Origin of the sequence: Sphingomonas epibiotica, from assembly GCF_039615155.1 — a bacterium.
GTDB lineage: Bacteria > Pseudomonadota > Alphaproteobacteria > Sphingomonadales > Sphingomonadaceae > Sphingomonas.
The window spans coordinates 1-351,702 of sequence record NZ_JBDGHY010000005.1; the positions used below are offsets into that span (position 1 = coordinate 1).

The 351,702-nt window shown below is 65.8% G+C and carries 335 protein-coding genes, 3 tRNA genes, 1 other RNA gene and 3 pseudogenes; 170 read left to right on the forward strand and 172 right to left on the reverse strand.

Going from position 1 to position 351,702, the window contains the following annotated elements:
• Positions 1-538: 538 nt before the first annotated feature.
• The 10 genes from AAIO73_RS10985 to trmB all read right to left on the reverse strand — a co-directional run bounded on the left by AAIO73_RS10985 (position 539) and on the right by trmB (position 8,105).
• On the reverse strand, positions 539-1,006 hold the full coding sequence (locus AAIO73_RS10985; RefSeq protein WP_345878060.1) for a hypothetical protein: 468 nt from the start codon (positions 1,004-1,006) through the stop codon (positions 539-541).
• Positions 999-2,429, reverse strand: a complete 1,431-nt coding sequence (locus AAIO73_RS10990; protein ID WP_345878061.1) for a DUF3987 domain-containing protein — start codon at positions 2,427-2,429, stop codon at positions 999-1,001. Before AAIO73_RS10990 ends, AAIO73_RS10985 begins: the two co-directional genes overlap by 8 nt.
• Before the next feature lie 113 nt (positions 2,430-2,542).
• Positions 2,543-3,547, reverse strand: a complete 1,005-nt coding sequence (locus AAIO73_RS10995; protein ID WP_345878062.1) for a DUF7146 domain-containing protein — start codon at positions 3,545-3,547, stop codon at positions 2,543-2,545.
• A 105-nt stretch (positions 3,548-3,652) separates the two neighbouring features.
• Positions 3,653-3,931, reverse strand: coding sequence for a hypothetical protein (locus AAIO73_RS11000; protein ID WP_345878063.1), 279 nt, complete (start codon positions 3,929-3,931; stop codon positions 3,653-3,655).
• Positions 3,931-4,230, reverse strand: a complete 300-nt coding sequence (locus tag AAIO73_RS11005; protein WP_345878065.1) for a hypothetical protein — start codon at positions 4,228-4,230, stop codon at positions 3,931-3,933. Before AAIO73_RS11005 ends, AAIO73_RS11000 begins: the two co-directional genes overlap by 1 nt.
• Positions 4,227-4,427, reverse strand: coding sequence for a hypothetical protein (locus AAIO73_RS11010; RefSeq protein WP_345878066.1), 201 nt, complete (start codon positions 4,425-4,427; stop codon positions 4,227-4,229). The genes AAIO73_RS11005 and AAIO73_RS11010 overlap by 4 nt, the downstream gene beginning before the upstream one ends.
• A gap of 203 nt (positions 4,428-4,630) precedes the next feature.
• Positions 4,631-4,828 (reverse strand): helix-turn-helix transcriptional regulator, encoded by a 198-nt coding sequence (locus AAIO73_RS11015; protein WP_345878068.1) that lies wholly within the window; start codon positions 4,826-4,828, stop codon positions 4,631-4,633.
• A gap of 107 nt (positions 4,829-4,935) precedes the next feature.
• Positions 4,936-5,967, reverse strand: coding sequence for a hypothetical protein (locus AAIO73_RS11020; protein WP_345878070.1), 1,032 nt, complete (start codon positions 5,965-5,967; stop codon positions 4,936-4,938).
• Between the two features lie 88 nt (positions 5,968-6,055).
• Complete coding sequence (locus AAIO73_RS11025) at positions 6,056-7,300, reverse strand: tyrosine-type recombinase/integrase (protein WP_345878071.1); 1,245 nt, start codon at positions 7,298-7,300, stop codon at positions 6,056-6,058.
• A 124-nt stretch (positions 7,301-7,424) separates the two neighbouring features.
• Positions 7,425-8,105, reverse strand: a complete 681-nt coding sequence (trmB, locus tag AAIO73_RS11030; protein WP_345878073.1) for a tRNA (guanosine(46)-N7)-methyltransferase TrmB — start codon at positions 8,103-8,105, stop codon at positions 7,425-7,427.
• A gap of 72 nt (positions 8,106-8,177) precedes the next feature.
• Here trmB and AAIO73_RS11035 point away from each other — a divergent pair, with 72 nt between their 5' ends.
• Entirely contained in the window at positions 8,178-8,765 is a 588-nt protein-coding gene (locus AAIO73_RS11035) for a phosphatase PAP2 family protein (protein ID WP_345878074.1), read from the forward strand.
• A 294-nt stretch (positions 8,766-9,059) separates the two neighbouring features.
• On the opposite strand, the gene AAIO73_RS11040 is transcribed toward AAIO73_RS11035, so the two are convergent.
• From AAIO73_RS11040 to lnt, 3 genes are all read right to left on the reverse strand, one after another.
• Positions 9,060-10,166, reverse strand: a complete 1,107-nt coding sequence (locus AAIO73_RS11040; protein WP_345878076.1) for a hypothetical protein — start codon at positions 10,164-10,166, stop codon at positions 9,060-9,062.
• A gap of 99 nt (positions 10,167-10,265) precedes the next feature.
• Positions 10,266-11,477, reverse strand: a complete 1,212-nt coding sequence (gene metK / locus AAIO73_RS11045) for a methionine adenosyltransferase (protein WP_345878077.1) — start codon at positions 11,475-11,477, stop codon at positions 10,266-10,268.
• 74 nt (positions 11,478-11,551) lie between these two features.
• Complete coding sequence (lnt, locus tag AAIO73_RS11050; RefSeq protein WP_345878079.1) at positions 11,552-13,075, reverse strand: apolipoprotein N-acyltransferase; 1,524 nt, start codon at positions 13,073-13,075, stop codon at positions 11,552-11,554.
• A 272-nt stretch (positions 13,076-13,347) separates the two neighbouring features.
• Between lnt and AAIO73_RS11055 the strand changes: the two genes are divergently transcribed.
• Entirely contained in the window at positions 13,348-13,680 is a 333-nt protein-coding gene (locus tag AAIO73_RS11055) for an SMR family transporter (protein ID WP_345878081.1), read from the forward strand.
• Between the two features lie 23 nt (positions 13,681-13,703).
• Positions 13,704-14,006, forward strand: coding sequence for a polyhydroxyalkanoic acid system family protein (locus tag AAIO73_RS11060; protein ID WP_345878083.1), 303 nt, complete (start codon positions 13,704-13,706; stop codon positions 14,004-14,006).
• Positions 14,007-14,138: 132 nt separating this feature from the next.
• On the opposite strand, the gene AAIO73_RS11065 is transcribed toward AAIO73_RS11060, so the two are convergent.
• From AAIO73_RS11065 to AAIO73_RS11135, 15 genes are all read right to left on the reverse strand, one after another.
• A complete protein-coding gene (locus AAIO73_RS11065) occupies positions 14,139-15,479 on the reverse strand; it encodes a PQQ-dependent sugar dehydrogenase (RefSeq protein WP_345878084.1) in 1,341 nt (446 codons plus the stop codon).
• Positions 15,480-15,763: 284 nt separating this feature from the next.
• Complete coding sequence (locus tag AAIO73_RS11070; RefSeq protein ID WP_345878085.1) at positions 15,764-16,672, reverse strand: hemolysin family protein; 909 nt, start codon at positions 16,670-16,672, stop codon at positions 15,764-15,766.
• Between the two features lie 10 nt (positions 16,673-16,682).
• Positions 16,683-17,195 carry an rRNA maturation RNase YbeY gene (ybeY, locus tag AAIO73_RS11075; RefSeq protein ID WP_242116723.1) on the reverse strand — a complete coding sequence of 171 codons (513 nt, stop codon included), beginning with the start codon at positions 17,193-17,195 and terminating at the stop codon, positions 16,683-16,685.
• Complete coding sequence (locus tag AAIO73_RS11080; protein ID WP_345878088.1) at positions 17,192-17,587, reverse strand: type II toxin-antitoxin system VapC family toxin; 396 nt, start codon at positions 17,585-17,587, stop codon at positions 17,192-17,194. Before AAIO73_RS11080 ends, ybeY begins: the two co-directional genes overlap by 4 nt.
• The gene (locus AAIO73_RS11085; protein WP_345878090.1) at positions 17,584-17,826 is read right to left on the reverse strand and encodes a type II toxin-antitoxin system VapB family antitoxin; all 243 of its coding nucleotides are present in this window, start codon (positions 17,824-17,826) and stop codon (positions 17,584-17,586) included. Before AAIO73_RS11085 ends, AAIO73_RS11080 begins: the two co-directional genes overlap by 4 nt.
• 51 nt (positions 17,827-17,877) lie before the next feature.
• Complete coding sequence (locus AAIO73_RS11090) at positions 17,878-18,879, reverse strand: PhoH family protein (RefSeq protein ID WP_345878091.1); 1,002 nt, start codon at positions 18,877-18,879, stop codon at positions 17,878-17,880.
• A 350-nt stretch (positions 18,880-19,229) separates the two neighbouring features.
• Positions 19,230-20,288, reverse strand: a complete 1,059-nt coding sequence (locus AAIO73_RS11095; RefSeq protein ID WP_345878093.1) for an NAD(P)-dependent alcohol dehydrogenase — start codon at positions 20,286-20,288, stop codon at positions 19,230-19,232.
• Between the two features lie 88 nt (positions 20,289-20,376).
• Entirely contained in the window at positions 20,377-20,940 is a 564-nt protein-coding gene (locus AAIO73_RS11100; RefSeq protein WP_345878094.1) for a hemerythrin domain-containing protein, read from the reverse strand.
• Complete coding sequence (miaB, locus tag AAIO73_RS11105; protein ID WP_345878096.1) at positions 20,937-22,244, reverse strand: tRNA (N6-isopentenyl adenosine(37)-C2)-methylthiotransferase MiaB; 1,308 nt, start codon at positions 22,242-22,244, stop codon at positions 20,937-20,939. Before miaB ends, AAIO73_RS11100 begins: the two co-directional genes overlap by 4 nt.
• Before the next feature lie 249 nt (positions 22,245-22,493).
• On the reverse strand, positions 22,494-24,188 hold the full coding sequence (locus AAIO73_RS11110; RefSeq protein ID WP_345878098.1) for a long-chain-fatty-acid--CoA ligase: 1,695 nt from the start codon (positions 24,186-24,188) through the stop codon (positions 22,494-22,496).
• A 73-nt stretch (positions 24,189-24,261) separates the two neighbouring features.
• The gene (locus AAIO73_RS11115; protein WP_345878099.1) at positions 24,262-25,926 is read right to left on the reverse strand and encodes a sensor domain-containing diguanylate cyclase; all 1,665 of its coding nucleotides are present in this window, start codon (positions 25,924-25,926) and stop codon (positions 24,262-24,264) included.
• A gap of 89 nt (positions 25,927-26,015) precedes the next feature.
• Positions 26,016-26,312, reverse strand: coding sequence for a hypothetical protein (locus tag AAIO73_RS11120; RefSeq protein WP_345878101.1), 297 nt, complete (start codon positions 26,310-26,312; stop codon positions 26,016-26,018).
• Between the two features lie 92 nt (positions 26,313-26,404).
• Positions 26,405-27,253, reverse strand: a complete 849-nt coding sequence (locus AAIO73_RS11125) for a S1/P1 nuclease (RefSeq protein WP_345878102.1) — start codon at positions 27,251-27,253, stop codon at positions 26,405-26,407.
• Between the two features lie 37 nt (positions 27,254-27,290).
• Positions 27,291-28,229, reverse strand: coding sequence for an isoaspartyl peptidase/L-asparaginase family protein (locus AAIO73_RS11130; protein WP_345878104.1), 939 nt, complete (start codon positions 28,227-28,229; stop codon positions 27,291-27,293).
• Positions 28,230-28,263: 34 nt separating this feature from the next.
• Positions 28,264-29,430 carry an acyltransferase family protein gene (locus AAIO73_RS11135; protein WP_345878105.1) on the reverse strand — a complete coding sequence of 389 codons (1,167 nt, stop codon included), beginning with the start codon at positions 29,428-29,430 and terminating at the stop codon, positions 28,264-28,266.
• Between the two features lie 102 nt (positions 29,431-29,532).
• On the opposite strand from AAIO73_RS11135, the gene ispG reads away from it, so the two are divergent.
• Complete coding sequence (gene ispG / locus AAIO73_RS11140) at positions 29,533-30,657, forward strand: flavodoxin-dependent (E)-4-hydroxy-3-methylbut-2-enyl-diphosphate synthase (protein ID WP_242116710.1); 1,125 nt, start codon at positions 29,533-29,535, stop codon at positions 30,655-30,657.
• A gap of 169 nt (positions 30,658-30,826) precedes the next feature.
• Here ispG and AAIO73_RS11145 read toward each other — a convergent pair whose 3' ends face one another.
• The gene (locus AAIO73_RS11145; RefSeq protein WP_345878106.1) at positions 30,827-31,465 is read right to left on the reverse strand and encodes a DUF1345 domain-containing protein; all 639 of its coding nucleotides are present in this window, start codon (positions 31,463-31,465) and stop codon (positions 30,827-30,829) included.
• A gap of 119 nt (positions 31,466-31,584) precedes the next feature.
• On the opposite strand from AAIO73_RS11145, the gene AAIO73_RS11150 reads away from it, so the two are divergent.
• Positions 31,585-32,469: a DMT family transporter gene (locus tag AAIO73_RS11150; protein WP_345878108.1), complete on the forward strand. Its 885-nt coding sequence runs from the start codon at positions 31,585-31,587 to the stop codon at positions 32,467-32,469.
• Complete coding sequence (locus AAIO73_RS11155; RefSeq protein ID WP_345878110.1) at positions 32,466-32,822, forward strand: TfoX/Sxy family protein; 357 nt, start codon at positions 32,466-32,468, stop codon at positions 32,820-32,822. Before AAIO73_RS11150 ends, AAIO73_RS11155 begins: the two co-directional genes overlap by 4 nt.
• A 122-nt stretch (positions 32,823-32,944) precedes the next feature.
• Here AAIO73_RS11155 and ppa read toward each other — a convergent pair whose 3' ends face one another.
• Both ppa and AAIO73_RS11165 read right to left on the reverse strand, forming a co-directional pair.
• Positions 32,945-33,520 (reverse strand): inorganic diphosphatase, encoded by a 576-nt coding sequence (ppa, locus tag AAIO73_RS11160; protein WP_242116706.1) that lies wholly within the window; start codon positions 33,518-33,520, stop codon positions 32,945-32,947.
• Between the two features lie 140 nt (positions 33,521-33,660).
• The gene (locus AAIO73_RS11165) at positions 33,661-35,592 is read right to left on the reverse strand and encodes a M61 family metallopeptidase (RefSeq protein ID WP_345878113.1); all 1,932 of its coding nucleotides are present in this window, start codon (positions 35,590-35,592) and stop codon (positions 33,661-33,663) included.
• Between the two features lie 72 nt (positions 35,593-35,664).
• On the opposite strand from AAIO73_RS11165, the gene AAIO73_RS11170 reads away from it, so the two are divergent.
• Entirely contained in the window at positions 35,665-36,957 is a 1,293-nt protein-coding gene (locus AAIO73_RS11170; RefSeq protein WP_345878541.1) for a methyltransferase family protein, read from the forward strand.
• Positions 36,958-36,975: 18 nt separating this feature from the next.
• On the opposite strand, the gene AAIO73_RS11175 is transcribed toward AAIO73_RS11170, so the two are convergent.
• From AAIO73_RS11175 to AAIO73_RS11195, 5 genes are all read right to left on the reverse strand, one after another.
• Positions 36,976-39,378, reverse strand: coding sequence for a TonB-dependent receptor (locus tag AAIO73_RS11175; protein WP_345878115.1), 2,403 nt, complete (start codon positions 39,376-39,378; stop codon positions 36,976-36,978).
• A gap of 125 nt (positions 39,379-39,503) precedes the next feature.
• Positions 39,504-40,877, reverse strand: a complete 1,374-nt coding sequence (locus tag AAIO73_RS11180; RefSeq protein ID WP_345878117.1) for a glutamate--cysteine ligase — start codon at positions 40,875-40,877, stop codon at positions 39,504-39,506.
• Between the two features lie 67 nt (positions 40,878-40,944).
• Positions 40,945-41,688, reverse strand: a complete 744-nt coding sequence (locus AAIO73_RS11185; protein ID WP_345878118.1) for a 16S rRNA (uracil(1498)-N(3))-methyltransferase — start codon at positions 41,686-41,688, stop codon at positions 40,945-40,947.
• 10 nt (positions 41,689-41,698) lie between these two features.
• Positions 41,699-42,013 (reverse strand): DMT family transporter, encoded by a 315-nt coding sequence (locus tag AAIO73_RS11190; protein WP_345878120.1) that lies wholly within the window; start codon positions 42,011-42,013, stop codon positions 41,699-41,701.
• Entirely contained in the window at positions 42,013-42,288 is a 276-nt protein-coding gene (locus AAIO73_RS11195) for a hypothetical protein (RefSeq protein WP_345878121.1), read from the reverse strand. The genes AAIO73_RS11190 and AAIO73_RS11195 overlap by 1 nt, the downstream gene beginning before the upstream one ends.
• A gap of 134 nt (positions 42,289-42,422) precedes the next feature.
• Here AAIO73_RS11195 and AAIO73_RS11200 point away from each other — a divergent pair, with 134 nt between their 5' ends.
• Positions 42,423-42,620 carry a hypothetical protein gene (locus AAIO73_RS11200; protein WP_345878123.1) on the forward strand — a complete coding sequence of 66 codons (198 nt, stop codon included), beginning with the start codon at positions 42,423-42,425 and terminating at the stop codon, positions 42,618-42,620.
• A 48-nt stretch (positions 42,621-42,668) separates the two neighbouring features.
• Here the strand turns inward: AAIO73_RS11200 and AAIO73_RS11205 are convergent, their stop codons facing one another.
• Positions 42,669-43,523, reverse strand: coding sequence for a manganese catalase family protein (locus AAIO73_RS11205; protein WP_345878125.1), 855 nt, complete (start codon positions 43,521-43,523; stop codon positions 42,669-42,671).
• A gap of 180 nt (positions 43,524-43,703) precedes the next feature.
• Between AAIO73_RS11205 and ubiA the strand changes: the two genes are divergently transcribed.
• Genes ubiA through AAIO73_RS11225 form a run of 4 tightly spaced genes read left to right on the forward strand, consistent with a single transcriptional unit; the run spans position 43,704 to position 47,576 of the window.
• Positions 43,704-44,633, forward strand: coding sequence for a 4-hydroxybenzoate octaprenyltransferase (gene ubiA, locus AAIO73_RS11210; protein ID WP_345878127.1), 930 nt, complete (start codon positions 43,704-43,706; stop codon positions 44,631-44,633).
• A gap of 38 nt (positions 44,634-44,671) precedes the next feature.
• The gene (locus tag AAIO73_RS11215) at positions 44,672-46,018 is read left to right on the forward strand and encodes a TldD/PmbA family protein (RefSeq protein ID WP_345878543.1); all 1,347 of its coding nucleotides are present in this window, start codon (positions 44,672-44,674) and stop codon (positions 46,016-46,018) included.
• Positions 46,011-46,796: a 3'(2'),5'-bisphosphate nucleotidase CysQ gene (locus AAIO73_RS11220; protein ID WP_345878128.1), complete on the forward strand. Its 786-nt coding sequence runs from the start codon at positions 46,011-46,013 to the stop codon at positions 46,794-46,796. Before AAIO73_RS11215 ends, AAIO73_RS11220 begins: the two co-directional genes overlap by 8 nt.
• Before the next feature lie 39 nt (positions 46,797-46,835).
• Complete coding sequence (locus AAIO73_RS11225) at positions 46,836-47,576, forward strand: TonB family protein (protein WP_345878129.1); 741 nt, start codon at positions 46,836-46,838, stop codon at positions 47,574-47,576.
• Positions 47,577-47,975: 399 nt separating this feature from the next.
• Here the strand turns inward: AAIO73_RS11225 and AAIO73_RS11230 are convergent, their stop codons facing one another.
• The 3 genes from AAIO73_RS11230 to AAIO73_RS11240 are packed head-to-tail and all read right to left on the reverse strand — an operon-like array spanning position 47,976 to position 50,252.
• Positions 47,976-48,356, reverse strand: a complete 381-nt coding sequence (locus AAIO73_RS11230) for a VOC family protein (RefSeq protein WP_345878130.1) — start codon at positions 48,354-48,356, stop codon at positions 47,976-47,978.
• On the reverse strand, positions 48,353-49,054 hold the full coding sequence (locus AAIO73_RS11235) for a hypothetical protein (RefSeq protein ID WP_345878132.1): 702 nt from the start codon (positions 49,052-49,054) through the stop codon (positions 48,353-48,355). Before AAIO73_RS11235 ends, AAIO73_RS11230 begins: the two co-directional genes overlap by 4 nt.
• A 4-nt stretch (positions 49,055-49,058) precedes the next feature.
• Positions 49,059-50,252 carry a toxic anion resistance protein gene (locus tag AAIO73_RS11240; RefSeq protein ID WP_345878133.1) on the reverse strand — a complete coding sequence of 398 codons (1,194 nt, stop codon included), beginning with the start codon at positions 50,250-50,252 and terminating at the stop codon, positions 49,059-49,061.
• Between the two features lie 381 nt (positions 50,253-50,633).
• Between AAIO73_RS11240 and typA the strand changes: the two genes are divergently transcribed.
• Complete coding sequence (typA, locus tag AAIO73_RS11245) at positions 50,634-52,475, forward strand: translational GTPase TypA (protein WP_345878135.1); 1,842 nt, start codon at positions 50,634-50,636, stop codon at positions 52,473-52,475.
• 121 nt (positions 52,476-52,596) lie between these two features.
• On the opposite strand, the gene AAIO73_RS11250 is transcribed toward typA, so the two are convergent.
• The 3 genes from AAIO73_RS11250 to AAIO73_RS11260 all read right to left on the reverse strand — a co-directional run bounded on the left by AAIO73_RS11250 (position 52,597) and on the right by AAIO73_RS11260 (position 55,902).
• Positions 52,597-53,361, reverse strand: a complete 765-nt coding sequence (locus AAIO73_RS11250) for a hypothetical protein (protein ID WP_345878136.1) — start codon at positions 53,359-53,361, stop codon at positions 52,597-52,599.
• A 209-nt stretch (positions 53,362-53,570) separates the two neighbouring features.
• Complete coding sequence (chrA, locus tag AAIO73_RS11255) at positions 53,571-54,752, reverse strand: chromate efflux transporter (protein WP_345878137.1); 1,182 nt, start codon at positions 54,750-54,752, stop codon at positions 53,571-53,573.
• A 127-nt stretch (positions 54,753-54,879) separates the two neighbouring features.
• The gene (locus AAIO73_RS11260) at positions 54,880-55,902 is read right to left on the reverse strand and encodes an endo-1,4-beta-xylanase (RefSeq protein ID WP_345878139.1); all 1,023 of its coding nucleotides are present in this window, start codon (positions 55,900-55,902) and stop codon (positions 54,880-54,882) included.
• Here AAIO73_RS11260 and AAIO73_RS11265 point away from each other — a divergent pair.
• The 4 genes from AAIO73_RS11265 to AAIO73_RS11280 all read left to right on the forward strand — a co-directional run bounded on the left by AAIO73_RS11265 (position 55,901) and on the right by AAIO73_RS11280 (position 61,308).
• Positions 55,901-56,146 (forward strand): hypothetical protein, encoded by a 246-nt coding sequence (locus AAIO73_RS11265; RefSeq protein WP_345878140.1) that lies wholly within the window; start codon positions 55,901-55,903, stop codon positions 56,144-56,146. The genes AAIO73_RS11260 and AAIO73_RS11265 overlap by 2 nt on opposite strands.
• A gap of 102 nt (positions 56,147-56,248) precedes the next feature.
• Positions 56,249-59,008: a DNA polymerase I gene (gene polA / locus AAIO73_RS11270; protein ID WP_345878142.1), complete on the forward strand. Its 2,760-nt coding sequence runs from the start codon at positions 56,249-56,251 to the stop codon at positions 59,006-59,008.
• Positions 59,005-59,658 carry a hypothetical protein gene (locus AAIO73_RS11275; protein ID WP_345878145.1) on the forward strand — a complete coding sequence of 218 codons (654 nt, stop codon included), beginning with the start codon at positions 59,005-59,007 and terminating at the stop codon, positions 59,656-59,658. The genes polA and AAIO73_RS11275 overlap by 4 nt, the downstream gene beginning before the upstream one ends.
• 123 nt (positions 59,659-59,781) lie before the next feature.
• Entirely contained in the window at positions 59,782-61,308 is a 1,527-nt protein-coding gene (locus AAIO73_RS11280; protein WP_345878146.1) for a lipopolysaccharide biosynthesis protein, read from the forward strand.
• A 165-nt stretch (positions 61,309-61,473) separates the two neighbouring features.
• Here the strand turns inward: AAIO73_RS11280 and AAIO73_RS11285 are convergent, their stop codons facing one another.
• From AAIO73_RS11285 to AAIO73_RS11295, 3 genes are all read right to left on the reverse strand, one after another.
• Positions 61,474-62,925: an AMP nucleosidase gene (locus AAIO73_RS11285; protein WP_345878149.1), complete on the reverse strand. Its 1,452-nt coding sequence runs from the start codon at positions 62,923-62,925 to the stop codon at positions 61,474-61,476.
• 73 nt (positions 62,926-62,998) lie between these two features.
• On the reverse strand, positions 62,999-63,355 hold the full coding sequence (locus tag AAIO73_RS11290; RefSeq protein WP_242116683.1) for a hypothetical protein: 357 nt from the start codon (positions 63,353-63,355) through the stop codon (positions 62,999-63,001).
• A gap of 100 nt (positions 63,356-63,455) precedes the next feature.
• Positions 63,456-63,938: a peroxiredoxin gene (locus tag AAIO73_RS11295; RefSeq protein ID WP_345878544.1), complete on the reverse strand. Its 483-nt coding sequence runs from the start codon at positions 63,936-63,938 to the stop codon at positions 63,456-63,458.
• 116 nt (positions 63,939-64,054) lie between these two features.
• Between AAIO73_RS11295 and AAIO73_RS11300 the strand changes: the two genes are divergently transcribed.
• The 4 genes from AAIO73_RS11300 (at position 64,055) to AAIO73_RS11315 (ending at position 70,293) form a co-directional block, all read left to right on the forward strand.
• On the forward strand, positions 64,055-64,615 hold the full coding sequence (locus tag AAIO73_RS11300; RefSeq protein WP_345878152.1) for a YqgE/AlgH family protein: 561 nt from the start codon (positions 64,055-64,057) through the stop codon (positions 64,613-64,615).
• Positions 64,616-64,654: 39 nt separating this feature from the next.
• Entirely contained in the window at positions 64,655-65,482 is an 828-nt protein-coding gene (locus AAIO73_RS11305) for a sterol desaturase family protein (RefSeq protein ID WP_345878153.1), read from the forward strand.
• A gap of 99 nt (positions 65,483-65,581) precedes the next feature.
• Positions 65,582-66,991 carry an adenosylhomocysteinase gene (gene ahcY, locus AAIO73_RS11310; protein ID WP_345878155.1) on the forward strand — a complete coding sequence of 470 codons (1,410 nt, stop codon included), beginning with the start codon at positions 65,582-65,584 and terminating at the stop codon, positions 66,989-66,991.
• A gap of 176 nt (positions 66,992-67,167) precedes the next feature.
• Positions 67,168-70,293, forward strand: a complete 3,126-nt coding sequence (locus AAIO73_RS11315) for a TonB-dependent receptor domain-containing protein (protein WP_345878157.1) — start codon at positions 67,168-67,170, stop codon at positions 70,291-70,293.
• Between the two features lie 47 nt (positions 70,294-70,340).
• On the opposite strand, the gene AAIO73_RS11320 is transcribed toward AAIO73_RS11315, so the two are convergent.
• Entirely contained in the window at positions 70,341-71,444 is a 1,104-nt protein-coding gene (locus tag AAIO73_RS11320; RefSeq protein ID WP_345878159.1) for a TIGR03032 family protein, read from the reverse strand.
• A gap of 153 nt (positions 71,445-71,597) precedes the next feature.
• Here AAIO73_RS11320 and AAIO73_RS11325 point away from each other — a divergent pair, with 153 nt between their 5' ends.
• The 8 genes from AAIO73_RS11325 (at position 71,598) to AAIO73_RS11360 (ending at position 83,252) form a co-directional block, all read left to right on the forward strand.
• Positions 71,598-73,928: a sensor histidine kinase gene (locus AAIO73_RS11325; RefSeq protein ID WP_345878545.1), complete on the forward strand. Its 2,331-nt coding sequence runs from the start codon at positions 71,598-71,600 to the stop codon at positions 73,926-73,928.
• Positions 73,928-74,371: a tRNA (adenosine(37)-N6)-threonylcarbamoyltransferase complex ATPase subunit type 1 TsaE gene (gene tsaE / locus AAIO73_RS11330; RefSeq protein WP_345878161.1), complete on the forward strand. Its 444-nt coding sequence runs from the start codon at positions 73,928-73,930 to the stop codon at positions 74,369-74,371. The genes AAIO73_RS11325 and tsaE overlap by 1 nt, the downstream gene beginning before the upstream one ends.
• Complete coding sequence (locus AAIO73_RS11335) at positions 74,356-75,327, forward strand: aminoglycoside phosphotransferase family protein (protein ID WP_345878163.1); 972 nt, start codon at positions 74,356-74,358, stop codon at positions 75,325-75,327. Before tsaE ends, AAIO73_RS11335 begins: the two co-directional genes overlap by 16 nt.
• Positions 75,324-76,079, forward strand: a complete 756-nt coding sequence (locus tag AAIO73_RS11340; RefSeq protein ID WP_345878165.1) for a nucleotidyltransferase family protein — start codon at positions 75,324-75,326, stop codon at positions 76,077-76,079. The genes AAIO73_RS11335 and AAIO73_RS11340 overlap by 4 nt, the downstream gene beginning before the upstream one ends.
• A complete protein-coding gene (gene addB, locus AAIO73_RS11345; protein WP_345878166.1) occupies positions 76,072-79,041 on the forward strand; it encodes a double-strand break repair protein AddB in 2,970 nt (989 codons plus the stop codon). The genes AAIO73_RS11340 and addB overlap by 8 nt, the downstream gene beginning before the upstream one ends.
• The gene (gene addA / locus AAIO73_RS11350; RefSeq protein WP_345878167.1) at positions 79,028-82,453 is read left to right on the forward strand and encodes a double-strand break repair helicase AddA; all 3,426 of its coding nucleotides are present in this window, start codon (positions 79,028-79,030) and stop codon (positions 82,451-82,453) included. Before addB ends, addA begins: the two co-directional genes overlap by 14 nt.
• 46 nt (positions 82,454-82,499) lie before the next feature.
• Positions 82,500-82,823, forward strand: a complete 324-nt coding sequence (gene trxA, locus AAIO73_RS11355; protein WP_055760313.1) for a thioredoxin — start codon at positions 82,500-82,502, stop codon at positions 82,821-82,823.
• 117 nt (positions 82,824-82,940) lie between these two features.
• On the forward strand, positions 82,941-83,252 hold the full coding sequence (locus tag AAIO73_RS11360) for a hypothetical protein (protein ID WP_345878171.1): 312 nt from the start codon (positions 82,941-82,943) through the stop codon (positions 83,250-83,252).
• A 15-nt stretch (positions 83,253-83,267) separates the two neighbouring features.
• On the opposite strand, the gene argJ is transcribed toward AAIO73_RS11360, so the two are convergent.
• The gene (argJ, locus tag AAIO73_RS11365; protein ID WP_345878172.1) at positions 83,268-84,494 is read right to left on the reverse strand and encodes a bifunctional glutamate N-acetyltransferase/amino-acid acetyltransferase ArgJ; all 1,227 of its coding nucleotides are present in this window, start codon (positions 84,492-84,494) and stop codon (positions 83,268-83,270) included.
• A gap of 209 nt (positions 84,495-84,703) precedes the next feature.
• On the opposite strand from argJ, the gene AAIO73_RS11370 reads away from it, so the two are divergent.
• Both AAIO73_RS11370 and secA read left to right on the forward strand, forming a co-directional pair.
• A complete protein-coding gene (locus AAIO73_RS11370; protein WP_345878173.1) occupies positions 84,704-84,958 on the forward strand; it encodes a hypothetical protein in 255 nt (84 codons plus the stop codon).
• An 85-nt stretch (positions 84,959-85,043) separates the two neighbouring features.
• Complete coding sequence (gene secA / locus AAIO73_RS11375) at positions 85,044-87,791, forward strand: preprotein translocase subunit SecA (RefSeq protein ID WP_345878174.1); 2,748 nt, start codon at positions 85,044-85,046, stop codon at positions 87,789-87,791.
• Positions 87,792-87,937: 146 nt separating this feature from the next.
• Here secA and AAIO73_RS11380 read toward each other — a convergent pair whose 3' ends face one another.
• The 4 genes from AAIO73_RS11380 to moaA all read right to left on the reverse strand — a co-directional run bounded on the left by AAIO73_RS11380 (position 87,938) and on the right by moaA (position 91,003).
• A complete protein-coding gene (locus AAIO73_RS11380; protein ID WP_242116668.1) occupies positions 87,938-88,597 on the reverse strand; it encodes a CC0125/CC1285 family lipoprotein in 660 nt (219 codons plus the stop codon).
• A gap of 226 nt (positions 88,598-88,823) precedes the next feature.
• Positions 88,824-88,898, reverse strand: a tRNA-Asn gene (locus tag AAIO73_RS11385).
• A gap of 342 nt (positions 88,899-89,240) precedes the next feature.
• Positions 89,241-90,008 carry an NAD kinase gene (locus AAIO73_RS11390; RefSeq protein WP_345878175.1) on the reverse strand — a complete coding sequence of 256 codons (768 nt, stop codon included), beginning with the start codon at positions 90,006-90,008 and terminating at the stop codon, positions 89,241-89,243.
• On the reverse strand, positions 90,005-91,003 hold the full coding sequence (gene moaA / locus AAIO73_RS11395) for a GTP 3',8-cyclase MoaA (RefSeq protein WP_345878176.1): 999 nt from the start codon (positions 91,001-91,003) through the stop codon (positions 90,005-90,007). The genes AAIO73_RS11390 and moaA overlap by 4 nt, the downstream gene beginning before the upstream one ends.
• Before the next feature lie 234 nt (positions 91,004-91,237).
• Between moaA and AAIO73_RS11400 the strand changes: the two genes are divergently transcribed.
• The gene (locus AAIO73_RS11400) at positions 91,238-93,220 is read left to right on the forward strand and encodes a putative bifunctional diguanylate cyclase/phosphodiesterase (protein ID WP_345878177.1); all 1,983 of its coding nucleotides are present in this window, start codon (positions 91,238-91,240) and stop codon (positions 93,218-93,220) included.
• A 58-nt stretch (positions 93,221-93,278) separates the two neighbouring features.
• On the opposite strand, the gene AAIO73_RS11405 is transcribed toward AAIO73_RS11400, so the two are convergent.
• Together AAIO73_RS11405 and alr are read right to left on the reverse strand one after the other, a co-directional pair.
• Positions 93,279-94,529: a D-amino acid dehydrogenase gene (locus AAIO73_RS11405; protein ID WP_345878178.1), complete on the reverse strand. Its 1,251-nt coding sequence runs from the start codon at positions 94,527-94,529 to the stop codon at positions 93,279-93,281.
• Entirely contained in the window at positions 94,517-95,626 is a 1,110-nt protein-coding gene (gene alr / locus AAIO73_RS11410) for an alanine racemase (RefSeq protein ID WP_345878179.1), read from the reverse strand. Before alr ends, AAIO73_RS11405 begins: the two co-directional genes overlap by 13 nt.
• A gap of 122 nt (positions 95,627-95,748) precedes the next feature.
• Between alr and AAIO73_RS11415 the strand changes: the two genes are divergently transcribed.
• Positions 95,749-96,204, forward strand: coding sequence for an Lrp/AsnC family transcriptional regulator (locus AAIO73_RS11415; protein WP_345878180.1), 456 nt, complete (start codon positions 95,749-95,751; stop codon positions 96,202-96,204).
• A 405-nt stretch (positions 96,205-96,609) separates the two neighbouring features.
• Here AAIO73_RS11415 and AAIO73_RS11420 read toward each other — a convergent pair whose 3' ends face one another.
• Both AAIO73_RS11420 and AAIO73_RS11425 read right to left on the reverse strand, forming a co-directional pair.
• A complete protein-coding gene (locus tag AAIO73_RS11420) occupies positions 96,610-97,140 on the reverse strand; it encodes an alpha/beta hydrolase (RefSeq protein ID WP_345878182.1) in 531 nt (176 codons plus the stop codon).
• Positions 97,141-97,279: 139 nt separating this feature from the next.
• Entirely contained in the window at positions 97,280-97,732 is a 453-nt protein-coding gene (locus AAIO73_RS11425) for an Lrp/AsnC ligand binding domain-containing protein (protein WP_345878184.1), read from the reverse strand.
• Between the two features lie 257 nt (positions 97,733-97,989).
• Here AAIO73_RS11425 and putA point away from each other — a divergent pair, with 257 nt between their 5' ends.
• Positions 97,990-101,085: a bifunctional proline dehydrogenase/L-glutamate gamma-semialdehyde dehydrogenase PutA gene (gene putA, locus AAIO73_RS11430; protein WP_345878186.1), complete on the forward strand. Its 3,096-nt coding sequence runs from the start codon at positions 97,990-97,992 to the stop codon at positions 101,083-101,085.
• Here putA and AAIO73_RS11435 read toward each other — a convergent pair.
• A complete protein-coding gene (locus AAIO73_RS11435) occupies positions 101,071-102,873 on the reverse strand; it encodes a M24 family metallopeptidase (protein ID WP_345878188.1) in 1,803 nt (600 codons plus the stop codon). The genes putA and AAIO73_RS11435 overlap by 15 nt on opposite strands.
• An 85-nt stretch (positions 102,874-102,958) precedes the next feature.
• Here AAIO73_RS11435 and AAIO73_RS11440 point away from each other — a divergent pair, with 85 nt between their 5' ends.
• Positions 102,959-105,016 carry a S9 family peptidase gene (locus tag AAIO73_RS11440; protein ID WP_345878189.1) on the forward strand — a complete coding sequence of 686 codons (2,058 nt, stop codon included), beginning with the start codon at positions 102,959-102,961 and terminating at the stop codon, positions 105,014-105,016.
• A 105-nt stretch (positions 105,017-105,121) separates the two neighbouring features.
• Here AAIO73_RS11440 and AAIO73_RS11445 read toward each other — a convergent pair whose 3' ends face one another.
• The 6 genes from AAIO73_RS11445 to AAIO73_RS11470 all read right to left on the reverse strand — a co-directional run bounded on the left by AAIO73_RS11445 (position 105,122) and on the right by AAIO73_RS11470 (position 110,226).
• Positions 105,122-106,180, reverse strand: a complete 1,059-nt coding sequence (locus AAIO73_RS11445; RefSeq protein ID WP_345878191.1) for a 5-(carboxyamino)imidazole ribonucleotide synthase — start codon at positions 106,178-106,180, stop codon at positions 105,122-105,124.
• The gene (purE, locus tag AAIO73_RS11450) at positions 106,177-106,662 is read right to left on the reverse strand and encodes a 5-(carboxyamino)imidazole ribonucleotide mutase (RefSeq protein ID WP_345878193.1); all 486 of its coding nucleotides are present in this window, start codon (positions 106,660-106,662) and stop codon (positions 106,177-106,179) included. The genes AAIO73_RS11445 and purE overlap by 4 nt, the downstream gene beginning before the upstream one ends.
• Before the next feature lie 665 nt (positions 106,663-107,327).
• Entirely contained in the window at positions 107,328-108,014 is a 687-nt protein-coding gene (gpmA, locus tag AAIO73_RS11455; protein ID WP_242116654.1) for a 2,3-diphosphoglycerate-dependent phosphoglycerate mutase, read from the reverse strand.
• Between the two features lie 36 nt (positions 108,015-108,050).
• Positions 108,051-108,506, reverse strand: a complete 456-nt coding sequence (locus tag AAIO73_RS11460; RefSeq protein WP_345878195.1) for a GNAT family N-acetyltransferase — start codon at positions 108,504-108,506, stop codon at positions 108,051-108,053.
• Positions 108,503-109,615, reverse strand: a complete 1,113-nt coding sequence (locus AAIO73_RS11465) for a M14 family metallopeptidase (protein WP_345878197.1) — start codon at positions 109,613-109,615, stop codon at positions 108,503-108,505. The genes AAIO73_RS11460 and AAIO73_RS11465 overlap by 4 nt, the downstream gene beginning before the upstream one ends.
• Positions 109,612-110,226 carry a DUF4136 domain-containing protein gene (locus AAIO73_RS11470; protein ID WP_345878199.1) on the reverse strand — a complete coding sequence of 205 codons (615 nt, stop codon included), beginning with the start codon at positions 110,224-110,226 and terminating at the stop codon, positions 109,612-109,614. The genes AAIO73_RS11465 and AAIO73_RS11470 overlap by 4 nt, the downstream gene beginning before the upstream one ends.
• Positions 110,227-110,416: 190 nt before the next feature.
• Here AAIO73_RS11470 and ykgO point away from each other — a divergent pair, with 190 nt between their 5' ends.
• Entirely contained in the window at positions 110,417-110,542 is a 126-nt protein-coding gene (ykgO, locus tag AAIO73_RS11475) for a type B 50S ribosomal protein L36 (protein ID WP_055755695.1), read from the forward strand.
• Positions 110,543-110,757: 215 nt separating this feature from the next.
• Here the strand turns inward: ykgO and AAIO73_RS11480 are convergent, their stop codons facing one another.
• The 4 genes from AAIO73_RS11480 to AAIO73_RS11495 form a co-directional block, all read right to left on the reverse strand.
• Positions 110,758-111,171, reverse strand: a complete 414-nt coding sequence (locus tag AAIO73_RS11480; protein ID WP_345878210.1) for a hypothetical protein — start codon at positions 111,169-111,171, stop codon at positions 110,758-110,760.
• Positions 111,168-111,956, reverse strand: a complete 789-nt coding sequence (locus AAIO73_RS11485) for an arginyltransferase (RefSeq protein ID WP_345878211.1) — start codon at positions 111,954-111,956, stop codon at positions 111,168-111,170. Before AAIO73_RS11485 ends, AAIO73_RS11480 begins: the two co-directional genes overlap by 4 nt.
• A gap of 101 nt (positions 111,957-112,057) precedes the next feature.
• Entirely contained in the window at positions 112,058-112,459 is a 402-nt protein-coding gene (locus AAIO73_RS11490; protein ID WP_345878212.1) for a GFA family protein, read from the reverse strand.
• On the reverse strand, positions 112,456-113,697 hold the full coding sequence (locus AAIO73_RS11495; protein WP_345878213.1) for a threonine ammonia-lyase: 1,242 nt from the start codon (positions 113,695-113,697) through the stop codon (positions 112,456-112,458). Before AAIO73_RS11495 ends, AAIO73_RS11490 begins: the two co-directional genes overlap by 4 nt.
• Before the next feature lie 93 nt (positions 113,698-113,790).
• Here AAIO73_RS11495 and AAIO73_RS11500 point away from each other — a divergent pair, with 93 nt between their 5' ends.
• The 4 genes from AAIO73_RS11500 to AAIO73_RS11515 all read left to right on the forward strand — a co-directional run bounded on the left by AAIO73_RS11500 (position 113,791) and on the right by AAIO73_RS11515 (position 118,233).
• Positions 113,791-114,765 carry an SDR family oxidoreductase gene (locus AAIO73_RS11500; RefSeq protein WP_345878214.1) on the forward strand — a complete coding sequence of 325 codons (975 nt, stop codon included), beginning with the start codon at positions 113,791-113,793 and terminating at the stop codon, positions 114,763-114,765.
• 194 nt (positions 114,766-114,959) lie between these two features.
• The gene (locus AAIO73_RS11505) at positions 114,960-115,826 is read left to right on the forward strand and encodes an NAD(P)-dependent oxidoreductase (RefSeq protein ID WP_345878216.1); all 867 of its coding nucleotides are present in this window, start codon (positions 114,960-114,962) and stop codon (positions 115,824-115,826) included.
• Entirely contained in the window at positions 115,823-117,496 is a 1,674-nt protein-coding gene (locus AAIO73_RS11510; protein ID WP_345878217.1) for an amidohydrolase, read from the forward strand. The genes AAIO73_RS11505 and AAIO73_RS11510 overlap by 4 nt, the downstream gene beginning before the upstream one ends.
• A 68-nt stretch (positions 117,497-117,564) precedes the next feature.
• Positions 117,565-118,233 (forward strand): L,D-transpeptidase family protein, encoded by a 669-nt coding sequence (locus tag AAIO73_RS11515; protein WP_345878219.1) that lies wholly within the window; start codon positions 117,565-117,567, stop codon positions 118,231-118,233.
• An 86-nt stretch (positions 118,234-118,319) separates the two neighbouring features.
• Here the strand turns inward: AAIO73_RS11515 and ctrA are convergent, their stop codons facing one another.
• Complete coding sequence (gene ctrA, locus AAIO73_RS11520; protein WP_056450531.1) at positions 118,320-119,021, reverse strand: response regulator transcription factor CtrA; 702 nt, start codon at positions 119,019-119,021, stop codon at positions 118,320-118,322.
• A 150-nt stretch (positions 119,022-119,171) separates the two neighbouring features.
• Positions 119,172-120,074: a LysR family transcriptional regulator gene (locus tag AAIO73_RS11525; RefSeq protein WP_345878222.1), complete on the reverse strand. Its 903-nt coding sequence runs from the start codon at positions 120,072-120,074 to the stop codon at positions 119,172-119,174.
• Positions 120,075-120,166: 92 nt separating this feature from the next.
• Between AAIO73_RS11525 and AAIO73_RS11530 the strand changes: the two genes are divergently transcribed.
• Both AAIO73_RS11530 and wrbA read left to right on the forward strand, forming a co-directional pair.
• Positions 120,167-120,865: a pirin family protein gene (locus AAIO73_RS11530; RefSeq protein WP_345878223.1), complete on the forward strand. Its 699-nt coding sequence runs from the start codon at positions 120,167-120,169 to the stop codon at positions 120,863-120,865.
• Between the two features lie 19 nt (positions 120,866-120,884).
• On the forward strand, positions 120,885-121,487 hold the full coding sequence (wrbA, locus tag AAIO73_RS11535; protein WP_345878224.1) for an NAD(P)H:quinone oxidoreductase: 603 nt from the start codon (positions 120,885-120,887) through the stop codon (positions 121,485-121,487).
• Between the two features lie 30 nt (positions 121,488-121,517).
• Here the strand turns inward: wrbA and AAIO73_RS11540 are convergent, their stop codons facing one another.
• Positions 121,518-122,240, reverse strand: coding sequence for a Crp/Fnr family transcriptional regulator (locus tag AAIO73_RS11540; RefSeq protein WP_345878226.1), 723 nt, complete (start codon positions 122,238-122,240; stop codon positions 121,518-121,520).
• A gap of 217 nt (positions 122,241-122,457) precedes the next feature.
• Here AAIO73_RS11540 and AAIO73_RS11545 point away from each other — a divergent pair, with 217 nt between their 5' ends.
• The gene (locus AAIO73_RS11545) at positions 122,458-123,456 is read left to right on the forward strand and encodes a glycoside hydrolase family 43 protein (RefSeq protein WP_345878228.1); all 999 of its coding nucleotides are present in this window, start codon (positions 122,458-122,460) and stop codon (positions 123,454-123,456) included.
• Between the two features lie 138 nt (positions 123,457-123,594).
• Here AAIO73_RS11545 and AAIO73_RS11550 read toward each other — a convergent pair whose 3' ends face one another.
• Complete coding sequence (locus AAIO73_RS11550; protein WP_345878230.1) at positions 123,595-124,374, reverse strand: M15 family metallopeptidase; 780 nt, start codon at positions 124,372-124,374, stop codon at positions 123,595-123,597.
• 74 nt (positions 124,375-124,448) lie between these two features.
• On the opposite strand from AAIO73_RS11550, the gene AAIO73_RS11555 reads away from it, so the two are divergent.
• The 4 genes from AAIO73_RS11555 (at position 124,449) to AAIO73_RS11570 (ending at position 127,320) form a co-directional block, all read left to right on the forward strand.
• Complete coding sequence (locus AAIO73_RS11555; RefSeq protein WP_345878232.1) at positions 124,449-125,102, forward strand: RluA family pseudouridine synthase; 654 nt, start codon at positions 124,449-124,451, stop codon at positions 125,100-125,102.
• 1 nt (position 125,103) lies between these two features.
• A complete protein-coding gene (arfB, locus tag AAIO73_RS11560) occupies positions 125,104-125,529 on the forward strand; it encodes an alternative ribosome rescue aminoacyl-tRNA hydrolase ArfB (RefSeq protein WP_345878233.1) in 426 nt (141 codons plus the stop codon).
• Positions 125,530-125,668: 139 nt separating this feature from the next.
• Positions 125,669-126,151, forward strand: coding sequence for a free L-methionine (R)-S-oxide reductase MsrC (msrC, locus tag AAIO73_RS11565; protein ID WP_345878234.1), 483 nt, complete (start codon positions 125,669-125,671; stop codon positions 126,149-126,151).
• Between the two features lie 104 nt (positions 126,152-126,255).
• A complete protein-coding gene (locus tag AAIO73_RS11570) occupies positions 126,256-127,320 on the forward strand; it encodes an RcnB family protein (RefSeq protein WP_345878236.1) in 1,065 nt (354 codons plus the stop codon).
• Between the two features lie 56 nt (positions 127,321-127,376).
• Here AAIO73_RS11570 and AAIO73_RS11575 read toward each other — a convergent pair whose 3' ends face one another.
• Both AAIO73_RS11575 and AAIO73_RS11580 read right to left on the reverse strand, forming a co-directional pair.
• Positions 127,377-128,666: a M20/M25/M40 family metallo-hydrolase gene (locus AAIO73_RS11575; RefSeq protein ID WP_345878237.1), complete on the reverse strand. Its 1,290-nt coding sequence runs from the start codon at positions 128,664-128,666 to the stop codon at positions 127,377-127,379.
• A 410-nt stretch (positions 128,667-129,076) separates the two neighbouring features.
• Positions 129,077-129,532 carry a universal stress protein gene (locus AAIO73_RS11580; RefSeq protein WP_242116632.1) on the reverse strand — a complete coding sequence of 152 codons (456 nt, stop codon included), beginning with the start codon at positions 129,530-129,532 and terminating at the stop codon, positions 129,077-129,079.
• Between the two features lie 127 nt (positions 129,533-129,659).
• Here AAIO73_RS11580 and AAIO73_RS11585 point away from each other — a divergent pair, with 127 nt between their 5' ends.
• The 5 genes from AAIO73_RS11585 (at position 129,660) to AAIO73_RS11605 (ending at position 134,526) form a co-directional block, all read left to right on the forward strand.
• Positions 129,660-131,012, forward strand: a complete 1,353-nt coding sequence (locus AAIO73_RS11585) for a pyruvate dehydrogenase complex dihydrolipoamide acetyltransferase (RefSeq protein ID WP_345878238.1) — start codon at positions 129,660-129,662, stop codon at positions 131,010-131,012.
• Positions 131,013-131,231, forward strand: a complete 219-nt coding sequence (locus AAIO73_RS11590; RefSeq protein WP_345878239.1) for a hypothetical protein — start codon at positions 131,013-131,015, stop codon at positions 131,229-131,231.
• Positions 131,221-131,613, forward strand: coding sequence for an acyl-CoA thioesterase (locus AAIO73_RS11595; protein ID WP_345878240.1), 393 nt, complete (start codon positions 131,221-131,223; stop codon positions 131,611-131,613). Before AAIO73_RS11590 ends, AAIO73_RS11595 begins: the two co-directional genes overlap by 11 nt.
• A gap of 68 nt (positions 131,614-131,681) precedes the next feature.
• A complete protein-coding gene (gene lpdA, locus AAIO73_RS11600) occupies positions 131,682-133,094 on the forward strand; it encodes a dihydrolipoyl dehydrogenase (protein WP_345878242.1) in 1,413 nt (470 codons plus the stop codon).
• 61 nt (positions 133,095-133,155) lie between these two features.
• Positions 133,156-134,526, forward strand: a complete 1,371-nt coding sequence (locus AAIO73_RS11605; RefSeq protein ID WP_345878245.1) for a porin — start codon at positions 133,156-133,158, stop codon at positions 134,524-134,526.
• A 371-nt stretch (positions 134,527-134,897) separates the two neighbouring features.
• Here the strand turns inward: AAIO73_RS11605 and AAIO73_RS11610 are convergent, their stop codons facing one another.
• The 4 genes from AAIO73_RS11610 to AAIO73_RS11625 form a co-directional block, all read right to left on the reverse strand.
• The gene (locus tag AAIO73_RS11610; protein ID WP_345878246.1) at positions 134,898-136,160 is read right to left on the reverse strand and encodes a TadG family pilus assembly protein; all 1,263 of its coding nucleotides are present in this window, start codon (positions 136,158-136,160) and stop codon (positions 134,898-134,900) included.
• A gap of 43 nt (positions 136,161-136,203) precedes the next feature.
• A complete protein-coding gene (locus tag AAIO73_RS11615) occupies positions 136,204-136,587 on the reverse strand; it encodes a TadE/TadG family type IV pilus assembly protein (RefSeq protein ID WP_345878247.1) in 384 nt (127 codons plus the stop codon).
• A 255-nt stretch (positions 136,588-136,842) separates the two neighbouring features.
• Complete coding sequence (mfd, locus tag AAIO73_RS11620; protein ID WP_345878248.1) at positions 136,843-140,301, reverse strand: transcription-repair coupling factor; 3,459 nt, start codon at positions 140,299-140,301, stop codon at positions 136,843-136,845.
• A 114-nt stretch (positions 140,302-140,415) separates the two neighbouring features.
• A complete protein-coding gene (locus AAIO73_RS11625; protein WP_345878250.1) occupies positions 140,416-140,682 on the reverse strand; it encodes an FAD assembly factor SdhE in 267 nt (88 codons plus the stop codon).
• Positions 140,683-140,752: 70 nt separating this feature from the next.
• On the opposite strand from AAIO73_RS11625, the gene recG reads away from it, so the two are divergent.
• Together recG and AAIO73_RS11635 are read left to right on the forward strand one after the other, a co-directional pair.
• Entirely contained in the window at positions 140,753-142,813 is a 2,061-nt protein-coding gene (recG, locus tag AAIO73_RS11630) for an ATP-dependent DNA helicase RecG (RefSeq protein ID WP_345878252.1), read from the forward strand.
• A gap of 209 nt (positions 142,814-143,022) precedes the next feature.
• Positions 143,023-143,463, forward strand: a complete 441-nt coding sequence (locus AAIO73_RS11635) for a DMT family transporter (RefSeq protein ID WP_345878254.1) — start codon at positions 143,023-143,025, stop codon at positions 143,461-143,463.
• Positions 143,464-143,595: 132 nt separating this feature from the next.
• On the opposite strand, the gene tyrS is transcribed toward AAIO73_RS11635, so the two are convergent.
• Positions 143,596-144,822: a tyrosine--tRNA ligase gene (gene tyrS, locus AAIO73_RS11640; RefSeq protein WP_345878255.1), complete on the reverse strand. Its 1,227-nt coding sequence runs from the start codon at positions 144,820-144,822 to the stop codon at positions 143,596-143,598.
• Positions 144,823-144,935: 113 nt separating this feature from the next.
• Here tyrS and AAIO73_RS11645 point away from each other — a divergent pair, with 113 nt between their 5' ends.
• Genes AAIO73_RS11645 through AAIO73_RS11665 form a run of 5 tightly spaced genes read left to right on the forward strand, consistent with a single transcriptional unit; the run spans position 144,936 to position 150,417 of the window.
• Positions 144,936-146,057 carry an anhydro-N-acetylmuramic acid kinase gene (locus tag AAIO73_RS11645; protein ID WP_345878258.1) on the forward strand — a complete coding sequence of 374 codons (1,122 nt, stop codon included), beginning with the start codon at positions 144,936-144,938 and terminating at the stop codon, positions 146,055-146,057.
• 9 nt (positions 146,058-146,066) lie between these two features.
• Positions 146,067-147,239: a hypothetical protein gene (locus tag AAIO73_RS11650; RefSeq protein WP_345878259.1), complete on the forward strand. Its 1,173-nt coding sequence runs from the start codon at positions 146,067-146,069 to the stop codon at positions 147,237-147,239.
• A gap of 35 nt (positions 147,240-147,274) precedes the next feature.
• The gene (locus AAIO73_RS11655; protein ID WP_345878260.1) at positions 147,275-148,369 is read left to right on the forward strand and encodes a hypothetical protein; all 1,095 of its coding nucleotides are present in this window, start codon (positions 147,275-147,277) and stop codon (positions 148,367-148,369) included.
• A gap of 5 nt (positions 148,370-148,374) precedes the next feature.
• On the forward strand, positions 148,375-149,754 hold the full coding sequence (locus AAIO73_RS11660) for a PAS domain-containing sensor histidine kinase (RefSeq protein WP_345878546.1): 1,380 nt from the start codon (positions 148,375-148,377) through the stop codon (positions 149,752-149,754).
• Between the two features lie 54 nt (positions 149,755-149,808).
• A complete protein-coding gene (locus AAIO73_RS11665; RefSeq protein ID WP_345878261.1) occupies positions 149,809-150,417 on the forward strand; it encodes a TetR/AcrR family transcriptional regulator in 609 nt (202 codons plus the stop codon).
• Here AAIO73_RS11665 and AAIO73_RS11670 read toward each other — a convergent pair.
• The 15 genes and pseudogenes from AAIO73_RS11670 to gltX all read right to left on the reverse strand — a co-directional run bounded on the left by AAIO73_RS11670 (position 150,394) and on the right by gltX (position 165,451).
• Positions 150,394-150,975, reverse strand: coding sequence for a biliverdin-producing heme oxygenase (locus AAIO73_RS11670; RefSeq protein ID WP_345878263.1), 582 nt, complete (start codon positions 150,973-150,975; stop codon positions 150,394-150,396). The genes AAIO73_RS11665 and AAIO73_RS11670 overlap by 24 nt on opposite strands.
• Before the next feature lie 69 nt (positions 150,976-151,044).
• Positions 151,045-152,736, reverse strand: coding sequence for a hypothetical protein (locus AAIO73_RS11675; protein ID WP_345878264.1), 1,692 nt, complete (start codon positions 152,734-152,736; stop codon positions 151,045-151,047).
• Between the two features lie 42 nt (positions 152,737-152,778).
• Positions 152,779-153,855: a protein-glutamate methylesterase/protein-glutamine glutaminase gene (cheB, locus tag AAIO73_RS11680; RefSeq protein WP_345878265.1), complete on the reverse strand. Its 1,077-nt coding sequence runs from the start codon at positions 153,853-153,855 to the stop codon at positions 152,779-152,781.
• Positions 153,856-153,857: 2 nt separating this feature from the next.
• Positions 153,858-154,709: a CheR family methyltransferase gene (locus AAIO73_RS11685; protein ID WP_345878266.1), complete on the reverse strand. Its 852-nt coding sequence runs from the start codon at positions 154,707-154,709 to the stop codon at positions 153,858-153,860.
• A gap of 67 nt (positions 154,710-154,776) precedes the next feature.
• On the reverse strand, positions 154,777-156,702 hold the full coding sequence (locus AAIO73_RS11690; protein ID WP_345878268.1) for a methyl-accepting chemotaxis protein: 1,926 nt from the start codon (positions 156,700-156,702) through the stop codon (positions 154,777-154,779).
• A 93-nt stretch (positions 156,703-156,795) separates the two neighbouring features.
• On the reverse strand, positions 156,796-157,278 hold the full coding sequence (locus AAIO73_RS11695; protein ID WP_345878269.1) for a chemotaxis protein CheW: 483 nt from the start codon (positions 157,276-157,278) through the stop codon (positions 156,796-156,798).
• Positions 157,275-158,270, reverse strand: a pseudogene (locus AAIO73_RS20295) (methyl-accepting chemotaxis protein); the annotation flags it as partial. The gene AAIO73_RS11695 and the pseudogene AAIO73_RS20295, both read right to left, overlap by 4 nt.
• Before the next feature lie 84 nt (positions 158,271-158,354).
• Positions 158,355-159,200, reverse strand: a pseudogene (locus AAIO73_RS20300) (MCP four helix bundle domain-containing protein); the annotation flags it as partial.
• On the reverse strand, positions 159,091-159,612 hold the full coding sequence (locus AAIO73_RS11705) for a chemotaxis protein CheW (RefSeq protein WP_345878272.1): 522 nt from the start codon (positions 159,610-159,612) through the stop codon (positions 159,091-159,093). The gene AAIO73_RS11705 and the pseudogene AAIO73_RS20300, both read right to left, overlap by 110 nt.
• The gene (locus tag AAIO73_RS11710; protein WP_345878274.1) at positions 159,599-161,575 is read right to left on the reverse strand and encodes a chemotaxis protein CheA; all 1,977 of its coding nucleotides are present in this window, start codon (positions 161,573-161,575) and stop codon (positions 159,599-159,601) included. Before AAIO73_RS11710 ends, AAIO73_RS11705 begins: the two co-directional genes overlap by 14 nt.
• Positions 161,572-161,940, reverse strand: coding sequence for a response regulator (locus AAIO73_RS11715; protein WP_345878275.1), 369 nt, complete (start codon positions 161,938-161,940; stop codon positions 161,572-161,574). The genes AAIO73_RS11710 and AAIO73_RS11715 overlap by 4 nt, the downstream gene beginning before the upstream one ends.
• Positions 161,937-162,245, reverse strand: coding sequence for an STAS domain-containing protein (locus AAIO73_RS11720; protein ID WP_345878276.1), 309 nt, complete (start codon positions 162,243-162,245; stop codon positions 161,937-161,939). The genes AAIO73_RS11715 and AAIO73_RS11720 overlap by 4 nt, the downstream gene beginning before the upstream one ends.
• A 266-nt stretch (positions 162,246-162,511) precedes the next feature.
• Positions 162,512-162,718 (reverse strand): hypothetical protein, encoded by a 207-nt coding sequence (locus tag AAIO73_RS11725; RefSeq protein WP_110154250.1) that lies wholly within the window; start codon positions 162,716-162,718, stop codon positions 162,512-162,514.
• Between the two features lies 1 nt (position 162,719).
• Complete coding sequence (locus AAIO73_RS11730) at positions 162,720-164,003, reverse strand: citrate synthase (protein ID WP_345878280.1); 1,284 nt, start codon at positions 164,001-164,003, stop codon at positions 162,720-162,722.
• Positions 164,004-164,020: 17 nt separating this feature from the next.
• Positions 164,021-165,451, reverse strand: a complete 1,431-nt coding sequence (gene gltX, locus AAIO73_RS11735; RefSeq protein WP_345878283.1) for a glutamate--tRNA ligase — start codon at positions 165,449-165,451, stop codon at positions 164,021-164,023.
• A 34-nt stretch (positions 165,452-165,485) separates the two neighbouring features.
• On the opposite strand from gltX, the gene AAIO73_RS11740 reads away from it, so the two are divergent.
• A complete protein-coding gene (locus AAIO73_RS11740; protein WP_345878285.1) occupies positions 165,486-167,789 on the forward strand; it encodes a ComEC/Rec2 family competence protein in 2,304 nt (767 codons plus the stop codon).
• Here the strand turns inward: AAIO73_RS11740 and AAIO73_RS11745 are convergent.
• The 5 genes from AAIO73_RS11745 to AAIO73_RS11765 are packed head-to-tail and all read right to left on the reverse strand — an operon-like array spanning position 167,735 to position 170,100.
• Complete coding sequence (locus tag AAIO73_RS11745; protein ID WP_345878287.1) at positions 167,735-167,956, reverse strand: hypothetical protein; 222 nt, start codon at positions 167,954-167,956, stop codon at positions 167,735-167,737. The genes AAIO73_RS11740 and AAIO73_RS11745 overlap by 55 nt on opposite strands.
• A 2-nt stretch (positions 167,957-167,958) precedes the next feature.
• Positions 167,959-168,513, reverse strand: coding sequence for a dCTP deaminase (dcd, locus tag AAIO73_RS11750; protein ID WP_056450640.1), 555 nt, complete (start codon positions 168,511-168,513; stop codon positions 167,959-167,961).
• On the reverse strand, positions 168,510-168,953 hold the full coding sequence (locus tag AAIO73_RS11755) for a cytidine deaminase (protein ID WP_345878288.1): 444 nt from the start codon (positions 168,951-168,953) through the stop codon (positions 168,510-168,512). Before AAIO73_RS11755 ends, dcd begins: the two co-directional genes overlap by 4 nt.
• A complete protein-coding gene (locus AAIO73_RS11760; RefSeq protein ID WP_345878290.1) occupies positions 168,950-169,618 on the reverse strand; it encodes a GH25 family lysozyme in 669 nt (222 codons plus the stop codon). The genes AAIO73_RS11755 and AAIO73_RS11760 overlap by 4 nt, the downstream gene beginning before the upstream one ends.
• The gene (locus AAIO73_RS11765) at positions 169,618-170,100 is read right to left on the reverse strand and encodes a UPF0262 family protein (RefSeq protein ID WP_242116597.1); all 483 of its coding nucleotides are present in this window, start codon (positions 170,098-170,100) and stop codon (positions 169,618-169,620) included. Before AAIO73_RS11765 ends, AAIO73_RS11760 begins: the two co-directional genes overlap by 1 nt.
• A 91-nt stretch (positions 170,101-170,191) precedes the next feature.
• Here AAIO73_RS11765 and AAIO73_RS11770 point away from each other — a divergent pair, with 91 nt between their 5' ends.
• A complete protein-coding gene (locus AAIO73_RS11770; protein ID WP_345878292.1) occupies positions 170,192-171,703 on the forward strand; it encodes a replicative DNA helicase in 1,512 nt (503 codons plus the stop codon).
• Between the two features lie 77 nt (positions 171,704-171,780).
• Here the strand turns inward: AAIO73_RS11770 and AAIO73_RS11775 are convergent, their stop codons facing one another.
• Positions 171,781-175,185, reverse strand: coding sequence for a TonB-dependent receptor (locus AAIO73_RS11775; RefSeq protein WP_345878294.1), 3,405 nt, complete (start codon positions 175,183-175,185; stop codon positions 171,781-171,783).
• 360 nt (positions 175,186-175,545) lie between these two features.
• On the opposite strand from AAIO73_RS11775, the gene AAIO73_RS11780 reads away from it, so the two are divergent.
• From AAIO73_RS11780 to AAIO73_RS11795, 4 genes are read left to right on the forward strand one after another with little or no spacing between them, the layout of a single operon-like run.
• A complete protein-coding gene (locus tag AAIO73_RS11780) occupies positions 175,546-177,066 on the forward strand; it encodes a tryptophan halogenase family protein (RefSeq protein WP_345878296.1) in 1,521 nt (506 codons plus the stop codon).
• Positions 177,067-177,075: 9 nt separating this feature from the next.
• The gene (locus tag AAIO73_RS11785; protein ID WP_345878297.1) at positions 177,076-178,503 is read left to right on the forward strand and encodes a tryptophan 7-halogenase; all 1,428 of its coding nucleotides are present in this window, start codon (positions 177,076-177,078) and stop codon (positions 178,501-178,503) included.
• Positions 178,500-180,014 (forward strand): tryptophan halogenase family protein, encoded by a 1,515-nt coding sequence (locus tag AAIO73_RS11790; protein ID WP_345878300.1) that lies wholly within the window; start codon positions 178,500-178,502, stop codon positions 180,012-180,014. The genes AAIO73_RS11785 and AAIO73_RS11790 overlap by 4 nt, the downstream gene beginning before the upstream one ends.
• Complete coding sequence (locus AAIO73_RS11795) at positions 180,011-181,522, forward strand: tryptophan halogenase family protein (RefSeq protein WP_345878302.1); 1,512 nt, start codon at positions 180,011-180,013, stop codon at positions 181,520-181,522. Before AAIO73_RS11790 ends, AAIO73_RS11795 begins: the two co-directional genes overlap by 4 nt.
• A gap of 149 nt (positions 181,523-181,671) precedes the next feature.
• On the opposite strand, the gene AAIO73_RS11800 is transcribed toward AAIO73_RS11795, so the two are convergent.
• Positions 181,672-182,688: a cupin-like domain-containing protein gene (locus AAIO73_RS11800; RefSeq protein ID WP_345878304.1), complete on the reverse strand. Its 1,017-nt coding sequence runs from the start codon at positions 182,686-182,688 to the stop codon at positions 181,672-181,674.
• Between the two features lie 188 nt (positions 182,689-182,876).
• Between AAIO73_RS11800 and AAIO73_RS11805 the strand changes: the two genes are divergently transcribed.
• The 9 genes from AAIO73_RS11805 to AAIO73_RS11845 are packed head-to-tail and all read left to right on the forward strand — an operon-like array spanning position 182,877 to position 191,535.
• Positions 182,877-184,100 carry an MFS transporter gene (locus tag AAIO73_RS11805; RefSeq protein ID WP_345878306.1) on the forward strand — a complete coding sequence of 408 codons (1,224 nt, stop codon included), beginning with the start codon at positions 182,877-182,879 and terminating at the stop codon, positions 184,098-184,100.
• Positions 184,097-185,155, forward strand: coding sequence for a sugar phosphate isomerase/epimerase family protein (locus AAIO73_RS11810; RefSeq protein ID WP_345878307.1), 1,059 nt, complete (start codon positions 184,097-184,099; stop codon positions 185,153-185,155). The genes AAIO73_RS11805 and AAIO73_RS11810 overlap by 4 nt, the downstream gene beginning before the upstream one ends.
• The gene (locus tag AAIO73_RS11815; protein ID WP_345878308.1) at positions 185,152-186,294 is read left to right on the forward strand and encodes a Gfo/Idh/MocA family protein; all 1,143 of its coding nucleotides are present in this window, start codon (positions 185,152-185,154) and stop codon (positions 186,292-186,294) included. Before AAIO73_RS11810 ends, AAIO73_RS11815 begins: the two co-directional genes overlap by 4 nt.
• 2 nt (positions 186,295-186,296) lie before the next feature.
• Entirely contained in the window at positions 186,297-186,674 is a 378-nt protein-coding gene (locus AAIO73_RS11820; RefSeq protein ID WP_345878309.1) for a c-type cytochrome, read from the forward strand.
• Complete coding sequence (locus AAIO73_RS11825; protein WP_345878310.1) at positions 186,671-187,594, forward strand: hydroxypyruvate isomerase family protein; 924 nt, start codon at positions 186,671-186,673, stop codon at positions 187,592-187,594. The genes AAIO73_RS11820 and AAIO73_RS11825 overlap by 4 nt, the downstream gene beginning before the upstream one ends.
• Before the next feature lie 13 nt (positions 187,595-187,607).
• Positions 187,608-188,438 (forward strand): 3-keto-alpha-glucoside-1,2-lyase-like domain-containing protein, encoded by an 831-nt coding sequence (locus tag AAIO73_RS11830; protein WP_526023800.1) that lies wholly within the window; start codon positions 187,608-187,610, stop codon positions 188,436-188,438.
• Positions 188,435-189,004, forward strand: coding sequence for a gluconate 2-dehydrogenase subunit 3 family protein (locus AAIO73_RS11835; protein ID WP_345878312.1), 570 nt, complete (start codon positions 188,435-188,437; stop codon positions 189,002-189,004). Before AAIO73_RS11830 ends, AAIO73_RS11835 begins: the two co-directional genes overlap by 4 nt.
• Positions 189,001-189,834: a sugar phosphate isomerase/epimerase family protein gene (locus AAIO73_RS11840; RefSeq protein ID WP_345878313.1), complete on the forward strand. Its 834-nt coding sequence runs from the start codon at positions 189,001-189,003 to the stop codon at positions 189,832-189,834. The genes AAIO73_RS11835 and AAIO73_RS11840 overlap by 4 nt, the downstream gene beginning before the upstream one ends.
• A 24-nt stretch (positions 189,835-189,858) precedes the next feature.
• Positions 189,859-191,535, forward strand: a complete 1,677-nt coding sequence (locus AAIO73_RS11845; protein WP_345878315.1) for a GMC family oxidoreductase — start codon at positions 189,859-189,861, stop codon at positions 191,533-191,535.
• A gap of 53 nt (positions 191,536-191,588) precedes the next feature.
• Here the strand turns inward: AAIO73_RS11845 and AAIO73_RS11850 are convergent, their stop codons facing one another.
• The 8 genes from AAIO73_RS11850 to AAIO73_RS11885 all read right to left on the reverse strand — a co-directional run bounded on the left by AAIO73_RS11850 (position 191,589) and on the right by AAIO73_RS11885 (position 199,137).
• Positions 191,589-192,056 (reverse strand): hypothetical protein, encoded by a 468-nt coding sequence (locus AAIO73_RS11850; RefSeq protein WP_345878316.1) that lies wholly within the window; start codon positions 192,054-192,056, stop codon positions 191,589-191,591.
• Positions 192,057-192,098: 42 nt separating this feature from the next.
• Positions 192,099-192,884 (reverse strand): phosphoadenylyl-sulfate reductase, encoded by a 786-nt coding sequence (locus AAIO73_RS11855; protein WP_345878317.1) that lies wholly within the window; start codon positions 192,882-192,884, stop codon positions 192,099-192,101.
• Positions 192,877-193,302, reverse strand: a complete 426-nt coding sequence (locus tag AAIO73_RS11860; RefSeq protein WP_345878318.1) for a DUF934 domain-containing protein — start codon at positions 193,300-193,302, stop codon at positions 192,877-192,879. Before AAIO73_RS11860 ends, AAIO73_RS11855 begins: the two co-directional genes overlap by 8 nt.
• On the reverse strand, positions 193,295-194,929 hold the full coding sequence (locus AAIO73_RS11865; RefSeq protein ID WP_345878320.1) for a nitrite/sulfite reductase: 1,635 nt from the start codon (positions 194,927-194,929) through the stop codon (positions 193,295-193,297). Before AAIO73_RS11865 ends, AAIO73_RS11860 begins: the two co-directional genes overlap by 8 nt.
• 149 nt (positions 194,930-195,078) lie before the next feature.
• Complete coding sequence (locus tag AAIO73_RS11870; RefSeq protein WP_345878322.1) at positions 195,079-195,375, reverse strand: DUF2849 domain-containing protein; 297 nt, start codon at positions 195,373-195,375, stop codon at positions 195,079-195,081.
• On the reverse strand, positions 195,372-196,160 hold the full coding sequence (gene cobA / locus AAIO73_RS11875; protein ID WP_345878324.1) for a uroporphyrinogen-III C-methyltransferase: 789 nt from the start codon (positions 196,158-196,160) through the stop codon (positions 195,372-195,374). Before cobA ends, AAIO73_RS11870 begins: the two co-directional genes overlap by 4 nt.
• Positions 196,161-196,237: 77 nt before the next feature.
• Positions 196,238-197,647 (reverse strand): succinylglutamate-semialdehyde dehydrogenase, encoded by a 1,410-nt coding sequence (astD, locus tag AAIO73_RS11880; RefSeq protein WP_345878325.1) that lies wholly within the window; start codon positions 197,645-197,647, stop codon positions 196,238-196,240.
• An 86-nt stretch (positions 197,648-197,733) separates the two neighbouring features.
• Positions 197,734-199,137: a protein adenylyltransferase SelO family protein gene (locus AAIO73_RS11885; RefSeq protein WP_345878327.1), complete on the reverse strand. Its 1,404-nt coding sequence runs from the start codon at positions 199,135-199,137 to the stop codon at positions 197,734-197,736.
• An 18-nt stretch (positions 199,138-199,155) separates the two neighbouring features.
• Here AAIO73_RS11885 and AAIO73_RS11890 point away from each other — a divergent pair, with 18 nt between their 5' ends.
• The 4 genes from AAIO73_RS11890 to AAIO73_RS11905 all read left to right on the forward strand — a co-directional run bounded on the left by AAIO73_RS11890 (position 199,156) and on the right by AAIO73_RS11905 (position 203,179).
• Entirely contained in the window at positions 199,156-200,034 is an 879-nt protein-coding gene (locus AAIO73_RS11890; protein WP_345878328.1) for an alpha/beta fold hydrolase, read from the forward strand.
• A complete protein-coding gene (locus tag AAIO73_RS11895) occupies positions 200,031-201,167 on the forward strand; it encodes a glycosyltransferase (protein WP_345878330.1) in 1,137 nt (378 codons plus the stop codon). The genes AAIO73_RS11890 and AAIO73_RS11895 overlap by 4 nt, the downstream gene beginning before the upstream one ends.
• A gap of 153 nt (positions 201,168-201,320) precedes the next feature.
• Positions 201,321-202,724 (forward strand): NAD(P)H-dependent flavin oxidoreductase, encoded by a 1,404-nt coding sequence (locus tag AAIO73_RS11900; RefSeq protein ID WP_345878549.1) that lies wholly within the window; start codon positions 201,321-201,323, stop codon positions 202,722-202,724.
• Complete coding sequence (locus tag AAIO73_RS11905; RefSeq protein ID WP_345878331.1) at positions 202,724-203,179, forward strand: hypothetical protein; 456 nt, start codon at positions 202,724-202,726, stop codon at positions 203,177-203,179. Before AAIO73_RS11900 ends, AAIO73_RS11905 begins: the two co-directional genes overlap by 1 nt.
• A gap of 34 nt (positions 203,180-203,213) precedes the next feature.
• On the opposite strand, the gene AAIO73_RS11910 is transcribed toward AAIO73_RS11905, so the two are convergent.
• On the reverse strand, positions 203,214-203,408 hold the full coding sequence (locus AAIO73_RS11910; protein ID WP_345878333.1) for a YMGG-like glycine zipper-containing protein: 195 nt from the start codon (positions 203,406-203,408) through the stop codon (positions 203,214-203,216).
• 127 nt (positions 203,409-203,535) lie between these two features.
• Between AAIO73_RS11910 and AAIO73_RS11915 the strand changes: the two genes are divergently transcribed.
• Complete coding sequence (locus tag AAIO73_RS11915) at positions 203,536-204,216, forward strand: glutamine amidotransferase-related protein (RefSeq protein ID WP_345878334.1); 681 nt, start codon at positions 203,536-203,538, stop codon at positions 204,214-204,216.
• A gap of 315 nt (positions 204,217-204,531) precedes the next feature.
• Positions 204,532-204,954, forward strand: coding sequence for a hypothetical protein (locus AAIO73_RS11920; protein WP_345878335.1), 423 nt, complete (start codon positions 204,532-204,534; stop codon positions 204,952-204,954).
• 81 nt (positions 204,955-205,035) lie between these two features.
• On the opposite strand, the gene AAIO73_RS11925 is transcribed toward AAIO73_RS11920, so the two are convergent.
• On the reverse strand, positions 205,036-206,037 hold the full coding sequence (locus AAIO73_RS11925; protein WP_345878336.1) for a 2-hydroxyacid dehydrogenase: 1,002 nt from the start codon (positions 206,035-206,037) through the stop codon (positions 205,036-205,038).
• Between the two features lie 98 nt (positions 206,038-206,135).
• Between AAIO73_RS11925 and AAIO73_RS11930 the strand changes: the two genes are divergently transcribed.
• The 5 genes from AAIO73_RS11930 to AAIO73_RS11950 all read left to right on the forward strand — a co-directional run bounded on the left by AAIO73_RS11930 (position 206,136) and on the right by AAIO73_RS11950 (position 212,398).
• Entirely contained in the window at positions 206,136-206,618 is a 483-nt protein-coding gene (locus AAIO73_RS11930) for an SH3 domain-containing protein (protein WP_345878338.1), read from the forward strand.
• A gap of 285 nt (positions 206,619-206,903) precedes the next feature.
• Positions 206,904-209,099: a S9 family peptidase gene (locus tag AAIO73_RS11935; protein ID WP_345878551.1), complete on the forward strand. Its 2,196-nt coding sequence runs from the start codon at positions 206,904-206,906 to the stop codon at positions 209,097-209,099.
• Positions 209,100-209,173: 74 nt separating this feature from the next.
• The gene (locus tag AAIO73_RS11940) at positions 209,174-210,532 is read left to right on the forward strand and encodes a DUF418 domain-containing protein (protein ID WP_345878340.1); all 1,359 of its coding nucleotides are present in this window, start codon (positions 209,174-209,176) and stop codon (positions 210,530-210,532) included.
• A gap of 59 nt (positions 210,533-210,591) precedes the next feature.
• Positions 210,592-211,617, forward strand: coding sequence for an aspartate-semialdehyde dehydrogenase (locus AAIO73_RS11945; protein WP_345878341.1), 1,026 nt, complete (start codon positions 210,592-210,594; stop codon positions 211,615-211,617).
• A gap of 82 nt (positions 211,618-211,699) precedes the next feature.
• Entirely contained in the window at positions 211,700-212,398 is a 699-nt protein-coding gene (locus AAIO73_RS11950; protein ID WP_345878343.1) for a methyl-accepting chemotaxis protein, read from the forward strand.
• Between the two features lie 3 nt (positions 212,399-212,401).
• Here AAIO73_RS11950 and AAIO73_RS11955 read toward each other — a convergent pair whose 3' ends face one another.
• Entirely contained in the window at positions 212,402-212,941 is a 540-nt protein-coding gene (locus AAIO73_RS11955) for a YitT family protein (RefSeq protein ID WP_242116802.1), read from the reverse strand.
• A 256-nt stretch (positions 212,942-213,197) separates the two neighbouring features.
• On the opposite strand from AAIO73_RS11955, the gene AAIO73_RS11960 reads away from it, so the two are divergent.
• The gene (locus tag AAIO73_RS11960) at positions 213,198-213,635 is read left to right on the forward strand and encodes a GFA family protein (protein ID WP_345878345.1); all 438 of its coding nucleotides are present in this window, start codon (positions 213,198-213,200) and stop codon (positions 213,633-213,635) included.
• A complete protein-coding gene (locus AAIO73_RS11965; RefSeq protein WP_345878347.1) occupies positions 213,622-214,380 on the forward strand; it encodes an alpha/beta fold hydrolase in 759 nt (252 codons plus the stop codon). Before AAIO73_RS11960 ends, AAIO73_RS11965 begins: the two co-directional genes overlap by 14 nt.
• A 21-nt stretch (positions 214,381-214,401) precedes the next feature.
• Here AAIO73_RS11965 and AAIO73_RS11970 read toward each other — a convergent pair whose 3' ends face one another.
• On the reverse strand, positions 214,402-215,070 hold the full coding sequence (locus tag AAIO73_RS11970; protein WP_345878349.1) for a glutathione S-transferase family protein: 669 nt from the start codon (positions 215,068-215,070) through the stop codon (positions 214,402-214,404).
• 76 nt (positions 215,071-215,146) lie between these two features.
• Between AAIO73_RS11970 and AAIO73_RS11975 the strand changes: the two genes are divergently transcribed.
• Entirely contained in the window at positions 215,147-215,764 is a 618-nt protein-coding gene (locus tag AAIO73_RS11975) for an exopolysaccharide biosynthesis protein (protein ID WP_345878351.1), read from the forward strand.
• 102 nt (positions 215,765-215,866) lie between these two features.
• Here AAIO73_RS11975 and yihA read toward each other — a convergent pair whose 3' ends face one another.
• The 6 genes from yihA to AAIO73_RS12005 form a co-directional block, all read right to left on the reverse strand.
• Positions 215,867-216,535 carry a ribosome biogenesis GTP-binding protein YihA/YsxC gene (gene yihA / locus AAIO73_RS11980; RefSeq protein ID WP_345878352.1) on the reverse strand — a complete coding sequence of 223 codons (669 nt, stop codon included), beginning with the start codon at positions 216,533-216,535 and terminating at the stop codon, positions 215,867-215,869.
• Complete coding sequence (gene yidC / locus AAIO73_RS11985) at positions 216,532-218,229, reverse strand: membrane protein insertase YidC (RefSeq protein ID WP_345878353.1); 1,698 nt, start codon at positions 218,227-218,229, stop codon at positions 216,532-216,534. Before yidC ends, yihA begins: the two co-directional genes overlap by 4 nt.
• Positions 218,230-218,245: 16 nt before the next feature.
• Positions 218,246-218,458: a membrane protein insertion efficiency factor YidD gene (yidD, locus tag AAIO73_RS11990; RefSeq protein WP_056403487.1), complete on the reverse strand. Its 213-nt coding sequence runs from the start codon at positions 218,456-218,458 to the stop codon at positions 218,246-218,248.
• A gap of 29 nt (positions 218,459-218,487) precedes the next feature.
• Positions 218,488-218,820, reverse strand: coding sequence for a ribonuclease P protein component (gene rnpA, locus AAIO73_RS11995; protein ID WP_345878354.1), 333 nt, complete (start codon positions 218,818-218,820; stop codon positions 218,488-218,490).
• 5 nt (positions 218,821-218,825) lie between these two features.
• Positions 218,826-218,960 carry a 50S ribosomal protein L34 gene (gene rpmH / locus AAIO73_RS12000; RefSeq protein ID WP_055760664.1) on the reverse strand — a complete coding sequence of 45 codons (135 nt, stop codon included), beginning with the start codon at positions 218,958-218,960 and terminating at the stop codon, positions 218,826-218,828.
• A gap of 73 nt (positions 218,961-219,033) precedes the next feature.
• Entirely contained in the window at positions 219,034-219,315 is a 282-nt protein-coding gene (locus tag AAIO73_RS12005) for a hypothetical protein (RefSeq protein ID WP_345878355.1), read from the reverse strand.
• A 114-nt stretch (positions 219,316-219,429) separates the two neighbouring features.
• Between AAIO73_RS12005 and AAIO73_RS12010 the strand changes: the two genes are divergently transcribed.
• The 4 genes from AAIO73_RS12010 (at position 219,430) to AAIO73_RS12025 (ending at position 221,940) form a co-directional block, all read left to right on the forward strand.
• Positions 219,430-220,935: a YifB family Mg chelatase-like AAA ATPase gene (locus AAIO73_RS12010; RefSeq protein WP_345878356.1), complete on the forward strand. Its 1,506-nt coding sequence runs from the start codon at positions 219,430-219,432 to the stop codon at positions 220,933-220,935.
• 132 nt (positions 220,936-221,067) lie between these two features.
• Positions 221,068-221,388 carry a DUF805 domain-containing protein gene (locus AAIO73_RS12015; protein WP_526023798.1) on the forward strand — a complete coding sequence of 107 codons (321 nt, stop codon included), beginning with the start codon at positions 221,068-221,070 and terminating at the stop codon, positions 221,386-221,388.
• Between the two features lie 43 nt (positions 221,389-221,431).
• Positions 221,432-221,516, forward strand: a tRNA-Leu gene (locus AAIO73_RS12020).
• Between the two features lie 58 nt (positions 221,517-221,574).
• Positions 221,575-221,940, forward strand: a complete 366-nt coding sequence (locus tag AAIO73_RS12025; RefSeq protein WP_345878357.1) for a PilZ domain-containing protein — start codon at positions 221,575-221,577, stop codon at positions 221,938-221,940.
• Positions 221,941-221,956: 16 nt separating this feature from the next.
• Here the strand turns inward: AAIO73_RS12025 and AAIO73_RS12030 are convergent, their stop codons facing one another.
• From AAIO73_RS12030 to AAIO73_RS12045, 4 genes are all read right to left on the reverse strand, one after another.
• Positions 221,957-223,432 (reverse strand): tryptophan halogenase family protein, encoded by a 1,476-nt coding sequence (locus tag AAIO73_RS12030; protein ID WP_345878358.1) that lies wholly within the window; start codon positions 223,430-223,432, stop codon positions 221,957-221,959.
• The gene (locus AAIO73_RS12035) at positions 223,429-224,442 is read right to left on the reverse strand and encodes a cupin-like domain-containing protein (RefSeq protein ID WP_345878361.1); all 1,014 of its coding nucleotides are present in this window, start codon (positions 224,440-224,442) and stop codon (positions 223,429-223,431) included. Before AAIO73_RS12035 ends, AAIO73_RS12030 begins: the two co-directional genes overlap by 4 nt.
• A complete protein-coding gene (locus AAIO73_RS12040) occupies positions 224,439-225,140 on the reverse strand; it encodes a SapC family protein (RefSeq protein ID WP_345878362.1) in 702 nt (233 codons plus the stop codon). The genes AAIO73_RS12035 and AAIO73_RS12040 overlap by 4 nt, the downstream gene beginning before the upstream one ends.
• A gap of 102 nt (positions 225,141-225,242) precedes the next feature.
• The gene (locus AAIO73_RS12045) at positions 225,243-228,389 is read right to left on the reverse strand and encodes a TonB-dependent receptor (RefSeq protein WP_345878364.1); all 3,147 of its coding nucleotides are present in this window, start codon (positions 228,387-228,389) and stop codon (positions 225,243-225,245) included.
• Positions 228,390-228,677: 288 nt separating this feature from the next.
• Between AAIO73_RS12045 and AAIO73_RS12050 the strand changes: the two genes are divergently transcribed.
• From AAIO73_RS12050 to AAIO73_RS12095, 10 genes are read left to right on the forward strand one after another with little or no spacing between them, the layout of a single operon-like run.
• Positions 228,678-230,141 carry a methyl-accepting chemotaxis protein gene (locus AAIO73_RS12050; protein ID WP_345878366.1) on the forward strand — a complete coding sequence of 488 codons (1,464 nt, stop codon included), beginning with the start codon at positions 228,678-228,680 and terminating at the stop codon, positions 230,139-230,141.
• A 48-nt stretch (positions 230,142-230,189) separates the two neighbouring features.
• A complete protein-coding gene (locus tag AAIO73_RS12055) occupies positions 230,190-230,453 on the forward strand; it encodes an STAS domain-containing protein (protein ID WP_345878368.1) in 264 nt (87 codons plus the stop codon).
• Between the two features lie 16 nt (positions 230,454-230,469).
• Positions 230,470-232,659, forward strand: a complete 2,190-nt coding sequence (locus tag AAIO73_RS12060; protein WP_345878370.1) for a chemotaxis protein CheA — start codon at positions 230,470-230,472, stop codon at positions 232,657-232,659.
• Positions 232,656-233,519 (forward strand): CheR family methyltransferase, encoded by an 864-nt coding sequence (locus AAIO73_RS12065; RefSeq protein ID WP_345878372.1) that lies wholly within the window; start codon positions 232,656-232,658, stop codon positions 233,517-233,519. Before AAIO73_RS12060 ends, AAIO73_RS12065 begins: the two co-directional genes overlap by 4 nt.
• Complete coding sequence (gene cheB / locus AAIO73_RS12070; protein WP_345878374.1) at positions 233,516-234,544, forward strand: protein-glutamate methylesterase/protein-glutamine glutaminase; 1,029 nt, start codon at positions 233,516-233,518, stop codon at positions 234,542-234,544. The genes AAIO73_RS12065 and cheB (AAIO73_RS12070) overlap by 4 nt, the downstream gene beginning before the upstream one ends.
• Complete coding sequence (locus AAIO73_RS12075) at positions 234,532-235,089, forward strand: chemotaxis protein CheD (RefSeq protein WP_242116545.1); 558 nt, start codon at positions 234,532-234,534, stop codon at positions 235,087-235,089. The genes cheB (AAIO73_RS12070) and AAIO73_RS12075 overlap by 13 nt, the downstream gene beginning before the upstream one ends.
• Positions 235,090-235,118: 29 nt before the next feature.
• Positions 235,119-235,481 (forward strand): response regulator, encoded by a 363-nt coding sequence (locus tag AAIO73_RS12080; RefSeq protein WP_242116544.1) that lies wholly within the window; start codon positions 235,119-235,121, stop codon positions 235,479-235,481.
• A gap of 26 nt (positions 235,482-235,507) precedes the next feature.
• Positions 235,508-235,945, forward strand: a complete 438-nt coding sequence (locus AAIO73_RS12085; RefSeq protein WP_242116543.1) for a chemotaxis protein CheW — start codon at positions 235,508-235,510, stop codon at positions 235,943-235,945.
• Positions 235,946-235,978: 33 nt separating this feature from the next.
• Positions 235,979-236,980, forward strand: a complete 1,002-nt coding sequence (locus tag AAIO73_RS12090; RefSeq protein ID WP_345878376.1) for a chemotaxis protein CheB — start codon at positions 235,979-235,981, stop codon at positions 236,978-236,980.
• A gap of 5 nt (positions 236,981-236,985) precedes the next feature.
• Positions 236,986-237,255, forward strand: a complete 270-nt coding sequence (locus tag AAIO73_RS12095; protein ID WP_345878377.1) for a hypothetical protein — start codon at positions 236,986-236,988, stop codon at positions 237,253-237,255.
• A gap of 17 nt (positions 237,256-237,272) precedes the next feature.
• On the opposite strand, the gene AAIO73_RS12100 is transcribed toward AAIO73_RS12095, so the two are convergent.
• On the reverse strand, positions 237,273-237,476 hold the full coding sequence (locus AAIO73_RS12100; RefSeq protein WP_345878379.1) for a hypothetical protein: 204 nt from the start codon (positions 237,474-237,476) through the stop codon (positions 237,273-237,275).
• Between the two features lie 2 nt (positions 237,477-237,478).
• Positions 237,479-237,634, reverse strand: a complete 156-nt coding sequence (locus AAIO73_RS12105; RefSeq protein WP_345878380.1) for a hypothetical protein — start codon at positions 237,632-237,634, stop codon at positions 237,479-237,481.
• Between the two features lie 228 nt (positions 237,635-237,862).
• Here AAIO73_RS12105 and AAIO73_RS12110 point away from each other — a divergent pair, with 228 nt between their 5' ends.
• Together AAIO73_RS12110 and AAIO73_RS12115 are read left to right on the forward strand one after the other, a co-directional pair.
• Positions 237,863-239,374, forward strand: a complete 1,512-nt coding sequence (locus tag AAIO73_RS12110) for a sensor histidine kinase (RefSeq protein WP_345878383.1) — start codon at positions 237,863-237,865, stop codon at positions 239,372-239,374.
• Positions 239,371-240,051: a response regulator transcription factor gene (locus AAIO73_RS12115; RefSeq protein WP_345878384.1), complete on the forward strand. Its 681-nt coding sequence runs from the start codon at positions 239,371-239,373 to the stop codon at positions 240,049-240,051. The genes AAIO73_RS12110 and AAIO73_RS12115 overlap by 4 nt, the downstream gene beginning before the upstream one ends.
• Before the next feature lie 19 nt (positions 240,052-240,070).
• Here AAIO73_RS12115 and AAIO73_RS12120 read toward each other — a convergent pair.
• The 4 genes from AAIO73_RS12120 to AAIO73_RS12135 all read right to left on the reverse strand — a co-directional run bounded on the left by AAIO73_RS12120 (position 240,071) and on the right by AAIO73_RS12135 (position 242,716).
• Positions 240,071-240,144 (reverse strand) — tRNA-Thr (locus AAIO73_RS12120).
• Between the two features lie 63 nt (positions 240,145-240,207).
• Positions 240,208-241,089, reverse strand: a complete 882-nt coding sequence (locus AAIO73_RS12125) for a hypothetical protein (protein WP_345878386.1) — start codon at positions 241,087-241,089, stop codon at positions 240,208-240,210.
• A complete protein-coding gene (locus tag AAIO73_RS12130) occupies positions 241,071-241,415 on the reverse strand; it encodes an MmcQ/YjbR family DNA-binding protein (protein ID WP_345878387.1) in 345 nt (114 codons plus the stop codon). Before AAIO73_RS12130 ends, AAIO73_RS12125 begins: the two co-directional genes overlap by 19 nt.
• On the reverse strand, positions 241,412-242,716 hold the full coding sequence (locus AAIO73_RS12135; RefSeq protein WP_345878388.1) for a replication-associated recombination protein A: 1,305 nt from the start codon (positions 242,714-242,716) through the stop codon (positions 241,412-241,414). The genes AAIO73_RS12130 and AAIO73_RS12135 overlap by 4 nt, the downstream gene beginning before the upstream one ends.
• Before the next feature lie 97 nt (positions 242,717-242,813).
• Between AAIO73_RS12135 and AAIO73_RS12140 the strand changes: the two genes are divergently transcribed.
• The 9 genes from AAIO73_RS12140 (at position 242,814) to AAIO73_RS12180 (ending at position 248,499) form a co-directional block, all read left to right on the forward strand.
• Positions 242,814-243,359 carry a PadR family transcriptional regulator gene (locus AAIO73_RS12140; protein WP_345878389.1) on the forward strand — a complete coding sequence of 182 codons (546 nt, stop codon included), beginning with the start codon at positions 242,814-242,816 and terminating at the stop codon, positions 243,357-243,359.
• A complete protein-coding gene (locus AAIO73_RS12145; RefSeq protein WP_345878391.1) occupies positions 243,356-243,673 on the forward strand; it encodes a DUF2218 domain-containing protein in 318 nt (105 codons plus the stop codon). Before AAIO73_RS12140 ends, AAIO73_RS12145 begins: the two co-directional genes overlap by 4 nt.
• Before the next feature lie 31 nt (positions 243,674-243,704).
• Complete coding sequence (locus AAIO73_RS12150) at positions 243,705-243,971, forward strand: UvrB/UvrC motif-containing protein (RefSeq protein ID WP_345878393.1); 267 nt, start codon at positions 243,705-243,707, stop codon at positions 243,969-243,971.
• Positions 243,972-244,547: 576 nt separating this feature from the next.
• Entirely contained in the window at positions 244,548-244,928 is a 381-nt protein-coding gene (locus AAIO73_RS12155; RefSeq protein ID WP_345878395.1) for a MerC domain-containing protein, read from the forward strand.
• A gap of 40 nt (positions 244,929-244,968) precedes the next feature.
• Positions 244,969-245,439 carry a Fur family transcriptional regulator gene (locus AAIO73_RS12160; RefSeq protein WP_242116529.1) on the forward strand — a complete coding sequence of 157 codons (471 nt, stop codon included), beginning with the start codon at positions 244,969-244,971 and terminating at the stop codon, positions 245,437-245,439.
• 86 nt (positions 245,440-245,525) lie between these two features.
• Positions 245,526-247,448 (forward strand): 1-deoxy-D-xylulose-5-phosphate synthase, encoded by a 1,923-nt coding sequence (dxs, locus tag AAIO73_RS12165; RefSeq protein ID WP_345878398.1) that lies wholly within the window; start codon positions 245,526-245,528, stop codon positions 247,446-247,448.
• The gene (locus tag AAIO73_RS12170; RefSeq protein ID WP_345878400.1) at positions 247,445-247,855 is read left to right on the forward strand and encodes a hypothetical protein; all 411 of its coding nucleotides are present in this window, start codon (positions 247,445-247,447) and stop codon (positions 247,853-247,855) included. Before dxs ends, AAIO73_RS12170 begins: the two co-directional genes overlap by 4 nt.
• A gap of 24 nt (positions 247,856-247,879) precedes the next feature.
• The gene (locus AAIO73_RS12175; RefSeq protein WP_345878401.1) at positions 247,880-248,107 is read left to right on the forward strand and encodes an AbrB/MazE/SpoVT family DNA-binding domain-containing protein; all 228 of its coding nucleotides are present in this window, start codon (positions 247,880-247,882) and stop codon (positions 248,105-248,107) included.
• Entirely contained in the window at positions 248,104-248,499 is a 396-nt protein-coding gene (locus AAIO73_RS12180; RefSeq protein ID WP_345878403.1) for a PIN domain-containing protein, read from the forward strand. Before AAIO73_RS12175 ends, AAIO73_RS12180 begins: the two co-directional genes overlap by 4 nt.
• Here AAIO73_RS12180 and AAIO73_RS12185 read toward each other — a convergent pair.
• A complete protein-coding gene (locus AAIO73_RS12185) occupies positions 248,496-249,152 on the reverse strand; it encodes an RBBP9/YdeN family alpha/beta hydrolase (protein WP_242116524.1) in 657 nt (218 codons plus the stop codon). The genes AAIO73_RS12180 and AAIO73_RS12185 overlap by 4 nt on opposite strands.
• Positions 249,153-249,331: 179 nt before the next feature.
• Between AAIO73_RS12185 and AAIO73_RS12190 the strand changes: the two genes are divergently transcribed.
• From AAIO73_RS12190 to bla, 6 genes are all read left to right on the forward strand, one after another.
• The gene (locus tag AAIO73_RS12190) at positions 249,332-250,078 is read left to right on the forward strand and encodes a TlyA family RNA methyltransferase (RefSeq protein ID WP_345878406.1); all 747 of its coding nucleotides are present in this window, start codon (positions 249,332-249,334) and stop codon (positions 250,076-250,078) included.
• An 81-nt stretch (positions 250,079-250,159) separates the two neighbouring features.
• Entirely contained in the window at positions 250,160-250,714 is a 555-nt protein-coding gene (locus AAIO73_RS12195) for a TspO/MBR family protein (RefSeq protein WP_345878407.1), read from the forward strand.
• A 40-nt stretch (positions 250,715-250,754) separates the two neighbouring features.
• Positions 250,755-251,051 carry an accessory factor UbiK family protein gene (locus AAIO73_RS12200; protein ID WP_345878408.1) on the forward strand — a complete coding sequence of 99 codons (297 nt, stop codon included), beginning with the start codon at positions 250,755-250,757 and terminating at the stop codon, positions 251,049-251,051.
• 64 nt (positions 251,052-251,115) lie between these two features.
• Entirely contained in the window at positions 251,116-251,616 is a 501-nt protein-coding gene (locus AAIO73_RS12205; RefSeq protein ID WP_242116520.1) for a type III secretion system chaperone family protein, read from the forward strand.
• Positions 251,613-252,422 (forward strand): pyrroline-5-carboxylate reductase, encoded by an 810-nt coding sequence (gene proC, locus AAIO73_RS12210; protein ID WP_345878409.1) that lies wholly within the window; start codon positions 251,613-251,615, stop codon positions 252,420-252,422. The genes AAIO73_RS12205 and proC overlap by 4 nt, the downstream gene beginning before the upstream one ends.
• Positions 252,419-253,273 carry a subclass B3 metallo-beta-lactamase gene (gene bla, locus AAIO73_RS12215; protein ID WP_345878410.1) on the forward strand — a complete coding sequence of 285 codons (855 nt, stop codon included), beginning with the start codon at positions 252,419-252,421 and terminating at the stop codon, positions 253,271-253,273. Before proC ends, bla begins: the two co-directional genes overlap by 4 nt.
• A 1-nt stretch (position 253,274) precedes the next feature.
• Here the strand turns inward: bla and AAIO73_RS12220 are convergent, their stop codons facing one another.
• Positions 253,275-253,778: a MarR family winged helix-turn-helix transcriptional regulator gene (locus AAIO73_RS12220; RefSeq protein ID WP_345878412.1), complete on the reverse strand. Its 504-nt coding sequence runs from the start codon at positions 253,776-253,778 to the stop codon at positions 253,275-253,277.
• A 58-nt stretch (positions 253,779-253,836) separates the two neighbouring features.
• Between AAIO73_RS12220 and AAIO73_RS12225 the strand changes: the two genes are divergently transcribed.
• Complete coding sequence (locus AAIO73_RS12225; RefSeq protein ID WP_345878414.1) at positions 253,837-254,925, forward strand: branched-chain amino acid aminotransferase; 1,089 nt, start codon at positions 253,837-253,839, stop codon at positions 254,923-254,925.
• A 95-nt stretch (positions 254,926-255,020) separates the two neighbouring features.
• On the opposite strand, the gene AAIO73_RS12230 is transcribed toward AAIO73_RS12225, so the two are convergent.
• From AAIO73_RS12230 to AAIO73_RS12250, 5 genes are all read right to left on the reverse strand, one after another.
• Positions 255,021-255,566, reverse strand: a complete 546-nt coding sequence (locus AAIO73_RS12230; protein WP_345878415.1) for a hypothetical protein — start codon at positions 255,564-255,566, stop codon at positions 255,021-255,023.
• Between the two features lie 77 nt (positions 255,567-255,643).
• Positions 255,644-256,822, reverse strand: coding sequence for an acetyl-CoA C-acyltransferase (locus AAIO73_RS12235; RefSeq protein WP_345878416.1), 1,179 nt, complete (start codon positions 256,820-256,822; stop codon positions 255,644-255,646).
• Positions 256,823-256,836: 14 nt separating this feature from the next.
• Positions 256,837-257,292, reverse strand: coding sequence for a MaoC family dehydratase (locus AAIO73_RS12240; RefSeq protein WP_345878418.1), 456 nt, complete (start codon positions 257,290-257,292; stop codon positions 256,837-256,839).
• 125 nt (positions 257,293-257,417) lie between these two features.
• Positions 257,418-258,569, reverse strand: coding sequence for a mechanosensitive ion channel family protein (locus AAIO73_RS12245; protein ID WP_345878420.1), 1,152 nt, complete (start codon positions 258,567-258,569; stop codon positions 257,418-257,420).
• 9 nt (positions 258,570-258,578) lie between these two features.
• Positions 258,579-259,607, reverse strand: a complete 1,029-nt coding sequence (locus tag AAIO73_RS12250; protein WP_345878422.1) for a DNA topoisomerase IB — start codon at positions 259,605-259,607, stop codon at positions 258,579-258,581.
• Between the two features lie 105 nt (positions 259,608-259,712).
• On the opposite strand from AAIO73_RS12250, the gene AAIO73_RS12255 reads away from it, so the two are divergent.
• The 8 genes from AAIO73_RS12255 to AAIO73_RS12290 all read left to right on the forward strand — a co-directional run bounded on the left by AAIO73_RS12255 (position 259,713) and on the right by AAIO73_RS12290 (position 267,418).
• Positions 259,713-260,267 carry a type 1 glutamine amidotransferase domain-containing protein gene (locus AAIO73_RS12255; RefSeq protein WP_242116511.1) on the forward strand — a complete coding sequence of 185 codons (555 nt, stop codon included), beginning with the start codon at positions 259,713-259,715 and terminating at the stop codon, positions 260,265-260,267.
• Positions 260,268-260,449: 182 nt separating this feature from the next.
• Entirely contained in the window at positions 260,450-261,820 is a 1,371-nt protein-coding gene (gene radA / locus AAIO73_RS12260) for a DNA repair protein RadA (protein ID WP_345878424.1), read from the forward strand.
• Between the two features lie 182 nt (positions 261,821-262,002).
• Entirely contained in the window at positions 262,003-262,524 is a 522-nt protein-coding gene (locus AAIO73_RS12265; protein ID WP_345878426.1) for a CvpA family protein, read from the forward strand.
• A 49-nt stretch (positions 262,525-262,573) separates the two neighbouring features.
• Positions 262,574-263,008 (forward strand): iron-sulfur cluster assembly scaffold protein, encoded by a 435-nt coding sequence (locus AAIO73_RS12270; RefSeq protein ID WP_345878429.1) that lies wholly within the window; start codon positions 262,574-262,576, stop codon positions 263,006-263,008.
• Positions 263,008-264,792, forward strand: a complete 1,785-nt coding sequence (locus tag AAIO73_RS12275; protein ID WP_345878431.1) for a cation:proton antiporter domain-containing protein — start codon at positions 263,008-263,010, stop codon at positions 264,790-264,792. The genes AAIO73_RS12270 and AAIO73_RS12275 overlap by 1 nt, the downstream gene beginning before the upstream one ends.
• A gap of 85 nt (positions 264,793-264,877) precedes the next feature.
• Positions 264,878-265,018 (forward strand): hypothetical protein, encoded by a 141-nt coding sequence (locus tag AAIO73_RS12280; protein WP_345878433.1) that lies wholly within the window; start codon positions 264,878-264,880, stop codon positions 265,016-265,018.
• Positions 265,011-266,366 carry a putative O-glycosylation ligase, exosortase A system-associated gene (locus AAIO73_RS12285; RefSeq protein ID WP_345878434.1) on the forward strand — a complete coding sequence of 452 codons (1,356 nt, stop codon included), beginning with the start codon at positions 265,011-265,013 and terminating at the stop codon, positions 266,364-266,366. The genes AAIO73_RS12280 and AAIO73_RS12285 overlap by 8 nt, the downstream gene beginning before the upstream one ends.
• Complete coding sequence (locus tag AAIO73_RS12290) at positions 266,321-267,418, forward strand: acyltransferase family protein (RefSeq protein WP_345878436.1); 1,098 nt, start codon at positions 266,321-266,323, stop codon at positions 267,416-267,418. Before AAIO73_RS12285 ends, AAIO73_RS12290 begins: the two co-directional genes overlap by 46 nt.
• A 334-nt stretch (positions 267,419-267,752) precedes the next feature.
• Here AAIO73_RS12290 and AAIO73_RS12295 read toward each other — a convergent pair whose 3' ends face one another.
• The gene (locus AAIO73_RS12295; RefSeq protein WP_242116504.1) at positions 267,753-267,965 is read right to left on the reverse strand and encodes a hypervirulence associated TUDOR domain-containing protein; all 213 of its coding nucleotides are present in this window, start codon (positions 267,963-267,965) and stop codon (positions 267,753-267,755) included.
• 90 nt (positions 267,966-268,055) lie between these two features.
• On the opposite strand from AAIO73_RS12295, the gene AAIO73_RS12300 reads away from it, so the two are divergent.
• Both AAIO73_RS12300 and AAIO73_RS12305 read left to right on the forward strand, forming a co-directional pair.
• The gene (locus tag AAIO73_RS12300; protein WP_345878439.1) at positions 268,056-269,198 is read left to right on the forward strand and encodes a glycosyltransferase family 4 protein; all 1,143 of its coding nucleotides are present in this window, start codon (positions 268,056-268,058) and stop codon (positions 269,196-269,198) included.
• A 39-nt stretch (positions 269,199-269,237) separates the two neighbouring features.
• Positions 269,238-269,573: a DUF423 domain-containing protein gene (locus AAIO73_RS12305; RefSeq protein ID WP_242116502.1), complete on the forward strand. Its 336-nt coding sequence runs from the start codon at positions 269,238-269,240 to the stop codon at positions 269,571-269,573.
• Between the two features lie 63 nt (positions 269,574-269,636).
• Here AAIO73_RS12305 and AAIO73_RS12310 read toward each other — a convergent pair whose 3' ends face one another.
• From AAIO73_RS12310 to AAIO73_RS12320, 3 genes are all read right to left on the reverse strand, one after another.
• Complete coding sequence (locus tag AAIO73_RS12310; RefSeq protein WP_345878442.1) at positions 269,637-270,074, reverse strand: GNAT family N-acetyltransferase; 438 nt, start codon at positions 270,072-270,074, stop codon at positions 269,637-269,639.
• A 161-nt stretch (positions 270,075-270,235) separates the two neighbouring features.
• On the reverse strand, positions 270,236-271,732 hold the full coding sequence (gene trpE, locus AAIO73_RS12315; protein WP_345878444.1) for an anthranilate synthase component I: 1,497 nt from the start codon (positions 271,730-271,732) through the stop codon (positions 270,236-270,238).
• A complete protein-coding gene (locus tag AAIO73_RS12320; protein WP_345878446.1) occupies positions 271,729-273,678 on the reverse strand; it encodes a peptidylprolyl isomerase in 1,950 nt (649 codons plus the stop codon). Before AAIO73_RS12320 ends, trpE begins: the two co-directional genes overlap by 4 nt.
• A 129-nt stretch (positions 273,679-273,807) precedes the next feature.
• On the opposite strand from AAIO73_RS12320, the gene tpiA reads away from it, so the two are divergent.
• From tpiA to ffs, 3 genes are all read left to right on the forward strand, one after another.
• Positions 273,808-274,554 (forward strand): triose-phosphate isomerase, encoded by a 747-nt coding sequence (tpiA, locus tag AAIO73_RS12325; RefSeq protein ID WP_345878448.1) that lies wholly within the window; start codon positions 273,808-273,810, stop codon positions 274,552-274,554.
• 107 nt (positions 274,555-274,661) lie between these two features.
• Complete coding sequence (locus tag AAIO73_RS12330; protein ID WP_345878450.1) at positions 274,662-275,063, forward strand: hypothetical protein; 402 nt, start codon at positions 274,662-274,664, stop codon at positions 275,061-275,063.
• A 38-nt stretch (positions 275,064-275,101) separates the two neighbouring features.
• Positions 275,102-275,196: signal recognition particle sRNA small type (gene ffs / locus AAIO73_RS12335), an RNA gene on the forward strand.
• Here the strand turns inward: ffs and AAIO73_RS12340 are convergent.
• From AAIO73_RS12340 to AAIO73_RS12350, 3 genes are all read right to left on the reverse strand, one after another.
• On the reverse strand, positions 275,196-276,533 hold the full coding sequence (locus tag AAIO73_RS12340; RefSeq protein ID WP_345878452.1) for a serine hydrolase: 1,338 nt from the start codon (positions 276,531-276,533) through the stop codon (positions 275,196-275,198). The genes ffs and AAIO73_RS12340 overlap by 1 nt on opposite strands.
• A gap of 62 nt (positions 276,534-276,595) precedes the next feature.
• Positions 276,596-278,575, reverse strand: a complete 1,980-nt coding sequence (gene parE, locus AAIO73_RS12345) for a DNA topoisomerase IV subunit B (RefSeq protein ID WP_345878455.1) — start codon at positions 278,573-278,575, stop codon at positions 276,596-276,598.
• Between the two features lie 169 nt (positions 278,576-278,744).
• Complete coding sequence (locus tag AAIO73_RS12350) at positions 278,745-279,515, reverse strand: GcrA family cell cycle regulator (RefSeq protein WP_345878456.1); 771 nt, start codon at positions 279,513-279,515, stop codon at positions 278,745-278,747.
• 86 nt (positions 279,516-279,601) lie between these two features.
• Here AAIO73_RS12350 and AAIO73_RS12355 point away from each other — a divergent pair, with 86 nt between their 5' ends.
• The 7 genes from AAIO73_RS12355 (at position 279,602) to queE (ending at position 285,779) form a co-directional block, all read left to right on the forward strand.
• The gene (locus AAIO73_RS12355; protein WP_345878457.1) at positions 279,602-280,438 is read left to right on the forward strand and encodes an ABC transporter permease; all 837 of its coding nucleotides are present in this window, start codon (positions 279,602-279,604) and stop codon (positions 280,436-280,438) included.
• 97 nt (positions 280,439-280,535) lie between these two features.
• Entirely contained in the window at positions 280,536-281,726 is a 1,191-nt protein-coding gene (locus AAIO73_RS12360) for an aspartate aminotransferase family protein (protein ID WP_345878459.1), read from the forward strand.
• A gap of 144 nt (positions 281,727-281,870) precedes the next feature.
• A complete protein-coding gene (gene argF, locus AAIO73_RS12365) occupies positions 281,871-282,788 on the forward strand; it encodes an ornithine carbamoyltransferase (protein WP_345878460.1) in 918 nt (305 codons plus the stop codon).
• 150 nt (positions 282,789-282,938) lie between these two features.
• Positions 282,939-283,853 carry an Hsp33 family molecular chaperone HslO gene (hslO, locus tag AAIO73_RS12370; protein ID WP_345878462.1) on the forward strand — a complete coding sequence of 305 codons (915 nt, stop codon included), beginning with the start codon at positions 282,939-282,941 and terminating at the stop codon, positions 283,851-283,853.
• 22 nt (positions 283,854-283,875) lie between these two features.
• Positions 283,876-284,295: a hypothetical protein gene (locus tag AAIO73_RS12375; RefSeq protein WP_345878463.1), complete on the forward strand. Its 420-nt coding sequence runs from the start codon at positions 283,876-283,878 to the stop codon at positions 284,293-284,295.
• 69 nt (positions 284,296-284,364) lie between these two features.
• Positions 284,365-285,147, forward strand: a complete 783-nt coding sequence (queC, locus tag AAIO73_RS12380; protein ID WP_526023799.1) for a 7-cyano-7-deazaguanine synthase QueC — start codon at positions 284,365-284,367, stop codon at positions 285,145-285,147.
• Positions 285,144-285,779, forward strand: a complete 636-nt coding sequence (gene queE / locus AAIO73_RS12385) for a 7-carboxy-7-deazaguanine synthase (protein ID WP_345878465.1) — start codon at positions 285,144-285,146, stop codon at positions 285,777-285,779. Before queC ends, queE begins: the two co-directional genes overlap by 4 nt.
• Here the strand turns inward: queE and AAIO73_RS12390 are convergent.
• Together AAIO73_RS12390 and AAIO73_RS12395 are read right to left on the reverse strand one after the other, a co-directional pair.
• Positions 285,776-287,275: a sensor histidine kinase gene (locus AAIO73_RS12390; RefSeq protein WP_345878467.1), complete on the reverse strand. Its 1,500-nt coding sequence runs from the start codon at positions 287,273-287,275 to the stop codon at positions 285,776-285,778. The two genes, queE and AAIO73_RS12390, sit on opposite strands and share 4 nt — an antisense overlap.
• 91 nt (positions 287,276-287,366) lie before the next feature.
• Positions 287,367-287,627, reverse strand: coding sequence for a NepR family anti-sigma factor (locus AAIO73_RS12395; RefSeq protein WP_242116485.1), 261 nt, complete (start codon positions 287,625-287,627; stop codon positions 287,367-287,369).
• 152 nt (positions 287,628-287,779) lie between these two features.
• On the opposite strand from AAIO73_RS12395, the gene AAIO73_RS12400 reads away from it, so the two are divergent.
• The 11 genes from AAIO73_RS12400 to AAIO73_RS12450 all read left to right on the forward strand — a co-directional run bounded on the left by AAIO73_RS12400 (position 287,780) and on the right by AAIO73_RS12450 (position 297,098).
• Positions 287,780-288,586 (forward strand): response regulator, encoded by an 807-nt coding sequence (locus AAIO73_RS12400; protein WP_242116484.1) that lies wholly within the window; start codon positions 287,780-287,782, stop codon positions 288,584-288,586.
• 39 nt (positions 288,587-288,625) lie between these two features.
• Positions 288,626-288,763, forward strand: coding sequence for a hypothetical protein (locus AAIO73_RS12405; RefSeq protein WP_242116483.1), 138 nt, complete (start codon positions 288,626-288,628; stop codon positions 288,761-288,763).
• A gap of 115 nt (positions 288,764-288,878) precedes the next feature.
• Positions 288,879-289,514 carry a sigma-70 family RNA polymerase sigma factor gene (locus AAIO73_RS12410; protein ID WP_242116482.1) on the forward strand — a complete coding sequence of 212 codons (636 nt, stop codon included), beginning with the start codon at positions 288,879-288,881 and terminating at the stop codon, positions 289,512-289,514.
• A 352-nt stretch (positions 289,515-289,866) separates the two neighbouring features.
• Positions 289,867-292,539: a bifunctional [glutamine synthetase] adenylyltransferase/[glutamine synthetase]-adenylyl-L-tyrosine phosphorylase gene (locus AAIO73_RS12415; RefSeq protein ID WP_345878471.1), complete on the forward strand. Its 2,673-nt coding sequence runs from the start codon at positions 289,867-289,869 to the stop codon at positions 292,537-292,539.
• Complete coding sequence (locus AAIO73_RS12420; protein ID WP_345878472.1) at positions 292,520-292,981, forward strand: peroxiredoxin; 462 nt, start codon at positions 292,520-292,522, stop codon at positions 292,979-292,981. The genes AAIO73_RS12415 and AAIO73_RS12420 overlap by 20 nt, the downstream gene beginning before the upstream one ends.
• A 260-nt stretch (positions 292,982-293,241) precedes the next feature.
• On the forward strand, positions 293,242-294,411 hold the full coding sequence (locus AAIO73_RS12425; protein WP_345878474.1) for a M23 family metallopeptidase: 1,170 nt from the start codon (positions 293,242-293,244) through the stop codon (positions 294,409-294,411).
• A gap of 68 nt (positions 294,412-294,479) precedes the next feature.
• Entirely contained in the window at positions 294,480-294,818 is a 339-nt protein-coding gene (gene erpA / locus AAIO73_RS12430; RefSeq protein WP_242116478.1) for an iron-sulfur cluster insertion protein ErpA, read from the forward strand.
• 1 nt (position 294,819) lies between these two features.
• The gene (gene xth / locus AAIO73_RS12435) at positions 294,820-295,590 is read left to right on the forward strand and encodes an exodeoxyribonuclease III (RefSeq protein WP_345878476.1); all 771 of its coding nucleotides are present in this window, start codon (positions 294,820-294,822) and stop codon (positions 295,588-295,590) included.
• Positions 295,587-296,345: a transporter gene (locus AAIO73_RS12440; RefSeq protein ID WP_345878477.1), complete on the forward strand. Its 759-nt coding sequence runs from the start codon at positions 295,587-295,589 to the stop codon at positions 296,343-296,345. The genes xth and AAIO73_RS12440 overlap by 4 nt, the downstream gene beginning before the upstream one ends.
• Before the next feature lie 195 nt (positions 296,346-296,540).
• Positions 296,541-296,855 (forward strand): hypothetical protein, encoded by a 315-nt coding sequence (locus tag AAIO73_RS12445; RefSeq protein ID WP_345878479.1) that lies wholly within the window; start codon positions 296,541-296,543, stop codon positions 296,853-296,855.
• Between the two features lie 24 nt (positions 296,856-296,879).
• Positions 296,880-297,098 (forward strand): hypothetical protein, encoded by a 219-nt coding sequence (locus AAIO73_RS12450; protein WP_345878481.1) that lies wholly within the window; start codon positions 296,880-296,882, stop codon positions 297,096-297,098.
• 45 nt (positions 297,099-297,143) lie between these two features.
• Here the strand turns inward: AAIO73_RS12450 and AAIO73_RS12455 are convergent, their stop codons facing one another.
• The 11 genes from AAIO73_RS12455 to AAIO73_RS12505 form a co-directional block, all read right to left on the reverse strand.
• The gene (locus AAIO73_RS12455) at positions 297,144-298,301 is read right to left on the reverse strand and encodes an N-acetyltransferase (RefSeq protein WP_345878482.1); all 1,158 of its coding nucleotides are present in this window, start codon (positions 298,299-298,301) and stop codon (positions 297,144-297,146) included.
• Positions 298,302-298,368: 67 nt separating this feature from the next.
• Positions 298,369-299,127 (reverse strand): sterol desaturase family protein, encoded by a 759-nt coding sequence (locus AAIO73_RS12460; RefSeq protein ID WP_345878483.1) that lies wholly within the window; start codon positions 299,125-299,127, stop codon positions 298,369-298,371.
• 94 nt (positions 299,128-299,221) lie between these two features.
• Positions 299,222-300,313 (reverse strand): LPS export ABC transporter permease LptG, encoded by a 1,092-nt coding sequence (lptG, locus tag AAIO73_RS12465; RefSeq protein ID WP_345878484.1) that lies wholly within the window; start codon positions 300,311-300,313, stop codon positions 299,222-299,224.
• Positions 300,313-301,506: an LPS export ABC transporter permease LptF gene (gene lptF, locus AAIO73_RS12470; protein ID WP_345878485.1), complete on the reverse strand. Its 1,194-nt coding sequence runs from the start codon at positions 301,504-301,506 to the stop codon at positions 300,313-300,315. Before lptF ends, lptG begins: the two co-directional genes overlap by 1 nt.
• A 194-nt stretch (positions 301,507-301,700) precedes the next feature.
• Entirely contained in the window at positions 301,701-302,963 is a 1,263-nt protein-coding gene (gene spt / locus AAIO73_RS12475; protein WP_345878486.1) for a serine palmitoyltransferase, read from the reverse strand.
• 31 nt (positions 302,964-302,994) lie between these two features.
• On the reverse strand, positions 302,995-303,240 hold the full coding sequence (locus tag AAIO73_RS12480; RefSeq protein ID WP_242116468.1) for an acyl carrier protein: 246 nt from the start codon (positions 303,238-303,240) through the stop codon (positions 302,995-302,997).
• 33 nt (positions 303,241-303,273) lie between these two features.
• On the reverse strand, positions 303,274-304,164 hold the full coding sequence (locus tag AAIO73_RS12485; protein ID WP_345878558.1) for an SDR family oxidoreductase: 891 nt from the start codon (positions 304,162-304,164) through the stop codon (positions 303,274-303,276).
• A gap of 5 nt (positions 304,165-304,169) precedes the next feature.
• Positions 304,170-305,282 carry a glutamate 5-kinase gene (gene proB / locus AAIO73_RS12490; RefSeq protein WP_345878487.1) on the reverse strand — a complete coding sequence of 371 codons (1,113 nt, stop codon included), beginning with the start codon at positions 305,280-305,282 and terminating at the stop codon, positions 304,170-304,172.
• Positions 305,283-305,425: 143 nt separating this feature from the next.
• On the reverse strand, positions 305,426-306,472 hold the full coding sequence (gene obgE / locus AAIO73_RS12495) for a GTPase ObgE (protein WP_345878488.1): 1,047 nt from the start codon (positions 306,470-306,472) through the stop codon (positions 305,426-305,428).
• A gap of 45 nt (positions 306,473-306,517) precedes the next feature.
• Entirely contained in the window at positions 306,518-307,000 is a 483-nt protein-coding gene (locus AAIO73_RS12500) for a GNAT family N-acetyltransferase (protein WP_345878490.1), read from the reverse strand.
• Positions 307,001-307,002: 2 nt separating this feature from the next.
• Positions 307,003-307,581: a TetR/AcrR family transcriptional regulator gene (locus AAIO73_RS12505; RefSeq protein ID WP_345878492.1), complete on the reverse strand. Its 579-nt coding sequence runs from the start codon at positions 307,579-307,581 to the stop codon at positions 307,003-307,005.
• A gap of 47 nt (positions 307,582-307,628) precedes the next feature.
• Here AAIO73_RS12505 and AAIO73_RS12510 point away from each other — a divergent pair, with 47 nt between their 5' ends.
• Together AAIO73_RS12510 and AAIO73_RS12515 are read left to right on the forward strand one after the other, a co-directional pair.
• On the forward strand, positions 307,629-308,477 hold the full coding sequence (locus AAIO73_RS12510) for a metal-dependent hydrolase (protein ID WP_345878493.1): 849 nt from the start codon (positions 307,629-307,631) through the stop codon (positions 308,475-308,477).
• A gap of 40 nt (positions 308,478-308,517) precedes the next feature.
• Positions 308,518-308,715 carry a hypothetical protein gene (locus AAIO73_RS12515; protein ID WP_345878495.1) on the forward strand — a complete coding sequence of 66 codons (198 nt, stop codon included), beginning with the start codon at positions 308,518-308,520 and terminating at the stop codon, positions 308,713-308,715.
• Between the two features lie 202 nt (positions 308,716-308,917).
• Here AAIO73_RS12515 and AAIO73_RS12520 read toward each other — a convergent pair whose 3' ends face one another.
• From AAIO73_RS12520 to rplU, 3 genes are all read right to left on the reverse strand, one after another.
• Positions 308,918-309,460: a GNAT family N-acetyltransferase gene (locus AAIO73_RS12520; RefSeq protein ID WP_345878497.1), complete on the reverse strand. Its 543-nt coding sequence runs from the start codon at positions 309,458-309,460 to the stop codon at positions 308,918-308,920.
• Positions 309,461-309,619: 159 nt separating this feature from the next.
• Positions 309,620-309,889 (reverse strand): 50S ribosomal protein L27, encoded by a 270-nt coding sequence (rpmA, locus tag AAIO73_RS12525; protein ID WP_242116461.1) that lies wholly within the window; start codon positions 309,887-309,889, stop codon positions 309,620-309,622.
• A gap of 30 nt (positions 309,890-309,919) precedes the next feature.
• Positions 309,920-310,246 carry a 50S ribosomal protein L21 gene (rplU, locus tag AAIO73_RS12530; protein WP_345878499.1) on the reverse strand — a complete coding sequence of 109 codons (327 nt, stop codon included), beginning with the start codon at positions 310,244-310,246 and terminating at the stop codon, positions 309,920-309,922.
• A gap of 255 nt (positions 310,247-310,501) precedes the next feature.
• Between rplU and AAIO73_RS12535 the strand changes: the two genes are divergently transcribed.
• Positions 310,502-313,075 carry a TonB-dependent receptor plug domain-containing protein gene (locus AAIO73_RS12535; protein ID WP_345878500.1) on the forward strand — a complete coding sequence of 858 codons (2,574 nt, stop codon included), beginning with the start codon at positions 310,502-310,504 and terminating at the stop codon, positions 313,073-313,075.
• Between the two features lie 43 nt (positions 313,076-313,118).
• Here the strand turns inward: AAIO73_RS12535 and AAIO73_RS12540 are convergent, their stop codons facing one another.
• The 4 genes from AAIO73_RS12540 to AAIO73_RS12555 all read right to left on the reverse strand — a co-directional run bounded on the left by AAIO73_RS12540 (position 313,119) and on the right by AAIO73_RS12555 (position 319,246).
• Positions 313,119-314,222 (reverse strand): Gfo/Idh/MocA family protein, encoded by a 1,104-nt coding sequence (locus AAIO73_RS12540; protein ID WP_345878501.1) that lies wholly within the window; start codon positions 314,220-314,222, stop codon positions 313,119-313,121.
• A 57-nt stretch (positions 314,223-314,279) separates the two neighbouring features.
• Positions 314,280-315,368: an AI-2E family transporter gene (locus tag AAIO73_RS12545; RefSeq protein ID WP_345878502.1), complete on the reverse strand. Its 1,089-nt coding sequence runs from the start codon at positions 315,366-315,368 to the stop codon at positions 314,280-314,282.
• Positions 315,369-315,656: 288 nt separating this feature from the next.
• A complete protein-coding gene (locus AAIO73_RS12550) occupies positions 315,657-317,294 on the reverse strand; it encodes a M28 family metallopeptidase (protein WP_345878503.1) in 1,638 nt (545 codons plus the stop codon).
• 452 nt (positions 317,295-317,746) lie between these two features.
• Complete coding sequence (locus AAIO73_RS12555) at positions 317,747-319,246, reverse strand: tryptophan halogenase family protein (protein ID WP_345878504.1); 1,500 nt, start codon at positions 319,244-319,246, stop codon at positions 317,747-317,749.
• A gap of 214 nt (positions 319,247-319,460) precedes the next feature.
• Between AAIO73_RS12555 and AAIO73_RS12560 the strand changes: the two genes are divergently transcribed.
• Positions 319,461-320,852, forward strand: a complete 1,392-nt coding sequence (locus AAIO73_RS12560; protein ID WP_345878506.1) for a glycoside hydrolase family 5 protein — start codon at positions 319,461-319,463, stop codon at positions 320,850-320,852.
• On the opposite strand, the gene AAIO73_RS12565 is transcribed toward AAIO73_RS12560, so the two are convergent.
• The 3 genes from AAIO73_RS12565 to AAIO73_RS12575 all read right to left on the reverse strand — a co-directional run bounded on the left by AAIO73_RS12565 (position 320,806) and on the right by AAIO73_RS12575 (position 323,877).
• Positions 320,806-321,663, reverse strand: coding sequence for an SDR family oxidoreductase (locus AAIO73_RS12565; protein WP_345878507.1), 858 nt, complete (start codon positions 321,661-321,663; stop codon positions 320,806-320,808). The genes AAIO73_RS12560 and AAIO73_RS12565 overlap by 47 nt on opposite strands.
• Before the next feature lie 187 nt (positions 321,664-321,850).
• Positions 321,851-322,903: a zinc-dependent alcohol dehydrogenase gene (locus tag AAIO73_RS12570; RefSeq protein ID WP_345878509.1), complete on the reverse strand. Its 1,053-nt coding sequence runs from the start codon at positions 322,901-322,903 to the stop codon at positions 321,851-321,853.
• Complete coding sequence (locus tag AAIO73_RS12575) at positions 322,900-323,877, reverse strand: lactonase family protein (RefSeq protein WP_345878510.1); 978 nt, start codon at positions 323,875-323,877, stop codon at positions 322,900-322,902. The genes AAIO73_RS12570 and AAIO73_RS12575 overlap by 4 nt, the downstream gene beginning before the upstream one ends.
• 123 nt (positions 323,878-324,000) lie before the next feature.
• Here AAIO73_RS12575 and AAIO73_RS12580 point away from each other — a divergent pair, with 123 nt between their 5' ends.
• The 3 genes from AAIO73_RS12580 to AAIO73_RS12590 all read left to right on the forward strand — a co-directional run bounded on the left by AAIO73_RS12580 (position 324,001) and on the right by AAIO73_RS12590 (position 328,562).
• Positions 324,001-325,518 carry an MFS transporter gene (locus AAIO73_RS12580; protein ID WP_345878511.1) on the forward strand — a complete coding sequence of 506 codons (1,518 nt, stop codon included), beginning with the start codon at positions 324,001-324,003 and terminating at the stop codon, positions 325,516-325,518.
• 99 nt (positions 325,519-325,617) lie between these two features.
• Positions 325,618-327,837 (forward strand): hypothetical protein, encoded by a 2,220-nt coding sequence (locus AAIO73_RS12585; protein ID WP_345878512.1) that lies wholly within the window; start codon positions 325,618-325,620, stop codon positions 327,835-327,837.
• Positions 327,838-327,839: 2 nt separating this feature from the next.
• The gene (locus tag AAIO73_RS12590; protein WP_345878514.1) at positions 327,840-328,562 is read left to right on the forward strand and encodes an SDR family oxidoreductase; all 723 of its coding nucleotides are present in this window, start codon (positions 327,840-327,842) and stop codon (positions 328,560-328,562) included.
• A 200-nt stretch (positions 328,563-328,762) separates the two neighbouring features.
• Here the strand turns inward: AAIO73_RS12590 and AAIO73_RS12595 are convergent, their stop codons facing one another.
• Both AAIO73_RS12595 and AAIO73_RS12600 read right to left on the reverse strand, forming a co-directional pair.
• Positions 328,763-328,978, reverse strand: coding sequence for a hypothetical protein (locus tag AAIO73_RS12595; protein WP_345878515.1), 216 nt, complete (start codon positions 328,976-328,978; stop codon positions 328,763-328,765).
• A gap of 640 nt (positions 328,979-329,618) precedes the next feature.
• Positions 329,619-331,865, reverse strand: a complete 2,247-nt coding sequence (locus AAIO73_RS12600) for a glycoside hydrolase family 3 N-terminal domain-containing protein (protein ID WP_345878516.1) — start codon at positions 331,863-331,865, stop codon at positions 329,619-329,621.
• A 146-nt stretch (positions 331,866-332,011) separates the two neighbouring features.
• Here AAIO73_RS12600 and AAIO73_RS12605 point away from each other — a divergent pair, with 146 nt between their 5' ends.
• Both AAIO73_RS12605 and AAIO73_RS12610 read left to right on the forward strand, forming a co-directional pair.
• Complete coding sequence (locus AAIO73_RS12605; protein WP_345878517.1) at positions 332,012-334,558, forward strand: TonB-dependent receptor domain-containing protein; 2,547 nt, start codon at positions 332,012-332,014, stop codon at positions 334,556-334,558.
• A gap of 103 nt (positions 334,559-334,661) precedes the next feature.
• On the forward strand, positions 334,662-336,725 hold the full coding sequence (locus tag AAIO73_RS12610; protein ID WP_345878518.1) for a hypothetical protein: 2,064 nt from the start codon (positions 334,662-334,664) through the stop codon (positions 336,723-336,725).
• Here AAIO73_RS12610 and AAIO73_RS12615 read toward each other — a convergent pair.
• Both AAIO73_RS12615 and AAIO73_RS12620 read right to left on the reverse strand, forming a co-directional pair.
• Positions 336,700-337,374: a DUF6445 family protein gene (locus AAIO73_RS12615; protein WP_345878520.1), complete on the reverse strand. Its 675-nt coding sequence runs from the start codon at positions 337,372-337,374 to the stop codon at positions 336,700-336,702. The two genes, AAIO73_RS12610 and AAIO73_RS12615, sit on opposite strands and share 26 nt — an antisense overlap.
• Positions 337,371-338,876: a tryptophan halogenase family protein gene (locus tag AAIO73_RS12620; protein ID WP_345878522.1), complete on the reverse strand. Its 1,506-nt coding sequence runs from the start codon at positions 338,874-338,876 to the stop codon at positions 337,371-337,373. The genes AAIO73_RS12615 and AAIO73_RS12620 overlap by 4 nt, the downstream gene beginning before the upstream one ends.
• A 1,313-nt stretch (positions 338,877-340,189) precedes the next feature.
• Between AAIO73_RS12620 and tnpA the strand changes: the two genes are divergently transcribed.
• The 3 genes from tnpA to tnpC are packed head-to-tail and all read left to right on the forward strand — an operon-like array spanning position 340,190 to position 342,397.
• Positions 340,190-340,552 (forward strand): IS66-like element accessory protein TnpA, encoded by a 363-nt coding sequence (gene tnpA, locus AAIO73_RS12625; protein ID WP_345878524.1) that lies wholly within the window; start codon positions 340,190-340,192, stop codon positions 340,550-340,552.
• On the forward strand, positions 340,549-340,872 hold the full coding sequence (gene tnpB, locus AAIO73_RS12630) for an IS66 family insertion sequence element accessory protein TnpB (RefSeq protein WP_345878525.1): 324 nt from the start codon (positions 340,549-340,551) through the stop codon (positions 340,870-340,872). Before tnpA ends, tnpB begins: the two co-directional genes overlap by 4 nt.
• A 13-nt stretch (positions 340,873-340,885) precedes the next feature.
• Positions 340,886-342,397: an IS66 family transposase gene (gene tnpC, locus AAIO73_RS12635; RefSeq protein ID WP_526023801.1), complete on the forward strand. Its 1,512-nt coding sequence runs from the start codon at positions 340,886-340,888 to the stop codon at positions 342,395-342,397.
• Positions 342,398-343,396: 999 nt separating this feature from the next.
• Here tnpC and AAIO73_RS12640 read toward each other — a convergent pair.
• Both AAIO73_RS12640 and AAIO73_RS12645 read right to left on the reverse strand, forming a co-directional pair.
• Entirely contained in the window at positions 343,397-343,738 is a 342-nt protein-coding gene (locus AAIO73_RS12640; RefSeq protein WP_345878528.1) for a TVP38/TMEM64 family protein, read from the reverse strand.
• 266 nt (positions 343,739-344,004) lie between these two features.
• A complete protein-coding gene (locus AAIO73_RS12645; RefSeq protein ID WP_345878529.1) occupies positions 344,005-344,412 on the reverse strand; it encodes a hypothetical protein in 408 nt (135 codons plus the stop codon).
• 754 nt (positions 344,413-345,166) lie between these two features.
• On the opposite strand from AAIO73_RS12645, the gene mbhE reads away from it, so the two are divergent.
• The 7 genes and pseudogenes from mbhE to AAIO73_RS12680 form a co-directional block, all read left to right on the forward strand.
• Entirely contained in the window at positions 345,167-347,890 is a 2,724-nt protein-coding gene (gene mbhE / locus AAIO73_RS12650; protein ID WP_345878531.1) for a hydrogen gas-evolving membrane-bound hydrogenase subunit E, read from the forward strand.
• Positions 347,887-348,261 (forward strand): sodium:proton antiporter, encoded by a 375-nt coding sequence (locus AAIO73_RS12655; RefSeq protein WP_345878533.1) that lies wholly within the window; start codon positions 347,887-347,889, stop codon positions 348,259-348,261. The genes mbhE and AAIO73_RS12655 overlap by 4 nt, the downstream gene beginning before the upstream one ends.
• Entirely contained in the window at positions 348,261-349,724 is a 1,464-nt protein-coding gene (locus tag AAIO73_RS12660) for a proton-conducting transporter transmembrane domain-containing protein (RefSeq protein WP_345878535.1), read from the forward strand. The genes AAIO73_RS12655 and AAIO73_RS12660 overlap by 1 nt, the downstream gene beginning before the upstream one ends.
• Positions 349,721-350,056, forward strand: coding sequence for a Na+/H+ antiporter subunit E (locus AAIO73_RS12665; protein ID WP_345878537.1), 336 nt, complete (start codon positions 349,721-349,723; stop codon positions 350,054-350,056). The genes AAIO73_RS12660 and AAIO73_RS12665 overlap by 4 nt, the downstream gene beginning before the upstream one ends.
• Positions 350,053-350,331 carry a monovalent cation/H+ antiporter complex subunit F gene (locus AAIO73_RS12670; protein ID WP_345878539.1) on the forward strand — a complete coding sequence of 93 codons (279 nt, stop codon included), beginning with the start codon at positions 350,053-350,055 and terminating at the stop codon, positions 350,329-350,331. Before AAIO73_RS12665 ends, AAIO73_RS12670 begins: the two co-directional genes overlap by 4 nt.
• Positions 350,328-350,681, forward strand: a complete 354-nt coding sequence (mnhG, locus tag AAIO73_RS12675) for a monovalent cation/H(+) antiporter subunit G (protein ID WP_345878540.1) — start codon at positions 350,328-350,330, stop codon at positions 350,679-350,681. The genes AAIO73_RS12670 and mnhG overlap by 4 nt, the downstream gene beginning before the upstream one ends.
• 357 nt (positions 350,682-351,038) lie before the next feature.
• Positions 351,039-351,563 (forward strand): annotated as a pseudogene (locus AAIO73_RS12680) (transposase family protein); the annotation flags it as partial.
• Positions 351,564-351,599: 36 nt separating this feature from the next.
• Here the strand turns inward: AAIO73_RS12680 and AAIO73_RS12685 are convergent.
• Positions 351,600-351,702 (reverse strand): integrase catalytic subunit (locus tag AAIO73_RS12685; protein ID WP_345878560.1); only part of this gene is annotated, 103 nt, incomplete at its 5' end.

Genomic DNA, 351,702 nt, shown 5'->3' on the forward strand with positions numbered 1-351,702 from the left:
GTCCGCCGCTTGTAGATCGCCTGCACTTTGCAGGGGCTATCGTCCGCAAGCCGCCCGTATCTTACCGGCCGAGGGTCTGCGCCAGATCGGGCGGCAAACCCTATACCTATCGCGCGCGCATTAGCGTCCGGTTATTCGACGCCCTCAGATTTGAGGACGCCCCCGCGCTGTTACCGCGCTGTTCAAACAGCGGTCGGCGTCGGCGCCTCGCTCTGTTTCGACTCTGTTTCACCAGTGGTGACCCGCGCGTTTTATAGTGTGCGGAAATTCACCGGCGGGGGCAGGGAGGGGGCGACTGGACTGATCTCTATCGGAAACCCGCGCATTGATGGTTGAGGGTATTCGGGGGCGACGTGCGCAGACCTATTGGCGCTATCGTCGCTATTGTCAGAGAGGCCGGCTCTCCCTCTCTCGCCCTTCATGCAGGTTATATATAAAATAGATATAAGGTTCTATTTTTAGTACGACACGCGCGCGGAGGGTGAGTGACCGAGACGCCGCTGCCGTGACAATAGAGACAATAGTGACATTAGCCCCGTCATCGGCCGAACTCCCACAACAGGACAGGGGGTTCAGACGCGTCGCGGCCATGTCCCCAGCCGCCGCGCTCGAAACACGCCATTCCGTCCCGGTCCCGTACCATTGCCCTGTCCGCGTTCAGAACGACGATCGTCCGCCCCGCCAGCCACACGGCTAGCCCGGCAAAGTCGAGACTGTCACGCGGGCCGATCCCGAACACGTCATGGGCGGACCAACCCAGCGCCAGCGCCTTGCCGGCCCATCCGTCGACCGCCAGCGCGATTGCGTCGTCAATGACGTGCGCCCACGCCGCTGCATCGCCACAGAATCGCGGGCCTGGCGTGCGCTGCAGCCGCGCTACGGCGGCGGCAATCCCAGGCGGCAGATCGGTGAACCGCCGTGTCGGTTGGGGCGGTGAAGGGGCCGGCCTTGGGCCAGCCCCATGGGGGTCGAGCAGCGCCGCCGCCTTCTCACGCCAATTAGCCACGCCCGACGCCATGGACCGCTGGGTTGACCAGATAATCCCGACGCTGGCGCCCCGGTGCGCTACCGGAACGCGTAGGGGCTTCGCGCAGCCATCCTGCGTCGGTCAGCGCTTCCGTTGCCCCTTCAACGTCCTGAGCGGTCTTCAATGTTGGCAGCTTAGCGTTGCGCTGTATGTCGCGTGCGTTGATCCGCTCCAGCCGCCCGGCGACAATGAACCTTGCCAACGCCGCCGCGTGCTTCTCGACAGGGGCGAGGGCGGCATCACCAAATACCCGGCGGGCGTGCGGTTTCAGGAAGTCCTCAACGAAGCGCAACGCGTTGTTGATGGACTGGACGGACACCGAGGAAGGCTCCCGGCCATTGCCGTCCGCCCATGTCAAATATTCCAGAACCAGCCCCAGCCGCAGCACCAGCCCGCGCGCCTTCCCAGCCCATGACGCATATAGGCCGGCGCCCTCGCGTACATCCTTGTCATTATCGGGGATCCATTCGGCGAACAGGTCCGCGGCTTCCGGTGTAAGCGGTATGACGACCATTTCGCCTTCCGGCCGGTACACGTCGAGCAGCCGCCGATAGATCGCTTCTAGGCGGGCCATATCCGCAACCTGCGTCGGGCGGCGGAACGGGATCGCTTCGGGCCATACCCACATGAATCGAGCAACCAATCCGTCATCGGCCGAACCCAGCAAGGCGTCGCGCAGCTTCTCCGGCTGGATACCGCCAAGGATGCTGACCCCGTTGAACGGGATTTTGAGCGGCTTCCCCATGTTGCTCTTGCGGTCGACCACATACGGTTCGCCGCCGTGCGACTCCAACGCTTGCGAGCGCCCACCCGACGAGTAGCGATCGTGGCCATCGAGCCACCCAGCCAGCTCGTCGCGCATTTGCAGCGTACCGTTGACGTTCGCGGCGAGGATCGCGGCCAGTTCTTCAGGCGTCACGTCCTGCACGACCAGCCGCTTCCGCTCTGGGGCTTCCGGGGTTTCGGCAGCGGCGGGCATTTCGGGCGTTTCCTCACCGGCGCTCGTCGCCTTCTCGACTTGCTTTTCCCACGCCTTGCGCTCCTGCTTCGCGCGCTCGGCAAGAGCCGCGTGCCGCATCAACACGACCTTGTGCTGTTCGGCCAACTCGACTTCCATCGCGCGAAGCGGGCGCACCGCCACCGAGATAGCCGGCGACTTGTTCGAGGACGGATCGCCGACGACCGACGCCCACAGGATGCAGGGCTGATCGTACCCCTCCCATGCCCGCACCCAGCGCTTGCCACCGACGAGTGAGGCGGCAACCGCCAGGACGCTTGCGGCGACATATTCGACCGGCGCGCCCGCACCGTTCGCCATGTCCGAGATGAGCGGGAGCAGCGATCCGAACACGTCGCCGGGGATCGGCACGGCAGGCGCAAGGTTCGCGCGCTGCACGCTCATGTCAGGGGCAGGCCATTCGGCATCCGTTGCGCGGCCAGCGCGCCGACCGGCGAATGGATCGGCTTCGAATGGGGGCGTGGCCTCAATCCATGCCCGCATGTCATGCGCGGGGTTCATGCCGTCACCCCGCGCATTGCCATGACGAACGCGTTCCAGTCCTTGTACGGAGGGGGCGGGGGGCTGACACGAACTGACAGGCCGCGCGCAGTATAGGCTTCCGCCGCCGCGTTCGCCGCGACCCGGCCGGCGTCATCGTTGTCCGCGCCGATCACGACCGAGCGAACGTTGCTCGGGAAGGCCATGGCCGGCAGCATCGACGTGCCAGCACCGACCCACACCGGACGGCCGAGCCCCTCCGCCAGCGAAAGACCGTCCTCCAGCCCCTCGCAGACGGTAATGCTCGCCACCGCCGGCCCCAGCCGGATTGCGCCGCCACGGACGTTCCCCAAGCTGTATTTGACCTTGGGCTTGCGGTCCTGTTCGGTAGCGATCACCGCCGCCTTGCGCCCGTCCTCGGTGACATAGGTACGCTGGATCGCGACGAGCGCGCCGTCCGGTCCCGTTACCGCCGCGACCAGCGCCGGCAGGGGCTTGGGACCGTTCGCCGCCAACAGGCCATTGCCCGGCGTCTTGGGCGGCATCAGCCGCGCGAACCGCAAGCTGTCCGGCAGCTCCATGTCGATACCCCGATTACGCAGATAGAGCGCGGCGGCGGTGCCGGCGATCGGCTGGGCATCGTTCCAAATGCGGGCGACCAGCTTCGACAAGTCCTGCTTCGGCTGAGCGGGTTCAGGTGGCGCGATCGGTCCCAGCGCGCCACCGTCAAGCGCGCGAATGGCTTCCACTACCGAGCCACCATAGGCGCGGCGCATGAAGTCCAACACGTCGCCTTCTGCGCCGCATCCGTAGCAGATGAACCGGCGTTCGTTGGCATAGACATAGAAGCTGGGCGTTCCGTCGTCGTGGAACGGACAGCAGGCTTTCCACTCGTTGCCGGCGCGAACCAGCTTCACCCCGGCCTTCTTGGCGACGGATGAAACGGAGAAGTCCGTCCGGATGCGGTCGATCGCGGCGCGCAGTTCAGGCGGCAGCGACGTACCGCTGTTATAGCGGTTCATGGCTGTTCCCCTCGATATTTACGGTTGTCACGCTTGCGACCGCCTCCGCCGCCCGTTCGTGGACAGCTTCAGACTGGTGATAGCCGAGCGGGATGATGGCGCAGGTCAAAACGCCACCTCCTCGCCTTTCCAGTCCCGAGCGGGCCCGCGGTCGATGACCTGAGCACTGCGCGCGTCCGTCTCCCAGCCGGGAAGATGGGTCGAACGATCTTCAGTCGGATAACTGCTGCCGCGACTGAGGCCTTTGGCATAGGCGCGGGCACAGCGTCTGCACTCGAAATTCGCGTGGTGGGTCGCGCGATCCTCGTCGATGTCGAGATAGACGGCCCAGCCGACCGGCGCGTCTTCGACGACGACGCAGGGCCTTTGGAATACGATCGCCATTATGCCATGTACTCCTTGGCGACCCACACCACCGCGCGCCTGCCGCTGCTGCGGTTGATGCGGCGTCGGCCGCTATCGAAGATGAGGCCCTTGGCCTTCAGTTCGCTGGTTCGAGGCTGGGCGGAAACGCGGGGCAGACGCAGCGCAATGGCGCATTCCTCCGCAGTCCGGCCGGCTCGTTTCGCCCGGCGGATCGTCCGCAGCACCATGCGCTGCAACCGGCCGCAGTCGATCGACGCGGCGGCGTCCTCGCTGGTTTCCGCCGACCCTTTCCAGCCGGCATTTTCCGGGTACGTCATGCGTCGCTCCCGTCATCGAGAGGGGGAAGGCCGGCGCGTTCCAGCAGCTTGCCGAACCAGTCCGCTTGCTTTTCCGACATGGGGTTGCGGTTGACGACCATTTGCCCGAGGAACTGCGCGCTACGAGCGTTCAGCGTTTCGGCGTGGTGGGTAAGCAGGCGCAGGGCCGCCCGCTGTTCCGGTCGCATATCCGTCATGCTATCGCTCCCCATGCTAGGTCAGCGATGAGCAAAGCGCGCAGATCGGACATGCCGAGCGCGGCGAGGTGTTGCCGGCGGAGGACCGTGATGCTATCTGCGGTGGCGCTGATACGTTGAAAATTCTGGAGGGGCTGGACTGTGGCGGTCCGGCCCTTCCTCTTACTGGGCTGCGGCGCCCGTGCCGATGCGGCAGGCATCGTTCACGCGGCTACCGGCTGCGAGGTCGAGGCAACGCGACGCGACGCCTTCCACGTTTCGATGTCGACGGGATCGTAAACGATCCGGCGTCCGGCGCGAACGAACTTGGGGCCAAAGCCCAGTGACCGCCAGTTTTCAGCCGTTTTGGGCGCGACGCCAATCAACGGCGCGGCCTCGGCGGTGGTGAGCAGCTTCTGCATTTGCTCTTCTCCTGCCCGGCGGGATTGCCGGGGAACAGGAAAGAGCATCAAGGAAGTAGAATTCGCCGGCAATTTCGCCGGAATGCGCCGTAATTCGCTGCGGCGAATTAGCTCAGTGCATCACGCGAATTTGCTCCAACCGTCGGTCTGTCACCGTAAACTTCGGCCCAGATCTCGGCGTGAAGTGCTCTTACACGAGGTCTGCTGATATGGTTGCCAGGGAAAGCCGTATCTATGGCTTTTTTTGTTGGAACCGCGCCTTTGCGTTGTATCACACATTCTCGCACTATTGAACGAATGTCGTCCGTGAACGGGGTCTTGAGGTTAGCCTGTTGAGACGAGCTAGATCCGTCCGGGCCGTTAGTCGAACTCGTCGGTGTTGCCGGTGCTTGTTTGGATCTTCGTTCTGCGAGCGCAAGGATCTCATTTGCGCGGACCTCAGTTAGGTCAGCTTTTGCATCCGCGTCGGAAAAAGGCTGTTCGTAAATATTTGAAAGAACCTCGGCAAGAATCGATTCTCGAACGAACAAGTCAATTGTGAAGGAGTCCCAAAAATCTTCCGATGTTGAACCTTGGGGTGGAGCCGCCATCGCATACGCAATGTTCGAACTTAGAGCGGACCGTTCGAACCGCGGAAGCACGACGTCGAAGCGGCAGTTCCAAATATGCGATGCGACGGGACGCATGCTGCCGTCCTGGTCATTATGAACTTCAAAGCGAAGATGTCCACTACTAGCCAGCCGCTGAAGGATTTTGAAAGTCTCAATCCTGCGCACCTCGTCTTCACCAGCTTTGGACACTTCCGAAAGGGAGCGTTCGTACGCAAGAGCCCACTGAGCGTAAGTCAGGAAGCTGCAAGTTGCTGGGTCCAAGCCGACAAGGAGGGCTGCTCGCTTTTTAAACTTCGAATATAGTGCCCAGTTCGTTATTTCGTCCCCTTCTTGGTCGACCAAAACGTAAGTGGCGAAGTCGTAGATTACCCCAGGGTCCGGCAATGCTTCAACCTGCCTTGGGTTGCGTTCCTGCCCGGTCCATTCGTCGCCGAACACCTTGCGGCCAACCGCTTCGAATACCTCGGGCAAAAAGTAATAGCCGGGCGGCACGAATGGCCAAGTCGAACGATCATTCCAGTGAAGCACACCGCCCTCCGTAGGCGTCCGCAGAATGGAAGGGGCGGCAGGCTGGGCGGAAACCAGCCGTTCGGGAGCTAACCTAGCCGCCCCAGCATCACGCCCGCCGTGCGGCGAGCGGGACCACGTTTGTCTCCTCACCGACGCCCGACAGACAAGCGGCAACGTGCCGCCCCCATGCGTCGAGCGCGTCGCGCTTCTCCTGCTTCCAGTCGTGGCGCTGATAGACGCCAGCGACCCCGGCCCGCGATCCGCCGACGTGGTTCAGGACTGCTTCTGTCACTTCGAATCGTACCCCCAGCCGTTGCAGGCCAGTGGCGAGCGTGCGCCGCAGATCGTGCAGCCGCCAAGCGGGCAGGGGGTCGCTGCCGTCTGCCGCTACCGTAGCGTCTAGCTTATCCTTGCCCTTGGAATAGGCGGTGAATGCCTCCCCGGTCGACGTGGCGAACGTCCGGCCGCGCTTGGGCCATTTGTCGCCCTTTGCGACCGCGTCTAGTTCGGCAAGCGCCAGATCGTTGAGCGGGACCGTCGTCGGCTCCCCGTTCTTCGTGCGGGAGCCAGGAATGCGCCAAAGGCGGTCCGCCCGGTTCAGTTCGGACCAGTCCAGCCCGCCGACTTCCTCCCGCCGCTGACCGGTCGCGATTAACAGGCGGACGATTGGGCCGAAGCAGCGGTGGCAGGCCGGGGCGGCGTTCCACACGCGTGCCACCTCGTTGTCAGACAGCCACCGATCGCGCGCTCTAACGGCCGGAGGTGTTTCCATGCCTTCCATGGGCGATCGTTCCAGATCGCCGCGGCCGATCGCCCATCGGAACAAGCGGCGCAGAACAGCGAAGGTATTGCGCCGGTTCGCTTGCTGGTCGGCTGGCATGGCGTCGAACACCGCGACCACATCGGCCTTGGTGATTGCTGGCAGGGCCTTGCTGGCAAGCACCGGCTTGACGTGGATGCGCAGGCAGCGCGCGACCAGCGCTCGCCAGCCGTCGCCCTTGCACGCGGCGTGGAAGCGATCGGCATAGGCAGAGAAGGCCAGGGTGACCGCATCGTCGCGGCGCTTCCTGTCGGCTTCGCTGGGATCGATCCCTTGCGCCACCAGCACCAACAGGCGTTCGGCCTCTGTGCGCGCTGTGGCGGGCGTCCATGGCGAGCCGTGCGCGCCGATCGAATAGCGCTGCGTCTTCGCCTCGCGCCCGCCCATCCGATACTGCAGGACATAGGATAACGCGCCGGCTGGGGTCAGCTTCACGCCAAACCCCTTCAAGTCTTCGTCCCACAGGAACGTCCTAGCGGGACCGGGCTTGAGGGCGTCTACGCTCCGCTTGTTCACCTTGCCTGTCGCCACCTTCCTCGCCTCCGCTGGCAATCACGTGGCAATCACCGTAGCGGGAACTAGGAGGAACAGCAAGGGAACGCGGGGAAGTCAATCAAGGAGTGTCTACAGAGGGAAAGCGGCGCTCAGGAGGGCGTCAAACGCGAATATACCTGAAATACCAGACTTCATGGCCCTGCCGCCGCGCCTTGCGTTCGTAGCGGGTTTCGGGCCAGTCGGCGGGGCGGGTCAGGAAGTCGGCGGCAGTCCGTGCCTGCCATTCGAAATCGCGGCGCTGGTCCATGATCATCATCGCCCAGCGGCAATAGGTCGGATCGTCGGTGCCGAGCCGGAACTCGCCGCCGGGACGCAGCTTGGCCGCGATCAGGTCCATCGGGCCGTGGTTCATCATCCGCCGCTTGGCATGGCGCGCCTTGGGCCAGGGATCGGGGTGGAGCAGGTAGACGCGCTCGAGCGAAGCGTCTGGGAAACGTTCGATCACCTCCAGCGCGTCGCCCATATGCAGGCGGACATTGGACAAATCGTCGTCGCGGATATGGTTGAGCGCGCCGACGACGCCGTTGAGGAACGGTTCGCAGCCGATGAAGCCGTGATGCGGCCGAGCATTCGCCTGCCCCGCCAGATGCTCGCCCGCGCCGAAGCCGATCTCGACCTCTACCGGACGGTCATCGCCGAACAGGGTATGCGAATCGAGCGGGCCGGTTTCGGGAACCGAAACGCGCGGCAGTAGCTCCTCGACCAGCGCGGCCTGGCCCTGGCGCAGCTTGTGGCCCTGTCGACGGCCATAGAGGCGGCGGATGGTAGTGGGATCGTTCATTGCCGCGCTCCCTACCCGGCGGGGCGGTGATCCGACAAGGGAGCTTCCGTCTTCGCCGGTGGTTCGGATGCCATGGGCAAGAAGCGCAAGGCGAAGCAACAGGCCAAGCAACTGGTCGATGCCGATATCGATGCGGGGCAGGGCGTCGCTGCTGCGTTGCACGACCATCCGGTGGTGAAGGTCGCGGGGTGGCTGAGCGAGGTCGCAGATCAGCCGCCGACGGTTGCGATCAACCTGACGACGATCGCGGCCGGGCTGTGGCGAGGCGATGCGCGGCTGACGCGGACCGGCGTCAGGATGCTGGCGGCGCATGGTCTGGCGACGCTGGCCAAATCGGTCATCAAGGCCAATGTCGACCGGGCGCGACCGCATTTGTTCAGCGACCGCGAGGATCACCGGCCCAAGCCCGGCGATACCGATGAGGGGCCGCAGAACTCGTTCCCTTCCGGGCATACAGCAGGGGCGCTGGCGGTGGCGCGGGCGGTGGCGCGCGAATATCCCGACGCTGCGGGTCCGGCCTATGCCGGAGCGGCGGCGGTAGCGGTGATCCAGGTGCCGCGGGGGACCCATTTCCCGATCGACGTCGCGGTCGGGGCCGTCATCGGACTGGTTGCCGAGGCGGTGGTCGCACAGGTGCTGCCGGTGCCGGACGGAAATTGACGAAGGTTGCACGAATTGTCGTTTGGTCGAGGGTTTAGCGCAACTATCTCAGATGTTTGTCTGGGTGCGGGGTGCTGGAAGTTGACACTTGCGTGCCGAGAGGTTGTCCCGGAAAGGGCTGGCGGGGTTCGGATCGGTAGAAAGCCACCTGCCGCAGTAGGTTAGCAAGCCGCTCGGCAAGCCGGGCAGGTGTCACCTTCGGTCGGAACGCTGCAAGGGGACGCAGCGCGGCCGTCCAGCGACGACAGCGGATGCGCTAACACGTACCGCACCGTGTAGGAAAGCGACCGGCCCTCAGCGCTTCTCGCCGAGCGCGTTCGGATTGATCGTGATGCGGTTCGTGTCGTTCCCCCAGTTCGGGACATGCGCCATCGCGGGGCGTCGCAGCGCATCCATCACCTGCCGGGGGCGGGGCAGCGCCGTGAAGGGCGGATAGACCAGCACGTTACCGACATCGATCAGGTTCACCGACCAGCCGGGCAGGTTGGTCTTGGTAATGCGGCCGGTGGCCGGGTCGGGCTGGACGAGCGCGGCACGACCCGAATCGCTGAACGCCAGAAGATAGGAGTCGGCCGACGCATCCGCGCGATAGACGCCGCCGGCCGGCCCGGTCGCGGGATCGCGGCACCAGATGACCGGTTTTGCGGGGACGGCGGCAACACCCGGTTTCGGTTTGTCCTTGAGCGCGCGGCCCACCGCCAGCAATCCGCCGGTAAAGGCGGCGACCGACAGCATCTTCGGATCGCGCTGCACCTTCGCCGTGGTCGGGAACGCCAGCGGCGTGGGGCAATCGGCGACGGGTTTCGCCGGGACGGGTGAGGTGAAATCGGTCGGCCACGTAAGTGCCGCCAGTACCGCCGGCATCCGTGCCGCGATGCCGGCACCGTCGAGCGTCGTGCTACTATAGCGGACCTTCACCAGCCATTCGCCGAGCGGGACCATGGCGAGGACGGTGCCGCGATAGGGTGGACGCGAGACCGACCAGCCCGCCATCAAGCCGCTGGCAACGCCCTGTCCCGGCGGGGTGAACGCGGTCGGGGGAAGGATGGGGGTAATCGTGCCGTAGACGTCGCGACGGGATTCAAGAATGGCGCGCGCGCGATCGAACCAGACCGGCGCAGCACCGCTGGCCATCCGGAAGACATAGATGGTGACCGCTTCGGAACCGCGCTGGTAGTTGGCGAAGACGTCGAGTTCCGAACCGCCAATCTGTTCGATCGCCACGCGCCGCATGCCGTCGAGCGAGGCCGGGATGGTGAGGCCGCTATGCCGGAAGCGATAGGGCTGATCGGCGGGTGCGGCGATCACGCTCTTGGTGAACTGGGCGGCCGCGGGGAGCGCGGCGACCAGCGCCAGCGACGATAATCCCATCGCGAACAATCGTCCGACAAGGTCGTGCATATGTCCTCCCGATGAGCGGACATGAAAACGGGAGGTCCGCCCTTTCGGCGAACCTCCCGCAATTTCAATGACTTGTCTAGCCAATACACCCGTAATGGATCAGGCTGCCAGCGCGGCCTTCAGATCATCGACCAAGTCAGTCTTTTCCCACGGGAACAGATCGCCCTCGGGCTTGCGGCCGAAATGGCCGTAGGCGGCGGTCGGCTGGTAGATCGGCTTGTTGAGGCCGAGATGCGTGCGGATGCCGCGCGGGGTCAGGCCACCCAGCTTGGCAATGCCGGCGATCGCATTCTCGATCGCGTCGTCGCCGACGGTGCCGGTGCCGTGGGTGTCGACATAGAGCGACAGGGGCTTCGACACGCCGATCGCGTAGGCGAGCTGGATCGTGCAGCGCTTGGCGAGGCCGGCGGCGACGATGTTTTTCGCCAGATAGCGGGTGATGTACGCCGCCGAGCGGTCGACCTTGGTCGGATCCTTGCCGCTGAACGCGCCGCCGCCGTGCGGGGCCGCGCCGCCATAGGTGTCGACGATGATCTTGCGCCCGGTCAGGCCGGCGTCGCCGTCCGGGCCGCCGATTTCGAAGCTGCCGGTCGGGTTGATGTGGTACTCGGTCGCGTCCGACAGCAGGTCGGCCGGAAGGATTTCGGCGACGACCGACTTCACATAATTGTGCAGCTCGGCTTCCTTGTCGCCATTGTCATAGCCCGGCGCATGCTGGGTCGAGACGACGATCGCGGTCGCGGCGACCGGCTTGCCGTTTTCGAAGCGCAGCGTGACCTGGCTCTTGGCATCGGGTTCGAGGAACGGCGCGGCGCCCGAATGGCGGTCGGCGGCCATCTTCGCGAGGATCTTGTGGCTATAGTCGAGCGTGGCCGGCATCAGGTCCGGCGTTTCGTCGCAGGCGAAGCCGAACATGATGCCCTGATCGCCGGCGCCTTCGTCCTTGTTGCCCGACGCGTCGACGCCCTGCGCGATATGCGCCGACTGCGCATGCAGGTTGTTTTCGAAGCGGAAGCTTTCCCAGTGGAAGCCCGACTGTTCATAGCCGATCTTCTTCACGGTTTCGCGCACGGTGCGCTCGATCTCGGCCTGTGCGCCTTCTGCCCACTCGCCGTTTTCGAACACGCCCTTGCAGCGGATTTCACCGGCGAGGACGACCAGCTGGGTGGTGGTCAGCGTTTCGCAGGCGATGCGCGCTTCGGGGTCCTTCGACAGGAACAGGTCGACGATCGAATCGGAGATCTGGTCCGCGACCTTGTCGGGATGGCCTTCGGAAACCGATTCCGAGGTGAAGAGATAATTGGAACGCATGGACTTCCTCTGGTTAGAGGGAAAGCGCGCGGCCGTTGCCATGCCGCATATAAAGCTTTCCTTATATGACCGCCCTAGCGCGTGCGGCGGCGGATGGCAATCGCGAGGCCGAACAGCAAAACTATCGCCAGCAGCGCCATCCAGTTGCCGACGCGCGCGAACAGGGTGGGGGCGCGGGGGGCGGGGATCGGCACCTCGATCGCGCCGGCCTGATCCGGCGGGATCGATGCGACGAGGCCGCCGGTGGCGTCGATCACCGCCGAGATGCCGGTGGGGGTCGAACGCAGGATCGGCAGGCCCTCTTCGGCGGCGCGCAGCCGCGCCTGCGCGAGATGCTGCGGCGGGCCCCAGCGGCCGAACCATGCGTCGTTGGAGGGATTGAACAACAGCGCCGGACGGTGCGCGCGGTCGACGACCTGCCCCGAGAAGATGATCTCGTAACAAATTTGCATGCCGATCGGGCCGAAGCCGGGCAGCGCGAGCGTCGCCGGACCGGGGCCGGGGCGGAAATCGATATCACCCATGACTAGGCGCGACAGGCCGAGCGGCTGGAGGATCGAACGCATCGGCAGATATTCGCCGCCGGGGACCAGATGCGCCTTGTCATAGCGGCCGATAATGCGGGTGTCGGGGGTGATGGCGAAGACCGAATTGCCGGCGTCGCTGACCTGTCCGTTGGCGCCGAAGAACAGCGCGGTGCCGCCGACCAGTGCCGCATCGCCCGGCCCCAATGTGCTGGCGATGCGGGCGCGCAGCAGGGCGGGGGATTGCTGGTACCACTCGGCCGGATAGCCGTCCTCGAGGTAGAAATTGACGGTGCCTTCGGGCCAGACGATCAGGCGCGGGGCGCGGCCGGGGATGCCGGACAGCTCGATCTGCTTGTCGAGCAGGCGCTGGTCATAGCCTTCGCTGCGGACGACCTCTTGCGGGAAATTGGGCTGGATGACGCGGACGCGGGGGGTGGTGTTGGTCGCGGGCAACGTGGCCGCCGTCTGGCCGGGGACCAGCATCAGCAGGGCGAGGGCGACAATGACGCCGGCACGAATCTTCGGCCTGGGTAGGAGCAGCAGCGCGCTGGCGACGACGGCCAGGCCGGACAGCGCATAGGTGCCGGTATAGGCGGCAAGGGCGCGGAGCGGGGTCGGGACCCAGATGACGGCGATGGGGTTCCACGCATAGCCGGTGAAGACGATCGCGCGGAGATATTCGGTGCCGATCCATGCCGCACCGGCGATCAGGACGAAACTCAAATCGGGGCGGTCGCTGCGTCGGCCCAGCTTCCACGCGATTCCGCCCGCGAGCATCGGATAGATGGCGAGGTAAAGCGCCAAGCCGACGACCGCGACATAGCCGAGCGCGGGCGGCATCCGGTCCTGAAAGTCGAAGGCGTGCTGGATCCAGTTGTTGCCGATGGTGAAATGGGCGACGCCGAACAGCCACGACCGCCATAGCGCGGTCTTCAGCGTCGGGGCGCAGTGAACCAGCCACAGCCATAGCGCGAAGGCGGCCAGCGTGACCGGCCACCATTGTAGCGGCGCGAAGCCGAGGGCCGAGGTCAGGCCGGCGAGCAGGGCGAGAAGAGCGGGCACGCGGCGCATATCCGTCGTGCGCGGCGTGGGTGCAAGGGGGTGCGCGAACTGCGCTTGCTGGAACGAAAGGTTCGCGAAGGTCGCTGATCCGTACCCCGGCGAAGGCCGGGGCCCAGTTGGGCGACGCCAGCCAATCATGGAAAGGCCTGCCCAACTGGACCCCGGCCTCCGCCGGGGTACGGCTATCGTCTGTCGAGGTCCTGCGCCTTTGCAGACATTTCCCCGCCGGGAAGTGCTTCTGTCGCGCTTTCATCCGGTGCCCGCCACCCTATCTCCATCTCATGAACCCGTATCTCTGGCTCGCCACCGCGATCGTCGCCGAAGTGATCGCGACCTCGACGATGCGCGCTACGCAAGGGTTTACCCGGATCGCCCCGTCGCTGGTGACGGTCATGGGCTATGCGGTCGCCTTCTACTGTCTGTCGCGGACGCTGGAGCAGGTGCCGACGGGCATCGCCTATGCGATCTGGTCGGGGGTCGGGATCGTGCTGGTCGCAGGCATCGCCTGGGTCTGGCAGGGGCAGCGGCTCGATGTGCCGGCGATGGTCGGCATGGGGCTCATCATCGCGGGCGTGATCGTGATGAACCTGTTTTCGGACAGCGTCGCGCACTAAGTCGCGGGCGAAGGAGTTTCCCAATGAACCAACCGGTGACCGTCGATATTCCCCATCAACTCGGCCGCGCGGGCGTGCGGCAGCGGATCGACAGCGGGATCGACAAGCTGGCGGGCATGATCCCCGGCGGCACGCTCCACGACAAGCGCTGGGACGGCGACACGCTGCACTTCACGGTCAGCGGCATGGGGCAGACGGTGCACGCGCGCTGCGAAATGCACGACGCGCATGTCCATGCGGTGCTCGACCTGCCGCCGATGCTCGCGATGTTCGCGAACAAGATCAAGGAGAAGCTGGGCCGCGACGGGCCGGCACTGTTGAAGTAGCGCCTTGGTTGAAGGCGGCTCCGGCCCGCTCCCCCACCCCGCCACCCACATCGTACAATGCATGGGTGGCGGGGTGGGGGAGCGGGCCGGAGCCGCGAAACGTGCCGGCGGCACGTTTTCAAACGGTGCGGGTCAGCGCGCCGAGAGGGGCTGGCTGACCCGCCAGATGGTGTTGCCGACATCATCGGCGACCAGCATCGCGCCGGTGCGGTCGGCGATCACCGCGACCGGACGGCCATGCACGTCCTTGCCATCGGCGGTCAGGAAGCCGGTGAGCAGGTCGACTGGCTTGGCATTGGCGACCGGGAAGCCATTGGGGGCGAAGGGGACGTAGACGACCTTGTAGCCCGAGGGCGGCACTCGGTTCCACGACCCGTGCAGGCCGATCACCGCGCCATTTTCGAACCGCTGGCCCAGCCGCATGTCGGCGGTGAAGGCGAGGCCGAGCGGGGCGACGTGGGCGCCGAGCGCATAGTCGGGGCGAGCGACATACTGGCGGAGATCAGGTCGCTGCGGCTGGACGCGGTCGTCGATATAGCCGCCCCAATAATGCCATGGCCAGCCATAGTTGCCGCCGAATTCGACCTTGGTCAGATAGTCGGGCGGCATGTCCGACCCCAGCATGTCGCGTTCGTTGACGACGGTCCACAGATCCTTGCTACGCGGTTCGAACGCCATGCCGTTGGCGTTGCGCAGGCCAGTGGCGTAGATGCGGAAGCTCTTCTTCGCCGGATCGACCTGCCAGATCGCCGCGCGGTTCTTCTCGATGTCGAGGCCGTTCTCGGCGATGTTCGAGGCCGAGCCGACGCTGACATAGAGCGATTTGCCGTCGGGATCGGCGACGACGTTGCGCGCCCAGTGATTGCCGCCGCCGGGCAGGTCGACGATCTTTTCGGGCTGGGCAGTGATGCGGGTCTGGCCGAGGCGGAAGGGATAGCGGACCAGCGCGTCGGTATTGGCGACGTAGAGCGAGTCGCCGACCACCACCATACCCGATGGCGAGTTCAATCCGGTCAGGAACACCGACCGTGCCTCCGCCACGCCGTCGCCATTGGCGTCGCGCAGCAGCGTGATGCGGTTGGCGGAGGCGCCACCGGCACCGGCCTTGTCCATGAACAGCCGCATGAACCAGCCGGTGATGCCGCCACCCTCACGCGGGGGGCTGTTGCTTTCCGCGACCAGCACGTCGCCATTGGCGAGGCGGTAGAGCCAGCGCGGATGGTCGAGACCCTTGGCGAAGGGCTGTACCTGTAACCCGGCGGGGGCGGTCGGGGTCTGGCCGTCCTGCCATCCGATCGGGTCGGCAACGCGAACGGTCGGGAACCACTGGTCGCGGACCTGCGTCAATTGCGGGGTACGTCCCGTCACTGCATTCTCGCTCAACTGCGCCCGGTCGGGGCGGGTGAGGTAGAAGGCCAGACCGGCGATCAGGACCAGCAGGACAAGGCCGAAGCGAAGGACGTGTTTGCGCATGCGCCGTGAATAGGGCGCTGCGGGCGGCGGGGGAAGGGGGCGCGGGCCGAACGGCGAAATGGGCCGCCGGTCACAAGGGAGGAGAGCCGGCGGCCCGTCGGATCGGTTCGAAGGGGGACTTGCAAACCGGCCCGCTCCGACAGCACTAGCTGAGTAGGGTTGTTTTGTGAAACCGATTGAATCGCTATCCGTGATCGGTTTTGCCTGTCATTGCGGAGCGTCTGCGGCGATTCCCCCCGCCGCCATGCTACGCATGGTCGCCCTGCCCGCATTCAAGGAGGCGTTTATTCCTCGATCTGCGGGTGGGGGGGATGGAGCCGGAGGCGCAGGACCCGGCGCGTGTCGGCGGCGACGATCTCGATCCGCCAGCCCGAAGGATGGTCGAGGCACGCGCCCTGTTTCGGGACTTCGCCGGCAAGGACGAAGGCAAGGCCGCCCAGCGTTTCGACATCCTCCTCGACCTCGCCGAGGCGCGGATCGATCAGTTCGGCGGCATCCTCCAGCTCGGCGCGGGCATCGGCTTCCCACGCGCCGCCCTCCAGCGGCACGAACAGGTCGGTCGGTGCTTCGTCATGCTCGTCCTCGATCTCGCCGACGATCTCCTCGACCAGATCCTCGATGGTAATGAGACCGTCGGTGCCCGAATATTCGTCGAGCACGATGGCGAGATGGGTGCGGCTGGCCTGCATCTGTGCAAGCAGGTCGAGCGTGCCCATCGATTGCGGAACGTAGAGCGGCTGGCGCAACAGGCCGATCGCGGTCGGCGGATGCTCCTCACCCTTGGCAAGAATCGCGAACACGTCCTTCACATGGACCATGCCGACGATGGTATCGAGCTTCTCGCGATAGACTGGCAGGCGGCTGTGTCCGGCTTCGGCGAACAGCTTCACCACGTCGGCGAAGGGCGTATTCTCCTCCAGCGCGACGATGTCGGCGCGCGGCACGCCCATGTCGCCGGCATCGCGCTCGCCGAAATGCAGGATGTTGCGCAACATCTTGCGCTCGATCGGCGACAGGTCGCCCGCGACCGGTGCGTCGTTCTCGTCCTCATGCGCTGCGATCACTTCCTCGATCCGTTCGCGCAGCGTTTCGCTGGCGTCCTCCCCGAAGATCAGCGAGCGCAGCCCCCGCCATATGCCCCCTTCGGAGCTGCTACTGTCGCCGGGCGTGGTGCTGGTCGAAACGTCGGCCATGATGGTCGTGTCAGTCCTCTGTAACCGGATAGGGATCGTGCAGGCCGAGTTCGGCGAGCGTCGAACGCTCGATCGCCTCCATGGCTTCCGCCTCGGCATCATTTTGGTGGTCATGGCCTAGCAAATGGAGGCAGCCATGGACAATGAGGTGCGTGGCATGATCGGCGACCGAAATGCCGCGTTCCGCCGCCTCGGCGGTACAGACGCCGTGCGCGAGGACGATATCGCCGAGCAGGACTTCGCCATCGTCGCTGTTCTGGGTGACGGTGTCGAGCAGGTCGGGCTGGATCATGGGGAAGGACAGGACGTTGGTCGGCTTGTCCTTCTGCCGGTACTGCCGGTTGAGCGTCTGCACCTCGTCATCCGAGGTCAGGCGTATGGCGATCTCGATCAGCGCCGGGTCGGTCAGCCACGCGCCCTGTGGCGTACGGCCGATCGCGGCGGTGGCGGCGCGGGTGGCGAGCGCCTCCCAATCCTGGTCCTGCGGCCAGTCGGCCTCTGCCTGTACGGCGATATCGATCATCCGAGGTCGGTCCTTGCGAAGTCGTCGCCCTTGTAGAGCAAAGTGGCGTTGTTGGTACGGGCGCAGGCATAGGCGAAGCAATCGCCCATGTTGAGTTTCGCTTCGTGGCGACCCTTGCCATAGCGGCGATGCGCTTCGCCAGCGATATGCGCCTCGGCTTCGCCAATCGGCACCATGACGAAGCGATTCTCGCCGGCAAAGGCGTCGGCAATTTGAGCGGAGAAGGCGTCGCCATATTTCGTCGCGCGCGCGACCCCGCTGATCGTCTCCCATCGCGCGATCGGCGACCAAAGCGGCGTGTCGAACGACAGGAGGCGATCATTCTGTTCAAGATAGTCCGCTTCGCGGGCCAGTATCGCAACCAGCACCGATGCATCGACGAACGCGGTCACAGGTTACCCGACAGGTCGTCATAGAATGCTTTGTCTGCAGCAAGGCCGCTTGGTTCGGGAAGCGGGTAGCGCTTGTAGAAATTTTCCAAGCGTTCGCGAGGCGTCGCGACGCTACGGTTGCGTTCGAGTTCGGCTTCGACCGCGCAACGGACTGCCTCGGTCTTGCTGGTACCGCGAAGGCGCGCCAGCTCCTCGACCAATGCGTTGGTTCGCTCGTCCTTGATATACAGCGAGGCCATTACAGGTCTCCAAAGGGATATCCCGCAAGGTAATGCGGGATATCCCTCAACTCAAGCGTCCTTGCCCTCATAGGCTTCGACGATCCGTCCGACGATCGGGTGGCGGACGACGTCGCCGGCACCGAAGCGGGCGAAGGCGATGCCCTCGATCCCCTCCAGCCGGCGGGTGGCGTCGGCCAGGCCCGATGCCTGGACGCCGCCGGGAAGGTCGGTCTGGTTCGGATCGCCGCACACGACCATGCGGCTGTTCTGGCCGAAGCGGGTCAGGAACATCTTCATCTGCGCGGGGGTGGTGTTCTGCGCTTCATCGAGGATCACGAAGGCGTCGGCCAGCGTCCGCCCGCGCATGAAGGCGATCGGTGCGATCTCGATCTCACCCGACAGGATGCGGCGTTCGACCTGTTCGGCGGGCAGGCAGTCGTTGAGCGCATCGTAGAGCGGGCGGAGATAGGGATCGACCTTCTCCTTCATGTCGCCGGGCAGGAAGCCGAGCTTCTCACCCGCCTCGACCGCCGGGCGCGACAGGATCAAGCGCTGGACACTGCCGGTGATGAGCTGCGCCACCGCCTGCGCGACGGCGATATAGGTCTTGCCGGTACCTGCCGGTCCGAGGGCGAAGATGATGTCGTTGGACAGCAGCTGGTCCATGTAGCTGGCCTGGGCGACGGTGCGCGGGACGATCGTCTTCTTCCGCGTGCGGATCATGATCGACGGCGCGCCCTGACCGCTTTCGGCGCGGAAGATGCCGTCGAGCGCGGGTTGCGACGACATGGCGATCACCGCGTCGATCAGCCCCGGATCGACCTCCTCGCCGCGCAGGATGCGGCGGTGCAGTTCGGTCAGCACCTCGCGCGCATGGGCCACGGCCTCGGCCGATCCCTCGATCCCGACCCGGTCGCCGCGGGCGGTGATGTAGACGCCCAGCCGTTCCTCCAGCGCCAGCAGGTTGGCGTCGAATTCGCCGAACAGGCGGGAGAGGAGTTGCGGCTTGTCGAAGCTGAGTTCGGCGCGGGCGCGCTGGCCGGCTACGGCGGGGACGGGCTTGCGGCTCATGCGATCCTTTCGGTCGGAGGGTGATGGCGCGCAGGTCCGGGCATGGCCTTGAGTCGGACGGGGTGGCGCGGCAGCATCATAAACGAGACTGACAGATGGCTTTGCGGGGGGGAAGCGAAACTTGGTTCACGCAAAGGCGCGGAGCGAAAGGGGGTTTAGGGTTCGCGCAAAGGCGCAAAGGACGCAAAGCGCTCGTGTTTCCCGCGCCAGCGGCTTTCCGAACCCGGCGCGGCGCATGAAACGGCTTCGCCGGACAAGCTGTCGGCACCGCGTGGGCACCGCCTTCGCGTCCTTCGCGCCTTTGCGCGAAACAACCCTTCTTCCCCGCGCCTCTGCGCGAACCCGAACCCTTACTTGAGCGTCGCCATGTCGATGACGAAGCGGTACTTCACGTCGCTCTTCTGCATCCGGTCATAGCCCGTTTCGATTTCGTCCATCGCGATCGTCTCGATATCGGCGATGAGTCCGTGCTGGTGGCAGAAATCGAGCATTTCCTGCGTCTCGGCGATGCCGCCGATCAGGGAACCGGCGAGCGAGCGGCGGCCGAAGACCAGATTGCCGACCGACGGCGAGGGGTGCGGCGTTTCGGGTACGCCGACCAGTGTCATCGTGCCATCGCGCTTGAGCAGTGCGAGGAACTGATCGAGGTCATGCGACGCGGCGACGGTGTTCAGGATGAAGTCGAAGCTGCCGGTATGCGCGCCCATCGCATCGGCGTCCTTCGACACGATCAGGTCCTTGGCGCCCAGCCGGATGGCGTCGTCGCGCTTGTTGGGCGAGGTCGAGAAGACATAGACTTCCGCACCCATCGCCGCGGCGATCTTCACGCCCATATGGCCGAGACCGCCCAAGCCGACAATGCCGACCTTCTGCCCCGGTCCGACCTTCCAATGCTTCAGCGGCGAGTAAGTGGTGATGCCGGCGCACAGCAGCGGCGCGACGGCGGCGAGATCTGCATCGGCGTGCTTGATGGCGAGCACGAAATCCTGATCGACAACGATATGGTCGGAATAGCCGCCAAAGGTGTGGCCGCCGAGGACGGGGTCGGGACCGTTATAGGTGCCGACAAAGCCGGTGCCGGTGCAATATTGCTCCTCGCCCTCATGGCAAGACGGGCATTCGCCGCAGCTGTCGACCATGCAGCCGACGCCGACCGTGTCGCCGACCTTGAACTTCGTCACGTCGCTGCCGACCGCGGTGACGGTGCCGACGATCTCGTGGCCGGGAACGCAGGGGTAGAGGGTGCCCGGCCATTCGCCGCGCGCGGTGTGCAGGTCGCTGTGACAGACGCCGCAATAGCGGATGTCGATGGCGACGTCGTTCGCCTGCGGATCGCGGCGTTCGAACGAGAAGGGGGCGAGCTTGCTGTCGGCCGACTGCGCGGCATAGCCCTGAGCGGGGGTCGTCATGCTGGGGTTCCGTTGATGGAGGAAGTCGCCAGCATAATGCGACGCCACCGCATTCGTTGCTGATACAAAGTATCAACCGCGTGATTTTTCAGGTTACGCGGCGTTCGCCATGTTCGAGCATTGCCGGGATCACCAGATCCTCCTCATCGGCGAGATGGCGGTTCAGCATTGCGAGCAACGTCTGCGACCGCTGTGCATAGTCGGCGGCGGCGCGATCGACCGCGCCGGATCCGCCAAGTGCGGTGAGCAGGATCCGCGCGCCTGCGACATTCTGTTCCAGCGCATCGTGGATCGCGTGATGATCGGCGTCGAGCAGGTCGAAGCCGCGCGCCATGCGCGGGTCGAGCGCGCGGAATTTGGGGAAATAGGCGTGGTCCTCGATCTGATGATGACCGTTCAGATGCTGGAGGAAGCGGTTGAGATCGGGGACGAAGCGGCGCTGGAACGCCTGTGCGTCGAGACGCCCCGCCCGAAAGGCGGTCAGCGAGGTTTCGACCGCCGCCGCCTCGGCACGGAGCGTGGCGTGGATGTGCAGCCAGAAATCGGCGAGCTCGCCGAAATTGGCATGAGCGCGCCAGCCGGGCTGGGGATAGGCGGTGCGGAGATAGGCGAGGTCGTCGCCGATGGCGCCGCGCGTCGCGAGATCGCTCACGCCGCCGCCCGCACCCGCTCCACGCCCGACAGCGAGACCGCACCGGTCGCGACAATCTCGACTTCGACCATGTCGCCGATCCTGGCATCAGTCAGAAAATGGACCGATTGCAGCCAGGGCGACTTGCCGAGCATCTGCCCGGGGTGACGGCCCTGCCGTTCGACCAGTACCTGACAGGTCCGGCCGATCGTCGCGTCGTTGAACGCCTTCTGATCGCGCAGCAGCGCCGCCTGCAGCCGTTGCAGCCGTTCGTCCATGACGGCGAGGGGGACTTCGCCGGCCATGTCGGCGGCGGGGGTGCCGGGGCGGGGCGAGTATTTGAAGCTGAACGCCTGCGCATAGCCGACCGCGTCGACGAGGCGCAGCGTATCCTCGAACTCGGCATCGGTTTCACCGGGAAAGCCGACGATGAAGTCGCCGGACAGGGCGATATCGGGGCGGGCGGCGCGGACGCGGTCGAGCAGGCGTAGATAGCTGTCGGCGGTGTGGCTGCGGTTCATCGCCTTGAGCACCCGGTCGTTGCCGGCTTGTACCGGCAAATGCAGGAACGGCATCAGCTTTTCAACATCGCGGTGCGCGTCGATCAACCCCTGCGTCATGTCGTTGGGGTGGCTCGTGGTATAGCGGATGCGCTCCAGCGCCGGGATGCGATCGAGTTCGCGGATCAGCGCGTCGAGACCACGGCCATCGCCATCGACCCATGCGTTGACGTTCTGTCCGAGCAGCGTGATCTCTCGCGCGCTGCCATCGACCAGCGCCTTCGCCTCGTCAACGATGCGGGCGAAGGGCCGGCTGATCTCGGCACCGCGGGTATATGGCACGACGCAATAGGTACAGAATTTGTCGCACCCCTCCTGCACGGTAAGGAACGCGCTCGGGCCGCTGCGGCGGCGGGTGGGGAGGTGGCCGAATTTGGATTCGGGCGGCATGTCGGTGTCGAGCGCGGGCTTGCCCGCCGCCGCATCAGCAACCAGCTTCGGGAGGTTGTGATAGGCTTGCGGGCCGACCACGACGTCGACCTTCGCACGGCGGACGATCTCATCCCCCTCGGCCTGCGCGACGCAGCCAGCGATGGCGATCATAGGGTCGGCGCCGTGTTTGCGCAGGCGGCCAATGCCCGAATAGACCTTTTCAGTCGCCTTTTCGCGGATATGGCAGGTGTTGAGCACCACCAGATCGGCGGCATTGGCATCGTCGGTCGCGGTCATGCCCTGCGCCGCCATCAGTTCTGCCATGCGCTCGCCGTCATAGACGTTCATCTGGCAGCCGAACGATTTGACGTGGAAGGTTTTCGGGGTGGTCATCGGCGGGCCTTTACCGGATTTCGGCTAGGGTAGGAAGGATTCTGGTTACGCGAAGGTGCGGAGAGAAGAAGGGTTTTGTTTCGCGCGAAGGCGCAAAGGGCGCAAAGGGGTTGCGGGACGGGCGGGCGAAGCCCTTCTCTCAAAAAGCGCGTATATTTGAGAGCCGCCGTCGCGGCGGACGGTCGATCTTTGCGCCTTTGCGCCTTTGCGCGAACCAACTTCCTCTTCGTACCTTCGCGCGAACCCAGTCTATGGTTGCCGCTCCGCCATGACCTCGGCGATCAGGTCCTTGCGGCTCAGTTTGCCGATCATCGTTTTAGGCAGGGTCAAGCGGACGACGACCTCGTCGACGCGCTCGTGCTTGCCCAGTTGCGGGTTGAGCCACGCCTTCAGCGCATCACCGTCGATATCGGCATCCTCGGCGAGGGTCACATAGGCGTGCGGGCTTTCGCCGCGATAGTCGTTGGGCAGGCCGACGACCAACGCCTCGCGGACGGCGGGGTGGTGGTAGAGGACGCGCTCGATCTCGCTAGGGAACACCTTGAACCCGCCGACCGCGATCATGTCCTTCAGCCGATCGACGATGCGGATGAACCCGTCCTCGTCGATCGTGCCGACATCGCCGGTGCGCAGCCAATGGGTGCCGTCGGTATCGACGCAGAAGGTGGTATTGGCAGTGTCGGGACGTCGCCAATAGCCGCCCATGATCTGCGGGCCGGCAACGACGATCTCGCCCGGCTGGTCGAGCGGGACGGGCAGGTTCGAATTCTCCTTGTCGACCAGCCGGACGCGGGTGCCGGCGATGGGCTGGCCGATGCTGCCGGCCTGTTGCGGACCCGCATAGGGATTGCACGACACCACGCCCGAGCTTTCGGACAGGCCATATCCCTCGACCAGCGTCGCGCCGGTTGCGGCCTCGAACCGTTCCTTCAGTTCGGGCGGCATCGGCGCGCCGCCCGAGATGCAGTAGCGGAGCGACGAGAAGTCGGTCTGCTTCAGCCGCGGATGGTCGAGCAGCGCACGGTACATGGTCGGCACGCCGGGCAGCGCCGTCGCCTTGGTCCGGTCGAGTGCCGCCAGCACCTGCCCGGCATCGAACCGGGGCAGCAGCACGATCTCTCCACCGGTCACAACCGTGCGATTGAGGACACAGGTATTGGCGAAGACATGGAACATCGGCAGCACGCCGAGGATACGGTCGAGTTTGGTGTTGCCATCGGGGTCCAGCCACGCGACCTGTCGGGCATTGGCCGACAGATTGGCGTGGCTGAGCATCGCGCCTTTGGGACTGCCGGTCGTGCCGCCGGTATATTGGATGAGCGCGAGGTCGCGCGTCGGATCGATCTGCGGCGTCACGCAGCCGCCGTCATTGGCGATGAGGGCAGAGAAGGCGGAAACGCGCGGATCGTCCGGACGCGTCGTCACCTCCTGCGATCGGAACCACCGGTAGAAGAGCGACTTGGCGGCGGGCAGGGCACCCGCCACCGACCCGACGACGAGCCGTTCGAGCGAACTGCGCTCGAGCACGTCCAGCGCGGTCGGCAGCAGCGCCGAGGCGGACAGGGTGAAGAGCAGCTTCGTCCCCGAATCCTCGACCTGCGCCGCCAGTTCCTGCGCGGTGTAGAGTGGCGAGAAATTGACGACCGTCGCGCCGAGTTTGAGGATGCCGTAATAAGCAGCGATGTAATGCGGCACGTTCGGCAGGAATAGGCCGATGCGATCGCCCGGACCATAGCCGAGTTTCGCGAGGCCGCAGGCGACCCGGTCCGCGCCGTTCTTCGTTTCGGCATAGCTGTAGTGCCGGCCGAGGAAATCGATCAGCGGGGCGGTGCCGCGCCGAGCGGCCGATTCCTCGAACAACGTCACCATCGACATCGGCGGTATCGGTTCGTCCCAGCGAACCGGATGGGCGTAGCGGTCGAGGATCGGTGCGGCGCTGCTCATTTACAAAGGTGTAAGCAAGCGTTGCGCTTCATGCAAGCCGGGTTGCGCCACCCGTAATCGCAGACGGCAGGGTTCAGGCGGCGAGCGGGAGCGGCGGCGCCCGGCCGGCCCGGTCGCGGCCGGCGGCCTTCGCTTCGAACAGCGCCTTGTCAGCCAAGCGGTAGAGGCGTTTCCAGTCACTTTCGTCAGCAAGCGGTCCGTGGCAGATTCCGATGCTGCTGGTGACGCGCAGGTCGTAGGGCAGGCGTTGCGCGCGGACGTTGGCGAGCAGCACGTCGGGATCGGGCATCGCCGCTTCCGGTCCCAGCAGCGCGAATTCCTCGCCGCCCATGCGCGCGACCAGCACGCCGGGCGGGGCATGGAAGCGCAGCGTGCGCGCGAACTGGCGCAGCACCTCGTCGCCGCCGTCATGGCCGATCGTATCGTTGACCTGTTTAAAATGGTCGATGTCGAACAGCATGAGCGTGCGCGGCCCTTGCGCGGCGATCGCCCGCGACAGGAAGGCGCGGCGATTGAGCAGGCCGGTCAGCGGATCGGTATCGGCGAGTTCGCGTGAGATCGCCTCCTGCCGCACGGCTTCGTCGCGTTCGCGACTGAGCACGCGGATGCGATAGGCGATGGCGATGCTGGCCATCAGTGTCTCTACGCTCATCGCCAACAGCGTCGAATTGTCGATCCAGAAACTCCAATCGAGCAGATTGAGGTTGTAGAGCGAACGGACGACCAGCATCACCATCGGCGATGCCCAGCTGAGCGCGAACAGCCACAGGAAGTCGCTGCGCCGTCGCCATGCGTGCCACACGACCAGCGCGACCGACACCGGCGCGACGAACATCGTCAGCGAGAAGATGCGGTCGAGCAGGGCGATAGCGAACGGACCGACCGCGATCATCAGTACGCCAAGCGTGCCAAAGACAGCGATCACGCTGTAGATAAGCTTCAGCGGCCAGCCATCGAGGATGCGGCGTTCGAAAAAGGTGGCGCAAAAAGCGAGTGCCGACGCCATGCCCCACGATAGCACCACATAGCTGGTGAGGATGCGCCGGTTGTTGTCGAGGTCGGGAAGCAGCCATGCCACGAACCCGGACGAGGAGCCGGCGTAAATGATCAGGCAGGCGAGCACGCCGCAATAGGCAATCTGAAAATCATGGTTCAACACACGCCACAGCGCGAAATTATAGAACAGCAGCCCTGCGCACAGGCCGATGAACCCGGCATAGAGCGCGGCGAGCAACACGTTCGACCGCTGGCTCTGGGCGTCGCTGGCGACCCGAGCCCCGACTAGGATGCCACGAAGATTGCTGGCGCCGCCGACCCGCCACAAAATCCGTTCTATCGGCGCGCCATTCGGGGTGAAGCGATGTTCGATCATCGCTCCCAGTTGGATATGCCGGGAAATGCCGACGCTGTCGCTGAGTGAACCGGTGATACGGCCATTGGCGGCGACGGCATAGACGGCGAGCGTATCCTGCCAAAGGCTGACCTGCCGCACGCGAATCGGCGCGGCCGGATCGGCGGGGCGGGGCAGGCGACCCGACAGGACCCAGTAATCGCCCGGCCCGAAATCGGTCTGGCGGGCGGTGCAGTCGAACCGGCCGGGTCGGGCCAGCACCGCGCGGACCGTATCGCCGGGCTGGACGCGGCTGATACAGGCCGTGACCGGCGTGCCGACGATGCCGGCCTGCGCGCGTGCGGGCACGGCGCCGAGTGCGCCGAACGCCATGAACAGCGCGATCACCAAGGTTCGACAGGCCGATAGCATGCGGTCGGCATGCCACCCGACGCGCCAAGATTCGGTTAACGCGGCGTTTGGTTTTCGGACCGGGGTCAGTTGGCGGCGACGATCGCGGCGGTCAGGCCAGCCATCGTCGCCTGCTGCGCGAGTTGGCGCAGCGTGTCCGCACTGGTGCCGGCCGGGGTCATCACGCGCGCGCTGGAGCGGCCGGGGCCGACCGATTGCGGAAAGGTCGTGGCGCGGCTGGGCTTATGCGCGCCCTGTTGCCGGACGAAGGCGGCGACCGCCTCGCTCGGCCCGCTCACGACCAGTTCGGGACCGCCCTGTGCCGGGCTCAGGCCACATCCGGCCAGCAGCGTCGCCGCCGCGATCGTCACGAAAATCCGCATCCTCACCCCTATCGCTCGCCGCTTGGTCGCGGTCGTTGGCTGGGGCCAAGCTGACATGCGCGGGCGCGACGCGCAATGGGGTTGGATGGGGGTTAAGCCAACGCCTCGTCGAGCAGGCGCGCCAGGCGCAGGCCGCCTTTCTTCACCTGACCCTGCGCTACCGGCACCAGCCGGGCGATCGTCGCGTCGTCGAGCCTGATCCGGCCATCGGATTTGGGGCCGCAGCCGTCGCCGCCGAGCGCGGGAGCATAGGCATAGTCGCGGCTGATCTGCCAGCTGTCGCGGCTCCAGTCCTCGACACTGCCGGCCTGGATGGGGGCGCGTTCGGCGGAGGTGTAGGCGCGCAGGATCGAGGGCGGCGTCGTGATCGCCCGTTCGGCAAGCGGCCCGTCCCAGATCGAATGCAGGTTGAAGCGATCGGGATGATAAATGCCGTAATCGCCCTTCACCCGGTTGCCCCCCAGATCACCGCGATCGCCGGCATGGAGCGGCATGTGCAAGTCGCCGACGAAATGGACGAGAAAGGCAAGCGCCAGCACCTTTTCGCGCATCGGAACCTTCGGGTCTTTCAGCAGCTTCACATCGCGCTCGATCTGCGCGGAGACGCAGTTGCCGTCCTTGCATGCGGCCTTAAGGTCGAACGGCCGGCAGACGTCGACATTCTGGTAATGCCATGAATAGGCGTAGCTGAAGCGTTCGCCGAGCGGCTTGACGCAATCGGCCCACACGCTCGCTTCTTCGATGGTGCGCGCCGGGCAGGTCGGCGTTTCGAGCAGCGCCTGATGCCGCAGGATGCGGTCGATCGCGGCGCGGGTTTCGGAGCGGACGTTCAGCCGCGCGATGGTGGCGACGCTCTGATGCCCATATTCCCAATAGGCGTAAGCGGGGGAGGTCGCGAACAAACAGGCGACCGCAAGCAACAGGCGGCGAATCATGGCCATCGCCTTTAATGCCTGTCGTACGGCATGAAAACCGGTGCTAGCCCTCGTCACCATAGATGGCAGTGCGGCGGGTGCCGTCGCTGCCGACGCGACCGCGGTACATGCCCGGCGTGGTGAAGCTCCATGCGACGTCGCCATCGGGGCCGGCGACGATAACGCCGCCGGTGCCGCCGAGCGCCTGAGTCTCGGCAAGGACGGTGTCGGCGGCGGTCTGCAGATCCTCGCCGGCGAAGCGGATGCGCGCCGAAATCTCGTGCGCGACGCCGATGCGGATGAAGAATTCGCCCGCACCGGTCGCCGAGACGGCGCAGGCGCGGTCATCGGCATGGGTGCCGGCGCCGATCAGCGGCGAATCGCCGACCCGGCCCCAGCGCTTGCCGGTCACGCCGCCGGTCGAGGTGGCGGCGGCGACATGGCCGCCGGCATCGACCGCGACCGCGCCGACCGTGCCATATTTCATGTCGACATCGAACCAGCCGTCGGGATTGGCCTTCATCGCATCGAGCTGCGCGCGGCGTTCGGGGGTGACGAACCAGTCGGGATCGGCCTGTTCGACATTCTGTTCGGTGGCGAAGATATCGGCGCCCTTGCCCGCGAGCAGGACGTGCGGGCTGTGGTCCATGACGGCGCGGGCGAGGCTGACCGGATGACGGGTGCGGGTGACGCCGGCGACGGCACCGGCGGCACGGGTGGCGCCGTCCATGATCGCAGCGTCGAGTTCGATCGCGCCGTCGAAAGTGAAGACCGCGCCGCGACCGGAATTGAAGGTTGGATCGTCCTCCAGCACCTGTACCGCCGCCTCGACTGCGTCGAGCGCGCTGCCGCCCGATGCCAGCACCGCTTCGCCGGCGGCAAGTGCGGCGTCGAGGCCGGCGCGGGCGGCGGTGTCGGTCTGCGCGCTGACGGTGTCGCGGGTCAGGATGCCGGCGCCGCCATGCACCAACAGGGTCCAGCGGGGGGCGGGGGCACTCGACATGGTTTCATCCTGCTACGGTTACGTGCCGGGCCTGCTAGCAGATCGCGGGGGCAGTGCCACCCCGTCGCGCGGGGCGGGCCGCGACCCCGACCAGAATGCCGAATGCGGGCACCAGCCGGGCGAGCGCGACGGTCGCGCCGCAGGCGGCGATCGTCGCGGTCAGGATCACCGCCGCCTGTAATCCCGGCGCCATTGCGAGCGGAAGGGTACACCAGGTCGCCAGCACGATCGCGGGATGATGGACGATATAGGCGGGGAACACCGCCTGCCCGAGCGTCCGGCGCCAGCGATGGTCGTGATTGGCATGGGCATCGGCCAGGTGGAACAGGGTGACGACCATCCCCCATGCCATGACCGACCGTCCTGCGCGGCTGGCGACCATCAGCGCGTGCGGCGGCACGGCGCTTCCCGGATAAGCGACCTCTACCCCGATCGCCACACCGCCGCCTAGCAGCGCCAGCAGGGCGGCGGGGGGCCAGCAGCGATGCAGCGCTCGCCACAGCGGCGGATGGCGCGCGATCAGGAAACCGAGGAGGAACAGCGTCAGGAATTGTGAATGCCCGGCCCAGTCGCGAAACAACCCCTGCCGTTCGGGAACGACGAACAGCAGCGCCAGCCGCATCGCGACGATCGTCGCCATCGGCGCCCAGAGCAGCCGCCTGCCGATCGCCAGCCATGCCGCCGCCCGGTCAAGCACGGTCAGCGCGCGACGCGACGCGGTAACCCCTGCTACGACCATGGTGTAGGTCCAGAGATAGACGAGGAACCAGAGATGTTCCCAACTGGGAAATTCGACGCCCCAATGGGTGCCGCTGGTCCAGGCGTCGAACAGCCAGAAATGCAGATAGTCGCGGGCATAGCCGGTCTCGCGCACCCGCACCCACATTTCGAGCGGGACGATGGCGACCATGCCGAACAGCAGCGGGACCAGCAGTCGCCGCGACCGGTCGGCCGCAAATGCTGCAGCGCCATCGGCGCGGGTGAACAGCATCGCGCTGGCATAGCCCGATACCGCGAACAACAACCCCAGCCGCCACGGCGTCAGCGCCGCCATCGGCGCGACCAGCGCCGGATAGACATGGCCCGACGAGACGATCCAGTGCCACGGGCTGAACGCCAGCGCGACGTGATAAGGGATCAGCATGGCGAACGCGGCGATGCGCAGCCAGTCCAGCCCGTAATGGCGGCCCGCCGGTGTCATGCGCTCCCTGTCGTTCCCCGCTGCACGGCCATGCGACTTTCGCCTGACGCAATGCCGCCCTATACTGGGCAGAGATAACCGAAGCGTTAGCGAGAATTTACCATGTCGATCCGCCCTTGGCGCGATATCCACCGCCGGCAGAGCCGCCAGATCATGGTCGGCAACGTCCCCGTCGGCGGCGACGCGCCGGTCACGGTGCAGACGATGACCAATACCGAAACCTCCGACGCGGTGGCGACGATCGACCAGATCCGTCGCTGCGAAGAAGCGGGCGCCGACATCATCCGCGTATCGTGCCCCGATGTCGCGAGCACTGCTGCGCTCAGGCAGATCACGCGCGCCGCGCGGGTGCCGATCGTCGCCGACATCCATTTCCACTACAAGCGCGCGCTGGAAGCGGCCGATGCGGGCGCAGCGTGCCTGCGGATCAATCCGGGCAATATCGGATCGAACGAGCGCGTCGCCGAGGTCGTCCGCGCGGCCAAGGCCAATGGCTGTGCGATCCGGATCGGCGTGAATGGCGGCAGCCTCGAAAAGCACCTGCTCGAAAAATATGGCGAGCCATGCCCCGATGCGCTGGTCGAGTCGGCGATGGACCACATCAAGTTGTTGCAGGACCACGACTTCCACGAGTTCAAGGTCGCGGTGAAGGCGTCCGACCTGTTCCTCGCGGTCGCGGCCTATCAGCAACTGGCCGAGATGGTCGATTGCCCGCTGCATCTGGGCATCACCGAGGCGGGCGGCTTCGTCGGCGGGACGGTCAAGTCGTCGATCGGCATCGGATCGCTGCTATGGTTCGGGATCGGCGACACGATCCGCGTATCGCTGTCGGCCGAGCCCGAAGAGGAAGTGCGCGTCGGCTTCGAAATCCTGAAAGCGTTGGGCATTCGCAATCGCGGCGTGCGTGTCGTGTCGTGTCCGTCGTGCGCACGTCAGGGCTTCGACGTGATACGCACGGTGCAGGCGCTGGAGGAACGGTTGCAGCACATCCGCACGCCGATGTCGCTGTCGGTGCTGGGCTGCGTCGTCAACGGCCCTGGCGAGGCGCGCGAGACCGATATCGGCATTACCGGCGGCGGTAACGGCCGGCACATGGTGTATCTGTCGGGGGTCACCGACCATCATGTTCAGGACGCCGACATGATCGAGCATATCGTCAAGCTGGTCGAGGCAAAGGCAGCGGAGATCGAGGCGGCGAGTTCGGGGATGCCGCAGGCGGCGGAGTGACGTTCTCAGCATGTAATCGGTGAGCCCGTTCATGCTGAGTAGGGGCTGAGCGAAGTCGAAGACCCGTATCGAAGTACCCGCCACCTACGGTCCTTCGATACGCCATTTCGACTTCGCTCAATGGCTACTCAGGACGAACGGAGGGGCGTGTAGTAGATCGTGAGTCCCCTTACGACCCGCCCAGCACGTTCACGCTGAACGCCACGACGCCTAAATTGAACACGAACGCGATTAGGCAGTGGCCGGTCACGGTGCGGCGCATGGTGCGCGAGGTGATCGACACGTCCGACGTCTGGAACGTCATGCCCAGCGTGAAGGCGAAATAGACGAAGTCCCAGTAATCGGGCTCGTCGGTCCCCGGCATGTCGATGCCGCCGCTGTCGCCGCCGGAGCCATCAGCGGTGTAGAACAGATGCGCATAGTGCAGCGCGTAGATGGTGTTGGCGAACGCCCAGGCGAGCAGCAGCGTCGCGACGACCAGCACCACCACCTGCGGTTCGGGGGTGCCGCGCTGTGCCAGTTCGATCGCGATCGCGGTCAGTAGCACCAGCGCGATCGCTGCCGACAGGATCAGTAGCAGCGGACGATTGGCGTCGTTGCGCCGCGCCGCCTGCCGCATCCGGTCGGCCGAGGCGCCGAGCAGTGGCACGCAGGACAGCAGGAACACGACCGCGGCGATGTCGAAGGCGAGCGGTACGCCGATCCGCCAGCCAAAGGCAGGCAGCGCCCAGCAACCCGCGGCGATGGCGACCGCGGCGAAGGCGACGAAACGTGCGGGCGCGAGGCGCTGGCCGAGGTTCAGGGGCATGGGGCGGGTGTATCGTGGCAGTAACGGCGGGACAATTCCTCCCCGGCACGGGGATGAGCTTGCGTTGCGTTGCTTCACAGACGACAGCGGGCCACCGCTCTTCACCGAAAGGTTCGTCCATGTCCGTAGCCTTGCGCGCCTTCCTCGTCGCGGCGTCGGGGATCGCGGTCTATACGGTGATGGATGCGCTGATGAAGCAACTGTCCATCGACAGTGGCGCATATAACGCGGTGCTGTGGCGCTCGGTCGGCGGCGCGGCGTTGTGCGGTGTGCTGTTCGTCGCGCTCGGGCGGGGGTGGCCGGCATGGTCGACGCTTCGGTTGCATATTGGTCGCGGGTTGGCCGCTGGATCGTCGGTTGTCCTGTTTTTCTGGGGACTTGCGCGGGTGCCGATGGCGCAGGGGGTGGCGTTGACCTTTCTGGCGCCGTTGATCGCGCTGTATCTGGCAGCATTGTTCCTCGGCGAGACGATCCGCCGCGCGGCGATCATTGGGTCGGTGGTCGCATCGGCGGGCGTGCTGGTCATCGCGGCGGGGGAGGTACAGGCCGATGCCTCGACACAGGCGGTGCTCGGCAGCCTCGCCTGCGTCGCCGCGTCGGTGCTCTATGCCGGCAGCCTGATCCTGCTGCGACGGCAGGCGCAAGTCGCCGATCCTGTCGAGGTCGCGTTGTTCGCCAATCTGGTGATTGGGGGAATGCTGCTGCCGGCGGCGCCATGGTTGGGCACGGTGCCGGCGCCGGCGCAGCTGCTGCCGCTATCGGGGGCGATCCTGCTCAACATCGCGTCGGTCATGGCGCTCGCCTGGGCCTATGCGCGTGCCGAGGCGCAGGTGCTGGCCCCGGTCGAATATAGCGCGTTCGTCTGGGCGGCGCTGGCGGGATGGGTGGCGTTCGACGAGACGGTGTCGCCCTATACGGTAATCGGGGCGCTGCTGATCGTCGCGGGCTGCGTGGTCGCGGTCCGGCGGCGGGTGCCGGCGGTGCAGAGCGAGGCGGGGGCATGAGCGCGGACGACGGACTGCTGATCTGGATCGAGGAGGCGCTTGCCGCGGTCGGGCACGTGACGTGGCGGCGGATGATGGGCGGCGCGACGCTGTATCTCGACGGTACGGTCTTCGCGATCGTGCTCGACGATGTCTTGTGGTTCAAATCGGATGCGGTTGCCGATCCCGTCTGGGACGCGCAAGGGAGCGCGCGGTTCAGCTACGCGCGCAAGGACGGTCGCGTGGCGACGATAAACTATCGACGGGCACCTGACGACGTGCTGGACGATGTCGACGCGATGCGGGAATGGGCCGCGTTGGCGGTGGAGGCCGGACGGCGCGCGCCGGGGAATAAACGCAAGCAGGGCAGCTGAACGTCATCCCGGACTTGATCCGGGGTCCCGCTTCTTCTCGACAGAAGTAAAAGCGCGAACCCGGATCAAGCCCAGGGGCGACGAGGGATGGGGATCGTATGGCGTATCCCCCACCAATCAAATCAGCGACCCGGTACTTCGTAGTCGTGCGGCTCTTCGCCCTGGGCCTTGGCTTCGTTGTAGCGTTCGATCGCCTCGAGCGTAATGCGCTTGGCTTCCTCGGCACCGCCCCACGTGCCGATGCGGACCCACTTCTTCTTTTCGAGGTCCTTATAGTGGGTGAAGAAATGTTCGATCTGTTCGAACACGATCTCCGGCAGATCGGTCTTTTCGCCGACGTTGCTGTAGTACGGGAAGGTCGAGTCGACCGGCACGCACACCAGCTTTTCGTCGCCGCCGGCTTCGTCCTCGAGGTTCAGCACCGCGATCGGCCGGGCGCGGACGACGCAGCCGGGGATGAAGGGCGAGCGCGACACGACCAGCGCGTCGAGCGGATCGCCGTCGGGCGACAGGGTGTGCGGCACGAACCCGTAATTCGCCGGATAGCGCATCGGCGTGTGCAGGATGCGGTCGACGAACAGCGCGCCCGAAGCCTTGTCGAATTCATACTTCACCGGTTCGCCGCCGGTCGGAACTTCGATGATGACGTTCAGGCTGCTCGGCGGATTGTCGCCGACCGGCACCATGTCGATGCGCATTGATAGTCTCCCTTTTCTCGCACGGACGCGTGAGTATCGCGCCCTTTAGCCGGAATTATCGGTCGTTGAAGCACGTTTTGTTTGGAATCTTCGCATGAGGCGATCGGGTGGTCCCGCAACGGGACCACCCGGCCGACCCGTCACTTCGCGGTAAGCAACCGGTCGAGCCCGCCATCGCCCTGACCGACCTTTTCCAGACGGGGATAGCGATGCCCGTCATGATAGGGGATCGCGATCTCGCGCACCGCTTCGTTCATGTTGACGGTCAGCAGGATCGGCTCCTTCGTGCCCTTCGCCGCGCCCACCGCATCGCGCAGCCGGTCGGGAGTATAGGCGCTGCCGTTGACCGCGACGATGGTCGTGCCGATCTCGAACCCGGCCTTGAACGCCGGGCTGCCCCAGATCACGCTGGTCACCTTGCCATCCTTGTTCGCACCCATACCGAGCGAATAGGGTAGCGACACGCCGCCCGCGCTCTTCTCGCGCCCCTTCAGATAGGGGGTCGGGGTGTCGGTGTAGATCAGGCGGTAGCCATTGGCGGCGAAGCCGTCGATCGGCGCGCGATCGGTGCGGGCGTTCAGCCGCTTGTCGAGGAAGCCGGCCCAGTCATAGGGCTGGATGCCGTTCAGCGTCTTGACGACATCGCCCAGCGTATAGGGCAGCACGCCCCAGTCGCCGTCGCGCACCCCGAAAAAGGCGCGGGCGAAATCGTCCATCGACCGGGTGCCGCCCGACTGTTTGCGGAGCATCGAGTCGACCTCCATCCACACCAGCAGCCCTTCGTTGTAATAATCCTCCGACCGCTGCCAGCTGACCCAGCCCTTTGGACGGCGGGCGGTGATGACCGGATCGTTGGTGGTGTCAATTAGCGGGCGCCACTGCCGCCCCTCGCGCGCGTCCAATGCGGCGGCGATGTCGGCATAGGCGTCGAGCGTGTCCTGCTTCGATACCAGCCCCGAGCGCGCCTGCAGCACATAGCCCCAGAATTGCGTCTGCCCTTCATAGACCCAGAGCAACGAGTTGCGCATCGGGGTGCGGAAGTCGGGCGTGAACAGGTCGGCGCCGCGACGGTATTTACCGTCCCAGCTATGGGTGAATTCGTGCGGCAGGAGGTTGCGCTCGCCCGGCCCCGAGTTCCAGTCGGTGAAGTAGCCGGGATCGACGCCGTTCTCCGAACTACGATGATGTTCGAGGCCGATCGAGCCCATCTTGTCGGTGATCGACAGCAGGAATTCGTATTTGTCGTAATGCTGCGCGCCGAACAGCTTCACCGCCTGTTCGACCAGTCGGGTATGTGCCGCGATCTGATCGGGGGTGGCCGCCAGCTCGGACGGCTTGTCGGCGACGACGTTCAACCCGACGCGGTCGGTGAGCGGGAAGCGCTTGAAATATCTGCCCGCGAAGACCGGCGAGTCGATCAGCGTTTCGTAGCTGGTCCGGTCATATTTGTAGACGCCGCCCTGCAGTTTCGACGGCAGGCCCGACGCGGCGGTCCAGCCGGCCGGATAGCGCACCGTTGCCTCGATCGGGATACGACGGGTGTAATAGCCCGCCGGGTACAGGCTGACCGCTTCGAATTGTAGGTTCAGCATTTCGGGGGTGACGACGATGCGCCCCTGATCGCCCTGCTGCGCCGACAGGAACTGGAACTGCACGTCGAGATTCCTCGCACCGGCGGGCACGTCGATATGGAAGGAATACATGTCGAGCACGTCCCGGGTCCAGGGCAGCTCGCGGCCATTGGCGCGGACGACAAGGCCGGCCAGCTTCTCGATCTCGCCGCGGGGGCCATGCTTGCCGGGGAGCCATTTCGGCATCATCAGCACCATGTGACCGCTGCGGGCGACGGGGATCGTTTCCTTGACGCGGAAGATGCCCTGCACGGTGTCGGTCGCATCGACGTCGAGCTTGATCGTGCCGGGATAGTCGATGTCGCGCGCCACCGGCACGGTGTCGACGATCGGGGTCGGTTGCGGCAGCGTGTTGCCCGGCGGGTTGATCTGGGCCGTGGCGGGCAGGGCGGTGGTCAGCAGCAATGCGGTCAGCGGGATACGCAGCGAATGGGTACGCAAGGGCAGGGAATTCCTTCGGACGCGGATATGCTTCACCGGATGCTTACCATGTCGGTGATAGCGGATGGCACCATGTATCACGCCAAGTCGTTGGCTGCGCAAGCCGAACCCGAGTCACGACCCGCATCGGCGGTATCGACCGGCGTGGGGCTGGCCGGGCTGGCCGGGCTGTGCTGCTGGATCGCGGTCGCGTGGCATTACGGGATGGACGGACCCTATGCGGCGCTGGTCAACGTCGCCGCCTGTGCCGTGCCAATGGTGCTGTGGTCGCTGCTGGTCGACAAGGTGCATCGCAACCCGTCGACCGGCATCGACTGGAGCAAGGTGCGGCCGTGGCGCGAGACGGTAGAGATCAGCCTGACAAAGCTGGCCGGGCTATGGCTGACCTGGGGCACGATCGCCGGCATCTATGCGACCGGGCGTTTTTATTGGCAGGGCGGATTCACCTTTTCAATGTGGGCGTTCGAATGGGCGGCGGTGCCGCTGTTCCTGCTGTCGATCCCGTACATGCTGTGGATCGACCGGCGGCTGATCGATCCGAAGGACGGGTGCTGGGCGCTGGGCGCCTGGGCGATGCACCTGCCCGAGCCGATCGACCGGGAAGCAATCTACAATCATCTGCGCGGCTGGGCGGTGAAGGCGTTCTTCCTCGCCTTCATGATCGCCATCGTGCCGCCCGGGTTCGGCGAGTTCATCCGCACCCAGCGCGCCGACATCCTGACCGGGCCGGTGCCGCTGGCGAATTGGCTCATCACCTTCATGTTCGTGGTCGACGTGGCGTTCGCGACCGCCGGCTATATCCTCGCGATGCGACCGCTCGACAGCCATATCCGCACCGCCACACCCTATGCCGCCGGCTGGGCGGCGGCGCTGATCTGCTATCCGCCGTTCATCCTGATGGCCGATGGCGGGCCGCTCGATTACCATCCGGGGACGGCGGACTGGACGCACTGGTTCGCCGGTCAGCCGGTATTGCTGTGGATCGTTGGCGCGGTGCTGGTGGGGCTGACCGCCATCTATGCGTGGGCGACGATGGCGTTTGGCCTGCGCTTTTCGAACCTGACGCACCGCGGCATCCTCACCCATGGGCCGTACGCATTCAGTCGGCATCCGGCCTATCTGTCGAAGAACCTGTTCTGGTGGATTTCGACGATCCCCGTGCTGACGATGGCGGACAGCTGGACCGAGGCGGCGCGCAACACCGCGATCATGGCGGCGGTCAGCGGCGTCTATTACTGGCGGGCGAAGACCGAGGAACGGCATCTGGGCGCCGACCCGGTCTATCGCGCCTATAGCGGCTGGATGACGCGCCATGGCGCCATCCCGCGCGCCCTTGCCCGGCTTGGGGTCGGGCGGGGGGTGTGACGCCCCCGCCCGACCCGATCAGAACCCGCCCGACAGGGTGAAGAACGCCATGCGCGGCGGCTGCGCATAGGTGTTGAAGGTCCGCGCGGCGGCACCGACGATGATCTCGTAGATGCCCTTGCGATCGGTCAGGTTGGTGATGTTGACCGACAGGCGCGTGTTACGCAGCCCCAGTCCGAGGGCCTCGGGCAGCGCATAGCTCGCCTGCAGGCTGACGAGATAGCGGCCCGGTACCGACTGGTCGTTGGTATAGGTCGCGAAGCGGCGGCCGACGAAATCGCCGATCGCCTGCACCTCGAACGGACCCGAGGCGGCGGTGACGACGGTCTTGTTCAGCCAGCGCGCGACGTTCGGCACGTCCTTGCCCGCCGTCGCAATGGTGGTCGTTCCGCTGACATAGTCGTCGTCATACCGCGACCGATTGTACGACAGCGCATTGTAGATCGAGAAGCCGGGGCCGAAGCGCAACGTCGCCGCGGCATCGATGCCGTTGGTGGTCACGCCGCCGACATTCTGCAGGATCGACACGCCGCCGATGACCGAGGCGATGACCGGCGTCGCGCTGATCTGCAGCAGGCGGTTGCTGAAATCGACGTGATAGGCGCTCAACTGACCCTCGATCGCGGTGATCGGGCCGAGGTCGACATTGTGGCGCGAGCGGATGCCGGCTTCGTAGGTCCATGACGATTCGGGCTGTGTGTTCGCCTTGATCTGGTCGAACGCCTGCTGGCTGCCGACGGCGAAGGGCGACAGGCCGGCGGCGACCGACGCCTGGAACTGGCGCACATTCTTCTGGATATGGCCGAACACCTGGTCGCTGGGCGTCACGTCCCACACCGCACCGATCGCGGGCAGGAACCATTTGCGGGTGTTGAGCTGTCCCTCCGGGAAGCCGGTCGACGAGCCGGGCAAGGCGCCCGGCAGCGGCTGGACCGGAATGCGGCCTTCGGCGAATTGCAGGCTGGATTTGAAGCCGCCCTCGATCGCCAGGGCCGGGGTCACCTGCCACCGGTCCTGCACGTGCAGCTGGACCAGATCATATTCGGTGACGCTGGCATATTGGGTCAGCCGGCGCAGCGCCGGATCGGCATATTCATAGGGCGAGGGCGGGCTGCCGACCGGGACCGCATACCAGCGGCGGAAGATGGTGTTGCGATTATGTTCGTACCAGCCGCCGATGTCGAACACATGGTCGCCGCTGGTAACAGTAATCGCCGCCAGCGAACCGACGCGGCTGATGCCATATTCGGTGGTGCGCAGCGCATAGCCCGAATTGCCGAAGACCTGCTTCAGATTCTGACCCGGATAATAGATGCGGAACAGCCCCGGCAGGCCTGCGACCGAGATCGGGCCGACGATCTGCCCCTGACCATCGTCGTGATGGTAATAGGGTTGGAGCTTGAAGACGACGCCGTCGCCAAGCTTCTGTTCGAACTTCAGATAGGCGAGATAGTCGGTGCGCTGCGCGTCGCCATAATAGTTGGTGTAGTTTGCCGGGTTGTTCGACGGCGGGGCACCGTTCGCATCGAGATAGGCGAGCGCGCGCTGCCAGTCGGGATACAGGACGGTGCGGTAATAGGGTTCGAAGCTGCCGGTGTTGCGGGCGACCGAATCCTGGTTCGGTTCATCCTTCTGGCTGTACGCGAAATAGCCGGTCAGCGTGGTGGTCGGCGTCGTGTGGACGAACTTGGCGTTCGCCTGCCACCCCTTTTGCCGGGCGTCGAATTCCCAGGCGCGGGCATTCTGGCGGACGGCCGAAATGTAGAGCGCGTTGCTGCCCCCCAACGCATCGAAACGGCCGGTGTCGAGGCGCAGATAGCTGCGGCTGGCGTCGTAGCAGCCGAAGGTCTGGCCGAAACGGCCACCCATTTCCGCTGCAGGATCGCTGGTATAGGTTTCCAGACCGCCGCCGAGATTGCTCGCCGATGCGGTGGCGAGGTCGGCGGCACCGGCGGTCAGGCGGACGCGCGCGACATTTTCGCTGATGACCGCGCGCTGCGGCGACAGGCTGTTGAAATTGCCATAGGACTGGTCGCCGAGCGGCACGCCGTCGAGGGTGAAGCCCAGCTGGTTCTGGTTGAAGCCGTGGACGAACAGCGCGATATTTTGTTCGTTGTTACCCCATGGATCGGCGGTTTCGAACTGGACGCCGGGCAGCGTCTGAATAGCCTTCACCGGATTGACGCCGGGCAGGACCTTCTGGATTTCGGCGGCTTCGAGAACGACCGCCGAACGCGTCGTGCGCTTGCCGGTCACGACGACGGTGCCGTCGGCCTCATCGTTTGTCTCGGTCGAGGCGTCGGCGGCAGGCTGCGGCGCGATCTGCTGCGCCGCCGCAGGGGCGACGAGGATCAGCGACGCAAGCGATGCGGCAAGCAACAGGCGCGCACGGCGGCGCGCCTGCAAGGTAACGGACAACATCAAATTCCCTCCCGGAACCGCGGAAACGCGGACCGGGGTCGCCTATGCTCCGTCAATGACAGTCGTGCGTGGAAACGATTGCAGTTCGGTGAATACCGAAAGATGTTATTCGAATTTATCGAACGTCAGAAGCTGTATTCGTCGTAAACCTTCGTCAAATCGCCCGACCATTCACCGGCGAACTTGTCGAGTAGCACCTGTGCCGGGACCTTGCCCGAACGGACGACTTCGCGGAGCGGTTCGAGGAAGCCGCTTTCGTCCTCGCCCGAGGGGCCGAGGCGGCGGCGGGCGGAGAGGCCGCGTCCGGCAATGTCGAGCACCTCGCCCGCGACGTCGCGCAGGCGACCGCCGCCGGGCAGCGGCGCGTCGAGACCGAGCGCCGGGACCGCGTCACGCAGCGCTTGCCGGTCGTCGATCGACCAGCCCTTGACCAGATCCCACGCCGCGTCGAGCGCGCCCTGGTCGTAGAGCAGCCCCACCCAAAAGGCGGGCAGTGCGCAGATGCGTCCCCACGGCCCGCCATCGGCACCGCGCATTTCGAGGAAGGTCTTCAGGCGCACTTCGGGGAAGGCGGTGGAGAGATGGTCGGCCCAGTCGTCCATCGTCGGCTTCTCGCCCGGCAGGACCGACAGTTCGCCCTTCAGGAAGTCGCGGAACGATAGGCCGGCGGCGTCGATATAGCGGCCGTCGCGATAGACGAAGTACATCGGCACATCGAGCGCATAGTCGGCATAGCGTTCGTAACCGAAGCCGTCCTCAAACACGAAGGGCAGCATGCCAGTGCGTGCGGGATCGGTGTCGGACCAGATGTGCGAGCGATAGGAAAGCTGGCCGTTGGGCAGCCCTTCGATAAAGGGCGAATTGGCGAACAGCGCGGTCGCGAGCGGCTGCAGCGCGAGGCCGACGCGGAATTTCCGCACCATGTCCGCCTCGCTCGCATAGTCGAGATTCACCTGAATGGTGCAGGTGCGCAGCATCATGTCGAGACCCATCGTGCCGACGCGCGGCATATGGTTGAGCATGATGCCATAGCGGCCCTTGGGCATGATCGGCAGTTCGTCGCGGCGCTTGTCGGGCCACATGCCGAGGCCGAGGAAGCCGAGGCCGAGTTCGTCGCCGACCGCCTTCACCTGATCAAGATGGCGGCCGGTTTCGGCACAGGTCTGGTGAAGGTTTTCGAGCGGCGCGCCCGACAGTTCGAACTGCCCGGCGGGTTCGAGGCTGACCGATCCGTCTTTGCCGGTCAGCGCGATGACCTTGCCGCCCTCTTCGACCGGGCGCCAGCCGAAGCGTTCGAGACCGGCGAGCAGGTCGCGGATGCCGCCCGGTTCGTCATAGGACGGCGCCGCGTGATCGCGGATGCGGTAGACGAACTTTTCGTGTTCGGTGCCAATCCGCCAGCGCTCGGCCGGCTTCTCGCCCCCCGCGAAATAGGCGATCAGTTGCGAGCGGTCCTCGATGACCGCTGCCTTGTTGTCCGAAACGGTCTTCGTGCTCATCGTCGCGCCCATACGCGCGGGCGCGGGGCGGCGCTAGGGGGCTGTCGTTGATATCGGTATAGCCCGGCTACCAGTCGCCTGCCGCCGCCATCCACAAGGCGGTCGCCGCCGCCGCCGCCGTCTCCGCGCGCAGGATGCGGGGGCCGAGCGCAATGCCGACCGCCTGTGGCAGAGCGCGGACCGCATCGCGTTCCTCGGAGTCGAAGCCGCCTTCTGGACCGATCAGGATCGCGGCGGGACCGGGGTGGCCCCGCATCGCTTCGACCGCGGGCGCGCCGCCGGTTTCGTCGGCGAAGAACAGCGTGCGGGTCTCGGGCCAGTCGCGCAGCAGCACCGTCAGCTTGACCGGTTCGGCGAGTGCGGGAAGCGCGGTGCGGCCGCACTGCTCGGCCGCCTCGACCGCGTGTGCGCGCAAGCGGTCGAGGTTCAGGCGATCGACGACGGTGCGGCGGGTCAGCACCGGCAGAATGCGGTCGACACCCAGCTCGCACGCCTTTTCGATCACCCAGTCGATGCGGCCCTTCTTGGTCGGGGCGATGCACAGCCAAAGGTCGGGTACGATCTCGCGGTCGCGCAAATGGTCGGTCACGTCGAGGATCAGGTCGCGCTTGCGGACCTGCGTCGCGACACCGCGCCATTCGCCGGTCCGGTCGTCGAACAGGCGGACGGTGTCGCCGTCCTTCACGCGCATCACCGACAGCAGATAATGCGCCTGCGCGCCGTCGAGGCGGATCTGCGCGCCCTGGCCGAGCGGCTGATCAACGAAGAGGCGGGGCGACGAATCGGGCGGCCAGGCGGGGGTAGCGGGCATGGGCGCGGGGTTAGGACGCCAGCTTCATCAGCACCAGCCCGCCGAGCAGCATCGCCGCCGCAGTCAGACGCAGTGGCGTCATCGCTTCGCCGAGCAGGACGATGCCGACGACGAAGGCGCCAAGTGCGCCGATGCCGGTCCATACCATGTAGCTGGTGCCGAGCGGCAACTGCTTCATCGCGAGCGAGAGCAGCCCGAAGCTCATGAACATCGTGACGAAGGTGGCGATCGTCGGCAGCGGTTTCGAGAAGCCGTCGGACAGCTTCATGTAATAGGCCCAGACAACCTCCAGCAGTCCGGCGACCGTCAGCATCACCCATGGCATCACGGCGTCTCCGCGTCGCGTTCGATGCGGTAGGCGGCGTCGAGATAGCGATCGGCCGCCGCGCGCAGCGCCGGTTCCTTCTCGAACGCTTCGGCCGGGGGCGGGGCGAAGCCCAGCGCGTCCATCAGCGTCCACAGCGCGAAGCGGCGCGACGGATCGCGCTCGACACCGAAGTCGATGCCCATGCGTTCGCGGGCGGCGGCGATCGTCGCCAGATCGGCGGTGTCGGGGTCGGTCGATCCGAAATAATGGCTGAGCAACTGGTCGAGGTCCATGCGCCGTCTGTAGCCGTCATCGGCCACGCGCGCGACCGGTTCGTGACCGCGACATGACGAAGGTTTAACGCAACAATTCCGCCGTTTCGGGCACTGTATCCGGCATCGGACATGGTGTCCGAAGGAGGTTCGACATGCGTGGCTTTTCGCTGATCGTCCTGCTGCTGGCGATGCTGGCGGCGCAACCGGCATTCGCCAAGGGCTGCGTACGCGGTGCCGCCGCCGGCGCGGTCGCCGGCCATTTCGTCGGCAAGGGGCATGGGCTGCTGGGCGCGGCGGCGGGCTGCGTCGCCATGCACCATCACTATGCGAAGCAGGCCAAGGCGCGCTGACAGGCGCGACCCGCCGCCCCGCGGGACGGGACGGCGGGGATTGCCGGTTTAGCCGATCTGCTTGTCCTGCGCGCCGCTGTCGGGGCGGGCCGGACCGAGGACGGGTTCCTCGCCCAATGGCTTGTTCTGGAACACGGTGAACTCGCCGCGTCCGTCGACGCTGGGGCCATCGGTCCAGCGACCCTCGGGGAACGTACCGTCGACCGACGTCGCGTAGAAATTATAGTTGTTGGCCTGATCCTCCAGCTCCTGCGGGAAGCTGTTGGGGATCGGCAGGTTGGCGGCGGCACCGCCCAGTTCCTCGACCACCGCCAGCCACTGCTGTTGGTGCATCGTGTCGCGGGCGATCATGTAATGCAGCATCCGCTTCATGCCGTCGTCGCGGGCGGCGTTGAACAGACGAACCGCCAGCACGCGCCCGGTGCTCTCCGCCGCGACGTTGCAATACATGTCGGCCGCCACGTTGCCGCTGGCATAGATGTGGCTCATGTTGAACGGCACGCCGTCGGAATCGATCGGCATTGCCGCGAGCCCGCCCGACAGCAGGTTCTTGTGGATCAGCCCCTCGATCGACGCCTTTGCGCTATGGCCGCCCATCACCGCGCCGACGATGCCGTCGCTCGCACCTTCTTCCTGCAGCGAGGCGGGCGCGGTTTCGAGGTTGAGCGCAACGGCGGTCGCCAGCATCTCGATATGGCCGATCTCTTCGGTCGCGGTGTGCAGCAGCATGTCGCGATATTTGGTGGTCGGCGCGCGATTGCCCCAGGCTTGGAAGAAATACTGCATGCAGACGCGGATCTCGCCTTCGACACCGCCGATCGCCTGTTGCAGCATCCGTGCGAATGCCGGATCGGGCCGTTCGACGGTGACGGGGTACTGAAGCCGTTTGTCGTGATAATACATCGGGGACACTCCGCTGGAGACCAGTCCGGCTGCAACGGGTCGGCGATGCAGAAGGTCGCGTAAAAACAGGCTTTATTTCCGTAACTTGGGTCAGTTTCTGGCGGTCGTCGCTCCCGGCGAACGGTTCGTCGTGGCGCATTCCCCCTGTCGCTTCGCGCGCAGTCGTGGCAGCAGGGTGGCATGCCGTCCCCAAGCCCTGCCGCCGCGTCCGAACAGGTTGTTGATACCGAACATCGCGGGCTGATCGCCGTCCTGCCACGGGCGGCGCGGCCGTTCGCGCTGCTGGCACGGTTCGACCGGCCGATCGGGTGGTGGCTGCTCTATTGGCCGGGGGCCTGGGCGATGGCGCTGTCGGGACGCGCGATCGAGCGGTGGGACATGCTGCTGTGGTTCCTGATCGGCAGCATCGCGATGCGGGGCGCTGGCTGCGTCTATAACGACATCGTCGACCGCGATCTCGACCGACAGGTGGCCCGGACCGCCAATCGGCCGCTGGCGAGCGGCGCGGTGTCGGTCAAGGCGGCATGGGCGTGGCTGGTGTTCCTCAGCCTGATCGGGCTGGTCGTGCTGCTGCAACTGAACTTCACCGCCGCGATCGTGGCGCTGGCGAGCCTCGCGCTGGTCGCCGCCTATCCGTTCATGAAGCGCATCACCTGGTGGCCGCAGGCGTGGCTGGGCATGGTGTTTTCCTGGGCGGCACCGGTCGCTTGGGCGCAGATGGGGAGCGACGACTGGCTGCCCCTCGCGCTACTCTATGCCGGGTCGATCGCGTGGGTGATCGGCTACGACACCATCTATGCGTGTCAGGATATCGAGGATGACGCGATGGTCGGGGTGCGATCCTCGGCACGGGCGATGGGCAGCAAGGTGCGGCCGGGCGTGACGTTGCTATATGCCGTTGCCGTCGCCTGTTGGGCAGGGGCGGTGTGGCGGGTGTTTCCGACGCCGCTGGCGCTGGCCGCGCTGCTGCCCGGCGCGTTGCACCTGCTGTGGCAGGTCGCGACGCTGAAGCCCGCAGAGGGCGCGAACACGTTGCGGCGGTTCCGGTCGAACCGCGATGCCGGGTTGCTGATCTTCCTCGGCCTGCTGGTGGTCGGGCAGGCGGCATGAGCGTTGCCGTCGCCGCTTCGGCTTCCCATGTGCCGACCATGCTAAGCCCGTCCCAAGCCGTCGATCGTGCCCATGCTGCCATGGACCTTGCCAAGCGGAACGGCGCGGATGCCGCCGATGCGATCCTCGTCGCCAATACCGCACTGTCGGTGTCGGTGCGGCTGGGGCAGTTGGAGGATGTCGGCCGGTCGGAGGGCAGCGAGCTGGGCCTGCGGGTGTTCGTGGGTAAGCGATCGGCGAGCGTGTCGACGTCCGACCTGTCCGATGCCGGGTTGGATGCGCTGGCCGAGCGGGTGGTGGCGATGGCGCGCGCCGCGCCCGAGGATCGCTGGGCGGGTCTCGCCCCGGCCGAGCGGCTGCTGCACGGCGCGCCGCCATTGCTCGACCTCGACGATGGCGGCGACGTTCCGCCGCAAGTGTTGCGTGAGGCCGCGCTGGCGGTCGAGGATGCGGCGCGGGCGGTGTCGGGCGTGAGCAATTCGGAAGGCGGGTCGGCGGGGTACAACCGCGCCGTTGTCGCCTTCGCCACCAGCCATGGCTTTGCGCAGGGCTATGCGGTGACCAGCCACGGCATCTCCGCCAGTGTGCTGGCGGGTGAGGGCGCGGGAATGCAGCGCGATCATGCGCATCATTCGGCGCGGCACCGCGCGATGCTGGAGGACCCGGAGAGCGTCGGTCGCCGGGCGGGGGAGCGTGCGGTCGCACGGTTGAACCCGGTGCGGATCGACGGCGGGGCGATGCCGGTGGTGTTCGACCCGCGTGTCGGCGGCAGCCTGATCGGGCATATCCTCGGCGCGATCTCCGGCCCGTCGATCGCGAGGGGCACCAGCTTCCTGCGCGACTGTCTGGGCCATGCGATCCTGCCGACCAACCTGTCGATCATCGACGATCCGCACCGCCCGCATGGCCTGCGCGCGCGGCCGTTCGATGGCGAGGGGTTGCCGGTGTCGCCGATGGCGCTGGTCGATCACGGCGTGCTCGAGACGTGGCTGCTCGACAGCGCGTCGGCGCGGCAACTGGGGCTGGAGCCGACCGGCCATGCCTCGCGGGGGCTGAGCGGGCCGCCGGGGGTGACGACCGGCAATGTCCATCTGGCGGGCGGCAGCGGTACGCGCGAGGCGCTGATCGCCGATATCGAACGCGGCGTACTGATCACCGAACTGATCGGGCAGGGGGTGAACGGGGTGACTGGCGATTACAGCCGGGGCGCGTCGGGCTTCCTGATCGAACGCGGCGAGGTGACGCGTCCGGTGTCGGGCATTACCATCGCCGGCAATCTGCGCCCGATGCTGGCGTCGCTGAGCGCGGCGGGCGATCTGGAGCATCGGCAGGGCGTCAACGTGCCGACGCTCAGGGTCGATGGCATGACGGTGGCGGGTGGCTGACGCCGCGCTGCTCGAACAGGTAACAAGGATCACCGCCGAGGCTGCGGCGCTGGCGCATGCGCGCTGGCATGGCGATTTCGCGACATGGGAGAAGGCACCCGGCAATCCGGTGTGCGAGGTCGACCTGACCGTCGACCGGCTGCTGCGCGACCGATTGAGCGCGCTGTTGCCGGAAGCGGGGTGGCTGTCCGAGGAGACGGCGGACGACGCGGTGCGGCTGGCCAGGCGGCTGGTGTGGATCGTCGACCCGATCGACGGCACCCGCGACTATATCCGCCGGCGCGATGGCTGGGCGGTGTCGGTGGCGCTGATCGAGGATTGCCAGCCGGTGCTGGGGGTGCTCGACGCGCCGGTGCGGCAGCAGCGCTGGACGGCTTCGGCCGGTGGTGGCGCGTGGCTGAACGGGCAGCGGCTGGCGGTCAGCGAGCGGATCGATTTTGCCGGCAGCCGGACACCGGTCGACGCACTGCCCAAGGCGGACCGCGACCTGCTGATGGTCGCCAAGCCCAATTCGATCGCGCTGCGCATGGCGATGGTCGCGGAGGGCGAGGCCGATTTCCTCGCCACCATCCGCTGGGGCAATGAGTGGGATGTGGCGGCGAGCATCCTACTGGCACGCGAGGCGGGTGCGACGGTGACCGACGCGATCGGGCGCAAGCTGCGCTTCAACCAGCCGCGCCCGCAATTCTTCGGGGTGATGGCGGCGGCGCCGGGCATCCATGCGGCGGCGGTGGAGCGGCTGCGTGAGCGGGCGATCGTGGCGTTGGGAAAGCGGTAGGGCGGATCAGCCGCCATTCATCGGCGTTGTGGCAAAGCGATGGCGATGCAGGTGGCACTTCCCGAACGGACGCGGATTGGTGCGATGGGGGCGACCATCGCGCTGCATGTGCTGCTCGGCTGGGCGCTGATCGTCGGGCTGGGCGTCGATGTGCCGCGCGCGGCGCAGACCGCTCTGGCGACGTTCGATATCCTGCCGCCGCCGCCCGATCCACCACCCCCGCCGCCGGTTCCGCAGGTCGTGCGGCAGGGGCGGCCAGAGGGGCGGGCGGCTCCCCCGAATATCCGGTCGAAGGCGACCGAGATCTTCGCCAAGCCGCCGGTCGTGCCGCTGCCGGTCCCGCCGCCGGTGGTCACCGCGCCTGTCGCCGGACCGGGCAACGACGCCTCTTCGGGGGCGACCGATACGGTCGGGCCAGGGACAGGTGCGGGCGGGGTCGGCGACGGGCTGGGCAGCGGCGGTGCGGGGGATGGCGATGGCGGCGGCGGGGGCGATACGCCGCCGGTGCAGATCGGCGGGTCGTTGCAGGGCGCGCGGTTGCCGCCTGAGCTGGAGGAGAACGGTTTCGAAGGCTCGGTCGAGGTCGACTATGTCGTGGAGCCGAACGGTCGGGCGACCGATTGCCGCATCCGCCGGTCAAGCGGCAATCGCGCGATCGACATCGCCACCTGCGTCCAGGTCGAACGCGCGTTCCGATTCCGACCGTCGCGGGACGGGCGGGGGCGGGCGGTGCCGTCGGTGGTCGTGTCGCGGTACGACTGGGATGTTGAGCGCGACTGATAACAAAGGGATTTTCGGTTAAAGTTCACTAAGTTCACACTCGTCGCGTGTTTGCGCTGCGCGCGCTTTGCGTAGCAGTCGCAACTGAGGATGCGCGGCGGATCGACGGTGAGGAAGAGCCGCGCGGAGGGTAGGTGGTTCGGGCGATGTAGGAAAATGGTTTCCTTGTCTCGTGCGTCATCCCTGCGGAGCGGGATCGGTGAGCGCTGCGGTCGTGACCGTATCGCTGACGTCGGCCTGCCGGATTTCCGCCAGCGCCGACATGACGATGGGAGCGATGCTGCCGGTGTGGCATGGGGCAGCGCACGACGTAGCGGAATATCGGCCTTGCTTCGTCGACGGGGCTCTTGTCCCTTCATGCTAGTCACGATGTCGCAGGACAGCAAATCCTGTGCCGGATCAGACCGTCTGCAGCGCGATGCGGTTGCCTTCGCTATCGGCGATCTCGGCTACAAAGCCTTCCGGGTCGATCGCGGTTTTGGGGAACAGGATTTCGCTACCCAAGGCCGTGGCCCGCTGAAGGGTCACGTCGATGTCGGTCACGCGGAAATAGACGATCGCGCCGCTGTTTGAGGGAACATAGACGTCGCCTTGCGCCAGCGCGAGACTGGCACCTTCCGTTCCTTCGGCATGGGGCAGGTACGCCATGGGATGGCCATGCACGATCGTCGGCGGGTCGAACCGCCACCCGAACACCGCTTCGTAGAAACGCGTCGCCCGTTCGAGCCGGGCGACCGGAATCTCGACGTGGAGGATCGGATTGGTGCCGGTAACGGTCACTCCTCGCCCTGATACTTGATCTGCAAATACCGCTCCCTTGTCGCGAGGCTATCGAGGTCCCCTTGCGCCAGCTGCTGGGTCATCGCGGCGATCTCGCCGTCGATGATGCGCAGGCCGTCGATCAACTGCTGGTCGGGCGTACGACCGTTGCGTTCGACGCGGCGCAGCGGTTCGGGTACGCGTTGGTAGCCGCGGATGAGTTCGGGGAGTTGTTCGCCGACCAGCTTGCGAACTTCGGATGCCGCCATCGGTTCGTCGTCGCCCAGCGTGGCGAGTTGCGCGGACAGCGTGTCCAGCTTCACCCCGATCGCGTCCGCCAAGCTGATGGCAGGGGCGGGCAAAGCGGGGCGTTGGGTCGCCAGCCAGCGTTCGGTCTGCGACGGGAGTGACTTGATCGGGGCCTGTACCAGTTGTTCGACCGCAACCGGCCGCGTGACCGGGAGGACCGCGAACAGCAAGGTCGCGGCGATCAGCAGCGTCACCACCAGCAGGGCGCCAGCGACGCCCAGCGGTACGAACCAGCCCAGCACCAGCGCGGCAATGAGGATCGCACCATCGGCCAGCGCGATGCGCCCGAGGCGGCGAAGCACCTCCGCCTCACGCCGGCGCCGCGCGCGCGGCGCGACCTGTCCGTGGCGTTCGCGGGCGCGCTCCAGCGTCAGGCTGGCGCGTTCGAGAACCTCGTCGCTGCGCGACATGGGCCTACATCGCCTCCAGCTTGAACGTCTCGCCCTGACCCGACGCGTTTTGCGACGCACCCTCGGCGCGGGCGATGTAACCCTTCGACTTCTCGACCTCGTTGCCGAGCGTGTTGATCGTCGTCTTCATCGAATCGAGCGCCTTCAGCTTGAAGGTGTCGATCGCGTCCATCGTGTCATAGACGTTCTGGAACGCACGTTGCAGCACCTCGACCGGGATGGTCGAGGCGGCGGCCTGTTCGTGGATCGTCGCGGTTTGCGATCGGAGCAGCTTGCCGGTCGAATCGATGATGTTGGCGGTGGTCGTGTTGAGCGCGGTGATCTGTTCGAGGACCAGCTTTTGGTTGGTCAGCGCCTGCGCGACCGTCACCGCGGTGCGCAGCGCGCCGACGGTGGTGGTGCTCGCGCGGTCGACGCCCTTCACCAGCTCGACATTGTTCTTCTTGACCAGATCGAGCGCCAGATAGCCTTGCACCGTCACTGCCATTTGCGTCAGCAGGTCCTGGCTGCGCTGACGGACATAGAAGAGCGCGGTTTCGCGGATCGCCTTGGCCTTTGCCGGATCGGAGTGATCCAGCTCGTTGGCCTTGTCCTCCAGCTTCTGGTCCATCTCCCGCGAGAGATAGATCATCTGTTCGAGGCGACCCATCGCGGTCCACAGGTTCGCGCGTTCGGTGTCGATGGCGGCATTGTCCATCAACAGCTCGTCCTTGCCCGATTGCAGGCGCTTCAGGATCGAGGCGATATGGCTTTGCGCCGACTTGTACCCGTCGAAATAATCGCGGACCTTGCTTCCGAACGGGATCATGCCGAACAGCTTCTTCGGTTCGAGCAGATTGCCCTGCCGGCCGGGATCGAGATCCTCGATCGTGCGGCGCAGTTGCGCCAGGTCGGCGCCGACGCCCGATTCCTGATCCATCGCGCGGACCGGGCGGTCGAGGAAGCGATTGGATTGGCCGGCGGCCTCGCGGATCTCGCGCGCGCCGAGGTTGCTGATCGCATCGACGCGCTTGCCGAATTCGGGCGAGTTCACGTCCTGCGCGACCAGTTGGTCGATGAAGTCGTCGACGCGGGTCTGTAATTCAGTCTTCTTGACGTCGTCGACCGGGACCAGCCCGGCCGCCTTTGCCGCCGGCACGGTTGGCACCGGATCGGGCGGGGTCAGCACCAGCGCGGGTTCTTCAGTCTGCGTCGCCATAATTCCTCCACGTCGTCCGCCGGTTGATGCCATGCGAACGCGGTATCGTTCAACTGTGCTATTTATGTAATACACGTTGGGGGTGCAAGGTAGAGAAGGAAGAAGGTTGGTTCACTCGGAGGCGCGGAGACGCGGAGGGGGTTCGTAGCGGGAGAGCGTTTGCGATCGGCAGACGTTTGCTCCCGCTGAACCGGTTAAGATGAGGCCGCTGGCGCGGGTGGCGTTCGTCCTCGACGCAACCCCTCCGCGTCTCCGCGCCTTCGCGTGAACCAACCTTTTGCTTCCCTCATGCCGCGACGCAACAAAGGGGGGACTTCCGGTTTGGCGCGAAATACGCTAAGCGCGCGACCAATTGCACTCCCGCAGTATCCAGGAAATACCATGAGCCTTCGCAACGTGGCGATCATCGCCCACGTCGATCACGGCAAAACCACGCTCGTCGATCAGTTGTTCCGTCAGTCCGGCACGTTCCGCGACAATCAGCGCGTCGAGGAACGCGCGATGGACTCGAACGACCTCGAAAAGGAACGCGGGATCACGATTCTCGCCAAGCCGACCTCGGTCGAATGGGCGCCGCCGGCGGGTGGCGAACCGGTGCGGATCAACATCGTCGACACGCCCGGCCACGCCGATTTCGGCGGCGAGGTGGAACGCATCCTGTCGATGGTCGACGGCGTCGTGCTGCTGGTCGATTCGTCGGAAGGCGCGATGCCGCAGACGAAGTTCGTGACCGGCAAGGCGCTGGCGCTGGGCCTGAAGCCGATCGTGGTGGTCAACAAGGTCGACCGCAGCGACGCGCGTATCCAGGAAGTGCTGGACGAAGTGTTCGACCTGTTCGTGTCGCTCGACGCCAACGACGAACAGCTCGATTTCCCGGTGCTCTATGCGTCGGGTCGCAACGGCTATGCCTCGACCGACATGGATGCGCGCGAAGGCACGCTGCAGCCGATGTTCGAAACGATCGTTTCGCACGTGCCGCCGCCCGCGCTGGACGTCGACGCGCCGTTCACCTTCCTGGTGACGCTGCTCGACCGCGACAACTTCCTCGGCCGCATCCTGACCGGCCGCGTCAATTCGGGCACGGTGAAGCTGAACCAGCCGATCCACGCGCTCGACAATGACGGCAATGTCATCGAAACTGGCCGCGCGTCGAAGATTATGTCGTTCCGCGGTCTCGAGCGCGTGCCGGTCGAGGAAGCGAAGGCGGGCGACATCATCAGCCTTGCCGGCCTGACCGTCGCGACCGTCGCCAATACGATCTGCGATCCGCAGGTGACCGAGCCGCTGCACGCGCAGCCGATCGATCCGCCGACGCTGTCGATGCGTTTCGCCGTCAACGATTCGCCGATGGCGGGGCGTGAAGGCAGCAAGGTGACGTCGCGCATGATCCGCGACCGCCTGTTCCGCGAAGCCGAATCGAACGTCGCCGTGAAGGTGACCGAAGCGTCGGACCGCGACAGCTATGAAGTCGCCGGCCGCGGCGAATTGCAGCTGGGCGTGCTGATCGAGACCATGCGCCGCGAAGGGTTCGAACTGGGCATCTCGCGTCCGCGCGTGCTGTTCGGCGAGGACGAAAATGGCGGCAAGACCGAGCCGTATGAAACCGTCGTGATCGACGTGGACGAGGAATTCTCGGGCACGGTCGTCGACAAGATGAACCAGCGCAAGGCCGAAATGACCGACATGCGTCCGTCGGGCGGCGGCAAGACGCGCATCACCTTCTCGGCACCGTCGCGTGGGCTCATCGGTTATCACGGCGAATTCCTGTCGGACACGCGCGGCACCGGCATCATGAACCGGCTGTTCGAGAAGTACGGTCCGCACAAGGGCCAGATCGAAGGCCGCAAGAACGGCGTGCTGATCTCGAACGGTGCCGGCGAGGCGCAGGGCTATGCGCTGGGTCCGCTCGAAGAGCGCGGCATCCTGTTCGTCGGCCATGGCGAAGCGCTGTATGAAGGCATGATCATCGGCGAGAACGCCAAGACGGACGACCTCGAGGTCAATCCGATGAAGGCGAAGCAGCTGACCAACTTCCGCGCGTCGGGCGGCAAGGACGACGCGATCCGCCTGACCCCGCCGAAGAAGATGACGCTGGAACAGGCGATCGCCTATATCGACGATGACGAGATGGTCGAGGTGACGCCGAAGAACATCCGTCTGCGCAAGCGCCATCTGGACCCGCACGAGCGGAAGAAGGCGAGCCGGGCGAAGGCTGCGGCTTAAGCCGCGCCGGGCCGACCAAGGCTCGTCCGGCCGGCCTTGCCCGAGGCAAGGACCGACGACGTGGCTTCGCCACGTCGGGCAATTAAAAGAACGGCCCCGGAAGCGATTCCGGGGCCGTTTCCTATCGCGGAAAGAACGCCGCTATCGGCCGCGCTGCACCGGGCGTGCCGGCAATTACGGCATCGGTCAGCGCCAAACCCCAACTGCTATAGGCGAACAGTTCGGCCAGCAGGAACATGGCGGCGAAGAACCCCCATCCCCAGAACCACGCGGGATGGACGTGGCCGGTCCGCCGCCGGTCGGCGATCATGCCGATAAGTGGAAAGATCGACGGCGCGACCAGCGCGGCGATCCACCACGCCCAGGGAATCAGGAACGGCATCGGCAGCAATCGTCCGAAGCCCGGCCCGGTGATCGCCGCCATTGCGCAGAACATCAGCCGGCGGTGCCAGTCGGTGCGTCGGCGCAGCGTGATGCCCGTGCCGGCCAGCGCGGCGAAGGTCAGGACCCCGACGATATTGCCGATCAGGAACGCGTTCACGTCGAACACCGGCGGCCCGCCATGATCGCGCGCGGAAGTGACGGTGACGGTGATCGCCAGCGCGACCATGACCGGCAGCCAGACCAAAGCCAGCCAGCCGAGCCGGCGGTGCCAGCGTAGCGCCTGTCCGGCAACCAGTGCGTTCTGCGTGACGTACAGCGCGATCCAGCCCATGAATATGACCGCATGGACATGGTAGATGGCCGGCAGGCCGAACGAGGAACGTCCGGCGGCTAGGCTGGTTAAAAAGCCGGCAATCAGCACGAATGCCATTGCCAGCGCCGACAACAGAAAGAAACGGTGTTCGTCTGTTCTTGTCTGAGACGCGCGTGCTACAGTCGCCATGAGCCATCCCCCCGATGAACTAAGCGGAGCGATCTTAGCACGGACTTGGCCAGGGAGCGAGGCGACTTGAGGGATCGCCAACCTGCGGTCGATCGGCATCCGGGCGAGCGTGTCTGGCGCTGGTCGAAATTGTATTCGTCTTGTCATCCCGGAGCGAGCCCGGGGGGACGATAGACGTAACCAACCGCGGAAGGTCGATCGTCGCGCGATCAGAAGAACAGAGCGCCGACCATCGCACCGACGAGGACGATCGCAGGCGTGACCCAGCCGCCCTTGCGCCGCCACGCGATGAAGAGTGCAACGGCGAAGAGACCCGACCCGATCGCGACCGCGTCGACCCGCGCGCCGGTCGCCAGCGCCAGTTGCGCGAAGGTCGCCGCGATGATCCCCACCACGGCTGCGGCGACCCCGGTCAGTGCGTGGCGCAGCGACGGCGCGTCGACGATGCCCTCCAGCCGTTCGAAGAAGATCAACGAGAAGGCGAAGGCAGGCAGGAACATGCCGAGCGTGATCGCCAGCGCGCCGGCCATACCCCCGGCGACATAACCGACAAAGGTCGCGAAGATCACCAGCGGCGCGGGGATGACATTGGCGAAGGCGACCCCGTCTAGGAACGCGGCATCGCCGATCCAGCCGCGCCCGACGGTATCGGCGCGGACATAGGGGATGGCGGTATAGGCGCCGCCGAAGGTCAGCAGTCCGCCCTTCAACCCCGCCACGAATAGCGCGAAAATCGTCAGCGGCTGCGCGACCGATCCGGCCGGGGCGGGGGCGGCGATGTGCAGCGCGCTAATCGCGGCGACGACGCCCGCGACGCCGATCGCCGCTGCCAGTATCGGCCGGGTCATCGCCGCATAGACGCCACCGCCGACTAGCAACGGGATCCAGAACGGCACCCCGATCAGCGTCGCTACGGCGGCGGCGACCGCGATCACTCCCAGCAATCGGTCTTCGATCACATGCTGTCCGATCCGCACCACCGCGCGCAGGATCACGGCGAGGATTGCGACCTGAACGCCGAGCAGTACGCCACCCAGCGCGACGCTGCTCTGTACGACGCGCACGTACAGCCACCCGACCAGCAGCATCAGGCAGAAGCCCGGCAGCATGAAGCCGAGGCCGGCGAGCAGCCCGCCGAGCCGCCCGCGCGCCAGTACGCCGAAATGGACACAGAGTTCGTGCGCTTCGGGCCCGGGCAGGACCTGCAACACCGCGAGCAGCCGGTTGAACCGTCCCTTGTCGATCCAGCCTTCCTCCTCGACCAGCGCCTGCCGCAGCATCGCGATTTGCGCGACTGGTCCGCCAAAGGCGAGGCAGCCGAAACGCAGGAACTTAAGGAAAAGCGGAATCAACCCGATGGCGGGCGGACGCGACGATGCGGCAACTTCCATGAACGAACGCTCCCAAGACCGCGCGCACGCGGCCGGTGGAGCGGAACTTGGACGACCCCGTCTGAACGGGCGTCCGCGATTGCCCGTACCGCTATTCTTCACACCGCTGGCGGCCTGTCAATTGCCATCAGGTCCGCCGCGTCGTCGCAGAGAAGGCGTCAACGATCGCCTGCCGCATCGGCTTGGCGCGATAGTCGCTGGCATAGGGCAGCGGGCGCTTGGGCAGGCCATCGCGGCGGGTGCCGAATTCGCTCGACTGCAGCCAGCTATATTTGTCGACCAGTCCCCAGGTCAGTACCTCGTTCATCTGCGGATAGCTCATCAGCAGGTCGAGATAGGCGCGGACCAGCAGCGCGGAATCGGCGTCGCGCTGATCGATCGATTCTTCGCGCTGGGTGTCGTTGACGTCCAGTTCGGTGACTTTCAACTTATAGCCCATCGCCACGACCTGATCGAGGAAAGGCTTCATGTTGTTGACATTATAGTCGGCGATCGAACGCGCACTGTCGGGCGAATAGAAGCCGAGATGCGACTGTATGCCGAGCGTATCGACCGGCACGCCGCGATCCTTGAACCCTTTCAGCAGGTTCAGCACGCCTTGCCGGTGGTTGGGCATGCCGGCGTCCATATAGTCGTTATAGATCAGTTCGGCTGTCGGCAGTTCCTGCCGCGCGGTAACGAAGGCAAGGTCGAGCAACGTGGTGTCGTTGCCGACCGCAGTGGCGAGCGCGTTGGTGCGCAACGCACCGGTGCTGGGCACGATCGCTTCGTTGACGACGTCCCAGCTCTGGATACGGCCGGCGAAGCGGCGGGTAACGGTCTGGATATGCTCGCGGACCAGGCGGCTTGCCTCCGCCTTGGGATCGCTACCGAAGTCGTAGTTGCGCAGCCAGCCGGGGAAGCGCTCTTGCAGATACCAGAGCAGGGTGTGGCCACGGACCGGGATGCCCGCGCTTTGAGCGGAGGCGAGCATCGCGTCGATGCGGGTGAAGTCGTAGGTCGTCGAACTGGGGCGGATCGCCTCCCACTTCAACTCGTTTTCGGGGACGAGGATGTTGCAATCCTGTCGAAGCAGCGCGGCATAGTCGGGATTGGTGAAGGATGCCGCGTCGGTACCGGTGCTGAAGGCGAAGGCGGAGCCGAACCGCATGTTGCGGGACGCGGCGACGGTGGCGATGCCGGTGGTCGGGCTGGGACTGGGCGAAGGGGTCGGTGTCGGCGTGGGCGTCGGAGCGGGTGTCGGCGTAGGTGCGGGTGTGACGGAACCGCCGGAGCCACTCGATCCGCCACAGGCCGAAACCGCTGCGCCAAGGGCAAGCACCATCGCGCCACGCCGGGTGGTCGTCGCCATCATCATCCTCCCAAAACTGCCGGTTTTCTCCGGTCTATGGTGATGGTAGCGCAAACATACCGATTTGCAACCAGATGCTTTGACGGCCGAATTTCGGGCGGCGCACCCCCTCGCACCGGGGCACGGGCGCTGCTATCTCCGGCCCATGCCTCATCTCTATCTCGTCGACGGCTCCGGCTATATCTTTCGCGCCTATCACCGGCTGCCGCCGCTGACCAACCAGCATGGCGAGCCGGTGGGGGCGGTCTATGGCTATACGACGATGTTGTGGCGGTTGGCAGATGCGCTGCACAAGGCCGACGGGCCGACGCATATGGCGGTGATCCTCGACAAATCTTCGAAGACGTTCCGCAACGACCTGTACGACCAGTATAAGGCGCACCGGCCGCCGCCGCCCGAGGATCTGGTGCCGCAGTTCCCGATGATCCGCGACGCGACGCGCGCCTTCTCGATCCCGTGCATCGAGGAAGAGGGGCTGGAGGCCGACGACATCATCGCCTGTTATACGCAGGCGGCGCTGGCGCAGGGCTGGGCGGTGACGATCGTCAGTTCCGACAAGGACCTGATGCAGCTGATGACCGATCCGTCGGTCGACATGCTCGATACGATGAACAACCGCACGCTCGGCCCCGACCATGTGCGCGAGAAGTTCGGCGTGGGACCCGAGCAGCTGGGCGACGTGCTGGCGCTGATGGGCGACAGCGTCGACAATGTGCCGGGCGTACCGGGCGTGGGGCCGAAAACCGCCGCGAAGCTGATCGCCGAACATGGCGACCTCGAAGCGGTGCTCGCCGCCGCGCCCGAGATGAAAAAGGGCAAGCTGCGCGACAATCTGATCGAACATGCCGACAATGCGCGGCTGTCCAAGGTGCTGGTGACGCTGAAATGCGATGGCGGACTGCCCGAACCGCTCGACGCGCTGGCGATGCAGGGGATACCCGAGGCGCCGCTGCGCGCATTCCTCGAACATCATGGCTTCCGCACGCTGCTGACCAAGCTGGCGACGGTCGCCGACGAACCGGTCGCGCCGGCGGCGGCGCCGGTCGGCGAGGAGGATGAGCCGTCGTGCGACCATGATTCCTACGAAACGGTGGTGACGCAGGAGGCGCTCGACCGCTGGGTACAGGTGGCGCGGCATCAGGGCTGGGTCGCGATCGATACCGAGACGACCGGGCTGGACGCGACGCGCGCCGAACTGGTCGGGATCAGCATGGCGCTGCACCCGAACCTCGCCTGCTATGTGCCGATCGGCCATGGCGGCACCGACATGTTCGCCGAGCGCCCCGAGCAATTGTCGCGTGAGACGGTGCTGGCGACGCTGAAACCGCTGTTCGAGGACCCGAGCGTCCTGAAGATCGGGCATAATCTGAAATACGACATGATCGTCCTGTCGCGCGCGGGGGTCGATGTCGCGCCCTATGACGACACGATCGTGATGAGCTTCGACCTCGATGCGGGGCTGCACGGGCACGGCATGGATGAGCTGGCGGCGACGCACCTCCAGCATAGCTGCATCGCGTACAAGGACGTGGTGGGCACGGGGAAGAAGCAGGTCGGCTTCGGCGAGATCGATCTGAAGACCGCGACCCGCTATGCCGCCGAGGATGCCGATGTGACGCTCCGGCTGTGGCGGCGGTTCAAGCCGCGGCTGCCGTACGAACAGGCGACCAAAGTCTATGAAATGGTCGACCGGCCGCTGGTCCGCGTGATCGCCGATATGGAGACCGCGGGGATCAAGGTCGATGCGCAGGTGCTGGCGCGGCTGTCCGACGATTTCTCCACGCGGATTGCGGCGCTGGAAGGCGAGATCCATGAACTGGCGGGGGTGAAATTCACCATTGGGTCGCCGAAACAGCTGGGCGATGTCCTTTTCGTGACGCTGGGCATCAAGGGCGGGCGCAAGGGCAAGTCGGGCGTCTATTCGACCGACGTCAACGAACTGGAGCGGATCGCCGCCGACAAGGATTCGCCTGGCGCGGTGATTGCGGCGAAGGTGCTCGACTGGCGACAACTCACCAAGCTCAAGAACACCTATACCGATGCGTTGCAGGCGCAGATCAATCCGGCGACCGGGCGGGTGCATACGTCGTACAGCCTGACCGGTGCGCAGACCGGGCGGTTGTCGTCGACCGACCCCAATCTGCAGAACATTCCGATCCGGACCGAGGTCGGGCGGCAGATCCGCGATGCGTTCGTGGCCGAACCGGGCAATGTCATCCTCGCCGCCGACTATTCGCAGATCGAACTGCGGCTGGCGGCGCATATCGCCGACGTGCCGCAGTTGCGCGACGCGTTCGAGTGCGGCGACGACATTCACAGCATCACCGCGCAGGAGCTGTTCGGCGAGGTCAACCGCGACACGCGCGGGCGGGCCAAGACGATCAACTTCGCGATCCTCTACGGCATCAGCCGCTGGGGGCTGGCCGGGCGGCTCGACGTCAGCGCGGAAGAGGCACAGGCGATGATCGATCGCTATTTCGACCGCTTCCCCGGCATCAACCGCTACATCGCCGAGACGACGCAAAGCGTGCGGACGACCGGCTTCACCACGACGCTGTTCGGACGCAAGACGCATTTCCCGCGCATCAAGTCGAAGGTGCAGCACGAACGCCAGGGCGCCGAACGCGCCGCGATCAACGCGCCGATCCAGGGGACCAGCGCGGACATCATCAAGCGGGCGATGGCGCGGATGGGGCCGGCACTGGTCGAGGCGGGGCTGCACGAAGTGCGGATGCTGTTGCAGGTGCATGACGAACTGGTGTTCGAACTGCCCGAAGGGCTGGTCGAGGCGGCGACGCCGGTGATTCGGCGGGTGATGGAGAGCGCGGCCGAGCCGGTCGTGCAACTGTCGGTGCCGCTGGGGGTGGAGATCGGGACGGGGCCGAGCTGGGGCGCGGCGCATTGATTCTGGCGCTGGCATTGGTCCTGCAAACGGCGCCGACGGTAGCGGCGGTCGATCAAATGTTGCCAGCGGAAGCGGGGGCGGCGGTCTTGGGCGGCAAGACCCACGAACCGATCGCGGCCGTCGTCAAGGTTGAACCGGGGCATATAGCACCACCGGGATTCGTCGACCGCGACCTGATCGAACAACCGGTGCGGAACGGTAGCGGTTGCGCCCGGCATCGGTGGCGGGCCAGTTTTCGTTCGCCGACGCTCGAGCGGCGAGGGCCGTTCGTCCTCAATACCGTCTACGCCATGACGGAGGTCGCGCTGACCGCGACGTCGGCATGCCCGACGACGGACTATGTTCATCTGAACCCCGGCATCGATCAAATGACTGGGTTGGCGGCACTGGCTCAATTCGAACGGGTCCGAACCGGCCGCGTCCGGGTGGCGTTCGATTGCCGGGACGATACCGGCGATGCGGGGTTCTGTCGGTCGCGGGCGACCATCCTTCGGGAACTTGCCGGTCGCAGGGCATGGATCATGTCGCGGACGGGCGACGGGTTCGCCGTTTCGCTGCAAGGGCAGACGCCAGCGATCGTCAGATTACAGGTCCATCCGCGCACGCCGGGTCGCGCCAGCGTGTCGAAGGCATTTCCGCCGCCGTTCTGACACGAAGCAACCGCTCCAACCGTTGCCCGCAAGCCGCACCCCGCGCCCAAAGCGCAACAGGGGGCTATGGGGAGCCGCCGCCCTCGCGTATGACGCCGCGATGATCCAGTACCCGCGCGCCGCATGACCGACGCGCCGACCCAGCCCTCCGACGATATCGCCGCACTTGCCAAGGGCGGGCGGACGAACGTGTTCGGGTTCGTCCTGCGGCTGGTCGCTCGGTTGCCGTTCCTGTTCATCGCCGGGCGCATCTACGGCCCGGAAATCGTCGGGCGGTTCGCGCTGGCGGTGCTGGTGGTCGAACTGGCGGCGCTGGTTGCGACGTTGGGGTTGAAGCGGGGGCTGGCACAGGCGCTCTCGTCGACCGATCGGCCGCATGCCCATGTCGTGTGGGACGCGCTGGCTGTGGCGTTCATCCTGTCGGTCGCGGCGAGTGCGGTCTTGTTCGTGTTTCCGCAGATCATGTACCCGAACAGCCAGGTGATCGGGTTCGAACGGCTGTTGCCGCTGATCGTGTTCGCGATCGCGTGGTCCGACGTCAGCCTGGCGGCGCTCGCCTACCGCCTGAACGTCAAGGCGGCGGTGACGGCGCGGGCAGTGATCGAACCATGGACGATCTCGATCGCGGCGTGGGCGCTCAGCTATTATTCGACGCGCGACGGACTGATCATGAGCTATGTGCTGTCGATGGCGGCGGCGCTGGTCGCATCGATCGTGCCGTTCATCCGCAGCTATGGCCTGCCTTATGGCTGGTCGCCGCATCTGCGGCCGATGCTGGCGCTGGTGAAGCGCAACATGCCGCTGGCCGGCGCCGACGCGATCGAATGGGGCACGCGCAACGTCGATCGCTTTATCCTGGGGCTGTTGTTCGGGCCGGCGATCGTCGGCATCTATTACATGGCGCAACAGGTCGCATCGTTGCCGCAGAAGTTGAAGACCAGCTTCGATCCGGTGCTGGGGCCGGTCATCACCCAAAGCCTGGCCGCCGGGGACAAGCCGGCGGTCGCGCGGCAGGTGCGGCAGGTCGGCTTCTGGATCATCACCGCGCAGGCGGCGCTGGCATTGGCCGGCAGCATCCCGGCCTCGGGCGTGATGGGCGTGGTCGGGCGCGAGTTCGTCAGCGGGGCGGGGGCGCTGTCGTTTCTGCTGGTCGCCGAGGTGCTGGCGGCGAAGGGCGCGGTGTCGGAAGCGGCGCTGGTCTATATCGCGCGGCACCGCAATCTGATGATCTCGCTGGGGCTGCTGACGTTTCAGGTACTGCTCAGTTTCGCGCTGGTCGCGTTGATGCGCGCGCTGGGGCTGCCACAAAACTATGCCGCGGTCGGGCCGGCGATGGCACTGGCGACGACGGTCGGGCTGGGGTCGATCATCAAGTCGGGGCTGTTGTCGAAGCTGCTGGGCGTCAGCGTCCGCGATTTCCGGCCGGCGTTCATATGGGCGGTACTGGCGGCCGCGGTGGCCGGGTCACTGATCATGCGCCTGCCCAAGCGGTATGAATGGGCGGAATTGCTGTTCGGAATTCCGATCATGCTCGGCATCTATTTCGCGGTGCTGTGGCGCTGGGCGTTCCGGCCCGAGGACAAGGCGCTGTTCCACAAGAGCGCGGCGGCGAGCGAAGCGCAGATTCCGACGGATCGGTACAAGGTTTAGCGATTGTATCTTGGCCGAGAGCGGTTCGTGCTGAGTAGGGGCTGAGCGCAGTCGAAGACCCGTATCGAAGCACCTGTGGCGGTCCTTCGATACGCCCTTCCGACTTCGCTCAAAGGCTACTCAGGACGAACGGTTCGGGATGCTAGAGGGTGGTTCGCATCCCTCTTACCGGAACGGCGGTTCGTTGAACGCGCGCAGCTTGCGGCTGTGCAGGCCGGCGCCTTCGATCCGCAACTGCTCGCAGGCTTCGATGCCGATGCGCATATGTTCGTTGATCGCGCGTTCGTAGAAGCGGTTGGCCTGTCCGGGCAGCTTCAGTTCGCCATGCAGCGGCTTGTCCGAGACGCACAGCAACGTGCCATAGGGCACGCGGAACCGGTAGCCCTGCGCGGCGATCGTCGCCGATTCCATGTCGATGCCGACTGCTCGGCTGAGCGAGAAGCGCAGTGCCGAACGGCTGAAGCGCAATTCCCAGTTACGGTCGTCGGTGGTGACGATGGTGCCGGTGCGCAGGCGCTTCTTGAGTTCGTCGCCCGACTGGCCTGACACGATCTCTGCCGCGCGGGCCATCGCGACCTGGACTTCCGCGATCGCCGGGACCGGAATTTCGGGCGGCAGTACGTCGTCGAGGACATGGTCGTCGCGCAGATAGGCATGGGCGAGGACATAGTCGCCAATCCGCTGGCTGGGGCGCAGGCCGCCGCAGTGCCCGATCATCAGCCACGCCTCGGGCCGCATCACGGCGAGGTGGTCGCAGATCGTCTTGGCGTTGGACGGTCCGACGCCGATATTGACCAGGGTGATGCCGGTGCCGTCCGCCGCGACGAGGTGATAGGCCGGCATCTGGTGCCGCCGCCACGCGCTGTCGCTGACCATGCGTTCGGCATCGTCATCGGCGGTGGCCAGCACGCCGCCGGCGCCTGACAGCGCCGTGTAGCGGCTGGGCGTGCCGTCGGCGGCGGGCTTCAACTGTTCGCCGGCCCAGCGGACGAATTCGTCGACATAGCGGTGATAGTTGGTGAACAGCACATAGCGCTGGATATGTTCGGGCGGCGTACCGGTATAGTGGCGCAGCCGGGCGAGCGAGAAGTCGGTACGCAAGCCGTCGAACAGCGCCAGCGGTCGGCTGTCGTCCTGCGCGTTCCACAGGCCGTCGGCAATCTCGTCGCCGATATGCGCCAGTTCGGTCGCCGGGAAGAACCGCGCCAGTTCGGATGCCGACACCGCATCGAGGCTGAGCGCATGGCCAGCGTCGAGAACATAGGGGAAGGGAATTTCCTGCCGCCCGGCCACCGCCTCGACCGTGACGTCGTGATTGGCGATCAGCAGGTCGAGCTGTTCGGTCAGGTAGGCGGCGAACATTGCCGGCTTGGTGACGCTGATCCGGTATTCGCCCGGCGTGGTCAGCCGGCCATAGGCGCGCGAGGGCATCGGCCGGTCGCTACCGCCGCGATAGGTTAGGCGGATCTCGGGATAGGCGAAAGAGCCGTCGACCCGTGCCGACGACGACGGGCGGGTGCCGTCGGTCAAATAACGGTCGAGCGCCGCGCGCAGTCGTGCCACGGAAGCGGTATAAAGCCGATCGAGTTCGGCGACGATTTCGGAAGCCTGCGTCATCGATCGTGGCTAGGGCGATCCGACGCGGCAGGTCAAGACCCGGCGCACCGCAGGCGCACCGGGTCGGGGGCGATCAGGTCGCCGACGGCGTGACCTTCGGCACGTCGCCCTTGGCATCCGCCTCGCGCTTCTTTTCAATCAGCTTCGATGCACCGAAGGCGGCACCGGCGATGGCGGCGGCGGCGCCGGCAACGATCGCGGCCGTGGCGGCCGGATGGGCCTTCACCGTCTCGGCGGTCGACTTGGCGGTTTCGGCCACCGCTTCGCGCGTCTTGCCGGCGGCATCCACCACCGCGTCGCGCGATTTGGCGGCGGCGTCGCTCACGCTCTCCTTGGCCGACGCATAGGTCGCCGATGCCTTTTCGGCGAAGCTGCCCGATGCGTCGGCGACGTCGTTGGCGACATCCTTGGTGGTCGTCGGATTGGTCATGACGCTTCCCTTTCCCGTTCGATATGGTTGCGTAACCATTCCTCAACCCGGCAGGGCGCGGCCGGTTCCGACATGGACGTATCGAAACCGGCCAGTCGCGTCAGATCGAAGCGAGCAGGTTTTCGGCCGAGCTGACCTTGAATTCGCCCGGTGCTTCGACGTGCAGCGCCTCGACCACGCCGTCGTTGACCAGCATCGCATAGCGCTTCGACCGGATGCCCATGCCATAGGCGGAACTGTCCATGTCGAGTCCGGTCGCCTTGGCGAAGTCGGCATTGCCATCGGCCAGCATCGTCACCTTGCCGCCCGCATTGCCCGCCTTGGCCCAGGCGTCGAGGACGAAGGCGTCATTGACCGCGGTGCACGCGATTTCGTCGACGCCCTTGTCATGGAATGCCTGTGCCTGTTCGACGAAGCCCGGAAGATGCTTGGCCGAGCAGGTCGGGGTAAAGGCGCCGGGCACCGAGAACAGCGCGACGCGGCGGCCGGCGAAGAAGTCGCCGGTCGACACCTGATCGGGGCCGTCGGGCGTGACCTTGACCAGCTTGGCATCGGGCAGGCGGTCACCGATCTTGATCGTCATCATCTTCTCCGGGAAAAATTCGGCACGCAACGCTGCGTACCGACGGAGCGTGGGAGCGGTCTTGACCGTTTTCAAGCATGGCGTCCGGATCATCGGGCGATTAGCGTCGGATGACCATGGACCAGACCCGATTCCTGACCGGACAGATATTGCTGGCGATGCCCGGTATCGGCGACCGCCGATTCGACCATGCGGTCATCGCGATGTGCAGCCATGACGCCGGTGGCGCGATGGGCGTCGGCATCGGCGACACGATCGAGGGGCTGTCGCTGCACGCGCTGCTCGCACAGCTGGAAATAGAGCCGGGCGCTGCGCCCGACGTGCCGATCCATCAGGGCGGTCCGGTCGAGACGCGGCGCGGGTTCGTGCTGCACGATGCCGGGTGGGGCGGGCAGGACACGATCGACGTCGCGGGCAAATGGGCGCTGTCGGGATCGGTCGACGTGCTGCGCGCGATCGCGGGCGGGACCGGGCCCGAACGATTCCTGGTCGCGCTCGGCTATGCCGGCTGGGAGGGCGGGCAACTCGATGCCGAAATGTCGCGCCATGGCTGGATGAACGTCGACGGCGATGCCGGACTGTTGTTCGACGTGCCGACCGCGCAGCGCTGGCGCAGCGGGTACGACCGGGCGGGCATCGACACGCGGTTGTTGTCGCCGGGCGCCGGCACCGCATGACAAGGCTTTGTTAGGGGGCGGGCGGTTAGATTCCCGGTCATGTCGATATCGTCCGCACTGTGGGAAGCCGTGAAGCCGACACTGTGCGTGACCGGCTTTGGCTTTTCGATGATGACGGCGGTCGAATTGCTGACGCCGCGCGAACGCCAGTCGCTGCGCGGGCGGCTGCCGGGCCTGTTGTTCTGGGCGATCTGGCTGACGATCAGTGGCATTGCCTATGCCGGGTTCCGCGTCCTGTGGAGCGCGATCGGCATTCCGCCGCTGCTGACGCTGCCGACCGGGGCGGGGTGGGGCGGGCCGGTTTCGTGGGTGGTGGCGCCGGTCGTCGGGGCGGCAATCTACGACTTCTTCTTCTATTGGTGCCACCGGGCGCAGCATCGCTGGCTGTGGCGCTATCACGCGGTGCATCATTCGATCCGCGAATTGTCGGTGGTCAACGCGTATCACCATCCGATCGAACCCTTCGTCCAGATTCTGCTGATCGCGATCCCGACCAGTCTGATCGCGTCCGAAGCCGGGCCGGTGGTGCCGACGATGCTGGTGCTGCTGCATCTGCAGGGCGCGTTCCTGCATTCGCCGAGCCACTGGCATCTGGGGCCATTGTCGCGGGTCGTCGTCGACAATCGCTTCCACCGCATCCATCATTCGGTCGAACTCAAGCATTTCGACCGCAATTTTGGGGCGTTCACGACCATCTGGGACCGGATGTTCGGTACGGCATGGTGGCCCGAGCGCGACGAATGGCCGGCAACCGGCATCGCCGAGGTCGACCAGCCGCGCACGCTGCACCAGTGGATCACCCTGCCGGTGGCCTATGACCGTGCCGTCGCTGAGCCGTCACCTGCCACCGTCACAAAACAGATATAAAGAAATCTTTATATTCGCATTTGCGTTTCGCCCGACGGGTGGGTAGAGGCGCAGTCATCCGCCATGGGCGCGCCCATGGCCCAAGCTCCAGGAGTATCCATGGCCACCGCCATTGCCGACAAGCAGACCGATTACGTCATCGCCGACATCGGCCTCGCCGATTTCGGTCGCAAGGAAATCGAGATCGCCGAAACCGAAATGCCGGGCCTGATGGCGCTGCGTGAAGAGTTCGGTGCGTCGCAGCCGCTGAAGGGCGCGCGGATCACCGGGTCGCTGCACATGACGATCCAGACCGCGGTGCTGATCGAGACGCTGGTGGCACTCGGCGCCGACGTCCGCTGGGCGACGTGCAACATCTTCTCGACGCAGGATCATGCCGCCGCTGCGATCGCTGCGAAGGGCATTCCGGTGTTCGCGATCAAGGGCGAGAGCTTGGCCGACTATTGGGACTATGTCGGCGATATCTTCAACTGGGGCGACCAGACCGCCAACATCATCCTCGACGATGGCGGCGACGCCACCATGTTCGCGCTTTGGGGCGCCAAGCTCGAAGCCGGCGCGACGCTGGGCGAGCCGGAGAATGAAGAGGAAGTCGAGTTCCAGCGCGCGCTGAAGGCGTTCGTCGCCAAGCGTCCGGGCTATCTGACCGAGACGGTCAAGAACCTGAAGGGCGTGTCGGAAGAGACGACCACCGGCGTCCACCGCCTGTACGAGATCGCGAAGAAGGGCGAGCTGCCCTTCCCGGCGATCAACGTCAACGACTCGGTCACCAAGTCGAAGTTCGACAATCTCTACGGCTGCAAGGAATCGCTGGTCGACGCGATCCGCCGCGCGACCGACGTGATGCTGGCCGGCAAGGTCGCCTGCGTCGCCGGCTTTGGTGACGTCGGCAAGGGTTCGGCCCAGTCGCTCCGTAACGGCGGCGCGCGCGTCATGGTCACCGAAATCGATCCGATCTGCGCGCTGCAGGCGGCGATGGAAGGCTTCGAGGTCGTCACGATGGACGAAGCCGTCGAACGCGCCGACATCTTCTGCACCGCGACCGGCAATGCGGACGTCATCACCGCCGAGCATATGGCGAAGATGAAGCCGATGAGCATCGTCTGCAACATCGGTCACTTCGACAGCGAGATCCAGATTGCTGCCCTGTCCAACTATGAATGGGACGAAGTGAAGCCGGGCACCGACCTGGTGAAGTTCCCCGACGGCAAGCAGATCATTGTGCTCGCCAAGGGCCGCCTCGTGAACCTCGGCTGTGCCACCGGCCACCCGTCGTTCGTGATGTCGTCGTCCTTCACCAACCAGGTGCTGGCGCAGATCGAACTGTGGACCAAGGGCGAGAATTATAAGAACGAGGTCTATGTTCTCCCGAAGCACCTCGACGAGAAGGTGGCGGCGCTGCACCTCGAAAAGCTGGGCGTGAAGCTGTCGAAGCTGACGCCGAAGCAGGCGAGCTATATCGGCGTGCCGGTCGAAGGACCGTTCAAGCCGGATCACTATCGCTACTGATCCTTTTGGAATAATTCTGATTTCGATGGCCTCGCCGGCCTTTTTGCCGGCGGGGCTTTTCGTTGTTGCGCAGATGCAACATTTCGTTAGCAATGTTACTAACATACTTTTGGGTGATTGCGACTGCCGCCCGGTGCCGCCTGTATAACATGAACGTGTTCAACAGGGGGTGTTGCATGATCAAGAACTTATCGGGTCGATCGGTTTCGGCAATCGCGCTGGCGATTGCGTGCCTGCCTTCGACGGCATTGGCGCAGAGCGCCACGGCCGGAACGCAGGACGAGGCGCCGGCATCGCTGCCGGAACAGGCTCCGCAAGATGACGAGGCCGAAGGTGAAGCGATCGTCGTCACCGGATCACGTATCGCGCGTCCGAATTTCGATTCGATCGAACCGGCGGTTGTCGTCAGTTCCGAACAGATCGAACAGCGCGGTTTCGAGACGATCGGTCAGGCGCTGAACGAACTTCCCGCATTCGGCGTGCCTGGATCCAGCCCTGTCGGTGGCCAGTCGAGCTTCGGTCCCGGGCAGAGTTTCGTGAACTTCCTTGGCCTCGGCTCGGAACGTACGCTGACTCTGGTCAACGGACGCCGGTTCGTCGGGTCCAACACTGCCTCTATTTTCGGGCCCACCGGGCAGGGCGGTAACCAGGTCGATCTGAACGTCATCCCGACCAAGCTGGTCGACCGGGTCGAGACGATCGTTATCGGCGGTGCCCCGATCTATGGGTCGGACGCGATCGCGGGTACCGTGAACGTCATTCTGAAGCGCGATTTCGAAGGGTTCGAACTCGACGGACAATATGGCATTTCCGATCGCGGCGACGCGCCGAACTATCGTGTCCGTGCTTTGGCCGGAAAGAACTTCCTCGATGGTCGGCTGAACGTCGTGCTGTCGGGCGAGTATAACGAAGGCAAGGGGCTGTTGCAGACCGACCGTCCCGACATCGGTTTTACCCGGTCGTTTGGTCGTCCCAACGACCGTACTTCGCCGTTCAGTCAGGTCATCTTCGCCGATCGTCGGATCCCGACCATCTCCGAATTCGGCATCCCGCTGGTTTTCGATTTCCTGCCGGTCAGCAAGCAGCAGCAAGCATCGCTGCGCTTCCCGCAGGCTGGTTTCGTCGACGCCAACGGCAATGCGTTGAAGTTCGATGCATCGGGCAATCTGATCCCCATCGATTTCGGCCGGTCGTTCGGGCCGCTGAACGCGGCCGGAAACCCGACGACGTTCCAGATCAACGCTGATGGCGGCAACGGCTACAGCCTAGTCCCGCTCAACAACCTGTTGACCGATACGCAGCGCTACAACGCCAATATGCTGCTCAGCTTCCAACTGACCGATGAACTGCGTCTGTTCGGCGAAGGCTGGTACAGCCGCAGCCAGGGCGTCAACCTGCGCGATCAGCCGGAATATAACAGCTATCTGTTCGGCTATGCCGGAACGCCCGCCGGCGCGATCATCCTGTCGACCGACAACCCGTTCCTGACGCCGCAGGCGCGCAGCATCATCCAGGCGCAGACGGAGGACGACGTCTTCTACCTGAACCGCGCCAATACCGACGTCACGACCGGGCGTTCGACCGGCAACGTCGAAATCCAGCGCTATGTCGCTGGTATCGACGGCAAGTTCATGTCGCCGTTCGGTCGGGAATGGACGGTCGAGATCGTCGGCAACTATGGCCGTTCGGAAACCAACGCGCGCACGCCGATGATCGTGACCCAGAACTTCCTGAACGCGGTCAACGCCGTCCGCGACACGAGCGGCAACATCGTCTGCGCACCGGGCGCGGTCAATTCGCCGGCGCCGACGATCAGCACGACCTGCGCGCCGCTCAACCTGTTCGGGGCGCAGACGTCGCAGGCGGCCCGCGACTATGTCACTGCGATCGGCACGCCGAATTCGGTCAACAAGCAGCGTATCTTTACGGCATCGTTGACCGGCCCGCTGTTCAAGCTGCCGGGCGGCGATTTCTCCGTGGCGCTCGGCTATGAACATCGCGAGGAAAGCCAGGCGTTCGATCCCGGCACTGCCTATTCGGGTGGTCCCGATCCCGATCCGACGACCGATGCTGATGGTGACGGCAATCCGGCCAACGACCGCGTGCCATATGGCCAGTTGGTCATCATCCAGCCGTTGAGCGGCAGCTACAACACCGATGAGGTGTTCGGCGAAATGCGTGCGTCGCTCATCAGCCCCGACAACGACATCCCGTTCATCCATTCGCTGGAATTGCAGGGGGCGGCCCGGTACGTCGATCACTCGATCGCCCGTGGCGATACGACCTGGACGGCCGGCGGCAGTTGGCAGCCGATCGCGGACATCACCATTCGCGGCAACTATACCCGCGCGATCCGCGCGCCGTTCATCACCGAAGCGTTCAATCCCGCGTCGAGTTTCTACGGCTTTGCCACCGATCCGTGCGATCAGGCCCAGCAAAATCAGGGCGCGAACGCGGCCACGCGTGCCAGGAACTGCGCCGCTGCCGGCATCCCCGCGAATTTCGACGCACTATCGGACGATGCGAGCTTCCTGCAAGCGGTGGCCGGCAACCGTAACCTGCGCAACGAAAAGTCGAAGGCTTTCACGGTCGGAACGGTGCTTCGGCCAAGTTTCCTGAAAGGATTCACGACGTCGATCGACTATGTCGATATCGAGGTGAACGACGTCATCAGCCAGCTGAGCTCGGACCAGATCGTTGCGAACTGCTATGATTCACCCGACTTCCCGAACAGCCCGTTCTGCGGCCTCGTTCGTCGCGACCCGGACAATCAGTTGAGCTTCATTCAGACCGGTTACTTCAACGGCGCAGCGCTGAACTACAAGGGTATCCTAGCGGCGGTGGACTATCGTACGCCGGCCGGGCTGCTAGGCGGTGGCCGGACGCTGGGGCTGAACGTCAGCTACCAGTATCTCGACACGCTGACCTACACGGCGGAACGTGGCGCACGGCCATCGCAGACCGACAATGGCATCGGTTATCCGAAACATTCGGCAGTCGGCACGCTAACCTATAACGACGAATTCCTGACGACGTACGTCCAGGTCAATTATACGGGGCCCGCATCGCTGGATCCCAATGCCACGGCGTTCTTCCGCACGCCGAACAAGGTCAACGACGTTGCGTTCGCCAATCTTGGAGCGACCTTCCGCGTCAACGAGACGTTCAGCATGCGGCTGGTCGTCGACAACGTCTTGGATCAGAAGCCGCCTTACCCGGTGCCGACCGGTGGTGGCACGGTATCCTACTTCCCAGGGGTCTTGGGACGCTACTTCCGCGTCGGAGCCTCGGTCGCGTTCTAACTATCGGTTCGGCGGCGGAATTACCTCGTGCATTCCGCCGCCTGCCTTTATCCGTTCCATTTGGGGTCGAACGCGACGGTCCCGATCATGTCGACCGTCTGTGGACCCAACGAGATCGGGTTGCGGATACCGGGCAACGCCGTGACCGCGAACATCTCGGTAATCTTGCCGTCGAACAGGATCGACTGGACGATCCTGCCGCTGCGTAGCTCGATGACCAGCACGCCGCATTGCGACGGCGTCCCGGTCCGTTCGAAATCGGTCTGCTCCGCGAGTTCGCGTGCGTCGCTTTCGCGTGTCCGGGAGATGGTGACGATCGCGTGGCCGGCGTGGAAGGCCAGCCCACGCAGGAAGCCGGGGCAGTTCGCCACCGGATCGATATGGCCGGTGACGGGATCGATTCGTACTAGGCGTCCCCGTCCCGAATCAAGGAGCCACACCGCCCCATCATACCATCTCGGGGAGTGCGGCATCGACAGGCGATCGGTAACGATGCGATTGCCCGCGATGTCGATCAATATTCCGCCATCGGTCCTGCTGGCGCGCCAACCACCTTGCCGATCGGAAACGCCGGCAGCGGTTACAAAGGCCGGGCGGCCGTCAACCATTCCGAGCCCGTTCAAATGGCAGCGATCTTCGGGAACCAGCGCCGAAATGAAGGCGGGTTGCCAGACCGGCCGGAAACTCCATCGATCGTCGATGGTCGCGATGCAGGAATAGCGAGTATTGACGAACAGCACGCTCCCGTCCCGATCGACGTCGACCTCGTGCGTATCGACATAATTGACCGTGGCAGCCGCCCGCGGGACGAAGACCGCATCATGTGCGCCGTTCGCATATTGGCCGGGATGTAGCATGTTTTCCAGTCGCCACAGCTGGAACATCGAGGCGACCCGCAGCGAACCGCCGACAAAGCATAGTCCCGTCGCGCGCGCGTAACTCTGTTCGTTGAATGCGACGCGGCCCTGCGGATCGACGCCGGCGAGGATCAACTGTCCCGTCTGATAGGAAGTGAACGCCAGCGAAGTCCGATGTTCGAGCATCCAGTCGGCGAGTCCCGGCGAGATGTCGATGCGCGTGGCTGCCGGGTCATAGCTTGCTGCTTGATCGAGCATGCGCTGCAGATCGGGCACGCCAGCATTCGACCACATCACGACTCCTTTCGGCGGTGCTTTGCGATGACTGGACCATTTCCGAAGCCACTGGTCCTTCCCGCATGCCCCCGGTTCGTCCTATGGACCGACAATGGGCAGTGTAACAATGTCCGCGTGCGGAGCAGCTACTTGATCGTAATCGACCCGACCATGGCCATTTTGTGCGGCGCGGTGCTGGCGGTGTTGATCGTCGGCAGCGTCTGGGCGCTGTATGTCGGGGTGTCGGCGCGGCGGGGGGCGACGGCGGATCAAGCGCTGTTCGATTCGCTGCGCGCGACGCTGGCGGCGTCGCCAGCGCTGGCGATGGTGGTTCGCGCCGATGGGCGGCTGTCGATCGATCGCCCGCTCGCCGATCGACTGGGTCAGACCGAAATGCCGGCAAGCGCCGCCGACCTGGGCAATCCCGACAATGGCCTTGAACCCGGCAGCGCCGAACGGCTGCTCGACGCGATCAACGCTGCGCTGCGCGGGGGAAAGCCGTTCCGTACCGTCATCCGCGCGACCGGATCGGCGCGCTCCTTGTTCGCGATCGGCGATCGTGCGCCGCCCGCGCTGAACACGCCGGGCGGCGTGCTGGTCTGGTTCTTCGACGCGACCGAATTCCATGACGAGATCGCGACGCTGGGTGCCGAGGCGGAGGAATATCGCGCGGCGTTCGATGCGCTGTCGAGCCTGATCGAGGCCGCACCGATGCCGATGTGGTATCGCGACGATTCGCTGCGCCTGGCCATGGTCAACACCGCCTATGTCCGCGCGGTCGACGCGCTGGATGCGGGCGAGGTGATCGCGCGACAGGTCGAACTGGTCGAGGGCGTCGGCATGGGCGGGCCGCTGGCCAGCGCGTCGATCGCGCGCGATACCGGGCAGCCGCAGCAGGCGGCGATGCCCGCGACGATCAATGGCGAGCGGCGGATGCTGCGCGTCCACGACATGCCGCTGCGCGACGGCGGGACGGGCGGCTTCGCGATCGACGTGCACGAGATCGAGGAAGCGCGCGGCAAGCTGAAGCGCAGTCGCGACGCGCAGCGGGCGATGCTCGATCGGCTGTCGGCCGGGGTCGCGCAATTCGCGCCCGACCGGACGCTGGTATTCTACAACCAGCCCTTCATCCGCGCCTTTGCGATGAAGCCCGAATGGCTGGCCGATCGCCCCGAATTCGACCGGGTTCTCGACCGGATGCGCGAGGCGAAGCGCCTGCCCGAAGTCCGCGATTTTCCGGGATGGAAGGCGGAACGGCGCGACTGGTTCCGCGCGGCGGAGGGAGCGATCGAGGAGCAATGGCATGTGCCGGGCGGCACACATCTCCGCGTCGTCGCCCAGCCGCTGCCCGAAGGCGGACTGCTGCTGATCTTTGAGGATCGGACCGAGGAAGTGCAGCTGGCCAGCGCGCGCGACACGCTGCTGCGGGTGCGCACCGCGACGTTCGACAATCTGTTCGAGGCGCTGGGCGTGTTCGCGGCCGATGGCCGGTTGCAGATATGGAACGCGAAATTCCGGCAGGTCTGGGGACTGGACGATGCGTTCCTCGACGGGCATCCGCGCGTCGATGCGCTGGCCGAGCGGGTCGCCGACAGCCTCGCCAATCCCGGCCGCGCCGCGTTGATTCCGGAACTGGTCCGCTTTGCCACGCAACAGCGCATGCAGCGGTCTGGGCGGTTCGCCATGGCCGACGGGCGGCATTACGAGTTCGGCGCGGTGCCGTTGCCCGATGGCAATGCGTTGCTGACGATGCTCGACATCTCCGACAGTCGCCGCATGGAACAGGCATTGCGTGACCGCAACGAGGCGCTGGAAGCGGCGGATCGCGTGAAGAACGCGTTCGTCGCGTCGATGAGCTACGAATTGCGTACGCCGCTGACCTCGATCAAGGGCTTCGCGGAGATGTTGCAGGCGGGCTATGCCGGCAAGCTGACCGAGGATGGTGGGCGCTATACCGACGCGATCCTCGAATCGGTCGAGCGGTTGAGCGGGCTGATCGACGACACGCTCGACCTGACCGCCAACGAGACGCTGCCGGTCGCGCGGGCGACGGTCGCGCTTAAGATGATCGCCAGCGAAGCGGCGGAAGCGGCGCGCGCCACGGCGACCGCGCGCGGGGTCGAACTGGCGGTCGACATCGCGCCGACCGCCGGGGTGATGCTGGGCGATGCGCGGCGGTTGCGGCAGGCGATCGGCCATCTGCTCGACCATGCGATCGTGGGGCTTCGGCAGGGGGGGCGTGTGCTGTTGCACGTCGATGGCGACGCGCAACGCGCGCGGATCGTGGTCTCCGACGACGGTGCGGGCATGTCGAAGGAAGCGGTCGCCCGCGCCTTTGATCGCTTCGCGCAAGCCGGCGCGGCACGGGTGGGCGAACGCGCGCTCAGCCTAGACCTGCCGCTCGCGCGGCAGGCGGTCGAGGCGCATGGCGGCACCATCGAGCTGGTGTCCGAAAAGGGGCTGGGGACGCTGGTCACCATCGACCTGCCGCGCGAGCCGTGATGCATCTGCGCGATGCGGCCGCAGCCCATGCCCTTGGCGTAGCGTTGGCGAAGGTCTTGCAGCCGGGCGATGTGGTCGCGCTGTCTGGGCCGCTGGGAGCGGGGAAGACCAGCATCGCGCGGGGGCTGTTGGCGGCGCTCGGCCTGGAAGGGGAGGCGCCGTCGCCCAGCTTCGCGATCGTGCAGCCCTATGATCCGCCCGAAGTACGCATCAGCGTGCTGCACGTCGATCTGTACCGGATCGAGGACCCCGACGAGGCGCTCGAACTCGGACTGGACGAGGCGCTGGACGATGCCGCGTTGCTGGTCGAATGGCCTGAACGGCTGGGCGAAGATTTCTGGCCCGATGCGCTGTGGCTGACCCTCGCCTTCGACGACGCGGGCGGGCGGCGCTTGACAGCGCGCGTGCCGGGCGCTTGGGAAAGTCGATGGCCGCTGACCTGAACCCGCGCGATGCGGCACCTGCTTTCCTGACCCGGGCCGGATGGGGCGACGCGCAGATCTTGCCGCTGGCGGTCGATGCCTCGTTCCGCCGTTACTACCGGGTGATCGGCGCCGGGCGGACCGCCGTGCTGATGGATGCGCCCCCGCCCGAGGATACGCGCAAGTTCGCGCATATGGCGGCATGGCTCGGCGAACGGGGCTTTGCCGCGCCCGCGATCCTTGCCGACGATGCGGCGGGCGGCTTCATGCTGCTGGAGGATTTCGGCGACATGCGGATGCGCGAGACGGTCGACGCCGCGCCGGAAAGCGAGGCGCGGCTGTACGCGGCGGCGGTCGATCAGTTGCTGCGGCTGCAACGCCATGAAGCCGCGCCGGTCCCGCCCTATGACCGTGCCTTCATCCTGCGCGAAGCCGATCTGCTGATCGAATGGTATTGCGACGCACTGGACCTGACCGTCGATAGCGAAGGCTATCGCGCGGCATGGAATGCGGCGTTCGATGCGTTGCCCGAGATGCCGGTGGTGACGGTGCTGCGCGACTATCATGCCGAAAACCTGATGTTGCTCGACGATGCGCGGCTGGGGCTGCTCGATTTCCAGGATGCGCTGGCCGGCCACCCTGCCTATGATCTTGTGTCGCTGTTGCAGGATGCGCGGCGCGACGTGCCGGCAGTCGTAGAGGCGTCGATGCTCGCCCGCTACCGTGAATCGACCGGGGTGGGCGAGGGGTTCGACGCCGCCTATCACCTGTTCGGGGCGCAGCGGAACGCGAAGATCCTTGGCATCTTCACCCGGCTGTGGCGGCGCGACGGCAAGCCGCGCTATGGGGCGCTGTGCCCGCGAGTCTGGCGCTATCTGGAACGCGATCTCGCCCATCCGGCGCTGGCCGGGGTCGCGCGCTGGTTCGATCTCAACATCCCGCCGCACAAGCGCGGCGATCCGCAGGAACTCGCATGACCACGCTCCGTTCGATCCGCCCCCATCCGCAGGCGCAGGTGCCCGAAACCGCGATGGTGCTGGCGGCGGGGCTGGGCAAGCGGATGCGCCCGTTGACCGCGATGCGGCCCAAGCCGTTGGTGGAGGTCGCGGGCAAGCCATTGATCGACCACGTATTCGACCGGTTGCGCGGGGCGGGGGTCAAGCGCGCGGTGGTCAATGTCCACTATCTCGCCGATGCGATGGAAGCGCATCTGAAGCACCGGGTGAAGGGCATCGACGTCGCGGTGTCCGACGAACGCGCCAAGCTGCTGGAGACCGGCGGAGGGCTAGTGCAGGCGCGCGAACTGATCGGCGACCAGCCGTTCGTCTGCGTCAATTCGGACAATCTTTGGGTCGACGGTCCGGTCGATTCGATCAAGTTGCTCAGCGCGCTGTGGGACGATGCGAAGATGGATGCGCTGTTGCTGCTGGTGCCGCAAGCACTGGCGCACGGCCATCGCGGGCAAGGTGATTTTCATATCGACGCGCTGGGCCGCATCACCGGCCGTCGCAAGCCCGGTCGGCTGGCGCCGTTCGTGTTCACCGGTGTCCAGATATTGTCGCCGCGCGTCATCGCGGACTGGCCGGAGGGTGCCTTCTCCACCAACCTGTTCTGGAACCGCGCGATCGAGGCCGGGCGGGCGTACGGCGTCGTCCATCAGGGGCTTTGGTTCGACGTCGGTACGCCGAGCGCAATTCCGATGACCGAAGCGTTCCTCGCCGATGGCTGAGGCGAAGCGCCTCGGCCTCTACACCATCCCGATCCACCGCGCGTTTGCCGACGCGCTGGCGGTTGGCTTGATCCGCCGCTTCGGCAACGACCCGATCGCACTGGCACAGGGCATGGTGCTGGTTCCCACCAACCGCGCCAAGCGCACGGTGCAGGAGGCGTTCGTCCGCGCCAGCGGCGGCGGGTTGCTGCTGCCCCGGCTGGTCGCGATCGGCGATCCCGAACTCGATGAAGGCGCGGGCAGCTTTGCCGATCCCGCCGATGCCGCGCCGATCCCACCCGCGATCGATCCGCTCGCCCGGCGAATGATCCTCGCCCGGCTGGTCGCGGAAGAGCGCCAGCGCGCCGGTCGCCCGGTCGACGGTGCGGAAGCGGTGCGGCTGGCGGGAGACCTTGCCGCCACGCTCGACCAGTTGCTGGTCGAGGAAGTCGATCCGTTGGCGTTGCGCGAGCTGAACCTCGATGAGACGCTGTCGGCGCATTGGGAACGCTCGCTCGAACTGTTCCGCATCGTCCTCGATCGCTGGCCGGGTGAACTGGCGGCGCTGGGGCGGATCGACCTTGCCGACCGGCGCACGCGTCTGCTCAAGCGTCTGTGCGCGCGCTGGACCGCCCTGCCGCCCAAGGGGTTCGTTTGCGCGGCGGGTATCGCCACCAACGCACCGGCCATCGCCCGCATCCAGAAATGCGTGGCGGGACTGCCGAAGGGGATGGTGGTCCTGCCCGGCCTCGACCTCGCGATGAACGAGGAGGAATGGGCGTCGCTGGGACCGCATGATCCCGATCCGGTGACCGGGCGGCGCAAGCGGTCGATCGAGACCCATCCGCAATCTCATCTGAAGCTGCTGCTTGACCGGATGGGCGTCAACCGCCGCGAATTCGTCCGCTGGCAGGCGGCGAGCGAGCATGACGCGACCCCGACGCGCAGCCGTGCCATCGCCACGGCGCTCAGCCCCGCCGATCGCACGCATCACTGGATCGACGTCCCCGCCGCCGACCGCCGACTGTCAGGCGTGAAAATGGTCGAACTGGCGACCCCGGCCGAGGAAGCGCAGGCGATCGCCATCGCGCTGCGCGAGGCACTGGAGACACCCGGCCGCACTGCCGCGCTGGTCACGCCCGACCGTATGCTGGCGCGGCGGGTCGCGGCGCATATGGCGCGTTGGGGCGTGACGGTCGATGATTCCGCCGGTCAGCCGCTGTCGCTGCTCGCACCCGGCACGTTGCTGCTGGCGCTGGTCGAGGCGGCGGCACAGGGGTTCGCGCCGGTCGCCTTGCTGTCGCTGCTCAAACATCCGCTGGTCCGGAGCGGCGAGGCCGAACAGCGCGTCGTCTGGCTCGACGGTGTCCGGCGGCTCGACCGGGCGCTGCGTGGACCGCGCCCCGCGCCGGGGTTGGCGGGGATCGACCGCCATCTGCGCGAGGGTGAACCGCGCGACGCTGCGATCCGGTCGGCAGCACAGTCCTTCTGGGAGGTCGCTTGTCCGCTGCTGACCCCGCTGGCCAACGCCTTTGCCGCCGGGTCGCAGCCGATGGCCGACCTGCTGGCGCTGCTGCGCGAGACCGCGACCGAACTAGCGGGCGATGCCGCATGGAGCCGGCCCGAGGGCCGCGCCGCCGCCGAACTGATCGCCGCGCTTGAGGAACAGGCCCCGATCGGGCCGCAGACGCTCGATCCGCGCGCGCTGCCGGCGCTGTTGCGGACGTTGCTCGACGAGGTCGCTGTGCGTCCGCCGCAAGGGGCGCATCCCCGCCTCGCCATTCTCGGCCTGCTCGAAGCGCGGTTGCAGACCGCCGATCTGATGATCCTCGGCGGTTTGAACGAGGGCGTATGGCCGCAATTGCCATCGCCCGATCCGTGGCTCGCGCCGCGTATCCGGGCAGAACTCGGCCTGCCCGGTCTCGAACGCCGGATTGGTCTTGCCGCGCATGACTTTGCCGGAGCGCTGGGTGCGCGCGACGTCATTCTGACCCGTGCTGCCCGCGATGCGACCGCGCCGACCATCGCCTCGCGGCTGTGGCTGCGGTTGCAGGCGCTCGACGACGGGCTGGAGCGTGCCGGGCATTTGCGCGACTGGGCGCGGGCGATCGACACACCGGAGCGTTATGCCGCCGCGCCGCGTCCGGCACCGCGGCCGCCCATTGCCCTGCGTCCGCGTCGGATCTCAGTGACCGAGGTCGATCGGTTGAAGGCCGATCCTTATGCCTTCTACGCCCGGCGGATGTTGCGCCTGTCGCCGCTCGACGCGGTCGATGCCGATCCGACCGCCGCATGGCGGGGGACGGCGGTGCATGGCGTACTCGAACGCTGGGCACGCGAGGATGCCCTCGACCCCGCCAAGCTGCACCGTCGATTGCAGGCGCTGTCCGATGATCCGCGGACCCACCCGCTGTTGCGCGCGCTATGGGTGCCGCGCCTGCGCGAGGCGATCGACTGGGTCGCTGCCTTTACCCACGAGAAGCTGGCCGAAGGACGGATCGTCGCGGGCGTCGAATGCGACGGCTGTCTGGAGATCGCCGGCGTCGAACTGTCCGGCAAGGCCGACCGCATCGACCGCGCGAGCGACGGCAGCCTCGCCATCATCGACTACAAGACCGGCAAGGCGCCCAGTGCCAAGGCGGTCGCCGCCGGATACAGCCTGCAACTCGGGCTGCTGGGGCTGATGGCCGAACGGGGTTGTTTCGGCGGGGTACGCGGCACCGCCACCGCCTTCGAATATTGGTCGCTGACCAAGGACGGCGACCGCTTCGGCAAGATGACCTCGCCGGTCAACGCCGATGGATCGAAGGGGCGGGTGGTCGCCGACGACTTCGTTGCCATCGCGAAGGGGCATTTCGAGAACGCCGTCGCCCGTTTCCTGACCGGCGACGAGGCGTTCGTCGCCAAGCTCGTGCCCGAATATGCCCCCTATGCCGAATATGATCAATTGATGCGCCGCGACGAATGGTATGGCCGTGAGTGAAGTCCGCGCGCTCCAGCGACTGAAGAACGATCAGGCGGCGGCCAGCGACCCGCATCGCCATGTCTGGCTGTCGGCGTCGGCAGGCACCGGCAAGACCCACGTGCTGTCGGCGCGGGTGTTCCGGTTGTTGCTGCGCGGGGTCGATCCAGCGGCGATCCTGTGTCTGACCTTTACCAAGGCGGGCGCTGCGGAAATGGCCGAGCGCGTCGCCAGTCGCCTTGCGCGCTGGGTGCGGCTGCCGACCGCCGATCTGAAGGCCGATCTGTTCGCGCTGGGTGAGGATGTGAACGACGCGGCGTTGCTGGCGCGCGCGCGCACCCTGTTCGCGCGTGTCTTGGATGCGCCGGGCGGCGGGGTACGGATCCAGACGATCCACGGCTTCTGCCAGAGCCTGCTTTCCGGTTTTCCGGTCGAGGCAGGGCTGGTTCCCGGCTTCCGCCCCCTCGAAGCTCGCGAGGAAGCCGGCATGGCGCGCGAGGCACTGGCGGAGTTGCTGGTCGAGGAACAACGGTCCGGCTCGACCCGCATCGGCGACGCGATCGCTGCCATGTCGCTACGCATGGGCGAGGGCGCGGCGGAAAATTTCCTGCGCGAATGTGCCCGCAATCCGCAGGCGATGGCCGAATTGCCGAGCGGCATTCAGCCGTTCCTCCGCCGCGCCTTCCACCTCCCTTCGGGCGATGTGGACGAGGTGATCGCACAGGCGTGCGGCGACGACGAATTCGACTGCGACGCGCTCGAACGACTGGCCGACGCCAATCGGGCATGGGGCACGGCGACCGGGTTGAAGCTGCATGGCGCGATCATGGATTGGCTGGCGCAACCGCCGGCCGAACGTGCGCTGCGGCTGGGCGACGTGCGGAGCATGTTCGTCACGCAGAAGGATACGCTCAAGAAAGCATCGGCCAAGCTGATCGCCGCCGATCCGGATTATGACGAACTCGCCGATGCGATCGGCACTCGCGCCGCCGAATTGCTGTCGATCCGCGCGCAGGCCGGTTATGCCGACGCACTGGCCGGTGCGCTCGAGGCCGGGCGCGCCTATGCCGACGCCTATGTCCGCGCCAAGCGGCGGGCAGGCGCGGTCGATTTCGACGATCTGATCCGCGAGACGCTGAACCTGCTCGCCCAACCCGGCATCGGCGACTGGGTGCGCTTCAAGCTCGACCAGACCACCGAGCACGTCCTAATCGACGAGGCGCAGGACACCAATCCGCAGCAATGGGCGATCGTCCGCTCGCTGGTCGAGGAATATTTCAGCGGCGACGCGGTGCGCGCGGCGGGGATGCGGACGCTGTTCGTGGTCGGCGATTACAAACAGGCGATTTTCGGCTTTCAGGGCACCGACCCGATCTATTTCCGCGCGGCGCATCACGACTTCAGCCGCCGCGCCGCGCTGCCTGCCGACTATCGCGGCGATGCGCGCGAACTCGACACGCTGTCGCTGACCCACAGTTTTCGCACGACGCGCCCGGTTCTGGAGTTCGTCGACGCCGCGATCGCCGCCTTGCCCGACCCCGGCATGGGGATCGACACGCCTGAAACCCATGACAGCGAAGTTCCCGGACCCGGCACCGTGACCCTGTGGGCGCCGACCGTGGTCGAGGCGGCGGGCGACGACGAGGAAGGCTGGATCGACGACTCGACCCGCGTGATCGCTCGCGACATTGCCCGCGCGATCAAGGGCTGGATCGGCACCCTGCCGCTCGAATCCAAGGGCCGGACGCTGCAGGCCGGCGACATCATGGTGCTGGTCAAGCGGCGCGGCGACCTCGCCTCGCTGATCGTTGCGCGGCTCTATGCGGAGGGGGTGCCGGTCGCGGGCGTCGACCGGCTGCGCCTCGACGCGCCGCTGGCGGTACAGGATCTGGTCGCGGCGATCCGCTTCGCGCTCCAGCCCGAGGACGATCTAAGCCTCGCCAACCTGTTGGTCTCGCCGCTGATCGGCTGGACGCAGGATCAGTTGCTGGCCGGCGCGCTGCGCGAAGGCGGAAGCCTGTGGCGGCACCTGCGCCACACGAACAGCGACGTGGTCGAGCCGTTGTCGCGCATCCTGCGCCGTGCCGATTTTGCCACCCCCTATCGATTCCTGGAGGAACTGCTGTCGGGCGAACTCGACGGTCGCCGCAAGCTGATCGCGCGGTTGGGCGAGGAGGCGCGCGATCCGATCGACGAACTGCTCAACGCCGCGCTGTCGTTCGAAAGCGTCGCGACGTCCTCGCTGCAACGCTTCGTCGAATGGTTCGACCGGGGCGAGGTCGAGATCAAGCGCGACGCGGGGGCGTCGGGCGGCGCGGTGCGGGTGATGACCGTGCACGGGTCGAAGGGGTTGCAGGCGCCGCTGGTTCTGCTCGCCGACGCCGCGATCGATCCCGCCAACAGCCGCCGCGATATCGTGGCATGGTCGCCGGACGGCCATAACGGCGCGGCCTTCCCGGTCTTCCGCCCGCGCAGCGGCGAGCGTGGCACGCCGGTCGACGACGAGGTTGCGAAACGTGACCGAAGTGACCTCGAAGAACATTGGCGGCTATTCTACGTCGCCGCCACGCGCGCCGAGGAACGGCTAGTCATCGCCGGTGCGCCGTCGGCCCGCTGTCAGGGGGTGCCGCCCGCGCTTAGCTGGTACAGCGCCGCCGCCGCTGCGTTCGATGCGCTGGGTGTGGCCGAGGGGGAGGGTGAGCGTGTCTTCTGCGGCGTGAACCCGCAAAGCCCGGTCGCCGTTCGCGCCCGTCGCGGTATCTCCCCGTCGCCGCAGACCGCCGCCCCGGACTGGCTTCGCGCGCCAGCCCCCGCCGAAGCGCGCCCACCACGCCCGCTTGCCCCTTCCGCGCTCGGCGAGGACGAAGTGTCCGACCCGCCGCCGACGGCGACGATGCGCGCCGCTGCCGAGCGCGGCCGGCTGCTCCACCAGTTGTTCGAACGCCTCCCCGAGCTGCCACGCGACCAGCGCGCCGCTGCTGCCGAACGCTGGCTGGCAGGAGCTGCGGGGGTCGAGGACGCGAAGCTCCGCCATCGCGTCACGCGCGACGCGATGGCGATCCTCGACGATCCGGCCTTTACCGACCTGTTCGCTCCAGACGCACTGGCCGAAGCACCGATCGCTGCCGTCGTCGGCACGCAGGTCGTGGCGGGCACGGTCGATCGGCTGTGCATCGGCGACCGGGTGGTGCGCGTCGTCGACTTCAAGACCGGCCGCCGCGTGCCGTCCTCCACCGACGACATTCCGGTCTATCATTTGAAGCAAATGGCCGCCTATGCCGCGGCGCTCACAGTGGTCTTTCCCGGTCGCGCGATCGAGGCGGCATTGCTCTATACCGCAGGGCCCGTGATGTTCGTCCTGCCCGCCGACCTGCTTGACGCTCACAAGCCCGGCTATAGGGCCGGGGAACAAAGCTTGCCCCGCGAAGCTTGAGGTGCCGCGCCCGCGACCATAGATACCGGTCCAGAAGGAGATTCCCATGCCGACCAAGACCGTAACCGACGCCAGCTTTTCCGCCGATGTCCTGCAATCCGACAAGCCGGTGCTCGTCGATTTCTGGGCGGACTGGTGCGGGCCGTGCAAGATGATCGCCCCGGCGCTTGAGGAGATCGCTGACGAACTGGGCGACAAGGTCACGATCGCCAAGGTCGACATCATGGCCAACCCCGACACTGCGGGTTCGATGGGCGTCCAGTCGATCCCGCTGCTGAAGCTGTTCAAGAACGGCCAGCCGGTCGCCGACCTGTTGGGCGCACGTCCGAAGAGCCAGTTGAAGGCTTGGCTTGAAGGTGAACTGGGCTAAACTTCGGGCAACGCGGGCGCGCGTGCTGCGCGCCCGAATTTGGCCGATCAGACGGGTGCTTGCAACGCATCCCATATACGATACGTTCTGGACGGGGAGCAGCGTAGGGAGCGTTTGATGTACAAACAGATGATCTTCGCAGTTGCAAGCTTGGGGCTTGCAGGACCGGCGTTTGCGCAGTTTTCGAACTCGGTGAACGAGCGCTATGCCAGTCCGCTGCCAGCAGCCGCTACGGGTGAATTAAACCCGGCCGCGCATGTCCCTGGGTACAGTCATCTGACGCCGACGATGAAACGGCAACGCGTCGCCCAAGCCATGCAGCTTCGCGATTTCGTTGAGCAACGTAAGTTGGCTAATGGCGGCGGACTTACCGAAGCCGACCATCAGGAGATTGCCCGCCGATACAAGCGTATCGTCGCATCTTGGTAAGAGCTATTGTTTCGATCAACTCCGATAATCGGCGTTGATCGAAATATAGCCGTGCGTCAGGTCGCAGGTCCACACCGTCGCACGGCCTTCGCCAAGGTGCAGGTTCACGCCGATCTCGACCTCCTGCCCCTTCAGATGCGCCGCGACCGGCGCTTCATCATAGCCCGCCACCGCCAGACCGCCTTCGGCGACCTGCGTCGTGCCGAACCGGATCGACAGCTTGTCGCGCTCGGCCGGTTCGCCCGCCTTACCGACCGCCATCACCACCCGGCCCCAATTGGCGTCTTCCCCCGCGATCGCGGTCTTGACCAGCGGCGAGTTGGCGATGCTCATCGCGATCCGGTGCGCGCTGCCGTCGGACTCGGCCCCTTCGACGGTGACCGCGATGAATTTCGACGCGCCTTCGCCATCGCGGACCACCAGATGCGCCAACTGCCGGCACAGGTCATGCAGTGCCGCGACGAACGCATCGGCACCATCGTCATCGAAGGATGCGATCGGATCGCCCCCCGCCGTGCCGGTCGCGAAGGCCAGTACCGTGTCGCTGGTCGAGGTGTCGCCATCGACCGTGATGCACGAAAAGGTCTGGCGATTGGCTGCTTCCAGCGCGCCTTGCAGGAACCCCGGGTCGACCGCCGCATCGGTGAAGAGGAAGCCCAGCATCGTCGCCATGTCGGGGGCGATCATGCCCGACCCCTTGATGATCCCGGCCAGCTTGATCGTCCGATCGCCGACCCTTGCGGTCGTGAACGCGCCCTTGGTGAAGGTGTCGGTCGTGCCGATCGTCTCGGCCGCCGCTTCCCAGCCACAGGGTTCGGCGACGAACGCGGCGTCCAGCCCGGCCTCGGCCTTGTCGATCGGCAGCGGCACGCCGATCACGCCGGTCGATGCCACGAACACGTCGGACGGCTGGCACCCGGTCGCCTGCGCGGTCCGCGCCGCGATCGCTTCGACTGCCGCGCGGCCCCGATCGCCGGTAAAGGCGTTGCTGTTGCCCGCATTCACCACCAGTGCCCGTGCCCGACCGAGCACCAGCGCGCGGCGGCACCATTCGACCTCGGGCGAGGGGCATTTGCTGTTGGTCAGCACGCCGGCCACCGCCGTCCCTTCGGCCAGCGTCACGAAGGTCAGGTCGCAGCGGTCCCAATTCTTGTACCGCGCCCGCGCCACGCGCAACGTCACGCCCCCGATAGGCGGCAACGCAGGGAAGGGCGTGGCGAGCGGGGATACGGCAGTCGACATGGGCGCGGTGTCCGGTCTGGCCTGCGCCGATCACGGGGCAGGGGGTGATGATGCGACGGTTCCTACGCATGGGCGCGGGCGTTGCAACGCTTTGTTGCGTGTGGTCACAATGACGCACATCGGCTGGACGCCGGCCCAGCCATTCCCTATGTCTCGCCGACATGCGACCGGGCGACCCGTCGCAAAACCAAACCGTCTGGACGTATCGCTTGCGTTTGCTGCTGTTCCTTTCCGCGCTGCTGACGGGCCTGACCGGCCTGCTCCCCGGCGTGGGAGTCGCGAATGCGCGCCAAGTGGCGGAGGCACAGGCCGTTGCGGGGCAGATCGCGGTAGCGATCGTCGCAGCGCCGACGACCGCGATCGCTCGACCCGAACAGCCGCTTGCCGGTGAACCGCGCCCGCTGTTCCTGACGCCCGCGCCCTATGTCGCGGTTCGCGCGCGCACGCTGCGCACCCACGAATAGCGCGCACCCGCGCTTTTCCCGACCTTTCTGTAGCGCAGCCGCCGGACCGCATGCGGCGCGCGTCCCGTATCTTCAAGGAACTCCCATGTTCGGTGGCCTCGCCAAATCTTTGTTCGGGTCGTCCAACGACCGCTACGTCAAGTCGCTCGGTTCGATCGTCAGCAAGATCAACGGCTTCGAGCCGACCCTTACCGCCATGTCCGATGAGGAACTGGCCGCGCAAACCCCGAAATTCCGTGAGCAGTTGGCGAATGGCGCCAAGCTCGACTCACTGCTGCCCGAAGCCTTCGCCACCGTCCGCGAAGCCGCGCGCCGCGTGCTCGGCATGCGCCATTTCGACGTGCAGATGGTCGGCGGCATCGTGTTGCACCGGGGCGAAATTGCCGAAATGCGCACCGGCGAAGGCAAGACGCTGGTCGCGACGCTCGCCTGCTATCTGAACGCGCTGCCGGGTGAGGGCGTCCATGTCGTCACCGTCAACGATTATCTGGCACGGCGCGACGCGGCGCAGATGGGGCAGGTCTATGGTTTCCTTGGCCTGACCACCGGTGTGATCGTGCCGAACATCCCCGATCACCAGCGCCGCGAAGCCTATGCCGCCGACATCACCTACGGCACCAACAACGAATTTGGCTTCGATTACCTGCGCGACAATATGAAGTTCGACCGGGCGTCGATGACGCAGCGGCCGTTTAACTTCGCGATCGTCGACGAGGTCGATTCGATTCTGATCGACGAGGCCCGCACCCCGCTCATCATCTCGGGTCCGACCGACGACAAGTCCGACCTGTACCGCTCGGTCGACGAGATCGTGAAGCGTCTGTCGCCGGACGATTACGAGAAGGACGAGAAGCAGAAGTCGGTGGTCCTGACCGAGGACGGCACCGAAAAGGTCGAGCGGATGCTGGAAGAGGCCGGGTTGCTGTTCGGCGCGAACCTCTATGACTTCGAAAACACGCAGGTCGTGCACCATGTGAACCAGGCGCTGCGCGCGAACATGATGTTCAAGCGTGACACCGACTACATCGTGAAAGATGGCAAGGTCGTCATCATCGACGAATTTACCGGCCGCATGATGGACGGCCGCCGCTGGTCCGACGGTCTGCACCAGGCTGCCGAGGCCAAGGAAGGCGTGAATATCGAGCCGGAGAACCAGACGCTCGCCTCGATCACCTTCCAGAATTATTTCCGCATGTACCCGAAGCTGTCGGGCATGACGGGCACGGCCGCGACCGAAGCGCCCGAATTCTTCGACATCTACAAGATGAACGTCGTCTCGATCCCGACCAACGTGCTGGTACGCCGCGTCGACGAGGAAGACGAATTCTACAAGACGCTCGACGACAAGTTCCGCGCCATCGCAAGGAAGATCCGCGAGCATGCGTCGCTGGGCCAGCCGGTGCTGGTCGGCACCGTCTCGATCGAAAAGTCCGAACTACTCTCCGATTTCCTCACGCAGGAAGGCGTCGAGCATAAGGTGCTGAACGCGCGCTATCATGAATCCGAAGCGCATATCGTGGCGCAGGCGGGCCGGCTGGGCGCGGTGACGATTGCGACAAACATGGCCGGTCGCGGCACCGACATCCAGCTCGGCGGCAACCTCGAATTCCGGATGCTCGACGAACATCCCGATCTGGTCGAAGGTACGAGCGAATATGACGCTGCCGCCGCGCGCATCCGCGCCGAGATCATTGAGGAAAAGGCGAAGGTGCTGGAGGCCGGCGGCCTGTTCGTGCTCGGCACCGAACGCCATGAAAGCCGCCGCATCGACAACCAGCTGCGCGGCCGTTCGGGGCGTCAGGGCGACCCGGGCCTATCGCGCTTCTACCTGTGCCTCGACGATGATCTGTTGCGCATCTTCGGGCCGGACACGCTGTTTGCCAAGATGATGCGCAACAATATCGAGGATGGCGAGGCGATCGGCAGCAAGTGGCTGAGCCGCGCGATCGAAACCGCGCAGAAGAAGGTCGAGGCGCGCAACTACGACGTGCGCAAGCAGGTCGTCGAATATGATGACGTGATGAACGACCAGCGCAAGGTCATCTATGAACAGCGCGCCGACATCATGGATGCCGAGACGGTCGGCGACGTCGTGATCGACATGCGCCATGCGGTCGTCAACACCGTCGTCGGCGACGCCGTGCCCCCCGACAGTTATCCCGAACAATGGAATGTCGAGGGGCTGCGCGAGCGTGCGCAGGAATTGCTGGGCGTCGACGCGCCGGTCGCCGATTGGATCGCGAACGAGGACGGCCTCGACGCCGAAACGCTGGAAGAACGCATCCGCAAGGACGCCGATGCGCTGGTCGAGGCGAAATCGGCCGAGCTCGATGCCGATAGCTGGACGCAGATCGAAAAGTCGATCCTGCTCCAGACGCTCGACCATCATTGGAAGGAGCATCTGGCGATGCTCGACGCGCTCCGGGCGGTCATCCACCTGCGCGCCTATGCCCAGAAGACGCCGATCAACGAATATAAGCAGGAGGCGTTCGCGTTGTTCGAACGGATGCTCGCCAGCATCCGCGAAGACGTGACCCGGACGATGGCGCACGCCAATTTCAATTTCCAGGCGCCGCCCGAGCTTCCTGAACTGCCCGATTTCCTGACGATGCATATCGATCCGCTGACGGGCGAGGACGATAGCTGGGGCGGGGAGGGTGCGCAGGGCCTGATCACCACCCGCGTACCCATGCTGCAGATGGCGGCGCCGGTGCCCGACGAGGAACTCGGCGACGATCCGGCCAGCTGGGAAGGCCGCGTCAGCCGCAATGCACCATGCCCGTGCGGATCGGGCCGCAAGTACAAGCACTGCCACGGCGCGCTGGTGGCGTAAGGCGGCTAACGCTCTTGCCTGGCCGTATTCCTGCCTGCGCGGGGATAGGGTCCACGGGTTGCGGCTGCGCCTCCAAGTGGCGGGATAAGAAAAGGCCGCCGTCCCCATGGGAACGGCGGCCTTTTCGTGTCCATCCGATCGCAGTGTTACCGCCGCGGTTCGGGCTCCATCACGCTCGGTCCGAGGCTCTGCAACACCGCACGCGCGTCGAAGGCACGGACGTTGTTGGCGGGCTTGGGGCCCTTGCCCAGCACGATCTCCGCCATCGCCTCATATTTGTCGACGGTGCGGATATCCATGGTGTTGCCGAAGAACGGATCACCCCAGAACGGGTCCCATGCGCGCCAGCCGAATGCCGGGCTGCGATAGCGCCATGCCGGACCCCAGCCGCCCCAACCAAATCCGGCGCCCCAGCCGCCGAACCCGCCGACGCCCGGCGTCGAATAGGTGCGACTGCGCAAATTGGTGTCGCGATCGGCCATCAGAAAATAGTCGTAGCCGCGCTCCAGCGTCAGCTGCGCCGCGCGATACAGGAGATAGCGCTCCACCGTCTCGCGCGAGGTCAGGCTGTTGCCCGAGAACGCCACCTGATAGCGGTTCGGCTCAATCTGCTGGTCGCTATAGCCGTTGCGATAGAAGCCGGAGCCGGATGCCGGCTGATAGGGGGTCGGCGTCGCACAGGCGGCAAGGGCCAGCGCTCCGACAAGGGTCGTGCCGATCGCGCGAAGGCGGGCACGCGGGGTAGGGTGCAGCAACATCAGTTTCTCCAATGCCGCCATGGCTACCGACTCATGGCGATCGTCCATTGCCATAAAGAACGATCCGCCGCGGGTTCGGGTCCAAGGACGCAGCACGACGGAGCGTGGCGTACATCAGATTACCCGATGCTGAACGTCGGTTCAGCAATTGTGTGACGAAGCATTTCCGGCATCGTCCATGGGGTGGAGCCGGACGCGGAAAACAACTGACGTCTCGCCGCAACGATGCGGTGCCCCGATCGGGGAAAAGTCCAGATTTTCCGGGGGGTATCGCTGGCTCCCTGAGTAGGATTCGAACCTACGGCCGCTCGATTAACAGTCGAGAGCTCTACCGCTGAGCTATCAGGGAACAACTGCGAGGCCGCGTCTCTACCAGCGGAATCGGGCTTTGCAAGCGGTTATTTTCGGATTTTTGGAAGAAAGTCTGGCGAAGGCAGATTTCCGCGCTTTTCTGGGTGGAAAGGGGGGTGGTTCACGCAAAGGCGCGATGAGCGCGAAGCGACAGAAAGCGGATTTCGCGCAGAGGCGCGGAGGCGCAGAGAGATCGCCCGGCGCGAACGTCCCACGAACGGGAGACGCGGTTTTGCGCGGCCACGAAGAATGAAGCCGCTGGCGCGGACGACCTCGCGACAGGCGAAACCCCTCCGCGCCTCTGCGCGAAATCCACCTTCTTCGCTCGACTTACGCCGGCCTAGCCGGCGAACTGCTCCATCGTGATCCGGTCGTCCAACGCATGTTCTGGGTCGAACAGCAGCGTCAGGTCGCGTACCCGGTCGATCGCGACGTCGACCTGCGCCACGTCGCGCACCTCGCGCTGATCGGCGACCGCCGATACGGGGCGCTTTTCCGGCTCCAGCACCTTCAGCGTGATCCGCGCCTTGTCGGGCAGGATCGCGCCGCGCCAACGTCGCGGGCGGAACGGGCTGATCGGGGTCAGCGCCAGCATCGCCGACCCCATCGGCAGGATCGGGCCGTTCGCCGACAGGTTGTAGGCGGTCGATCCGGCGGGCGTCGCGGCGAGGATGCCGTCGCATACCAGTTCGGGCATCACCACCCGGTCGTTGACCGATACTTCGAGCTTCGCGGTCTGCCGCGTCTCACGCAGCAGCGAGACTTCGTTGATCGCCGGCAGGACCCGGACCTCGCCGTCCATCGTCGTCGCGGTCATGGTCAGCGGCGATACGCGGAACGGCTTGGCCCGCCCCAATCGCCGCTCCAGTTCGTCCATCCGCCATTCGTTCATCAGGAACCCGACCGTGCCGAGGTTCATGCCGAACACCGGCACCGTCCGCCGCCGCTCCAGCAGCATATGCAGCACCTGCAACAAGAAACCGTCCCCGCCCAGCGCGACGATCAGGTCGGCATCCTCGACGCCGCGAAAGTCGTAGCGGGCGCGCAGCGTCTCCTCGGCGGCACGCGCCTGCGCCGTCGGCGATGCGAGCAGGGCGAGACGCGTCATCCGCCGGTAACGCTCATGTGACGGGCAACCGCGGGCGCCGCTCCTGCCTCGATCCGGAAATCATGCGCCGCGGGCTTGCGCGGCAGGGCGGCGTCGAGCGCCGCATCGACCGCCGCCAAGCCGCCGGTGCGCAACGCATCCTTCAGATCGACATGGTCGTCATGGCCGAGGCACAGATAGAGCTTGCCCTCGGTCGTCAGCCGGATGCGATTGCACCCGGCACAGAAATTGGCGGTCAGCGGCGATATCAGCCCCAGCCGGTTGCCATGTTCGCCGACCCGCCAGTAGCGCGCCGGCCCGCCGGTGCGATGCGTATCACGCGTCAGAGTAAAACGCTGCGACAACGTGTCGAACACCCGCGTCAGCGGCACGAAGCGATCGGTGCGATCCTCGTCGATCGCGCCCAACGGCATCGTCTCGATCAGCGACAGGTCATGCCCCTCGCGCCCGCACCAGTCGAGCATTTCGCCGACCTGATCCTCGTTCAGCCCCTTCAGCACCACCATGTTGATCTTGACCGCGATGCCGGCCTCGCGCGCGGCGGCGATGCCGTCGATCACCTGTGCGACATCGCCGTGGCGGGTCACATAGCGGAAGGTGGCGGGATCGAGACTGTCGAGGCTGACATTGATCCGCCGGATACCTGCATCGGCCAGCGCCGGCGCATGGTCGCGCAACCGCGTGGCGTTGGTGGTCATGGTCAGTTCGTCGAGGCCGTTTCCGACCATCCGTCCCAGGCGCTGACACAACTCGGCAACGCCGCGCCGCACCAGCGGCTCGCCGCCCGACAGGCGGATTTTATCGATCCCGCGCGCCACGAAGCGTTCGGCGATCAGTGCGATTTCCTCGAGGCTCAGCACCTTGGCGCGGGGCAGGAAGGTCATCGCCTCCGCCATGCAATATCGACAGCGCAGGTCGCAGCGATCGGTGACGGAGATCCGCAGGTAGCGGATGGTGCGGCCATGCGCGTCGATCAGGTTGGGGGCGCAGGACATTGTCGCCCAAGTTAGGAGCGGATGCAGGGGAGGACAAGGCGCGGACGGTTGTTCGGTCGCGGATGGTCCCTTGGCCGTGCGAATGTCGCGGGGCCGGCGCTTTTGGTCACCCCGGACCCGATCGAAATCCTGCTATCACCAGCCGACAGTCCTCGTGTCCACTACCCAGCGTCCGCCACCGAACCATACAAGCTGTCCATTGCCGCCGTTCCCGCCCGGACCTACAATCGCGCCATGACGGGGGGCATGACCGGTTGGCACGGCGAGGATGCGGCACGACAGCACGCGCTGTTCCTGTTGTCGTTCCGGCAGCGCGACGAACTGGCGGCGATCCTGTCGCGCGGCGGCTGGCATGTCGTCGCAGCGCGTCGGGCGGAGGGACTGCGGCAGCGGGTCGTCGCTAGTGGCGCCGCGATCACCATCATCGACGCGCGCGGCGCGGTCGAGGAGGGGATCGCCGCCACCGCCGAACTGGCGCAGATCGTAGGACATGGCGATGCGCTGCTGGTGCTGTTGTCGCGCAACGACAGCGCCCGGCTGGGCGAATTGCACGATGCCGGCGCTACCCATTTCCTCGTCAGCCCTATCGCGGCGGACGTGTTGCTGCAGGCGGTGCGCTCGGCCGAACGCCATGTCGTGCGCATGGGCGGTGGCTGGCATGATCCGCATGTCGGGGGCGGGGCCGCGCTTGGCTGGCGACATGACGGCGAACGCGGCACCCTGCAACTGACCCCGGCATTGGCCGAGGCGACCGGCCTGCCCGAACTCGGCTCGTCACGCGCGGCGCTGCGGACGATCGGGCAGGCGGGGCGGCGCACGGCGCTGAGCGCGATCCGGCGGCTGCGCGATACGCTGCCCGCCACCGCCTTCGCCCACGACCTGCCGGGGGTCGGGCGGGTGGTGCAGCATGTCGCGCGCGATCCGCACACCCACCGGCTGCATGCGCTGGTCGAACCGTTGGCCCGGATCGGCGATATCGGTGCGGCGGTGCGCGAGGCGTTGGGGTCGGTGCGCGACCTGACCGGCGCGCGGGCGTGGCTCGACCGCCGCATCCTTGCCGGCGAACGGCCGGGCGTACGGATGCTAAGTGTTGCCGGGATCGATGCGGTCAACCGGCAACAGGGGCGCGGCGTTGGCGATACGCTGCTGCGCGCGGTCGAGCGGCGGATCGAACGTGCCGTGCGCGATGCCGGGGTGGCGCGGGCGGCGCTGGCGCGACTCGGCGGGGCCGACTTCGCGGTGCTGTTGCCGCACGGGGCCGATGCCGGGCTCGACACCGCACTCGCGCAGGCGCTGGCGCGTCCGTTCGTTGCCGGCAGCGTGATGGTGACGCTGACCCTGCAACAGGCATTCGGCGTCGCGCGGGTGGGGGAGGATGGCGGCGCGCTGCTGCACCGGGTCGGCAGCGGTTTGCCCGGCAATATGGCCGGCGCGGCGCAGGCCCGCCGCCCCCTCGACGACGCCGAAACGCTGGCAGTCGAAATCCACCGCGCGATCGACCGCGGCGAGATCGCGATCCGCTTCCAGCCGCAGGTCCATCTGCTGTCCGGCGCGATCGTCGGGGTCGAGGCGCTGGCCCGCTGGGACCATCCCGAACGCGGCGAACTCGGCGCCGAACTGCTCTTCGCCGCTGCCGCCCGCGCCGGGTTGGTGGAGGCGCTGTCGGGGCATGTCCAGCAGCACGCGCTGCGGATCGCCGCCGGCTGGTCTTCGCCGTTGTCCCATCTGCGGCTGTCGATCAATGTCACCGCAGAGGATATCGCCCATGGCGACTTCGCCGACACGCTACTGGCGCGGGCCGATGCCGGCGGCTTCCCGCGCGACCGGCTCACGGTCGAAATCACCGAAAGCGGGCTGATCGCCGATCTGGGCGAAGCGGCGGGGCTGCTGGCGACGCTGCGCGCGGCGGGATGTCGCGTCGCGATCGACGACTTCGGCACCGGCTATTCCAGCCTCGCCTATCTCAAAGCGCTGCCGCTCGATTATCTGAAGCTCGACCGGCGGATGACGCAGGATATCGTGGGCACGCACCGCGACCGGGTGGTAGTGCGCGGCGTCATCGACATGGCGCGCTCGCTCGATCTGACGATCATCGCCGAGGGGGTCGAGACGGTCGAACAGCGCGACGCGCTCGCGACCGAAGGCTGCCAGCTCTATCAGGGGTTCCTGTGCGCCGGGCCGCTGACCGTCCCGGCGCTGGAGAAACTGCTGGCTTAAGGTCTGATCCGGCGAAGCGGGAGCGGGCCGGCACCGCTTCCACGCAAGTGGTCAGGCTCTAGTAACGCGCGATCGATAGGTCCGCCGTCTCGATCGCGGCGCGCCTGCCCGACATCAGGTCGGCGATCACCGCCGCCGACCCGCACGCCATCGTCCACCCGAGCGTCCCGTGGCCGGTGTTGAGGAACAGATTGCCATATCTGGTCGGCCCGACCACCGGCGTGCTGTCGGGCGTCATTGGCCTGAGGCCGCTCCAGAAACTCGCCCGCGACGTATCGCCCGCGCCGGGGAACAGGCTGCCCAGCGAATATTCGAGCGTCGCGCGCCGCGCTTCGGGAAGGTCGTTGTTGAACCCCGAAATCTCCGCCATCCCGCCCACGCGAATGCGGTCGCCCAGCCGGGTGATCGCGACCTTGTAGCTTTCGTCGAGCAGTGTCGACACCGGTGCTCGGGCTTCGTCGACGATCGGCACGGTGATCGAATAGCCCTTTACCGGATAGACCGGCACGTGCAGCCCCAATGGCGCCACCAGTTGCGGCGAAAAGCTGCCCATCGCCACCAGATAGGCGTCACCCGTCACCGGCCCGGCATCGGTCTCCACCCCGGTGATCCGGTCGCCGTGGCGCACCAGCTTCTTGATCGTCGTCCCCAAGCGGAACTCGACCCCGGCATCCGCCGCCATCTGCGCCAGCGCATTGGTGAATTTGAAGCAGTCGCCCGTCTCGTCCCCCGGCAGCCGCAGCCCCCCGGCGAGCGGCTGGTTGCTCCCGGCCAGCCCCGGCTCGGCCGCGATACATCCGGCGCGGTCGAGCACTTCATAGGCGACACCGTCCGCCTTGAGCACCGCGATATCCTTGTCGATGCCGGCAAGCTGCTTTTCCTCGCGGAAAAGCTGCAGCGTCCCCCGCGACCGCTCGTCATAGGCGATGCCGGTGGCGCCACGCAGCTCGATCAGCTTGTCGCGGCTATACTCGGCCAACCGTACCATGCGCGCCTTGTTCACCGCATAGTCGCGCGCATTGCAGTTGCCGAGCATCGCCACCAGCCAGCGCAGCATCGCCATGTCGAACTGCGGGCGCAGGATCAGCGGCGCATGCTCCATGAACAGCCACTTCACCGCCTTTGCCGGAATGCCCGGCGCCGCCCAGGGCGAGGCATAGCCCGGCGAAATCTCCCCGGCATTGGCGAAGCTGGTTTCGAGCGCCGGTCCCGCCTGTCGATCGATCACGACGACTTCATGGCCCGCCTGCGCCAGATACCATGCCGAGGTGACCCCGATCACCCCCGCGCCGAGAATCACGACCCGCATGGCGACACTCCCTCTTGCCCTACCCCGATGATCCGGCGGGCATGGCGATGGCGCAGCCCGGTCAATAGTTCATAGGCGATCGTGCCAGCGTCCTCGGCGACTTGGTCGATCGTCTGGTGCGGTCCGATCAGCTCGGCATGGCCCGCCGCCGCCAGCACGTCGCCCGGTACGTCGGTGACGTCGATGCAGATGCTGTCCATCGACACCCGCCCGGCGATCGGCGCGCGGTGGCCGCCGACATAGGCCGCGCCCCGGTTGCTCAGCGATCGCGGCCAGCCATCGGCATAGCCATAGGACAGCGTCGCGATTCGCCGGTCATGCGCCGCGACCGAGGTCAACCCATAGCCGACGCCTGTCCCGGCCGGCACGTCGCGCCACTGGACGACGCGCGCGTCCAGCGACACCACCGGCCGCATCGGATTGTCGCGCCCCATCTGCGGCGCGGCGCCGTACAGCGCGATCCCCGGCCGCACCAGATCGTTGTGGAACGCACCCGAAAGGAATGCGCCGCCCGAATTGGCGAGCGACCGGGGGGCGGGTGGCAACATCGCCGCCAATTGCTCGAACCGTGCCCGCTGCGCCGCATTCGCCGCCGCATCGGGTTCGTCGCCGCACGCTAGATGGCTCATCACCAGCACGATATCGAGATCGGCCGGCGGCGCACCGTCCGCTGCCAGCGCCGCGACCTCGCCCGGCGAAAGCCCCAGCCGCGACATGCCGCTATCGACCTGCACCGCCGCCGGCAGTCGTCGCCCGACGATCCGCGCCGCCGCCGCCCAGCGCGCGATATCCGCCGGGCAGTTGAGCACCGGCACCGCCTCCGCCGCGATTAGCGCCGCTTCGTCGCCGGGGGCGATCCCGTTCAGCACGAACAGCCGCGTATCGACCGGCAGCGATGGGCGCAGCGCGCTCGCCTCGGCAGTCAGCGCGACGAAGAAATCGCGACAGCCCACGCCATAGAGCGCGCCTGCGACCAGCGCCGCGCCCAACCCATAACCATCGGCCTTCACCACCCCCGCGACGCGTGCCGGCGCGACGGTCCGCGCCACGATCCGGTAATTGGCGGCCAGCGCATTCAGGTCGATGGTCAGCGTCATGGGCGATGTCGTCTCCGGTCCTGATCCTAGCGTCGAATCGCGTGCAGTTTATGCGTTTGTGTTGCAGGATCGTTGATAATCGTCCGTTTGCGCAACATTGTGCGGCATGAAAGCAACATTGCATGAATCTGGATGCGATCGACCGCAAATTACTGAACCTCCTCCGGCTCGACGCGCGCCGCACCAATAATGCGCTGGCGGCGGAGGTCGGCCTGTCGCCCTCGGCCTGCCTGCGCCGCGTCCGCCTGCTCGAGGATGCCGGCGTCATTCGCGGCTACACCGTCGTCACCCGCGCCGACCCGCACGATCATGGTGCGACCGTCATCGTACAGGTGACGTTGGAGCGCCAGACCGAGGAGTATCTTTCCCGGTTCGAAGCGGCGGTGCGCCGCCACGCCGAAATTCAGGAATGCTGGCTGATGACCGGCCAGTCCGATTATTGGCTGCGCGTTGCGGTGGAGTCGGCGGCCGCGTACGAGGCGCTGCACACCGATATCCTGTCGCGCCTGCCGGGGGTGACGCGGATCAATTCGAGCTTCGCGATGCGCAATGCGCTGATGCCAAGGCGGCGGGGGTAGGGGGTAGGCTAACTCCGCCCGTGCGCGCGGACCGTTCGTGCACGCCCCGTTCGTACGCGCATCCCGTTCGTCCTGAGTAGCCATTGAGCCTGTCGGAATGGCGTATCGAAGGACCCTTGGTGGCGGGTGCTTCGATACGGGTCTTCGGCAGGCTCAGCCGCTACTCAGCACGAACGGAGGGCTTAGCAACCCTTCGACCCCAACCCGTTTGGTTCGAGCAGCTTCGAGCTTGTCGAGAAGAGGGACAGGTGAACCATGCCCCGCATGGTTCAGGGTTTTCCGGGGGACAATCCGACCTGCCCCTCGTCGAGAACGCCCGGTTTGGGGAACCCCTTCTCGACTACGGTTACCGACAGGCTCGAACCTGCGCGCGAATCGAACGGGAGGAGGAAAGGTAAGAGTTCCCTATCGCAACCGTGCCAGTTTCTCCGCCGTCCGCACGTCATGCGCAACCACAGCGCCGCTCAGCCGCTCGATCAGGCCAAGCAGGCCACCACCGCGCACCGCATTTTCGGGTGCCAGCAATTCACTGCCCCATTCGCGTGCCAGCGCCTCGATCTCGCCCGACCGGTCGACCGTCACCGACCGGAACGGCAGCAACGTCGCTGGCGACGCAAACCGATCCGTGCCGACGTCCTTCGTCGGGTCGACCAGGATCGCGCCCGCGACACGCTGCACATAATGGGATGGCGACAGCCGCGCCCACCACGCCGCCGCGCGACACCCGGCGCCATGCGCCAACAGGATCACCTGCCGATCCGCGTCGCCGACAAAACGGTCGATCCGCGCGCCGAGCAAATTGCGATCGGCATGGGTCTGCCGGCCGAGCGGCAGCAGCGTCGCGCGCAACCGCTCGATCGCCTCGCCCAGCGCAGGCGGCGGCGGTCCGTCGGACAGGGCAAGGACCGAACAGCGGACAGCGGCGGTGGCGACCATGGTTTCGACTCCCGTTCAGGATCTCGACAGGAAAGCTAACACAGCGCCGAACCGGCGCAACAGCGCAAAGCTTGCAGGGCGACGAAGCGACGCTTCGCGACCGTGAAACGCCTTGCCACCGTTCGCAACCAACGGTGGTTCACAATGGCAGTGCCGTCGTCGACTTCACTTCTTCCAGCACTGCATAGGTCCGCGTCTCGCGCACGCCCGGCACGGTCGTCAGCGTCCGACCCAGAAACGCACGATACGCGTCCATATCGGCCATGCGGACTTTCAACAGATAATCGAAACCGCCCGCAACCATATGACATTCCAAAACTTCCGGCAGATCGCGGACATGGTAGGCGAATGCGGTGAAGACGTCGTCGGTGGTGCGGTCGAGCAGTACTTCGATAAAGACCAGCAACGACCGGTCGAGCTTTGCCGGGTCGAGCAGCGCCGCATAGCCGCGAATGACCCCGCTCTCCCGCAACCGCCTTATCCGTTCGAAACAGGCGGCTGGCGAGATGCCGCACTGGCTGGCCAGCGCCTGGTTGGTGATGCGCCCGTCCGCCTGCAGCACGCGGAGCAACTTGCGATCAGTCTGGTCCATCGAACGTCCTTAGCTTGGGCGCAAACAGCCCCCAATCGTCATCCCCGCGAAGGCCGGAATCCACCGGGCCACAAACTCGACGGTCTCGGCATCTCACGAACCTGAACGCCCGGCCCCCGCCGGAATGAGGTTGTAAGGCGAATATTATGGCGATCAACGCCGCGAACGGCTGAGAATCATCGGTCAGCCTGGCAATGATACGAAACACCTTCGTCGCATCTGACGATATACCGAGGAACCGCCATACGGAGAGACGAATGCCCGCGATCGACTGGGATGCCCTGGACGCTGACAAGTTCACCGACGAAAGCGTCCTGCTGCCGCAATTGCTGGCACAGGTGCCGCTGACCCAGTCCGACCGCAGCGAGATCGTCGACAAGGCGGCGAAGCTGGTCGAACGCACCCGCGCCGCCGCTGCCAAGCCAGGCGTGGTCGAAGGTTTCCTCCAGCAATTCTCGCTCGGCACGCAGGAGGGGCTGGCGCTGATGTGCCTTGCCGAAGCATTGCTGCGCACTCCCGACGCCGCGACCCGTGACCGTCTGATCGCCGAGAAGGTCGGCACCGCCGATTGGGCGGCGCATCTCGGCCAGTCGTCCAGCCTGTTCGTCAACGCCTCGACCATCGGCCTGACCCTGACCGGCAAGCTGGTCGGCGACGAAGGGCCGGCCGGCATCGGCGAAACGATCCGGCGGCTGGCGGGGCGACTCGGCGAGCCGGTCATCCGCCGCGCCTTGGCGGCGGCTGTCGGCATCATGGGCGACCAGTTCGTGCTGGGTGCCACCATCGAAGCCGCGCTGAAGCGCGCTGCGAAGGAAGGCTATCTCTGTTCGTTCGACATGTTGGGGGAGGGGGCGCGGACCCTCGCCGATGCCGATCGCTACGAACGCATCTACGCCGCCGCGATCGACGCGGTCGGTCGCGCCCGCGCGCCGGGCAGCACACCCGAACAGGGGCATGGTGTTTCGGTCAAGCTGTCGGCGCTGTGCCCGCGCTACGAAGCGGTGCGTGAGAACGACGTGTTCGCCGATCTCTACCCGCGCATCAAGCGGCTCGCGCTGATCGGTGCCCGCCACAACCTCAACCTCGCGATCGACGCGGAGGAGGCGGATCGGCTCGCCTTGTCGCTGAAGCTGATCGACCGGTTGGCGCGCGAGGCGGAACTGGGGGACTGGACCGGGCTCGGCGTCGTCGTGCAGGCTTATGGCAAGCGCGCGCGCGGGGTCATCGACGGGCTGGAGCGGCTGGCGCGCGATACCGGGCGGCGGATCATGGTCCGATTGGTCAAGGGCGCCTATTGGGACAGTGAGGTCAAGCGCGCGCAGATCGCCGGGCATCCGGGCTATCCGGTGTTCACGTCGAAGGCCGCGACCGACCTTTCCTATCTGGTCTGCGGGCATAAGTTGATCGCCGCCGCCCCCGCCCTCTACCCGCAATTCGCGACGCATAACGCGCATAGCCTGATGGCGGTGCGGCACATGGCGGCGCGCGCGGGCGTCACGATCGAGCATCAGCGCCTGCACGGCATGGGCGAGGGGCTGTATCGCGCCGCGTCAGGAAGTGGTGATAACAAATTGATCCTGCGTGCCTATGCCCCAGTTGGCGGGCATGAGGAACTGCTCCCCTATCTGGTACGCCGCCTGCTCGAAAACGGCGCGAACAGCAGCTTCGTCAACGCGCTGCTCGACGAGGAAGTCCCGGCTGCGCAGTTGGTGGCGGACCCCGTCGCGGCGGTGGCGGCAACCCCGCGTCAACATCCGCGCCTCCCGTCCCCATCCGACATCTATCCCGGCCGCGCCAACCCCCTCGGCCGCGACTATTCCATCGCCACCGTCCGCGCCCGGGCGGCATCGGTACGTGACACCTTCGCCAACATCCACGCCACCCCCCTGATCGGCGGAAAATCGACCCCTGGCGCCGGTGCGGCACCGATGGTCAGCCCGGTCGATCACAGCCGCACCATCGGCTCGGTAAGTCCCGCCACCTCCAGCGAAATCGACCACGCCGCGACCATCGCCCGCACCGCCCAACCCCGGTGGAATGCCCTCGGCGGCATCGGTCGCGGCAAGGTGCTGCGCGCCATGGCCGACGCCCTCGACGCGCAGATGGATCGCCTGATCGCCATCCTGTCCGCCGAAGCCGGCAAGACCCTCAACGACGCCGTCGCCGAGGTCCGCGAAGCGATCGATTTCTGCCGCTATTACGCGCTCTTGGCCGAAACCCGCTTCGCCGGCCCGACCGTGCTGCCGGGTCCGGTGGGGGAGGTGAACCAGATCGAACTCCATGGTCGCGGCGTCTTCGTCTGCATCTCCCCGTGGAATTTCCCCCTCGCGATCTTCACCGGCCAGGTCGCCGCTGCGCTTGCCGCCGGCAACGCCGTCCTCGCCAAACCCGCCGAACAAACCCCTCTAATTGCGTACGAAGCCGTCCGCCTGTTCCACGCCGCGGGCCTCGATCCCGACCTGCTCGCACTGCTCCCCGGTGAGGGTAGCGAGGTCGGTGTGGCACTGGTCGCGCACCCGTCGATCGCCGGCGTCGCCTTCACCGGCGGCACCGACACCGCTTGGGCGATCAACCGCACCCTGGCCAACCGCAACGGCCCGATCCTCCCCTTTATCGCCGAAACTGGCGGCCTGAACGGCCTGTTCGTCGACACCAGCGCCCTGCGCGAACAGGTCGTCGACGACGTCCTCCTGTCGGCCTTCGGTTCGGCGGGACAGCGCTGCTCGGCGCTGCGTCTGCTTTATCTTCCCAAGGATACCGCCGATGCGGTGATCGAGACGCTGGTCGGTGCAGCCGGTTGTATGGTGATCGGTGACCCGTCCGATCCCGCGACCGATATTGGCCCGGTGATCGACGCCGATGCTCGCGATGCACTGAACGCCCATGTCGAACGGCTTGAGCGCGAGGCGAAAATCCTGTTCCGCGCCGACCCGCGCGGCTGGGACGCGCGCGGTACCTATTTCGCGCCGGTCATCGCCGAAGTGCCCAGTCCCGACTTCCTCGAACGCGAGGTGTTCGGCCCCGTCCTGCACATCTATCGCTACGACCCAGCCGACCTGCCGAACGTCGCGGGGAAGCTGGCGGCGCGCGGCTATGGCCTGACGCTCGGCATCCACAGCCGTATCGACCGGTTCGCCGAAGAGGTTGCGGCGCTGGTTCCGGCAGGCAATGTCTACGTCAACCGCTCGATCATCGGCGCGGTCGTCGGCGTTCAGCCGTTCGGCGGCGAAGGACTGTCGGGCACCGGCCCGAAGGCAGGCGGACCCGACGCGCTGCTCCGCTATGCCGCCGAACGATCGACGTCGATCAACATCATGGCGAAGGGCGGCGACCCCGCGCTACTCAACCTGTAACGGCGCGCACTTCGCCGCGACCCACGCCGCTGTCTCCATATCGAGCAGCGGCGTCAGCAGGTCGGCGACGCGGGCGTGATAGGCATCGACCCACGCCCGTTCGCTATCGGTCAGCAGTGCAGGCACGATCAGCGTCCGCTCGATCGGCACGAAGGTCAGCGTCTCGAATCCCAGCATCGGCAGGTCCCCATCGGGCATGTCGCGCTCGACCACCAGCAGCAGATTCTCGATGCGGATGCCATACTCGCCGGCCTTGTAATAGCCCGGCTCGTTCGACAGCATCATGCCCGCACGCAGCGGCTCCATCGGCCCGCCGCCCGGATAATTGGGTGCGCCGATCCGTTGCGGTCCTTCATGCACCGACAAAAAGCTGCCGATGCCGTGGCCGGTGCCATGAGCATAGTCGAGGCCGACTTCCCAGAGCGGACGCCGGGCGAAGCCGTCGATATGCCCGCCCAACGTGCCGTCGGGGAAGATGGCGGTATCGATCGCGATATGCCCCTTCAGAACGCGGGTGAAGCGGTCGCGCATCTCGTCCGACACCGCCCCCACCGGCATGACGCGGGTGATGTCGGTGGTGCCGTCGGCATATTGGCCGCCCGAATCGATCAGATAGAGCTGGCCCGGCAGGATCGCGGCGTCGCTCTCCACCGACGCCTTGTAATGCGGGCTGGCTGCATGGGCGCCGGTCGCGCTGATCGTATCGAACGACAGGTCGCGGAGCAGCCCGGTTTCGGCCCGGATCGCCGCCAGTCGGTCGGATGCCGACAATTCGGTGAGCGTGCCCGAGGGTGCGGTTTCCTCGAACCATTTCAGGAAGCGTACCATCGCCGCGCCGTCACGGGCCTGCGCGGCGGCATGGCCGGCAATCTCGACCGGGTTCTTGATCGCCTTGGCCAGTACTGTCGGGTCGCGTTCGGCGACGATCGCTGCGCCGCCCTGCCGCAGCGTTTCGTGGATCGCCGCCACGGCGCGGTCGGGATCGGCGGCGACGCGCTTGCCTGCGAACCGGCCGAGCGTGTCCTTGAATGCGTCCATCGGCCGCACGGTCACCGCATTGCCGAGATGACGGATTACATCGTCGCCGACCTTACCCGGTGCCGCGAACAACTCGGCGGTGCCATCGGCATGAACGATCGCATAGCTAAGCGCGACCGGGGTATGCGCGACGTCGGTGCCGCGCACGTTGAACGTCCACGCGATCGAATCGAGCGCCGACAGAATCACCGCATCCGCCCGCCGTTCGGCCAGCCATTCGCCGATCGCCGCACGCTTTTCGGCGGAGGGGCGGCCGGTCAGCGCGTCGTCCTGCACGCACATCGGCGCGGGCGAGGGGGCGGGGCGATCGAGCCACAGCGCATCGATCGGATTGCTATCGACCGCCACGAGTTCGGCACCCGCATCGGCCAGCGCCGCGCCGGCCGATGCGACCCAATCGACCGTCGCCAGCCACGGGTCATAACCGATCCGGTCGCCGGCCTGCACCGCGCCGCGCAGCCAGTCGGTCATAGACGTCGCCGGCACCTGTACGAACTGCCAGTCGGTGGCGTCGACCTGTTCGCGGACCTGCAGCGTGTAGCGCCCGTCGGTGAACATTGCCGCCGTATCGCGCAGCACCACCGCGCTGCCCGCCGACCCCTTGAACCCGGTCAGCCAGGCAAGCCGCTGTGCATAGTCGCCGACATATTCGCTCATATGTTCGTCGGTCAGCGGTACGACGAACCCGGTGAGGTCCAGCGTGGCGAGATGGGCGCGGAGCGCGGAGAGGCGTTCGTGGTAGTTGGTCATGGCGGCGTCGTTACCAGCCGCGACCGCGCGGCAAAAGCACAAGTGAACTCGACTTCCGCTTCGGCTCGCCCCACATGGGCGTCCTATGACCAAGCCCATTCCGCCGATCGCCGAACAACGTGCCCACACCTTCGAACACCATGGCATCGTCGTCGACGATCCATGGGCATGGTTGCGCGACCCGAACTATCCGACGGTCGAGGATGAAGAGGTGCTCGCCTATCTGAAGGCCGAGAACGACTATTTCGACGCGGTGATGCAGCCGCATCAGCCGCTGATCGACACGCTGTTCACCGAGATGCGGGCGCGGATCAAGGAAGACGATGCGACGGTGCCGCAGCGCGATGGCGACTGGTGGTACTGGTCCGATTTCGAGACCGGTGGCGAGTATCGTCGCTGGTGGCGCAAGCCCGTGGCGGGCGGTGCGGACGAACTGATCCTCGACGAGCCGGCGCTGGCGAAGGGCAAGGAATATTTCCGGCTGGGTGCGCTGTCGGTCAGCCCCGATGGTCGGCTGCTCGCCTATGCGATCGACGATGACGGTGGCGAGCGGTTCGAGGCGCGGGTCAAGGACCTGACGACCGGCGAGTTGCTCCCCGACGTGATCCCGGGGACGCTGTCCGAGCTGGTGTGGACGGCGGATTCGAGCGGGTTTCTCTACGGCCTTGCCAACGAGCAATGGCGGACCGACAATGCCCGACTGCACCGCATCGGGTCGGCGATCGAGCAGGATATCGAGCTGTATCACGAGGCCGATGAGGGCTGGCGGGTGTCGGTCGGCGAGACCCAGTCGCGGGGGTTCCTCGTCATTTCGGCGGGTGATCACGTCACCAGCGAGGTACGGCTGATCCCCGCCGACGATCCGACCGCCGAACCCATCCTCGTCCGGGCACGCGAGGAGCATGTCGAGTACGACGTGGAGGAGCATGACGGCACGCTGTTCATCCACACCAACGACACCCATCCGAACTTCCGGCTGGCGACCGCGCCGCTGGAGCGGCCCGACGACTGGCAGGAGCTGATCGCGGCCGACCCGCATTTTTACATGACCGGGGTCACGACCTTCGCGAAGCTGTTCGTGGTCGAGGGGCGGCTCGACGGCCTCGATCAAATCCGGCTGCACGACTACGCCGGCGGACCGGCGCGGCCGATCGCGTTTCCGGAGGCGAGCTATGTCGTCGGGCTGGGCGACAACCCCGAATATGACGTCGATACCTTGCGGCTCGGCTATGAATCGATGGTCACGCCGGGGACCGTCTATGACTATGACGTGGCGAGCGGCGAACTGACCGTCCGCAAGGTGCAGACGATCCCGTCAGGCTATGATCCGGACAAGTACGCGACCGAGCGGCTGCATATTACCGCGCGCGACGGGACGGCGATCCCGTGCTCCGTGGTGTATCCCAAGGATTACCCACGCGACGGGACGGGTAAGCTCTATCTCTACAGCTATGGTGCCTATGGCTATGCGATCCCGCCGGGCTTCTCGACCAGCCGCATGTCGTTCCTCGACCGGGGCATGGCGTTCGCCATCGCGCATATCCGGGGCGGCGACGATCTGGGCCAGCAATGGTATCTGGACGGGAAGCTGGAGAAGCGGACCAACACCTTCAACGACTTCGTCGATGTGGCGAAGGGGCTGATCGAGCTGGGCTTTACCGACGAGGGCAAGATCGCGATCGCCGGCGGATCGGCGGGCGGCGAGCTGATGGGGGCGGTGATGAACTCCGACCCCGAGCTATGGGGCGCGGTGGTGGCGAGCGTGCCGTTCGTCGACGTGCTGAATACCATGCTCGACGACAGCCTGCCGTTGACGCCAGGCGAATGGCCGGAATGGGGCAATCCGATCGAGGACAAGGCGGCGTTCGAGCTGATCCGGTCGTACAGCCCCTACGACAATGTAGCTGCGCAGGCCTATCCGCCGGTGTTCATTTCGGGCGGGCTGAACGATCCGCGGGTGACCTATTGGGAGCCGGCCAAGTGGGCGGCGCGGCTGCGCGCCAGCAAGACCGACGACAATGTGCTGCTGCTCAAGACGAATATGGGTGCTGGCCATGGTGGCAAGTCGGGGCGGTGGGAGAGTTTGCGAGAGGCGGCCGAGGAGATGGCGTTCGTGCTGTGGCAGTTGGGGGTCGAGGGGTAGTCCGCCTCGGTATGGGGGGGTATCCACCAGCGCTGCGCTGCGAGGCAATCCCCCTCCACCACCGCTTCGCGGCGGTCCCCCTCCCCGCGCAGCGGGGAGGAGCTGTTAGCGCGTCACCCGCGTCACATGGCCCATCTTGCGGCCGGGGCGGGCTTCGTTCTTGCCGTAGAGGTGGAGGTGCGCGCCTGGTTCGGTGAGCAGCGCCTGCCACGCATCGACATCGTCGCCGATCAGGTTGGTCATTTCGACGCGCGATGCCGTCAGGTCGGTGCCGCCGAGCGGGAGGCCGAGCACGGCGCGGACATGGTTTTCGAACTGCGAGGTCTCGGCACCCTCGATCGTCCAGTGACCCGAATTGTGAACGCGCGGGGCCATTTCGTTGAACACCGCGCCATCGGCGCCGCAGAAGAATTCGAGGGTCAGTACGCCGACATGGCCAAGCGCGTTGGCGACCTTGCACGCCAGCGCCTCAGCCTCGGCACGCCATGGTTCGATCGAGGGGGCGGGGACGGTCGAGGTATCGAGGATGCCGTCCTTGTGAACATTGGCGGGCGGCGGGTAAAGCGCGACCGCGCCGTCGATGGCGCGGGCGAGGACGACGGAGAATTCCTGATCGAAGTCGACGAACGCTTCGAGGATGGCCGGGCCACCGCCAATCGCCAGCCATGCCGCGCTGGCATCGTCGGCCGACATCAGCCGTGCCTGCCCCTTGCCGTCATAGCCGAAGCGGCTGGTCTTGAGCACCGCCGGGCAGCCGACGGTGCGGATCGCCTCGTCCAGCGACGTGCGGTCTGGCACTTCCGCCCAGCGTGCCGGGCGGCCGCCCAATGCCTCGACGAAGCTCTTCTCCCGGACGCGGTCCTGCGCGACGGCGAGTGAGCGGGCCGATGGACGGACCTTGTCGCCCAGCGCCTCGATCGGGGCGGCGGCGATGTTTTCGAACTCGTAGGTGACGACGTCGACATGGCGCGCAAAGGCGCGGAGAGCGTCGATATCGTCATAGTCGCCGCGGCTATGCGCGAAGGCGATGTCGTTGGCCGGCCCGCTGTCGGGGGCGTAGACATGAATGCGATAGCCGAGCTGCGCGGCGGCGACGCCGATCATCCGGCCAAGCTGGCCCGATCCGATGATGCCGATCGTCGATCCGGGGGGCAGCGGGGTCATTGCGGATCGATCGCCACGCTATCGGTCTGCGCGGTGCGCCATGCGTCGAGCCGGTCGGCCAGCGCATCGTCGGCGGTGGCGAGGATCGAGGCGGCGAGCAGGCCCGCATTGATCGCACCCGCCTTGCCGATCGCCAGCGTTCCGACCGGGACGCCGCCGGGCATCTGCACGATCGAGAGCAGGCTATCCATGCCCTTCAGTGCATGCGATTCGACCGGCACGCCCAGCACGGGAAGGCGGGTCATCGACGCGACCATGCCGGGCAGATGGGCGGCACCGCCGGCCCCGGCGATCACGACCTTCAGCCCGCGTGCGACCGCATTGGTGGCATAGTCGACTAGGCGGGCGGGGGTGCGGTGCGCCGAGACGACCTTCGTCTCATGCGGCACGCCGAGTTTGGTGAGGGTTTCGGCGGCGTGGCGCATCGTCTCCCAATCGGAAGTGCTGCCCATGATGATGCCGACCAATGGTGCGTCGTTCATTGTCTGCCCGTACCGCGTGGGGGAGGGCGCTGCTTAGGGAAGGGGCGGAAACAGGGCAAGCGCAAGGATGCCGTACGGGCATATTCAGTGGGCAAAGTTCACGAAGTTCACACTAGTGGCGAGTTTGTCGGGTCGGCGCGGGGAAGGCCAAAGTTCACGAAGTTCACACTCGTGCGCGGTTTGCGTGACGGGCGGGGCGGCGGTGTCAAGGAGCGCGGGCCGGGTGCGGGGCCGGTAGGGAGTTTGGCGGGGGTGGGGCGTGTAGGAAAGGCGTTTGTGTCCGCCTGCTACGCCACATTCCAAATAACGCCCTCCCATTTGCTTCGAGCCTGTCGAGAACCGTAGTCGAGAAGGGGGTGCCCAAACGGGGCGTTCTCGACGAGGGACAGGTCGGATTGTCCCCCGGACAGCCCTGAACCATGCGGGGCATGGTTCACCTGTCCCTCTTCTCGACTTCGCTCGAAGCTGCTCGAACCGAACGGGAGGAGGAATATGAAGAGCAATCTGGCGAAAAGATTGCCGCCTCAAATCCGTTCGTCCTGAGTAGCCGCTGAGCTTGTCGAAGCGGCGTATCGAAGGACCGCTACGGGGAGGTGCTTCGATACGGGTCTTCGACTAGCTCAGCCCCTACTCAGCACGAACGGAGGGCCTTGATTCACAGTAGCTTACCGCTCGCTGAGATAATAGCGGTCGGTCGGGGTCAGGTCGTCAGCCAGTTCGTAGACGATCGGCTGGCCGGTCGGGATTTCCAACCCGGTGATCTCGTCATCGGGAATGCCCGACAGATGCTTGACCAGCGCGCGCAGCGAGTTGCCGTGGGCCGAGATCAGGACGCGCTTGCCCGCTTTCAGTTCGGGGGCAATGCGGCTTTCCCAATAGGGAAGGACGCGGTCGATCGTGTCCTTCAGGCTTTCGGTCTGCGGGATAGCGATGCCGGCATAGCGGCGGTCGGCCGACAGATCCCACGGGCTGTCGGCTTCGGGCAGGGGTGGCGGGACGTCGAAACTGCGGCGCCAAATCTTGACCTGTTCGTCGCCATGCTTTGCCGCTGTCTCGGCCTTGTCCAGACCGGTCAGGCCGCCATAGTGACGCTCGTTCAGGCGCCAGTCCTTCTCGACCGGCAGCCAAAGACGGCCCATCGCCTCGAGCGCGAGGTTCAGCGTCTTGATCGCGCGCGTCTGATAGCTGGTGAAGCAGAGGTCGAAATCATGCCCCTTTTCAGCGAGCAGCTCACCCGCCGCCTTGGCTTCGCCCTCGCCCTTTTCGGTCAGGTTGACGTCCCACCAGCCGGTGAAGCGGTTTTCGAGGTTCCAGGCGGACTGGCCATGGCGGATCAGGACGAGCGTGGGCATGAAACCTCCGTTGCTGTGGTTGTGCGTGCGCCTAGCTCAAAGCGGGCGGGAGAGGAACCGGTTGAAGTCGGTCGCGACATAGTCGCCGAACGGCGGGCAGGGAACGAAGCCGTTGCGGGCATATAAGCGGTGCGCGGCGTCGAACATCGGGCCGGTTCCGGTTTCGAGCAGAAGCCGGGTGATGCCGGCGGCGCGAGCGGTCGCAATGATGTGGTCAAGGATCGCCTGTGCCACACCGCGCCCGCGTGCGGCCGGATCGGTCCGCATCGATTTGATTTCGCCATCACCGCCACTTAGCGTCCGCAGCGCGCCGCAGCCGAGCAGTGTGTCGCCATCCCATGCGGTGAAGAAGGCGATGTCGGGAGCCGCAAGACCGGACAGGTCGAGCGCATAGACGCTGTCCGGCGGCGACGATGCGTGCATGTCGGCGAGATGCGCCTTCAGCAGTGCCGCCGTCGCCGGTTGGTCGAGCCCACCGTCGCGAACGATCACCGGGTAAAATCCGCCAGCACCTCCAGCCAGCTATGCGCCAGCCGCTTCGATCGTTCGGGCGACCAGCCGAACTCGTGGTCAGGATTCGGGTCGTGATCCTTGAACGGCATTTCCAGCGTCATGCAGAGCGCGCCGAACCGGTTGGCAAGCTGGTTGGTCGACATTGAGAGGTTAGCCTGACCCGCCGCCGAAATGGGATAGCCTAGCTTCGTCTGGAATTCGGGCGTCGCCGCCGCCCATGCCGCACCGAAACTGGTGAAGCGGGCGCCGTGTTCGTCGGTCCAGTTGGGAATGCCTTCGTACCCGGCGATGAAGTTGGCGGGGATGGCTTCGTCGCCATGGACATCGATGGCGATGTCGACCCCGGTTTCGTCCATGCGGTCGCGCACGCAGAGCACTTCGGGGCTGCGTTCCAGCGACGGAGCATGCCATTCGCGGTTCAGGTTCACGCCCGCCGCATTGGTGCGCAGATGGCCGCGATAGGAGCCGTCGGGGTTCATGTTGGGTACGCAGTGAAAGGTCATGCGCTCCCGCAAATCGGCGGCGACCATATCGGACGGATCGGTCAGCCGTTCGAGCAATCCTTCCATGAACCATTCGCACATCGATTCGCCGGGATGTTGTCGGGCATAGGCCCAGACCTGCAACGGCCCGGTGCCAAGGGTCAGATAGTCGATGGCGCGCCCGTCCAGGCTCTGGCCGAGTTCGCGGTGCGTGACGCCGGGCTGCGCGGCGATGCGAGCGATCAGATCGTCATGCCGTTCAAGCGTGTAGGGCGCGAAATAGGCGAACCACGCCAACTCGCTGTCGATCGTCGCGGTGAAGGTCAGAACGCCGTCGGCATAGTCGGTACCGACCTGTCGCCATGCCATGCGGTCGGTGCTCATCCGGGTGCGATAGCCGGGCCAGCCGAAAGCATAGGCCGATCCGCCGGCGTTGAGGATCCGAAAGGTCAGCGTGCGGCCGTGCGCACCGCCGACGCGGAAGTGAAACCATTGGTAGAAGTCGGACAGGTGGTCGGCGACGATCTCGAGGTCGATCACGTCGCCCTGAATGGCGACCACACGGATATTGCCGCTGTCGAACGCGGCGTTGACGATGATGCTCATTTCACCGTCGTAGTGATTCCCGACTCACCTGGGAAGTTGCGGAACATGGCGTTGGCGAGACGATCCGCCTGAAATACCGGCTGCGCACCCGGCGTGTTTTCGAGCGAATCGGTGATCGCGCGTGCTTCCCAGATGGTCGTGCCGTCGCTGCGGCGGCGGATCTGGACCATCATCTCGGTCCCGATCACCTCGCGCTGACCGCCGCCGATGCCGAAGCCGACCCCGCCGCCAAGACCCACGCCGCCACCGCGCCAGCCACCGCCGCCGCCGCCCGCGCCGACTCCGATTGAGACCGGCGGGCGCTTCTCGACGAAACCACGAGTGGCGCGGGTGAAGCCGACCGCGACGATCAGGTCGGAAGGAGCGGTGCCGGCGCGGACGAAACCGAGCTTTTCCATCTCGCGCCCAACGGCATTGGCATAGTTCTGGAATTCCGGGCTGATCGATCCGTTGGTCGACAGCGGTTCGAGCGAGAAGCTGCCACGGGCGACCGGCTGGTTCAGGTGAAAGCGGGTGACGTCGACCGGGCGGACGCGCGATCCGGTGGTGGTACAGCCCGACGCCAATACCGCGGCCACGGCCATCAACCCGAATCCGAACGCCTTGTTCATGCGACTCACCTTGCTTACGACACGCCTGATTGCTGCATGCTTGAACGCGCATCGATGGCGTTCGGGTTCATTGCGCTGGTGTTTCGATTGCGAACGCCGTTCCGCTCTTGACGAAAGGCGCGGTCGGCGATAGCTGGACGCCTCTTTTCCGGCCGTGCGAGCGGCCCTTTTGCCGTTTGAGAGCCGTGACATGAAGATCGTCAATTCGCTGAAGTCGCTCAAGGATCGTCACCGGGACAACCGCGTGATCCGCCGTCGCGGCCGTATCTACGTCATCAACAAGACCAACCGCCGCTTCAAGGCCCGCCAGGGCTGATCCGCGGTCGGTGCGGCCCGATCGGGCCGTGCTGGTTTGTGATTTGGAAGGGCATCCGATCCGATAGTGGATCGGGTGCCTTTTCGCGTTGGGGGTTTGATTGTCGCGTCATTCCGCTCTGGCGGGAATCGATGGACGCTGACGATGGGGCAGGCGGCGCGACGTTCGTGTGTATTGGCCTAGCCTGAGCGGGGGCAATGATGCGCGAACCGACGTCAGATCGTCCCTTGCGACGCGGGGCGGCGCGGCAGTTTGAGCGCCGAACAGGCGATCAGCACGCGTAACTCCCTGGCCGACCCGAACGGACGGGTCGCGTGGCCGGTCGGCACCTTCGCCAACTCGGCGCGGAGCGGTGCGGGAAGGGCGGCATAAGGTGCGTTAGGGCGCGAGGTGAGGGTACCGGAGAAGATTCGGTCCTGCTTGTAGCGCGCGGCGATCCGTGCGGCGTCGGGGCAGGCGCGGATCGTGCGGGTGTCGGCGGTGAAGGTCGCGACGGCGCGGGTTCGCTCAGCCGGGGTCAGCGTTTCGGGGAGGCGGACTTCGAATTGCAGCAGGTCGACGCGGCGTTGGTCGAGCATTGGTCTCCCCGCCTGAGTAGCGAAGGCCAGCGCGACCAGCGTCGCGATCATGCGGGGACCGCCGTGCCGGCCGATCCGACCGCCGCCGCTGCCGCCGCCGTCGCGTCGTCGAGCAGCGTCCAGCCGGCCGGCCCGAGGATCTCCAGCGGGCGGAACTTGGTCTTGTAGGTCATGCGCGGCGATCCCTGTACCCAATAGCCGAGATAGACATAGGGCAGGCCGGTCGCGCGCGCACGCCGGATATGGTCGAGGATGATGAAGGTGCCTAAGCCCGCGCGCGCCTCCGGATCGGTTTCGAAAAAGCTGTAGACCATCGACAGTCCGTCGGCCTGTTCATCGGTGATGCACGCGCCGACCAGCCGGCCGGGGACGCCGTCGACCGCAGGCTCGCGATATTCGATGACCCATGACGTGACCGGCGAATGTTCGACCATGTCGGCAAAGTCGGTTTCGTCCATATTGGTCATGCCGCCGCCGGGATGGCGCGCGGTCAGATAGCGGCGGAGCAGGCGGAATTGTTCGTCGGTCGCCCATGGCTTGCACGCGCGGATGTCGAGATCGGCATGGCGGCGCATCAGCTTGCGCTGGGTCGCGTTCATCGTGAAGTCGCTGGCGACGACCCGGACCGAGACGCACGCGTTGCATCCGACGCAACTGGGGCGATACGCGACCGACTGGCTGCGACGAAACCCGATTCGGCCGAGCGCGTCGTTCAGTTCGTCGGCATGCGGGCCGTTGAGTTCGGTAAACACCTTTCGCTCCTGCCGCCCGGGCAGATAGGGGCAGGGGGCGGGCGAGGTGACGAAGAAGCGGGGGAAACGAAACGGCGCGGTCACCCAGGGTTCCTTCGATCAGTCATGCCGGAAGGGAATAGCGCCGAAGATATGGCGATTATCCTAACCGACGAAAAGTCGCTTCACGATGATTTCGTCGGCGCTCAGGGGGCGGGCGGCCCCTGTCGATACCGGGGCAGGTCGTCGCCGAGGACCAACCAGCGTTGCTGCGCCTCGGTCCAGATATGGTCGGTCGGCTGGAAGCGGTCGGGATCGTCGATACTGCCGAGGGTCAGCCCGATCGTCCCCGCCGAGTCGCGGCGCGAAAACAGCGTCGTGCCGCAATTCGGACAGAAGCCGCGCACCACGCCGGTGTCGCCGTCATACCAGCCGACCGGCCCCTCGATCGCGGTCGAGGCCAGCGGCACCATCACACGCGCATAAAAGGACGAGCCGGTCGCGCGCTGACACCGGCGGCAATGGCAGGTGCGGACGTTGATCACCGGCCCGTCGCTGGCGTAGCGGCAGGCACCGCACAGGCATTGGCCGGTGATCGCGTCCGTCATGCCAGTTCGACCGTGCTTACTTCATAGCCGCCCGCGCGCAGCCCTTCGATCAGACGGTCGAGATGGTCGCGGTCGCGCGTCTCGCATTCGATGTCGGTGATGAGGCCCTTGGCCGGGAGCGTCGTGAAGACGCGCTGGTGATAGACCTCGATGATGTTGACGGTGTGTTCGTGGAAGATCTTGGCGACGTGGAACAGCGCGCCGGGGCGATCCTGCAAGCGGATGCGCAACCGGGCGAGGCGGCCCGACCGCGCGAGGTCGCGCAGCAGGACGTTGGCGAGCAGGCGGGTGTCGATATTGCCGCCGCACAGCACGATGCCGACGGTCTTGCCCTTGAACCGCTGCCCATGGCCGAGCAGCGCGGCGAGGCCGGCGGCGCCGGCACCCTCGACCACGGTCTTCTCGATCTGCACCAGCAGGCTGACCGCCTCTTCGAGCTGGCGTTCGCTGACCAGCACGATGTCGTCGACCAGCGCCGCCACGACCTGCGCGGTCAGGCCACCGGGCTGCTTGACCGCGATCCCCTCCGCCAGCGTGTCGCCGGCGCAGTCCATCGCGGTGCCGTGCAGGCGATTGTACATCGACGGGAACAGCTCGGCCTGCACGCCGACGACCTCGATATCGCGCTCGGCGGCGCGGGCGACGGTCGCCATGCCGCTGATGAGGCCGCCGCCGCCGATCGGCACGACCAGCGTGTCGATGGCGGGCACATCCTCCAGCATTTCGAGCGCGACGGTGCCCTGACCCGCCATGATGCGGGCATCATCGAACGGGTGGACGAAGGTCAGGCCCTGTTCGGCCTCAAGCTTCAGGGCATGGGCATAGGCAGCGTCGAACGTCTCGCCCTCCAGCACCACGGTGGCGCCGTGGCTCTGCGTCTGCATCACCTTCACGGTCGGAGTCGGGCGCGGCATGACGATCGTCACCGGTACGCCGAGTCGGTTGCCATGATAGGCAAGGCCCTGCGCATGGTTGCCGGCCGAGGCGGCGATCACGCCCTTGGCACGGGTGGCTTCGTCGAGTTGCAGCAGCGTGTTGAGCGCGCCGCGTTCCTTGTAAGCGGCGGTGAATTGAAGGTTTTCGAATTTCAGATAGACGGTTGCGCCGGTCAGGTCGGACAGCGTCCGGCTGATGAGCGTCGGCGTGCGCACGATCGAGCCGCCAATACGCATCGCCGCCTGACGCACATCGTCGACGGTGAGGGGCAGGGCGGGCGAAGCGATCGGGTTGGTAGCCATCGCGGGCGCGTAGCCGATTTGGTACCAAAGGGGAACCCGTCGACCCGGCGCGCGTCTGCTTGAGCGACGTTGCTCCAGCCGGAAAGCCGAACCATGACCGAGACCGATCGCCGCACCTTCGTGGCGGGTGCCGCCCTTGCCGGGGTAGCCGCCGGCGCCGCGCCCGCCGCCGCGCAGGGGACGAAGCCGACAACCGCCGCTGCCGCCGCCTATCCCAAGCCGCCCTTTCCGGTGCAGCGTCAGCCCTGGCCGGGCCTAGCGTCGAAGATGAATCCGCGTCCCGACCATGGCGAGCAAAGCTACAAGGGGTCGGGGCGGCTGACCGGCAAGAAGGCGCTGATTACCGGCGGCGACAGCGGCATCGGTCGCGCCGCCGCGATCGCCTATGCCCGCGAAGGCGCCGATGTCGCGATCAATTACCTGCCGGCCGAGGAACCCGATGCGCGCGAGGTCGTCGAACTGATCCGCGCGGCCGGGCGCAAGGCGGTGGCGATCCCGGGCGATCTGCGTAACGAAGGCTTTTGCCGGCAACTGATCCAACAGGCGGCGTCGCAGCTGGGCGGGCTCGACATCCTCGTCAACAATGCGGCGCGGCAACAGACCCGGCCCGATATCGCGTCGATCTCCTCGCAGGATTTCGACGATACGATGAAGACCAATGTCTATGCGCCGTTCTGGCTGACCAAGGCGGCAGTCGAACGGATGGGGGCAGGCGGCGTCATTATCAACACCTCGTCCGAACAGGCAGGTGATCCTTCGCCGGATATCGTCGATTATGCGCTGACGCGGGCGGCGGTGCTGAACTTCACCAAGGCGATGGCCAAGCAACTGGCGGCCAAGGGTATCCGTGTGAACGCTGTCGCGCCGGGGCCGTTCTGGACGCCGTTGCAGGTCAGCGGCGGGGCGACGCCCGAGAAGCAGCAGAGCTTCGGCAAGAGCAGCCCGCTGGGCCGGCCGGGGCAGCCGGCGGAGATTGCCGGGCTGTATGTTTCGGCCGCCGATCCGTCGAACAGCTTTTCGACGGGGCAGATTTTCGGCGCGACCGGCGGCGGTGGGCAGCCCGCTTAGTCCTGCCTTGCCGTAACCTTCGTCACTCCCGCGCGGGCGGGAGTCCATTATGCGCTGGCGTTTGCGATTAAGCCGACACGGTAGCGTTTATGGATTCCCGCCTTCGCGGGAATGACGATGGGGGAAGGCGGACCCGTACCCATGGACACATCCCCCCTTTCCCGTGTGGCACTAAATCCATAGACCGCAGGCCCATGGCAAAACTCGCATTCATCGGCACCGGGGTCATGGGCGCGCCCATGGCCGGGCACCTCGTTTCCGCCGGCCATCAGGTCACCGTCTATAATCGCACCCGCGCCAAGGCGGCGGCATGGGCCACGCAGCATGGCGGCGCGGTGGCCGAAACGCCGGCGGCGGCGGCCGATGGGGCGGATGCGGTGTTCGCCTGTGTCGGCAATGACGACGATCTGCGGGAGGTGACGCTGGGCGACGATGGTGCGTTCGGCGCGATGCGGGCGGGGGCGCTGTTCGCCGATCATACCACCGTGTCGGCGGCGATCGCGCGCGAACTGGCGGAAGCTGGCGCGGCCAAGGGGTTGCTGGTGCTCGACGCGCCGGTGTCGGGCGGACAGGCCGGGGCGGAGAATGGCAAGCTGTCGATCATGTGCGGCGGCACGGCGCAAGCTTTTGCGGCGGCCGAACCGTTGATGCAGGCTTATGCCGCGCGGATCGTTCATGTCGGCGATGCGGGCGCGGGGCAGACGACCAAGATGGTCAACCAGATCTGTATCGCGGGCGTGCTGGGTGGGCTGTCGGAAGCGCTGCGGTTCGCGCAAGGCTCGGGCCTCGATCTCGACAAGGTACTGGAAGCGGTGTCGGGCGGCGCGGCGCAAAGCTGGCAGATGGTCAATCGCTGGCCGACCATGGCGCAGGACCAGTTCGACTTCGGCTTCGCGATCGATTGGATGCGCAAGGATCTGGGCCTCGCGCTTGACGAATCGCGGCGCAACGGCGCGACGCTGCCGGTGACGGCGCTGGTCGATCAATTCTATGCCGAGGTGCAGGCCATGGGCGGCGGGCGGCAGGATACCAGCGCATTGGTGCGGAGGATCAAGCAGTGATCCGTCATGCTCTGACCGTTGCGGCGCTGTTGCTCGCCGGGACCGCGCAGGCCGATGGGCTGGTCGACAATATCAACGGTGTCGCGCTCGATTCGCAGGGGAAGGTGGTGCGCTTCGGCGGCATCCTGATCGACCGCGAGGGCAAGGTCGTGCGGCTGGTGCCCAAGGGCGAGAAGGCGCCGAAGAAGCTCGACTGGCGCAGCGACATGGGCGGCAAAACGGTCATGCCGGGCATGATCGATGCACATGGTCATGTGATGTCGCTGGGTTATCGCGCGCTCGAACTCGATCTGTCGAATACGAAGTCGCTGGCCGAGGCACAGGCGGCGATCCAGTCCTATGCCCGGAGCAACGGCAATCGGCAGTGGATCGTCGGCGGCGGCTGGAATCAGGAGGCGTGGGGGCTGGGTCGTTTCCCGACCGCGGCCGAGTTGGATGCGGCGGCGGGCGACAAGCCGGTGCTGCTGGAACGTGCCGATGGCCATGCGGTGTGGGCAAACGGCGCGGCGATGAAGGCGGCGGGGATCACCGCCAAGACGGCTTCCCCGGCGGGCGGGCGCATCGAATTGCTACCGAACGGACAGCCATCGGGCGTGTTCGTCGACAACGCCGCCAGCCTGTTCGATGCCGCCAAGCCCAAGCCGTCGCCGCGCGAACGCAACGCGGCGTTCCTGAAGGCGCAGGAGATGCTGCTGTCGAACGGGATCACCGCGACGGCGGACATGGGCACGTCGGTCGACGACTGGCTGGTGTTTCGGCGGATGGGGGATATTGGGCAACTCCGCGTGCGGATCATGAGCTATGGGGCGGGCCTCGAAACGGCGCTGACCGTCGCCGGGGCGGGGCCGACGCCGTGGCTCTATGGCGACCGGCTGCGCATGGGCGGGATCAAGCTCTATGCCGACGGTGCGCTCGGGTCGCGCGGGGCGTGGCTGAAGGCGCCCTATGCCGACGCGCCCAAGCAGAGCGGGCTGTCGTTCATCAACGATACGACGCTGCTGAACCTGCTGAGCCGGGGCACGATGGACGGGTTCCAATTCGCGATCCATGCGATCGGCGACCGCGCCAATCGGCAGGTGCTCGACGCGATCGACGAACTGGCGTCGTCGTACAAGGACGACCGGCGCTGGCGGATCGAACATGCGCAGGTGCTGGATTCTGCCGATCTGCCGCGGCTGGGCAGGAACGGCATCATCGCGTCGATGCAACCGGTCCATGCCACCGGCGACCGGACGATGGCCGAGGCGCGGCTGGGTCCGGCACGGCTGACGGGGGCCTATGCCTGGGCGACGGTGCTGCGGGATGGCGGGCGGCTGGCGTTCGGATCGGACTATCCGGTCGAGCATCCGAACCCGTTCATCGGCTGGGCAGCGGCGTTCACGCGCGAGGATGCGAACGGCCAGCCGCCGGGCGGGTGGCGGCCCGAGGAGAAAGTGACGCGCGAAGCGGCGTGGAAGGCGTTCACGCAGGATGCGGCGTTCGCGGGGTTCGCCGAGCAGCGCTTCGGGGCGCTGCTGCCGGGGCAGAAGGCGGATTTCCTTGTAGTGGATCGCGATCCGGTCGCGGCGAGTGCGGTGGATCTGCGCGCGACGAAGGTGATCGAGACATGGGTCGGCGGGTATAAGGCGTGGCCGCTCGACGAGAAGGCGAAGTCGGCGGCGGGGCGGTAAATCCTCCCCGTGCCGGGGAGGATTTGGTAAGCGAAATGCTGTAGGTCGGTCGCCGGATGGGAGGATCGATGCAGGTTGGCTGGCGGACCGGTTTAGGGATTGCGTTGCTCGTCGGGGTCGCGGGGGCGACGGCCGGCGGGGCGGCGCTGTTGCTGCGCGCCGAGCGGGTAGTGCCGCCGGTGCCGCAGCGGCTCGATCCGGTGGCGATCGCGCCGATCGCGCAGGCGAAACCCATGCCGAAGCCCGCAGCTTCGCCTTCACCGATCGCCCGGCCCGAGGCAATGATTGTCCGCCGCGTCCTGCCGATCGACGGGCCGTTCACTCATGGCCGTTGGGTCTGGGATGAGGCGGGGGCGCCGGCGGTCGGGCGGTTGGTCGTCACCATCGACCTGGATGCGCAGGTGCTGTCGGTGTTTCGCGACGGCTATGAGATCGGCGCGGCGGTGGTGCTCTATGGTGCCGACTGGAAGCCGACGCCGCTGGGCGCGCTGAAGATCACCGAGAAGGACGCCGACCATGTCAGCAACCTCTACGGCGCGCCGATGCCGTACATGCTGCGGCTGACCAATGACGGCATCTCGATCCATGGCAGCGACGTGCAGGAAGGCGCGGCGACGCATGGCTGTATCGGGGTGCCGACCGCCTTTGCGAAGAAGCTGTTCGCGGTGGCGCGACTGGGCGACCGGGTCATCATCACCAACGGCAAGCGGTTGGCGATGGGCGGGGCGATCACGTAACGTCGGCGTGGTTTCGTCCGGCCCCCAAACGAACATGCCCCGGCGTTTGCCAGGGCATGTCGGAAATCGGGGTTGGTACGCGATCGTCAGGCGACGGCGGCTTCGCCCATTTCGTCGGGTTCGCGCAGCACATAGCCGCGGCCCCAGACGGTCTCGATATAATTTTCGCCTTCGCACGCCATGCTGAGCTTCTTGCGCAGCTTGCAGATGAAGACGTCGATGATCTTGAGTTCCGGTTCGTCCATCCCGCCATAGAGATGGTTGAGGAACATTTCCTTGGTCAGGGTCGTGCCCTTGCGCAGCGAGAGCAGCTCGAGCATCGCATATTCCTTGCCCGTCAGGTGGACGCGCGCGCCGTCGACGTCGACCGTCTTGGCATCGAGGTTCACCGACAGCTTGCCAGTGCGGATCACCGATTGCGAATGCCCCTTCGACCGGCGGACCACGGCGTGGATGCGGGCGATCAGTTCCTCGCGGTGGAACGGCTTGGTAACATAATCGTCCGCGCCGAAACCGAACGAGCGGACCTTCGAATCCATTTCGTCGATGCCCGAGAGGATCAGGACCGGCGTCTGTACCCGCGCCACCCGCAGCTTCTTCAGCACGTCATAGCCGTGCATGTCGGGCAGGTTCAGGTCGAGCAGAATGATGTCGTAATCATACAGCTTGCCCAGATCGAGGCCTTCTTCGCCAAGATCGGTCGTGTAGATATTGAAACCTTCGGTCGTCAGCATGAGCTCGATCGCCTTGGCGGTCGTCGGCTCGTCTTCGATCAACAGCACGCGCATCGGCAGTCCCCCGTTTCGCGGCGCACAACTCACCCAGCGCGCGACAAAAACATTAACGTAAACACCTCTGAACGCAAAAGGTTAATTTCTAACTAATGGAAAACATTTCGTGAAATCCGTTGGTTAAGCGAAACGTCCTGAGTTCCTTGGCTAATCACGCGGACAGGCGTTGCGGAAACGGGCGGAAAGAAACTCGATCAGCACCGCGACGCGCGCCGGCCGCAGCGTGCCGGGCGGGGTCAGCAGGTGGAGCGCGACCGCACCGCTCGACCAGTCGGGAAGGATCGCTTCGAGCCGGCCGACGGCGATATCGGCATCGACCAGGAAATCGGGCAAACGCGCGACACCGAGCCCGAGGCGCAGCGCGGGCAACATCGCCTCGCCATTATTCACCGCCAGCGGACCACCGGGGCGAACGGTGACTTCCTCTTCGCCCCGGCGGAAATGCCAGAGTGCATTGGGCAGGTTGGTATAGCGGAAACAGGCATGGCGCCCGAGATCGGCAGGGTGCGTCGGGCGGCCATGTTCCTGCCAATAGTCCGGTGCGGCGACGACGCGCACCGCGACCGGTCCCAGCCGCCGGGCACGCAGCGAACTGTCGGGCAGTTCGGCGATACGCAGCGCGATGTCGATGCCGTCGGCGACGATGTCGACCTTCGCATCGGACAGGGTCAGGTCGATCTCGACGCCGGGATGCGCCTTCAGGAACTCGGCGATGGCCGGGGCGACATGCGTCTGGCCGAACGACATCGGTGCGGCAACGCGGACCAGTCCGGTCGGCGCAGCGGCGGCATCGCGCGCTTGTTCCTCCGCCGCCTGCGCCTCGGCAAGAATGCGGCCGGCGCGCTCGGCCAGCGATTGTCCGGCGTCGCTGAGCGTCAGCCGGCGCGAGGTGCGGTGGAACAGGGTGGTGCCGAGCGATGCCTCCAGCCGGGCGACGGCCTTGGACACCGTCGCCTTCGATACGCCGATCGATTGCGCGGCGGCGCTGAACGAGCGGTGCTCGACGACGCAGGCGAACATCGCCCAGGCTTCGAAATCGGGGAGCCGCATATATCCTCCGCTGCGAAACGATAGGTTTCCGACGTTTCCATTTACGTCATGATTGCGGCGCTTATCTTTGGGGTCAAGCAAGGAGATCGACGATGATCGACAAACGTGACTTCAACAGCCTCGGCCATGCCGATCACGGATGGCTGAACGCGCGGCATCACTTCAGCTTCGCCAATTATTACGAACCCAAGCGGATGGGCTGGGGCGCGATCCGGGTGTGGAACGACGACGAGATCGCTGCGAACAGCGGTTTCCCGCCGCATCCGCACAAGGACATGGAGATCATCACCTATGTCCGTTCGGGCGCGATCACCCATCAGGACTCGATGGGCAACAAGGGCCGGACAGCAGCGGGCGACGTCCAGGTGATGAGCGCCGGCACCGGGGTACGCCACGCCGAATATAATCTGGAGGCGGAGACGACCCGCATCTTCCAGATCTGGATCGAACCGCGTCAGAAGGGCGGCGCGCCGGCATGGGGTGCCAAGCCGTTCCCAAAGGGGGAGCGGTCGGGCAAGTTCGTGACGCTGGCGAGCGGTTTCGACGAAGACGACGACGCGCTGCGCATCCGCGCCGATGCCCGCGTACTGGGCGCGACGCTGAAGGCCGGCGAAAGCGTGGAACATAGCGTGGGCGCAGGGCGTCACGCCTATCTGGTCGCGGCAACCGGCGCGATCACCATCGACGGGGTCGCCTTCGAGGCGCGCGACGGCGCCGCACTGTCCGGCGGGCAGACCGTCACCATCACCGCGACGCAGGACGCCGAAATCGTCCTGGTCGACAGCGAATAACCAACGGGAGTATCGCCGCATGGCCAAGGTATTGGTGCTTTATTATTCGTCCTACGGGCATATCGCGAAGATGGCCGACGCCGTTGCCGAAGGTGCCCGGTCGGGTGGCGCCGAGGTCGATGTCCGCCGGGTGCGCGAAACCGCCCCGGACGAGGTCGCCAAGTCGGCGGGCTTCGTCGTCGCCGATCATCATGCATTGCTGACCGACCCCAACGAACTGACCAACTATGACGCGATCATCGTCGGCACCGGCACCCGTTATGGCCGGATGTCGAGCCAGATGGCCGCGTTCTGGGACACGACCGGCGGCGTGTGGGCGAAGGGCGGACTGGTCGGCAAGATCGGTGGCGCCTTCACCTCGACCGCGACCCAGCATGGCGGGCAGGAAACCACGCTGTTCTCGATCATCACCAACCTGATGCATCATGGGCTGACCATCGTCGGGCTCGACTATGGCTATGAAGGCCATACCGGGCTGGACGAGGTGAATGGCAGCACGCCGTACGGCGCGTCGGCCATCGCCGGTGGTGACGGCAGCCGCCAGCCGACCGAGATCGAACTGGGCGGCGCCCGGCATCAGGGAAAGCGGATCGCCGAGCTGGCCGCGAAGGTCTTCGGATAAGTCGGATGGGGCGGCCTGCGGGTCGCCCCGTCACGCCTCCACCCGCGCGTCGAGGTGCAGGTAGCGCGGGTCGAATTCGGCCGCGTCCTGCAGCGCTTCGATATCGTGGATCGTCATCTTGCGGCGGCAGAGCGACAACAGCCCTTCCGCCCGCATCCGCTGCAACACGCGATTGACGTGGATCGGCGTAATGCCGAGCGTGTCGCCAAGCTGTTCCTGCGTCAGCGGCAGGTCGAAGGTGCCGTTTTTTGCCAGACCGACCTGGCACATGCGCAGCCACATCTCGCAGAACAGATGGGCCATGCGGGTGTAAGAGTCGCGCTGAGCGACGTTAACCAGCCATTCGCGCGAGATTGCTTCGTCGACCAGCGCCGACCACCAGAAGCCGCGCGCCAGTGCCGGATAGCGTTCGGTCAGGTCGAGAATTACCTGTTTCGGGATCGCGGCGACACGGGCATCGCCGAGCGCGCGGATCGAATGGTCCATTTCCTCGAAGATGAAGATGTGCGGATCGCACAAATCGCCGGGAATCAGATAGGCGAGGATCTGACGCCGCCCGTCGGGCAAATCCTTGTACCGGCAGGCCCAACCGTCGAGCAGCAAAAAGACTTGTTCGGGACGGTCGCCGATGCGGATCAGGTCTCTCCCGCCCCGAACGGTGAAGATGTTGCGACAGAGTCGATCGAGGGCTTCGGCATCCTCGGGCGTGAAGTTCGCGAAGCCGGCCAATTTTATCGTGAGCGGGTTGGACATGGCGTCCTCCTCGGTGCCGCAGAGGACCAGTTTGGTCCGTAGCGTACCAACTGATCCAAGGCAGGGGCGCGGGCTTCGTTCCGGCGGACGCTCGGAACGTGGCCTGCATGCGACGAACCGATTGAATGCGTAACAAAATTTCGCCGAACCGATGGAAGCTGTTGGAATGGTAGCGCTATCGGTTATCATCGCCGGCAAAGAACGATGGGAGAGGTATGTGCGCGCACTCGGATGGACGGCATTGGCACTGGCATTGGCGGCGATGGCGGGGGGCGCGCCGGGGCAGGAGCGGGCGGCACCGGTAGCGGGCAGCAACCCGATCATCCGCGACAAGTTCACGGCCGATCCGGCGCCGTTGGTCGTCGGCGATCGCCTGTATCTGTATGTCGGGCATGACCAAGCGCAGCGGGACGAGATGTTCAACATGCGCGAATGGCTGGTCTATTCGACCACCGACATGCGCCACTGGACCGACCATGGTCCGATCATGAAGGTCGCCGATTTCAAATGGGCGAAGGCCGATGCCTGGGCCAGCCAGACGATCTACAAGAACGGCAAATACTGGTTCTATGCCGCGGTCGAACACGACAATACCCATCCGGGCAAGGCGATCGCGGTCGCGGTGTCGGACAAGCCGACCGGGCCGTTCGTCGATGCCAAGGGATCGGCGCTCATCACCAACCAGATGACGCCGAAGGGCACGCATAGCTGGGAAGATATCGACCCGACCGTCTTTACCGACAAGGACGGGACGACATGGATCGCATGGGGCAATCGGCAATGCTATATCGCGAAGCTGAAGCCCAATATGATCGAGATCGACGGGCCGATCACCGAGATCACTCCCCCGCATTTCGAGGAGGGGCCGTGGCTGCACGAGCGCAACGGCACCTATTATTTGACCTATGCCTCGCTCGACCGGTCGAAGCATCGCGACGAGCGCGTGTCCTATTCGACCGCGCCGTCGATCAAGGGGCCGTGGACCCATCGCGGCGAGCTGACGGGATCGGGGAAGTACAGCTTCACCATCCATCCCGGCATCGCGCAGTTCAAAGGCGACTGGTATCTGTTTCTGCACAATGCGACGCTGGCGATCGGCGACATGAACGGCACGATCGGGCGGCGGGCGGTTACCGTCGAGCGGCTTCATTACAATGCGGATGGGACGATGAAGCCGGTGGTGCAGACCGATGCGGGGGTTACTGCGTCGAAGTAGCTGCGCTGTCCCAAGGTATCGTCATTCCCGCGCAGGCGGGAATCCATACACGCCGATGTCTGCGATCGATCCGGAACGTCAGCGGCTATGGGTTCCCGCCTGCGCGGGAACGACGAATTGTGGACTATGGGGTCGGTCTCACTCGACCTTCGGTTCGGCCGGAAAGCGTGTGCGGGCCGTCGCGAACATGGTCCTTGCCGGCGTCGCACCAGCTTCGCTGGCCGCCGTGCCGACCCAGCGCCAGTGCCACGGTTCCCATTTCACCTGCTGCTTGTTGCCCGCCGGGAACGACATTTCGAAGCCGAAGCGGGCGGCGTTGGCGCGCAGCCAGCGGCCGGCGGGGGTGGCGCCGAAACACCCTTCCGCATTGCAGGCGGGCGCGGTCGCGCTGCCGAAGTCGACGACATAGCCGGTCGAATGCTCGCTGAAGCCCGGCGGGGCGGAGGCCCAGGCGCGCTCGGCGAAGCTGCCCGATCCGTCGGGACCGATCCCGCCGCAGAAGGTAAGCTGCTGGAGCGCGACCGAGCGGTGGCACGATACCGCGCGGAGCGTGCCGGCGATCGCCGGATCGGCATCGGCGGCGGCGAGCAGGCGGGTAAGGTCCGGCAGCATCGCCGGATGAATCCTACACGATCCGCCGAGCGCGGGCGGGGCGTCGACCAGTGCGGTTGCCGGCATGTCGGGGTAGGGGAAGTGATTGAACAGGCGGCCGTCGGCGGTGCGCTGCACGGTGCCGCGACCGCAGAGCGCGACCGGGCCGGTGACCGGGGCCGGCCGCGGTGGTGCTACGATCGGCGGCGGCGTTACCGGCGTCGCGACCGGCACCGGCGTGGCAACCGGCGCAGGGCCTTGCTGAACCGCCGGTGCGCAGGCGGCGAGCGGGGGCAGGATACAGGCAAGGACGAAGGAGCGACGCACGATGGTCTCCGGCTGGGGCGGTTGACCGCGCGAGCGCACTGGCACGGCGTCGCCAACGATGGCAAGGGAAGCAAATGCTCGACGACCTAGTCCTGTTCATCGACGGCGAAGCGATCGTCCTCGACAAGCCCGCCGGCCTGCCGGTCGATCCGCCCCGCGATGGATCGCCCAGCATCGTCGCACGCGCCGACGAACTGCGCTTCACCTTTCAACGCGAACCGACGCCGGTCCACCGGCTCGACCGCGATACCAGCGGGTGCCTGTTGCTTGCCCGCAATCCCAAGGCGCATGCCCGGTTCCAGCAGGCGTTCGAACAGGGGCGGGTGACCAAGCGCTATCTGGCGATCCTCGACGGCATTCCGAAGGGCGAGTCGGGCGAGATCGACATGGCGCTGGCGAAGGTCAGCAGCATCGAGGATGGCTGGCGGATGGTCGGCGATGCGAAAGGCAAGCCGGCCCGGACCAACTGGCGGGTGGTGCGGACGGTCGGCGACCGCGCGCTGGTCGCATTGTTCCCCGAAACGGGGCGGACCCACCAGATCCGCGTGCATATGGCGGAGGGGCTGGGCTGTCCGGTGGCGGGCGATCCGGTCTATGGCCGGGGCGGGCGTAGCGGCATGTTGCTGCATGCGGCCGGGCTGATGGTGCCGCGCGACAACAAGCCCGCGATCGACGTCACCGCACCATGGCCGCGCAGCTTCGTCGCGGCGGGGTTCGACGAAGTCTAAGGTGCCGCGCATTCCGATCACCCGGTCGATTTCGATCGATAGCGGCGAACTGGTCGAAAGCTTCACCCGGGCGTCGGGGCCGGGCGGGCAGCATGTCAACACGACCGACAGCGCGGTGCTGTTGCGCTTCGACGTGGTGGCGTCGCCGGGATTGCCGGAGGCGGTCAAGCATCGGCTGGCGGTGCTGGCCGGATCGCGGTTGACCAAGGAGGGCGTGCTGACGCTGCGCGCCGATGCGTCGCGATCGCAGGAAATGAACCGCCGCGAGGTGCGCGAGCGGCTGTTCGAACTGATCCGCGAAGCGACCATCGTGCCCAAAAAACGCCGCGCGACCAAGCCGACCAAGGCGTCGCAGGTGCGGCGGGTCGATGCGAAGAAGGGGCGGTCGCAGGTCAAGGCGGGGCGGGGAAAAGTGCGGTACGACTGAGTCCGCCCCGGTTCGGTTAGAGGGACCGCCCCGAGGTGGTGGTGGAGGTCCGCATACCGAACGGTTGCGTTTCGTGGCTGTCCACCTCCCCGATCCGGGGAGGATTGGAACGTGGCTCCGTTCCGCCTACATCGCGCGCATGTACCAGTTCGATATTGCCACCGGCGCCAAGGGCGACCTGTATCGTGACCTGCTCGGCGCGCTCGATGCGCTGACGGGCGATGAGAGCGACGCGATCGCCAATATGGCGAATGCATCGGCGCTGCTGATGCAATATCTGCCCGATCTGAATTGGGCGGGCTTCTATCGGTTGGTCGGGGACGAACTGGTGCTCGGGCCGTTTCAGGGCAAGGCGGCGTGCATCCGCATCGCGATGGGGCGCGGCGTGTGCGGCACCGCCGCGGCGTCGTGCGAAAGCCAGTTGGTCGCCGACGTCCATGCGTTTCCCGGCCATATCGCGTGCGATGCCGACAGCCGCAGCGAACTGGTCGTGCCGATCGTCGTCGGGGATCGGTTGATCGGCGTGCTCGACCTCGACAGTCCGCTGCCGGGACGGTTCGACGAGGCCGATCGGGCAGGGTGCGAAGCACTGGTCGGGTTGCTGGGACCGCGTATCGGCTGACCCGGCGCGGGACGGGGCGCGAACGGGCGGCGGATTGGCCGGGAACCGGGGGGCGTGATAGGGTTTCGACCTTCTGTCTTGCCGTCCAGGGAGTTTGTCGGCCGATGCGAACGCCATCCTATGCCGCCGCCGTTGCGCTGCTCGCTGCGTCTGGCCTGACCGCCGGCGTCGGCCAGGCGCAGCCGGTGGGGCAGGCCCCTGAGGCGTTGCCGCGCGGTCCGGCGGTGCAGGCCGGCGCGCCGCGCGTGAACCTGCCCGGACCGCGCTGGGGCGGGAAGGTGCGCGGGCGTTGGGTCGGCGGCCAATATGCGCCGGGTGGCTGGGCGGCGTATCGCCCGCCGGTGCGCGGCTGGGTGCTGCCGCGCTATTGGGTGGCGCCGAGCTTCTTCATTCAGGACTGGCCGGTTTATGGCTTGGCCCGGCCGCAGCCGGGCTATGGCTGGTATCGTTATTATGACGATGCGGTGCTTGCCGATCGCGATGGACGGGTTGTCGACGTGCGCAGCGGGCTCGACTGGGATGCGCGCGACGACGGGCGCTATGTCCGCGACGATCGCGCCTATGAACGCTATGCCGCCGAGCGCCGCGACGACGGTGTCGGCGGTGCGGTGATCGGCGGCGTCGCAGGGGCGGTCGCCGGTAACGTCATCGCCGGACGCGGCAACCGGCTGGGCGGTACGGTGCTGGGGGCGGGGGTCGGTGCATTGGCCGGTACCGCGATCGATCGTGCCGAGGATCGCCGCGCCTCGCCGCCCCCGCCGCAGCCGGGTTATGGTGCGGATTATCCGATGCCGTATGACGATGTGCCGATCGCGCCCGACGACGGTTATTACGACGGCTATGACGATGCGCGGGTCGCACCCGATGTCGTGTTCGGGCCGATGCGCGAACAGGTCCAGCCGATCGGGCCGCGGTCGCGCGGGGGCTATGTCGAGCGGCATGTCGGCGCGCCGCCGGTCGCGCGCAGCTATTCGACGACGACCACGACCACCGAGGGGCCGGAGGCGGGCTATATCGCCAATGGCTATTACTACCCGCCGCGCACGGTGACGACGGTGACGGTCGAGCATCCGTCCGTGGTCACGACGACCACCGAGGAGGTCGTGACCTATGCGCCGGGGCATGCCGCGCCGCGGCGGGTGGTCCGGTCGAAGACGCTGCGGCGCTAGGGTTCTCGACGGGCGCTTCTCGAAAGGCTCGAAGCGGCTCGAACCGAACGGGTGACTTAGCGCGGCGGGCGGCCGGCGAAGGTCGGCACGCTCTCCGCGCCACTGGCCGACAGCGACGATACCGCGACGAAGTGATCGTCGACGATCACGCCCTTCAGCACCGCCTCGGCGGCGGTCACGTCGCGCTGGTCGGTCCAGTTCTGCGCGTCGTTGCGCCGCCAGCGGATCCGATAACCGGCCGCATTGGCGACGGGCGACCAGCGCACCGTCGTGTCGGTCGACAGCGCACCGTCGATCGACACGCTTGCCGGGGCGGCGGGCGCGGCGGCGAGACGGGCGATCGTCGCGACGTTCAGCGCTGTGACCTTTGCCAGATAGGGGAAGTCCATCCGGTCGATCGTGTCGCCATAGATTCGTGTGCCGTCGCGGCGCAGATCCTGATGCTGGGCGTCGTAATTCTCGACCCCGACCGAAAAGCGGATCGCGGGGTAGCCGAGCTTGAGAAAGGGTTCGTGATCGCCGCCGCGCCCAAACCGGTCGGGACGGCGGTCGAGAAAGGCATCGACGCCGCCGGGCAGGGTCTTTGCCACCGCATCGACCGTCTTGGCGAGCGCGCGCGAGGGGCCGTCATCCTCGCCACCGGCGGCGCGGCGGGCGATCTGCTGTTCGATCGATTCGGATGCGCGAATGCCTTCCGAAAAGACCCGGACCCGGTCGGCGACGCGGCGGCCGTCCTGTCCGATCGTGTTGCCGACGATATCGTTGTTGAGGACGGCGGTGACGTTCCAGCCCTTTTCCTTCGCAGTGTCGGCGAGGAGCTGCGCCCCCCACAGGCCCTGTTCCTCACCCGACAGCGCGGCATAGACGATGGTCGCGTCGAACTTTTCCTTCGACAGGATGCGTGCCGCCTCCAGCACCAGCGCGACGCCCGAGGCGTCGTCATTGGCGCCAGGCGCATCGCTGGTCGCGTCCATCACGTCGCTGACCCGGCTGTCGATATGGCCCATGACGATCACGACTCGGCGTGGATCACGACCCTGCTGGAAGCCGAGCACGTCGACGACATTTACCCCCTGCGGCGCGCGCGGGCCGGTGAAACCGCGCGCGATGTTGGCGACAGTGATGCAGTCGCCACAATCGCGTCCGATTCGGGTCAATTGACTAGCGAACCAGCGGCGTGCCGCACCGATGCCGCGCGTCGGATGGTCAGGGTCCGAGGCAGTATGCCGCGTGCCGAAACTGATTAGCGCGGCGACGTCGGCGCGCAGCCGTTCGGGCTTTGGCGCTTCCCGGGCGGGGGCGGCGGTGGTGAGCAAAAGGGCGGGGAGCAGGAGAATCTGGCGCATTTGCGGGAAGATGGCGCCTTAACGCCGGCGGCTCAACCGGTTTCGGTCGATACCCATCGCGTGCGAAAACCCATCATCCGAATGGGTGAAATTGCTTAAAATGAATGTTTAGTTTCGTTTTTTGCAATTGCTAACAGTCCGGTTGCGATGCACAACGACTGTGCCTTTCAGGCATCCTCTCCTAAAACTTTTACAGGGTCGGTTCGCCGACCCTTTTTTTTGTGCCACTTCCGCGCTAACGCGACCTCACCAGCGCTGCGCTGAAATATAAGAGAGGACGCTGCCGGACATCCGGCGAACAGCAGCAGCCCGCGGGGGATCGAGCGCGAACGATGCGCGGCTCTCCCCCGCCCGGTACCTTACCGATATCGCAGTGACGCATCGTAGATGAACGCTGCCTGTCCGGTCGCTCAGCTAAGGCGGTCAATTCCCTCGCGATCGAGGCTGCCGGGAATGATCATCAGTGGCACGGGCAGGGCACCGGCATCGGTACCGGCGAAGTGGGTGACCATCGGTCCGGGCGACCCGGTGGCGGCGGCCCCCAGCACGAGCGCGGCGATATCGGGATTGGCTGCGATCATCTCGCGCACGATTCGCGGACCATCGCCGGTACGGACGGTCAGATGGGGTTGTAGCCCCGATTCGGCGATGAGCGTGCCCGCCGCCGCCTGTACCAGCGCCTCGGCGCGTTCGGTCGCTTCCTCCTCGATCGTCGCCTGCACTCCGCCCCAGGGTGCGAATTCCTGCGGTTCGACCAGCGCCAGCACCTCGACGCCGCCATTGGTCTTGACCGCGCGGCGCGCGGCGAAGCGGAGCGCGACCGCGCTTTCGGGGCTTTCGTCGACGACGACCAGATATGTGCGCATGATGACCTCGGCTTGGGCGACCGTTCATGCGCCGGTTCGGCGGCGTCACGCAAGCTGTACCGGGGCTTGACCCGGACGCGCCCGACGGCGAAGAGGCGCGACGAGCCTGAGAGGACCAATCTGCCCCATGCCGATCGAGATCAAGATGCCCGCCCTGTCCCCCACCATGGAAGAGGGGACGCTGGCCAAATGGCTGGTGAAGGAAGGTGATACCGTCAAGTCCGGCGACATCATGGCGGAAATCGAAACCGACAAGGCGACGATGGAATTCGAAGCCGTCGATGAAGGCACGATCGGCAAGGTGCTGGTCGCCGAGGGTACCGACAATGTGAAGGTCGGCGCGGTGATCGCCATTCTGCTCGAAGAGGGCGAGGATGCATCGGCCGTGGACGCGGCGCCGAAAAAGGCGGAGACGCCGGAACCGGCCGACGACCAGTTCAAGGGCAAGCCCGACGCGACCGATCCGAACAAGACCGGCAGCGAAGCCGCGCCGGCTCCGGCCGGAACGTCGGACCATGGCCGCCCGGCGGGTGCCGGTGCCGCGCAGGGCGATGGTGGCCGCGTGAAGGCGAGCCCGCTGGCCCGCCGCATCGCCGCCGACAAGGGGCTCGACCTGTCGGGTATCGCCGGCAGCGGTCCCAATGGTCGCATCGTCAAGGCGGACGTGGACAATGCCAAGCCGGGCGTCGCGAGCGCGCCCAAGGCCGAGGCCGCCGCGCCTGCTCCGGCCGCTGCTGCCGCACCGGCGGCCGAAGCGCCGAAGCCCGCCGCCGTGTGGTTCGACGATTCGATCCCGCACACGGTCGAGAAGCTGTCGAACATCCGCAAGACGATCGCACGTCGCCTGACCGAATCGAAGCAGCAGGTGCCGCACATCTATCTGACGGTCGATATCCGTCTGGATGCGCTGCTCAAGCTGCGCGGCGACCTGAACAAGTCGCTCGACGCGCGTGGCGTGAAGCTGTCGGTCAACGACCTGCTGATCAAGGCGCTGGGCGTCGCGCTGGAAAACAGCCCGAAGTGCAACGTCACCTTCCTGGGCAACGAAATGGTGCAGTACAGCCGCGCCGACGTGTCGGTGGCGGTGTCGACGCCGACCGGCCTCATCACGCCGATCATCCGTGACGCCGCCAACAAGGGCGTGGCGAAGATCAGCACCGAGATGAAGGACCTGGCGGGCCGCGCCAAGGAGAACAAGCTGAAGCCCGAGGAATATCAGGGCGGCACGGCTTCGCTGTCGAACATGGGTATGTTCGGCATCAAGCAGTTCGAGGCGGTCATCAACCCGCCGCAGGGCATGATCCTGGCGGTCGGTGCCGGCGAGAAGCGCCCGTACATCGTCGACGACGCGCTGGGCGTGGCCACGGTGATGACGGCGACCGGCAGCTTCGACCACCGTGCGATCGATGGCGCGGACGGTGCCGAAATGCTGAAGCTGTTCAAGGCGCTGGTGGAGTCGCCCCTCGGCCTGATCGCGTAAATGCGTAGCCGGCTGCTGACCGAGATCGTGCATGTCGTCGCCGGGGTGGCGGCGGCATGGGCGGTCGGGTCGCTGTCGGCATGGTCGTATCCGCTGGGGCGGCGCGACATCTGGACCGTGACATGGGTGGCGATGGCGATCGTCGTCGTGCTGGGTATCCGGCAGGTGCAGCGCGCCATGGCCGAGGAACGCGCCAAGGAGGTGCCGCATGATCGTTGAGAACTCGCCCGTTCCACCGGCCGACCAGCCCGCCCTGCGAGTGACCGCGATGCCCGCCGACACCAATCCCTATGGCGACATCTTCGGCGGATGGATCATGTCGCAGATGGACATGGCCGCCGGCCTCGTCGCCGCGCGTCATGCCAAGGGGCGGGCGGTGACGATCGCCGTCGACGCGATGCAGTTCCATGCCCCTGTCGCGGTCGGTGACGAACTGTCGGTCTATGCCGATCTGATCAAGGTCGGGCGGACGTCGATGACGATCAAGGTCGAGACATGGCGCCGCGACCGCTTCGGCGAGGCGACCTGCCGCGTGACCGAGGCGCGCTTCGTGTTCGTGGCGATCGACGAGCACCGCAAGCCGCGGGTGATCGAGGGCTAACGCACGACGGTGGTGCGGCAAGTAATTCAGCTGCTCGACCGGGCAGCGGCGAACGAGAAGGCAAAGTGATGGCTGATACCTACGACCTTATCGTGCTCGGTTCGGGCCCCGGCGGCTATGTCGCGGCGATCCGTGCGAGCCAGCTTGGCCTTAAGGTCGCGATCGTGGAGCGCGAGCGGTTGGGCGGCATCTGCCTCAATTGGGGGTGTATCCCGACCAAGGCGCTGCTGCGCTCGGCCGAAATCTATCATTACATGATGCACGCCGCGCAATATGGCCTGTCGGCGGAGAAGCCGTCGTTCGACCTCGCCAAGGTGGTCGATCGCAGCCGCAAGGTGGCGGGTCAGCTGAACGCCGGCGTCAAGGGCCTGATGAAGAAGAACAAGGTCGCCGTCCATGAGGGCGTCGGCACGATCACTGCCAAGGGCAAGCTGTCCGTCAAGCAGGGCGACAAGACCACCGAGCTGGAAGCCAAGCACATCATCATCGCGACCGGCGCCCGCGCCCGCGACCTGGCGTTCGCGAAAGCCGATGGCGCCAAGATCTGGACGTACCGCCACGCGATGGTGCCGCCCGAAATGCCGACCAAGCTGCTGGTCATCGGGTCGGGCGCGATTGGGGTCGAGTTCGCCAGCTTCTACAACGATATGGGCGCCGACGTGACGATCGTCGAAATGCTCGACCGGATCATGCCGGTCGAGGACGCCGAAGTCAGCGAGTTCATGACCAAGGCGCTGACCAAGCAGGGCATGACGATCAAGACCAAGTCGGGCCTCGAAAAGCTGGAAGCCGGCCCGGCGGGCGTGAAGGCCGCGATCAAGGGGCCGGACGGCAAGGTCGAGACGTCCGAGTTCAGCCATGCGATCGTCGCGATCGGCATCGTGCCGAACACCGAGAATATCGGGCTGGAGGCGCTGAAGATCGAGGCCGAGCGCGGCCACATCAAGACCGACGGTTACGGCAAGACCAATGTCGACGGCATCTGGGCGATCGGCGACGTGACCGGCGCGCCGTGGCTGGCGCACAAGGCGAGCCATGAGGGCGTGATCGCCGCCGAAGCTATTGCGAAGGCGCTGGGCAACAAGGACGTCCATCCGCACGCGATGGACAAGAACAATATCCCCGGCTGCACCTATGCCCGTCCGCAGGTCGCCAGCGTCGGCTTTACCGAGGCGAAGGCCAAGGAAGCGGGCTATAGCGTCAAGGTCGGCAAATTCCCGTTCATCGGCAACGGCAAGGCGATCGCGCTGGGCGAGGCCGAAGGGTTCGTCAAGACGGTGTTCGATGCCAAGACCGGCGAGTTGTTGGGCGCGCACATGGTCGGCGCGGAAGTGACCGAGATGATCCAGGGCTATGTCGTCGCCCGTCAGCTGGAGACGACCGAGCAGGAACTGACCGAGACGGTGTTCGCGCACCCGACGATCTCGGAATCGATGCATGAGTCGGTGCTGGCGGCCTATGGTCGCGCGCTGCACATCTGATCGTCACACTATCGTCATAGTTCTTGACCCGCGCCGTGCCTGAACGGCATGGCGCGGGTCCATGAAGCAGCTTCTCCCGGCGATCCTCGCCACGTCGTTTCTGGTCGCACCGCCTGCCGCCGGGCAGACTGTGCAGGAGTTGCAGCGCCAGATCGACGAGTTGAAGGCGGTCATCGCCGAGATGAAGGCGGCGCAGGCGGCAGCGCCGCCGCCCGCCGTCGCCACTGCGCCGGCCCCGGTGGCGCCGGCACCCGTTGCGCCAGTGCCGGCGCAGGTCGCGGCTGCCCCGGCACCGGCCAAGCGCTGGTACGATCGCATCCGCATTCGCGGCTATACCCAGTTGCGGCTCAACGAGATCATCGCTGGCGACCGGACCGCGCCGGCGGGTGCGGCGCGGCTACGGTCGGTGCATGACAGTGGCATCGGCGACGATACCGGCTTCACCTTTCGCCGTATCCGCCTGATCCTGCAGGGCGATCTGGGCGACCGGGTGTCCTTCTACCTCCAGCCCGACTTCGCGACGGCGGTGACAGGCCAATCGGTCGGCGAGCGGCGCGAGGGGTTCCTGCAACTGCGCGACGCCTATTTCGATGCGTTCCTCGACAAGGACAAGCGGTTCCGGTTGCGTTTCGGCCAGTCGAAGGTGCCGTTTGGGTGGGAGAATATGCAATCGTCGTCGAACCGGCTGACGCTCGACCGCAGCGACGCGATCAATAGTGGGGTGCCGAGCGAGCGCGATATCGGGGTGGTCGCCTACTACACGCCGACCCATGTCGACGATATCTGGGAACGGCTGACCGAGGACGGGCAGAAGCTGTTCGGCAATTACGGCGCGTTAGGGGTCGGCATCTATAACGGGCAGGGGATCAACCGCGAGGAAGCGAATGACGCGGTGATGGCCGTCGCGCTGGCGACCTGGCCGTTCGAGATCGGCGGCGGGCGGGTGCTGGAGGTGGGCGGAAGCGCCTATACCAACCGCGTCCAGCCGGAAATCCGTACCGGCGGGGTTAGCCCGGTGGCCTTCGCCGACGACCGGATCGGGCTGCACGCGATCCTGTATCCCCAGCCGTTCGGATTCCAGGCCGAATGGAATTGGGGGCGGGGGCCGGAATATGACCCGGTGCTGCGTGGCATCACGACCAAGGCGCTGCATGGCGGCTATGTGCAGGGAACGGCACGGGTGCGGCAGTCGCCGGTGGGACCGTTCATGCCCTATGTCCGCTGGCAGACCTATCGCGGCGGGTGGAAGGCGGCGGTCAACGCGCCGCGGCTGGAGACGGACGAGATCGAGTTGGGCATCGAGTTCCAGCCGGTACCGGCGCTCGAATGGACGATCGCCTATGCCCGGATGGAGCGCGCCGAGGCCGACGAGCGGCGGCTGGGCCGGGCCGAGGGTGATGTGTTCCGGACGCAGTTGCAGTTGAATTATTAGGATTTTTCTGCGGGTACCGGCCAAAGTTCACTAAGTTCACACTTGCCGCGTTTCGGGCGGGACGGTGTGCGACGGGGTCGAAAAGCGGGAAGCCGTGGTGGCCGGCAAACAGAATGGCAGCGCCGCTTGATGTAGGAAAGCGTGGCTTTGCGCCGTGCAGGTGCGATGCCGGTATCGGCGCCGTCCTTATTTAAAACGATGGCGGGAGGCGGGGGCGGCGCGATCCTTGCTTGTCAAGAGCTACCGTTCACCGCGCCTATCGTGCGGCACGTCCTGCATCAGCGCCATCAAACAGTTTTCAATCTTCCGCAAATTTAGTCGTAAGCAAGCATTTTCGGCGCAATATTTCGAAGAAGGCTCCGGGAGCATCGTTAACGAACCAGTTTGGCTTTTGCCATACCGAGGTTGTTGGCACAGCTGCGACCCGGGTTTGTCGATTTGTATTTGGAGTTATTATCCAACTGCAATCTCGCCGCTACGATGCGGATACAATCCGCTTCCCATTCGACGTCGTTCTCGAACTCGATCTGACTGCTGGGCGTGTAGATCGTTCCCGATGCCGACGCGCCGAATTTAGAGTAAATGTCGTGATCGTTTGTGTTGGCGCGATCCGACCAGATCACCATGCCGGCATATGGCCCGGTGGTCGGCCCGCTCAGATCGAAACTCGTCTTGCTGTGGAAGAACAGGTCGTGGCCTGCTCCCTCCAAGTAGATCAGCACGTCGGTCCCGCTGATCGCCGCACCGTTAAGCAACGTGAATTCGCCTTTGATGACGTAGATACCCGGCAGGAACGTGACGGTAGCCCCATCGATCACCAGTCCGCGGCAAAAGGCGAACGTCGCGGCGATGATAACCGTCCCCCCCTCGATACGGTCCGCACCGCCGCAATTGGTGTTCGTCGGCGGTGTGAGGGCTGCGTAGGGATCAGCAATCGCAACCGCGCCCGTCACCGGAGCAGGTGAGACCGAAGCGCCGTCCGATTTGTCGACCCCGCCAACGACCCGGATGCTTTTGACGTTCACGTAAGAGGAATCGCCGAGTTCCAGCGCGCCACGATTCCGCGAATTGACCTGAACCGTGCAATCCGGAGCGTCGATCCGCGCACCGGAATTCACATCGAACGCGTCATCATGCCTGGGATGGAGGATGAGAATGCATAACGGATTGGGGGCGGTTGCAATGGCCGTGGCTGATAGGTCCCACGACAACAGTCCGAACATCCTGGCAAAGAAGGTGTGGAGGGCGTTGTTCTTTGCTGCCGTCCGAGACACTGTCACCCGCACCGCGTTGATCGTTCCGCCCGGCGTAAAGGTACCCGCGTTCCAGTTGCCGAATTCGAGTTCCGGCGCGCTCACCAGATTCGTGACACCGGGCCGGTTGTGGCCGGCATAGGTCTGGGCCGTCGCTAAAGCCGCGATGCGGTCCGCCGGCGCGATATGAACCGCCGCGGCCAGCGCGGCAGCCTCTGCGCTGGTCTGCAACGCGTTCTTTTCGGCATACGCCATGCCGACATCGATGACGAGGCCGAGAGCGGCAACGAGCAGCGGCAGCAGCAGCGCTATCAGGGCCGCAACACCGCCACGTCGATCACATCGCAATCGACGGCTCCACGCGACCTCTCCGCGGGTCAATCCGCGATGCTCCGCATCGTCACGGTGGTCGACAGTCCCCCGGTTATGATATTCGCGATCGGCGTGATCCGGGAATGTCGGTCGGTGATATCGTCAATGTGACCTGGACGTCCTCATCCAGTGGATCGCCCTTCGTCGCCGGATCGATCGTGGCTGCCACGGTGACGTTCAGGTCATGGCTCGCACTGCGTTCGGCAAAGCTCTTGGCATCGTCCACAGTCATGTATCCGACCGAAACACCCCGTGCTGCCTCGCGTGCGTAGGTATGGATGACCATGTTCGCCTGCAAATAATTGGCTCCGGAAAATATTCCGCCAAGTACAAGGATCAGGACCGGCGCAAGGATGGCAAATTCGACCAGCACTGCGCCGCGCGTGTCCAATTCCAAGCGATGAAGCGGCCAGTCTATACTGGTAGCACCGTTCATCACGTGTATCCTCCGATACTGACCATGGCGTGGCAATATCGGATCAATGTAAATCAACTACTAATCGTGTCGGCTATCCATTGCGCCGCACTTCCAAAGAATATCATTACTTTGGCGTAGCTTGACTGTTTTCTCACGGCAGAACCAGCGCAGCAAGTCCTGCCACGCCAATCATCCTTTAGAATGGCGCCAACTTGCCATTCCCGGAATGCGGTTGTCGAGAAACGACCGGCGTGACGGGGGAACGGAATTTGCCTATCCCGCCGCTTTCGCCAGCCCCCGCGAAATCTGCAACGCGGCGTTCAACCGCGCCTGCGGGTCGCCGAAGTTGCGGCTGATGACCAGCTTCATGTCGGGGCGCAGCTTTGCGGTGCCGGCCAGCTTGTCGACATAGGCGAGCAACCCTTCGACGCTTGGGAACTTGTCCTCGTGGAAACTGACGATCGCACCCTTCGCGCCGACGTCGATCTTCGCGACGCAGGCCTTCTTGGCGTTCAGCTTGGCCTCGATCAGTTGCAGCAAATTGGCGGTGGCGACCGGCAGCTTGCCGAAACGGTCGATCAGTTCGGTGGCGAAGGCGTCGATACCGCCGCGGTCCTCGACATCGTTGAGGCGACGGTACAAGCCCATGCGCAGGTCGAGATCGGGGACGTAATCCTCCGGGATGAGGATCGGCGCGTCGACGGTAATCGTGGGGCTGAAGTCCTTGGGCTTGTCGTCGCGCAGGCCGCCGGCCTTGGCGTCGAGGATCGCTTCCTCCAGCATCGACTGGTAGAGTTCGAAGCCCACTTCCTTGATATGGCCCGATTGTTCGTCGCCGAGCATGTTGCCCGCGCCGCGCTGGTCGAGGTCATGGCTGGCGAGCTGGAAACCGGCGCCGAGCGATTCGAGGTCGGACAGGACCTTGAGCCGCCTTTCCGCCGCTTCGCTGACCAGCCGTTCGGGGGGCGTGGTCATGTACGCATAGGCGCGGGTTTTCGATCGGCCGACGCGGCCGCGCAACTGGTAGAGTTGGGCGAGGCCGAACTTGTCGGCGCGGTTGATGATGAGGGTGTTGGCCGACGGGATGTCGAGACCGCTTTCGACGATGGTGGTCGAGACGAGCAGGTCGTAGCGCTTGTCGTAGAAGGCCGACATGCGTTCCTCGACCTCGGTCGGGGCCATCTGGCCGTGCGCCACGACGTAGCGGATTTCGGGAACCTCCTCCGACAGGAACTTCTCGATATCGGGCAGGTCGGCGATGCGCGGGGTGACGAAATAGGCCTGTCCGCCGCGATAATGTTCCCGCAGCAGCGCCTCGCGCAGGACGACCGGGTCCCACGGCATGATGTAGGTGCGGACCGCGAGGCGGTCGACCGGCGGGGTCTGGATCACCGACAGTTCGCGCAGGCCCGACATCGCCATTTGCAACGTGCGCGGGATCGGGGTGGCGGTGAGCGTCAGGACATGGACGTCGGCCTTCATCGCCTTCAGCCGTTCCTTGTGCGTCACGCCGAAGCGCTGTTCCTCGTCGACGATCACCAGACCCAGCCGCTTGAAGTCGACCTGTTTCGACAGCACCGCATGGGTGCCGACCACCACGTCGATCGTGCCGGCGGTGAGGCCGTCGCGGACCTTCTTCGCCTCGGTCGCGGTGACGAGGCGGGAGAGGCGGCCGACCTCGATCGGGAAACCTTCGAAGCGGGCCTTGAAATTGTTGTAATGCTGGCGGGCGAGCAGGGTCGTCGGACACACGATCGCGACCTGCATCCCGGCCATGGCCGCGACGAAGGCGGCGCGCAGCGCGACCTCGGTCTTGCCGAAGCCGACATCGCCGACGACGAGGCGGTCCATCGGGCGACCGGCGCCGAGATCGTCGAGCACGTCGGCGATGGCGCGTTCCTGATCGTCGGTTTCCTGGTACGGGAAGCGATCGACGAAGGCGGGATAGCCGCCGCTATCGGGTTCGGCGACGTCGGCGGGACGCATGGCGCGCTTGGCGGCAGTGGCAATCAGGTCACCCGCAATCTCGCGGATGCGTTCCTTCATGCGGGCCTTGCGCCGCTGCCACGCCTCGCCGCCCAGGCGGTCGAGCGATGCGCCTTCCTCGCCCGCGCCGTAGCGGGAGAGGACTTCGAGGTTTTCGACCGGCACGTACAGCTTGTCGCCGCCGGCATATTCGAGCTGGACGCAGTCGTGCGGGGCCTTCGCCACCGGCACCTGGGTCAGCCCGACATAGCGGCCGATGCCGTGGTCGGCATGAACCACCAGATCGCCCGGGGAGAGGGTGGCGAGTTCCTGGAGGAACGCGTCGGTATTCTTGCGACGCTTGGCGCGGCGGACGAGCCGGTCGCCGAGCATGTCCTGTTCGGTCAGGACGGCGACGTCGGCGCTGGTGAAACCGTGGTCGAGCGGCAGGACGACGAACGAGACGGTCGATTTCGCGCCGCCCAACGCCTGCTGCCATGTCTCGACGGTCGACACGCCGGTCAGGTCGTGATCGGCGAGCAGGCCCATCAGCCGCTCGCGCGCACCCTCCGAATAGCTGGCGAGGATCGGTTTGCGGCCCTGCTTGCGCAGGGATGCGATGTGGTCGACGACGGCTTCGTAGATATTCGCTTGCTGTGTGCGTTCGGGGGTGAAGTCGCGGGGGCCGTCGACCTCGAAATCCACGGACGTGGCGCTGTCGGGGGCGTGGAATGGTGTGACCTGATGCGCGGCGGTGTCCGACAGGCGGTCGGTCCATTCCTCCGCCGAGAGGTAGAGCACGTTCGGCAGCAGCGGGCGGTAGCTGCCGGGATCGTTGGTCTGCGCGCGGACGCGGTTGGTGTGATAGTCGGCGATCGATTCGAAACGCTGTTCGGCGGCGGCGGGGACGCCTGCGTCGCGGACGATGACGGTTTCGGGCGAAAGGTGGTCGAAGAAGGTTTCGAGGCGTTCTTCGAAGAAGGGCAGCCAATGTTCCATGCCCGACAGGCGGCGGCCGTCGCTGATCGCCTGATAGATCGGGTCGCCGGTCGCGGTCGCCCCGAATTTCTCGCGGTAGCGGGTGCGGAAGCGTTTGATCGAGTCCTCGTCGAGCAAAGCCTCGGAGGCGGGGAGCAGGGTGAAGCCGTCGACGCGGCCGGTGGTGCGCTGGTCCTCGGGGCTGAAGGTGCGGACGGTTTCGATCTCGTCGCCGAAGAAGTCGAGGCGGAGGCCGGAGTCGGAGCCGGATGGCCACAGGTCGACGAGGCCGCCACGGACCGCGAACTCGCCCGCGTCGTGGACGGTATCGACGCGGTTGTATCCGTTGGCTTGCAGCAGCGCGGAGAGGCGCGGGAGCGAGATGCGCTCGCCGGGCGCAAGACGCGCGACCAGCTGGCGGATGCGGAACGGAGTCAGCGTCCGCTGGGTTGCGGCGTTGACGGTGGTGACGATCAGGCGCGGGCCCTTCGCCTTGCCCTGTAGCGCGTGGAGGGCGGACAGGCGCTCCGCCATCGAGCGCAGCGTCGGGCTGGCCCGGTCGTAGGGGAGGCAGTCCCATGCGGGGAATTGGAGGACCGACAGGTCGGGGGCGAAGAAGGGGGCGGTGGTGGCAATGGCGCGCATCGCTGATTCGTCGGGGGCGATGTAGACGAGGTCGCCCTTTGCGCCGCGGGCGAGGTCGGCGAGGAGGACGGGGAGGAAGCCTGCGGGCACGCCCGCGAGGGTCAGCGAGCGGGGGGCGGACAGGATCTTGGAGAGGTCGGGCATTTTTTACCTTTAGCCCTCTCCCCTTGAGGGGAGAGGGTTGGGAGAGGGGGAGTGCGGGATGGCGGTTGTGGCGGTCCCCTCTCCCCGACCCTCTCCCCTGAAGGGGAGAGGGAGCTATTTGGCTACCGGCACGAAATCCATCGTCCGCATGCCGTGCAGCACCGGATGGTCGAACTGCGCGGGCGGCGGCTGAACGCCCATCGCCCACGCCATGATGTCGACATCCTGTTCCTCGAGGAACACCTCGAACCAGTCCATGTCGGCGTCGCTCCACGTTGCCGAATGCGCGTCGAAATAGCCGCCGATCATCAGGTCGGCTTCGCGGGTGCCGCGGTGCCAGCTTCGGAATTTCAGGCGCTTGAGGCGGGTTTCGCGGTCCATGGGACTCCAATGGCGATAGGCCGACGGACGCTGGCAGCGGCCGCCGGTTCGGATATAGGACCAGATAGTCATGCGTCCCGATCTGCTCAACCCGTTGTTCGCCGAAGTGACCGCGCTGAAGGGCGTGGGGCCGGCGCTGGCCAAGCCGCTCGAACGGCTGAAGCTGGGCCGGGTGGTCGATGTCGCGTTCCATCTGCCGACCGGCTGGGTCGACCGTCTGCGGCGCGATGAACTGATGGCGCAGGATGCAGGCCGGGTGATCGCCATCCCGCTGACGGCGACCGATTACCGGGTCAGCGCCGGGCGCGGGCCGACGCGGGTGCGCGCCGCCGACAAACACGGCAATATCGTCAACCTGACCTATTTCGGCGGGTCGTCGGGTTGGGTGAAGAAGCTGTTTCCGCTGGGCGAAACGCGGCTGGTGTCGGGCAAGCTGGAGACGTACGGGCAGGAATTGCAGATGGTCCATCCCGACCATGTTTTGCCCGAAGCGGAAGCCGACAGCCTGCCCGAGCGCGAGGCGATCTATCCGTTGTCGGAGGGGCTAACCTCGCGCCGGGTCGGGCAATTGGCGGCGCAGGCGATCGAACGCGCGCCCGACCTGCCCGAATGGATCGAGCCTAGTCTGCTCGCCAAGCATCAATGGCCGGCATGGAAGGAGGCACTGGCACGCATCCATGCCGATCCGGCCGACGCCAAGGCGCGTGAGCGCTTGGCCTATGACGAGGTGTTCGCCAACCAGTTGGCGCTGCTGCTGGTTCGGGGTGAGGCGCGGGCGAGGAAGGGGCGGGCGCTTACCGGCGATGGGCGGCTGCGGGCGAAGCTGGACCTGCCGTACAAACCGACCGGTGCGCAGTCGCGGACGATCGGCGAGATCGAGGGCGACATGGCCCAGACCCAGCCGATGCTGCGGCTGCTGCAGGGCGATGTCGGGTCGGGCAAGACGCTGGTGGCGCTGATGGCGCTGCTGATCGCGGTCGAAGGCGGGGCGCAGGGGGCGTTGCTGGCGCCAACCGAAATTCTGGCGCGACAGCATTATGCGACGTTGCAGCGGCAACTGGTGGGGACCGGTGTCACCGTCGCAGCGCTGACCGGGCGCGACAAGGGGCGGGTGCGCGAAGGCGTGCTGATGGGGCTGGCTGATGGGTCGATCGATATCCTGGTCGGGACGCACGCGATCTTTCAGGAGGCGGTCGGCTATCGCGACCTGGGGCTGGTCGTGGTCGACGAACAGCATCGCTTCGGCGTGGCGCAGCGGATGATGTTGCAGGCAAAGGCGGCAAGGCCGCCCCATCTGCTGGTAATGACCGCGACGCCGATCCCGCGGACGCTGACGCTTGCGCAATATGGCGAGATGGATGTCAGCCGGCTGGACGAGATGCCGCCGGGGCGCGAGCCGATCGAGACGGTGGTGATGTCGGAGGACAAGCTCGACGCGGTGGTCGACGGCCTCGCCCGGCATCTGTCGGCGGGGAAGCAGGCCTATTGGGTGTGCCCGCTGGTCGAGGAGAGCGAAAAGTCCGATCTTGCCGCCGCCGAGGCGCGGGCGGAGGCGCTGCGGATGCGGTTCGGCGACAAGGTGGCGCTCGTCCATGGGCGGATGAAGCCGCTGGAAAAGGACGCGGTGATGGCCGAGTTCTCGGCCGCGCGCGCAGGGGTGCTGGTGGCGACGACGGTTATCGAGGTCGGGGTCGACGTGCCCAATGCGACGCTGATCGTGATCGAGGCGGCGGATCGCTTCGGCCTTGCGCAGTTGCACCAGTTGCGTGGGCGGGTCGGGCGTGGAGGCGGCAAGTCGGTATGTTTGCTGTTGCGGGGCAATTCGCTGTCGGAGACGTCGCGGGCGCGGTTGGCGCTGATGCGCGAGAGCAATGACGGCTTCCGGATCGCCGAGGAGGATTTGCGGCTGCGCGGCGGGGGCGAGTTGCTGGGGACGCGGCAGTCGGGCGAGGCGATGTTCCGCCTCGCGACGCCGGAGATGCTAGGCGAGCTGCTGCCGGTCGCCAATGCCGATGCGCGGTTGCTGGTGGATCGCGATGGCGGGCTGACGGGGCCGCGGGGGCAGGCGGCGCGCGTGGCGTTGTATCTGTTCGAGCGGGATGCCGGGGTGGGGCGGTTGCGGTCGGGATGATATCCTGCCCCCATCGTCACCCCCCGAAGGCGGGAGTCTATTGACGCTGCCGTCGCGGACTTTCGAAACGTCGGCGAGTATGGATTCCCGCCTTCGTGGGAATGACGAACTTGGGTTGGGCGACGTTCTCCGCATCGGCCTGTCCTTCTGGCAAAGGCCGGAATGACGGAAGGTTGCTCCAGTTGGATCAAGCGGATAGCTCCCACGGCATGAACGCCCTCGCTCCGCTCATCGTCGCCCTGCTGGGCGGTATCGGCCTAGCCGTGCAGCCGCCGACCAACGCCGCGCTGGGGCGTAGCATCGGATCGGTGTTGCTGGCGGCACTGGTGTCTTTCGTGGTTGGCGCTCTGATCCTGATCGGAGTGTGGCTGATCGCCGATCGGACGCCGCTGGCCAATCTACGCGACGCGCGGCCGTGGATGTTTCTGGGCGGGGCCTATGGCGCGTTCTTCGTTGCGGCGGCGGCGTTTGCCGCGCCGCGGCTGGGGCTGGCGTCGATGCTGACGATCATGATCGCGACGCAACTAGTCGCGGCGGTGCTCATCGATCGGTTCGGGTTGATCGGGTTGCCAAGGACGCCGATCAGCGGGTTGCGGATGGCGGGCGTCGGGTTGGTGCTGGTGGGGGCGGTGCTGGTTCGGCGGGGGTAGCTAGTTGTCTTCGTTCGTCCTGAGTAGCCGTTGAGCGAAGTCGAAACGGCGTATCGAAGGACCGGGCAGGTGCTTCGATACGAGCCTTCGACAGGCTCAGTCTCTACTCAGCACGAACGGATACGGTCGACATCAAGAAGCCGGCGTCAGCAGCCCGTGATTCTTCTTCCCCGCCGAGACACGCACCGGCGCGTCGACCGCAATCACCTGTGCTTCGTCGACGACCTTTTCGCCATCGACGCGCGCGCCGCCGCCCTTGATGAGGCGGCGCGCCTCGCCCTTCGACGCGGCGAGGCCCAATTCGACCAGTGCGTCGACGACGTTGATCGCGCCGCTGACGCCGAAGGTCGGAAGCGTGTCGCCCGCCGAGCCTTCCTCGAACGTCCGGCGTGCCGTCTCGGCCGCACCCGCCGCCGCATCGGCACCGCGGCACATGGCGGTCGCTTCGTTGGCGAGGATCTTCTTGGCTTCGTTGATCTCGGCGCCCTGCAACGCTTCCAGCCGGGTGATCTCGTCGAGCGGCAGGTCGGTGAACAGGCGGAGGAAGCGGCCGACGTCGCGGTCGTCGGTGTTGCGCCAGAATTGCCAGTAATCGAAATGCGGCAACTGGTCCTCGTGCAGCCAGACCGCGCCCGACATGGTCTTGCCCATCTTGCCGCCATCGGCGGTGGTGATGAGCGGAGTGGTCACGCCATAGACGTCGGTCCCGTCCATGCGGCGGGCGAGTTCGATGCCGTTGACGATATTGCCCCATTGATCGCTGCCGCCCATCTGCAGGCGGCATCCGTGGCGCTGCGACAATTCGCGGAAGTCATAGGCCTGCAGGATCATGTAGTTGAATTCGAGAAACGACAGCGACTGTTCGCGGTCGAGGCGGAGCTTCACCGAATCGAACGACAGCATCCGGTTGACCGAAAAATGCTGCCCGACCTCGCGCAGGAACGGAATATATTCCAGCCGGTCGAGCCAGTCGGCGTTGTCGACCATCACCGCATCCGACGCGCCGTCGCCGAAGGTCAGGAAGCGTTCGAAGATGCGCTTGATCGACGCGACGTTGGCCGAGATGCCGTCCTCCGCCAACAGCTTGCGGGCTTCGTCCTTGAAGCTCGGATCGCCGATCTTGCCGGTGCCGCCGCCCATCAGCACGATCGGCTTGTGCCCCGTCTGCTGCATCCGGCGTAGCAGCATGATCTGCACGAGGCTGCCGACATGCAGCGACGGCGCGGTCGGATCGAAGCCGATATAGCCCGGCACGACCTGCTTGCTCGCCAGCGCGTCGAGGCCGGCGGCATCGGTCAGCTGATGGATATATCCCCGTTCGGACAGGGTGCGCAGCAGGTCGGAGCTATAGTTCGTCATGCGGCCGTTTAGCGTCGCCACCGCACCAAAGTCCACGCATCTCGACTTCACGCTTGCCGTGGCATTACTATGAAGCGTGTTTGGGGCGGGATGAACGCCGGGCGGAGAAGTTCATGCTTGCGATCGGTCTGATGTCTGGAACCTCGCTCGACGGCATCGACGCTGCGTTGATCGAGACCGATGGCGAGGGTGAGGTGCGGCCGGTGGCGTTCGTCGGCTCGCCGTACAGCGACGAGGATCGTGCCGCGCTTTCCGCCGCGACCGAGTTGGCGTTGTTGTTCAACGATCCGAGCGAGCATCCGCTGATCGAGCGGGCCGAGACATTGCTGACGCGGACCCATGCCGCCGCCGTCGCCGCGCTGCTGGGACGGGCCGGGGTCGAGGCACGCAGCGTCGATGTGGTCGGTTTCCATGGCCAGACGGTCGCGCATCGCCCGGACAAGGGCTGGACGTGGCAGTTGGGCGATGGCGCGGCGCTGGCGGCAGCGACCGGGATCGACGTCGTGGCCGACCTGCGCATCGACGATGTGCGGGCCGGGGGGCAGGGCGCGCCGCTGCTGCCCGTCTATCATGCCGCGCGTGCGGCGGGGATGGAACGGCCGGTGGCGGTGCTGAACCTGGGCGGGGTCGGCAACATCACCTATGTCGGCGAGGGCGACGAATTGATCGCGTTCGACACCGGCCCTGCCAATGGACTGGTCGACAGCTGGGTCGAGGCGGAAAGCGGTGCGCGCTATGACGAAGGCGGGGCGCTGGCGGCATCGGGGCGGGTGGACGACGCGGTGCTGACCGCGATGCTCGACCATCCCTTTTTCGAACTGCCGCACCCCAAGTCGCTCGACCGGCACGACTTCACCATCCAGCCGGCGCGTGGGCTGTCGGCGGCGGATGGGGCGGCGACGCTGACCGCGTTTACCGCGGCTTGTGTCGCCGAGGCGGTCGATCGGTTGCCGGCACGGCCCGTGCGACTGATCGTCGGCGGCGGTGGGCGGCATAATCCGGTGATGCTGCGGATGATCGCCGAGCGGACCGGCGTCGCGGTCGAGCCGAGCGACGTCCATGGCTGGAACGGCGATGCGCTGGAGGCGGAGGGATTCGCCTATCTGGCGGTGCGGTCGTTGAGGGGATTGCCGATCACCTTTCCGGGAACGACGGGCGTGTCGGCGCCGCTGACCGGCGGCACCTTGTACCGGACGACGCGGGCGGGGCTGGCGTTGCGGGTCGTGACCGCTTAACCGGGCGCGATGCTGACCGGCCTGATTTTCGCGACCGAAGAAGCCGAACACCAGCCGGGCGTGCTGGCGGCGACCCTGCCATTCGGCGGAATGACCCTGATCGAATATCAGGCGCGGCTGTTGATTGCGGCGGGATCGGCGCAGTTGCTGGTCGCGGTCGGGCGAGTGACACCGGCGCTGGCGGCGGCGGTCAACCGGATCGGGCGGCGCGGCGCGACGGTCGATATCGTGCGGTCGGCCGAGGAGGCGAAGGCGAAGGCGCACCCGCTGGCGGTGATCGTCGCGCTGGCCGATGGGCTGGTCACCACCGATGCGGTGGTCGCCAACATGGCGCTGGAGCCGGCCGACACGCTGCTGGTCACCCCGACCGGCGATGCAACGTCGGTCGAGCGGGTCGATTCGGGACATTGCTGGGCCGGGGTCGCGACGCTGTCGGTCGACCGGCTGGAGGATGCGGCGCGCCTGCCCCGCGAATATGATTTCCAGTCGACGCTGCTGCGCGTCGCGACCCAGGCGCGGGCCAAGCATGTCCTGCTGCCGGCCAAGGCGGTGCGATCGGGGCACGGCGTCGAGCGGGATGCCGGCACGCTGGAGGTGCGGAGCAAGGACGTGCTGGCTTCGCTGGCCGAACAGCGCACCGGATGGATCGACCGGTTCGTGTTCACGCCGGTGACGCGGCTGGTGCTGCCGTTGCTGGTCCGCCGCAAGGTGCCCGATATCGCGGTCGGGATCGCGGGCGGCACGATCGGACTTTTCGGATTGGCCGCCATCCCATTTTGGGACGCCGGCGGAGCGACGGTGCTGCTGTTCGCGGCGATGGTGCTGCTGTCGGCGGGTTCGCTGCTCGGCTGGCTGCGCGGCGAGGACGGCCATGCCGCGCTGCAGGAACGCGGCCTCGAAGTGCTGGGAGTGGCGGGAATCCTGGGGATCGGGCTGGTCCAGTCGCTGATCGTGTCGGCCGGAACGGCGGCGGTGCTGGCGCTGACCGGGGTATTGGCTACCATCCTGACGCGTCGGATTCCGGCACCCCGGCCGCCCTGGGCGGCGACGCCGGCGACCGCCTTGGTCCTCCTCGCACCGTTCGCACTGGCTGGAACCGTAACGCCCGGGCTGGCATTGGTCGCGGTTCATGCGGGGGTTACCCTCGCTTATGCAATCGAAAATTTGCGGCGTCGGGCTTAGGATCGCCTTAACCGCTATTGGTTAATGCGAGTACCATGTCCGACGATCTGCTCGATCCCCGCGATGCCGATGCGTCCGCCGCTTATCTGCTCGACCATGTCGCCGCAGCCGAGCGCGCGGGACACCGCCGACTGCGCGCATCCGCCGATCATTTCCATCTGCCCGCCGATGCGCGGATCGACGATCGCACCGCCGCCCGGTTGGACGCGACAATGCGCGCGACCGTGGCGAGCGTGGAAACCGAGATCCGCGACCATGCCGCGCGCCTGCTGGCTTCGCGTGGGCAGGCGGCGGTGGTGCAGGGGCTGCGTGCGGTCGGGTCGACATTCGAGCGGGTGCAGCGCGCCGGGCTGTTCCGCGATCCGGTACTGTTCGGCGAATTGTTCGCGCGGGTCCGGTTGGACACGATCGGGCGGGCGCTGCCGACGATGGTGATCGAGGTCGGCGACCGGCCGACGATGATCTCGCGGCTGGCGCAGGCGAGCGACCGGTTGGTGGCGGCCGCCGCCGTCGCGATGCTGGCGGCACAGGCGCGGCGTGGGTCGGTGATCGATGGCGGCCCGGTTGCGGTCGACCTGGTCCGGCCGCTCCACGCGCGGATCGCATGGTGGGTGGCGGCGGCGCTGCGCGATGCGGCGGATGTCGGCGACTCGATCGCCGCGCTCGACGCGGCCTTGGCCGAATCGGTGCGTCGTGCGATCGATGCGCAAGGCGAATTGGTGCCGATGGAAATCGCGGCGATGCGGCTGGCACAGGCGATCGATGCGCAGGGCGACGAAGTGCCCGCGTTGCTGACCGAGGCGATCGGCGACGGGCGGCTGGTGCTGTTCGTGGCGCTGGTCGCGCGGGCGAGCGGGCTGGCGTTCGACCGGGTCCGCGATCTCGTAATCGATGCCGATGGCGCGCGGCTGTGGGTGGTGCTGCGGGCCCTCGCGGTCGACCGGGCGACGATTGCGCGCATCGGCTTCGCATTGGCTGAGGCGGAGCCGGCCCGCGACATCGAACGCTTTGCCGATCAGCTCGACAGCATCATGGGCGTCGCGCCCGAAGCGGCGCGCGTCGCGCTGGCGCCGATGGCGCTGGATGCCGAATATCATGCGGCGATGCTGGCGCTGGGGATGGCCGAGTGATCGACATGCGGCTCGGCGCGGCGCCCGCTATCGGGCGGCTGTCGGCGGACGGGCTGTTGCTCGACGCCGAACCGCGCCTTGCCGAACTGAACCGTCGTGCCGGCGGCGGACCGGGCAAGCCGGTCGCGGTGCCGCAGATCGCGGCGCTGGTCCGGCTGGTCCGGCGGCTGGGCATCCCGTTGACCCGCGCGATCGTGGCGGCCGATGGCGACGACGACATCGCGCTGACGGTGCGCGCCGAACCCGACGAACTGGGAATCCGGCTGGAGGTCAATGGCTGGCAGGCAGGCGCGGCGTGGGAGGCGGAGCATGCGCCGCGCCGGGCGAGCGACTTCCTGCGTGCCGATGCCGATTGGGTATGGACCACCGACGCGGCGCTGCACCTGACCCATGTGTCCGACCATGCCGGGCAGCGCTTCGGTTTCGATCCGCAGACGGTGCTGGGGCAGCCGATCACCCGACTGTTTTCGCTGAGCGACGATGGCGAGGGCGGCTTTCCTATCCTAGGTGCGCTGGCGTCGCAGAACCGGTTCGAGGGGCAGGAGGCGATGATCCGCGGCACGGCGCATCGCGTCCGCCTGTCGGCGGTGCCGCGGCTCGATGCCAATGGCCGCTTTGCCGGGTTCGATGGTGCGGCGCATGCGATCACCCCGCTGCCCTCGCCGCCCTTCGCCGCCGAAGCCGGTGGGACGGCCGAACCGAACACCGATCTGCCCGACGGGTTCAGCCGCCGGATCGGCCGCGCGCTGCGCCATCCGCTGGGGCGGATCATCGCCAATGCCGACAGCATGTCGGCACAGGCCGACGGGCCGCTGCGCGACGATTATGTCGCCTATGCCGCCGATATTGCCAGCGCGGGCCGGCACCTGATGGGGCTGGTCGACGATCTGGAGGATCTGTCGGCGATCGAACGTGCCGATTTCGAGGTCGCTATCGAGGACCTCGATCTGGCCGATGTCGCGCGGCGCGCGGCGGGCCTGCTGGGGGTGCGGTCGATGCAGGGCAATGTCCGTATCGACCGGCCGTCGTTCGACGATTCGCTGCCGGCGCGCGGCGAGTTCCGCCGGGTGTTGCAGATCATGGTCAACCTGATCGGCAATGCGGTGCGCTATTCGCCGCCCGGAGGCACGGTGTGGATCCGGCTGGAGCGCGACGGCGACAATGCCTGCGTCATCGTCGCCGATCAGGGCAAGGGTATCGCCACGGGCGATCAGGAGCGCATCTTCGCCAAGTTCGGCCGGGTCGATCCGACCGAGGCGGGGGGCAGTGGCCTCGGCCTCTATATCGCCCGGCGGCTGGCGCGGGCGATGGGCGGCGACATCCTGGTCGACAGCGCGCCGGGGCAGGGCGCGCGGTTCGTGCTGATGCTGCCGGGGCGGTCCTGACGCGGGGCGGTTTTCGCGGTCGCATCGGCCGCGTTCGATGCTATCACGCCGGTCATGGGACGCAGGTCGGATCACAGCCGCGCGGAAATCGAACACATGCTGCTGGTCGAGGGGCACCGCCATCTGGCCGAGGTCGGCTTCGCCCGGTTTTCGGCGCGCGAGGTCGCCAAGCGGATCGGCTATTCGATCGGGACGCTGTACAATGTCTTCGGCAGCTATGACCGGTTCGTCGTCGCGCTGAACACGCGGACCTTCGGCATGTGGGCGCGGGATCTCGAATCAGTGCTGTCGGCGTGCAGCGGCGACCGCATCCGCTGTCTGGTCGAACGCTATTTCGCCTTTGCACGGACCAACCGCAATCTGTGGCTGGCGATCTACGACCATCATCTGCCCGGCGACTTCGTGTTGCCCGAAGAGGACCACCGGCAGCGCGGCGAACTGACCCGGATCGTGGTCGACGAGATCGCGGCGGTGCTGCCGCCCGACAAGGCGGCCGACGCGCCGCATCTCGCCCGGTCGCTGGTCGCGACCGTCCATGGCCATTGCATGTTCGATTTGACCGGCAGCTTCGCGCTGATGGGCGAGAGCGAACCGGTCGAGATGGCGCTGGCCCGCGTGCGCGAGACGCTGGCCGTCGCGTCAGGCGAAGGCCGCCTCGGTTAGCGAAGCGAAGCGGGCAAAGGCGGTGCGGGCGGCGCTGATCATCCGCGCTTCGTCGGCTTCGGTCATCGCCGCATCGTCGATCGCGGCGGTGAAGCGCCGCCAGTGCGCGGCCCGACCATCGGGATGGCCGGCAAGATGCCGCGCACCATGATCGGCGTCGAAGCCGATACGTTGTGCCGCCTTGATGAGGAACGCCGCGCCCAGCGACGATCCTTCGGCAACGTACAGCCAGCCCAGCGCGGTCGGTACATCGTCGGCTTCGACCGGTGCGAAATCGGGAACCGCAGGCGGCGGCAGCGCGACGGCGGACAGGTCGGCGGCAATCGCGGTAGACCGGTCGCGTTCGGCCAGATCGGGGACCAGCGACTGCAATGCGGGGTCGGCGTACAGCGAAGCGAGCGCGGCATGAAACGCCTGCTGCACCAGCAGGAAGCGGACGTAGCGGTCGGGTGCGGCGAAGGGATCGAGCGCCATGATCCGCGCGTCGAGCCGGTCGTGCAGATCGGTAGTCGCGGCCTTCAGCCGCTGCGAACGGGTCGGGGGCAGGGAGGTGGACACCAAGTTCGTCTAGCGGCTCGGGGGCGCCGGGGATAGCGGCGCGCCCCGTACCGAACGCGCCGCCCGCGATCAGAACAACCCGTCGTCGTCCTCATCCTCCTCGACGACGGCGCTTGCCACGACGAAGCAGGGCGGCACGTTGGCGGCGTGGATGTCACGTTCCTGCGCCATGGTGTAGAGCGCGGCGATCTGCGGTAGCAGCGTGCCGAGCGTGGCCAGCGCATCTTCCGACAGGTCCTGTGGCAGCGTGCTGACAGCGAGCACGATCGCCGATTGCCGCATCGTCGCGCCCAGTTCGAGCTCGGCGCCGATCTCGTCGCCGGTGGTCGTCAGCAGGTCGATCAACTGGCGGGCATCGTCGCCGCCTTCGCGGACCGCCATCTCGGTGCGCTGGCAGCCTTCGCGAATGACGCCGAGCGCCTGGGCGAGTTTCGTACCCATGTCGCCGCCGACCGTGTCGCCGCGTTTAGCGGTCAGCGCGGCGTTGACCTCGGCCAGTTCGCGGATCGGCGCGCCAATGCCGCGCATCGCGTTGCCGAGCGAATGGGCATAGATATCGACTTCGCCCGCCACGACCGACACCGCCTTGCCCAGATCGCCATGGCGACGGCACAACAGGCGGGTGTTGGTGGCAATGTCCTGGACGTTGAACTGCACGCGCTGGAGATGGGCGAGGCGACCGGTCAGTTCGTCGACGGTTTCGGCAATCAGGTCGAGCATCGCCGCCGAGCGATGATCCGCCTCCTGCAACTGTCCGGTGATGACCGGGATCTCGCCGACCGCCTCGTCGATCTGTGCAAGGAACGGGCGACCGTTGCGGCCGGCATCGTCCTCGACCAGCGTCAGCAGCGCGTTGGTATCGGGCTGCAGCGCTTTCAGCGAAGCGACCAGCCGGGCGGCGTCGCGGTCGAAATCGACCGAACTCGCCTCCAGCTGCGCGGCGAGCAGATGGTGGACGACGCCGGTGACTTCGGCCAGCGCCGGTTCGGGCAGGGTCAGCCCTTCGAGCAGTTGCAGTCCCGAGACGACATGCTCGACCCGCTGGCGGGTGCTGTCGCCGACCTGCAACGCGCCGAGCATCGTCGCGACGCGGCCCTGCACGGTGCGCGCTATCTCCGAAACCTCGCGGGCCATGGCCGCGACGTCGCCCAGATGGCCGTGCAGCGCATCGGCGTCGCGCGTCAGCCGCTGCGGCACGGCGGGCAGGATCTTCTTCGCCTCGGCGGCCAGCAGCCGGCCGGCCTGCTGCACGCTGCCGACGCTGGTCGACAGTTCCTTCAACTTGGCGAGAAATCCTTCGAGATGCTCCTCGCCCGCCGCAAGGCGTTGCCCCATGTCGTTGACGAAACCGACGAAGGCGGCCTCGCCCGAAGCGGCGATCTTGATGTTCATGCCATAGATATGGAGCACGCGCAGCGCCTGTCGCATGTCCATCACATGGTCGCGCAGCACGCGCGAGGCGGTGCCGATCCGGGCCATGTCGGCCTCGCGCTCGATCTGTACCACCGGCAGCGCTTCGAGTTGTGCAGCGACATCCTTCAGGCCGGTGACGGCGATGCCCGCGACGCTCTCGTCGAGGGCGCCGGTCACTCCCTCGATCGAGGCGATGATGCGGTCGATCGTGTCGATCGCAGTGGCAAGCGTGGTGCCGGCTCGGACAAAGCGTGCGTCCATGCTCGCCGCCATCAGCGCCAGCGTGCGTTTCAGATCGGCGGCGTCGATCGCCTGACCCTGTGACAAATCAATCCGAAGGTGCTGCATGTCAGGGGTCCTAGGCGAGGAGGAAGGTAGCGGCGGGGGAGATCATCGTGCCGTCGCCAGCAGTAGTTCGCGGGCAATATTCTGGAGCGGTACGACCTTGTCGGCGGCGCCGCGGGCTATCGCCTCTTTTGGCATTCCGAACACGACCGAGGTCGCTTCGTCCTGCGCGAAGGTGCGGGCACCGGCCTGCTTCATCTCCAGCAGGCCGCGTGCGCCATCGTCGCCCATGCCGGTCATGATGATGCCGACCGCGTTCGACCCGGCATTGCGCGCGGCCGATCGGAACAGCACGTCGACCGACGGGCGATGGCGCGAGACCAGTGGCCCTTCGCGCACCGCTACGACATAACGTGCTCCCTGCCGTTCGAGCAACGTGTGGCGCAGGCCACCGGGCGCGATCAGCACATGGCCGCGCATCACCGTGTCTCCGTCCTCGGCTTCCTTCACATCGACCTGGCAGAGGCTGTTCAGTCGCTTGGCGAAGGCGCGGGTGAAGCTTTCGGGCATATGCTGGACGATGACGATGCCGGGCGAGTTGGCGGGCAATTCCTCCAGTAATTCGCGCAACGCCTCGGTCCCGCCGGTCGACGCGCCGATGCACACCACCATTTCGGTGGTGCGGCTCATCGCGCGGCCCGTGGGCGGCGGCAGGACGGCGTCGGCAGTCAGCTTCGCGGGCGGGGAATTGATGCGGCTCGACGGGGTGCGGGTGCGTAAGCGGGCACGGGCGGCGCCCTTCACCGTGTCGCGAATCCGCATCTTGGAATCGTTCAGATGGTCTGCGACGCCGAGGCGCGGTTTCAGGATCACGTCGACCGCGCCCGCCTCCAGCGCATGGAGGAGCGTTTCCGATCCCTCCTCGACCAGCGAGGAGCACATCACCACGGGAATCGGCCGCTGGCTCATCAGCTTGCGCAGGAAGGTGACGCCGTCCATGCGGGGCATTTCTACGTCGAGTGTAATGACATCGGGAATCTCTTCCTGGATGTAGCGCGCGGCAGCGAACGGATCGGCGGCGGCGGCGATCACCTCTATTTCCGGGTCTTCGTTCAGAATGCCGGTCATCGCCTGGCGCACGCTGGCGCTGTCGTCGATCACAAGGACGCGGATCTTGGCCATGCTCAGTCCTTCATGAAAACGGTGTAGGAAACGGTCGAGACCGGCAGGTCCATGCCGGCGATCGATTCCGAATGGCCAAGGAACAGATAGCCGCCGGGCCGCAGGCAGTCGCACAGCCGGCGCACCACCTTTTCCTGCGTATCCTTGTCGAAATAGATCAGCACGTTGCGGCAGAAGATGATGTCCATCGGTTCGCCCACCGGATAGCTGGCGTCCATCAGGTTCAGCCGCGCGAACCCGATCGCCGAACGCAGCGACGGCACGATGCGCACGTCGCGCGACGCGCGGTCGACCGGCGTGGCGACATAGCGCTGACGCAACGCCGCCGGCACCGGCTGGACCAGTTCGGCCGGGTAGATGCCGCGCCGGGCGGTTTCCAGCACCGTCGTGTCGATATCGGTGGCGAGGATGCCGTAATCGGGACCGCCGCCTTGCGCGAACTGGTCGAGGATCATCGCCATGGTGTACGGCTCCGCGCCGGTCGAGCACGCGGCGCTCCACGCGCGGATGCGACGTTGCCCGGTCGCGGCGATCGTCGGCAGCACGGTCTGGGCCAGATAGTCGAAATGACCGGGTTCACGGAAGAAATCGGTCTTGTTGGTGGTCACCGCATTGATGAGGTGGACCAGCTCGCCCGGCGCGGCGCGCCCGTCGAACAGGTGATCGCAATATTGATCGAACGTCGCCATGCCGGTGTCGCGCAGCCGCCGCTGCAACCGGCCCTCCAGCATCGTCGCCTTGGTCCGCGGCATCTTGATCCCGGTCTGATCGTAGATCAGCGTGGCGAGTTTCGCGAATTTGTGCGGGCTGAGGCGGTCGCCGGGGGGTGTGGTCTGAGCCAAGGCGGCGGACATGCGGCGGTGCTTTCTGGTTGAGGCGACAGGGAAGGGCGGGGACGGCGGTCACCGCCCCCGCGCGGGTTCAGGCAGCGCGTCCGAAGTCGACATCGTCGCCATCGGGGCCACCTTGCGTCAGGTCGAGCGCGAAGCCGCGCGCCCGGGACTGCTGGTCTTCGATCGAATTCGGCTTCGTCCTGCCCGTGGGTTTGGCCGCGGCGGCAGGCAACCTGGAACGGGCCGGTTGCTTCGCCGCAGGACGGCGCGGTGCGGCGGCTGTACCGGCATCAACCTGGAAAAAGGCAATACTCGATTGCAGCTCGGCGGCCTGGCTCGACAGTTGCTCGGCGGTGGAGGAGATTTCGTCCGCGGCGCCGGCATTCTGCTGCGTCACCTGATCCAATTGCTGCAGCGCCTGATTGATCTGCGACGCGCCGATATCCTGTTCGCGGCAGGCGGCGCTGATCTCGGACACCAGATCGGCGGTACGGCGGATGTCCGGGACCAGCCTGGTCAGCATATCGCCTGCCTGGCCCGCTGCCTGCATCGTATCGGACGACACCGCGTTGATTTCGGCGGCCGCACTCTGGCTGCGCTCGGCCAGCTTGCGGACTTCGGCAGCGACGACGGCAAAGCCGCGACCATGTTCGCCTGCCCGCGCCGCCTCGACCGCGGCGTTCAACGCCAGCAAATCGGTCTGCCGCGCGATTTCCTGCACGATGCCGATCTTTTCGGCGATGGTGCGCATCGCGCCGACGGCCCGTTCGACCGCAACGCCGCTGGCTTCGGCGTCCTTCGACGACTGCCGCGCGATCTTCTCGGTCTGGGCGGCGTTGTCGGCATTCTGTTTGATGTTCGACGCCATCTGCTCCATCGACGCCGACGCTTCCTCGGTGGCCGCCGCCTGTTCGGTCGCGCCGCGCGAGACCTGTTCGGACGACGCCGACAGTTCCTGGCTGCCGCTCGCAACCTGGTTGGACGCGCCCGAAACGTCGTTGGCGAAGCGGGTCAGATTGTCGATCAGCGTGTTGATCGCGTCCTTCATCCGCTGATGATCGCCATCGCAGTCGATCTCGACATGCTGGGTCAGGTCGCCGGCGCTCACGAGTCGGAGGACACGGTTCCCTTCGCCGATCGGCAGCAGGATGGCGTCGAGCATGCCGTTGATCCCGTCGACCATCTTCGCGAAATCGCCCCGGAACCGCGCGGTATCGCCACGTTCGCTCAACCGGCCGGCGGTCGATGCCGCGATCAGCCGCTGGATCTCGCCAATGATATCCTTGAAATTGGTGCGCAGCGTTTCAACCGTGTCGTTGATGAACGCTTTCTTGCCCGGAAACTGTTCCAGCGTCGCTTCGAAATCGCCCTCGCCGAACGCCTTGATACAGGCCATCGCCTTTTTCTTCACCGCGATATGGCCTTCGACCATGTCGTTGATGCCGCGCGCCATGACGCCGAAATCGCCGGGGAATTGCTGCGCAGCTACCCGCACGTCGATATCCCCGCGATCATGTTCGGCCGACATATGATTCATTTCGGCGATGAGCGTCTTGAGGTTACCGCGCAGCGTTTCGATGGCGTCGTTGATGAACGCCTTCTTGCCCGGCAGTTTTTCGAACGGCACGTTGAAATTGCCGGTGGCCAGTTCGCCGATACAGGCCATCGCCGCCTTCTTGACGTCGATATGCGCGCGGACCAGCCCGTTGACGCGTTCCGCCATGATACGCAGGTCGCCACGATAGGCATCGGGCACCAGCATGACGTCGATATCGCCGCGATCGTGCTCGGCGCGCACCTGCGCCACCGCTTCGTTGATCCGCACCACCGGACCCAGCGCAGCGTCGAGCAGCGCGTTGACCGAAATCAGCATCTCGCGCGCCTCGCCGGTGGTGTGGTCCTCACGCAGGCGGCGCGACAGGTCGCCATCGGCCAACGCCTGAGTCAGGGCACGAACTTCCGCGATCGCAGTTTCGGGGCGCGAGGAGCGTTTGAACTGAAGAAATGCAGACATATTCAACCTCTTTCTGATGGCCCGATGGCGTCCTGAAAGGCGGGGCGGGTGGGAAGGGACCGGGCCGCGACGATCGCCACGACCCGGCGTAGTTCAGGCGGCGTGTGCCAGCGCAGTGATGTCGGCTGCCTCGTCGGTGGCGAAGACATGGGCGACGTCGATGATGACGACGAAGCCGTCGGCCTCGCGCACCACCCCCTCGATATAGTCGGAGCGCCAGCGCATGCCGACATCGGGTGCCGACTCCAGCCGGTCGCGTTCGAAGGTCGCGACCGCGATCACCCGGTCCACCACCAGCCCCAGCGCGAGCGTCCGGTCGGGCAGGGCGACGTCGACGATCAGCACTCGCGTCGCGAGCGTCGGATCGACCGGCGACAGGCCCAGCCGGGTGCGCAGATCGACCATCGGCACACCCTGACCACGCACGTCGGTCAGGCCGAGCATCCAGTCCGGTCCGCCGGGCACGCGGAAGGCAGGCGTATAGTCGAGGATCTCGCGGACCATGGTCACGGGGACGGCGAACACCTCATCTCCCAAGCCGAAGGTCACGACCTGCACGGGACCGACGGCGCTCATGCCGCACGTCCGAAGGCTGCGTCGTCGCCGTCCGGCCCGCCCTGCATCAGGTCGAGCGCGAAGCCGCGGGCACGGGCCTGCTGGTCGGCAACCGAGTTCGGCTTGCCCTTTGGTGCAGCGGCGGGCTTCGCCTTCGGCTTGCGCGCGGCGGGACGCTTGGTCGTTGCGACCGAATTGTCATCGACGCGGAAGAAGGCGATGCTCTGCTGCAATTCCTCCGCCTGTCCGGCCAGTTCTTCGGAGGTCGAGGTGATCTGTTCGGACGCTGAGGCGTTCTGCTGCGTGACCTGATCGAGCTGTTGCAGCGCCTGGTTGATTTGCGACGCGCCGATATCCTGCTCGCGGCATGCGGCGCTGATCTCCGACACCAGTTCGGCGGTCCGGCGGATGTCGGGAACCAGCTTGGTCAGCATCTCGCCGGCCTGCGCCGCCGCCTGCACCGTGTCGCCCGACACCGCGCTGATCTCGGCGGCTGCCGTCTGGCTGCGTTCGGCCAGCTTGCGGACTTCCGAGGCAACCACCGCGAAGCCGCGGCCATGTTCGCCGGCCCGCGCCGCTTCCACCGCCGCGTTCAGCGCCAGCAGATCGGTCTGGCGGGCGATTTCCTGCACGATGCCGATCTTTTCGGCAATCGTCCGCATCGCCTTCGCCGCGCGGTCGACCGCGACGCCGCTGGCTTCGGCGTCCTTCGACGACTGGCGAGCGATCTTCTCGGTCTGTGCCGCGTTGTCCGCGTTCTGTTTGATGTTGGCAGCCATCTGTTCCATCGACGCCGAGGCTTCCTCGGCGGCGGCGGCCTGTTCGGTCGCACCCTGCGAGACCTGTTCCGACGAAGCCGACAGTTCCTGGCTACCGCCTGCAACGTTATCCGCGGCGGCAGAAGCGTCACCCACGACGTTGCGCAGGCGGTCGACCATCGACACGAGCGAATGGCCCAGCTTGTCCTTGTCCGACAGCGGCGTGTGATCGACGGTCAGGTCGCCGCCCGCGATCGTGTCGGCCAGCGCCGCCGACTTGCGGAGCGCCATGGTCATGCGGTTGACGGTGTCGACCAGATCCTTGATCTCGTCGTTGGTGGTCACGGTCACCTCGTTGTCGAGGTCGCCGATCGCCACCGCATCGAGGGCGACGCTGACCCGCTTCAGGCCGCGCGAAACGATCAAGCTGATCCAGAGTGCGCCGATCAGCGCGACCAGTACCGCCGCGACGGCAACGATGATCAGGATCGTGCGGGCATTCTCGTAGCTGGCTTCCGTTTCGGCCCGTGCTTCGGTCATGCGATCGGCATTGCGAGCGACGATGGCGTCGAGCGATTTCGACAGGTCGGTCATCAGCGCGCGCGACTGGGTCACCGAGATCTGACCCGCCTCGACGTTCTTGTTCGCCAGGGCGAGATCGCGAATCTTGCGGTTCACCGGCTTATATTCATTCCACTTCGCGGCGACGTTGTCCCATTCCGGCTTTGCCTGCGGGCTGGCATTGGCCACGCCGAGACGGATCAGGTCGTCGACCTTGGCAACCTTGACGACGGCCTGCTGCTCGAACTGGCGGGTGAGGTCATCGTCGCTCGTCAACGCCATGTTCTTTTCAAGTCGCAGCAGTTCGTTCACGCCGACCTGGACGTTCAGCGAACGCGTCTGCCGCGCTGCCGGACCTTCGATAACGTCGACGATACCGGTGTTCATCGCCGACATCTTGGTGACGCCGATGACGATGACCGCCAACAACATCGCAATTACTACGCCGAATGTTACGGCGAGTTTCATCTTTATCGTAGCGCGCATTGGTGGAACCCCCCCCGGAAAACGGGAATCAGTGAATGGATGCAGCGGCGGCGCCGTGCGTGATCGTCTGGAAAACGGCTTCGAGATCGGGCAGCACGACGATGTCGTCGTCGCCATGCCGGACCAGCGAGCGCACATGCTCGCGCTTCCAGCGCAGGCCGACGACCGGCGCGTCCTCGCTGGTCGCGGCGGAGAAGGTCGCGACCTCGTGCACCTTGTCGGTACGCAGGCCGATGATCATCGGCTCGCCGTCGAGATCGAGTTCGATCACGACGATGCGGCTGTCCTTGGTCGGTTCCGGTACCGTCATGCCAAAGGCGAGGTGCAGGTCGGCCAGCGGAATGATCCGCCCGCGAAAGTTGATGACGTTGCCGACCAGCGCGGGCGCGCCGGGCACCCGCGTCTCCGGCATCATGTCGAGGATTTCGCGGACCAGCACCGCCTCGAGCGCAAAGCTTTGCCCCCCCAGGTCGAAAACCAGCACTTCGAGCTGTCGGTCGCTGTTCCACGGGACCAGGCCGGTCGCCTGGCAATGTTCATCCGGCTGCACGCAGCGTCTCCTCACGAGGCTGGCCGAGCGCGATGAGCTGGGCAATGTCGAGGATCAGCGCGACCTCGCCATCGCCGAGGATCGTCGCGCCGGCAAAGGTGGCGGCGTCGCGGTGGAGCGCCGACATCGGCTTGATGACCGTCTGGTGGTTGCCGATGATCTGGTCGACGACCAGACCGACCCGGCCCTGCGGCGTCGACACGACGACGATCTTCTGGAACGGATCGGGCCGGGTGTCGGTGGCGAAGACTTCGCGCAGGCGCAGGAACGGCACCAGCTTTTCGCGCAGCGTGATGAGGCTGCGGCCGCGATGGCGCATATCGTCCTCGAGCGAGAGTTCGATGCATTCCTCGACCGCGGTCAGCGGAATGACGTAGCGTCCGCTGCCGACCCGCACGAGCAGGCCGTCGATGATCGCCAGCGTCAACGGGATGCGCAGTGCGATCAACGATCCCTCGCCCTCGGTCGACTGGACGTCGATCGATCCGCGCAACCCTTCGATCGTACGCTTCACCACGTCCATACCCACGCCACGGCCCGACAGGTTGGTGACGGTCGCGGCGGTCGAGAAACCGGGCGCGAAGATCATCTGCAGCAGTTCGTGGTCGGTGAGCGGCTGATCGGGCTGGATCAGGCCGTTCGCCTCCGCCTTGGCGCGGACGCGGGCGCGGTTGATGCCGCGGCCATCGTCGCGGATGGTGATGACGACTTCGCCACCGGCCTGATGCGCGCCGAGCTTTACCGAACCGGCGGCGGGCTTGCCGGCGGCGATGCGGTCCTCGGGCGTTTCGAGGCCATGGTCGCAGCTGTTGCGGATCAGGTGGACCATCGGATCGAACAGGCGTTCGATCACGGTCTTGTCGACCTCGGTCGCTTCGCCGGCGGTTTCGAACTCGATCGTCTTGCCGGTATCGCGCGCCAGGTCGTGGATCAGACGGCGGAAGCGCGAGAAGAGCGAGCCGACCGGCACCATGCGCAGCACCATCATCGTGTCGCGGAGTTCACCGGCCAGCCGCTCGATTTCCTCGGAGACCGAGCGCAGGACAAGGTCCTGGCCACGATTGGCGCATTGCGACAGGCGGCTCTGGGCGATGACCAGTTCGCCGACCCGGTCCATCAGCGCGTCGAGCCGTCCGGCGGGGACGCGCACGCTTTCCTCGGCCTTGGCGGTCGAACGGGCGGCGGGGCTGTCGGCGGTCGCTGCGGTCGCGATCGGTGCGGCGGCTTCGGCGAGGACCGGTGCTTCGTCGGTCGCCGTATCCTCGGCTGCCGCGTCCGCATCGGCTAGGCCGAGCGGTTCGATCGACAATTCCATGTCGTCCATCACGAAGATGAACACATCCTCGATATCGTCGCGCTTCACGTCGCCGACCAGCGTCACGTCCCAGCCGATATGGCATTCGGTCGCGATCAGATCGGCGAGCGGCGGGACCTTGTCGGTCCGCGCGACGACGGTGCAGTCGCCCAGTTCGCGCAACTCATCGAGCAGCATCAGCGGGTTGGTGCCGTTGGCCATCGCATCGGCGGGCAGTCGGAACGCGATCTGCCAGCCGGTAGCGACCGGTGCGCGGGCGGCGGCCGGAGTGATGCCGGATGCCTCGTCGATCGCCGCCTGCAGGCGGGCGAGGATCGCGTCGCCCTCGGCGGCGGGGGCGTCGCCCTCGACCAGCGCGCGCATGTGATCCTGTGCGGACAGGATGACCGACACCAGTCCGGCGGTGGCGGGAACCTGCCCCTTGCGGACGCGATCGAACGCGGTTTCGCAGTGATGGGTGAAGCCAGCCAGCGCGTCGAAGCCGAACATCGCGCCCGAGCCCTTCAGCGTATGCAGCCCGCGGAAGACGGCGTTGACGAGATCGGCATCGTCGAGGCGGTGGCCAAGGTCGAGCAGCGCCTGCTCGACCTGATCGAGCACCTCGCCCGCCTCCACGCGGAAGGCGGCGATCGGATCGTCGGCGATCACCGGCCCAGCACCTTGCGCGCGACCTTCACGAGCTGGTCGGGCACGAACGGCTTGACCAGCCAGCCGGTGGCGCCGGCGGCCTTGGCCTGGTTCTTCATTTCCGGATCGGATTCGGTGGTCAGGAAGATGATCGGGACGCCCGCCTGTGCCGGCTGCTTGCGCAGTTCGCGGATCATCGACAGTCCGTCCATGTTCGGCATGTTCAGATCGGTGACGATCATGTCGAACTTGGTCGCCGTCGCCTTGGTCAGCCCTTCGACGCCGTCGCCGGCCTCGGTCACGGTATAGCCAGCACCGGTCAGCGCGATGCGGATCGCCATGCGCAGGCTGGCGGAATCATCGACGGCAAGAATGGAAGCGGTCATTGCAAGGGCACTCCGTGGAACCAGAAGGCGTTGTCGTCGGGCGTCATCGCGGCGACGAAACCGGCACGATGCAGCAGGGCGGTAAGGGGTTCGTCTGCCGGGGCGGCAAGGCTGACCGACGCGTCGTGCAGCCGCGCCTGTGCGCGCAGGCTTTCGATCAGTTGCAGGACGCTGAGGTCGGGTCCCGTCAGACCGGTCGCATCGAGGACGAGGTCGCCGCCGGGCGGCAATGCGCGCAAATCGTCGACGACTGCGGCGATGTTCGCCATCGATAGATTTGACGGCAGGCAGAAAGCAGTACTCATGTGATCTTGCCCCCAAAAGAACTGCGAGCTTCTTCGCAGTTCGGGATTAAGATCGATTTAAGTACGAGGCGGAAACAGAAGGGGCATAGTTACCGGATGGTTAATGCGCGAGAGCGCACCATCCATTCTGTTTCCAAAGAAAACAGTAATTTGCGCAACCTGACGGTATACGCCGACGAGCAGCTGATTGGACCGATCTGGTCGAAAATACCGAAGACCGAAATATTATCGGCGGAAATTCGGTTGCTGCGTCGCGAGTCGCGGGATCAGCGGCGGGGCAGGCGCCGCGCGATGAGAATCAGGAGCAGCCCGGCTGCCGCTACGACCGATCCGGTGACGACCCAGAGATACTGGTCGATCATGAAGGAACTAGCGGGCCAGCGGATGATCCCCATCCCCTGACCCAGCCAGAACAGTCCGACGAACGCGAGGATCGCACCGACGATCGTCAGCGCCCGCCGGACAATGCGCATGTCAGCGCTGGCCCACGGGCACGTAATCGCGCTGTGTGGGGCCGGTATAGAGCTGACGCGGACGGCCGATCTTCTGTTCGGGGTCCGAGATCATTTCGTTCCACTGCGCGACCCAGCCGACGGTGCGGGCGAGCGCGAACAGCGCGGTGAACATGGTGGTCGGGAAACCGATCGCCGACAGGATGACACCCGAATAGAAGTCGACGTTCGGGAACAGCTTCTTCTCGATGAAGTAATCGTCCGACAGCGCCAGTTCTTCCAGCCGCAACGCGGTTTCGAACACCGGATCGTTGACGCCGAGCGATTCGAACACTTCGCGCACCGTCTTCTGCATCACCGTCGCCCGCGGGTCGTAGTTCTTGTAAACGCGGTGACCGAAGCCCATCAGGCGGAACGGATCGTCCTTGTTTTTGGCACGGGCGATATATTCCGGGATCCGCTCGGGGGTGCCGATCTCGCGCAGCATGTTGAGCGCGGCTTCGTTCGCGCCGCCATGCGCCGGACCCCAGAGGCAGGCGATGCCGGCGGCCATGCAGGCGAACGGGTTGGCACCCGACGAACCGGCGAGACGGACGGTCGAGGTCGACGCATTCTGTTCGTGATCGGCGTGCAGGATGAAGATGCGATCCAGCGCCTTTTCGACGACCGGGTTCACTTCATAGGGCTCGGCCGGTACGCCGAAGGTCATCTTCAGGAAGTTGCCGGTGTAGCTGAGCGAATTGTCCGGATACTGGAACGGCTGCCCGACGCTGTACTTATACGCCATCGCCGCGATCGTCGGCATCTTGGCGATCAGCCGGTGCGACGCGATCGTCCGCTGGGTCGGATCGGTGATGTCGGTCGAATCATGGTAGAAGGCCGACAGCGCGCCGACGACGCCGCACATGATCGCCATCGGGTGCGCGTCGCGGCGGAAACCGCGATAGAAGGTCGCGAGCTGTTCATGCAGCATCGTGTGGCGGCTGATCGTGGTGGTGAAGTTGCCCAGTTCCTCGCCCGACGGTAGTTCGCCGTTGAGCAGGAGATAGGCGACCTCCATGAACGACGATTCCTCGGCCAGCTGACCGATCGGATAGCCGCGATGCAGCAGCACGCCTTCGTCACCATCGATATAGGTCAGCGCCGAATCGCAGCTGGCGGTCGAGGTGAAGCCCGGATCGTAGGTGAAGGCGCCGGTCTGCGCATAAAGCTTGCGGATGTCGATGACGTCCGGGCCGATCGTCCCCGATCGAACCGGAAATTCGACGTCCTTGCCCGCAACCTGCAGTTTAGCGTTATCGGCCATCTGGCGTCTCCTGTTGGTTATGCGGCCGGTTTGGCCATCTGATCTTCGATGCGGCCAAGGCTTTCGTCGCGGCCCAGCAAAGCGAGCACGTCGAAAATCCCCGGTGAGGTGCGCGACCCCGTCAGCGCGGCGCGAAGCGGTTGCGCGGCGGCACCCAGCTTCAACCCCGCCGCCTCCGCCACTTCGCGTACCGCAGCTTCGATCGTCTCCGTATCCCATGCTGCGAGTGCGTCAAGCTTGGCGTGCAACTGCGACAGAATCGCACGTGCTTCGGGCGTGAGCAGCGTCGTGGCGCCGTCGTCCATCGGCAGTGGGCGCGACTTGAAGAAGAAGGCGGCATTGGCGGCGAGCTCGTTGATATCGGCGGCACGCACCTTCAGCACCGGCATGGCGCGCTGCAACAGCTCGCGGTCGATCCCGTCGGGCAGGCGTTCGGCGACCAGCGCGGTCAGCCGCGCATCGTCAGCCTCGCGGATATAATGGCCGTTGAGGTTCAGCAGCTTCTTCGTATCGAAACGGGACGGCGAGCGCCCGACGCCCGACAGATCGAAGACCTCGGTCGCGCGCTCGCGACTGATGATCTCTTCGTCGCCATGGCCCCAGCCGAGCCGCAGCAGATAGTTGTTCAGCGCCTCGGGCAGCACGCCCAGTTCGTCGCGATATGCTTCGACGCCCAGCGCCCCGTGGCGCTTCGACAGCTTGGCACCGTCGGCACCGTGGATCAGCGGTACATGGGCATAGACCGGATCGGGCCAGCCGCCCTCGACCGCGTCCATCGCGCGGATCAGCGCGAGTTGGCGGAACGCGTTGCTGAGATGGTCGTCGCCGCGAATGACGTGCGTGACGCCCATGTCATGGTCGTCGACCACCACCGCGAGCATATAGGTCGGCGTACCGTCCGAACGAAGGAGGACGAAATCGTCGAGTTCGGCATTGGCGACGGTCACCTCGCCCTGCACCTGATCGGGGATCGTCACCGACCCTTCCTTCGGTGCCTTCAGCCGGACGACGAACGGAGCGCCTTCGGGCGCATCCTCGGGCGCGCGGTCGCGCCAGCGTCCGTCATAGCGGATCGGCTTGCCGGCGGCGCGCTGTTCCTCGCGCAGTGCGGTCAATTCTTCGGGCGTTGCATAGCAGCGATAGGCATGACCGGCGGCGAGCAGCTGATGCGCGACGGCGGCATGGCGATCGGCACGGGCGAACTGGAACACGGCATCGCCGTCCCAGTCGAGGCCGAGCCAGCGCATGCCCTCGAGGATCGCGTCGATGGCCGGCTGGGTCGAGCGCGCGCGATCGGTATCCTCGATCCGCAGCAGGAAGCGACCGCCATGGCGACGGGCATAGAGCCAGTTGAACAGCGCGGTGCGCGCACCGCCGATATGGAGAAAGCCGGTCGGCGACGGCGCGAAACGGGTGACGACAGGCGTCGCGGAAGTGGTTGCGCCCAAGCGCGGATGCTCCCAGAAATCGGGTGGAACAGATATGGCCAGTTCAGCCGCGACCGCCCCTAGCATGGCACCCGTGCCGCTTCAAACCGCGCGCGCCCCGGCTCGGTTCCTTGCCGCGCTGGAACGTAGGGCGGAGGCGGAGCGGGGGCAATTGCCGCTGTGGATGCCGGTCGCGCTGGGGGCGGGGATCGCGCCGTGGTTCATGTTGCCGGGGCCGGCGGCGTGGAGCGCGGTGTTGTTCGCCGGGCTGGCGGCGGCGCTGGGTGGGATGGTGCTGCCATGGGGTACCCGGACGGCGCAGGCGATCACGATCGTCGGACTGCTGGTGATGCTCGGCTGTGCGCTCATCTGGTGGCGCGCCGAACACGTCGCCGCGCCGGTGTTGGCACGACCGATAGTGGTAGCGTTCGAGGCGAAGGTCGAACGGGTCGAGCCGCTTCCGGCGCGTGAACTGGTTCGGCTGACATTGGCACCGACTTCTACAACCCCCTTTTTTGGGAAGGAGGGATTGGGGGTGGGTTGGCCAGCGATAGAGCGGGGCGTTGCGCCAAGCGGAACCCGACCCACCCCCAACCCTTCGCTTCCAGAGAGGGGAGGATTGCCGCCGCGTATCCGCGTGAATGTCGCCCAGGGAGATTTCCCGGCCGATCTCTCCCCCGGCGCCACCATCGCCCTGCGCGCCCGCCTGATGCCGCCGCCCTCCGCCGCGTTGCCGGGGGCGTATGACTTTGCCCGAACCGCATGGTTTCAGGGGATCGGCGCGACCGGGCGCGGTTTTGCGCCGGTGCGGGTGATCGCAGCCGGCGACCCGGGCAATGCCGGACTGCGCGCGGCGCTGACCGCGCATATCGTCGGGCGGGTAAGCGGCAGCGAAGGCGGGATTGCCGCCGCGTTCGTGACCGGTGATCGCGGTGCGATCGACGAAGCCGATGCCGAGGCGATGCGGCGCTCGGGTCTGGCCCATCTGTTGTCGATCAGCGGGCTGCACGTCACCGCGGTGGTGGTCGGGACGATGACGCTGGTGTTGAAACTGCTCGCAATGTTCCCGTCGCTGGCGCTCCGGGTGCGGTTGCCGGTTGTCGCAGCGGGGGCAGGGGCGATGGCGGCGGTCGGCTATACCTGGCTGTCGGGGGCGGACGTGCCGACGGTGCGGTCGTGTATTGCCGCGCTGCTGGTGCTAGGGGCGCTATCGCTGGGGCGTGAAGCGGTTACGCTGCGGCTGATCGCGACGGGGGCGCTGCTGGTCCTGCTGGTGCTGCCGGAGTCGCTGGCGGGGCCGAGTTTCCAGTTGAGCTTCGCCGCCGTCACCGCGATCGTCGCGCTGCACGAACATCCCCGCGTCCGGCGCTGGTTCCTGAAGCGGGACGAGGCGCCGTGGAGGGGGTTCGGACGCGGTTTGGCGTCGTTGCTGCTCACCGGGCTGGTGGTCGAGGCGGCGTTGATGCCGATCGGCCTCTATCATTTCCACAAGGCCGGGCTGTACGGTGCGCTGGCCAATATCGTTGCCATCCCGCTCACGACCTTCGTCACCATGCCGCTGGAGGCGATGGCATTGGCGCTCGATCCGGTCGGGCTGGGCGCGCCGGCATGGTGGGCGGTCGAGCGTTCGCTGGCGTTGCTGCTGTGGATCGCGCGGACGGTCGCGGCCGCACCGGGGTCGGTCGCTTCGCTGCCGGCAATGCTCGATGGGGCATTCGCGCTGATGGTCGTCGGCGGACTGTGGATCGCGCTGTGGCGGACGGCGCTGCGGCGCTGGGGAATATTGCCGTTCGCGGCCGGCGCTGTGTGGGCGCTGGCGACGCCGGCACCCGACCTGCTGGTGACCGGCGACGGGCGGCATCTGGCATTGGCGACGCCCGATGGCGGCATGGCGATCCTGCGCGACCGGGCGGGCGATTATGTCCGCGCGACGCTGGGCGAGGGCGGCGGCGTCGAGGGCGCGTTGCCGCCGCTGTCCGAACAAGCCGGCGCAAGGTGCAGCGCCGACCTGTGCATCGCCAGACGGGAGGCCGGCGGCCGACGCTGGACGATCGTCGCGACGCGCAGCGGCTATGCGGTGCCGTGGGCCGAACTGGTCGCCGCCTGTCGCCGCGCCGACATCGTCGTCAGCGACCGCCGCCTGCCGCCCGCGTGCACCCCACGCTGGTTGAAGCTGGACCGTATGACGCTCGCCCGCACCGGCGGGGTGGCGATATCGCTGGCGGCCGGGCGAGTGACGACCGTCCGGCAGGGCGGGCAGCATCCATGGGAGGTGCCGCAGACGGTCGCGCCGCCGCGTCCGTCCTATCGCGACCGGCGCGTGGGGCGGAAGGGCGCGAGTTCCGACGCCGCCCGATGATCGTTGATCGCGACCCGTGCGCAGACGAACGCCATCCACAGGATCAGCGCACCACCGATACCAAAGGTGAGCGGCAGCGACAGCTTCGGGGCGAACAGCGCCAGGATCGGCAGAAGCGCCGATAGGCGCACCACCGCGCTGCGCCCTGTCCAGTTGCGTCCGATCATCGTTACAGCCGCGGCAGGGTGACGCCGCGCTGGCCCATATATTTGCCGGCCCGGTCGGCATAGCTGGTGCCGCAGGGCTGATCGCCCTTCAGGAACAGGAACTGGCAGGCGCCTTCATTGGCGTAGATCTTGGCCGGGAGCGGTGTCGTGTTGGAAAATTCCAACGTGACATGCCCCTCCCATTCTGGCTCCAGCGGCGTCACGTTGACGATGATCCCGCAGCGCGCATAGGTCGATTTGCCGAGGCAGATGACCAGCACGTCGCGCGGCACGCGGAAATATTCGACGGTGCGAGCCAACGCGAAACTGTTGGGCGGGATGATGCAGACATCGGTCTTGCGATCGACGAAGCTGTTCTGGGCGAAATCCTTCGGATCGACGACGGCGGAGTCGACGTTGGTGAAGATCTTGAATTCGTCCGACACCCGCGCGTCATAACCATAGGACGACAGGCCGTAGCTGATGCACCCCTCGCGCCGCTGCGATTCGACAAAGGGTTCGATCATCCCCGTCGCCAGCGCCTGTTCGCGAATCCAGTGATCCGACAGGATCGTCATTGCTTTCCCCCAATACCCAGATCGCCCGGGCCAAATGCATGCGGCAACAGGTCGGACAGGCGATGCGTTTCGATGCTGCCGCCGCCGAGTCCGGAACAATAGACCGCCAGATCGCGTCCGCCCATCTGCGCCGCTTCGTTCAGTATCTGCCGACACCGACCGCACGGGCGGATCGGGTCCACGTCCGCTTCGCCCATGCGCCCCCCGACAATGCCGACCGCGACGATCTCGCGCAGTCGTCCGGTGGCGTTGGCCGTGGCGGTCGCCACCGTCTCCGCGCACAGCGACAGGCCGTAGCTGGCGTTTTCGAAATTGGCGCCGGTGACGATCGATCCGTCTTCCATCAGCAGCGCCGCACCCACCGCGAAGCGCGAATAGGGCGCGTGGGCATGCGCGGCGGCGGCGCGCGCGGCGTCGATCAGTACGGCGGGATCAATCATTGGGCGGCAACACTCCACGCGACGGGACGGGCGACGCCGTCGATGCGCCGCGTCGGGTTCGCCTGCCACATCCGCCACGGCCGCGCCAGATAATCGGGTTCGAACAAGCGGCGTTGCGCCCAAAGCGGCCGGATGATCGCGGCGCTGACCCGATATTCTGATTCGAATGCGGGCGAAATGCGCAGCATCATCGCGCGGCCGTCATGATATTCGGCCGGCCCCAGAAACCCGCGGATCGCGGTCATCACCTGCGCGCGGGTCGGACGGGCGGCGCAGTCGGGCGAGAAGTCGAGCGACAACGTGGCGGGCAGGGCATCGGTCGCGCGCGGTACCGTGGTCAGATAGGTCGTGACCTGATCGGCGGTCGGCTCGCACAGCGAAAACTCGTGGAGCGCGCCATGGCGCATTCCGATGGCATGCGCGCCGTTCCAGTTCGCCTCGAACGCCGCATCGCGCTGCGTTCCCCGCGACGCCGTGATATAGGTGAAATCCGCGCCGCGCGCGCGGACGGTCGGCCAGTCGATCGGGCCGTCCCCGGCCGATACCGTCAGGCCCTGGACCGGGAACCGGGTGCGATCGGGCGTCCAGCCGAACGACCATTGCCACAGAAACAACGCAACCAGCGCCAGCACCGCCAGCGCGCCGAGAATCAATTTGAACCGCATCACGCCTTGATATGCAGCACGCAGATCAGGGTGAAGAGGCGGCGTGCGGTGTCGAAATCGATCTCGACCTTGCCGTCCAGCCGCTCGCGCAGCGCCTCGGCCGCCTCGTTGTGGATGCCGCGCCTTGCCATGTCGATCGTCTCGATCTCGTGCGGGGTCGCCTGTCGGATGGCTTTGTAATAGCTGTCGCAGATCGCGAAATAATCGCGGATCGGGCGGCGCAGGCGCGCCATGCCCAACACCAGCGTCTCGATCAGGCTGCCATCCTCGCGCGCGATATCGATGGCGAGCCGGCCCTCTGGCACCGAGAGCGCGATGCGGTACGGACCGGCATAATGATCGGCAGGCACCCGGGCGGGGGCGAAGTGATTCGCCTCCAGCAGGTCGAAGATCGCGATACGCCGTTCCTGCTCGATATCGGCGCTGCGCCATAAAATGGTGCGCTCGTCGAGGGTCACGTCGATGATCCGGGGATCGGCCATGGCCTCCTGTCGCCGCTTCATGTGCTGGCGTCCACCGCAAAATGCGCTGTCAAGCGGTTGAGCGTAAGGCCGAGGTCTGGGACAAGGAGCGATGGCTACTGTTCACAGCATCGGCGGGGGTACCCCTCCGCAACCACCGCGCGTGCCCCACAATGTCGATGCGGAGGCGGCGCTGTTGGGCGCGATGCTGATCGACAATGGTCTGGCCGACGACATGGTCGAACGGCTGGATATCGAGCATTTCTACGATCCCGCCCATGCGCGCATTTTCGAACGGATCAGGGGCGTCCGCCGTACCGGGATGATCGCGAGTCCGGTGACGCTGCGGCCGATGTTCGACAATGACGAATTGCTGGCGGCACGCGGCGGCACCCAATATCTGGTCGAGATCACCGGCAGCAACGCCAGCCTGATCGGTGCGCGACAGTTCGCGCAGCAAATCTACGACCTTGCCCAGTTGCGCGCGCTCATCACCGTGGGCCGCACGCTGGTCGAAAACGCTACCGACACCTCGACCGAGGTCGATCCCAAGAAGCAGATCGAAGCAGCCGAAGAGGCGCTGTTCAAGGTCGCTGCGGAGGGGAACACGACCAACGCGGTCAAGTCGTTCGCGCAGGCGACGACGATGGCGGTGCGCATGGCCGAACGCGCGATGAACTCGGGTGGCGGTCTGTCGGGCGTCACGACCGGCCTCGCATCCGTCAACGGCCGGATCGGCGGCATGCATCACAGCGATCTCATCATCCTTGCCGGGCGTCCGGGCATGGGCAAGACGTCGCTCGCGACCAACATCGCCTTCAACGCTGCACAGCGTTACATGGACGACCAGCGCGCCGGCATGGAGAAGGGCAAGTCAGTTGGCGCGAAGGTCGCGTTCTTTTCGCTCGAAATGTCCGCCGATCAGCTCGCGACGCGCATCATGGCCGAGCAGGCGGAAATCAGTTCCGAAGCCTTGCGCATGGGCAAGATCCGCAAGGAGGACTTTACCCGCCTTGCCAACGCGGCCGCCGATCTGGAACAGTTGCCGCTCTATATCGACGATACCGCCGGCCTGTCGATTTCGGGCCTGCACACCCGCGTCCGGCGTCTGCAACGCAAGCTGGACGGTGAACTCGGGCTGGTCGTGGTTGACTATCTCCAGCTACTGCAAGGCTCGGGCAAGGGCAGCGACAATCGCGTGCAGGAAATCTCGGAGATTTCGCGCGGATTGAAGACGCTGGCCAAGGATATCGGCGTGCCGGTGATGGCACTGTCGCAGCTGTCGCGCGCCGTCGAACAGCGCGAGGACAAACGACCGCAGCTGTCCGACCTTCGCGAATCAGGGTCGATCGAGCAGGACGCCGACATGGTCTGGTTCGTGTACCGCGAGGACTATTATGTCGCGGCGAAGGAGCCGAAACGCCCGCGCGACGGTGACGATGCGAAGGTGTTCGAGGACCATGCGAAATGGGCGATGGATATGGAACGTGTCTATGGCCTCGCCGAGCTTATCATCGCCAAGCAGCGGCATGGCGCGACGGGCAAGGTGACGCTGAAGTTCGAGCCGCAGATCACCAAGTTCAGCGACTATGCCGGTGGCGGGTTCAGCGGGCTGGACGAATAGCCGATCGGTCCGGGCCGAACAGAAGAAGGGGGAGGCGCCGATGGCACCTCCCCCGATTTTTTTTGGGTGTCCCCGTATCAGATGCGGAACAGCGCGCCTACCACGATACGGCGATCGTTCAGGAAGCTGAACCGGTCATAGCGTTGACCCGCCGCGTCGATCTGACTGTACGCCTTGCTCTTGGTATCGAGGATGTTGGCGATCGATCCGCGTAGCTGGAGGTTGCCGATGTTGAACTTCAGCGACGCGTCGAGGAAGCCCGCATCTTCCGCGAACACGGGGTTGCCGGTCACATAGTCGCGATAGGTCAGCAGGTAGGACGAGCGCCAGTTATAGGCGAGCCGCGCTTCGACCACCTTGTCCTGATAGATCGCGACCGCGTTGGCGATATGCTTGGACTGGCCGAGCAGGTCGCTGACGCCCCAGCGGAATACCTGCGTCACGTCGTCCGGCACGCCGTTGCCATCGGCATCGGCGCCGTTGCCCGGGGGCGTCGTGTTGGCATCGATGAAGGTATAGTTGCCCTGTACGCCCAGATGCTTGAGCGGCCCCGGCAGGAAGTCGAAGAACTGCTGATAGCCGACTTCAACGCCCTTCACCGTCGCCTTCGCCTGATTGACCGGGCCGTTGTAGATGATGTTGAGCGTCTTGCCGTCGAGCGTCGTCGTCCCCAGCGACAGGTCGCCGTTGGTGATGATGTTCGACAGCTTCTTGTAGAAGCCGGCGACCGACAGATAACCGCCCTTGAAATACCATTCGTACGACAGGTCGAAATTGTCGGCGGTGGTCGGCTTCAGGAACGGGTTGCCGCGACTGACGCGGATTTCACTGGGCGAGATATCCTGCGCGCCGCGATCGACGCCGAACAACGGGTCGGTCTCGTCGGTGATCTGCTGGAAGTTCGTGCGCTGGGTCGTGACGACATATTCCTGCGATGCTCGCAAATCCTGTACGTTCGGCTGGCTGAGCCCCTTGCTGTAGCCGAAGCGGAACAGCATCTCGCGGTTCAGATTGAACTTCATGTTGAACGACGGCAGCCAACGTTCGTCGGTGAGGTTCAGCGAGGTCGGAATGGCCGCCTGTGCCGCATAGGCGGCCGACTCCGGCGCGAAATCGCGAATGTCGTCACGGCTTTCGGCGTCATCGGTACGCAAGCGGCGGCCGGTCGTCGGGTCGAACGTGTACTGGCAATTCTGCTGACCCGGACCAAGTGCGGGGTCGCACGACGGCAGGTCGGGGTTGAACGGGCGGAACGCCTGGAAACCCGACGACCGCAGCTCGGTCCGGACATAGCGCACACCGAAATTACCGTCGACCGACATGCCGTTATCGAAATCCTGCTTGAAATCGATTCGGACATAGGCGTTCTTCGTCCGTTCGGTGATGTCGGACGTATCTTCGGGACGATAGATCGCCTGACCGAAGCGCGTGCCGTCATTGATGCCGCGTGGCACCCAGTTCCCCAGCGTCGTCAGCTGCGGTTCGCTGGCAATATAGTTGCGGAACGCGCCATAGTCGTTGAGCAGATTGCGGTTCACGAACACGAAGTCGGTGTTGCTACCCTGAACGACACCATCCCCACGGAAGAAGTTTTTATAACTGACTGCCTCGAAGCCTTCGTTCGGGTTCTGGAACGTGCCGGCGATGCCATAGCCACCGGCCCAGGCCGGCGCGATCGCCCCCCAGTTGAGCGCCATTTCCGAATTGACTTGACTGCGTTCGGCAAAGCGAGCGCCGAACTTGACGCTGTCGAACCAACTGGCAAGGCCGTCGCCGCCCGACACGTCATAGCTGAGATCGCCGCGCAGTGCGTAAAGGTCGCCCTTGCCGTTCTGGAACTGGTCGGCCGCGAACTGGAAATTGGCACCATTGAAGTCGGCGCTTCCGGTGGGCGACGGGATGTAAACCCCCGGCGCGTTGATGAAACCGTTAGAATTGGTGATCGGGTCACGATCACCAGTAAACCGAGTGTTGCTAGGATTGAAGCGGTGCGCAGGGTCAATAAAGAATTCGACCCGAGGATGGTCGAGATCCGGCTTCACGGAATAATTGAAGTAGCTGTTCATGCCACCCCAAAGCTGACGCTGCCGGGCATCCGCCTTGGTATACTGCGCATCGAGGGTGATGAACAAGCGTTCGGTGGCGTTCCACTTAACGTTCAGGCTGAAATCGTCGGTCGAGGCTTCCTCAATCTTACCGACGCCCAGCATGCCGATGTCGCGACCACGCGCCCCGGTCCACGAATCCTGGTTGCTGGTGATGAGGCCAGATTCCATCAGGCCGCCGCGGACCGGATACAGGGTTTCGCAATCGCCTGGCGCAACCGGCTGTCCGCCCGGGCCGCTGCACATCGGCAGGCCGTCGGAACCCCAATTGTTGTTGCGTGCCAGATTGCTGACGCCGATGTTCACGCCGCCATTATGGTCGGGGAACCATTCGAGCGTCCGTTCGATGCTGTTGATCTTCGTTTCGGCGCGGATGTACTTGAACGTCGCTTGCAGACCGTCGTTGCGCCACTGGATCGCACCATAATAGCTGATGCGATCACGATCGAAGTCGGTGTTGCGCAGCTGGAACCCCGGCGTGATGCCGACGATGCGCGACGGGTCGACGCCAATAAACTCGTTTGGACGGGGGCCGTCGTTCAGATTGTTGATTTCCGGAACGTTGCCGTTGGCGTCGAGCACGCGCGGGATCGGCTGGCTCTGCTGCCAGCCATTGATCCGCGAGTCGAGCCGCGAGCGCGAATAGGAGCCGAGGATGCCGATTTCGCCAATCCCGGTGTTCCAGCGCTTGCCCGCGGTGATGCTGCCCTGCGGCGACCACTTCTTGCGCAAGTCGGAATAGGTCCCGTCGACCGAGATGACGAACAGGTCCTTCTTGCTGTCGAACGGTTCGAGCGTGCGCAGATTGATCGTGCCGCCGATGCCGCCCTCGATCAGGTCGGCGCTCTGATTCTTGTAGACGTCGACGCCGCCGACCAGTTCGGGCGGAATGCTCGAAAAGTCGAGCGAACGGCCGCCATTGGCCGAGAAGGCGTCGCGACCGTTGAATTCGGATCGGACGAAGCCGAGACCGCGCACGAGGTTGCCGCGACCTTCGGGCGAGGGGAAGTCGGGGCTGCCGCCGTTGGTCGGGAAGCGCGAGATGGTCACGCCCGGAATACGACCGATCGCTTCGGCGACCGACAGATCGGGCAGCGTCGCAATGTCCGACGCGGTGATCGAATCGACGAAGGTCGACGAGCGGCGCTTGATTTCCTTAGCCGATTCAAGCGCGGCGCGGATGCCGGTAACGACGATTTCACCTTCGGGCGTCGCGTCCTGCGCATCGGCCAGCGGCGTCGGCACCTTTTCGTCCGGCGGCGTGATGGCGGTCTGTGCAAAGGCGGCTGCCGGCGTCAGTGCCAAGGTCAGCGCGGATGTGGCCAACAGCAACTTCTTGGCCGAACGCGACGGATACGCGAGTACCTGCATCTTCATCAATCTATCCCCTCCCTGTAGCGACGTCTGTTCGCGTCGCCCGGCGTTACCTGTGCGCGATCCTTGCTGCTCGTTTCTCGTTTTTCGATACGATACGGCTAGCAATGGTGCGGCAACAATCGGGTGCATATCTGATCTGATTTACCCCGACAAGATAGCGGTAACATATTTACCCGACATCGTTGACAATTGTCCGGGTCGGGCGTTCTGATTGTAACTCAAGTAACATTACGTACGTAATTATTGCTGCATTGCAACGTATTAACGATATGGTTGCGCCAATGCTTGGGCAGTGCGAACGATGTTGTCGGAGAGGGGCGTTTCTATGACTATACATGCCGGTAACCGGCCGAGGACCGTATGACGGCGGCTGCCGAGATCGAACGGATCTGCATCGTCGGTGGCGGTACCGCCGGCTGGATGACCGCTGCTGCGCTTGCGAACAGGCTGCACGGCCTGGGGGTCCGAATCCACCTGATCGAATCGGACGAAATCGGGACGGTCGGGGTCGGTGAAGCGACGCTGCCGCATATCCGAGCGTTCAATACGACGCTGGGTATCGCCGAATCGGATCTAATGCGCGCGACCGAGGCTACGTACAAACTGGGCATCGAGTTTCGTGACTGGGGCCGAATCGGCGATCGCTATATCCACCCGTTCGGCAATTACGGGCCGACCGACGACGGCATTCCCTTCTACCATCAATGGCTGCGGTTGCGCGAACAAGGTGATACGACCCGGCTCGACGAATATTCGTTTCCGGTCATCGCCGCCGAGAACAACCGCTTCCGTCATCCCGGCAGTGACGTGCGTCAGGTCGAATCGAGCTTCGGCTATGCCTACCAGTTCGATGCTTCGCTCTATGCCCGCTTCCTGCGGCGTTATGCCGAAGCGCGCGGCGTCGAGCGGGTCGAGGGCAAGGTGGTCGACGTCGCGCTCGACGGGGAGCGTGGCCATGTCCGTGACGTGACGCTGGCCGACGGACGGGTGGTACAGGCCGACCTGTTCGTCGACTGTTCGGGCTTTCGCGGGCTGTTGATCGAAGGAGCGTTGCAGTCGGGCTATGACGACTGGAGCAACTGGCTGCCGTGCAACCGGGCGGTCGCGGTGCCGACCGACAGTCGCGGACCGCTCGGCCCCTATACGCGCGCGACGGCGCGGACGGCGGGGTGGCAATGGCGGATCCCGTTGCAGCACCGGGTCGGCAACGGTCATGTCTATTGCAGCAGCTTCATTTCCGACGATGACGCGCAGGCGCAACTGGTCGCCAATCTCGACGCGCCGATGCAGGCCGAGCCGCGACGGCTGCGCTTCACGACCGGACGGCGGCGCGACTTCTGGAAACGCAACGTCGTCGCGATCGGGCTGGCCAGCGGGTTTCTCGAACCGCTCGAATCGACGTCGATCCATCTGATCCAGGACGGCATTACCGAGTTGCTGGCGCTGTTCCCGACCCGTGCCTTCGATGCGGGCGATATCGACGAGTATAATCGGCGGATGGCGCTGCACTTCGAACGGGTACGCGACTTCCTGCTGCTGCACTATGTCGCGACCGAGCGTGAGGACAGCGAGATGTGGCGGCATTTCCGCGCGCTGACCCTGCCCGACAGTTTGCAGGCGAAGATCGATGCGTGGCTGACGCGTGGCTATGTCGTACCCTATCAGTTCGGATTGTTCCTGCCGCCCAGTTGGGTAGCGGTGATGCTGGGGCAGAGGCTGATGCCGAAGGGATATGATCCGCGCGTGCTGGCGCAGGACGACGCGACGATCGCGGCGCGCGCGGCGGCGCTGCGCGGGGCGGTGGCGCAGGCGGTGCAGGCGACGCCCGTGCATGCCGACTATATCCGCCGATCGCCGGCCGCGGCCGGTCTGGCGGCCTGAAGGACGGTGATGCAGGGGTTCGAAACATCCGTATCGGTCGGACGCATATTGGTGTGCGGCAGTGGTCTCGCGACCGAGATGACGGTCGCGGCGCTGGCGGCGCATTTGCCGCCCCACGTCGCGATCCTGCGCGTCGATGCCGGCGATCAGCGGGGCAGCGACCTGTTCTATGGCAGCGTCACCGCGCCGTCGGCCTATGCCTTCAACCTGTCGGTCGGGGTCGATGAACGCCGGCTGATCCTCGACAGCGATACGAGCTTTTCGTGGGGGACGCGCTATGCCGATTGGGGCGGGCGCGGGTGGATGCAGGGATTTGCGCTGCCGTTTCCGGTGATCGATGGCGTGCAGCTGCACCAATATCTGACGATGGTCGGGGCGGACGGAGTCACGCCCTATGTCGCCGGGGTACAGGCGGCACGACGTGGCGTGTTCGTCCATCCGCCGCGCGAGGGCGACGGGCAACATCCGCTGGCACGCGCCGAATATGGCTATCAGTTCGACCCGGCCGACTATGCGGCGCTGTTCGCGGCGGCGGTTCCGGCGGGGCGGGTCGAGCGGGTTGCCGGATCGGTTGTCGGTGTCGACGTCGCGGAGGGCGTGATCGCAGGCGTGCGGCTGGACGATGGCACTCAGGTGCGCGCGGACCTCTATGTCGATTGCAGCGGTCCGGCGGCAATGCTGCTGTCGGCAATGGCATGCGACTGGCTGGGCGATCGTCGGATCGGCATCACCGTCGAGGACCGGGCCAGCACAGACGAAGCACCTCTACGCACCGTGCGCGTGTCGCCCGATGGGTGGCAGAGCGAGACGCCACTGAAAGGACGCGTGCGGCATATGCGGGTTTCGACGGAAGGGTCGGTGGAAGCCCCGATTGGCCGCCGGTCGCGCGGCTGGGTCGGCAATTGTGTGGGGATCGGACAGGCGGTGGCGATGGTCGAGCCGTTGACGCCGGCACCGATGATGCTGCTGGAACGCGATATCGAACGGCTGCTGACACTGATCCCTTCGCGGCAGGAGATGGGCGTAGAGGCGCGTGAATATGACCGGCGCTTCGCAGACGATCACGACCACGCCGACCTGTTCCAGCGGACGTTCTTTACGGCGGAAGAACTGCCGGACGGACCCTATTGGCAGGCGGCGAAGGCACAGGCGGTGCCGGAGAAGCTGGCGCGCAAGCTGGCCATGTTCGCCGAACGCGGGGTGCTGGTCGCCTATGACCTCGAACCCTTTCATCCGGAGGACTGGACGATCCTGCATCTGGGGCTGGGGTTGCGACCGATCCGCCACGACCGGCTGGCCGATCGCGCCGATCCGGCGCGGGTGCGGCAGTTCCTGTCGAAGATGGCGGGTGAGATCGAAGCGGCGGTGACGAAGCTGCCGCCGGCGCGGGTCTATCGGGCGCAGCTCGAACAATATCTGAAGCGGGGAATGGTATGAGCGCGCCACTGTTGCGCCGGATCGTGATCGTCGGCGGCGGATCGGCGGGGTGGATGACCGCCGCCGCGCTGTCGAGCCTGCTGGATCCGAAGGACGTCGCGATCACACTGGTCGAATCGGATGCGATCGGCACGGTCGGGGTGGGTGAGGCGACGATCCCCGACATACTGAACTTCAACCGGATGCTCGGCGTGAACGAGGCCGAGTTCATGGCCGCGACGCAGGCGACGTTCAAACTGGGCATCGAGTTCGTCGATTGGGGCGCGAAGGGCGACCGCTATGTCCACCCGTTCGGCCAGCATGGCGTCGACATGCAGGGCATCGATTTCCACCACTATTGGCTGCGCGCCCGCGAACATGGCGCGCCGCAGCCGATCGAGGATTATAGCCTATGCGCGGTCGCAGCGCGGGCGGGCAAGTTCGCGCTGCCCGACCCTAATCTGCGATCGGTCCTGTCGCACCTTCGCTATGCCTATCATTTCGATGCGACGCTTTATGCGCGGTTCCTGCGTCGCTATGCCGAGAAGCGCGGCGTGGTCCGCGTCGAGGGGATCGTCGGCGCGGTCGGGCAGGGTGCGGACGGCGCGATCACCGGGCTGACGCTAAGCGACGGGCGGGTGGTGGAAGGTGACTTCTTCTTCGACTGCACCGGTTTTCGGTCGTTGCTGGCGGGCGAGACGCTGGGCAGCGGGTTCGTCGACTGGAGCCACTGGCTGCCGTGCGACACTGCGCTGGCGGTGCCGAGCGAACATGCCGGGCCGCCGACGCCCTATACCCGTGCGACCGCGCGCGATGCCGGGTGGCAATGGCGCATCCCGACGCAGCGGCGGGTCGGCAACGGCCATATCTTTTCGAGCGCGTTCACGACCGAGGAGGCGGCGCGCGAGACGCTGCTCGCTAATCTGGATGCACCCGCGCTCGCCGATCCACGTCGCATCCGGTTCAAGGCGGGGTGCCGCGAAAGTTTTTGGTCGGGCAACTGCATTGCGATCGGGCTGGCGGCGGGGTTCCTCGAACCGCTCGAATCGACGTCGATCTATCTGATCCAGGAGGGAATCAGCCGGTTCATCTCGCTATTCCCGCGCGGCGACATTCCCGACATCCTGCGCACCGAATATAACCGCCACATGCGCACCGAGTTCGAACAGGTGCGCGACTTCATCATCCTGCATTATGCAGCGACCGCGCGCGACGACACGCCGTTCTGGAACCATTGCCGGACCATGACCCTGCCCGATACGCTGCTGCACAAGATTGATCTGTTCCGCGAGACGGGGCGGGTATTCCGCTACAATGACGAACTGTTCACCCGCCCGAGCTGGGTCGCGGTGATGCTGGGGCAGGGGATCGTGCCCAAGGCGTCCGATCCGATCGTCGCGACGCTCCCCGAAGCGGATGTCGCGCGTAGCCTGACGTCGATGCGCGAGGCGATGGCGGCGGCGGTGGCGCGGATGCCGACGCATGGCGACTTCCTCGCCCGCTACTGTCCGGCACAGGCGATCGCGGCATGAGCGGGGCGAACATCCGCAGCATCGTCATCGTCGGCGGCGGCACGGCGGGATGGATGGCGGCGGCGGCGCTGTCGCACATGCTGGCCGGCAGCGGCATGACGATCCGCGTCGTCGAATCCGAAGCGATCGGCACGGTCGGCGTCGGCGAGGCGACGATCCCGCATATCCAGTATTTCAACCGGCTGCTGGGCATCGACGAGGACGACTTCGTCCGCCGGACCTGCGCGACGTTCAAGCTGGGCATCGAGTTCGTCGACTGGGGCAAGATCGGCGAGCGCTATATCCATCCCTTCGGCACCTATGGTCAGGAGATGGAGGGCATTCATTTCCATCATTTCTGGTACCGCCATGCCCAGGCCGGGCGCGCGCTACCGCTCGATCGCTACAGCATCGGCGTCGGCGCGGCGCGGGCGGGCAAGTTCATGCGGCCCGATCCGTCGCGACGCGGGTCGCCGCTGGCCGGTATCAGCTATGCGTTTCAGTTCGATGCGGCGCTCTACGCCAAATATCTGCGTGAGCGTGCCGAGGCGGCGGGCGTGGTCCGGACCGAGGGGCGGATCGTCGACGTCGCACTGAACGGCGCAAACGGCCATGTCGACCATGTCGTGCTCGACGATGGCACCAAGGTTGCCGGCGACCTGTTCATCGACTGCTCTGGCTTTCGCGGACTCCTGATCGAGGGGGCGCTGAACGCCGGCTATGACGACTGGCGCGAATGGTTGCCGTGCGACCGGGCGGTGGCGCGACCGTGCGCGCGGGTCGGCGATCCGACGCCCTATACCCGGGCGACCGCGACCAGCGCTGGCTGGCGCTGGCGCATTCCGCTCCAGTCGCGCACCGGCAACGGCCATGTCTATTGTTCCGACTATGTCGACGACGACACCGCGCTCGCTATGCTGAACGAGGGACTGGATGGCGCCCCACTCGCCGGGCCGAATTTCCTGCGCTTCACGGCAGGGGTGCGGCGAAAGGCGTGGGACCGGAACGTGGTCGCGCTGGGACTGGCGGCGGGGTTTCTCGAACCGCTCGAATCGACGTCGATCCATCTGATCCAGACCGGGATCGCACGGCTGCTGACCAACTTTCCCGACCGTTCGTTCAACCAGCCGGATATCGATTATTACAACCGGCGGACGCGGCTGGAATATGAACAGGTCCGCGACTTCCTGATCCTGCATTACAAGGCGACGGCGCGTGACGACAGTCCGTTCTGGCGGCGGTGTCGCGAGATGGCGATCCCGGCGTCGCTGGAGGAACGCATCGCGATCTTTCGGGAAAATGCGCGGCTCTATCGCCACGACAACGAACTGTTCAGCGAGACCAGTTGGCTGGCGGTGCTGCACGGGCAGAATATTCACCCCAAGCGGCATCATCCGATCGCCGACATTCTGACGGAAGAGGAACTCGACCGGCGCATGACCCATATCGCCGGGGCAATGGACGCCGGAGTGCGGGCGATGCCCGACCATATGGCGTTCATCGACCGGTTTTGTCGTGCGACTGGCTAGGGTCAGTACAAGCGCAAACCGTTCGTGCTGAGTAGGGGCTGAGCAAATCCGAAAGCGTATCGAAGCACCCTCGGCGGTCCTTCGATACGCCGCTTCGACAGGCTCAGCGGCTACTCAGGACGAACGGAAGAGATTGCAGCAGGTTCGCCCTAACGCCGCAAATCGTCAATCAGATACTGTTTCACCCGCTGTGCCATATCAGGCGTCATCTCGCCTAGCGCACCGCGACCGGCGGGGGGCAGGTGGGTGACCGCGTCATGGCCAGCACCGAAGACATAATGGTCGAACCAGTTTCGCCACACGTCGCGTTCGCGCTCGGGCAGGTCGCGGATGCTCATCACCGCGTGCATCAACGTGCGGAAGGGGGAGCCCTGCCAATGGCGCGGCGATAGGTCCCACCAATAGTTGGTGAGCACGTTGACCGGCGACAGCCCCTCAACCTGATGCCACCACATATAGGGGATGTAGATCGCGTCGCCGGGTTCCAGTTCGGCCTCGAGCGCGGTTTCCAGCGCCTCGGCATAGCGGGGATAGCGTTCCAAGTCGGGGTTGCGAAGATCGACCATGCTGACCGGCGGCCCGGCAAAGGTGAAGTCGAACGGCCCGACATACAAGTTGCGGACCTGTTCGGGCGGAAACAGCGTGAAGCGCCGCCGTCCGCCGACGACCACCGCAACATTTTCCGACATGTCGAAATGGGTCGATACCGTCACCCGGTTGCCGATCCACAGTCGCGCGACCGCGCCCGGACCGGTGATGCCCAGCACGTTGTCGCGTGCGAAATCGGGACAATTCTCGGCGATCGGCACCGCTCCGGCGTAGAAGGCCGGCGGCTGTTCCTCGTCGCGCGCGCGCATCAGCACCTGGAGCAACTCGGCGATCGGGGCGAAGCGTTGCTGATAGTTGAGCCCGCGCAGGTCGTTGCTGTACCAGAATCGCCCGTTGATCTGCGGCGGCCCCAGAAAGGCCGGGACCGGTTTGCCGAGGTCGGTCGCCTCGATATAGTCGCTAAGCGCCGCGTCCGATTGCCGCGCTGCCTGCACCGCCGGCCACGACGCGGCGATGCCGCGCAGCACCGCCGGTTGGCGCAGCGGGACGATGTCCGCCTCGAAACGCTGTCGATCGACAGCATGCCATTCGCGGATCGGCGGAAAACTGCGCGTCATATAGATAAGCCTGCCAAATACCGTCCGGCACCCACGTGCCGAATGTAACAGCCTGTAAATGGCCGGTTTGCGGAAGTCGATGATATCGCATCTTTACACCGCGCGTGGACCTACCTAGCGTTGCCGACAAATTAGCAGACAAAACTGCGGAGGGGTGGCTGATGGCCATAGCGGAGGGTGTCGGGCCCGTGACCGAGCGTTCGGTCGGCGGAAGTCTGACCGCGCGGTTGAGCGCGTTGATGTTCATGCAGTTCTTCATCTGGGGGGCGTGGCAGGTCACGCTCGGCCTGGTGATGCAGACGGTCGGGATCGGAAACCTGATCGGCAACGCGTTCTCGATGGGGCCGATCGCGTCGATCGTCGGATCGCTGCTGCTCGGCATGGTCGCGGTGCGCTATGTCGCACCGCGGATGCTGATGGTAATCCTGCATCTGGTCGGCGGCGTGCTGCTGTACCTGCTGCCGACGCTGCTGACGCCCGAAAACGGCGGGACGTTCGTGTGGCTGCTGCTCGGCTACATGATCCTGTACATGCCGACCGTGGGTCTGGCGAACACCATCGCGCTCAAGAGCTTCGGCGATCGGACCGATAACTTCCCGTTCGTCCGCGCCTTCGGCACGATCGGCTGGATCGCGGCGGGCCTCATCATCGGCTGGGCGGGGCTGTCGGCCAGTCCGAAGATCTTCTGGGTCGCGGCGGTCGTTTCGGTCGCGCTCGGCATCTACAGCTTCACCCTGCCGGCGGTCGAGGCCGACAAGCCGCAGGGGGGCAGCGCGATCGCCCAGGTGTTCTGCGTCGAGGCGTTCAGCCTGATGCGGCAGAAGTCGTTCCTGATCTTCATCGTCTGCGCGACGCTGATCTCGGTGCCACTGGCCATGTATTATGCCTATGCGTCACCCTATGTCGGCGCGGCGGGGATCGAGAATGTCAGCGGCACGCTGGCGATCGGGCAGATGTCCGAACTGGTCTTCATGTTCTCGATGCCGTGGCTCTATCGCCGCTTCGGGGTGAAGCCGCTGCTGCTGGTCGGCATGGCCGCATGGGCGCTGCGCTATGCGCTGTTCGCGATCGGGGACGGCGGATCGGGGCTGTGGGCGATCTATCTCGGCGTCGCGCTGCACGGCGTGTGCTACGACTTCTTCTTCGTGGCTGGCGCAATCTATGTCGGCACCATCGCCACGCCGAAGGGCGTCAATGCGCAGGCGCAGGGCATGTTGACGCTGTTCACCTATGGCGTCGGCATGTTGCTGGGGTCGCAGATCGGTGCGCTGATCTATGCGCAGTTGCCGAGTGCGCCGACCATCGCCGACTGGCAGGGCATGTGGGTCTATCCGGCGGTCGCCGCCGCGGCGATCGCGCTACTGTTCCAATTCACCTTCCGCGACGATCGTCGCAAGGAGACGCTGGCATGACGGGAATGAAGGGGCCGGGCATTTTCCTGGCGCAGTTCATGGGCGATCAGGCGCCGTTCGACACGCTGGAGAATATGGCCGAATGGGCCGCGGGCCTTGGCTATGTCGGCGTGCAGATCCCGTGCGACACGCGGCTGATCGACTTGAAAACCGCGTCGGAGAGCAAGGATTATTGCGACGACCTCCGCGGCAAGTTGGCGGCGCACGGCATCGAAGTGACCGAGCTGTCGACCCATCTGCAGGGGCAGCTGGTCGCGGTACATCCGGCCTACGACACGCTGTTCGACGGCTTCGCGCCCCCCGAAGTGCATGGCAAACCCGCCGAGCGGCAGGTTTGGGCGGTCGAGCAAGTCAAGATGGCGGCGAAGGCGAGCGCCAATCTCGGGCTGAAGGCGCATGCGACCTTTTCCGGCGCGCTGGCATGGCCCTATGTCTATCCGTGGCCTCAGCGGCCGGCGGGGCTGGTTGAGGAAGCATTTGCCGAACTGGCGCGGCGCTGGACCCCGATCCTCGATGTGTTCGAGGAAAATGGCGTGCATTGCGCGTTCGAGGTCCATGCCGGCGAAGACCTGCACGACGGCGCGACGTGGGAGCGGTTCCTCGAAGCAGTGAAGGGGCACAATGCCGCGCGGCTGCTGTTCGATCCGTCGCATTACGTGCTGCAACAGCTCGACTATCTCGACTTCATCGACCGCTATCACGACCGGATTTCGTGCTTCCACGTCAAGGATGCCGAATATAATCCGACCGGGCGCTCGGGCGTCTATGGCGGCTATCAGGACTGGGTCGATCGTCCGGGGCGGTTCCGCTCGCTCGGCGATGGGCAGGTCGATTTCTCAGGCGTGTTCAGCCGCATGGCGCAGTATGGCTATGATGGCTGGGCGGTGCTCGAATGGGAATGCGCGCTCAAGAATTCGGCGGATGGGGCCAGCGAAGGCGCTCCGTTCATCGACGTGCATATGATCCGCCTGACCGATCATGCCTTTGACGATTTTGCCAAGAGCGGCGTCGACCGCGCGGCGATCCGCAAGCTGATGGGATTGTCGGCGGAATGAGCGGCAAGGCGTTGAAGCTCGGCATGGCCGGCGGTGGCGAGGGCGCGTTCATCGGCGCGATCCACCGCAAGGCGGCGGCACTCGATGGCGACTGGCAACTGGTGGCCGGCGCGTTCAGCAGCGATGCCGCGCGCAACGAGCGCAGCGGTGCCGCGCTCGGGCTCGATCCGCAGCGTGTCTATGGCGACCTGAACGCGCTGATTGCGGCCGAAACTGCCTTGCCCAAGAGTGAGCGGATCGATGCGCTGGCGATCGTCACGCCCAACCACCTCCATGCACCGATGGCGATCGCGGCGCTGGAGGCGGGCATTCACGTCTTCTGTGAAAAGCCGATGGCGATGAGCAGCGACGAGGCCCGCGCGATTGCGGCAGCGGCGCGCAAGAGCAGCGCGAAGTTCGCGCTGGCTTTCACCTATAGCGGCTATCCCCTCGTCGAAGAAGCGCGCACCCGCGTCGCGCGCGGCGATCTGGGCAAGATCCGGCTCGTTCAGGTTGAGTATTTGCAGGGGTGGCTAAGCCTGCCGATCGATGGCGAAGGCAACAAACAGGCGGAATGGCGTACCGACCCGGCCAAGGCTGGCCTTGGCGGCTGTCTGGGCGATATCGGCACCCATGCCTTTCACCTCGCCGAGCATGTCTCGGGCGTGGCGGTGAGCGAGGTGTCGGCGGACCTGACCGCGCATGTCGCCGGGCGGCGGCTCGACGACGATGTCAGCGCGCTGCTGCGCTTCAACGGGGGTGCGCGCGGTACGCTGAAGGCCACGCAGATCGCGGCGGGCGAGGAGAACGGCCTGAAGCTGCGCGTATCGGGCGAGCATGGCACGCTCGAATGGGCGCAGATGGAGCCGAACACGCTGACGCTGCGCTGGCTCGACCGGCCGGCCGAAGTGGTACGTGCGGGCGGACCGGGTCTCGACGCGTCGACTCAGGCGTTGCTGCGTACGCCGTCCGGCCACCCCGAGGGCTATATCGAGGCATTCGCCAATTTGTACCAAGGGTTTGCGGCAGCGATTCGCGGGCAGGACGAGCGCTTCGTTCCCGGGCTGACCGACGGGCTGCGGACGATGAACTTTATCGAGGCGGTGATCGCGAATGCGGCCTCCGACCGGAAATGGACCCCAGTGGAAGCGGGAGAGTGAAGATGAAACTGCTGACGGGTATGGCGATCGTAGGAGCGGCGGGCGCGACCGCGCTACTGGCGACCGCGACGCCGACCACCGCCCAGACCGCGGCGCCGCCCGCGTTCAACGCGTGCAAGGCATGCCACACGGTCAACAAGGGTGGCCGCAATGGGATCGGCCCCAATCTGTTCGGCGTGGTCGGACGGCCGGCGGCATCGGTGCCGGGCTTCAACTATTCCCCGGCGATGAAGGCGTCGAAGCTGCGCTGGGATGCGAAGACGCTCGACGAATATCTGGCGGGACCGGCCAAGAAGGTGCCGGGCACGCGCATGCCGATCGCGACGCCCGATCCGGCGAAGCGCGCGGCGATCATCGCTTACCTGACGTCGGCCAAGTGAGCGGAGTGTCGCGGCGCACGGTCATGGCGGGGGCCGCCGCCGCGACGCTGGCCGCCGGGGTCGGCGCGTCACAACGACGCGAGGGTAGCGGCAGCAATACCGCGCGCTTCTCGCTGAAGTTCGCACCGCACGAGGGCAGCTTCGCCAGCCGCGGCGACCGGATCGAACAGATCGCCTATGCCGCGGATCAGGGTTTCACGGCGTGGGAGGATAACGAGGCGGCCGGTCGCAGCATCGCTGAACAGACGGCGATGGCGAAGGCGCTGCAACAGCGTGGTATGACGATGGGCGTGTTCGTCGCCAGCATGCCGAAATGGTCGCAGTCGCGGCCGTTGCTGGGGGCGAAGGACGACGCGGAGCGCGAGGGGTTCCTGAACGATATCCGTGCGTCGATCGACGTCGCCAAGCGGCTGTCGGCGACGCGGATGACGGTGGTGACCGGCTTCATGGACCCGAAGGTCCCGGTGGATATCCAGACGGCGCGGGTGATCGACGTGATGCGCCGTGCCGGCGATATCGTCGCGCCGCACAACATCGCGATGGTCATGGAGCCGCTGAACACGCGGACCAACCATCCGGGCGTCTATATGCAATCGATCGCCCAGGGCTATGCGGTTGCGCGCGGCGCGAACAGTGCTGGAGTCAAAATCCTTGCCGATCTGTACCATGAGCAGATTCAGTCGGGGAATCTGATCCCGACACTTGATACGTGCTGGGACGAGATCGGCTATATCCAGTTCGGCGACAATCCGGGCCGCAACGAGCCCGGAACCGGTGAGATCAACTATGCCACCATCGTCAAATGGCTGAAGGGCAAGCGCTATGCCGGGGTAATCGGCATGGAACATGGTAATTCGATAAAGGGTCGGCCGGGAGAAGAGGCGCTGGTCGCCGCCTATCGCCGGATCGACCAGGCATAAGAAGGAGGGGATGATGAGGCTGCGGGACATAGCGGCGCTTGGTTCCGTTCTGACAGCGTTGGCGGGTTCCGCCGGTGCGCAGGACAGGCCGGGGTTCAAGGATACGCCGGTGCTGCCCGGTGGACAGTGGCGGGTGCATGATGCCGACCGGCCGACGCCGACGGTAGTGACGCCTGCTGCACAGCCGGGCGGGGCGCCGTCCGATGCGATCGTGTTGTTCGACGGGCGATCGGTCGACGCTTGGTCTCCCAAGGGCACGCCATGGCCGGTCAAGGACGGCGTGCTGACCGTCCCGTCGCGCGGGCCGGACGGCAAGGGCGGCGGCGATCTGGTGTCGAAGCAGAGCTTCGGCGACGTGCAACTGCACCTCGAATTCCGCAGCCCCAACCCGCCGACCAAGACGTCGCAGGACCGCGGCAATAGCGGCATCTGGTTCATGCAGCGCTATGAGGTGCAGATCCTCGACGGCTATCAGAACCCGACCTATGCCGATGGCACGGTCGGTGCGGTCTATGGCTGGAAGCCGCCGCTGGTGAACGCGTCGCGCAAGCCCGGCGAATGGCAGACCTACGACATCATATTCGAACGGCCGCGCTTCGCCGCCGACGGTTCGCTGGTGCGCCCGGCCTATGTCACCGCGCTCCTGAACGGGGTGGTGGTGCAGAACCACCAGGCGATGCTGGGCACGACCATCTGGCGGCAGGTCGCGAAGTACGAGGCACATGGCGACGCCGCGCCGATCCAGTTGCAGGATCATGATTCACCGGTGTCGTTCCGCAACATCTGGGTACGTCCACTGCCCGAGAGCCCGATCGCGCAGGACCTGAAGGAGAACAGCAAATGATCGATCGCAGGACGGCGCTTGCCGGTGTCGCGGCGATGTTCGGCACCGCGCTCTATGCGCCGCTCGCCCGCGCTGTGGGTGCAGAGGGTCCGGTCGGCGTACCGGCGATCAGCGATGGCCCGCCGAGCGCCGCGGTATTCACCGCGCCGCAACGCGCGCTGATGACGGCGCTGAGCGAACGGGTGATCCCGACCACCGATACGCCGGGCGCGATCGCCGCGGGCGTTCCGGCCTATATCGAGAAGCTGTTGGCCGATTGGTCCTATCCGGCCGAGCGGGTGCCGATCGTCGCCGGGCTCGACGCGATCGAGAAGCGCAGCATGACCGATTACAAGGTTGCGGGTGCCAGGGCGACGCCTGCACAGCAGGACGCGCTGCTGACGCTGGCGATGAACGACCAGATCCCGGGCGGCAAGACCTTCTTCGAAGCGTTCCGCCAGCTGGTTATCGCCGGCTATTACACGTCGGAGATCGGCATGACGCAGGAGCGCGAATATCTGCCGGTGCCCGGCGAATATAACGGCGCCTTTCCCTATTCGCAGGTCAACAAGGTGTATAGCGCATGATCGTCAATCGCAGGCACGTCCTGGCCGGTGCCGGCGGCATTGCCGCACTCGGCGTTACCGGCATCGCGCAGGCGGCGCAGATCAAGGCCGTCGGCATTCAGCTCTACACCGTGCGCGACTTGTTCCAAAAGGACCCGGTCAAGACGCTCGGTGACATCGCCCGCATCGGGTACAAGGAAGTCGAATATGGCGGTGGCGGCTATGACGCCATGGACCATAAGCTGCTCCGCCGGACGATGGATCGGCTGGGGCTGAAGGCACCGTCGATCCACGTGCCGTATGAAGCGCTGCTGGGCGCGTTCGACAAGCAGGTCGAGATGGTCAAGACGCTGGGCGCCGATACGGTGGTCCTTCCGTACATGGTCGACCAGCATCGCAACGAGGCGGGCTGGAACGCGGCGCTGCCGAACTTCAACCGCTTCGCAACCGATCTGCGCAAGGCGGGGCTGGGCTTCGCCTATCACAACCATGATTTCGAATTCACGGTGAAGCCGGGCGGGGTCAGCCTGTACGAGCGGTTGCTGAAGGCGACCGATCCGGCATTGGTGAAGATCGAGCTCGACCTTTACTGGGTCGGCCATGCCGGCGAGGATGTCGGCGGGTGGATCGACCGGCTGGGGCCGCGCCTCTACGCCTATCACGTCAAGGACGCGCGCGCCGATGGCAGCATGACCGCGGTCGGCGCCGGCAAGACCGATTTCGCCGCGCTGTTCGCTCGCCGCGGCAGTGCCGGCGTCCGCCATTTCTATGTCGAGAACGATCAGGCGCCCGCGCCCTATCTACCCGATATCACCACCAGTTTCCGGACGCTCAAGGCGCTGCGTTACTAAAACAGATACCCTTGGAGGGGAATTATGGCAGTCACCAACAGGTTCGACGCGATCGTCATCGGATCGGGCGTCAGCGGCGGATTCGCCGCGAAGGAATTGACCGAAAAGGGCCTGCGCGTCCTGATGCTCGACCGTGGCCGGATGGTCGAGCATGTCGAAGGCTATCCGTATGACGGCAAGCCCGCATATGAGGTTCCGGCACGCAACCAGATGCCGAAGCCGCTGATGGACAGCGACTATTTCATCGCGAAGTACGGCTATGTCTCGCCGAGCAACCGGTCCTTCTACAATGACGACCGGCTGAACCCTTATGCCTATGACGAAGGGGAGAAGTTCTACTGGATCCGCCCGGGTGCGGTGGGCGGCAAGTCGCTGATCTGGGGTCGCTGGACGTTCCGGTGGAGCGCCGACGATTTCGAGGCGAACAAGCGCGAGGGCATCGATGGCGCATGGCCGATCGGCTATGACGACGTCGCGCCGTGGTACAGCTATGTCGAAAAATATATCGGCGTATCGGGTTCGCGCGAGAACCTGCCTTACCTGCCCGACAGCGAATTCCAGCCGCCGATGCCGATGAACGTCGCAGAGAAGTGGCTGAAGGAACGGCTGGAGACCCAGTTTCCGGGCCGCAAGCTGATCCACACCCGCCTGTCGAACATGACCGAGGACAAGCCGGACCAGAATCGCAGCAAGTGCCAGTTCCGCAACCAGTGCGGCAATGGCTGTTCGTTCGGCGCCTATTTCTCGACCCAGGCGGTGACGTTGCCGGCGGCGCGGGCGACCGGGCGGCTGACGCTGCGCTCTGACGCGGTCGTCACCAACCTCGAATATGATGCCGCGCGCAAGAAGGTGACCGGCGTGCGCTTCGTCGATGCCAAGACGGGGCAGGCGGAGACGGTGCAGGCGAACCTGGTCTTCCTGTGCGCGTCGGCAATGGCATCGACGCAGATCCTGATGAATTCGCGGATGGGCGGCGGCGGTCGCAGCCATTTCGACACCAGCGGCACGCTCGGCCGCTATGTCATGGACCATATCTTCCGCGTCGGCGCCGAGGGGGAGATCCCCGGCATGACCGACCTGATCGAATATGGCCGTCGGCCGGGCGGCGTCTATGTCCCGCGCTTCCGCAACCTGAAGGGCGAGGAAGGCGTCGGTTTCCGTCGCGGCTATGGCTATCAGGGCAGCGCACGTCGCGAGCCGACGGCTCCGGTCGGCTTCGGCAAGGACATGAAGCACGGCATGCGGCAATATGGCCCGTGGAAGTTCGGCATGGGCGCGTTCGGCGAATGCCTGCCCTATGCCGACAATCGCGTGTCGCTGCATGCGAACAAGGTCGACCGGTTCGGCGTGCCGCTGATGAAGTTCGACGTGAAGTTCCGGGACAACGAGCTGAAGATGATGGCCGATGCCCGGATCGAGGGCGAGAAGATGCTGAAGGCGGCGGGTCTGACCAATGTCCGCAGCTATGAAGGCGCGCATATCCCGGGCGACGCGATCCATGAAATGGGTGGCGCACGCATGGGCGCCGATCCGCGCAAGTCGGTGCTGAACGGGTGGAGCCAGGCGCATGACGCGTCGAACCTGTACGTCACCGATGGCGCGCAGATGGCGTCGGTATCGTGCGTGAACCCGTCGCTGACGTTCATGGCGCTGACCGCCCGCGCGGCGGACCATGCGATGCGGACCAAGCCCTGGGCGTAGGCCGTTCGAAGGTTGAAATCGTCACCCCAGCCTTCGCTGGGGTGACGTTTGGGTCAGGCTTCTGTGGAACTGAAGGCCGGGTCCGGCCGCAACCCGAGGAGGATCAGCAGCGCGCCCGCCGCCGCCTCGCCATCGCCAGCCGTAACGGTCTTGGCATCGTCAGGGCGCGGTTCGAAGCCGTTGTTCACGCCGAGATTGTCGGAAGGCGTAAGCACGACCGTATCGCCGTTCCGGTCGATATCGACGCGATGCGCTTCGCGCATGAAGGTCTTAAAGTTCTTGACCGCCGCCGCGTCCTGGAAGGGGATGAACTGACGCTTCCACTGCTCGGGGGTCGGATCGGTCAGGCCGGTCCGCGACGCCGACAGGGCATCGGCGATCGCCTGCGCGACGACCGCCTTCTTCGCCGATTTGCCGAACCATTTGGGATCGGTCGCGATCGTGTCGACGGACAGAGTGTGCGACACCGGCGCGAGGATGATCCGGCCGTTGGTAAAATAGGCGACTGCCGATTGCTGCATCGCCGCCCTTTGCGCCCGAAACCGGGGCGGGGCAAGCGCGGCTCAGAAGCTCGGCAGGTTCGGATCGCCGTCGAGCAGCGGCTTATGGATGCCGCATTCGACCTTTTCCCAGCCGGCCCAGCGGCCCGAGCGTGGGTCTTCGCCGGGTTTTACCCGGTTGGTGCAGGGTTGGCAGCCGATCGACGGAAAACCCTGTTCGACCAGCGGGTGACGCGGCAGGTCGTGCTGCGCGAAATAGGCGTCGATGTCCGCCGGGGTCCAGGTGATGAGCGGATTGATCTTCAACCGGCCGACGCTGTCCAACGTGTCGAGTTCGAAGCGGGGCAGGGCGGTGCGGGTCGCCGACTGGAACGCCTTGCGGCCGGTGAAGCTGGCATCGAAGCCGGCAAGGCCCCGCGCGAGCGGTTCGACCTTGCGGATTTCGCAGCAGCCATCGGGGTCGTAGGACCAGCGCAACTCGGTGGCGTCCTTCGCCGCCAGCAGCGCCGGATCGGGGCGGAGGTTGCGAAAATCGGTCAGGCCTAGGCGATCGACCAGCAGGTCGCGATAGGCGAGCGTTTCGGGGAAATGCTTTCCGGTTTCGAGGAAGAGCACCGGGACCGACCGGTCGACCGACGCGATCAGGTGGAGCAGCACCGCCGATTCGGCGCCGAACGACGACACTGCCGCGACCTTGCCGAGCAGCCGCTCGCGCAGGGCGACGGTCAGCATCTCGTGCGTCGAGGTATCGCGAAAGCGGTCGTTCAGCACTTGCGCATCGGCGGCGGTGAAACGCGGGGCTAGGTCCAGCCGGTCGCGCACGCGAATATCCGGGTCAGCATCAGCCATGACGCAGTTTCCACACCGGCACATGCCCGTCGGCCGCCGCCTGATAGACATGGTCGTAGCGTTCCAGCGCGCGTTCGAGCGCGGCGGGATCGACCGGCGCGGAGGGCGCGAAACTGTCGAAGCCGCAGCGGCGCATCAACGGGATCTGATCGACCAGCACGTCGCCCTCGGCGCGCAGTTCGCCGGTATAGCCCGCCTCGCGCAGGATCCGCCCGGCCGAATAGCCCCGCCCGTCGCGGAATTTGGGGAAGCTGACCTCGATCAATGCCAGCCGGTCGAGATGCGGCAGCAGCAGGCGGGCATCGTCGCCGGCCTCTATCCGCACGGCGGTCGCGTTCGACTGGCCGAGAAAGGCGTCGAGGGTGACGGCGGGTTCGTCATGCGCGGCATCGTCGCGCAGGCGCAGGGCGTCAACCATAGATAGCCTCCTTGAACGGTTCCATGCCGATCCGGCGATAGGTGTCGACGAAGCGCTCCCCGTCGGTGCGTTCGGCGAGATAGCGGTCAGTGACGCGCTCGATCGCGTCGACCACGCCGTCTTCGGAAAAGCCGGGGCCGGTGATCTTGCCGAGCGAGACGTCTTCCGCACCCGATCCGCCGAGGAGAAGCTGGTAATTCTCGGTGCCCTTACGGTCGACGCCGAGGATGCCGATATGGCCGGCATGATGGTGGCCGCAGGCGTTGATGCAGCCGCTGATCTTGAGCTTCAGTTCGCCCAGATCGCGCTGGCGCACCGGATCGGCGAAGCGATCGGCGATCTTCTGCGCGAGCGGGATCGAACGCGCATTGGCGAGGCTGCAATAATCGAGGCCGGGGCAGGCGATGATATCGGTGATCAGGTCGAGATTGGCCTCGGCCAGCCCGATCGCGACCAGCCGGTCATAGACCGCGCGAAGGTCGGCCGAGCGGACATGCGGCAGGACGATGTTCTGCGCATGGGTGACGCGCAGTTCGGCGAAGCTGTACGCCTCCGCCAGATCGGCCATCGCATCGATCTGATCGGCCGATGCGTCGCCGGGAATGCCGCCGGTCGGCTTCAGGCTGATGGTGACGATGGTGTAGCCGGCGCGCTTGTGGGCGTGGGTGTTCTGGTCGAGCCAAGCGGCGAAGCCCGCGTCACTGCGATCGACCGGTGCATCGGTCGAGGTATCGGCGAAGGCGGGGTCGGCGAAGAAGGCGGCGATGCGGTCGAATTCGGCCTGGGGCGGATCGATGCCCAGCGTCTTGATATGCGCGAATTCCTCGGCGACCTCGGCACGATATTTGTCGACGCCGATCTCGTGGATCAGGATCTTGATCCGCGCCTTGTACATATTGTCGCGGCGACCGTAGCGATTGTAGACGCGCAGGCACGCCTCAAGATAGCTCATCAGGTCCGACAGCGGCACGAAGTCGTTGACCAACGGCGCGATCATCGGCGTGCGGCCCATGCCGCCCCCGACATAGACCTGCGCGCCCGCCACGCCGTCCTGTTCGACGATGCGCAGGCCGATATCGTGGAGGCGCATCGCAGCGCGATCCTCGTCGGCGGCGATCACCGCGATCTTGAACTTGCGCGGCAGGTAGCTGAATTCGGGGTGGAAGGTGCTCCACTGACGCAGCAGCTCCGCCCAAGGGCGCGGGTCGGTCAGCTCGTCGGCGGCGGCGCCGGCGAACTGGTCGGAACTGATGTTGCGGATGCAGTTGCCGCTGGTCTGGATGGCGTGCATCTCGACCTTGGCCAGCTTCTCCAGAATGTCGGGCGTGTCGGCCAGCTTGATCCAGTTGAACTGGAGGTTCTGGCGCGTGGTGAAATGGCCATAGCCGCGGTCATAGGTGCGGGCGATGTCGCCCAGCACCCGCATCTGCGTCGACGACAGCGTGCCATAGGGGATGGCGACACGCAGCATATAGGCATGGAGCTGGAGATACAGGCCGTTCATCAGCCGCAGCGGCTTGAACTGGTCCTCGGTCAGATGGCCCGACAGGCGGCGTTCGACCTGATCGCGGAACTCCGCGACGCGGGCGTCGACGATCGACTGGTCGTAGGTGTCGTATTGGTACATCGTCTTTTCCTAAATCCTCCCCGCTTTGCGGGGAGGGGGACCGGCCGCAGGCCGGTGGAGGGGGAGTGCCGCGCAACGCAACCGTTGTGGAGTAGGCCAACCCCCTCCACCATGCTGCGCATGGTCCCCCTCCCCGTGCCGGGGAGGATTTATATTACCCACGCCCCGGCTTGCGGATCGGCGGGCTTGAGCGTCAGGTCGGTGCGCACCGTGGGACCGAGTGCGCGGATGCGGTCCTTGATATGGGCGGGACGGGGACCTTCGGGGGTCGCCACCGCGTCGATCACATACGGTACGTTGACCCGGCGGGCGGCTTCCTCGACCTGGGCGATGCGGTCGCCATCCTCGCCGACATCGACGGCATCCTCGACATGGCGCGACCAGTCGCCGCCGGTCCACCACGTCACGTCGCCGCTGGCGAGGTCGTTTCCGGTCAGCAGCTTCATGCCAGTGCCTCCGCAGCGCGTGCCCAGTTGCCGAGCTTGTCCTCGGCATCGGCCAGTTGCACGACTTCGCCGACGACGATGACCGCCGGGCTCTTCACATCCTCGCGCGCGACCATCGGGCCGAGATCAGCGAGCAGCGTGCGCAGCGCGCGGGCGTCGGCATAGGTGCCGCGCTCCAGCACCGCGACCGGCATGTCGGGCGCGACGCCATCGGCCATCAGCTTGTCGGCAATCGCCTCCGCCGTCGCGACACCCATATAGATGACCAGCGTGCGGCCCTGTCCGGCAAGGCCCGACCAGTCCTGTTCGGACAACCCCTTGCATTGACCGGCCACGAAGCTGACCGCCGATGACCAGTCGCGGTGCGTCAGCGGCAGCATGGCGCCTGCCGCACAGCCGAGCGCAGCCGAAACACCGGGAATGACCTCGACAGGCAGGCCGGCGGCGCGGACCGCCTCGACCTCCTCGCCGCCGCGACCGAAGATGAACGGGTCACCGCCCTTCAGCCGGATGACGATCGCGCCGGTCTTCACATGCGCGACGATCAGCGCGTTGATCGATTCCTGCGGCAGGGTGTGACGCGCGCGCTGCTTGGCGACCGAGATGCGCTGCGCGGTCGCGGGCGCGAGATCGAGGACGCGCGGGTCGATCAGCCCGTCATGCACGACGACATCGGCGGACTTGAGCGCTTCCACCGCGCGCACGGTTAGCAGGCCGGGGTCGCCCGGACCTGCGCCGACAAGGATGACGCGCCCGCGCGCGGTCGGATCGAGTAACGTTGCCATGCTGCCGTAGATGCGACCGCGGCTGCCCCCAGGCAACCGACGCTTGCTTGGGGGGCGGGAAGGGATTGTTTAGCAGGCTATTGGTTGCGTAGCCCGATGCCGATCGAGGCACGCGCCTGCTCCGCCTCGGCCGAGACTACCGGATAGGCGCAATAGTCGGCGGCGTAATAGGCGGAGGGGCGGTGATTGCCCGACCAGCCGATGCCGCCGAACGGCGCGGCCGAGGATGCGCCATTGGTCGGGCGGTTCCAGTTCACGATGCCGGCGCGGATATTCGCCCAGAAGCCGTCGTAGAGCTGCGGATCGGACGAGATCAGCGATGCCGACAATCCGTAGCGGGTGTTGTTCGCCTCGGCGATGGCGTCTTCGAAACTGTCGACGCGGAATATCTGCAGCACGGGGCCGAACAGTTCGATATCGCTACGCTCGGCGGTGTCCGACATGTCGATGATGCCGGGGGTCAGGAACGGACGCCCCTCGACCAGCCGCTGCAGGAACCGCAACGGACGCCCGCCGCGCGAGGTCAGCGACAGGAAGCTCTCGGTCAACTGGTCGGCGGCTTCGTTGTCGATTACGGGGCCCATGAAGGGTGCGGGATCGGCGTGGGGTTCGGCAATGATTAGCCGTTCGCATAGCCGGTTGATTTCGGCGAGCAGCGGTTCGGCCAGCCGTCGTTCGACGATCAGCCGACGCGCGGCGGTGCAGCGCTGTCCGGCGGAGGTGAAGGCCGACTGCACCACCAGCACGGCGGCGGCATAGAGGTCGGGCGCGCTCCAGACGATAATCGGGTTGTTGCCACCCATTTCCAGCGCGAGAATCTTTTCGGGCGTCTCAGCGAACTGGCGGTTCAGCGCGATGCCGGTGCGCGCCGATCCGGTGAAGAGCAGGCCGTCGATATCGGGATGGCCGGCGAGTGCCCGGCCCTGTTCGGGCCCACCGATCAACAGCCTTATGCAATCCTCGGGCACGCCACCGGCGCGGTAGCAATCGACGAGGAACGCGCCGCTGGCCGGCGTCTTTTCGGACGGTTTGAATACCACCGCATTGCCCGCGATCAGCGCCGGGACGATGTGTCCGTTGGGCAGATGCGCCGGGAAATTATAGGGGCCGAGCACCGCGAGCACGCCATGCGGTTTGTGGCGAAGCGCCATGCGCGAGCTTGCCTGCGCCTCCAACCGGCGCTGGCTGGTGCGTTCGCCATAGGCGGTGATCGAGATTTCGACCTTGGCGATGACGGTTTCGACCTCGGTCCGCGCTTCCCACAACGGCTTGCCGGTTTCGCGGGCGATGACGTCGGCAAAGGCTTCGGCACGGCTGCGCACGACATTGGCGAAGCGGCGCATCGCCTCGATCCGGTAGGCGAGCGAGCGGGAGGCCCAGCCGGCCCAGCCAGCGCGGGCGGCGGCGACTTCGGTATCAGCATCGCCGACAGGGGCACGCCAGAGGGTCGCGCCGGTTGCGGGTTCGGTCGAGACAAGTTCGGCCATGCGTAGTCGTATCCGCCTCCTGATGTGCGCGCATCCTTGGACCAGATCGCGCGACGATGCCAGTTGTCTGCTACGATCGGTCGAGGTCAGGCAAGGGCCTGTCCCATCCGACGGATGGCGGCGACCTTGTCGTGGAACGGCGTCCAATCGTCGCGTTCGGCGATGGCGGCCCAGATTTGCTCGACTTCGCTGATCAGCATCGAACAGGGGGCGGCGTCGGACCAGTAAGGATGGCTGCGGTCGCTGCGCGGGCGATAGTCGGACAGCAGCGCGCGGACGGATTCGAACGCGGTCCAGTCATCGCCTTCGGGTAGCCAGCCGCCGAATGCTTCGAAGAAGAAATGGTCGATCGGCATCTGCGACGCCGCGAGGGCGGCGGTGACCGCGTCTGCCAGCGCACGGTCGGCGGCCGGATCGCGTGGGGCAATGCCGAGCCGCCACAGCATCGCTTCCGCCGCCGCCGCCGCATAGCGTTCCGGGAAGGTCTCCAGCACCTCGATCAGTGGTGGTGCGTCTGCGATCGTGCGCAGCGCCACGGCCAGTTGCATGACGTTCCAGTGCATCGCGTCGGGCTGTCGGCCGAAGGCGTAGAGGCCCTGATGGTCGAAATAGGCCGCGGTGAAGCCTGCGTTCCAGGTCGGCGCGAACCGCCACGGGCCGTAATCGAAGCTTTCGCCGGTGACGTTGATATTGTCGGTGTTGAGCACGCCGTGCACGAACCCCGCCGCCATGAACCGAGCGGCGAGTGTCGCGACGCGACCGACGACTTCGTCGACCAATTCGATCGCGGGGGCACCACCCGGCGTGCGGCCGTGCAGGCGGGTCAGCACATAGTTCACTAGCCGGTACATCGCGTCGGCGTCGCGTTCATAGGCCAGCCGCTGGAAGGTGCCGATGCGGACATGGCTGTGGTTCAGCCGGACCAGCACCGCCGAACGGGTCGGCGAGGGTTCGTCGCCGCGCACCAGTTCCTCGCCGGTCTCGGTCAGCGACAAACTGCGTGAGGTAGGTACGTTCAGCGCTTCGAGCATCTCGGTCGCCAGCACCTCGCGCGCGCCGCCCTTCAGCGTCAGGCGGCCGTCGCCGAAGCGGCTGTACGGGGTCTGTCCCGACCCCTTGGTACCCAGGTCGAGCAACCGGTCGCGATGGTCGGTTACCTGCGCGTACAGGAAGCCGCGGCCATCACCGATATCGGGATTGTACGACTGGAACTGATGGCCGTGATAGCGCAGCGCCAGCGGTTGCGGGATGCTGCCGGGCAGGGGCGTGAAGCGAGCGAAATGGTCGAGCCATGCTTCGTCCGAAAGCGGCAGGCTGTCCGCTGCGCTCCCGACCGGAACGATCCCGATCTCCGCCGCCGCGCGATCGTTGCGGAAGCGCAGGATATGTTCGGGAAAGGCGGCCGGCGCGAGGGCGTCGTAGAACGGTTCGCCCAGCGCCAGAATATCGGTGCGGGGGCGATAGCGAGCGGGTTGCGGGTTTTCAGCCATGCGGCGATATGGGGGGCGATGGCGCTATCCGACAAGCAACGCTTCACCGATGGCTATTGGTGGTCGAACGACGGCCTCCGGCTGCATTATCGCGACTATGCGGGGCGGGACGACCGGCCGGCAATCCTGTGCCTGCACGGGTTGACCCGCAATGCGCGCGATTGGGAGGATGTCGCCGACCGGCTTGCTGGACAATGGCGGCTGATCGTCCCCGAGATGCGCGGGCGCGGGGAAAGCGGCTATGCCCGCGATCCGATGACCTATGTGCCGCTGGTCTATCTGCAGGATGTCGAGGCGCTGCTGAACCAGCTGGAACTGCCGCAGGTCGTCGCGTTCGGCACCTCGCTGGGCGGCATCCTGACCATGTTGCTGGCGGCGACCGATCGCGACCGGATCGCGGCGGCGATGCTCAACGATGTCGGGCCGGAACTCGATCCGGTCGGGCTGGGGCGCATTCGCGGCTATGTCGGCAAGCAGGTTAGCCACCCGACCTGGATGCACGCCGCGCGTGCCGTCGCCGAAGCGAATGGCGACGTCTATCCCCGCTATGAGGTGCAGGACTGGCTGCACATGGCCAAGCGGGTGCATCGGCTGAATTCGGCGGGCCGGATCATCCTCGACTATGACATGAAGATCGCCGAGCCGTTCCGTGTGCCGGGGAACGAGGCGGGACCGGACATGTGGCGCGCCTATGAAGCACTGGCCGGCAAGCCGGTGGCGATCGTTCGCGGCGAACTGTCCGATATCCTTCCGGCACCGGTCGCGGCGGCGATGGCGGCGCGTGTCGATACGGCCGAGTTGACGACGGTCGATCAGGTCGGCCATGCCCCGACCCTGACCGAACCGGCGTCGGCGGCTGCGATCGACCGGTTGCTGGCGCGGGTGGCGGGGGCGTGAGCGCGCCGGTCCGCATCCTGCACCTCCATTCCTCCTTCGCTTATGGCGGCAAGGAGGCGCGGGCGATCCGGCTGATGCATGCATGGGGATCGAACGCCGTCCACACGATCGTGTCGGGCGTGCCCGAACGGATCGAGGCGCAGGCGGCGATCGGCAAGTATATCCGCTACGAGATCGCGCAGAATCCGCCGCCGCTGACCGGCAAGCCGTCGGTCGCGCGGTTCGAGGCGATTGCGAAATATATGCGCCGCTTCGATCTGGTGCTGACCTATAATTGGGGCGCGATCGACGGGGTGATGGCGCGGCGGGTGTTCGCCAAGGGCGCGCCGCCGATTGTCCACCACGAGGACGGCTTCAACGAGGACGAGGCCACCCGGCTGAACCCGGTGCGCAACCTGTATCGCCGCTTCGCACTGGGCGCGGCCGAGGCGCTTGTCGTGCCGTCGGAACGGTTGCTGGACGTGGCGCGGACGGTGTGGAAGCAGCCCGATAGCCGGCTGCACCTGATCGGCAACGGCGTGCCGGTCGCGCGGTTCGCGCAAGGGTGCGCGCCCGATGCGATCCCCGGTTTCCGTCGCAAGCCGGGCGAGGTCGTGATCGGCTGTGTCGCCGGCCTGCGTGAGGTGAAGGACCTGCCGCTGCTGGTGCGGTCGGTCGGTGGGATTTCGGTCAAGGTGCGGCTGGTGATCGTCGGCGAGGGGCCGGAGCGGCAGAATATCCTCGATGCCGCCGAAGCGATGGGCATCGACGACCGCGTCCACCTGCCCGGCTTCCTGCCCGAAGCGTGGCGGTATATGGGGCTGTTCGACATCTTCGCGCTGTCGTCGAAGAGCGAGCAGCAGCCGATTTCGGTGATGGAAGCGATGGCGGCGGGGTTGCCGGTCGTGGCGCCGCCGCTCGGCGATATCGGCAGGATGGTGTCCGAGCCGAACCGGCCGTATATGGGCATCGACCGGATGGAAGTGCATCTGCGCGACCGGCTGCAGATGCTGGCGGTCGATCCGGCGGCGCGCCATTATGTCGGCGAAAGCAACCGTGCCAAGGCCTATGCCGAGTTCGACGAAGCGACGATGATCGCCAGTTACAAGGCGCTGTACGAACGCGCGATCGGACGGCCGGGGGCTCTGGGGTAACGGCAGGATCGCCGCGCTCCATGCCGACTTCCGCGTGCGGGACCGCGCAGTCCTCGCAATTTGCTCGCGTTCGGCGTCGGCTGCGATTAATGACGCTTCGATGCGATCGTCGGTTCAGTCCGTCCCGCACCGAAGTTCCCGCTGGAGGTCATGTTGTTCAAAGGTCTGTCGCCCATCGTCTATAACGGCCGCGAAGTCTGGCCGCTGATCGAAGGGGGCAAGGGCGTTGCCGCGACCAACCACGCCTCGGCCGGTGCCTGGGCGGCGGCGGGCGGGATCGGCACCGTCTCGGCGGTCAATGCCGACAGCTATGACGCCGAGGGCAAGATCATCCCGCAGGTGTACAAGGCGCTGACCCGCCGCGAGCGCCATGAGGAACTGATCGAATATGCGATCGAGGGCGCGGTGCAGCAGGTGCGGCGCGCATGGGAGATCGCCGGCGGCAAGGGCGCGATCAACATCAACGTGCTGTGGGAAATGGGCGGGGCGCAACGCATCCTGCACGGCGTGCTCGAGCGGACGCGGGGCCTCGTCTCCGGCGTGACCTGCGGCGCGGGGATGCCGTACAAGCTGTCCGAGATCACCGCCTCCTACGGCGTCAGCTATCTGCCGATCGTGTCGTCGGGCCGCGCGTTCCGCGCGCTGTGGAAGCGCGCCTATTCAAAGGCGGCGGAATGGCTGGCGGCGGTGGTCTATGAGGATCCTTGGCTGGCGGGCGGGCATAACGGCTTGTCGAATGCCGAGAACCCGCTGGAGCCGCAGGACCCCTATCCGCGCGTTAAGGAATTGCGCGCGACGATGCGCGAGGGTGGCATATCCGACGACGTGCCGATCGTGATGGCCGGCGGCGTCTGGTATCTGCGCGACTGGGCCGACTGGATCGACAATCCCGAGCTCGGCAAGATCGCGTTCCAGTTCGGCACCCGCCCGCTGCTGACGCAGGAAAGCCCGATCCCCGAGGAGTGGAAGGCGAAGCTGATGGAGATCGAAGAGGGCGAGGTGCTGCTGCACCGGTTCAGCCCGACCGGCTTCTATTCGTCCGCCGTCCGCAACCCGTTCCTGCGCAACCTTGAAGCGCGCTCGGAGCGGCAGATCGCCTTCTCGACGCAGGAAGCGGGCGACCATGTCTTTCAGCTCGACGTCGGGGTGAAGGGCAAGAATTTCTGGGTGACGCAGGGCGACTTGCTGCGCGCCCGCGAATGGTTCGGGCTGGGCTTTACCGATGCGTTGAAGACCCCTGACAATACGTTGGTGTTCGTGACGCCCGAGGAAAAGGGCATCATCCGCAAGGATCAGGCGGATTGCATGGGCTGCCTGTCGCAGTGCAGTTTTTCGAGCTGGGCAGATAGCGAGACCAACTCGACCGGGCGGCTGGCCGATCCGCGCAGCTTCTGCATCCAGAAGACGTTGCAGGACATCGCCCATGGCGGCCCGACCGACCAGAATCTGATGTTTGCGGGGCATGCCGCCTACAACTTCAAGCGCGATCCCTTCTATTCCAACGGGTTCGTGCCGAGCGTGAAGCAGCTGGTCGATCGGATCCTGACGGGGGATTGATGCAACTGTCGGGCGATCACGTCGCGGCGCTGGCCGTGGTCGACCGGCTGTTACGGCAAGCGCAGGAGCCATGGTGGGTGATTGCGGGTGCCGCAGTAGCGCTGCATGCGGCCGAGCCGGTCGCAGTCGACGATGTCGACGTGCTGCTGGCGATGTGCGACGTGGCGCTGATCGCGGACATGCCCGGTCTGGTGCGCAAGGGCGGGGCGGGCGATGCGCTGTTTCGCTCGGCCTTCTACGGCTCGCTGCCGGTCGGCGGGGTCGATGTCGAGTTCATGGCCGGTTTCGAACTATCCGGTGGCGAGGGCTGGCAGCCGGTCCGGCCGCGATCGCGGGTGTTCGTTGAGGTCGGCGGTCTTGCCGTGCCGACGCCGGATCGTGCCGAATTGATTGCGATGCTTAGGGCGTTCGGCCGGCCCAAGGACTTGCAACGGGTCCGCTTGCTGGCACGCTGACCGGGGCAGCGCGTGCCGCCCCGGTCGATCCCGATCAGTCGTCGGCAACGGTGCCGACCACCGCACCGCCCACGCCACCCACGGCCGCACCCTTTTCGACATTGCCACCGGTCGCAGCGGCGATGCCGGCACCGCCGGCTGCACCGATCGCGCCGCCGCGCAGCGTCGAGCAGGCGGCCAGCGAGCTGCCGGCGGCAAGGGCGAGCAGGACAGTTGCGATCTTTTTCATGGGGTTACTCCTGTTGAACACACTGCCCCGCCAATGGTTTTGTGCCGCCGGGGTTCCAAACCCGTCCCATTGCAACACAAAGAAACATTACAGGTGCCATTAACCTGCGTCGCGATAGACTGCGCCCATGAAGTCCGCGTTGATCGTTCGCCACGTTCCCTATGAAGGCTGTGCCGGATATCGTGCGCCGGTCGAGGCGGCGGGCTACGTCATCGACCGGATCGACGTGACCGAACCCGCCTTCGCCACAGCCGACCTGACCGCGCCAGACCTGTTGATCGTGATGGGCGGGCCGATGGGAGTGTATGACGTGGCCGAGAATCCTTGGATTCCGGGCGAGATCGCGGCGCTGTCGCGGCGGCTGGCGGCGGACCGGCCGACGCTCGGCATCTGTCTCGGCGCGCAGATGATGGCGGCTGCACTAGGGGCTAACGTCTACAAGGGCGACGGCGGCTGCGAGATCGGGTTCGCGCCGATCGACCTCGCCGACGGGCGCTCGCCGCTGCGCCATGTCGCGGGGGTGCCGGTTCTGCACTGGCATGGCGACACGTTCGATCTGCCCGAAGGGACCGAGTTGCTGGCGACGACCAAGCGATACCGGCAGGGGTTTCGGCGGGGCGCGAACCTGTTGGCGCTGCAATTCCATGCCGAAATGGGCGAGGATGCGCGGTTCGAGGCGTGGCTCGATTATCTCGACTGCCCGAACCATCGCGGTGAACTGACCGAGGAATACCGGACGCTGGGGCCGGCGGCGGTGCGCGCGGGGCAGGCCATGATTGGCGAGTGGCTAAGTGGCTTGAAGGGCTGAGGTTTTTGGCCAAACTTCACTAAGTTCACACTTGCGGCGTGTTTGTGTGTTGCGTCGGGCGGCGGTTTCAAAGAGCGGGCGTAGGGAATGGCCATCGGCAATATTGGCAGGCATGGGGGTTGTAGGAAAGTATCGTCGGGCTTGCTTTGGCGGTAAGTCGGTCGTTGAACGGAAGGATGCGCATGTTACGCTAAGCGCATGATCAAACGACGACTAAGAGGGGCAATTGTAGCAATCGTTTTGCTGCTAATCGGCGTGCAAATGTTTGGTAGGCCAGGGGTAAACCTTTTGTCGCAGAGGGCGACGCGGCAACAAATGCTGAACGAAATTTGGCCACGTTCCTCGACCCTGTTCCGATACCCTAGTTGGGCCAGCGGCGCGGAGGAACCGGATACCACGTTGGTGGACATTGCTGAACGCTGCGGAGGCCGGTCACAACTATCCGCAATCGTTGAACGAGTAAGCGATCCGCAATCGAAGCTGAAAGAGGCGGCGCAGTCGATGTATCGCGTGGAGATTATTCTTGCAGTCGCAGAAACCGCGCCATGGTGGCGCATAAAGGCGTGGCAAATCGGTTTTGCCTTAGGACTGTGGTCGGAGCAACTGGACCAACCATCTGCATATTTGTCGCAACAGCAGATAGACAATGCGCGCAAGTCATCAGATCGGTGGTATCAGAAAGTAACGGATCAAGTTACTTGCGATGCTACACGCAGCATGATGGTCGGCAAACGGTAGATTGACAGTAAAGGCAGCCTGCATGCGCTGGACAGATGTACGGTTGGCTCTTGGTTAAAATCTATTCTTCGACCAATCGCGTTACCGCAACCCCTCCAACACCTGATCCGGTGGCCGATGCCCGTCCGCCCACACCCGAATGTTGGTAATCACCTTCTCGCCCATCGCCACGCGGCCCTCCAGCGTCGCCGAGCCCATATGCGGGGTCATCACGACGTTGGGCAGCGCCAGCAGACGCGGGTCGATTGCCGGTTCGTGTGCCCAGACGTCCAGGCCGGCACCGGCCAACCGCCCGCCCTCCAGCGCGTCGACCAGCGCCTCTTCGTCGACGATGCCGCCGCGCGAGGCGTTGATGAGATAGACGTGGCGGCGCAGGCGGGCGATGCGGCGGGCGTCGAGCAGGTTTTCGCTGTCGGCGTTGCGCGGGGTGTGGATGGTCAGCAGGTCGATCTGCCCCAGCATCGCGTCGAGATCGGCATGCCATGTCGCGCCGAGTTCGGCCTCGACCACCTCGGGCAGGCGGTGGCGGTTGTGGTAGTGGATCGACAGGCCGAAGGCGCGGGCGCGGCGGGCGACGGCCTGTCCGATGCGGCCCATGCCGATGATGCCGAGCGCCTTGCCGCCGATGCGGTGGCCGAGCATTCCGCCGGGGCTCCACCCCTTCCACTCGCCCGAGCGGACCAGCTTTTCGCCCTCGGCCAAGCGGCGCGGCACGGCGAGGATCAGCGCCATGACCATGTCGGCGGTATCCTCGGTCAGCACGCCCGGCGTGTTGGTGACGATGATCCGGCGGGCGCGCGCCGCCTTCAGGTCGATATGGTTCACGCCCGCGCCGTAATTGGCGATCAGGCGCAGTCGGTCGGGCGCGGCGTCGATCAGCGCGGCGTCGATGACGTCGGTGACGGCGGGGACGAAGACGTCGCAATCGGCCATGGCGGCGGCGAGTTCGTCGCGGGTAAAGGCATGGTCGTCGGGGCTGAACACCGTGTCGAACAGCGTCGCCATCCGCCCCTCGGTCGCTGCCGGCAGACGCCGCGTCACCTGGACTCGCGGATGGCGGGGCGGGGGCGCGGTACCGTTCATGGTTACCGGATTGGCGCTTGGGCGAACCTGCGTCAACGGCTTGCGGGCATGGTGTCGTTGCCGATACAGGCAGGGTTCGGACAAAAGGGGACGATAACATGCGCTTCGCAAGGCAATCGATCGCGGTCGCGTCGATGCTGGTGGTGCTGGCGACCGGACCGGCGGAGGCGCAGCGCCGCAAACCGCCTTATTATGCGTCGATCGCGGCGGGCGAGGCGCGGATGCGCAGCGGCCCCGGCAAGAACTATCCGACGCAATGGGTGTATCGTCGCGCCGACCTGCCGATCAGGGTCGTCGACATCTATCAGGACTGGCGCCGGGTCGAGGACCCCGACGGCACACGCGGATGGTTGCAGGTCGGGTTGCTGAGCGACCGGCGCACTGCGTTCGTCGGGCGCGAGGTGGTCGAACTTCGCGCGTCGCCCCAGTCGGGCGCGGCGGTGGTGTGGCGCGCGGCGCCGGGCGTGGTCGGGCGACTGTCGCGATGCAACGGCGCGTGGTGCTTCTTCGACGTGCGTGGGCGCGGCGGCTATGTCGAGCAGGCGCGGCTGTGGGGCGTCGATCCGGGCGAGACGATGTAGGTTTTGGAATAGATCTTTCACGTTCGTCATTCCCGCGGACGCGGGAATCCATTCACGCTGACGCCGGGGCAGGAGGCGCGACGTCGGCGTCTATAGGCTCCCGCCTCGGCGGGAGCGACTAAGCAAGGGTGCAAGGTACCGCTTCGCCAAACTCCGCCATTTACCTACGCCCCCTGTGAAGCGATAACCGCTGATACGATCGGCGCGGTTTCACCGCAGGACATATGGGGCAATATGGTCAAATGGTTGATGGGTGCGGCGTTGCTGGCATTGGGGCAGGCCGGGATGGCGAGTGAACCGGCAGCGCCGGTGGCGGCGAGCGAGGCGACGAAGGCGGGCGACCTGACGCTCGAACGCGTCTTTGCCAGCCCCGATCTGAACGGTGCAGCGCCGCAGAATTTGCGCCTGTCGCCCGACGGCAAATATGTGACGCTGCTGCGCAACCGCGCCGACGAACGCGAGCGGTTCGACCTGTGGGCGATGGACACGACCAGCCGCGAATGGCGGATGCTGGTCGATTCGAAGAAGGTCGGCACCGGCGCCGCGCTGTCCGAGGCGGAAAAGATGCAGCGCGAGCGCGACCGCTCGCTGACCGGCAAGCGCGGCATCCTCGCCTATGACTGGGCGCCCGATGGTAAGTCGATCCTCGTGCCGTTGGACGGTGACCTCTACCTTGCGTCGATCGACGGCAATGTCCGGCGGCTGACCAATAGCGAAAGTGGAGAGCTGAATCCGGTGGTCAGCCCCGAGGGCCGCTATGTCAGCTTCGTGCGCGACCAGAATCTGGTGACGCTCGACCTGAAGACTGGCCAGGAGACGGCGGTTACGACCGAGGGCAAGGATACGGTCCATTTCGGCGAGGCGGAATTCGTCGCGCAGGAGGAAATGGACCGGCGCACCGGCTACTGGTGGTCGCCCGACGACAGCCTGATCGCGGTCGAGCGGTTCGACGAGGCCCCGGTCGGCATCGTCACCCGATCGGCGATCGGCGCCGAAGGGACCAGCATTTATCAGCAGCGTTACCCGAAGGCGGGGACGCCCAACGTGCTGGTCGAGCTGTATGTGATGAAGCCGGACGGGTCGAGCAAGGTGAAGGTCGATCTCGGCCCCGATCCCGACATTTATCTGGCACGGGTCGACTGGACGCCCGATGGCAAGGCGTTGCTGGTCCAGCGGCAGAACCGGTTGCAGACGAAGCTCGACATGCTGCGCGTCGATCCGGCGACGGGGGCGGCGACGGTGCTGTTCAGCGAGGAGACCGGGCCGAAAAGCTGGGTCAACCTGTCCAACGCCTATCACGCGATGAAGGACGGGAGTCTCATCTGGTCGTCGGAGCGCGACGGCTATGCGCATCTCTACCGCTGGAAGGGCGGCAAATGGACGCAGCTGACCAGCGGCAAATGGATGGTGTCCGATCTGGCAGGCGTCGATGAGGCGAAGGGGCGCATCTATTTCCTCGCCAACAAGGACGATGTGCTGGAGCGTCAGCTGTACCGCGTCGATCTGAACCGGCCGGACGCCATCACCCGGCTGACCGAGCGGGGCTGGTCGTACAGCGCGTCGATGGATGGCAAGGCGTCACGGCTGATCGTGTCGCGCTCCAATCCCGACCAGCCGGCGCAGACCTATCTGGCCGATAGCGCCGCCAAGCGGATCGCGTGGATCAACGAGAATGCGCTGACCGGCGACCACCCGTATGCGCCCTATGTCGCCAGCCATCGCCCGACCGAGTTCGGGACGATCAAGGCGGCGGACGGTTCGACGCTGTACTGGAACATGATTACGCCGAAGCTGGAGCCGGGCAAGCGCTACCCCGTGTTCTTCTCGCATTATGGCGGCCCGGGCAGCCAGGTGGTGAAGCGCGCCTGGGGCGGGGCGCTCCGGCAATATCTGGTCGATCGCGGCTGGATCTGGTTCGAGATCGACAATCGCGGATCGCCCGAGCGCGGCAAGGCGTTCGAGGACCAGATCCATCAGGCGATGGGTACGGTCGAGGTCGACGACCAGATCGCGGGTGCGAACTATCTGAAGACGCTGCCGTTCGTCGCGCCGACCAAGATCGCGACCTATGGCTGGTCCTATGGCGGCTATATGACGCTGAAGATGCTCGAGAAGGCGCCTGGGGTGTTTGCCGCCGGCGTGTCGGGTGCGCCGGTGTCGCGTTGGGAACTGTACGACACCCATTATACCGAGCGCTATATGGGCGATCCGCGCGTCGTGGGCGATGCCTATACCGCGTCGGCGGCGGTGCCAGATGCGGCGAAGATCAAGGATCCGCTGCTGCTGATCCACGGCATGGCCGACGACAATGTCGTGCTCGAACATTCGACGGCGATGATGGCGGCGATGCAGAAGAGCGCGACGCCGTTCGAACTGATGCTGTATCCGGGGCAGACGCACCGCGTCGGCGGCCCCGGTATTAGCGAACATCTGTGGAAGACGATCCTCGACTTCCTCGACCGGCAAGTCGTCGAAAAGTAACCTCTAAACGAAGTATTGACGCCCGACTTTCCCCAAGCCTAGCCTCACGGGCGAGGACTTGGGGGAGTCGGACGATGGCGGAAGCAGTCGGCGGGATCGCGCCGGTCACCGGGCGGGCGCGGATCGAGGTGCTGGACGTCCTGCGCGGACTGGCCATCCTCGCCATCTATTACATGAACATCGTGTCGCAGGCGTCGCCGATCACCAAGCTGTTCGCCGATCCGCGCTGGGTCGGCTGGACGCCGATCGACAAGTTCGCGTGGAGCTTCGTCTTTATCTTCCTCGAAGGGACGCAGCGCGGCACGCTCGAATTGCTGTTCGGTGCCGGCTTCATGGTGCTGACCGCGCGGGCAATGCGTCCCGACGGGCCGGTCGCGGTCGCCGATCTCTTCTACCGCCGGACCTTGTGGTTGTTGTTCTTCGGACTGGTCAACGTGTTCGTCGTGCTGTGGGTCGGCGACATTTTGACCATCTATGCGCTGGCGTCGCTGTTCCTGTTCCCGTTCCGCCTGTTGGGGCCGAAGGCGCTGGTCGCGATCGGCAGCCTGTTCGCGCTGTTCACCGCGGTCGGCGGCACCATGGAATATATCCCCCGGCTGGCGATGGAGGCGAAGGTCGAGCGTGCCGAGGCGGCGCAGGCGGCCGGTCGTCCGGTCGCCAAAGACGACGCCAAGGCGCTGGCCGAGTGGAACCAGAAGCTCGCCAAGCGCCAGCCGAACAAGAAGATGGCGAAGGATCTGGTCAACGAGCGCAAGGCGCATGCCGGCGGCTGGCTGCCCTATGCCAGTTTCGGCTGGAATGGCTGGACGAAGTTCATGGTCGGCAAGGGGTTCATCGCCATCGCCGTCGTCGAGGCGTTCTGCATGATGCTGATCGGCATCGCGCTATGGAAATGGCGGGTCATTCAGGGCGGCCGCACGGCGCGCTTCTATCTGGGGCTGACCCTTGCCGCCTATGGGTTCGGCATCACCGCCCGTGCCGTCGGGGTGATGGAGGTGCTGCCCTTCCTGCCGACGGCCAAGACGATCTGGATCACGGAGGAAGCGGCGCGGATCGCGGTCAGCATCGGCCATGTCGCGCTGGTCAATCTGGCGATGAAATCCGCCACGGGTGCGCGGGTGCTGGCACCGTTCAAGACGGTCGGGCGCATGGCATTCTCGGTCTATTTCCTCGAACAGATCATCGGGTTGCACATCCTGTTCGCGCCCTATGGCTTCAACCTGTGGGGCCGTTACAGCCATGCCGCGCAATTCGCCATCGCCACGGGCGTGATCATCGTCAGCACCGTGACGGCGCTGATCTGGGCGCGCTGGTTCGCGATCGGGCCACTCGAATGGGCGTGGCGCAGCCTGTCCTATTGGCAGCGCCAGCCGTTCCGCCACCCGCGCGGGCCGGTGGAGGTGCTGCCCGGACCCACGCTGGCGGCAGCGTGACTTTACAAAAGGTGCAAAACCGGTATGCCGCGCGCAAGATTTGATCGCGGAGAAGTCGAGTGGGTTATCGGGTAGTCGTCGCCGGGGCGACCGGCAATGTCGGTCGCGAAATGCTGAACATCCTAGCCGAGCGCGAATTTCCGATCGACGATCTGGCGGTGCTGGCATCGTCGCGCTCGGCGGGCGAGATGGCCGATTTCGGCGAGACCGGCAAGCAGTACAAGATTCAGAATATCGAGCATTTCGATCCGGCCGGATGGGACATGGCGCTGTTCGCGATCGGCAGCGAGGCGACCAAGGTCTATGCGCCGAAGTTCGCCGCCGCGGGCTGTACGGTGATCGACAATTCGTCGCTGTACCGGATGGACCCCGACGTGCCGTTGATCGTGCCCGAAGTGAACCCGGAGGCGATCGACGGGTACAAGGCGCGCAACATCATCGCCAACCCGAACTGTTCGACCGCGCAGTTGGTCGTTGCGCTGAAGCCGCTGCACGATGCCGCGAAGATTACGCGGGTCGTCGTCGCCACCTACCAATCGGTGTCGGGCGCGGGCAAGGCGGGCATGGACGAGCTGTTCGAACAGAGCCGCAACATCTTCGTCGGTGACTCGGCGGACCCGAAGAAGTTCACCAAGCAGATCGCGTTCAACGTCATCCCGCATATCGACAGCTTCCTCGACGATGGGTCGACCAAGGAAGAGTGGAAGATGGTGGTCGAGACCAAGAAGATCCTCGATCCCAAGATCAAGGTCGTGGCGACCTGCGTCCGCGTGCCGGTGTTCGTGGGTCATTCCGAAGCCATTAATATCGAGTTGGAAAACGAACTGTCGGCCGAGGACGCGCAGAAGATCCTGCGTGAGGCGCCGGGCATCATGCTGGTCGACAAGCGCGAGGACGGCGGATACGCGACGCCGATCGAATGCGTCGGCGACTTCGCCACCTATGTCAGCCGCGTGCGCGAGGATTCGACCGTCGAGAACGGGCTGGCCTTGTGGTGCGTGTCGGACAATCTGCGCAAGGGTGCGGCGCTGAATGCGGTGCAGATTGCGGAATTGCTGGGTCGTCGGCACCTGAAAAAGGATTGACGGTCCGCAGGCGGACATAGTTCGTCACAAACGGCGGTCATTTCCTAAAGGGTCGTTAACCAGTCCACACTACGGTTTGCGCATGGATACGGGCCCCGTCCGCGACGATGCCGTGCATCAAGGTGCATGGGAAGCGATCTGCCGTTCGCAGGCGGTTATCGAGTTTGCGCTCGATGGCACGATCCGTTGGGCGAACGACACGTTCCTCGCCACGATGGGATATGGGCTGGCCGAAATCGTCGGTCGGCACCATCGCATCTTCTGCCTGCCCGCCGACGGTATCTCTCCAGCCTATGCTGCCCTTTGGCGGAAGCTGGCCGGGGGAGCGTTCGAGGGCGGGTTGTATCGCCGGGTCGACCGGCACGGGCGCGACGTGTGGTTGCAGGCGACCTATAACCCGGTGCTAGACGAGCAGGGGCGCCCGTCGAAGATCGTAAAGATTGCGACCGACATGACCCGGCAGATTGCACTGGAGCAAGAGGTGCAGGCGCGTCTGGAAGAGGGCAACCGCTTCCGCACCGCGCTGGAGGGGCAGAAGGAAGCGCTGCAATCGGCGATGACGCAGCTGGCCGGCATCGTCGCGTCGATCGGCGACATCACCGCGCAGACGCGGCTGGTCGCGCTGAACGCCGCGATCGAGGCAGCGCGGGCGGGGGAGGCCGGCACCGGCTTCGCCGTCGTCGCGCGCGAGGTCAAATCGCTCGCCGACGACATCCGTGCCGCGACCGAGCGTGCAGCGACGATGCTGCGCGATCATGGCGGGGCCGTGCTGAGCGCTTAACCGTCAATAGCCGGTATAACGCCCCGGCCGGTGCCAAGCGATCAGGATGCCGCTGATCGCCGCGGCGCTGAGTGCCGACCATGCCACCTGCACCGGTGCCACCACCGCGAACGATGCCGCAAGGATGCCGAGGTCGATCGCGATCTGTGTGCGCCCGGCGTTCCAGCCGCGGGTGCGTTGCAGCCACAGCGTCACGACGCCGGTGCCGCCGACACCGGCATCGTGACGGGCGAGCGCGAGGATGCCCATGCCGATGACGGTACCCCCGGCGATCGCGGCAAAAGCGGGATGCACCTCGACGATGCGGAAGCCGTAGCGCGCCATGGTCGAGAACAGTGCGATGCCGGCATTCACGGCGATGGTGCGCAGCATGAACCGCGTGCCCATCGCCCGTTTCGCGAAAAGGAAGAAGGGGATGTTGATGAGCGTGAACAACACGCCGGTCGGTAGCGGCACGAGATAGGATACCAGCAGCGCGACCCCAGCGATGCCGCCGGTCACCAGCCCCGCCGCCCGCAGCAGCGCCAGCCCGAGCGCGATCATCACGCATCCGACGATGATGGCATAGACGTCTTCGGACCGGCTGTGCGGAACGGCGCTATTAGGCAGGGCGGGGGCGATGGCGTTGGTCTCCGGTCAGGCCGGCATCCTCCCCGTTGCTCTTTTGTTGCGTGAGTTACTATCCTGCTTCGGGAGACAGGTGAAGCGGCTAATTCCGATGGGTCCAACGCGCTGTGGATCGTGGCGGGAACCGGTGCCGGGCCGCCCGGTTTGTGGACTGGCAACGAAAGGACGTCGCATGGCCGAAGTGGTGTCGGGCGGGTGTCAGGGCGGGCGGGTCCGCTATACGGTCACGATTCGCGATAATGAGGCGTATCTGTGCCATTGCCGCATGTGCCAGCGCGCGACCGGTGGCGTTTCGATCGCGTTCAAGAGCGTCGCCAAGCGCGACGTGGCGTGGGACCGGCGTCCCGACCTGTATGCATCTTCGCCGATCGCCAGACGTGGTTTCTGTCGCGACTGCGGGACGCCGCTCAGCTTCGAATTTCCAGATGGAGACAATCTCGACCTGACGATCGGCAGCTTCGACGAACCGGCGCGGTTCCGGCCGCACCATCATTTCGGGGTCGAGAGTTGGCATCCACAATGGCTCGACACGCGTGGCCTCCCCGAATATCGCGCGGACGAACACACTCCGACCGTAGAACGCTGGAAGAACGCACTTGGCCCATCCTGAACCCACGACCCACCGCTTCGCCAGTTTCGACGGGGTCGAGATCGCCTGGACCGAACTGGGCGAGGGGCGGCCGGTGGTGCTGATCCACGGTTATTTCAGTGATGCGCAGACCAATTGGGTCAAATATGGCCATGCAGCGAAGGTCGCAGCGCTGGGGCGGCGGGTCATCCTGCCCGACCTACGCGCGCATGGGCTGAGCGCCCGGCCGCATGATGCCGCCGCCTATCCGGCCGATGCGCTGGCGAAGGACGGCATGGCGCTGATCGACCATCTCGGGCTGACCGACTATGACCTTGGCGGTTATTCGCTCGGCGCGCGGACGTCGGTGCGGATGGTGACGATGGGGGCGACGCCGGGCAGGCTTGTGCTGAGCGGCATGGGGCTGGAAGGACTGCTCGATACCGGGCGGCGCGCGGCGCATTTCCGGCGGATCCTGACCAACCTCGGCAGTTTCGAACGCGGGTCCAGCGAGTGGATGGCCGAGGCGTTTCTGAAGACCACTGGCGGCGACCCGGTGGCGTTGCTGGGTATCCTCGATACCTTCGTCGATACCTCGCGCGCGGAACTCGCCGGCATCGCCCAGCCGGTGCTCGTGCTCGCCGGCGAAGAGGACGACGACAATGGCAGCCACCGCGCGCTCGCCGAGCTGCTGCCCGATGCCCGGCTGGTCGAGACGCCGGGCAATCATATGAGCGCGGTGGTGAAGAAGGAACTCGGCGACGCGATCGCGGCGTTCCTGGCGTAACTCCTCCCCGTGCCGGGGGAGTTACTTCACCGGCTGCTCATATTGTTCCAGTACCCATTCCTCTTCCTGCGCGGCGGCGATCCAGTCCTGCATCCACGGATGGTTGATGAGGGTGATGATGTACCCCATGGCGAAGCGCGGGCAGGGCAGCGAATAGGTGACGATCCGCGTCGCCACCGGCGCGAACATGATGTCGGCCGCGCCGAATTCGCCGAACAGGAAATCGCCGCCATGGCCGAAGCGCGCCCGCGCCTGCGCCCATAGCTCGTAGATGCGCGATAGGTCCGCCAGCACGTCCTCGTCGGGCTGGATCGGGTCATAGACCTGCCGGACGTTCATGCTGTGCTTGCGGCGCAGCGGCGCGAAGCCCGAATGCATTTCGGCCGCCATCGACCGTGCCATTGCACGCGCGGCGGGATCGGCCGGCCAGAATTTCTCGCCACCCGATTTTTCGTTCAGATATTCAACGATCGCCAAGCTGTCCCACACGACGATGTCGTCGCCGTCCCACAGGATCGGGACCTTGCCCGACGACGGCGCGAACTCGTCACCCTCGCGACGCTTGTCCCAGTCGGCGTCGTAAAGCGGCACGACGACCTCTTCGAACGGCAGGCCTGACAGCTTGGCCGCTAGCCAGCCGCGCAGCGACCAGGAGGAATAGGCCTTGTTCCCGATGATGAGTTTCAGCATGGGGCCGGTCGTGCCACGTCGGTTCCAGCCTGTCGAGCCATTGGAACCGCGGCCGAAACGATCCGTTGCCAATTGCATGGCGGATAACGACAAAAGCGGTGATCCGCATAGCGTGGGCGAGGTGCTGGACCGGCTGCAGGAACTGGGCGAACAGGCCGGCGACGACAAGGCGAAGCTGGGCGACATGCTGGAGGCGCTCGGCCAGCGTGCCTATGGTCCATTCTTCATCATCTTTCCGATGATCGACATCTCGCCGGTCGGCGGCATTCCGGGGCTGCCGACGGCGATGGCGGCGGTAATGATCCTGCTGGCGGTGCAGTTGGTGTTCGGGCGCGAACATCTGTGGCTGCCGGGATTCCTCGCCAATCGCGGATTGAAGGGGAAGAAGCTGGTCAAGGTCGCCGACAAGACGCGGCCAATCGCCCGGCGGATGGACAAGTGGTTCCACGGCCGTCTGCCGGCACTGACCAAGGGGCCGATGGTCAAGGTCGCCGGCGTCGCGGTGATCCTGCTGTGTCTGACCGTGCCGCCGCTCGAACTACTGCCCTTTGCCAGCACCGCGCCGATGGCGGCGATTATGGCGTTCGGCATCGCGCTGCTAGTGCGCGACGGGGTGTTGATGGTGGTCGCCTGTGCGCTGTCGGTCGGCGCGGTGGCGCTGGGGGCGGGGTTGTTCGCTTCGCGGCAGGGGTGACGTGGCGTGCGGTATCCCCGCGAAGGCGGGGATCCAGAGCCACGCACGTAGCGCTTTATTACCCTGGATCCCCGCCTGCGCGGGGATACAAGGCCTCGTTCGTCAGCCGATCGACTCGATCACCGCCGCGCGCAGCTCTGCGATCCCCATGCCCTTCTCGCTCGACGTCGAGATGACGTCGGGATGCGCGGCGGGGCGCTTGCGGACTTCCTCACCGACCGCGGCATAGACGTCGTCGAGCTCGGTCGCCTTGATCTTGTCGGTCTTGGTCAGGACGATGCGGTAGCTGGTCGCCGCCTTGTCGAGCATCTCGAACATGTCACGATCGACATCCTTGATGCCATGGCGCGAGTCGATCAGCACCAAAGTCCGCTTCAACACCTGGCGCCCGCGTAGATAATCGTTCACCAGATAGCGCCATTTGCGGACCATGTCCTTGGGCGCCTTGGCGAAACCATAGCCGGGCATGTCGACCAGCCGCAGTTTCAGCGGCGTGCCGATGTCGAAGAAGTTCAGCTCCTGCGTCCGCCCCGGCGTGACCGACGTCCGCGCTAGCGAGGTGCGGCCGGTCAGCGCGTTGAGCAGCGAAGACTTGCCGACGTTCGACCGCCCGGCAAAGGCGATCTCCGGCACGTCCGGCGCGGGGAGATGCTCGAGCGACGGCGCGGACTTCAGGAACTGGATCGGTCCCGCGAAGATCTTGCGCGCCGCTTCGATCTGTTCGGGATCGAAGCGGTCGTCGCCCGGCGGCGGGGGTGGCAGGTCGTTCACTTCGCGGCAGCCTGTTTGAGTGCCGGATGCCGCGAATATAGCAGCTGCTGCTGGGCGATCGTCAGCAGGTTCGACGTGATCCAGTAGACCTGCAGACCCACCGCGAACGGCGCCATGATGAACATCAGCACCCATGGCATCAGCCCGAAGACCTGCTTCTGCATGTCGTCCATCGGCGCCGGGTTCAGCTTGAACTGGAAGTACATCGAAATGCCGAGCAGCACCGGCACGATGCCGATCGCGAGGAAGTGCGGCGGGGTGAAATCGAGATAGCCGAACAGGTTCAGGATCGTCGCCGGATCGGGCGCCGACAGATCCTTGATCCAGCCGACGAACGGCTGGTGCCGCATCTCGATGGTCAGCAACAGCACCTTGTACAGCGCGTAGAAGATCGGAATCTGGATCAGCGTCGGCAGACAGCCGGCGACCGGATTGACCTTCTCCTCCTTGTACAGCTGCATCATCTTCTGCTGGAGTTGCGGCTTGTCGTCCTTGTACCGTTCCTGCAGCACCTTCAGCTTCGGCTGTATGGCGCGCATCGCCGCCATCGACGCGAACTGGCGCTGGGCGATCGGGAACATGAGGCCCCGGATCGTGACCGTCAGCAGGATGATCGCGACGCCGAAATTGCCAACCAGCCGGAACAGCCAATCGAGATAGACGAAGATCGGTTCCTCGACGATGCGGAACCAGCCCCAGTCGATCGCGCGCGAGAAGTACGGCACGCCCTGCGCCTCATAGGCGTTGAGCAGCTTGTTCTCCTTGGCACCCGCGAAGAAGCGCACGCTTTGCGTCAGTGCCTGACCCGGCGCGAGTGCGGTCAGCGTGGGCGAACGATAGTCCGCCTGATGCCGCTGGTCGCCGCCCTTCAGTGTCAGCGTGTGCTGGATGCCCTGATCGGGGATGAGCGCGGTCATCCAGTAATGGTCGGTGAAGCCGAGCCAGCCGCCCTTGGTATCGAACGCTTCGGGCTTCTCGTCGATGTCCTTGTAATCGACGTCGAACTTCACGCCGTTGCCGGCTTCGTAGACGGGGCCGACCTGGATCGTCATCGTATCCTTGTCGACCGGCGCGCCGCGGCGGCTGAGCAGGCCATAGGTCGCGACCTGGATCGGCTGCGGACCAGCATTGGCGATGCTCTGGCGGACGGTGAACATATAGCCGTCATCGACCGAAATCTGCATCTGGTAGCGCTGCGTGCCGACGGTGGTCGACAGCGTGACCGGGGTCTGCGGGGTCAGCTTCGTGCCGCTCGCGGTCCACAGCGCGTCGGCGGGCGGTGCCGACACGCCGGTGCCGCTCCAGCCGAACTGCGCGAAATAGGCGTCGGCGGTGCCGGACGGGGAGAGCAGGCGCACCGGCGGCGAGTTGGCGGCGATCGTTTCCTTGTGCTTCACCAGCACCAGATCGTCGATCCGTCCGCCGCGCAGGTTGATCGACCCCTGCACGCTGGGCGTCTCGATCGCGATGCGGGGGGTTTCGCGCAGCACCACCGCCCGGTCGCGAATCGCGTTCGCGGTGTCGGCGGCGGGATCGGTCGCCGGGTTGGCGACGGGCTTGCTCTTGCCGTCCTCCAGCTTCGTCACCGGCGGATTGGCAGCCGGGAAGAAGTGGTTGGCGATATACGGCCAGCCGAACAGCACCAGCGCAGCCAGTACCGCGAACAGCAGGAAATTCTTCTGGTCGTTCTTCACGCGAAATCCTCAGGCTCTAAGGCACCGGGTCGTGGCCGTGCCCGCCCCAGGGATGGCAGCGCGCGATACGTTTCGCGGCCAGCCAGCCCCCCTTTGCCGCGCCATAGCGGGCAATGGCGGTGATTGCATAGGCCGAACAGGAAGGTTGATAGCGGCAGGAGGGCGGCAGGATCAGCGACGGCCCCAATTGCCACGCACGCGCGACCAGCATCAGCAGCCGCGCAGCGATACCCGGCCGGGGCGATTCGCCGTCGCCGGTCACCGCCGGACCTTGCGCAATGCCTTGGTCAGATCGGCCTTGAGATCGTCGAAGGGGCGTTCGATTCCGCTCGCCCGCCCGATCAGCACGTGATCGGCACCGACGATGCCCAGATCGGGCAACATTTCGGCGGCAAGCGCACGAAAGCGCCGTTTCATCCGGTTGCGGACGACGGCGTTGCCGACCTTCTTCGATACGGTAATGCCGATTCGCATCGCATCGGGCGATTCGGCCAGTTCGTCCGCACGGCGCGATCGCACCAGCAGGACGAAGCCGGGCATGGGCGCCCGGCGTCCCGCATTCGCCGCCAGATAATCCCGGCGGCGAAGCATTTTCTTTAGGCCGACAGCTTCTTGCGGCCGCGCGCACGACGGGCGCGGATCACGTTGCGGCCGCCCGGCGTCGCCATGCGCGAGCGGAAGCCGTGACGACGGGCCCGTACCAGGTTGCTCGGCTGAAAAGTCCGCTTCATCACTCATTCCCCGGGTATTCAAACTGCTAGAACGTAAAAAGCCGCCAGTGACGGCGGCCGCGTGGTCAGCCCCTTAGCGATGCACCGCTTCCAAGTCAACGGAGGAGGTGACGCCCCCGGCCCGTTCGCGTCGCCGTCTGGCGCTCGGCCGGCGCAGTGCCCGGTCCGATAGGGCACGCGTTCGGGGGAAGCGGCGCATGGTCCGGGCATAGCGGCGTCGCGCCCAGCGCGAGTTGCGCAGAATGAGCGCCAACCCTGCGGCGAAGGTGAAGATCCCGACCGGTCCCGGCAGCACCGCGACCACCGGCGTCGCGAGGATCAGCAAAGCACCGAGCGCCAGGAAGAGGATCTGCATGATATGTCGCCATGCCACCCGTGTGTTGCCGGTTCAAGACGGCTGCGATGCCCGGTCGCTTGACCGCGTCGATCCGATGCGGGACACGGCGGCCCAAGGGGAACAGGGGCAGTCATGGTCGCGATCGTATCGACGGCGGCGTATCTCGGACTGGAGGCGCGGCGGGTGGAGGTGCAGGTGCAACTGGCACCGGGCGTCCCGGCATTCGTCGTGGTGGGGCTGGCCGACAAGGCAGTGGGCGAAAGCCGCGAACGGGTCCGCGCCGCGATCGCCGCGATCGGCCTGTCGCTGCCGCCAAAGCGGATCACCGTGAACCTGTCGCCGGCCGATCTGCCCAAGGAAGGATCGCATTACGATCTGCCGATTGCACTCGGCCTGTTGGCGGCGATGGGCGTGGTCGACGCCGAGGTGCTGGCGGACTTTGTCGTCGTCGGCGAGTTGAGCCTCGACGGACGGATCGCGGGATCGCCCGGTGTGCTGCTGGCGGCGATGCTGGCGAGCGGGGAGGGGCGGTCGCTGATCTGCCCGGCGGAACAGGGGGCGGAGGCGGCATGGGCGGGCACTCCGGTCGTCGCGGCGCCCGACCTGCTGTCGTTGCTGAACCATTTGAAGGGCGAGCAACTGCTCGGCAATGCCAAGCCTGGTGGTGCCGAGGACGGGTGGAACGGCAACGATCTCGCCCAGGTGAAGGGGCAGGAGACCGCCAAGCGCGCGCTGGAGATCGCGGCGGCGGGCGGCCACAATCTGTTGATGGTCGGACCGCCGGGAGCAGGGAAATCGCTGCTCGCGTCGTGCCTGCCGGGCATATTGCCGCCGCTGGATGCAGCGGAAGCGCTGGAAGTATCGATGGTCGCGTCGGTCGCGGGGACGCTGACGGGCGGGCGGATGACGCGGGTGCGGCCGTTCCGATCGCCGCATCATTCGGCATCGATGGCGGCGCTGACCGGCGGCGGGCTGCGGGTGAAGCCGGGCGAGATCAGCATGGCGCATTTGGGCGTGCTGTTCCTCGACGAACTACCCGAGTTTCAGCGGGCGGTGCTCGATTCGCTGCGTCAGCCGCCGGAGACAGGACAGGTCAGTGTAGCGCGGGCCAATGCCCATGTGACCTTTCCGGCGCGGGTGCAGTTGATCGCGGCGATGAATCCGTGCCGCTGCGGGCATCTCGGTGATCCGGCGCTTGCTTGCGCCCGCGCGCCGCGCTGCGCTGCGGACTATCAGGCGAAGGTGTCGGGACCGCTGCTCGACCGTATCGACCTGGCGATCGAGATGGCGGCGGTGAGCGCCGCCGATCTGGTTCTGCCGCCGCCTGCCGAAGGATCGGCCAACGTCGCGGCGCGGGTAGCGGCGGCGCGGGCGGTGCAGCGCGAACGCTATGCTGGCGATGGGGTCCGCACCAACGCCGAGGCGGATGGAGGCGTGCTGGAGCGCGTGGCGGTGCTCGACGTGCCGGCGCGGACGCTACTGGCGCAGGCGGCTGAATCGATGCGGTTGTCGGCGCGTGGATTCCACCGCGTGCTGCGGGTCAGCCGGACGATCGCCGATCTTGCGGGGGCGGACGGAATCGGGCGGGCGCATGTCGCAGAGGCGCTCAGCTATCGGCGGCGCGCTCCGACCAATTGAACGATTGCGTTGTGACAGCCGGGTTGCGACACATTGAGAGCGTCAAACGGGGGGATGGTGATGGAGTGGATGTTACTGCCGCTGCGGCGATATTTCGAAGTACGCGGTCGGTCGCGCCGGATGGAATATTGGATGTTCACGTTGTTTTCGTTCGTCGTCGGCATCGCCACGTCGATCGTGGACGCGATCATCGGACTGGGATGGGATGGTAGCGGGCCGCTGAACCTGATCGCGTCGCTTGCGCTGCTTATTCCAGGGTTCACCGTCGCGTTTCGGCGGCTGCACGACATCGATCGATCGGCATGGTGGATGTTGCTGGTGTTCTTGCCGATCATCGGTTGGATCTGGTTGTTCGTCCTGTACGTCAGCGACGGAACACCCGGACCCAACCGCTTTGGCCCTGATCCCAAGGATCCCTATGGTTCGGCCGATATCGATCAGGTCTTTTCCTGACGGTTGCAGGCGGCATCACCTTGCGCTAACGGACCGCCTGCGTGCCCCTGTGGTGAAATTGGTAGACGCGTCCGACTCAAAATCGGATTCCGAAAGGAGTGCTGGTTCGAGCCCGGCCAGGGGCACCAATTTCGCGGACGCTGGTTAACCCGGCGTTGACCGACGATCTGCCAGGATATCGTCGTCATGAACGAAGATGATGCCGCCACGCCCGCCGAACGATCGCGCCGAGATAGTGTGATCCTGAACGCCCGGGTCGAAACCAGCGATCAGGTCTTCGAATGCAGGGTCCGCAACCTGTCGGAAACGGGTGCCTGTATCGACAATCCGGCTGAACTGATGCCGGGTGATCGCGTGCTGATCACCCTGGGGACCGTCCATCATATCGAAGCGACCGTGCGTTGGGCCAAGGGCGGTCGCGCTGGACTGCATTTCGAGGGCGTGAGGATCGACATCGTCGCCGCCCGCCGTCCGCGCGGAACGGTATCGCCGGCCTCGCGCACCATGGCGGGATGGCTCGACAACATCCATAATCCCTATCGACGCGGCTGACCGTCGTACGAAAGCGTCACGCGTCGCTGCGGCAATAGTTATCAAGGAACTGCTGATGCGGCGGCAAGGTGGCGACGCGCGCCGCGATGCCGCGCCGCAGGTCGGCGAGCACGGCGGCCAACTGCCCCGTTGGCATCATCCTCGCCAGTGGATGATGCGCGGCCGGCTCCAGCCGCTGGCCGAGCATCACCTGCAGCCATGATCCGACGCGGAACAGATCGTCTGCCGACTGATAGGCATGGGCGCCTTCGGCAAACAGCGCGACACGCTCCGCCAGCGTCTCAGGCGGCGGCGTGTCGCGACGCTCCTGCCAAAAGGGTTCGGGCCGCTGGTTCAGATGATAATGGAGCAGCACGAAATCGCGCACCGCCTCGATCTCGCGGCGCGACTGATCGTTGAAGCGGGCGCGGGCGGCCTTACCCGGATGGCCGAAGGGGAGCAGCTGGACGAGGCGGGTGAGCGCGATCATCACCAGATGGATGCTGGTCGATTCGAGCGGTTCGACGAAGCCGCTCGACAGGCTGAGCGCGACGCAATTGCGCTCCCATGTCGCCCGCCGTCGCCCGGTGCGGAAGCGGATCAGGCGCGGTTCGATCAACGTCTCGCCCTCGACCGACGCCAGCAACCGGTCGCACGCGGCGTCGTCGCTCAGGTGGCGCGAACTGTAGACCAGCCCGTTGCCGACCCGGTGTTGCAGCGGGATCTGCCAGCGCCATCCGGCATCGTGCGCGATGGCGCGGGTATAGGGCAGGGCGGGGCCGGTAGCCGCGGTCTGCACCGCCAGCGCGCGGTCGGTCGGCAGCCAATGGCTCCAATCCTCGAACCGGACGCCCAGCGCCTGCTCGATTAGCAGCGCGCGGAAACCGGTGCAGTCGAGGAACAGGTCGCCTGCGACGCGTCGTCCGTCCTCAAGGACCAGCGCGGAGAGATCGCCGCTTTCACCATCGCGCTCGACCCGGTCGATCCTGCCTTCGATCCGGGTCAGCCCCTGCGCCTCGCTGCGGCGGCGCAGATAGGCGGCATAGCGGCCGGCATCGAAGTGATAGGCATAGTTGAGCGGCGCGTCGGGACCGGTCGCGAAGCGCCCGGCCTCGGCGGCTTCGTGTTCGAGGCAATAGGCACCGATCGGCCCCGCTGCCCCTTGTGCGCGCGCCTCCAGCCAGAAATGTTGGAAATCGCCCATCCAGGTCGATCGCCCGACTTCGCCGAACGAATGGATATAGCGGTCGCCGCCCCGCGCCCAGTTTTCGAAGGCGATGCCCAGTTTGAAGCTGGCACCGGTCGCGGCCATGAATTCGGCTTCGTCGAGGCCGAGCAGGGCGTGGAACGAGCGGATCGTCGGGATCGTGGCTTCGCCGACGCCGACCGTGCCGATCTCTTCGGATTCGACCAGCGTCACCTCGACCAGCGACGATAGCTGGCGGGTGAGCAGCGCGGCGGCCAGCCAGCCGGCGGTGCCGCCGCCCGCGATCACGATCCGCATCGGGGTCATCGGTTCAGCCTCTGGAGCAAGCGCGCGCGTAACCGGCGGGCGGCTGCATCATCGAGCGGAGCGAGGTCGCCCTGGATCGCGGGTGGCAAGTGCGCGCGTGCGTCGTCGCCGCCGCTCCAGATGTAATGATCGAACATCGCCGACCAAGCCGCTCGCTCCGCCGCCGGGCGTTCACGAAGCGATAGCAATGCGTGAAGCAGCGTCGTCATCGGGCTGTCGGCAAAGGCGGGAGCGTCGTTCCACCAATAGTTTATCATGGCGTTGAACGGCGACAGCGCCTCGACATTATGCCACCACAGCGCCGGGTAGAACAGCACGTCGCCCGGTTCCAGTTCTGCCACCTGCGCATGGGCCAGCGCCTCGGCAAAGCGGGGGAAGCGGTCGAGATCGGGCGCGCGCAAATCGACCATGCTCATCACCTGTCCGCCAGGCGTGGGTTCTAACGGGCCGGGGTAGAGGTTCGCGACTTGATCGGGCGGGAACAGGGTGAAACGCCGCCGCCCGACCATGCACGCGGCGAGGTTGTTCGACATATCGTAATGCGTCGCGGCGGTGGTGCGGGTGCCGATCCAGATGCTGACCATCGGCGCGGGCGTGCCGGCGGGCCAGGGCAGGTCGTTCTCGCCGCGCAGGCCGGGGAGATACAGGTCGAGGTCGGTCGATCCGACATAGATGGCGGGGGCGGCGGGATCGTCCAGTCCGGCCGTGATCCGATCGAGACAGGTGGACAGAGCGGTACGGGCTGCGTCAAAATTGAAGCCGGTTAAATCGTCGCGATAGAAGAAGCGGCCGCCCATCGCCGCATCGCCGGTAAAGGCGACGACCGGCCGTCCGCCATCGAAGCGCTTGAGATAGGTGACGGTACTGCCGACGCTTTCGTGTCCCGCTGCGACCAGCGGCCAGTCGGCGGCAAGGCCGCGAAGCACGACTGGCTCGTTCGCCGCGACCAATGCCGTCGGCGACCAATCGGCGCTCGCCGCGATCGACCGGACGGCGCGGGGAGTGGTCATGTGTCGTGCCGCCGCTGCCGCCGTTCGATCAGCCGGGGGATGTTGTCGAGCGACGCCGACGCCATGAACGCCGCGCGCAAGGCGCCGCTACCATGCAGCGTCGCCAGTGTCTCCGCTTCCAGCGCGTCGAGCCGGTCATCGGCGATGACGAATATGTCGGCGATGGCGCAGGTCTGTCCGTCGCCCAGATCGACCTCGATCGTGGTCGGGCGCAACAATTCGGCGGCCTCCCATGCCGCGAACAACGGGGCGTTGATCGCCTGCCCCTCGCGAATGACACCCAGCACCGCCTCGACATGGGCGAGATAGGGCGCGGTACCACCATGGCGGAGATAGAGCGGCTCGCCCGACCCGTCGCGATGCACGCGCGGGTCGTCGAGGTCGATACGTACGCCTTCACCCAACGGATCGGGGGCGAACGGCCCGCGCTGGCGGACAGCGGGAACATAGCTTGCCGACCACACGCCGTCGGAGCCGAGGAAAAGATTGTCATCCGGGTCGAGGCCCAGCAGTGCGACGGCGTAGGTGCCGCCGCGATCGTCACGCCGGAACAGGATCGGATAGTCGCGCTGCGCCGCCTCGAACTCGTTGGGGAACAGCAGTACCTGATTCACCGCATCACCATGGGCGGCGGCATGCTCGACCGCGACGGTCAGGTCGTGGTGGTCGACATTGTTGAGCGGTACGGGGTTGGGCATCGCGATCCTTACGGCAATATGCCGCTACGGTAGGAAGAGCCGGTCGCGATGGAAAGGGCCGTCCGCCAATACGAACGGCCCTTTCCAGTCACTTGACCGCGATCAGAAGCGGTAGCGTGCGCCCAGCAGGAAGCGCGGCTTGAGTTCCTGTGCGAACACCAGCGCGTTACGATCGCGCCCATATTGCACCAACGGCTCGCTGGTCAGGTTCACGCCTTCGATCGACAGCGCCATGCGATCGTTGAGGTCGTAGCTGATGTTGAAGTCGAGCGTGCCGAACGGAGCCACGAACAATGGGTTACGGCTGTCGCCCTGATTGGTCGCGGCAAGGAACTTGTCGCGCCAGTTGTACGACACGCGCGCCGACAGCCCGCTCTTGTCATAGATGATCGACCCATTGGCGCTGTCGCCAAGCCCCGTCAGCGCGAAGACGTTGACGCCGGGGTCGGCGGCGATGTCGGCATTCACGTCGCCATAGACCTTGGTGTACGACGCCTGCACGCCGAAGCCGGTATTGCCGAAGAAATGCTGCCCGGCCAGTTCGAAGCCATAGATATGGCCGTCGCGGTTGTTGACCGGCTGCGACACCGCGAAGTCGTACAGAGGATCGTCGCCATTGGCGAAGATGTCGACCGATTGCAGGATGCTGTTGACGTAATCCTGGTTCAGCGCGCCCGCCGCGTTGCGGTTCGCCTGGAAATTGGCGTCGGCTTGGGCGGTGTTGCCGCCATTCTGGCTGAGCAGCGCGGTATAGGTGAACAGGTTGACGTCGCTGAGGTCGGCGCCCAGCGCGCGCAGCCGGTCGGCCGCCGTGCCCGACCGCGTGCCCGCCGCACCCGACGACGGATCGCGCAGGTCGAACAGGCTGCGGTTGAAGACGCCGGTCCCGATGAAGTTGCGCACCCGCTTGTCGAAGAAGCCGAGCGAGACATAGCTCGAAGGCTTGTAATACCATTCCACCGACACGTCGAAGTTATCGGAGACCAGCGGCAGCAGCCCGGCATTGCCCGACGTACCCGTCGGACGGCCGCCCAGCGCAACCGGCCGGGTCGGCGGACCCGCCGTGGTCGATGCGAACAGGTTGCCATAATCGGCACGGGCAAGGGTACGGCTGGCCGAGGCGCGGGCGATGAAATTGTCGAACACCTCGATATTGAAATCGATCGCCGGCAACAGGTTGGTATAGCTGCCGCGCTGCGTGACGGTCGACGACGTGGCCGAGATAACCGACGAGAAGTCGTTGTCGGCGTCCCATTTGATCGCCGAGGGCACCGCCTGCAACGCGGTCGAGCGAACCTTGGTCTCTTCATAGCGGGTGCCGAAGACGAGGTTGGCGGTGCGTCCGGCAATCTCGCCCTTCCACGTGATCTGGCCGTATACGCCCCAGATCTTTTCGCCGACAGTATCGAAATCGTTGGCGGTCGTGTTGATCGGGTTGGCGGCGTAGAAGTTGGAGAACAGGTCGTTCAGCACCACCGCATTGCCGCGGAAGGCGGTGCGCTTCGTGTCGGCCGGGCTGAACGTGTCGAACTTGCAGTCGAGGCAGAAGGTCTTGACGACGTTCGACGCCAGCCGCTGGACGATGCCCGGATCAGTGATACCCCAGTCGCCGAGCTGCTGCTGCGTCTGCACGCGGGCGCTGGTCATCTGCGCGTCGGTATAGGTACCGCCGAAGTCGAACCGGCTGCCGCCACCCAGATCCCAGCCGAGATCGGCGCGACCGCCATTGATCCGCTGCCGCTGGGTCGCGGTATTCGTGCGCGAAATCTGCGTGCCGAGATCGCCCAGATCGAGGACGCCGTTGCCATTGCCGTTGATCGAGTCGTTGATCGTCTGCGTGACGCGCGGGAAGCCGCTGCTGTAATCGATCGCCTGGCTGTCGATGACCGGCGCACCGAGCGACACCAAAGTCACCGACGTGCCGTTGGCGGCGTCCGGCGTCGACTTCGACACCGCATGATAGCCATCGAGGTTCAGCGTCAGATTGTCGGTCATCTCCCACTTGCCGTTCAGGCCGTAGGATTGCAGCTGCGTCTTGGTCGCGCGGAACTGCTGTTCGAAGCCCTGATCCTTCACGCCGTTGATCGATTCCGAGATGTAATCGGGCGTGGCGATCACGTCGTTGCCGTTGAAGCGGATCTCGGCGAACGGGCGGTTGAACCAGTTGGTCTGCTCGCTGCGCTGCTCCTCCAGCCGGTTCTGCGCGAACAGCGCATCGGCGGTGAAAGTCAGGCGTTCGGTCGGCGCGAGTTGCAGCACCGCCTGGCCGTTGATGCGCTCGCGCTTGTTTTCGGAGAACTGATAGCGGCTGTCGTTGGGGATCAGCGTGAATTCGGTCGTCGGCCGGTTCCCGATCTGCGTCTGTCCGTTGACATACGGGCCGGCGGGATTGAGCACATCGGCGGTCGGGACCACGGTGAAATAATTGGGTGCGCTCTGTGCCGAGGTGCTATCGCGGCGCTGATAGCTGCCGAACACCGACAGGCCGATGCTGCGCCCGTCATTGCGCCAGCTGAGCAGGCCCGACACTTCGGGCAGGACGCGCGCGCCTTCGCCGGCCATGGTGCTGACGTCGTGCAGCGCCTTCACGCCGAACGATCCGGTGACGCCGGTTTCGCGCGAATCCAGCGGCTTGCGGGTGACGACGTTGATCGCCGCGCCGATGCCGCCCGAGGGGATGGCGGCGCGGCCGGTCTTGTAGACCTCCAGCGCCGACACGCCTTCAGACGCGAGATTCTGGAAGTCGAACGAACGGCCGGTGCCGCGCGCGAAATCGCCCGCGCCACTGGTGTCGACGTTCGAAGCAGGCAGCTGGCGACCGTTCAGGGTGACGAGGTTGAACCCGCCCGAAAAGCCGCGGACCGAGACCTGTGACCCTTCGCCGTTGACGCGGTTGATCGACACGCCGGTAATCCGCTGGAGCGATTCGGCGAGGTTGGTGTCGGGGAACTTGCCGATATCCTCGGCCGAGATCGCATCGACGACGCCCGCCGAATTGCGCTTGATGTCGATCGCGCGGTTGAGCGAGGCGCGGATGCCGGTGACGACGATTTCGCCGCCATCTTCTTGCGCAGGGTCTTGGCCGGTCGGCTGGGCGACGCTGCCCTGCGTACCTTCGGTCGCGCCCGGCTGGGCATTGGTGGCGGTGTCGGTGGTCTGCGCAATGGCAACGCCTGGTGCTGCGAACAAGGCGGCGAGCGCGATCGTCGACGAGGTGCGCGCGAGCGTATGAAGAAGGTGACCCTTCATGCGAAATCTCCCCTAGATAATTCTGACGGTTCGATCCGCCCATTATTCTCGCCGGACGATCCGGCATTGGTACCGCTACCATCATGTCTAACGTTGTCAATACGGGAACAATGCAATCTATCCCCGCTAAGATATTATCTTTTATCCATTTTCTTTTAACGAAGCGGCATGGCAGGCCGAAAACGGCGGAATTCCGCCGTTAACCGTAAATTATCGCACCTACTCTAGAACCCCTGATTCGATACGACAGCGTCGTCTTGCGCAGGCGTATCGGGGAGCAGGTTGACGATGAAGTGGTTCAGCAAGGACGCGCCGATCCGCGCCAAATTCATGGTAATGGGCTTGGTGTACGTTGCGCTCACATGCGTTCCGTTCGCTACGACGGTGCTTGTGGTCAACGGGACGCTTGGCGAGATGGCGGCGCTGGGGATCACCGGCGCGACGGTCGCCGTCGCCATGTTGCTGGCTGTGCTGTTCCGCAAGATCGTCTGCGATCCCTATGTCGGAACCGTCGAGCGCATGGAAGGGGTCGCCCAGGGCGACCTCACCACGCCGATCGGCTTTGCGGATCATCGCGACTGCGTCGGCCGCATGGCGCGCGCGATGGAAGTGTTCCGCGAGAATGGTCGCGTCGTGAAGGAAGCGGCCGCCGCGCAGCAACAGGTCGTCGGTTCGCTCGGCCAGGGGCTGTCGCGCCTTGCGGCCAGCGACGTCACCTATCGCATCGAACAGAGTTTCCCGGCGGATTACGAACGGCTGCGCATCGACTTCAACGCAGCGATGGATGCGGTGTCCGAAGTGCTGTCGGCCGTGCGCGACGCGACCAGCGGCATCAACAACGGCGCCAACGACATTCGCCAGGCGTCGGACGACCTGTCGCAGCGCACCGAGCAGCAGGCAGCGAGCCTCGAGGAAACCGCCGCGGCGATGGACCAGATCACCAGCACGGTGAAGGAAACCGCCACCGGCGCCAGCCGCGCCAACATGGTGGTTATCGAGACCCGCGACGAAGCCGAACAGTCGGGTGACGTCGTCCGTCGCGCGGTCGAAGCGATGAACGGCATCGAGCGCGCCTCTGCCGAGATCGGCGACATCATTAGCGTGATCGACGGCATCGCCTTCCAGACGAACCTGCTGGCGCTGAACGCCGGGGTCGAGGCGGCACGTGCCGGGGATGCGGGCAAGGGTTTTGCCGTCGTCGCCAGCGAGGTCCGGGCGCTCGCCCAGCGTTCGGCCGATGCGGCCAAGGATGTGAAGGCCAAGATCACCGCCTCGTCCGAACAGGTCGCGATGGGCGTCGAACTGGTCAGCGAGACCGGCAAGGCACTGCAACGCATCATCACCCGCATCGGCGAGATCAGCACGCTGGTCGGCACCATCGCCACCTCCGCCGATCAGCAGGCGACGGGCCTGCAACAAGTCAATACCGCCGTCAGCGAGATGGACGGTGTGACGCAGCAGAATGCGGCGATGGTCGAGCAGGCGACGGCCGCCGCCCGCAGCCTGGCCGAAGAGGCGCAGGAACTGGCGCGACAGGTGGCCCGCTTCACCATCGGGTCGGGTTTCCACGGTCATGGCAATAGCGGCAATATCTCGCAGATGCCGACCGCCGTGCATCGGCTGCAGGCACGCGCCGCACAGGTCGGTCGCGAGATCGCCCGCTCGTCGCGCAAGAAAATGGCGGCCGGCGGCGGCAGCGCCGCGCCGATGGCGGCGCCCGTGGTCGACGAGGACGACTGGTCCGAATTCTGATCCCCGCGTCCCGCGCGACCCCAACGTCCCTTCCGATTGGACCCGATCATGCCCATCGCCCTAGCTGCCGTTCTCGATACCGCCGCCGCCGGCCCGCTGCGCCAGACGCTGCGCACGGCCATCGACGCGGGCCAGCCGATCTGCCTCGACGCATCGGGCGTCGAGCGTATCGGCCAGGCCTGCCTGCAAGTCCTCGCCGCCGGGGAAGCCGCGGCGGAGGCTGCCGATATCGACTTCACCATCGTCGGCGCGAGCCCGGCCTTTGCCGACATGGCGACGCTGGCGGCCCTCGACACCCTTCTCGCCGCCTGATCCGGAGCGACCCGTCATGGACCTCGACGCAATTCAGCAGATCTTCTTTCAGGAGTGCGAGGAAGGCCTTGCCGCGATGGAAGGCAATTTCGCGGCGCTGCGCGACGGCGACCGCGATTCGGAAACGATCAACGCCGTCTTCCGCTGCGTCCATTCGATCAAGGGCGGGGCGGGTGCGTTCGGCCATGAACGCTTGCAGGCCTATACCCATCAATATGAGACGCTGCTCGACCTGATCCGCAACGGCACGCTCGAACTGACACCTGCGCTGCTCGATGTCGTGGTCGGTGCGTTCGACATGCTGGCCGACCATGTCGCCGCCGCCCGCGACAGCGGCGAGCCGCCCGCCGATGCGGCGATGCTCGACCGGCTGGTGGTCGCCGCCGGTGGCGGCGGCGCGCATGATGCCGCGGCTGCGCCAGCAGTGCCCGCCGCAGACGAGCCGGTCGCGATCTCCGACGATTTCGACGATCTGATGTCGTTGCTGGGCGACGTCGCGCCGTCCGAGGAGGGCGCCGATGCCGCCGACGGCTGGCGGCTGCGCTATCAGCCAGGGGCCAATGCCTTTGACCATGGCGCCGAACCGTTGCTGCTGCTGCGCGAACTGACGCTGCTGGGCGGGAAGGTCACGCAGTGCGACCGCAGCGCACTGCCGGGGCTCGACGCGCTCGATCCCGAAACCGGCTATCTGGCATGGGACGTGGCGCTGCCCGCCAGCGTCGCCGAGGACGATATCCGCGCCGTCTTCGAATTCTCGGACAGCAGCGCGATCACCCTGACCAAGGGCGATGCGTCGCCGGTCATGGACGACGTCGATTCGTTGTTCGACCTGCTCGATTCGGTCGCCGAACCGGTGTTGGTAGAAGCGGTCGTCGATGAACCGGTCGCGCCACCGCCACCGCCACCGCCCCCTCCGCCGCCGCCCCCTTCGCCGCCGCCCGCTGCGGCAGTGCCGACCCCGGCGGCCCCGGTCGACGATGCCAAGGCCGCGCCGCGTGCGCCGGCGGTGGCCACTCCCCCGGCCGCGCAAACGATCCGCGTCGACCTCGACAAGCTCGATCGGCTGGTCAACCTGGTCGGCGAATTGGTCATCACCCAGGCGATGCTCGCGCAGCGCCTTGCCGAAAACGCGATGGGCGGCATCTCCGAACTGAGCGATCTCGAACATCTGACGCGCGAATTGCAGGAATCGACGATGGCGATCCGCGCGCAGCCGATGAAGACGGTGTTCAGCCGCGTACCGCGCATCGTCCGCGAGCTGGAGGGCGAGACCGGCAAGCGCGTCCGCCTCGAGGTCGATGGCGAGATGACCGAGGTCGACAAGACCGTGGTCGAACGGATCGGCGAGCCGCTGACCCATTTGATCCGCAACGCGGTCGACCACGGCCTCGAAATGCCCGACGTCCGCGTCGCGGCGGGCAAGCCGGCCGAGGGCGTTGTCCGCCTGTCGGCCGCGCACCAGTCGGGCCGCATCGTTATCACCGTCGCCGATGACGGGCAGGGGATCAATCGCGCCCGAGTGAAGGCCAAGGCGATCGAGCGCGGCATCATTCTGCCCGACGCCGCGCTGACCGACGAAGAGATCGACAATCTGATCTTCGCGCCCGGCTTCTCCACCGCCGCGACCGTCTCGAATATTTCGGGGCGGGGCGTCGGCATGGACGTGGTGCGCAAGAACATTCAGGCGCTGGGCGGCCGCATCGGTATTCAGTCGCGCGAAGGCTTCGGATCGAGCTTCTCGCTCAGCCTGCCACTGACGCTGGCGGTGCTCGACGGGATGATCGTGACGGTGGGCGAACAGACCTTCGTCATTCCGCTCGGCCATATCGTCGAAAGCCTGCGCCCGACCGACCTGACACTCAACCGGCTGGGGCCGGACGGGCAGTTGCTCGACGTGCGCGGCGCCTATGTCCCGGTGCTGCGCATCGCCGATCACCTCGGCATCGCCAATGCCCAGCGCAACGCGACCGACGCGGTGCTGATCGTGGTCGAGGGCGACCATGGCCAGGCGGCGCTGGTGGTCGACTCGATCCAGGATCAACGGCAGGTCGTGGTGAAGAGCCTCGAGGCCAATTATCAGGCAATCGACGGCGTCGCCGGCGCTACCATCCTTGGCGACGGTCGCGTCGCGCTGATCGTCGATGTCGATACGCTGACCACGCGCGGCCGTTTCAGCAATCGTGCGCCGGCGGCGATCGCCGCATGAGCGCGGCCGCCGCCCTCGACAATGGCCGGGCACGGGAGTTCGACTTCCAGCCCGCCGACCACCACGCGATCGCCGCGCTGGTGTATGAAGAGGTCGGCATCCTGCTGCCCGAGGGCAAGGCGCAGCTGATCTATGGCCGGATCGCACCGCGCGTCCGCGCCTGCGGCCTGTCGAGCTTCGCCGACTATGTCGCGTTCATCGGTCGCGATGCCGGCGAACGGGGTCGCGCGGTCGATGCGCTGACCACCAACCACACCAGCTTCTTTCGCGAAAACCATCATTTCGAGGATTTCGTCGATCGCATCTGGCCCGGGCTGGTCGAACGGCTGAACAAGGGCGGCCGCGTCCGCCTGTGGTCGGCGGCGTGTTCCAGCGGCGAGGAACCTTATTCGTGGCTGATGGCGGCGTTCGGCGCCGACCGCGGCCTCGCGCAGCGGCTGCTCAAGGCCGATCTGCGGATGCTCGCGACCGACGTGTCGCCCAGCGTGCTCGATAAGGCGCGCGCGGGGCGATATTCGAAGGAAACGATGCGGACCGTGCCGGCGTCCTTGCGCTCGGCATGGACACGGGGGGAGGGCGACGACCTGATCGTCGACCCGATTTTGCGCGACGCGATCGCGTTCCGGCCGCTCAACCTGCTCGGCGACTGGCCGATCAAGGGGCGGTTCGACACGATCTTCTGTCGCAACGTCATGATCTATTTCGACGAACCGACCAAGGAAAGGCTCCTTGGCCGGCTCGCCGACCGACTGGAGGTGGGGGGGATGCTGTACATCGGTCATTCGGAGCGGTTGCTCGGCGCGGTAACGGGGAAATTCCGCCCGATCGGTCGCACGGCGTATCAGAAGGTGGCGGCATGACCGTCCGCGCACTGGTCGTCGACGACTCCTATTCGATGCAGGCGATCATCCGCCGCAAGCTGCAGGCCGATCCGGGGATCGAGGTCGTCGGCACCGCTGCCAGTGCCGACGAGGCGCGCGCGCAGATCAAGGCGCTCGACCCCGACGTCGTCACGCTCGACATCGAGATGCCGGGGATGAGCGGCCTCGATTTTCTCGAACGGCTGATGCGGCTGCGCCCCACGCCGGTCGTGATGCTCTCCACGTTGACCGCGCAAGGGGCGGAGGCGAGCCTGACCGCGCTGGAGCGCGGCGCGTTCGACTGTTTCGACAAGAACCGGTTGATGGCGCATAACGACCATAGCGGGTTCGACCTCGCCGATCTGGTCCGCGCCGCGTCGCAGACCCGCCCCGCCGCGCGCGTCGCACCGGCGGCCCCCGTGGTCCACGAACGGGCGAGCTATACGCCGCGGCCCGGATCGATGATCGCGATCGGCGCGTCGACCGGCGGGGTCGAGGCGCTGATCGAACTGCTATCGGCCTTTCCGGCCAATTGCCCCCCGACGATGATCGTGCAGCATATGCCGGCGACCTTCACGCCCAGCTTCGCCGCGCGGTTGAACCGCCTGTGCGCGCCGAGCGTCGAGGAAGCGCGTCCCGGCGCGGTGCTGGGCGTCGGGAAGATTTACCTCGCTCCCGGCGGCGAGCGGCACATGGAACTGGCCGGTATGGGCGATCGCCGCCATTGCCGCCTGCTGGAGGGGGACAAGGTCAACGGCCACCGTCCCTCGGTCGACCGGCTGTTCCATTCGGTCGCGAAGCTGGCCGGGCGCGATGCCACCGCCGCGATCCTGACCGGCATGGGCAATGACGGGGCGGAGGGGATGAAGGCGATGCGCGCCGCGGGCGCGATGACCTTCGGCCAGGATAAGGCGACCAGCGTCGTCTACGGCATGCCCGCCATCGCGTGGCAGATCGGCGGCGTCGCCGAACAACTGCCGCTGCGCCGCATCGCGGGTCGTCTGCTCGCGGAATGTGCGCTGTGAACGCATTGCAGGCCCGCGACGGTCTGCGCCGGATCACGGTCGCGCAGGGCGAGACGCAGGTCAGCCGCGAGCCCGATGTCGTGCTCACCACGGTGCTGGGCAGCTGTGTCGCGGCCTGCTTCTACGATCCGGTCGCGCAGATCGGCGGGATCAACCATTATCTGCTCGCCGACGGGACTGCATCGGACCCGGCATCGATGCAACGCTACGGCGTTTACGCAATGGAAGTACTCATCAACGCAATGTTGACCATGGGTGCCGCAAGATCGCGTTTGCGCGCACGAATCTTCGGCGGTGCAACGATGCGGGAAGGATTTCGTGATATCGGGGGTGCCAACATCGCCTTTGCCCGCACCTTCCTGCGCAACGAGCGGATCGCGCTGGTCGGCGAGGATGTCGGGGGGACGCAGGCGCGCCGGGTCGAGTTTCGCGCGGCGGTCGGGCTGGCGCGGTGCCGGTCGGTGGTCGATGCGGCCCCGCCGGTGATCGTGGTCCGCAAGCCGCCACCGCCACCCGCCGCCGTCGGCGACGTGGAATTTTTTTGATGACTGATTTCGTACCGAGGGAGCCTACCGTGGCAAAGACGATCATGACCGTCGATGATTCGCCCAGCATGCGGATGTTGCTGCGGGTCGCGCTGACCGATCTGGGATATAGCGTCGTCGAGGCGGAGGACGGTGTCCACGCGCTCGAAAAGCTCGACGGCTTTCAACCCGACCTGCTCATCACCGACATCAACATGCCGCGCATGGACGGATTCGGACTGATCAGCGAAGTGCGCGGGCAGGGGCGACGCAACCTGCCGATCCTGGTGCTGACGACCGAAAGTTCGGACGAGAAGAAGCAGCGCGCCCGCGATGCCGGCGCGACCGGCTGGATCGTCAAGCCGTTCCATCCCGAAAAGCTCGCGGCCGCTATCCGCCGCGTGCTGCACTGACCCGTTTCGTACCCGAGGATTAGACCATGTCCCGCCAACTCATCACTTTCCAACTGGGCGACCAGATCCTTGGCGTCGACATCATGGCGATCCGCGAAATTCGCGCATGGTCGCCGGCGACGCCGCTGCCCAACGTGCCGCCCTATGTCCGTGGGGTCGTCAATCTGCGCGGCGTGGTGCTGCCGGTATTCGACCTGCGGCACCGGCTGAACTGGGGACAGACCGATCCGTCGGCGCGCCACGTCATCATCGTCGTGCGCATCGGCGAACAGCTGCAGGGCATTATCGTCGATGCGGTGAACGACATCGTGTCGATCCACCCGGACGCGATGCAGCCGGTCCCCGACATGGGCGACACCGAATCGTCGCGCTTCCTCGAAGGTCTGGCGACGATCGACAATCGCATGATCTTGGTGCTGGCACTCGACCGTCTGGTCGACCAGCCGATGGCCGAAGCCGCCTGACGTACCGCGTAAACTTTTTGGGACAATCACATCATGGCTGCTAGCACGAAGGTACTCGTCGTCGACGACTCGTTGACCATGCGGGCGCTCATCTCGGGAGCGCTGGAGCGGATTCCGGGTGTGGAAGTCGTCGGTCTCGCCGATGGTGCCGAAGAGGCGCGATCGATGGTCGCATCGCTGAAGCCGCACGTCATCACCCTCGATGTCGAGATGCCGGGCATGAGCGGCATCGAATATCTGGCCGAGATCATGGAATCGAAGCCGATGCCGGTCATCATGTTCTCGACCCGCACCACCGACGGCGCGGGCGAGACGATTGAGGCGCTGCGCCTCGGCGCGATCGACTGCCTGCCCAAGCCGCGTGTCGCGGCGCCGGCCGAACTCGATGCGATCATCGCGAAGCTCGGCAAACGCATCAAGTCGGCGCGCAACGCCCCGACCAAGGCGAAGGCTCCGGCCGCGAAGGCGGCGGCGCCGATCAACTGGAACGGTCGCCTGATCGTGCTGGGCGGCGACGCGTCGAGCACCGCATCGATGTTCGACATGTTCGGTGCCTTTCCCGCCAACTGCCCCCCGACGATCGTCGTTCAGCATCTCGGGCCGGGATTGGTCGAAGGCATGGTCGAAAAGCTCGGGTCGCAGGTCGCGCCCAAGGTCGTCGTCGCGACGGACGGCATGGCGATCAAGCAGGGAACCATCTATTTCGCGCCGCAGGGCGATCATCACGTCGTCGTCGACGCATGGCCATCGGGCAAGCTGCGGCTGCTGGCGCGCGATCCGGTCGCGGGCGAGCGGCCGTCGATCTCGCTGCTGTTCGCCGCCGCTGCCAAGGCGGCGGGCGCCAATGCGGTCGGCGTGCTGTTGATCGATGGCAGCGAAGATGGCGGCGGCGGGCTGAAGGCGATGCTGGGCGCGGGCAGCTACGCCTTTTCCCCGGCGGAGAATGGCGGGCACACGCTGGCGCGCGGCATGGTGGCGCAGCCGGTCGCGTCCGACGCGCTGACCGCCAGCGTTCTGAAATTGTGTTCGAAATGAACGCGGTGTCGACCTTTCCGCAGCCGATCCCGATGGGCGACGCACTGGCCGACGAGCTGGTGCGCGCCTCGCGGATGCTGGGCGATCTCGCCTTCGATCTCGGCAGCGACGAGGCGACGCTGCGCCGCCACCTGACCGGACTGCAGTCGATCGACCACGTCACGCAGATCCTGTTGAACCTCGCCACCGTGCTGCGCGGCGGCGACGGGCAGGACCGGCTGTCGGAGGTGACGCTGGAGGATATGCTGGAACGACTGCGCCGCCACGCCGGCTGACCGACGCGGCGGGCGAATTATCCCGGATAGCGCAGCGCCAGCGGCAGGAAGCACAGCGCGGCACCGATCCCGACCCAGATCAGGCCGGGCAGGTTGCGCGTCGCGTGGCTCCCGCCGACTTGGGCGAACGCCTCGTCCGATACCCAGATTAGTTTCAAGAAACCGATCGTCATTACGATATTCCCGATCGGGATCGCGACGAAGGCAGCGATGTCGACCATGGTCAGTGTGGGTAGTTGCTGACCGCAACCAGCGCAGCCTTCAACCGGTCGCGTTCGTCGCGATAGGTGCGCGCGGCACGTTCGACCTGATTGAACCGACGATCGGCGTCGAGCAACGCGTCATTCATACGCTGACGACGGATAAACGGCCACTGCATACATCCTCTCCTGCGCGACTTCTGTGTGGGGGCGGCGGGAGGCGCCGGACGGAATCGACATTCCGCACGGTTTGGCATCGCAACGCCCTGAACAGGCGCTAGGCCGAAGCGACGTTAAGGCGTTACTATAGCTTTCTTATGTATGGACGTCGCACGCCGCCCGGCTACCCACCGCCCAGCGGCACGCGGGCCATGCCGCGGCGCGTTCGTGGAAGTGGACCTGCCGATATGCCGTCGCATACGATCAACCCCGATCTCGCCTCGCGCGGGTTCAAGCTGTCGCTCACGCGGCAGGGGCTCGCCTCGACCGCGACCGTAATCCTCGTCCTCGCGCTGGTCGGCAATCTGGTCGCGACCCATTATGACGAGGTGACCGCCGCGCTGGTGTTCATGCTGGGCGTCACCGTCGCCGGCGCGGTCGGCGGCCTGTCGAGCGCGCTGATCGCGGCGGCGGCGGCGTTCCTGATCTTCAACTTCTTCATCACCCAGCCGGCCTTCTCGTTCCGGCTCGGGACCGAACGCGATCTGGCGCCGCTGTTCATCTTCAACTTGTGCGCGATCGTGACCGGGATCCTTGCCGGGCGGCTGCGCGACCGGTCGGAACTGGCGAAGCTGGGCAATGCGCGGCTGACCAACCTGTTACGGCTCAGCCGGGCGCTGCAATCGGCCGGGCGGGTCACCGACATTACCGCGGCGCTCGCCAGCGTCGCCGAACCGATATTGAACGCCCGACTGACGCTGTTCCGGCTGCGACCGGGCGGAGCCGAATGGCTCGGCCCCGCCAATACCGGGCGCGACGTCGAGGCGTTACTCGCCACGCTGCTCGCCAGCGACGATGGGATGCTGGTCGACCGTCCGCTGGTGGCGATCCGGCTCGACGGCAGCGAGGGTACGATCGGCGTCCTGCTGCTGGAGGAGACCGGCGCCGGCCCGATGGACCTGTATCTGCTCCGGACCTTTGGCGGCAGCGTCTCGGTCGCCTTCGAACGCGCGATCCTGTCCGAACAAAATGCCGAACGCCGCGCGCTTTTGAAGGCCGAGGAATTGAAGACCGCGCTGCTCAATTCGGTCAGCCATGATTTCCGCACGCCGCTGACCGCGATCAGCGCATCGGCGTCGAGCTTGCGCATCTATCGCGACAAGCTGGACGTCGAAACGTTCGACCAGTTTCTGCGCCAGATCGTCGACGATTGCGAACGTCTGAACCGCTACACGTCGAACCTGCTGGAGATGAGCAAGCTGGAGGTTGGCGACGATCCGGCGTCGTTGCAGACGCTGGGTGTCGCCGACATGATCGGCGTCGCGATTCAGCGTGTACGTTCGCGCGCGGGCAGTCGCCATTTCGAGACGGCCGGGATGGACCCGCGCATCGCCGTATCGGCGAACCCGGCGCTGTTCGAACTGGTGCTCATCAATGTGCTCGACAATGCGATCCTCTATGGCCCCGACGGCACGCGCATCGTGCTGAGCGCCGAGGATCTGGGCGATCGCTGCCGGATCGGCATCGCCGACGAGGGTTGCGGTATTCCGGAGGACGACCTAGTCCGCGTCTTCGAACGCTTCTACCGGGTCCGCCGCAGCGAAGCTTCGCCACGCGGCAGCGGCCTGGGACTGGCGATCGCCAAGGGCTTTGTCGAGGCGCTGGGCGGATCGATCGAGGCACAGACGCCGGGCGTCGGCAACGGAGGCACGAAGATCGTTATCGAACTGCCGATCGCCGGGGCCGTGCCGGCGTCATGACCAACATTCTGATCGTCGACGACGAACCCTCGCTGATCGCGGTGCTTGAGCCGAGCCTGCGCGCGGCGGGCTATGATGTGGCGACCGCCTGCGACGGGGAGTCCGCCGTCGCGGCGGTCCGGCGGATCGATCCCGACCTGATCCTGCTCGACCTCGGCCTGCCCGACATGGACGGCAAAACGGTGATCGGCGCGGTCCGCGCGATCAGCGCCGCGTCGGTGATCGTCGTATCGGCGCGCCACCAGGAAAGCGAAAAGATCGCGGCGCTCGACGAAGGTGCTGACGATTACGTCAACAAGCCGTTCGAGATCGGCGAACTGACCGCGCGCATTCGTGCGGCGGTGCGCCGGCGGGCGAGCGTCCGGGTCAAGCCGCGCACCTATCGCAGCGGCCCGCTGCTGATCGATTTCGACGCGCGCTCGGTCCGGATCGAGGAGGAGCCGATCCGCCTGTCGCGCAAGGAATTCGATCTGTTGCAGGCGCTGGCGATCAGCGCCGGCCAGGTCGTGACCCACAAGCGGCTGCTGGAGGTCGGCTGGGGATCGGCATCGGCCGACAGCCAGTATCTGCGCGTCTATATCGGCTATCTTCGCCAGAAGCTGGAGGAGGACTCGACCGACCCGCGGCTGATCCTGACCGAGCCGGGCGTCGGTTACCGGCTGGCGCCGCCCGGCTGACCGGGTCGGCGGAGAGCGGTGGTGCCCCGTGCAGGAATCGAACCCGCGTCTCTTCGTTACAAAGGAAGCCGTTTACCATTAACGTAACGGGGCACGCCGCAGCATCCTCTACCAAGCACGATCGGGCAACACAACGCCGGGTTGCGGGGCCGGCCGCTACCGGACTCCGAACGTCCAGCCCTCGGTCCGCGCTACTTCCGTCGTCAGCCCGTCCGGTGCCCAGAGCGCCGCATCGCCCGCGACCGTCCGCAGCCACGCCGCGCTCAACAGCGCGTCGGTCGCATGGTCGTCATAGCGCGCGATCGGTAGATGCGCCGCGCTACCCAGCACCGCCAGCGCCGCATCCAGCGCCGCCGGATCGCGCAGCTTGCTCAGCCCCTTGCGCACTCCCGCCGCCCGCGCCGCGATCGTGGTATAGAGTTCGACGATGACCGGACCGGTCGCCGGCACCGGATCGAACGGCCAGACCGGTATCCTACCTGCCAGCCGGTACAGCACGCGCATGCCGGTCAGGCTCGATTTCCCGACCTGGGCCGCGCCGACCAGGTTGAAGCAACTGGTCGGCGAAAGACCGGCCAGCAACTGCCGTTCCTCGCATACCCGCAACCGCCCGCGCCCGGAGCCGAACCGATCGCCGCACGCGCGCTGCCGCCGGAAATGGCGTGACAATTCCGCGTCCGCCACCACCGACGACGCAGCAAGATACGGATCGTCGGCACTCATCCGATCCACCATCGCCCATAGCGATCGCGCATCCCCGGGCGATCCGTCCCAGCCCGGAAAATAGCTGCCCCGATCGAGAAACGGCAACGCCGGCGACAGGTCGAGCCCGACCAGCATATCGGCCTGCGCATCGGCCAGTTCCACCAGCCAGTCGAGCACCGCGTCCCGCGACCATCCGCCCTCGCGCTCGATCAGCACCGGTCCGCCATCGCCGACCTCGGCGACCGCCAACCCCTTGGGCCGTGCCACCGCCTGTCCCGACCAGTCGATCGCCGCGAACCGGGTGAAACGCCGCGTCAGGGTCGCGCGCCCCATGCCTTGCGCTGCGCGAGCGTCGCCCGGTCCCACCATGCCCGGCGGAGCAGTGTCGCGATCCGGTCGCCCGCGCCGGTGCCATAGCGCACCAGCACCACCGGCCAACCGCGATAGTGATCGGTTTCCCAGAAGGTCGCCGGATCGGTCGCGATCAGCAAGTCCTTCTCACCCTCCGCGACATGCAGCACGAAACTGCCCGGATCGGGTGCGGTCGTACCGGCCAGCGTCTTGCCGCGAAACCGCAGCGCCGGCTGACCATAGCTGCTGCCTTGCTCGACGCCCGGCAGCGTACAGCCGGTGGCAGCGACTTCCGTCCAGTCCCTCACGACTGCCGCCGTTCGTCCCACCACGCCATGCGCTCGGCGATGCGCTGTTCGAACCCGCGACCGGTCGGTTCGTAGAAACGCTTGGGCGTCATCTCCTCGGGCCAGTAATTGGCGCCCGAAAACCCGTCCGCATGGTCGTGGTCATAGGCATAGCCCTTGCCATAGCCGATATCCTTCATCAGCCGGGTGGGCGCGTTCAGGATCGATTGCGGCGGCATCAGCGACCCCGTTTCGCGCGCGCTGGCGAATGCCGCCTTCTGCGCCTTGTACGCCGCGTTCGATTTGGGCGCGGTCGCGAGGTACAGGCACGCCTGCACGATCGCCAGCTCGCCCTCGGGACTGCCGAGAAAATCGTACGCGTCCTTGGCGGCAAGGCACTGTACCAGCGCCTGCGGATCGGCGAGGCCGATGTCTTCACTGGCGAACCGCGTCAATCGCCGCAGCACATAGAGTGGCTCCTCACCCGCCGTCAGCATCCGTGCCATGTAATAGAGCGCCGCCTGCGGGTCCGATCCGCGCAGCGATTTGTGCAGCGCCGAGATCAGGTTGTAATGCCCCTCCCGGTCCTTGTCGTACACCGCGACCCGCCGTTGCAGCAGCGTCGACAGCCCGGCCGGGTCGAGCGGTTCGGGCAGGTGAATCGAAAATAGCGTCTCCGCCTGGTTGAGCAGGAACCGCCCGTCGCCATCGGCGCTCGCCACCAATGCCGCGCGGGCTGCGTCATCGAGGGGCAGGGGCCGTTCCTCCGCCGCCTCGGCCCGCGTCAGCAGTTCGTTCAGCGCGGTCGCGTCGAGCCGGTGCAGGATCAGCACCTGTGCCCGGCTGAGCAGCGCCGCGTTCAGTTCGAACGACGGGTTCTCGGTCGTCGCCCCGACCAGCGTGACCGTCCCGTCCTCGACATAGGGCAGGAAGCCATCCTGTTGCGCGCGATTGAAGCGGTGGATCTCGTCCACGAACAACAGCGTGCGTTTGCCGATCCGGCTATGGTCGCGCGCTTCGGCGAACATCTTCTTCAGATCGGCGACGCCCGAGAACACCGCCGAGATCTGGGCATAGCGCAAGCCCACCGCATCGGCGAGCAACCGCGCGATCGTCGTCTTGCCGGTGCCGGGCGGCCCCCACAATATCATCGACGACAGCTTTCCCGCCGCGACCATTCGCCCGATCGCGCCATCCGCGCCGGTCAGGTGATCCTGCCCGACCACCTCCGCCAGGGTCTTTGGCCGCAACCGGTCGGCAAGCGGCCCGCCGGTCGGCGTCTCGGGCAGGGGCGGGGCGAAGTCGGCGAAAAGGTCGGCCATGGCCGCAATATAGGGTGCGCGAAAAAAGCGGAAAGCGACTCTTGCACTCGATCGTTTGCGATATATCTTACTGTTCAAGATATATCGGAGAATGAGAATGCGTTTCGGAATGGGATATGATTCGTGGACCGGCGGGCCGGGCATGGGCGGACGCGGCCGGCATGGTGGTCCACGCGGACCACGCGGCCGGGTGCTGGGTGGTGACGAACTGAGGCTGGTGCTGCTGGCATTGATCGCCGAGACGCCGCGCCATGGTTACGACCTGATCCGCGCGATCGAGGCACGGACCGGCGGCGCCTATGCGCCCAGCCCCGGCGTCGTCTATCCGACGCTGACGCTGCTGACCGACATGGGCCTGATCGAGGAACAGGCGAGCGAAGGCACGCGCAAGCTGTTTGCTGTGTCGCAAGCCGGCACCGCGCAACTGGCGACCGATGCGGCGCAGGTCGGCGAACTGTTCGAACGACTGTCTGCGCTGGGCGAACACCGCGCCCGCACCGATGCCGGCCCGATCCACCGCGCACGCGCAAATTTGCGCGCAGCCATCCACCACCGGCTGTCTGCGCCTGACGTCGACACGGAAACTCTCCACCGTGTCGCCGCCATTCTGGACGACGCCGCACAGAAGGTAGAACGCCTGTGACCGAACACACCGCCACCGCGACCGTCCCGACCGCCCATGCCAGCCGCTATCTCCAGCAACTGTGCAAACATTGGCAGCACAACCTGACCGCCGAATATGATGCGAACCACGGCACCGTCGTCTTCCCCCGCGATGCGCGCGGTGCCGATCATCCCGCCGACGCGCTGGTGACGTTCGACGCCGATGACGACGCGCTGACGGTCCGTATCGATGCAAGTTCGATCGAGCAGCGCGAAGGATTGAAAGGCGCGGTCGCCCGCCATCTCGACCGGTTCGCGTTTCGCGAAGCGCCGCTTGCCTTCGACTGGCAATGAGGCGCGTCGGGACTTCGCGCGTTGGGGACGCATGACCGACTCGATCGAAGCCCTGCGCGAGCAAATGGAGGCCGCTGCCGCCGCGATGGATTTTGAAACCGCGTCGCGCCTGCGCGACCGGATCAGCTTGTTGCGCGGTGGAGCGGAGAAGGATTCGGCGCGCGCCGCGGACACAGCCGGTCTGACCCGCCAACAGCCTGGTGCGATGGGACTCGGCACCAGCCGCCAACGCGTCGAGCCACCTAAGGGATGGAAACCGCCCAAAAAGCCCGATCCGATGGTCACGCGCAAACGGTAGGGTCCTGTCCGCCTGCACATGATCGTATGGCATCCGAGTGCGGGCGGAGGCCGATGCGAAAATCGACCCCATTGTGTCCCCGCGAAGGCGGGGACCCGAGGACCAGAGGCGCCACGGTTTGTGTTGCTTGGCTCCCGACTCCCGACTTCGCGGGACCTTTGCAACACTGCTCTCCCGTGCCCCGGCGAAGGCCGGGGCCCAGTTGGGAGACGTTCGTAACGTACTGAGAAGCCTTGCCAACTGGACCCCGGCCTCCGCCGAGGTGCGACCGAGTTGGGATGGACGGCCCGACTTGCGCAGAGGTCCTGCGAACGCGGAAGCCAGAGCCGTGTCCCGGCGAAGGCCTGCGCCGCTGGCGCTGGGTTCCCGCCTTCGCGGGGACACGGCCCGGTGGACGTTCGCGACGATCTCACCTTCGCCGGGGTGACGGCGCGCGGCCGACGGACGGATAATCGTAACGCAGCGTTGCCTTCAATTCGTTAACCGCCACCGATCGAACCTAAACCGCGTCGCCGCGTTCAGACCTCGATGAAGCGTTATGTTGTATCTTCGCGCGATCGGAGGCATAAGGCGACGATGCGCAGTCCCGCCGCCCGAACCTGGTTGCATGAAGGTCGTCTCGATCGTGCCGGCATGCTGCTGTCGGCGCTCTGCGCGGTGCACTGCGTGACGACGGTCGCGGTCATGGCGCTGCTCGCCTCGGTCGGCGGCGCGTTGCTGCATCCAGCCATCCACGAAGTCGGTCTCGCCTTCGCGGTGCTGCTAGGCATCGTCGCGCTGGGCGCGGGCTATCTTCGCCACGGACAGCGCCTGCCGACCGCGATCGGTGGCATCGGGCTGGCGGTCATGGCGCTGGCGCTGACCCTGCCGCACGGCGTTCCGGAAGCGATCGCGACCCTGAGCGGCGTCGCGTTGCTGGCGTACGGACACCATCTGAACCGCCGCGCCGGCTGCTGACCCGCTTGCCGCCCTGCGTGCAGGCGCTTATCTCGCGTTAATGGCGCACGAGCATCACGAACATCACGGCCCCGAATGGAACAAGGCCGCCGAAGCGGCACTGACCCGCGCGGGCGAGCAATGGACGGCGATGCGCGCCAGCATCTTCGACGTGCTTGCCTCCTTCGACAAACCCGCCTCCGCCTATGACATCGCCGATGCCGTGTCGAAGGCGCAGGGGCGTCGCGTGGCGCCTAACAGCGTCTATCGTATCCTCGACCTGTTCGTGAACGCGAACCTCGCCCGCCGGGTGGAAAGCGCCAATGCCTATCTGGCGAACAGCCATCCCGACTGCATCCACGACTGCATTTTCCTCGTTTGCGACCAGTGCGGACAGACGACGCATATCGATAACGACACCATCACCGGCAGCGTCCGGTCGGCGGCCAGCGGGGCCGGTTTCACCCCGGTCCGCCCGGTGATCGAGGTGCGCGGCCGGTGCGCGGACTGTGCAGCATCGGTGCAGGATTGACGCTTTAGGCAAGCATCGCCGTGCTTTGTCCGCGTGCGGTGCCACGAACAATCGACACTGTGCTTTACCTGCGATAAGCACGGGCGATGGCCGATCCAATTAGCACGCCGCTGCTCGATACCGTTCAGACGCCCGCCGATCTTCGCAAGCTCCCCGCCAGCGATTTGCGGCAACTCGCCGATGAATTGCGACAGGAAACCATCAGCGCGGTCGGTACGACCGGTGGCCATCTCGGCTCGGGTCTCGGCGTCGTCGAACTGACGGTCGCGATTCACTATGTGTTCGATACGCCCGCCGACCGCCTCGTCTGGGACGTCGGCCATCAATGCTATCCGCACAAGATCCTGACCGGCCGCCGCGACCGCATCCGCACGCTGCGGCAGGGTGGGGGCCTGTCGGGCTTCACCAAACGGTCGGAAAGCGAATACGACCCGTTCGGCGCGGCGCACAGTTCGACTTCGATCTCGGCAGCGTTGGGCTTTGCCGTCGCCAACAAGATCGCGGGCACGCCGGGCAAGGGCATCGCCGTGATCGGCGACGGTGCGATGTCGGCCGGCATGGCCTATGAAGCGATGAACAACGCCGAACAGGCGGGTAACCGTCTGGTCGTCATCCTCAACGACAACGACATGTCGATCGCGCCGCCGGTAGGCGGCCTGTCGGCCTATCTGTCGCGAATCGTGTCGAGCCGGGAATTTCTTGGCATCCGCGAGGCTTTCAAGAAGATCGCTCGCCGCCTGCCGCGTCCGCTGCACACCGCCGCGCGCAAGACCGACGAATTCGCCCGCGGCATGGCGACCGGCGGTACCTTGTTCGAGGAACTCGGATTCTATTATGTCGGCCCGATCGACGGTCACAATCTCGACCATCTGATCCCGGTCCTCGAAAACGTCCGCGATGCCGAGGAAGGACCGATCCTCGTCCATGTCGTGACCAAGAAGGGCAAGGGCTATGCCCCCGCCGAGGCGGCTGCCGACAAATATCATGGCGTGCAGAAGTTCGACGTCATCACCGGGACGCAGGTGAAGGCGCCCGCCGGTCCGCCGCAATATCAGAACGTGTTCGGCGAAACGTTGAGCAAGCTGGCCGCGACCGACGACCGCATCTGCGCGATCACCGCTGCGATGCCTTCGGGCACCGGCCTCGACAAATTCGCGAAGGCGCACCCGGCGCGCTTCTTCGACGTCGGTATCGCCGAACAACATGCGGTGACCTTTGCCGCCGGCCTTGCCGCGCAGGGCATGCGGCCGTTCTGCGCGATCTATTCGACCTTCCTGCAGCGGGCGTACGATCAGGTCGTGCACGATGTCTGCATCCAGAACCTGCCGGTCCGCTTCGCGATCGATCGCGCCGGGCTGGTCGGGGCGGACGGCGCGACCCATGCCGGCAGCTTCGATGTGACCTATCTCGCCACGCTGCCCAACATGGTGGTGATGGCGGCGGCGGACGAGGCCGAACTGGTCCACATGACCTACACCGCCGCCGAATATGATGCCGGGCCGATCGCAGTCCGCTATCCGCGCGGCAACGGTGTCGGCGTTGCGCTGCCGGCGGTTCCGCAGAAGCTGGAGATCGGGAAGGGGCGTCTGGTCCGCGAAGGTAACAAGATCGCGATCCTCTCGCTCGGCACCCGGTTGGAGGAAGCGCTGAAGGCCGCCGATGCGCTTGAGGCGAAGGGGCTGTCGACCACCGTCGCCGACCTGCGCTTTGCCAAGCCGCTCGACGAAGCGATGATCCGCCGCCTGCTGACCACCCACGAGGTTGCGGTAACGGTCGAGGAAGGCGCGGTCGGCGGGCTCGGCGCGCACGTCCTGACCTTTGCGAGCGACTCCGGGCTTATCGATGCCGGCCTGAAACTGAGGACCATGCGTCTACCAGACACCTTCCAGGACCAGGACAACCCGCAAAAACAATATGACGAAGCCGGCCTGAACGCGCCGCAGATCGTCGACACCGTGCTCGGCGCATTGCGCTGGAACGAGAGCGGGGCCACCGAAGTCCGCGCATGACCGGCCCGCAAAAGGCGGCAGCGATCATCGCGCTCGCGGTGATCGCGGTCGGCTGGTTCAACTGGCGGATGTGGCGGCGGTTCAAGCTGGCGCAGGCTGAACGCGCTGGTTGGACGGTCGAGGATTTCGACGCGATGCTGGCGGATGCCGGGGTGTCGGCTTCGGTTGCGGCGGCGACCCGTGAACTTGTCGCGTCCTATTACGGGAAAGGCGTTGCGCCGCACCCGGATGACGACTTTGGCGGCTTTCTTGGCGCGGATGAAACGGAAGTCGCCGATGTTGCGGCGACGGTCTGTGAGGAAATGGGGTTTGATCGCCCGGAGTCGGATGCGGTGCCGCCGATCAAGGACGTCCGCGACCTTGCCGTCTACCTTCAGTCGGTTGTCAACGGCTCGCGCCCGGCGTAATTTCTCTTTCGAAGGAGAAGCCCGGTGAAGGTCGAAAAGATCGGCGACAAGCTCGCCATCGTCATTCCTGACGACGTCGCCGAAACGCTCGGTTTGCACGAAGGCGACAGCGTTGAGGTTCGGCGGAGTGGCTCGACTACGCGGCTCAGCGACGCGGAATTGGCAGGTGTCTGGGCGCAGATGACGGCCCTGTCGCGTCCTTTGCCGGCTGACTATCGCTTCGATCGCGAAGAGGCGAACGCACGCGGGTGACGGCGTTTCTCGATACGAACATCTTGCTCTACGCTTTCGCCGACGACCCTCGACGGATACCGGCGCAACGCTTGCTAGACGGTACGCCGATCATCAGCGTTCAATGCCTGAACGAGTTTGTTGCGGTCTCGCTTCGCAAGCAACGCGTGGCGTGGCCGGACGTCCGCCAACGAATCGATCTGATCCGTCTTGCTACTGCCGATGTGGTCCCGCTGACCGATGCCATCCATCGCGACGGCCTGCGGATCGCCGAACGCTATCGCCTTGCCATCTACGACAGCATGATCGTCGCCGCCGCGCTGGCGGCGGGATGCGAGCGGTTGTGGAGCGAGGACCTTCAGCACGGGCTCGTGATCGACGCCCGGCTGAAGGTCGCCAACCCCTTCGCTTAACGCAGAAACTGCCCCTGCGCGGCTTCGGTCGCGTTGACGGCCAGCACCGATCGCGCGTCGCTGGGGTGGCGGACATGGCCATGGCCGTCGCCCGACGCGGCGATGACGCGGTCGAGCAGTTCCTGCCCCTCTTCCCACCAGCCGATCCCGCTGGCGGCGTTGAGGTGCCCCTGCGCGCCGGCATCGACGAAATGGCTGCCCCAATCGACCGCCATCGAATGCGCCCGCTCGATCGACACCCACGGATCATCGGTCGATGCGACCACCAGCGAGGGGAAGGGCAGCGAGAAGCGCGGCGTCGGGGCAAAACCCTGCAATTCGGGCGGTGCACCGGGACGATCGACGTCCGCCGGCGCGACCAGCAACGCACCGGCAACCGGCCAGCCATAAGGTTGCGACGACAATTGCGCCCACCATGCGACGGCAAGGCAGCCGAGCGAATGCGCCGCCAGCACCACCGGCGCCTGCGCCTGCCGGATCGCCTGGTCCAGCTTCGTCACCCATGCATTGCGCAACGGTCGCGACCACAGCCCCAGTTCGACGCGCGCCGTATCCGGCCGCGACTGTTCCCACAAAGTCTGCCAGTGCGACGGCCCGGAGCCGTTCAACCCGGGCACGGTCAGCACCGTCGGGGGTGTCGAAAACTGCGCCATCGTCACTCTCCTGCGGTTCGGTTCGAAACGGTGAAGGCCGACCCGTCAGCTTTAGGGAGGGGGTCGGGTCCGGGTCAGCCTCCGATGAACAAGATATTCCTACTGATCGAATAGGCAATAGGCATTCGCCCAACGGATCAAGGGTTGCGACCAGTCGAAAGTCGCGCCATGCGCATGCCATGGCAAAGCAACGCGCGGACCAGATGCTCGTCGACCGCGGCCTCGCCGAGAGCCGCACTCGCGCACAGGCACTCATCATGGCGGGGCTGGTGTTCGCCGGCGACCGCAAGGTCGACAAGCCGGGCCAGCAGCTGCCCGAAGATGCGGTGCTCGACGTGCGCGGGCGCGATCATCCATGGGTATCGCGTGGCGGGGTGAAGCTGGCGCACGGCCTCGACCATTTCGACTGGGACGTGGCGGATGCGGTCGCGATCGATGTCGGATCGTCGACCGGCGGCTTTACCGACGTGCTGCTTACCGGCGGCGCGGCGCGGGTCTATGCCGTCGACAGCGGCACCAACCAGCTCGCATGGGAACTGCGCCAGGATCCGCGTGTCGTCGTCCTCGAACAATTGAGCGCCCGGCTGCTGACGCCCGCGCACATTCCCGAGCCCGTCGATCTGATCGTCTGCGACGCCAGCTTCATCGCTTTGTCTAAGGTGCTGGCCGTGCCCCTAGGCTTCGTGAAGCCCGGTGGACGCCTGCTCGCGCTTATCAAGCCGCAGTTCGAGGCGGGGCGCGAAGAGGTGGGCAAGGGCGGCGTGGTCCGCGATCCCGCCATCCACGCGCGGGTCTGCGAGGAAGTCTCGGCATGGCTGACGGGCACGGGCTGGCAGGTGATCGGCATCGATCGCAGCCCGATCACCGGTCCCGAAGGCAATATCGAGTTCCTGATCGCCGCTACCGCGCCCGAATCCGCCGCTTAGGCTTGCAATGACGCAGCGCACGCAGCAAGCACTGCCGCCTGAACGGCTGCGCATTGGGCGGGGCCGGCACCGGGGGGCGGGATGAACGAAATCGCGTCGAAGTGGCAGTTGCGTTCGGAGTTCCTGCGGCGGGCCGTGGTGTGCGTGCCGCTGATCCTGCTGCTGGGTTTCGCATCCGGGCAGTTGGTGGCGTCGGGCAGTCAGAACGGCTGGTATCGGATGCTGCGTCAGCCGCCGGTTGGGCCGCCCGAATGGGCGTTCCCGGTGGTATGGTCGATCCTCTACGTCCTGCTCGGCCTCGCGCTGGCCATCGTCTTGAGCGCGCGCGGCGCGCGGGGGCGCGGGGTCGCGATCGGATTGTTCGCCGTCCAGATGGTGCTCAACCTGGTCTGGTCGCCGCTGTTCTTCGGTGCGCATCAGGTGACGGCGGCACTGTTCGTGGTCGTCGCGCTCTTCTGCGTGGCGCTGGCGACGACCTTCGCCTTTGGTCGCATCCGCCCGCTCGCGGCGTGGCTGCTGGTGCCGTATCTGGCGTGGCTGGTGGTCGCATCGGCGCTCAACTGGCAGATCGACCGGCTCAATCCCGACGCCGAAACCCTTGTGCCGCCGGCCCATTCCACCCAAATCGCACTTTGACGGCCGGCGGATTGACGCCCAGCCAAAGGAAGGATTTCCCATGCAGTCCGACAATCGCCTGTTCGACGATTTCGCCAAGTTCGTGAACGGCGCCGCCGGCACCATTGCCGGCATGGCCCGCGAAGGCGAGGCGGCTGCGCGTGAGCGGGCCAAGACGTTCCTCGGCGGCATGGATTTCGTCAGCCGCGACGAATTCGAGGTGGTGAAGGCCATGGCCGTCGCTGCCCGCGACGAAGCCGATGCGCTGCGCGCCCGGCTCGACGCACTGGAAGCCCGCCAGAGCGTTGCGCAGCCGGTCTCGCCCGATGCGCCCGGCGCGGGTGAGGGCGCGCTCTGATTCGCGCCGCGCGTTGCGTGCCTTGGCGCGTGACGGGGGCAGTGCGCGGGTCTATGGCGTGGGGATGATGTTGGACGAAGTGGAAGAGGACGGCGACGACGCCGTGCCGATCGATACGCTGGAGCGCTATTTCGCGGCGCACGGCTGGAAACACGAGCGTGACGGCGACGAGATCGTCGCGAACGTGAAGGGGAGCTGGACCGAATTCGAACTCCGCGCGATCTGGCGCGGAGAAGATGGCGTCCTGCAATTTCTCGCGCTCCCTGATATCCGCGTCGCCGACGAACGGCGCGGCGCGATCTACGAAACCATCGGCCTGATCAACGAACAGCTCTGGATCGGCCATTTCGAACTTTGGTCGTCGAGCGGCATCCTGCTCTATCGCCATGCCGCGATGCTGGGCGACGAACCGGCGCTGACCATTGATCAGGCAGAATTGATGATCGATGCCGCGATCGACGAATGCGAACGCTTCTATCCGGTGTTCCAGTTCGTGCTGTGGGGCGGCAAGACGCCGAAGGAGGCGATCGCCGCGTCGATGATCGAGACGCAGGGCGAGGCATGATTGTCCTGCCCGGACCGTTGTGGCTGATCGGCTGCGGCAATATGGGCGGGGCGATGCTCGACCGATGGATCGCCGACGGTGTCGATCCGGCGGCGGTCACGGTCATTACCCGGACGCCGCGTGACCTGCCCGCCGGCGTTGCCCATACGACCACGCCGCCGGCCCAGCGGCCGGCGATCGTCGTGCTGGCGATGAAGCCGCAACAACTTGACACGGTCGCGTCCGCGCTCGCGCCGCACATTGCCGGTGTGCCGCTGCTGATCTCGATCCTTGCCGGCGTCGAGGAATCTGCGCTCGCTCACCGGTTCGATGCCGGGACGATCGTTCGCGCCATGCCCAATTTGCCGGTTGCGATCGGGCAGGGGGTGGTTGCGCTCCATTCGCATGGAGAGGACGCCGACGCTCGCTCGATCGCGGGGGCGTTGATGCAGCCGCTCGGGCAGGTCGAATGGATCGACGACGCTGCGCTGTTCGATGCGGTGACGGCGCTGTCGGGGTGCGGGCCAGGCTTCGTGTTCCGCTTCATTGATGCACTGGCGGCGGCCGGTACCGCACTCGGTCTGCCGTTGGATCAGGCGCAGCGTCTTGCCATCGCGACGGTGCAGGGATCGGCGGCGATGGCGGCCGGTGCCGATGTCCCGCCCGCGACGCTGGCCGATCGCGTTGCCAGCCCCGGCGGTTCGACGCGACAGGGGCTGAACGTCCTCGACGAAGGCGATGCGCTCAAACGCCTGCTCGCCGCGACGCTCGCCGCTTCCGAACGACGCAATGCCGAGATGGCGGCGGCGGCGCGGGGCGGCTCATGATCGTCGTCGCCTTGCTGGCGGCTGCAGCACCGCTTGCCCCGCCCGCCGACGTAGCCGCCCGTGCACGGCAATGCGCCGGGAAGGACGGTTGGAGCGATCCCGCCCCGCCGGTCCGCATCTACGGCAACGTCTATGATATCGGCACCTGCGGCATCACCGTGCTGCTCATTGCCGGACCGAAGGGGCATATCGTCATCGACGCCGCGACCGCCGGGGCGGTGCCGTCGATCGTCACCAACATCCGCCGGCTCGGCTTCCGACCTCGGGACGTGAAGCTGCTGTTGATGAGTCACAGCCATGTCGATCATGCCGGCGGCCTTGCCGCGCTCCGCCGTGCGACCGGCGCGACGCTGCTTGCCAGCGCCGCCGCGCGCGAGGTGGTCGAACGCGGCCGGTTCGCCGCCGACGATCCGCAGCGCGACATCCTATCCCCCGTGGAACGCATCCCCGCCGGCGGTATACTGACCGACGGGCAGCCTGTGACGCTCGGTCCGCTCCGGCTGACCGCGCATCTGACCCCCGGCCATTCGCCCGACGGCATGAGCTGGTCGTGGCGGTCGTGCGACGGCGGAACGTGCCGCACGATCGTCTTCGCCGACAGCCTGTCGGCGGTATCGTCGGACGCCTATCGCTTCCGCGATCATCCGGCCTATGTCGCGCGGCTGCGCAAGACGATCGCCAGGGTCGCGGCACTCCCATGCGACATCGTCCTGACCCCGCATCCGGGCGCGAGCGACATGGTCGAACGGCTCGCACGCACCAAGCCGCTGGTCGATCGGAACGGCTGCCGGACCTATGCTGCCGCCGCGACGCAGCGGCTCAACCAGCGGCTGGCCGACGAAGCGCGCTGAACTACCGCCCCAGCGCCGCGACCGCCGCCTTGTCCCCGGCCGGAATCAGCCCCTCGAGCACTGCCCAGAAGCCGCTGACCGCATCTTGCCCCGCACCCGAATAGGCGCGCGACAGTTTCGCGTTCAGCATCTCGTACAGCCGTGCCTCCAGCGCCTGTCCCTCGGGCGTCAGTTTCAGCAGCCGCTGCCGCGCGTCGCGGTCGCCCGCCCGGCTCTCCACCAGCCCACGCGCCGACAGGTCGTTCAGCACCCGCCCGAGCGACTGTTTGGTGATCGCCAGCAGCCGCAGCAACTCGCTGACCGACAGGTCCGGCCGCCGCGCGATGAAATACAGCGCGCGGTGATGCGCACGCCCCAGATTCTGCGCGGCCAACGCTTCGTCGATCGAGCGCGTCAAATGGCTATAGCCGAAATAAAGCAGTTCGATCCCGCGCCTTACCTCGGCCTCGCGCAAAAATAGCGCGGATGCAGCCATGGGCTGGGCGGGCGATATTGGGGCAGTCATGTTGACCATTTCTGCCATCCGGCCTAGTCCACCGCAAGCATTCATCCATGAGGACGCCATGACGCAGCCGACCTTCGCCTTCGAACCCCATGCGACCCCGGTCGCGGCGAGCGAGCGGGCGGCGCGGATCGTAAATCCGGGTTTCGGGCGCGTCTTCACCGATCATATGGCGACGATGCGCTGGTCGGAAGACAAGGGCTGGCACGATGCGAAGATTACCGCGCGCGCACCGATCGTCATGGACCCAGCCGCCGCCGTCCTTCACTATGCGCAGGAAATATTCGAGGGGCTGAAGGCCTATACCCTACCCGATGGCGGCGTCGCGCTGTTCCGTGCCGAACAGAATGCCGCCCGCTTCCGCCGGTCGGCGCACCGGCTTGCCATGGCCGAACTGCCCGACGATCTGTTCGTCGCCTCGTGCCGCGAACTGACGCTGGCGGAACGCGACTGGATTCCGGCCGGGGAGGGCAGCGCCTTGTATTTGCGGCCGTTCATGATCGCGAGCGAGACGTTCCTCGGCGTGAAGCCTTCGGCCGAATATCTCTACTGCGTCATCGCGTCGGCGGTCGGCAACTACTGGCCCGGCGGCGCGAAGAGCGTGTCGCTCTGGGTGTCGAAGGAATTCACCCGCGCCGCGCCCGGAGGCACCGGCGACGCCAAGTGCGGCGGAAATTATGCCGCGAGCCTGCTCGCCCAGTCGGAAGCGATCCGGCAGGGTTGCGATCAGGTCGTGTTCCTCGACGCGGCCGAGCGCCGCTGGGTCGAGGAACTGGGCGGTATGAACATCTTCTTCGTGTTCGACGACGGCACGATGCTGACCCCGCCTCTGACCGGCACGATCCTGCCGGGCATCACCCGCGATTCGATCCTGACGCTGGCGCGCGATCAAGGGATCGAGGTCCGCGAGGAACGCTATTCGATCGACCAATGGCAGGCCGACGCCGCCAGCGGCCGTCTGGTCGAGGCCTTTGCCTGCGGCACCGCCGCCGTCGTCACCCCGATCGGCAAGGTGTCCTCAGCCGATTTCAGCTTCCAAATCGGCGATGGCCAGCCGGGCGAACGTACCCAGTCGCTGCTCAAGCAACTGACCGACATCCAGCGTGGCCGCAGCAACGATCCGCACAACTGGATGCAACGCATCGGTTAAGCCCAAAGCCCTCTCCCTTTCAGGGGAGGGGGTTGGGAGAGGGTAAGCGCCGCAGACCCGAGCTGAGAGTCACGAGTCAAGCAACCCTAGATCCGCTACCCGATAGCCCGCTTGTAATAATGAAAGGGCAGATAGCTGGCCACATGGTTCCAGCCATCCGCCTGCAAACGCGTGCTATCGCTACCGGTCCCGATCCGGCGGCAATATTCCCACATCCGATCACTCGGCCGAAAGATTAGCGTCAACACGCCAAGGGCAACCAGTTCATTCCCCTTGCGTCCTTCCTCGGCCAGAATACGCATCTCGTTGAACGCCGTGGCACCCGTCCGAACGAAGGTCGCGCCGTCCGCACCGCCTTCCCCGGCATGGCCTGCCAATCGCCCGAAGCGCTGTTGCGCAGCCTGTTTGCTGATGCCCAGCGCCTCGCCGATTTCGGCCCAACTCATGTCCGCCCGGCGTGCGGCAGCGATCCAGCGGTGAAGCCCCAGCCGCGCCTCATCGGCGACGACATGTGCCGCCATGATCGCAGCCGCAAAGTCGCCCTTGCCTTCCCCGGAAAAGGGCGGCTCGCGCTCGGCTGCCCAATCCAGCACGATCGACGCCGTCCGCGACCGCAACGCCTGTTCTTCTCGTACCTGCATGACACTCCCCCGTCAATGAGATATTGACGAAAGATCAATCATTCGTTGACGACTGAATGTCAAGATATGGTTGACGTTTACAGCACCTCAAACAACCCGGCAGCACCCATGCCGCCGCCGACGCACATCGTCACCACGACATATTTCACCCCGCGCCGCTTGCCCTCGATCAGCGCATGGCCGGTCATCCGCGCGCCTGACATGCCATAGGGATGCCCGATTGAGATCGCCCCGCCATTGACGTTCAGCCGGTCGTTCGGGATGTCCAGCACGTCTTGGCAATGCAGCACCTGTACCGCGAACGCCTCGTTCAACTCCCACAGCCCGATATCGTCCATCGTCAGGTCGAAGCGTTCGAGCAGCTTGGGCACCGCATAGATCGGGCCGATGCCCATTTCGTCAGGCTTGGTGCCCGCGACCGCCATGCCGACATAGCGCCCGAGGGGCTGCAATCCGCGCGCCGACGCGACCGACTCTTCCATCAGCACGCAGGACGACGATCCGTCCGACAACTGGCTGGCATTGCCCGCGGTAATGACCGCCTGTTCGCCCATCACCGGCTTGAGCGACTGCAACCCTTCCAGCGTCGTGTCGGCGCGGTTGCCCTCGTCCTTGGTCAGCGTGACCTCATGCGCCGACACTTCCTTGGTCGCCTTGTCGACGACGTTCATCGTCGCGGTCACGGATACCAGTTCGGCATCGAAGAGTCCGGCGGCCTGTGCGGCGGCGGTGCGCTGTTGCGACTGGAGCGCATATGCATCCTGCCGATCGCGCGAAATGCCGTAGCGTTTGGCGACGATTTCGGCCGTCTGGAGCATCGGCATGTAGATATCGCCCTGCATCGCCAGCAATTCGGGATCGGCGGCGATGCGCATCTGCGGCGTCTGGACGAGGCTGATCGATTCAACGCCACCCGCGACGCAAATGTCCATGCGGTCATGGACGATTTGCTTGGCGGCGGTGGCGATCGCCATCAGTCCGCTGGCGCATTGCCGGTCGATCGACATGCCCGACACCGTCACCGGCAGCCCGGCCCGCAGCGCCGCCTGCCGCGCGATATTGCCCGCCTGATGCCCCTGCTGCAGCGCCGCGCCGAACAGCACGTCGTCGACCTCGCCCCCCTCGATCCCGGCGCGTTCGACCGCCGCGCGGATCGAATGCGCCGCCAGCGTCGGTGCGGGCAGGTTGTTGAACGCCCCCCGATAGGCGCGGCCGATCGGGGTACGGGCGGTCGAAACGATGACGGCTGAGCGCATGATGGTCCTCGGGTTCAGGTGAAGATCTGGCTGATCCATTCGGCGATCAGCGCGGGTTGGTCGCTACCGTCGACCTCGACGGCATAGGTGATGGTCTGCTGCCACTGGCCGGGCCGCTTCTGGTCGAGCGCCATCAGCGTGAAGCGCCCGCGAATGCGCGACCCCGACCGCACCGGCCGGACGAAACGCACGCGGTTGCCGCCATAGTTGATTTCCATGCGCGCGCCCGACACTGCCGACATCCCGCTGCTCGCCGCCAGTCTCGGCAGCAGCGACAACAGCAGGAAGCCGTGTGCGATCGTGCCGCCGAACGGCGTCGCGGCTGCGGCCACCGGATCGACATGGATGAACTGGTGATCGTCGGTCGCATCGGCAAAGGCGGTGATCCGCGCCTGGTCGAGCAGCACCCAGTCCGACAGCCATTCGCTGCCGATCCGTTCCGCCATCGCCTCCGCCGTGATCGCCGTCACCGACCTCTCCCTCGTTCGGGGGAAGCATAGCGGCACGACCCGCGCAATCGCAAGCAGGAACACACCGAAACCGGGAAAGTAGCATTGCCGGCGTCCGGGCGATCCAAACCCTATCTTCGAAAAATTCAGCTTGCCGCAGGGGCAGGGTCGACGATCGACCCGTCGGCACGCGCCGTCAGATTGACCTGCGTCGGATAGGCGATCTCGATCCCCTCGGCGTTGAAGCGCCGCAGGATGGCAATGCCGACCGCGGTCCGCCCGTCGTAGAAGGCTGCATAATCGACCCCCGGCGAATCGAAGATGACTTCGAAATCGAGGCTCGACGCCCCGAAGCCGACAAAGCCGCACCGCACGAACACGCGCTGTTCGGCCTCGACGATCTCGCGCAGCATCGCCGGAATCCGCGCACAGGTATCGGGATCGGTCTGATAGGTGACGCCGATCACGAACGACGCGCGGCGATGCTCGCGCCGGCTGTTGTTGGTGATCTCCTTATCGAGCAGATTCTTGTTAGAGATGATCCGCTCTTCGCCGGTGATCGATCGGATGCGCGTCGATTTCAGTCCGATTTCGGCGATCGATCCGTTGGTCTGGTCGTAGCTGACATTGTCGCCGCGTCGGAACGGCTTGTCGAAAATGATCGACAGCGCCGCGAACAGATCGGCGAAAATCCCCTGCGCCGCCAGACCGATGGCGATGCCGCCGACGCCGAGTCCTGCGACCAGCCCGGTGACGTTCACGCCCAGATTGTCGAGCACCACGATCAGCGCGATCGAGAACAATGCGAAGGTGACCAGCAACCGGATCAGCCCCATCGCCGACGCCAGCGCCTCGCCATGATAATGGTCGCTCGCCGTCCGCCGCTCGACCACGCCGAGGATCACTTCGCGCGCCCAGATCGCCGCCTGGAACACCGCCGCCACGGTGAACAGGAACTCGATCGTCGCCGTCACCATCGGCGGCGCGCTGGCATAGCCGTCGACCAGCTTGGCTGCGAGCATCACCATGAAGAAGACGCTGGTCCGCGCCACCGCCCGTCCGGCGACCGTCCCCCATCCGGCGCGATCGTTACGGCACAGCCGCATGCCCCAGCGCCGCACGACCAGCAGCACGACGACGATCGCCGCGCCGACGCCCAGCGCCACCAATACCTGCAACCAGTTGTCGGCGATCCACCGAGCACTGTCCTGGAACAGCAGCCGCGCCTGCGCCTGTGCCTGATCGGCATTGAAACTCTTTTCGACCGTCGCGGCGGGCGAACTGCTATTGACGGTCATGCGATCCTTTCAGGCGGCTTCGGCGACTTTCGCCTGCGCTTCGAGCAGCGCGATCAGCCCGCGTTCGTGGCGGCTGAGATGCTTGGCGGAGCGGGGCAGGCGTAGCGTCTCGCGAAACGCACTCTGCCCGTCCTTGACCAGATCGACCAGCAAGGGGTGGACATAGGATTTGCGCGCGATTGCCGGCGTATTGCCCAGCGCGTCGACCACCGGGCCCAGCATCGTCTTCAGGCTAATGTCCTGCTCCGCCTCGGCCAGCGAGGTGAAGGCCAGTACGCTCGCCCCCCATGTCCGGAAATGCTTGGCAGTAAAGTCCCCGCCCATCGCCTCGCGGATATAGGCGTTGACGTCGCTGGAGGTGACCGGATGCGTCTCGCCCTCGGCATCGACCCAGCGGAACAGATGCTGGCCCGGCAAATCCTGGCACTTGCGCACGAAACTGGCGAGCGACCGATCGGTGATGGTCAGCACCCGCAGCTTGCCCGACTTCGCCTTATACTGCAATTTCAACCGGGTACCGGTCAGCTTGGCGTGGCGCTTGCGCAACGTCGTCGCGCCGAAACTCTTGTTGACCCGCGCATAGCCTTCATTGCCGACGCGCACCCGGCCGAGATCGAGCAACCGCACCACCGCTGCCACCGCCCGCTCGCGCGACAGTGCGCGCTTGGCCAGATCGCGCTCGACCTGCGCGCGCAGCTTGGGCAGCGCATGCCCGAACGCCGCGCACCGATCATATTTCGCCGTCTCCTGCGCCTCGCGAAAATCGGCGTGGTAACGATATTGCTTGCGGCCCTTGTCGTCCCACCCGATCGCCTGGATATGACCGGACGGGTCGGGGCAATACCATGCGTCGCGATAGGCGGGGGGCAGGCCGATGGCGTTCAGCCGGTCGATCTCGTCGCGATCGGTGATCCGTTCACCGTTTGCGTCATAGTAACCCCAGCCGCGCGTCAGCTTCTTGCGGGTGATCCCCGCCGCCTCGCAATCGGAAAAGTTGCAGCCGGCGGGGCAGGGGAGGTCGTCTTCGGCTGTGTCCATCGGGCTGTCCCTGCAGATGACCCGATCAATGTTCGGCTCGTCGCTTCGTTCCGGAACCCGGCCGGAGCCGGCCGGTTAGGAGCGGACCGTAACAGGAGATTACCGATGGCCGACCTCGCCAATGCCCGCGTGCTGATCCTTGCCGCCGACGGGTTCGAGGAATCCGAACTGTTCGACCCACGTCAGGCGCTGCTCGATGCCGGGGCGCAGGTGACGCTCGCCTCGATCAAGACCGATCCGATCCAAGGCGTCGTCAACGACAGTGAAAAGGCGCGGACGATCACGCCCGACCTAACGCTCGACGACGTCGATACCGAACAATTCGATGCGCTGCTGCTGCCCGGCGGCGTCGGCAATCCCGACAAGATGCGCATGGAGGAACGCGCGGTCGAGATCGTCAGCGAGTTCATGGACGATGACAAGATCGTCGCCGCCATCTGTCACGCCCCCTGGCTACTGGTCGAGGCCGACGTCGTCGACGGCCGACGCGTGACCAGCTGGCCATCGGTACGCACCGACCTAGAAAACGCCGGCGCCGAAGTGGTCGACGAACAGGTTGTCATCGATGGCAACCTCATCACCAGCCGCAAGCCCGACGACATTCCCGCCTTTTCGAAGGCGATGATCGAGGCGATCGAAAGCGAACTGGCCGAGGCGTAAGCGGGGCGGGGCGGAGCGAGCTCCGCCCCGAACCCGGCCGTTCGGCGTTCCCGCACGGCCGGCAATCCCTCATCGCCGAAGTTCACTTGCGAAGCCGAAGATGGAGGGGCCACCACTGGAAATCCGGTGGCAGATCTTCCCCGACATTCCCCTTTCGTTCTGGCTCTGCTAGGACGCGGGTCATGGCAAAACCCCAGAAGCGCTATGTCTGTCAGCAATGCGGATCGGTCTCGTCGAAATGGGCGGGGCAATGTGCCGATTGCGGCGACTGGAACACACTGGTCGAGGATGCCGGGGCGGTCGTCACCCCCTTTTCGGCGCGGCATAACCTGCAAAGCGGCGGCCGACCGATCCTGTTGTCGGGGCTGGATACCGATATCGCCCTGCCCGAGCGGCTGACGACCGGCATCGCGGAACTCGACCGCGCGCTGGGCGGCGGTTTCGTCGAGGGGTCGGCGACGCTGATCGGCGGCGATCCCGGCATTGGCAAGTCGACCCTGTTGTTGCAGGCGGCAGCGAAGCTCGCGCTGGCCGGCAAGAGCGTCGCCTATGTATCTGGCGAAGAAGCAGCAGATCAGGTGCGGTTGCGCGCGCGACGGCTGGGCCTCGGCACCGCGCCGGTGCAACTGGCGGCGGCGACGTCGGTGCGCGATATCCTGACGACGTTCGGCGGATCGGCGGCACCCGACCTGCTAATCATCGATTCGATCCAGACGATGCATAGCGACCTGATCGAAGGCGCGCCCGGCACGGTCAGCCAGGTGCGCGCATCGTCGGGCGAACTGATCCGCTTCGCCAAGGAACGCGGCACGGCGGTCGTGCTGGTTGGCCACGTGACCAAGGACGGGTCGATCGCCGGACCGCGCGTGCTGGAGCACATGGTCGATACGGTATTGGCGTTCGAAGGCGAGCGCAGCCACCAATATCGTATCCTGCGCGCGGTGAAGAACCGCTTCGGCGGCACCGACGAGATCGGCGTCTTTGCGATGGAAAGCGAAGGATTGTCTGAAATTTCAAATCCATCGTCGCTGTTTCTTACAAGTCGTGACGAGAATGTCACCGGCACGGTGGTGTTCCCGGCGCTGGAAGGTACCAGGCCGGTGCTGGTCGAGGTGCAGGCGCTGACGGTGCGGCTGGCATCGGGTGCGACGCCCCGGCGGGCGGTGGTCGGATGGGACTCCGGGCGGCTGGCGATGATCCTGGCGGTGCTGGAGGCGCGGTGCGGTTTGGCGTTTGCGACCGCCGAAGTCTATCTGAACATCGCCGGTGGGTACCGGGTGACCGATCCGGCGGCGGACCTTGCCGTGGCGGCGGCCTTGGTATCGGCCTTGTCGGAACGGCCGGTGCCGTCGGATGCGATCGTGTTCGGCGAAATCGCGCTGTCGGGCGAGGTGCGACCGGTGGCGCATGGCGCGCTGCGGCTGAAGGAGGCGGGCAAGCTGGGGTTCGGGCGGGCGCTGGTGCCATCGGCGCAAAGTGCCGAAGGCGGCGCGGTGAAACTGTCGGGGTTCAAGAATTTGCCGCGCTTCGTGGATTATATGTTGGGGCGCTAAACTCCTCCCCGGCACGGGGAGGGGGACCAGCGAAGCTGGTGGAGGGGGTTTGCGGCATACAGACCGTTGCGTTGCGGGGCGCACCCCCTCCACCACCGCTTCGCGGCGGTCCCCCTCCCCGCGGGGCGGGGAGGATTTAGTGGCCGCTCGACAATCACTACTCCTCCCGGCATAGCCGTTGCATGGGTCTGACCTCGCTCGACATTGCCGTCCTGCTTACCGTCGGCGGAGCGGCGGTGCTCGGCTTCCTGCGCGGGTTCGTGACCGAAGTGCTGTCGCTTGGCGCGTGGGTGCTGGTCGTACTGGCGCTCAAGCTGTTCCACACGCCGGTCGCCGCAGCGCTGGTGGGGCCGACCGGCACCGCCGGGGGTGCCGCTACCCTTGCCTTCGCGCTGATCGCCGGGGTCGGCTATTTCGCCGGGCGGTTGGTCGCCAATGCGATCGGCGCGCGGACGCGGGCGTCGGTGCTGGGACCGGTTGACCGGGCGCTGGGCTTCGGCTTCGGCGCGCTGAAGGGACTGATCCTGACCAGCCTAGCCTTTCTGCTGCTGCTGCTCGCGGCGGACTTTATCGGCGGCGGGCCGACGCGACGGCCGGCGTGGATCAAGGATGCGCGGACCTATCCGCTGCTCAACGCGACGAGCGCCAGCGTGGTCGACTTCATCGACCGCCGGCGGCGCGGCGAGCCGGTGTTCGGCGAATAATCGCGCGACCGACTCGCCAGCGTCACGATCGCGCCCTACATCCGGTCGCGTGACCGCCAATCTCTACAATACCGAAATCCTCCGCCTCGCCGCCGAGACCGCGCAGGCCGTGCGCCTGCCCGACCCCCATGCCAGCGTCGAGAAGCGATCGCCGATCTGCGGCAGCCGGGTGACGGTCGATATTGCGCTGGATGAAGACGGCAGAGTCGCTGCGGTCGGGATGCTGGTGCGCGCCTGTGCCTTGGGACAGGCATCGTCGGCACTGCTGGCGCGCCGGATCGTCGGGCGAAGCGCGGCGGAACTTGCCGCCGCGCGTGATGCGCTGACCGCGTGGCTGGCGGGGGAAGGCGATGCGCCCGACTGGCCCGGACTGACGCTGTTCGAACCGGCGCGCCCGCATAGCGCCCGCCATGCCTCGATCCGGCTCGCATTCGAAGCGGCGGCCGAGGCGGCGGCCCTCGCCGGCCAGCGGGCCGCCGCCTGATGGAGCATGGCACCGCGTCGTTGTTGCATGATTTCGCGCCGCTGCTGGGCGCGGCGCTGATCTTCGTTCTGATCTTCCGCAAATTGGGGCTGGGCGCGACGCTCGGTTATCTGGTCGCCGGGTCGGTGGTCGGGCCGCAGGTGCTGGGGCTGGTCGGCAACGCCGAATCCAAACTGGCGATCGCCGAACTCGGCATCACCCTGCTGCTGTTCCTCGTCGGTCTCGAGCTCAGCCCGTCGCGGCTGTGGCAGATGAAGCGCGATATCTTCGGCCTCGGGCTGATGCAGGTCGTGCTGTGCGGCATCGCGATCACCGGGGTGGTGTGGCTGGCGACGCATTTCAGCTGGGCGGCAGCGTTGGCACTCGGTCTGCCGCTGGCGTTGTCGTCGACGGCGCAGGTGCTGCCGATGCTGCAATCCGCCGGGCGCATGAAGACCCCGTTCGGCGAACGCGCCTTCGCGATCCTGCTGTTCCAGGACCTGTCGATCGTCCCGCTGATCACCATCGTCGCCGCGCTGTCGCGCAATCCGGCCGATGCCGGGGGGCCGCCGGGGTGGCAATTGGGACTATGGACGGTCGGCGCGGTCGCCGGGCTGATCCTCGCCGGGCGCTTTCTGCTCAGGCCGATGTTCCGGCTGATCGGCAATATGGGCGAGCGCGAAATGTTCGTATTCGCCGGGCTGTTCACCGTGATTGCCAGCGCGGCGGTGATGCAGGCGCTGGGCCTGTCGACCGCGCTCGGCGCGTTCATCGCGGGCGTGATGCTGGCCGACAGCCCGTATCGCCACGAACTCGAGGCCGATGTCGAGCCGTTCCGCTCGATCCTGCTCGGGCTGTTCTTCCTCGCGGTCGGTATGATGCTCGACTTGGGTGCGATCGTCGAACGGCCGGTGTTCGTGGTCGGCATGGCGATCGCGCTGATCGCGACCAAGGGGCTGGTGATCTTTGGGCTCGGGCGGCTGTTCGGGATGCCGTGGCGCGGGGCGCTGGCGTTGGGGCTGTTGCTGAGCCAGGGCGGCGAATTCGGCTTCGTGCTGTTCGCGCAGGCGCAGAACGCGCTGCTGATCGCACCCGAAGCCGCCAGCGTCTTCGGCGCGATTGTCACGCTGTCGATGGCGACCACCCCGTTCCTGATGATGGCGACTCGCCGGTTCCGCGCCGAACCGGAGAAGCGCGAGGGCGGCACGCCCGAAGGGCCACGCCATGACGGCGCGAGCGCGGTGGTGGTTGGCTATGGCCGGTTCGGCCAGACGGTCGCGCAGATGCTGCTGGCGCAGGGGATCAGCGTCACCGTGATCGACCGCGACGTCGAGATGATCGAGATCGCCGACAGCTTCGGCATGAAGGTCTATTATGGCGACGGCACCCGCATCGACCTGCTGCGACTGGCGGGGGCGCAGGATGCAGAATTGCTGCTGTTCTGCGTCGATGGCGATCCGCTGGACGGTGACTCGATCGCTGCAATCCATCAGGCGTTTCCGACGCCTGGCATCTTCGTCCGCGCATTCGACCGGCGCGCGGTCGTCCGGCTGGCCGGCGCACCGGTCGAGGGCGTGTTCCGCGAGGTACTTGATTCGGCGGTGACGATGGCGCGCGCCGCGATGGTGTCGGTCGGCGTTGACGATGGCGAGATCGACCGGACCGAGGACCTGTATCGCAAGACCGATGCGAAGCGGCTGATGCAACAGTCCGAAACCGGCGACTTGCGACAGGGACGCGAAATGATCTTCACCCACGCCCGGGTCAGCGCCGCGCCGGGCACCGTCGCCGACGACGCAGGGTAGCGAACTGGTCCCTGCGTTCCATCGCGCTTAACGTCGTAGCAACCTCGCCGGTCTATGGTGGCGGCGTACGCGGAAGGGGCGGCTGATGATCGACAATTTCTCGCTAGGTCTCACGCATTTCCTCATGCTGCTGGCGGTGTGGCGATTGCTACGGCGTGACGATCTGGATCGCGAGGGCGAGCCGGCCAAGGTGCGGGTGCGGCGGGGTCGGCGTCCGGGTGCGTGACCTAGTTTTCGTTGCGTTTCTGTGCGCGTTGTTCGCGGCCGGGTTGCGGCGGCCGTTCGTGTTCGTGCTCACCTATGTCTATATCGACATCGTCTCGCCGCAGCGGCTGACCTATATCCTGCTAAATTCGGTGCCGATTTCGCTGATCGCTGCAGGTCTGTCGGTCGCGGCGTGGATGGTGGTCGACGACAAGCGCGACACGCGGATCGCACCGCGTCAGCTGCTGATGCTGGCGCTGCTCCTCTACTGCTTGTGGACGACGAAGACCGCCGATTTCCCGGTCGACGCACAGTATAAATGGGAATGGGTGTGGAAGGCGCTGGCCTTTGCCATCTTCCTCCCGCTCACTCTGCGGACGCGGTTGCGCATCGAATCGCTGTTGCTGTTCATGGTGCTGTCGGCAGCGTCGATCATCATCGTCGGCGGGATCAAGACGCTGGGGTCAGGGGGCGGCTATGGCGAGCTGAACCTGATGGTGTCGAACAATGCCGGGTTGTACGAAGGGTCGACGATCTCGACCGTCGCGATCGCGATCATTCCACTGATCCTGTGGTTCAGCCGGTTCGGGAAGGTGTTCGCGCCCGACTGGCGGGTGCGAACCTTCTGCTTCGCGCTGGTCTTTTCCTGCCTGCTGATCCCGGTCGGCACATCGACGCGGACCGGGTTGCTGTGCATCGGCCTGCTCGGCTTGTTGATGTTGCGCGACGTCAAGCGGCGGCTGACCTATCTCGCGCTGGCCGGGGCGGCGGGGATGCTGGCGCTACCCTTCCTCCCCTCCGCCTTTACCCAGCGGATGGAGACGATCGGCACCTATCAGGCCGACGCATCGGCATCGACGCGGCTGGCGGTATGGGCGTGGACGTTCGACTATGTGCAGCAGAACCCGTTCGGCGGCGGGTTCAACGCGTTCCTGCAGAACCGCATCCGCTATGAAAAGGTCGCGGTGGTCGGCGAAGCGGGCAACCGGACTGTCGAGCGCAGCCTCGAGGTCGACAAGGCGCGAGCCTATCACTCGGCCTATTTCGAAATGTTGGGCGAACAGGGCTGGCCTGGGCTGTTCCTGTGGCTGGCAATCAACCTGGGCGGGCTGTTCCGGATGGAAGTACTGCGGCGGCGCTATGCGAAGGCGGATGCGGAGGAGGCTTGGGTCGTTCCGCTCGCCGCCGCGCTACAGAACGGGCATATCGTCTATCTGTTCGGCGCGAACTTCATCGCCATCGCTTTTCAACCATTTGTCTTCATGCTGATCGGCGCGCAGATCGGCCTCGACACCTATCTGGCGCGCAAACGGACCGAGGCGGCATGGCGGCCGCTGCAACGGCGCAGAGCGGGGACGATCGCGGCATGAACGAGTTAAAGGCGCTGACCGGTGCGCGCGGGGTCGCGGCATGGTGGGTGGTGTTGTTCCATCTGCGCGGATCGATGGGCGCGCTGCATCCTGCGATCGAATCGGCAATCGCCAAGGGCTATCTGGCGGTCGATTTCTTCTTCCTGCTGTCCGGGTTCGTAATCTGGTTGTCATGGGGGCAGCGGTTCCGGGAGCGCGGCTTTGCCGAGGCCGGGCGCTTCCTGTGGAAGCGGATGGCGCGCATCTGGCCGCTGCACTTGTTCGTGCTCGCGTGCGCGGTGGTGCTGGCAGTCGTGCTGGCGGCGAGCGGGCGCAATATAGATCGCTTCCCGTTCGCTGATCTGCCGCTGCATATCATGCTGCTGCAAAGCTGGGGGTTCGTCGAGCCGCTGGCGTGGAACGATCCGGCATGGTCGATTTCGGCGGAATCTGCGGCGTATCTGCTGTTTCCGGTGCTGGCGGTGACGATCGACTGGCGGCGTATGCCGAGCTGGGCGCTGGTCGCGGTGATCGCCGTGCTGCTGTTCGGATTGCTGCCGCTTGCCGGGCAGGACGGGCTGGGTGCCGACCTGCGGCGCTTCGCGGTGGCTCGGTGCGTGATCCAGTTCGCGGCGGGGACCGCGATCGGGGCGCTGTGGGTGCGGTGGCGGCAACGCGATGCGGTTGCCGGGGCCGCGGTGCTGCTGGCCGGCGCGCTGGTCGTCGGATGGGGGTTGCGGCTCCTGCCCGAACCCTATGCACTTCCGCCGGCGCTGGCGTGCCTGTTGCTGGCGTGTGCGATCCTTTCGAATCGGCGGGGCAATCCACTTGAATGGCGGCCGATCCACCGGTTGGGTGAGATCAGCTATGCGACCTATCTCGGTCATTTCCTGCTTTGGTTCGTGTTCAAACTGCTGTTCGTCGCTGATGCGGCAGTGGCGCCTGCGTGGGTGCTGGCGCTGTATGTCGTGGCAGTGATCCTGTCGTCGGAGGTGCTGTATCGCTACGTCGAGCGTCCGGCGCAGGGACGGGTCAATCGGCTATGGGACCGGCGACGGGTGGCGGTGGCGTAACGTCGGATAAATGGACGCGCGACACTCGATCGCGCGCGTTGCGGACCTTTTACCTATAGGGTGACGAAATGGGGTAGAACCATTCGCGCTGCGTAGGGGCTGAGCGAAGTCGACGACCGGTATCGAAACAAAGGCCACCGACGGTCCTTCGATACGCCATTTCGACTGGCCCAAGGGCTACTTAGGACGAACGGGTCAGGTTCATGTCGTTCCACTTTAATTGCTGATCCGGCGTACCCCGGCCGGCACCGGGGTACGACAGGGAATGTTCGCCAGGGGCCCGCCGGCGCGGGAAGGGCGAGCCTATGTCGGAATTGTCGAATAGCGCTTCGACCTAATCCAGCTCGCTTCCCCGCTTCAGCACCTTGGTGCCATCCTCCTGCTCGATCAGGTAGGCCGGATTGTCCTTCGTCCCGTTCTTGGTGATCTTGCTACCCTTGATCGTACGCTGGACCCGCTTCTCAAATCGTTCCTCGACCTTGCCCTCGGCGGTGCCGTTGCCCCACGACCATTTGACCTTCTCGCCCTTCTTGTAGCTGTCGCTCATCTGTCCACTCCTGTTGCCGGCCCGGTCAACTGTCTGCGGTCGCAATGCGTTCCGGTGGCGTACGGCGCGCACCCACGCTATGGCGCTGCGATGAAGGCTTCCCAACTCCGCGTGGCGATGTTCAGCGGAAACTATAACTATGTCCGCGACGGCGCGAACCAGGCACTGAACCGGCTCGCCCGACATCTGCTCGACCGCGACGTGGCGTTGCGCGTCTATTCGCCGACCGTCGCCCATCCGGCATTCCCCCCGACCGGCGATCTGGTCAGCGTGCCGGCCTATGGCATGCCGGGCGGGCGCGGCGAATATAAGCTCGCTCGCGGACTGACCGCGAAGACGCGTACCGATCTCGAAGGTTTCCGGCCGAACATCGTCCATGTCTCCGCCCCCGATATTCTCGGGCACCGCGCGCTTAGTTGGGGCCGGAAACGGGGGATCGCAACGCTCGCCTCGCTCCACACCCGCTTCGAAACCTATCCGCAATATTACGGCATCGCCTTTCTCGAGCCACTGGCGCTGGCCCTGTCGAAACGCTTCTACAACCGCGCTGATCAGGTGATGGTGCCCGGCCGCGGCATGGCCGAATTGTTGCAGGACTGGGGCGTCACCAGCCCGATCGGCATCTGGTCGCGGGGTGTCGATCACCATCGCTTCAATCCGGCGATGCGCGATCTCGACTGGCGGCGCTCGATCGGTATCGGCGACGACGAGGTCGCGGTCAGCTTTCTGGGGCGGCTGGTGCTGGAAAAGGGGCTCGACATCTTTTCCGACGTCGCCACCGAATTGCAGCGGCGGGGCGTCAAGCACCGCATCCTCGTGATCGGCGAAGGTCCGGCGCGCGACTGGTTCGCCGAACGCGTTCCGCACGCGGTGTTCGCCGGGTTTCAGGCCGGTGACGATCTGGGCCGCGCCGTCGCGTCGATGGATGTGTTCTTCAACCCTTCGATCACCGAGACGTTCGGCAACGTCACGCTGGAGGCGATGGCGGCAGGCGTGCCGGTCGTTGCCGCGCGTGCGTCGGGCGCGGTCGGGCTGGTCGACGACCGCCGCACCGGCTTCCTCGTGCCGCCGCGCGATGTGCCTGCCTATGCCGATGCGATTGCCCGGCTGTGCGAAGATGCCAATCTGCGCTGGCACATGGGCCTTGCCGGGCACGAAGACGCCAAGGAATATGAATGGGACCGCGCCAATCAGGCGGTGCTCGACGCCTATTTGCGGATCGTCCGGGGATAGCCTCCGTTCGCCGCCAACGATCATGACCGGAGCCAGCCGATGAACCTCCTCCTGCTCGCCGCCGCCCTGTCCGGGGCCATGGCCGTCGCTGCCGGCGCGTTCGGCGCCCATGGTGCCTCCGGCCCGGCGGTCGACTGGTTCAAGACCGGCGGCCAGTATCAGCTCGCCCACGCGATCGCCGCGCTGGTCGCGCTGAACCTCGGCGCGCGCGGGCCGGGCTGGCTGTTCGTGGTGGGCGGCCTGTTGTTCGGCGGTTCGCTCTACGCAATGGCGCTCGGCGGCCCGCGCGGCGTGCTTGGTCCGATCACACCGCTCGGGGGGCTGGCGATGATTATCGGTTGGCTCTGGCTCGGCTGGATCGCGCTCCGGCGGTAGCGCGGTCGCTTTCCTACAACCGGCGCCCCGCGCTAGCGTCGCGCCGCTCTTTCGCCGGTAAAGTCACCCGATCGCGATCGCGTAGGTATGGAACTGCGCGTCGCGTTCCCATCCGGCGCGGACATACAGCGCGTGCGCTGCGCTATTGTCGACCGCGGTCGACAGCGACATGCGCGACGCTCCGCTGTCGCGTGCGACGTCGCAGGCGGCATGCAGCAACGCCGCGCCGATTCCGCGACAGCGCGCCTCGGGCCGGACATACAGGTCGTTCAGGATCATCGTCGGCTGCATCCGCACCGACGAAAAGCTCGGATAAAGTTGCGCAAAGCCCGCATCGTCCCCGGCGATCAGGATCACCGACTGCCCCTGTTCGGTCCGCTCGGTCAGGAAGCGGCGCGCGCCGCCCAAGTCGCTGTCCTGACCGTAAAATTGTCGGTAGGCGTCGAACAGCGGGACGACGCGATCGATATCCTGCAACGTCACGCGGCGGATATTGTCCATGGCCTTCCTCGCTCGCGGCCCGCGCGTGTCAACTTCCACGCGTCCGCCGAATCACTATGCCGCAGCAAAGTCGAGCAAAGCCAACGTCTTGCCCGCCAACTGCGCACGCACGACTACGCCGCGCAACCTTAACGTAGCGCAAACTTCGTCAACTTCCGCGCCTATTGTCCGAAACGGGCCTTTGTTGCCTGCGCCACCGCCTCGCGTGCCGCCGCCACCAAAGCGCCGGCCTTCGCCTCGCACTCGCGCTGTTCATAGGTCGGGTCGCTGTCGGCGACGATGCCCGCGCCCGACTGGACGTGCATCACCCCGTCCTTGACCACCGCGGTGCGCAGCACGATGCACGAATCCATCGACCCGTCGGGGCTGAAATAACCGACCCCCCCGGCATAGGCACCGCGCCGTTCGCGCTCCAGTTCGGCGATGATCTGGCACGCCCGCACCTTGGGTGCACCCGATACGGTACCGGCCGGGAACCCGGCGAACAATGCGTCCAGCGCATCGGCATCCGGGCGCAGCGTGCCGACGACGTTCGATACGATGTGCATGACGTGGCTGTAGAATTCGACGGTATAGCTGTCGGTCACCCGCACGCTGCCGCTCGACGCGACCCGCCCGACATCGTTGCGGCCAAGGTCGAGCAGCATCAGATGCTCGGCGCGTTCCTTGGGATCAGCAAGCAGGCTGGTTCGGTTCGCCTCGTCCTCCGCCGCCGTGACGCCCCGTGGCCGTGTGCCGGCAATCGGCCGGATCGTAACCTCGCCATCGCGCAACCGCACGAGGATTTCAGGGCTCGATCCGGTCAGCGCAAAGCCCGGCAGATCGAGATGGTAGAGGAAGGGCGACGGGTTGATCCGTCTGAGCGCCCGGTACAGCTCGAACGGTTCGAGCGGGAAGGGGCTGGTGAACCGCTGCGCCAGCACGACCTGAAAGATATCGCCCGCCGCGATATATTCCTTCGCCGCCGCGACCATCTCGCCATAGCGTCCCGCCGGCAGCGTCGGCGTCAGCGCCATCTCGGGCGCTTCCGCCAATCGGGCGGAAGCGGGCAGGGTAGCGGCATCGAGCGCCGCACAGGTCGCCTCGATCCGTTCGACCGATCGCTCGACCGCCGCCCCCGGCCATACCGGCGCGACCACGAACAACGTGTCCGACAGCCGGTCGAACACCAGCAGCACTGTCGGCCGCACGAACATCATGTCGGGCAGACCCAAAGCATCCTCGGCCGCCTGCGGCAGTTGCTCGACCAGTCCTACCGTCTCATAACCGAAATAGCCGACCAGACACGCCAGTGCCGGCGGCAGCGCGGCGGGCACGTCCATCCGGCATTGCTCGACCAGCGTGCGCAACGCCGCCAGCGTCGGTTCGGCACAGGGCACGAACGCCTCGCGGTCGGTCAGCCAGCGCGGATTGATCGCCGCGCCATGCCCCTCGGCCCGGAATACCAGATCGGGGGCAAGGCCCAACAGACTGTAGCGACCGCGCACCGAACCGCCCTCTACCGATTCCAGCAGAAAGTCGCCGCGCCCTGGCTGGATCAGTTTCAGCGCGGCGGCGACCGGCGTCTCGGTATCCGCGACGCGCGTCGTCCACAGCAGTGCGGGACGGCCCGCCGCCAGTGCGGCCTGTGCCGCCGCTACCCCCTCGACGCCGTTCATTGCGCGGCGGGCGCGGCCGACCCGGCCAGTTCACCGCGCAGACGGCCGATCGTCGCGCCGTTCTTGGTCACACCGACCTGCCGGCGCACCGCCTCAACGAACTGTTCGGCATATTCGTTACCGCTCAGCCGCCCCAGTTCGCGGCCGATGCCGGTGATCGCCGCCTTGTCGCTGCTCGCATCGCCGCGCGCGATCGAATCGAGATAGACAACGATCCAGCCTTCACCGTCCGGGGCGGCGGTCAGCCGGGCCTTTTTCGGCGCCATCGCGAACATCAGCGACAATGCCGGGGGCACCTGCGCGCCGAGTTGCGACAATTGCTGGCGCGATGCAGTCACCGGTCGCGGTGCGGGCAGGCGGGCACCCGACTGGGCGATGGCGGTGTTGAGCGGCGTGCCGCCATTGACCTTGTTCAGAATCTGCTGCGCGATCACCCGCGCCGCCTTCATCGCCTGATCCTTCAGATACTGGCCGACCACCTGCTGGCGAATTTCGGCCAGCGGACGCGGCGCGGCGCGGGTCACGTCGCCGGTCGCGACCAACGCGAAGGTACCGTCGGCCTGGGTCTGAACGATCTGCGGCGCGTCGCCGGCTTCGGCAGCGAAGCCCGCCTCGACGATCGGGGCGAGCGCCGGATCGGGCTGGCCGGGCTTCATCGGATCGATCCCCTGCGCGGTAATCGGGGCAGTCGCCTGTGCGGTCAGCTTGGCATCGGCAACGATCTCGTCGAAGGTCGCGCCATCGGTGATGCCGCCATCGATCTTTTCCTGCACCGCACCCAGCGCCGTCGCGCTCTTGGTCTTGGTCAGCTCGGCGAGCAGTTCCGGACGGGCCTGTTCGATCGTCTTGCCGGGCACCTGCGTGATCGCATCGACCTTCAGCACGACGAAACCGAGCGGCGCGCGCACCGGGCCGACCACCGCGCTCTGTTGCGCGGTGAAGGCCGATTTGGCGATGTCGGCCGACGTCCGTGCGGCCAATTGGCCCTGCGTCTGACCGGTCAGCGTCGTCGCCTCCAGCCCTAACGGTGCAGCGGCAGCAGCGACGCTCTGGCCACCGCGGACCGCCTGCGCGACGCGGTTCGCTGCCGCCTGATCGGCGATGACGACCTGCGACACGGTGCGGGTTTGCGACGCAGCGAAGCGCGCGGCGTTCGCACGATAAGCCGCCTGAATCTCGGCATCGGTTGGGGCCGATTGTGCCGCGACGCTCGCCGGGCTGACGATGGCATAACGGATCACCCGGCGTTCCGGGATGGTGTAGCGGCCCTGATTGGCGGTGTAATAGGCCTGCAACTGCTGATCGGTCGGCGCCGCCGGGGCGGGCAGGGCGGCGGTCGGCACGATCGCGACCTGACCGGTGCGCGATTCCTTCGACAGCGAGGCATAGGGCAGCGCCAGCTGCTGCGGCAGGAAACTGTTCTCGATCGTACGGCCGAGCATCATCCGGGTCAGCACGGTGCGACGGAAATCGTCACGCAGCTGTTGCGGCGTGATCCGCGCGCGCGCCAGCGCCTGATCGAACGCCTGCTGGCTGAACTTGCCGTCCAGCCCCTGAAATGCCGGCAGGCTGGCAATCTGTCCGTCGATATAGCGGTCGCTGACGACCAGTCCGTGATCCTTGGCGAACTGCATCAGCGCCGAATCCGAAATGGCGCGTTCCAGCGACCCTTCGAACCCGCCCGCCGCGATATATTGCACGGTGGTCAGCCCCGGCTGGCGCTGCGCCGCGTTCTGCACGTCGTTCTGGATCCGCTCGCGCAGCGCCGTGTCGCTGATCTCCTGATCGCCGACCTTCGCCACCGCCGCGCCGGCACCGCCCATCGATGCAGGACGCAAGCCCTGGATATCCGCCATTGCGAAACCGACGGCAATCACCACCAGCAGCAGCAGACCGATGAAGATGCCGACCTTCGACTTGGTCATGCGCCTGAAGAAACCGAGCATCCGTGCAACCGATCGAGAGGAATGAAAGGAGGCTGCTTTAGAGACGGGCCGCCGCCGCTTCAAGGTTGCGCGGACCGCCAGAGACGCTATCGGCTGTAGAACATGTAAAACAGGCTGGGAGCCGGAACGATGAGTCGTCGCAAGCTGGTCGCGGGGAACTGGAAGATGCACGGGCTGCGTGGGCAACTGGCCGAGATCGAGGCGATCGATGCCGCCGCCGCCGCCGCGCCTGGTGTCGATGTCATACTGTGCGTACCGGCGACGCTGATCCATCATGCCGCCGAAGTCGTGAAGTCGGTGCGGATCGGCGGTCAGGACGTGCATGCCAATGATCGCGGCGCCCATACCGGCTGCCTGTCGGCCGAGATGCTGCGCGAGGCGGGGGCCAGCGTGGTGATCGTCGGCCATAGCGAACGCCGCGCCGACCAGAACGAAACCAGCCACGACGCCTGGGCCAAGGCGGCGGCGGCGCGGCGGCAGGGACTGGACGTGATCCTGTGCTGCGGCGAGACCGAGGCCGAGCGCGACGCCGGCCGTGCCGAACGCGTAGTGCAGGCGCAGATCGAGAAATCGGTACCCGAAGGGGCAAGCGGCGACTGGTTCACCCTAGCCTATGAGCCGCGTTGGGCGATCGGCACCGGTCGCACGCCATCGGCCGACGAGATCGCCCAGGTCCATGCGATCGCCCGCGCCAAGCTGCGCCAAATGGTCGGCGACGCCGCCGATGGCATCCGCATTCTCTATGGCGGTTCGGTGACCGGTGCCAATGCCGCGGCCATTCTGTCGATCGACGACGTCGATGGCGCGCTGGTCGGCGGCGCGAGCCTAACCGCTGAGAAATTCGTGCCGATCATCAGCGCGGCGGCCGGGCTGTAGAAGGCCATGGAGCGGACGGGCGGTTGACTGCGTTGATCGTCCGTCAGCGCTCGTTCAGTTGTAATCGCTTATGAACGATCGCATCGCTCTTTGCCGGGACTTTCGCCATGCGCCTGCCCATCCTCATGCTTGCTTCCGCCCTACTTGCTACCCCTGCCGTTGCGCAGGATCGCGCCGCTGCCGGGGAGGCTGCATTGGCGCGGATCGTCGAAGGGCGGACCGTGGGCAAACCGGTCAACTGCATCAATTTGCGTGATATCCGATCGAGCGAGATCGTGCCCGATCTCGGCATCGTCTATCGGATGAACAATGGCACGTTGATGGTCAACCGGCCCGAAGGCGCGCCGATCCTCGACCGCGACGACATCCTTGTCACCCGGACGATCGGCACGCAACTATGCCGGATCGATATCGTCAATCTGGTCGACCGCAGCTCGCAGATGCCCAGCGGGTCGTTGGCGTTGAACGATTTCGTCCCCTATTCGCGCCTGCCGCGCAAGGCGAACTGACGCCCTTGCGTCGGGGCGGCGCTTCGCCCATATGGCGCTCGGGAGTCGGGCGGACGATGCCGTCGCCAACCCGGTCAGGTCCGGAAGGAAGCAGCCGCAACGATTTCGCAGCGGGTCGTCCGGCTCCCACCTCTAACGCGGCGCAACAAGCTCCAGCGCGCGACTCACCAAACCGGTAAAGCGCAGCGTATCGACGTCCTTGGCCGGATCGTTGACGCCGCCCGAAAGTGCGTACCAGTTGCCGTCCTTGCCTTGCAGCAGAAAGGTCATGGTGAGGACGCCCGGCTCTGAACCGCCCTTGTAACCGACATAGCGCCAGCTTGCCGCCGGTTCGGGTAGACCAGGGTTCTTCGACAGGACCGCCCGCAACTCCGCCGCAGCCGGGCCGTCGAAGTGCCTTCGCAGCCAGTCCATCGTCCGCACCAGATCGTTCGGGCTGGCGAACCATTCCAGTTGCTCGATACGCAGCGGCTTTCCGTCCTGGAACAGCCCTGCCGGGATCGCGGCGATCGGCGTGTCGCGGACCGGCCCGTCGAGAAACGTTCGACGCTGCGCAGCCGGCATTGTCAGATACCTGCTGCCAAGCGCGCCGCCATCGACACCCTTCAGCTTGAACACCTCGAGCGCGCCGAGAAACGGTATGTTACGCGCGCCGCCATCGGTCATGCCGACCACCGGCAACATCGCCTCGACCTTCCGCCGCCCGAGATGGAATAGCAGGATGTCGGTCGCGCTATTGTCGCTGACCGAAATCATCCGCTCGGCCAGTTCGCGCAAGGGAATGCGCGTACCCTTGGGTTGTTGCGCATAGCCGCCGCCGGGCAATGCCGACCCGTCGAGCGTGACAACGTCGCTCCACTGGCGCTCGCCCGCCTCGATCGACCGGACCAGTTCGGCAAGGATCACTAGCTTGAACGCCGAACCGATCGCCAGCGGGGTGGTAGGAGCATGTGCCGCGATCGATACCGATGCACCGCTCCCCAGTCGCGACAGCGCGAATCCGCTTTTCCCTGGCATCGCCGCCAATTGTTCGATTACCGCTCCAACGGTCGCCGCCTGCGCGCCGCGCGGCTCGGCACCTTTGAACAGCAGACCGACGATCTGGTTCGGGGCGGCTGGATCGAGCGCGATTTCGGCGTTCAGCAGCCCGCGTTCGAAGCCGATCCTGAACCGGGCCATGGTCGGCCCGACCGGTTCGATCTTCTCGACACCGGTCGGTTTGCCAAGCGAGGCGATGATCTGCGCGGTCAGCGCATCCAGCTTCGCCTTCGGCAGGGCAGCGCGGAACGACGGCGCGAAGATCGCGTCAAAATCACCATTGCCGCCGAGCAGCGCCACTACGTCGTCGGTTCGTTGCTTTAGTTGCGGCGACGGTGCGGTCGAGGTCGCGACCGGCGCGGCGGGGGGCGGGGTGGCGGACGTGGCGGTCGCTTGCAGTACCAAAGCGATCATGCCGATGGCGATCCCCATATTTTCCCCCGATATTGTTTGGCCCGATCATGCGGGGGCGACCCGAGGCGGTCAATCGATCATCAGGCGTCGATCACCTCGTCGTCGAGCCGTGCGGCATTCTCCTGAATGAAGGCGAAGCGGTGCGCCGGATTGGTGCCCATCAGCCGCTCGACCAGATCCTTGACCGCCGCGCGTTCCTCATATTCCTGCGGCAGGGTGATGCGGATCATGCTGCGTGTCTTCGGATCCATCGTCGTTTCGCGAAGCTGACCCGGGTTCATCTCGCCCAGGCCCTTGAACCGGGCGACTTCCACCTTCTTGCCCCGGAACGCGGTCCGCTCCAGTTCGGCGCGGTGGGCATCGTCGCGCGCATACAGCGATTTGGCGCCGACGGTCAGGCGGTAGAGCGGCGGCTGTGCCAGATAGAGGTGCCCGCGACGGACGACCTCCGGCATCTCCTGAAAGAAGAACGTCATCAGCAGCGTGGCGATATGCGCGCCGTCGACATCGGCGTCGGTCATGATGACGATGCGTTCATAGCGCAGCGCATCGGGCTGGCAGTCCTTGCGCGTGCCGCAGCCCATGGCGAGGATCAGGTCGGCGATTTCCTGGTTGGCTAGGATCTTGGCGCTGGTGGCGCTGGCAACGTTCAGGATCTTGCCGCGGATCGGCAGGATCGCCTGCGTCTTGCGGTCGCGCGCCTGCTTGGCCGAACCGCCGGCCGAATCACCCTCGACGATGAAGAGTTCGGTGCCGCCGGGATCGTCGGAAGCGCAATCGGTCAACTTGCCGGGCAGACGCAGCTTGCGCGACGAGGTGGCGGTCTTGCGCTTGACCTCGCGCTCGGCCTTGCGGCGCAGGCGTTCGTCCATCCGATCGAGGACGAGGCCAAGAAGCGCCTTGCCCCGCTCCATATTATGGCTGAGGAAATGGTCGAAATGGTCGCGCACCGCCTTTTCGACGAGGCTGGCGGCCTCGACGCTGGTCAGGCGGTCCTTGGTCTGGCTCTGGAATTGCGGGTCGCGGATGAACACCGACAGCATCAGTTCGCAGCCGACCGTGACGTCGTCGGCGGTCATGTCCTTGGCGCGCTTGTTGCCGACCAGATCGGCGAATCCGCGCAGGCCTCGGACCAGCGCCTGCCGCAGCCCCTGCTCATGGGTGCCGCCATCGGGGGTCGGGATGGTGTTGCAATAATAGCTGTAGCTGCCGTCGCTCCACAGCGGCCAGGCGACGGCCCATTCGACGCGGCCGGCCTCGCCCGGGAAATCCTGTCGCCCGGTGAAGAAATCGGCGGTCGCACATTCGCGGCCGCCAATCTGTTCGCGCAGATGGTCGGCAAGGCCGCCGGGAAACTGGAACACCGCCTCGGCAGGCACGTCGGTGCCGGCGACCAGTTCGGGCGCGCATTTCCAGCGGATTTCGACGCCGGCGAACAGATAGGCTTTCGAGCGCACCAGCTTGTGCAGCCGTGCCGGCTTGAACTGGAGGTCCGCAAAGATCTCGGCGTCGGGCGTGAACGCGACCAACGTACCCCGGCGATTGGGAGCGGCACCGACATGTTCGAGGGGGCCGAGCGTTTGCCCCTGCGAGAAGCGCTGACGGTAGAGTTGCCGGTCGCGGGCGACCTCGACCACGGTATCGACCGACAGTGCGTTGACGACCGAAATGCCGACGCCATGCAGGCCGCCCGATGTCGCATAGGCCTTTCCTGCGAACTTGCCGCCCGAATGCAGCGTCGACAGGATGACCTCGAGCGCGGACTTGTCGGGAAATTTCGGGTGCGGATCGACCGGGATGCCACGGCCATTGTCAATGATGGTCAGCCGATTGCCAAGATCGAGCTGCACCTCGATCCGGGTCGCGTGCCCCGCGACCGCTTCGTCCATCGCATTGTCGAGCACTTCGGCGGCGAGGTGGTGTAGCGCGCGTTCGTCCGTGCCGCCGATATACATGCCCGGTCGGCGACGAACCGGCTCCAGCCCCTCCAATACCTCAATCGACGATGCGTCATAGGCGGGTGGGGTGGGGACGTTCGCTTCGAACAGATTATCGGCCATGGCGGGCGTATAGAACGAAACGGGGTCATCCGCAAAGCGGGGTGACGGTTTGGGCGGGCAAGCCCTGTCGGGCGGGCATGGGCAAAGCCCATGCCGTCGGTCGCGGCCTTTCGCCGCGCCGGCCGCGTTGATCGCTGGTTGCGCGACCGAGCTACGCTCGGCCTAGCGATCAACGAACCCGCGGCCCTCCATAAGGCAGCGGCGGCGGCGGACGACGGTCGCGGCGGGGCAACTGTGCCTGATAGGCGTGACCGCAATGGTCAACGCAATAGGGGAAGCCCGGATTGACCTTGTCGCCACAGAAATGGAAGTCCGGCTCGCCCGGGTGACCGATCGGCCATTTGCAGATGCGATCGTTCAGGTCGAGCAGCGTCGTCTTGCCGGCAATAGCATCGCTGGGGCGCGCAGGGACGAGGCGACGCGGCGGCGCAGGCGTCAGGGGCGCGGTCTGCTCGCCCGGGTTCTGGCGGAGGAAGCCGCCGGGGCCGACCGAACGCATCACCGGCGCGTCGTTGCGGGGGGTGGGCGTCGCAATCGCGTCGTCCTCGTCTTCCTCTTTTTCGTCGGCGGCATCGGCACCGACGGGTAGTGGGGTGAAGGGATCATCGTCGACCGGCTTGGGCGGCGCAGGCTTGGGCGCTGGCGCGGCAACGACCGGTTCGGGCTTAGGTTCGGGCTTTGGCGGGGACGGCGGCGCCGCTACGACGGGCGCAGGTTCGACCGGGGCAGGCTTGGGTGCAGGCGCCGCTGCCGGAGCCGCAGTCTTTGCCGCATCGTTCGAGCGCACCGGCGACGGGCGCGACTGCAGGCCCAGACGATGCGCCTTGCCGATCACCGCATTGCGGCTGATCCCGCCGAGCTCCTCGGCGATCTGGCTGGCGGTCATCCCCGATTCCCACATCTTGGCCAGTGTCGCGATGCGTTCTTCGGTCCAGCTCATGCCCGTACTTGTCCTTCACATTCCAGTGGCGCCCGGCCGACCTTGATCCTTGCCGCCGCCTTCGCCAGCGATTAGGCGACACAGCCATGCAGGAACAATCCCCGTTGCGCGCAAAAATCGTCCTTGCCGAACCCGGCGTGCCCGTCATCCGGAACGTCAACTGGGGCGGCCTGCGCACGCTCTATATCAAGGAGGTGCGCCGCTTCTTCAAGGTGCAGCTTCAGACGATCTGGGCGCCCGCCGTCACGACGTTGCTGTTCCTTGTCATCTTTTCGGTGGCGATGGGCGGAGCGGGACGCACCGTGCTGGGTGTTCCGTTTCCCGATTTCGTGGCGCCGGGGTTGATCGCGATGGCGATGCTCAACAACGCCTTCGCCAATTCGAGCTTCGCGCTGCTGGTCGGGAAGATTCAAGGAACGGTCGTCGATTACCTGATGCCGCCGCTGTCGACCGGAGAACTGCTGGCGGCACTGGTCGGCGGGGCAGTGACCCGGGCGTTCCTGGTCGGCATCGTGCTGTGGGGCGCGATGCTGCTCTATCCCGGCGTCCATGTCATGCCGCGGCATCCGGGCGCGGTGCTGTGGTTCGGGCTGTTCGGATCGGCTTTTCTAGCACTCGCCGGGGTCATGACCTCAATCTGGGCGGAAAAGTTCGATCATGCTGCGGCAATTACCAATTTCGTGATCGGGCCGCTGACGCTGTTGTCAGGCACCTTTTATTCGGTCGAGGCGCTGGCACCGACCTTCCGCTCGATCAGCCATCTCAACCCGTTCTTCTACATCATCTCCGGCTTCCGCTACGGCTTTCTCGAGCGGGCCGATTCGCCGGTGCTGCTGGGCGGTGCGGTGATCCTGCTGGTGGATATCGCAATGGCTATCGGCTGTTACGCGCTGCTGCGGTCGGGGTGGAAGCTCAAGAATTGACGGGACGGGTATCGCGGCGCTAAAGCGCCGCTCCGGGCGGCCCGGTTGGCCGCCCTTTTGCGTTTCCAACGCCGTTATTTCTCAAAGGAGCAGTTCGATGACGACCCCCGCGCTCATGCCCGTTTACCCACGGTGCGGCGTGCGTCCGGTCCGAGGCGAAGGCTGCTATCTCTATGGCGAGGACGGCACCGAATATCTCGACTTCGCCGCCGGCATCGCCGTCAATGCGCTCGGCCATGGCCATCCGCATCTGACGAAGGCGATCCAGGAACAGGCCGCGACGCTGATTCATGTCAGCAACTTGTACGGTTCGCCGCAGGGCGAGGCGCTGGCGCAGCGGATCGTCGACAACAGCTTTGCCGATACGGTGTTCTTCACCAATTCGGGTGCCGAAGCGGTCGAGTGCGCGATCAAGACCGCGCGCCGTTTCCACTTCGCCAACGGCAATCCCGAACGGCATACGCTCATCACCTTCAACCAAGCGTTCCATGGCCGGACGCTCGGCACCATCTCAGCCACCAATCAGGCCAAGATGCGCGACGGGTTCGAACCGCTCTTGCCGGGCTTCAAGTACGCCGAGTTCAACGATCTGGAAGGCGCGCTGGCGCTGATCGACGACCACACGGCGGGCTTCCTGGTCGAACCTGTGCAGGGCGAGGGCGGCCTGCGCACCGCGACGCCCGAATTCCTGACCGGCCTGCGCAAGGCATGCGATGAGCGCGGTCTGTTGCTGGTGCTGGACGAGGTCCAGTGCGGCTATGGCCGGACCGGCACGTTGTTCGCGCACGAGCAGTACGGCGTGACGCCCGACATCGTCTCGGCGGCCAAGGGCATTGGCGGCGGCTTCCCATTCGGTGCCTGCCTCGCAACCGAGGAAGCGGCCAAGGGCATGGTGTTCGGCACCCATGGTTCGACCTATGGCGGTAACCCGCTGGCCATGGCGGCGGGGCAGGCGGTGCTCGACGTGATGCTCGAACCCGGCTTCTTCGACCATGTGAAGGCGATGGGCGACCGCCTCCGCTCCAGCCTCGAACAGATGATCGCGAACAATGATCACCTGTTCCAGGAGATCCGCGGCATGGGGTTGATGCTCGGCATCAAGCTCAAGTCGGACAGCCGTCGCTTCGTTGCGCATCTGCGCGACCAGCATCAGCTGCTGACGGTGGCGGCCGGCGACAATGTCGTCCGCGTCCTGCCGCCGCTGATGATCGACGAGAGCCATATCGCCGAAGCGGTCGAGAAGCTGTCCGCCGCCGCCCGCGTCTATGTGCCCGTCGCCGACGATTGATTGATAATTCCTCCCCGGTACGGGGAGGGGGACCATGCAAAGCATGGTGGAGGGGGACCGCCCCATAGCGCAGCACTGGTGGAGCACCCCTTCCACCGTCCTGCGGGCGGTCCCCCTCCCCGTGCTGGGGAGGATTTACCCACGATGCGCCATTTCCTCGATCTCGCCTCGGCCGGTGCCGATGGCATCGCCGCCATCCTCAACGACGCACTCGACGCGAAGGCTGCGCGCAAGGGTTGGCCGAAGGGCCGCGCTGATGCCGATGCATCGCTCGCCGGACACACGCTCGCCTGCGTGTTCGAAAAGTCGTCGACCCGTACGCGGGTGTCGTTCGACATGGCGATGCGCCAACTGGGCGGATCCGCGCTGGTGCTCGATGCCGGCACGACCCAGCTCGGACGTGGTGAGACGGTGGCCGACACCGCGCGTGTGCTGTCGGGATACTGCGACGCGATCATGGTCCGCACCGACGACCCGGCCAAGCTGGACGAAATGGTCCGCTACGCCTCGGTGCCAGTCATCAACGGCCTGACCGATCATTCGCATCCGTGCCAGATCGTCGCCGATCTCCTGACCGTGATCGAAGCGGGCAAGGCATTGCCGGGCACCAAATGGGCATGGCTGGGCGATGGCAACAACGTGCTGCATTCCATCGTCGAGGCCGGCGCGCTGATGAACTTCGACGTCGTCGCCGCCTGTCCCGAGGGCTATGACCCGTCGCCCGACGTCCTGTCGGCGGCAGGGGCGCGCGCGACGATCACCCGCGATCCGATCGAAGCCGTGCGCGACGCGGACGTCGTCGTCACCGATACGTGGATATCGATGGGGCAGGCGCACGCCGAACAGAAGCTTGCCGCGATGGCACCCTATCAGGTCGATGCCGAACTGATTGCGCATGCAAAGCCTGACGCGGCGTTCCTCCACTGCCTGCCCGCGCATCGCGGCGAGGAAGTGACGCCCGACGTCATCGACGGTCCGCAGTCGCTGATCTGGCCGGAAGCCGAAAACCGGCTGCATGCTCAGAAGGCGATTTTGCGCTGGTGCTTCGGACTGGTCGGTTGAACTGAGCCGCGCCGGGCGGAGCGACCCGTCCACTGTCGACCATTTCGCACGCGCAACATGACGCAAAGCGCTTGCGGAATCATGTGCCGGTTCCCATGTGAGCGATCGATCACAGTTTGCCCGGATCGCCGGGCCACAGGGAGCCCGATCTTGTCCGAACCCGTCCGCCTGCCTGACCTCGATCGTGCGATCGGGTTCACGCTGCCCGATCATCACGCCCGCGGTCGTGTCGTGCGGCTGGGGCCGGTCGCGCAGTCGATCCTCGCCGCCCATGCCTATCCTGCGCCGATCGAAAAGCTGCTCGCCGAAACGCTCGCGCTGACTGCGCTGCTCGGGTCGACGCTCAAGGAAGCCGAAGGGCAGCTGACGCTGCAGGCGCAGACGCAGGGCGGGATCATCCGCTTGATGGTCGCCGATTACAAGAATGGGGAACTGCGCGGCTATGTCGATTTCGATACCGAGCGGCTGGCCGAACTGGGCGAGGACCCGTCGCTGTTCGCGATGTTTGGGCAGGGGTATCTGGCGATCACCTTCGATCAGGTGACGTCGGGCGAGCGTTATCAGGGCATCGTCCCGCTGGACGGCGATTCGATCGCGGCGGCGGCGGAAAGCTATTTTCTGCAATCCGAACAGATACCGTCGCTGGTCCGTCTCGGCATCGGCGTCGACGACAACGGTCAGCGGATCGCCGGCGGCATCTTCCTTCAGCATCTGCCTGAGGGGGAGGAAGGACGCGAGCGGTTGCACGTCCGGCTGGATCACCCCGAATGGCATCATGTCGAGGCGCTGGGGTCGACGATGGGGGCGGACGAACTGACCGATCCGATGCTTCCGCTGGAAACGCTGGTCTGGCGCCTCTTCAACGAGGAGCGCGAGGTCCGCATCCTCGCCAGCACCGACCTGTCGCGCGGGTGCCGGTGCGACCGGGACTATATCGCCGGCGTGATCTCGCGCTTCCCGGTCGAGGAACGCGCCGCAATGGCCGACGAGCATGGCATCATCACCGTCGACTGCGCCTTTTGTGCGACGAAATTTCCGCTCGCGGTAGCCGACATCGCATCCTGACACGCGCGGGAAGGGGGACGTCATGGGGATTAGGTCGTTACGCTGGGTCGCGGCGGCGCTCATGCTGGCGTCGGGGGCGGCGGTGGCACAACCCGCCGCTGCGCCGACATTGACCGCGATGCGCGCAGTAGCGCCGGGCAACTGGTCGCTCCGCGCGAGCGGATCGCCCGAAGCCGCGCGCACTAGTTGCTTCGCCGATACTGCGGCGTTTCTGCGCCTGCGGTTGCGCGCCGCTCAATGCAGCCGGTTCGTCATCGACGATACGCCGCGTCTGTCGACCGTCCATTATACCTGCCCCGGCATCGGCCATGTCCGCACGACCATCCATGTCGATACCCCGCGATCGTTGCGTATCGAGAGCGAGGGCATTGCCGACGGCATGCCCTTCGCCGATGCCTATGAAGCGCGGCGGATCGGCAATTGCGCCCGAGGACAGCGTTAAGCCTATGTTTAGGGCGGACGGGTTATACGATGTTCGTGTCCGGTTGGGCACGCATGTTTCCCCTAAAGCATGGCACCCTCCGGGCCGCGTCACTGCGGCCCGCTCTTTTTCGGGCGGTTGCTCCGGCGCGCCGAAAGTCTTAGCGAGCGCAGCATGACGAATTCTCCCCTCAGCGTGGTGCTGGTGTCGGGCGGGCTCGACTCGATGGTGTCGGCGGCGCTGGCACGCGAGGCGGGCCACCGGTTGCTGGCACTGTCGATCGATTACAATCAGCGGCATCAGGTCGAACTGGAAGCGGCGAAGCGGATCGCGGCGCTGCTCGGCGCGGAACGGCATGTCATACTGCCTCTCGATCTGTCGGCATTCGGCGGATCGGCGCTGACCGACATGTCGATCGACGTGCCGAAGGACGGTGTCGGCAACGATATCCCGGTCACCTATGTCCCGGCGCGTAACACCATCTTTCTCAGTCTGGCACTCGGTTGGGCGGAGGCGGCGGGCGCACGCGACCTGTGGATCGGCGTCAATGCGCTCGACTATTCGGGTTATCCCGATTGTCGCCCGGACTTCATCGCTGGGTTCGAAGCGTTGGCCGAACTGGCCACCCGTGCCGGCAGCGATGGTGCGCGCTTCCGCATCCATGCCCCCCTGCAACATATGACCAAGGCGGATATCGCGCGAGAAGCGGACCGGCTGGGACTGGACGCAGGGATGAGCTGGACCTGCTACGATCCGGTCGGCGACCTGCACTGCGGGCGCTGTGACAGCTGCCGCCTGCGCGCGCGCGGCTTTGTCGAGGCGGGGCTGCCCGATCCGACCCGCTACGCGGAAACGCCCGACACCGGCCGATGACCTATTCGGTCAAGGAGATGTTCCTGACCCTGCAAGGGGAGGGGGTCCATGCCGGGCGACGGGCGGTGTTCGTCCGCTTCGCTGGCTGCAATCTATGGACGGGGCGCGAGGTCGATCGTGCGACGGCGATCTGCCGCTTCTGCGACACCGACTTTGTCGGGACCGATGGCGTGGGCGGTGGCAAGTTCGCCGACGCGGCCCAGTTGGCGGCGGCGGTCGCCGGTCATTGGGGACCGGAACCGACGCGCCGCTTCGTGGTGCTGACCGGCGGCGAACCGATGTTGCAGATCGACGACGCGCTGATCGACGCGCTTCACCGCGAAGGTTTCGAGATTGCGATCGAAAGCAACGGCACGATCGCTGCGCATCCCGGCATCGACTGGATCTGCATCAGCCCCAAGGCGGGCAGCGAGGTCGTGCAGCGGCATGGTGACGAACTGAAACTCGTCTGGCCTCAGGCGGGCATCGACGTCGACGCGATCGAGCAATGGGACTTCGCCCATCACCTCGTCCAGCCGATGGACGCGGTCGGACAGGAGACGTTCAACCGCGACGAAGCGGTCGCGTTCGCAATGGCGCGTCCCCTTTGGCGGTTGTCGCTGCAAACGCACAAGCTGCTGGGCCTGCGTTAGGCCGGCTTCGCCGCGATCGTGATTTCGTAGGCACCGATCAGCGGATCGTGATGCAGCGGTGCGCGCAACTGGCGCGACAGGCCGAGGATGATCCGGCCATAGCGGCTGGCGACCAAGGCATCGAGTTGCTCGCTCTCGACCAGCGCAGGCGAACTGGTACGCAGCACTGCCGTTTCGGTATCGGGTACGGGTCGCAACGAAACGCCGATCTGCGCCTGCGGATTGACCGACGCCGCCAACTCGATCAACTCGGTCAACAGGAACGAGACGGCAACCGCCACGTCCTGCGTCACCAGCACCGGTTCGACGTTCAATGTGATGCCGAGTTTGGCGGTTTCGCTGGCCGACGTCGCGCGAATGTTCGAAGCGAGCTCACCGATCACTGATTTCAGTTCAAGGCCACGATTCTCCTCCATCTCGGCATAATGATGCCGGTGAACGACCGCGAGCGCATCGACCCGCCGCTGTATCGTCGCATAGGCATCGGCGGCTGCCGCGCCGTGCGCACTGCGCGCATGGAAATTGATTAGGCTGGCAATGACTTGCAGGTTGTTCTTGACGCGGTGATGTACCTCGCGCGTCAGCTTGGTCTGCCGCACCAGTCCATCGGCCATCGACTGTTCGTGGCGTTCGACGGTATGGGTCAGTTCCTGGAACGTCTCGCCCAGATCGGCGATTTCCTGTGCGGGGATCGCGCCGAGATTGACGTCGGCCATCGGATGGCCGGGCCGATAGCGTTCGATATCGTCGCGCAGTCGCCGAAGCGGACGGATCAGCAACCGGTCGACCACGAACCAGCCAATGCCGGTCGCCGCGAACCACATGACCAGCGGGAGCAGCATCGCGACGATCGTCGAAGAGGTGATCGGCGCACGGCGTACCGCCATGGTGAAGGCGAGGTCATCGATGCTCAGCGGGATGCTCACGCGTTCCAGCCGTTCGATCCCTGATTCCGGCGGCAGCATGGAAAGGCTCAATTCGCCATCGTCAGCATGCAGAATGCCGCTTTCGAACGGGGTCGGGAAGGCACTCGGCTGCGACCGGTCGCGCAGCAACGCCGCAGGAAAAAACGCGACCGCACGAGCGTTGTTGGGGCCGTGGATGTCGAGCACGACTCCGGCATCGGCAACGAGTTGCGCTCGCACGCCACCGGCATCTGCGGCGCCGACCATCCGCACCGGTATGGCAGTTCCACAGACCAAACGGCCATCGGTCGCGTAGATGGCGAAGCGTGCGCCCGCCGTCGATTGTTGCGCGAACACCCCTTCGACCCGTGCGCAACTGGGCGAATTTGCCGGATCGGACGAAAGGGCGGTCATCGCGACGCGAAGCGCAGTCATGTCGCCACCCAACTCGATCGCGATCCCGCGCGACGCCTCGATCGCGGCGACGCGCAACCGCGCCCGCAGATCGATATCGGCGATCCGGGACGTCTGGAGCGTGGCGAACAACGCGATCAGTGCCAGCGGTAGTAGCGCGGCGCTGAGAATCAGCATCAGTTTCGCGCCAGTCGGCACCCGCCGCAACGCGGCGGCCGGACTGGGCGACCTCCGCTTGGCTGTTACAGTATCGGTCACACCGTCGAGGCTATTTGAGCTTGTTCAACAGGTCGAGCATCTCGTCGGGAACCGATTCACTGGCTGCATCCTGATACACGGCGCGCAACGCGTTACCCAGGCTGGACGTGTCTTTCTTGTCCGGCTGCGTCGTCCCCGCGGGTTTCGCGTTCGACTGCTGAACCGACTTCTCACCATCCTTCACGAAGCTATGCCTTCCCCCGACGCCCGGACAAACGCCGGCACGAATACCTAACCGCCGACCGGCATCAAGACTGGCTTGCATCAGCATGTCGGGCGCACAGGAAACAAAAGACGTGCTCGTTGGTTCCATGCATCGACGCGAACTCGGGGGAGGCGTCTTTCCCGTGCCGTATCGTTGTAGAACGCAGTGTGCGGTCCGGCATTCATCGCCGGGTCGCGACGAAGGAGATTTACCTGACCATGTCGCTCGGACAGCAGCTTGCGCCGCACCTCCCCTTCCTCCGGCGCTATGGCCGAGCACTCACCGGCAGCCAGAGCGAGGGCGATCAATATGTCCGCGCGACGCTGGAAGCGATCGTGGCCGCTCCGGAGGAATTTCCGCGGGACGTCGATCCGCGTCTCGGCCTCTATCGCACCTTCCAGGCGATCTGGGCCTCGTCGCAGCCAGAAGCGTTCGGCGCCGCCAGCGCATCGGGTACCGAGAATGAAGCGATTGCACAGGCGCGCCTCGCCCGTATCGCGCCGCTGTCGCGGCAGGCGCTGCTGCTGACCGCGATGGAAGGCTTTACGACCGAGGATGCAGCCTATCTGATCGACGCCACGCCCGAAGAAGTGGAGGAACTTGTCGCCGAGGCGCTGCGCGAGATCGAGCAGCAGACCCGGTCGCGAGTCATGATCATCGAGGACGAGCCGCTGATCGCGATGGACCTCGAACAGATCGTCCGCGACCTGGGGCATGAGGTCACAGGCGTCGCAGTCACCCGCGACGAGGCCGTGGCGCTCGCTATGCAGGACCGGCCGGGGCTGGTGCTCGCTGACATCCAGCTTGCCGACGACAGCTCGGGCATCGACGCGGTCAAGGACATCCTGTCGGAATTCAACGTGCCGGTTATCTTCATCACCGCCTTCCCGGAGCGTCTGCTGACCGGCGAGCGGCCGGAGCCGACCTTCCTCATCACCAAGCCGTTCCAGCGGTCGACGGTGAAGGCGGCGATCAGCCAGGCATTGTTCTTCGACGAGGCGACCGTACCGGAAGTCGCGGCGTAACGGTACGGACCCAAAACGATCTTCGGGGGTTGATAGGCGATGGCAGACGATCAAGACAGCATCCATGTCAGCGCCACCGAAGCACGCGCCGGCGCTACCCCCGGGGTCACCCGCTATATTCTCGCGGTGTCCCTGATCGCGGTGATCGCGGTCATGGCGTATATATTGTTGTCCTGATACGCGTTCCGGCGCCGCGCCTCGGTTCGTCCCGGCGGCGCTGGAAATCGACGATCGGCACCCCTATGTTCGGGTCAGCCCCACACCGGGCCGACTGCGTATCGAACGGATAAGAATGACTGAATCCGACATCAACGAGGACGCGGCAGGCGAGGTGCAGGAGCACGTCGCGCTCTCCGATCCCGAGTTCAAGAAGCAACTGGCGCAGGTCATCCCGCACTTGCGCGCGTTCGGCCGTTCGCTGTCGGGCAGCCGCGATCTGGCAGACGACCTCGTGCAGGAAACGCTGCTTAAGGCGTGGGCGGCGCGGCAGCGTTTTCAGGCCGGCACCAATATGCGCGCCTGGACGTTCATTATTCTGCGCAACCTTTATCTGTCGCAGATGCGGCGTGCGCGGTTCAAGGGCGAGTGGGACGATCTAGTCGCCGACCGCATTCTCGCGGCTCCTGCGAGCCAGGACCGGCACGTCGAACTGGCCGATATGCAACGTGCCCTACTGCATCTTCCGCAACCGCAGCGCGAGGCGTTGATCCTCGTCGGAGCGGGCGGGTTTGCCTATGAGGAAGCGGCAGAAATCTGCAACGTCGCGGTGGGTACGATCAAAAGTCGCGTGGCCCGTGGTCGAGTTGCGCTCGAAGCCTTGATGTCCGAGGGCAAGTTGCCGTCACGCGCCGAACAGCCCGATAATGGCGGACAGACGGTACTAGACACAATCATGGGCGAAGTCGACGATTTGAGCCGCGATCGCTAACGCGGTTGCGGTTACAGGTTGTCCGTACCTTTGGTGCCCGGAAGCGGATCGGCGGGGCTTACATTGAACCGTAATCCGCGCTGGACCAGCTAATAGTCAGTTTTGTCTAGTCGGCGAAGTTGATCGACCCACATGGGGGGCAGTCGGCTATCGCCGTTGAACACTCTGCGCAACGCTTCTCCTATGCCGTCCGTCGGTGACGGACCGCGCACCACTTGTCCACGATTGGACGACAGAGTGCCAAAGGTCGGTTGCGTTGCCATGTATTTTCCAACGTGCGCATCCGCATTTCGTTTCCATTAATCGGGCGGTAGGAAAGGGTAAGTTTTTTACCCCGGAGTGCGATCCAGCGATGCATCTGCCATTCGAACTGCTTGATCGCATCCGTTCGGGGTCGCCCTTCCTTTCGGTTTTGCTCGATCGCGAAGCCGCGTTCGTCGAGGCGTTGCCCGGCTTTGCGGTCGATGCTCTGGCCGCGGTCGCTGCAGATTCGGCGCTGCCACTGGCGCAACGTCTGCGGATCGAGCGGCGACGGATCGCGTTGCTGGTGGCGCTCGGCGATCTGTCGGGCACCTATGACCTGCGGCGGGTGACGCGGACGCTGAGCGATTTCGCCGACAGCGCCCTGCACCGCGCCATCGTCGCGGCTATCGAGGAACGGACGCCGGGTGCCCAGCCGGTCGGCTTCGCGGCGATCGCGCTGGGCAAACAGGGCAGCCACGAGCTGAATTATTCGTCCGACATCGACCCGATCCTGATCTACGACCCGGCGACGCTTCCCCGACGCGAACACGACGAGCCGGTGGAGGCGGCGGTGCGGATCGGCAAGCGCGCCGTCGAACTGCTGCAGGCCCGCGACGGCGACGGCTATGTGCTGCGCGTCGATTTACGGCTGCGTCCCTCGCCCGAGGCGACGCCGATCGCGTTGCCGATCGATGCCGCCGTCTCCTATTACGAATCGGCCGCGCTGCCATGGGAGCGAGCGGCCTTCATTCGTGCGCGGGCGGTGGCGGGCGACGTCGCGCTCGGCAACCGCTTCCTCGACTCGATCCGGCCGTTCGTATGGCGGCGCGCGCTCGATTACGGTGCGATCGGCGAGATCCGCGAGATCACCCGCCGCATCCGCGACCATTATGCGCAGGGCCAGGCGTTCGGCGCCGGATACGACCTGAAGCGCGGACGCGGCGGCATTCGCGAGGCGGAGTTCTTCGCGCAGGTCCATCAACTGGTCCATGGCGGGCGCGACCCGACGCTCCGGGCGCCCGCCACGCTCGATGCGCTGGCGGCGCTGGCCGCGGGCGGCCGGATCACCGCCGAAGAAGCGCAGGTGATGGCCGATGGTTATACCTTGTTCCGCACGATCGAACACCGGCTGCAGATGGTCGACGATCGCCAGACCCACAGCTTGCCCGACCAGTGCGAGGCGCTCGACCGCGTCGCGCGGCTGCACGGCGCAGAGGATGGGCAGGCGTTGCTGGACCTGCTGGCGCCGCACGTCGCGGCGGTGGGCGCAGTGTATGACCAGCTCGACGGCGCGTCGGTGCCGGGCCTTCCGGTCGATCCGCAGACATTGGCGGGCCGGCTCGAAACGCTCGGCTTCGCATCGGGCGAACAGGCCGCGCGGCGGATCGTCGACTGGCGCGGGGGCGCCTATCCGGCGCTGCGCAGTCCGGCGGCGCGCGCGGCGCTGGAGGACAGTCTGCCCGGGCTGATCGCTGGCCTCGCGACCGCGTCGGACCCGCAAGCGGCGCTGCTGCGGCTGGATGCGATGCTCGCGCGCCTGCCCAGCGCGATCAACCTGTTTCGCTTGCTGGAGGCGCAACCGGCACTGGCCCGGCTGCTGAGCACGATCCTGTGCCATGCGCCGACATTGGCCGAGGCGCTGGCCCGGCGGGCGACGCTGCTCGACGGGCTGATCGATGCGCGCGCGCTCGAACCGGTCGGAACGGTCGCGGAACTGGCGACCGAAATGGCGGCGCGGAAGGCGGAAGGCTATGAACGGCTGCTCGACCATGTCCGCGACGTGGTGAACGAGAAGCGGTTCATGCTGGGCGTGCAGGTGGTCGCCGGGACCGGCGATCCGCTCGCCGTGGCGGATGGCTATGCCCGGGTGGCGGAAGCGGCGGTACAGGTGCTCGCCGCCGCCACCGTTGCCGAATTTGCGGAGCGCCACGGCCGGGTGCCGGACAGCGAACTGATCGTCCTTGCGCTCGGCCGGCTGGGCGGCGGGGCGCTGACCCATGCGTCCGACCTCGACCTCGTCTATTGTTTTACCGGTGATTTTTCGGCCGAATCGGACGGTGCGAAGCCGCTCGGCGCGGTGCTCTATTATAACCGGCTGGCGCAGCGGCTGACGGCGGCGTTGTCGGTGCAGACCGCCTCGGGACCGCTTTACGATGTTGATACGCGGCTGCGGCCATCGGGGGCGCAGGGGCCGCTGGTCGTCTCGCTCGCCGGGTTCGAACGCTATCAACGGGAGGATGCGTGGACGTGGGAGCATATGGCGCTCGCCCGCGCGCGACCGATCGTCGGATCGTCGGCGGGGCGCGCGGCGGCGGCAGCGATCATCGCGCGGGTGCTGGCCGGCGACCGGCCGGACCGCGACGTCGCGGCGGAGGCGGTGGCGATGCGTACCGACATGGCACGTCACAAGCCGCCCGCCGGCCCGCTGGATGCCAAGCTGGCGCCGGGCGGTCTGGTCGATCTCGAGTTCGCGGTCCATGTCACGCAGTTGCAAAGCGGGCAGGGGCTGTCGCCGCGACTGGGCGATGCGATCGATGCGTTGGTGGCGGCGGGTCGGTTGCCGAGGGGATTGCACGACGCGCATGATTTCCTGACCCGACTGATCGTCGCGATGCGGCTGGTCGCGCCCGATGCGCAGGTCCCGCCCGAGACGACGCGACCGATCCTCGCCGCCGCGCTGGGCTGTGCCGACTGGGACGCGGTACTTGTCAGGCTCGACGCCGCGCGGCAGGTGGTCGGCGATACGTGGCAGGAGATAGCGAATGGCGTTGGCGATCGGTGACATTCTGCCTGCGGGCGAACTGGTGCTGGCCGACGGCACGCCGCTGTCGTTGCACCACCGGCTGGGAAAGCCGTTGGTCGTGTATTTCTATCCCAAGGCCGATACGACCGGCTGTACGCGCGAAGCCCAGGATTTTTCGGCACTTGCCGATGATTTTGCACAGGCGGGGGCAAGTGTCGTCGGCATTTCCCGCGACGCGCCGGCGAAACTGGCGCGCTTCGCCGGGAAGCATGCGCTGACCGTGACGCTGGCGAGCGACGCCGATGGTGCCGTGTGCGAGGCGTTCGGCGTGTGGGGCGAAAAGCAGATGTACGGCCGGACCTATATGGGGATCGAGCGCGCGACCTTCCTGTTCGATGGCGCGGGTCGGCTGGTCCGCGAATGGCGCAAGGTGAAGGTCGCCGGCCATGCCGCCGACGTCCTCGCCGCAGTTCGGTCCTGATCGCGGCGAATCGATTGCATGCGTTGGCGCTGATGGTTGGTGGCGGTGGCGGGGCCGTCCCGATCACATGGTTAAACGACTGACCGCGCCGGTACGACGCTTTACCGCGCCGCTTCAGCCGGACGCTTGCGTAACCGACCTTCTATCCGGCAAGTCCTCGATCCGTCGACGCGCGGTGGGGCAAAACCGTCGGGACATTGGGGTTCATCGTTCGTGTCGGCGCTTCCGACGCGTGCATAACGCTCGGATAGCGGGACAGAATGTCGATTAATTCCGTATTGAAAAACAACGTCGCTCCGTTCGCCGGGTTCCGTTCCATCTTCCGTACGCGGCATTTTCTGTTTCATGACGGCTGCCAGCTTCACCGCCACACCATCACCGGCCGTAACCAGGCGGCGGCCGCGGGCCTTGCCGCCGTCACCATCGCCTTCTCGGCGTTCGGCATGAGCCAGGCGGCGACCGGCGCGGTCGCGACGTCGGACGAAAAGGTCGTGGCGATGCAGCAGCAGGTCGATGCGATGCGCGCCGACGTCGCCCGCCTCCATGCCGACGCCCGCGCCCATGCCGCCCGGCTCGACAAGCGGCAGGCGGCCCTTGCGGCGGTGCTGACCGGCGACGAGGATGCGGATGCGCTGGCGCTGGCCGCGCTCGATCAGGCGCCCGCTACCGGCGCCAATTTCGTCACACGCCCGTTCGAACGCGTCGCCCGGCAACAGGCACAGATGGCGTCCCAGGCGAAGGCGATCGCCGATGCCCGCTATGCCGATACCGCGCGCACCATCCGCAAGCTGGGGCTGAACCCGCGCCGCGTGATGCCGGCGATGGGCGGCCCGTACGAACCGGTCGATGCCGCCACTGCCGCCGCGGCGACCGCGGCCTCCGCCACCGCCGACGCGCAGGCCGACGCCCAGTTCCGCGCACTGTTCCTGAGCTGGAAGAAGCTCGATACGCTGGAACAGGCGGCGATCTCGATCCCGTCCTATCAGCCGGTCGAACGCCTGTCGTTCACCAGCAATTTCGGTGTCCGCTCCGACCCGTTCCGTGGCACCGCCGCGATGCATGCCGGGGTCGATATTCCCGGGCCGCTCGGCACCCCGGTCTATGCCACCGCCGACGGCATCGTCGCCCGCGCCGAACGCGCCGGTGGCTATGGCAATCTGATCGAAGTGAACCATGGCAAGGGCATCGCCACCCGCTATGGCCATTTGTCGAAGATCATCGTCCATGACAGCCAGCGCGTGAAGCGTGGCCAGTTGATCGGGCTGATGGGGTCGACCGGTCGGTCGACCGGCAGCCACCTCCATTACGAAGTCCGCATCGACGGCTCGGCGGTCAATCCGGCCCCCTATCTGCAGGCAGGCGAACTGGCGATGGCGGCGGATCGTGCGCAGCGGCAGCGGGTGGCGATGGGCGGTCCCGTCGCCGACTGATTTGCGGCCGACCGACGCATCGCGGACTGCCCGTTGCCGATCGGTCGCCGCGCGCTTATCTGAGCGCGATGACCACCACCACCACCGACATTTCCCTGTCGCCCTCCGCTGCGCAACGCGTCGCGGCGATCGCGGCGAAACAGGCCAAGCCTGCCATCCTGCGCCTTTCGGTCGAGGGGGGTGGTTGTTCGGGCTTCCAATATCGCTTCGGACTGGCGGAAACGGTCGAGAGCGACGACAGCGTTGCACAGACCGATGGCGTCACATTGGTCGTCGACCCGGTCAGCATCGATCTGGTCCGCGGCAGCGAGGTCGATTTCGTCGAATCGCTGGGTGGTGCGGCGTTCCGCGTGACCAATCCGCAGGCGGCGTCGGGCTGCGGCTGCGGCACCAGTTTCGCGATCTGACGTGCGGATCGTCACCTACAACGTCAACGGCATCAAGGCGCGCTTGCCCCGGTTGCTCGAATATCTGGCCGAAGAACAGCCGGACATCGTCTGTCTTCAGGAATTGAAGTCGAGCGACGATACGTTTCCCGAAGCTGATATCCGCGCCGCCGGCTATGGTGCGCTGTGGCACGGGCAGAAGGGGTTCAACGGCGTCGCGGTGCTGGCGCGAGGGTCCGATCCCGTCGAGCGGCAGCGTGGCTTGTCGGGCGAGCCGGAGGACGAGCATAGCCGCTATCTGGAGGCCGAGGTCGACGGTCTGGTCGTCGCCTCCATCTATCTGCCCAACGGCAATCCGCAGCCGGGGCCGAAATTCGATTACAAGCTGCGCTGGATCGATCGTCTGCGCGACCGGGCGGCAACGCTGCTGATTGAGGAACGCGCGGTCGTGTTGGCGGGTGACTATAATGTCATTCCCAACGACGACGATGTCTTCTCGGTTCGGGCGATGCAGAGCGATGCGCTGATGCAGCCCGAATCGCGGGCCGGTTATCGGGCATTGCTGGCGCAGGGCTGGACCGACTCGCTACGGACCCGCTTTCCGAAGGGTGGCGTGTGGACCTTCTGGGACTATCAGGCCGGATCGTGGCAGCGCGATGCCGGGTTCCGGATCGATCACCTGCTCCTCAGCCCGATCGCCGCCGACCGGCTGGTCGATGCCGGCGTCGACAAGGCGTATCGCGGTAGGGAAAAGGCGAGCGATCACGCGCCGACCTGGGTCCGCCTGCGTTGATTACGCGATTGGCCGCGTTGGGCGCGGCGGCGGCGCTGTCGACCACCGCCGCTGCGGCGCGCGACTATTGTCCGACGCGGCCGAGCCTCGGTCAGTCGGCCTGTGTGCTCGATCCCGGCCGGGCCGCCGTCGAAACGGCGCTGTCGGACTGGGAGCGCGACGACGATAGCAATACCGTCTTGTTCGGCGACAGCCTGTTCCGGCTGGGCTTGACCGACCGGATCGAGGCGCAGGTCAACTGGACTCCCCTCGGCATCGAACGCGACCGCCTCGAGGGCCGGCGGACGGCGCGGACCGGCGATATCGAGATCGGTGGCCGGATCGCGCTGCGTAATCCCGATGGCAAGGGGTTGTCCTATGGCGTGCAGCCATCGGTCACGGTGCCGGTCGGACGTTCGCCGATCGGAGACGGGGGCTGGGGCGCGGCGGTCGTCGCGCCGATCAGCTATGATCTCAGCAAGGCGCTGAACCTGCAATTCTCGCCCGAACTTGCATGGACGCCGCGCGAGGAGGCGGCAGGCAATATGGTGGCGACGACCGCAACCGTCGGTCTCGGCGTCACACTGTCCGATCGGTGCCAGTTGACCGCGGAGGGGCAGTGGTCGCACGATGACGAAGCGACCCAGCATCGCGTCGCTTTGGCCCTTGCGTGGCAAGTGTCGCCGGACCTGCAGATCGATGCGGGCGGTGTCGCCGGTCTGGATGCCGATACGCCGAAATTGCGCGTCTATAGCGGCATCTCGCACCGTTTTTGATCGGTGCCGATCGATACGTCGGATATTATCCCAACCGATGGCGGCATTTCCCGCGGATTGGTGGCGGATACCACATCTACAAATGTAGTCGATTACTAAGACATTGAAAAGCAACGATAATTAAAACTGGCACGGTCGCTGCAAAGCTACTGGCATGTCCGGCAACACACCGGACGCGCACAGGGAGACAGCATCATGACCGCCATTCGCTTCGCCACTTCGATCGTCCTCGGCCTCGTCGCCACGACCTCCGCCTTCGCAGCCGAGCCGGACGCAGCCCCCGTCGCCACGCCGAGCCCGGTCGCCGCGACCGCCGCCGTATCGGCGCTGCCGCTGACGGTCACGCTCGCCGCAGGTCCGGCTGCCGTTGCGTACAAGGCCGCGCCGAACGCGCGCTACTGCTTCCGCACCGAACGTACCGGTTCGCGTATCATGCCGCGCGTCTGCAAGACCCGGGGCCATTGGGAAGCGATTGGGGTCGATCTCGACGCCGCACTGGCTGGCCGCTGATTTCGGGAACGGGAGGGACTATTTATGATCGCAACCTTGCTGGCCGCATTGTTCGCCACCGCCGCACCCGCCGCCGAAGCGCCGGCCCAGCCGGCGACGCCGGTCACCACCGCGCCGCGCGTCAAGCGCTACTGCATTCTCGATCGCCGCGAGGGGGCACGTCAAAGGGGAAAGATTTGCCGGACCCGTGACGAATGGCGCGCCCGCGGCTTCGACCCCGTCCTGGTCCTGAGCGGCAAGTAACGCGGACGATCGCCGCCGGGGCGGGGCACCCGGCGGCCGTCCTCTTCAGAGGGGGCGTTCGTACACCTGATAGACGCGATTGATCTTGCTATCGATGGTCGTGGCGATCGCGTTCATGCCCTGATTGTCGTCGAGCACCCAGCCGATCTCGCCGCGCGTCGCGCCGAATTTCGCCACTGCATCGCGACGGATATATTCGATCATCATGAAGGCCAGCTGGCTCGCCATGCGCGACGCCTGCAGTTTCTTGACCACGCCCATCAACGGCACGCGCATCGTCCGCGCCTTGGGCGCGCGCAGCCATAGCAGCAGCTTCAGCCAGTTGAACGGCAGCAGCGACCCGCCCATGGGTTTGAGCGGTTCGTTCATGTCGGGTAGCGTGATCATGAACGCTACGGGTTCGCCGTCCAGTTCGGCGATGCGGATCAGGTCCTCGAACACCAAGGGTTTGAGCTTCTTGCCGACGTCATCAACCTCAGGCTGGGTCAGCGGCACGAAACCCCAATTATCCGACCAGGCATCGTTCAGGATGCGCAGGATGATCGCGGCCTCGTCGGCGAACTTCGCCTTGTTGACGCGCCGGATGCGGATGCGATCGTTCTTCTCGCCCGCCGCGACGATGCGCTGCACGATCGGCGGGAAATCCTTGGTAATGTCGAGCTCATAGGTCACGAGCTGCTTGACGGGGGCGTAGCCCGCACGCTCGATCCAGCCACGATATTGCGGCAGGTGATGGCCCATCAGTACCGTCGGGCTGTGGTCATGGCCCTGGATCAGCAGCCCCGGTTCTTCCCAGATCGACAGCGCGACCGGACCGATCGCCTTGGTCATGCCCTTGGCACGCAGCCACTGCTCCGCCTGCGCGATCAGCGCCGTGGCGGTCGCTTCATCCTCGGCCTCGATCATTCCCCAGAAACCGACGCCGGGGCCGAACCCCTTGTCTCCGGGCATAGTCAGCGCGAGCGTGTCGATATGCGCCGAGATGCGACCGACCACCCGTCCGCCGCGTTCGGCGAGGAACAACTGCCCCTCGGCATGACTGAACCAGCCATTCTTCTTCGGGTCGATCGTCGCCGCCACTTCGGTCTTGAGCGGCGGTACCCAATGGGGATCCTGGGCATAGAGCCGATAGGGAAGGGCGATGAACGCCTTGCGATCGGCCCCGTTCAGAACCGGACGAACCTTCACCTGCGTATCCGACATTGCATCCCCCAAACGACAACGGGGCGGCAATGCGCCGCCCCGTCCCAAACATCAAATGACAAATCGGTCATCCGCGATAGCGGGGATGCCCCTTCGCCACGCCGCCCGACAATTCGGCGACCTTCGGGTATTTCTTCGCGACTTCGTCGGTATAGCCGAGGTTGAAAACCGTTGCGCTCTTTTCCGGGCGTTCTGACCGTTCGTAATGGGTACCGAACACCTTGTCCCAGAAGAAGTTGGTGATGCCGAAATTTCCATGTTCGTCATGGAAATGGTGCGCCATGTGCTTGCGCTTCCACGCGACCAGCAGCTTGTTCTTCGGCTTGTACGCCAGATGCTGGATGCAGTGGCAGAATTCGTAGAAGCAGGTGGTGAGCAAGCCCGTTGCCAGCGCCGCCATCGCCCCGCCGAACCCGCCGATCAGATATCCGATCGGCGCCGTCGCGATTGCGATCGCGGGCAGGGTGGTGTGCAGCGCGCCGAACAGTACCTCCAGATGATTGGGGTCCTGATGGTGATCGTAGTGAATGCGCTTCCACGTCGCGGCGAGGGGGGAGATCTTGAACATCCAGTTCGAATGCAGCACCCAGCGATGCAGCACATACCACACGAACGGGTAGGCGAGGACCGCGACCCCGACCGATGCCAGCGTCGGCAGCAGCGGCGCGGGCGACCAGACGAACAGCCCAATCGCGACGAACGACAGCGCGATATAGGCAATGATCGCCGGGTACTGAAAATACGCGACGACAAGCTCCTTGAAGGTCATCTTGTCGAGATGGTGCGACTTCTTCCAGAAGCCCTGCTTCTCGGTGATCGCGTTCATCGGGCCAACTTCCTCAACTCATTCCTCGATCGGGCGATGCCGCCCATCCTCCGCATCTGGGGACGATTTGCGGCCAAAGTACGACGATCCTGCGTCATTCCTCGGTTCGGATCAGCACCGCTTCGCCGATCAGGAAGAACAGCAGAAACGGTGCCCATGCGGCTAGGAACGGGGGATAGGCGCCAAGGTTGCCCATCGCCAACGCAAAATTGTCTGCCACGAAATAGGTAAAGCCAAGCGCCATGCCAATGACTGCGCGCACGAACAATTTTCCCGAGCGCGCGACGCCGAAGGCGGCGACGGCGGCGAGCAGCGGCATCAGCACCGCCGACAGCGGCCCCGACAGCTTGTGCCACAGCGCACCTTCCAACGCCTTGGTCGGGCGACCTGCCTCAACCAGATCGTCGATCGCCCGCGACAATTGGGCGAAGGACAGGCCGTCGGGATCGACATTCTGTAGCGTGAACTGGTCTGGCCGTACCCCGCCGGCAATGCGCAGCGTACCCAGCCGTTCGCGTATGCCGGTCGCCACGGTGAAGCGTTCGGCATTCTCGATCCGCCATGCGCCGTCCTCGCGCCGGCCGCTACTGGCTGTGGTCAAGGCGCGGAGCGAGGAGCCGACGCGGCTGTACACGGTGATCCCGCGCAGCCGGGTCTGCTCGCCGCGTCCCGCCACGCGCGCGACCTGGATCAGATTGTCGCCATCGCGGACCCACACATTGGTACGGTCGCCGCGATCGATCGGCATCGCGCCGTAATCGACATCGTCCCACGCCGTCAGCGTCGCGGTCGCCCGCGCCACGACGCGTTCGTTGAACGCGAACGACAGCGCCGCCACGCCGAAGCTGGCGAGGATCAGCGGGGCGAGAACTTGGTGCGCCGACAGGCCGGCCGCCTTCAGGCTGATGATCTCGCTATTCTGGTTGAGCTGGGTCAGCGTCAGGATCGTGCCGAGCAGTACCGAAAAGGGCAGGAAGCGCGCGACGATCTGCGGTGCGCGCAGCGAGATGTAGCGCAGAATTTCGGCCTGCCCGTTGCCCGGCTGGGCAAGGATCTTGCCGCTTTCCGACAACAGGTCGAGCGCCTGCAGCACCAGCACCAGCGCGAACAGGATCGCGAAGGTGCGCACGAGGAACAGCCGCGCCATGTAGACGGCGACCGTCGTCGATGGAAAGAAACCTCGCATCACGCTGTCGCCTTGCGCCGGCCGGGCAGATAGCGGCCGATGAACTTGCCGATCTTGGCGGCGCCGCGTTCCAGCCCGCCGATCGGCTCCCCGCCCGGCACACGCGCGATCACCCAATAGAGGCGAAACACCAGTGCCGCGAACAGCAGGAACGGCACCCACAGCGCGAGGATTGGATCGATCCGGCCAAGCCCGCCGACCGCCTCGCCATATTCGTTGACCTTGTGATAGGTCACGATCATCACGATCGACAAGAACACGCCGAGCGCCGACGAGGACCGTTTGGGCGGCACGCCCAGCGCCAGTGCGAGCATCGGCAGCAGGAACATCGTCGCGACTTCAGCCAGACGGAAGTGGAAATTCGCACGCGCGCCGTCGCGATCCTCTTCGCTGACCTTCGGATCATGGCCGGTGATGGCGAGCTGTGGCAGCGTCTGTTCGAGGTCGCGTCCACCGCGGGGGCGGAAGTTGCCGAACTTGGGCAGGTCGATCGGCAGGTCGTGGGCGGTAAAGGTCAGTGTGCGCGGCACGCGGAAGTCGGGCGAATTATGGATGAGCGTGCCGTTGGTCAGGCGGAAGATGATTGTGTTGGGATCGTCGGTGCGCAGGAACTGGCCGCGCTCGGCAGTGACGCCGAGCCACTGGCCGTCGGGCCGGCTGGCCTGCACGAATATGCCGCGTAGATCGGCGCCCGAATCGCGGCTTTCCTCGATCCTGAGCGTCATGCGCTCGCCGAGCTTAGTGAATTCGCCGACCTTGATCGATGCGCCGAGCGCGCCAGTGCGCAGTTCGAAGCGCAGTGCTTCGTAATTATAGCGCGCCAGCGGCTGGATATAGCCAACGATCGCAAGGTTCGCCGCGGCGAGCACCGTCGCATAGATGAACGGTACGCGCAGCAGCCGCCAATAGCTCATGCCCACGCCGAGCATCACGTCGAGCTCGGAGGAGGTCGCCAGCTTGCGGAAGGCGAGCAGGATGCCCAGCATCAGTCCGATCGGAATGCCGAGCCCCAGATATTCGGGCAGGAGGTTGGCGAGCATCCGCCACACGACACTGACCGGCCCGCCCTCTGCCGCGACGAAATCGAACAGCCGCAGCATCCGGTCGAGGACGAGCAACATCGCCGAAATCAACAGCGTAGAGAAAAGCGGCACTGCGATCAGCCGGGCCATGTAGCGATCGATCGATGGCATGGGCCACGGCTATACCGAAGGTTGCGCGATACGCCAGCCCCAAGCGGTGACGCAAAATCCTTCCCGATACGGCGAGGTGGACCGCCGCGAAGCGGTGGCGGAGGGGGAGCGCCTTGGCACGCAACCGTTGTGAATGCCGCGACCCCCCTCCACCATCCTGCGGATCGTCCCACTCCCCGCGAGCGGGAAGGAGTTTAGGCGATTACACCTACCGCCTTGCCGGCCGCTTCGAACATTCCGAGGATCGTCTCGACCTGCTCGGCGCTATGCTCGGCGCACAGCGAGCAGCGCAGCAGGAAGGTGCCGGCCGGGGTCGCGGGCGGGCGGGCCATATTGACGTACAGCCCGCCTTCCAGCAGCGCCTGCCACATCAGCACGGCCTGTTGCTGATCCTCGAGGATCACGGCGATGATCGCCGATTGCGGCGTATCGGTACCGAGCTTGAAGCCCAGATCCATGAGGCCGCCATGCAGCCGCTTCGAATTGCGCCACAGATGCGCGCGCTTGTCGCCGGCATGCATCAGTTTGCGGATCGAGGTCGCGGCGGTCGCGACGACCGAGGGCGGCAGCGACGCCGTGAAGACATAGGGGCGGCAGACCAGCCGCATCACGTCGAACTTCGGATGGTTCGACACGCAGAAGCCGCCAACGGTGCCGACTGATTTGGAGAAGGTGCCGACGACGAAATCGACGTCCTTCTCGACGCCCTGTTCCTCGTACACGCCGCGGCCATTGCGGCCGAAGAACCCCATGCCGTGCGCTTCGTCGACCAGCACCATCGCGCCATGCTTCTTCGCGACCGCAACCATTTCGGGCAACGGTGCGATGTCGCCGAGCATCGAATAGACGCCCTCCAGTACGACCAGCTTGCCCGGTTCCTTGGGCAGGCGGCCCAACCGCCGGTCGAGATCCTCGACCGAGTTGTGGCGGAAGCGGACGATCTCGGCATTGCCGAGCGAACAACCGTCATAGATCGAAGCGTGGCTGTCGGCGTCTAGAATGATATACTCGCCCTTGCCCGCCAGCGTCGAGATGATGCCCAGATTCGCCTGGTACCCGGTCGAGAACACCATGGCATGATCGGTGCCATAGAATTCGCGCAGCGCCGCTTCGCAATCCTTATGCGGGTCGTAGGTGCCGTTCAGCACCCGGCTGCCGGTGGTGCCCGATCCGAATTCGTCCAGCGCCTTCTTGCCCGCCGCCACAACGTCGGGGTCGAAGGTCATGCCCATGTAATTGTAGGTGCCGAGCAGGATCGTATCCTTGCCGCGGATCACCGCCTGGGTCGGCGACGTCACCTTGTCCATCACGATCGCGAACGGATCGCGCACCCCGGTCGCGAGCAACGCCTCACGTTCGGCGATCAGCGGATCGAACTTGCTGAACAGGTCGCGTTCGGGCGCGACCGTTTCGGGCGAATCGGACGGGGCGTGGGCGGTGGCAGCGGCTTCGGTCATCGGTTCAGTCTTTCGGGGCCGGGCAGGGCGGTCAGGCGGTCTTGAGCTTTTCGACGGCGTCGGCAAGCTGGCCGACGGTTTCGATATCGGCCTGCATGTTCATGGTGATGACGATGTCGAATTCATCCTCCACCGCTGCGACGAAGTCCATCACGGTCAGGCTGTCCCATTCGAGATCCCCGGCGAAGGTCGTCGCCTCGGTCAGCGCGACGCCTTTCTTGTTGAACGGTTCGATCAGGCCGGTGATGGTGTCGAGGGTGGCTGCACGGTCGCTCATGCGGGTCTTTCCAATATGCTTGTTTGCGCGGGCCTATAGCAGACCGTGCGCACGATACCATGCCGCGGTGTCGGCAAGCCCGCGCGGCGTGGGGATGCGCGGTTCCCACAAACGGGGATCGGGACGACGCGCGGGATCGGCGGTCCAGTCGGGATGCGCTAGATAGCGGGCGCGATCCTCGGTCAGCTTGGCCGACGCCCCGCGGAATTTCCGGTCGATTTTCGCGCCGATCCGCAACAGCTTCGCCGGCAGATGCATCGGCAACACCCGCTGCCCGACGGCATCGCCGATCAGCTTGGCGAGCTCGGCATGGCTCATCGGATTGCCGTCATCGACCTCGAGGATCGCGCGCGGGCCATCGCTGTCGGCGAGCGCCAGCAACAGCCGCGCCAGATCATCGACCGCGACCAGCGCGACCCGCCCGGGCGGCGGCAGCAGTGCCAGCCCCAGCTGCGCCATGCGAAACATGTCCCGCATTTCGGTATCACCCGGCCCATATACCCCGCTTGGCCGCACGATCGTCCAGTCGAGATCGCTTGCGGCGACCAGATCCTCGCCCGCGCGTTTCGATGCGCCATAGGCCGATAGCTGCGGTTCGCGTGCCGATAGCGAGGAGACATGGACGAAGCGGCGGACGCCGCCTGCCTGCGCGGCATCGAGCATTGCACGCGTGCCGGTGACGTTGCCGGCAGTGAAGCCCGCCGCGTTGGGTGCGTTCACGACGCCCGCGACATGGACAACGACATCGGCGTGCGCGACCAGTTCGGTCAGGCTGTCGGGCTTGTCGAGCGCTCCACGGACCCAGCTGACGTTCGGCTCGGCGGGCTGGGCGCGACGGGTCAGCACACGGACGTGCCAGTCCTGACCGACCGCCTGCGCAATCACACGACGCCCGACAAAGCCGGTACCGCCGGTCAGCGCCATCGTCCTCACAACAGGGCCATATGGTTGCGATGGACCAGCGCCGATCGAGGGGCATAGCCGAGCAGACCGACCAGTTCGTCGCTGCGCCGCCCGACGATGCGCGCGACTTCGCCGGCATCATATTCGACCAGCCCGCGCGCGATCGTGCGATTGTCGGCATCGACGATGCGGATCAGGTCGCCGCGAACGAAGTCGCCCTCGACACCGATGGCGCCGGCGGCCAGCAGGCTGCGCCCGGTGGCAAGCGCCTTCGCCGCGCCGGCATCGATACGGATCGCGCCGCGATCGGTCAGCCCGCCCGACAGCCACGCCTTGCGCGCCGGCGCATTGCCGGCGGTCGCAAAGATGGTGCCATGGCCGGTTTCCCCGAACCGGGCGAGCGGATGATCGATCCGCCCGCTGGCGATGGCGAGATTGGCGCCGGCAGCGGTCGCGATGCGCGCCGCCTCCACCTTCGATACCATGCCGCCCGATCCCATGCCCGACGACGATTTGGCATCGGCCATGCCCATAATCGCGGCGTCGATCTGCGGGACGTGCGGGATCAGCTTTGCGTCCGGGTTGCTATGCGGGTTCGAATCGTACAGCCCGTCAATATCGGACAGCAGAACGACCCCGTTCGCGCGTGCCGCCGCCCCGACGCGCGCGGCGAGCCGGTCATTGTCACCGAAGCGGATTTCCTCGGTCGCGACGCTGTCATTTTCGTTGACGACCGGCACCACGCCCAGCGTCAGCAACCGGCCCAAAGTCGCTGAGACGTTCAAGTAGCGGCGACGATCCTCCAGATCGTCGAGCGTCACCAGCAGCTGCGCGGCGGTCAGGCCGTGGTGGCCAAGCAGTTCGGCCCAGATGCTCGACAGCGCGATCTGTCCGGTTGCGGCGGCCGCCTGCGCGTCTTCGAGGCTGGCACGACCGCCCTTGGCGAGCCCCAACCGCCGCGCACCGAGCGCGATCGCGCCTGACGACACGATGACGATCTGCTGTCCGGCAGCCACCCGCGCCGCGATGTCGGTAACGAGCGATGCGAGCCAGTCCCGGCGCGGCTGTCCGTCCGGCGCGACGAGAAGCGCGGAGCCGACCTTGACGACCAGGCGCAGGCAGTTGGTCGGCTCAAACAAATCCTCCCCGCTTTGCGGGGAGGGGAACCGCTGCGTAGCCGTGGTGGAGGGGCAGGGCCGCGAACGCTCCGCCTGCGGCGACCCTCCTCCAACAGCAGGCGGCTGGTTCCCCTTCCCGTCAGATGGGGAGGGTTTTTGTCCCCCTAGATCGGCGACCATGCGCGTGGTTCCTCATCGTCGCCGGTATCCTGCGCGTGCATCTCGCTCGGTCCGATCGCTTCGATCAGTCTGTCGAGCACCGTCTCCAGCCCTTGTCCGGTCGCACCCGACAGCGGCAGAACCTTAGCCCCGCTCTCCGCCTCCAGTTCGGTGATCAGCGCGGCGGTCAGTTCGTCATCGAGCAGATCGGCCTTGTTCAGTGCGATGACCTCAGGCTTTTCCGCCAGGTCGGCACCGTAATTCTCCAGCTCGCCGCGCACGATGCGGTACGCCGCGACCGGATCGTCGACGTGGCTGTCGATCAGGTGCAGCAGCACCCGGCAGCGCTCGATATGGCCGAGGAAGCGGTCGCCGATCCCGGCACCTTCCGCCGCACCCTCGATCAGACCGGGAATGTCGGCAATCACGAACTCGCGCTGCTTGTGGCTGACCACGCCCAGCTGCGGCCGGGTGGTGGTGAACGCATAGTCGCCGACCTTCGCATTCGCGTTAGTGACGGCGTTGATGAAGGTCGACTTGCCGGCATTGGGCAGCCCGACCAGCCCGGCATCGGCGAGCAGCTTCAGCCGCAGCCAGACCCACGCCTCGTCGCCCGGCCAACCGGTGCCGTGCTGGCGCGGCGCGCGGTTGGTCGAGGTCTTGTAGCTGGCATTGCCGCGCCCGCCATCGCCGCCGCGCAGAAACACCTCGCGCTGACCGGGGCGGGTAAAGTCGGCGAGGACGGTTTCCTTGTCCTCCGACAGCACCTGCGTCCCCACCGGCACCCGGATGATCAGGTCGCGGCCGCCGGGGCCAGTGCGGTTCGCACCCGACCCGCCCGACCCGCGCGGCGCGCGAAAATGCTGAGTGTAGCGAAAGTCGATCAGCGTGTTGAGGCCAGGGACCGCTTCGAAAATGATGTCGCCGCCCTTGCCGCCATTGCCACCGTCGGGGCCGCCATATTCCATGAATTTTTCACGGCGAAAACTGACGGCGCCTGGGCCGCCCCCGCCCGACCGGACGAAGATCTTGGCTTGATCGAGAAAATGCATTGCGTGCGCTTAGTCGGAGTCGCCCCAAGGGGGAAGGGCATTATGCTATAGCCGCCGGTAGAGTACCAGTGCGTCGACCTCGCCCAGGGTCGGATGCTCGAACGCTCCGGGCAGGCGGCCGACCTGTTCGAAGCCGAGTGACAGCCACAGCCGGACTGCACGGACATTGGTCGCGATCACGAAATTATACTGCATCGCACGAAAGCCCGACTCCCGCGCATGATCGAACGAATGCAGCGCCATCGCCCGAGCGACGCCGCGCCCGGTCGATTCCGCATGGGTGGAATAGCCGCCATTGGCAACATGCGCGCCGCCCCCGGCTTGGTTCGCACGGCAATAATAGCTGCCAACGACCCTATTCTCGACCTCCGCCACGAACACGTGATGGCTGGGGGCCAGCCAATAGCCGAGCGCATCCTCCCGGGTCATGTCCCGGTCGAGCGCATATACTTCTCCGGCCCGGATGAGCGGCATGATGATTTCTGCGATCGCCGCCTGATCGGCTGGCGTCGCGGCACGGATCAGCACGCTCAACTCTCCCGCACCGCGATCAGGCTGCGCACCGCCAGTTCCCGCGCGCGTTCGCGCGGCAGGCGCAGCGCCTTGGCCATTGCCCCGCCCAGCAGTGCGTCGCCCAGCGCCATCAGCACCAATTGCAGCGTCTCGTCCGCCAGCGGCATGCCACTGAGCGCATTCTCATGTCCCAGCCGGTCGACCAACGCATGGATCGCGTCGAGGATCGGGTCGAGCGCGTCGTCATTTCCCGACAGTATCATCCAGCTCGCCAGTGCGCCCGCACCCTCGCGATCGAAGGCATCGAACGTCAGGTCGACCACCTCGCGCGGATCGTGATCGCCATCGCGGGCGCGCAGCACTGCCGCGCCGATCGTTGCTGTGATCGTGGTCGCCATCCGCTCGGCCAGCGCCTTTTGCAGGCCCGACGCCGATCCGAAATGATGCAGCAGGTTGGCGTGCGTCCGCCCGATCCGCGTCGCGACCGCTTTCAGCGTCACCGCCTGCGGCCCGGCCTCGATCAACAGATCGCGCGCGGCATCGAGTGCCGCGTCACGCGACGCTTCGGGCGAGAGGCGGCGGCGAGCTATTGACATATGTGTAAGTAGTCGGCATCTGGCATGACATCAGTTGGAGCAGAACCGTGGCGAAAGCAAAGACTCCCGACGATCTGACGATCACGCCGCGCGACCTGCGGTTCGGGCGCGAGGGCGGCTATCGCCGGTGGTGGCTGAACGATGATCCGATCGCGACCGCCTTCTACAACGCACTGTCGGTTACTTTTCCGAAAGGGGAGGGGTTCTTCATCGACAGCGTCCGCCAGTATCGCGACGAAGTGCCGCCGCGCCTCGCCGCCGAAATCCGGGCGTTCGTAAGGCAGGAAGCGATCCACACCCGCGAGCATGTCGCGTTCAACCGCCATGTCACCGATCAGGGCTATGATACGTCTCGGCTCGACGCGCGGATCGATCACGAGTTGTCGATCACCAAGGGGCGTCCGCCCATCGCCAATCTGGCGGCAACGATGTGCCTCGAACATTTCACCGCGATCCTGGCGCACGAACTGATCGCCAATACCGCGCATCTGGCGGGTGGCGATCAGGCCGCCGCCGATCTATGGCGCTGGCACGCGATCGAGGAGATCGAGCATAAGGGCGTCGCGTACGACACCTGGCTTCACGCGACGCGTCACTGGCCCCGGTTCAAGCGCTGGCGGGTCAAGGCGCTGGTGATGCTGATCGTTACCGCCAGGTTTTTTCGCGGGCGTACCGAAGGGATGCTCGACCTGTTGGCGCAGGATGGTTTCACGGGCGCGCGGCTGAAATGGCGGCTGTTCGCCTATGCCTTTGGCCGGCCAGGCATGGCGCGCAAGGTGCTGGGCATGTACCTCGCCTTCTTCCTGCCGGGCTTCCATCCGTGGAACCATGACGACCGTGCGCTGATCGGACTGGTCGACAGCGAGTTCGAAGCGGCACGATTGGCACGCGCCTAATCGCCTTGCGCCGCGGTCAGCGGCCGCGCATTGATGCGTGATGCGAACGGTATCGGAAGAAGCGGCGGTCCGGCTCTATCACCTCGACGACGAAGGCGGCGTGGCGACCACTATCCTGTACGGCACGCTGGCCGAAGCGATGGCGGCGGCTGCGCGTGAGCCGGAGGAGATACAGGCCGGACTCTATCTGCAGACCAGCAACGACGTAGTCGGTTATCTCGATTTGCTGGAGGGATGATCGGGACGGTGCAGCGCCTCGCCCCGATCGACTAATTACTGATAGCCGCCTTCTTCCTCGCGTTCCTCGGCGGCTTCTTCCTGTACCTCTTCCATTTCTTCCTGCTCGGGGGTGTCGGGATCGATCATTGCGGGCGTCCTCTTGTGCGGCAGCAGCGCCGTCTGTTGTCAACCAGCCGGACGGCGCGGGCGTTCCGTGCGTTTCATGCCGCCCGCCGCCGATCGTGGCGACGATCGGTCAGGTCGATCGCATAGTCGATCGTCTCGACTGCCACGCCGCGCCCACGCGAATGGATCGCGCTGCGCGTGCCCGTGGCCACGAAGCCCAGCCGGCGCAGTACGGCGCCCGAAGCCGGATTGTCGACATAATGGCCGGCTGCGACCCGTTCGATGCGCAGCGTCGCGGCGATATCGAGTACGGCGCGTCCCGCCTCGACCGCATAGCCGCATCCCCATGCCGATGGCGTCAGCCAATAGCCCATGACGTGCGGCTGGTCGCCGAGCGGACCGATGCCGACTCCGCCGATCAGATCGCAGCGTCCGCCGTCATGGGCGAAAATCAGAAACAGGGGGCCGGGATCGCCCTGCCACGCAGCGATGAACGCCTCGGCATCGGCAGCCGTGTACGGCCACGGTACGCGCGACAGGTTGCGGACGACGGCTTCATGACCGATCGCGGCATGTAGTGCGGGCGCGTCCTCGATCCAGCCGGGGCGCAGGGTCAGGCGTTCGGTACGGGCGAACATCAGCATCTCTCCAATGCGACGCGCCTCCGCATAGGGAAGCGGGCAGGGGCCGGAGAGAGCAATAAAAAAAGGGAGCCGGGGTGACCCGCCTCCCTCTTGTTGGCTGGTTCCGTCGCCGGAACCCGGGTCACCCTGGTGGGCGACCCGTATGGTAGCCCGTTATTCTGCGGCCTGCGCCTGCAGTTCGACATACGCGAACTTGCGGCCGAGCTTGCCTTCCTTGAACGCCACGCGGCCATCGACCAGTGCGAACAGGGTATGGTCCTTGCCCATGCCGACGTTCACGCCCGGGTAGAATTTGGTGCCGCGCTGACGCACGATGATGTTGCCCGCGACCACTTCCTGGCCACCGAACTTCTTCACGCCAAGGCGACGGCCGGCCGAGTCACGACCGTTGCGCGACGAACCGCCTGCTTTTTTATGTGCCATGGTTCAAACTCCTCGTATTCGCTCAGGCGCTTATGCGGCGGCGCTGTCGTCGGCGCGCTTGTCGCCGATCGCGGTGATCTTCAGGATGGTGTGCTGCTGGCGATGACCGTTCTTGCGACGGTAGTTGTGCCGACGGCGCTTCTTGAAGACGATAACCTTGTCGCCCTTCGCCTGCGCGATGATTTCCGCCGAAACCGTCAGCCCTTCGACCGACTGCAGTTCCGAACCTTCGCCGGCAAGGAGCACGTCGCCGAGCGTCACGTTGCTGCCAGCTTCGCCTTCGAGCTTCTCGACGACGATCTTGTCTCCTGCGGCAACGCGATACTGCTTGCCGCCCGTGCGCACGATTGCGAACATGGCCCTTGCTTCTTTCCCAAATGCAATATGTCCGCGTGGAGATACCCCACGCGGCAAGTGGATTGTGCCTAGGCAAGCGGGCCGCTGCTGTCAATGCCGAACAAACGATTCGTCGCCGAAACCGATGTTGCGGCGCGGCAACAGGAGCGTGACAATCGTGTTACCCGATCTGGCCTAGGGTTGCGTCAGAAAATGTCCCGGTCGAACTAAGCGGCGCAACGACTAACCCTATAGGGTGGTTTCGGGGAGATTTTCATGCGTAAACCGGTTTTCACCGCGCTGTTTCTGTCGACAGCGTTCACGGCCGTTCCGGCCTTCGCCCAAGTGGTCGATGCGCCCCCGCCCGCGGCCGACGTGCCCGCAGGCGAAGAGATCGTCGTCGTCGGCACCCGGGCGCAGGGCCGCACCGTTGCCGAAAGCCCGGTGCCAGTCGACGTCATTACCGGCGATGCGCTGGTCAATGCCGGCTATACCGAAACCAACAAGCTGCTGAACCAACTCGTCCCGTCGTTCAATTTCCCGCAACCGTCGATCACCGACGGTACCGATGTGGTCCGACCGGCGACGCTGCGCGGCCTGTCACCCGATCAGACGCTGGTGCTGGTCAACGGCAAGCGTCGCCACACTACCTCCCTGTTGAACGCGAACGGATCGGTCGGGCGCGGATCGTCGGCGGTCGATCTGAACACCATTCCCAGCCTCGCGATCGAGCGGATCGACGTGCTGCGCGACGGCGCGTCGTCGCAATATGGTTCGGATGCGATCGCCGGTGTCATCAACGTCCAGCTGAAGCGCCGCGAGGGCGGCCGCGCGACGATGACCTATGGCAAATATGTCTCGCAGATGGAGGGCGTCGCCGAAGTGTTGGGCGTCGCGCGGCAGGCGAGCGGGGAGCCGCAGGTCCGCGCCGACGGCACCTATGTCCTCGAAGAGACCGGTCGGGATCGTCAGGTGCGTGACGGCCGCACCGTCACCTTCGCCGCGAATATGGGCCTGCCGATGGGCGAGACCGCCTATCTGAACCTGACCGGCGAATATCGCGACCGCGAACCCACCAACCGGGCCGGCTATGATCCGCGCCGCAACTATCCGCTGCTGTCGACCGGCGGCGTCGATCCGCGCGAATTCAGCTTCGATCGCGTCAACCACCGCTATGGCGATGCGAAGACGACCGATTTCAACTTCTTCCTGAATGGCGGCGTCGATCTCGGCGCAACCTCCGAGCTTTACATCTTTGGCAGCTACGGCATTCGTGACGGCGAAAGCGCTGCCTTCTATCGCCGCGCCTCGGGCCGCGACGCCAACAGCAACATCCAGGATCTGCGCAACTGCACTTTCACCGGCACGGTCTGCACACCCTTCTACGCCGATGGCTTCCTGCCGCTTATCACCAGCCAGATGGAGGATTTCTCCGGCGCGCTGGGCCTTAAGGGCGACATCGCCGGGTTCAACTACGACCTGTCCTACGTATACGGGACCAACAGCTTCGATTTCCGTATCGAGAACAGCTATAACGCCTCGTTCGGCCCGCAGTCGCAGCGCGCGTTCAACGCGGGCGGCACGCGCTTCGGCCAGCAGACGGTCAATCTCGACCTGCAGCGCGACATCACCGTCGGCTTCCTGTCGCAACTGTCGCTGGCGCTGGGTGGCGAATATCGCAACGAGAATTACCGTATCGTTGCCGGCGAACTCCAAAGCTATGCCGCCGGCCCGTTCGCGTTCAGCAACGGCGCTGCCGCCGGGTCGCAGGGATTCCCCGGCTTCTCGCCGAGCACCGCGGTCGACACGTCGCGCGACAGCTTCGCCGGCTATGTCGAACTGGACGGCAAGGTCAGCGATGCGTTCAACGTTGTCGCCGCTGGCCGTTACGAACATTACAGCGATTTCGGCGATACGGTGAACGGCAAGTTGGCCGCCCGCTTGGCTCCCGTCGAGTGGGCCGCGCTGCGTGGATCGATCTCGACCGGTTTCCGTGCGCCGAGCCTTGCGCAGCAGTTCTTCTCGTCCTTCGCCACGCAGAATATCGGCGGGACGCTGGTCGAGATCGGCACGTTCCGGGTCGGCGATCCGGTCGCCCGGGCGCTCGGTTCACGGCAGCTGGAGGCCGAAAAGTCGGTCAACATCGGCGGGGGCCTGACGCTGACGCCGTTGCGCGGGCTGACGCTGACCGCCGACTATTACAACATCAAGATCAACGACCGGATCATCCTGTCCGAAAACCTGCAGGGCGCGGCGGTCGTCGCGGTGCTGCGGGCCGCCGGTATCCAGGACATCACCTCGGCTCGCTTCTTCATCAACGGCATCGACACCCGGACGCAGGGCGTCGAGGTCGTGGGAACCTACCGCGTGCCAGACCTCGGCATCGGCAGCGTCACGCTGACCGCCGGTTACAATTACAACCAGACCGACATTACCGACCGTTCGACGCTGTCGGCGATCCCGGGCGTCACCCTGTTCGGGCGGCAGGAATCGCTGCGGCTCACCGAGGGGCAGCCGCGATCGAAGATCAATGCTGGTCTCGACTGGTCGCAGGGTATCTTCGGCGTAACCGCGCGCACCAATCGCTTCGGCAACACGCTGTCGCCGGGCGGATCGGCGGCAACCGACGTCGAATTGACGCCGAAATGGCTGACCGACGTCGAAATCCGGGCGACGCCGGGACAGTTCGAACTGGCGATCGGCGCGAACAACCTGTTCGACGTCTATCCGACCCGCAACCCGATCCTCGGCGCGGCGGCGATCAACAACTACTTCATTCCCTATTCGAGCTTCTCGCCATTCGGCTTCAACGGGCGCTATCTCTACGCGCGTGCCGGCGTGAAGTTCTGATCGTAACGGGCGGGCAGGAGCCCTTGGGTTCCTGCCCGTTGCTTCAGGTGCGCTGGTCCAGCCGGATCGTCCGCCCTTCGCGCGCTGATCGATAGATGGCTTCGATGATCCGCATGTCGCGCAGGCCTTCCTCACCCGACACGATCGGTTCGCGCCCGCTGATCGCGCATTCGGACAGATGATCGAGTTGTGCGGCGAACTGGTTCCGTCCGGGCCCCGGCGGTGGCGTCACTTGCCGCTCGCGGTCGCCGCCGACCCAGAGCCGCTGCCCGCTATAGCCGGTCGCCGGTTCAAGTTCGATCCGGCCCTTCTCACCCATCAGCAGGATCTGGTTGCGGTTGGCGCTGTACATCGACTGGCAACTGCCGATCGCCCCCGACGGGAAATCGAGCGTGAAGTCGATCATGTCCTCGACCTCCCGGAAACGCGGATCGCGCCGGTCCGTGGATTCGCGGGCGGTGACGGCGACGGGTTCCTCGCCGGTCATGTAGCGCACGGCTTGCAGAGCATAGATGCCGATATCCATCAGCGACCCGCCGCCCGACAGCGCACGTTTCAGCCGCCACGCATTGGGGTCGCCGAAATTAAAGCCATGTTCGGACCGGACATAGCGGGTCCTGCCGACCGCACCGGCCCGAGCGAGGCGTATCGCTTCCCGATTATGCGGTTCGAAATGGCTGCGATATCCGATCATCAGCTTGCGGTTCGCCTTACGCGCGGCGGCGATCATCGCTTCGCATTCGGCGGCCGATACGGCCATCGGCTTTTCGCACAGGACATGCTTGCCGGCCTGCGACGCGCGGATCGAATATTCGGCATGCATCGAATTGGGTAGGCAGACATAGACGATGTCGATGTCCGGATTGTCGCGGATGCGATCGTAATTCTGGTAGGAATAGATCGCGCTGGAGGGCAGGCCGTGTTCCTTCGCCACCCGCTCGGCCTTTGCCCGGTCGCCGCTGACCACGGCGGCTAGGCGACTATGCTCGCAATTCCTGAATTCGGGAATGATCCGCCCCAGACCATATCCGCCCAGCCCGACAATGGCGTAGCCGAGCTTGCGGTCGGACTGGCCGAACGAAGCGCAGCCGGGAGCGATCGACAGGGCGGCGGCGGTAAGGATCAGTTCGCGACGGCCGATGTCCATGGGCTTCTCTCCGGCAAGGATCGCCGCAGGATGACCGGATAGCCCCGTCGTTACAAGCTATGCCGTTGATTTCTCTTCGTCCGCCGCTGCCTGTGCCGCGCGTTGCTCGGTCAGGATGCTCCATGCGGTGATGAACAGCGCGCCTGCCAGCGGACCGACGACGATCCCGCTCAGCCCCATCAGGTCGATCCCACCCAGCGTCGTCACCAGCACCAACCAGTCGGGAATGCCGGTGTCGCGCCCGACCAGCACCGGCCGCAGGATATTGTCGGCCAAGCCGATCACCAGCACCCCCGATGCGATCACCACTACCCCCTGCCAGATCGCGCCGGTCGCGAGGAGATAGATGGCGACGGGCGTCCAGATGATCGCCGGTCCGATGGCCGGCAGCAGCGCCGCGATCGCCATCACTACGCCCCACAGCAATGCGGCGGGCAGCCCGACGATCCAGAATGTGATCGCTCCTAGCGCACCCTGTACCAGCGCGACGACGCCAGACCCCTTGATCGTCGCCCGGACGACGGCGGTGAATTTGTTGGCCAGTCGCCATGCCACGTCGCGCTCCAACGGCAACGACCGGACGATTGCCGGGCCGAGCCGGTCGCCGTCGCGCAACAGGAAATAGGTGACATACAACCCGACGCCGAACGCCAGCAGGAATGCGGCAGCATTGGCGCCGATCGACAGCGCGCTGCGGGCGAGCACGCTGGCGCTGGCCCCTACCGCCTGCGACACCCGGGCCTGTGCGCGTTCGAAACTGCCGAACCCGGCGCTGTCGATCGCGTGCTGCATGCGCTGGGGCAGGGCGCTGTGAACCTGTTCGAAATAGGTCGAAAAATTAATTTGCCCGCTGCGCAGCTGCGTATAGACGCCCGCCGCCTGTTCGACGACCATGCTGGCAATGACGAGCGCCGGGATCACCACCGCGACGGTAATGATGAGCAGCGACAGCGCCGCCGCCAGATTGCGCTGCCCCGGCCGCCAGCGCAGCAGTCGCTGAAACAGGGGCTGGAACAGCAGCGCGGCGAGTGCGGCCCATAACAGCGCACCCACAAAGCTCGATACGACCAGGGTCAGTCCGATGGTCACCAGTGCAAGGAACAGGATGAATCCGCCGGATTCCACACGCCGTCGAACGATCGCCATGCTTTGCTGCCTTATAGTCTCTGCCGACGAAGCGTCGGAATTGGTCGTTGCGCAAGCGGAACGCCGGGACGCGCTCTATGCTCCCTCGCCGGAAGAGGATAGCGGAATTGATGCAGCAGGGTCGGTCGACGATCAGCCCGATCACAGAGCTGTATCTTTCTGTCCGAACGAAAAGCTATCGGCGTGCCGATCCACGACCGGGGAAGGCGAGGGGAGCAAGCGCCAACTTGAGCGACCCGTCGCCCGTGAACGATCCGGCCGGCTTCGTCCTCACCGATCCGGCCGCCCTCACTGCGAGGCGCGGCTGCGGTCGCGGATCGCGCGGAATTCATCCCCTGCGACCCAGTTGGGCCATTCGGTCGTGTTCGCCAGTTCGCGCCCGACCGTGTAGAACAGGTTCAGATCCTGCGCGACGCCCGCCCAGTTCCAGTTCGGGTCATATTCGTCTTTGGGGCCGTGATAGCGCTTTTCGGTATAGTCCTTAGCCGCCGCTTCGCCGGCCGCCTTGCCCCCTTCGACCAGGTCGTCGCCGGAATCCACATACAGCATCGGCACGCCATGCTTGGCGAGGCTGAAATGGTCGGAGCGGTAGTAATAGCCGTTTTGCGGCATCGGATCGGCCTCCGCGACCCGACCCTGCGCCGCCAGTGCGCGGTTCAGATAGGCGTCGAGTTCCGACTTGCCCTTGCCGACGACCACGACGTTGCGGGCCGGTCCGGCGACCGACAATGCGTCCATGTTGATCCCGCCGACGGTCTTCGCGAGCGGATAAACCGGATGGTCGCCATAATAGGCCGAACCGAGCAGCCCCGATTCCTCGCCGGTCACTGCTAGATAGACCTGGCTGCGCTCCGTCGCGCCGGCCTTCGCATTCGCCTGCGCCAGCCCGATCAGCGCAGCGGTGCCGGTCGCGTTGTCGACCGCGCCGTTGCAGATGTCATCGCCATCGGGCGCCGCCTCGCACCGGCCCAGATGATCCCAATGGCCGGTGAACAGCACGACCTCGTCGGGGCGTTTGGTGCCGGGCAGGATGCCGATCACGTTCTTGGACGCATGGCGACGCACCTGATTGTCGAACGACACGCTCGCCTTGACCCCGGTCAGCAGGACCGCACGAAAGCCCTTCTTCTGAGCGGCTGCGACCAGCTGATCGTAATTCTTCCCGGCTGCCGCGATCAGGCGCTTTGCGGCGGGCAGTTGCATCCAGCCGATCGCCTTGCTCTGGTCCATACGGTCGTTGGCGGCATCGGCCACCTGCTGCGGGCCGGTCCAGCTCGACTGGACGACGTTCCAGCCATAGGCGGCGGGCACCGTATCGTGGATGATGATTGCGGCGGATGCACCCTGCCGCGCCGCTTCCTCGAACTTGTAGGTCCAGCGCCCGTAATAGGTCATCGCCTTGCCGCCGAACGGTCCGTCCAGCGTCGGGCTGGCATAATCGGGATCGTTGACGAGGATCAGCACCGTCTTACCGCGCACATCGACGCCGGCATAGTCGTTCCAGCCCTTTTCGGGGGCGTTGATGCCATAGCCGACGAATACGACGTCGCTGTTCGCGACCGCCGATTTGGGCGTAACCTGATAGGTACCGACGACCATATCGGGGCCGTAGTTCAGCGCGATCGGACTGCCCGCGCCGGTGAAGCTCAGCGGCGACACGTTGCGGCTGGTGATCTCGACCAGCGGCACGTCCTGGAACCAGCTACCCTTGTTGCCGGGCTGCAACCCTGCCTTCGCGAACTGGTCGGCCAGATAGGCGAGCGTCTTTTCCTCGCCCGGTGTCCCCGGTGCGCGCCCTTCGAACGCGTCGGAGGACAGGACGCGCGTCGCCTCCTTAACCGTTTCGACCGAGACCGGGGCAGGGGCCGTCTGCGCGAGCGCCGATGCGGCAACGGTCAGGCATGGGGCAAGCAACAACGAACGCATCGAACCTCCGGAAACGCTGGAGGGCGGAATGTGCCATGCCCAAGGCGGTCAGGCAACGCAGGCGGGACGACGGAATCCTTGCGTGTCGATCATGCACGGTACATGCGGACATTGCTCGGGCCACGAGGGCGTTCCGAGCAATGCCAAGCGTCAGTGTTGCTAGTGCCGATCGGCTGTCCGGGAACGGTGCGACGGCAGTTCAATCAGCGCGGCTGGTACGCTGGATTGGACACGTTTCGAACTTTCTCGAGCGACCTTCCTTTGACGTGCGGCGCATTATCAAAGAATTGAAGGTGCTCGATGAAGAGGTCGTTTGGGGACTTGGTCCTTGAAGAAGCCAGTCCTTCTGTCGGTAAAGCCGGTTAAAAGCGGCTTGTCCGCTATCGGGCGGCGACCGCGGAGAAGCAGACGTTCGTTCAGCCGGAAGGACAGGGGGGCTGAACACCCGCCGGCTAGCCGAAGCCGACTGTCCGCGCCAGCACCGCCCCATGCTGCGGCAGGGTCGCGACCGCCGCCGCGGTGGCGCTGCGCATCTGTCGGATGGCGGGAAGCAGGCGTACCTCGTCGAGGGCGTCGGCGATCGGGTCGTAACCGACCGGTTCGATTCCCTGCCCGAGCAGCACCGCGACCCAGCTGGGCATCGCGAACAATTCGTCCTCGTAGCGGAAGATGCGGCCCTTTTGCCGGAACAGCTCGATCTTGCGGGTCAGGCTGTCGGGTACGTCCATGGTGCGGACATGGATCCAGAAGGGGGAGTCGTTGCGTGCGGTCGCGTGGTAGTGGAGGATGATGAAGTCACGGATCGACCGGTAATTGTCGGCCATCTGCCGGTTATATTCGTCGCGCTCGACGGGAGAGAAGCCGCGGTCGGGGAACAGCGCGAACAGTTTCGATATTCCCTGCTGGATCAGATGGATGCTGGTCGATTCGAGCGGTTCGAGGAAGCCGCCCGCCAGGCCGATCGCGACGACATTGCCCGCCCACATCGCATCGCGCCGCCCGGCGGTGAACGACAGGCGGCGCGGCGCAGCGGTGGGCGCTGCATCGAGGCGGCTTAGCAGCAGTGCCTGCGCCGCATCGTCGTCCATATAGCGGCTGGCATAGACCAAGCCGTTGCCGGTGCGATGCTGCAGCGGAATGCGCCACTGCCAGCCGGCGGCGTGCGCGGTGGCGCGGGTATAGGGCAGCACCGGTTCGGTGCGTTCGGTAGGCACGGCAATGGCGCGGTCACAGGGCAGCCAGTGCGACCAGTCCTCGAACCCCACTCCCATCGCTTTGCCCAGCAACAGGCTGCGAAAGCCCGAGCAGTCGAGGAACAGGTCGCCCGCAACCCGTCGGCCATCGTCCAGCCGGACGGCGGCGACATGGCCGTTGTCGTGATGCTCGACGGCGACGATGCGCCCCTCGATCCGGGCGACGCCGTCCGCTTCGGCCCGCCGACGCAGGAAGCGGGCGTAGAGCGTGGCGTCGATATGATAGGCATAGGCCATGCCCGACAGTGGCGAACGCGGATCGGGATGCGGTGGGCCGAACGCGTTGGCGCGCGCCGCGACCGTGGTCGGAGAATAGTCGCTGATCGGGCCGATCCCGTCCTGCCCTTTCAGCTTGGCCCAGAGCTGATGGAAATTGACCCCTTCGATATCGCGGCCGAAATTGCCGAAGGGGTGGAAATAGCCACTGTCGGCGGTGTGCCATCCCGCGAATTCGATGCCGAGTTTGAAGCTGCCGCGCGTTTCGCGCAGGAATTCGGCCTCGTCGATGCCGAGCAGCTTGTTGAAATTCAGGATCGACGGGATCGTCGCCTCGCCCACCCCGACCGTGCCGATCGCGTCGGATTCAACCAGCGTGACGCGGCGCCGGCCATCGTTGAGATAGCGGCCGCAGGCGGCGGCGGTCATCCAACCGGCAGTGCCGCCGCCGATGATGACGACATGGTCGATGGGATCGGTCATGATGGAAACTCCATCGCGGCAAGACAGGTCGCGACCGATCGCTCCGTACGCCTTGGCCGACCGTCAGTGCAAGCCGCGCAAGTCACGGACCCGCCTGATGTTTTTCCGCGGGTGGGACGATGTCCGGAAACCATGACCATGTTGACAGACCTGCCCGCCGTGCGCAGCGTGACAACGCTCGACACGATGGCGATCAGAACAGGGGCTGGAGAGGATGACGATGATCGCACGACGCGGATTCATCGGTTCGGGGGCGCTGCTCGCCGGCTGTGTCATGGCCCCGCCCCTGCCGCGGCCGATCGGGGCGGGCGCGCAGGGTTTCGTACGGCGCGAGGGGTTGCGGCTGCTCATCGATGACCAGCCCTATCGCTTCGTCGGCGGTAATATGTGGTATGCCGCCTATCTGGGCGCGGATGCCCCTTATGGCGACCGCGCGCGGCTGGGGCGGGAGCTCGATGCGCTGGCGGCTATGGGGGTGACCAACCTGCGCGTGCTGGCGTCGAGCGAGGAAGGGCCGCTCAGGAACTCGATCAAGCCGGGGTTCCGCGGACCGCGCAAGGACTACAACCGGACGCTCCTCGCGGGGCTGGACTATGCGCTGGCGGAAATGGGCAGGCGCGGCATTCGCGCGGTGCTGTACCTGACCAATTTCTGGGAATGGTCGGGCGGCATGATGACCTATCTGTCCTACGTCAATGGCGGCAACTATCTGAACATGAACGATCCGGCCCATCCCTGGCCGGCGTTCGCGAACTTCAACGCGCAATTCTATGGCAATCGCGCGGCGATGGACCTGTACCGCGACTGGATCCGCGCCGTGGTCGGGCGAACCAATGGCGTGACCGGCAAACCCTATGCCGACGATCCGACGATCATGGCGTGGCAGTTGTCGAACGAACCGCGCCCGGCGGGCGACAAGGCACATGCGGACCTGCCGCAATTCTACGCCTGGGTCCGCGACAGTGCGCAGCTCATCAAGTCGATCGACCGCAACCATCTGGTCTCGACCGGCAGCGAGGGGCTGAAGGGTGGGCTGGAAAGCGCCGAGATCGTGCTGGCCGAACATGCAATCCCCGCGATCGACTATCTGACCGTCCATATCTGGCCCAACAACTGGGACTGGGTGCAGCAGACTGATCTCGCCAACACCGCCGCGCGGGGCGAAACGCTGACCGACCAGTATATCGCCGACCATGTCGCGCTCGCCCGGCAGCTGGACAAGCCGATGGTGATCGAGGAATTCGGCTATCCGCGCGACGGCGGCAGCAACGATCCGGCGGTGGCAACGACCTATAAGGATCGGTTCTACAGCCGCATCTATTCGGCCGCGATCAGGGACATGCAGGACGGCGGGCCGATCGCCGGCACCAATTTCTGGGCATGGAACGGCGAGGCGCGCGCCGCCCATCCCGACTATCGGTTCCGCGACGGCGACCGCCTCTATATGGGCGACCCCCCGCACGAGCCGCAGGGCTGGTACGGCATCTTCACCGGCGACAGTACGATCCGGCTGGTATCCGACCATGCGAAGGCGATCGCCGCGCTGCGGGAGCCAGCGGTCAAAGGAACGCGCGCCCGCCCGTCACCGGTATCGTTGCGCCGGTAATGTAGCTCGCCTCGTCGCTCGCCAGCATGACATAGGGGGGCGCCAGTTCGGCAGGTTGCGCCGCACGGCCCAGCGGCGTGTTCTCGCCGAACGATTGGACCGCTTCCTCGGGCATGGTCGACGGGATCAGCGGCGTCCATACCGGCCCCGGCGCAACCGCGTTCACCCGGATCTTCCGCTTGGCAAGCATCTGCGCGAGGCCCGAGGTGAAGTTGTTGATTGCGCCTTTCGTCGTCGCATAGGCGAGCAGTTCGGGATTGGGGTCCTGTGCGTTGATCGACGTCGTGTTGATGATCGACGCTCCCTCACTCATATGCGCGACCGCTGCCTTCGACAGATAAAACATCGCATGGATGTTGGTGGCGAAGGTTTGTTGCCATTCCTCGTCGGGAATGTCCTCGATCTTGTCGAACGTCCGCTGATGCGCGGCGTTGTTGATCAGAACGTCGATCCGCCCGAACGCCTCCGCCGCCTTGGCGATCACGTCGCGACAATGCGCCGGATCGGACAGGTCACCGGCGACCAGCACCGCCTGCCGCCCCTCGGCTTCGATTAGCTTGCGCGTCGCCTCGGCATCGTCATGCTCGTTCAGATAGGCGATCAGCACATCCGCCCCTTCGCGAGCGAACGCGATCGCGACCGCGCGGCCGATACCGCTGTCGCCGCCGGTGACGATTGCCTTCTTGCCCGACAGGCGTCCCGATCCCCGATAGCTGTCCTCGCCATGATCGGGTCGGGGGTGCATCGCGTCGGTCCGGCCGGGGATCGACTGTTGCTGTTCGGGATAGGGCGGGGTGGGACGGTCGGTCATGGCTATTCTCCGTAAGGGGTGCGGCGCGCTTCGACGCAGTCGGGATGGGTTGGGCCGCGACGCGAAGCGCCCGGCGTGATGACGGCATGCGGTCCGTGGTTGTTGCAGATCAACGGGTCGCCCACGGCGTCGTTCCGGTCGCATCGCGGAAGCGTCAGCCGTCCAAAAATCATCGACCTCGTTCGCATCAAATCTCCAGTCCGACGAAGATCGCATGGGTCCGCCTGCGGTCCTGCGCGGTTTCGAACGCCTCGTTGATCCGGTGCAGCGGGAAGCGGTGGGTGATGAGTTCCTGCGTCCGTAACTTGCCACGGGTGAGCAGGTCGAGCACCGTCAACTGCTCAGAATAGAGGTCGCGAAAGGCGAAACTGGCGCTGGGGATCAACGTGATTTCGGACATCTGAACCCGCTGCCATTCGAGCGGGATCGTCGTTTCTCCGGCATCGAACCCGCCAACGATGACGACCTTGCCGCCGCGTCGCACCAGTCGGGTGGAGAGGGGGAGCGTTTCCGGCATCGATTCTCCGCCAGCGCATTCGAACACGATGTCGGCCCCGCGATCGCCGGTCATCGCCCGGATCGCGGTCACCGGGTCTTCCTGCTCCGAATGCACGATCCGGTCCGCCCCCAATCGGACCGCAAGGTCGAGTGCATGCGGTACGGTATCGATGATAAGGACATCGGCCCCGCTTGCCTTGGCCAGCATCAACTGGCCGAGGCCGATCGGGCCGGCACCGATAATGGCAATGCGCGCGTTGATCGACAGTCCCGACAGATGCTGAGCATGCAGCGCGACCGCATAGGTATCGAGTAGCGCGGCATCGTCATACCCGATCTGATCGGGCAGCTTGTGGAATTTGTGCTGTGGACCGACGACCAGTTCGGCGTACGCGCGCGATACGCTGGCCCGGCGGGTCGGGTACAAGTCGGGACACCGATTATATTGCTGCACCCGGCACCACTCGCACGCGCCGCAGCCGAGCACGGATTCAATCAGCACCCGGTCGCCGACTGCGACGTGCAAGACGTCGGCACCGATTTCCACCACCTCACCGGCCAGTTCATGCCCCATGATGCAGCAACGCAGTTCCTTCTCCGCCTTCTCCCAGTGGCGAAGGTCCGTGCCGCAGATGCCCGCCATCCGCACCCGCGCCTTGACCCAGTCGGACTGGGGTAACTGCGGATCGGCTACCTCGGCAATTTCGAAGCGGCCATCGGCGGTCTTGAGTGCGGCTTTCATCCTATGGCTCCTAGAAAGGCGGCACCGGGAATATCGGCGCGAGCAAGAACCGGACCGTCCCGCTCCATGAGCGTGACACCGCCCTGTCGCTCGTGCGCGACGAGCAGATGGTCGCCATCGATCGCGAGGAACCGGGGCGACAGCCCGCCGCTCGCGCGGTGGCTGATCAGGTGCACCGCGCCATCGGTTTCGATCGCGAAAGTTGCCACGCTGTCATGGCCGCGATTGGTGACGTACAATCGGTCCCCATCGACGAGGATGGCGCCACCGAGATTGTCGGCAGGGGACGGCAGCGTCGACACGCACTGTCGTGCGACCAGACGGCCACCGTCCCCGCGGTCGAGTACACTCAATGTCGAGGCAAGTTCGCTGAGGAGATACAGGATCGGCCGGTCAGGATGAAAGGCGATCTGGCGCGGCCCGCTGCCGGGCGGCGCGGTGAAGACGATCTTCGCGGTGCCCAACCTACCGCTATTCGGTGAGAAACCGAGGACGCAATCGTTGCCCAGGTCCGCCACATAAAGCGTTCCGTCCGGTGCGAATCCAACCCAATGGGCATGGGGGCCGGCCTGTCGATCCGGGTCGGGGCCATTGCCGGTGTGCCGGTAGCAATCGGGATCGCCGGTCGGCAAACCCCTATCATCGAGCGTGAACAGTGCGGTCGTCCCGTCCCCATAGTTGGCGACCACCAGCATTGTTCCCGTAGCGTCCAGCGCCAGGTGGCATGGTGCATGGCCCGCGGATGGAAAGCGGACGATCTCCCGCCAATTCGTGCTGTCTATCAGCACGACGTCGCCGGCGACCTCATCGACCAGATACCATAGCGCATCGCGACGCACACCGGCCGAAACGTTGCAGACCGGCGCGACGACGCATTCGACGTGCAAGCGACCGACGCGATGCCGTACCAGATATAATCCCATCGCACCGGCCTCCGCATAGCCGCCGGCAATCCATGCGCATTGTTGTTCCATAGACTCCGCAAACGCTCGCCGCCGCAGATGGTCGCTAACAAAGTACAGCTAATTCAGTGACATGAGTTAAGGTTCGTCCCACAATCGCGAACTCGTTCACCCCATGCGCGTTGGCTGCCAACGATGACCTTGCACCCGCAACCCGACCTGACTCCCGCCGATCGCGAACGCGGCCTCCGGTTGCTCGTCACCGAAGCCGCGTTTTCGGGCGGCGCGGCGGCACTGACCAGCGGGGTGATCCTGACCGCCTTTGCGCTGCATCTCGGCGCATCCAACGTAATGGTGGGGGTGCTCGCCGCGACGCCGTTTCTCGCCCAATTGCTGCAACTGCCCGCCGTCCAGATGGTCGAACGCTGGCGACGGCGGAAAGCGATTGCCGTCTTTTCCAGCCTGATCGGGCGGATGATGCTGCTTGTGATGGCGCTCCTCGCCTTTTCGGGAGGCACCGCGGCATTGCTGGTGTTCCTTGCTGCGCAAATCGTACTGTGCGGACTGGGCGCGATCGGTGGTTGCGCGTGGAATGCGTGGATGCGTGATCTGGCGCCCGAGGAGCGACTGGGCGACGTCTTCGCCAGGCGCACGGTGTGGTTGACCGCGATCAGTCTCATCCTCGGTCTTGCCGCTGCGCTGGCGCTCGACTGGACCGCGCCCGGCTCGACAGCACGCGATACGGTGTTCGCGGCGATGTTCCTGGGCGGCTGCATCACGGGCTTGATCAGCGCGCGGCTGGTGGCAATGATGCCCGAACCGTTGATGCCGCCCACAACCGGCCCGATCGACCTGCGCGTGCTGCTCCGCGCTCCCTTGCGCGACCGAAATTTCAGCCGGTTGCTGGTATTCGTCGCCAGTTGGCAGTTCGCGATCAACCTTGCGACGCCCTTCTTCACCGTCTTCATCGTCCGCCAGCTGCATTTCAACGTCAGCTTTGTCCTGTTGCTCAGCGTCGCCAGTCAAATCGCCAACATCCTTGCCCTGCGGCTTTGGGGGCGGCTAAGCGACCGCTTCGCCAACAAATCGGTGCTGGCCGTCTGCGCGCCCACTTACATTCTCGCCATCGTCGCAATGATCGGCGCCTCGCAATTCGGCGACCGGACGCTGGTCAAGCTGTGGCTGGTAGCGTTGCATCTGGTAATGGGTGCGACGATCGCCGGGGTGACATTGGCCAGCACCAACATCGCACTGAAACTGTCGCCAAAGGGGTCGGCGACCGCCTATGTCGCGACCAACGCAATGACGACGGCGGTCGCGGCAGGTCTGGCTCCGATCCTCGGCGGACTGCTCGCGCAATTCTTCGCCGCGCGCCAGTTCGAACTGGTGGCACGGTGGAGTGGCCCGAATGGCGTGTGGACACTGCCGATCCTACTGACCGCGTGGGATTTCTACTTCCTGCTCGCCGGCCTGATCGGCATCTACGCCATCCACCGACTGTCGCTGGTCGCGGAGGTCGGCGAGATCGAGCGGCGCGAAATGGTCGGACAGGTGTTCAACGAAACCCGCCGGAGCATCCGCAACATCTCATCGGTTGCCGGCCTTCGTGCCGCTACCGACCTGCCCGGCGCACTGCTGAAGGATGCACGACTACGGGTGCGGCTGCGGCGGGCGCAGGAGGCGCAGGAGGCGCAGCGACAAAAATTATCCTAGTGTAGGTTAGTAACGATTTGATTTGAATGTTTTTTCTGGAACCACGCCTTTGGCGACCGCTTTGTCCCTGGCATTGAAATTTGCTTCGGGAGACATGCAATGCACCAGATGGCGACTGCCGATGCGCCGGCCGTCAGCCCCTATCTGCTGGCATTGCGCGACCTGTTGCGTGACGGTTCGACGCCAATCGTCGAATTTGCCGTTGGCGAGTTGAGCGTCGCGCTCCACGCCGGCACCGATTCCGTCTTTGCCGTCGTTCGTCGGGCGCGGGGCGGGGGCCTTGCTATCCGGGCCGCCTATGTCCCGGTGCCGTTCGCGTGCGAAGCGATCGCAACCGACGTCGATGAAGCCGCCCGGCTGCGGATCACCAGCACGCTTGGCGAGCATATCCTGTCGTTTCGCGCCGATCGTGACGCGCTCGAACGGCTGCGCATCGTCACTGACTTTACCCCCACACATGCCGTTGTGCTGCCGTTTGCGCCGCGCGATCTCTACCCGCTGGGGCGCGGCGATGATCCGCTGCGCGCGAAAGGAAATGTCGAAGCCTCGCAGCGCGGCATGAATACCGGCCTGCTCTATTTCCGGATCGACGAACCGGCGTTCGGCAATGTGCTGTACGTCCAGAACCTGACCGCTTCGAACCCTTACTTCCGCGCGACCGGGACCATCCCGCGCGAGAGCGTCGGCGGGGCGTGGCCCGAGCTTGGCTATGCACTGCCAACCCCCTCGGCGAAGGCCAATCCGGCGGAGGTGTCGCTCGCCGCTGGCGAAACGGTGACGCTGTCCGACCAGATACTGGTCTTCCGCCACGAGGCACCACCGCATGAGCGGGAGTCGGCGCGCCAGTTCGTTCAGATGCTCGGCGCGGTCTACGACGTTCTCGACCTGCCGCCGGTCCAGTATCGCGACTGGGCCGACCGTGCCGAACGGTCGGCGCACGACCTGATGACCGCGCCGGAGGCGACGATCCGCCATTACGGCCATCGCTACGTCCATCCCTACACCGCTGCGGAATATCCCGACATCATGGTGCAGATGTCAGCGATCGCCGCACTCCACCAATGGGGCAAATGGCGCGGCGCGCCGCACCCGCTGGAAAAGGAACTCAAGGCGGGCCTGCGCAAATTCTACGATCGCGACCTCGGCACACTCCGGCGCTATCTGCCCAACGTCGGCAAGGACAAGGACGCCGATGCCGTCGACAGCTGGTATCTATATCACCCGCTGCTGAACCTCGTCAGCCTCGCGCTCGACGGTGACCGGCAGGCGCGCAGGCTGTTCCTTGACTCCATCGACTATGCAGTGAAGGCTGCACGTCATTTCAACTATCGCTGGCCGATCCAGTACAAGGTTACCGACTTTTCGGTGATTACCGAAGAGGCGGAGGTCGACGGGCGCGGCCAGACTGATGTCGGCGGCATCTATGCATGGGTCATGTTGCAGGCGTTCGAGCTGACCGACGAGAAGATGTATCTCGATGAAGCGCGTGCCGCGATCGATGCGGCGATCGGCCTGCGCTTCAACATCAATTATCAGGCGAACCTGACCGCATGGGGCGCCGCTGCCTGTATGCGTTTGTGGCGGATCACCAATCGCGACGTCTATCGCGAGCAAAGCTATGTCTATCTCGCCAGCTTCCTGCACAACGCACTGCTGTGGGATAGCCAGATCGGCCATGCCCAGCACTACGAGACGTTCCTCGCGGTCACTTGCCTGCAGGATGCACCGTACATGGCGATGTACGAATGTTTCGACAGCTTCGTAGCATTCGAACAATATTTGAATGATGGCGGCCCTGACCTGGAGCCGGAAGCACGAATGTTCATCGGCGAATATTGCCGCTACGTCCTGTCGCGCGCCTGGTATTATTATCCCGATGCGCTGCCGGATGAGGCGATCGCGACCGAGCAGCGGGAGTCGAACGGCCATGTCGCCCGCAATCTGTCCTTTCCGCTGGAGGACCTCTATCCCGATGGCCAGCCCGCCGGGCAGGTCGGACAGGAAGTTTATGGCGCGGGGGCGGCGTTCATCTTTGCATCGCGCGCGATCCACCATGTCGAGGGCGCGCCGTTCCGCCTGTATTGCGATCTGCTGCTACGCGCGGTCGAACGGATCGGCGATCGAGCGTTGTCGGTTCAGCTCGATGGGGGGGAGACGCGAACTGCGAGTTTGCGCCTCGTTCGGCTGCCGCGCCGCAGCTTACCCGACAGCAAGCTCGCTACCGCCGATGGCGACCCGATCGATGCCGATGCGGTCGATGCCGATCGCATCGATTATCGCGTACCGGCCAATGGCCGCCTGATTCTGACATGGGAATGAGCATGACCGATCTCAACGGCAAACGCATCCTGCTGACGGGGGGAACCAGCGGCATTGGCCGCGCGACGCTAACGGCGCTCGCCGCCGCGGGCGCACGGGTCCTGACCTGCGGCCGACACCAAGCGTCGCTGGAGGAAGCGATGACGGCAACACCGGGCGACGTGTCCGTCGTCGCGGCGGATCTAGCCGGCGAGAAAGGGGTCGATACGGTGTTCGCGGCGGTCGACGACACGCTCGGCGGGGTCGACATGCTGGTCGCTTGCGCGGCGCTCGGTGCCGATCCGATCGTGGACATGGACGATACCAATTGGCGCTATGTCCTAGACACCAACCTCGCAGCCTATCTTGGCTGCGCCAAGCATGCGATCGAGCGGATGGAGGCGGCCGGTGGGGGCCACCTGTTGTTTGTCGGGTCGATCAGTACCGAGATCAAAGCGGTGGGCGAAAGTGTCTATGCCGCGACCAAGGCCGGCGTACAGGCGTTCGCCGAAACGCTGCGCAAGGAAGTCGCCGGCCGCAACATCAAGGTCAGCGTCATCCAGCCCGGATCGGTCGACACAGCCATGCAGCAATGCAGTACGGAGGAAAAACGGGCAGCGGTCGCGGCGGGCGAGATGCTCGATCCCGCCGAGATTGCCGAGGCGATCCTTTTCGTCCTCACCCGTTCTGCCGCCTGCGACATCGTCAACCTGCGCATCGAACCGTTGCTGCAAAAGACCGCTTGAGGCACGCGCTGGCGACCAGGCCAACGGACGTGACCGGACTCGCGGTGGCGCGGATGCCGATGAAATCACCGGGGATAGGGATGCCCGGTATGAAGGCTCTGGCCTACGACCAGATCGCGTTCGGATCGGGTGCATGTCGCCTTCACGCCCACCACGGGAAATGACAGTGGGAGCGGATGACCACCCCCACTGGTTCTGTATCAGTGCTTCATGCCCGACATGTCATGACCGGCATGGTCACTGTGTTTGCCGTCTTTCAGACCGGCGCAACAGTCGCCCTTCTTGCCGTCCTGTTCCTTGCAGCAGTCCGCGCCGTCCTTGCAGCACGCCATGGCGGCACAGCACGAACCGGCCGCGAACGCGACACCGGGGATGGCCAGCGCCAAAGCGGCGCCCATCAGCTTGAACTTGTTCATCAGTAACTCCGTCGATTGAAACCGTTAGATCGTGATCGTCACACGGTTCGCGGAGGCGGCGTCGCCGGGGGAGTGGGCATACCCGCAAGGCCGACGACCGGCAGGGGGCGCAAAGCCCGGCGTGCGGGAGGGGCAATGTCGACGGGTGAAAGCGCACTGGCCTGAAGCGCCGTGCACGGGCTCGAGCAGGCCGCTTGTTGCGGTGCCTTCCCAGGCTTCGGCTTGCTTTCGCAACCGGCCATTTCCAACGCGACAGGCGAGGCGTTCGCAACCGCCTCGCAGATCGGCCCCAGGCGCATGATGAGCACCAGCGCCAACACGGCCAGAGCTGCGAGGCGACGCATAGCGGCAAGACGCGGCAGTCGGCGTTCCATAAGCGCTATCGACCCCTACCGTTGATCGATGTCAATGCACGATCGAGAGCGTCGTCGGCACCGCTACCATCCAGAGCACCATCGCGATGATCATCACGTTCCGGGTGGAGCGATAGGAAGCCGATCGGCACGTTGCGGTCCCCGTCCACGCAGGCGCACTTCAGTTCGCTTGTCGACATAGGCCGCCTTTCAGCAATGTGATCGGTCAGGGAATGCTGACCGGTCTGACACGCTGGTTCGCCAATACAATATTGTCAGCGATGGCTTCAGCGTACTTCGAAACTGCTTCCGATTTCGGTTTTGTCACCTGCGCTGATCCAGCAGTCAAACCGGCCGGGTTCGATCTGCCGCGTCCCGTCGCTCGCTATCAACGCCAGTGCATCACCGTCGATCGTCAGCGCCACACGCGCCTCAGCGCCGGCCGCCAGCGTAACCCGTGCGAAGGCCTTCATTTGCCGTATCGGCCGGGTCCTGCTTGCCACCCGGTCATGGACGTCTAGGCGAACCAGCGCCGACCCGGTTCGCGTGCCGATGTTACGCACCAGCACCGATACCGGCACCGCCGCACCGGCGGCAACCGTTCCCGGCAGGCGGAGCGCCGACAGCGCGAAGCGCGTATAGCCCATGCCCGACCCGAACGGGTACAGCGCCCGGTCCGGTGCGTCGCGCCAATGGCTGCGGCCCGGCGCCATCGGGTCGCTGTCGGGGGCGGGCCGGCCGGTGCTCCGCCGGTCATAGGACCAGGGCTGCTGTCCGCTGGCGATCGGAAAGCTGACCGGCAGCCGCCCGGTCGGCTCGACCTTGCCGAACAATATGTCGGCGATCGCCGGCCCGGTCTGCTCGCCTAGGAACCATGTCGCGAGCAACGCTGGCGCATCGCGCACCGCGCCGGTCAGCGCCAGCGCACGACCATGGCGCAGCAGGACGATGATCGGCTTGCCGATCGCCGCCACCGCCTCGGCCAGCGCCTGTTGCGCGGCCGGGACGACGATGTCGGTCCGGCTGTTGCCTTCGCCCGACATGTCCGCCCCCTCACCGATGGCGAGGAGGACGATATCGGCCGCTCGCGCCGCCGCGACTGCCCGCTCGATCCCACCGGGCAGGGGTTCGCCGATCGCGCTCCCCGCTTCGACGACAAGCAGTGCCGGATCATCGAGTACCGCGCGCAGCCCCGTCGCAATATCGATGCCGTCGCCGGCATTACCCGCAAACGACCATGGTCCGTTCAGATTGGCGCGATCCGCCCCGAACGGACCGATCAGCGCGATGCGTTTGCCCGCGCGCGGTAATGGCAGCAGGTCGCCATCGTTGCGCAATAGCACGATCGATCGCGTCGCCACCTCGCGCGCCATCTGCTTGATCGCGACGCTCCCGGTCTCGCGCCGCTCGGCCCGCCGGTCGATCGACCGGAACGGATCATCGAACAGTCCCAGCCGCTCCTTCAGCGTCAACACCCGCCGCACCGCCTGATCGACGGCGGCGTGCGGCACGCGTCCTGCCGCGACGAGTGCCGGCAGGTGACGGACGAACAGCCCGCTCTGCATCGACATGTCGATCCCGGCAAGAATGGCGAGCCGTGCAGCGTCGGCCTCGTCCGCCGCTACGCCGTGCGCGATCAATTCGCGATCGGCATCGTAATCGGACACGCATACCCCGTCGAAGCGGAGTTCGCCGCGCAACATGTCGGTCAGCAGCGGGCGATTGGCGCTGACCGGCACGCCGCCGAAATCGGTGAACGACGCCATGGTCGCGCCGGCACCGGCGGCAAAGGCGGCTGTGAATGGCGGCAGGAACGTCTCGCGCAGTTCGGCCGCGCTCATGTCGACCGCGGCATATTCCATGCCGCCCCGTACCGCGCCATACCCGATGAAATGCTTGGGCGTTGCGAGGAGCGCGTCGGCGCGCGTCAGGTCCGGTCCCTGAAACCCCTCGACCCGCGCCGCCGCCAGCAATTGGTTGAGCAGCACGTCCTCGCCCGCGCCTTCAGCGACCCGGCCCCAGCGCTGGTCGCGCGCGACATCGACCATCGGCGCGAAGGTCCAGTGCAGTCCGCCCGCGGTCGTCTCCACTGCCACCGCCCGCGCCGCCCGGCGCGACAAGTTGGGGTCGAACGCCGCCGCCTCCGCCAACGGGATCGGAAAGATCGTCCGGCACCCGTGCAGCACGTCGGCGGCGAAGGCGAGGGGGATGCGCAACCGGCTCGCCAGCGCCGCGTCCTGCGCCCGGCGCGCGCCCGCTACGCCATAGCCATTAAAGAGCATGCCGATGCGTCCGGCGCGAATATCGGCCAGCATGGCATCGCCGCCGCGTGGATCGATCACCGGATTGAAGACCGCGCCGACCGGACGGATCTCGTCATTGAAGCAACTGAGCTGCCCCGCCTTTTCCGGCAGCGTCATCTGCGACAGCAGCGTCTCGACCCGAACGGAGGCTGCACGCGCGACGATCGGCAGCAGCGCGGCGGTGCTGCCGAGCAGCGCGCCCGACAAAAGCTTCCTGCGACTTGTCAGCATTGCTTCGACTAAATGTTGCTGGATCGCCACAGTTCGGCTCGCAAAGTCTTCGGTCCGTTAACCAACATTGCAGCCTTATCGGCGCGGGTCTAGTTGTAACCGGTTCCGGGAACCCCGGGACCAAAGATTACAGGGTGGAGAGGATCATGCTGACATTTAACCGCTTTGGCGGACGCGCGGCATTGCTGGCCAGCGCGACGCTGCTGCCGGTCGCGGCTTTCGCACAGACGTCGCCGGCCGATCCGGCGACCACACAGACCCCCGATGGCACGACCGCGACGACCGATGACGAACAGGATGTGATCGTCGTCACCGGCACGACCACGCGCGATCGTCCGCTCATCACCGCATCGGCCGACATCACGCTGGCCGACCGCGCCGATATCGATCGCCGCGCGCCGCGTTCGACTGCCGACATGCTCGAACTCGTCCCCGGCATCTTCGTCGAAGCGACGGCGGGGCAGGTGTCGAACAACTATTCGGTGCGCGGTCTTCAGGGCGGCGGCCAGCGCTTCGTCCAGTTGCAAGAGGACGGCATGCCGATCCTCTATGGCGGGGGCGGTGCCGACTTCTTCTTCGATCAGGATCTGACCATCGATCGCCTCGAAGCGGTCAAGGGCGGCTCGTCGGGCGTGCTGACCGTCAACGGCGCGGGTGCAACGATCAACTTCATCTCGCGCCGTCCGAACTTCAACGAAGCCGAAGGGGCGGCGCGCGTTACCGCCTATAATTACGGGATTAAGCGCGGCGATTTCTATTATTCGCAACCGCTCAGCGACAATCTGGCGTTCAATATCGGCGGCTATGTCCAGTCCAGCCCCGGCGTGCGCGACAATCCGTTCGATTACGCCGGCTGGCGGATCAAAAGCATGCTCGAATATCGCTTCGACGGCGGCGGCTATGTCCGGCTGTCGGCAAAGGGCGGCGATGTCGAAAACGCTTATTACGCTACGATGCCCTATCGGCTCGACGACGGGGAGGTGCGCGGCATCGCCGGTCTCGATACCCAGTTCGGCAATGTCGGCGGCGATGCGTTCGCGAACATCGCGGTGCCGGTATCGACCTTCGCCCATCCCAGCGGCTTCCGCGAATTCCGCTATCGCGACGGGATCAAGGCAAAGACGGCACAGGTCCGGCTGGACATCGAAAAGCCGGTCACCGACACCCTCGATCTGTTCGCCCATGCCCGCTACCTGAAATATTCGTACGACTTCAACGGCCTGTTCCCCGGGTCGGGTACCGGCAATGGCGGCCTGACCAGCGCGCGCAATTATCTGACGCAGGGCGGCAATTCGCCGATCAACGATCTGCTGGTGCTGGGTTCGGCCAATTTCCCCGATCGCGTGCGGTTCGGGATCAAGAACCTGCGCACCGGTGTGGTGCTGGGGTCGAACCAGACGGGCGAACTGGACGCGCTGAACGGCAACGGCTTTTTGCAGCGGACCGTCCTCAACCACGACTATATCGACGGGCGCGACTTCGGCGCGAATGTCGGTGGACGCTGGGAATATGAGAACGACAGTTTCAAGAACTCGCTGACCGCCGGCGTAATGTATTACAATGTTAAGCGATCGCAGGATCAATCGGCGACCGCCAGCGTCGTCAACGGCGTCAGCACGAACAGCGACATCTACGATATCGTCGCGCTCAATTCGGCCAATCAAGTGATCGGCACGCTGTCGGATAACGGCCTCGTATCCTATGGCGACTGGGGTGCCGGTATCCGCGAGCGTCTTGATTCGGCGGTCTCGCTCTACGTCAACGACGAAGTCGCGATCGGCGATCTGCGCATTGACGGCGGCGTTCGCTGGGAAAGCGACGACGCGATCGCGCGCGATGGGAACCAGTTGGCGACGAACCAGCCGGTGCCGGCGGGTGTCGGCGGCGTCGTCCGCAATGTCGGGTCCAGCTTCGATGGCACCTTCACCGTGCGTCAGCGCACCCAGCGCAAGGCGTCGTGGACGGTCGGTGCCAACTATCTCATCACCCCGAACTTCGCGGTCTATGCCCGCTACGCCAACGGGTTCCAGACCAACAATGTCGACCCGATCACCACGATCGAGCTGTACGAAGCCGGCGTCCGCTATCAGATGGGGCGCTTCTTCTCCGGCTCGGCGACCGTCTTCCGCACCAACTTCGACAATCAGAATTATAACTTCGCCAACCCCACCAACCCCTCGCAACAGCAGAATCTGAACGCCGACCTGCGGACCAAGGGCGTCGAGATCGACTTCGTGGTGCGGCCGACGACATGGTTCTCGGTCGATTTCCAGGGCGTGTTCCAGGACCCGCAACTGCTCAACCTGCAACTCGACGGCGTCGATCAGGGCGCGTCGTTCGAGGGCAATCGCCCCGAACGCACGCCGGCACAGTTGTTCACGATCCTGCCGTCGTTGACGCTGCCGAACGGTCTTGGCGACGTCTATGCCCGCTACAAGTTCGTCGGCAAGATTTTCGCCGACAACGGCAACGGCATCGCACTGCCCAGCTATGGCGTGACCGGGATCGGCGTGAACCTGAACCTCAGCCAGCGGGTGCAATTGAACCTGAACGCAGACAACGTTTTCGATGTCGTCGGCCTGACCGAGGGCAATCCTCGACAGGGTCAGACCCAGGCGATCACCGACGGCTTCTTCTATGCCCGTGGGATCGTAGGACCAACCTATGGCGGGTCGCTGACGTTCCGATTCTGACGGAATGTTCGTTTTCCCGGACAACGGCTCCCCTCTCTTGGCAGGGAGGGGAGCGATGCCCAGTCGTAACGACGGCCGGAATATCATCAAAAGAGGTTAAGCGATGAAGACCATGGCGCGGTGGTTGCTTGCGGGTGCGATGCTTGCGGGAACGGGGCTGGCGGCGGCACAGCGCCCGGCCAAGGCTCCCGAACTTGCCTATCAACTGACCGAGGGACAGAATCTCAACGCCTTCGTCCGCGAAGGACCGGTGGCTGCGCATCTGTTGCTGCGCAACGGCACCGATCCGCGCATCCTTGTCGCCTTTCCTGCCGGCAATAGCGGTGTCGGCCTGTGGTTCGCTCCCGTCGGGCGAGCGGCAACGTGGCGCCTCGAACAGGCACCACGTCCGACCACTGCGCCCGGCGTTGCCGGGCCGCAGCCGGCGATCATGACTCTCGCCAGTATCGACGTGCCAGAACTGCGCATCAAACAGGCGGTATTGTCGTCGATCCGCTTCCTGCGCGACTACCAGTCGGTCGGACGCTTCCCTGCCGAAGTCGCGGTCGAGCCAGTCATCGCCGGCGACACGATCCGCTGGAGCCGCCCGCGTCTTGACGGCAAGCCGGGCTATCTGTTGCAGATAAGGTTGCTGTCCGGCTCGATCCGGAATGGCGTGCTGGTTGCCGAGGCGGGTCGCCCGCTGCGCATGGAGATACTGGCTTCGAGCGGTGAGACGCCGCTGAACGGGCTTGCTCCGAACGAACTGCTCAATGCCCGTGCGGCCAATAATTCTACCGCGCGCAACGCACTGCAATTCCTCAGCTATCGCGAGAAATTCCTGGCCGGGTCGTGGCGGTTCCAGACCTATTTCGGTCGCGACACGCTGATGTCGCTACGCCTGCTGATGCCGGTATTGCAGCCGCAGGCGATCGAGGCGGGGCTGGGTTCGGTCCTCGCCCGCCTCGACGCGCGCGGCGATGTTGCGCATGAAGAGGGCATAGGCGAGTTCGCGGTGGTCGATCGGCGCAAACTGGGTCAGCGTGGTGACGCCGCCGTGCTCGATTACGCGATGGTCGATGACGACTATATGCTCGCGCCCGTCGCCGCTGCCTATCTGCTCGATCACGGTAACGCTGCCGCCGCCCGCACCTTCCTCGCCCGACCACTGGTGTCTGAAGGCGTCCCCGATACCACCGCCCCGGCCGGCAAGCTTCTGGTGCGCAACCTGCGCTACGTCATCGACAGCGCAGGGCCGTTCGCGAAGCGCCCGGACGCGTCACGGCTGGTAGCGATCGGCAAGGGGCGCCTGACCGGCCAGTGGCGCGACAGCGAAGAGGGTCTGGGTCGCGGCCGCTATGCCTATGACGTCAATGCCGTGTTCGTGCCAGCGGCGCTGGAGGCGGCAGCGCGCATGTTGCGGGCAGGACTACTCGATCGCTATCTCACCGCGGAGGACCGGGCGGCGCTGATAGAGGCGGAGGCGATGGCGGTAGTATGGCGCGACCGCGCGCCGGGCATGTTCCGCGTGTCGCTGCCTGCAGCACAAGCCCGGCCGCGGATCGAAGGCTATGCGCGCTCGCTCGGTATCCCCGGTGCGCCGGCGCTGGGCGCACTCGGCACCGCACCGCTCGTCTTCCATGCGATCGCACTCGATGAGGGCGGTCGGCCGATCCCGATCGTGAACTCGGACGAAGGCTTCGCGCTGCTGTTCGCCGAACCATCGCCCGCCGATCTTGAAACCTATGTCACCGCTGCGATGCGACCGTTTCCCGCCGGCCTGATGACCGATATCGGGATGCTGGTCGCCAATGCTGCGCAGACCGACACGACGGTGCAGGGACGCTTCACCCCCGCCGCCTATCACGGCGCGGTCGTATGGTCGTGGCAACAGGCACTGTTCGCGGCCGGCCTGGAACGACAACTCGCTCGACCCGACCTCCCGGTCACCACCCGCACGGTATTAACTACGGCGCAGGCGCGATTGTGGCGCGCGATCGCCGCCACCCGCGCGACGCAGAGTTCGGAGCTATGGTCCTGGGCCTATACCGGCGGCCGGTATCAAGTCGTGGCATTCGGCGCCGGCAAGCAGGACGTCGACGAATCCAACGCCGCGCAATTGTGGAGCACGGTCTATCTGGCAGTCCGGCCGCCGCAGGCGGTCAGGTCAGCGAAAGGAAAGCGGTAACCGTCAGCCGCCCCCGCGCCGGATCGCCGTTGAGCGCTAGATCGGGTGGGATCAGCCCACTGTGCAGCAGCGCGCTGCGGTACACGACCGCGCGGTTGCAGCGCGCATCGGCCGCCGACACCTGTTCGAACTGCGCAGTCGATTGCTGGATATAGGCGGGGGGCGGCGGTGCATTGCGCATCTCCGCCCGCACGGCGTCCAGATATGTCGATACGCGGGCGGCGTCGATCGTTTCGAAACCGGTTGCGCGGTGGCGGTAGAAGGCGGTGCCGCCGCTGCCTTCGCCACCTAGATAATGGACCAGGGCAATCCGGTCCGGATCGACCGCGTCGAAATGGGGGATGCGTTGCTCGACCGATAGCCGGTCGGCGGGCGTCGTCACGACTGAAAAACTGGCGTCGAGCAGCGCGATACCTCCGGCGTGGCCAAACACGTGCGCCACCACTTGCGACAGCGCCGGTCGCACTGCTTGGAAGTAATCGCGTGGCAAGGTCGCCCGGACGCCCGGATATTGCCGCAATGCCGGTTCGAACCGCGCGGCCACGGCAAAGTCACGCAAGGCTTCAGGGTCCGGATGGAAATGATCGACGATCGCGACCGGTTGTCGCTCCGTCCCGATCCGTCGGGCGACGATGTCGGGCGCGGTCATGCCGGGCCGATCATCGCCGCCAGGGCGGCATCGTGCATAGGCAGCGTGGGGGCAGCGCGCGCAACGATATCGGCGATCTGGCGGACCTGCGCCCGGTTGGTCGCGCTGTCGATCGCGTCGGCGAGCGGGTTATAGCCCTGTGCAACGATCCCCTGGCCGTTCAGCACTGCCAGCCAGCTCGCGTCGCGGAACAGTTCGTCGGTATCGAGGATGAGCCGCCCCGACCGGCGATACTGCTCCTCGCGAAGCACCAGCGTCTCGGGCAATGCCATGGTCCGGCACTGCGTCCACAGCGGTTCGCTGCGTCCGCTGGTCGCGTGATAGTGTAGGATCAGGAAATCCCTGATGCCGTCCATGTCGCGCGCGAACACGGTGTTGAACCGGTCCGCCAGCGCAGGATCGCAGTCGCGATCGGGGAACAGTGTCAGCAGCTTGGTAATGCCGCTCTGAATCAAGTGAATGCTGGTGGACTCGAGCGGTTCCAGAAACCCCGCCGACAGCCCGATCGCGACGACATTGCCCCGCCATGGACGCCGTCTGGTGCCAGCGGTGAAGCGCAGGAAACGTGGTTCAGCCAGCGGCTCGCCGTCGAGGTTCGTCAGAAGTGTCGCCGCTGCCTCGTCGTCCGACAGATGGCGGCTCGCATAGACATAGCCGTTGCCGGTGCGGTGCTGCAGCGGGATGCGCCACTGCCATCCCGCCGCACGCGCGGTCGATCGCGTGAACGGCGTGGTCGCTGCGACCCGGGCGCACGGCACCGCGACCGCGCGGTCGCACGGCAGCCAGTGCGACCAGTCGTCATAGCCTTCGCCCATTTGCCCCGCGATCAACAGGGCTCGAAACCCCGAACAGTCGATGAACAGGTCGCCCCCGATCCGTTCGCCGCGCTCGGTCATGAGCGACGTGACGAAGCCGGTCTCGCGATCGCGCTCGACATGCCGCAACGTGCCCTCGATCCGGGTGACGCCCGCCGCCTCACTGCGTTGGCGCAGAAAGGCGGCGTATAGTCCGGCATCGAAGTGATAGGCGTAGCCGAGCGTCGACAGGATCGATCGCGCATCGCCTATGGGCTTCGCGAACCGCCCCTGCGCCGCCAATTGCGTGGCGAGTGACAGTGCGGGCAGGGAAACGTCCAACCCCTCCGCTTGCGCTTTCAGCCAACGATGATGAAAGGCGACTCCCGGCAGCGTCGCGCCGAACTGGCCAAAGGGATGGAAATAGCGGTGCCCCGGTGCGGTCCAGTCTACGAACTCGATGCCGAGCTTGAACGTCGCCTTCGTCGCGCGCAGAAATTCGGCCTCGTCGATGCCGACCAGTTCGTTGAACCAGTGTATCGTCGGGATCGTAGCCTCGCCGACTCCGACCGTCCCGATCGTGTCCGATTCCAGCAGGGTGATCGCAACCGTCGTACCGAAGCTGCGTGACAGGGCGGCAGCCGTCATCCAACCAGCGGTTCCGCCCCCCAGGATGACGACACGGCGAACGCGATCGGTTGTTTGCATGGTATTGTTGCTACACCGCTGTTGACGCGTTGAGAACCGAGCATGGCGGTGCGCAGGATCCGATGGCCAGCCGCGCCCCGTCTTCGGTTTGGTCGTTCTGAAAAGACCGGATTAGAAACGGTGTGCGGTTCAACGAGCGCCGGTCTCTATGCCGTTTGGATAAAGAACGAGGGGCACATCAGGGGGTACGTGGTGTAGGAAAGGCCGTATTCGATCTAAGCGGTTCCATACAGGGTGCCTCGTTGGCTATCCCATCGGCGGCAAATCTGAGAGTACCGCTGGAAAATTTCAGTAGAAATTTCCCGAATCATCCGCACGCAGCCGCCTGCCTTCAGCCACGTTTATCCAACGAATAAAGGATAGAACCCCGGCTTTTCCCAGTAATGTCCTGAAATCGCTGGTGACCCCTACGAGAGAAATCGCCAATCGCAAAAAACGGCTCAAAACCGCGGAATACTGGATGGCGTCCCCGGCGGCTTTATACCTGCAGGTCCGACCTGATCCTATACCTGTGCATCGTCCGCGCCGCGGCGATGCCGCGACGGAACGCATGTAGGATTCTAGGATGGAAGAGTCATCCAGAATTCGTGCAGATGGTGATCAACCGTTCGACCTTGGAATTCGTCCGTGAACGATCCCTGCCGACGGCTTAGCTCCTCGACGGGACCCTACGTCGATGTCCGGAGCCGCGTTCACGAGGCAAGCAACGCTGGCTGTCGCCTTCCGCTTTGACGATCCGTGCGAGGTCGCTGCTTATGTCGGGTCGGATCAGACGTCGGTGGACCGCTTCAGCTCCCTATTTCGTGCTCCGTTACAGAACTAGCTAGCTCGTCGGCACATACTACCCAAGACCCGTCGTGCAGGCTTCTTATGAAATCCTCCTCGGCGTCGGACAGTGCTTTTCGCGGTGCCTTCGTTTCCAAGGCTCTCCAAAATTCGGGCCAGTGCTTTATGCCCCATAATGTAGTGAACTTCTTCGACCGAACGGCCACGACATCGGAGTAGGCGAGGATATCCACTTTGCCGCCTTCGCCATCATGCCAGAACATAATGGCGTTTCGCGGTATCGGCGGAAATTCAGCGTGACGCGCCCTGAGGATCAGATCTCTGCGATTGGTTTGGAACTCGCCTTCCTGCTCGGCGGCTTCGTAATGTCGAGCGGCTTTCGAAGCCTCTTTCGTAAGCGTGGTCGACAGACCGCCTTGCGGTAGCGCCGGTAGCCGGGATGCTTGTCGCCTTTGACGAGGGCGCGGGCGGTGCGGGAAATTATTAGTTCTACGACCAGTCATACGAGTACTCGTATGACTGGTCGGATGGAGGTGGTCGGCCGGGTGTCGGGTCGACGGCGGTGGTCGGATGCGGAGAAGCTGGAGATCCTGGCCGAGGCGTTCCGGCCGGGAGTTCGGGTTTGCGACGTCATCGCGCGGCGCGAGGTGTCGAGCAGCCTGATCTACACGTGGCGCAAGCAATTGCGTGAAGGCAAGCTGGCGGGCGTTGTGCCTTCGTTGCCGGTGTTCGCCGAGGTGCAGATTGCCGAGCCGCCCCCGCCGGCACCGCAGACGGCGGCATGTTCCCCGGGGCACATCCACATCGAGCTGCCGGGGGGCGTGCGGGTGAGCGTCGACGGACACGTGGATGCAGGCGCGCTGGCACGGGTGTTGTCGGTGCTGCGGTGAGCCCGGTGCCGGTGCCGTTGCCGACGCGGGTGTTTCTGGCGTGCGGCGTGACCGACATGCGCAAGGGGTTCGATGGCCTGGCGGTGCTGGTGCAGCAGGCGCTGGCGCAGAACCCGCATTCGGGTGCTTTGTTCGCTTTCCGCGGCAAGCGGGGGCATCTGGTCAAGCTGCTGTGGTTCGACGGGCAAGGCCTTTGCCTGTTCTCGAAGCGCCTCGAGCGTGGCCGCTTCGTCTGGCCGGTGACCGCGACCGGCACGGTGACACTGACGCCGGCGCAATTGTCGATGCTGCTGGAGGGCATCGACCGCTCCCCCTGCTGATACCACCGCGCGGATCGCCGCGCTGGAGGCTTTGCTCGCCCGGGCCAATGCCGCACTCGCGGCCCGCGACCTGCTCATCGATACGCTGCGCGGACAGATCGCCCGGCTGCGGCGGATGCAGTTCGGCGCCTCGTCCGAGAAGCTGGGCCGCGAGATCGAGCAGCTCGAACTGGCGCTGGAGGAACTCGAGGCCGAGCGCGATGTGCCTGTGCCCAAGGTGGCCGACAGCGGCATGGTGGCGCGTCCAGTGCCCGTCCGCAACCTGCCGGGGCATCTGCCGCGCGAGGAGGTCGTCCACGAGCCGGTGTCGGGTGCCTGCACCTGCCCGGACTGTGGCGGTGCGTTGCGGCCGCTCGGCTCGGACGCGCACGAGATGCTCGACATCGTGCCGGTGCGCTGGCGGGTCGTGCGCAACATCCGCCCCAAATACAGCTGCCGAACCTGTGAGAAGATCGTCCAGGCGCCGGCGCCTGTCAGCGTCGTGGCCAGGGGCAAGGCGACCTTCGCGACGCTGGCGCATATCGTCGTCTCGAAGTTCGACCATCATCTGCCGCTCTACCGCCAGGCCGGAATAATGGCTGCGCAAGGGCTCGACATCGACCGCTCGACGCTGGCGGGCTGGACCGGACAGGCCGCAGCGCTCCTCGACCCCATCGTCAGCCGCATCCGCGACGAGGTCCTCAGGGCCGACAAGATCCATGCCGACGACACACCCGTACCGGTGCTCGACCCCGGTCGGGGCAAGACGGCAACCGGTCGGTTGTGGGTGTACGCCGCCGACGACCAGGCGTCCGGCAGCACGGCACCGCGTGCGACCTGGTATCGCTTCACGCCCGACCGAACCGCCGCGCACCCGCTGGTGCATCTCGCCGGCTTTCGCGGCTTCCTCCAGGCCGATGCCTATGCCGGCTATGACGGGCTCTACCGCAGCGGTGTCACCGAGGTCGCCTGCTGGGCGCATTTCCGGCGCAAGGTCTTCGACCTTCACGAGCGGTCGCCCACACCGCTGACTACCGACATCCTCGAACGCATCGGCACCCTTTACGCTGTCGAGGCCGAGGTTCGCGGCCAGCCACCCGATGTGCGATGCCGAAGCCGTCAGGAGAAAAGCCGGCCGCTGGTCGATGAACTGCGCGCGGTGCTCGACGCGGCCCTGCGTCGCCTGTCACCGAAGTCCGACATGGCCCGGGCCATCGCCTATGGCACCAAGCGCTGGCCGGCGCTGTCGCGCTTTCTCAATGATGGTCGCCTCGAGATCGACAACAATATCGCGGAACGTGCGCTGCGCGGTGTCGCCGTGGGAAGGCGCAACTGGCTGTTTGCCGGCTCTCGCGCAGGTGGCGAACGGGCCGCTGCCCTCTACACCGTCATCCAGACCTGCAAGGCCAACGGCGTCGACCCGCACGCCTACATCGCCGATGTCATCGCCAAGGTGGCCGGTGACTGGCCAGCCAGCCGCTGGGACGAACTCATGCCGTGGAACTGGATGCCGCCAGCAGATCCGCCGACCGCGCAAGCTGCCTGATATGCGGTCGTCACACCACGCTTACCACCGCTGTCGGCACACACCAGAAGCTGGACGACGATCGGTTCATGGCTGCTGGTTGGGAATTGTCGGTTCTTGAAAGCGAAATAATTAGTTCCCTGAAATGACGGCGGTCTGCGAAGTTCACGGCATGGGTGGAGGTTCGTCGTTGCACGACGAGGTTTCAGGTCATCGACGGATGACGGCGGTCCATTTCGTCATCAAAAACCTCTGTCCGATTTTCATGTTCGTAGCCGTCCGTGCGATGGGTGCGTGAGGTAATCACACAGCCCCTCATGCAGCCAAGACCCATGGCATTGTGTGCCTACGGACCGTATTTCGACCACTCGCCGAGGCGGGCCGTTCCATTATTCCTTCAAGTTATGGGTCGCGTCCACTCTTCGATCTAGTCTTGGTGGCGTCCGCATCGTTACGCTCGTTTTCGGGGAGGTAGAGCATGCAGAACCCCTATAACGAGGGACTTGCGCGCGGCGGTATCGCCGGATCGACGGTTGGCGATTGTCCATACAGGTCGTCGTTCATGGCTACGGAACGGAGTCAATGGCTCGCCGGCTTCGCCGCTGCCACCAACGCTGAGGCTGACTTCGCATCAGTAGCCACGACGCGGGAAATTAGTTTCCTCCTGGTTCAGACCGAGGCCGGGGCGTCCGCCGGTGTCGGCCCTACCGGCGACAAGTCCCTCCGCGCTCCGGTTCGCCAACGGTAGGGCATGCTTATCGCCTTCGACATGGGCGCGGGCAGTGCACGAAGTTTTCGGTTCTGCGACTGGTTAGACGAACACTCGTATGACCAGTCGGATGGAGTTTACGACGTTCGTCCGGCCGGGGCGAGGACGCCGATGGACGAACTACTGCCGACCCAGGGAAGATGTCGGTGCGTCCTGCGACATCGGGCGCATGGGTCGCTCGGACGACACTACCGTGAATCCGTCAGCTGGGATGCTGCCCGCCCGGAGCGCAGCGTAGCGCGTATGAGCAGTCAAGCCGTTGTGGGGACCAGACAAGATGCCAGAAAGACCAGGACGAACGATGTCCGGTCGTGCGCGACCGAACCGAGGTAGGCATACACGCCCCCCGATGCGAGGCTGCCGACGCTGATCGGAAGCAACATGCACCGGATCGTTGGGCCGCATGCTCCGGCCACGAGCACGCTCGTCTCGGCAAGGACCGGTACCAGCCGGCAGATCAGGACGGCTGAGGGTCCGCGACGAGCGAGCATGGTCTGGAGCTCCACGAACTCGGCGGAGCCGAGCGCCGCTGCGACGCGTTCACGCCCAACCCATCGAGCGCCGATCATGCCGACCAGCGCTCCGGTTGCCATCCTACAGCCACATAATTCGGGACGCGCGTCCCGCGATGTAGCTTGCAGCTCCCCGCTGCAAACGACGGTCCGAGATACGTCTTGCTCGATTGATGTCGCGTCAGGCTGCGCGATGGTCCATGAACAGTCTCCGGGCTCCCAAAGACGAAAGCGTACGCCGTCCGCGGCACTCGAAATGCTGAAGCGGCGACACCAAGACGTCGCCGTGTCTGCCGGGCGGGGAAGTTTGGGGCGGCTGCCCAAACGATAGGCCGACGGGACTGGCGCTATTGCGGTACGAAGAACGTGCGCATGATCGCGTACTCACCGCCGAGCACGATGGCTTCGAAGTGGCCAGGCGTAGAAGGTTTCGACAGACCTATGGTCCTGAACCCGTCGGGCGTCGTTCCAACTCGGAACGTACGGATGCACGCGGTGCTGTCTCCTCGGCGGACTACATGCCAGATCCGTTCGGCTCCGCCCTCTCCGAGCTTGGACACGCTGGCGGACGTCGCACAGAAGTTTCTAGGCTCGACGACCCGCACGAGTACTTCACCCGTCGCCGCTACCGTGACGCTCGCCTTCCCCCCTGGCTTGCACGCCGCCAAGGGAAGCGCGACGGCAACCACCATTGACAGCATGCCGGTCAGAGACGCCGAGGCCGCAACTTTGCCTTTACCGCTCGCCTTCGTCATGCCGTACGTCTCCAGCGAGCGTTCGGCAGGACTCCGCACGAAAGTTCGCTTCGATGACGGTGGACCTATAGGGAGCGAGGTTCAAGATCGTGGGTGAGGACTTTCGGAAATGGCTTGGCGGGCGGCGGACATCGCATCTGCCATCTCGACGCCATCAGTCGATTCTGAATGTTGGCTTCGTCGTGGCGCACGACGCCGAATTCCATGGTCTCGTCGCCAAGGGGGCGCTCCCGCGACCGGTTCTGTCGTTCGGGCCACCGGGATCGCGGGTTGGACGACAGACAGGAGCTGATCGAGACGATGAGGAGCAACGAAATCGTCGCAGGAGAAAGGTGGCCCGCAGCGCAAACCGATCCGGTCCAGTTGTTCAGTCAGCCTGCTTTTGGACTGTGAATTTTGACTAATCCTTATCAGCAGCTTGCGATGTGAACTTGTCACTACGCGAGGACCGCGGTAACATCTGGGGACGAAGACCAAGCGGTATCTCCTCGTGCCGGACTTGACTTCAGTCTGTAGGCCTCGTTTTCATCGGACGAGTAGTGGTCGTGGACGTCGTCGTCTGATTTTGTGGCATGCCGGTTTGTCTGCTGCCCGCTCTTCTATTTCTTATCCACATCCTTCTCGCCGCGACCTAAAAACGCTTCGATCGTACGACCGCGACGCGCTTGCTCACCGCTCCACCAGCCGGTCCTGGGAATCGCTGCGCAGGGTTGCGAACTTGCTTGCGGGCATCGGTTGTAGGAAGGCATGGCGGATGCTGGTCCTGCTCCTCGTCTCACTCGTTGGTAGCTGTCTGCTGCCGCAGGTCGCCCGTTTCATCGGGCGCGGGGCCGGGCTGCTCATCGCGCTGTTCCCGCTCGGCCTGTTCGCGGCGTTCGTCCGGATGTCCGACATCGTCGAGCGAGGATGGGTGCGCGGCGAGGGCAGGGACTGGGCACCGTCGGTCGGACTGGACCTGACGTTGCGGCTCGACGGCTTTTCGTTCCTGTTCTGCCTGCTAATCACCGGGATCGGGACGTTGGTGATCGTCTATTCGGGCGGATATCTGACCGACAAGCCGCGACCTCAGCGGGCGCGGTTCTTCACGCTGATCCTGCTGTTCATGACCGCGATGCTCGGCACCGTGCTCGCCGACAATCTGTTGCTGATGGTGACGATGTGGGAGGCGACCAGCATCCTGTCGTTCCTGCTGATCGGGTTCGACAGCAAGTCGGCCCGTGCGCGGCGGGCGGCGCTGATGGCGTTGCAGGTGACGGCGGGCGGCGGCCTCGCGCTGGTCGCGGCGGTCGCGATGATCACGCACGTGCTCGGTACCTTTTCGCTGGCACAGACGATCGAGCGCACGCCCGAACTGGTGTCGAGCAGCTGGGCGGCGCCGATCGTCGTTGCGGTGATGATCGCGGGCTTCACCAAATCGGCGCAGTTTCCGTTCCACTTCTGGCTGCCCAATGCGATGCAGGCGCCCACCCCGGCTTCGGCGTTCCTGCATTCGGCGACGATGGTGAAGCTTGGCATCTATCTGCTCGCGCGGTTCGAACCGGCGATCGCCGCGACGATCTGGGGCCGCAACGTGATGATCGCGGTCGCCTGCATCACCATGCTGGTCGCGGCGGTACAGGCGTTGCGCGCCGAAAGCTTCAAGGCGGCGCTCGCCTATTCCACGATCGCTTCGCTGGGTATTCTCGTGCTGCTGGTCGGGCTGGACGGGCCGACCGCGACGGTGGCGATGATCGGCTTCCTGATCGCGCATGCGCTGTACAAGGCGGCATTGTTCTTCTGCGCCGGATCGGTGCTGCACATGACCGGGCAGGGATCGCTCCGTGCGCTTGGCGGGCTTGCCCGGCGCATGCCGTTGACCGCCATCGCCTGTATCGGCGCCAGCCTGTCGATGGCGGGGATCCCGCCGTTTTTCGGGTTCATCACCAAGGAGTTCCTGTTCCAGGCGCAGATCGAGAGCAGTTGGGAAAGCGTGCCGATCGCCATCGCCGTGCTCGTCAACGCCGTGATGGTCGCGGTCGCTTCGGTCGTGACGCTGCGTCCCTTCTTCCTGTCGCCCGGCGCGCCGATCGAGTTCAAGAACCGCGAGAGCCTGTCGCTGGGGCTGCCGCCGCTGTTCCTGTCGCTGCTGGGGTTGTTCCTCAGCCTCAATCCGGGCTGGATCGAACGCGTCGTGGTCAGCCCGGCGGTCGCGGCGGTGTATCGCCGGCCGATCCCGGTCGACGTCGCGGTGTGGCATGGCGTGACGCCGATGCTGTTGCTGAGCGGACTGGTCGTCGTCGTCGGCATCGCCATCGCCCTGTTCTGGCGCCGCATCCATCTGTTCCTGCGCGAACATGACGGGTTCGAACGCTTCGGCGTCGAGCGACTGTGGGAAGCGAGCCAGCGCGCACTGCCATGGCTGTCGGCGCGCACTGTCGGCTGGACCGAACATCGCGACCTGCGCGTGCTGCTGGGCATCGTCGTCGCGACGATCACCGGCATCACCGGATGGTCGATCTGGGCGGTCGGCGCGCCGTTGCACTTCGATAGCGGGGAGATGCCGCACATCGCCGATGCCGCCATCGCGCTGGCGGCGGTGGTCGGCGCGGTCGTCGCCGCTCGATCGCAGCATCTGGTCACGACGATGCTGGCGGTCGGGCTGACCGGCTTTGCCGTCGCGATCATCTTCATGACCGGCGGGGCGCCGGATCTCGCCATCACCCAGTTCACCGTCGAGGCGTTGCTGGTCGTGCTGCTGACCGCGATGCTGGCGACGTTGCCGCTGACGGCCGGACGCACCCGCAGCCCGGCGCAGCGATGGGTCGATGCGGGGCTGGCGGGCGCGCTGGCGCTGATCTTGCTGGTCGCGACGCTGGATGCGGCGGCGACCGTCCATGGCGCGCCCGCGTCCGACTTTTTCGGACAGATGAGCTATATCGCCGGGCGCGGGCATAATGTCGTCAACGTCATCCTCGTCGATTTCCGCGCCTTCGATACGCTGGGCGAGACGGCGGTGATCGCCGCGGCGGGGCTGCTGGGATCGGCACTGCTCGCCCGTGGACCCGATGACCGGGCAGCGCGCGGTGACGTGCATTTCAGCTTCGCGCTCGCGGCAGGGCCGCTCTTCGCCCTGTTGCTGACGGCATCGGTGGCGATCCTGTGGCGCGGCCATGACCAGCCCGGCGGCGGGTTCATCGGCGGACTGGTGGCATCGCTCGCCTTCGCCGTCCTGTCGCTGGCGCGCGGGCCGGGCGAAGCGGCGCGTACCCTGCGGGTCGCCCCGACCACATTGATCGGGGCGGGGCTGTCGCTTGCGATCGCCAGCGGCCTGCCCGGCATGATCGGCGGCGGGCCGTTCCTGACGCATCTATGGTGGGAGCCGGGCGGATGGCTTCCCAAATTCGGCACGACGTTGCTGTTCGACATCGGCGTCTATCTGGTCGTGCTGGGCGCGGTGCTGACCTATCTATTCGGATTGCAGAAGGAGGCGGTACGATGATCCTGCTCCACGCCGTCGCCGCCGCGATCGTCATCGCCTGTGCCGTGCATATGGTGTTGTCGCGCAATCTGGTGCGTATCCTGCTCGGCCTCGCGCTGCTGGCCACGGGCACGAACCTGATGCTGTTCGTCGCCGGCGGGCAGGGCGGGCGGCAGCCGCCGTTGATCCGCGAGGGGGCCAGGACGCTCGACGTGTCGGCCGACCCGACGATCCAGGCGCTGATCCTGACGGCGATCGTCATCGGCCTGGCGCTGACGGTCGTGCTGGCGACGGTTGTGCTGCGCGGATGGCGTGGCACTCGCTCGCTCGATGCGCGCGATCTCGATCTGGTCGAACAGCGGCGTCCGGTCGACACGGTCGCACCGCTGTGATGGCCGACACCCTGTTGTTGCTCGCGCCGGTCGGCTTGCCGCTTTCGGGAGGTGCGATCGCCATGTTGCTGCGTCGGCGGGCACGTCTGGTCGAGCCGTTTGCGGGCGCGGTCGTGGCGTCGACCGTGCTCGCATCGTTCATGCTCCTGCTGCGGACGCTGGATCGCGACCGGCTTGCGGTCACCATCTTCGGCGGGTGGCCGAACGGCATCGGCGTCGGCTTCGCTGCGCGGCTGCCGGGCGTGGCGCTCGTCGCGGTCGTGGCGGTGGTCGCACTGGCCGCCGCCATCTTCGCGCGTGCGGATATCGGCGACCGGCGGCGGCGGGCGGGGTATGACGCGCTGATGCTGGCCCTGATCGGTGCGGTGAACGGCGCGCTGCTCACCACCGATCTGTTCAACCTTTATGTCTGGTTCGAACTGGCGCTGATCGCCGCGCTGGGACTCGTCCTGCTGGATCGGCGGCGGCATCAGGTCGGTGGCGCGACCCGCTATGCCGTGTTCGGCATGGTCGGCGCGACGGCGATCCTCGCCGGCGTCGGGCTGCTCTATGGCGTGACCGGCACGCTGGACATGGCCAGCCTCGCCACGATCCTGAAGTCGCAACCGCCCAGCGTCGCGACCGCCGCGGCGGCGGCGCTGCTCGTGTCGGGCTTCGCGCTTAAATCCGGTCTCGCTCCCTTTCATGTCTGGTTGCCCGCTTCCTATGCCTCCGCACCGCTAACGGTCGCGGCGGTGTTTGCGGCGCTGATGACCAAGATGGGGTTTTTCGGGCTGATGCTGGTCACGGCCGGCATGTTCGGCAGCGGGGCGGCACAGATGTTCCCGGTCATCGCGCTGCTCGCCGCTGTGACCATGCTCATCTGCGCACTGGCGACGCTGGGACAGACCGACATGCGCCGCCTGATCGGCTATCATGTGGTGGCGCAGGTCGGCTACATGGCGGCCGGGCTGGCGATCGGATCGCCGATGGGGCTGGCGGCGGCGACTTTCTACATGATCCATTCGATGATCGTGCAGGCGAACCTGTTCCTCGGCATCGGCGCGATTCGCCGCGCGACCGGCAGCTGGGATCTGAAACGTACTGGCGGCATGGTACGGTCGGACCGCCTGTTCGTGTTCCTGTTCGCGGTGCCGATGCTGTCGCTGGCCGGTATCCCGCCCTTGTCCGGTTTCTGGGCCAAGCTGTTCGTCATACGGGCGTCGGTCGATGCCGGCATGGGCTGGCTGGCGCTCGTCGCGCTCATCGCGGCGTTGCTGACGATCGTTTCGGTCGCCAGCCTGTGGGCGGAAACCTGTTGGAAGGCGCTGCCGACCCACCGTCACCCGCGCGACGTACCGGCGGCGATGAAGGCCGGCATGGCGGTGCTGTCAGCCGCGACGCTCGCCATCGGGCTGTTTCCGCAACCCTTGTGGGTCGTCGCCCGGACCTCGGCACGGACGTTGACTGAACTGGGACTATGACCCTCATGCGACGCATCCTCGCCGTTCCGGCACTGCTGGCCGTGTTCCTGTGGGACCTGGTCTTTTCCTCGTTCAAGGTAGCGGCCGTCGTGTTGCGCCCCAGGCTGCGTACCCGACCCGCCATCCTCGTGATGACCACCGATCTCCGACAGCCCTGGGCGGTCGCATTGCTCGCCTACCTTACCTCGCTGACGCCCGGTTCGACGTGCCTGCATGTGTCCGCAGATCGGCGTCGGCTGTACCTGCATGTCCTCGACGCGCCCGATCCGGCCGCGACGATCGCACGCTTCCGGCAGCTGTACGAACGCTGGGTGCGGGAGTTGGCGGCATGATCGCGTTCGACCTGGCCGCGATCGCCTGGGGCCTGATGGCGCTGTTGTGCGTCGCACTAGCGCTGACGGCAGGGCGGATGCTGCGCGGCCCGACGCCGGCCGATCGTTTCGTCGCGTTCGACATGCTGACGGCGGTGGCGGTCGCCTTCTCGGCGCTCACTGCCGTCGCGACCGGTCGCAGCGGGTTTCTCGACGTGGCGCTGGTGCTGTCGCTGGTAAGCTTCGTCGCGACCGCGGCGTTCGCGCTCTTCCTCGAACAGCGAAAGCGGCCATGATGTCGATCTCCACCGTACCCTTGCCGATCCTGTCCGGCGTGCTGCTGATGGCGGCCGGAGTCGCGTTTCTGCTGATCGCCGCGATCGGCCTCGTGCGGCTGCCCGACGCGCTGCAACGGATGCACAGCGCGACCAAGGCAGGGACGCTGGGCACCGCGCTGGTCATCCTCGGCGCGATGCTGCTGGGCGAAGTCGCGCGGCCGCAGACCGGGTTGTTGACGATCGTCTTCCTGCTGGTGACGCTACCCTTCGGCGCACAGCTGCTGGGTCGGGCGACCTATCTGGCCCGTACGCCGATGGACGGGATCGAGGACGACCCGCTGGCCGAGGACGCGACGTTCCGGTCGTGAACGACCGCTGACCGTTCCGATCCGATCAGCCGAGGAGGGTGGAAACCTCTGAATAGGCGTGGTCAGCCGCCATGCACCTCGGTCGGACCTCGCGGTGCCTGTGACCTTTTAAAAATCGACATGCTGGCGGCGAAGCCGCCCGCTCAGACCGTTCGTCCGCGCGAACTCCAACGAGCGCCCGACAGGGCGCCCGCGAGGACCATGACGGCGGCTACGACTGCAGCCGCGCCGACGAGGGTCGCTTGACTTCCCCCGGAAGCGAATATCGCGGCGAGCGCCCATAGAAATACGAGTGCGTAGGTGTTTGATCCCACGGTTTGATGGTGCGATCCTTTCGTTGGAATGGAAGGAGGCCATATGGGACAGGTACGTCATGGGTGCGCCACGACCACGCACGCTGTCCGAGCAGCAATACAGCGATCGCAAGCTTCGCTCGCGACGCTGAGCCGGCAGCTGGGGATCAACCCCAAGACGGTAGCGAAGTGGCGTAAGAGGGCGACGGTCAAGGATTTGAAGACCGGGCCGAAGGCCCCTCATTCAACGACCCTGACCCAGGCGGAGGAGGCGATGGTTGTGGCGTTCCGGCGCCACACTCTGCTGCCCCTCGACGACTGCCTCTATGCGTTGCAGCCGTCGATCCCGCACCTGACGCGGTCAGCATTGCACCGATGTCTGCAGCGGCATGGGATCTCCCGCCTAACAGATGTCGAGGGCGACAAGCCGAAGCGGCAGCGCTTCAAGCGCTACCCCATTGGCTTCTTCCACATCGATATTGCCGAGGTGCAGACTGCCGAAGGCAAGCTCTATCTGTTCGTTGGCATAGACCGCACGAGCAAGTTCGCCGTCACCCAACTGGTAGACAAGGCTGACAGGCGAACCGCGTGGGAGCAGCCCCCCTCGGGTGGTCCGGGTTATTAGTTAGTGCATTGTCGTCTCCGCCGCCATTGCCGGTCGTAGGTGGAGCGAAGCGGAACCGGCGGCCGGCAATGGCGGTGTCGCCGCTTGTGGTGCGGGCGGCCGA

Bases quoted from the DNA above. Each gene is read 5' to 3' on its own strand.
- AAIO73_RS10990 (WP_345878061.1), bottom strand. From the start codon at position 2,429: ATGAGCGTGCAGCGCGCGAACCTTGCGCCTGCCGTGCCGATCCCCGGC.
- AAIO73_RS10995 (WP_345878062.1), bottom strand. From the start codon at position 3,547: ATGAACCGCTATAACAGCGGTACGTCGCTGCCGCCTGAACTGCGCGCC.
- AAIO73_RS11000 (WP_345878063.1), bottom strand. From the start codon at position 3,931: ATGGCGATCGTATTCCAAAGGCCCTGCGTCGTCGTCGAAGACGCGCCG.
- AAIO73_RS11005 (WP_345878065.1), bottom strand. From the start codon at position 4,230: ATGACGTACCCGGAAAATGCCGGCTGGAAAGGGTCGGCGGAAACCAGC.
- AAIO73_RS11010 (WP_345878066.1), bottom strand. From the start codon at position 4,427: ATGACGGATATGCGACCGGAACAGCGGGCGGCCCTGCGCCTGCTTACC.
- AAIO73_RS11015 (WP_345878068.1), bottom strand. From the start codon at position 4,828: ATGCAGAAGCTGCTCACCACCGCCGAGGCCGCGCCGTTGATTGGCGTC.
- trmB (WP_345878073.1), bottom strand. From the start codon at position 8,105: ATGAACGATCCCACTACCATCCGCCGCCTCTATGGCCGTCGACAGGGC.
- AAIO73_RS11035 (WP_345878074.1), top strand. From the start codon at position 8,178: ATGGGCAAGAAGCGCAAGGCGAAGCAACAGGCCAAGCAACTGGTCGAT.
- AAIO73_RS11040 (WP_345878076.1), bottom strand. From the start codon at position 10,166: ATGCACGACCTTGTCGGACGATTGTTCGCGATGGGATTATCGTCGCTG.
- metK (WP_345878077.1), bottom strand. From the start codon at position 11,477: ATGCGTTCCAATTATCTCTTCACCTCGGAATCGGTTTCCGAAGGCCAT.
- lnt (WP_345878079.1), bottom strand. From the start codon at position 13,075: ATGCGCCGCGTGCCCGCTCTTCTCGCCCTGCTCGCCGGCCTGACCTCG.
- AAIO73_RS11055 (WP_345878081.1), top strand. From the start codon at position 13,348: ATGAACCCGTATCTCTGGCTCGCCACCGCGATCGTCGCCGAAGTGATC.
- AAIO73_RS11060 (WP_345878083.1), top strand. From the start codon at position 13,704: ATGAACCAACCGGTGACCGTCGATATTCCCCATCAACTCGGCCGCGCG.
- AAIO73_RS11065 (WP_345878084.1), bottom strand. From the start codon at position 15,479: ATGCGCAAACACGTCCTTCGCTTCGGCCTTGTCCTGCTGGTCCTGATC.
- AAIO73_RS11070 (WP_345878085.1), bottom strand. From the start codon at position 16,672: ATGGCCGACGTTTCGACCAGCACCACGCCCGGCGACAGTAGCAGCTCC.
- ybeY (WP_242116723.1), bottom strand. From the start codon at position 17,195: ATGATCGATATCGCCGTACAGGCAGAGGCCGACTGGCCGCAGGACCAG.
- AAIO73_RS11085 (WP_345878090.1), bottom strand. From the start codon at position 17,826: ATGGCCTCGCTGTATATCAAGGACGAGCGAACCAACGCATTGGTCGAG.
- AAIO73_RS11090 (WP_345878091.1), bottom strand. From the start codon at position 18,879: ATGAGCCGCAAGCCCGTCCCCGCCGTAGCCGGCCAGCGCGCCCGCGCC.
- AAIO73_RS11095 (WP_345878093.1), bottom strand. From the start codon at position 20,288: ATGACGACCCCCGCTCAGGGCTATGCCGCGCAGTCGGCCGACAGCAAG.
- miaB (WP_345878096.1), bottom strand. From the start codon at position 22,244: ATGACCACCCCGAAAACCTTCCACGTCAAATCGTTCGGCTGCCAGATG.
- AAIO73_RS11110 (WP_345878098.1), bottom strand. From the start codon at position 24,188: ATGAGCAGCGCCGCACCGATCCTCGACCGCTACGCCCATCCGGTTCGC.
- AAIO73_RS11120 (WP_345878101.1), bottom strand. From the start codon at position 26,312: ATGCGGATTTTCGTGACGATCGCGGCGGCGACGCTGCTGGCCGGATGT.
- AAIO73_RS11125 (WP_345878102.1), bottom strand. From the start codon at position 27,253: ATGGCCATGATTCGCCGCCTGTTGCTTGCGGTCGCCTGTTTGTTCGCG.
- AAIO73_RS11130 (WP_345878104.1), bottom strand. From the start codon at position 28,229: ATGTCGAGTGCCCCCGCCCCCCGCTGGACCCTGTTGGTGCATGGCGGC.
- AAIO73_RS11135 (WP_345878105.1), bottom strand. From the start codon at position 29,430: ATGACACCGGCGGGCCGCCATTACGGGCTGGACTGGCTGCGCATCGCC.
- ispG (WP_242116710.1), top strand. From the start codon at position 29,533: ATGTCGATCCGCCCTTGGCGCGATATCCACCGCCGGCAGAGCCGCCAG.
- AAIO73_RS11145 (WP_345878106.1), bottom strand. From the start codon at position 31,465: ATGCCCCTGAACCTCGGCCAGCGCCTCGCGCCCGCACGTTTCGTCGCC.
- AAIO73_RS11150 (WP_345878108.1), top strand. From the start codon at position 31,585: ATGTCCGTAGCCTTGCGCGCCTTCCTCGTCGCGGCGTCGGGGATCGCG.
- AAIO73_RS11155 (WP_345878110.1), top strand. From the start codon at position 32,466: ATGAGCGCGGACGACGGACTGCTGATCTGGATCGAGGAGGCGCTTGCC.
- ppa (WP_242116706.1), bottom strand. From the start codon at position 33,520: ATGCGCATCGACATGGTGCCGGTCGGCGACAATCCGCCGAGCAGCCTG.
- AAIO73_RS11170 (WP_345878541.1), top strand. From the start codon at position 35,665: ATGTATCACGCCAAGTCGTTGGCTGCGCAAGCCGAACCCGAGTCACGA.
- AAIO73_RS11175 (WP_345878115.1), bottom strand. From the start codon at position 39,378: ATGTTGTCCGTTACCTTGCAGGCGCGCCGCCGTGCGCGCCTGTTGCTT.
- AAIO73_RS11180 (WP_345878117.1), bottom strand. From the start codon at position 40,877: ATGAGCACGAAGACCGTTTCGGACAACAAGGCAGCGGTCATCGAGGAC.
- AAIO73_RS11185 (WP_345878118.1), bottom strand. From the start codon at position 41,688: ATGCCCGCTACCCCCGCCTGGCCGCCCGATTCGTCGCCCCGCCTCTTC.
- AAIO73_RS11190 (WP_345878120.1), bottom strand. From the start codon at position 42,013: ATGCCATGGGTGATGCTGACGGTCGCCGGACTGCTGGAGGTTGTCTGG.
- AAIO73_RS11195 (WP_345878121.1), bottom strand. From the start codon at position 42,288: ATGGACCTCGACCAGTTGCTCAGCCATTATTTCGGATCGACCGACCCC.
- AAIO73_RS11200 (WP_345878123.1), top strand. From the start codon at position 42,423: ATGCGTGGCTTTTCGCTGATCGTCCTGCTGCTGGCGATGCTGGCGGCG.
- AAIO73_RS11205 (WP_345878125.1), bottom strand. From the start codon at position 43,523: ATGTATTATCACGACAAACGGCTTCAGTACCCCGTCACCGTCGAACGG.
- ubiA (WP_345878127.1), top strand. From the start codon at position 43,704: ATGCCGTCCCCAAGCCCTGCCGCCGCGTCCGAACAGGTTGTTGATACC.
- AAIO73_RS11215 (WP_345878543.1), top strand. From the start codon at position 44,672: ATGCTAAGCCCGTCCCAAGCCGTCGATCGTGCCCATGCTGCCATGGAC.
- AAIO73_RS11225 (WP_345878129.1), top strand. From the start codon at position 46,836: ATGGCGATGCAGGTGGCACTTCCCGAACGGACGCGGATTGGTGCGATG.
- AAIO73_RS11235 (WP_345878132.1), bottom strand. From the start codon at position 49,054: ATGTCGCGCAGCGACGAGGTTCTCGAACGCGCCAGCCTGACGCTGGAG.
- AAIO73_RS11240 (WP_345878133.1), bottom strand. From the start codon at position 50,252: ATGGCGACGCAGACTGAAGAACCCGCGCTGGTGCTGACCCCGCCCGAT.
- typA (WP_345878135.1), top strand. From the start codon at position 50,634: ATGAGCCTTCGCAACGTGGCGATCATCGCCCACGTCGATCACGGCAAA.
- AAIO73_RS11250 (WP_345878136.1), bottom strand. From the start codon at position 53,361: ATGGCGACTGTAGCACGCGCGTCTCAGACAAGAACAGACGAACACCGT.
- chrA (WP_345878137.1), bottom strand. From the start codon at position 54,752: ATGGAAGTTGCCGCATCGTCGCGTCCGCCCGCCATCGGGTTGATTCCG.
- AAIO73_RS11265 (WP_345878140.1), top strand. From the start codon at position 55,901: ATGTTGCGGGACGCGGCGACGGTGGCGATGCCGGTGGTCGGGCTGGGA.
- AAIO73_RS11260 (WP_345878139.1), bottom strand. From the start codon at position 55,902: ATGCGGTTCGGCTCCGCCTTCGCCTTCAGCACCGGTACCGACGCGGCA.
- polA (WP_345878142.1), top strand. From the start codon at position 56,249: ATGCCTCATCTCTATCTCGTCGACGGCTCCGGCTATATCTTTCGCGCC.
- AAIO73_RS11280 (WP_345878146.1), top strand. From the start codon at position 59,782: ATGACCGACGCGCCGACCCAGCCCTCCGACGATATCGCCGCACTTGCC.
- AAIO73_RS11285 (WP_345878149.1), bottom strand. From the start codon at position 62,925: ATGACGCAGGCTTCCGAAATCGTCGCCGAACTCGATCGGCTTTATACC.
- AAIO73_RS11290 (WP_242116683.1), bottom strand. From the start codon at position 63,355: ATGACCAATCCGACGACCACCAAGGATGTCGCCAACGACGTCGCCGAC.
- AAIO73_RS11295 (WP_345878544.1), bottom strand. From the start codon at position 63,938: ATGACGATCAAGATCGGTGACCGCCTGCCCGATGCCAAGCTGGTCAAG.
- AAIO73_RS11300 (WP_345878152.1), top strand. From the start codon at position 64,055: ATGGACCAGACCCGATTCCTGACCGGACAGATATTGCTGGCGATGCCC.
- AAIO73_RS11305 (WP_345878153.1), top strand. From the start codon at position 64,655: ATGTCGATATCGTCCGCACTGTGGGAAGCCGTGAAGCCGACACTGTGC.
- ahcY (WP_345878155.1), top strand. From the start codon at position 65,582: ATGGCCACCGCCATTGCCGACAAGCAGACCGATTACGTCATCGCCGAC.
- AAIO73_RS11315 (WP_345878157.1), top strand. From the start codon at position 67,168: ATGATCAAGAACTTATCGGGTCGATCGGTTTCGGCAATCGCGCTGGCG.
- AAIO73_RS11320 (WP_345878159.1), bottom strand. From the start codon at position 71,444: ATGTGGTCGAATGCTGGCGTGCCCGATCTGCAGCGCATGCTCGATCAA.
- AAIO73_RS11325 (WP_345878545.1), top strand. From the start codon at position 71,598: ATGGCCATTTTGTGCGGCGCGGTGCTGGCGGTGTTGATCGTCGGCAGC.
- tsaE (WP_345878161.1), top strand. From the start codon at position 73,928: ATGCATCTGCGCGATGCGGCCGCAGCCCATGCCCTTGGCGTAGCGTTG.
- AAIO73_RS11335 (WP_345878163.1), top strand. From the start codon at position 74,356: ATGGCCGCTGACCTGAACCCGCGCGATGCGGCACCTGCTTTCCTGACC.
- AAIO73_RS11340 (WP_345878165.1), top strand. From the start codon at position 75,324: ATGACCACGCTCCGTTCGATCCGCCCCCATCCGCAGGCGCAGGTGCCC.
- addB (WP_345878166.1), top strand. From the start codon at position 76,072: ATGGCTGAGGCGAAGCGCCTCGGCCTCTACACCATCCCGATCCACCGC.
- addA (WP_345878167.1), top strand. From the start codon at position 79,028: ATGGCCGTGAGTGAAGTCCGCGCGCTCCAGCGACTGAAGAACGATCAG.
- trxA (WP_055760313.1), top strand. From the start codon at position 82,500: ATGCCGACCAAGACCGTAACCGACGCCAGCTTTTCCGCCGATGTCCTG.
- AAIO73_RS11360 (WP_345878171.1), top strand. From the start codon at position 82,941: ATGTACAAACAGATGATCTTCGCAGTTGCAAGCTTGGGGCTTGCAGGA.
- argJ (WP_345878172.1), bottom strand. From the start codon at position 84,494: ATGTCGACTGCCGTATCCCCGCTCGCCACGCCCTTCCCTGCGTTGCCG.
- secA (WP_345878174.1), top strand. From the start codon at position 85,044: ATGTTCGGTGGCCTCGCCAAATCTTTGTTCGGGTCGTCCAACGACCGC.
- AAIO73_RS11380 (WP_242116668.1), bottom strand. From the start codon at position 88,597: ATGGACGATCGCCATGAGTCGGTAGCCATGGCGGCATTGGAGAAACTG.
- AAIO73_RS11390 (WP_345878175.1), bottom strand. From the start codon at position 90,008: ATGACGCGTCTCGCCCTGCTCGCATCGCCGACGGCGCAGGCGCGTGCC.
- moaA (WP_345878176.1), bottom strand. From the start codon at position 91,003: ATGTCCTGCGCCCCCAACCTGATCGACGCGCATGGCCGCACCATCCGC.
- AAIO73_RS11400 (WP_345878177.1), top strand. From the start codon at position 91,238: ATGACGGGGGGCATGACCGGTTGGCACGGCGAGGATGCGGCACGACAG.
- AAIO73_RS11405 (WP_345878178.1), bottom strand. From the start codon at position 94,529: ATGCGGGTCGTGATTCTCGGCGCGGGGGTGATCGGGGTCACCTCGGCA.
- alr (WP_345878179.1), bottom strand. From the start codon at position 95,626: ATGACGCTGACCATCGACCTGAATGCGCTGGCCGCCAATTACCGGATC.
- AAIO73_RS11415 (WP_345878180.1), top strand. From the start codon at position 95,749: ATGAATCTGGATGCGATCGACCGCAAATTACTGAACCTCCTCCGGCTC.
- AAIO73_RS11420 (WP_345878182.1), bottom strand. From the start codon at position 97,140: ATGGTCGCCACCGCCGCTGTCCGCTGTTCGGTCCTTGCCCTGTCCGAC.
- AAIO73_RS11425 (WP_345878184.1), bottom strand. From the start codon at position 97,732: ATGGACCAGACTGATCGCAAGTTGCTCCGCGTGCTGCAGGCGGACGGG.
- putA (WP_345878186.1), top strand. From the start codon at position 97,990: ATGCCCGCGATCGACTGGGATGCCCTGGACGCTGACAAGTTCACCGAC.
- AAIO73_RS11435 (WP_345878188.1), bottom strand. From the start codon at position 102,873: ATGACCAACTACCACGAACGCCTCTCCGCGCTCCGCGCCCATCTCGCC.
- AAIO73_RS11440 (WP_345878189.1), top strand. From the start codon at position 102,959: ATGACCAAGCCCATTCCGCCGATCGCCGAACAACGTGCCCACACCTTC.
- AAIO73_RS11445 (WP_345878191.1), bottom strand. From the start codon at position 106,180: ATGACCCCGCTGCCCCCCGGATCGACGATCGGCATCATCGGATCGGGC.
- purE (WP_345878193.1), bottom strand. From the start codon at position 106,662: ATGAACGACGCACCATTGGTCGGCATCATCATGGGCAGCACTTCCGAT.
- gpmA (WP_242116654.1), bottom strand. From the start codon at position 108,014: ATGCCCACGCTCGTCCTGATCCGCCATGGCCAGTCCGCCTGGAACCTC.
- AAIO73_RS11465 (WP_345878197.1), bottom strand. From the start codon at position 109,615: ATGAGCATCATCGTCAACGCCGCGTTCGACAGCGGCAATATCCGTGTG.
- AAIO73_RS11470 (WP_345878199.1), bottom strand. From the start codon at position 110,226: ATGAACAAGGCGTTCGGATTCGGGTTGATGGCCGTGGCCGCGGTATTG.
- ykgO (WP_055755695.1), top strand. From the start codon at position 110,417: ATGAAGATCGTCAATTCGCTGAAGTCGCTCAAGGATCGTCACCGGGAC.
- AAIO73_RS11480 (WP_345878210.1), bottom strand. From the start codon at position 111,171: ATGATCGCGACGCTGGTCGCGCTGGCCTTCGCTACTCAGGCGGGGAGA.
- AAIO73_RS11490 (WP_345878212.1), bottom strand. From the start codon at position 112,459: ATGACGGACGCGATCACCGGCCAATGCCTGTGCGGTGCCTGCCGCTAC.
- AAIO73_RS11495 (WP_345878213.1), bottom strand. From the start codon at position 113,697: ATGGCTACCAACCCGATCGCTTCGCCCGCCCTGCCCCTCACCGTCGAC.
- AAIO73_RS11500 (WP_345878214.1), top strand. From the start codon at position 113,791: ATGACCGAGACCGATCGCCGCACCTTCGTGGCGGGTGCCGCCCTTGCC.
- AAIO73_RS11505 (WP_345878216.1), top strand. From the start codon at position 114,960: ATGGCAAAACTCGCATTCATCGGCACCGGGGTCATGGGCGCGCCCATG.
- AAIO73_RS11515 (WP_345878219.1), top strand. From the start codon at position 117,565: ATGCAGGTTGGCTGGCGGACCGGTTTAGGGATTGCGTTGCTCGTCGGG.
- ctrA (WP_056450531.1), bottom strand. From the start codon at position 119,021: ATGCGCGTGCTGTTGATCGAAGACGAGCCGACGACCGCCAAGGCGATC.
- AAIO73_RS11525 (WP_345878222.1), bottom strand. From the start codon at position 120,074: ATGCGGCTCCCCGATTTCGAAGCCTGGGCGATGTTCGCCTGCGTCGTC.
- AAIO73_RS11530 (WP_345878223.1), top strand. From the start codon at position 120,167: ATGATCGACAAACGTGACTTCAACAGCCTCGGCCATGCCGATCACGGA.
- wrbA (WP_345878224.1), top strand. From the start codon at position 120,885: ATGGCCAAGGTATTGGTGCTTTATTATTCGTCCTACGGGCATATCGCG.
- AAIO73_RS11540 (WP_345878226.1), bottom strand. From the start codon at position 122,240: ATGTCCAACCCGCTCACGATAAAATTGGCCGGCTTCGCGAACTTCACG.
- AAIO73_RS11555 (WP_345878232.1), top strand. From the start codon at position 124,449: ATGCTCGACGACCTAGTCCTGTTCATCGACGGCGAAGCGATCGTCCTC.
- msrC (WP_345878234.1), top strand. From the start codon at position 125,669: ATGTACCAGTTCGATATTGCCACCGGCGCCAAGGGCGACCTGTATCGT.
- AAIO73_RS11570 (WP_345878236.1), top strand. From the start codon at position 126,256: ATGCGAACGCCATCCTATGCCGCCGCCGTTGCGCTGCTCGCTGCGTCT.
- AAIO73_RS11575 (WP_345878237.1), bottom strand. From the start codon at position 128,666: ATGCGCCAGATTCTCCTGCTCCCCGCCCTTTTGCTCACCACCGCCGCC.
- AAIO73_RS11580 (WP_242116632.1), bottom strand. From the start codon at position 129,532: ATGCGCACATATCTGGTCGTCGTCGACGAAAGCCCCGAAAGCGCGGTC.
- AAIO73_RS11585 (WP_345878238.1), top strand. From the start codon at position 129,660: ATGCCGATCGAGATCAAGATGCCCGCCCTGTCCCCCACCATGGAAGAG.
- AAIO73_RS11590 (WP_345878239.1), top strand. From the start codon at position 131,013: ATGCGTAGCCGGCTGCTGACCGAGATCGTGCATGTCGTCGCCGGGGTG.
- AAIO73_RS11595 (WP_345878240.1), top strand. From the start codon at position 131,221: ATGATCGTTGAGAACTCGCCCGTTCCACCGGCCGACCAGCCCGCCCTG.
- lpdA (WP_345878242.1), top strand. From the start codon at position 131,682: ATGGCTGATACCTACGACCTTATCGTGCTCGGTTCGGGCCCCGGCGGC.
- AAIO73_RS11605 (WP_345878245.1), top strand. From the start codon at position 133,156: ATGAAGCAGCTTCTCCCGGCGATCCTCGCCACGTCGTTTCTGGTCGCA.
- AAIO73_RS11615 (WP_345878247.1), bottom strand. From the start codon at position 136,587: ATGAACGGTGCTACCAGTATAGACTGGCCGCTTCATCGCTTGGAATTG.
- mfd (WP_345878248.1), bottom strand. From the start codon at position 140,301: ATGCCCGACCTCTCCAAGATCCTGTCCGCCCCCCGCTCGCTGACCCTC.
- AAIO73_RS11625 (WP_345878250.1), bottom strand. From the start codon at position 140,682: ATGGACCGCGAAACCCGCCTCAAGCGCCTGAAATTCCGAAGCTGGCAC.
- recG (WP_345878252.1), top strand. From the start codon at position 140,753: ATGCGTCCCGATCTGCTCAACCCGTTGTTCGCCGAAGTGACCGCGCTG.
- AAIO73_RS11635 (WP_345878254.1), top strand. From the start codon at position 143,023: ATGAACGCCCTCGCTCCGCTCATCGTCGCCCTGCTGGGCGGTATCGGC.
- tyrS (WP_345878255.1), bottom strand. From the start codon at position 144,822: ATGACGAACTATAGCTCCGACCTGCTGCGCACCCTGTCCGAACGGGGA.
- AAIO73_RS11645 (WP_345878258.1), top strand. From the start codon at position 144,936: ATGCTTGCGATCGGTCTGATGTCTGGAACCTCGCTCGACGGCATCGAC.
- AAIO73_RS11650 (WP_345878259.1), top strand. From the start codon at position 146,067: ATGCTGACCGGCCTGATTTTCGCGACCGAAGAAGCCGAACACCAGCCG.
- AAIO73_RS11655 (WP_345878260.1), top strand. From the start codon at position 147,275: ATGTCCGACGATCTGCTCGATCCCCGCGATGCCGATGCGTCCGCCGCT.
- AAIO73_RS11660 (WP_345878546.1), top strand. From the start codon at position 148,375: ATGCGGCTCGGCGCGGCGCCCGCTATCGGGCGGCTGTCGGCGGACGGG.
- AAIO73_RS11665 (WP_345878261.1), top strand. From the start codon at position 149,809: ATGGGACGCAGGTCGGATCACAGCCGCGCGGAAATCGAACACATGCTG.
- AAIO73_RS11675 (WP_345878264.1), bottom strand. From the start codon at position 152,736: ATGCAGCACCTTCGGATTGATTTGTCACAGGGTCAGGCGATCGACGCC.
- cheB (WP_345878265.1), bottom strand. From the start codon at position 153,855: ATGGCCAAGATCCGCGTCCTTGTGATCGACGACAGCGCCAGCGTGCGC.
- AAIO73_RS11685 (WP_345878266.1), bottom strand. From the start codon at position 154,709: ATGTCCGCCGCCTTGGCTCAGACCACACCCCCCGGCGACCGCCTCAGC.
- AAIO73_RS11690 (WP_345878268.1), bottom strand. From the start codon at position 156,702: ATGTCTGCATTTCTTCAGTTCAAACGCTCCTCGCGCCCCGAAACTGCG.
- AAIO73_RS11695 (WP_345878269.1), bottom strand. From the start codon at position 157,278: ATGAGCGCCGTCGGTCCCGTGCAGGTCGTGACCTTCGGCTTGGGAGAT.
- AAIO73_RS11715 (WP_345878275.1), bottom strand. From the start codon at position 161,940: ATGACCGCTTCCATTCTTGCCGTCGATGATTCCGCCAGCCTGCGCATG.
- AAIO73_RS11720 (WP_345878276.1), bottom strand. From the start codon at position 162,245: ATGAGTACTGCTTTCTGCCTGCCGTCAAATCTATCGATGGCGAACATC.
- AAIO73_RS11725 (WP_110154250.1), bottom strand. From the start codon at position 162,718: ATGCGCATTGTCCGGCGGGCGCTGACGATCGTCGGTGCGATCCTCGCG.
- AAIO73_RS11730 (WP_345878280.1), bottom strand. From the start codon at position 164,003: ATGGCCGATAACGCTAAACTGCAGGTTGCGGGCAAGGACGTCGAATTT.
- AAIO73_RS11740 (WP_345878285.1), top strand. From the start codon at position 165,486: ATGGCCAGTTCAGCCGCGACCGCCCCTAGCATGGCACCCGTGCCGCTT.
- AAIO73_RS11745 (WP_345878287.1), bottom strand. From the start codon at position 167,956: ATGATCGGACGCAACTGGACAGGGCGCAGCGCGGTGGTGCGCCTATCG.
- dcd (WP_056450640.1), bottom strand. From the start codon at position 168,513: ATGACGATCCTGTCGGATCACTGGATTCGCGAACAGGCGCTGGCGACG.
- AAIO73_RS11755 (WP_345878288.1), bottom strand. From the start codon at position 168,953: ATGATTGATCCCGCCGTACTGATCGACGCCGCGCGCGCCGCCGCCGCG.
- AAIO73_RS11760 (WP_345878290.1), bottom strand. From the start codon at position 169,618: ATGCGGTTCAAATTGATTCTCGGCGCGCTGGCGGTGCTGGCGCTGGTT.
- AAIO73_RS11765 (WP_242116597.1), bottom strand. From the start codon at position 170,100: ATGGCCGATCCCCGGATCATCGACGTGACCCTCGACGAGCGCACCATT.
- AAIO73_RS11770 (WP_345878292.1), top strand. From the start codon at position 170,192: ATGGCTACTGTTCACAGCATCGGCGGGGGTACCCCTCCGCAACCACCG.
- AAIO73_RS11775 (WP_345878294.1), bottom strand. From the start codon at position 175,185: ATGAAGATGCAGGTACTCGCGTATCCGTCGCGTTCGGCCAAGAAGTTG.
- AAIO73_RS11780 (WP_345878296.1), top strand. From the start codon at position 175,546: ATGACGGCGGCTGCCGAGATCGAACGGATCTGCATCGTCGGTGGCGGT.
- AAIO73_RS11785 (WP_345878297.1), top strand. From the start codon at position 177,076: ATGCAGGGGTTCGAAACATCCGTATCGGTCGGACGCATATTGGTGTGC.
- AAIO73_RS11790 (WP_345878300.1), top strand. From the start codon at position 178,500: ATGAGCGCGCCACTGTTGCGCCGGATCGTGATCGTCGGCGGCGGATCG.
- AAIO73_RS11795 (WP_345878302.1), top strand. From the start codon at position 180,011: ATGAGCGGGGCGAACATCCGCAGCATCGTCATCGTCGGCGGCGGCACG.
- AAIO73_RS11800 (WP_345878304.1), bottom strand. From the start codon at position 182,688: ATGACGCGCAGTTTTCCGCCGATCCGCGAATGGCATGCTGTCGATCGA.
- AAIO73_RS11810 (WP_345878307.1), top strand. From the start codon at position 184,097: ATGACGGGAATGAAGGGGCCGGGCATTTTCCTGGCGCAGTTCATGGGC.
- AAIO73_RS11815 (WP_345878308.1), top strand. From the start codon at position 185,152: ATGAGCGGCAAGGCGTTGAAGCTCGGCATGGCCGGCGGTGGCGAGGGC.
- AAIO73_RS11820 (WP_345878309.1), top strand. From the start codon at position 186,297: ATGAAACTGCTGACGGGTATGGCGATCGTAGGAGCGGCGGGCGCGACC.
- AAIO73_RS11830 (WP_526023800.1), top strand. From the start codon at position 187,608: ATGAGGCTGCGGGACATAGCGGCGCTTGGTTCCGTTCTGACAGCGTTG.
- AAIO73_RS11835 (WP_345878312.1), top strand. From the start codon at position 188,435: ATGATCGATCGCAGGACGGCGCTTGCCGGTGTCGCGGCGATGTTCGGC.
- AAIO73_RS11840 (WP_345878313.1), top strand. From the start codon at position 189,001: ATGATCGTCAATCGCAGGCACGTCCTGGCCGGTGCCGGCGGCATTGCC.
- AAIO73_RS11845 (WP_345878315.1), top strand. From the start codon at position 189,859: ATGGCAGTCACCAACAGGTTCGACGCGATCGTCATCGGATCGGGCGTC.
- AAIO73_RS11850 (WP_345878316.1), bottom strand. From the start codon at position 192,056: ATGCAGCAATCGGCAGTCGCCTATTTTACCAACGGCCGGATCATCCTC.
- AAIO73_RS11855 (WP_345878317.1), bottom strand. From the start codon at position 192,884: ATGGCTGATGCTGACCCGGATATTCGCGTGCGCGACCGGCTGGACCTA.
- AAIO73_RS11860 (WP_345878318.1), bottom strand. From the start codon at position 193,302: ATGGTTGACGCCCTGCGCCTGCGCGACGATGCCGCGCATGACGAACCC.
- AAIO73_RS11865 (WP_345878320.1), bottom strand. From the start codon at position 194,929: ATGTACCAATACGACACCTACGACCAGTCGATCGTCGACGCCCGCGTC.
- AAIO73_RS11870 (WP_345878322.1), bottom strand. From the start codon at position 195,375: ATGAAGCTGCTGACCGGAAACGACCTCGCCAGCGGCGACGTGACGTGG.
- cobA (WP_345878324.1), bottom strand. From the start codon at position 196,160: ATGGCAACGTTACTCGATCCGACCGCGCGCGGGCGCGTCATCCTTGTC.
- astD (WP_345878325.1), bottom strand. From the start codon at position 197,647: ATGGCCGAACTTGTCTCGACCGAACCCGCAACCGGCGCGACCCTCTGG.
- AAIO73_RS11885 (WP_345878327.1), bottom strand. From the start codon at position 199,137: ATGGCTGAAAACCCGCAACCCGCTCGCTATCGCCCCCGCACCGATATT.
- AAIO73_RS11890 (WP_345878328.1), top strand. From the start codon at position 199,156: ATGGCGCTATCCGACAAGCAACGCTTCACCGATGGCTATTGGTGGTCG.
- AAIO73_RS11905 (WP_345878331.1), top strand. From the start codon at position 202,724: ATGCAACTGTCGGGCGATCACGTCGCGGCGCTGGCCGTGGTCGACCGG.
- AAIO73_RS11910 (WP_345878333.1), bottom strand. From the start codon at position 203,408: ATGAAAAAGATCGCAACTGTCCTGCTCGCCCTTGCCGCCGGCAGCTCG.
- AAIO73_RS11915 (WP_345878334.1), top strand. From the start codon at position 203,536: ATGAAGTCCGCGTTGATCGTTCGCCACGTTCCCTATGAAGGCTGTGCC.
- AAIO73_RS11920 (WP_345878335.1), top strand. From the start codon at position 204,532: ATGCTGAACGAAATTTGGCCACGTTCCTCGACCCTGTTCCGATACCCT.
- AAIO73_RS11925 (WP_345878336.1), bottom strand. From the start codon at position 206,037: ATGAACGGTACCGCGCCCCCGCCCCGCCATCCGCGAGTCCAGGTGACG.
- AAIO73_RS11930 (WP_345878338.1), top strand. From the start codon at position 206,136: ATGCGCTTCGCAAGGCAATCGATCGCGGTCGCGTCGATGCTGGTGGTG.
- AAIO73_RS11935 (WP_345878551.1), top strand. From the start codon at position 206,904: ATGGCGAGTGAACCGGCAGCGCCGGTGGCGGCGAGCGAGGCGACGAAG.
- AAIO73_RS11940 (WP_345878340.1), top strand. From the start codon at position 209,174: ATGGCGGAAGCAGTCGGCGGGATCGCGCCGGTCACCGGGCGGGCGCGG.
- AAIO73_RS11950 (WP_345878343.1), top strand. From the start codon at position 211,700: ATGGATACGGGCCCCGTCCGCGACGATGCCGTGCATCAAGGTGCATGG.
- AAIO73_RS11955 (WP_242116802.1), bottom strand. From the start codon at position 212,941: ATGATCGCGCTCGGGCTGGCGCTGCTGCGGGCGGCGGGGCTGGTGACC.
- AAIO73_RS11960 (WP_345878345.1), top strand. From the start codon at position 213,198: ATGGCCGAAGTGGTGTCGGGCGGGTGTCAGGGCGGGCGGGTCCGCTAT.
- AAIO73_RS11970 (WP_345878349.1), bottom strand. From the start codon at position 215,070: ATGCTGAAACTCATCATCGGGAACAAGGCCTATTCCTCCTGGTCGCTG.
- AAIO73_RS11975 (WP_345878351.1), top strand. From the start codon at position 215,147: ATGGCGGATAACGACAAAAGCGGTGATCCGCATAGCGTGGGCGAGGTG.
- rnpA (WP_345878354.1), bottom strand. From the start codon at position 218,820: ATGCTTCGCCGCCGGGATTATCTGGCGGCGAATGCGGGACGCCGGGCG.
- rpmH (WP_055760664.1), bottom strand. From the start codon at position 218,960: ATGAAGCGGACTTTTCAGCCGAGCAACCTGGTACGGGCCCGTCGTCAC.
- AAIO73_RS12005 (WP_345878355.1), bottom strand. From the start codon at position 219,315: ATGCAGATCCTCTTCCTGGCGCTCGGTGCTTTGCTGATCCTCGCGACG.
- AAIO73_RS12010 (WP_345878356.1), top strand. From the start codon at position 219,430: ATGGTCGCGATCGTATCGACGGCGGCGTATCTCGGACTGGAGGCGCGG.
- AAIO73_RS12015 (WP_526023798.1), top strand. From the start codon at position 221,068: ATGTTCACGTTGTTTTCGTTCGTCGTCGGCATCGCCACGTCGATCGTG.
- AAIO73_RS12025 (WP_345878357.1), top strand. From the start codon at position 221,575: ATGAACGAAGATGATGCCGCCACGCCCGCCGAACGATCGCGCCGAGAT.
- AAIO73_RS12030 (WP_345878358.1), bottom strand. From the start codon at position 223,432: ATGACCCCGATGCGGATCGTGATCGCGGGCGGCGGCACCGCCGGCTGG.
- AAIO73_RS12035 (WP_345878361.1), bottom strand. From the start codon at position 224,442: ATGACCACTCCCCGCGCCGTCCGGTCGATCGCGGCGAGCGCCGATTGG.
- AAIO73_RS12040 (WP_345878362.1), bottom strand. From the start codon at position 225,140: ATGCCCAACCCCGTACCGCTCAACAATGTCGACCACCACGACCTGACC.
- AAIO73_RS12045 (WP_345878364.1), bottom strand. From the start codon at position 228,389: ATGAAGGGTCACCTTCTTCATACGCTCGCGCGCACCTCGTCGACGATC.
- AAIO73_RS12050 (WP_345878366.1), top strand. From the start codon at position 228,678: ATGAAGTGGTTCAGCAAGGACGCGCCGATCCGCGCCAAATTCATGGTA.
- AAIO73_RS12055 (WP_345878368.1), top strand. From the start codon at position 230,190: ATGCCCATCGCCCTAGCTGCCGTTCTCGATACCGCCGCCGCCGGCCCG.
- AAIO73_RS12060 (WP_345878370.1), top strand. From the start codon at position 230,470: ATGGACCTCGACGCAATTCAGCAGATCTTCTTTCAGGAGTGCGAGGAA.
- AAIO73_RS12065 (WP_345878372.1), top strand. From the start codon at position 232,656: ATGAGCGCGGCCGCCGCCCTCGACAATGGCCGGGCACGGGAGTTCGAC.
- cheB (WP_345878374.1), top strand. From the start codon at position 233,516: ATGACCGTCCGCGCACTGGTCGTCGACGACTCCTATTCGATGCAGGCG.
- AAIO73_RS12075 (WP_242116545.1), top strand. From the start codon at position 234,532: ATGTGCGCTGTGAACGCATTGCAGGCCCGCGACGGTCTGCGCCGGATC.
- AAIO73_RS12085 (WP_242116543.1), top strand. From the start codon at position 235,508: ATGTCCCGCCAACTCATCACTTTCCAACTGGGCGACCAGATCCTTGGC.
- AAIO73_RS12090 (WP_345878376.1), top strand. From the start codon at position 235,979: ATGGCTGCTAGCACGAAGGTACTCGTCGTCGACGACTCGTTGACCATG.
- AAIO73_RS12100 (WP_345878379.1), bottom strand. From the start codon at position 237,476: ATGGTCGACATCGCTGCCTTCGTCGCGATCCCGATCGGGAATATCGTA.
- AAIO73_RS12105 (WP_345878380.1), bottom strand. From the start codon at position 237,634: ATGCAGTGGCCGTTTATCCGTCGTCAGCGTATGAATGACGCGTTGCTC.
- AAIO73_RS12110 (WP_345878383.1), top strand. From the start codon at position 237,863: ATGCCGTCGCATACGATCAACCCCGATCTCGCCTCGCGCGGGTTCAAG.
- AAIO73_RS12115 (WP_345878384.1), top strand. From the start codon at position 239,371: ATGACCAACATTCTGATCGTCGACGACGAACCCTCGCTGATCGCGGTG.
- AAIO73_RS12125 (WP_345878386.1), bottom strand. From the start codon at position 241,089: ATGGGGCGCGCGACCCTGACGCGGCGTTTCACCCGGTTCGCGGCGATC.
- AAIO73_RS12135 (WP_345878388.1), bottom strand. From the start codon at position 242,716: ATGGCCGACCTTTTCGCCGACTTCGCCCCGCCCCTGCCCGAGACGCCG.
- AAIO73_RS12140 (WP_345878389.1), top strand. From the start codon at position 242,814: ATGCGTTTCGGAATGGGATATGATTCGTGGACCGGCGGGCCGGGCATG.
- AAIO73_RS12150 (WP_345878393.1), top strand. From the start codon at position 243,705: ATGACCGACTCGATCGAAGCCCTGCGCGAGCAAATGGAGGCCGCTGCC.
- AAIO73_RS12155 (WP_345878395.1), top strand. From the start codon at position 244,548: ATGCGCAGTCCCGCCGCCCGAACCTGGTTGCATGAAGGTCGTCTCGAT.
- AAIO73_RS12160 (WP_242116529.1), top strand. From the start codon at position 244,969: ATGGCGCACGAGCATCACGAACATCACGGCCCCGAATGGAACAAGGCC.
- dxs (WP_345878398.1), top strand. From the start codon at position 245,526: ATGGCCGATCCAATTAGCACGCCGCTGCTCGATACCGTTCAGACGCCC.
- AAIO73_RS12170 (WP_345878400.1), top strand. From the start codon at position 247,445: ATGACCGGCCCGCAAAAGGCGGCAGCGATCATCGCGCTCGCGGTGATC.
- AAIO73_RS12185 (WP_242116524.1), bottom strand. From the start codon at position 249,152: ATGGCGCAGTTTTCGACACCCCCGACGGTGCTGACCGTGCCCGGGTTG.
- AAIO73_RS12190 (WP_345878406.1), top strand. From the start codon at position 249,332: ATGGCAAAGCAACGCGCGGACCAGATGCTCGTCGACCGCGGCCTCGCC.
- AAIO73_RS12195 (WP_345878407.1), top strand. From the start codon at position 250,160: ATGAACGAAATCGCGTCGAAGTGGCAGTTGCGTTCGGAGTTCCTGCGG.
- AAIO73_RS12200 (WP_345878408.1), top strand. From the start codon at position 250,755: ATGCAGTCCGACAATCGCCTGTTCGACGATTTCGCCAAGTTCGTGAAC.
- AAIO73_RS12205 (WP_242116520.1), top strand. From the start codon at position 251,116: ATGATGTTGGACGAAGTGGAAGAGGACGGCGACGACGCCGTGCCGATC.
- proC (WP_345878409.1), top strand. From the start codon at position 251,613: ATGATTGTCCTGCCCGGACCGTTGTGGCTGATCGGCTGCGGCAATATG.
- bla (WP_345878410.1), top strand. From the start codon at position 252,419: ATGATCGTCGTCGCCTTGCTGGCGGCTGCAGCACCGCTTGCCCCGCCC.
- AAIO73_RS12220 (WP_345878412.1), bottom strand. From the start codon at position 253,778: ATGACTGCCCCAATATCGCCCGCCCAGCCCATGGCTGCATCCGCGCTA.
- AAIO73_RS12225 (WP_345878414.1), top strand. From the start codon at position 253,837: ATGACGCAGCCGACCTTCGCCTTCGAACCCCATGCGACCCCGGTCGCG.
- AAIO73_RS12230 (WP_345878415.1), bottom strand. From the start codon at position 255,566: ATGCAGGTACGAGAAGAACAGGCGTTGCGGTCGCGGACGGCGTCGATC.
- AAIO73_RS12235 (WP_345878416.1), bottom strand. From the start codon at position 256,822: ATGCGCTCAGCCGTCATCGTTTCGACCGCCCGTACCCCGATCGGCCGC.
- AAIO73_RS12245 (WP_345878420.1), bottom strand. From the start codon at position 258,569: ATGACCGTCAATAGCAGTTCGCCCGCCGCGACGGTCGAAAAGAGTTTC.
- AAIO73_RS12250 (WP_345878422.1), bottom strand. From the start codon at position 259,607: ATGGACACAGCCGAAGACGACCTCCCCTGCCCCGCCGGCTGCAACTTT.
- AAIO73_RS12255 (WP_242116511.1), top strand. From the start codon at position 259,713: ATGGCCGACCTCGCCAATGCCCGCGTGCTGATCCTTGCCGCCGACGGG.
- radA (WP_345878424.1), top strand. From the start codon at position 260,450: ATGGCAAAACCCCAGAAGCGCTATGTCTGTCAGCAATGCGGATCGGTC.
- AAIO73_RS12265 (WP_345878426.1), top strand. From the start codon at position 262,003: ATGGGTCTGACCTCGCTCGACATTGCCGTCCTGCTTACCGTCGGCGGA.
- AAIO73_RS12275 (WP_345878431.1), top strand. From the start codon at position 263,008: ATGGAGCATGGCACCGCGTCGTTGTTGCATGATTTCGCGCCGCTGCTG.
- AAIO73_RS12280 (WP_345878433.1), top strand. From the start codon at position 264,878: ATGATCGACAATTTCTCGCTAGGTCTCACGCATTTCCTCATGCTGCTG.
- AAIO73_RS12290 (WP_345878436.1), top strand. From the start codon at position 266,321: ATGGCGGCCGCTGCAACGGCGCAGAGCGGGGACGATCGCGGCATGAAC.
- AAIO73_RS12295 (WP_242116504.1), bottom strand. From the start codon at position 267,965: ATGAGCGACAGCTACAAGAAGGGCGAGAAGGTCAAATGGTCGTGGGGC.
- AAIO73_RS12300 (WP_345878439.1), top strand. From the start codon at position 268,056: ATGAAGGCTTCCCAACTCCGCGTGGCGATGTTCAGCGGAAACTATAAC.
- AAIO73_RS12305 (WP_242116502.1), top strand. From the start codon at position 269,238: ATGAACCTCCTCCTGCTCGCCGCCGCCCTGTCCGGGGCCATGGCCGTC.
- AAIO73_RS12310 (WP_345878442.1), bottom strand. From the start codon at position 270,074: ATGGACAATATCCGCCGCGTGACGTTGCAGGATATCGATCGCGTCGTC.
- trpE (WP_345878444.1), bottom strand. From the start codon at position 271,732: ATGAACGGCGTCGAGGGGGTAGCGGCGGCACAGGCCGCACTGGCGGCG.
- AAIO73_RS12320 (WP_345878446.1), bottom strand. From the start codon at position 273,678: ATGCTCGGTTTCTTCAGGCGCATGACCAAGTCGAAGGTCGGCATCTTC.
- tpiA (WP_345878448.1), top strand. From the start codon at position 273,808: ATGAGTCGTCGCAAGCTGGTCGCGGGGAACTGGAAGATGCACGGGCTG.
- AAIO73_RS12330 (WP_345878450.1), top strand. From the start codon at position 274,662: ATGCGCCTGCCCATCCTCATGCTTGCTTCCGCCCTACTTGCTACCCCT.
- AAIO73_RS12340 (WP_345878452.1), bottom strand. From the start codon at position 276,533: ATGGGGATCGCCATCGGCATGATCGCTTTGGTACTGCAAGCGACCGCC.
- parE (WP_345878455.1), bottom strand. From the start codon at position 278,575: ATGGCCGATAATCTGTTCGAAGCGAACGTCCCCACCCCACCCGCCTAT.
- AAIO73_RS12350 (WP_345878456.1), bottom strand. From the start codon at position 279,515: ATGAGCTGGACCGAAGAACGCATCGCGACACTGGCCAAGATGTGGGAA.
- AAIO73_RS12355 (WP_345878457.1), top strand. From the start codon at position 279,602: ATGCAGGAACAATCCCCGTTGCGCGCAAAAATCGTCCTTGCCGAACCC.
- AAIO73_RS12360 (WP_345878459.1), top strand. From the start codon at position 280,536: ATGACGACCCCCGCGCTCATGCCCGTTTACCCACGGTGCGGCGTGCGT.
- argF (WP_345878460.1), top strand. From the start codon at position 281,871: ATGCGCCATTTCCTCGATCTCGCCTCGGCCGGTGCCGATGGCATCGCC.
- AAIO73_RS12375 (WP_345878463.1), top strand. From the start codon at position 283,876: ATGGGGATTAGGTCGTTACGCTGGGTCGCGGCGGCGCTCATGCTGGCG.
- queC (WP_526023799.1), top strand. From the start codon at position 284,365: ATGGCACCCTCCGGGCCGCGTCACTGCGGCCCGCTCTTTTTCGGGCGG.
- queE (WP_345878465.1), top strand. From the start codon at position 285,144: ATGACCTATTCGGTCAAGGAGATGTTCCTGACCCTGCAAGGGGAGGGG.
- AAIO73_RS12390 (WP_345878467.1), bottom strand. From the start codon at position 287,275: ATGCTGATTCTCAGCGCCGCGCTACTACCGCTGGCACTGATCGCGTTG.
- AAIO73_RS12395 (WP_242116485.1), bottom strand. From the start codon at position 287,627: ATGCTGATGCAAGCCAGTCTTGATGCCGGTCGGCGGTTAGGTATTCGT.
- AAIO73_RS12400 (WP_242116484.1), top strand. From the start codon at position 287,780: ATGTCGCTCGGACAGCAGCTTGCGCCGCACCTCCCCTTCCTCCGGCGC.
- AAIO73_RS12405 (WP_242116483.1), top strand. From the start codon at position 288,626: ATGGCAGACGATCAAGACAGCATCCATGTCAGCGCCACCGAAGCACGC.
- AAIO73_RS12410 (WP_242116482.1), top strand. From the start codon at position 288,879: ATGACTGAATCCGACATCAACGAGGACGCGGCAGGCGAGGTGCAGGAG.
- AAIO73_RS12415 (WP_345878471.1), top strand. From the start codon at position 289,867: ATGCATCTGCCATTCGAACTGCTTGATCGCATCCGTTCGGGGTCGCCC.
- AAIO73_RS12420 (WP_345878472.1), top strand. From the start codon at position 292,520: ATGGCGTTGGCGATCGGTGACATTCTGCCTGCGGGCGAACTGGTGCTG.
- AAIO73_RS12425 (WP_345878474.1), top strand. From the start codon at position 293,242: ATGTCGATTAATTCCGTATTGAAAAACAACGTCGCTCCGTTCGCCGGG.
- erpA (WP_242116478.1), top strand. From the start codon at position 294,480: ATGACCACCACCACCACCGACATTTCCCTGTCGCCCTCCGCTGCGCAA.
- AAIO73_RS12445 (WP_345878479.1), top strand. From the start codon at position 296,541: ATGACCGCCATTCGCTTCGCCACTTCGATCGTCCTCGGCCTCGTCGCC.
- AAIO73_RS12450 (WP_345878481.1), top strand. From the start codon at position 296,880: ATGATCGCAACCTTGCTGGCCGCATTGTTCGCCACCGCCGCACCCGCC.
- AAIO73_RS12455 (WP_345878482.1), bottom strand. From the start codon at position 298,301: ATGTCGGATACGCAGGTGAAGGTTCGTCCGGTTCTGAACGGGGCCGAT.
- AAIO73_RS12460 (WP_345878483.1), bottom strand. From the start codon at position 299,127: ATGAACGCGATCACCGAGAAGCAGGGCTTCTGGAAGAAGTCGCACCAT.
- lptG (WP_345878484.1), bottom strand. From the start codon at position 300,313: ATGCGAGGTTTCTTTCCATCGACGACGGTCGCCGTCTACATGGCGCGG.
- lptF (WP_345878485.1), bottom strand. From the start codon at position 301,506: ATGCCATCGATCGATCGCTACATGGCCCGGCTGATCGCAGTGCCGCTT.
- spt (WP_345878486.1), bottom strand. From the start codon at position 302,963: ATGACCGAAGCCGCTGCCACCGCCCACGCCCCGTCCGATTCGCCCGAA.
- AAIO73_RS12480 (WP_242116468.1), bottom strand. From the start codon at position 303,240: ATGAGCGACCGTGCAGCCACCCTCGACACCATCACCGGCCTGATCGAA.
- AAIO73_RS12485 (WP_345878558.1), bottom strand. From the start codon at position 304,164: ATGGCGCTGACCGGCGGTACCGGCTTTGTCGGGCGTCGTGTGATTGCG.
- obgE (WP_345878488.1), bottom strand. From the start codon at position 306,472: ATGCATTTTCTCGATCAAGCCAAGATCTTCGTCCGGTCGGGCGGGGGC.
- AAIO73_RS12505 (WP_345878492.1), bottom strand. From the start codon at position 307,581: ATGTCAATAGCTCGCCGCCGCCTCTCGCCCGAAGCGTCGCGTGACGCG.
- AAIO73_RS12515 (WP_345878495.1), top strand. From the start codon at position 308,518: ATGCGAACGGTATCGGAAGAAGCGGCGGTCCGGCTCTATCACCTCGAC.
- AAIO73_RS12520 (WP_345878497.1), bottom strand. From the start codon at position 309,460: ATGTTCGCCCGTACCGAACGCCTGACCCTGCGCCCCGGCTGGATCGAG.
- rpmA (WP_242116461.1), bottom strand. From the start codon at position 309,889: ATGGCACATAAAAAAGCAGGCGGTTCGTCGCGCAACGGTCGTGACTCG.
- rplU (WP_345878499.1), bottom strand. From the start codon at position 310,246: ATGTTCGCAATCGTGCGCACGGGCGGCAAGCAGTATCGCGTTGCCGCA.
- AAIO73_RS12535 (WP_345878500.1), top strand. From the start codon at position 310,502: ATGCGTAAACCGGTTTTCACCGCGCTGTTTCTGTCGACAGCGTTCACG.
- AAIO73_RS12540 (WP_345878501.1), bottom strand. From the start codon at position 314,222: ATGGACATCGGCCGTCGCGAACTGATCCTTACCGCCGCCGCCCTGTCG.
- AAIO73_RS12545 (WP_345878502.1), bottom strand. From the start codon at position 315,368: ATGGCGATCGTTCGACGGCGTGTGGAATCCGGCGGATTCATCCTGTTC.
- AAIO73_RS12550 (WP_345878503.1), bottom strand. From the start codon at position 317,294: ATGCGTTCGTTGTTGCTTGCCCCATGCCTGACCGTTGCCGCATCGGCG.
- AAIO73_RS12555 (WP_345878504.1), bottom strand. From the start codon at position 319,246: ATGACCGATCCCATCGACCATGTCGTCATCATCGGCGGCGGCACTGCC.
- AAIO73_RS12560 (WP_345878506.1), top strand. From the start codon at position 319,461: ATGACGATGATCGCACGACGCGGATTCATCGGTTCGGGGGCGCTGCTC.
- AAIO73_RS12565 (WP_345878507.1), bottom strand. From the start codon at position 321,663: ATGACCGACCGTCCCACCCCGCCCTATCCCGAACAGCAACAGTCGATC.
- AAIO73_RS12570 (WP_345878509.1), bottom strand. From the start codon at position 322,903: ATGAAAGCCGCACTCAAGACCGCCGATGGCCGCTTCGAAATTGCCGAG.
- AAIO73_RS12575 (WP_345878510.1), bottom strand. From the start codon at position 323,877: ATGGAACAACAATGCGCATGGATTGCCGGCGGCTATGCGGAGGCCGGT.
- AAIO73_RS12580 (WP_345878511.1), top strand. From the start codon at position 324,001: ATGACCTTGCACCCGCAACCCGACCTGACTCCCGCCGATCGCGAACGC.
- AAIO73_RS12585 (WP_345878512.1), top strand. From the start codon at position 325,618: ATGCACCAGATGGCGACTGCCGATGCGCCGGCCGTCAGCCCCTATCTG.
- AAIO73_RS12590 (WP_345878514.1), top strand. From the start codon at position 327,840: ATGACCGATCTCAACGGCAAACGCATCCTGCTGACGGGGGGAACCAGC.
- AAIO73_RS12595 (WP_345878515.1), bottom strand. From the start codon at position 328,978: ATGAACAAGTTCAAGCTGATGGGCGCCGCTTTGGCGCTGGCCATCCCC.
- AAIO73_RS12600 (WP_345878516.1), bottom strand. From the start codon at position 331,865: ATGCTGACAAGTCGCAGGAAGCTTTTGTCGGGCGCGCTGCTCGGCAGC.
- AAIO73_RS12605 (WP_345878517.1), top strand. From the start codon at position 332,012: ATGCTGACATTTAACCGCTTTGGCGGACGCGCGGCATTGCTGGCCAGC.
- AAIO73_RS12610 (WP_345878518.1), top strand. From the start codon at position 334,662: ATGAAGACCATGGCGCGGTGGTTGCTTGCGGGTGCGATGCTTGCGGGA.
- AAIO73_RS12615 (WP_345878520.1), bottom strand. From the start codon at position 337,374: ATGACCGCGCCCGACATCGTCGCCCGACGGATCGGGACGGAGCGACAA.
- AAIO73_RS12620 (WP_345878522.1), bottom strand. From the start codon at position 338,876: ATGCAAACAACCGATCGCGTTCGCCGTGTCGTCATCCTGGGGGGCGGA.
- tnpA (WP_345878524.1), top strand. From the start codon at position 340,190: ATGGAGGTGGTCGGCCGGGTGTCGGGTCGACGGCGGTGGTCGGATGCG.
- AAIO73_RS12640 (WP_345878528.1), bottom strand. From the start codon at position 343,738: ATGGCAACCGGAGCGCTGGTCGGCATGATCGGCGCTCGATGGGTTGGG.
- AAIO73_RS12645 (WP_345878529.1), bottom strand. From the start codon at position 344,412: ATGACGAAGGCGAGCGGTAAAGGCAAAGTTGCGGCCTCGGCGTCTCTG.
- mbhE (WP_345878531.1), top strand. From the start codon at position 345,167: ATGCTGGTCCTGCTCCTCGTCTCACTCGTTGGTAGCTGTCTGCTGCCG.
- AAIO73_RS12655 (WP_345878533.1), top strand. From the start codon at position 347,887: ATGATCCTGCTCCACGCCGTCGCCGCCGCGATCGTCATCGCCTGTGCC.
- AAIO73_RS12660 (WP_345878535.1), top strand. From the start codon at position 348,261: ATGGCCGACACCCTGTTGTTGCTCGCGCCGGTCGGCTTGCCGCTTTCG.
- AAIO73_RS12665 (WP_345878537.1), top strand. From the start codon at position 349,721: ATGACCCTCATGCGACGCATCCTCGCCGTTCCGGCACTGCTGGCCGTG.
- AAIO73_RS12670 (WP_345878539.1), top strand. From the start codon at position 350,053: ATGATCGCGTTCGACCTGGCCGCGATCGCCTGGGGCCTGATGGCGCTG.
- mnhG (WP_345878540.1), top strand. From the start codon at position 350,328: ATGATGTCGATCTCCACCGTACCCTTGCCGATCCTGTCCGGCGTGCTG.